The following is a 449,950-nucleotide window of genomic DNA, read 5'->3' on the forward strand; positions in this document are numbered from 1 at the left end:
GTCGATGCGGTGCAGCTGGAGCAGTTCGATCCGCTCGGTCCGCAGCCGCCGCAGGGCCTGCCGGACCTGGTCGCGCAGGATCTCCGGCCGTCCGTCGAGCCTCCAGTCGCCGCCGGGACCGGTGGGCGCGACACCGACCTTGGTGGTGATCAGCAGGCCTTCCGGGTAGGGGTGCAGGGCCTCGGCGAGGAGTTCCTCGTTGGCCCCGCCGCCGTACAGATGTGCCGTGTCGATCAGCGTGACGCCCAGCTCCACGGCCCGCCGGGCCACCGCCAGGGCGTTCTCGCGGTCGGGGCCGGGCCCGGTGGGCAGATGCATGGCCCCGAAACCGAGCCGCCGTACGTCCAGGTCCCCGCCGATGCGGAACGTCGATGCCATGAGCCGCCGTCTCCCCCTCTGCTCAAGCGGCCACGCTAACAGGGTGGTTGGCGCGGACACCGGCTGCTGCCACACCCGGTCCCGCCGCGGCTCCCGGCACGCTCGACGAGCCGTTGTCGGTGCCGGGCGCTACGCTGCGCGGAAGCTACCCTTTGCCCCCTTCTGGGAGGTTCTCATGGCCTCGCGTCTCAACCCGTACCTCAGCTTCAACGGCGAAGCCCGGCAGGCGATGGAGTTCTACAAGGAAGTCTTCGGCGGCACGCTCGACCTCAACAGCTACGGAGACTTCGGGCAGGCCGACGCCCCCGACGCCGACAAGATCATGCACGGCATGCTGGAGACGCCCAGCGGCTTCACCCTGATGGGCGCCGACAACCCGCCGGGCATGGAGTCCGAGCAGGGCGGCTCCTACTCCGTGAGCCTGAGCGGTGACGACGACGCCGAGCTGCGGGGCTACTGGGAGAAGCTGTCCGAGGGCGGCTCGGTGTCGGTGCCGCTGGAGAAGCAGATGTGGGGCGACGTGTTCGGCATGTGCACGGACCGCTTCGGCGTTCCCTGGATGGTCAACATCAGCGCACAGAGCTGAGCGGCCGAGCGGGAGCCGCCCGCCGGGGCACTCCGCCCGGGCCGGAGCGTCAGGAGCTCGTCAGGACCACGAGCTCCTGCGTGGCCCGGGTCATCGCCACGTAGTGGTCGACGGCGCCTTCGACACCGTCGGCCCCTTCGCCGAAGTTCTCCGGATCGACGAGCACGACCAGGTCGAACTCCAGCCCCTTCGACAGTTCCGGGGTGAGCGACCGGACGCGGGGCGAGGCCGGGCGGAACCCGCGATCGCCGATCACACAGGCGATCCCCTCGGAGTGCGCGGCCAGCCAGGTGTCCAGGACCGACGTCAGCTCCGCGGCGGACCCGTGGCGGACGGGGACGCCGCTGCCGCGGATGGACGTCGGCACGTTGGCGTCCGGCAGGGCGGCCCGGATGACCGGCTCGGCCTCCGCCATGATCTCGGCGGGCGTCCGGTAGTTGATGCTCAGGGCGGCCAGCTCGACCCGGTCCAGACCGATGCGCTCCAGCCGTTCCCGCCACGACTCCGTGAACCCGTGCCGGGCCTGGGCGCGGTCCCCGACGATGGTGAAGCTCCGGGACGGGCAGCGCGGCAGCAGCATCTGCCATTCCGCGTCGGTCAGTTCCTGCGCCTCGTCCACGACGATGTGCGCGAACGGCCCGGCGAGCCGGTCCGGGTCGGCGGTGGGCAGGGCGCTGTCGTCGACGAGGGAGTTGCGCATGTCCTGCCCGTGCAGCATGACCAGCACGCCTTCGCCGTCGTCGTAGGTGTGGGCCTCCAGCAGGTCGTCGATGACGTCGGCCATGCGGTCCTGCTGTGCGGCCACAGCGGCCTCCTGCCGGCGCCTGCGCCCTGAGGCCCCCGGGTCGCCGAGCCGCCGGCGTGCCGCGTCCAGCAGCGGCAGGTCGGAGACGGTCCAGGCCTGCGGCTCGGCGCGTTGCAGGGTGCGCACCTCGTCACGGTCGAGCCAGGGCGCGCACATCCGCAGATAGGCGGGCACGGACCAGAGGTCCCCGACGAGGTCGGCCGCCTCGAGCAGCGGCCAGGCGCGGTGGAAGACCGTGAGCAGCTCCCGGTCGCGCGCCAGCGCCTTGCGGAGCAGGTCCTCCGGGGCGTCGCCCTCGTGCTTGCCGACGCAGATCGTGAGGAGTTCCTCCCAGACCTGGTCGCGCGCCTCGTTGTGCGGAGTGCCGGGTTCCGCAGCCTGGAACGCCGTGGCCCAGTCGCGGGCGCCGAGGCGGATGTCGGACCAGTGGGTCGTGACCGTCATCGCCTCGGTGGGCGGTTCCTCGTAGAAGCGGACGGCCTTCTCGATGGCCCGCACCATGTCGGCGGTCGACTTCAGGCGGGCCACCTCGGGGTCGGTCTCGGCCTCGGCGGTGGCGCCCTCGTCGACGAGGTCGCGCAGGATGCAGGTCTGCACGCCTTCCTCCCCGAGGCTGGGCAGGACGTCGGAGACGTAGGACAGGTACGGCCGGTGGGGGCCGACGAAGAGCACGCCGCCCCGGCGGTGCTGCCCGAGGCGCGGGTCGGAGTGGAGGAGGTAGGCGGAGCGGTGCAGGGCGACGACGGTCTTGCCGGTGCCCGGGCCGCCGTCGACGACGAGGGCGCCGCGGGACCCGGCGCGGATGATGGCGTCCTGGTCGGCCTGGATGGTGCCGAGCACGTCCCGCATGCGGGGCGAGCGGTTGGTGCCGAGGCTCGCGATGAAGGCGGACTGGTCGTCGAGCGCGGCGTGCCCTTCGAAGCCGTCGGCGGTGAACACCTCGTCCCAGTAGTCGACGATCCGCCCGTCGGTCCAGCGGTACCTGCGCCTGCTCGCCAGGCCCATCGGGTCGGCGTGGGTGGCGCCGAAGAACGGCTCCGCGGCCGGGGACCGCCAGTCGACCAGCAGCCGGCGTCCCTCGCTGTCCGTGAGGCCGAGCCGCCCCACGTAGACGGGCCCGGAGCCGTCCGCGGCGACCATGCGCCCGAGGCACAGGTCCAGTCCGAAGCGGCGCAGGGCGCGCAGACGGGTGGTGAGGCGGTGGATCTCGGCGTCCCGGTCCATGGCCTGCCGGCCCTTGCCGCCGGGTGCCCTGCGCTCGGCGTCCAGACGGTCGGACAGTTCGGCGATCGACTGCTCCAGGCAGTCGGCGACGGCGGCGAAGTGCCGTTCGTCCCCGGCGATCGACGCGGGGGCGGCCTTGTGCGCGAGGCGGTCGGGAAGGTCGAACGCGCTCGTGGTCGCAGGGGTCACGTCATGCTCCCGTTTCCGCAGGTCATGGGCTTAGGCGGGACATTGTGCGGGAGCCGGGGGGCCTTGCCGCAAGGCCCCCCGTGGGCTATAACTTGAGACAGGCGAGGAGAACACTCCTTGCCTTTTCTGTTGCCCGCCCCTTGTTGCGGGCCTGCCGTTCGCGTGTGGCACGCTCGTCGTTCCGACAGTGTGGAGAGGCGGCGGCATGCGCATAGGACTGCTCGGCACCGGACCCTGGGCGCAGCTGGCCCACGCACCCGCGTTGAGCGGGCATGAGCAGTTGGACTTCGCGGGAGTGTGGGGGCGTCGCCCCGAGGCGGCCAAGGAGCTGGCGGAACGGCACGGCGTCCGCGCCTACGACGACGCCGACGAACTGTTCGCCGACGTGGACGCCGTCGCGGTGGCGCTGCCGCCCGAGGTACAGGCCTCACTCGCCGCCCGGGCGGCGCGGGCCGGGTGCCATCTGCTGCTCGACAAGCCGCTCGCGCCGACACCAGCGCAGGGGCGGGCCGTGGTCGAGGCCGCCGCGGAGGCCGGTGTCGCCTCGGTCGTGTTCTTCACGACCCGCTTCCAGCCCGAACCGGCGGCGTGGATCGCCCAACAGGCGGCGGCGCGGGGCTGGTTCACGGGGCGGGCCGAATGGCTCGGCGCGGTGTTCACCAGCGAGAGCCCCTTCGCGACGCCGTGGCGGCGGGAGAAGGGCGCCCTGTGGGACGTCGGCCCGCACGCCCTGTCCGTGCTGCTGCCGGTCCTCGGCGACGTCCGGCGGGTGACGGCGGCGGCGTACGGCCCCGGCGACACGGCGCATGTCGTCCTGGACCACACCGGTGGCGCGTCGAGCACCCTCACCCTGAGCCTGACGGCACCGCCGGCCGCGGCCGGTGCCGCCGTGGAACTGCGGGGAGAGGCCGGGGTCGCGACGCTGCCGGACAGCGCCGACGGGGCGGTGCCCGCGCTGAAGCGGGCGGCGGACGCGCTGCTCGCCGCCGCCCGCACCGGCCGCCCGCACGCCTGCGACGCGGCGTTCGGCCTGAGGGTGACGGAGATCCTCACGGCGGCTCAGGAACTGCTGAACGACTGAGCGCGCCGTGACGGCCCCGGCCTCCGGTATCCCGTTCGGCCGGGGCGAGTTCGCGGGCGTGCGCCCCGGTTCCTACACCGAGGGCGGGTCGAAGTTGAGCCGCTCCTTCACCACCGGGTAGCCGGCCTTGGCGAAGTTCGCCGCCATGGGAACGTTGCCCCGGTCCGTCGCCCCGGTGACGGCCTCCGCCCCCTGCTCGACGAGGAAGTGGGTGCACTCGGCCAGGAGGTCGTAGGCGTAGCCGTGTCCGCGGTGTTCCGGCACGACGCCGATGAAGCCGATGCAGGGGCCCGACGGGTTGTGGGCCGGGATGTGGACGCCGGCCAGGTCGCCCTGCGCCGTGTACGCGGTCTGCCACCACTCGCGCGGCGACGGGCACCAGTGGAAGAAGTCGAGTTCCTCCTGGGCCGCCTGGTCGGTTCCGCCCTGCTCGATGGCCTTGAGCGCGTGGGCGTCCAGGGTGACGGAGTGGATGCGGCGCAGCGCGTCGAAGAACACGGCGTCGTCCGGTTCGGCGCGGAACTTCAGGCGCCCGGGCCGCTCGGGCAGGCCGTGCCCGGGGGTCCACCGGTACAGGAAGCGTTCGACCAAGAGGTCGTAACCGGCCTTCCGGGCGGCCGTGAAGCAGGTTTCCGCGGCGCTGCGCAGGGCAGGGTCGTCGCGCCAGCCGGCGGGCAGGTTCAGCTCCAGTTCGACCTGCCAGGGGGCGGAACGCAGGAGCGCGGCGCCCGCCTCCTCCTCGCCGTCGGCCACGTCGAACCAGTTGACGTTGAGGGGTTCGGTGTCGTCGGGGCCGCCCCACCAGGCGCCGCGGGCGACGACACGGCCGTCGCGCAGGGCCACCCGCTTCCACTCGGGGCGGTGCCGGGTCGTGCGGTGGCCCTCACGGGCGCCCAGTGGGTCGGGCAGGGTGTCGAAGAGTCCGGCGTCGCTCGGGTCGAGCGCGCGGATGACCACATCGGTCATGGGATGTCCTCCGGGACGCATACTGCTCGGAGCGCTCCCGGTGGGTCAGTCGAGGCACGCCGGGACAACGGGGAGGGAGCGCGGGATCGGTGTGAACGGCACGGCTCTGCCCTCCTTCCGCTGGTCTCGGGGCGTGGCGCGCCACACGCTACGGGATCTCCCGACGGGCCGTCCATCGGTTTTCGGGCCCGGCTCCCACCTGGGCATCCGGCCGGCGCCGGATGCCCTTCCCGCCGTGTCCGGGGGCCCCGCTGGGGTGCGGGCCCGGCGTGCGGCGGGCGGTCGGCCGTTGCAGCGTGGTGGTGTGAGCAGTGTGCGCGGCCGGCCGGCACGCCGGGATCCGTACCGGCGGGGCTGGCTGCGCGGCGCACCGCCGCCCGTCTGGGCCCGGGTGCTGCCGTCGGCGCTGCTGGTGGGCGTCTGCCTGGCGGAGCTGGTCAGCCCGGAGCCGCTCGACATCGGCTTCCTGCTGGGCGCCATCCCGCCGCTGGCCGTGCTGGCACACGGACCGGTGGCGACCGCGGTGCTCGGCGCGCTGGTGGTGGTCGTGCTGACCGTGCCGGTGTTCAATCTCGACGACCCGGGCAGTACCGACCTGCTGACCGTGTGCTTCGTCTCGGTGCTGAGCGTGCTGCTGTCGTACGTCCGCTCCCGGCGGGACGCGCAGCTGGTCACCGAGCGGACCGTCGCCGAGGTCGCGCAGCGGGCCGTCGTACCGCTGCTGCCGGAGCGGGTCGGGCCGGTGCGGTGTGCGGGGCTGTACCGGGCCGCGCAGCGCGGGACGCTGGTCGGCGGCGACTTCTTCGACGTACGGGCGGGCCCCTACGGCGTACGGGCGGTGATGGGCGATGTGCAGGGGCACGGGCTGTCGGCCGTGGCCACGGTCGCGTCGCTGCTGGGGGCGTTCCGGGAGGCGGTGCTGGACCAGCCGGACCCGGAGGCGGTGGCGGCCCGGCTCGACCGGAGGCTGGCGGTGGACTCGGCGGACGACCCGCATGCCGAGCTGTTCGCGACGGCGGTGCTGCTCGACTTCTCCGCCGACGCCCGGGTCGTGCGGATCGTGGCGTGCGGGCAGGCCGGACCGCTGCTGCTGCGGGACGGGAAGGCCGTCGAGCTGGACGTCGAGCCGTGCACGCCGCTCGGTCTCGGCCTCGCCGGGGCCGCCCCGCCCCGGGCCGTCTCGGTGCCGCTGAGGGCGGGTGACCGGCTCTTCCTCGCCTCCGACGGGGTGACCGAGGCCAGGGACGCGGGCGGGGTCTTCTACCCGCTGGCCGAACGGCTGCCGGACCTCGCCGCCGAGGACCCGGTCGCACTGGCCGAACGGGTGTGGACCGACCTCGTCCGGCACTGCCCCGATGTGCAGGACGACGTCACGATGCTGGTGCTCGCGCCGCGTCCGCAGGAGGAGCCCTGACAACGGCGGCCGGCGGCGGCCCGCGAGGTGCGCGGGCCGCCGCCGGCGGGGTCGTGCGACCGGTACGTCAGTCCTTGATCGTGCACTCGTTGCCGAACGCCGGGTTGAGCAGCCCGATCACGTTGATCGAGTTGCCGCAGACATTGGCGTTGACCTCGACCGGGATCTGGACGACGTTGCCGGAGAGGAAGCCGGGGCTGTCGGTGGCGACACCGATGGTGCCGTCGTCCGCGCTCGCCGTACCGGCGAAGGCCAGCAGGGCGGCGCAGGCCAGACCCGCCGCGGCAGTCACACGTGTGCGCATGGGTAAAGCTCCTGTCAGTCGCAGGGACACGTGTCTCCACCGTCACCCGGAGTGAGCCGACGCGACATCGGTGAGCGTCCGAACGGGGTGCGCGCGGTCCGGCGGGCCCGCCGTCGCGCTCTCCGGATGCACGCCGCGCTCCCGCGGGGAATGGTGATAGCGGACCCGTTTTTCAGCACCGGGGCCGCACCAGCGATCCGGACCCTAGGAGCAGAGAACATGTCGACGTCAGAGCCCGCCGCATCCCGGCCGTCCGAGGACCGCGCCACCCCGGACCACCTGCTCCACACCCACACCGGCACCGACGTGTCGCCGGAGGACCTCGTCCTCGCCTCGGGCAAGGACCTCACCCCGCACAACCTCGAGTGGGCCAAGCGCAAGCTGGCGGCGGAGGGACCCACCGCCCTGGAGAAGCTGCTGCCCTAGCCGCCCCCCGGCACACGAAGGCCACCGGCCCGGCGCCGTCGCGTCCGGGTCCGGTGGCCTTCTGCGTGCGGCCTTCTGTGCGCGGTCTTCTGCGTGCGGCCTTCCGCGCGCGGCCTTCCGTGGGCGCGGCGGGCGGGTCACACCCCGGCGTCGTCCTCGGGCAGGTCCGTCTCGTCCTCCACCACGTGCACGGCGGCTTCCTCCGCACCCGCCGCTCCGCCGTCGATGCCGACGTCGGACGCGACGGACTCCTTCGTGGTGTCCGGGTGGGCGCCCTCGTCCGGGGCGACCAGGCGGCCGGCACGGGCGGTGCCCGCCTCGGGGTCCACCGGTTCGCCGTCGCTGTCCGGGGTGTCCCCCACGCCGTCCCCGGCCGGCTCCGCGGACACGTCGGGGACCTCCTGGGCCAGCCGTTCGTCGAGGGTCTCGCCCTCGTGCTGCTCCGCGGCGGTGGTGCCGCGCTTGGTGACGCCCAGGGGCTTCTCGGGCGGGGAGTAGCCCTCGTCGAGGGTGTCGTCGTACGTCCGCTCGTCGACGGCGTCCTGCAGGTCCAGCGGCGCGGCGTCCTCCTGCTCCTCGTTGGTCCCGGTGGGCTGGTACGCGTCGTCCGCCATCGGTTCGGGGCGCATCGGTTCCGTGCCCATCACTCCTGCCTCCCTGTCGCGCTGCGACGACTCGTTCGTCCGTGCTGTCCGTTCCGCGTTTCCCGTTACGCGGTCTCTAACCTCGGCGGATGATCCCCGGGCCGGGACGGCGCACCGAACGTCCCGCGGGCCGACGGGAGTCGAAACCCTGGGCGGGGCCGCACGTTACCCACCAGTCAATCTTGAAAGATCAATGAGCGGGACTATCATCACTCGCACACACGGTGTGACCGACTGCCGACGCGGCGGCAGCACGGTATCCACCACCCCGTTTTCATCGCTCCTGGGCCCGAGGCCACCCTTCTCCGTCCGGCGGCGAGTTCCACCCCCCACCCCCCAACGCTTCCGGGACGGCCTGCCCGCCTCCGGTCGTGCACAAGTGAAAGCGGCGCATCCATGAGCTACAGCAGGGGCAGAGGGCTGCAGGCCAATGTCCTCAGCACGTTCGACACCGTGGTGATGGCGGTCGCCGGCAGCGCACCGGCGTATTCGCTGGCCGCGACCACCGCCGTCCTCGTGGGCGCGGTGGGGCTGGCCAGTCCGGCCGCCCTGCTGTACTGCGCGATACCCATGCTGGGCATCGCCCTGGCGTTCAGCTACCTGGGCCGGATCGACGTCAACGCGGGCGCCAGCTACTCGTGGGTGGGGCGCACGCTCCACCCGTTCCTGGGCTTCATCAGCGGCTGGGCGCTGGTGATCTCGGCGACGATCTTCATGGTGGCCGGTTCGCTGCCCGCGGGGTCGATGACGCTCGCGCTCTTCGACGACGGCCTCGCGGACAACACCGCGCTGTCCACGGTGGTCGGCGCGGCCTGGTTCGTCATCATGCTGTGCGTGGTGCTGGGCGGCGCCCGGCTCACGGTGCGGGCGCAGCTGATCATGTCCGGCGTCGAGCTGGTCATCCTGGCGCTGTTCGCGGTGCTCGCCTTCTTCCACACGGACGACGCCCGCGCCTTCGACTGGTCCTGGCTCGGCTTCTCCCACTTCGACGGCATGGCCGGCTTCGCCTCGGGTGCGCTCATCGCCGCGTTCTACTACTGGGGCTGGGACGTCACCAGCAACCTCAGCGAGGAGACCCGCAACAGCCGCCGTACGACAGGACTCGCGGGGCTGATCGGCGTGGGCATCGTCTTCCTGCTGTTCGAGGTGTTCACCATCGCGGTGAACGTGATCCTGTCCTCGAAGCAGATCGAGGAGAACGACGCGAACGTGCTGGCGGTGCTCGGCGAGGAGGTCTGGCCCGGCTGGGGCGGCAAGCTGCTGATCGTGGCCGTGATGCTGTCCACCATCGCCACGCTGGAGACGACACTGATCCAGGTCACGCGCTCGCTGTTCGCGATGGGCCGGGACCGTACGATGCCGTCGGCGCTGGGCCGGGTGCACCGCCGGTGGAACACGCCCTGGGTGGCGATCGTCGTGGTCGGGTCGGTGGCGCTGGTGATGTTCATCGCCTCCAACGCCCTGGGCTCGGTGGGCGACATCCTCTCCGACGCCATCTCGGCGATCGGCCTGCAGATCGCGGTCTACTACGGTCTCGCGGGGCTCGCGGTGGTCGTCGCGTACCGGAAGATGCTGCTGAAGTCCCCGGCCCACTTCCTCTTCGGCGGCCTGTGGCCGCTGTGCGGCGCCCTGTTCATGTTCTGGGTGTTCGTGGAGTCGCTGGGCGAGCTGAGCAGCGCCGCGGTCACGATCGGCATCGGCGGGCTCGCGGTCGGGCTGATCCCGATGCTCTGGTACTGGCGGCAGGGCAGCGACTACTACCGGCCCGCGAAACTGGACGCCTCGCGCACGGTCGAGACGGACTACGTGCCCGGTGAACAGGACGGCCACGCGCGCGTCCACGAGGGTCTCTCCACCGACTTCTGAGGAGGACCCCGATGGCTCGAGGCAGTCTCCGACGTGGTTTCACCCCCGACTTCGACCCCGACTGCGGGGACACCGACCTCACCTCCGCCCGCCAGGACGTCGTGATCGGCCGCTGGCAGGGGCTGCGGGACCTGCTGGGCGCCACCGGCCGCGACTGGGCCGCCCGTGGGCACCGGATACGGCAGCTCGCGCAGGTGTGCGCGGGCAGTTCGACGGTGGAGTCCTGGCTCTCCGCGGACGCCCACAGCGCCGACGCGCTGGTGCTGCGGGCGGCGACGGAGACGGCCCGCACCTTCAACGTGGCCATCGCGGCGGGCCGGGGCGTGCCGATCGATCAGCACCGCGTGGACGCCGCGGTGCTGGCCTGCCTGACGGCGGCGGAAGCGTACCCGGAGGATCCGACGCCCTGGGTGTCGCTGATCTCGGTGGCGCGGCTGTACCCCTCGGGGGTCCGGCGGCAGGAACTGGGGCGCTGGTGGGACGAGTTGCACGGGCGCGACCGGTACAGCATCGAGGGGCACCTCCAGGTGCTGCACTACTACTCGGCGCGCTGGCACGGCACGCACGGCCTGATGTACGACTTCGCCCGGGACGCGGCGGGGGTGGCACCGCCCGGCTGTCCGCTGCCGGTGCTGGTCCAGTACGCCCGGGTCGAGGAGTACCGCTTCGCCCTGGACGCGGCTCAGGGCAGGCGCTCCGCCGTGGGCCTCTCGCAGCACTGGACCCACGACGGCGCCGTGCGCGACCTGCGGCGGACCTGGCAGCGCTGGGTCATGGGCCGGACGGAGACCTGGATCGCGCCCGCCGAGCTCCGCGACTTCAACTACCTGGCGCACGCGGCCTGCTGGGCGGGTGCCCGGGACATCGCGGGCATCCTGCTGGGCATGCTGGGGCCCCGCGCGACCCGCACGCCCTGGTCGTACACGGGCGACCCGGAGAAGCAGATCACCAAGTGGCGCAAGGAGCTGCGGCCGGGGACCTGAGCACCCGGCTGTAGTCTCCCCGCGGGGAGGGCGACATGGCTGATGACGACTGGTACGAGGACGGTGACGTGGTCCGTGAGGCCGCACGCGCGCGCCGGGCCGCCTGGGCCGGGATGTCCGTGGTGACGTGTCTGTTCGGTGCGGTCGTGCTCGTGGTGGCCGCCGTCGGCCTCGCGGTGATCCTCGCGCTCGCCTATGCCATGGCCGTCATGGACTGACGCCGCGCCCCGGCCCGGCCAGGTCCCCCGACCACTTCTCCGCGATGCGTCCGGCCCGCCACACGACCGTCGTCCGGGAGGCGGGGCCGGGTGCTGAGCAGCGCGCCGCGCTGCGTCAGGGGCCTGGCGCGACACGGACGTCCAGGTCCGAGATCCGGTGGACGGGCCAGGTGCGGGCATAGCGGGGCGGGGTGCCGCCGGCCGGTGCCAGGTGCGCGACCGGGAGGCGGTCCGCGGTGCGCAGCACGCCGGCCACGGTGATGTTCTCGTTGTTTCCGGACGTCGCCCCCGAGTTGCAGCCGGTGTAGTAACCGATCGGGATGGCCTCGTGGCCGGTGAGCAGGCAGGGCGGGCGGACGCCGAGCCGGTGCAGGGCGTCGGCGGTGCGGTCCCAGTCGCGGCGGCTCTCGGTGTTGCGCGTCACGGCGCCGTCCAGGACGGCGAGCTGCGCCGCGAGATGCCCGGCCAGGACGAGCGCGACCAGGGGGGCGGCCACCCGGCGCCATGATCCGCCCGGGCCCCTGACCAGGTGCCACAGGGCGTCGGCGACCGGGATCGCGAGCAGCGCGTAGGCCGGCTGGAGGAAGCGCGGGGCCGCGTAGCCGATCATGAAGAGGTACGGCAGCGCGGCCGTGGTGGCGCAGGCCAGCGGGACCAGGGTCCGTTCCAGACGGCGGGCCCGGGCCGCGACGACCAGCGCGAGGCCGGCCAGGACGGGCAGGGTGAACCACCAGAAGGTGACCAGCGGGGTGGGCATCGACCCGGTGCACGGCCGGCACAGGGCCCGTCCGCCCAGGCTGCGCAGCTGGTCGTCGACGGCGATCTGCCAGCCCAGTCCGCCCTGGATCCGGGAGGCCTCGGCCAGGCGCGCCCCCAGGCCGCCGTGGCTCAGGTACGCCTCGATCACCCAGGGCACGGCGCCCGCCGCGAGGCCCGCGGCGAGCCCGAGCAGGAGGCGCCAGTGGCGGCGCGCCAGGGCGAGGACGAGCAGCGGCACAGCCACGTAGACCGCGTCGGTGGGACGCATCCAGGCCATGAGCGCGCAGCCCGCCGCGAGGCCCCACAGAGCCCTTGAGGAGGAACGTTTCGCCCGGGTGCGCAGGAAGCAGCCGACGCTGATCAGGGCACCGATCGCGACCCAGTAGTTGGGCATGGCCTGCGGACCGTAGAAGAGGGTCACCCACAGGGAGGCGAAGAGGGCCCCGCCGGCCACCAGGACGCGGGTCGGGAACAGGCCGCGCCAGGAGCGCAGGGCCAGGTAGAGGGCGAGTCCGGACAGCAGCGCGAGGTAGACGCGCAGCAGGGGGACGGACGGCGACCAGGACGCGACGGGCGCGACCAGCAGCGAGACACCGCGGGAACGGGGGGCGCTGAAGAACGCCGCGGGGTGGTGCGAGGTGACCTGGCTGATGTAGACGATCTCGTCCCAGCCGAGGCCCAGGACGGGCCGGACCAGGGCGAGCTGCGCGATCGTGAAGACGGCGGCCAGGGCGGCGAGCGGGCGGTTGCCACGTGTCCACCGGGTGGTGCGCTGCCCGGCCGTCTGCACGCGTCTTCGCCGTCGTACCAGCATGGCGTTCGCGCCATCGGCCATGTTCCGCCCCTTACCCGTTGATCGAAAACACGATCAAGCTAACCCGCGGGGCGTGGGCGTGCAGGACGGAACTCGGCCAAGTGCCTGACCCGCACGTGGGTCAGCGGGCGCGAGGAGTGTGAGGCGCCCCGGCGTTCGCGCCCGCCCCGGGTGGCAGACTCTCTGTCTGTGCCGCTCACCTTCGACGACCTCGTCCACCGTGCCCGGGCGCTCCCCCGGGGCGGCGGGCGCGCGATCCTCGGCATCGCGGGCAGCCCCGGCGCGGGCAAGTCGACGCTCGCCGAGCACCTGGTACGGGAGTTGAACGGCACCGGCGCCCCCTGGGTGGCGCACGTCCCCATGGACGGCTTCCACCTCGCCGACGCCGAACTGGAGCGGCTCGGCCGCCGGGACCGCAAGGGCGCGCCCGACACGTTCGACGCGGCCGGGTACGCGGCCCTGCTACGGCGGCTGCGCGACGATCCCGGCGACGACATCGTGTACGCGCCCGGCTTCGAACGCGTCCTGGAGCAGCCGCTCGCGGGCGCGATCCCGGTGCTCCCGACGGCCCGTCTGGTCATCACCGAGGGCAACTACCTGCTCCTGACCACCGGCGCCTGGCCCCGCGTCCGCCCCCTCCTCGACGAGGTGTGGTTCTGCGAGGTGCCCGAAGCCGAGCGGGTCCGCCGCCTGGTCGCCCGCCACGAGCGGTTCGGCAAGACGCACGCGGAGGCGGTGGCCTGGGTGTCACGCTCGGACGAGCGCAACGCCGCACTGATCGCGACGACGCGGGAGCGTGCGGACCTGGTCGTACCGGAGCCGGCACTGCCCCGCGCGCGGGCGTGAACCCCCTCAGGCGTCCATGGCCGGCCGGCGGGCGCGGAGGCGGACGGTCAGTGTGTGCGGGCCGAGTCCACCGATGTAGACGCGGTTCCCGGTCGTCGCGTCCGTGCCGCCCACCACGCTGTAGTCCTGCCCCGGGTCGTACCGCAGCACGTCGCCCCGGTCCGGCCCGGCCGGCGGTTCGCCCGCTTCGATGTCTGTCTCGACCCGGATCTCGTCGTCACCGACCCGGTAGGTCATCGGCCCGGCCGTCAGGCACCAGCGCCCGTCACCGAGCGGGATGGCGCCCTGCGGCACGCCACCGGGCCGGAAGGTCAGTTCGAGGGCCCACGGCACCCGTGGTCCGCTGATGTCGATCCGCAGGTCGGCGCCGTCCTCCCTCAGGTCCACCTCGACGCGGGTCGTGTGGGAGACCTCGTCGCGAGGCCGGTCCGGGAAGGCCATCGCGGCCGAGAAGCGTCCCTCGTCCGCCATGCGGTAGGCGCCGTCCTCCCGGCGCCGCTCGGGCGGCATCGGCTGGTAGTAGGCGGCCGTGAGGGTCTCGGTGAGCCGGTACCGGTTGTCGGCGGGCTGTTCCACGTCGGCGGCGCGGAACGGGCCCAGGTCGAAGAATCCCCGGGAGAGGCGGACCGCGTCGAGGACCGCGGCGCCGGCGAACAGGCGCAGGAAGGTGGGGTTGCAGGCGAGGCCGGAGCGGATCCGCCGGTGCTCGGGCACGTCGGAGCCGCCGTACACCACCGTGTGCGCGCTGGCCGACGCGCGTGCGGCGAGGCGCGCCGTGGTGATGTACCGGTGACGCGGAAGCGGCTCCGCGGCAGGTTCCGGCAGGACGCGGCACAGGTCGGGGGTGAGCAGCGTCTCGGCGAGCAGGCCGGGGTCGTCGATGCCGCCGGAGGCCGCCAGCCGCGCCGCCCGGCTGAAGTCGCCCCGGCCGGTGCGGATCGCGAGCAGCCGGTAGTGCGGCAGGTAGGGCGCCAGGGGGAACGGGTGGTTCTGGTCCTGCCGTCGCGAGAGGACCGTCTCCACCGTGCCGTCCGGTCTGATGAGGTCCAGGGTGGTGGCGAGGTTGCGTTCGACGGCGTCCAGCAGGTCGGCCCGGTCGAGCACGTCGGCCAGCAGCAGCAGTGACGGGTTGGACACATGGGCCGCGTAGTTGGGGCTCCGTTCCGAGTACAGGCCCTCCGCGTCGATGTCGACGCCCTCGGAGAGCCACTCCCCGATGCGGTCGAGCAGCCGGTCGTCCGGGAACGACCGGTGCAGCCGGGCCAGGGCCGCGCACAGCTCCCAGCGGTGGTTCGGGGTGTGCACCCCACCGGTCAGAAGACTGCGGGAGGCGGCGCCGGCGATGTCGGCGAGCACGTTCGTGGCCTCGCGCAGTTCCGGCCCCGCACCGGCGGCGATGACGTGCGCGTCGCACACGTCGTTGACGGTGAAGGCGGAGTCCGGCGGTGACTGCACGTTGTCGCCGCCGGCGAACAGGCCGGTGGTGGTCTGCGCGGCCCGCAGGGCGCGGAGGTGGGTCATCGCGGCGGCGACGGCCTGCTTGCTGCCGTGCAGTGCCGATTCCGGGGACCGGTATGCCGCGACCAGGGTCTTCACCCTGCGTGCCAGAGCGCGGTGGGGCACACCGGTGGGTTCCTCGTCGGGGCCGGCCGCCAGCGGGGCGGCCGACCGGTCGGCGGCGCGGGCCGCCGCGCGGACGAACTCGTGGTCGAGCGGGGTGTGCACGGTCAGTCCTTCAGTCCGGCGTTGATGTCCGCGCCCATGACGTAGCGCTGGAAGACCAGGAAGACGGCGATCAGCGGGATCATGGAGATGACCGACGCGCCGAGCAGGACCGACCAGTTGATGTTCTGCGCGCCCACGATGCTCTGGATGCCGATCTGCACGGTGAACTTGTCGGGGTCGTTGAGCATCAGCAGCGGCCAGATGTAGTCGTTCCACCGCCACTGGAAGGACAGGATGGCGAGGGTCAGCATGATGGGCCGGGACAGCGGCACCATGATCCGCAGGAAGATCGACAGTTCACGGGCGCCGTCGATGCGTGCGGCTTCCACGAGTTCGTCGGGAACCGTCAGGAAGAACTGACGGAACATGAAGCATCCGGTCGCGGTGAGCACGGCCGGGAGGATGATGCCGGCGAACGAGTTGTAGAGGCCGAGGTCGCGGACGACCAGGAACTCCGGGGCCAGCATGACCTCGGACGGCAGCATCGTGGTGGCCAGGATGCAGACGAAGAAGACCTTGAGCCACTTGTTGTCGTACTTGGCCAGCGCGTAACCGGTGCAGCAGCTGACTCCCACCGTGAGGATCGTCGTGATCACGCACACGATGGCCGTGTTGATGAAGTACTGGGAGAAGTTGGCGCTGTCCCACGCCGCCTTGAATCCCGACAGGGTGGGGTCGTGCGGAACCAGCGTCAGCGGATAGGAGAACAGGTCACTGGCCGGCTTGAAGGAGCTGAGGACGAACCACAGCACCGGCAGCCCGTAGAGGCAGGCCAGGAGCCACAGCAGTGTCGTCGCGGACACCGCCTGCCGGAGCCCGCCGGTGGCTGCCCGACGGGGGCGCTTCCTGGAGACGGCCCGTCCGGAACCGGTGTCGACCGGGCGTGGCATGTCTGTGGTTGTCATCGGTTCTCCACCCGTCGGTTGACGATCAGCTGGATGATCGCGACGGCCATCAGGATGAGCATGAGCACGAACGACGCGGCGCTCGCGTAGCCGATCTGGCCCCGTTTGAAGCCGGTCTCGTAGATGTACTGGACGAGCAGGTTGTTGGACGTGCCGGGCCCGCCGTTGTTGAGGGCGACGAACACCGGGTACTCCTTCATCGCGTTGATCGTGTTGAGCAGGATGACGATGAACGAGGTGGGCGCGATGCTCGGCAGCGTGATGTGGAAGAACTGCCGCCAGGGGCCGGCGCCGTCGAGCGAGGCGGCCTCGTAGTACGACACCGGCACGTTCTTGATCGCGGCGATGAACAGCAGCATCGAGAAGCCCGTCCAGGCCCAGGACGCCGCCATGACCACCACCAGCAGCGACAGGTCCGCGTTCGACTGCCACGGAACGGCGCCGCCGCCGAGCTCGTGGATGAGGTAGTTGACCAGTCCGAAGTTCTCACCGAACAGCCAGCGCCACAGGACACCCACCACGATGGGCGACAGCAGCCACGGGATGAAGAAGATGACACGGGCGACCGAGGCGCCCTTGGCGTGCCTGCTCACCACCACGTTGGCGATGAGCAGCGAGAACACGAAGTTCAGCGGGACGAAGAGCACGGTGTACAGCAGCGTCCGGCTCAGCGCGTCGTAGAAGGTGGAGTCCCCGAACAGGTTCTGGTAGTTGTCCAGCCCGACGAACTGGAAGACCCCTACGCCCGTGTAGTTCGTGAAGGAGTAGACGAGCCCGATCACCGCCGGCCAGACGAAGAACAGCGCGAAGAGCACGACGTTGGCCGCGATGAGGACGAGCGGCGCAAGGGTGTACTTACTGCGTCTCCTGGGCGGGCTCACGGACACGTCCGAGGCGCGTTTGGTCATCTTCCTGACTCCGTGCTGGTGGAATGGGTTCCGGTGGGCTCAGGCCATGAGCCCGGCGTCATGTGAGGGCCGGGGCCCGGGCGGCGGTGTCTCGACCCGCCGCCCGCGCCCCCTGGCCTGCGCTCAGCCGCCGACCTGCTGGTTGTAGACGTCCACGATGTTCTGCAGGGCCTTGTCGGACGACTGCTGGCCGTTGATCGCCTTGCCGAGCTCCGTCTTGGTCGGGTCCTCGGGGAGGCTCTTGCCCTTCAGCACCCACTTCGTCTGCGCGCTGTTGAAGTAGCCGGAGATGGGGGCGTAGAGCGGGATCGACTCGTTGTACAGCTTGAACGCCGCCTGCGCCGCCTCGGACTTGAACGGGTACTTCGGGTTCAGACCGCTCTCGACCGGCAGGAAGCCGGACGTCTCGCACAGCACCTGGTAGTGGGCCGGCTCGTACAGCCAGCTGAGGAACTTCGTCGCGGCGTCGGCAGCGGCGGCGTTGTTGTTGAAGCCCACCGTCATGCCGCCGCTGTTGACGTCGCTGGCCTGCACCGGCTCGGCGGGGGTCGGGACGCTCGCCCACTCGAACTTCTTGATGCTCTCCGCGAAGGCGGGCACCTGCCACACGCCGGACCAGTAGGCGACCACGTCACCGCTCTGGAACATGGCCGACGGGTCGGCGCCGCTGGTCCACACCGACTTCGGCATGGTCTTGTCGTCGTTCCATCCGACGAAGGTCTTCACGGCCTTCTTGGTCGCCGCGTCGACCGAGAACGTGCCGGAGGAGTCCGCGTGGACGTACTTCCCGCCCTTCTCGTACACCATGGCGCGCAGCCGGGAGGGCGACTGGTCGAAGGTGAGGGAGTACTTGGCGCCGGTCTTCTCGCGGACCTTGTCCGCCGCCTTGATGAAGTCGGTCCAGGTCCAGGTCTTGTGGGGCGAGGCCGGGAAGGAGACGCCGGCCTTCTCGAACAGCGTCTTGTTGATGAACATGCCGGACGCGGTGACGTCCGAGGGGATGGACAGCACCTTCCCGGACGAGTCCTTGGCGACGAAGTTGGCGTTGATCTTGTTGCTCTTCTTGCCGGCGATGGAGCTGAGGTCGATCAGCTTGTTCGCCCAGATCGGGTCCAGCGCCGGCACGGCCGCTACGTCGGGCAGCGAGTTCGCCTGCGCGGCGTTGTGCAGCTTGGCCGGGTAGCCGTCGTAGGGGATGTTGACGAGCTTGACCTTGACGCCGGTCTCCTTCTCGTACTGCGCCACCATCTTCTTCCAGCCCGCGTCCTGCCCCGGGACCGTGGAGATCCAGAACGTCAGCGACTTGGCGTTCCCGCCTGCTTCGGACCCCGACCCGCAGGCGGAGAGCAGAAGGGCACCTGCCGTGGCCACGGCAGCGACGGGAACCGCGCGACGTATGCCGCCGCGGCCGAGACGGCGGGAGCGCCGCACACCCAGACTGGTCATCTTCAATCCCTTTTCGTCGTAGCGGAAGAAGCACGGCGCCAGCCGAGGCGGCACGGGTGCATGTGAAGGAGACTTCGCTTTCCGGGGGCACGGCCTCGCCCGGCCGCGTCGCCCTGACGGGTGGGGTCCCCGGCCATGACGGCCGTCGTCGCACAAGCACGCCCTCGTGCGGCTCCCGTACGTCGCGTACGGGCGGGAGGCTCACCCGGAGTCGGCGTCCCGGCCGACTCAGAAAGCGCTTGTCCGGACATTGGCAGACCGATGGCGCAGCCGTCAATGCTTCGCCCGCACAGCTCCGGTCACGGTTTGAATTCCGTGGGCGACCGCGAGCCTGCCGGCGCCGGCCACGGTGCCGGTGTCGCCCACCACGCTGCTGACCACCTCGGTCGGCCAGCTCAGCCGGGCCAGTTCGGCCCGCACCCCGGGCAGGAGCTGCGGGTCCGCGCCCGTGCCGCCGCCGAGGACGATCAGGCCGGGGTCCAGCACGGCCGCCACGGCGGCGGCGAGCCGGCCCACGTCGGCGGCGTGCGCGTCGATCACGGACCGCGCCGTGGCATGCCCCTGCCCCGCCAGGGCGAGGAGGCGCTCGGCGGTGCGCGGACGGGGCCCGTCGGCCTGCTGCCAGGCCTCGGCCGCCCGGCGCAGCAGCGTGCGCGATCCCATGCGCTGCTCCAGGCCCTCGTACTGCGGGGCGCGGCTGTCGTCCCAGGGGTAGGGCAGCCGGGCCACCTCACCGGCGGCGCCGTTCGCGCCGCGCAGCACCCGGCCGCCGATGACGACGGCGAGACCGATGCCGACGCCGACGCGCAGATAGCCGAAGGTGTCGCGGCCGACGGCGGCGCCTTCGTGCAGTTCGGCGAGCGCGGCGCAGTTGACGTTGTTCTCCAGGTGGACGGGCACGCCCTCGGGCAGCGCGACGGCCATCGCGTCGAAGACGGGGCCGGCCTTGGCGGTCGCCGGGCGTTCCCCCGCGCCTTCGCCGTCCCGGGTGGTGACATCGCCGACGGCGACCACGACGGCCCGCAGCGGGGCTCCGGCGGGCAGCCCGTCGAGGACCTCGCGGACGGTGCCGGCGGCCTCCGACCTGGAGCCGGTGGCCTCGGCGAGCAGCGTCCCGTCCAGCGCGCAACTGCGCACCCGCGTCCTGGCGGGGCCCAGGTCGACGGCGAGCACGGCGCCGGCGGCCGGGCCGAGCCGGTAGACGGCGGCGCTGCGGCCGGTGCCGCCGGAGGCCCGCCCCGAGTGGGCGGCGAGTTCCATGGCCTCCAGTTCGGCGACGGCGGTGGAGACGGTCGGCTTGGAAAGGCCCGCACCGGCCGCCAGCTGGGGACGGGTGGCCGTGCCCGCCCCGGCCAGTACGTCGAACACCACACGGGCACTCTCACTCAGGTGCATGGTCTCCCCAGGTCGTGCGGCGGCCGGGCAGGACGGCCGCGAGGGTCGCGCGGCATCGGGAATTCCGTGCCTCTTGACGCGCACCCTACTTCGTTAGTTAACTTCCTAACGAACTTCACGGTACTCGCCTGCCGTGGTCCGCAGAAGCCCGTCCCGGGGCTTCCCTACCTCTTCAACTGCCGTGGTGCGACGGGTGGTTCGCCTGCCGTCGCCGTGCCGCGCAACGACGAAAGAGGACCCGTGCAGGACTCCACGCCTTACGCGGTCGGTATCGACGTGGGCGGCACCAAGACGCACGTGCGCGCTGCCGCGGACGGCGCGGGCGTCGTCGATCATGTCCGCGGCAGTGCGGGCTGGCGCCCGCACGACGCCGGGGCCGCCGCCGACTGGCTGGCCGAGGTGATCGCCGTCGCCCTGCCCTCCTCTCCACGGCTGTCCGCTCTCGCCGTGGGCGGTCACGCCTGCGAGACGCCACGCCAGTGCGCGGGCATCCGCGCCGCCCTTCAGGAGCGGCTGGGGGTGCCCGCGCTCGTCGTGGGCGACGCCGAGCTGCTCGTTCCCGCCGCGGGGCTGGAGAAGGGCGTGGGTCTGGTCGCCGGTACCGGTTCGGTCGCGGTGGGGCGGTTGCCCGGCGGCGAGGCGGTCCAGGTAGGCGGCTGGGGCGCGGTGCTCGGCGACGAGGGCGGAGCGGCCGGTCTCGTCCGGGAGGCCGCGCGGGCCGTCTGGGCCGCGCACGACCGGGGCGAGGAGCCCGACGCGCTGGCGACCGGGCTGGTCGCCGCGTTCGGGGTGGCCGAGGTGCCCGCGCTCGGCGCCGCCCTGGAGGCCGCCACGGACGTCTCGGCGGAGTGGGGCCGCCACTCCCCCGCCGTGTTCGCCGCCGCCGAGGCCGGCTCACCGCTCGCCCGGGCCGTGATCGCCGAGGGCGGCCGGGCGCTCGCCGGGCTCGTCGTACGGCTGGCCGCGCGCGGGGTCCCGGTGGACGACGTGGTCGTGGCGGGCGGCACGGTGCTCGCCCAGAGCGCGCTGTACGAGGCGTTCACCGCCGCGCTCGCCGAGTCCCTGCCCGGGACCCGGACACAGCCGCTGCGGGTACCGCCCGTCGAGGGGGCGCTCGCCCTGGCCCGTTCGCTTCCGTGAGCCGGGCGGCCGCCGTTCACCCCGCGGACAGCGGCCGGGGGCCGACCCCTCTCCGAAGGGTCACAGCACGGCCGTAGATCTTCGCTCGTACGCGGCAGATGCCACAGAAGTCGCCAAGGGCACCCACGTCGCACAGCCCGCATCACCTTCCCGGCCACACGGCCGGCGCACCGTCGCGCAACGCCACGACACCTTCTTCGCAGAGCTCCAGAGAGGCGCACCCATGTCATCAGCCGGGCACCGCTCCCCCGCCACCGTCGACAGGCGGGGCTTCCTCACGACCTCCCTCGGTGCGTCGGCGGGCCTGCTCGCCGCACCGGCCTTCGCGTCCTGGCTCGGCGCCGCGGACGCCCGGGCCGCCACGGGCTTCGCCGCGTTCGTCGACGACTACAAGTCGAACGTCACCGCGAACCTCACCCCGGAGACCAACGCCGTCGTCCGGATCCTGGGCGGTATGGCGAAGGTGTGGAAGACCGGCGACGCCTGGAACACCGGCCTGGTCCTGGACCGCGAGGTACTGCGCGCCAACATGCGCTACTGCGCCCGCGTCACCCGGGCCCGCACCGAGGCGCAGGCGAAGGAGGCCTTCCTCTACGACCGCCGGCATCAGAGCTACGCCATGATCGCCGGCCTCGGTCCGCTCGGGGGCCTGTACAAGGCGGGCGCCAAGGCGGTCACCTCGATCACCACCGCCCCGGACGGCACACCTCCGGGGAAGATCAACGACACCCTGCCCGCCGACGCCCCGGCCGGATCCGCCCTCGGGGCGGGCTCGTACGACTCGGACCTCGGCCAGGTGGCGAGGCTGGTCGACACCGTGCGCGGGCCGTTCGCCTCGGGCAACCCGGGCAAGTTCGCCTTCCAGTACCCGCGCCCGTGGCGGATGAACGAGGACAGCGAGGTCGTCGACACCGGCACGAAGGACGCGCTCGGCTACCCGGTCTACGACTCGGACGTGGTCGTGGCCCCGCAGCTGCTGCGCCAGCGCTCCGAGAACGCGCAGGAGGACGGCGGCTTCCCCAGCGGCCACACCAACGCCTTCCACCTGGCCGGGCTGGCCTACGCGTACGCGGTGCCCGAACGGTTCCAGGAGCTGGTGACGCGGGCGTTCGAGCTCAGCCACAGCCGGATCATGTCGGGCATGCACTCCACCGTCGACGTCATCGGCGGCCGGATCATGGCCACCGCCCTGACGGCCGCGACGCTGGCCGACCCGGCGAACGCCGAACTCAAGGCGGCCGCCCGCGCCCAGGCCCTCGCCTACTTCACGCGGCGGACCGGCACGACGGCCGACACCCTCTACGCCTACGCCCACCCGGGCGCCGGGGACGCCTACGCCGACCGCGAGGCCAACTCCCGTGCGGTGACGCCCCGGTTGACGTACGTCCTGCCGCGCCGCGGCCGCAAGGACCCGCTGACCGTGCCGAAGGGCGCGGAGGTGCTGCTGGAGACACGGCTGCCGTATCTGAGCGCGGCCCAGCGTCGCGAGGTGCTGCGGACGACCGCGCTGCCGTCCGGGTACGTCCTGCTGGACGGCTTCGAGCAGTGGGGCCGGCTGAACCTGTTCGCCGCGGCGGACGGTTACGGGGCCTTCGACCGGGACGTCACCGTGACACTGGACGCGGCGGCCGGGGGCTTCCACGCGGCCGACAGCTGGCGCAACGCCATCGAGGGCGACGGCGGCCTGACCAAGCGCGGCTCGGGCACGCTCACCCTGACGGGCCACAACCGCTACCGCGGCGGGACCGTCCTGAAGTCCGGCACGCTGGTCGCCGCGTCGCCGAACGCCCTGGGCGAGGGCGACGTCCGGGTCACGGGCGGCACGCTCCGCGCGGCCGGGGTCCTGCGGGTGCGCGGCTCCTACGTCCAGGAGGGCGAGTCGACGCTGGAGCTGCCGCTGCGCAGGAATCACGGCCCGGCCCTCACGGTGGGCCGTCGGGCTCTGCTGGGCCGGGGCAGCGTGCTGTCGCTGCGGCTCGACGCCGAGCGGCCGCCGGTCGCGGGGACGACGGTTCCCGTCCTGGCCGCCGGGCAGCTGCGCGGCCGGTTCGACCGGGTCGAGCTGGACTCCGAGACGCTGCATGCCGTGCCCCTCCACACGGCTGACGGTCTGTCGGTGCGACTCGTGCGACGGTAGCGCTTTCCACGGCGGGGGCTGATGCACAGTGGGTCCATGAGGGACCTCTGGACGGCTCCCGCCGTTCCCCGGCCCGTGTCGCTCTCGCCCCCGGCACCGGCTGAACCCGCGCGGCGGCCGGGCAGTCGGTGGGCGGTGCGGCTCCTGGTGGCCGTCCTGCTCGCCCGGATGGCCTTCGCGATGGTCACGACCGCCGTGCAGCAGACCCCGACGATCGACGAACCGGTGTACGTGGGCGCGGCCGCGGAGTATCTGCTCGAGCACCGGCTGCGGCACAACCCCGAGCATCCGCCGCTGGGCAAGCTGGTCATCGGTGCCGGGGTCGCCCTAGCGGATCCGCACCTCGACCCGGCCTTCGCCGGGGACCAGGGGCAGTTGGGCCGGCATCTGCTGTACGAGTCGGGCAACGACCCCTGGCGGCTGATGCTGTGGGCACGCCTTCCGGTGATCGCGCTGACCCTGTCGTTCGGGCTGGTGGTGTTCGCCTTCGGCCGTGAACTGGCCGGGCCCGTCGCCGGATCGGCCGCGCTGGCGCTGTACTGCTTCTCCCCCGACGTCATCGCCCACGGCTCGCTGGCGACGCTCGATGTGCCGGCCGCCGGGTTCGTGCTGACCTCGGCATGGCTGGTGTGGCGGGCGCGCCGGAGGCCGCGGCTGTACGTGCCGCTCGCGGGGGTGGCACTCGGCGCCGCGTTGGCGACGAAGATGAGTACGTTGCCGGCGGTGCCGGTACTGATGGCACTAGCCGCGGTGTCGGTGTGGAAGGCCTCCGGAGGCAAGCGGTACCGGGCTGTGGCCGCGGCGGGAGGCGTTGCCCTGGTCGCGGTCGCCGTCGTGTGGGTCACGTATCTGACGGTCGATCCGCTGCTGCGCTGGACTCCGCAGCAGCACGTGCCCGTGGTGCACGGCCTGCGGGGGCAGCTGGTCCGGTTCCTGCCCTTCCCGGAGGCCTACCGGGACGGCATGCGCGTGCAGTTCGGGCTGGAGAACCGGCCCTGGCAGGGCTTTCTGTTCGGGCGGCTGTACGACGGATCGCTCTGGTACTACCTGCCGGCGGCGCTGCTGGTGAAGACCCCGTTGGGGATGCTCGCGCTGTGGGCCGCGGGCGCCGCGGCCGCCGTCGCGATCCCGCGCCTGCGGCCCGCCGCACCGTATGTGCTCGCCGCTCCGCTGGTGCTGCTGGTCGCCGCCATGCAGGGGTCGCGCGACTTCGGAACCCGGTACGCCGTCTTCCTGCCGCTGTTCCTCGCGGTCGCGGCGGGGTGCGTGCTCGTGGTGCGGCGGCGGTGGGTGTCCGTGGGGGTGGCCGTGCTGGTGGTCTTCGCCGCCGTCAGTTCGGCGCGGGCTCATCCCTACTATCTGCCCTACTCCAACGAGGCGTTCGGGGGTCCGGGCAGGACCCGGGAGTGGCTGCACGACTCCAACGTGGACTGGGGGCAGGACCTCGGGCGGCTCGCGGACCGGCTCCGCGACCGGTACCCGGGTGAGCGGGTGTGGCTCGTCTACAAGGGCAGTGGGGTGCCGTCGTACTACGGCATCGAGGCCTCGGATCCCCGACGCGTGCCCGTCCAGGCGGTGCGGGGGCTGCTGGTCGTGTCGGACTCGGCGGCGGCCAAGGCCTCGGGGCGGCTGGCCGAACTGATCGGCGACAGCCGCCCCGTCGATGACATCGGGCACTCGATCACGGTGTACCGCCGTTGAGCGCGGCGGTGCGCGGGTCAGTGCATCGCGTGGAAGAACCCGTCCGCGCTCACGTGCCGCATGACCCTGGAGGCCACCCGGTAGCGGCCGTTGGGCACGTCGGGGCACCGCGCCACGTGGACCGCCAGGGGGCCGGCGAACTCGTAACCGCGGCGTTCCGCGTGGCGGGACAGGCTGTCGGTGAGGGCCTGTCCCACGTCGGTGCCGGTGCGCGTCAGATGCTCGTGCACGTCATCGGGCAGTTCCACGTCGTAGGCGTTGGGGACCATGACGCGGCCCTCACGGCACACCACGGCGTTGTCGTCGCACTCGCGTTGCAGGGCGTCGAGGACCTCGACCGGTTCCTTGTCGCGCAGCCGCGCCCACAGCGCGCCCCACCGGTTCTCCAGGGTCTGTTCCAGCGCACTCAGCGCGCTCATGCCGTCTCTCCTGCCGGAAGCGTCGTCGGTTCGGTCGGGGGGTGCCGGGGGCTCTCTACCGGTCGTCGTAGTCGTCGGGGCGCACCTCGGCCTCCTCCAGGGCCTCGCGCATCGTGCGGCCGGTCCCACCCGGCGTCTGGGGGCGGTTCTCGTCCTGTTGCTCCAGCAGCTCGTCGGTGGTCTCCGTCTTGGGCCGGTTCTCCTCGGGGACGGTCATGACGGGGCTCCTCTCAAGGGTCGTGTGCGGCGGCGGGTTCCCGCCCGGCGTACGGGTATCCCCACGCGGGGCAGCTCATGCTGCCCGAAGAAGCCCTGGTCACTACGGTGCGTGAGCTATGTTGAACGTCCGTGGGAGACGAAGGAGGCGCACCGGTGCCATCGCCGCAGCAGGCACGCGCACAGGCATCCGCGATCACCTCGGGGAAGGCCGCGCCCGAAGCGGACGTCTCCCCGTCCGCCCAGCTCAGGGCGCTCTTCGACCGGCCGCGGCTGTCCCCGGGGCAGCGGCGCATCGCGCAGTACCTGATCGAGCACATCACCGAGGCGGCGTTCCTGTCGATCACGGATCTCGCGGACCGGGTCGGGGTGAGCCAGCCCTCGGTGACACGGTTCGCCTCGGCGGTCGGCTTCAGCGGCTACCCGGCGCTGCGGGAGAAGCTCCAGTCGATCGCGCTGGGCACCCTCGCCGTCGGCCCGGCCGAGGAGACGCACGGCAACGAACTGCAGGCGGCGGTCGACGCCGAGATCGAGAACCTGGAGAACCTGCGGCGGGACCTGGCCGACCCGGACGTGGTCATCGACGTCGGCCGCAAACTCTCCTCGTCCGCGCCGCTGACGGTCCTCGGGCTGCGCATCTCCGTCTCGCTCGCCGAGTACTTCGCCTACGCCGCTCGCCGGATCCATCCGGACGTACGGCTGGTGACCCGGGGCGGCAGCGTCGCGTACGACGCGCTGCTGCAGTCGCGTGAGGCGGGAGGTACGTGGGTGCTGGCGTTCTCCATGCCCCGGCACGCGCAGGAGACCCTGACGGCCGTGCGGGTCGCGCGGGGCGCCGGGCTCAAGGTCGCCCTGATCACCGACCTGGCGCTCGGGCCGCTCGCGGACGAGGCCGACGTCGTCTTCGCCCTCGGGACCGGCTCGCGCCTGGTCTTCGACTCCTACGCGGCCCCGGGCGTGATGTGCTCGGCGCTGCTGCAGGCCATGACGGACGCGGATCCGGAGCGGACGCAGGCGCGGCTGGAGGAGTACGAGCAGGTCGCCGACCAGCACCAGTTCTTCCTCAGGGACTGAGCGGCGGCAGGGGCTGAAAGGCTCGTCCGGACCGCGTGCGAGGGGGCCAGGACCACGTGGAGGGACCCCACGTGCAGAGCTCACAGGTGGACCCCGCATGCGCGGCTGACAGGTAGACCTCACATGGGGATCATCCGCAACAAAGCGCGCATGAATGTTTTCATGCTCCTTGCAAACCAGTTGGCATATACAAATACTGCTCACGGATCGCGACCCGGCCAGTTTCCGGATCCGTTCCGCACCCGTGGAGCCGGGTCCTACCCACTCCGGGTCCCGGGTGTTCGTGGCGGCCCCGGCCATCCCCTAGGCCGGGGCCGCCCCGACCCGTCGTCCACCCACGCGACGCCGCACACCCGGAAGCGATGATCATGCCCCTGACGACCACGCGCCTCAGCCCGGACTGGCCCTGCCAGGTCAAGACCCCCGGGAGCTACGACTGGGAACGCTCCGCGGCCAAGTGGCTGCGCGAGCTGGTGCCCACGCGCTACGCCGGATATCCCGTGTTCATCCGCCACCCCGTCCTGCTCGCCCGGCACGCCCAGATCCAGGTCCAGAACGAGATCCGGGTCGCCCGCACCGCCCTGCAGACCGCCCGCGCCGACCTGCCCGGATTCGGCCTGCACGAAGGGGTCATCGAGCACACGATCAAGCTGTACGCGGCCGAGGTCATGCAGCTCCAGCACATCGCCCGCAGCGTCCGGGCGGTCACCCAGGCCCTGGTCGAGGCGAACCGACAGCCTTGAGCCTGCGGGCATGACTCGCGCCGCGCGTGGCACACGTGGGGGAATGAGCACCACCGAAGGCCGGCGCGGCGAGCCCGTGACCACGGTTCTGACCTGGCAGGTGCGCCCCGGCCGCGAGGAACGGTTCGAGGAGTGGACGCGCGGCATCACCCGCTGCGCCCGGCAGTTCCCCGGCAACGAGGGCGTCTCCTGGCTTGCGCCGGAGGACGGCCACCGCTACCACGCGGTGCTGCGCTGGTCCGACCAGCACCGGCTCGCCGCCTGGCTGGAGTCGGAGGAGCGCGCGCACTGGCACCGGCGGATCGAGGACATCGCCACCGAGGTCAGCAGCGAACGCCAGTCGACGACCGGCATGGAGACCTGGTTCGATCTGCCCGGCACCACCGTGCGGGCCCCGCCCCGGTGGAAGATGGTCCTCACGACCTTCCTCGGCGCCTACCCCTGCACCCTGCTCATCCAGTGGCTGGTGACGCCCCACACCACCGGCTGGCCGCTGCCCCTGCGGGCCGCCGTCTTCCCGCTGATCCTGCTGCCGGTGCTGACGTATCTGCTGATGCCGCGGCTGAGCCGCCTGCTGCGGCTGTGGCTCTATCCACGCGGCGGCGGCTGAGCGGTTTCCCGTGAGCAGATGCGCCCCCTGGGACGCCTGGGGCGGGGGATCAGTCCGTGCGTACGAGGCGGTCTTCGAATCGGGCCGGGTGTGCAATGCTCAACGCGTGACGAGCGAGCCCGTGACGCCGGCGCAGCCCGGTGCCGCACCGGACCTGGTCGAACTGGCCAAGGTCGTCGCCCGGCAGCGCGCCGAGCTGGACCGGCTGCGCGACCAGGCGGCCACCTCGGCTGTCGTGGAACGGGCCAAGGGCGCGGTGATGGCGCTGAGCGGGTGTACCGCCGACGCGGCGGGCGAACGGCTGGTCCAGCAGGCCGAAGCCGCACGTCACACCCTGATCGAGGAGTGCTGGATCACCCTGGGCGGTCTCGCGCCCAAGCCGCCCGGCCCCGGCAGGGCGAGTGAGGTCCCCGGCGTCGACGCATCCGGCTCCGGGACAAGGGACCCGGCGCAGTCGGCCGCGCCGGACGACGTCACGGCCGCCCTGGCCCGCCTCGGTCAGGCCCTCGTCCGGGTGATGACCCCGCACGACCTCGCCCGGTGCCTGCTGGAGCATCTCGGCCCCGACATGTCGGCGGACGCGATCCTGATCTACGCCCGCAGGCCCGACGGCGGCCTCGAACTGACAGGGCACGCGGGCATCGACGACAAGCTGGCGGCCCAGTGGCGCCAGGTACCGCCGCTGAGCGGAATGGCGGCGCTGGACGCACTGCGGGCGGGCGAGCCGCGCTGGCTGGAGGACTTCGCCGCGGACGAGCGGCGGTACCTGCTGATCGGTGATCCGCCCGAGCGGTGGCTTTCGCGTGCCTGGCTGCCCGTCCTCACCGCGGGCCCGGCCGAGGTCTGCATCGGCGTGCTGCGCGGCCGCGCCGGGGTGTTCACCCCGCGCGACCGCGCCCACCTGCGGGGCGTCACCGGGCTGTGCGCCGGGCGGCTGCGCGCCTTCGACGCCCCGCCCGAGCGGGACGCCGACGCCACCACCGACGCGGTGCAGGCACTGTTCGAGGCACTGCCGGTCGCGGCGATGCTGCTCACGCCGCTGCGGGCCGCGGCGGGCGGGACGGAGGACTTCCGGGTGGAGGCGGCGACCGCTCAGGTGGGCGATCTGCTGGGCCGGACCGGTGAGGCACCGGCCGGGCGGCGGCTGCTGGAGCTGCGCCCGGCCCTGGCCGTCGAACCGCTGTGGCAGGGCTGTCTGCAGGCGCTGGCCACCGGCACGACGTACGAGGGTGAACCGTTCGCACACGAAGAGGTTGTGGCGGGCGTCGCCGAACTGTCCCTCTACACGGCACGGGTGGCGCCGCTGGGCGACGCCCTCGTCGTCTCGTGGATCCGGCACGGCTCCTCCGACAGGCAGGAGCAGCGGCTGGCGGACCTGCAGCGGCTGGGCAGTCTCGGCTGGGCGAACTGGAACCTGGCCACGCTGGAGGCCTCCTGGTCGACCCAGGTGTTCTCCCTGGTCGGCCGGGACCCGGCGCACGGCCCGGTGCGCCTGCCCGAGGTCCCGGAGCTCGCGCTCCCCGAGGACGCTCCCGCGCTGACCCGCGCCATCGGTGAACTCGTCCACGACGGGCGGCCGTTCGACGTGTCGTTCCGGATCCGGACGGGCGGCGGCATCCGGCATCTGCGGCTGGCGGCCGAGGCGGTGGCCGACCGGCACGGCACGCCCGTCGAGGTGCACGGCTTCGTGCAGGACATGACCGCCCGGCGGCGCGCGGAGCTGGCCCTGGTCGAGAGCGAGCGGGCGATCCTGACGCAGCACGACGTGCTCAAGGCCGAGCGGACCCTGGCCTCCCGGCTCCAGCACGCGCTGCTGCCCATGGCCAACCGGCCGGTGCACCTCGCGGGGCTGCGCGTCGAGGTCGCCTATCTGCCGGCCCAGTCGGGCGTGCACGTCGGCGGCGACTGGTTCAGTGCCATCGAACTCCCTGACGGGGAAGCGCTGCTGGTCGTCGGCGACGTCGCCGGGCACGGAGTCGACGCGGTGGCCACGATGGCCCAGCTCCGGTTCACCGCGAAGGGCATGGTGATCACGGGCTCGTCGCTGACCGGGGCGCTCGCCCGGCTGAACACGCTGCTGCTGCACTCACGCGACTCCCACGCGACCGCCACCATGGTGCTGGCCCGCTACGACCCCCGCCGCGGGCGCCTGGTCTGGGCCCAGGCGGGGCATCCCCCGCCGCTGCTGCTGCGCGGCGGCGAAGCACGGTACCTGACCCGCCCCGCAGGCATGCTGCTCGGGGCGTCCACCACGCCGGTCTACCAGGAGGGGGAGTGCCGTCTGGACCCGGGCGACCGGCTCATCCTGTACACCGACGGCCTGGTGGAGCACCCCCCGGACAGCATCGACCGGGGTCTGGAGCAGTTCGCCGAGGCGGTGGCGGCCCCGCACGGTGACGGGCCCGGGTCGCTGGGGCCGTTGCTCGCGCGGATGCTGCCCGACGTGCGGCGGGACGACGTGTGCGTGGTCGACGTCAGGGTTCCCGGGGTGCGGGACCGGTAAGGAGTGGCGGCTCACGAGTCACCGCGATGGCGCCAGTACCACCACAGGCCCACGAGCGAGGCCAGCAGGAACAGGGCGGGCAGCACCAGGCCGGGGATGCGGGAGCCGTTCATGGGCGTGGCCTTCGGTTCGTGGCGGTCCGGGCGTCTCGTGCGTCGCCCCCGGCCCAGCATGACGCCGATCGGCCCCGCCGTTCCCCTTCTTTCCGCAGCCCTTGCCCGGCGTTCGACAAGGAGAGCCGGACGTCAGTCGACCGGGTGACCCGGGTGGATGGTGACGGCTTCGGACAGGCGCAGCAGCGGCTCGCCGTGCGCCCCTTGCCCGCCCCACTCCACCGGGTCGAGGACGAAACCGATGTGGTCGCCGCCGCCCACGCGCGTCACGATCCGGCCGACGAACCAGGCCGGCACGTCCTCCAGGACGAGGGCCCCGCCGTACGCCTCCCGGGGCCGGATGTCCTGGAACTTGTCGGTCCGGTCGCCGGTCCGCCCGCCGAACAGCTCGGCGAGGGCGCGCTGTTCACGGCCGAGCAGGTGCACAGCGAGGACGTCCGCGTTCCGCGCCACCCGGAAGGTGTGGTTGAGCTCGGACAGCCACACCACGAACCGGACGGGCCGCAGCGAGCACTGCGAGGCGAACCCGACGAGACAGCCCGCCCGTTCACCGCCCGCGGCGGCCGTGACCACATACATCTCCGGGTTCAGCCGGTCGACGAACTCGTCCATGCCGGCCATGGTCACACATCAGCTCGCGCCGGCCGCCGTACGGGACTCCAGGGCGGCCCGGGTGTTGTTGCCGTAGACGCCGGTCTCGTCGCCGCGGATGCCGTACCAGAGCTGGAAGCGGGCGACCGCTGCCGTGAGGGTGGGGTCGTAGCTGCCGCTGGTGGAGCCGTCCCGGTAGACGTCCGGGATGTCCAGGAGACGTTGCTGGAGCTCGGTCACCTCGGGGCCGGTGGCCCCCTCGCGCAGCGTGCCGGCGCCGTCGGGGTCCACAGGTGCGGGGGCGGCGGGGGTGGGCGGGGTGGGTGTGGGGTCGGGGGTGGAGGGGGCGGCCCGGGGCGGGCGGGGCTGGGGCGCGGCACTGTCGTGCTTGTGCTCGCCGCGCAGCAGGAGCGCCCCGCCGAAGCCGATCACCGCGGCGGCGAGGACGGCCACCGCGACGGCGGCGCGGCGCAGCCCGGCCCCGGGGGGTACGGCGCGGGTGGGCCGACGGCTCTCGCGGGCGACGGGCGGGAGCTCCTGCGTCAGAGCCTCGGAGCCGGCCGGCGGCTCCGGCAGCTCGACGGACTCGTATCCCCCGGGGTCGGAGTCATGTCCGCCGGATTCACGGCCGGTCTCCTGCCTGCCGGGGTCGCGGCCGGTCTCCTGCTGGAACTCCCGCATCAGTTCCGCGAGCGCGTCGGTGCGGCGGGGCCGCAGGACGCGGATGGGTTCGAGGGCCGGGCCGTCGTGCGGCGGCCGGGGCTCGGACGGTGTCGACACGCTGCTCTCCTTCGTCCGGGCCCGGGGGCGCCCGGCCTTCGAGGATCGTCCTGCCGCTAGATACGCGCCCGGCGCGCCCGGGGTTCAGCGCCCGGTCGGCCGGGCGGGCAGAGCACTCAGTACCTCCTGACGAGTGCACTGAGTGCCACGAGTGATCCCGCGGGGTGCTACGTTCGCGCTCATGAGCTCCGAGAAAGCCGAGGCCGGCACCGGGAAACCACCCATCCGGGACGCCCTGGTGGCGGCGGCCTACGAGCTGTTCCCGGAGCGGGGGTACGAGCAGACCACCGTCGACGACATCGTGGCGCTCGCCGGTGTCGGGCGGCGCTCGTTCTTCCGCTACTTCCCCTCCAAGGAGGACGTGGTCTTCCCGGACCACGAGCGGTGCCTCGCCGACATGACGGCCTTCCTGGCGGACGGCTCCGACGACGACGAACCCGTGCGGCGGGTCTGCGACGCGGCCCGGCTCGTGCTGCGCATGTACGCCGAGAACCCGGCGTTCTCGGTGCAGCGCTACCGCCTCACCAAGCAGGTGCCGGGGCTGCGGGCCTATGAGCTGTCGGTGGTGTGGCGCTACGAGCGGGCCCTCGCCGAGTATCTGCGCCGGCGGTTCGCCGCCCGCCGGGACGGCACGCTGCAGGCCGACGTGATCGCGGCGGCGGTGGTCGCGGCGCACAACAACGCGCTGCGGTCCTGGCTGCGTTCGGACGGCCAGGGCGACGCGGGCGCGACGGTGGGCCACGCTCTGGACTACGTGCAGTCGGCGTTCGGCGGTGTGCCGCTGCCGCCCGCGGTGGAGCAGCCGGAGGACGTGGTGGTCGTCGTGTCGCGGCGCGGGGCACCGCTGTGGCGGGTCGTGCAGGAGATCGAGACGACGCTGGGGCGGGGCTGAGGGCTCCGCATATTGAGGGTACGGAGTGCCTTTACGAGTGGCACTGAGTGCCATACTCTGTGCTGCGTGCACGGTGGCACGGCGAACCGCGCACACGTGTGCGCGGGTGATCGCGTGCGCGGATTCCGGCCGAGTGCAGGGAGTTGACCAGCGTGTACCACTCAGGAAGCGTCACTCAGCAGGCCGCCGGCTCCGCGACGGGTCTGCTCGACCCGAGGGGCCAGAACTCGGAGGCCATCCTCTTCCAGCGCTGCACGTGGTGCGGCACCGCCATGTACCACCGGTTGCTGTGTCCGGTCTGCCGGGGCAGCGAGCTGCGCACGGAGCGCGCCGAGGGCACGGGCACGGTGCGCCACTCCACCGTCGTGCACCGCAACACCCCCGCGGCGCGCAACGTGTCGCAGATAGAGATGGCCGAGGGCTTCGTGGTGCGCGGCCGGGTGATGGGCCCGCCGATCGGCATCCACAGCGGGGACCGGGTACGGCTGTCCACGGCCAAGGACCCGGTACGGGGCGAGCCGGTCTTCCAGCTGCTGGACGAGCCGTACCGGGCCTGGAGCTGACGCACCCTCAGCCGGCGAGCAGCTCGTCGGTGCGCACGGGCCGTCCGATCTCGAAGCTCCGGTTCGCCGCCAGTCCGACCGCGAGGGCGAGCGCCCCGTCGCGTTCGGTGGCCGTGAAGCGGGTCGCGGCGCCGGTGTCCGCCGGGGCGGTGGGGCCGACGGGTCCGAAGAGCGCGTCGAGCATGCGCGGATCGCCGCCGCCGTGGGCCTCGCGGGCGACCGCGAGCGGCACCTCCACCGGGGGCCGCCACAGCGGGCGCAGGGTGAGACGGGCGCCGCCCGCGTGCTCGGCCGCAGTGTCGCCGTGCACCGCGCCCACCGACGAGGTGATCCGGCTCAGCGGCGGCTGCCAGCGGCTCTCCTCCACCTCCAGCTCCAGCCGGCCCGCGCTGCCGTTGAACATCACCCGGTAGCCCTCCCAGGGGGAGTAGGCGGTCAGGTGGTACGTCATCGTCGCGCCGCGCGCGTAGCGCACCAGGACGGACATGTCGTCCTCGATGGTGACCGGCCCGTCGAAGACATTGCGGTCGCGCAGGTAGCCGTCGTCGCGTTCGGCATCCAGGTAGAGGGCGCGCAGGGTGTCGTCGGCCGCGAGGTCCAGCGCGAAGGGGTCGTCGGCGGCCGGCTCGGCGCCGTGGGCGCGGTCGTAGTCCCGGCGCAGTCCGTGCCGCTCCCCCGCCTCCCGGCCGTAGAAGCCGAGCCGCCCGTAGCCGAAGGCCTCCCGGGGCTCGTCGGCGAGCCACCAGTTCACCAGGTCGAAGTGGTGCGAGGACTTGTGCACCATCAGGCCGCCGCTGTGCCGTTTCTCGCGGTGCCAGCGGCGGAAGTAGTCGGCGCCGTGCCGTACGTCGAGCAGCCACTCGAAGTGGACCGACAGCACCTCGCCGATCGCGCCGTCGGCGAGCAGGGCGCGGACCTTCTCGTGCACGGGGTTGAAGCGGTAGTTGAAGGCGACGGTCAGGGAGTTGCCGGTCGCGCGGACGGTGTCGAGGATGCGGGCGCAGCGCCCGGCGTCGACGGTCATCGGCTTCTCGGTGACGACCCGGCAGCCCGCCTTCAGCGCGGGGACGATGTAGCGGTCGTGCTCGGCGTCGACGGTGGTCACGACGACCAAGTCGATGCCCTCCTCGGCGAGCAGGTCGGTGAAGCGGTCGGGCCCCCAGGGCGCGGCGGCCGGTGCGCCGGCGTCGGCCAGCAGCCGGTTGTGGAAGGCCATCCGGGTCGGACTGGGGTCGCACAGCGCGGCCACGACATGACCGGGGCGTTCGGCGAGGCCGCGGGTGAACAGCTGGGCCCGGTGGCCGGTGCCGACGACGGCTGCGCGCAGGACGGGAGTTCGGCTCATGGCAGATGCCCTTTCCCGTGGCCGGGGTCCCCACTCCCCCACGACCGAAAGCGCTTGCCGGATCTCCCGCTCTCAGAGGGTGATGCGGATACCCACCGTGCCGTCCACGCCCCGGCGCAGCCGGCTGCCGAGCAGGGTCAGCCGGCCCGTCAGGCCGTACTTGCGGCCGATCAGCTGCCGGTAGCGGCCGGTGGTGGCCGCGTCGCAGATCTCCGCCGCCGCGGGCACCTGGTCGCCGGTGGGGTTGCCGCGCAGGTCGCAGGGTCCGACCAGCACGTCGGCGCGGTTGCGGATCCGCTTCACCTTCCAGGAGTCGGCGGCCGTCCACACGCCGAGCGCGTCCCCGTCGCGTACCACCCAGACCGGGGTGGCGACCGGCGTGCCGTTCTTGCGGTAGCTGGTGACCAGCAGGTATTTGCCCGCGCCGAGTTCGTCCAGCGTCCTGTCGTCCATGACGGGAAGTCTACGAGCGTGCCTCAGGGTTCAGCGCAGCGCCGCCGCCATTCTCCGTACGCCCTCCGTGAGCACCTCCCGCGAGGTTCCCAGGTTGAGGCGGACGTGGCCGGTTCCACCGGTGCCGAACGGCAGGCCGGAGCTGAGGGCGACCCGGCCGCGTTCCAGGAAGACCTCGGCCGGGTCGTCACCGAGACCGAGGGCACGGCAGTCGAGCCAGGCCAGGTAGGTGGCGTCGCCCGGGCGGTAGCGGATCGCGGGCAGGTGCTCGGCCAGCAGGTCCGCGAGCAGCCGCCGGTTGCCGTCGAGGCCGGTCAGGAGGGCGTCGAGCCAGGCGACGCCGTCGCGCAGGGCGGCGGTGTGGGCGATGACGGCGACATGGCTCGGGCCGTGCCCGACCTCCTCGGGCATCCGCTCCAGGTCGGCGGCGGCCTCGGGCCCTGCGACCGCGAGGGCGGCCTTGAGCCCGGGCAGGTTCCAGCCCTTCGAGGCCGACATCAGCGACAGGCCGCGCTCGGCACCCGGCACGCTCAGATACGGCACGAAACCGGCGTCGCCGAGCACCAGCGGGGCGTGGATCTCGTCGGCGACGACGCGCACGCCGTACCGGTCGGCGAGCCCGGCGACGGCGGACAGCTCCTCGGCGGTGTGCACGGTCCCGGTCGGGTTGTGGGGGCTGCACAAAAGGTGGGCGGCCCGCCGCCCGCCCGCCACGGCCTGCCGGAAGGTCTCCTCCAGTACGGCGAGGTCGAGGCGCCCGTCCGGCCCGAGCGGAGCCTCGGCGACCCGTCGGTCCATGTGCTCGAGGAACATGTAGAACGGCGGGTACACGGGCGGGTTCACGACCACCGTGTCGCCGGGGCCCGTGACCAGTTTGATCATCTCGACGACGCCCAGCATCACGTCGGGCACGATCGCGGTGCGCTCCACCGCGAGCCCGCTCCATCCCCACCGCTTCCCGGCGAAGGCGGCCAGGGCGTCCGCGTAGGCGGTGCCGGCCGGGTAGCCGGTGTCGCCGAGGTGGAGTGCGTCGGTGACGGCGTGCACGACGGAATCGGCGAGCGGCACATCCATCTCCGCCACCCACAGCGGCAGCACGTCCTGCGGGTAAGTGCGCCACTTCATGCTGGAGCGCTGCCGGAGCCGGTCGAGGGTGAGGGCTTGCAGGGGATTCGGTTCACCGGACGTCTCGTGCGGGATCCTGGTCATGGGCACACGATAGGGGGCTGTGCGGTGAGCGGGAATCTCGTGGACGGGGAGCGGGGCGGGGCGGCGGGCGCGTCCCTGGAGATCGCCTGCGACGAGTCGGGGTCGGACGGCGAGAACCTCACCGGCGGGAACACGGACGTGTTCGCGCACGCCGGGGTGTCGCTGTCCGAGGCGTCGGCCGCGGCGACGGTCCGGGAGATCCGGGACCGGATCCGGTCGCCCGCCGAGGAGTACAAGGCGAACCACCTGCTGCGGGAGAAGCACCGCGCGGTGCTGGAGTGGCTGCTGGCGCCGCGGGGGCCGATCCACGGGCGGGCCCGGGTGCACCTCATGGAGAAGCGGTTCTTCGTGGTGGACCGGACCCTCGCCCTGCTGCTGGACGACACGGCCGGGGCGGCCGTGCTGTTCCGCGCGGGGCGTGCGGCCTTCGGGGACGACGGCTGGCGGGCGTTCCTGGAGGCGGCCAACCAGCTGCTGCGGGTCCGCCACGACGGTGACCCGGTGGACGCCTTCTACGCCACGGTCGACGCCCTGCGCCGGACGCTCCCGCGGACGGACGCGGGCCAGATCCTGGAGCGGCTCGCCGGGACCCGGCCCCGCGCGGTGTCCTACCGGGACGGGTTCCTGGCCGGGCCACCGCTGATCCCGTTGCTCAACCCGCTGCTCCCGGCGATCGTGCGGACGGCGGCGCTCTGGAGCCGCGACGGGCGGCCGGTCCGCCTCGTGCACGACCGGCAGAACATGCTGACGCCGGACCGCATCGCCTGGATCGAGGGGACCGCCCGGCGGGCCGGGATCGGCCTGGTGGGGGTGCGGCTCGTCGTCGCGCGGGACGACGCGCGGGTTCAGGTGGCGGACTTCCTCGCCGGGATCGCCCGCAAGATCGCCTCCGACGAGCTGAACGGCCGCGGTGACCCGGCGCTCACCGCCCTGTTGCGGCCCTACGTCGATCCGGACTCGGTGTGGGGCGACGCGCGCAGCGGGGCCCTGCTCGCGGCCCCGGTCGCCGGCTGACGCCGAAGAGATCACCGGCACGCTGAACGCGGCACGGCCGGGCCCCGTATGCATGTAGGGCACTCAACTCAAGGAGCGCCCCGCGGTGTTCGCACCGTGATGTTCTGGTTCGGGAGCCATGCATGAGGCACGCACGACGACGGGTCGTCCGGCGAGTGACACGGCTGGCGGCCGTCGGCGGACTCCTCCTCGGAGGAGCGATGGTCACCAACGCCGTGGCGAGCGAGCCCCAGCCCCCGTCCATCGGCGTCCCGTTCACCGCGCCACCGGCGACCGGTGAGGGCTCCGACCTCGTGTCCCGGCTGGGCAACTCCCGCACCGCCGGCAGCTGGGTCGACAAGGCCGGGCGGCCCGTCGTCGCGGTCACCGACGACAAGGCGGCGGCCGAGGTGGAGCGGGCCGGCGCTCAGGCCAGGATGGTCGAGCACAGCATGAGCGACCTCAAGTCCGCGGCGGCGACGCTGCGTTCGGCACCCCGGGTCTCCGGAACCTCGTGGGCCATGGACTACAAGAGCAACCAGCTGGTGGTGCGGGGCGACAGCACCGTCTCCTCCTCCGACTGGTCCCGGATGACGAAGATGGCCGAGGGCATCGGATCGTTCGTGCGCATGGAGCGCTCCGAGGGCACGTTCACGACACGGATCAACGGCGCGCAGCCCATCCTGTCGACCGCCGGACGCTGTTCAGCGGGGTTCAACGTGACCGACGGCAAGAGCGACTTCATCCTCACGGCCGGGCACTGCGGGCCCGACGGTTCCGTCTGGTTCGCCGACGACCGTGGCCGGGAACAGGTCGGCACCTCGCTCAGGGGGAGCTTCCCCGGCGACGACTACTCCCTGGTGAAGTACGACGGCGGCCGGGCGGGCAAGGGCGCGGACGTCGTCGCGGTCGGGGACGACAAGGGCGTGCGGATCACGGGCGTCGCCGATGCGGAGGTCGGGCAGAAGATCTTCCGCAGTGGCAGCACCAGCGGGCTGCGCGAGGGGGAGGTGACCGCGCTCAACGCGACGGTCAACTACCCCGAGGGCACGGTCACCGGCCTCATCGAGACGAACGTGTGCGCCGAACCGGGCGACAGCGGAGGCCCGATGTTCGCCGACGGTGTCGCGCTCGGCGTGACGTCGGGGGGCAGCGGGGACTGCACGGCGGGCGGTACGACGTTCTTCCAGCCGGTGACGAAGGCGCTGACCGAGCTCGGGGTCAAGCTGATCGTGGCGAAGTCGTCCGGTGGCACGGGTGCCGCTCCCGCGCCGTCCGCGTCGCAGGGCGCGGCCTCGCCGGGTGCGTCGGCGCCGATCACGGGCACGGACGTGTCGACGCTGCTGAGCCGTCTCACCGACCCGCGCAACGTGGGCCCCGGCATGCTCGTGATCGGGGGCAGCCTCGTCGCGCTGGTGGCGACGCGGTGGATCCGCGCGGAGCAGGACCGCAAGGCGTACCGGCAGTACTACTCGGCCACTTGGGGATGATGCCGCCGCGTGGCCGGCCGACGCGTGGCGTGCCGGTCAGCCCAGCGTGAGGAGCACGGTCGCGATGCCCGCCGCCAGCAGCCCCACCACCTGACGGCGGCTGATCCGCTCGCGCAACAGGGCGAGGCCCAGCAGGACGAGGACCCCGCACAGCACGGGACAGCGCGACCCCGGTGACCGCGCTCACGGGCACGTGCCCTTGGACGAGGGTCCGATGCCTCGGCAACGAGGGCCCGAGCGTCGGTGGGCCGGGACGAAGGTCAGGCCGCGGGCGCCGACTGGGGGGCCGCGGTGGCCCACTCCAGGACGAGCCGCTGGTATACCTCACGCTGCTCGACGCTCAGTGTCCCGCCCGACCGGCGCCACAACGCGCGGATCTCCTCGTTGACCTCGTCAGCCGATCGCTCGGATGATGATTCAACAGTGGTGGACATGCTGTGAAGCATACGTCGCCACACGTGAAGGTGATGTGAGTAATGATGAACTAAACGGTCATTTCGGACAGTGTCACTGATCACGTCCATCTCCCGGTAAACGTGAGGCTGTTCACATCAGCCACCTGCGAGTACCTTTCGCCGCCCGCAAGTTCGCCGACGTTCACGCTTCGGCCGACCCCAGCACCAGCACCTTGATGGCCAACACGGCCGCGCCACGGGCCCAGTCGTGGAAGTCGGACACCTTCGTCTCCAGGGCGACCGGGGCGGCCAGCGGGTGCCGCAGATCACGCACCGTCTCCTCGACGGTCTTGCCGGCCACGTCCATCAGCCCCACCCCCTCCCCCGCGAGCAGGATCTTCTGCGGCATGACGAAGTTGGAGATCTGCGCGACGAGCGTCCCCAGGGCACGTGCCGCCTCGTCGACGACCCGGGCAGGCATCGGGTCCCCCGCGGCGGCCAGGGCCAGGATCTCCTCGTAGCCGCGGTCGATGCCGGTGGCGGCCCGGATCTGGTAGCGGATGCTGGGGATGGTCAGCAGCGAGACGGCGCTGCCGCGCCTGCCGTCCGGGGTGAGCGGCCCGTTGGAGTCGACGATCCAGTGCCTGCCGAATCCGCGGTCCTCCTCCGCGAAGGGCACCCGCTTGCCGCCCAGGACGAGCCCGTAGCCGATCCCGGCACCGATGGTGAGGACGACGAAGCGGTCCAGGCCCCGTCCGGCGCCGAACCACGTCTCGGCCTCCACCAGGGCGGCGACGTCGTTCTCGACGACGACCGGCAGCCCGGTGCGCTCCTCGACGAGGTCGGCCAGGGGGACGTCCCGCCACAGCAGGAAGGGGGACTCCCCGACCACGGCGCGGTCCTGGACGAAGCCGCCGACCCCGATGCCGATCCCGGCGAGGCGGGGGTGCCCCTTGGCGAGTTGGACCGTCATCTCGGCCAGCACGTCGGCGACTTCGGCCGGGTCGTGGGTGGTGAGCGGGCGGTCGTGGCGGGCGACGACATGGCTCCGCAGCGTGGTGACGACGCCGTAGACCGTGTCCTCGGTGATCTTGAAGCCGAGGAAGAAGCCCGAGTCGGCGACGACGTCCAGCGGCTGGGAGGGGCGGCCCTGGCGCGTCTGCGCGGGCGCTCCCGCCTCGGGCACCTCGACCAGCAGGCCCGACTCGATCAGGGGCTTGGTCAGCCGGGTGAGGCTGCCGGCCGACAGGCCCAGCCTGCGGGCGAGTTCGGTGCGCGACAGGGGGCCGTGGACGAGCACTTCGATCGCCACGGAGCGCTCGCCCGCGCTCAGCGGCAGCCAGCCGGCGGTGCCGTCGGTCATGACGGTCCGACTCCCCTCAGTCATTTCTTTCGCACTGAAACCAACATGACCACTCTAGGTCGATGAGGGTTCTTGGGAAAAGATGTTTGCACGCCTCTTGACGCAGTAATTGTTTCGCACCAAAAGTAAGTGCCGCCAGAGGACGAGCCGCCGCAGCGAGGGAGTCTCCCGATGACCATCGCCTCCAGCAGTCCTCCTTCACGTCTGCCCACGGGCGGCGCGGCGGAGGCCCGCAGCAGGACCTGGACGGAGCAGGGGGTGTCCGGCGAGGACCGGGGGGACGGCCGGCTGGCCTCGCTGTTCATCGGGCCGGCCCTGCTCGGTTTCCTGGTCTTCCTGCTCTGGCCGACGCTCCGGGGCATCTATCTGAGCTTCACCCGCTTCAACCTGCTGACGCCGGCGGAGTGGGTGGGCCTGGACAACTACGTCCGCATGGTCAACGACCCCATCTTCTGGGACTCCCTGTGGGTCACCGTCGAGTACGTCTTCATCAACATCGGCGTCCAGACGGTCGCCGCGCTCGCCACCGCCGTCCTGCTCCAGCGACTGACCCGGTCGGCGATGCTGCGCGGGATCGTGCTGACGCCGTATCTGATGTCGAACGTCGTCGCCGGTCTGGTCTGGCTGTGGATCCTCGACACCCAGCTCGGCATCGGCAACCAGATCATCAGCGGCCTCGGTGTGGACCGCATCCCGTTCCTCGCCGACGAGACCTGGGCGATCCCGACGATCGCGCTCATCAACGTGTGGCGGCACGTGGGGTACACCGCCCTGCTGCTGTTCGCCGGTCTGCAGGCCATCCCGAACGACATGTACGAGGCGGCCCGGGTGGACGGCGCGAGCGAGTGGCGGATGTTCTGGCGGATCACCATGCCGCTGCTGCGGCCGGTGCTCGCGGTCGTGCTGATCATGACGGTGATCGGGTCGTTCCAGGTCTTCGACACCGTCGCCGTGACCACCGCGGGCGGCCCGGCGAACGCGACCAACGTCCTGCAGTACTACATCTACGGCTCGGCGTTCGGCCGCTTCCAGTTCGGCTACGCCTCGGCCATGTCCGTCGCCCTGCTGGTCGTGCTGAGCGCGATCACCGTCCTGCAGTACCGGCTCACCCGGGCCGGCCGGACCGACCTCGGCTGAGAAGGGAGACACCGCCATGACCACCGTGACGACGACACCGCCGACGACCCTGCGGCCGGTCCGGCGCAGGTTCCCCTTCGGGCGGGCCGCCGCCTGGACCGTGATGGGACTGATCGTCCTCATCACCCTGCTGCCGTTCTACTGGATCCTGCGCACCGCGCTGTCCACCAACGCGGGTCTGAACGCCGACCCGGCCAACCCGCTGCCGGCCGGCCTGACGACCAGCGGCTTCGAACGCGCCCTCGGACTGCAGTCGGCCGAGGAGGCCGTCGCACAGGGCGGCGCGGGCGGCGGACTGGACTTCTGGCGCTACCTGCTCAATTCGGTGCTGGTCTCGACCCTGATCACCGGCTGTCAGATCTTCTTCAGCGCGATGGCCGCCTACGCCTTCTCGCGGCTGCGCTGGCGGGGCCGTGACAAGGTGTTCGGGCTGTTCCTGGCCGGGATGATGGTGCCGGCCATCTTCACCCTGCTGCCGAACTTCGTGCTGATCAAGCAACTGCACCTGATCGACACGCTTCTCGGCATCGCGCTGCCCACCATGTTCATGACGCCGTTCGCGGTGTTCTTCCTGCGGCAGTTCTTCATGAACATCCCCAAGGAGGTCGAGGAGGCCGCGCTGCTCGACGGCGCCGGGAAGGTCAAGATCTTCTTCCGGGTGGTGCTGCCGATGGCGTCCACGCCGATCATCACCCTCGGCGTGCTGACGTACATCACCTCCTGGAACGACTACTTCTGGCCGCTGATGGTCTCCTACAGCGACAGCTCACGCGTGCTGACCGTGGCGCTCGCGGTCTTCCGGGCGCAGACCCCGCAGACCGGCGTCGACTGGTCCGGGCTCATGGCCGCCACGCTGATCGCCGCGCTGCCGATGCTGGTGCTGTTCGCCTGCTTCGCCCGCCGCATCGTCAGCTCCATCGGCTTCACCGGGATCAAGTAAGGGGACTGTGATGCGAATTCGATTCCGTCCGCTCATCGCGGCGACCGGAGCGCTGGCGCTGTCCCTGGTCAGCGGGTGCGCGCAGTCGGGCGCCGCCGGTTCCTCCGCCCACACGGTCACGTACTGGCTGTGGGACGCCAACCAGCTGCCCGCCTACCAGGAGTGCGCGAAGGGGTTCGAGAAGGAGAACCCCGGGCTGAAGGTGAAGATCACGCAGTTGGGCTGGAGCGACTACTGGACCAAGCTCACCGCCGGGTTCATCGCGGGTACCGCGCCGGACGTCTTCACCGACCACATCCAGAACTTCGGCCAGTTCGCCGACCTGAAGGTCCTCGAACCGCTCGACGACCTCGGTATCGAGGACTCCGACTACCAGCCGGGCCTCGCCGCCAACTGGGTCGGCCAGGACGGCCACCGCTACGGCGCTCCGAAGGACTGGGACACCGTCGCGCTGTTCTACAACCAGAAGATGACCGAGGACGCCGGTCTCACCGCCGAGCAGCTGAACGACCTCTCCTGGAACCCGAAGGACGGCGGCACCTTCGAGAAGGCCATCGCCCGCCTCACCGTCGACAGGAGCGGCAAGCGGGGCGACGAGGCGGGCTTCGACAAGGACAACGTCAAGGTCTACGGGATGGCCACGGGCGGCGGCGGCTTCGGCGACGGCCAGACGCAGTGGAGCCCCTTCACCGGCTCGGCCGGGTGGAACTACCTGAACAAGCCGCGCTGGGGCACGAAGTACCAGTACGACAGCAAGACCTTCCAGTCGGTCGTCACGTGGTACTTCGGCCTGGCGAAGAAGGGCTACATGCCGCCCCTGTCGGACTACAACATCCAGTCCAACCAGCAGAACACCCAGATCGCGGCGGGCAGGGCGGCCACCGCGTTCGACGGGGCCTGGATGCTCTCCACCTACGCCGGCTTCAAGGGCAAGGACATCAGGACCGCCGTGACGCCGACCGGCCCGGCCGGCAAGCGCGCCACGATGATGAACGGCCTCGCCGACTCCATCACCAAGGCCTCCAAGAACAAGGCGGGCGCCCGCAAATGGGTCGCCTACCTGGCCTCGGACCGCTGCCAGAGCGTCGTCGGCAAGTCCGGGGTCGTCTTCCCCGCCACCCCGGCCGGGACGGCGGCGGCCGTCGCCGCGTACCGGAAGAAGGGCATCGACGTCTCGGCGTTCACCGAGCCCGTGGCCGACAAGAAGCGCTTCCGGACCTTCTCCTATCCGATCGCCAGCTACTCGGCGGACATGACGGCGCTGATGGCGCCCGCGATGGAGGACATCTACGGCAACGGCAAGCCCGTGAGCAGCCTCGACCAGACCAATGAACAGATCAACCTGATCCTCTCGCAGTGATCTCCCACCAGTGAAGGGCACGCCTCACATGACGTTCTCCATCGGCATCGTCGGCGCCGGACAGTTCTCGGGCCAGTTCGCCACCCTGTTCCAGGCCCACCCCGGCGTCGGCGACGTCCACGTCACCGACCTGCTGCCCGAGCGGGCCGCACAACTCGCCTCTTCCCAGGGGCTTGCGGGCACCTTCCCGTCCTACCAGGCCATGCTGGAGTCGGAGGACGTCGACGCCGTCGCGATCTTCACCCAGCGCTGGACGCACGGGCCGCTGGTGCTCCAGGGCCTGAACGCCGGCAAGCACGTGTACTCCGCCGTCCCCATGGCCATCAGCACGGAGGAGATCGCGGCGATCATCGACGCGGTCAAGGCCACCGGGCTGACCTACATGATGGGCGAGACCAGCGAGTACAACCCGGCCACGGTCCATGCCCGCAATCAGATCGCCGAGGGCGCCTTCGGTCGGCTCTTCTACGCCGAGGGCGACTACGTCCACGACATGGATCTGGGGTTCTACGAGGCCTACCAGTACAGCGGCGGCGAGAACTGGAAGGCGACCGCCAGCTATCCCCCGCTGCTGTACCCGACGCACGCGGTCGGCGGGGTGCTGGGTGCCTGGAAGACCCACGCGGTGAGCGTGTCGGCGATCGGTGTCGTGGACGACCGGGGCGACGGTGTCTTCGACAAGGACGTCAGCCAGTTCGGCAACGACGTCTCCAACGCCACCGCGCTGTTCGAGGTGGCGGGCGGCGGCTCGTTCCGTACGAACGAGTTCCGGCGGGTCGGCTACCCCTCGCACATACGGGAGTCGCGGTTCCGCTTCTTCGGCACCGAGGCGAGCATGGAGCAGCTCGCCACGGTCGCCCTCTGGCAGGACAAGAAGGGGGTGCGCGACATCAGCGAACTGCTGGAGCCCAAGCCCACCATGGCGCCCGACGACCCGTCACTCCAGCACATCGCGCCGGAACTGCGGGCCGCCTTCACCTCCGGGTCGGCGCCCGTGCACGACCGCGCACGGCTGCCGAGGGAGTTCGACCATCTCCACAACGGCCACGAGGGCAGCCACCACTTCCTGGTCGACGACTTCGTGACCGCCGTCAACGCCCGCACGCTGCCGTCGGTGAACGCGTGGGTGGCCGCCCGCTACACCCTGCCGGGCATCATCGCGCACGAGTCGGCGCGGCAGGGCGGGGTCAGGCTGGAGATCCCGGACTTCGGGGACGCGCCCCAGTAGGGGAGACCGCGGGACGCGAGCCGGGTGCCCGGTCAGGTGCCCGGCTTGCGGCCGTAGACGAAGACGTCGTCGCCCTTCTTCAGCAGCGACCAGTACTTCTTGGCGTCGGTCTTCGTCATGTTGGTGCAGCCGTGCGAGCCGGGCGGGTTCCACATGCTGACGCCGACCGAGTGAAAGGCCTGGCCGCCGTCGAAGAACTGCGCGTAGGGCATCGGCACGTCGTAGATGGACGACACGTGGTCGATGTTGCGCCAGTAGATCTTCTTCAGGCCGGTGCGGGTCTCGTACCCGTCGCGGCCGGTACGGACCGGGACGGGGCCGTAGACGAGCTTCTTGCCGTCCTGGATCCAGCTGAGCTGGAGCGTCAGGTTCACACAGGCGATGCGGCCCTTGTTCACCGGGCACTTGCCGTCCTTGTTGGGGGTCTTCCCGACGGCCTTCTGCTTCTGCATCAGGTCCATCACGCCCCAGGTGACGGAGCCGGCGTAGCCGATGTTCGGGGTGATGCCGTGCTTGGTCTGGAAGGCCTTGATGGCCTTGCAGTCGGCGGCGGACTGCTTGCCGTCGACCGGGCGGCCGAGGAACTTCTCCACCTTCTTCTGGTGCGGGCCGGCCTGCGTGGTGCAGCTCGCCGCCTGGGCCGGTGCGGCCCCGAGCGCGAGCGTGAGCGGTGCCACCAGACCGGTGATCCCCAGTGCGACGGCGCTCCGTCTGCGTACGTCCCCCATGGCTGGTCCTGCCCTTTCGCGAAAGCGGTTCGGTGATCTCTGCCAGCTAGACGGACGGAGACCGCTTCCGGTTGTGCGGCAGGCCGTGCTGGGACGGAACAGTGACATTCCTCATGGACCGCCCGAGGCCACGCGAAGGTAGTGGACAGGCGAAACCTATGCCGTAAGTTGCGTATATAGGTTTACAACGTAAGATTACAGACATGAGACAGCAGTTCATCCAGTTGCACGGAGCACGTGATGATCGAGACGCTCTCACCGACAGCATCGGATCGCCGTCCGCGGTGTGACGCGGCGGCCGTCTCGGCGCCCCAGTCGCCTCGGGTGATCGTGCTCGTGCCCGCCTACAGGGAGGTGGATTCGCTCCCCCACGTGCTGGAGGCCCTGCGGGGGCAGACCCGTCCCGCGGACCGGGTCGTCGTGACGCTCGATCCGCACCCGGACAGTGGTCGGACCGCGGAGCTGGAACGCCTCGCCCACACGGCCGGGGCCGAGGTCTGGCATTCGGTCGGCAACCGGCACAAGAAGGCCGGCAACCTGAACGGAGCGCTGGGCAGACTGCTGCCGGACGTCTCCGACCAGGACGCGATCCTCGTCCAGGACGCCGACACCTATCTGGATCCCCACTTCATCGAGGTGACCCTCAGGAAGATGGGCCAGGGGTACGGCGCCGTGGGCGGCAACTTCCGCGGTCGCTCCGGCGGCAAACTGTGCGGGGCGTTCCAGCGCAACGAATTCGCCCGGTACGCCCGGGACACGGCACGGAAAAGGGGCAAGGTGCTGTGCCTGACCGGCACCGCGTGCCTTTTCCGGGCCGGAGCCCTCAAAGAGGTCCTCCAGGCGCGGGCATCGGGGCGGCTTCCCGCGGCCGACGGCGTCTACGACACGAAGGCGCTGACCGAGGACAACGAACTCACGCTCGCCCTGAAGCATCTCGACCACCGCATCGTCGCCCCGACGCGGGCCACCATGACCACGGAGGTCATGGCGACCTGGCGGGCCCTGGCCAAGCAGCGGCTCCGCTGGAAGCGCGGCGCGCTGGAGAACCTGATTGACTACGGCCTCACCCGCTACACGACGGAAGGCTGGGCCCGCCAGCTCGTGGCCTTCCTTGGAGTCTCCGTGTCGACGGCCTACGTCGTGTCCGTCTTCTACTTCCTCGCCGTCGGTTCCGGGCTGCGGATCGCTCCGTTCTGGATCGCCTTCACGGCGTTCTACGCCATCGAGCGGGCGGTCACCGTGAAGTCGCGCGGCTGGCGTGTGTCGGTCGCCTCGATGCTGGTCCTGCCGGAGTGGTTCTACGACCTGTTCCTCCAGGGCGTCCACATCCGCGCGCTCGCGGACACGGCCCTGCGAAGGGACCGCACGTGGTGACACCCGAACGACTCACCCGAAGACACATACGACAGCTCACTCAAGGAAATTCGCGCGGAGAAGGGAAAGGATCATGGCGAACTATGTAGGTGCCGGCACCACGGCCGGTGGAACCACCGGGGCGGGGCTGCTGCCGGTCACCGGGGGCCCGGGGAGTGTCTGGTTCTGGATCGTCGTCTTCGTTCTGGTCTCGGCGGGCTGCGCCGCACTGCGGCTGATCCCGCGCAAGATCGAGGACGACGCCTGACAAGGTCGCCGAGGCGGGGCCACGGAGGTGGCCCCACCGCACCGCAGGAGGTCGGGAATGCGCAGGGTGATGATCCTTCTGGGCGTCGGCCTGATTCTCGCCGGCCTGACCTTGGGCGGCCTCAGAATCTTCCACGACCGGCAGGCGGACGACGCCTACGCGCAAACGCAGCAGTCGCTGCGCAAGGAGCTTCGGCAGTCGGCCGCACCACCGCAGAAGACTCGCCAGGAGAAGCCCGATCCGCGCCCCGGAGACGCCTTCGCCGTGCTGCGCGTTCCCCGGTTCGGCGGGGATTTCGCCCCGGTGATCGTCGAGGGCGTGTCGCAGGCGGCCCTCGCGAAGGGCCCCGGGCACTTCCCCGGGACGGCGCTGCCGGGCGAACCGGGCAACTTCGCGGTCGCGGGTCATCGCACGGGGTGGGGACAGCCCTTCAACAAGCTCCCGCAGCTGAAGAAGGGCGACACGATCGACATCGAGTGGAAGCGGACCACCTACACCTACCGGGTCACCCACAGCAAGGTCGTGGAGCCCTCCGACGTCGGTGTCCTCCTTCCCGTCCCCGGCCAGCCGGGGGCCCGGCCCGACAAGGCCCGGATCACCCTCATCACCTGCACGGACCGCGGCTGGGACGGCACGTACGTCCACCGGTTCGTCGTGTGGGGCGAACTCGACAGGCCATGACGGCCAGAGGCATCTCCGCGGAGGAGGCAGGTGATGGTGAACGGCGCGGGGCCGGGCGCCGACGAGGACGGACGCCACGGCAGGCTCAGCCGCGAGCGGGTCCTCGCCGCGGCTCTGGACCTGGTCGATCGCGAAGGCCTCGCGGCACTGACCATGCGCCGGCTGGGTGCCGAGCTCGGTGTGGAGGCCATGTCCCTCTACCGCTACGCACCGGGCAAAACCGCGCTGCTGGACGGCGTGGTGGAAGCCCTGTTCCTGCGGTTGGAGGAGCAGCTCGCGGCGGCACCCGCCCCGGAAGCGGCCGCCGCAAGCACCGAGTGGCGGGCCGAACTGCACCGCATCGCCCGGATCACCTACCAGGTCTGCCTCGACCACCCGGAGGGGGCACCGCTGATCTTCACCCGCTTCACCGAGGTACCGCTGGCGCGCAGGGCGCCGGCGGTCCTCAGGGATCATGAACGCGTACTCGGCGTCCTCTGGGACGCCGGTTTCGACGAGAGGCGTTCCGCTCCGGTGCTGCGCGCCTTCACCGCCTGGGTCCTCGGGTACGTGTCCGTGGAGCTGCGCGCCATGGTGGACAACCCCAGGGAGCCGGACCCCGCGTTCCGGCTCGGGCTGTACCGCATGCCGTCGGACGAACTCCCGCGGCTCCGTGCGACGGCCCCCGCCCTCGCCCGGCGGGGTGGGACGGAAGGGCTGGCGGCGGGGCTGGACGCGTTGCTGGACCGGTTCGTCGAGAGGGGGCTGTGAGGTCCCGCCGGCCCGTGCGTGTCACCGGTATCCGGTGACGTCCGCGGGCTTCCCCGCGTCCTGCACCTCCACGAGGTAGCGCCAGGCGTCCGGGCGGCTGCCGTCGACGTCGGTGAAGCCGTACACCTGGGCGAGGCCGCCGCTGGACAGCGACTGCCCGTTCCAGCGCGCCACGTCCGCGTCGGCGGCGAGTGCGGCCACGGCCCGGCCCACGTAGTGCGGGGTCTCCGAGATCGCGAAGTGGGGAACGCGCTCCAGGGCGTCGCGCCAGTTGTCCTCCCGTACCCCGAAGCCGTCCAGCATCAGCTCCGAGCGCAGCCAGCCGGGGGTGAGGGCGACGGCGGTGGCGCCGCGCGGGCCGAGTTCGTGGCCGAGGGCGAAGGCCATGCGCAGCACGGAGGCCTTGGCGAGGTCGTAGAAGAAGTTCACGCGGTAGTTCTCGGCGTTGTATTCGGCGGTGCCGTCGGTGACCTCGACGACCAGGCCGCCCGGGTTGCGCAGCAGCAGGGGCAGGGCGTGGTGGCTGGTGACGGCGTGTGTCTCGACGGCGAGCCTCAGCAGGCGCAGGCCGTTGTCGAGGTCGTGCTCCCAGAGGGTGGCGTCCCACTCGAAGAGCTTCTCGCCGCCCCAGATGTCGTTGACCAGGACGTCGAGCCGGCCCTGTTCGTCGGCGATCCGGTCCACGAGGGCCCGGACCTGCGCCGGGTCGAGATGGTCGGTGGGGACGGCGATGCCGTGGCCGCCGGCGGCGGTGACCAGGTCGGCGGTGTCCTCGATGGTCTCGGGCCGGTCGTACTCCGAGCGGCGGGCGCGAGTGCTGCGGCCGGTGACGTAGACGGTGGCGCCGGCCGCGCCGAGTTCCACGGCGATCCCCCGGCCCGCGCCCCGGGTCGCCCCGGCGACCAGTGCGACCTTGTCCTGCAACGGAGCTGACATGTCCGACCTCCCGTGACCGTGGCTGCGTGTCGTCTCCAGGGTCACGGGTAAGCCGGACATCTTCTGTCGCCTTTTACCGGCGACACGCGGTCAGTGGCCCCGGGTGATCCATTCCTGGAGGTGCGGGGCCTCGGCGCCGATGGTCGTGGAGTCGCCGTGGCCGGTGTGGACCGTAGTCTCGGGCGGCAGGGTCAGCAGCCGGTCGCGGATCGATTCGATGATCGTCGGGAAGTGCGAGAAGGACCGGCCGGTGGCGCCGGGGCCGCCCTGGAAGAGGGTGTCGCCGGTGAAGACGGTGCCCAGTCCCGGGTCGTAGAGGCAGACGGCACCAGGCGCGTGTCCCGGAGTGTGCAGGACCCTGAGGTCGGCGCCGCCGGCCTCGATGGTCTGGCCGTCGACCAGCCAGGCGTCCGGCTCGCGGTCCGGGTGGGTCTGCTTCCACAGCGGCAGGTCGTCGTGGTGCAGCCAGATGGTGGCGCCGGTGCGCTCGGCGAGGGCGGGGGCGGCGTCGATGTGATCGTTGTGGGCGTGCGTGCACACGATGGCGGTGAGCCGGCGGTCGCCGACGGCCTCGGCGATGGCGTCGGCGTCGTGGGCGGCGTCGATGACGATCGCCTCGTGGTCGTCACCGACGATCCACACGTTGTTGTCGACGTCCCAGGTGCCGCCGTCGAGGCTGAACTGCCCGGAGGTGACAAGGTGTTCGATGCGGGTCGTCATCACAGCACCACCACCGAGCGCAGCACGTCGCCGTGGTGCATCCGCTCGAACGCCTTCTCCACCTCGTCGAGCCCGATCGTCTCCGTGACGAACGCGCCGAGGTCCAGGCGCCCCTGCAGATGCAGGTCGATCAGCATGGGGAAGTCGCGGGAGGGCAGGCAGTCGCCGTACCAGCTGGACTTGAGGGATCCGCCGCGGCCGAAGACGTCGAGCAGCGGCAGTTCGAGCTTCATCTCGGGTGTGGGGACGCCGACGAGGACGACCGTGCCGGCGAGGTCGCGGGCGTAGAAGGCCTGCTTGTACGTCTCGGGGCGGCCGACGGCCTCGATGACGACGTCGGCGCCGAAGCCGCCGGTGAGTTCGCGGATCGCCTCTACGGGATCGTTCTCACGCGAGTTGACGGTGTGGGTGGCGCCCATGGAGCGGGCGGTCTCCAGCTTGCGGTCGTCGATGTCGACGGCGATGATCGTCGCCGCTCCGGCCAGCTGCGATCCGGCGATGGCCGCGTCGCCCACCCCGCCGCAGCCGATGACGGCGACCGAGTCGCCGAGGCCGACGTTCCCGGTGTTGATCGCGGCGCCGATGCCGGCCATCACACCGCAGCCCAGCAGCCCGGCCACCTCCGGGGCCACGCGCGGGTCGACCTTGGTGCACTGTCCGGCCGCGACCAGCGTCTTCTCCGCGAAGGCGCCGATACCCAGGGCCGGGGACAGCTCCTGGCCGGTCGAGGCGAGGGTCATCTTCTGCTGCGCGTTGTGGGTGTCGAAGCAGTACCAGGGCCGCCCGCGCCGACAGGCACGGCACTTCCCGCACACCGCACGCCAGTTGAGGATCACGAAGTCACCGGGCTCGACGTCGGTGACGCCCGGGCCGACCGCCTCGACCACGCCCGCCGCCTCGTGGCCGAGCAGGAACGGGAACTCGTCGTTGATGCCGCCCTGCTTGTAGTGCAGGTCGGTGTGGCACACCCCGCAGGCCTGCACCTGCACCACGGCCTCGCCCGGGCCGGGGTCGGGCACCACGACCGTCTCGATCCGCACCGGCTCGTCCTTGCCGGGGGCGATCACGCCGCGTACTTCCTGGGCCATGCTGCTGACTCCTTCGTCGGCCGGGGTCCGTTCCCTTCCGACCCTACGCGCCACTGATCGGTAAAGGGCGCGGATCGGCCGGCCTGTTCCGCTCGAAAAGGGCAGGCCTGGCGGGTCGGCGGCGACATAGCCTGAACGCTCCGCCGACGCCGAGGGAGCGCCGTGAGCATCGCAGAGACCGAGACCGCCGCACCCCCGTGGCGGCAGCTCCTCGGATACGTACGGCCGCACCGCTGGTCCCTGTTCGCCGGTGCGCTGCTCTCGCTGGTCACCGGGGCGACCGGGCTGCTGCTGCCGCTGGTGGCGCGGGGCCTGATCGACGACCTGTCGCACGACCGGGCCGTCACGGGCACGCTGCTGGCGATGTCGGCCCTGGTCGTGGCCAACGCGGCGGTGGGCGCGCTGGGTTCGTACGTGCTGACGCGGACCGCCGAGTCGGTGGTGCTCGGCGCGCGGCGTGCCCTGTCGTCGTATCTGCTGCGGCTGCGGATCACGGCCGTGGACCGCAGCGAACCCGGGGACCTGATGGCCCGCATCACCTCCGACACCACACTGCTGCGCGCGGTCACCACCGACTCGCTGGTGGGCCTCGGCACGGGCGGGCTGACGCTCGTCGCCACGGTGGTGATGATGGGCCTGGTGGACGCCGTGCTGCTGGGCGTCACCCTGGCCGTGATCCTGGGCGCGGGCGTGGTTCTCGGGCTGATCGTGCCGCGCATCAACCAGGCGAGCCGGCAGGCGCAGGACGCGGTCGGGGTCATGGGTGCCTCGCTGGAGCGGATCCTCGGCGCCCTGCGCACGGTGAAGGCGTCCGGCGCGGAGCACCGGGAGGAGCGGACGCTGCACGAGGCGGCGCAGGAGTCGTGGCGGCAGAGCGTGCGGGCCGCCAAGTGGTCGGCCGCCGCGGGCAATACGGCGGGGCTCGCCATGCAGATCGCCTTCATCACGGTGCTCGCCGTGGGCGGCGCTCGGGTCGCGACCGGCGCGGTGGACGTGGGCACACTGGTGGCGTTCCTGCTGTACGTCTTCTATCTGATGTCGCCGATACAGCAGGTCGTCGGCGCCGTCACCCAGTACCAGACGGGCGCCGCGGCCCTCACCCGCATCGAGGAGGCCCTGCGCCTGCCCGCCGAACCGGCCGCCGGGGCCGCCCCGCTGCCCTCCCCCGGCGCCGAGCCCGCCGCTCTGGCCTTCGACGACGTCCGCTTCCGCTACGCCGACGACCTGCCCCACGTTCACCACGGAGTGACCTTCACCGTGCCCGCGCGGGGCATGACGGCGTTCGTCGGCCCGTCCGGCGCCGGGAAGACGACGGTCTTCTCGCTGATCGAGCGGTTCTACGATCCCGAGTCCGGCGTGATCACGCTGGACGGGCGGGACCTGAACGACTGGGAGCTGCCCCGGCTGCGCGCCGCGATCGGCTATGTGGAGCAGGACGCGCCGGTCCTGTCGGGCTCCCTGCGGGACAACCTGCTGCTGGGCAATCCGGAGGCGGACGAGGACGCCCTCGCGCGGGTGCTCAAGACGACCCGGCTGGACGGTCTGGTCTCCCGGCTGCCCGGCGGCCTCGACACGCTCGTGGGGCACCGCGGCACCAAGCTGTCCGGCGGTGAGCGGCAGCGCGTCGCGATCGCCCGCGCGCTGCTGCGCCGCCCCCGGCTGCTGCTGCTCGACGAGGCGACCTCGCAGCTGGACGCGGTGAACGAGGCGGCGCTGCGCGACACCGTCGCGGACGTGGCCCGCACGGCCACGGTGCTCGTCGTGGCGCACCGGCTGTCGACGGTGACGATGGCCGACCGGATCGTGGTGATGGACGCGGGCCGGGTCAGGGCCGTCGGCACGCACCGTGAGCTCGTGACGGCCGATCCGCTCTACGCGGAGCTGGCGGCGACGCAGTTCCTGGCCACCGCGGACTGAAGTCCGCGTACGCGTGAGGGCCGCCCGGAACCGGGCGGCCCTCGGCGTGCGCCGCGGTCAGCGGATGTTCGGGACGAAGCCGAAGAGCGGGGAGACCAGACCGACGACCTGGTTCAGCTGGTCGAGGTCGTTGAGACGGTTGAGCCCGGCCAGCTGCGTGGAGGGCCGCGGGATCTCGTCCTTGTGCGCGGCGGGGATGTCGCTCACGGTCAGCGAGTCGAGGGCGGCCATCGGGCTGAGCGGGCTCTTCGCTTCCGCGTCGGCCGCGTTCGCCATCGGCGCGGCGAGGCCGGTGACCCCAGCGGCGAGACCAACGGCGGCGACGATACGTCGTGTTGAGATCATGCCTGGCGCAACGCGAACGGGTCCCCGGCGGACACGGGCGGGCGGTGCCGCTCACCCGTCAGGCCCAGTGTTCCGGTTGCGCTTGCCGAGCCCGCCCGGTGGGAGGACGCTCGACAGAGAGGCCTTTTTCGCGGCCCGCGTCCGCCGGGTCGCGGCCCTTCGAAGGAGGTCATCATGGGAACCGCGGCAGACACCGCCTTCGGCCGGGACACCCTGCGCCAAGGCGTGGAAGGGAATCCGGACATCCTGCTCTCCCTGTACGCCGACGATGCGGAGCTGCGCATCGTGGACCACACCACCCAGCCCAGCCACCCCAAGGTCCTGCACGGCCGGGACGAGATCGGCCGGATGCTGGAGGACGTCTACAGCCGCGACATGTCGCACACGCTGGAGCACTGCGTCATCCAGGGCGACGAGGCCGCCTACAGCGAGAGCTGCCAGTACGCGGACGGGGTGCGGGTGCTGTCCGAGTCCATGATCGGGCTGCGCGACGGCAAGATCGTCGAGCAGACCCTGGTCCAGGCCTGGGACGAGTAGCGGGAGCGTCATCGGGCTCCGTCCGGGTGGGGCCGGGCCGTGACCGGCGCTGAGGTGGAGCACCACCGGGGAGCGGCCCCGCGGAGGTTGATGCCGTGCGCCTGGGCCAAGCAGCACACCATCCGGCAGCCCGCGCTCGGGCCCGCACCCGGCGCCCTGCGCCCGCCGCCCGGCACCGCCCGCCCGCACCCGGCCCGCGCCCCCGCCCTCACCCCTCCCTCTTCCACCCCTGCGGCCACAAAATGCCCAGCAGCTGCTGGACCAGTTCGTCGACGACCTCGTCGAGGGTCGCGTCGACCCAGCCGGCGCTCCAGTCGTGCAGGAGGCCGTTGACGCTGCCGATGAAACCCGTCGCGGCGAGGCGGTAGTCGCGGGGTGCGGCCTCTCCGCGTGCGGCGGCCGCGTCGGCCTCGGCGCAGATGAGGTCGACCCAGCCGGCCCGGCGGGCGAGCCGCTGCTCCTCCAGGCGGGGGCTGACGCCGATGATCTCGACGAAGGTGATGCGGATGCGGCGCGGATCGGCGGCGACGTTCCCGGCGTAGGCACGGAAGATGGCGGTGGCGCGTTCGACGAGCGGCAGCTCCGCCGCGCCCGCGGCCGCCTCCAGGACCGCCGCCTCGGCCCAGCCGTTGACTTGGAGGTGCAGCGCGGCGAGCACGTCCTCGAGGGTGCGGAACTCCTCGTAGAACTGGCGCGTGGACAGCCCGGCCGTCTCGCTGAGGGCCGCGACCGTGGTGCCGCGGAAGCCGGGGGCGTCGCCGAACAGCTGGAGCGCGGCGTCGAGGAACCGCCGGCGCCGCTCGGCCTGCCGCTCCTGAGCGGTCTTGCCGCCGTAGCGGCCGGTCGGCGCTCTGAGTCTGCCCGGCACCGGCTCTCCCTTCGTCGTTCGAACACTGATTTTGTCGTGTACGCGGTCTTGTGGAGAAGGCCACCCCTTCCTTACTTTTCAGTAAGTTCACTCTGAAAGCACGTGTGTTCAGATTCCACGCGCCCAGCTTTGGCATGTCCCACTCACGACGCCCCGCTCCACGGCCGAGACCCCACAGCAGAGAGGGGAGCAGTCATGCCCGTCTTCCGACGCCGGCACCTGTGCTCCGTAGCCGCAGCCCTCGCCCTGACCGTCACCGCCCCCGCGACCGCCGCCACACACTCCACCGCGGCCTCCCCGGACTCCTCCGCCGCGCTGCGCGAGGTGCTGTTCGTGGGCAACAACTGGGACGGCACCGCCGACGTCATCCGGTCCTCCGGCGACTTCGCGAAGATAGGCCGCATCAACGTCATCCCTGACAAGGACGAGCGGATGGCGGCGATCAACGCCGACCCGATCAAGTGGATCTACTTCATGGCGATCCGCAACAGCGTCGGTGAGGGCCATGACCAGTTCGTCGACGACATGTACTCCACACCGGACGGGACCTCGGTGGTCGTCTCCCGGCCGAGCTTCGCCGACGTCGTCTCGATCGACCTCGCCTCCGGGCGGCTCAACTGGCGCTTCCCCGTGTCCGGTTACCGCTCCGACCACATGGCCGTCTCCCCCGACGGCAAGCGGGTCGCGGTGTCGGCGTCGACCTCCAACACCGTCCATGTGCTGGACATCGTCTCGGGCAAGGAGCTGGGCAGGTTCGGCACCGGCGACAAGCCGCACGAGAACATCTTCACCCAGGACGGCATGTACATCTACAACATGGCGATCGGCGACGTGAACACGCAGACCGACGCCCCGTGGCTGGACTGGACGAAGGGCGACCGGCGCATCACGGTCGTCGACGCCACGACGTACAAGCAGGTCAAGGTCATCGACATGCGTCCGCAGCTGGACGCGCTCGGCCTCAAGGACTACTCCGACGCCGTCCGCCCGGCCGTCTTCTCACCGGACGAGTCGAAGCTGTACTTCCAGGTCTCCTTCTTCAACGGCTTCTTCGAGTACGACATCGCCACCGAGAAGATCACCCGCACGAAGACCCTGCCGAAGAACCCGGCGACCAGTGACGACCGCACGACCTTCGTCAACGACTCGCGCCACCACGGCATCTCGATGAGCCCGGACGGCCGCAAGCTGTGCGTCGCGGGCACGATGGACGACTACGCCACCGTCGTCGACCGCGCCACCCTCCAGGAGGGCCCGCTCGTCACCGTCTCCAAGCCCTACTGGGCCACGGTCAGCGGTGACGGCACGTCCTGCGTGGTCTCCGAGAGCGGCACCGACCAGGTCACGGCCATCGACTTCGCCACCGGGAGGAAGATCGTCTCCGTGCCGGTCGGCGACCACCCGCAGCGCGTCCGGCTCGGCCATGTCGCGGCCGACTGGACGAACCCCTCCGCCAACTGACCTCCTTCGCCGCCCAAGCCGCCAGTTCGGAGCGGGCCGTGGCGCTGGGGTAGGGCGGTCCAGGAGCCGGGCGTCCTGGCGCAGTACGGGTGTGCCCGTGTCGGCGAGGCGTACGGCGGACAGGTCTTCGTCAACACCCCTGACTCTGGAGTACGTTGCCGCTCGCCCGGCCCGCACACCTCAGCCGCCCGCCCTTCGTGTCACGTTCAACAGGTACTCCTTCCTGTTCAGCGGGTTGTGGTCGGTGCGCGGGCGCTCGGGAACCGTGCCGTGGGTGACCGGCGCGTAGTGGGCGAAGGCGCTCTCCAGCTCGCCCTCGCCGCGGGTGAGTCCCGGCAGCCGTTGTTCCAGGGCGTGCACCCGGGCGGCCGGCACGGTGCCTTCGAGGACGCAGACGTCCTCCCGGTTCCGCGTCCGCTCGGGTACGGCCCCGAGCCCGGCGAGGACCGGCAGCAGGGCGCCGAGGGTGTCGGCGGGCGCCTCGACGCGGAAGTGGTGCATGGGCTCGTGGACCCGCGTCCCGGCCCGCCGCAGCGCCTCGATCAGCACCAGCGGGGTCACGCCGCGGAAGTCGGCCCCCGTGCTCGACATGCTCTTGTCGAAGCGCTGGTGGGCGTGGCTCTGCCGGGGCGAGTAGCCGCTGTGGGTCATGGTGACCACGCAGTCGGTGACCTGCCAGCCGTGCAGCCCCTGGTCGAGGGTCTCGCGCACGGTGTCCTCGACGGCCTTGAAGAAGGCGTAGGGCATCGACCCGAGCTCCACCTCCAGCCGGAATCCGACGCCCGAGCCCACCGGCGCAGGCTCGACGCGCAGCCCCACCGTCGCGAGGAACGGGTTCGGGTCCTTCTTGTCGAACTCCACGGCCTGCCCGGTGCCGACGGGCCGTTCGACGCAGAGCGGGGTCGTCTCGCGGAAGGTGACGTCGAGGCCGTACTCCTCGGCGAGGGTGGCCTGGATGACCTCCTTCTGCACCTCGCCGTAGAGCGAGACCGAGGTCTCCTGGCGTCGTTCGTCGCGGCGCAGGCCGATCAGCGGGTCCTGCTCGGAGAGTTGGGTGAGCGCGAGGTGCAGCGCTCCCCGGTTCACCCCCGGGCCGGGGACGACGACCGTCTCCAGGGTGGGCGGGGCGAAGACGTGCTCGTACGCCGTACGGGGTGCGCCGATCGCGTCGCCGATCCGGATGTCGCCGAGCCCGGTGAGCCGGGCGATCCGGCCGGCGGCGACGCAGTCCTCGCGGGTGTCCGTGCCATGGCCGAAGACGCTGATGCCGGTGATCCGGCCTTCGGCGCCGTCCGTGCCGAAGGGGACCCGGTCGCGGGTGCGCAGGGTTCCGGAGAACATCCGGGCGTAGGCGACCTTCTCCCCCGCCGGGCCCCGGTCGACCTTGAACACGGTGGCGGAGACCGGGCCGTCCGCGTCGCCGTCGGCGGTGGGAAGCAGGGTTCCGATGCCGGACAGGAGCTCCCGCACGCCGGCGCCCGTGGCGGCGGAGCCGAAGTACACCGGGTGGACGAGCGCCTCCCGGGTCTGCGTGACGAGGGAGCCGTGCAGCGACGCGTGCGTGACGGTGTTCTCGACGTACGCGGCCAGCAGGGCGTCGTCGTGCCCGGTCAGGACGTCGAGGGCGGCGGCCGGTCCGAGCCCTGGGGTGAAGCGGGCCGCGCGGGTGCCGAGGCCGGTGGCGGTCCCCATCGGCACGATCGCCGGGGTCAGCCGGGCCGAGATCTCCCGCAGCACCGCCTCGTGGCGCGCCCCGCTCCGGTCGATCTTGTTGACGAAGAGCAGGGTCGGGATGTGCAGCCGCCGCAGCGTCCGCATCAGCACCCGCGTCTGCGCCTGCACGCCTTCCACGGCGGAGATCACCAGGACGACGCCGTCCAGCACGCCGAGGACGCGCTCCACCTCGGCGATGAAGTCCGGGTGGCCGGGGGTGTCGATGAGGTTGACGGTCACGCCGTCGAGCGGGAACGAGACGACGGCGGACTTGATGGTGATGCCGCGCCGGCGCTCCAGGGCGAGGGTGTCGGTGCGGGTGTTCCCGTCGTCGACGCTGCCGATCTCGTCGATCACCCCGGCCGAATGGAGCAGCCGCTCGGTCAGGCTGGTCTTACCGGCGTCGACATGGGCGAGAATTCCCAGGTTGAGCATGTGCACGAAGCGTCATGTCCTTCAAAGAGAGGTCCTTTCCTGACTGGGGGGACATGCACGCACGGCGCATCTGACGCTCCTTCGGACTCGGTGACGACGCTGTCCTCAGCAGTGCAGCAGACCGGCACGGAGGGTCACAACGGAATTAACCGCCGCCGGGGTACCCGGCGGGGTGCGCGCAAGGAAGGGAGCGGCTGGTGCGTGACGTTCTCCCGGTGCTCGGCCGCTGGTACGCGGCCGGGGTGCCGTTCGGGCTCGCGACGGTCGTCCAGGTCAGCCGCAGCGCGCCGCGCGACCCGGGCGCGGCGATGGCGGTGGGCCCGGGCGAGGAGGTCGTGGGCAGTGTCTCCGGGGGCTGTGTCGAGGGTGCGGTGTTCGAACTGGCGCAGGAGGTCGCCGCGGGCGGCGAGGCAGTGCTGGAGACCTTCGGCTACAGCGACGAGGACGCCTTCGCGGTCGGCCTGACCTGCGGCGGCGAGATCACTCTGCTCGTGCGCGCGGTCACGCCCGAGCGGGACCCCGGCTTCGGCGCCGTCGCGGACTCGGTCGCGGCGGGCGAGCCGGTCACCGTGGCGACCGTGACCGACGGCCCGGCGCCGCGCGGGGCGGCCCTCGCCGTCTGGCCGGACCGGACCCTCGGCACGCTCGGCACGCTCGGCACGCTCGGCCTGGACGCGGCCGTGACCGCCGACGCCCGCGGCGAACTCGCCCTCGGCGCGACCGGCCTGCGGCACTACGGGCCCGAGGGGCAGCGCCGCGAGGACTCCGTGAGCGTGTTCCTGCAGTCCTTCGCTCCGCCGCCGCGGATGCTGGTCTTCGGCGCGATCGACTACGCCGCGGCCGTGGCCCGCATCGGGGACTTCCTCGGCTACCGGGTCACCGTCTGCGACGCCCGCCCCGTCTTCGCCACGCCCCGGCGCTTCCCGGAGGGCGTCGAGGTGGTCGCCGAGTGGCCGCACCGCTATCTGCGCGACACCGTCACCGACGAGCGCACGGTGATCTGCGTCCTCACCCACGACCCGAAGTTCGACGTGCCGCTGCTGACGGAGGCGCTGCGCCGCCCGGCCGCCTACATCGGGGCGATGGGCAGCCGCCGCACCCACGCCGACCGGGCGGAACGGCTGGCCGAGGCCGGACTCACGGAGCGCGAGCTGTCGCGGCTGCGCTCACCGGTCGGCCTCGACCTCGGGGCGCGTACGCCCGAGGAGGTGGCGGTGTCCGTCGCCGCCGAGATCGTGGCGCTGCGGTGGGGCGGCAGCGGCGCGCCGCTGACCGCGACGGAGGGGGCGGTGCACCCGTACCGGTCCTCCTGAACCCCCACCGCGCTTCTAGACTTCAGCACTTGACACTTGGCACGTCACCGAAGGGAATCCCATGATCTTCATCACCGCGAAGTTCCGCGTCCGCCCCGAGCACGCCGACCGCTGGCCCGAGATCGCCGCCGACTTCACCCGGGCGACCCGCGCCGAGCCCGGCTGCCTGTGGTTCGACTGGTCGCGCAGCGTGGACGAGCCGACGGAGTACGTCCTGGTCGAGGCCTTCCGCGACGACGAGGCCGGAGCCGCCCACGTACAGTCCGCTCACTTCAAGACCGCCCAGCAGACGCTGCCTCCGCATCTGGCCGAGACACCGCGCATCGTGAACGCGAACATCCCGCAGGACGACTGGTCACTCCTCGGGGAGATGGCGGTGCCGGGGCAGGAGTAGCGCGCCGCCCGGGTCCGGCCGGCCGCGCGGGCCGTGAGGCGTAGCGCTCCGGCTCTTGCCTCGGACGGCGGGCACCCGTACGCTCACGGCCGTACCGACTGGGCGGTATGTAGCCGAGGAGAGGCGCCGGAGATGAGCACGATCAACCGCCAGATACGCCTGGCCGCACGTCCCGTGGGAGAGCCGCGCCCCACCGACTGGGAGCACGTCGAGGAGCCTGCGGGGCAGCCGGGCGACGGGGAGTTCCTGGTGCAGGTGCTCTGTCTGTCGATCGACCCGGCGATGCGGGGCTGGATGAACGCGGGCAGGTCCTACATCCGCCCGGTGGAGATCGGCGAGGTGATGCGCGCCGGCGCGGTGGGCAGAGTGATCGCCTCCCGGCACTCCGGGTTCGCGGTCGGCGACCATGTGTCGGGCACGTTCGGCGTGCAGGAGTACTGCGTGTCGGACGGGCGCGGCGTGACCAAGGTCGACCCTGCGGCCGCTCCCCTGCCGACCTATCTCGGGACGCTCGGCATGTCGGGTCTGACGGCCTACTTCGGCCTGATCGAGGTCGGGCGTCCCGAACCGGGGCAGACCGTCGTGGTCTCCGGAGCGGCCGGGGCAGTCGGCAGCGTCGTCGGGCAGATCGCCAAGATCCTCGGATGCCGGGTCATCGGCATCGCCGGCGGCGAGGCCAAGTGCCGGACGGTGGTCGACGAGTTCGGGTTCGACGCCGCGATCGACTACCAGAGCGAGGACATCCGCAAGGCCCTGCGCGAGCACGCCCCCGACGGCGTCGACGTGTACTTCGACAACGTCGGCGGCGACGTGCTGGACGCCGTACTGCTGCGGCTGGCGCGCGGCGCCCGCGTCGTGGTCTGCGGCGCGATCTCCCAGTACAACAGCACCAAGCCGCAGGGCCCCGCCAACTACCTGTCGCTGCTGGTGAACCGCGCCTCCATGACGGGCATCGTGGTGTTCGACTGGGCCGACCGGTACGCGGAGGGCATCGCGCAGATGGCGACGTGGCGGGCGGAGGGCCGGCTGAAGTCCCTGGAGGACGTGGTGTCCGGCTCGGTCACGGAGTTCCCCGACACCCTGATGCGGCTGTTCCGTGGGGACAACCGCGGCAAGCTGGTGCTGAAGATCGCGGACTGACCGGGCCGAAGGGAGGAAGGGACAGGGAGGGAACGATCCGATGAAGGCACTGACCTACCACGGTCGTCACGACATCCGCTACGGGGACCTCCCCGACCCGGCCGTCACCAGCCCCGCCGGCGCGGTGGTGCGGGTGACCGCGGCCGGCATCTGCGGCAGCGACCTGCACATCTACGACGGCCACGGGTTCACCCCGGAACTGGGCTACACACCGGGACACGAATGCGTCGGCGTGGTCGTCGAAACCGGCGCCCAGGTCACCCGGTTCAAGCCCGGCGACCGGGTCCTGGTGCCCGCCTCGGTCGGCTGTGCGCAGTGCCGGCAGTGCGCGGCCGGGTTCACCGCCCGCTGCGAGCGCGCCACGTCGAGCACGGACCTCTGCTACGGAGTCAGCCCGAAGCTCCCGGGCAGCCAGGCCCAGGCCCTGGCGGTGCCCTGCGCCGACGTGAATCTGGTGCCCCTGCCCGAGGACATCTCCGACGAGGCCGCCGTCGTCCTGACGGACAACGCGCCCACCGCCTGGTACGGCTGCCGCCGTGCCCGTATCCAGCCCGGTGAGACCGTCCTGGTCATCGGCCTGGGCCCGGTCGGTCTCATGGCCGCTCAGTCCGCCTTCGCGATGGGCGCGGCCCGGGTGCTGGGCGTGGACCTGGTCGCGGAGCGCCGTGCCTTCGCCGCCGGTCTGGGCGTCGAGCCGGTCGAGGGGGACGACGTGCGGTCGGCCGTCCGGGAGATGACCTCCGGGCGCGGGCCGGACGCCGTGGTGGAGGCCGTGGGCTCCGACGCGACCATCGAACTCGCCGTCAAGGCCGTCCGGCAGGCCGGCCGCGTGAGCGTCATCGGAGTCAGCCAGAACAAGGCGTTCCCGTTCCACATGTACCTGGCGCAGATCAAGGAACTGGAGTTCGCCATCGGGCTGTGCTCGGTGCACTACGAACTCCCTCCCCTGATCGCCCTCACCCGTGCCGGACGGATCAAGCCCGAGGTCGTGGTCTCCCACCGCTTCGCCCTCTCCGACGGACCGGCGGCGTACGAACTGTTCGCGGGCCGCTCCGACGGCGTCCGCAAGATCATCCTCGACCCGACCGGCTGACCGTCCCCAGCAGTTCGCCCCGCCCGCACCGGGAACTGCCGCGCGCCGCCCCCCATGACCCCCGGGGGGCGGCGCGCGTTCGGGCCGCCCCGGAACACGTCGTGAACATCCAGCGGACATCGGCCACCACGGCCTCCACGCCCCGCTTCGGTCCGGCTCCCGACCCGTCGCCGCGGCATCCCCATTCGGCCATTTCCGGTTCGCCGGTGGACACGGTGCGCTCTGAATGGAACGCTCCCTCCAGACCGCGGACGGTACCCGGGAGGCGCGCCCCCGGACGCTCCGACGCCGTTCCCCGCACGAGCCGCGCATCGCTCACCAGCACGAAGTCCTCACAGAAGCCGAGTCCTGGTACGCCCGGATGCCTCGCCGAGAGGGGTTCCTCATGCAACGCACCACTGTCACAGCCGCCATCAGCGCCGTCCTCCTCGCCACCGCCGCGCTTCCCGTCGCCCGTGCCGCCGTTCCCGTGGATTCCGGTCCCGCGGAGTTCACCGTGGACACCATGTCCGACGCGGTCGACGCCGACGGGGCGGACGGCCGCTGCCTCACCGCCACGGGCCGTTGCAGCCTGCGTGCGGCGGTGATGGCCGCCAACGCCCGGCCGGGCAGCACGATCACGCTGCCTCCCGGCCACTACCGGCTGACGATCCCGCCGGACCCGCGGCTGATCAACGGCGACCACCCCGACCCCACTACGGGCGACCTGAACGTCGCCGCTCCCGTCACGATCAAGGGCGGCGGCGCGCGGACCACCGTCGTCGACGCCAACCGCCTGGACCGGGCCTTCCGGATGCAGGCGGACTCCCGGCTGTCCGATCTGACGATCACCGGAGGGGTGACCGCGCAGCGCGAACTGCCCATCACCGACACCGGTGGTGGCGCGATCGCCAACGGCCATCACATGACGCTGCGGCGGGTCGCCGTGACCGGGAACTCCGCCGGTTACGGCGGCGGCATCTTCAACGTCCCGGACTCCCACCTCGACCTGATCGACAGCACCGTCAGCGGGAACACCGCGGGAGAGGCCGGTGGCATCAGGTTCGACGCCACCGGCACCGTGACCAACTCGACGATCGCGGACAACCGGGTGACGAACCCCGGCGACCGGCCCGGCAGCCTCGCCGGATACGGCGGAGGCATCGACATCAGGGGCACCGGCCCCGTGGAGATCCTCAACTCGACCATCACCGGCAACCGTTCCAGCGACGGCGGAGGCGGGATCAACATCGCCCCGGCCTACCTCGACAGCCTGCACTCGCCGATCCCCGACATCATCGATCTCCCTCTCGGCCGCATGACGCTGCGCAACTCCGTCATCGCCGGCAACTCCGTCGACGGCGCGCCCGCAAACTGCAAGAAGGCCTTCGCCACCATCACCTCGCAGGGCCACAACCTCGACGGCGACGGCAGCTGCCGGCTGACCGGCGCAGGCGATCTGCCCAGCCGTACACCCCTGCTGGGACCGCTCGCGGACAACGGCGGTCCCACCGACACCGTCGCGCTGCTGCCGGGGAGCCCCGCCCGGGACGCGGCCGAGGGCTGCCCGGCCACCGACCAGCGCGGCGTCACGCGCCCCCAGGGCGCCGGCTGCGACATCGGCGCCTACGAGGCCGTGTCATGACGCCGCGCCACACCCCCTGACCGCTCCGTCGCCGGGGGCCTCCCGTACGGCAACGCCGTGGTGGGCGGCCAGCGCCAGCAAGGCCACGCGCAGCGGTTCGGTCTCCAGCGCGGCGTCCGGCTCGAACCAGCGGGCGACAGCGGTTCCGCTCGTCATCCTCAGTGTGAAGCGCGCCAGTTCGTCCGCCACCTCGGGGCGGTCACGCAGTGCGAAGACTGAGCTGACGGAGTCGCGGGCCCAGGCCACCAGTGCGTCGCGGTAGTGACGCACCTCGGCCACGGCCGCCGCGCTGGCGTCCTTCTGCACCATGCCCAGTCCCAACAGCAGCTTCACACCTCGCGGGTGGCATCGGAGCGCGCCCGCGAGCTCGGTGAGAAAGGTGTCCAGACGCTCCGCGACGTCGGCGCCCGGCACCTCGGCCGGGGGCAGCGCCGCCAGCAGCGCGGTCCTCGCCCGCTCCAGCACCGCGACGTAGATCCCGTCCTTGCTGCGGAAGTGCCAGTAGATCGAACTGACCGGCAGACCGCATGCGGTGGAGATCATCGAGATGGACGTGGCGGCGTAGCCATGGCGCGACATCAGCTCGCCGGCGGTGTCCAGTATCGCGTCGCGGGACCGCGCGCCACGGTCCAGGGCCGGTGCCTCCGTCATGGGGCCGACTCTAGAGGAAGGACTGCGGGCCGTCGCCCGTCGGACGGCGGCCCCAGGCCGGGATCACCGGGGAGGTGGCGAGGTCGAGGCCCCGGCGGCGATGTCGGCGAGACCCGCCTCGCGCAATGGGGCGATCCTGTCCCGCGCACGGTCAGCGGTTCAGCGCGGTGCGCGGGGCGGCAGCCGGTGCAGTTCCACGTCCGTGAGCCGGCCCCCGGCGACGGTGGCGGTCATGTACGTGCAGTGGGGCTGGCGGCGCCGGTCCGTCGGGGAGCCCGGGTTCAGCAGGCGCAGGCCGGTGGGGGCCGTGGTGTCCCAGGGGATGTGGCTGTGGCCGAAGACCAGGACGTCCAGCTCGGGGAACCGGGCGGCGCACCGCTGCTCCCGGCCCTGCTTGCCGCCCGTCTCGTGGACCACGCCGAACCGCACACCGCCCAGTTCCGCGTACGCCACCTCGGGCAGCCGGGCACGCAGCTCCGCCCCGTCGTTGTTCCCGTACACCCCGACGAGCCTGCGACTGCGGGCCTCCAGCAGATCGAGCGTGTCCACGTCGACCCAGTCCCCGGCGTGGAACACCACGTCGGCCGTCGGGAGTTCGGCGAGCAGAGGGGCGGGCAGTTCCCTGGCCCGCTTGGGCAGGTGGGTGTCGGACATCAGAAGCAGGCGCACATCCTCACCCTAGAGGGTGCCGTTCAATATCCACTTATGCGGATGAATCGACATCCAGGTTGAAGGGTCGGTGAAGACCCCTCCATCCTTCCTCCATGCCTCTCCTCTCCCCTGCCTTCGATGCGTCCGGCCTGCGCGACTACGCCCACGACTGGGCGGTGGTCGACGTGGAGACATCAGGGCTGGTCGCCCGCCGCGACCGGGTCCTGTCCCTGGCCGTGGTGATTCTGGGGCCGGACGGGGAGCAGACGGACGAGTTCTCGACCCTTCTGGACCCCGGCTGCGATCCCGGACCGGTGCATGTCCACGGACTGACGGCCGAGCGGCTGCGCGGCGCCCCGGTCTTCGACCAGGTCGCCCCGCGGATCGCGGCGATGCTGCGGGACCGGGTGCTCGTCGCGCACAACGCCCAGTTCGACTACGACTTCCTCGCCCACGAGTTCGCCCGCGCCGGCACCGCGCTTCCGGTGGCCCGTCGCCTGTGCACCCTCGCGCTGAACCGGCGGGTCGATCCGCCGACCGAGGATCTCAGGCTGGGCACGCTCGCCGCCCATTACGGCGTCCGCCAGGTCAGGGCACATGACGCCCTCGACGACACCCGGGTGCTGGCAGGCGTGCTGCGCGCCTCGCTGCGGGAGGCCGCGCGCCTCGAACTGCCGTTGCCGTTCGTGTCCTGTCCGCCTCGCCAGGACCCCCGGTTCGCACCCCGGACGCCCAAGACGCCGTGCGCCTACCGCAACCCGGGGCGGCCGGAACCGGGCGGGCCACTGGTGCAGGGCATGAAGGTGGCGATCACCGGCGAGACCCGGACGCCGCGCGCGGAGCTGGAGCGGCAGGCCGTCGAGGCCGGACTCAACGTCATTGGGTCCGTCAGCCGGCACACCAGCGCACTGGTCAGCAACGACACCTCGTCCGGCTCCGGCAAAGCGCGGCGCGCCCTGGCCGAGGGGGTGCCGGTGCTCGACGAGGCCACGTTCGTACGGCTGCTGGGGGACGTCCGGCCGGGGACACGGCACGAGCGGACGCCGAACGCGGAAACCCTGATCCCCTCACCCACGACGAGCCCTGCCACAGCCCTCGTCCCGCCGGTCCAGGAGCCCTCGGTCCCCACCCCGCCCCTCCCCGTCGGGGCGCCGTCGGCACCGTCCACGCCGCCGCGTACGACAGGCTCGGCCTCCCAGGACCGCCCCCTGTCCGGCCGACGCGTCCTGGCCCTCGGTGGCACGCACCCCGAGGCCGTCGCGGCCCGCGGCAGGATCGTCGAGCTCGGTGGGGCAGCGGCGATCAACCTCTCCGCGAGCGTCACCGACGTCGTGCTCCTGGAGGGCGGCGAGCGGGACCGCCGGATGAAGCGGATCACCGCCCTCGCGTTTCCCACACACGCGGCCACATGGCTCGACGCGCCGGTCATCACCCCGCTCCCCCGGCAGGGCGGCGGGCCGGCGGCACCCCTCGTCCTCCCGCGCGGCGGCGTCATCGACCTGCCGCAGCCGGGCTGCTCCTCCTCCGCGGTCCCCTGGACCGTCACCGCGGCCTGGGCGCAGCAGACGTCGTGCGAGATCGACGTGGTCGCTTTCGTCGTCGACGAGGACGAACAGGTCTGCTGCGACGAGGACTTCGTCTTCTACGGCGCGCCGGAGAATCCGGGCGGGACGGTGCGGCTGCACAGCGACGGGCCGACCGAGCAGACGATCGGCGTCGATCTCGCCGCCCTGCCGCCCTCGGCCCGCAAGGTCGTGGTCGCCGCCGCCATCGACGGCTCGCCCACCTTCGGCGACGTCGGCGCGATCCACATCAGCTCCGGACCGGGCCCCAGTGCCGCGCCCCTGGCCCAGGCCACGCTGGACGCCGCGACCACCGAGCGCACCCTGCTGCTCGCCGAGCTCTACCGCCGCGGCCCGCTGTGGCGCCTCCGTACCGTGGGGCAGGGCTACGACCAGGGGCTGGGCGCCCTCGCCCGGGGCTACGGAGTGGACGTCTCCGACTGAGCCACCTTGACCGCGAACAGACAGACACCGCAGCTCAGTTGCCCTGTCGGTGGAGATGATCACGGCGAGGTCTCGAAAGGTGGGGCGACCTCGCCGAGCGGGTTAGCATCGGGCAACACGCAGTACAACAGGACGTCTACGGCAAGCGACCCGAAGGGGCCCGGAAACCCGATGCCGGTCAAGGTCAGCGTCATCGTCCCCGTGTACAACCCGGGGATCTACATCGAGGACTGCATCTCCTCGCTGCAGCGGCAGTCGCTGCCTCCCGACGAGTTCGAGGTGATCTTCGTCGACGACGGCTCGACCGACGAGACCCCGGCCCGGCTCGACGCGCTCGCCGCCGAGGACCCCCGGATGAAGGTCATCCACCAGGAGAACTCCGGCTGGTCGGGCAAGCCCCGCAACGTCGGCATCGAGGCCTCCCGGGGCGAGTTCGTGATGTTCGTCGACAACGACGACTATCTGGGCGACGAGGCCCTGGAGCGGATGTACGACTACGGCACGGCCAACGGCGCCGACGTCGTCGTGGGCAAGATGGCCGGCAAGAACCGCGGGGTACCGGTGGAGCTGTTCCGCCGCAACCACCCGCGTGCCACCGTCGAGAACGCCCCGCTCATCGACAGCCTCACCCCGCACAAGATGGTCCGCCGGGCCTTCCTGGACCGCATCGGCCTGCGCTTTCCCGAGGGCAGACGGCGCCTGGAGGACCACGTCTTCATCGCGGAGGCGTATCTGCGCGCGGAGAACGTCTCCGTGCTCAGCGACTACGTCTGCTACTACCACATCCGGCGGGACGACGGCTCCAACGCCGGCTTCGAACGCTTCGACCCCGTCGGCTACTTCAAGAACCTGCGCGAGGCCCTCGACGTCGTCGAGCAGTACACGGAGCCAGGTCCGGTGCGGGACCGGCTGTTCCGGCGCTGGCTGCGCGTGGAGATGGTCGAGCGGCTGCGGGCCCGGCGCCTGCTGAACCTGCCGGACGACTACCGCCGCGAGCTGTTCGGGGAGATCCACGAGGTCGTCGTCGAGCGCTTCGGGCCCGGTGTCGCGGCCGGTCTGCAGCCGACGCAGCAGGTCATCGCCGCGCTGACGGCGGCCGACCGGTACGACGACGTGGTGGCCTTCGCGGAGTGGGAGGCGGGTGTCGCCCCCATGGCGGCCCCCGGGGACATCGAGTGGCGCGACGGTTCGCTCCGTATCGGCCTCACGGCCGAGTACCTGTCCGGCGGCGAGCCGATGCTGTTCCCCGCCGACGCCGAGGCCGCACCGCTGACCGATGTGCCGAAGGACGTGACCGAGGCGGTGCGCTGGGTGGCGTCGGAGACCGCCGCGCGGTTCGGGCAGGCCACGGCCGATCTGCTGCTGCGGGAGCGCACCAGCGCCGCCCAGTACTTCCAGCCGGTGGAGTTCACCCGCGAGGCCGTGCCGGTCGGGGACGGCGAGGAGGTCCGGCTGGTGCTGCGGGGGACGGCCACGGTCGACCCGGGTGTCCTGCCGCGTGACGGCGCCTGGGACGTACTCGTCCGGGTGAAGTCGGGCGGCTGGACCAAGGAGTGCAGGCTGGGCCCGGCGCCCCGGGAGGACCGGCCCACGCCCCTTGCGGGGGTCGTCGGCGACCGCCCGGTCCTGCCGTACTGGACCACACCGCACGGCAATCTCTCCCTGGAGCTCGGCGCGCGCGGCAAGCGGCTCGGGCTGGGCCGCGTGCAACCGGGGAACGTCACCGTCTCCGGCGACCGGTTCCGGGTGCTGCTCCCGGTGCACGTCCCGGTCGATTCACAGGTGCGGCTGAGGTTCGTCTCCTCCCGCCGGATCCTGGAGACGCCGGGCACGCTCTCCCCCGACGCCGACCGGCCGGGCGCGGTCCTGGAGGGGGTCCTGCCCGAGGATCTCTCGGACGACGTCTGGCGGGTGGCGGTGTGCCCGAACCCGGGCTCCGACCAGGCCCGCTTCGCCGGTCTGCCGTTCGCCCTGCGCGCCGGGGGCGGAAGCGTGCTGGTGACGCCGGCGCCGGGGCCCGGTGTCGCGCTGCGGCTGGCCCGGCGCGCCCGGCGGGTGCTCGGCACCGCGCGCCGGAAGGTCAATTCCCGTATCAGGAACGGAGGGCGGTGACGGCATGCGACCGCTGGGGATAGCGGGCTCCTGGGTACTGGAGCCCAAGGTCTTCCCGGACGACCGGGGCAGCTTCCACGAGTGGTACCGCGGTGCGGAGTTCCGCGAGGCGACGGGACACGACCTGTCCCTGGCCCAGGCCAACTGCTCGGTCTCGCGGCGGGGCGTGCTGCGGGGTGTGCACTTCGCCGACGTGCCGCCCGGCCAGGCCAAGTACGTCACATGCGTCCGCGGTGCCGTCCTGGACGTGGTGATCGACATCCGCGTCGGCTCCCCCACCTACGGGACGTGGGAAGCCGTACGGCTCGACGACGACACGCGGCACGCGGTGTTCCTCGCGGAGGGCCTCGGTCACGCCTTCATGGCCCTCACGGATGACGCGACGGTGGTCTACCTGTGCTCGGAGGGCTATGCCCCGGGCCGTGAACACGGCATCCACCCCCTGGACCCGGCCCTGGGCATCGAGTGGCCCGAGGGCATCACCCCGCTTCTGTCCCCCAAGGACGAGCAGGCCCCGACCCTGGCCGAGGCGGAACGCCAGGGACTCCTGCCCTCCTACGAGGCCTGTGCGGCGTACTACGAGAAGCTGCGGAGCGGGCAAGGGGCGTAGGCCCTCGGCACGGCCCCGGACACACGGCAGGCCCGGACGCGATCGGCGTCCGGGCCTGCGCTGCGTGAAGGCCGGAGTGGGCCTCGGCGCCGGCCGCCCCCGGGCGCTAGCCCGGCGCATTCGCCGGGCTAGCGGCTCACGCCGACCTGCTGCAGGGCCTTGCGCAGGGGCTCCCAGCCGATGGAGCGGGGCAGGCCGCGGTTGCGGGCCTGGGTGAGGGGGCGCCAGAAGCCCGCTTCCAGGAGCGCCTCGGGGCGGACCGCGCCAGCCCGCTCCAGGATCGCCTCGGGGACCTTCTGCGGGTCGGGGATCTTGTACTCGGCCATGATCTCGTCGTACTTGTCGTGCAGGACCCGGTTGTCCGGGTCGGCGCCGAAGACGACCAGCTGGCCGGTGGGGGCGGTGTCCACCTGCACCGTGACCAGGTCGGGGCGGTAGCGCGCCAGCACCTCGGTGATCTTGTAGACGTCACCGGTCCAGGCGTTGGTGTGCCGGTCCCGGGCCGCCTCGTCCACGCTGCGCGGCAGCATGTCGTCGAGGACGATGACACTGCCCCAGTCCGAGTACTTCTCGACGTTCATGAAGTCGCGCAGAGCGAACTCGAACAGGTGCATGCCGTCGATGAACGACAGGTCCAGCGTCGCCTTGCGCCAGTACCCGATCGGGCTGCGGCCACGGCGCAGGTTGCGCAGCGGGTGACGGCCGCCCTTGAGGTGCTGGAGGGGGTTGTCACGCGCGAAGAAGTCGTCGCTGGTGGCCTTCACCAGGTGGACGTCGCACCGCAGCTCCGAGACCACCTTGAAGGCGGGGTCGATCGCGATGCTGGGGACGCGGGACAGCGTCAGGCTGCGCCCGTCGTTGACGCCGATCTCCAGGTAGTTGCGATTGGCGCTGACCTTGTGCAGTTCCCGGAGGAACTCATGGCGTTTCACGAGGAAGACCTTCCTTGCGGATGCGGGGCAGTGCTTCGTGCAGGGCGGAGCGCCAGTCGCGCGGCAGCGGCAGGCCGATCTCCTGCCAACGGCGGTGCGCCAGGGCGCTGTACGCCGGGCGGGGCGCGGGCCGGGGGAAGGCCGCGCTGCTGGTGGGGCGCACCCGGTCCGGGTCGGCGCCGATGAGGGAGAACACCTCGCGTGCGAGGTCGCACCAGGTGGCCTCGCCGGAGTTGGTCGCGTGGAAGACGCCGTGCGCCTCGGGGCCGAGCCGGGGGCCGAGGTCGGCGATCCGCTCGGCGACGTCCGCGCTCCAGGTGGGCTGCCCGCGCTGGTCGTCGACGACGTCGAGGGTGTCCCGGCGGGCTTCCAGTCCGATCATGGTGCGGACGAAGCTGGAGCCGTGGACGCCGTAGAGCCACGCCGTGCGCAGCACCGCGCTCGCCCCGGGGAGTTCCTCCAGCACGGCCCGCTCCCCGGCCAGCTTGGTGCGGCCGTAGGCGGTGCGGGGGCCGGTCGGGTGGTCCTCCGGGTAGGGGGTGGTGCGGGCCTCGCCGGAGAAGACGTAGTCCGTGGAGACATGGATCAGGCGGGCGTCGTGCGCGGCGCAGGCCCGGGCCAGCAGGCGGGGGCCGTCGCCGTTGATCTCCAGGGCGCGGGCCTCGTCGGTCTCGGCGTCGTCGACGGCCGTGTAGGCGGCGCAGTTCACGACCACGTCGGGGCGGTGCTCCCGTACGGCGGAGTCGACGGCTGTGGGGCCGGTGATGTCCAGGGCCGCGCGGTCGAGGCCGACGGCGGTCTCACCGCGGCGCGTGAGTTCCTCGACGACGTCCCGGCCGAGCATCCCGCCCGCGCCGGTGATCAGCCACCTCATGCCCGCTCCTGGGCGACACGCTGCTTCAGGGGCTCCCACCAGGCCCGGTTGTCGCGGTACCAGGCGACGGTCTCGGCGAGGCCGGTGGTGAAGTCGTGGCGGGGGCGGTAGCCCAGTTCGTCGCGGGCCTTGGAGCAGTCGACGGAGTAGCGCAGGTCGTGGCCCTTGCGGTCCTCGACGTACTGCACCCGGTCCCAGTCCGCTCCGCAGGCCTCCAGGAGCAGGCCGGTGAGTTCCTTGTTGGTGAGCTCGGTGCCGCCGCCGATGTTGTAGACCTCGCCGGGCCGGCCCTTGGTGCGGGCGAGGTCGACGCCCTGGCAGTGGTCGTCGACGTGCAGCCAGTCGCGGATGTTGCGGCCCTCGCCGTACAGCGGCACCGTGTGGCCGTCGAGGAGGTTGGTGACGAACAGCGGGATGACCTTCTCGGGGAACTGGTGCGGGCCGTAGTTGTTGGAGCAGCGCGTGACGCGCACGTCCAGGCCGTGGGTGCGGTGATAGGCCAGCGCGAGCAGGTCGGAGGAGGCTTTGGAGGCCGAGTACGGCGAGTTCGGCTGGAGCGGGTGGTCCTCGGGCCACGAGCCGGTCTCGATGGAGCCGTAGACCTCGTCGGTGGAGACGTGCACGAACGGGCCCGTGCCGTGGCGCAGAGCGGCGTCCAGCAGGGTCTGGGTGCCGAGGACGTTGGTGCGGACGAAGTCGGCGGCGCCGCTGATCGAGCGGTCGACGTGGGACTCGGCGGCGAAGTGCACGACTTGGTCCGTGTCGGCCATCAGCTTGTCGACGAGTTCGGCGTCGCAGATGTCGCCCTGCACGAACTCCAGTCGCGGGTGGGTCAGTTCGAGGTTGTCCAGGGTGCCGGCGTAGGTGAGCTTGTCCAGCACGGTGATGCGCGGCGCGTCGGGCGCGTCCGAGGCGAGCAGGGCCCGGACGTAGCGGGAGCCAATGAACCCGGCGGCGCCGGTGACGAGGAGGTTCATGAAGTGATCTGCACCTTGCTGTGATCTCCGAGGACGAGACGGTGGGCGCTGGGGACGCTGGGGGCGGGGGTCACCTCCACGTGCCGGCCGATCAGGGAGGCCTCGATGCGGCCGACGCCCTGGATCGAGGAGTCCCGCAGCACGATGGAGAACTCCAGCTCGCTGTCGGTGATCCGGCAGTTCTCCGCGACGGAGGTGAAGGGGCCGACGTAGGAGTTGCGGACGACGGTGCCCGAGCCGATGACGACGGGTCCGACGACACGGGAGTTGACGATCCGCGCGCCCTCCTCCAGCACGACGCGCCCGATGGTCTCCGAGGCGTCGTCCACCTCGCCGTCGATGCGGCGCTCCATGGCTTCGAGGACCGTGCGGTTCACCTCGAGCATGTCGCCGACGTTGCCGGTGTCCTTCCAGTAGCCCTTGATGACCGTGGAGCGCACGTCGGCGCGGGTGTCGATCAGGTGCTGGATGGCGTGGGTGATCTCCAGTTCGCCACGCCAGGAGGGTTCGATGGCGCGGACCGCCTCGTGGATGAGGGGCGTGAACATGTAGACGCCGACCAGCGCGAGGTCGCTCTTGGGCTGGTCGGGCTTCTCCTCCAGGCCGATCACCTGGCCGGACGGGCCGAGTTCGGCGACACCGAAGGCGCGGGGGTCGGCCACGCGTGTGAGCAGGATCTGGGCGTCGGGCCGGTTGCCGCGGAACTCCTCGACGAGGCCGGTGATGCCGCCGACGATGAAGTTGTCGCCGAGGTACATCACGAAGTCGTCGTCACCGAGGTAGTCCCGGGCGATCAGCACCGCGTGGGCCAGCCCGAGGGGCCGCTCCTGGGGGATGTAGGTGACCTCGAGGCCGAACTTCGACCCGTCCCCGACCGCTTCCTCGATCTCCTCGGCGGTCTCCCCGACGATCATGCCGACATCGGTGATGCCGGCCTCGGCGATCGACTCCAACCCGTAGAAGAGCACGGCCTTGTTGGCCACGGGCACCAGTTGCTTGGCCGACGTGTGCGTGATCGGCCTCAGTCTTGTTCCTGCGCCGCCGGACAGCACGAGAGCCTTCATTCGGCTCACCTTAGTCGTGATCCGGCGGATGTGAACATCACTTCTTTTAGTTGTCGATGCGCGGAGTTACTCGGATCGACACCGCGCGGTCCACTGGTGGGATATCAGTCCTCACCCCGGACGATGTTCCACTCCGCCCCGGAGTGTCCCACTCCGGGCGTGGTCCGGTCCTCGACGGCGGGGAGGCAGGTGCGCAGCGCGGCCTTTCCGCGCAGACGGCGTGCCTTCGACCAGCCGGTCTCCTGCTGACGGACGACGGGCTTCTCACGGGTGTCCATGGACTCCACGACTCATCATCTTCCTTCTGCTTCCGCTGCCGTTCGGGTCCCCAGTGAAAAACCGAACAAACCCGGACCGAACCACCTGTGCCGAACTCCCTTGCTCCGGGCCGGGGGTTCAGTGGACCTGTGCGGAAGATGCGTCCGGAACGCGCCCGTCAGGCATTGGGGCGAGCGGCGCTGATGTCACCGAGCGCCGACTCCGGGTCACGCTCCATGGCCATGTCGCCCAGGGAGACGATGCCCACGGGGTGTCCGTGGTCGACGACCGGGATGCGGCGCACGGAGTGCTCCCGCATCAGCTCCACCGCCTGCGCCAGGTCCTCGTCGGGGCCGACGGTGACCGGTTCGTCGCTGCACGCGCCGGCGACGGTGATCCGCTCCGGGTCGCCGCCCCGGCTGACCGTCCGCACCACGATGTCACGGTCGGTGACCACCCCTCGCAGCCGTCCGCCGTCCGTCACCAGTACGGCTCCGAGGTCCTCGTCGCGCATGATGCGCGCGACCTCGGCGACGGAGGTCTGCGGTGCGACGGTGACCGGGTCGCCGGTCATGATGTCGCGGACATGCTGAGCCATGACGTTCCTCTTCCTTCGGCTCGTGGTGGTTTCTCGGTCCTGCGCCGCGGCGGGTACCCGGTCGGCCCGCAGCATCACCAGGTGCGGCCGGCCTCCAGCAGACGGTCGCGGACGAGGGTCACGTGCGGGTTGTCCGAGGTGCCCGGCCGCTGGACGAGGAAGCCGGTGTTGATGGGCGCGTCCTCGGGGGCGTCGAGGAGGACCAGGGCGCCGGACGCCAGTTCCCCCGCGCACAGGTAGCGCGGCAGCACGCTGTAGCCGGCACCGGCCCTGACCAGCGCGAGGACGGCCCTCAGGTCCGGCACCGAGACGGCGGCGCGGCAGTTCAGGCGCCGGCCGAAGACGTGCCGCCAGTAGCGGCGCACGATGGGCAGGTCCTCGGCGTAGGTGATCAGCGGGATGTCGTGCAGCGCCGCGGGTCCGTCGGCGGCCGGGCGCCGCGCCACGCGGTCGGCCCAGGCGGGGGCGGCGACCAGGACGAACTCCTCGTCGGTCAGCGGCACGGCGGACAGGGTGCGGCCACGGGGCCGGGTGGTGGCGATCACCAGGTCGTGGCGGCCTGCGCGCAGTTCGTCGAGCAGGGGCTCGGTCAGTCCCATGGTCACGCGCAGCCGTACGCCCTCGGTGACGAGCGGGGCGAGGGCGGGCAGGGCCCGGGTGGACAGCAGCTCGGCGGGTCCGGCCAGGTGGACCGGCTCGGCGCGTGACCGCTGACGGGGGCCGTGCCCCGCGGCCTCCGCGAGCGCGTCGAGGGGGGCCGCGACGCGGGCGGCGAGTTCCTCGGCCACGGCGGTCGGGGCGACGCCGCGCGGCAGCCGTTCGAACAGCTCCCGGCGGGTCTGCCGCTCCAAAGTGCGGATCTGCGTGGTGACGGTCGGCTGGGACAGTCCCAGCAGCTGCGCGGCCGCCGTGAAGGAGCCGGACCGGTAGACGGCCAGGAAGGTGCGCAGGAGGTTGAGGTCGTACTGCGCGGGCGTCCCGGTCGCGCCGAGGGGATCGATGGGCCTCACGGGTCCGACCCTACTGCGCTACGCCATTGGAATTCCTATGGCCGCCATTGGATCCGCCATTGGAAAACCGGCGGTCCGGGCGCCTACGGTCGTCATCGTCCGAGTCCTCGCCGCGCTCTCCCACCGCGGCCCGACCTCACGGAGATGCACCCCATGTCGAAGATCCTCTTCGTCGTCACCGGCGCCGACACCTGGACCCTGGCCGACGGCACCGCGCACCCCACCGGCTTCTGGGCTGAGGAGGCCGTCGCCCCGTACGAGGCGTTCCGGGCCGCCGGCCACGAGGTCGTCGTGGCCACACCCGGCGGTGTCGAGCCCACCGTCGACCGGGCCTCCCTCGCCGCCGAGGTGAACGGGGGCCAGGAGAACGCCGACCGGATCGCCAAGGCGCTGGAGTCCTTCACCGAGCTGCGCCGGCCCGTCCGTCTGGAGGACGTCCGGCTGGACGACTACGCGGCCGTCTTCTACCCCGGCGGCCACGGCCCGATGGAGGACCTCGCCGTGAACGCCGACTCCGGCCGGCTGCTCGCCCGGGCCCTGGAGTCGGGCAGGCCGCTCGGGGTCGTCTGCCACGGGCCTGCGGCGCTGCTGGCCGCGGTCGGGGCCGACGGCGCCAACGCCTTCGCCGGCTACGAGGTCGCGGCGTTCACCAACGCCGAGGAGGTCCAGGCCGGTCTCGCCGACCGCGCGAAGTGGCTGCTCCAGGACCGCCTCACCGAGGCCGGTGTGAGCGTGCGGGCCGGTGAGCCGTGGGCCCCGCACGTGGTCACCGACCGCAACCTGGTCACGGGCCAGAACCCCGCGTCGTCGGCCCCGCTGGCGGAGGAACTGCTGAAGCGGCTCGGCTGAGCCGGGGCACCGCCCGCCGGCCGGTCAGCGGCCCAGGATCATTTCCGCCCACACCTGCTTGCCGCCGCTGACCGGCAGGGTGCCCCAGGTCGCGGAGAGGGCCTCGACGAGGAGGATGCCCCGGCCTCCGGTGGCCTCCCAGCCGATGCTGGTCGGTCTGACCGGTGAGCGGGGTGAGGCGTCGGCGATGGCGATGCGCAGGCGGTTGTTGACGAGGGTGAGGTCCATCCGGACCTTGCCGTCGGTGTGGACCAGGGCGTTGGTGACGAGTTCGGAGACGACGAGGAGCGCGGCGTCGTAGTCCACCGTGACGCCCCAGGAGCGCAGGGTGCGCCGGGCGAAGCGACGGGCGTGCCCGACGGCCTGCGGCACCCGCCAGACCGTCCAGCTCTCCCTCAGCGGGCGCAGCGCCATGCCGTCGTAGCGCAGGAGGAGCAGGGCGACGTCGTCGCTGCGCCGGGCGTCGCCCAGGAGGGCGTCGGCGACCAGTCCCATGTCGGTGGGGGTGGCCTCGGCGAGCCGCTCTGCGAGGTGCTCCATGCCTTCGTCGATGTCGGAGTCGGGTGTCTCGACGAGCCCGTCCGTGGCCAGGGCGATGACGGTGCCGGGCGGGAGCCGCAGCGGGCTCATGGGGAAGTCGGCCCGGGCGACCACCCCGAGGGGCGGGCCGCCCTCCGCCTCCGCGATGTCGGTCGTGCCCTCCGGGTAGCGCAGCACCGGCGGCAGATGCCCGGCGCGCACACACCAGGCGGCGCCCTCCTCCAGGTCGACGTCGACGTAGCAGCAGGTGGCGAAGAGGTCGCTCTCCATGTCCATGAGGAGCCGGTTGGCGTGTGCGACCACGACGTCCGGCGGGTGCCCCTCGACGGCGTAGGCGCGCAGGGCGGTGCGCATCTGGCCCATGAGGGTGGCGGCGCCGGCGCTGTGGCCCTGGACGTCGCCGATGACGAGGGCGACGTGGTTGTCGGGCAGCGGGATGACGTCGTACCAGTCGCCGCCGAGTTCGAGCCCCGCCGTGCTGGGCAGGTAGCGGGCCACGGCCACCGCGCCGGGCAGCCGGGGCAGGCTGCGCGGCAGCAGCTGGCGCTGGAGCATGCCGACGAGTTCGTGCTCGGCGTCGAAGGCCCGGGCGCGCACCAGGGCCTGTCCGGCGAGGCCGGCGCAGGCCGTGAGCAGGGCGCGTTCGTCGGTGCCGAAGTCGTGCGGGGTGTCCCAGCCGATCAGACAGGCTCCGGCCATGCGGTTCCCGGCGGGCAGCGGCAGGACGGCGAGTCCGCCAGGGCCGACCTCGGCCAGCGCGCGTTCCAGGGGGCTGCCGGCGGGCCAGATCCGGGCCCGGCCCTCGCGCAGTGCGGCGGCGAGGGTGGGCATGGCGCGCACGGGTGCGTCGGGCCACTCGGTGCGCCATTCCGACCGCCACAGCTCGGGCCAGGCCTCGGGTTCGGGCGGGTCGAGGACGGTGACGACGAGGCGGTCGCTCTCCAGCTCGGCGAGGGCGATCCGGTCGGCCCGCAGCGGCCGGCGCAGCGCGGCGACCACGGCCCTTCCGACGTCGCGGACGGTGACGGCGGTGGCCAGTGCGGCGGCCAGGCGCTGGACGCGGGCGACATCGGTGACGTCGGAGCGCAGGGTGGAGACGTCGACGACCGTGCCCACGAGGCGGGCCGGGCGGCCCTCGCCGCCGGGCAGCAGGCGCCCGCGCAGCCGGAGCCACTTCGGCGGCCCGGTGGGCTGGAGCACCCGGAACTCCAGTTCCCGGTCGCCGATGGACATGTGGTCGGCCTCCACCACGGACATCAGCGACGGAAGATCCTCCGGGACGGTGAGACTGAGCAGCGTCTCGACGCGGCCGTCGAAGTCCCCGGGGTCCAGGCCGAACAGGTCCAGCAGGTCGTCTCCGACCCGGACGCGTCCGGTGTCCATGGCGAGGCTGAAGGCGCCCGGCGGCAGCTCACCGGCCTCGGCGGGCGCTGCCGGGGCGGTGAAGGCGACCGCGTCCGCGATGAGTTCCAGGCAGCGGAGGTCGTCGGCGCCGAACCCCCCGGGCCGTTCGGTCACGGCCAGCAGACAGCCGCCGTCGCCCTGGACGGGCAGGGCCGTCAGGGAGAAGTCCCCCGACGGTACGCGCCGAGCCTGGGCGTGCCCGGCGAGTTCGGCGGGGCCCAGTGACACCGGCTGCCCGCGGCGGTGGGCCTCGGCGGCCGGGGACCGTCCGGCGCGCGGGTAGCTGTCACGCAGCCCGTACAGCGTCCTCGGGACGCCGGCCGACTCGATGAGGCAGAGCAGCTCGCCGTCCTCGCCGGGCGCGTAGACGGCGGCGAGCGCCGCACCGGCGAACACGAGCGCCTGTTCGAGGACGCGGCGCAGCCGTTCGGGTGACTCGTGATCGACCGCGATCGCCTTGAGGGCACCTTCGGCACGCAGCGTTCGCGTTCCGCTCTCCTGGGCGCCCTGACTGACCACGTTGGCCATTACAGCGCTAATGAGACACCCGCGCAGCCCCTGTGGGCGTTCCGTGGACCAGCGAGGACGCGGGTGCTCGAAAGAACCCGGACATGTCTTGACGCATGCGTTCCGCACGATGTTCTCGTGACAGCCGTGACTGTCCGTGCCCGGCTGGTGGCTGGAAGGCTCGGTGCTCGTCAGGAGGGGGCGTATGGAGAAGCGGTACGAGGTGTACGCGCCGACCGACCGGCACTTCTGCGCCGGGCCACGCTTCGACTGCGGGGGCATGGGCCGGGACAGTCGGGGTACGCGGGCGCCCCCTCCGGGACCGGGGCACGTGTGACCGACGGTAACCAGATGCGTGGCGGAACCGCTCGTCGTGCGGGACCGGCCGTCACAGGGGAGATTTGTTCCTGGACCCGGGCGCTGGGCCGTGCGAGGAGGTGGTCGGCGTGTCCGACGGGCAGTCGTCCGCGCAGGCGCCGGCCGCCGCCAGAACACCGGTCGGCCGGCCTCTGCTCTCCTTGGCGCTGGCGTCGATGATGGACGAGGTGCACGCCCACTCCGGCGCGGTGTACCTGATGGCGCCGGACCAGCCGGTGCTGGAGATGGCCGTGATGGCCGGTCTGCCCCGGGCGTTCGCGGCGCCCTGGGAGCGGGTGGGCCTGAGCTCCCCGATCCCGGTCGCCGACGCGGCGCGCGAGCGGCGGCTGGTGTGGGTCGGCGGCGAGGAGGAGATGGCCCGCCGCTACCCGCGGATCGCCGTCGTGCTGCCCTACCCGTTCGCCCTGGCCGCGGTACCGGTCGCCACCGAGTCCACCGTGTACGGCGCGGTCTTCGTGACCTGGCCGGGCGCGCATCCGCCGGAGATGTCCGACCACGAGCGCGAGCATCTGACCGCGGCCTGCGGCCGCCTTGCGGTCCGGCTGGAGCGGGCCGTCGAGCACAGCATCCCGCCGCACCCCGAGACCGATCTGCTCGCCTCCCCCCTGGTGGGCGGGATGGCCGGCACGCTGGGGACGGTGGAGGCGGCCCGGATGGTGAGCCGGCTGCCGTACGGCCTTGTCTCCTTGGACCTGCACGGACGCGTCGGCTTCGTCAACGCGGCGGCCGGGGAGCTGCTGAACGTCCCCGTCAGCCGGCTGCTCGGCACCCAGCTGTGGGCGTCGGTGCCCTGGCTCAACGACCCGGTGTACGAGGACCGTTACCGGGCCGCGCTGCTGAGCCAGCACGTCACCTCGTTCGTGGCGCTGCGCCCGCCCGGCGAGTGGCTGTCGTTCCGGCTGTACCCGAGCACGACGGGCCTGAGCGTCCGCATCACCAGGTCCCGGGCCGTGTCCCGGATGAACCGCACCGCGCCGCCGCCCGACGGGACGCCGTCCCGGCTCGTCACCATCTCGCAGGTGCTGGACCTGGCCGGCGCGCTGACCGAGGCCGTGGGGGTGCAGGACGTGGTGCAGCTGGTCGCGGACGAGATCGCCCCGGCCGTGGGCAGCCAGGCCCTGGTCGTGCTGGGCTCGCGGGCGAACCGGCTGCGCGTGCTCGGACATCGCGGGTACCGGGACCCGCACCTGGTGGAGCGGTTCGACGGGATGCCCCTGACCGAGTCGACACCCGGCACCCAGGTGCTGCGCACCGGCGTGCCCGCGTTCTTCGAGTCGCAGGAGCAGCTGGAGCGGCTGTACCCGGCGCGGCTCGCGACCCCCGACGGATTCGCGGCCTGGGCCTACCTGCCGCTGATCGCCCAGGGCCGCCCGGTCGGCACCTGCGTGCTCTGCTACGCCGAGCCCCACCCCTTCCCGACGGAGGAGCGGGCGGTGATGACCAGCATGGCCGGGCTGATCGCCCAGGCGCTGGAACGGGCCCTGCTCTACGACGCCAAGTACCGGCTCGCGCACGGGCTCCAGGAGGCGCTGCTGCCGCACTCCCTGCCGTCCCTGCCCGGCATCGAGGCGGTCGGCCGCTATGTGCCGGCCACTCAGGGCATGGACATCGGCGGCGACTTCTACGACCTGGTCGGCGCCCAGGGAACCGCGGCGGCGGTCATCGGGGACGTCCAGGGCCACAACGTGACGGCGGCCGGGCTGATGGGGCAGGTCCGCACCGCGGTGCGCGCGTACACGACCGTGGGGCAGGCGCCCGAGGAGGTCATGCGCAGCACCAACCGGCTGCTGCTCGACCTGGGGGCCGATCTCTTCGCCAGCTGCCTGTACCTGCGGCTCGACCCGGAGCACGGACGGGCCGTGATGTCCCGGGCCGGGCACCCCCCGCCGCTGCTGAGACGGCCGGACGGCAAGGTGCGCGTCCTCGACCTCGCGGGCGGTCCGCTGCTGGGCATCGACGCCTCGGCGGTGTATCCGACGACGGAGGTCGCCCTGCCTCCCGGTTCGCTGCTCGTCCTCTACACCGACGGGCTGGTCGAATCGCCCGGCACGGACTTCGAGGAGGCACTCGCGGACCTGGGCCGGCGGCTGGCCGACGCCGGGGACCAGCCGCTGGACGAACTGGCCGACGGCCTCGTCCACCAGGAGCGGCACACGGACGGGGAGGAACGGCTCGACGACATCGCCCTGTTGCTGATCAGGGCCCTCGGGTAGCTCCCCCGGGCCCAGCGCCGCGGAAACGCCGGTGGCCGGCCCGGTCCCGCCAGGAAGGGGGCGGGACCGGGCCGGCGGCGTCGGACGGGCTGCCGACGGCTCATGGAGGGGTCAGCGGGACTCGGTCAGACCGGAGTTGTCCTCGACGCCCTGACCCGCGTCCTGACCGGCACCGGCACCGGCACCCGCTCCGTCGCCACCGGCCTGCTCACCGGCACCCGCACCGGCCTGATCACCGGCCCCGGCTTCCTGGCCGGCTCCGGCCTCGCCACCTGCTCCGGCCTCGCCACCGGCGCCCGCTTCCTCACCGGCACCGGCTCCGGCCTCGTCGCCCGCGCCGGCTTCCTCGCCCGCGCCGGCCTCGTCACCGGCACCGCCGCCCGCGGCACCGCCCGCGCCGAGGGTCGCGCCGACCGCCTCCAGAGCGGTCGTCACCGGCTGGAAGAACGTCTCGCCGCCGACCGTGCAGTCGCCGCTGCCGCCCGAGGTCAGGCCGATGGCGAGACCGTCCTGGGTGAACAGCGAGCCGCCGCTGTCGCCCGGTTCGGCGCAGACGTCGGTCTGGATGAGGCCGGTGACCGTGCCCTCCGGGTAGTTCACCGTGGCGTCGAGGCCGAGCACCTGGCCGTCGTTGAGCCCGGTGGTGCTGCCCATCCGGAAGACCTGCTGGCCGACGGTCGCCTCGGCGGCCTCGGTGATCGGGACGGTCTGATTGCCGGTGTTGACCTCGCTGGGCGCCTCGGTCGCCGGGTCGTCGTACTTCACGAGTGCGAAGTCGCCGTTGCCGGGGAAGGTCGACTGGTCGACCGTGGCGATCGGCTGGCCGCCCTGGCTGTCGGACCACTCGTTGCCGCCGAGGGTGCAGTGACCGGCGGTCAGGAAGGCCGGGGAGCCGTCGCCCGCGGTGACGTTGAAGCCGAGGGAGCAGCGCGAGCCGCCCGCGAAGATGGCGTCACCCCCGGAGACGAACGGCTTGAAGGTGCCGGAGGACTTCTTGATGGTGGCCATGTCGGAGCCGAGCTCCTGCACGGTGCTCTCCAGTCTGTCCCACTTGGCACCGGTCACGGTGCTGTCCGCGGTCACCAGGAGCTTGTTGGTGCGCGGGTCGATCGCCCACGAGGTGCCAGCGATCGTCGCCTCGGACTTCAGCGTCGACGCCCCGTCCTGAAGCTCCGACCAGCTGTTCTCCACCTCGCGGACCTTCGCGCCGGCCGCCTTCGCCTGCACGATCACGTTGTTGTTGTCGCCCGGTACGACGTTGACGACGAGCTGCTGGCTGTCGCCGTCGTAGTAGGAGCCGCCGAACGCGTCACCGAGGAGCCCGGAGAGCTGCGAGGCGAGATCCGAGGCGTCGCCCGCCTTCAGGGTCTTCGGCGCGGCCGCCGCGTCGTCGGACGATCCGTCCTGCGAGGCATTGGCGTTGGGGAGCAGGATCGCGGCCGCTCCGAGCGCCACCACGCTGCCCGCCGCTATCGCGGCCTTGCGCTTCGGAATTCGCTTGTGACTCAAACTTCTCTCCTCCTGGGGAACGGAGTAGGTGCCGCCGTCCGGCAGCTTCTGGGGGGGCGCCTGGATGGCTGTTGGTACGCACGGGCCGCACGGGGCGTTCAATTCCGTTTGCAAGTGATCCCTTCGCATCGCGGAATCAGCCAACTCCCGTCGCCCGCACGGCGACCGCACGGCCCGCGACCGCCCTGTTCACATGGGCCGCCCCGGCGGGCCCGACCCCGCCGGATCACCAAGAGCCGTGGCCGGATGACGGTGTTTCAGCGATGGGCGTCGCTCCGGCACGGCGGAACGGAACGCTCCGTATCCGGTCGGAAACGATCTGTTGCGATCACAGAGTCGAATCCCGGCTTCAGCGAATCTGCACAGCGACTGCTCAACCCGGTCACCGAAAGGAGGGTTATCCACAACCCGGTCGCGCCGGTCACGCCTTTGGGGCGGGAGTGCCGGATTCGCCGCCCCGCCGGGCAAGGGCCTGAATGCGCCGATGCCGTGCGGCATGTGAAGAACTCGCCGACAAGCGGTGCGCAGACCTGCACGGATCGGTGCCGCTGAGGCGCAAGTTCCCTGGTGAGGAGGGCGGTTGATTGGAAGTGCGGAACCACAGCGTGCTTTGATCCATCGCACCGCGGGGGCCGCTCAGGGCATTCGGAAACGCGTGCCCGGTGCTCGTGGTGGCGGCCGTCATCTGTCCCCAGAGGGGGCCGCTCCCCCCTTGTGAGATATCCATATGAAGGGAAGTTCCATCATGAACTCCACCCCCCAGGTTGAGACCGTCGAGATCGCCGACGCCGAGCTCGACGCCGTCTCCGGTGGCCTCGCCGTGAACGCCGTGAACACCGTCACCGACACGGTCGACAGCATCGCCCCGGTCTCCGGCCTGGTGAACACGGTCGTCGGCACCGTCGAGGGCGCCACCGGCCTGAACACGGCCCCGGTCACCAACCTGGTCGCCGGTCTCTGATCGAGCCCCTGTGCCGTTGAGTCCCGGAACCGCAGCCGGCGGTTCCGGGTTCTTCGGGTTCCGCATGCACCTCTTGCCCGGTCGCCGGCACCTTCGCCACGGCCGTGAGTACCTCTTCTACGGGTGAGGGAAGTTCCTTGCAGTTCCGCCAACAGGCCCTCGCCAAGCTCCAGTCGCCGGAGGAACTCGACCTCCCGGTGCGCTTCGCCCGCCCGCAGGGCTGGCTCGTGCTCTCGGTGACCGTGGTCGCGATGGCCGCCGCCTCGGTGTGGGCGGTGACCGGCTCGGTGACCTCCACCGTCAGCGCACCCGCCATCCTCACGCACGGGCAGGGCAGCTACCTCCTGCAGAGCCCCGTCGCGGGCCAGGTCACGGCAGTGCTGGCCAAGCAGGGCCAGCAGGTGCCCGCGGGCTCCCCCGTGCTCAAGGTCCGTACGGCCAAGGGCGACGCGGTCGTCCGCACGCTCGACGCGGGCCGCGTCTCCGCGCTCGCCGCGACCGTCGGGCAGATCATCCAGACCGGCGCGAACGTCGCCGCCGTCGAGAAGGTCGCCCGCACGAAGGACCCGCTCTACGCGACCGTGTACGTCCCCGCCGAGAACGCCGCCTCGATCCCCGACGACGCGGCCGTGGACCTGACCGTGCAGTCGGTGCCGACGCAGGAGTACGGCGTGCTGCGCGGCCATGTGAAGTCGGTGGACCGCTCGGCCCAGTCCCCGCAGCAGATCGCCGCGTTCCTCGGGGACAGCCAGCTGGGCGAGCAGTTCACGAAGAAGGGCAGGCCGGTTGCTGTGACGGTGCGGCTGGACAAGTCCTCCGCCACGAAGAGCGGCTACCGGTGGTCGTCCGCGGACGGGCCCCCGTTCAAGCTGACCTCCATGACCCTGGCCTCCGGCTCGATCCGGCTGGCCGACCAGCACCCCGTCGACTGGCTGCTGCCATGAGCGCGACCGCGCAGGAGCCCCGGAGCCGGCGCCGCGCCGCCCCGCCGAAGCGCAAGGTGCCCAAGGCCCGGGCCAAGACCGTCCGCACACCCACCGTGCTCCAGATGGAGGCCGTCGAGTGCGGCGCCGCCTCCCTGGCGATGGTGCTCGGCCACTACGGCAAGCACGTCCCGCTGGAGGAACTGCGCATCGCCTGCGGTGTCTCCCGGGACGGCTCGCGCGCCAGCAACCTCCTGAAGGCGGCCCGCTCCTACGGCCTGACGGCCAAGGGCATGCAGATGGACCTGGCCGCCCTCGCCGAGGTGAAGTCGCCGGCCATCCTGTTCTGGGAGTTCAACCACTACGTCGTCTACGACGGCATGGGCCGGCGCTTCGGCCGCCGCGGCGTCTACATCAACGACCCCGGCAAGGGCCGCCGGTTCGTCCCCATGGAGGACTTCGACGGCAGCTTCACCGGCGTCGTCCTGGTGATGGAACCCGGTGAGGACTTCGCCCGGGGCGGCCGCAAGCCCGGCGTCCTGGGCGCGATGCCCGCCCGGCTGCGCGGCACGGCGGGCACGATGCCCGCCGCCGTCCTGGCGAGTCTGCTGCTGGTGGCGGTCGGCGCCGCGGTGCCCGCGCTGAGCCGCACCTACATCGACGAGTTCCTGATCGGCAACCAGACCTCGCTGCTCGGCGTGCTGTTCACCTCGATGGCGGCGTGCGTGCTGCTCACCGTCGTCCTGACCTGGCTCCAGCAGGCCAATCTGCTGCGCGGCCGCATCATCTCCTCCACGCTCTCCAGCGCCCGCTTCCTGCGGCATCTGCTGCGGCTGCCGGTGACGTTCTTCTCCCAGCGCAGCCCGGCCGACCTGGTGCAGCGCCTGCAGTCCAACGACGCGGTGTCCGAGACCCTCTCCCGCGACCTCGCCGCGGCGGGCGTCGACGCGATCGTGGTCGTCCTGTACGCGGTGCTGCTCTACACCTACGACCCGCAGCTGACGTTCGTCGGTATCGGCGTGGCCCTGCTGAACGTCGTCGCCATGCGGGTCGTCGTCCGGCTGCGGGCCACGCGCACGGCGAAGCTGCGGGCGGACACGGCGCGGCTCACCAACACCGCCTACACCGGCCTCCAGCTCATCGAGACGATGAAGGCGACCGGCGGTGAGGACGGCTACTTCCGCAAGTGGGCCGGGCAGCACGCCACCACTCTGGAGGAGCAGCAGCGGCTCGGCGTGCCGAGTGCCTGGCTGGGGGTGGTCGCGCCGACGCTCGCCACCCTCAACAGCGCGCTGATCCTGTGGATCGGCGGCATGCGGGCGGTCGAGGGGCACATCTCCGTCGGTCTGCTGGTCGCCTTCCAGGCCCTGGTCACCCGGTTCACGGCCCCGCTGACCCGGCTGAACGGCGTCGCCGGCCGCATCCAGGACTTCGCGGCGGACGTGGCCCGGCTGAAGGACGTGGAGAACTTCAAGGCCGACCCGCTCTACGGCCGCCCCGGCTCCGGCGAGTCCACGCGCCGCCTCCAGGGCCATGTCGAGCTGGAGAACATCACGTTCGGCTACAGCCCGCTCGACAAGCCCCTGCTCACCGGCTTCGACCTGACGGTCGGTCCGGGGCAGCAGGTCGCGCTGGTGGGCGGCTCGGGCAGCGGCAAGTCGACGGTGTCCCGGATGATCTCCGGGCTGTACGCCCCGTGGGAGGGCGTGATCCGTATCGACGGACAGCGCATCGACGACATCCCGCGGGGGGCGCTGGCCGCTTCGGTCTCCTTCGTCGACCAGGACGTGTTCCTCTTCGAGGGGACGATCCGCGACAACGTGGCGCTGTGGGACCCGTCGATCCCCGACGAGGCGGTGGAGGACGCCCTGCGCGACGCGGCTCTGCTCGACGTGATCACGCGCCGCCCGGGCGGCATCCACAGCAGGGTCGAGCAGGACGGCCGCAACTTCTCCGGCGGGCAGCGCCAGCGCCTGGAGATCGCCCGGGCGCTGGTGCGCCGGCCGAGCATCCTGGTGCTCGACGAGGTGACGAGCGCGCTGGACGCGGAGACCGAGCAGATCGTGATGGACAACCTGCGCCGGCGCGGCTGCGCCTGCGTGGTGATCGCGCACCGGCTGAGCACGGTGCGCGACAGTGACGAGATCGTCGTCCTGCAGCACGGCACGATCGTGGAGCGCGGACGGCACGAGGACCTGGTGGCCCGCGGCGGCGCGTACGCGGCACTGGTCAGGGAGCGGTGAGATGACGGCCGTTCACGAAGGGCACGACGGCGACCTGGTGCTGGGCGCCTTCGGGCAGATGGGTTCGCGCATCGACTGCGCCGGGTTCAACCGCCTCGACCTCGAAGGCCCGCAGGTGCTGTGGCTGGTCGCCTCCGGCGCCGTGGATCTGTTCGCGGTCGACGCCGGGCAGCAGGGCCACTGGCACCATCTGGGCCGGCTGGAGGCGGGCTCGCTGGTGCTCGGCCCGGTGCCGGGCCCGCAGCACACTCTGGTGGCCCGGCCGCTGCGGGACTGCGTGGTGCACCGCATCGGCCTGCGCGAGCTGTACCAGCCGGCCAACACGGCGACCTGGTCGTACGACGAGTACGGCAACCCGCAGTACGTGCCGCCGACGACGAGTCCGCTGGAGTACGCGCTCGCCCTCGGGGTCGGCCGGAGTCTGTCGATCCTCTTCCAGGCGCCGATGGCCACCGAGCGGGCCGCCGCGCCCACCGACGACGACGTGTTCTGGATGCAGGTGCCGCCGGGCAGTGTGCAGTACGGCTCGCTGTACGGCGCGGAGGCCGCGGCCGACCTGCTGATGGACCCCGCGCTGTGGCAGTCCATGGTCGACCAGCAGTACCGGCTGCTGACCACGCTGGACCGCTGGATCGAGCAGCTGGAGCGCACCCACGAGACGCGCACCGCCGAGGGCATCAAGGCCGGGGAGGCGGTACGCGCCCAGGCCGACCGGACGCTGCTCGCCTCCATCGGCAAGCGCTCCTCGAAGAGCACGACCGCGGCCGACGCGGACGCCACGTACGCGGCCTGCAAGCTGGTCGGGCAGGCGGCCGGGATCCGGATCACCGAGCCGACCCAGAAGGGCACCGGCGGGGACCGTCTCGACCCGGTCGAGCAGGTCGCCCTGGCCTCCCGCGTCCGGACCCGGGCCGTACGGCTCGACGGCCGCTGGTGGCGGGACGACGTGGGGCCGCTGGTGGGTCAGCGGGCCCTGTCGGGTGCGCCGGTGGCGCTGCTGTGGCGGCGCGGCGGCTATGTGGCGGTGCATCCGTCGACCGGCCGGGAGACGCCGATCGAGAAGGCCAACGCCGAGGAGTTCGAGCCGCGCGCTGTGATGTTCTACCGCCCGCTGCCGGAGAAGCGGCTCAGTCCGCTGGGGCTGCTGCGGTTCTGTATGCAGGGCATGCGCGGCGACCTGACGGGGCTGCTGCTCAGCGGTCTGGTGACGGTCGCGATCGGCGCGCTCGTGCCGGTCGCGACGGGCAAGGTGCTCGGCGAGTTCGTGCCGAAGGCGCAGACGGGCCTGATCGTGCAGGTGTGTCTCGCGGTGATGCTGAGCAGCGTGGTGGCCGCGGCCTTCATGCTGTTGCAGAACCTGACGATCCTGCGGATCGAGGGCCGGATCGAGGCGACGCTCCAGCCGGCGGTGTGGGACCGGCTGCTGAGACTGCCGACGAAGTTCTTCACCGAGCGCTCCACGGGCGAACTGGCCAGCGCGGCCATGGGCATCAGCTCGATCCGCAGGCTGCTGGCGGGTGTCGGGCCGACGGTCGCCCAGTCGGTGACGATCGGCGCGATGAACCTGGGGCTGCTGTTCTGGTTCAGCGTGCCGATGGCGATGGCCGCGATCGGCATGCTCGTCGTCATCGCGGCGGTGTTCCTGGGGCTCGGGTTGTGGCAGGTGCGCTGGCAGCGGCGTCTGGTGGTGCTCTCCAACAAGCTGAACAACCAGGCGTTCCAGACGCTGCGGGGTCTGCCCAAGCTGCGGGTGGCCGCCGCCGAGAACTACGCGTACGCCGCGTGGGCGTCGGAGTTCGCGCGCAGCCGGGAGCTCCAGCAGAAGGTCGGCCGCATCAAGAACCTCACGACGGTGCTGGGCGCCGTGTACCTGCCGCTGTGCACCCTGCTGATGTTCATGCTGCTGGCGGGCCCGGCCCGGGGGTCGATGTCGGCGGCGGCGTTCCTCACGTTCAACACCTCGGTGACGATGGTGCTGACCTCCGTCACACAGCTGACGGGCTCGTTCGTCTCGGCGGTGGCCGCGCTGCCGCTGTTCGAGGAGATCAAGCCGGTGCTGGACGCGACGCCGGAGGTGCGCACCGCGAGCACCCGGCCGGGTCCGCTGACCGGCGCGATCGAGGCGCGGCGGGTGTCCTTCCGCTACTCGGACGACGGTCCGCTGGTCCTGGACGACGTGTCGTTCGAGGCGCGCCCGGGCGAGTTCGTCGCGGTCGTCGGCCCGAGCGGCTGCGGGAAGTCGACGCTGCTGCGGCTGCTGATCGGGTTCGACCGGCCGGTGTCGGGCAGCGTGCTCTACGACGGGCAGGACCTGGCGGCCCTGGACCAGTCGGCGGTGCGCCGCCAGTGCGGTGTGGTGCTCCAGCACGCGCAGCCGTTCACCGGTTCGATCCTGGACGTCATCTGCGGCACCGAGCCGTACACGCCGGAGGAGGCGATGGCGGCGGCCGAGATGGCCGGTCTCGCCGAGGACATCAAGCGGATGCCGATGGGGCTGCACACCATCGTCGCGGGCAGCGGAGCCGTCTCCGGCGGCCAGCGCCAGCGGCTGATGATCGCGCAGGCGCTGATCCGCCGGCCGCGCATCCTCTTCTTCGACGAGGCGACCAGCGCGCTCGACAACGAGACGCAGCGCACGGTCATCGAGAGCACCAAGGCCCTCAACGCCACCCGGATCGTCATCGCGCACCGGCTGTCGACCGTGCTGGACGCCGACCGGGTCGTGGTGATGGAGGAGGGCAAGGTCATCCAGCAGGGCCCGCCGGCGCAGTTGCTCGCCGACACGGGAGGCCGGCTGCACGAGCTGGTGCGGCGTCAGATGGCGTGAGCGGTCAGTCCACTCCGGGCACCGGCGCGCCGGAGGGCACTCCCGCCGCGACATAGGCGGCGTAGAGCTCCTTCCAGGGCGCGTCGGCCCCGGCGTGCGGTCCGGCGCTCTCCTCACCGCGCGCCCTGGCGTCCAGCGCGGCCAGGCACACCTCCCAGCCGGCGCCGTTGCGGGCGGCGCTGTCCTGGGCGTCGAGGACGTTGGTGAGCGTGAGGCGGGTGCTCTTCTCGCCGGTTTCCTCCAGGTCGAAGTGGAGTTCGTCCCCGCCCCACTCGAACGACAGGTGATGGGGCGGGTCGACGGCGAGGACCCGGCCGGTGGAGTCCTCCATGTGCGGATCACCGCTGAACCGGACGGTACCGCCGGGGCGCAGCTCGATCTCGGCGCGGGAGGGGAACCAGCGCTCCAGCTCGTCCGCGTCGGTCACGAACTGCCAGACGCGGTCCACGGGGTGGTCGTAGAGGCGGCTGAAGCGGACGGCGGGGCGGCCGTCGTCCAGGGTCAGATAGGTGCCGGTGAGGTCGGCGGTCATGTCGGATCAGTCCTTCGGTGCGGTGGTTCGGGGGCGTCCGGCGTCTCGTCGAGGCGGCGGCCCAGCGTGTCGAGGCTCTTGTTCCACAGCGCCCGGTAGGGGGCGAGCCAGGCGTCCAGGGCGGCGATCGGGGCGGGGTCGAGGGCGTAGACCCGGCGCTGCGCGTCCTGCCGGACCCGGACCAGTCCCGCCTCGCGCAGCACCTTGAGGTGCTTGGAGGTGCTCGGCTGACTCAGTCCGCACGCCTCGACGATCTCACCGACGGACCGGGGCCGCTCCAGGAGCAGCGCGACGATGGCCCGCCGGTGGGGGTCGGCGAGTGCGGTCCAGAGGGCGGCGTCGGACATGACTCCAATATGCCTCGGGCGTTATATGCGCGTCAAGGAATATGCGAGCCGGGGAGGGCAGCCGGCGAAAGCGTTGCCGTTTCGTTCGTGCCGGCCCTTCTCCCCTGCGGCACGCGCGTCCCCTGCGGGGTGGCGCGTCCTCGCCGGTCCGCGGCGTGCGATCTGTTGACCCGCCCGGTAAATGGGTACCCACCGCCCATGCGTATCAGCGTGGTGGACGTGGGATCGAACACGGTCAGGCTTGTGGTCGCGGACGCGGCGGACGGGGTGCCGCTGCCCGTGCACACCGCCAAGTGGCGACTCAGGCTGTCCGAGCAGATCAGACCGGGGGGACCCATCCCGGAGCAGGCCGTCGGGCAGCTCGTCGACGCGGTGACCGAGGCGAGCCGGACCGCCACCCGGTGGGGTGCCCCCGACCCGCCGGCGTTCGCGACCGCCGTGGTGCGCAACGCGCCGAACCGGCACGAGGTGCTGCGCACCGTCCGCGCCCGTACGGGCGTCGACCTGTGCACCCTGCCGGGCGAGGTCGAGGCCGAACTGACCTTCCTCGGGGCCCGGCGCTGGATGGGCTGGCGCTCGGGGCCGCTCGCCCTGCTCGACATCGGCGGCGGCACCCTCGAAGTCGCCTTCGGGCGCGGCCGGTTGCCCGACTTCGTGGCGTCGCTTCCGCTGGGGGCACGGCGGTTGACGCACGAGTTCTTCGAGGACGAGGACCCGCCGTCGCCGGAGCGGGTGCGGGCGCTGCGCCGCAAGGTCCGCCATCAGCTGCGGGACGTGGCGGCGCGGATCCGCTGGGAGGGCCCGCGCACCGCGGTCGCCACCTCCCGCACCTTCCAGCAGCTGGGTCGGCTCTGTGGCGCGGCACCCGGACGCCACGGCCCGTTCGTGGACCGGCAGCTGCACCGCTCCGAGCTGCAGGAGGCGATCACCCGGCTGGCCGCCCTGCCCGCCGCGGAACGCGCCCACCTGCCCGGTATCTCCGCCCCGCGCGCCGCACAGAGTCTGGCGGGAGCGGTGGTGGGGCACACCGCGCTGAAGCTGACCGGCATCAAGGCCGTCACGGTCTGCCCCTGGGCGATCCGGGAGGGCGTGCTGCTGCGCCACATCGAGGACGGGCCCTCCTGGTGGGCGGAAGTCGCCCGCCGCAGCGGGGAGGCCGCTGCCCCCGACCCGGTGCAGCTGCGGATCGCCGCCACCTCCGGCTGACCGCCGGGGCCCGGGACGGGCCGTACCGAAGACAGGAACAGCAGGAAGGAGACCTCCGTGTCCCAGCACCAGGATCACGGCCACGACCAGCACGGCGCGCCGCCCGAGACGGCGCTCGAGGAGGTGCTGCGCGAGGTCGAGGACGCCGAGAACCGCACCCGCGACTCCGCGGAGCAGCGAGGCCACCGGGGCGAGGCCGGGGAGGCCGTCAGCCCCAACCCGCGTGCGCAGGAGCACTCCGAGGGGGAGTGAGGAGGACGGGGCCGGGCTACTGGGACGGGGGCCCTGGCGATCGCGCCGCCGGGGCCCCCGCCACACCCGGAGGTCTCGGCCGCGAGCGCCTTCGTGACATGCGCGCGTACCCCCTGGGGCGCGTGTCACGCGAGGGGTGCCCGGTCACTGTGCGGGTACCCGGTACGCATGGAGCACCAAGGACCACGACTGCCGACCCCGCGCGGCCCGCTGAGCAGTGGCGTCGACGCGTATCTGCGGGGCGCGGGCCGCCTGCCCGGCCTCGAGGAGGCCGCCCGCGCCGAGGTGTACGGCGACGACCTCCAGCTCGCCCTGTACCTGTGCTACGAGCTGCACTACCGCGGCTTCGCGGAGGTCCCCGCCGAGCGTGAGTGGGATCCCGGCCTGCTGCGCGTCCGCGCGGCCATGGAGCAGCGCTTCCTGTCCGCGCTGCGCACCGACGCGCATGTCCACGCGAGCGTGGACGAGGCACTGGCCGGCTTGCTGGTCGAGCCCGTCGAGGGCACCGGCGTGAGCCACTTCCTGCGCGCCGAGGGCGAACTGTGGCAGGTGCGCGAGTACGCCGCCCAGCGCTCCCTGTACCACCTCAAGGAGGCGGATCCGCACGCCTGGGTGCTGCCGCGGCTGTGGGGCCGGGCGAAGGCGGGGATGGCCGCGGTGGAGTTCGACGAGTGGGGCGGCGGCCGGGCGGAGCGCGTGCACGCGGCCCTGTTCGCCGACCTGATGACGGATCTGGGCCTGGACACCGCGTACGGCCACTATCTCGACGTCGCGTCCGCCGAGGCCCTGGTCACCGTCAACATGATGTCCCTGTTCGGGCTGCACCGGGCCCTCAGGGGCGCCCTGGTCGGGCACTTCGCGGCGGTCGAGATCACCTCGTCGCCGGGGTCGCGGCGGCTCGCCGAGGCGATGCGCCGCACGGGCGCCGGGCCCGCGGCGGAGCACTTCTACGACGAGCACGTCGAGGCCGACGCGGTCCACGAACAGGTGGTCCGTCACGATGTCATCGGCGGGCTGCTGGAGCAGGAGCCGCGGCTGGCCGCGGACGTCGCCTTCGGCATCGACGCCACCGAGTTCGTGGAGGAGCGCTTCGGCGCCCGGCTGCTCACCGACTGGCGTGCGTCACGTTCGTCACTGCGTGCCCCGCTTGCCCGGGAAGCAGCTTATATCTCCTGATTTCGGGGGTACTCGACGTCCGTGATTGCACTGGTACCCCCGGGCGTGTACGCCCCGCAGGAGGACACCGAGCTGCTGGCCGGTGCCCTGTTCGACGAGCCCCTGCCGCCGGGCGCGGACGTCCTCGACGTGGGCACCGGCAGCGGCGCCCTGGCCCTGGAGGCCGCGCGCCGGGGCAGCCGCGTGACCGCCGTCGACGTGTCCCGGCGCGCCGTGTGGGCCGCGCGGCTGAACGCCCGGCTCGCCGGACTCCCGGTCCATATCCGGCACGGGAATCTTTTCGAGCCCGTACACGGGGAGACGTTCGATCTGATCCTGGCCAACCCGCCGTACGTGCCGGCGCCGGACGGTCATCGCAGGCCGCCGCGGGGCGCGGCGCGGGCCTGGGACGCGGGCGGCGACGGACGGATGGTCGTCGACCGCATCTGCCGGGAGGCGCCCGGTCTGCTGCGGCCGGGTGGGGTGCTGCTGCTCGTGCAGTCGGCGCTCAGCGGGCCGGACCTGACGATCGGGCGGTTGCGCGAGGCCGGCCTGAAGGCCGCGGTGACCCGTCGGCGCCGGATCGCGCTCGGGCCCGTGCTGCGCGGCCGGGAACGCTGGCTGCGGGAGCGGGGGCTGCTGCCCGCCGCCGACGACAAGGAAGAGCTGGTGGTCGTCCGTGCCGAACTCCCCGTCTGACCGTCCTGCCGCGCCGCGCCGCGTCACCGTCCAGCGCAAGGGCCCGCTGCTGATGGAGGGCCCTGTGGAGGTGGAGCTGGAGGACGGTTCGGTCGTCAGCTCCGACCGCTTCCGCGTCGCCCTGTGCACCTGCCGCCGCAGCCGCCGCTACCCGTGGTGCGACACGAGTCACCGCGACCGGGCGTGAGGCCCCGGGCACGGTAACGCCCAGAGGCCGGCGGGCGGCCCCACTCCGCCCGCCGGCCCCCTCGCACGAGATCGCGACTTCCGTGACAACGGCCCGGCTCCCCAGCCACGGCCCGCTGCGCTTCACGGATTCAGCACGATCCCGGTCTGTGGGTCCAGCCCTCTCAGAAGGAGAAGACTCCCGTTCCGTAGGCGTTCTTCATGCAGTCGTTGGAGAAAGTGCGCTCGTAGGAGACGCGCTTGCCCTGCCAGACGCCGTCCACGGTGACCACCACGGGGTCGTACTGCTTGGTGCACATCACGCCGTCCCTCGCGGCCAGGGCGTCGAAGTCCCCGCCGACGCCCCGCAGTTCCGCGCATGCCGAGCCGGCCGCCGGGTGCGTGCCGGCCGCCGTCGGGGCACAGGTCAGGGTGACCGCGCGTTCCGGAGTCGCTGCGATCGCGCTCTCGCCGTGGCCCACCGTGAGGACGAGGGCCGACGGGGCGTAGAGCGCGGTGGGGGCCTGACCCGGGGAGGCGAGCGCGGCCCCGGTGAGGGGTCCGCAGACGGCGGTGGCCGTCATGCCGAGGATCATGGCCCAGCGCGCGGTGTTCCGCATTGTGTGCATCCTTCCGCTTCGATTACGGGGTGTGCCGGTCCGTGCTCGGTCGGTGCCCGGAGCGGCGAGCGCGAGTCTGCCGAGTCCGCCGCGGAAACACACATCGACCCCACGGGTTTCAGTAACATTGCGTGTTGAATCAGTGGCGCGAAGTTACGGAATGCGCGCGGATGAAGCCCGTAACTGCGCGGTGTGCGGGGGCATGAAGCGGCCAGATGGCCGATTCCCGTGCGTTCGTTAATAGGCCTGAAACATTCCGATTCCGCTCTCGGCCGACTGCTTTGCGACCCCTTGTGTTCATGGACCGGCCGAGTAATCGTCATTACATGATTACGAATGAGCAGCGAGAGAAGCTCCGCGGCTGGTTCGCCGGTCGCCTGCCCGACGACCTCTTCGAGGAGCTGACCGAGATCACGGTCGATCGCGAGGAGATCACCGTCATCGGCCGCATTCCCGCACCCAGGCTGGCCGCGGACGCCCCGGCCACCGAACGGGAGGCGGCCCTGGAGAGCCGGGTGCAGGAATTCCGGGAGCGCACCCGCGAGGACCGCATGGCCGTGGCCCGGGAGGCCGAGCACCGGTTCGGCCGGAAGGTGTCCTGGGGCGTGGAGTGCGGCGGGCGGCGCACCCTCTTCACGCACGTGGCCGCGCCGGTCATGACGCGGCTGCGCCAGCCGGAGCGCCAGGTCCTCGACACCCTGATCGCCGGCGGCGTCGCGCGCAGCCGCAGCGACGCACTGGCCTGGTGCGTGCGCCTGGTCCAGCGTCATACCGACGACTGGCTCGCCGAGTTGCGCGAGTCACTGGAACACGTGCAGCGCGTCAGGGCCCAGGGCCCGGACTCCGAGCCGGACCCCGCACCGCCCGCGGACGACGAGCAGTGACCCGTTGCCGGACCCTCCGGCTACGGTGCCCACCGGGCACTGGCCGATGTTCTCGCAGCCGGGCGCACCGGCCCGTGTGCTGCGCGAGGCGGCGGTCCGCACCCTGATCCACCGGAGCGCATACCGCTCGGTATCGTCGCCCCCGGCACGGTCTCGACGAGGAGACGACGAGAGGCGGGGCGTACATGGGCAAGCACTGGGCGGACTTCCAGTACGAGATCTATCTGAACGGGATGACGGGTGCCGTTCCGCGGCTGCCCACCGATCTGACCCGGCTGGAGGAGCTCACCGAGCAGCGGCTGGGGCCCGGCCCCGTCGGGTATGTGGCGGGCAGCGCGGGGGACGGCAGTACGGCCCGCGCCAACCGGGCGGCCCTGGAGCGCCGCAGGATCGTGCCGCGCATGCTGCGCGACGTGCACGAGCGGGATCTGTCCGTCGAGGTCCTGGGCCGCGCCCTTCCGGCCCCCCTCGCGCTGGCCCCGGTCGGCGTGCTGTCGATCATGCACCCGGACGCCGAGTCCGCCGCGGCCCGGGCCGCGGCCGCACAGGGCGTTCCGTACATCCTGTCGTCGGCGTCCAGCACGCCCATGGAGCAGGTCGCCGAGGCGATGGGGGACGCCGAGCGCTGGTTCCAGCTGTACTGGCCGAAGGACCCGGAGGTGGCCCGCAGCTTCCTGAACCGGGCGAAGGCGGCCGGGTTCACCGCCCTGGTGGTCACCCTGGACACGCCGCTGCTGTCGTGGCGGCCGCGCGATCTCGACCAGGCCTACCTGCCGTTCCTGCACGGGGTCGGCACGGCCAACTACTTCTCGGACCCGGCGTTCCAGGCAGGCCTGGCCAAGCCGGTGCACGAGGATCCGAACGCGGCCGTGATGCACTTCGTGGGGATGTTCTCCGACCCGGCCAAGAGCTGGCCGGACCTGGCGTTCCTGCGGGAGAACTGGGACGGCCCGATCGTCCTCAAGGGCGTCCTGCACCCGGACGACGCGCGACTGGCCGCCGACGCCGGCATGGACGGCGTGGTCGTCTCCAACCACGGCGGCCGGCAGGTGGCCGGCTCCGTCGCGGCGGCCGACGCGCTGCCCCGCGTGGCACAGGCGGTGGGCGACCGGCTCACCGTCCTCTTCGACAGCGGCATCCGCACCGGCGACGACATCGTCAAGGCCCTCGCCCTCGGCGCCCGCGCGGTCCTCGTCGGCCGCCCGTATGTCTACGGCCTCGGCCTCGACGGGCAGTCCGGCGTCGAGCACGTCATCCGCTGCCTGCTCGCCGAACTCGACCTCACGCTCGCCCTGTCGGGGCACGCGACACCGAGCGCCGTCGGCCCGGCCGACCTCGTCGAGGACCCGGCCTGAGCGGGGGCTGCGCGGCTCGCCGGCCGCGCAGCCCCCGATCGGGCCCCGGTGCCCGGGGTCACGTGCCCGGGCCGCCGGCGGCCCCCACCTGGCGGGCCGCCGGGCCGTCCTGCTCCTCGATCGACAGGGAGCCCTCCGTCGTCGGCAGGGGCTCCGACTGCCAGCGCTGGTCCTCGGAGGAGCGGTCGCGGACCTTGACGACGATCTCGGCGTCCGGATCGTCGTCGGCCGGGGCGAGGGCGAGCCGCTCGTCCCAGCGGGGCAGCAACTCCCCCTGCACGGTCAGGTCGTAGCGCACGTCGTCGGCTCGCTCGGCATCCTCGTCGGCGCAGGTACCGAGGACGACGACACCGGCGTCCTTGTGGGAGTCCAGGCACAGCCCGGGATCGGCGACGCTGCGCAGGAGCCCGTCGTCCTCGTACGTCCACTGCTGGGTCCACACCGTCGAGCACGGGGCCAGCTTCGTGCCCGCGCCCTCCTTCGGCAGGTCTCGGATGTCGAGGCACAGATCGGCGCCGGTGTTGCGCAGCCGGGTCACGCCCTGGGACATGGGAAGCCCGGCGGTGCCGGGTGGTGTCACCGATGCGGTGCCCTTGCCGCCGGCGGCGCTGTCGGAGCCGGCCGGGTCGGCCTCGCCACCGTCGTAGGACGGCGCACCGATGATGAGCACCGTCGCCAGCACCCCGGCCGATACCGCGCCGACGCCCGAGAGCAGTGCCCGCGACGAGCGCATCGCCTCCGGCACCCGGGCCGGCACGGGGAGCCGGGACAGCAGCCCGTGCCGACCGCCGCCCCGCCGCCCGCCACCGCGCCGGCCCGCACGGGCACCCCGCGTGCCGTGCGACGCCCGCCCCGGGCGCGAGTCGAGGTAGCGGCGGGCGCCCCAGCCGAGCACCGCCTCGGCGATCAACGGCCCCAGCGGGCCCTCGAAATGGCTCAGTTGTTCCGCCGCGTTCCGGCAGTAGCGGCACTCGTCCAGATGCTGCTGGACGTCCGGCAGCAGTGCGCCGCCCCGGCGGATCGGGACGTCGAGGAGGCGGTTGTAGAACCGGCAGTCGTGGGTCGGCGCGAGTTCGCGATGGGCGCGTACGCAGCCTTCACGGAATGTGTCCCGCGCCTGTTCGAGGGCCGCCGACGCGATGTCGGTGTCCATGCCCAGCAGTCCGGCCGGAACGTCTAAAGGATCTGCCTCGACCTCGACATGCCACAGCAAACACCGCAAGGCCGCGGGAAGCGCCTGGAATGCCCGCTCCGCGAGCATGCGATTTTCGGGCGTCATCGACGTCGCGGCGCGCAGTCCGCGTCCTCCGGCCGGTTTCTGCAGCGCGGGCAGAACGGCCGATATTCGATCGTCGCCGGACCACTCGCGGATCGTGTCGCGCACCGTCACCAGAAGGGCCGGGCGCAGCGCGACGGCGGTCTCACCGAAGGCGAGGCGGTTGAGGGTCCGGTGGAAGGCGGTCCCGGTCACCATCGCGGCCACCTGCGCCGACGAGGCAAGGCAGATGACCGCGTAGTCGTACACCGACGGGTAGTGCCGCGCCATCAGCAGCGCGACGGAACGGGCGGCGACCTCGCCCTCCGGGCTGCCTCTCAGCGGGGCCGCGAGTGATTCATCGGATTCCCCGGGATCCCCGCCGGGCGGGGGATACGGGGGACGAGGGGGGTGGGGGGTGGGCACTGAGATGGTTCCTTCCCACGCGTGTGGCACACAGAAGTCCTGCCGCCGAAAAGGAGGCCCGGTTGGTGCGTACCTTTTTTGGCGGGGCGCGGGAGGTGCGAATTCACCGACGGCGAATCGGACGCGGTCCACAAATCACGTGCGACACCCGGCCATTCCCCCCGCACGCGCGTTTCACTCTTCCACAACCCCCACACGGCCAACAAGGCGCCCGGACGACATCCCCGCCATTGACAGAAAGTCAGAAACGGGGAACGGATATGCGCGGATCGCACCCGTTTTCGACATGTCCCTGCCCCCCGTGTGAATCGGGGGCCGGGTCCGGCCCCTCAGATCTGCCAGGAGCGCAACCGGTCCGCCGCGCCGTAGACGTCGGTGGTGCCGGACAGCAGGTCGCGGGCGAGATCGACGAGGGCGCCGTAGGGCGGGTCGATACCGACGCCGCTGACGAACATGTACGCCACGGCGGTCGCGCAGGCGAAGCGGGCGTTGGCCGAGGGCAGCGGCCGGAGCACGGTGATGGCGTGCAGCAGCGCGGCGGCCCGCCAGGCCGGGTCGGAGTTCACCCCGAGACGCGGCGGGTCGACGCGGTGCCGGGCGACGGCGGCGACCAGCGCGGAGAAGTCGTTGACGGTGGGCTGGTCCGGCAGGACCTCCTCATGGCGCTGAAGCAGCCAGGGCACGTCGATATGGATCACGGGTGCCATGGGTCAGGCGGCCCGCCCTTCGCCCTTGGCGGGCGGTTCGTCGTCGGGGAACGCGGCGGCGAACTCGTCGGCATGGGTGGCGAAGAACCGGCGGAAGGCCTCCGCGCCCTCCTGCAGGGCCCGGTGGCGGGCTATGTCGGCCGCGGCCGCCTCGCGCACGAGGGCCTTCATGGACGTACCGCGCTCCTTGGCGATCTGCCGCAGGTCCTCGAGTTCGCGGTCACTGAACTCCACGTTGAGAGCTGGCATGCCTTCACGGTACCGCTCGGGTACTGACCGGTAAATATCCCCAGGTCAGGCAGGACGCCCGATGGTACCGAGGGGAACTGGCGGCTGAGACGTGGGTCACATTGAGCCGTGAGGTGTCATGTCCCGGGGCCCTGTCCGGCTCACAGGGGTGAGCGCATTCACAGGAGGCCCACCCATGACCGAGATCTCCGCACCCGGCACCGACACCCCGCTCGACGCGGCGACCGGGGTGTTCGTCGACCATCGCGAGCTGCTGTTCGGCGTGGTCTACAACATGCTCGGCAGTGTCGCCGACACCGAGGACGTGCTGCAGGAGACCTGGCTGTCCTGGACGGCACGTGGCGGGGGCGACCCCCTGGCCGGCGTCGGCAATCCGCGCGCCTATCTCGTCCGGGTGGCGGTCAACCACGCGCTGCGCCGCCGCGCCGTGATCAGCCGGCGGCGGGAGACGTACGTCGGCCCGTGGCTGCCCGAGCCCCTGGTCGGCGAGGACACCGGGACCGCCGAGGACCCGGCCCTGCGTTCCGAGTCGGTGTCGCTGGCCCTGCTGGTGGTGCTGGAGTCGCTGACACCGCTGGAGCGGGCCGTGTTCGTGCTGGGTGAGGTGTTCGGCTACCCGCATGCCGAGATCGCGGAGATCATCGACCGCTCCCCCGCCGCCGTACGGCAGTTGGCGCACCGGGCCCGGGAGCACGTGCACGCGCGGCGGCCGCGGTACGAGGCACATCCGCGGGTACGGCGGGAGGCGACCGAGCGGTTCGTGCGGGCGGCGCGCGGCGGGGACATCGCCGAGCTGATGGAGGTGCTCGCACACCGGACGTCACGGCGTGGACGGACGCGGGCGGCAAGCGCCGGCGGGCGAGCCTGCGCCCGGTGCACGGCCGGGACAAGGTGACCCGTCTGCTCACCGCCGGGCGCGGCGGCCCCGACCACCCGGTCTGGCGCTACCGGCGTGTCAACGGCGACGACGCGGCGGTGCTGTTCGACGGCGACGCGCCGTTCGCCGTCCTGGTCCTGGACCTCACCCCGGAGGGCGACCGGGTGCGCGGCATCTACGTGGTGGCCAACCCGGACAAGCTCGCCCATCTGCCGGCGGCGGGCGACGCGTAGGGCCCCGGTCAGGAGTGACCGCGGCAGAACTCGCGGACGGTCCGGTTGAACGGCTCGGGTGCCTCGATGTTGCTGAGGTGCCCGATGCCGGGGAGCACGACCAGCGTGGCCTGCGGGATCGCGGCGAGGAACTGGTGCGCGACGGGCTCCACCGGTGAGCGGGCGTCGAGCTCGCCCCACAGCAGGAGCGTCGGTACGTCTATCTTCGGCAGCAGGTCCCGCAGGTCTGCCTCGACCATGACGGTGAGCTCGGTCCGCATGCTCTGGGCGCGGGTGTCGGCCGACATGACGGACAGCAGGCGGACGGCTTCGGCGGGGGGCCGCCCGGCGAACAGTCCCGGCATGGTCGGTGCGAACGTGTCGGCCGGGACGGCGAGCAGGCGCTCCGCCCCCTCGACCCGAGAGCGCACCTCCGCGGCGGGCAGCGAGCCCTTCCAGCCCGCGTAGGTGTCGACGAGGAGCAGGGTCCGCACGAGCTCGGCGTGGTGCCGGTAGAACTCCAGCACGACGGTGCCGCCCCAGGACGCGCCGAGGACATGGGCCGGTCCCAGATCCACGTCCTCGACGACGGCCGCCAGACAGCGGGCGTAGTCGGCGAGGGTGAAGCCGGGCGGTACGTCGGAGGAGCGGCCGGCACCCGGTTCGTCCCAGGCGACGACGGTGAACTCGTCGGCCAGATCCTCGGCCTGGGGGCGGAACAGCCGGGCGTCCGCCGTGGCGCCGTGGGCGAGCACGAGGGGCGGGCCCTGGCCCACCCGGTCGTACGCGACCTCGATGCCGTCGACCCGCACCGCTGGCATGTCACCAGGCTACGCGCGCGTGCCGGGGGCGTCCTGTCGGCGGACTCCCCCGGCACGCGGTCGCTGCCGCCCGGTCCCTACCCCTGGTCCGCCACGAAGGAGGCCATGCGGGTCAGGGCGGCGTTCCAGTTGATCGTGTGCTCGTTGGTCGACCAGGACTGGATGTCGTCGATGTAGCAGAACTGGCCGACGCAGCCCTGGAGTCTGCTCTGTGCGTAGGGGTCCTGGATGCTGGAGTTCGGTCCGCCCGCGAGGGTGCCCGGCGGCGGGCCCGGCAGCTCCGGGTCGAGCTGGCGGGCGTACCAGCGGCTGTGCTGGTTCTGCGCGCTGACCTCGCCGTAGCCGGTGACGTAGGAGATGTTCAGCGCGTTGCGGCCCAGGACGTAGTCCATGCTCTGCAGCGCGCCGTCCCGGTACTTGGCGGCGCCGGTGATGTCGTACGCGGTGGCGAGGACGACCGCGTTGTTGAGGACCTGGTGGCTGGAGCCCCAGTCGTAGGTGTTGCCGTCCGGTGCGTACGGCATGCCGTAGGGGTGGGCCTTCAGGGTGGCCAGGTAGCGGTCGGCGCCCTTGACCACGGACCGGCGGACCTTGTCCCGGCCGGGCAGTGCGTTCGGCACGGTGGCGAGGTCGAGCCGGCCGGCCGCGCCGGTGCGGGCCCAGTCGAAGCCGAGGGGCTTGAAGAGGTCGGCCGTGTGGACCGGGGACTTCAGGAGGTACTCCTCGAACCGCTTCTCCCCGGTGGAGAGGTACAGCTCGGCCGCCGCCCAGTAGAAGTCGTCGGTGACGTCGCTGTCGGGGTAGGCGCCGCCGCCGGTGCCGTCGCTCTCCGAGGCGAGTCGGCCGGGGTGGGCGAGCGCCGCCGACCAGGCCTTGCGGGCGGCGGCCAGCGCCTTGCCGGCGAACGTCCTGTCATGGAGCCGGTACAGGCGGGCGGCCTGTGCGGCCGTGGCGGCCAGGTTGAGGGTGGCGGCGGTGGAGGGCGGGTGCAGCTCGCGCTTCTGCGGGTCGTCACTGGGCAGCAGGGGCAGGCCGGTCCACTGCTCGTCGTGCATCTTGTGGTGGGCCATGCCCGCCAGCGGCTCGCCGTCGGGCACCTGCATCCTCAGCAGGAACTCCAGCTCCCAGCGGGCCTCGTCGAGGATGTCGGGCACCTTGTTGCCGCTCTCCGGGATGGCCAGCGTGCCGTCCCCGAGCTTGTCCGCCCGTCCGGTGCGGGCGGTGCGGGCGCGTTCGTAGGTGCTCAGCAGTTCCCAGGTGGAGATGCCGCCGTTGACGACGTACTTGCCGTGGTCACCGGCGTCGTACCAGCCGCCGCTGACGTCGAGGGTGTAGTCGCAGACGCCGGGCTGACAGGGCACGGCGGTGTCGCCCTGGTTGGGGGCCACGCCCATGTGACCGGCCGGGCGGCCGTAGCCGGGCCGCAGGTCGTCGCGGATCGCGAGGCCGCTGCGCTGGGTGTAGTAGTACTTCGCCGAGTCGAGCCGGAGCCGCTCGTAGGCGCTCGTGCCGATGCCGAAGGGCCGGCTGGTCTCGCCGTCGGCGACGAGCGTGAAGCCGGTGCCCTTGGTGCGGTGGGCGCCGAAGTCGATGGAGTGGACGTTCTGCCCGGAGGAGGCGTCGACCCCGCGCGGCAGGGTCGTGCCCCTGGCGACGACCGTTCCGCCGGAGTTCTTCAGCTGCCAGGGCAGCCCGGCCGTGGCGTCGGTGACGAGGGTGGCGTTCTTCGGGCCGGCCGGGAGATAGCCGACCTGGTTGACGCGCACGCGGGGGCCGGTGTCGGGCTCGTACGGGTCCGGTGCCACACCGCCGAGCAGGGAGACGTCGTCCATGCAGAAGCGCCAGGCGTCCGCGCTGCCGCCGAGCTGGAAGCCGACCTGGCCCTGTGCGGTGTCGACGGGCGAGGTGAAGGTGTACGAGTAGCGGTCGCCGGAGACGCTGAGCTGCGGTGTCACCTCGTGGTAGGTGTCGTAGGGCGACACCGACAGGCCCACGATCGCCCGCACCGCGTGCCCGGCGGGTGTCCCGGTCGCGCTGAACGAGAACCGGTACGACTCGCCCTTCACGAGGGTGATGTCGTTCTGCCCGACGGCGGCGTCCCAGCGGTCGGTGGTGCCGCCCGGGACGTCGGCGCAGAGCCGGCCGTCGGACAGGCCCGCGGTGACGTTGCCGGTCGTCCACCACGGGGCGGTGTCGGTGTCGAAGGTGCCGTTCCTGACCTGCTCGGCCTCGTCGGCCCCGGCCGGCGAGGACGGCAGCGCGGTGAGCGCGGTCGCCAGCAGGGCCGTCAGGGACAGCAGGGCGGTTCTGCGTCGTTTCACGTCTGGGCTCCTCCGGGAGGTGCGGGTTGGCGCTCGGCGTGGGAGCGCTCCCAGATGCGGACGCAGGCCATCGTTGTGCTGATGTGACGCCCCGTCAACGGTCCGGACGGGACTGGCTGTGCGCCGCCCGTCCGGACCTCGGCGCCGCGGACTCAGGCGGCCGGGGCGTCCAGCCTGCTGATGCGGATCGCTCCCCGCGGCTCGCCGGGGTGGCGGCTCGTCAGGGTGAGCCGGATCCGGGAGCCGCGGACGGCCTCGAAGGTGATCACGGTGGGGGCGTCGGAGGCGGTGGCCCAGCCGACCTCGGTGTTCCGGGTGTTCCGCCACGCGCGGCCGTCCCAGACCGCCACCTCGATCGCCGCGGGCAGGCTGTGCGTGGCGTCCACGGTGAAGGAGACGTCGACCCGGTCGTAGCCGCGGGCGCGTCCGTGGTCGACCGAGACCCAGTCCTCGGCCCGTGCCCCGTCGAAGGCCGGCAGCAGGGGCGTGGCCTGCTTGAGGAAGCCGTTGGACCAGCCGGTGGCCGGGTCGCCGTCGAGCATGGCGGCGGGCAGGGTGTCCGGACGGCCGGAGTAGCTCGCGTCCGCGCGCGGGTGGCCGAGGGGGGCCGGGTGCTCGGGCCCGAAGCTGGCTGGGGCCGTCGCGACCCGGTCCCCCGCGCGGGTGGCCCGCACGGTCGCCGTGCCCGCGCGCAGCCCCTCGGCCCGGGCGGTCACCTTCACCGCGCCCGCCCTCGTGCCGGACCGGACGATGGCGAGGGCCTTGCCGTGGAAGGCGGTCCGGGTGCTCGCCTGGTAGCGCTCGGCGCTCTCCTGCCGGCCGTTGTCGAGCCCCGCGAGGGAGCCGCCCGCCACCTCGAAGGACAGCAGGTGCTCCGCGTCGGGCACCACCACTCCACGCCGGTCGACGACCTCGGCGGTCACGAAGACCAGGGAGCGGCCGTCCGCGGCGAGGGCGGGGCGGTCCGCGGTCAGGCGTATCGCGTGCGGGGCTCCGGCGGTGCGCAGCACGTCGGTGGCGACCACCTTGCCGCCCCGCCGTGCGACGGCCTTCAGCTCTCCGGGTTCGAAGGGCACCTTCCAGGTCAGGTGGAGCTTGCCGGCGCTGCCGTTCGGGCTGGTGTAGCTGCCCGGGTAGGGGCCGTCGGTGAAGGTCTTGTCGTCGCCGGTCGCCTCCGTGGTCTCCAGGTAGCTGCGGCCGTCGGCGGTCTTCTTGGTGTCGAACCGCCGTACGCCCAGGGACGTGCCGTTGAGGTAGAGCTCGACGGTGTCGACGTTCGCGTACGCCCAGACCTCGACCGTGTCGCCCTTCTCGTGGTTCCAGGTCATCGGCAGCAGGTGGACCATCGGTTCGCTGGTCCACTGGCTCCGGAAGAGGTGGTACATGTCCTTCGGGAAGCCGGCCGTGTCGACCGCGCCGAAGAAGGACGCCTTGACCGGGAAGACGTCGTACGGGGTGGGTTCGCCGATGTAGTCGATGCCGGACCAGAGGAACTGCCCGGCGAACCACTTCCGGTCCCGGTCCTTCTTGTGGCCGTACTCGCCGCTCATGGTCCAGGAGGCGAGGTTGTTGTCGTAGGAGGAGGTCGCCCGTCTGCCCGGGGTGTGGTTCTCGCCGGTGTTGAGGTGCTCGGGCTCCTGGTAGGCGCCGCGGGTGGAGGTCTCCGAGGAGGACTCGGACTCGAAGAGGAACAGGTGCGGGTAGGCCGCGTGCAGCTGGTCGACCGACGTGGCGGTGTTGTAGTTGAGGCCGAGGCCGTCCAGCTTGGCCAGCATCAGGTCGGCGGCGGAGCCCTTGGCGGGCACTCGGCGGTACTTGTCGGAGCCGATGACCAGCGGGCGGGTGTCGTCGGCGGCCCTGATCGCCCCGATGATCCGGTCGGCCATGGCGAGGCCGGCGGTGGAGGTGGAGTCGGGGACCTCGTTGCCGATGGACCAGCTCAGCACGGCGGGCGAGTTGCGGGCCGCCAGCACCATCTCGGTGGCGTCCTTCTCACACCACTCGTCGAAGAAGCGGCTGTAGTCGTAGAGGTTCTTTCCGGTGCGCCAGCAGTCGAACGCCTCCACCAGCATGACGACACCGAGCTCCTCGCAGACCTGGATCACCTCGGGCGCGGGCGGGTTGTGGGAGGTGCGCAGGGCGTTGACGCCCATGGACCGCATGATCTCCAGCTGCCTGCGGACGGCGTCGATGCTGACGGCGGCGCCGAGTGCGCCCAGGTCGTGATGGAGGTCGACGCCCTTGATCTTGTGGTGGGTGCCGTTGAGGAAGAAGCCCTCGTCCGGGTCGAAGCGGAAGGTGCGGAAGCCGAAGACCGTGCGGTGGGTGTCGGTGGTCCGGCCGCCGACGCGCAGCTCGGTGTGCAGGGTGTAGCGGTGCGGTGTCTCGAAGTCCCACAACTCCGGGCGCGGGACGGTGAGTTCCTGGGTCTCGGTGTGCTCGCCGGTGACGGTCGCGGTGGAGGAGGTACGGGCGACGGTGCGGCCCCTGCGGTCGACGACCCGGGAGACGACCTCGACGTCCGCGCCCGCGCCGGAGGCGTTGACGACGGATGTGCCGACCCGTACGACCCCGCGTGCGGCGGAGATCTCGGGCGTGGTGACGCGGGTGCCCCAGCGGGCCACGTGCACCGGCTCGGTGATCACCAGGCGGGCCTCGCGGTAGATGCCGCTGCCCGAGTACCAGCGGCTGCTGGGGAGCCGGTTCCGGACCTCGACGGCGATCACGTTCTCGGTGGTCCCGTCGGTGTGCACCAGGTCGGTGAGGTCCAGGGCGAAGCCGGTGTAGCCGTAGGGGTGACGGCCGGCCTCCGTGCCGTTGCAGTGGACGGTGGAGTCCATGTAGACGCCGTCGAACTCCACCGAGACGCGCTTGCCCGCGAGGCTCGGCGGCAGGGTGAAGGCCAGGCGGTACCAGCCGAGGCCCCCGGGCAGGAAGCCGGTGCCGCTGGTGGTGCCGTGCTCGGTGGTGGGGGTCTGCTCGATGCTCCAGTCGTGCGGGACGGCGGTCTCGCGCCATCCGGAGTCGTCGTAGCCGGGAAGGTGGGCGTCGGCGTAGGCGCCGGTCGGGTCGGTGATGCCGCCCGGGTTCACCAGCGCGAAGCGCCAGCCGTCGCGCAGTGCGACGGTCCGGCGGCCGGACGCGCCGCGCGCCTGCTCGGTGGCCCACGCCTCCGGGGCGCCGAGCAGCGTCCCGGCCGCGGGTGCGGCGGCGGAGGCGAGCAGGACCGATCTGCGCGTGACCGACATGGAGACTCTCCCTCATCAGGGCTCAGAAATACTCAGAACTGATCGTGAACAAACAGATTCTGTCGACGTGTCACAGGCGGCCGTCAAGGGTGCGGAAGCGCCCTTCTCGCTCATGGACGGCTTCGGCCCCATTTGTGCCGTGACCGGGCGGGGAAGGCGGCAACCGGGGTTACCGGTCCACGCCGGGCGCCCACGGACTACGCTGGAACTCAACTGCCCTCCCTGTTCACTGTGAGTGTCCGTATGGAGTCGCGACGATGAGTCCGGACGAGGCGTTGGACGATGGCGTGGCCGCCCGTGCCGTCATCGCCGTCGACGGCACGCTCACCGAGTGGAGCGAGGGCGCCCGCCGTCTGCTGGGCCACACGGCCGCCGAGGTCGTGGGGCGCCCGGCCGCCGACCTGCTGGCCGACGGCGCGGAGCCGCCGGCCGTGCCGGACAACTCCCGCTGGAGCGGCACGGTCACCCTGCGCCACCGCGACGGCCACCCCGTCACCCTCTGGGTGCTGGCCCACCGCAGACCGCCGGACGCCTCGGAGGCGATCGACTGGCTGGCGGTGTCCCCGCCGGAGGCCGCCGACCAGGCGCTGGCGGACGACCCGCTGGTGCGCATGGCGCTGACGCAGTCGCCCTGCGCCACGATGATCTTCGACGAGCGGCTGCGGCTGCGTGGTGTCAACGAGGCCATGGCCGATCTGCTGGGACTGCCCGCCGGGCGGATGCTGGGCCTCAGGCCCACCGACGTCGGCAGCCGGCCGCCCAACGCCGAGCTCGAGCAGAATCTGCGCCGGGTGCTGAGCACCGGCCGGCGGCAGGACATGCAGACGTATATGAAGGCGACCGGTGAGGAACGGGCCGCGCACGCGTGGCTGGCCCGGATGGCGCCGCTCACCGACGGGGCGGGGCGGGTGCGGGGCGTGTGCGTGACCGCCCACGACTTCTCCGACCAGTACCGCGCGCGCGAGCGGTTGCAGCTGGTCAACGAGGCGAGCGTGCGCATCGGCACCACCCTCGACGTCACCCGTACCGCCCAGGAGCTGGCCGACGTGTGCGTCCCGGCGCTCGCCGACTTCGTCAGCGTCGACCTGCTCGACCCTCAGGAGCACGGCGGCGAATCCGCCGGACCGCCGATCCCGCCGCTGAGTCTGCGCCGGTCCGCCCACCAGTCGGTGAACAAGGGCAGCCCCGAAGCCGTCGCCAAGCCCGGGCAGGTGGACGTCTACCCGGAGAACTCCCCGCAGTCCGCCTCGCTGGTCGCGGGGCACACGGTCGTGGCCTCGGGCTCCTCCGGCGACCTCGAACGGTGGCTGGCCTGGGATCCGGTGCGCTCCCAGCGGGTCCAGGAGTACGGCATCCACTCGACGATGTCCGTTCCGCTCCAGGCCCGGGGCACGACCCTCGGAGTGGCGGTGTTCACCCGCTTCCGGCGTCCCGAGGCGTTCACCCCCGACGACGTTCTGCTGGCCGAGGAGGTCACGGCCCGGGCCGCCGTCTGCATCGACAACGCGCGCCGCTACTCCCGTGAGCGCGAGACGACCCTCACCCTGCAGCGCAGCCTGCTGCCCCGCACGCTGCCGCACACGGCGGCGGTCGAGGCGGCCTCCCGCTACCTGCCGGCCACCCGCTCCGGCGTCGGAGGCGACTGGTTCGACGTGATCCCGCTGTCGGGGATGCGGGTCGCCATGGTCGTCGGCGATGTCGTCGGCCACGGCATCCAGGCCTCGGCCACCATGGGCCGGCTGCGCACCGCCGTCCGCACCCTCGCCGACATCGACCTGGCCCCCGACGAACTGCTCACCCACCTCGACGACCTGGTCGTCCGGCTGTCCGAGGAGTCCGGCGGCGACGACGGCACCGGAGAAGTGGGCGCGACCTGTCTGTACGCCGTCTACGATCCGATCTCCCGGCGCTGCACCGTGGCCCGGGCCGGGCATCCACCGCCCGTGCTGGCGCCGCCGGACGGCCCGGCACAGCAGCTCGATCTGCCCTCGGGGCCGCCGCTGGGCGTCGGAGGGCTGCCGTTCGAGTCCACCGAGGTGGAGCTGCGGGAGGGCAGCGTCCTGGCGTTCCACACGGACGGGCTGCTGGCCAGCCGGGAGCGGGACGTCGACACGAGCGGCCGGATGCTGCGCGAGGCGCTGTCGGCGCCCTCCGACTCCCTGGAAGAGCTGTGCGACCGCGTGCTGCAGGCCCTGCTCCCGCCGGGCGGCTCCAGCGACGACGTGGCCCTGCTGCTGGCCCGCACCCGCGGCCTGCCGTCCACCCAGGTCGCCACCTGGGACATCCCCGCCGACCCGGCGCTGGTGGCGCCCATCCGCAAGCAGGTCGTCGAACAGCTCGAACGCTGGGGTCTGAGCGAGGTCACGTTCACCGCCGAGCTGGTCGTGAGCGAGCTGGTCACCAACGCCATCCGCTACGGCGCCCCGCCCATCCGGCTGCGGCTGATCCATGACGAGGCCACCCTGATCTGCGAGGTGTCCGACACCAACCACACCGCCCCGCACCTGCGCCGGGCCAAGACCTGGGACGAGGGGGGCCGCGGGCTGCTCCTGGTCGCCCAGCTCACCCAGCGCTGGGGCAGCAGACACACCAGCGAGGGCAAGACGATCTGGGCGGAGCTGGCCCTGCTCCCCGACGAGACCTGAGTCACCGCGGCATCGCCGCGGGCAAGCGGGGCCCTGGCCAGGACAGCAGGGCCGCGGAGAGTCTCTTACCGACGCCTGGTTTCATGGGCGGGCACCGCCAGACCGCGCCCCGAAGGACCCGCCCTGAACACCCCGCTCGCCGAAGTCCTGTCCGTGACGCTGCTGGCCGCCGTGCTCGTCTGGGCCGTCGCCCGCCCGAAGGGCCTGCCGGAAGCCGTGCTGGCGGTGCCCGCCGCCGGGGTCGCCGTCGCCCTCGGGATCATCTCCCCGGACCACGCCTGGGAGGAGATCCAGCGGCTGGGGCCCGTGGTCGGCTTCCTCGCGGCCGTGCTGGTGCTCGCCCACTTCTGCGACATCGAGGGGTTGTTCACCGCGTGCGGGGCGTGGATGGCCCGCTGGGCCGCGGGGCGCCCCACACGGCTGCTGACCGCGGTGTTCGCGCTGGCGTCCGTCATCACGGCCGTGCTCAGTCTGGACGCCACCGTCGTGCTGCTCACTCCGGTGGTGCTCGCCACCGCGACCCGCATGGGCGTAACCGCCCGGCCGCACCTGTACGCGTGCGCCCATCTGTCGAACACCGCCTCGCTGCTGCTGCCGGTCTCCAACCTGACGAATCTCCTGGCGTTCACGGCGAGCGGGCTGAGCTTCACCCGCTTCGCCGCGCTGATGGCGCTGCCGTGGCTGGTCGCGATCGCCGCCGAGTACCTGGTCTTCCGGCGGTTCTTCGACGACGAACTCGCAGCGCCCCTCCCCTCGCCCGAGGCCGAGCGGGCTCCAGAGCCGCTTCCGCTGTTCGCCCTCGTCACCGTCGGCTGCACGCTCGCGGGGTTCGTGGTGGCCTCCGCCGTGGGGATCGCGCCGGCGTGGGCGGCGCTGGCCGGTGCGCTGGTGCTGGCGGGGCGGGCGCTGGTGCGGCGGCGGGCCACCCCCCTGACGGTGGTGCGGTCCGCGGCTCCGGCCTTCCTGGCGTTCGTGCTCGCGCTCGGCGTGGTCGTGCGTGCGGTCGTCGACCACGGGCTCGCCGACGCGCTGCGGCGCGTGCTGCCCGACGGATCGGGCCTGCTGACGCTGCTGGGCGTGGCCGCGGTGGCCGCCGTCCTGGCCAACCTCATCAACAACCTGCCCGCGGTGCTGGTGCTGCTGCCCCTGACCGCCGGGGCCGGCCCCGGCGCCGTGCTGGCGGTGCTCCTCGGCGTGAACATCGGCCCCAACCTGACCTACGCCGGATCACTGGCGACCCTGCTGTGGCGGCGGATCGTGCAGCAGCACGGGAACCGGGTCGGGCTCGGTGAGTTCACCCGGCTCGGGCTGCTCGCCACACCGGCGGCGCTGGTGCCGGCCGTGGTGGCCCTGTGGCTGTCGCTGACCGTCGTAGGGGCCTGAGCGCACGCCCGGTCAGCGGCGGCCGCCGTAGCCATAGCCGTAGCCGGGGTAGCCGTAGCCGGGGTTGCCGTACTGACCGTCCGAGTCGCAGTAGTAGCCGTAGCGGTCGCAGGGCGAGTCGGTGGCGGCCGGGCCGCTCGGGGTCGGCTGCGGGGCCGGGGACGTCGCGGACGGCGTCGGGGTGGGCTCGGGCGTCTTCGACGGGGTGGGGGGCGGTGGGGGCGTGGGGCGCGGGGCGGGAACGGCGGCGTTCCAGTTGACGGCCTTCATCTTGAGGTCGGCCTTGGAGGTGTCGATCACCCAGCGCTGGACCTCGTCGTCCGTCCGGGCCTTGAGGACCAGGGCTCCCGAGCCGTCGGTCGCGGCCGGGGCGAGGGCCAGGTCCTGGTCCGAGCGGGGCACCAGGGTGCCCTGCAGGGTGAAGTCGTAGCGGATGTTCTTCGGGTCGGGCCGGGACGCGCCCGCGCAGGGGGCCAGCCGCACCGAGTATCCGAGCTGCGAGTCCAGGCACAGGTCGGGAGCGGCGCCGTTGCGCAGCAGCCCGTCGGTCTCGTACGTCCACTGCTGGGCGGCGTCGGCCGAGCAGGTCGTGAGCTCGGCCTCCCCGCCCGCCACGGCCTTCTCGCCGTCGATGCCCACGCACAGGTCCGAGGAGACGTTGTGCAGCCGGCCGCGCAGGGCGCCCTTCCGGGCGTCGCCCGCACCGGTCCAGGACGGGTCGCGGCTCGCCTCGCCCGCGTCTGTGTCGGGGGCCTCCCCGGTGGGCCGGTCGGCACCGGCCCGCGCGCCGTCGCCGGAGTTGACCGTGGACCACAGGACGAGCGGCAGGACGACCAGACCGCTGACGGTCAACACGCCCGCGGTGAGGTTGCGCCGCCGGGCGGTACGGCGGGCTGCCTTCTGGGCGGATCTTCGTGCGGCGGTCCGGGGGCCATCGGGGCGAGAGCCCCGGGGCGCGGGGGCGGGCGGCACGGTGACGTCCGCGCGGGCGGGAGTCCGCGCGGCTCCGGCGGCCCGGGCCACGCCCTCGGGCCTGGCTCCGGCGGCCGGGGTCACGCCCTCGGGCCTCGGAGGGGGCGGCGGCACCGCCGCCGGGCCGCCCGGAGCGGAGAACGACTCCCCGACCGCCCCGGCCAGGGCGACCGGGTCCGGGAAGACCTCACGCCCCTCGCCGGCCGGGCCGGGGTACGTCTCGCGGGGTGCACGCACGGGATCCCGGAAAGCCTCACCCGCCGACCCGGTGAACTGCGCACGAACCGGGCCCGGGAAGCCCTCGGGCGCCCCGCCGAGCGGGCCCGGGGAGGCCCCGTGCCCTTCGCCGGCCGGCCCGGTGAACGTCTCACGCGACGCACGAACCGGGCCTGGAATGTCCTCAGGCACCCCGCCCACCGGGCCCGGGGAGGCCCCGTGCCCTTCGCCGGCCGGCCCGGGGTACGTCTCCCCCGGGGCGCGAACCCGGTCCCGGAAAGCCTCACCCGCCTGCCCGGTGAACTCCTCGCGCGGTGCGCGAACAGGGCCCGGGAAGCCCTCAGGCACCCCGCCCACCGGGCCCGGGAAGGCCCCGTGCACCTCGCCGGTCGGCCCGGGGTACGTCTCCCCCGGGGCGCGAACCGGGTCCCGGAAAGCCTCACCCGCCTGCCCGGTGAACTCCTCGCGCGGTGCGCGAACAGGGCCCGGGAAGCCCTCAGGCACCCCGCCCATCGGGCCCGGGAAGGCCTCGCGCCCCTCGCCGGTCTGCCCGGGGTGGGTCTCGCGGGGTGTGCGCGCGGGGTCCTGGACCGCCTCACGCCGTTCCCGTGCCGGTCCGGGAGACGTCTCGCGCGGTGGGCGAACCGGCTCGGGAATGATCTCGTACGTCAGATCGACCGGGTCGGGAAAGACCTCGCGGGCCAGGGCGACCGGGTCCGGGAAGAGTTCACGCGCCGCACCGGCCGGCATCACGGCGGCGGCCGCACCGGCCGCCGGCCCGGGCCTCTCGGGCTTCCCCCCGTGCCGCCCACCCCCGGCGCTGTGACCCGCCTCGTGCGCCCGGCGCTGCGCGTAATCCCGTCCGCCCCAGCCCAGCACCGCCTCCGACAGGGCGACACCGAGGTCGTGATTGAACTGGTCGAGCTGGTCGGCGGAGGCGCTGCAGTGCCCGCAGCCCTCGATGTGCGCGCGTAGATCCGGGTCGATGCCGAGACCCCCGCGCCGGAATGTCACGTCGAGCAGGCGCAGATAGCGCCGGCACTCCTCGTCGGGGGCGAGTTCACGGTGCAGCTGGAGGGCCTCCTCGCGCAGCCGGTCCCGGGCCCGGCCCAGTTCGACACGCGCGCCCTCCTCGTCGAGGCCGAGCAACCCGGCCGGGGAGACGAGCGGTTCGGCCTCGACCTCGACGTGCCACAGCAGACAGCGCGCGGACTGGGGCAGCCGCTGGAAGGCCCCGGACAGCAGGCGCCGGCGCGGCGAGGGCAGCAGCCGGGAGGCGGGCCGGTCCCCGTCGCCGGTCCCGGCGAGCAGGTCCGGGTGGAGCGTGTCGCACCGGTGGTCGCCGGCCCACTCGGCCGCGATACGCCGCACGGTGAGGAGCAGGTGGGGCCGCCACGCGGAGGTCGGGCCGTTCTGCCGGAGCGTTTCGCCGAAGAGGCGGGTGAAAGCCGCGGTCGTGAGCATTCCCGCGGAGCCCGGGCCGTCGGTGCACAGCCGGGCGTAGGCGAAGGCCGCCTCCCAGTGCCGGTCCAGCAGTTCGCCGACGGGGTGAAGTGCGGGCGTCGCCCCGGTCCACTTCCTGAGCTCCGCGCTCAGTTGCTCGTCCGTCGCGCCGAACCTGCGGGCCGGGGCCGGGGAATTCGACGGGCCTGCGTCTTTCAAGGCTGCATTCCTCTCAAGGACATACGGAATAAAGTCCGTACCAAGGGGTATGCCGGCCCGGCGGCCTCGCGCATACGAAAGAACGGCGTGTTGTGGACACGCCGACAAGGCACACCTTTGCACAGCTCAGCGACAGGGAACAAGTGATCCGGCGGTTTCGCGCATTGCACCCTGGACCAGCGCCTTTTGACAAAATGTCAATCAGGGGAGCGAAAGGCATTTCCATGGCGTCCACACCTTTTTAGTCGGGCGCATTCGGCCCCCTCCGGCGCCGTCCCGGGAACCATGGACGCACCGCCCGAACAGCAGCTCACACCGTCGCCCCCGCTCTCCGCGCCGGCCATTTCCGCCCGGCCGCGCGACCAATGGCGCCGCTCAGCCGGACGGATCGCCGTGCGTCGTGCGGTACGCCCCGGGCGGCTCCCCGTAGCGCTCGCGAAAGGCGCGGTTGAAGTGGAACGGGCTGACGAAACCCGAGGCCGCGGCCACGCGCTCCACGGGCAGGTCGGTGTTCTCCAGCAGCCGTGCGGCATGGCGCAGCCGCGCCTCGCGCAGGGCGCGCATGGGCGAGCGGCCCAGCTGACGGCTGAACAGATGGGCGAAGCGCGACGGTGACAGGGCGACGCCCTCGGCGAGCGAGCGGACGGTGTGCGGGGCTCCCGGGTCGGCGTCGATCAGCTCCTGGGCACGGCGGATCCGTGCGTCGAGGCCGGGCCGGGGCGCCGTGGGCCGGGCGCCGGCGGTGGTGAGGAGGACGACCTCCTCCAGTGCGCACAGGGCCAGTTCGCGGGCCGCGCTGCCGTTCGCCACGGCGACCTGCGGGTTCGGTGGTGACGCGGCGGGCGGCGCCTCGGTGCCGGTCCAGCGGGCGTCGGCGTGCATCCGCCGGAATGCCGTCCCGACGCGGCCGCGCACCCCGGCCGGGGCCGAGGTGACCGCGTACATCCCGTCGCCGGTGAGATACGGTCGCAGCCACGTGGCCCAGGACGGACGGGCCTGGCAGTGCACCCACCAGAACTGCCAGTGCCGGGCGCCGGGCTCGACGGCGTAACGGTGCGGGACGCCGGGGGCGAGCACGACCAGGTCGCCCGCGCCGGCCGTGGTCCGCGCACCGCCCTGCCCCAGCCGGCCCCGGCCCGCGGTGGTCCAGGTGAAGAGCCAGCTCGCGGATCCCTGCGGCCGCTCGACGCCGTAGCCGGGCGGCTGGTCGAAGTGACCGAGCACCACCAGCCCGGGGGGCGGGGCGGGATCCCCGGCGTCCCCGCTGTCCGGGTGCGCAGCAGTGCCGGGCAATCCGTCAGCACGCACGGGCATCCTCCTCGGCGGTCGGGCGGCCTAGCGTTTCCCACCGAGGACACCTGACCGGGGAGTGCGTTCATGACAGTCACGGGCAATGGCGCCACCGGCGCTTCCATCCTGGACCCCGCCGGGCTCCGGCGGTACCGAGAGAGGTTCGAGGAGGACGGTTTCACGGTGGTGCGCGGGCTCTTCGGGTCCGACGAGATCGATCGGCTCTGCGGCGAGTTCACGGCGCTGCGGGAGGCCGGCCCGGTGCCCGGGCACTTCGAGCCGCGCGCCGAGGACGAGCCGGGCGCCGACCCGCTGCACGTCTGGCCGCGGGTGATGCACCCGCATGAGATCAGCGGCCTCGCGCGCGAGGTCCTGCTGGACGCCCGGCTGCGGACGGTGCTGGAGGCCCTCCTCGGAGAGGAGGTGCTGGCCGCTCAGAGCATGTTCTACTTCAAGCCTCCGGGGGCCCGGGGGCAGGCGCTGCACCAGGACAACTTCTATCTGCGGGTGGAGCCGGGCACGTGTGTGGCCGCGTGGGTGGCCTGCGACATGATCGACCGGGAGAACGGCGGGCTGGAGGTCGTGCCGGGCACGCATCGCATGGACGTGTTCTGCCCGGAACTGGCCGACTCGGACGTGTCCTTCGCCCGGGAGTACGTTCCGCCACCGCCGGGGCTGGCGCCGGTGCCGGTGGACATGACGCCGGGGGACGTCCTGTTCTTCAACGGGAGCCTGGTGCACGGCTCGCAGCCGAACCGGGCGGCCGAGCGGTTCCGGCGGTCGTTCATCGGGCACTACGTGGGGCGCTCGGCGGAGCGGATCGGGCGGTACTACCGGACACTGGCGATGAGCGGGGCGAGGGTGGAACTGGCGGAGAGCGAGGGGGCGGGCCCCTGCGGCACGGAGTTCGACCCGCAGGGCCCGCACTGAGCTCCGGGGACCTGATCAGTGCCCGGCGATGGGGTGGGGGCCGTACGGGCGCTGCAGTTCCTCCAGTTCCTTGTCGCTCAGCTCGATCTCCACGGCCGCCACCGCGTCCTCCAGATGCCCGGGCCTGGACGCGCCGACGATCGGGGCGGTCACCGTGGGCTGGTGGAGGAGCCAGGCGAGAGCGATCTGGGCGCGGGGGACGCCCCGCTCCCCGGCGATGCGGGTGACCGCCTCGACGATGGTCCGGTCGCCCTCCTGGTAGAGGGTGCCGCCGAAGGCGTCGGTGGCGCTGCGCTCGGTGGTGGTGTCCCAGTCCCGGGTGAGCCGGCCGCGGGCGAGCGGGCTCCAGGGCAGGACGCCCACGCCCTGGTCCGCGCACAGGGGCAGCATCTCGCGCTCCTCCTCGCGGTAGATCAGGTTGTAGTGGTTCTGCATGGAGACGAAGCGCGTCCAGCCGTTCAGCCGCGCCGTGTACTGCATCTTGGAGAACTGCCAGGCGTACATCGAACTCGCCCCGATGTAGCGGACCTTGCCCGCCTTGACGACGTCGTGCAGGGCCTCCATCGTCTCCTCCACCGGGGTGTGCGGGTCGAAACGGTGGATCTGGTAGAGGTCGACGTAGTCGGTGCCGAGGCGGGTGAGGCTCTGGTCGAGCTCGGTCATGATCGCCTTGCGGGACAGCCCGCCCCCGTTCGGTCCGGGGCGCATCCGGCCGTGCACCTTCGTGGCGAGGACGATCTCGTCACGGCGGGCGAAGTCGCGCAGGGCACGGCCGACGATCTCCTCGCTGGTGCCGTCGGAGTAGACGTTCGCCGTGTCGAAGAAGGTGATCCCCGCCTCGACCGCCTGCCGGATCAGCGGGCGCGAGGCCTCCTCGCCGAGGGTCCACTCGTGGGTGCCGCGGTCGGGCTGACCGTAGGTCATGCACCCCAGACAGATCCGCGACACGTCCAGGCCCGTCGAACCGAGCTTCACGTACTGCATCGATGCTGCTCCTGCCTTCGGAGGGTTTCCACGGGGAGCGTACGTGCTCGATCGCACTCGAAGGCGCGGCCACCGGGGGCTCCTGACGGTCCGTCACCGTCGCCGACAGCGTCCGGCCGTCAGCCGCTTCCGACCAGGTCCAGGCCCCGTTCCCACCCGAACTCCGGCCGGCCGCCGTCCTCTCCCGGCTCTCCCGTGTACGGCTCGCCGAACCGCACACCCATCCCCCGCAGCCGATCGACGCTGTCCCGGTAGGCGGGATGGGCGGCCAGTGCGTCGGCCACGCACGGCAGGACGGCGATCGGCACCCCGAGCCCCGCGACCTCGCACAGGGTGCCCAGGGCCAGGGTGTCGGCGATGCCGGCCGCCCACTTGTTGACGGTGTTGAACGTGGCGGGGGCGACGATCACGGCGTCCGGTGCCGGAAAGGGTCGCGGTTCACCGGGAGTGCGCCAGGCGGAGCGGATGGGGCGGCCCGTCTGTGCCTCAACGGCGGCGGTGTCGAAGAAGCCGTTCATGGCGACGGGGGTCGCGATGACGCCCACCTCCCAGTCCCGTTCCTGCGCGGCGGTGATCAGCTTGCTGACGTCGGCGGCGATGCCGGCGGCGCAGACGACGACGTAGAGGAAGGGCGTGCGGGCGGCCTGTTCGGTCATCCGGGAAACCCTAGCGATGATGCTCGCCTCACAGGTCATTCGTTCCCGTAGAAACCCACCCCTGTCCGCCGGCGTCAGGGGGGCGTCGCCAGGAGCGCCGAGCCCGCGGCCGAGGCACGTGAGGCGGCCCGGCGGCTCCTGGAGGCCGGGTGAGATCCGGGGTCAGCGGACCGTCTCGGACACGCTGATGGCGCTGACCGGGCAGGCGCGGGCCGCCTCCCGCAGCAGCGGGCTGCCGCTGTCCTCGGCGCCGGGCAGCAGGGTGCTGTAGCCGTCGTCGTCCTGGGTGAAGACGTCCGGGGCTGTCAGGGCGCACTGGCCCGCGCCGATGCAGACGTCCTGGTCGATGTCGATGTGCATGTGCATGTGCGGAAGCCTCTTACCAGGTCACGGGGAGCTCCAGCATCCCCTGGATGGTGTCGCCGGGCTTGAAGGGGATCTCCTCGGCCGGGGCCGCCAGGCGCAGGGTGGGCAGCCGCTCGAAGAGGCTGTGCAGGGCGATCTCCAGCTCGGCCCGGGCGAGGTTCTGGCCGAGGCACTGGTGGATGCCGAAGCCGAACGCGACGTGGTGCCGGGCCGGGCGGCTCCAGTCGAGCGTGTCCGGCTCGGGGTAGACCGTGTCGTCGCGGTTGATGACGGAGGTCGCGAAGACCACCCCCTCGCCCTCGCGGATCGTCGTCCCGGCCACCTCGATGTCCTCCACGGCGAGGCGCAGCATGCCGTCCGCGATCGACAGCATCCGCATCAGCTCCTCGACCGCGGCCGGCAGCAGCCCGGGGTCCGCGCGCAGCTCGGCGAGCCGCTCGGGATGCTGGAGCAGGGTGAAGGTGCCGAGCGAGATCATGTTGGCGGTCGTCTCGTGACCCGCGACCAGCAGGATGAGGGCCATGGCGATCAGGCCCTCCCGGTCGAGGTCGCCCTCGCGCAGCTGCCGGTGGACCAGGTCGTCCAGGAGGCCGGTGCCGGGGTGCTGCTGCTTGCGGTCGATCAGCTCGCCGAAGTACGTCTCCAGCCGGTCGCGGGCGTCGAGCACGTCGGCGGTCTCGGGGCCGCGCAGCAGCCGTCGCGACTGGGTCTCGAAGAAGTCGTGGTCGGAGTACGGGACGCCCAGCAGGGCGCAGATCACCATGGACGGCACGGGCAGCGCGAAGGCGCTCACCAGGTCGGCGACCGGGCCGGCGGCGATCATCGCGTCGAGCCGTTGGTCCACGATCTGCTGGATCCGCGGCCGGAGTTCGACGGCCCGCTTGAGGGTGAAGTCCCCGACGACCATCCGCCGCTGGGCGCGGTGCTCGGGGTCGTCGACGCCGAGCAGGGCCGTTCTGCGGTTGCGGATCCCGGCGAAGCGTTTGCTGGGGGCGGGGAAGCCTGGCCGGTCGCGGTTGGACGACAGGCGCGGGTCGGCCAGCAGCGCGCGGGCGGTGGCGTGCCCGCTGACGAGCCACGCCTCGCGTCCGTCGAAGAGGGTGATGCGGGTCAGGGGGCGTTCGGTGCGCAGCGCGTCGTAGGCGGCGGGCGGGTGGTAGGGGCAGGTCCGGCTCTGAGGGAAGGCGACGGGTGCGGTCGTGTCCGTCATGAAGACCTCGCAGACGAGTAGTACGTCGTACCGACCGTCATTAGATGCCCCAGGCACCTATGGGACGACGCGAAGTTCGGCCAGATCGCCGGCGCCGGCAACATGGCCGGGGAACGCCGCCTTCCCGTTCGAACTCCGGAGGCGGAGGGGCGCGTTGCGGGTTCGGCATGCCGGCCGGGGCGCGGGTGCGGCGACGCCCATTCGAAAACCGGTTGTCCGCACGGCCGGGCAGGCCTCAGGATCCGGCCATGCCTACGTTCACCGTTCTCCTGCCGTTGTCCGCCGCCGCTCGTGCCGCGGGCCGACAGCAGCAGTCCGGCCATCTGGGAGGGCCGACGCCGCCGCGCTCATGACGGCCGCGCTCGTCGCGGGGCTGCTCGCCGGGTACGGCATCGCCGTCCCCGTGGGCGCCGTCGGGACCTACCTCGTCTCCCTCACCGCCCGCACCACCCTGCGCACCGGTGTCTGCGCCGCGCTCGGCGTCGCCACCGCCGACGGGCTCTACGCCCTCGCGGCCACCCTCGGGGGCACCGCTCTGGCGTCGGCGCTGCGGCCGGTGCTCGGGCCACTGCGCTGGGTGTGCGTGCTGGTGCTGCTGGCCCTCGCGGTGCGGGGCGCCGTCACCGCGCTGCGCGAGTACCGCGGCCACCGGCTCGCGACCCGTACCGCCCCCGCTCCTCCGGGGCCCGCCCGGGCCTACCTGGGCCTGCTGGGCATCACCCTGCTGAACCCCACCACCGTCGTCTACTTCGCGGTCCTCGTCCTCGGCTCCCGGGCCACCGGCCCGGCCGGCCCGCTGGAGCAGGGCGTGTTCGTACTGGCCGCGTTCGCCGCCTCCGCGAGCTGGCAGGTGCTGCTGGCCGGGAGCGGCGCCCTGCTGGGCCGCGCGCTGACCGGCCACCGGGGGCGGCTGGCGACGGCTCTGGTCGCGAGCGGCGTGATGACGGCTCTGGCCGTGCGGATGGCGCTGGCGCCGGGGTGAGGGGCGTTTTACGGCCTGATCCCGCCCGGTACGGATGATTCCCGGGGGCACGGGTGTTGAAGACAGGCGGCGATGAGCCGCGGACGCGACGATGGGACGGATGCCATGCCTCTCGAAGGCGAGTACGAACCCAGCCCGACACAGTGGGTGCGCAAGCAGGTCGAACTGTACGAGAGCTCCGGCGGCACGGAGGGGACGACGCTCCAGGGCTCGAAGATGCCGGTCGTCGTCCTGACCTCACGCGGGGCGCGGAGCGGAAAGCTGCGCAAGACGCCGGTGATGCGGGTCGAGCACGAGGGGCGCTACGCCGCGGTGGCTTCCCTCGGTGGGTCGCCCAAGCATCCGGTCTGGTACTTCAACCTCCTGGCCGATCCGCACGTGGAGCTCCAGGACGGGCCGGTGAAGCAGGACATGACCGCCCGTGAGGTCGAGGGCGAGGAGAAGGCGGCCTGGTGGGAGCGGGCCGTCGCGGCCTACCCGGCGTACGCCGACTACCAGAAGAAGACGGACCGGGAGATTCCGGTGTTCGTCCTGGAGCCGGCCGAGGGCGGCTGAGTACGGGGCCGGCCGCCCGGTGCGGGCGGCCGGCGAAAAAATCTTGCTCCCCGGGGGTGTGAACCCCGTCCGAGGGGGCACGCGAGGTTCAGGCCCCGCCGCGTCCCCCCGTCGCGGCGGGGCTTTCCGCTGCCTCGCGGGCGGGCCGGTCCGTCACGTCGAGGAATACCTGGTCCGCCTCGGGGACCGTCCGCGCGATGGACCGCTTGATCCGGACGGCGACCTCCTCCACGCGCTCGCTGTCCAGACCGGGCACGAGGTCGACGCGGGCGGCCACGAGGGCCGTGTCCAGCCCGGTCTTCATCGTGAACAGCGCCTCGACACTGTCGATCTCCGGCTGGGCCCGCAGCAGCGACTCGATCCGCCCGCTCGTCTCCGGGTCGGCCGCCTCGCCGATCAGCTGGTCGCGGGCGTCACGGCCCAGCCGGAAGGCCACGTAGACCAGCAGCGCGCCGATGGCGAGCGAGGCGGACGCCTCCCACACCACCTGGCCGGTGATCATGTGCAGCGCCATGCCCACGATGGCGAGGGTGACGCCGAGCACCGCGGTGCCGTCCTCGGCAATGACCGTCCGCAGGGCCGGGTCGCGCATCCCGGCGCCGGTGCCGCCCTGCTTGCGCACCTGGTAGAGCGCCCGCAGCAGCGAACCGCCCTCCGCGAGGAGGGCGATCCCGAGGACGATCAGGCCCGCCACATAGCCGCCGAGTTCCTCCTCCGCACCGCTCGCCAGGGCTTCGAAGCCCTGGAAGAAGGAGAAACAGCCGCCCATCACGAAGATCCCGACGGCCGCGAGGAGCGACCAGAAAAACCGCTCCTTGCCGTACCCGAAGGGATGACGCCGGTCGGCGGGGCGGCGGCTGCGGCGCAGTGCCGCGAGCAGGAACACCTCGTTCAGGCTGTCGGCCACCGAGTGGGCCGCCTCGGAGAGCAGGGCGGGTGAGCCCGCCGCCAGGCCGCCGATGGCCTTGGCCACCGCGATCACCAGATTGGCCGCGAGCGCCACCAGCACGGTGACGCGTGTCCTGCGGTCACTTCCTTCATCAGTCACCCACGCCGATTGCCCCGGTCGGCGGTGCTCACACCGTGCCGTCGGCGGAAAACGGGGAACGCGTTCACCAGGGTCCACGTACGGCAAGGAGGTCACACCCATGAGCCGCGACGACGGCGACGACGGCAACACCGGCTACGGAAGGAGGACGTTCAAACGGTCCAAGGCGCATTTCGCGGACCGCATCACCGCGGACGGCCGGGACGGCTGGCCGGTCGAGGCCGGCCGCTACCGTCTGGTCGTCAGCCGGGCCTGCCCGTGGGCGAGCCGGTCGCTGGTCTCCCGGCGGCTGCTCGGCCTGGAGGACGCCCTGTCCCTGGCCGTCGCCGACCCGATCCAGGACGACCGCAGCTGGCGCTTCACGCTCGACGAGGACGGCCGCGACCCGGTCCTCGGCATCCGCTATCTCAGCGAGGCCTACGACCGGCGCGCGAGCGACTACCCCGGCGGGGTCAGTGTGCCGGCGATCGTGGACGTGCCCAGCGGCCGGCTGGTGACCAACGACTACCAGCAGCTCACCCTCGACCTCGCGACCGAGTGGACGGCCCTGCACCGGGACGGCGCGCCCGACCTGTACCCGGACAAGCTGCGCGACGAGATCGACGAGGTGATGGCGGACGTCTACGAGGACGTCAACAACGGCGTCTACAAGGCGGGTTTCGCCACCGGGCAGGAGGAGTACGAGGCGGCCTGCGCCGGGGTGTTCCGCCGGCTGGAACTGCTCGCGGACCGGCTGGAGCGGCAGCGGTACCTCGTCGGCGACACGATCACCGAGGCGGACATCCGGCTCTTCACCACCCTGGTGCGCTTCGACGCGGTCTACCACGCCCACTTCAAGTGCAACCGCTGGAAGCTGACGGAGAACGAGGTGCTGTGGGCGTACGTCCGCGACCTCTACCAGACGCCCGGGTTCGGCGACACCGTCGACTTCGACCACATCAAGCGCCACTACTACCAGGTGCACACGGGCATCAATCCGACCCGCATCGTGCCGCTCGGCCCGGACCTGTCCGGCTGGCTGACCCCGCACCACCGCGAGGAGCTGGGCGGGCGCCCGTTCGGTGACGGCACACCGCCCGGGCCGGTCCGCGCCGAGGAGCGGATCCCGGCGGCACACACCCCCTGACCCCTTCCCCCCTCAGCTACCAAGGAGTTCCCGTGGCAAAGAAGAAGAAGATGTCCCTCGCGTACCAGCCCCTCGGGTTCGTGCTCGGCTGGTCCGGCGGCTGGCTGGCCGGGCTCGCCTTCCGCAAGACGTGGATGGCGATCCGGCACGAGGAGGACGCGCCCGACGCGCTGGACAAGGACCGCGGCTGGGGCGAAGTGCTGCTCGCCGCGGCGATCCAGGGCGCCATCTTCGCGGTGGTGCGCAGCGCCGTGGACCGCGCGGGCGCCAAGGCGATCGAGCGTTCGACCGGAACCTGGCCGGTCGGTGAGAAGGGCGGCCGGGACTGACACCGGCGCGGCCCCGCCCGGCACCGGGCGGGGCCGCGCTGTGTGCTCGGCCGTTCTTCTGGATCGTCGTCGTGGGGGGCGCGAGTCGGGACGCGGGGCTGCCGGCACCCGGCGTACGCCGTGCTCAGCCCTGCTTGGGTGCCGTCGGGGTGGTGCGGCGCAAGGTGAAGGAGTGGCCTGCCGGGTCGGCGTAGCCGCGCTCCTCCAGGGGGCCCGAGGGTTCCCTGGCCTCCAGGGGACGGCCGCCGAGGCCGATGACCCGGCGTTCGACCGCGTCGAGGTCGTCGACCACGAACTCCAGGTGGGCCTGGAGGGAGTTCTCGGGGCGCGGCCAGCTGGGCGCGGTCGCGTTGACGTCCCGGCGCAGTGCGATCCGGAAGCCGTCGGCGCTCTTGATCTCCACCCGGTTGGCGGTGGCGTCCGACTCCTCCCCCTCCAGCAGTTCCTTGTAGAACGCGGCGAGCTTCTCGGGCTCGGCGCAGTCGAGCACGAGAACCCCCGTTTTCACCAGTGCCATGTCTCCTCCGCAGGATTCCGGTCGCGGGGCGGTCGTGCCCCGCGGACCCGTACCTTGCGGATATCCCGGAGCGGCGGATTCAGTCGGTCCTCAACCACCGTCCGTCGCACATGAGTTCACGCCCGTCGAGCTCGTCGGCCTCCCGCCAGGCCTGCACCCGCCGGGGCACGACACGGAAGTAGAGGTACGGCGTGGCGAGCCGGCGGGGGTCGAACCCGGTCTTGGCGGCGAAGAGTTCGGCGTCCTGCTCGGTCAGCTCACCGGGCTGGACCGTCTCGACGCTGCCCTCGACCAGGACGACGTCACGGGTCGGCCCGATGCCCACCCGGGCCCGGCCGGAGGCGGCCAGGTTCCGTCCGGTGGGGCTGGATGCGGGCGTGGCGAACAGCAGGTACGAGCCGTTCCAGAGGAAGGACAGCGGGACGAGGTACGGCGTCCCCGACGCGCCGTCGGCCGTGGCGACCCAGGCGTCCACGTCGTGTTCCAGACGGTGCAGGGTGTCCTTCTTGCGCTGCTCGGCGCTGCGTACGGGTGGGGACGTCATCGCGGTGGGCCTCCTGACGAGTCGTCGGACGGACTCGGACCAGTGTGGCGTCCCGGGGCTCCGGAGGCTCGTGGACAAGCCGTGCCCTGCGAGGGAGGACGGAGTATACGCAGCTCACGCGCTGTCCGCCGTAACCGAGATCACGGCCGTATCACCGAATGGCTTGTTCACGCCGTGGGCAGCCTCGTACCGCTTCTCGGTTCAACGTTCGTACCGCGAAGCCGAGTTCGAGTGTGCGGCCGGTCATGGCACCGTCCGCTCGCAGGGGCGGGGGCTCTGCGGTCCGTCTCCCGAAAGGAAGCACATGCCTCAGGACGTCCGGTTCGACCTGCCCTTCGACACCCCCGTCAGCGAGCATCTGGAGCTCGCCCGGGCGCGACATCTGCGCTGGGTGTGGGACATGCGGCTGGTCCGCAGCCGGGAGGGGTTCGAGGAGTACAAGTCCTGGGACCTGCCTCTGGCGGCCGCCCGCACCTATCCGCACGCGTCGGCGGACGACATGGTCGTCCTGATGAACTGGTTCTCGCTGGCCTTCCTCTTCGACGACCAGTTCGACGCCGGCCGCCCCGACCGCGCCGAGCGGATTGCCGAGGTCGCCCGGGAGCTGATCGTCACTCCCCTGCGCCCGGGCGGCAGCCCGCCCCGGGTGGTCTGCCCGATAACGCTCGCCTGGGCGGAGGTCTGGAACCATCTCTCGAGTGGCATGTCTCTGACATGGCAGACGCGCTTCGCCGCCTCCTGGGGGCGGTTCCTGGTCGCGCACTGCGAGGAGGTCGACCTGGCCGCACGGGGCCTGGAGGGCACGCTCGGACTCGACGAGTACAGGGTCTTCCGGCGCCGTACGGTCGGGATCCACCACAGCATCGACGCGGGTGAGCGCAGCCGCGGCTTCGAGGTGCCGCCTCAGGCGATGGCGCATCCGGTGATGGAGCGGATGCGTGATCTGGCCGCGGACACCATCGGGTTCATGAACGACATCCACTCCTTCGAGCGGGAGAAGCGCCGTGGCGACGGCCACAACCTCATCGCCGTGCTGCGCCGGGAGCGCGGCTGCTCGTGGCAGGAGGCCACCGACGAGGCGTACCGGATGACGATCGGCTGTCTCGACGAGTACCTCGGACTCCAGGAGCGCGTCCCCGGGATGTGCGACGAGCTCGGGCTCGGCGAGGCGGAGCGCGACCGGGTGCGGATGGGTGTGGAGGCCATCCAGCACTGGATCAACGGCAACTACGAGTGGGCGCTGACGACCGGGCGCTACGCGGCGGCGAAGGAGGGCGCGGTGGCCACCGCCGAACTGGCCGGACGCGGCTCGGTGGACGACCTGCTGACCGTGTGACACGACGATGCCCGGCCGGAGTGGTCCGGCCGGGCACCGCGCGGTGGTGTTACACGGCGAACTCGACCGGCAGGCTGTCCAGCCGCGACTCCCAGGTGGAGGCGGTCGAGGTGAGCTCGTCCGCTGACACGGCCAGCGTCAGGCCCGGCAGGCGGTGCAGCAGGACGTCGACGGCGATCTCGATGATGGACTGTCCGATGCCCTGCCCGGGGCACTCGTGCGGGCCCGAACTGAACGCCAGGTGGGCCTGGTTGCCCTGGACCGAGACACCCGTGTCCGGCCGGACGTCGGGGTCGGCGTTGCCCGCCGCGAGGCCCAGCACCAGCAGGTCGCCCTCCTGGATCTGGTGGCCGCCGAGTTCCAGGTCTCCGGCGGCGAAGCGGCCCGGCAGCACGGCGAGCGGCGGGCTGTTCCACATGACCTCCTCCACCACGGCGGAGATGTTCAGCTGGCCGCTGATCAGTCCGGTGAGCCGGGCGGAGTCCGTGAGGATCGACTGGAGCACCCGGGCCAGCAGATTGCTGGTCGTGGTGTGCGCGGCGATCAGCACCAGACGCAGATGGCTGAGCACCTCGTCCTCGTCGAGACCGGCCGCGTGCCCCAGCAGGGCGGTGGTGAAGTCGCCGCCGGGCTCGGCCCGCTTGCGCTCGGCCAGTTCGCCGAGGATCACCATGATGCGCTCGTTGTGCGCGAGCGCGTCCTCGCCGCCCTTGAGGACCTGGGCGCAGGACTCGACCAGGTCGCGGCCCTCCGCCTCCGCGAGCCCGAGGATGCGGGTGAGCACGAGCATCGGCAGGTACTCGGCGTAGTCCGCCACGAGGTCGGCGCGTCCGGTGTCGGCGAACGCGTCGATCTGCTTGTTCGCGAAGTGGGTCGCGTGGCGCCGGATACCGCGGGCCGCCGCCGCCTGGAGCCCGTCGGTGACGGCCGCACGCAGCCTGCGGTGCGGTTCGCCGTCCTGGGAGACGCAGTCCGGCCGCCAGCCGATCATCGGGATCAGCGGGGAGGTCTCGGCGACCCGCCCGTCGGCCCAGTCCCGCCAGATCCGCGCGTCCCGGCTGAACTGGCGGGGGTTGTCGAGCACCCGCCGGTTGTCCCGGTAGCCGAGGACCAGCCAGGCGGGCACGTCGCCCTCGAGGAGGACCGGCGCGACCGAGCCGTGCTCCTTGCGCAGCCGCTCGTAGATGCCCTCCGGGTCCGTCGCGGCGTCCGGGCCGTACAGCCGGGTCGGGTCGGCCCCGTGGTGGGCGACGGGGCAGCCCCGCATGGGCGGGAGGCCGGATTCGGTCGAGTCGTTCATCGGGGCTCCAGGGCCACGGCTGAGCGTTCCTTCAGATGATGGATCAGGGCGACGAGGACGTCCCGGCTGGAGGCCCGGTCGCGGGCGTCGAAGGTCACGACCGGGGTGTGCTCGGGGATGTCCAGGGCGTCCCGGATCTCCTCGGCCGGGTAGTTCCGGGAGTCGGGGAAGACGTTCAGCGCGACGACGAAGGGCACCTCCTGCCGCTCCATCTCCTCGATCGCCCGGAAACTGGACTCCAGGCGGCGGGTGTCCACCAGGACGATCGCGCCGAGCGCCCCCTTGAACAGCCCGTTCCACAGGAACCAGAACCGCTCCTGTCCGGGGGTGCCGAACAGGTACAGCACCAGGCTCTCGTTGATGCCGATCTTGCCGAAGTCCAGGCTGACGGTGGTCTGTGTCTTGTCGGCGACACCGATGAGATGGTCGACGTCGGCACTGGCCTGGGTGAGGGTCTCCTCGGTGGTGAGCGGCTTGATGTCGCTGACCGAGCGGACCATGGTGGTCTTCCCGGTGCCGAAGCCGCCGGCGATCATCACCTTCACCGAACGGGTGTCCCCGGCCGAGCCTCCGGGTTGGTCAAAGCCTTTCAAGTCCACTGAGTACCTCCTCAAGGAGCGCGAGGTCGGGCCCGCGACCGGCGTTGTGCGCCGGAATGGGGTTACGGGCTTCGACGCGACCTGCGTCCAGCAGGTCCGACAGCAGCACCGCCAGAATGTTGAAGGGGAGCCCGAGGTGAGCGCCGAGCTCGGCGACCGAGAGCGGGTCGCGGCAGCGACGGAGGATCTCCTCGTGCTCGTGCTGCATGCCCGTTAACGGGGCGGCGCGGGAGACGACGAGAGTCGCCACGTCGAGGCTCGACGCCGAACCGCCCGGTCCGCTGCGCCCGCCGGTGAGGACGTAGTAGCGCTCGAGACCGGACGGGTCCGACGGTCTGCGGGGAGCACTCATCCAGAGTGCTCCTCCAGGCGCGGAGTGGTGCCGAGGAGCTCACCCATCCTGCGGGCCAGGTCCCTCATCTGGTGGCCGAGCAGGCCCTGGTCGAGGCCTTCCCTGGCGAGGACGCCGAGGTATGTCTCCACACCCGCGCGCACGACGAAGAGGTGCCCGCCGTCCACCTCGATCATCGCGAGGCGCAGTTGCCCGGCGTACTTGGGGAACTGCTCGGCGACCGGCTGGGCCAGGGCCTGCAGGCCGGCCACCACGGCGGCGAAGCGGTCGACGTCGTCGGGGTCTTCGGCGCCGTAGGAGGTGATGGCCTTGCCGTCGCTGGAGGCCACGAGGGCGAAGCGGATCTCCTGGATGCTCTCGACGAGATCGCGGAGCGCCCAGCTCACATCTGTTCCAGGTTGCGTCATGGGACTAGTCGCTCTCTTCGGTGCGGTGCTCGGTGTACTCGCGGCCGGCGAGGGTGTCGCCTTCGCCGGCCGCCTCGGAGGCCTCCGCCGCGTCGCGCCCGGCGGTGGCGAAGGCGGCGAGCCCCGAGAAGGACGCGTCCGGCGGGACGGCGGCCACCGTGCTCCGGTCGGCCGGCCTGGGCGCCTCCGTCTCGTTCCGCTTGCTGCGGCGCCGGGGCAGTCCGCCGGGCGTGGTCTCCACGGTCTCGGGCTGTCCGGCCCGTGGTTCGGGTTCGGCGAGCGTCTCGCGGACCGGGGCGGGCGCGGCGGTGCGGGCCTCCGGGGCGGGGGCGGCCGGTACCGTCGCGGTCGTGGGCAGCGGGCTGAAGTACTTGTGCGGCACCACGACCACCACGGAGGTTCCGAGCCACGGTGAGTCCGCGAAGGTGACGCGGATGCCGTAGCGGCGGGCGAGTGCGCCGACGACGCGCAGGCCGATGTTGGCGTCCTCGGTGATGCCGCCGAGGCCCGCGCCGGGCGCGGTGCCCGCGAGGGCATGCTCGGCCTCGCGCTTCTTCTCCTCACTCAGGCCCTTGCCGGAGTCCTGGATCTCGATGCCGACGCCGTTGGGGACCTCCTTGCCGGAGATGAGCACCGGCTCGGTGGGTGGCGAGTAGCGGGCCGCGTTGTCCAGGAGGTGGGCGAGGACCAGCGTGAGGTGGTCGACGAGGCCGCCGTCGACGCCGAGTTCGGGCAGGTGGCGGACCTGGATCCGGTGGAAGTCCTTGATCCGGCCGATGCCGCCGCGCACCACGCTGAGCAGCCGCTGCGGTTCCTGCCACTGCCGACCGGGCCGGTCCGAGCCGCCGAGCACACCGATGCTCGCGGCCAGCGAGTCGGCGGGGCCGAGCTCCTGGTCGAGCTCCATCAGGCCCCGGGCGACGGCCGGCAGCCGGCCGTGCTCGCCCTGCATCTCGTGCAGCCGGCCCCGGAGCTTGCTGGTCAGGACGTGGATGCGGTTGCCGATGCTGATCACGGCCTGCTCGGCGGAGGTGGAGCGGTCGAACTCCGCCTCCAGACCGATCAAGGACGTGCGCAGCAGCTTGCGCAGTTCGGCCTGGAGTTCCGAGCTGACCTTGGCGCACTGGTTGACCGTGGGCAGCAGGTCGTCGATGGCGTCGCCGGAGCGCAACTTCTCCATCGCGTCGGGCAGTTGCTCGTCGGCGAGCCGGGCGACCGCGGCGAGCTGGTGGGAGAGCTGCTCCTGCCAGACCGCGGCCTGGTCGGCGAGCTGGGCCTCATACGAGGTGGCCTGCTCGGTCAGCCGCTCCTCATAGGCCCGGGACCGCTCGGCGAGCTGCGACTCGTACGTGGCGCTCTGGTCGGCCAGACGCCGCTCGTACGTCGCGTTCTGCTCGTTGAGCTGGGATTCCAGGCCGGCGCGATCGGCGGCGAACTTCCGTTCCATTCCCGCTACATGCTGCTGCCACTGCTGGTTGTGCTCGGCCTGCGTGGTGCGGAAGGAACCCTCCGCGCGGTGCAGTTGAGCCCTGGTGCGCAGCAGCAGGCGTACGCACACGGTGCCGGCAGCCGTCGCCGCGACGCCGGCGACGGCCACGGTTATTCGCTCCGAGCTCATGAACGTGGCGGCAACGGTCCCGCCTCCCAAGCCCAGCGGCATCAACCACCAGCTGTACCAGGCGACAGGGGCCCGCGCCGCCGGTGGCGGAGTGGCGAGTTCCATCTGCATCCTTCGAAGCAACACGAACGAACAGGGGGGGGTGTTGGACCGCACTCATGAGTACGCACCGCGAGTCGACTGGACGCGATCGCGTCAACTCGCAGCGCCGATCGGAACCTTATCGGGTTTGGACCCGAAAGGATCAATCGCGGCCACCTGCTGGACGTGAGGGTTCCGTCACGCTCCGAAAGAAGGCAACAGGTCGACAAATGACTTTGCCGTCACTGGAGTTGATCGCGTGTCAGGCGAAACGTCACCCCGCGCACCCTGCCGCGCGCCGAGGCCGCGGAGGTCAGCGGGCGGTCTGGAACGTGCGGCGGTAGGCCTGCGGGGAGACCCCGATCGCCGCGTTCAGGTGCTGGCGCAGGGACGCGCCGGTCGCGAAGCCGACCCGGCCGGCGATCTGGTCCACTGTCAGATCGCTGGACTCGAGCAGATGCCGGGCCCGGACCACGCGCTGCTGGATCAGCCAGCGGCCGGGGCTGAGGCCCACCTCGTCGTGGAAACGGCGGGCGAAGGTGCGCTGGCTCATCCGGGCATGGCCGGAGAGATCGGCGAGAGTGAGCGGTTCACCGAGGCGTTCCAGGGCCCAGGCGCGGGTGGCGGCGGTGCTGGCGGCGCCCTGCTCGGGGACGGGCTGCTCGATGTACTGGGCCTGGCCTCCGTCCCGGAAGGGCGGGACGACGCAGCGGCGGGCGACGCTGTTGGCCAGCCGGCTGCCGTGGTCCTTGCGGACGAGGTGCAGGCAGATGTCCACGCCGGAGGCGGCCCCGGCGGACGTGAGGAACGGGTGGTCGTCGACGAACAGCACGTCCGGGTCGAGGTCGACGCGCGGGAACATGCGCCGGAACCGGTCGGCGACCTGCCAGTGGGTGGTCGCCCGGCGCCCGTCGAGGAGGCCGGCGGCGGCGAGGACGAAGGCGCCGGTGCAGATCGAGACGATGCGGGTGCCGGGGCGGATGAGCGCGAGCGCGGCCAGAACGTCGTCGGACACCTCGTCGGCCAGGCGGGAGGGCGCCACGGGCGCGATCACCACCGTGCCTGCCGTGGCCAGGGCTTCGGGGCCGTGCTCCACGGTGACGCCGAAGTCCGCGTTGGTGCGCACCAGACGGCCGTCGACCGAGCAGGTGATGACCTCGTAGCGGCCGTCGGCCGCGCCGAGGATCCGGCTGGGGATGCCCAACTCGAAGGGGTAGACCCCGTCCAGGGCCAGGACCACCACTCGCTCACGTCGCATGGCACGATTCTATCGAAGGTTGGCAATCTTGCCATTGGCGGGGTGCGTGCGGACCGGCAGGCTGGTTGACCATGAGCACACAGAACACGATGCGAGCCATCAGCCAGGACGTCCTCGGCGGTCCCGAGGTGCTGAAGGAAGTGGAGATCGAGCGCCCGGTACCGAAGCCGAACGAGGTGCTGGTCCGGGTACGGGCCGCCGGCGTCAACCCGACCGACTGGAAGCACCGCGCGACCGGCGGGTTCCTGGGCGAGCCGCCCTTCGTCCTGGGCTGGGACGTCTCCGGGGTGGTGGAGGCGGTCGGCATCGGCGTCGTGGCTTTCGCGCCGGGGGACGAGGTCTTCGGCATGCTGCCCTACCCCTACGGGCACGGCTCGCACGCCGAGTACGTCATCGCCCCCGTGCGCGCCCTGACCCGGAAGCCGGCCGGGGTCGACCACACCCAGGCGGGGGCGCTGCCGCTGGTCTCGCTCACCGCCTGGCAGGCGCTGACCGAGCACGCGGACCTCCAGCCGGGTCAGCGGGTGCTGATCCACGCCGCGGCCGGCGGGGTGGGGCACGTGGCGGTGCAGATCGCCAAGGCGCGCGGCGCGTATGTGATCGGCACGGCGAGCGCGGGCAAGCACGAGTTCCTGCGCTCGATCGGCGTCGACGAGACGATCGACTACCGCGAGACGGACGTCACCGAGGCCGTGAAGGACGTCGACGTCGTGCTGGACACGATCGGCGGCGACAACGCCCTGCACTCACTGCGTGTGCTGCGCCCCGGCGGTGTCCTGGTGTCGATCCTCCCCGTCGGCTCGGACGACCTCTACGAGGAGGCCGATCGGCTCGGCGTGCGTGCCCTGCGGATGCTGGTGGACGCCGACCGCAGCGGCATGGAGGCGATCGCGGACCTGATCGAGACGGGCAGGCTGCGCGCCACGATCGCCGGCACCTTCCCCCTGGCCGAGGCGGCCGAGGCACACACCCTCGGCGACACGGGCCGCACGACGGGGAAGCTGGTGCTGGTGAACGACTGAGCCGGACCGCGGCGGGCGGTTTCAGAACGTCAGGACCGGCTTGATCGTCTTGCCGAGCGCATGTCCTGGACCGCGCGGTCGATGTCCTCGAAGGGATGGGTGCTGATCAGGCGGTGCAGGGGGAGGCGGCCGTCCTTCAGCAGGTGGACCAGGGCCGGGATCATGGTCCGGGTCTCGCTGTCGCCGAAGGTGAGGCCGACGATCCGCTTGCCGCCGAGGAGGCCGTTGACGTCCAGGGCGACCTCGGTGCCGAAGGGCGGTGCGCCGACGACGACCAGGGTGCCGCGGGCGGCGAGCGCGTCGACGCCCTGGCGCAGGACGCCGGCGTGGCCCGTGGTCGTCGTCCTGGGCGCGCCGCCGGTCTCGGGTTTCGTGCGCTCACACCTCGACGAGCTGGTCAGACCTTCCGGGATCACCGCGCTTCAGTACACGGCGCTGACCGTGCTGGAACGGCACGACGGGCTGTCCGCGGCCCAGCCGGCGCGCGACTCCTTCGTCACCGCCCAGTCGATCGCGGACCTGGTCCGCTCCCTGGAGGGCCGCGGACTCGTACGCCGCGAGCGCAACCCCCGCAGCCGCAGGGAGTTGCTGATCCTGCTCACCGACTCGAGCCGTGAGCTGCCGGCCCGGCACGCCGGGCCCGTCCGGGAGCTGGAGGAACGGATGGTGCGCGACCTCACCGCGCATCAGACCGCGCAGTTCCGCCAAGCGCTCACCAAGGCCTGGCACGCCCTGTCGTAACCCGGCCGGGACTCCGCGACGCGCCCCCGGAATCGCACCCGCGCACGCCCCGGCGTGAACCTCGGCCAACTCGGCCGGAATTCAAAGACATATGTCAATCGAACATGCTCAAATTCACTCGTTGGAGGGTAACTTGCAGAGCGGGGAACGGCGTTGAGGCCGTCACCCCTCCCCCACGCACGGAGCAGGCTGGAGGCGATCTCGTCGTGCGGCAGGAACCTGCACCGCTCACCCGGCATCTGCGCGTCCGCCAGGAACGGGGGCACACGGTGCTGGAGTTCCGCGGCGAGATCGACCTCGCCGCGGCCTCGGAGATCGCCCCGCACCTGGACCGGGAGACCGCCCGCCCCGCCGCCCGCATCGTGATCGACCTGAGCCGGATCGACTTCTTCGACTGCTCCGGCCTGCGGCTGCTGTACCGGGCCCGCAGCCGGGTGCTCGACCGGCGGGGCCAGATGCTGCTCGTCTGCGCCCACCCGCTGACGCTGCGCGTCCTGCGGATCACCGGCCTGTCCCGGCTGCTGCCTCCGCAGCCGACGCTGGACGCCGCCCTGGAGCAGCCCGAGGCGACGTCCCGGCCCTGACGGATGTGCGCCCCGCGTGCTTCCTCCCACGTCGTCCCGTCGTCAACTCGGCGGTCTGGCAGGGGGTGTGGCGGGCATCCGGACAGTAGGAAGGAGGGCCGTCGCATGACGACTCCCGTCAAGCGCCTCCCCAGGCGCATGCCCGGCTGGGCGAAGGTGGTGGCCGCACTCGTGCTGGTGCTGGTGGTGTTCTTCGCCGGGCTCCGGCTGAGCGTGCTCCCGGGCCTGAAGGACCTGTTCGGTACCGAGACGCACGACCGGTCCGGTCCCGCGCTGCTGAAGTCCGTCCAGGACATCAGCCGCTACGACGCCGCCTCCGGCAACTTCCAGGTCGTCGTGGACCTGGAGAAGGACGCCAAGCTCCTGCCCGACGCGATCCGCGGCACCCGCACCCTGTACGTCGGGGCCGGCACCGTCGACGCCTACGTCGACCTGGGCAAGGTCGGCGAGGACGACGTGAAGGTCAACGGCGACCGCACGTCCGCCACGCTCCGGCTGCCCCACGCCCAACTGGGCAAGCCCGCCCTCGACCCCGACCGCTCCTACGCGGTGTCCAAGCAGCGCGGTCTCCTCGACCGCCTCGGCGACCTCTTCTCGGACAACCCCAACGGTGAGCAGGCCGTGCAGAAGCTCGCGGTGCGGCACATCGGCGACGCGGCGAAGGAGAGCGAGCTGACCGCTCGGGCCGAGTCGAACACCACCGGCATGCTCGAAGGCCTGCTGCGCTCCCTGGGCTTCAAGGAGGTGCGTGTGTCGTACGGGAGCTGATCAGTTCCCGGGGACCCCGGGCAGGGCCAGTCCTTCCAGCAGCGAGGGGGTCACCAAGTACCGCCCCGGCCGCGGGACGCGGCCGCGCGCGGCGGCTCCCCGCCGGGAGTGCTCCCGCGGATCGGGGGCAAACCGAGGGGTGGGCACGGTCCCCGGCGACACCGCCGGGGACCGTGGCCGGGAATCACCCCCCACGGCATCGTCGGCCGGCCCGGGGGTAACCGCCCTGTCACGCAGGGACGTTGAAGACTGGAGGACTCCCCATGGCCAGTGCAGCCTCACGTACCCGGACCACCGGGTCCGGGAGCGAGCGACGCCCGCTCCCGTTGCCCGTCCGGCTGCTGGCGATGCTGTGCGCGTTCACGTTCATGGTGGCCTTCGCCGTGGTGCTGGCCCGGCTGACCCTGCAACCCTCGCCCGCCTCGGAGGCGCTGACCCACAGCAATCTCCAGCCGGGCAGCTCCCTCAAGGCCTACCTCGACCAGCCCGAACTGCGGGACGCCGTCAAGCAGATCGGCGGCAACATCCTGCTGGGCATTCCCTTCGGCGTCCTCGTGCCCGTGGTCGCCCCCCGCACCCGCGGCATCCTGCGCGTACTGCTGCTGACCGCCATCGTGATGCTCCTGGTGGAGTTCGCCCAGGGCGCCCTGGTCACCGGCCGCGCCTTCGACATCGACGACGTCATCCTCAACACGTCGGGCGCGCTCATCGGTTACCTGCTCCTCGGGCGCCGTCTCAGCAGGGCCGTGCACGCGCGCAAGCCGCGCCCGGGCCGGGCGGAGAAGAAGCCGTCGGCGGAGAAGAAGCCGTCAGCGGGCAAGGCCTAGGGCCCGGCGGGCCCTAGTGCACGGTCCAGGTGTACTTGTCACCGCCCACCCAGCGGATCACATCCGGGTCGTCCATGTCGTGCACGGGGATCCCGTACGCGGCCGCGGCCGCCAGCACGTCGGTGATGGACCGGGCCTCCCCGACCACCTGGCCGTCGATCTGCACGATCCGGAACGGCGGATTGCCCGGCTGCACCCCGAGCACCTGGATCCGCGGGTGGGATATGTACGGGCTCGCGCTTTCGGTCATGCATCGAGCGTAGAACGCAACCGGCGGCGGCGCGGGTCCAGGACACCCGCCGGGACCTCCGCCGCTCAGGGGCGGCGCCAGTCATCAGTGGTCAGATGGGAACCGGCCTGCGGGCCCATCCGGAGCATCCCGCCGTCGACGACCCAGGACGCACCGGTGACGTACGAGGCGTCCGGGCCGGCGAGGAAGGCGATGACGGCGGCGACCTCGCGGGCGTCGCCGGGCCGGCCGAGCGGGATGCCCGGGCGGCTCTCGGTGTGCGGGTCGGTGTCCTCCTGCCCGGTCATGGGCGTGGAGATCTCCCCCGGGGCGACGGCGTTGACGGTGATGCGGTGCTCGGCCAGTTCGAGCGCCATGACCTGGGTGAGCTGCCCGAGTCCGCCCTTGGCGGCGCAGTAGGGCGCGGCGCCCACCCGCGGCTCGTGCTCGTGGACGGACGTGACGTTGATGATCCGGCCGCCCTCGCCGTGCCCGATCATGCGCCGGGCCGCCTTCTGCCCGCACAGGAACGGCCCGACGAGATCGACGTCGAGGACCTCGCGCACGTCGGACAGTTCCAGGTCCAGGAAGGGCGTCATGGTGCCGGTCCCGGCGTTGTTGACCAGCACGTCGATGCGGCCGAGCCGTTCACACAGGTCGTCGACGGTGTCGGCGGCGTCGGGCAGCCGGGTGAGGTCCATCCGGGCGACCTCGGCCCGCTGTCCGTGCGAGCGCACTTCGCCGGCCGTCTCCTCCGCACCCTCGCGGTCGCTGTGATAGGTGATGCCGACGTCCATGCCCGCCTGCGCCAGGCGTACGGCGGTGGCGCGGCCGATGCCGGAGTCGGCGCCGGTGATCACGGCGACCTTGCTGGGTGACGCGCTGGGGGCGGACATGACGAGCCTCCTCGTCGACGGGGCCGGGACCAGGCATCGCAGTACCCGGGGGGATACCGGGCAAACCGCGTGCGCCCGTCGTGCGGCCCCCCGGGCGCTGGGGAACCCTTGAGGGGGAGGTGGCGATGGACCCCGTCGAAGCGCTGGACCGGATCGCCTTCCTGCTGGAGCGGTCCCTGGCACCGACCTACCGCGTACGCGCCTTCCGTACGGCGGCGCGCGTGCTGAGGGACCTGGGCGGCGACGAGGTGCGCCGGCGGGCCGCGGACGGGTCGCTGGAGAAGCTCAAGGGGGTCGGACCGAAGACGGCGCAGGTGGTGCGGGAGGCCCTGGCAGGCCAGGTGCCCGGCTATCTGTCGAAACTGGAGGGCGAGGCGCACGAGCAGCCGGCCGTACGGGGCGGGCAGAAGCTGCGGGCGCTGCTGCGCGGGGACTGCCATCTGCACTCCGACTGGTCGGACGGTGGCAGCCCGATCGAGGAGATGGGCCGGGCCGCCGCGGAGCTGGGCCACGAGTGGGCGGCGCTGACCGACCACTCGCCGCGGCTGACGGTGGCCCGCGGCCTGTCGCCCGAACGGCTGCGGGAGCAACTGGACGTGGTGGCCGAGCTGAACGGGACCTGGGCGCCGTTCCGGCTGCTGACCGGCATCGAGTGCGACATCCTCGAGGACGGCACCCTCGACCAGGAGCCGGAACTGCTGGACCGGCTCGACGTGGTGGTCGTGTCGGTGCACTCCAAGCTCCGCATGGACGCCCGGTCGATGACCCGGCGGATGGTGGCCGCCGTACGCGATCCGCACTCGGACGTGCTCGGGCACTGCACGGGGCGGCTGCTGACCGGGCGGGGGCGGCCGGAGTCGGAGTTCGACGCGGACGAGGTGTTCGCCGCCCTCGCCGAGACCGGCACCGCCCTGGAGATCAACAGCAGGCCCGAGCGGCTGGACCCGCCGCGGCGGCTGCTGCGCCGGGCCGTGGACGCGGGGGTGCTGTTCTCCGTCGACACCGACGCGCACGCGCCCGGGCAGCTGGACTGGCAGATCAACGGATGCGCGCGGGCCGAGGAGTGCGGGGTGCCGCCGGAGCGGGTGGTGACCACCTGGTCCCTCGACGAGCTCCTCGCCTGGACCCGTGAGCGGCGGGTGCCGTCCGGCGTGGCGGGCGGCTGACGTGGTACCCGCACCGCCGGAGAGGAAGGGACCGCACCTATGGTAAGCGAGGGACGGGCGGCCGTGTTCGACGTCGACGGCACGCTGGTCGACACCAACCATCTGCATGTCGTGGCCTGGTGGGAGGCCTTCCGGCAGGCGGGTCACGAGGTGCCGATGCACGCCATTCACCGGGCCGTGGGCCTGCCGTCGACCGACCTGGTCGCCCATCTGCTGGGCGAGGACCGGGACACCGGCCAGGACGCCGGCATCAGCGCCGGGCACCTGGCGCTGTACGGGCAGTACTTCGACCGGCTGCCCGCACTGCCGGGGGCCGGGGACCTGCTGCGGCGGCTGCACCGGGACGGCTGGACGGTGGTGCTGGCCACCTCGGCGAGCGGCGCGGAACTCCGTGCGCTGCGCCGCGCCATCGACGCGGACGAGGCCATCGCCGCCACGGCCAGCGCCGACGACGTCGCCGAGGGCAAGCCGTCCCCCGAGCCGGTCGAGCACGCCCTGGAGCTCGCCGGGGTCCCGGCGGAGCGGGCGGTGTTCGTCGGCGACACCGTGTGGGACATGCTCGCGGGCAGCAGGGCCGGGGTGCGCTGCCTGGGCGTCCTGTGCGGTGGCATTCCGCGCGCCGATCTGGAGGACTCCGGCGCGGACGCGGTCTACGCCGACCCCGCGGATCTGCTGTCCTCCCTCGGTGACGGCCCGCTGGCGTGAAACGACGTGAAACCCCCGGTCACGGGGATACCCGCAGCGCATGACGCGTGTGACGAGTGCCGTACAGCGGGCGGCGGGAGCCTTCCGCGGACGGAAGGACGACGAAAGGGACACCGGGGCCGCCTCGAACGGGCGGCCCCGAGGAGCACCGACGGCACAGGGGCGGATGCGCGACCTGGAACAGGGGGCGCGTCGCGTACGGCCGGTGGATGCCGTACGGCGCGACACACGGGGCGCCTGGAACGCCGTACGAGCGGCGTGGCGCGGGCCGGGCAGGGAGCGGGACCTGGTCGTCCAGTCGCTGAAAGCGGCCGGGGCGGCGGTGCTCGCCTGGCTGGTGGGCGGCGTCTGGATGGGCGATCCGCTGGCGCTGATGGCGCCCTGGGTGGCGCTGGTGCTGGTGCAGGCCACGGTCTTCAGTTCGCTCGTGCAGGGGGCGCGGCAGTTCGGGGCGATCTGCGTCGGCACGCTGGTGGCCTCGGGAGCACAGGCCATCACCGACGACACGACGGGCGCGCTCGCCCTGTCGATACCGGTGCTGATGCTGCTGGCGAACTGGCCCCGCTTCGGCGACCAGGGCATCTACGCGGCCACCACGGCCCTGTTCACCATCTCCTCGGGCATGGTCAGCCTGTCCGCCGTCGGGCACCGGGTGGGGCAGGCCGCGATCGGCGCGGTCATCGGCGTCGCCGTCAACGCGCTCGTGCTGCCGCCGATCCATCTGCGGGACGTGCGGGAGAACCTGGCGGCGCTCGCCCGGGAGGCCGGGGACGTGCTGCACACGGTCGCCGGCGATCTGCGCGAGGGCGAGTGGGACGCCCAGACCGCCGCCGGCTGGGTCGGCGCCTCGAACCGGCTGGACCACCGTCTGAAGGCGCTGCGTTCGGCGCGCCGGTGGAGCCAGGAGAGCCTGCGCCTGACCTACGCCCCGCTGCGCGCCCTGCACCGCGTGCCGCACGGGGGTGTCCTGCCGTCGGTGGACGAGGACGACCGGCTCAGCCGGGTGACCGGGCACGTCGCCACGCTGACCCGGGCCCTCGCGGTGTCCGTGGACGACAAGCGGACGCCCGCCCCGCCCGAGGGCCCGGCCCTGCGCTCGTACGCGCGTCTGCTGGAGCTGGTCGGGGACGCCCTGTTCGCGGAGGCCGACAGTCTGCTCGAGGGCGGTGTGACCGCCCGGCCTGACGAGGAGACCGAGAAGGCGATGCGGGAGCTGCACGAGGAGTTGCAGGACGGGCTGCGCCGGCACGCCGGGGAGGGGGCCGCCCACACCGCCGTCCTGGGCACGTTGGTCCTCCAGGCGGAGAACCTCTGGACCGAGGTCGTCCCCGGCGATCAGGAGCAGTGACGCAGCTCACCGAGCAGGTGGGCCGCGCGCGGAACACCCCAGTGTGGTTGCCCGTTGAACAAGGCGTGGGTCCGGACAGGACCCCCTGAGCCGCCCCGGCCGTGATTCCCCCGTCCGGCCGGGGCTTCCCTTTGCTCACGTGCAAGACGCGCCACCTGGGTACTCGGTCACCTCTCGCGGAACCACGCGGCCGAGAGGAGCGCAAGGTGAGCAGCGCAACGGGCATGAGAGTCGTCGTCACGGGCGCCACCGGAAACGTCGGCACGAGCGTGGTGCGCGCCTTGTCGGAGGACCCGGAGGTCGCCTCCGTGCTGGGCCTGGCCCGGCGGATCCCGGACTGGTCGCCCCCGAAGACGGACTGGGCCGCCGTCGACCTCGCCTCCGAGCGGTCCGATCTGGTGGAGCGGTTCGCGGGCGCCGACGCGGTGGTCCATCTGGCCTGGGCGTTCCAGCCGACGCACGACCCGGCCGCGACCTGGCGCACGAACGTCCTCGGCAGCATGCGCGTCCTCGAGGCGGTCGCCGCCGCGGATGTGCCGGCGCTGGTGCACGCCTCGTCGGTCGGCGCGTACTCCCCCGGTCCGAAGGACGAGGCCGTCGACGAGTCATGGCCGACGCACGGCTGGCCGGGTGCCGCGTACTGCCGGGAGAAGGCCTATCTGGAGCGTGCGCTGGACACGTTCGAGCGCGACCGGCCCGAGACGCGGGTGGTGCGGATGCGGCCCGCCTTCCTCTTCCGGCGGGAATCGGCGAGCGAGCAGCGCCGCATCTTCGGCGGCCGCTTCCTGCCCGGCCCGCTGGCCCGACCGGAGCTGCTGCCCTTCCTTCCCGACGTCCCGGGGCTGCGGGTGCAGGCCCTGCACACGGACGACGCGGCGAACGCGTACCGGCTGGCGCTGCTTTCCGGCGTGCGGGGCGCCTTCAACCTGGCGGCCGACCCGCCGGTCGACGCCCGGCTGCTGGGCGAGATGTTCGACGCGCGCCCGGTGCGGCTGCCCCGCACGGCGGTCCGGTCGGCGATCGCCGCGGCCTGGGGCCTGCATCTGCTGCCCGCCTCTCCGCACTTGTTCGACGCGGTGCTGCGGCTGCCGCTGATGGACTGCACGCGTGCGCGCACGGAACTCGGCTGGCAGCCCGAGCACACCGCCCCTGAGGTGCTGGAGGAGTTCCTGCTGGGCCTGAATGAGGGGGCGGGGGCGCGTACGGAGCCGATGCGGGGACGCAAGGTGGGCTGAGCGGGGCGCACTTCCGGCGGCCCGGGCGCACTCCCGGCGGCTCGGGCGCTCTCTCCAAGGCGGCCCGGGCATACCGCTCCCCGTGATCCGGACCTTCTCCCGGGCGGCCCGGGCGTGCCGCTCCGTGATCCGGACATGCCCGAGGGCCGCAGCCGACCCCCACAGCCGGCTGCGGCCCTCGGTGGGATGCCCTCCTCAGGCGGAGGGCTCGTCAGGCACCGGGTGCTCGGTCTGATCCGTTCCCGAGCGCGGTGCTCCTCGCCGGCCCGTCCCCGCTTCGTCCGTGTCGGGGACGTCGTCGGCGGGCTCGTCGGTCTCGTCGTCGTTCTGCCGCGTGTCGTTGCCGTCGGTGCCCGTGAAGCGCGGGGCGACCTCCCACGGGTCCTCGCCGTCGTCGGCCTGCTGGTCCGGCATGTCCCGCGGGATGGGCTCACCGTTCTCACCGGGTCCTTCGAGGCGGTGGTCGGTCACGGCGTGCTCCCTTCTGTGGTCCGGGCGTCACGCGAGTACCTCCGCGGTGATCGGCGAAACCTCAGCGCGGCGTCCGCTCCTGAAGTGCCGTGCGCCAGGCCGGGACCGGGTACTCCGGTGCCGGGTCGGGGCGCCGTCCGCCGCGGGCGAAGAAGTCGGCGAGCGGCAGGATCGCCGCGCCGATCGTCACCGCGTCGGGCCCGAGCCTGCCGAGGTCGACGGTCACCTTCCCGGCGGGGTGGCGCAGCGCGTACGACATGGCGTGGCGGCGTACGGCGGGCAGGAACCGCGAGCCGAGCGCCAGGCCCGCCCAGCCGCCGATGAGGATGCGCTCGGGCTGGAAGAGGTTGATCAGGTCGGACAGGCCCGCCCCGAGGTACTCGGCGGTCTCCTCCAGGACGGCCAGCGCGACGGGGTCGGCGGCGGCGCCCTCGGCGGGGTGGGCCGCGGCGAGCATCGTGGTGAGGGCGGTCTCCTCGTCGGTGCCGTCCGGGACGCGGCCGCCCTCCTCCCGCCAGCGGGCGAGCAGCGACTCGGCGCCCGCGTACGCCTCCAGACAGCCGAGCGCACCGCACCGGCAGCGGCGGCCCCGCACGCGCACGGTCAGATGCCCCCACTCGACGGCGCGGCCCTGGTCCACGTCGGGGGTGACGAGGCTGGCGCCGACGCCGGAGCCGAACAGCACCACGACGGCGTTGCGGGCGCCGCGTCCGGCACCGAACCACATCTCGGCCTGGCCCAGCGTCTTGGCGCCGTTGTCGATGAAGTACGGGACGGTGTCCGGCAGCGGGGAACCGGCGCGCAGCAGGGCCTCCAGCGGGACGGCGTCCCAGCCGATGGTCTGCCCGTGCACGAGTGCGCCGCGGTCCGCGGTGCGCTCGACGATGCCGGGGACACCGATGCCGACGCCGAGGAGCCGCTCGGGCGCGAGGCCGGCGGTGTCCAGGACTTCGGCGATGCCCTGGCGGATGTGGTCGACGATGGCCTCGACCTCGTACCGCTGCGGCGACAGCGGGCGCTCGACGCGGGCGAGTTCGGTGAGGGTGAGGTCGAAGAGCTCGACGCGGACCCGGGTCTCGCCGACGTCGACGCCGATCATGTGGCCGCTGCCGGGCGCGACCCGCAGCAGGGTGCGCGGGCGGCCGCCGTCGGAGTCGACGCTGCCGGCCTCCTCGACCAGCCCGTCGGCGACCAGGTCCGCGACGACGTTGCTGACGGAACCGGAGCTCAGGCCGGTGACCGGGCCGAGTTCGAAGCGGCTGAGCGGGCCGTCGAAGTAGAGCCTCTGCAGCACGGCCGTGCGGTTGGCCCGCCTGAGATCGCGTACCGTGCGCCCGTTCCGCGCCGCCATGTGACTCTCCTCGCATCCCCTGTCCGACCTGCAACATACCGTCGGGGCCGGGCCCGGCGCGACATTCTCCAACCCTTATTTCACGATGTGATCTAACAGCCGGGCCGACAGGGCGGGTGACGGAAATCCGCTGGCCCCTCGCGTCACTCGTGTCTAACCTGACCTGGCCCCCAGAACCTAGACCCCCTAGGTTTCGCGACGATCACTCTCAGGAGCCCCCGTGCAGCCGCTCACCGAGCAGGACATCCGCGCCTCTTTCATCAACTGCTCCAAGGGCGAGGCCAAGCGCCTGGCCGTGCCCCGGGACCTCGACGAGCGTCCCTGGGCCGATCTCGACTTCCTCGGGTGGCGTGATCCGGGAGCGCCCGACCGGAGCTATCTGGTCACCGGGCGGGCTGGGCGGCTGGTGGGCGTGTCGATGCGGTTCCAGGCCGCGCAGCGCGGGTTCCTGCAGCGCAGCATGTGTTCGCTGTGCCTGACGACGCACCCGCGGGGCGGGGTCGCGCTGATGACGGCACGGAAGGCGGGAGCGGCCGGACGCGAGGGCAACTCCGTCGGGGCGTACATGTGCACCGACCTCGCCTGCTCCCTGTACATCCGCGGGAAGAAGGCGCTCGAGGCCGGGTCCCGGTTCGAGGAGAGCCTCACCGTGGAGGAGCAGATCGAGCGGACCACGGGCCGTCTGGCCGCCTTCCTCGACAAGGTGTACGCCTGATCCCCTCGGTCGCCCGTGGTTTGCCCCGGCGCTAACGTCCTTCATGAGCGTCCTTCATGGATGTGTTCGACGGATGCGTTCGATGCGCCGGGAAGGGGAACAGCCCCAGGATGCGAGAGGTAAGTGAGTGGAGGGCGCCCGCCGAGCGGATCGTGAGGAAGCGTCGTGATCCCGTGGTCGTCCAGACGCTGCGGTCCGCGTTCGCCGCGACGATCGCCTACGTCATCGCGCTGCGCCTGAGCCCCGAGCCGGCCCCTCTCACCGCCCCCCTGACGGCGCTGCTGGTCGTCCAGGTGACCCTGTACGCCACGATCACCAACGGCTTCCGGCGGGTGAACGCCGTGGTGACCGGCGTCCTCGTCGCCATCGCGTTCAGCCTGCTGGTGGGCCTGACCTGGTGGAGCCTCGCCCTGCTCCTGCTGGCCTCGCTGGTGGTGGGTCGGCTGGTCCGGGTGGAGGAGTACGTCCCCGAGGTCGCGATCAGCGCGATGCTCGTCCTCGGCGTGACCAGCGTCGGGGAGTACGCGTGGGCGCGGGTGGTGGAGACGCTGATCGGCGCGGTCGTCGGGCTCGCCTGCAACCTGCTGCTGGCCCCGCCGGTATGGGTGGAGGAGGCGGGCGAGTCGATCGACGGCCTGGCACGCCGCCTGCGGCAGCTGATGCTGCGCATGGGCGAGGGGGCGGCCCGCGGCACACCCGTGGACCGCGCGGAGATGCAGCTGCACGAGGCGCGCCGGCTGGACCACGAGATCGTCGAGGTGGACGCGGCCCTGCGGCAGGCCGAGGACAGTCTGCGGCTCAACCCGCGCGTGCACGACAGCGTGCTGCACCGGGTCGTGATGCGCACCGGCCTGGACACGCTGGAGATCTGCACGGTCGTCCTGCGGGTACTCGCCCGCTCCCTCACCGACCTGGCGAAGGCGCGGGCACCCGAGCCGCTGTTCGAAGCCGAGACGGGCGCCGCCCTGGAACAGGTGCTGTCCGAGATCGCCGACGCCGTGGTGAGTTTCGCGGTGCTGGTCACCACCCACCTCAGCGCGAGCGCGGAGTCGGCGGAGGAGCGTCTCGCCACGGAACTGCGCACCGCTGCGGGCACCCGCGACAAGCTGGCCCTGCTGCTGCGCGAGGAAGCCGAGCGCAACCCCGATCACTGGCAGCTGCCGGGAGCCGTGGTGACGGAGGTCAACCGCATCCTCGACGAGCTCGACACCGAGCACCGCACCCGGCGCCTGTTCGAGGAGCTGGACCGCGTGTCGCGCGAGCAGCGCGCCCGGATGCCCCGTCTGACGCAGCTGCGGGAGCGGCTCGGCGTCACGGAAGAGCTGTGGCGGAACCGCGCGGGGTTCGAAGGGCGTTCTCGCTGAGGGGAACGCCGGCAGGGGGCCGGCACCCGGATGCGAGGAGCGGGCCGATGGCCGACACGACCGTGCGGATCGACGGGAACACACTGCGGCTGCCGGGCGGGGTCGCGGTGCGGTTCATCCGCACCCTGCGCCTGCCGGAGAGCGGCACCCATCCGCTGCCGCCCGGTCTCGGGGAGTTCCCGGTGCGACGGGTCGCGGACTACGCGGACAGGGTTCCCGAGGCGTGGCGGGCGCGCGGCGGTGTGATGCTGCCGGTGTATCTGCGCGAGGCGATGTGGCTGAGCTTCGCGGGCACCTCGGAGCCGGCCGCGCTCCAGGTCGGCGTCGGAAAGGTATGCGCGGTCTCGGGCCGGCCCTGGAGCGACCGCCCGGGCCGCGGCCCGCAGAACTATGTGGTGCTGCCCCGCCAGCCCTGGCTGGACGGCATCAACTCCGGCACGGGCACGGTCCGGCAGTTCGTGGCCGTGCCGCTCGGCCTGGGCGCCACCGTCGAGGGGCAGGTCACGGGCGAGGAGGTGTGGGGCGGCGTGCAGTTGCAGTCCTTCGCGCTGACCGACCGGGCACTGGCGCGGTGGCGTGAGGAGGAGCGGCGGCGGCAGGTGCCCCCGGCTCCCGCACCGCCGGGCGGCTACGGCGCCGCGACGCCGACCGCGTTCGGCGGCCCTGCCGCCGGTGGGTACGGTGCGCTCGCGCCCGGTGCCTACGGCGCCGCGATGCCGATGGCGGCCCCGCCGGCGCCGGGCGCCGTCCCGGCACCCCCCGCGACCGGTGCGGCCCCGCCGGCCCCCGGTGCCGCGCCCGCGGCACCGGCGAGCGCTCCGCGCGCGGCCGCCGCCATGGGTCTGGGCGTCGGCGGTTCCATGCGGCAGGAGGTCTACCAGGACGACCGGCCGCTCTCGGACTGGTCGCAGCGGCCGGCGGGCCGGGTCTTCGTGCATCTGGTGACGCCGCCGGAGTGGCGCCGCACCACCGGCGAGGCAGCGCCGCCGTCGCCGGTGGACCGGGCCGCGTACACGAGGGCGGGCCTGCCCTGGTTCGACTACTACGACGACGAGGCGCAGGACCTGGCCCCCACCGACACGCTCCAGTCCGTGAAGCCGGTCGGCGACTGGCTCGGCGACGACCACGAGCCCTGGCAGCCGCCCACGCCGGGCCAGACGCGGCAGCTGAAGGACGCCCCGGGCAAGCCGGTCGAGGACGGGGACTGGTGACCGGCCCGGGGCGGGTCCCGGCCGGACTGCCGGACCGCCGGGGCGGGTTGCTTCTCACGCAACGCCCCCGGCCGTGGTTGCACGCGGGGGCCGGGAAACGCCAGGGTGGCTGTCACGACGGGGACCGGTGACGACCTGAGGGGCGACATGGACAGTGGTGGCTGGAGCAGGCGCCGATTCGTCGGCGCACTGGCGGGCGGGACCGCCGCGGCGGCGCTGCCGTCCTGTGACAACGCGCCCGCGCCCGCGACGACTCCGGCCACCGCCCCGGAGCCCACAGCGTCGCGGGAGGCCCGCCGCCCCTCCGGGCCCCGCCCGCTCTACCTCGGCACGTACACGTCCGTCGAGGGCGGCGGCAAGGGCATCGGCCTGGCCACGTACGACGCGGCGACGGGCCGGATCACCGGCACCGGCACGATCCCCGGCGTCGGCGACCCTTCGTATCTCGCGATCCACCCGGACCGCGGCACGCTGTACGCGGTGGACGAGCGCGACGACGGCGCGGTGACCGCCGTCCGGCTGTCCGACCGGAAGGTGCTGGGCAGCCGGAGCACCGGCGGGGCGGCGCCCTGCCATCTGTCGGTGCATCCGGGCGGGCGCTGGCTGCTCAGCGCGAACTACGGCTCGGGCAGTGTGGCCGTGCATCCCATCGACGCCTCGGGCGCTCTCGGTGAGCGCACCGACCTCGTCCGGCACACCAGTCCGCCGCCCGGCCCCGGCCAGGAGGGCCCGCACGCCCACCAGTTCGTCACCAGCCCGGACGGGGGCCATGTCCTCGCCGTCGATCTGGGCACGGACACCGTCTACACCTATCGGCTGGACGAGAGGGCGGGCACGCTCACCGAGGTTTCGCAGGCGCACACCCGGCCGGGCGCCGGCCCGCGCCACCTCACGTTCCACCCGGACGGCCGGTACGCCTATCTCGCCAACGAGGCCGACAACACCGTCGCGGTCTGCTCGTACGACAAGGCCTCCGGCCGGGTGACCGTGGGCGAGGCGCAGTCCACGGGCACGGGTTCCGGCACGAACTACCCGGCGCAGATCCTGGTGACCGCCGACGGCCGCCACGCCTATCTCGCCAACCGCGGCCACAACAGCCTCACCCGCTATGCCGTCGAGGCGGACGGCGCCCGGCTCCGGCTGCTGGACACGGTGCCGGTGGGCGGCGACTTCCCCCGGCAGATCGCCTTCTCGCCGGAGGGCACGCTGCTCTTCGCGGCGAACCAGAAGTCCTCCACCGTCACCGTCTTCCACGTGGACGAGGCGAACGGCGCACTGCGGCGCGCTGGAGAATCGTTCCCCTCACCCGTCGCCGTCTGTGCGCTGCCGCTGTAGGGCCCGCGGGCACGACGCGGCCGTGGCCTGGCCGAGCAGGATGTGCATGCGCTCGGTGAGCTGCGCGACGTCGTCCGCGGGGGCGTGGAAGGCGAGGCGTACATCGCCGTGCGTGCGGGCGCGTTCGATGCGCAGCGTCAGTCCGTGCCGGTCGACGGCGAGCGGCTGGACGCGGACCGCGCCGTGCAGGCTGTCGGAGTCGACGAGCCGGGTGAGCCGTTCGACGGCGTCGGCGTGGCAGTCGGCGAGATGGGTGAGCAGCCGGGCCTCTGCCGTGGTGAGCGGGTCGGGCACGGCGGTGGCGAACTCGTCGAGGTCCACGACCACGGAGCCGGACGGCTGGCGCAGCACGACCCGCGTGGGCGTGAAGACGAGCCGCTCCCCCTGGACGGCGAACCAGCCCGCGAGCCACAGCCGCGAGCGGATCCGGCCCCGGACCGGGACGGGCGCGGCGTCGGCGAACTCCAGCACGGCGGACGGCTCGCCGCGGGGCGCGCAGATCGCGGCCGCGAGCAGGGCGCTGTCCTCCGGCACCTCCACGACCACCCGGCCGTCCTCGCCCACGGTGTGCGCGCCGACCAGCTCCTCCCGCGTGCCCTCCGCGGTCACGGAGCAGGACCACGCGGCGGCGAGCACCGACCGCGCCCGCTCCGCCGCGGCGGGAGCCGCCGTCCAGCTGTGGCTGTCGTCACCCATCCCAGACCTCCTTAGGTAAGCCTCACCTAACCTATCGAAGATCGGGGTGCACGCCAACCACGGCACATGCTCTTTTCAGACGTCTCAGGGTGTGAGAACGCCGAGCAGGGCGCGTGTACACAGCTCGCGCACCTGCTCCCTGCCCAACTCCGTGCCGCGCAGCCACTCCAGGCAGACGGCCGTGGTGAACGCCAGCCAGCCGCGCACGGCCAGCCGGACCTCCGGCCGCTCCTCGAAGTCGGGCCCGAATTCCGGGTCCGCGGCGAGCGCGGCGAGGATCTGCCGCTCCTGCGCGGCCAGCGCACGCTGGTAGACCCGCCGGACCGCCTGGTCCCCGGCCGCGTCGGCGCGGTGGAAGGCCCGGTAGCCGTGCGCGTGCGCCTGGACGTACTCCAGGAACGTCCCGAGACCGGCCGCGAGTTGTTCGCGGACCGGCACGCCGGGCACCGCCGCCGTCATGCGCAGCATGCGCTCGCTCTCACGCTCGACGACCGCCGCGAAGAAGTCCCGCTTGGTCGGGAAGTAGTGGTACAGCAGCCCGCGTGACACCCCGGCGATCTCGGCGACCTGCTCGATCCACACATCGTCGTAGGGGCTCTCCGAGAACAGCCGCGCCCCGACCGACAGAAGCTGCTCCCGGCGCTCCTCGGTGCTGAGCCGGCGACGCGTGCGCCCGCCCTGGTTCGCGGCCATGCCCGCACTTTACTTGACGTCGGTTCAACAACCGGATCAGACTGAACCGCGCTATTGAACCCACGTACAACACGTGCGAACCCGCCGCAGGACCAAGGGAGATCGCGTCATGACCCAGGCGCCGATACGGACCGGTGAGCCCAAGGGTTTCCGGAGTGCCGAGCTGGGCTGGCCGGAGCTGGACCGCATTCCGCATCCGCCGCGCCGGATCCCCCTGCTGGGTGACGTGGTGGGCGTGAACCGGAGCACTCCCCTTCAGGACTCCCTGCGCTACGCCCGCCGGCTGGGGCCGGTGTTCCGGCGGAAGGCGTTCGGCAAGGAGTTCGTGTTCGTGTGGGGCGCCCGGCACGCGGCCGACCTCGCGGACGAGTCGCGGTTCGCCAAGCACGTGGGGCTCGGCGTGGCCAATCTGCGGCCGGTCGCCGGGGACGGTCTGTTCACGGCGTACAACCACGAGCCGAACTGGCAGCTGGCCCACGAGGTGCTCGCGCCCGGGTTCAGCCGCGACGCCATGGCCGGCTACCACCCGATGATGCTGGACGTCGCCCGGCGGCTGACGGAGCACTGGGACACGGCGGCGGCGACCGGCCGGGCGGTGGACGTGCCCGGCGACATGACCAAGCTGACGCTGGAGACGATCGCGCGCACCGGCTTCGGGCACGACTTCGGGTCCTTCGAGCGCTCCCGGCCGCATCCCTTCGTGACGGCGATGGTGGGCACGCTGACCTACGCACAGCGGCTCAACACCGTGCCCTTCCCACTGGCTCCGCTGCTGCTGCGCAGCGCGACCCGCCGCAACGCGGCCGACATCGCCCACCTCAACGACACGGTCGACGAACTGGTCCGGGCCCGGCGCGCCACGGGTGGCGGCAACGGGGATCTGCTCGACCGCATGCTGGAGACCGCCCACCCCGAGACCGGGGAACGGCTGGCGCCGCAGAACGTCCGCCGTCAGGTGATCACCTTCCTCGTCGCCGGGCACGAGACCACCTCGGGCGCGCTCTCCTTCGCCCTGCACTACCTCTCCCGCCACCCCGAGATCGCCGCCCGCGCCCGCGCGGAGGTGGACCGGGTCTGGGGCGACACCGAGGAGCCCGCCTACGAGCAGGTGGCCCGGCTGCGCTACGTCCGCCGGGTGCTGGACGAGTCGCTGCGGCTGTGGCCGACCGCGCCCGCGTTCTCCCGGGAGGCCCGGGAGGACACGGTGCTGGCCGGGGAGCATCCGATGCGGCGCGGGGCCTGGGCGCTGGTGCTGACGCCGATGCTGCACCGGGACCCCGAGGTGTGGGGCGCGGACGCGGAGCGGTTCGACCCGGACCGCTTCGAGGCGCAGGCCGTGCGGTCGCGGCCCCCGCACACCTTCAAGCCGTTCGGGACGGGCGCGCGGGCGTGCATCGGCCGCCAGTTCGCGCTGCACGAGGCCACGCTGGTGCTCGGTCTACTGCTGCGGCGCTACGAGCTGCGGGCCGACCCGGCCTACCGACTGCGGGTGACGGAACGGCTGACGCTGATGCCGGAGGGCCTCAGGCTGCGGCCGGAGCGCCGCACGGCGGTGCCGGAGCCGGCCTCAGACCCGCGCTGTCCAGTGCCCGGGGCGGGTGACTGATCCGGGCAGCCGGGTCCCGGCACTCCCGCGGGCCGCGTTCAGCTGCGGCTGGGTGAGGAAGAACGCCCCGGTCAGGTCCGCGTCCGTGAGGTCGGCGTCGCGCAGGTCGGCACCGATCAGATCGGCGCCCCGCAGGTCCGCGCCGGTGAGGTCGGCGGCGATGAGGTAGGCGCCGCGGAGACTGGCACCGCGCAGGTCGGCGCCCTTGAGGCGGGCGCCCATGAGGTCCGCACCCCGGCGGTCCTTCCGGCGGCCCTTGGTGCCGGCCCGGGCCAGCTCGCTCGTCCTCAGCAGCAGGACGTTGACCTCCTGGCGGTGCGCCGCGACGTCAAGCCCGGCGAGCTCCTCGGGCGTTCCGGCGGTCAGCTCCTCGGTCTTCGCGCGGGCCTTGCGCAGCTCGGCGTGGACGGGACGGGCCGCGGGCAGGGCGAGCGCCTCGGTCAGGTACCACAGCAGCTCGTGCAGCTGCCGGACCACCGGGAACACCTCGAACATGCGGCGGGCCCGCTCCGGCGGCCCGGTCCGCCAGTCCTGCCCGCCGAAGGTGAGCTGCGAGACCTGCTGCCCGGCGCCGAAGCAGTCGTAGACCGTGCAGCCGGTGAATCCCTGCTGCCGGAGCCTGGCGTGGATGCCGCAGCGGTGGTCCTCGCGGAGGTTGCGGCAGGGCGTGCCGGCGGCCTTGTCGACCGCGAAGTCGGCCGAGGCGGCGAAGGGCAGGGCGACGCAGCACAGCCCGAAACACCGCTCGCAGTCGCCGCGCAGTTCCGCCCGCTCGGCCTGATGATCTCCCATGCCGTTCAGCATACGAAATGACAGGTCATCGGTCGGGTGCGGTCAGCCCGCGCCCCCGGGCGCCGCCAGCCGTTCCAGCCGCTCGGGGTCGGCCAGGATGTACAGGCCGGTGATGCAGCCGTCGGCGATCGTCACGCCCATGACCGACTGGATGCGGCCCTGCGACGTGTTGATCATTCCGACCGAGCCGTTGACCAGCACCAGCTGCGCGGACCGTGCGAACGGGGCGAACATGAGCGCCTGCTCCGCCACCGCCTTCGCGCCCCGGACCAGCTTGGAGGCGGCCGCTCCGCGTACCAGGGCGCCCGAGTCGGCCCGCAGCAGCACATCCGGGTGCAGGAGGGCCACCAGCGCCTCGAAGTCCCCCGCGCGCGAGGCGGCCAGGAAGGCGTCGAGCACCTGCTTCTGCAGGCCGAGGTCGGGCTCGTTCGACGGCGTCGCGCCGCGCACCCGGCGCCGCGCGCGGCTCGCCAGCTGCCGGGTCGCGGCGGCACTGCGCTCCACGATCGGCGCGATGTCGTCGAACGGCACGGCGAACATGTCGTGCAGCACGAACGTGAGCCGTTCGTCGGGCGCCAGGTTCTCCAGCACGACGAGCAGGGCCAGGCCCACGGAGTCGGCCTGGAGCACCTCCTCGGCCGGGTCGATGTGCGACAGGGGCCGGAGCACCGGGTCCGGGACGAAGGCCCCCACGGTCTCCTGAGTGTCGCCCATCGGCTCCTCGCGGCGGGCGGTGCGCGAGCGCAGCATGTCCAGGCAGACCCGGCCGGTCACTGTGGTCAGCCAGCCGCCGAGGTTCCGGATGTCGTCCGGGTCGGTGCGGCTGAGCCTGAGCCAGGCCTCCTGGATGGCGTCCTCCGCCTCGGAGAGCGATCCGAGCATGCGGTAGGCCACCGCTTTGAGGTGTCCGCGGTGCTCCTCGAACCGGCGGGCCAGTTCCTCGCTGCCTGTCATGGTCTCCCCCGTCGTCTGCCGGTCAACCGCTGATCATCTGCTGAACAGTTCGAACGCCACCGCCGGCCGGCCCCCGAACCGCTCCCCCGTCCTCTCGGCGTGCTGCGTCAGAAAACCGCGCACGTACGTCTCGGGGTCCTCGCTGGTCAACACCTCGATGTAGGTGCGGTGTTCCAGCAGGGAGCGCACCGCCCGCTCCAGGCCGGGCGTCGCGTCGACGGCGTGTGTGGGGGTGCTGGATCCCGCGACGGCGACCCAGCGCACGCCGTCCCAGGGGTCGAGGCCCTGCTCGACGAGCTCGGGGAAGATCCACCGGTTGCCGGCGTCGCCGGCCGCGTCGAGCGTGGCCCGGCCCACGGCCACGTGGTCCGGGGTGTTCCAGGCGACGCCGCCCCAGGTGTCGCGGTGGTTGAGCGTGATGACCAGCTCGGGCCGGTGCCGGCGGATGGCGGCGGCGATGTCGCGGCGCAGGGCGATGCCGTACTCGATGACCCCGTCCTGGTGGTCGAGGAACTCCACCTCCGACACGCCGACCACCGCCGCACTCGCCCGCTGCTCCCGCTCGCGCAGCGGCCCGCACCGCGCGGGCTCGAGGGTGTCGATGCCCGCCTCGCCCCGGGTCGCGAGCACATAGGCGACCTCGCGGCCCCCGTCGGTCCAGGCCGCGATCGCCGCCGAGCAGCCGTACTCGAGGTCGTCCGGGTGCGCCACGACCGCGAGGGCACGCCGCCAGTCATCGGGCATGGGCTGCAGCTGAGTGGTCGTCATGCCCGCAGACTAATCCGCGCCACCGACATCACCGGGCGTACGGCACGGCATCAGGCCTCGCCCCGTACGAGCGCCAGCAGCCGGTCGAGGACCCGGGGGCCGCCGGCGCGGATGCCGTCGTGCTCGAACTCGTCCGTGATCCAGGTGCGCAGGCCCTGGATCGTACGGGCGGTGCGCAGGGAGTGGGCCGTGTCGACGTACATGTCGTCGTGGTAGACGGCGGCCACCACCGGCACGGTGTTGGCGGCGAGCCGGGCGGGGTCGTACAGGGGCGTCCAGTCGGTGCGGGCGGCCAGCAGCCCGGCGGTCTCCCGCAGCGGGCGCAGCGCCGGGTCGCAGTCGAACATCCAGGGGTGAATCGATTCTCCTGTGAACAGCAGAGGCTCGTCGCCCGCGAGGGCCTTGGCGGCGTCGAACTGCGGGAACTCGGCGCGGACCCGCTCGGCGGACCAGGCCGTGGGCCGGGCGTCCTGGCCGTAGATCGACTCGTGGACCAGGGCGTACAGCGGGTGGCGGGCGTAGGAGAGCATGGCCTGCACCTGCTCCTGGAAGGCGTCGGAGAGTGTGGAGCCCTGCGGGGTGCGGACGAAGGCGTTCTCCAGGAGGTAGTGGAGCCGGTGGGTGCCGTCACCGGTGCCGAGGGCGATGCCGAGGGACTGGAAGGCCTCGACGGTGAGCCGGTAGCCGTTCGGCAGGACCACGTCCTGGTGCAGCAGGTGCTCGGCGATGTGGCGGGCGCGCTCGGCGTCCTGCGGATAGCGGGCGTAGTGGGCGGCGACCTTGCGTTCGATGCGGGGGAAGGCGGCCCGGTAGACGTCGTCGGCGTGGGCGTCCAGCGAAGGCAGGCCGCCGGTGATCACGGCCGTCGCCAGGCCCTCGGGGGCGAGGGACAGATAGCTGGTGACGCAGAAGCCGCCGAAGCTCTGGCCGAGGACGGTCCAGGGCTTGCCGCCGGTGAGCTCGGCGCGGATGGCCTCGCAGTCGCGGACGATCGCGTCGGCACGGAAGTGCGTGAGGTAGCCGGCCTGCTCGGCAGGGCCGCCGCGCAGCGGGAGCGTCTGGCGGTTGGCGGGAGTGCTGTGGCCGGTGCCGCGCTGGTCGAGCAGCAGGACGCGGTACTCCTTCAGGGCCCGGCCCAGCCAGCCCGGCCGGCCGACGGAGCGGTCCGCGCCGAAGCCGGGGCCGCCCTGGAGGTAGAGCAGCCATGGGAGATCCTGGTGCGCCTTGTCGCTCGCGACGACCTCGCGGGCGTACAGCTCGATCGTCTCGCCAGCGGGGCGGTCGTGGTCGAGGGGGACGGTGAAGCGGCGGTCGGTGAGGACGACTCCGGGCTGGCGGTAGCTGACGGTCAACAGGGCTCCCGGGACGGACGGATTTTCGGACCGCGTCCCAGTTCATCACAGCGATCGTTCGCGGGTGAGCCCTTCGATCATGAAATCTTGCTGAACGACCGTTCAGGCTCGTTCGGGCTCAGCGGGCGGACAGGCTGGAGCGGCGGACCACCAGCTCGGGCTGGAGGACGACCCTGCGGTGCTCGTGGGCGCGCGCCGCGCCCTCCTCCTCCGTCTCCTCCAGGAGCAGGTCGGCGGCCATGGCTCCCATGGTGACGGCGGGCTGCCGCACCGAGGTGAGCGGGACGGCCGCGGCGGCGGCGAACTCGATGTCGTCGTAGCCGACGATGGCGAGGTCGTCGGGGACGCCGACGCCGGCCGCGTACATGGCCTGCAGAACGCCGAGGGCGAGCAGGTCGTTGGCGCAGAACACGGCGGTGGGCCGGTCGGCCAGGCCCAGCAGCCGGGCCCCGGCGTCACGGCCGGCGGCGACGTCCAGCCGTTCGGTGGGCAGCTCGCGCAGCGCGTCGGGGCCGAGACCGGCCTCGGCGAGCGCCTCCAGGGCGCCCGTACGCCGGTCGCGGACCTGGTTGAGGCCGGGCGGGCCGCTGACGTACGCGAGGGAGCGGTGCCCGGCGTCGACGAGGTGGCGTACCGCGAGGGCGCCGCCGGCCACGTCGTCGACGGAGACCGAGCACTCGGTGGTGCCCTCGGCGACCCGGTCGACCAGGACGAACGGGATGTTGTGCCGGCGGAACGCCTCGATGTTGCGGCCGGTGGCGTCGGCCGGGGTGAGCAGCACGCCGCGCACCCGCTGCTCGGCGAAGAGCGACAGGTACTCGGCCTCCTCGCCCGGGTTCTGGTCGCTGTTGCAGACCATCACACCGAGTCCGGCCCGGCGGGCGGCCCGCTCGGCGCCGCGCGCCACGTCGACGAAGAAGGGGTTGCCCATGTCGAGGACGAGCAGCCCCATGATGCGGCTGCGGCCCGCGCGCAGCTGGCGGGCGGACTCGCTGCGGACGTAGCCGAGCCGGTCGATCGCGGACAGCACGCGGGCCCGGGTCTCGGTGGCGACCGTGTCCGGGCGGTTGATCACGTTGGAGACCGTGCCGACGGAGACTCCGGCGACGCGGGCGACGTCCTTGATACCCACCGACTGGGCCATCGGGCAGGGACCTCCAGAGGGGAGACGAGGGGGCGGCCGGGGCGGGCTCACGTTACCGGCAGGCCGCCCCGGGAACCGGATGCGGTCAGGCGGGCAGACGGAAGTCCGTCACGTGCAGCCCCGAGGGCGTCGTGCCGCTGGATTTCTCCTGGTACATGAACGACAGCACCCCGTCCTGCGCGACCCGCGTCTCGTCGATGACGACCTCGCCGAAGGCGTTGAGTCCGCTGCCGTCGAAGAGGATCCTCCAGTCCGTGTACCCCGAGGCGGCGGAGGCCGCGGCGATCCGGCCGAACGGGAAGACCGCGTACGCGTTGTCGTACCTGTCCAGGACCAGCTTGGTGCGCTGGCTGGAGTTCAGCGGGACCGGTATCTCGGTCTTCTGCCAGGTGCCGGCGGCGTTCTTGCGGACGTGGAAGGCGCGGCCGTTGGCGGTGCGGTCCGCGACGTAGTTCGTGGTGCACTGGCCGAACCGGCCGGGTACGTAGGAGATGATCGCGTGCGGCCGGCCCGCGGAGTCGGTGAACTGGCTCTCCTGGTTCATCAGGGAGTGGTCCGGGTCGAGCGGGTCGATCACCAGGCCGGCGTCGGTCACGGACACCTTGTCGGAGCCGCCCGTCACACCCACGACGGTCCCGGCGTCGTTGCGCCAGGTGCGGCCGCGGTCGTCGGAGTAGACGTAGCCGGTGTCGTGGTTGGTGATGCCGCCGCCGTCACACATCACGGCGCCGTTCTGCTCCCGCCAGGTGAAGAAGGAGTGCAGGCGCCCGTTCCGGTCGTAGTCGATGCCGTGCAGGTACATGTTGCGGGCCGTCGAGGAGCCGTGCTCGCTGGTGTACGTGCCGGTGGAGGCGGACCACTCGCCGAGGTCGGTCCACTTGGTGCCGTCGTACTCGGCGAGGGCGTTGCGGCCGTTGCCGGAGACGGCGGCGCGGTAGCTCAGCTGGAGCCTGCCGTCGGGCGTCGAGACGAACTGCGGATAGGTGAACTGCGAGGTGAGCGCCACCCCGTCCAGGGTCGCCCGGGGCGCCCCGAAGCGGCTCGCGGTCCAGCTCAGCCCCGCGGGGTCGTACATGAGTCCGGCGACGGACTTGACGTAGGTGAAGCCGTCGCTGTGGGAGTCCATGGTGAGGTGCAGCCGGCCGTCGACCTTGGAGACGCCCATGGAGATGACGTTGTGGGAGTCGTTCGCCTTGAGGGTGTGCCCGACCTTCACGGTGGACCAGGTGTTCCCGCCGAGGACCCTGCGGCCGACGACGGCGTTCCGGTCGGCGGTGTACCAGACGGCGTACTGGTAGCCCTTGTAGGTCAGCAGGCCGTTCTTCTGGAACGCGTTGTTGTTGACCAGACCGTCGTACGACACGAAGAAGATCGCCTGGCCGTCGAGCGTGGTGGTGCCGGTCCGGGTGACGGAGGGGCCGGGGTCGGCGGCCCGCGCGGTGCCGGAAGCGAGGGCGGGGGTCACCACCGCTCCCGCGAGGGCGGCGGCCAGCAGCGTACGTCTGTGCATTTCGTGGACTCCATGGTCATGCCAGGTGGAACACTTCGGTGAGCGGTTTCATGGCCGCGTCGGGCCGGGCGCCGTCCAGCGACTCGAAGAACGGCGCCATCTCCGCCTGCCAGCGGGAGTTGACGTCGGTGGCTGCCATGGCGGTCCGGGCGGCGGCGAAGTCCTCGGTCTCGAGGTAGCCGACGAGCAGTCCGTCCTCGCGCAGGAAGAGCGAGTAGTTGTGCCAGCCGGTCTCCGAGAGTGCGTTCAGCATCTCGGGCCAGACCGCGGCGTGCCGCTCGCGGTACTCGTCGAGGCGCTCCGCCCGGACCTTCAGCAGGAAGCACACGCGCTGCATCAACGACCTCCCGGGGTCTAGAAGTTGAACTGGTCGATGTTCTTCGCGTCGAACACGGTCGGCTTGCCGAGGCTGATCACGCCGTCCTTGCCGATGGTGTACTCGCCCATGGAGCCGGCCCTGAAGGTCTCGCCCTCCTTGCCGGTGATCTGCCCGGAGGACAGGGCGACGGCGGTACGGGCGGCCAGCTCTCCGAGCTTGGCCGGGTCCCACAGCTCGAACGCCTCGACGGTGCCGTTCTTGACGTACTTGCGCATGTCGTTCGGGGTGCCGAGGCCGGTCAGCTTGACCTTGCCCTTGTACTTGGAGCCCGACAGGTACTGGGCGGCGGCCTTGATGCCGACGGTGGTCGGGGAGATGATCCCCTTGAGGTTCGGGTACTCCTGGAGCAGGCCCTGGGTCTGCTGGAAGGACTGCTGGGCGTCGTCGTTGCCGTAGGCGGTCTTCACCAGCTTCATGTTCTTGTACTCGGGCTTCTTCAGCTCGTCCTTCATGAAGTCGATCCAGGTGTTCTGGTTCGTCGCGGTCTGCGCGGCGGACAGGATCGCGATCTCGCCCTTGTAGTCGATCTGCTCGGCGAGCAGCTGCACCTCGGTACGGCCCAGGTCCTCGGCGGAGGCCTGCGAGACGAAGGCGTTGCGGCAGTCGGCCGTGGTGTCGGAGTCGTAGGTGACGACCTTGATGCCGTTCTTCATGGCCTGCTTGAGCGCGGTGCACAGCGCCCCCGGGTCCTGCGCCGACACGGCCATCGCGTCGACCTGCTGCTGGGTGAGCGTGTTGACGTAGGAGACCTGCCCGGCGGTGTCGGTCGCGCTGGACGGCCCGACCTCCTTGTAGCTGGAGCCCAGCTCCTTCAGCGCCTTCTCGCCACCCTTGTCGGCGCTGGTGAAGTACGGGTTGTTGACCTGCTTGGGCAGGAACCCGACGGTGAGGCCCTTCTTGGTGGCCGCGTTCGGGTCGGCCTTGCCGGCGGTGGCGGCGCTGCCGCCCTCGTTCGCGACGTCCTTCTTGGTGGTGCCGCCGCAGGCGGTGAGGGCCAAGGCGAGGGAGGTGGCCGTGGCGAGGGCAGCACAACTGCGGCGGAGAGTCGACTTACGCATGACGGATTCCTTTTGAAAGAGGTTGGGGGGAAGCGCCGCTCAGGGGCGCGGGGAACTGCGCGACCAGCCACGGACAACGGGTCAGCCGGACGATTGAGCACGCCCTACGGCGATCTGCCGAGCCACCCGCGGCCCGAGCACGGAAAGCACAAGCAACACACCGGTCACGACGATCTGCGACTGCGCCGAGACGTCCTGGAGGCTCATCACGTTCTGCAACGCCCCCAGCAGGAACACCCCGGCGATCGCACCGCCCAGCGTTCCCTTGCCGCCGTCGAAGTCGATACCGCCGAGCAACACGGCGGCCACGACGGACAGTTCGAGGCCGGTGGCGTTGTCGTAGCGGGCGCTGGCGTAGTGCAGCGCCCAGAAGATCCCGGTCAGCGAGGCCATCAGCCCGGTCAGCGTGAACAGGAGCAGCTTCTGCCGCTTGACCCGGATCCCGGCGAAGCGGGCCGCCTCCTCGCTCGCGCCGATCGCGAACAGCGACCGCCCGAACGGCGTGGCGTGCAGTGCGACCACGGCGATGGCCAGCAGGACGAGGAACGGCAGGAACGCGTACGGAATGAATGTGTCGCCGATCCGCCCGGCCGCGAAGTCCAGGTACTGCGTGGGGAAGTCGGTCACCGCGTCCGACCCGAGCACGATCTGCGCGATGCCCCGGTAGGCGGCGAGCGTGCCGATCGTGACGGCGAGGGACGGCAGCCCGAGCCTGGTCACCAGCAGACCGTTGATCAGCCCGCACACCACACCCAGCAGCAGGCAGATCGGGATGATCGTCTCGATGGCCATGCCCTGGTTCCACAGGGCACCCATCACCGCACCGGACAGTCCGGCCGTGGAGGCGACCGACAGGTCGATCTCCCCGGACACCACCAGGAGGGTCATCGGCAGGGCGATCAGGGCGATCGGAAGCGTGTTGCCGATCAGGAACGACAGGTTGAGCGCGTTGCCGAAGCCGTCGACGAACCCGAAGGAGAGCAGCAGAACGACAAGGAGCAGGGCACCGACGGCGGAATCCCACCTTTTCAAGGCGGACCACCGGACCGCTCGGCTCAGGGAGATGTCAGCCATGGCGGGCGTTCCTCTTCTTCAGGGCGGAGGCCACGCGCAGCGCGACGACCCGGTCGACCGCGATGGCGAGGATGAGCAGGATGCCGTTGATGGCGAGCACCCAGACCGAGCTGACACCGAGGGCGGGCAGCACGCTGTTGACGGAGGTCAGCAGCAGGGCACCGAGGGCGGCGCCGTAGACGCTGCCCGAGCCGCCGGTGAAGACGACGCCGCCGACCACGACCGCGCTGACGACGGTCAGTTCGTAGCCGTTGCCGGTGCCGGAGTCGACGTTGCCGAAGCGGGCCAGATACATCGCGCCGGCGAGTCCGGCGAGCGCGCCACAGAAGGTGTACGCGGCGAGGATCCGCTTGCGGACGGGGATGCCGGCGAGCCGGGCGGCCTCCGGGTTGGAGCCGAGAGCGTACAACTCGCGTCCGCTGCCGTAGTGCTTGAGGTAGTACCCCGTCGCCACCAGCACCGCCAGGGCGATCAGCGCCAGGTACGGCACCGCCCAGATGCCGCCGGAGCCGAAGTCGACGAACCCGCCGGGCAGATCGGCCGCGGTGATCTGGCGGGAGCCGACCCAGATGGAGTCGATGCCGCGGATGATGTAGAGCGTGCCGAGGGTGACGACGAGCGCGGGCACCTGGCCGAGGCTGACGAGCAGTCCGTTGAGCAGTCCGAAGCCGACGCCGAGCAGCACCGCCAGCGCGATCGCCACGACCGGGTTGCCGCCGCCCTGGAGATACGTGCCGGCGGCGAACGCGCTGATGCCGAGGGTGGATCCGACGGACAGGTCGACATTCCTCGTGATGACCACCAGGGACTGGCCCGTGGCGACCAGGACCAGGATCGTCGCGTTCAGCAGCAGGTCCTTGATGCCCTGCTCGGACAGGAACTCGCTGTTGCCCGCCTGGGTGAGGCCGATCATCACCAGGAAGACGAGCAGGATGGCGAGTTCGCGCATCCTGAAGACGCGGTCGACCAGCCGGGTGCCGCTCGACTTGGGCACGTCGGCCACGGGGGCTTGTTGCGGGGTGACGACCGTCATGCGGCGGCCCTCCCGGTGGCTGCGGCCATCACGGTTTCCTCGGTGGCGTCGGAGCGCGGTATCTCGGCGGTGAGCCGGCCCTCGTGCATCACCAGCACGCGGTCGGCCATGCCGAGGATCTCGGGCAGGTCGGAGGAGATCATCAGGACGGCCACGCCGTCGGCGGCCAGTTGTGACAGCAGCCGGTGCACCTCGGCCTTGGTGCCGACGTCGATGCCGCGGGTCGGCTCGTCGACGATCAGCACCTTCGGGCCGGTGGCCAGCCACTTGGCGAGGACGACCTTCTGCTGGTTGCCGCCGGAGAGCGTGTTGACCGTGTCGGCGATCCGGGCGTACTTCACCTGGAGCTTGACGGCCCAGTCGAGGGAGCGGCTGCGCTCGGCGCCGCGGTCCATCAGCCCGGCCTTCACGGTCGTCCGCAGCCCGGTGAGCCCGATGTTCCGCTCGATGGACATGTCCATCACCAGGCCCTGGGCGCGCCGGTCCTCGGGGACCAGGGCGACTCCGGCGGCCATGGCCGCCGAGGGCGCGCCGTTGACCAGGGACGTGCCGTGGACGGAGACCTCGCCGGCGTCCCGGCGGTCGATGCCGAACACCGCCCGGGCGACCTCGGTGCGCCCGGCGCCGACGAGCCCGGCCAGGCCGACGATCTCGCCGTGCCGGACCTCGAAGGAGACGTCGGTGAAGACCCCCTCGCGGGTCAGCCGGCGCACGCTCAGGGCGACTTCGCCCGGCGTCACGTCCTGCTTGGGGTAGAGCTCGTCGAGGTCGCGGCCGACCATGCGGCGGACCAGGTCGTCCTCGGTCATGCCTTCCAGGGGCTCGCCGGCGATCCGGGCGCCGTCGCGCAGGGTGGTGACCCGGCGGCAGATCTCGAAGATCTCCTCCAGCCGGTGGGAGATGAACAGCACGGCGGCGCCCTGGTCGCGCAGGGTGCGGACGACGCCGAAGAGACGGGCGACCTCGCTGCCGGTGAGGGCGGCGGTCGGCTCGTCCATGATCAGGACGCGGGCGTCGAAGGAGAGGGCCTTGGCGATCTCGACGATCTGCTGGTCGGCGATGGACAGGCCCCGGGCGGGCCGGTCGGGGTCGAGTTCGACCCCGAGGCGCTTCATCAGGGCGGCGGTCGCGTTGTGGGTGGCCTTGTGGTCGATCCGGCCGAGGGAGCGGCGCGGCCGGCGGCCCATGTAGATGTTCTCGGCGATCGACAGGTCGGGGAAGAGCGTGGGCTCCTGGTAGATCACAGCGATGCCGGCGTCGCGGGCGTCCCCGGGTCCGTGGAAGGCGACGGGCGCACCGCCGAGCAGCACCTGGCCGGCGTCCGGGCGGTGCACTCCGGCGAGCGTCTTGATGAGGGTGGACTTGCCGGCACCGTTCTCGCCGGCGAGTGCGTGCACCTCCCCGGGGAACAACTCGAGGGAGACGTCCCGCAGTGCACGGACCGCGCCGAAGGACTTGGAGACGTCCTTCAGCGCGAGAACCGGGGCCGGACCCGTGGTGGACGGGTGGGTCATGAGGGCTCCTCGACGACGCCGGCGGGTCGGCCCTCCGGGCGTCGTGAAAGGTTTCAACTGGGTTGCCGGGACGTTAGGCGGGCCGCACATGTCACGTCAATGGGTTCCGGTCGAAAAAGTTTCGACTCCCGTTCGAGGACAGAACGTCACGCATGGGTCGCGGGAAACCGTCTCGGCCGGAGGGGTTGACACCCCTCCGGAAGGCCCATAACTTCGCCTCCTGAATCGTTTCATTCAGTGGTCGTCACGACCCATGTCACAGGAGCCTGACGTGACCGAGCTCGCCGCGGCGAAGGCCGCTCTCAAGACACAGGCCGTCGAGACGCCGTCGTGGGCCTATGGGAACTCGGGCACGCGCTTCAAGGTGTTCGCGCAGCAGGGTGTGCCGCGCACCCCGTTCGAGAAGCTGGACGACGCGGCGAAGGTTCACGAGTTCACCGGCGTCGCCCCGACCGTGGCCCTGCACATCCCGTGGGACGAGGTCGACGACTACGCGGCGCTGGCCAAGCACGCCGAGCAGCGGGGCGTGAAGCTCGGGGCGGTCAACTCCAACACCTTCCAGGACGACGACTACAAGCTCGGGAGCATCTGCCACCCGGAGGCTTCGGTGCGGCGGAAGGCCGTGGATCATCTGCTGGAGTGCGTCGACATCATGGACGCGACGGGCTCGGCGGACCTGAAGCTGTGGTTCGCCGACGGGACGAACTATCCCGGGCAGGACGACATCCGGGAGCGGCAGGACCGGCTGGCCGAGGGGCTCGCCGAGGTCTACGAGCGGCTCGGGGACGGGCAGCGGATGCTGCTGGAGTACAAGTTCTTCGAGCCGGCGTTCTACACGACGGATGTGCCGGACTGGGGTACGGCCTACGCCCACTGTCTGAAGCTCGGACCCAAGGCGCAGGTCGTCGTCGACACGGGACATCACGCGCCGGGGACGAACATCGAGTTCATCGTGGCGACGCTGCTGCGTGAGGGCAAGCTCGGCGGGTTCGACTTCAACTCGCGGTTCTACGCGGACGACGACCTGATGGTCGGAGCGGCCGATCCGTTCCAGCTGTTCCGGATCATGTACGAGGTGATCCGGGGCGGGGGGTTCACGCCCGACGTCGCCTTCATGCTCGACCAGTGTCACAACATCGAGGCGAAGATCCCGGCGATCATCCGGTCGGTGATGAACGTTCAGGAGGCCACGGCGAAGGCGCTGCTCGTCGACCGCGTCGCTTTGGCCGATGCACAGGCTGCCGGTGACGTGCTCGGGGCGAATGCCGTGATCATGGACGCGTACAACACGGATGTGCGGCCGCTGCTGGCCGAGGTGCGGGACGAGATGGGGTTGGACGCGAACCCGATCGCCGCGTACAAGGCGTCCGGGTGGGCCGAGAAGATCGTTGCTGAGCGGGTGGGAGGGGAGCAGGCGGGCTGGGGCGCGTAAGCGTCTGCCGGGTTCTGTCGTCTGCGGGGTGCGGGCCGCCTGTGGTTGGTCGCGCAGTTCCCCGCGCCCCTGAGTAAGCGCACTCACCGCTCCTCCAGAAGGAAGGAATGTTCATGTCCACCCATCCCGAAGCCACCGCTCTCCTTGCTCGTTCTCGCCGGCTCGGTGCCGATCCGCGGAACACCAACTACGCCGGTGGCAACGCGTCCGCCAAGGGGACGGACACCGATCCCGTCACCGGGGGCGATGTGGAGCTGATGTGGGTGAAGGGGTCCGGCGGCGACCTGGGCACCCTGACCGAGGCCGGGCTCGCCGTGCTGCGGCTGGACCGGATGCGGGCGCTCGTGGACGTGTACCCGGGGGTCGAGCGCGAGGACGAGATGGTCGCCGCGTTCGACTACTGCCTGCACGGGAAGGGCGGGGCCGCGCCGTCCATCGACACCGCCATGCACGGGCTGGTGGAGGCCGCGCACGTCGACCACCTGCACCCGGACTCGGGGATCGCGCTCGCCTGTGCCGCCGACGGGGAGAAGCTGACCGCCGAGTGCTTCGGGGACAGCGTGGTGTGGGTGCCGTGGCGACGGCCCGGTTTCCAGCTGGGGCTGGACATCGCCGCCGTGAAGCAGGCCAATCCGCAGGCCGTCGGGTGTGTGCTCGGCGGGCACGGGATCACCGCCTGGGGTGACACCTCCGAGGAGTGCGAGCGGAACTCGCTGCACATCATCCGGACCGCCGAGCGGTTCCTCGCCGAGCGGGGCAGGGCCGAGCCCTTCGGGCCGGTGATCGAGGGGTACGCCGCGCTGGGCGCCGGTGAGCGGCGGGAGCGGGCCGCCGCGCTCGCCCCGTACGTGCGGGCCGTCGCCTCGCAGGACCGGCCCCAGGTCGGGCACTTCGACGACTCCGAGGTCGTGCTCGGCTTCCTCGCGAGCGCGGAGCACCCGCGGCTCGCCGCCCTCGGAACGTCCTGCCCGGACCACTTCCTGCGGACCAAGGTCCGGCCGCTGGTGCTGGACCTGCCGCCGAGTGCCCCGCTCGACGAGGCGATCGCCCGGCTGAAGGAGCTGCACGCCGAGTACCGCGAGGAGTACGCCGCCTACTACGAGCGGCACGCCGAGCCCGGCTCCCCCGCCATGCGCGGCGCCGACCCGGCGATCGTGCTGGTGCCGGGCGTGGGCATGTTCTCCTTCGGCAAGGACAAGCAGACCGCCCGGGTCGCGGGCGAGTTCTACGTCAACGCCATCAACGTGATGCGCGGGGCCGAGGCCGTGTCCACGTACGCGCCGATCGAGGAGTCGGAGAAGTTCCGGATCGAGTACTGGGCGCTGGAGGAGGCCAAGCTCCGGCGGATGCCGAGGCCCAAGGCGCTGGCGACCCGGGTGGCGCTGGTGACGGGTGCCGGCAGCGGCATCGGCAAGGCCATCGCGCACCGGCTGGTGGCCGAGGGCGCGTGCGTGGTCGTCGCCGATCTGAACGCGGAGAACGCCGGGGCCGTCGCCGATGAGCTGGGCGGTCCCGACAAGGCCGTCGCCGTGGCGGTGGACGTCACCTCCGAAAAGCAGATCGCCGAGGCGTTCCGGGCGGCCGTGCTGGCCTTCGGCGGAGTCGACCTCGTCGTCAACAACGCGGGCATCTCGATCTCCAAGCCGCTGCTGGAGACCTCCGCGAAGGACTGGGACCTCCAGCACGACATCATGGCCCGCGGCTCCTTCCTCGTGTCGCGGGAAGCGGCCCGGGTGATGACCGCCCAGGAGCTGGGCGGCGACATCGTCTACATCGCTTCCAAGAACGCCGTGTTCGCAGGTCCCAACAACATCGCCTACTCCGCCACCAAGGCCGACCAGGCCCACCAGGTGCGGCTGCTCGCCGCCGAGCTGGGCGAGCACGGCATCCGGGTCAACGGGATCAACCCCGACGGTGTCGTGCGCGGCTCGGGCATCTTCGCCGGGGGGTGGGGCGCCGAGCGGGCCGCGGTGTACGGGGTGGAGGAGGAGAAGCTGGGCGAGTTCTACGCCCAGCGGACCATCCTCAAGCGCGAGGTGCTCCCGGAGCACGTCGCCAACGCCGTGTTCGCGCTGACCGGCGGGGACCTCACCCACACGACCGGTCTGCACATCCCGGTCGACGCCGGCGTCGCGGCCGCGTTCCTGCGATGAGCGCGGCTGTGAAGTACTGCGCCGCGGTCGACCTCGGCGCGTCCAGCGGGCGCGTCATGGTCGGCCGCGTCGGCCCGGACTCGCTGGAGCTCAGCGAGGCACACCGCTTCCCCAACCGGCCCGTCCGGGTGCCCGAGGGACTGCGGTGGGACGTGCTCGGGCTGTACGCCGGGGTGCTGGACGGCCTGAAGGCGGCCGGTGCCCACTGCGGTGGACGACTCGACTCCGTCGGCATCGACAGCTGGGCCGTGGACTACGGGCTGCTGGACTCCGACGGGGCGCTCCTCGGCAACCCCGTGCACTACCGCGACTCCCGGACGGAGGGTGTCGCGGAGAAGGTGTGGGCGACCGTGCCCGCGGCGGAGCTGTACGCCGCGACCGGGTTGCAGTACGCGCCCTTCAACACCCTCTACCAGCTGACCGCCGCGCGCTCCACGGCTCAACTGGCCCGGGCCCGGCGGCTGTTGCTGATGCCGGACCTGCTGACGTACTGGCTGACCGGCGAGCATGGCACCGAGCTGACCAACGCGTCCACGACCCAGCTGATCGATCCCCGCACGCGCGACTGGGCGTACGACCTCGCCTCCCGGCTCGGCATCGACCTGGACCTGTTCGCGCCGCTGCGGCGACCCGGCGATCCGGCCGGGGTGCTGCGCGGCGAGGTGCTGGAGGAGACCGGGCTCACCGGACCGGTGCCGGTGACGGCCGTGGGGTCCCATGACACCGCCTCGGCGGTCGCCGCCGTACCGGCGTCGGGCGAGCGGTTCGCCTACATCTGCACGGGCACCTGGTCGCTGGCCGGTCTGGAGCTGGACGCGCCGGTGCTGACCGAGGAGAGCCGGGCCGCCAACTTCACCAACGAACTGGGCCTGGACGGCACGGTCCGCTACCTGCGGAACATCATGGGACTGTGGCTGCTCCAGGAGTGCGTGCGGGCCTGGGGCGAGCCGGATCTGGGCGCGCTGCTGCTTGAGGCGTCCAGGGCTCCGGCGCTGCGGTCGGTCGTGGACGCGGGTGACGCGGCGTTCCTGGCGCCCGGGCGGATGCCGGAGCGCATCGCCGAGGCGTGCCGGGGCTCGGGGCAGCCGGTGCCCGAGTCGCCTGCCGAGGTGACGCGCTGCATCCTCGACTCGCTCGCCCTCGCGCACCGCAAGGCCGTCTCGGACGCCCAGCGGCTCGCGGGGCAGGAGGTCGACGTCGTGCATGTGGTCGGGGGCGGCACGCGCAACGCGCTGCTGTGCCAGCTGACCGCCGACGCGTGCGGGCTGCCGGTCGTGTCCGGGCCGGCCGAGGCCGCCGCGCTGGGCAACGTGCTCGTCCAGGCGCGGGCGCACGGTCTGGTCGGTGACCTGGCCGGAATGCGGCGGCTGCTCGTGAACACCCAGCCGCTCACGCGGTACGAGCCCCGGGGCGGGACCGAGCGGTGGCACGCCGCGCAGGCCCGCCTCGCCGGGGGGTGACGGGGTCTCCCCCCGGCCTCGTCCCCCTACTACGCTGCGCTCATCCGATGATCGACGACAAGGAGCCGCGATGCGTGTCGCCCTGTTCCTGACCTGCGTCAACGACACGCTGTATCCGGACACCGGGCGCGCCGTGGTGAAACTGCTGACCAGGCTTGGTGTCGACGTCGACTTCCCGAGCGGGCAGACCTGCTGCGGACAGGCGCACTACAACACCGGATACCGCCATGAGGCCGAGCCGCTCGCCCGGCACTTCTCCGATGTCTTCGGCGCATACGAGGCGATCGTGACGCCGTCCGGGTCCTGCGGGGCGATGGTGCGCGAGCTGTATCCGCGCATGGGCGAGCGGGCGCGTACCGAGGGGCGCGGGGACACCCTCGCGGCCACGCTGGCGCCGGTGGTGCCCAAGACGTACGAGCTGACCGAATTCCTGGTCGATGTGCTGGGTGTGACGGACGTGGGGGCGTACTACCCGCACAAGGTGACCTACCACCCGACCTGTCACGGGCTGCGCGGACTGGGGCTCGGTGAGCGGCCGCGGCGGCTGCTGCAAGCGGTGAAGGGGCTGGAGCTCGCCGAGCTGCCGGGGGCCGAGGAGTGCTGCGGGTTCGGCGGCACCTTCGCGCTGAAGAACTCCGACGTCTCGGCAGCGATGGGCGCGGACAAGGTGCGCAACGCCGAGTCGACGGGTGCCGAGGTGCTGTGCGCGGCCGACAACTCCTGTCTGATGCACCTCGGCGGGACAATGGCCCGGCTGCGCACCGCCATGCGGCCGGTGCACATCGCGGAGATCCTGGCGAGCACGGAGGAGGAACCGGCCGTATGAGCGGGACGTATCTCGGCATGCCGGCGTTTCCGGCGGCCGCGCGGGAGGCCGTGGGGAACGCGACCCTGCGCGGCAATCTGCGCCATGCCACGCACACCATCCGCGCCAAGCGGGCGAAGGCGGTGTCGGAGGTGTCCGACTGGGCCGAGCTGCGCGAGGCGGGCAGGCGCATCAAGGACCACACGCTGCGTCATCTCGACCGCTATCTCGTGCAGTTGGAGGAGTCGGTGACGGCGGCGGGCGGTGTCGTGCACTGGGCCGCCGACGCGGACGAGGCCAACGACATCGTCACGCAGCTCGTGAAGATGACCGGCGAGTCCGAGGTCGTCAAGGTCAAGTCGATGGCCACGCAGGAGATCGGGCTCAACGAGGCGCTGGAGGCCGAGGGCATCCGCGCCTACGAGACCGATCTCGCCGAGCTGATCGTGCAGTTGGGCAAGGACCGTCCCTCGCACATCCTCGTCCCGGCCATCCACCGCAACCGGGGTGAGATCCGGGACATCTTCGCCCGTGAGATGAGCGAGTGGGGCCGCCCCGCCCCCGAGGGCCTGACCGACACACCGGCCGAACTCGCCGAGGCCGCCCGCCTGCACCTGCGGGAGAAGTTCCTGCGGGCCAAGGTCGGCATCTCCGGCGCCAACTTCATGGTCGCCGAGACGGGCACGCTCGTGGTCGTCGAGTCCGAGGGCAACGGCCGGATGTGCCTGACCCTGCCCGAGACGCTGATCTCGGTGGTCGGCATCGAGAAGATCGTGCCGGCGTGGCAGGACCTGGAGGTGTTCCTGCAGACCCTCCCCCGCTCCTCCACGGCCGAGCGCATGAACCCCTACACCTCGACGTGGACCGGCACCACGGACGAGGACGGACCGCGGAACTTCCATCTGGTGCTGCTGGACAACGGCCGCACCGACACTCTCGCCGACGAGGTCGGCCGGCAGGCGCTGCGCTGCATCCGCTGCTCGGCGTGCCTCAACGTGTGCCCGGTCTACGAGCGGGCGGGCGGCCACGCCTACGGGTCGGTGTACCCGGGGCCGATCGGCGCGATCCTCAGTCCCCAGCTGCGGGGCACGGGCAGTGAGATCGACGCCTCGCTGCCGTACGCGTCGTCGCTGTGCGGGGCGTGTTACGAGGTCTGCCCGGTCGCCATCGACATCCCCGAGGTGCTGGTGCACCTGCGGGAGCGGGTCGTGCAGGGCGGCGAGGTCACGCGGGCCGGCAACAAGGTGGTGCTGCGGCCCGCGAAGGGGCATGCCGCCGAGCGGGCGGCGATGCGTGCGGCACGCTGGGCGTTCCTGCATCCGGGCGCGCTGCGCACGGGCCAGCGCGCCGCCTCCCGGACGCGTCGCTTCCATCCCCGGAGCCTGCCCGGCCCCGGCCGGGCCTGGAGCGGGACCCGGGAGCTGCCGCCGGTGCCCGCCGAGCCGTTCCGGGACTGGTGGCAGCGGACACGCGGCGGGAAGGACGGGGACAGGTGAACAGCAGGGAACGGATCCTGGGGCGGGTGCGGCGCGCGCTGGCGGACGCACCGGCCGAGGAGACCCCCCTCTCCCGGGACTACCTCCGGGAGCACGGGCAGCGGACCGCCGCGGAGACGGTGGATCTGCTCGCGGAGAACCTGGCGGACTACCGGGCGCTCGTGCACCGTTGCGGGGACCGGGAGTTGGCGGATCTGATCATGCGGCTGCTGGCCGAGCGAGGCTCGCGGACCGTGCTCGTCCCGCCCGGACTGCCGCCGTACTGGCTGACGGCGTCCGACGTGACGCAGGTGCACGACCGTGCCGCGAGTACCGCGCACGAGCTGGACCGGGTCGACAGTGTGGTCACCGGCTGCGCGGTCGCCATCGCCGAGACCGGCACCCTCGTGCTGGACGGCTCACCCGACCAGGGCCGCCGCCGGATCACGCTCGTCCCGGACCATCACATCTGTGTCGTACGCGTCCCGGGCCAGGTCGTGTCGTCCGTGCCGCAGGGGCTCGAACGGCTCGATCCGGCGCGCCCGTTGACATGGATCTCCGGGCCGTCGGCGACCAGTGACATCGAGCTGGACCGGGTCGAGGGGGTGCACGGTCCGCGCACCCTGGAGGTGATCCTGGTCGGCGAGAACTGATCCGGAGCTCAGGGCAGGATCGAGTCGACGTAGCCGCCGTCGACCCGCAGGGCGCCGCCCGTGGTGGCGGAGGCCTGGTCGGAGGCGAGGTAGACGACCATGTGGGCGATCTCCTGCGGCTCGATGAGCCGCTGGAGCAGCGACTGCGGCCGGTGCTGCCGCATGAAGACGCGCTGGGCCTCGTCCCAGGGCAGGTCGCGGTCGACGAGCTGGTAGACGAAGTCCTCTACGCCGCCCGTGTGCGTCGGCCCGGCGATGACGGAGTTCACCGTGACGCCGGTGCCGGCCGCCTGCTTGGCGAAGCCCCGGCTCACCGCGAGCAGGGCGGTCTTGGACATGCCGTAGTGGATCATCTCGGCGGGGATGACGACCGCCGAGTCGCTGGCGATGTACTGGACGCGCCCCCAGCCGCGCTCGGTCATGCCGGGCAGGACGAGCCGGGTGAGGCGCACGGCCGACAGGACGTTCACGTCGAAGTAGCGGCGCCACTCCTCGTCGCTGATCTCCAGGGGGTCGGCGGACTCGAAGATGCCGAGGTTGTTGACGAGGATGTCCACCTGGCCCAGTGCCTCCAGCGCCTTCCGTGCGCCCTCGTCGGTGGTGACGTCGGCGGCGACGGGCACCAGGTCGGCGCCGGGCGCCTCACCCCGCATCCGGTCCACGGCCTCCTGCACCCGACCGGCCGAGCGGCCGTTGACGCCCACCCGGGCGCCCGAGCCGGCCAGGCCCGCGGCGATCGCGGCGCCGATGCCCTGCGTGGAGCCGGTGACCAGAGCGGTGCGGCCCTTCAAGTCGATCTGCATGCCGGGTCAGTCCTTTCGGTACGGGAGTGATCGCGCACCCGGGGGCGGCCCCCGGGCACTCCCAGTCATAGCGAAGACGGCGCGCCGGGATGCCGATACGCGCCGGGAAAGCCGGGGGCGCGAACGATGGCACCGGGGCACGCAAAGGCGCACAGGATCTATTGGGAACTACTCAGGGTTACCGTCAAGTCTCTCCGGGTAGCGACGAGTTGACGCCGGGCCATCACCTCTCAGGAGGGCCGCAGGGATGACTGTGCAGGGTGGGGACCCCGCTTCGAGGCCCGCCCCTGTTCCCTGCGAAGCGCCGGAGATACGCGTCCGCTGACGCTCGCTGCTCCCGCATCGTTCACGCTCCCCCGCGCCCTGGCTCCTTCTCTCTCCTCCGACCTTGTGGAGATCCCTCATGCCGCAGGCAACCAGGCGGTTCGCGCCGCCCTTACGCCCGTCACGCCGTGTCCGGCTGACCGTCCCCCTCATCCTGGGCGCACTCCTCGTCACCGCATCGCTGTCCGGTGCCGCTCCCCCGGCGGAACGCGCCGAACGGCTCTGTCCCGAGGAGGGGCACTCCGCACCGGCCGACTGGGCGCTCACGTCCACCGACCCGGTCAACGACCACCACGCCTCCGTCGCAAACGGCTTCCTCGGGCAGAGCCTGCCGCCCGCCGGGACGGGCTACTCCGTGTCGGAGCGGGACACGGGCTGGCCTCTCAAGACGCCCCGCTACGACGGGGCGTATGTGGCGGGGCTCTACGCGCACAACGAGCGGACCGCCGGGAACCGTCACGTCATGGCGGCCCTCCCTGCCTGGTCGGGGCTCTCCGTCACCGTAGGGGACGAGACCTTCGGCCCCGCCACACCCGCCGACCGCATCTCCGGCTACCGGCAAACCCTCTTCCTGCGCTGCGGCCTGGTGCGCACGTCCCTGACGTGGACCACGGGCGAGGGCCGGGCCACCGACCTGGTCTACGACGTCGTCGCCGACCGGAAGTACCGTCATGTCGGTGCCGTGCGCCTGCGGGTGACCCCGCGTTGGTCCGGCACCGCGAGCGTCACCGACTTGCTCGACGGCCGGGGGGCGCGGCGGATCTCCGCGACGGCGGAAGAGCCCGGCGGATCGGTGGAGGACCGCATCGCCGTGGCGTTCCGCACCGACGGCACCGGTGTCGACGGAGCCGTCGTGTCGACGCTGCGCCCGGACGAAGGTGTGCCGGTACGCGGCCGGACCCGGGGCGGCGAGGGGCTGACCGCCCGTCAGTCGGTGTCGGTGCCGGTGCGGTCCGGGCGCTCGTTCGCGTTCACCAAGTTCGTCGGCGTCGACACCGGGCTGACCTCCCGTACGCCCGCGCGGAGTGCCGCCGAAGAGTCACTGCGGGCCGCGGACCGGGGCTGGGAGCGGCTGCTCGGTCGGCACGCGGCCGAGTGGGAGCAGCTGTGGAGCGGGGACATCGAGGTGAGCGGGCGGCCCGAGTTGCAGAGATGGCTGCGCTCCGCTCTGTACGGGCTGCTGGCCAGTACCCGGGCCGGTTCCCCGGACAGCATCGCGCCGGCCGGTCTGACCAGTGACGACTACGCGGGCCTGAAGTTCTGGGACGCGGAGATCTGGATGATGCCGGGCCTGCTGGCCTTCCGGCCAGAACTGGCCCGGCCGGTCCTGGAGTACCGCCACCGCACCATGCCGGCCGCCCGGCGCAACGCCGCCGCGCTCGGCCGCCGTGGGCTGTTCTTCCCCTGGACCAGCGCCGACCAGGGGGATCTCACCTCCGAGTGCCACAGCGTGGAGCCGGATCACTGCCGTACGCAGATCCATCTGCAGTCCGACATCGCCCTGGCGGCCTGGCAGTTCTACCAGCAGACCGGCGACAACGAGTGGCTGCGCGAGCGGGGCTGGCCGCTGCTCAGGGGGGTCGCGGAGTTCTGGGAGAGCCGCGTGACCCGTAACCGCGACGGCAGCTACTCGATCAAGAACGTGTCGGGGCCGGACGAGTACAGCAACTACAAGAACGACGCGGTCTTCACCAACGCCGGTGCCGCGACCTCGCTGCGGAACGCCACCAGGGCTGCCGGCGTACTCGGTGAGCGTGCCCCGGGTGTCTGGACGACCGTCGCCGACGGGCTGCGCATCCCGTATGACAAGGAGACCAAGACCTTCCGGCAGTACGACGGCTACGACGGGGCCCCCATCAAGCAGGCGGACGCCGTGCTGCTGATGTACCCGCTGGAGTGGCCGATGCCGGACGAGGCGGCGGCGAACACTCTGGCCTACTACGCGGCCCGCTCCGACCCGGACGGGCCGGCCATGACGGACTCGGTGCATGCGGTGGACGCGGCAGCCGTCGGCAAACCCGGCTGCGTGACGCACACCTATCTCATGCGGTCGATCCGGCCGTTCGTGCGGGGGCCGTTCGCGTTGTTCTCCGAGGCGCGCGGCGAGCGCGCGGCCGGGGCCGGGGACCCGCACGCGGGGTTCCCCGCGGAGGACTTCCTGACCGGGAAGGGCGGCTTCCTGCAAGTGTTCACGCACGGACTGACCGGGATGCGCACCCGCTCGGACAAGGTGCACCTGGACCCGATGCTGCCACCGCAGCTGTCGGAGGGCGTCACCCTCAAGGGCCTGCGCGCGCACGGCAGGACCTACGAGGTGGCCATCGGGGCCGAGGAGACGAAGGTCCGGCTGGTGCAGGGGGAGCCGTTCGAGCTGGAGACGCCGCAGGGCTCGCAGATCGTCAGCGCGGCGGCGCCGGCGGTCGTCAAGACCCGCCGCCCGGACCGGATGCCGACGGACAACGCCGCCCGCTGCCGGACGGCCGAGGCCACGTCGGAGCAGCCCGGCCTGTACGCGGGCGCCGCGGTGGACGGGGACGCCACGACGGCCTGGTCGCCTGCGGCGGCCGAGGCGCACCTCACCGTCGACCTCGGGCGCACGGTGCGGGTCGCGGGGGCCGAGGTGGAGTGGTCGGACGTCCGCCCGGGTTCGCACCGGCTGCTCGTCTCCGTCGACGGGGAGCGCTGGAGCGAGATGACGCCCGGGGTGGCCGCGCGCTTCGTGCGGGTGGAGGTCCGCGCGGCGGACCCGGGTGAAAAGGGCGCGCGGCCGGGGATCGAGGAATTGAAGATCACTCAACGCCGCCGATAAACCAGAGCACCATATGACTGTGAACCCCGGCTTCGAGTCGGGGTGCACAGTCATTCCCTTTTCCAGAATGCGCGCAATATCTGTCAGCTCATCACATGAATGACCCTTTCGAGGGAATGTGCCACCCCGCTATTTACGGAATTCCCGACCCGGCTCCTCAATAAAGGAAACCGTCCAGGAAAGCGAGGTAGCACCATGAGCAAGTACGACGTCGACGTTCTGATCGTCGGCAGTGGACCGGTCGGCGCCACATTCGCCCGGAAACTCGTGGAGGCGGGACACCACGTCCTGATGATCGACGCCGGCGCGCAACTCTCCGGGAATTACGGAGAGCACCTCAAGAACAGCTTTCTGTACCAGAAGAACGTGGATCTCTTCGCGTCGGTGATCCGGGGTCATCTGCATCCGATGTCCATCGCGTCGGACGATTCCCCAGTGGTCACTCTCGACCCGTCCTCTTTCTCGTACGACCCCGAGAAATGGCCGGGATTCGTCCTCAACAACCAGAACCCGGAGCAGAAGAAGCGCGACAATCTCGGCGCGTGCGCCTCCACGTACGCCGTCGGTGGCATGGCGACGCACTGGACCTGTGCCGTCCCGGAGTTCCACCCCACGCTGGAGCGCACCTACAACGGCGAGAGCTATCCCATCGAGGCGTCGGCGATGGACACGCTCTACAACGAGGCCGCCGCGCTCCTGCACAGGTCGGAGACAGTGTTCTCCTCCTCGGCGCGCCACCTCCTGGTCCGCGAGGTACTGCACCGGGCGCAGTTCACCAACGTCAAGGAGCTGCCCCTGGCGGTCCGCGAGCGGTCCGACCGGGCGAAGTCGGACGCCGTGCACTGGAGCGCCTCGGACACCGTGCTCGGCGAGCTCGCCAGCCCGCGTCACACACCGACCAAGGGCTCCTTCCGTCTCCTGGCCGAGCACCAGTGCACCCGGCTGGAGTTCTCCGAGGCCGGGGACGGCGACCAGCGGGTGACCGGAGTGAAGGTCCGCAACCTGCGCGACCTCGACGAGAAGGTCACGATCAACGCCGAGGCGTACGTCGTCGCCTGCAACCCGGTACTCACCCCGCAGCTGCTGTTCGCCTCGGGCCTGCAGTCCGAGTCGCTGGGCCGGTACATGACCGAGCAGCCGATGGCGTTCTGCCAGACGGTGCTCAAGCAGTCGCTCATCGACGGCGTCGTGGACCTCCTGGGCAAGTATCCGGACGCCCAGAAGCGGGTGAAGGAGTACATCGACAAGCAGAAGCAGAAGCAGGAGGAGAAGACGCCCGGCGCGGACCCGGTGCCCTTCCCGAAGGGCGAGCTGGAGCCGAACCTGTGGATCCCGGCGGTCCCCGGCCAACCCTGGCATTGCCAGATCCACCGGGACGCCTTCAGCTACGGCGAGGTGCCGCCCAACATCGACAGCCGGCTCATCGTGGACCTGCGCTGGTTCGGGATGTCCCGGCCGCGCCGCAGCAACCGCATCACCTTCAGCAACCACATCAAGGACACGTTCGGCCTGCCGCAGCCGACGTTCCACTTCGAGCTGAGCAAGGAGGAGCGGGCCGACTGCGGCCGGATGATGGACCACATGATGCGGGTCGCCGCGCAGCTCGGCGGCTTCATGCCGGGCTCCGAACCGCAGTTCCTCACCCCGGGCCTGCCGCTGCACATCGCGGGCACCACCCGCATGGGCAAGGACCGCAGGACCAGCGTCGTCGACCCCGACTCGCAGGTGTGGGGCGTCAAGAACCTCTTCCTCGGCGGCAACGGACTGCATCCCTTCGGAAACGCCGCCAACCCCACGCTGACCAGCTGTGCCATGGCACTGAGGGCCGTGGAGAAGATCAAGGGCATGCTTCCGAGCGCCTGACCGGGCAGGGAGAGACGACCATGACGCAGATCAGTCTGACCGACACACACATCGGCATCACACCGACCGGCTGGACCAACGACGACTTCCCGTTGCTGGGCGACGGCATCACCTTCGAACAGTGCGTCAGCGAGATCGCCCTGGCGGGTTTCGAAGGGTGCAGCATCGGCCACAAGTTCCCGACCGACGTGAACGCGCTGAACGAGGCCCTCGGCTTACGCGGGCTCAGTGTCACCGAGCCCTGGGTGAGCACGTTCTTCACCGTGCCGGGCATGCGCGGGCGGACCGTCGCCGCCTTCGAGGAGCGGATGGACTTCCTCGACGCGATCAAGGGGCCGGTGAGGACGAGGAGCATCGGGGTGGCCGAGTTCGGCAACTCCATCCACCTCATGCCCATCAGCCTCAGCGCCTCCAAGCCGGTGTTCACCGAGGACCACTGGAAGGCCTTGGCGGAAGGCCTCGAGGAGGTCGGCAAGCTGGCCCGTGAACGCGACTTCCAGCTGGTGTACCACCCGCACATGGGCACCGGCGTGCAGACGCAGGGCGAGGTGGACACGCTGATGCGGCGCACCGACCCGGAGTACGTCCATCTGCTGCTGGACACCGGGCACCTGTACTGGTCCGGGGGCGACCCGGTCGCGGTGATCGAGGCGCACGCCGAGCGCATCCGGCACGTCCATCTGAAGAACATCCGCAAGGCGGTGCGCGACCGGCCCGGGCTGGCCTCGGCCAGTTTCGAGGAGTTCGTCCGGGCCGGGATCTTCACCGTGCCCGGCGACCGGTCCGGCGGGGTGCCCTTCCCGGCCGTCCTCGCCGCCCTGGAGGCCAGGCAGTTCAAGGGCTGGCTGGTCGTCGAGGCGGAGCAGGACCCGCACGGGCCGCGCCCGCCCCTGTACTACGCCAAGCTGGCCCGCGAGTACCTGAGGGGGCTGGGGCTTTGAGCGCGTACGCCACACCGACGTTCACCGAGTCGGTCATCGACGCCGACCCCCGGGACGGGTACTTCCTGCAGGCCGTCGACATCGACGGCGACGGCCGACCGGACCTGGTCGCCTCGGGGCTCAGCCGAGGCCAGGTCGTCTGGTACCAGAACCCGTCCTGGACCAAGCGGACCATCGCCGACCTGGACGGGCGCAAGCCGGTCGCCCTGGACGCCGCCGACCTCACCGGCGACGGCCTGCCCGACCTGGTCCTCAGCCACGACTACGGCAACTGCATGTTCGACTGCGGCCCCCAGGACGGCAAGATCTCCTGGCTGCAGAACCCGGGCACGGCACAACCCGACGGGCCGTGGAAGCGCAGGCCCGTCGCGGACCTGGTCTCCGCCCACCGGGTACGGCTCGGCCACTTCACCACCGACCGGCGGCTGCAACTGGCCGCGTTCCCGGTGGTCGGGCCGCAGGGCGGCGAGACCGGCGTCAACTCCCCAGTGCACATCACGGTGTACGACCTGCCGGACGATCCGCTGAGCGCCGAGGCGTGGCCCGGCCGCGCGGTCGACTCCGCTCATTTCACCGTTGTGCACGGGGTGACGTCGGCGCGCTACCCGGGCACCCCGCACCCGGACCGGGAGTCGTTCCTGCTGGCCGGCGGGGAGGGTGTCAGCTGGCTGGGGCCCGGCCCCGGCCCGGCAAGCCCTTGGCGGCACTTCACGATCGGCACCGGTGTGCCGCCACGGCGGTCGCCGGAACTGGGCCGGTACTTCCGGGGCAGCGGGAACCTCGCGGTCGGGCGGATCGACGGCCGGTCCTGCGCGGTGATCGTCACCCTGGAGCCGTTCCACGGAGACACTGTCGCGGTCTACGTACGGCCCGACACGACGGCCGCGCCGTTCAGCACTCCGTGGCGGCGCAAGGTGCTGAAGGTGTTCGACCGCCCCGACCCGAGGTTCGACGCCGCCGGGCACCACGTCGTGGTCGCGGACTTCGACAACGACGGCGACGACGAGTTCCTGGTCGGCATGCGTGGTCCGGCCCCGGCACAGGGCGTCTGGTACTACAAGCTCGACGCCCAGGGGAACACGCTCCTGGAACAGCAGGTGAGCACGGAATCCACGGCCCGGATCGCCGTCGCGGACTTCAACGGCGACGGCAGGCTGGACTTCGCCGTCACCTCCTACGACACCGTCGGCTACTACCGGACGAAGGAGCCGAAGGTGCGCCTGTACACCAACACCTTCGCATGGCCCGCCCCGGTCACACCCCCGCTCGGCGGCGACGGCTGACGCCCCGCAAGCCAGGGTGAACCCGATCGCGGGGTGTCACTGAGTACACCCCGCGATACGGGCCCTGCGGCCGGCGTGGCCAGACCCGCTTCTCCGTAGCGTCGTCGGAGAGGCACAGGACGTGCCGGGCGAAGCGGGACGACGATGCTTCGCACCAGGACCCGACAGGACCCGGGCCAGGGGGCCCGCCGTCGAGGCGCTGCGGCTGGTGAAGGTCACCAAGACCTACGGCGGCGGCGACAGCGTGGTGACCGCCCTGAACGGGGTGACGCTCAGTCTCGAACGTGGCACGTTCACAGCGGTGATGGGGCCGTCCGGCTCCGGCACATCGACGTTGCTGAGCTGCGCGGCGGGGCTCGACCGGACGCGCTCTCCACGGCCGCGGGCGTGGTCGGCGGCTACGGCACCCTGCTGGTGTTCTTCGCGATCGCCTCGACCCTGACGGTGAACGTGCGTCAGCGGGCCGCCGGAATGGAGCTGTTGCGCTGCCCGGGGGGCGACTCCGGGGCAGATCAAGCGGATGGTCGTGGGCGAGGCGGTGGCCGTGGCGCTGGTGGGCGAGGCGCTGGGACCCGGCCCGGCGATGCTCGGCGGCAGGGCCCTGCTGGAGGTGTCCAGGTCGCACGGTCCGTCGAGTTCGAGTTCGTGCCGGTGGCCTTCCTGACCGGCTTCGACGTCACGCTGCTCGCCGCCGCGGGCGCCGCGTCCCTCGCCGTCCGGCGCGCGACGGGCCGACGGCGGCAGCGGGGCCGGGCGCGGACGGTCCTCGCCAACACCGCGCTGGTGGCCGGGGCCGCCGCGGCGACCTCGACGTTCGTGTTCTCGGCGAAGGACGCCGCGCTGATGGCGCCGCCGGCGTACGGGGCGATCCTGCTGTCCGTCGGGTGTGCCCTGAAGGCGCCGCGGCTGGGCGGTGGCCGCCGCTCTGTCACCGCGTGCCGGAAGCGTCCAGCAGTGCGGTCGCCGTCGCCGTGGTCAGGCCGTCCAGCGTCTCGATCCCGGCCCCGGCCCGGGCGCTGGCCCCGTCGAAGACCAGCATCAGCTGACGGGCGAGCAGCTCCGCGTCGCGCGCCCCGCCCTCCTCGGCCTGCGTGCGGAAGAAGCCCAGCAGCCACTCCTTCACCCCGCGCGCGACGACGCTCGCCGGGTGCGCGGGATCCTTCAGCTCGACCAGGGCGGCGAGATAGGGGCAGCCCTGGTAGGCGGGCTCGGCCGAGGCCTTCTCCAGCCGTTCGAAGACGTGCAGGATCCGTTCGCGGGGGCTGCCGGCGTCCTGCGGGCCGGGCGCGAGCCGTTCCTCGTACGCCGGGAGCCGCCGGGCCAGACTCGCCGCGAGGACCTCGTCCTTGCTCGCGAAGAGCTGGTACATGGACCGCTTCGAAACCCCGGCGCTCCGGCACAGCGTCTCGACACCGAGGGAGACGCCCTCGCGGTAGAACAGCTCGGCCGCCGCGTCCAGGAGACGGTCCCTGGTGGACGCCTTGTCGCTTGTGGCCATACGGGCGAGAGTACCTCGCCCCGGAGTCCTGGGAAACCGATCGGTTTGGCCTGCTGCCCGGACGAGAACCCCGTGACAGCGTGGGTGAACAAGCGCTTAGATAGTGCTCTGCCCGTCCGCCCGACGCCGCCGTCCTGGAGGCCCCGTTGTTCACATCCGTCGACGATGTCTCCGCACGCCTCGCCGAGACCGGCTACCTCGCCTCCCCCGCCGTCGCCACGACCGTCTTCCTCGCCGCCCGGCTCGGCAAGCCGCTCCTGGTGGAGGGCCCGGCCGGCGTCGGCAAGACGGAACTCGCCAAGGCCGTCGCCACGGTGGCCGGGGCGCGGCTCGTCCGCCTGCAGTGCTACGAGGGGGTCGACGAGTCCCGCGCCCTGTACGAGTGGAACCACGCCAAGCAGCTCCTGCGTATCAGCGCGGGCCGCGACGAGACGTGGGACGAGGCCCGTACGGACATCTTCAGCGAGGAGTTCCTGCTCACGCGGCCGCTGCTGACCGCGATCCGGGGCGACGACCCGAAGGTGCTGCTGATCGACGAGACCGACAAGGCGGACGTGGAGGTGGAGGGCCTGCTGCTGGAGGTGCTCAGCGACTTCCAGGTGACCGTCCCCGAGCTGGGCACGATCACGGCGACGCGGCGCCCCTTCGTCGTCCTGACGTCCAACGCGAGCCGGGAGCTGTCCGAGGCGCTGCGCCGGCGCTGCCTCTTCCTGCACATCGGATTCCCGGACGAGGAGCTGGAGCGCCGGATCGTCCGCCTGAAGGTGCCCGGCCTCGACGAGGCGCTGGCCCGCTCGGTCGTCCGGGTCGTGGGCGCGCTGCGGGCGATGGACCTGCGCAAGGTGCCGTCGGTCGCCGAGACCGTCGACTGGGCGCACACCCTGCTCGCCCTCGGCGCCGACTCCCTCGACGAGACGGTCGTGCGGGCTACGCTCGGGGTGCTGCTCAAGCACCAGGACGATGTCCTCAAGGCCTCGGCCAAGCTCGATCTGGACGCCCTGTGACGACGCCGGCAGGCGTCGCCGAGCGGCTGACGTCCCTGGTCGGGGCGCTCCGCGCGCACGGCATGCGGATCGGCACCGGCGAGACGGTCGACGCGGCACGGGCGGTCGGGGAACTCGGCCTCGCGGACCGGGAGCTGCTGCGCGAGGGTCTCGCGGCGACCCTGCTGCACGGGCAGGGACAACGCCAGGTGTTCGACCCCGTCTTCGACCTCTACTTCCCGCGCGGCGTCGGCGGCCCGGAGCAGCGGTCGGCCGGGCGGGAGGACCTGCGGGACCGGCTGGCCGACGCCCTGACCGCCGACGACCGGGCGACGCTGGGCCGGCTGGCGATCGAGGCGGTCGACGGTTTCGGCGGCTACGGTTCCTCGCCGGAGTCGGACGGCTGGTCGTCGTACCAGGCGCTCGAACGGCTGCGGCCGCAGACGCTGCTGGCCCGGGTGCGCGACACCATCCGGGGGCGGGGCGGCAGTCAGGGGTTCACGGACCGGCTGCTGGAGGACGAGGTCCGGCGGCGCATCGACGTCTTCCGCGCTCTGGTGGCGGCGGAGGCGCGGCGGCGGGTCGCCGAGCGGCGCGGCCGGGACGAGATCGCCCGGCGGGCGGTGGCCCCGACCGCCGACCGGGTCGACTTCCTGTTCGCCGGGCAGGACCGGCTGGCCGAGCTGCGCAGGACGGTCCAGCCGCTGGCGCGCAAGCTCGCGACCCGGCTCGCCGCCCGGCGCCGTCGCGCCTCGCGGGGCACGATCGACCTGCGGCGGACCCTGCGTGGTTCGCTGTCGACGGGCGGGGTGCCGATGAAGCCGGTGCTGCGCCGACGGCGGCCCGCCCGTCCCGAACTGGTGCTGCTGTGCGATGTGTCGGGGTCGGTCTCCGGCTTCTCCGACTTCACGATGCTGCTGGTGCAGGCGCTGCACGACCAGTTCAGCAAGGTGCGGGTGTTCGCCTTCGTCAACCGGATCGACGAGGTGACCGGGTTGCTGGAGCGCGGCCGGGCCGACCCGGAGGGGCTGAGCAGCCGTATCCAGGGGGAGGCGGCGGTGACGGGCTACCACGGCAGCAGTGACTACGGCATGGCGCTGGGCGAGTTCGCCGAGCGGTACGCGGACGCGGTCGGTTCGCGCACGACCGTCTTCGTGCTGGGTGACGCCCGCACCAACCGGAGCGACCCCAACCTGCCCGCCGTGCGGCAGATCGCCGAGCGCGCCCGCCGCGTCCACTGGCTGAACCCGGAGCAGCGCTCCCGCTGGGGCACGGGCGACTCCGTCGCGCCCGCCTACGCCGAGCTGGTCGCGATGCACGAGTGCCGCAACGCCCGGCAGTTGAGCGCGCTGGTGGCACGGCTGCTGCCGGTGTGATCAGGCGGCGGTGAGCTGGGGGCAGAGGGCGGCCGGGCCGGCCGCCGGTCCCGCCTTGACCCGCCGCGTGAGGTCGTCGGCCAGGACCTCGTGGGCGCCGGAGACGATGCCGTCGAGGGCCTGGGCCGCGACGGGTCCGGCCGTGGACTTGGGGGCGTCGACCCCGACGGCCATGTCCGGGTCCACGTAGCCGACATGGAAACCGATCGGTTTCATGCCGGGAAGGTAAACCGACCGGTTTCCGGGAGCGAGGGCAGGACCCGTCACTCCTGCTTCGCGTACTCCTGCTTCGCGTACTCCTTCGCCGTCTGACCCTCGAAGTCGTAGACCACGACCTGCTCGTCACCCACGACCCAGGCGTCGTGACCGGGCGAGACGACGAAGACGTCGCCCGGCCCGACCTCGGTCTCCCCGCCGTCGTCCATGAGGATGTGCAGGCGGCCCTGGACCATGCAGCAGTAGTGGTGCATCTGGCAGGTCGCGGTGCCGGCGATCGGGGCCACGGACTCCGTCCAGCGCCAGCCTGGCTCGAAGGTGGCCACGGCGAAGTCGAGCTCCGTCATGTGGACGGCTTCGAGGTGGCCCCGGGGGAAATCACGCCGTTCATCGGGCTTGTCGAGCGTCTTCACTTCCAGCATGACGCGCTCCCTTCAGGCCGCGACGCACCGCGGCCGGGGCCGGCCCGCGGCGGCCCTGGACACCGTCGTCGGCGGCCGGCCCGCTACCACTCAATCGTCCGCCCTGCCACCCGGGGCCGCCATTCGGGGAAGGCCCGTTCAGCCCTCGCTGCCGCACAGCTCGGCGAAGCGCCCGGCGTCGATGTTGCCGCCGGAGATGATCACGCCCACACGCTGCGGCAGGGGACCCGCCCGGCCGGTGAGCAGGGCGGCGAGCGGGGTGGCGCCGCTCGGCTCGACGACGATCTTCAGGCGTTCGAAGGCGAACCGCATCGCGTCCCGGATCTCGTCGTCGGTGACCAGGACGACGTCGTCGAGGAGCCGTTGGTTGACCGCGAAGGTCAGTGCTCCGGGTGTGTGCAGGGCCTGGCCGTCGGCGATGGTGCGCGGGACCGGGACGCTGACGCGCCGGCCGGCCTCCAGCGAGCGTTTCGTGTCGTCCCCGGCCTGCGGCTCGACGCCGATGGTGCGGATGCCGGGGTGCAGGCCCTTGGCCGCCGTGGCACTGCCGGCCATCAGCCCGCCGCCGCCGACCGGCGCCAGCAGCGCACCCAGCTCTCCCGCCTCTTCGAGGAGTTCGAGAGCGGCCGTGCCCTGCCCGGCCATCACGTGCGGGTGTTCGTACGGCGGGATGAGGGCGAGGCCGCGTTCATCGGCGAGGGCCTCGGCGAGGGCGACGCGGTCGCCGGTGTAGCGGTCGTAGGTGACGATCTCGGCGCCGTAGCCGGCGGTGGCCGCCCGCTTCGACGGCGGGGCGTCCTCCGGCATGACGATCACCGCGGTGGTGCCCAGCTCGCGGGCGGCCAGGGCGACGGCCTGGGCGTGGTTGCCGGAGGAGTAGGCGGCGATGCCCCGGGACAGCTGCTCGGGGGTGAGGCGGGAGGCGGCGTTGTAGGCGCCGCGGAACTTGAAGGCGCCCACGCGCTGGAAGTTCTCGCACTTGAGGTGGACTTCGGCGCCGGTGAGGGCGTCGAGGGTGCGGGAGCGCAGCACGGGCGTGCGGTGGGCGACGCCCTTGAGGCGGGCTGCGGCGTCGCGGACGTCGTCGAGGGTGACCGGTGGGGTGGTGGTCGTCACGCGGGTCCTCCGGTGGACGTGTCGTGGGCGGCCCGGGCCCGGGACAGGTAGTTGTAGGCGGAGGCGCGGGAGATGCCGAGCCGGGCGGCGACCTGCTCGACGGCGCCGCGCACGGCGAAGACACCGCGGGTGTCCAGCCCTCCGAACAGCTCCAGGCGCTCCGCGCGGTCGAGCTCCGCCCAGCTGCCCCGCTGCTTCGACTGGTGGACGTCGACGAGGGCGTCGACCACGGCGTCGATGTCGTTGCCGAAGGTGGTGGTCGGCAGCTCCGCCGGGGCGGCGCCGAACCCGGCGAGTGCGCCGAGCAGGTCGTGGACCTGGGTGACGGCACTGATGTCCACGTTGACGCAGAGGGCGCCGAACACGGCACCCGTGGAGTCCCGCAGCAGCATCGTGGAGGACTTCACCCGTGTCCCGTCGCGGGTGCGGGTGACGTAGTTCAGTTCGTCCTGCGCGTCGTCGCCGCGGGCGAGGACGCGCATGCCGATCTCGCTCATCGCGCCACCGACCACGCGCCCGGTCAGCGATCCGGCCACGGCGACCACCGACTCCTCGGGGATGCGGTAGTCGTGCAGCACGACGTCGCACACCGGCCCGAAGGTGGCCGCGATTCCGGCCACGACCGGCCTCAGCGCGGCGAGGACCGCGTCCCGCTCGGCATCCCGCTCACTGCTCATCCCCGTCCCCTCTCGACTCCACCACCTTAGACCACAAATCCAGAGTTTGGATAGACAGTCCAGGCAATTCCTCCGGCGGCGCACGCTGCGGACATGCGTCGCTGTGCGGTCGGCGGGAGGCTGGAGGGGTCAACACGGTCACGCGTTTCGAGGAGATCGTCATGGACACCGCCACCCTGGAAGACATGCGCGCCACGCTGCGGGGGCCGGTGATCGGCCCGCAGGACGCCGGCTACGACGAGGCGCGCAAGATCTACAACGCGATGATCGACAAAAGGCCTGCCGCCCTCGTGCTCTGCGCGGACGCCGCCGACGTGATGGCGGCGGTCGGCTACGTCCGCGAGCACGGCCTGGAACTCGCCGTGCGGGGCGGCGGGCACAGCGGCCCCGGCCTGTGCCTGGTGGACGACGGCGTGACCCTCGACCTCTCGCCGATGCGCTGGGTGCGGGTCGACCCGAAGGCGCGGACTGCGGAGGTCGGCGGCGGCAGCCACCTCGGCGACCTCGACCACGCCACCCAGGCCTTCGGCCTCGCCACCCCCACCGGCATCATCTCCATGACGGGCGTCGGGGGCCTCACCCTCGGCGGCGGCCACGGCTACCTCACCCGCAAGTACGGGCTGACCGCGGACAACCTGATCGCCGCGGACGTGGTGCTGGCCGACAGCAGCTTCGTCACCGCGAGCGAGACCGAGCACCCGGACCTGTTCTGGGCCCTGCGGGGCGGCGGCGGCAACTTCGGCGTCGTGACCGCCCTCACCTACCGGCTGCACCCGGTGGGCACGGTCGGGGCCGGGGTGACGGTCTGGCCGGTCGACGCCACCCGTGAAGTGCTGGCCTGGTACCGCGAGTTCCTCCCGAAGGCACCCGAGGACGTCTACGGCTTCTTCGCCGTCCTCGTCGTCCCGCCCGCCCCGCCCTTCCCCGAGGAACTGCACGGCAAGAAGGTGTGCGGCGTCGTGTGGTGCTTCACGGGTGACCTGGACGCGCTCGACGACACCCTCTCGGTGGTGAACGACGCGGGCCGGCCGGCCTTCCACTTCGCGACGCCGATGCCGTACGACGCGCTGCAGAGCATGTTCGACGACCTGATCCCGGCCGGCTACCAGTGGTACTGGCGGGGCGACTTCTTCGACAGCATCCCCGACCCGGCTCTGGACGTGCACCTCGAGTACGGCCGGAGCATCCCGACACCGCTGTCGCTGATGCACCTCTACCCGATCGACGGAGCCGTCCACCGGGTCGGCCCCGACGACACCGCGTGGAGCTACCGGGACGCGCTCTGGTCCGGCGTCTTCGCCGGCGTCGATCCCGACCCGGCCAACGCTGAGAAGATCAGGCAGTGGTGCGTGGGCTACCAGGAGGCACTGCACCCGTACTCCATGGGCGGCTCGTACGTGAACTTCATGGGCGCGGGCGAGGGCCGGGAACGGGTCCGGGCGACGTACCGCGACCACTACGACCGGCTCGCCAAGATCAAGCGGACCTACGACCCGGACAACCTCTTCCACGCCAACCAGAACATCGAACCGGCGCCCGAGTGACGGCCAGGTGGTGCTGAGTACCGGTTGGTGAACCCCGCACGGACATCACCGCGCAGGAGCTCAATCGACTCTCCGCTGCACGCCCTGCCCTGAGGCGGCGGCGCAGTCCGCTCCGTCGCACGGGAACTGACAGCGCGTCAGTGGTGGGCGTGGACCACGGCGTGGCCCTTGCCCCGGCCGATCATCCACTTGTTGACCGGGGTCGTGATCAGGAAGGCCACCGCGAAACCACCCAGGAGCGCGTACCAGAAGAGACCTTCCGACAGTTCCGCGTCCATCGCGCCCGGGGTGAGCGCGATGATGAGGTTGTCGACGAGTTCCATCACCGCGATCGAGACCGTGTCCGCGGCGAGGGCGACCCGGATCGCGGCCTTGAGGTCGAGTCCGGCGCGCAGGACCGCGAACAGGGTGAACGAGTAGCCGAAGAGGAACGCGAGCCCGATCGCCACCACCATGGTGGGCACGTTGCCCCATCCCGCCGCCGTGCCGATCACCATGCCGAGGATCTCGCCGATCGCGCACCCGGTCAGACAGTGCAGTGTCGCCTTCACGGCGGTCCCCCAGGACGCGGCCCGGTGATGCTTCTCAGGTTCATGAGCGGTGTGGTCCATGAGACCGACTCTATACCCCCTAGGGGTATAGTACGAGAGGACGGGCAGGGCGCGCCGGACGATTCCGCGGAGCGACCGGCACCACTCGCCGGCCGGCCGGATGACCGACCTAGAGTGGGCTGCCATGACGACCCACCCGACGCCATCGCCCGAGCCGACCCGGCCACCCCGGCAGAACGGGGCGACTTCGCCGTCCCGTGCGCCGCGGGACTACCTCTCCGAGCTGTTCTCCTTGGAGGGCAGGGTCGCGGTGGTCACCGGTGGCAGTTCGGGTATCGGCCGCGCCATCGCCGGCGCCCTCGCGCGGGCCGGAGCGGGCGTGGTGGTCGTGGCCCGCGGCGAGGCCGGGCTGGTCGCGACGGCCGAGGAGCTCACGGCCCAGGGCTGCCGCGCCGCGTGGGTCAGCGCGGATCTGAGCACCCGCGAGGGGGTGCGGACGGCCGCCGAGCGGGCGGCCGGGGTGTTCGGGGAGCCCGACATCCTCGTCAACAGCGCCGGGATCAACCTGCGTCCGCCGATGGACGAGCTCGGCGAGGACGTCTGGGACGCCACGATGGCGGTCAACCTGGAGGCGCCGTTCCTGCTGGGTCAGCGCTTCGGCCCCGGGATGGCGGAGCGCGGGTACGGGCGGATCATCCACATCAGCTCGCAGCAGGCGCATCGCGCGTTCGTCCAGAGCGGTGCCTACGGCGCCTCCAAGGGCGGATTGGAGGCGCTCGCCCGCTCCCAGGCCGAGGCGTGGTCGCCGCGCGGCGTCACCTGCAACCTCCTCGTGCCGGGCTTCGTGATGACAGCGCTCAACGCGCGGCTGTCCTCGGACCCGGAGAAGGTGGCCGCCCTCGCCGCCCGCACGATGATCGGGCGCAACGGCCTCGCCGAGGACTTCGCGGGAGCGGCGGTCTTCCTGGCGAGCGCTGCGTCCGCCTACGTGACCGGGCAGTCGGTCTTCGTCGACGGCGGGCTGTCCGTCCACTGACGCCGCCCCCGGCACCCCCGGGGTCCCCCGAACGGCCAGCGGCCGACGGGCGACGGGCGACGCTCGGTGTCACGCTGGGCACACAGGCCCCGCGGAAGGGAAAGCATCGCCATGATCACGACGGACTTCGTCCCCGGTTCCCCCTGCTGGCTCGACCTGGGCGCTCCGGACGTCCGGGCCGCAGCCTCGTTCTACGGCGCCGTCCTCGGCTGGGACTTCGAGTCCATCGGCGAGAGCGAGGACTTCGAGGGCGGGATGTTCAGGAAGGACGGCAAGATCGTCGCCGGGCTCGGCAAGCTCACCGAGGAGGGCGCCCGCTCGGCCTGGATGATCTACTACAGCGTCACCGACGCGGACGCCGCGACGCAGACCGTGCAGCAGACCGGCGGCACCGTGCGGGTCGCGCCGATGAGCCTCGACGACTGGGGCCGGATGGCGCAGTACAGCGACCCGCAGGGCGCCCAGTTCGCGGTCTGGGAGCCGGGCACGAACAAGGGCGTGGAGCTGGTGGACCAGCCGGGCTCGCTGTCGTGGACCGAGCTGTACACGACGGATGCCGCGAGCGCTCGGAACTTCTACGGCACCCTCTTCGGCTGGCAGTTCAGCGACATGCCGCTACCGGGCGGCGCGGGCACGTACACCCTGATCACCCCGGCGGGGCTCCCCGAGGACCGGATGCAGGGCGGGCTCATGCAGCTCGGCAAGGAGGACCTGGCGTTGACGGGCGGGCGGCCGTACTGGCACCCGGTCTTCGCCGTGGAGGACTGCGACGCCGCGGTGGCCCAGGTCACCGGGAACGGCGGCAGCGTGCAGATGGGACCGGTGGACATGGAGGGCGTCGGCCGGCTCGCCGTCTGCCTCGACCCGGCGAACGCGGACTTCGTGGTGCTCGCCCCGTCCGAGAGCTGAGCGGCCACCGACTGATGCTTGCACCCTCTTGCGTATGATGTGCAAGTGCGCGAGTACAGCATCAGGGAAGCCGCCCTGGCCGACATGGACGGGGCCCGGGCGGTGATGCTCGACGCCGTGTACCGCGACTTCGGCACGGGGTACGTACCGCGGTGGCACGCCGACATCATCGATCCGGTGCCGTTCTACGTCATGCCGCCCCGGCACACCCTCCTGGTGGCCGTGGACGAGCGGGACGGGGCGGTGGCGGCCACGGCGGCTCTGGACGCGCGCGGCCCGGAGCACCCGCCGAACCCGCACTGGCTGGCCGAGCGGTTCCCCTCGGGCGAGACGGCCCAGCTCCGGCGGGTGTACGTGCGCCCCGAGCACCGGCGGCGCGGCCTGGCCCGGCAACTGGTGGACGGATTGCTGGAGTTCGCCCGGGCGGACGGCGGCTACCGGTCCGCGTACCTGCACACCTACCCGCACTCCCCCGGCGCGATGGGCCTGTGGCGGGCACTGGGCAAGGTGGTCTGCGACGAGCGGGAGGAGGTGCCCGGCGGGGGCAGCGGCGTCGTGCACTTCGAGATACCGCTCGCTTAACGAAAATGGTATTCATATACACTATGAGAACCCCCCGCCGGCTCATAGCCGGGTTGTTCGTGCTGCCCTTGCTCTCCGGTTGCTTCGCGTCGTCCGGCGACGACGCGAAGGCCTCCTCCGGCTCCGGCGACGGCGCCCGGCTGCGTGTCGCCCTGCCCTTCGCCCCGACCGAGAACTACTCGCCGTACGGCCAGGACGCGATGCTCCTGTCCCGGCTCGGCGTCACCGAGGGGCTGACCAAGCTGGACGCGAACGGCACGGCGGTCCCCGCGCTGGCCGAGTCGTGGAGCAGTGAGAACGGCGGCAGGAGCTGGCTGTTCACCCTTCGGGACGCGAGGTTCCAGGACGGCGAAACCGTCACCGCCGAGGCCGTCGCCGCCGCCCTCACGGCCGCCGGGAAGGCCGACCCGGCGCCGTCCGCGCTCTCCGGCGTGAAGCTGACCGCCGCGGCCGAGGACGACAGACGCGTCCGGGTCAGCACCGCCGAGGCCGACCCCGTCCTGCCGTTGCGGCTGTCGAACCCCTCCCTCGCGGTGTTCGCACCGAAGGCGTACGCCAAGAAGGGCACGGTGAACGTCGTCGGCACCGCCACCGGCCCCTTCGCGCTCGCCAAGGCCGACGGTGACACCGCGGCCACGCTGAACCGTTTCGACGACTACTGGGGCGGCCGGGCCCAGGCGTCCGGCGTCACCGCCCGGTTCGTCTCCGACGGCACCGCCCGCGCCAACGCCCTGCGCACCGGCGACGTCGACATCGCCGAGTCCCTGCCCGTCGCCCAGGTCGCCGCCCTGGACCAGGACGACGTCCACGAGGTCGACACCGCCCGCAACACCAGCCTGTACCTCAACACCAAGTCCGGTGCCTTCACCGACGCGGGGCTGCGGGCGGCCGCACGCGAAGCGATCGACACCTCAGTCATCGCCAAGGGCGCCTACGAGGGGTACGCCGTGCCCGCCCAGGGCCTGTTCGGCCCGGCCCTGACCTGGGCCGCAGCCAAGCGCGTCGAACCGACCGGGCGGGCGCGGGCGCTCCGCCCCGACGGCGAGCGCATCACCCTCGCCGCCTACAGTGACCGGCCCGAGCTGCCGGAGACCGCCCAGGTGCTCCAACAGCAGCTGCGGAAGGCCGGGTTCGAGGTGAAGCTGGAGGTGCGCACGTACGCGCGCCTCGAAGGCGACCTGCTGGGCGGCAGGTTCGACGCGGCGGTCTTCTCCCGCAACATGATGCTGGACACCGGCGACCCCGTCACCGTCCTCGCGAGCGACTACACCTGCGACGGCTCCAACAACCTGTCGTTCCTGTGCGACAGGAACGTGGACAGGCTCGTCGCCGCCGCCCAGGCCGAGTCCGACACCACCCAGCGGCAGGACGCCGCCATGAAGGCGGAGGCGGCCGTCCTCGGCACCGACGCGGTGATCCCGCTGGTGCACCAGAAGCTCGTCGCGGGCATCGCGACGTCCGTCCGCGGCGCGCTGCCCGATCCGTACGAGCGCACCCTCATAGGGACGGGGACCAGGCGCTGAACAGCTCGAACACACCCTGGACGAAGGGTGCCGCCTCCCGGGTGGTGCGCGCAGTCGCGGGCGGTGGCGTCCCGGCGCTGCTGTGGCGGACCGTGCTCGTGGCCGCCCTGGTGTGCGGTATCGGCCTGCTGCCGTGGCTGTCGCGCACCGACCCCGCGCTGACCGTACTCAGGGCGCGGTCGGCGGACCGCGACCCCGACCCCGAGACCCTGCGCGCCATCCGTGACCAACTCGGCCTGGACGACGGCCCCTTGATGCTGCTCGGTCGCTGGCTGGGCGGGCTGCTGCACGGCGACGCGGGCACGTCCTGGGTGTCCGGCGGCCAGGTGCTGCCCGGCGTCGTACCGGCGCTCGGCGCGTCGCTGCTGCTGATGGCCGGGGCCCTGGTGGTCGCCGCGGGTACGGCGGCCGCCGTCTGCGCCCGGACGCTCCGGCTGGGCGCTCGGGGCCGGCTCGGGGCGCGCCGCCCCGGCGGGACGGCGACGGCGGTGCTGGCCGCGCTGCCCGAGTTCCTCGTCGCCGCGGTGCTGGCCTCGGTGATCGGGGTGCGGCTGGGCTGGCTGCCCGCCCTGGGCTGGTACGGGCCGCAGTGGATGGTGCTGCCCTCGCTCGCCGTCGGCCTGCCCGCCGGGGCGGTCCTGGGGCGGATGCTCGACGACCTGCTGCCCGGCGCGTTCGGAGAACCGTGGGCGACGGCGGCCGCGGCGCGCGGGGTTCCGTCGAGGTCCGTGGCGCGGCAGGCGGTGCGCCGCTGTGTGCCCGGGCTGCTGCCGAACCTGGCGCTGTTCGTGGTCGGCCTGACCGGCGGATCGGTCGCCGTCGAGCAGATCTTCGACATCCCGGGCCTGGGCAGGCTCACCCTCCAGGCCGCACTCGCCCAGGATTTGCCCGTCCTGCAGACCGGCACGCTCGCCCTCGTCCTGCTCGCGGCCGCCGCGGGACTCCTCGCCCGGCTCGCCGCCCGCCTGCTGATCGGCCCGGCGCTGCGCGACGGCGCCCTGCAGTCCCCGCACCGGCCCCGGCCGCCCGCGCCCCGCACGCTCCCCCTGCTCTACGGAGGGCTGCTGGCCGCCGTCATCGGCTTCGGGCTGCCCCGCGACCCGCTCGCCCTGGACCCCCTCGCCCGGCTGCACGCCCCTTCCGCCGAGCACCCCTTCGGCACGGACGCGCTCGGCAGGGACTTGCTCGCCCGCGTCTCCCACGGCGCGCTGACCACCCTCGGCACCGCCCTCGCGGTGAGTGCCGCCGCCCTCGCCGCCGGGCTGCTGCTGGGACTGCTGCCGAGGCTGTCCGGGCCCCTGGTCGACATGCTCAGCGCCGTACCGCCCGTACTGGCCGGGCTCCTCGTCACCGGCGTCATGGGCAGCGGGCCGTGGACGCCCGCGTTCGCCGTGGCCGTCGTGGCCTGGTGCCCGCTGGCCGCGCACACCTCCTCCCTGCTGCGGCAGGAGCGCGCGACCACGCATCTGACGGCCACCCGGGCGCTGGGTGCCGGCCGCTGGTACCTCCTCCGGCACGAACTGCTGCCCGCCGCCCTGCCCCCGGTCGCCCGGCACGCCCTGCTCCGGCTGCCGGGCATCGCGCTCGGCCTCGCGGCGCTGGGCTTCCTCGGGCTGGGCGCCCAGCCGCCGTCCCCCGACTGGGGCCTGCTGCTGGCCGAGAACCAGCCGTACGCCGAACGCGCCCCGTGGGCCGTGCTCTTCCCCGCCGCCGTACTCGCCCTGCTCGGGGCGCTCGCGGTGACGGCCGCGGGCGGCGTACGGCTGCCCCGGCGGCGTACCCGGCCCGCCGGCCCGGCCGGATTGTTGCCCGCGGACCGGGTCGTGCCGGCCCCGCTCCGGCAACCGGACCACCCCGAGGCCCTCCTGACGCCCGTGTCCGCCTCACCGGCGGAAGACCGATGACCGACCCCGCCCCCCTCGCGCCGGACCGCGAGGCCGCCCGCCGGTCCGGCGCCGGGACCCGCGACAGCGCCTGGCGGCTGTGCAGGGAACTGTCGCCGCTGCTGCGGCTGCTGATCCTCACCCAGCTCGCCTTCAACCTCGGCTTCTACGCCGTCCTGCCGTTCCTCGCCGGGCATCTCGGCGGCGCGATCGGCATGGCGGGCTGGCTGGTCGGGTTCGTGCTCGGGCTGCGCACCTTCAGCCAGCAGGGGCTGTTCGTGGTCGGCGGGTGGCTCGTCGACCGGTTCGGGGTGCGGCCGGTCGTGCTGGCGGGGTGCGTGCTGCGGATCGCCGGGTTCGTGTGGCTCGGGTACGCGCGTGCGCCGGGGGCCGTGATCGGGGCGGTGCTCGTGATCGGGTTCGCCGCCGCGCTGTTCTCCCCTGCCGTGGAGTCCGAGGTGGCGCGCCAGGCGGTGGCCCGAGAGGAGAGCGGACGCGGGCCGCGCACCCGGGTCCTCGCCCTGTTCAGCGTGGCGGGCCAGGCCGGGGCGTTCGCCGGGCCGCTGCTCGGCGCGCTGCTGCTCGCCGTGGACTTCCGCACCGCGTGCCTCGCGGGTGCCGCGGTCTTTGTCCTGGTCCTCGCCGGGCACCTGTGGCTGATGCCGCAGCACATCCCCGGCCGGGTCCGCGTCCGCGAGCGCGGTGGGGCCCGGGCTCTGCTGCGCAACCGGCGCTTCCTCGCCCTGTGCTGTGCCTACGGCTCCTATCTGCTCGCCTACAACCAGCTGTATCTGGCCCTGCCGGAGGAGGTGCAGCGCGCGGCGGGCTCCCAGGCGCCGCTGTCCTGGCTCTTCGCCCTGTCCTCGGTGCTGGTGGTGTCCACCCAGCTGCCGGTGACCCGCTGGGCGGGCGACCGGCTCGATCCGCGCCGCTCGATGACCGCGGGACTGCTGCTGATCGCGTCCGGTTTCGCGGTGGTGGCCGCGGCCCGCCCGGCCGGCTGGACCGGCGCCGCCGGGCTGCTGCCGGCCACGGGCTTCGTGATCTTGCTCACCGTGGGGCAGATGCTGGTGGTGCCCGCCGCCCGCGCCTGGGTGCCCGACCTCGCCGAGGAAGGACGGCTCGGGCTCTACACGGGCGCGCTGTCGTCCGTCTCCGGCCTGATCGTCCTGGCCGGCAGCGCGGCCACCGGCTCGCTGCTCGACCTGGGGCTGCCGGCGGCCGTGCCGTGGCTGGTCCTCGCGGCCGTACCGGCCCTGGCGGTGGGCCTGTTGCCGCGCCATGCGAAGGAGGCGGGCGCGGCGGTCTGAGACGGCACCGGCGCCCCGGGACGCCCGGCGCGCCGGAGCGTCAACCCGGCGGGTGACCTCTTCGCGCGGGATGTGCGAGACAGCGCCCGGTGAGGACACTGCCGCGGCGATCGGTGGTCACGCCGCGCCAGTATCCTGGGTCGGCTGCGGCACCCCCCACCAATCCCCGTGCACAAGCGGGGAGTTCGGCCTGCGGCGACGACCTACCCACACGCATGAGACGAGGACGAGTGCTGCTAGCGGGCCGCTACCGGCTGGATGTTGAGATCGGGCGCGGTGGAATGGGAGAGGTCTGGCGCGCGTACGACGAGACGCTCGCCAGAGCGGTGGCCCTCAAGCTGCTGCTCCCCCAGGACACCGATGCCACGGCGACCTCCCGGTTCCGTCTGGAGGCTCAGACCGCCGGGCGTCTCAACCACCCCAACGTGGTCGGCGTCCTGGACTTCGGCGAGTACGACAACCGGCTGTACCTGGTGATGGAGCTGGTCGAGGGCGACAGCCTCGCCGGGGTGCTGACGGGCTCGGGCGCGCTCCCCGCCGAGCAGGTGGCCGATCTGGCCGCACAGGCGTCCGCCGGGCTGGCCGCCGCGCACGGGCAGGGCATCGTGCACCGGGACGTCAAACCCGCCAACCTGCTGCTGGACGCCAACGGCACCCTGAAGATCGGCGACTTCGGCATCGCGCGGTTCCTCGACGACCCGGGCGCCGCTCTCACGGCCACCGGCCAGATCGTCGGCACCGGCCTGTACCTCGCGCCCGAGCGTGCCCTGGGCAAGCAGGCGGGGCCCGCCTCCGACATGTACTCCCTGGGCTGTGTGCTCTATCAGCTCCTCAGCGGGCGCCCGCCGTTCGAGGCCGACACCGCCGTAGCCCTTCTCCACCAGCACCTCGACGCCGCCCCCGTGCCACCCCGCGAGCTGGGTGTCGCCGGGCTGCCGCCCGCGTTCGAGAACTACCTCCTCGGACTGCTCGCCAAGCAGCCCGAGGACCGGCCCACCGCCCAGCAGGCCGCCGAGTGGTTCGCCGGCGGCGCCTGGCGGGGCCTGCCCGAGCCGCTGCCGGAAGCCTCGCCGCCACTGCGGCCCAGGACCACGTCCGCGGCGATGCCCGCCGGGCCGGGCCCGTACGCCACGGCCGGGACCGGCAACCCGACCACGTACGCGCTGCCCGCGACTGCCGGGCACCGCAGCGCGGCCCGGGCGGCCCAGGCGGGACGTTCGGGACGCTCCCGCGGGCGCGGCGGCCCGGGCAACCGGTCGCGACTGGCCGCGACGGCCGCAGCCGCGGCGCTCTTCCTCGCCGCGATGCTCATCGGCATGCGCTGGTTCTCGCCCGACACGACCGCGGAAAGCACGGAACCCGACGCGTCCCCGACCGCGAGCAGCCCCGCCGCCACGCCGTCCACCGACTCCGCGTCGTCTTCCTCGTCCGATTCCGAGGCCGGTCCCGGGGCCGCTCCGGCGGCCGGGCCGGGGGTGGCCGACGCGCCGGCCGCCGGCACCGTGTCCGATGTCACTCCGTCCGCGCCGGCCGCTTCTCCGACGCCCGTGGCGCCGGAGCCCGGCGCCGCGACTCCGACGCAGGACGCGGGCCCCGGCGGGCCGGAGCAGCCGCAGCCGGAGAACCCGGGCCAGGCCGGGAATGACAGGGAAGGCGGCGACGGCGAGGACGACGGGGACGACGACTGACGCGGCCCGGGCAGCGCACGGAGGACCCCTGGCCGGTGCGCGTGGATCAGCCGGGGGATGCGCCGGTGTGCGAGCGGGCGCCCCCTCGCGCGCCCCTTGGGTGGCTTGTCATCGCCCTTACCCCGGCCTTATTGTCACCAGGCCTTGGTGAACGGGAAATCCGGTGTGATGCCGGTGCGGCCCTCGCCACTGTGAATCGGGAAGTCCGGCTCCGGCCCTCACGGGCAGCCACTGGGTCCTTGCGACCCGGGAAGGCGGAGTCCGGGCGGTGGTACCCGTCAGCCAGGAGACCGGCCAAGGCGCGTCAACCATCCACGAGGTGCTGGAGAGGGTCTGCTGAGCCATGCACATTGCCGAGGGTTTCCTTCCTCCGGCGCACGCGGTCGCCTGGGGCGTCGCGTCGGCGCCGTTCGTCGTCCACGGGGTCCGGTCACTCACCCGTGAAGTCCGCGAGCACCCCGAGAGCACCCTGCTCCTCGGTGCGTCCGGCGCCTTCACCTTCGTCCTGTCCGCCCTGAAACTGCCGTCCGTCACCGGCAGTTGCTCACACCCCACCGGCACGGGCCTCGGAGCCATCCTGTTCCGGCCGCCCATCATGGCGGTGCTGGGCACCATCACCCTGCTGTTCCAGGCGCTGTTGCTCGCGCACGGCGGCCTGACCACGCTCGGCGCCAACGTCTTCTCCATGGCGATCGTCGGCCCCTGGGCCGGATACGCCGTCTACAAGCTGCTGCGGCGCTCCAACGCGCCGCTGATGGTGGCGGTGTTCTCCGGCGCGTTCGTCGCCGACCTGTCCACCTACTGCGTCACCAGCGTGCAGCTGGCGCTCGCGTTCCCCGACCCGGGCAGCGGATTCCTGGGCGCGCTCGGCAAGTTCGGTTCCATCTTCGCCGTCACCCAGGTCCCGCTCGCGGTGAGCGAGGGTCTGCTGACCGTGCTCGTGATGCGGCTGCTCGTGCAGTCCAGCAAGGGCGAACTGACCCGGCTGGGTGTGCTCCTCGCCAAGAAGCAGACCCGCACCGAGACCGAGGCGGTGGCCCGATGAGCAGGAACACGAAGATCAACCTGGTCCTGCTGTTCGTCGTCGCGGCGCTCGCGGTGCTGCCCTTGGCGCTGGGTCTCGGCGACCACAAGAAGGAGCCGTTCGCGGGTGCCGACGGCGAGGCCGAGACGGCGATCACCGAGCTGAAGCCGGACTACGAGCCGTGGTTCTCGCCGCTGTACGAACCGCCGTCCGGTGAGATCGAGTCGGCGCTGTTCTCCTTCCAGGCGGCTCTCGGCGCCGGTGTCCTCGCCTACTACTTCGGCCTGCGCCGGGGCCGCAGGCAGGGCGAGCAGCGGGCGCTGGAGCGGGAGGCCGACAGCGCGCTCGCCGGGGCCACCGGGAAGTCCACCGCGGAACAGGACTGAGCCCGGGTGCTGCCGATCGACGCGGCGGCGCACAGCAGTCGCTGGCGCCGCCGCCATCCCGTGGACAAGGCCGTGCTCGGGCTCGGCCTCACCGTGCTCGCGATCTCGCTGCCGCCCTGGCCGGGCGCCGCCCTGGTCCTCCTGACCGCCCTGGTGGTGCTGCTGGGGCCGGCCGGGGTGCCCGGGCGGCGGCTGTGGCGGGCCTACCGGGTGCCGCTGGGCTTCTGCGTGACCGGCGCGGTCACGCTGCTCGTCCAGGTGGGCGGGCCGGGTGGTGTCGTCTCGCTCGCGCACGACGGGCCGCTGCGGGCCGGGGAGTTGCTGCTGCGCACCTCGGCGGCCTCCCTGGGCGTGCTGCTGTTCGCCTTCACCACGCCCATGTCCGACCTGCTGCCCCGGCTGGTCCGGGCCGGGGTTCCCGCGCCGGTCGTCGACGTCGCGCTCGTGACGTACCGGATGAGCTTCCTGCTGCTGGACTCCGTGCGGCGCATCCGGGAGGCCCAGGCGGCCCGGCTCGGGCACACCGGCCGGGCCGCGCAGTGGCGTTCCCTGGCCGGGCTCGGCGCCACCGCGTTCGTCCGCGCCTTCGACCGGGCGACCCGGCTCCAGGCCGGACTCGCCGGGCGCGGCTACGACGGCACCCTGCGCGTCCTGGTGCCCGAGGCCCGGGTCTCCGCCCGCTTCACGGCGGCCAGTTGCGCGCTCCTCGCCGCCCTGGCCGTCCTCACCCTCGTCCTGGAAAGGCCGCTGACATGAGCGAGCCCGCCCTCGTCGCCCTGCGGGGCGCGTCCTTCGCCTACGAGGACGGCCCGGCCGTGCTCAGCGGCCTCGACTTCGACATCCGCGAGGGACGCGCGCTCGCGCTGCTCGGCCGCAACGGCAGCGGCAAGACCACGCTGATGCGGCTGCTCTCCGGCGGGCTGAAGCCGCACGAGGGGCGGCTGACGGTCCAGGGGCAGCCGGTGTCGTACGACCGCAAGGGGCTGACCCGGCTGCGGACCACCGTGCAGCTGGTCGTGCAGGACCCGGACGACCAGCTGTTCGCGGCGTCCGTCGAGCAGGACGTGTCGTTCGGGCCGCTGAACCTCGGCCTCGACGACACGCAGGTGCGGGCGCGGGTGGCGGAGGCGCTCGCTGCCCTGGACATCACGGCCCTGGCCGACCGGCCCACCCATCTGCTCTCCTACGGGCAGCGCAAACGCACCTCCATCGCGGGTGCGGTGGCCATGCGGCCGCGGGTCCTCATCCTCGACGAGCCGACGGCCGGGCTCGACCCCGACGGGCAGGAACGGCTCCTCACCACCCTCGACGGGCTCCGTGCCGCCGGTACCACGGTGGTGATGGCCACCCACGACGTCGACCTCGCCCTGCGCTGGGCCGACGACGCGGCGCTGCTCACCCCGTCCGGTGTGCGCACCGGGCCCGCGGCCACGGCACTGGCCCGCCCGGACCTCCTGCGGGAGGCGGGCCTGCGCCTGCCTTGGGGCGCGGCGACGGCGGAACTCCTGCGCGCGCAGGGGCTGTTGGCCGACGCGGAGCCGGGTCCGCGGACGCCGGACGAACTCGCCGCCCTGGTGGGCGGAGGCCTGGGAGCGCCCGGAGGGTGAAGGGCGCCGGCGTGCACGAGGGGTTGGGGCCGCCTCGTGCGCACGTCGCGTGCGGGACGCCGGCGCGCACGTCGCGTGCGGGACACCGGCCCGCACGTCGCGTGCGGGACGCCGGCCCGCACGTCGCGTGCGGGACGCCGGCGCGCAGGACGCGTTCGTGACTCCGGCAGTCGCCGGAAAGCTGCTTGTCCGGCGTCGCGGCGCGACACTACGGTGCCGAGGTGGATCTCTTCTCACGCACCTGGACGGCGTTGCGCGCGGCCGTGGCGGATCTCTCCGACGAGGACTTCGGGCGGCCCTCCGGCTGCACGGGCTGGCTGGTACGGGATCTGGTGTGCCATCTGATCGTCGACGCCCAGGACGTCCTGATCACCCTGGCCACCCCGTCCGACCGGGAACCGACCCGTGACGCGCTGACGTACTGGGACGTCTCCGACACCCCGCCGACCGGTGACGACCCGCTCGACGCGCTGACCGTCCGGCTGGCCGCCGCCTACGAGGATCCGCACCTGCTGAAGTTCCATCTGGACGACGTCGGCTCGGCCGCCGGCCGCGCGGCCCTGCTCGCCGACCCGGCCGGCCGGGTCGGCACCCGGGACGAGATCCTCACCGTGGACGACTTCCTCTCCACCTACGTCATGGAGTGGACGCTGCACCACCTCGACCTGATCGCCTACCTCCCGGACGCCGAGCAGCCGCCCGCGGAGGGCCTCGTACGGTCGCGGGAGATGCTGGAGCAGATCGCGGGGAGCCCGTTCCCGCCTGCCTTCCACGACGTGGACGCCCTGCTGATCGGCACCGGACGGCGGACACCGACCGAGCGGGAGCAGGCCGGACTCGGCGAGCTGGCCTCGAAGGTGCCGCTCTACCTGGGCTGACCCGGATCCGGCCTCGGCGCCGACCGCGCTGAACGCCGTCCTGCAGGGTGACGCCGGTGAAGTACAGGCCGAGCGTCCCACCCCTAATCCGCCCGCCGCGCCTCAGGGCGCTCCCCGCACACCACCCCCCGGCCGGAAAACGCTTGGACGCCGCGGCCGGTATCGCGGGAGAATTCCGGACTCGACCCGAAACCTCACACATCCGTTGCGGCGATGGCCCCTGCCCGCACGCGCGGCGTGGCGGGCGGCCACAGGACGACACAGGGGTGGGATGGAAACGCCGGAAACACACAGGGCATTACCGGGCAGGCGCTCGGTACTTCTCGCACTTCGCTACTACGGACGGGAGTTGGCCCGGCTGCGCCGGTGGACGGCTCCCGCGATGCTGCTCTCCGCTCTGGGAAACATCGGAATCAACTACGTCGCGCCGCTGATCGTCGCCAAGCTGGTCGGCGGCATCGCGGGGAACAAGGACGTCACGGTCGGCGCGATGCTGCCGTACGTGCTCGCCTTCACCGGCGTCCTGCTGGCCGCGGAGGCGCTGTGGCGCGTCGCCCTGCACTGCCTCAACCGGCTCGACGCCCTGGGCATCGAGCACCTGTACGTGATCGGCATGGACGAACTGTTCGCCAAGGACGCCGCGTTCTTCCATGACAACTTCGCCGGTTCGCTGACCAAGCGGGTCCTCAGCTTCGCCTCGCGTTTCGAGCAGTTCGTCGACACGCTGACGTTCCAGATCGTGGGGAGCTTCGTGCCGGTCACGTTCGGCGCGGTGGTGCTGTGGCGCTACGAACCGCTGCTCGTCGTCGGCCTCCTGGTGATGATCGGGCTGACCGCGGTGCTGGTCGTGCCGCTCATCCGGCGGCGCCAGGCGCTCGTCGACCAGCGTGAGGAGGCGATCGCCCGGGTGTCGGGCCATGTCGCCGACAGCCTGATGAACATGGACACGGTGCGGGCGTTCGCCGCGGAGGGGCGCGAGGCCGCCGAACACCGGTCCCGGGTGGCGACGTCGCGCCGGCTCACCCTGCGGTCGTGGGACTACGGCAATCTGCGCATCGACACGCTGGTCGCGCCGATGTCCGTCCTCACCAGCGCGATGGGTCTGCTGCTCGCGGTGACGCTGGGCGGCGGAGCGCACGGTGTGGAGGCGGTCGTGGTCGCCTTCGCCTACTACAACAACGCCACCCGGATCATGTTCGAGTTCAACCAGATATACCGCCGGCTGGAGAGCTCGATGACGGAGGCCGCGCAGTTCACCGAACTGCTCCTGGTGCCGCCGACCGTGCTCGACCCGCCGGCCCCGGAACCGCTGCGGTCCCGGGCCGCCGACGTCCGCTTCGAGAAGGTGACCTTCGCCCACCGGGGCGGCCGCCCGCTCTTCGAGGGACTGGACCTGGCCGTGCCGAGCGGGGCGAAGATCGGTCTCGTGGGCCGGTCCGGCGGCGGCAAGACCTCCCTCACCCGGCTGCTGCTGCGGATGACCGACATCGACGGCGGCCGCATCCTGGTCGGCGGCCAGGACATCAGCCGGGTGCGCCAGGCGGACCTGCGCGAGCGGATCGCGTACGTGCCGCAGGACCCGGCGATGTTCCACCGCACCCTGCGGGACAACATCGCCTTCGCCCGGCCGGACGCCACCGACGCCGAGATCCACCGGGCGGCCGAGGCGGCCCATGTCACCGAGTTCGCCGCGGCGTTGCCGGACGGCTTCGACACCATGGTCGGCGAGCGCGGCGTCAAGCTGTCGGGCGGTCAGCGCCAGCGGGTCGCCCTCGCCCGGGCGATCCTGCGGGACGCGCCGATCCTGCTGCTCGACGAGGCCACCAGCGCCCTGGACTCCGAGAGCGAACTGCTGGTCCAGGAGGCGTTGTGGCGGCTCATGGACGGACGGACCGCACTGGTGGTGGCACACCGGCTGAGCACGGTCGCCGGCATGGACCAGCTCGTCGTCCTCGACCGCGGCCGGATCATCGAGCAGGGCACCCACCAGGAACTGCTCGCGGCCGAGGGGGCGTACGCGAAGCTGTGGCAGCACCAGTCGGGCGGCTTCCTGGACGACACCCCGGGGCGGGCCGAGGTGCTCTAGCGCGGGCTCGTCACGTCCGTGCGCGGGCCGGTGCGCGGGCCGCCAGGGCCTCCAGCAGGAGGTCCACGGCCGGTTCGAAGGAGCTGTCCGCCATCGCGGGCAGCTCCCGCCGCACCGCCGTCAGGGACGGGTACGTCGCCGGATCGAGGTCCTGGTAGACATCCCGCCACGACCGGCGGTCGGCCTCGCGCCGCTGCGGGGGGAGCGCGTGGAACGCCGCCTCCGTGGCGGCGTGGCTGAGCACGGTGTCGATGAAGGCCAGGTAGAGCCGTGCGGCGTCGGCCGGCGGAAAGCCGGCGGTGAGCAGCAGGCCGATCCCCGTCTCGACGGCACGGATCTCGTTGCGCCGCCGGGTCACCCGGTGGGCGGCCATGGCGGCCGCCCGCGGATGGGCGAGGTATCCCGCCCGGACCCTCAGGGCCATCTCGCGCAGCGAGGCCACCCAGTCGTCCCCCGGGGTGAAGCCGGCCATGGCGTCGCCGATGATCCGGTCGGCAATGGCGAGCACCAGGTCGTCGGTGCCGTGGAAGTAGCGGTACAGCGCCGTCGGGTCGCAGCCCAGGGCCGCGCCGATCCGGCGCACGCTCAGCGCCTCGGGCCCGTGTTCGCCGATGAGCCGCAACGCGGTCTGGACGATCAGGTCCTCCGACAGCAGGACGCCCGAACGGGTCGGTCGCCGACGCCGGCGTTCCTGCGGGACACGGGTGGTCATGACCGGGACTCCTCTCCTCGCGCGCCGAGTCTTCTCGCGCACCGAGTCTCCTCGCGCACCGAGTCTTCTCGCGCGCCGACGACCTCCGGCCGACCGGAGCCTTCTCGCGTAACGCAGTGAACGGCGCTCGCCGCCTTACGTCAACAGGGTTGACCCAATGTGGCCACCGGCTGTTCCATCACAGTCCCGCGCGGCTCTTCCCACCCCGTCCCCCGAGGAGCCAGTCATGTCGTCCGCACCGCCCCCGCCCCGCCCCGCTCTGCGCCGTTCCCTCGGCGTCGTCGACGGCGTCGCCATCGCCGCGTCCAGCACCGCGGCCACCACCAGCATCGCCATCGGCATGGGCACGATCGCCACCGTCGTCGGCCTCCAGGCCCCGGCGCTGTTGCTGCTGGCGTTCCTGCCGGTGCTGGGCATCGCCCTCGCCTACGCCCGGCTCAACCGCTCCGAACCCAACTGCGGCAACGGTTACACCTGGGTCGGCAGATCCCTCGGCCCCTGGCCCGGCTTCCTCACCGGCTGGGTGACGCTGGTCGGCTCGGTCATCTTCTGCGCCTACACCAGCGCGATCATGGGCTCGGTCGTGCTGGCCTTCGCCAACAAGGCCGGCCTGCACAGCCTCGCGGGCGTCGCCCTCGATCCGACGTCCACCGGCGTGTGCACGGCGGTCGGGCTGGTGATCCTGCTGGCCCTCACCGTCCTGGCCGTCACCGGTGTCCGCGGCGCGACCCGGTTCCAGTTCGCCCTGCTGGTCTTCGAGTACGCGGTGCTGCTCGGCTTCTGCGGCTGGGCCCTGCTCACCGGCGACCACGCGGTGTCGCTGTCCTGGTTCAACCCGTTCGAGATCTCCAGCGGCACCCACTTCGCCCAGGGCATGGTCCTGGCGGTGTTCTTCTTCTGGGGCTGGGACGCGGCGTTCAGCGTCAACGAGGAGACGAAGGACCCGGGCGACTCGGCCCGCGGCGGACTCATCGCCCTGTTCGCGATGCTCGGCCTGTTCCTCTTCGCGTCGGTCGCCTTCCAGCGGGAGATGAGCCTGGCCGAACTCGTCCGCAACGGCCCGCAGGCGCTGCCCTACCTCGGGGAGAAGCTGGCCGCCGAACCCTGGGCCACCCTGCCCCTGATCGCCCTGATGTTCTCCGCCGTCGCCTCCGTGCAGGCCACCCTGATCCCCACGGCACGCGGACTGCTCGCCATGGGCCGCGACCGCACCATGGGACCACTGTGGACCCGGGTCCACCCGCGCTGGGGCACGCCCGCCGCGGGAACGGCCGTCGTGATGTCCGTCGCCGCCGTGATCGCCGTGCTCGCCTTTGCGATCCCCAAGCTGAGCGACATGCTGCTGGCCGCCGTCAACGCCATCGGCCTGATCGTGGCCCTCTACTACGGCCTCACCGCGCTCGCCTGCGCCGTGCGGTTCCGCGCCGCCTGGCAGGAGGGGGCGCGCGAGGCGCTGCCGGCCGTCGTCGTGCCGGCCGTGTCCGGGCTGGTGCTGCTGGGCCTCGGCGGCTACCTCGGTTACTCGTACCTCACCATGAGCGACCACTTCGAACTGAGCCCGGACAACGGCTGGTTCATGTTCTCGCTGCCCGCCGTGATCGTGCTCGCCGGCCTCGGGATGGCCGCCGTGGCCAAGTACGTCCGGCGCTCGCCCTACTTCACCACCGGGCGCGGCACCGACGCCGAAGCCCTGACCCTGCCGATGGACCGCACGGCGGTCTGACCCTCATGGAGTTCACCCCCATGTCACACGCCCCTGCCCCGGGACCCGCCGACCTCGTCCTGACCGGCGGCCCCGTGCACACCGTCGACCCGGCCCGCAGCCGCGCCACCTCGGTGGCCGTGCGCGGCGGGCGGATCGCCGCCGTCGGGCACGACGAGGTGCGCGAGCTGATCGGGCCGCGCACCGAGGTCGTCGACCTCGCCGGGAAGCTGCTGCTGCCGGGCTTCCAGGACGCCCACGTCCACCCGATGGGCGCCGGCCTCGAACTCGGCCTGTGCCACCTGGGCGACACCACCGACGCAGGCGAGTACCTGCGCAGGATCGCGGCGTACGCCGAGGAGCACCCGGACGTCGAGTGGATCACCGGGGGCGGCTGGTCCCTGGAGGCCTTCCCCGGCGGCTCCCCCACGGCCGCCGCCCTGGACGCGGTCGTCCCGGACCGCCCGGTCTTCCTGCCCAACCGCGACCACCACGGCGCCTGGGTCAACAGCCGGGCGCTGGAGCGTGCGGGCATCGACGCCCGGACCCCGGACCCCGCCGACGGCCGGATCGAGCGCGACGCCGAGGGCAGTCCCACCGGGATGCTCCAGGAGGGCGCGGTCCACCTGGTGGGCCGGCTGGTGCCCGATCCCACGCCGGAGGAGCAGCTCGCCGGTCTGCTGCGCGCCCAGGCCGTGCTGCACGCGCACGGCGTCACCGCCTGGCAGGACGCCATCGTCGGCACGTACGCCAACCTGACCGATCCGGCTCCGGCGTATCTGACGGCGCTGGACCGGGGTCTGCTCACCGCGCGGGTCGTCGGCGCCCTGTGGTGGGACCGCGAGCGCGGCGCCGAGCAGATCGGCGAACTCCTCGCCAGGAGGGAGGAGTTGAGCCGGGACCGGTTCCGCGCCGGGACCGTGAAGATCATGCAGGACGGGATCGCCGAGAACCACACCGCCGCCATGCTGTCCCCCTATCTGACCGGCTGCGGCTGCACCTCGGACAACAGCGGCATCAGCTTCGTCGAGCCGGGCGAACTGCGGAAGTACGTCACCGAACTGGACGCCCACGGCTTCCAGGTGCACTTCCACGCGCTCGGCGACCGGGCGGTGCGTGAGGCGCTCGACGCGGTGGAGGCCGCCCGGACCGCCAACGGCGACAGCGACACGCGGCACCATCTGGCGCACCTCCAGGTCGTCCACCCCGGCGACCTGCCGCGCTTCCGGGCACTGGGTGCGAGCGCCAACCTGCAGATGCTGTGGGCCGCGCACGAACCGCAGATGGACGAACTGACCCTGCCCTTCCTGGGCGCGGAACGGGGCTCCTGGCAGTACCCCTTCGGCGATCTGCTGCGCGCCGGGGCGACCCTCGCGGCCGGCAGCGACTGGCCCGTCAGCAGCCCCGACCCGCTCCAGGCCATCCATGTCGCCGTCAACCGCGTCTCCCCCGAGGCCCCGGACGGCACGCCGGCCTTCTTCCCGGAGCAGCGCCTCGACCTGGGTACCGCCATCGCCGCCTACACGGCGGGCAGTGCCCATGTGAACCACCTCGACGGCATCACCGGCAGCATCACCGTCGGCAAGGCGGCCGACCTGGTCGTCCTCGACCGCGACCCGTTCCGGGGTCCGCCCGGGGAGATCGCCGCGACCCGGGTCCTGGAGACCTTCGTCGAGGGGCGGCGGGTCCACACCGGCACCTGAGGCGTGTTCCAATGCTCCGGGGTACGTCGGTACGTCGGCACGGAAGGGGATGAGGCGCGGTGGGGTCGTCGGGGGACGGGGTCATGCGGTCCGTGGTGTGGATACTGCTCGCCGTCGTGACGCTCGGAGTCGGAGTGGCGTCGGCCCGCGAGGTCGGCGGGGCGCTGGAACGGGAGAGGGAGTACCGCGGCGCGCCGGCCTGCGCCGCGGTTCCCGTCAAGGCGTCGGGGTGCGTGTGGGAGCAGGAGTTCACCGTACGGAGCGCCGCCATGAACCACGGGAAGCGGGGCGAGTCCCCGGAGGCGGAGCTGGTGCTGCCGTCGGGCAAGCCGTGGGAGGTGACGTTCCTGCGTACCGAGCCGGTGATGTCCGAGATGGCGCCGGACGAGAAGGTCGTCGGGGTGATCTGGCACGGGCGGGTCGTCGAGGTGCGGGATGCCGAGGGCCGGCGGCAGCAGACGTCCGACGGGCCGGTGGGATGGCCCGCGGACCGTCTGGGCGGTGCGCTGGCCTGCCTCTCGTTCGGGCTGGCGGCCCTCGTCGGCGGGGTGTGGCCGCTCTTCGCGCGGGGCCACGAGCGCCGGGTGACAGCGGCGAAGATGGTGCGGTGGCACGGCGTCGGCCTGGGCGCGACGGCGATCCTGACGCTCTGGGCGCAGGCGGCCAACGACTGGCCGCTCTGGGCCGTTCCGGCGATCTGGGGACCGCTCGCGCTGCTGATCCTGGCGTCCATGACGGCTTTCGCCCTCGGCGCGCTGCGCGGCGAGCTGGATGACGACGCACCCGCCGGGCAACAGCCGGAGCCCCTGGCCTCGTGACCGCGTGACCGCTTACGTCTGCCGGGTGTGCACGGGACTGTGGGCGACATCGTCCGGGCACGCTGTGCGGTCACGCGTCTCGTATCGCGCCGCCGCATGCGTGCCGTGGAGGCCGAGGAGCCCCCGAGGAGCCTCTGGTCGCGTTGCGGCTCAGGTCTGCCGGGCGTGCACGGGGCTGTGGGCGACGTCGTCCGGGCAGGGGCCGTGCGGCTCCCGTGTGCGACGGTCGCGTCGCCAGTCGTATGCCGCGAGGGCCAGGGACGCGGCCATGCCGAGGATTCCAGCGGCCATCGCGAGGAAGAGCGCGCCGCGGTGGTCGTCGCTCCGGCTGCCGAGCACCAGGTAGTAGAGGCCGGGCAGGGCGGCGGTGCCCACGGCGGCGCCGAGCCGCTGTCCGGTCTGCAGGGCGCCGCCCGCCGCTCCCGCCATGTGCACGGGCACGTCACGCAGCGTCATGGTGATGTTGGGAGAGATCACGCACCCTCCGCCGACGCCGCCGAGGAACAGGACCGGGGCGGCGATCCAGGGCGCGATGTCCAGAGGCGCGAAGCGCAGCAGCAGCGCGGTGCCGCCCAGTCCGAGGATGACGCCGATGAGCCCACCCACGGTGAGCAGGCGGCCGAGCCGGTCCACGAGCCGCCCGGACACGGCGGCCGCGACGGCCGAGCCGAGGGCGAAGGGGGTCACGGCGAGGCCCGACTCCAGCGGGGAGAAGCCCAGGCCGTGCTGGTAGAAGAGGGCGAAGACCAGCCAGACACCGCTGAAGCCGATGAAGTAGAGCGTGCCGACGCCGGCGCCGACGGCGTAGCCGCGCACGGTGGTGAACAGGCGCGGATCGAGCAGCGGCTGGGTACCGCGCTCCAGCAGCCGGCGCTGCCGGCGGACGAAGAGGAAGAGCAGCGCGGCACCGGCGAGGAACATCCACCACAGCCGGGTGAGGCCGCCGGCCTCCGCCTGGACCAGTGGGTACATGAGCGCGAGGACGCCCAGGCCGAGGAGCAGGACTCCGGGCAGGTCCACGTGCTCCCGCCCGGAGCGCCGGGTACGGGGCAGCAGCCGGCGGCCGAGCAGGACGGCGAGGATACCGATGGGGACGTTGACGTAGAAGATCCAGCGCCAGCCCTGGGCGCCGTCGGCCAGGGCGAGGATCAGGCCGCCGGCGAGAGGGCCCACCGCGGAGGAGATGCCTACGGTGGCGCCGAAGAACCCGAAGGCCCGGCCGCGTTCGCCGCCGCGGAACATCTGCTGGATGAGCGCCGAGTTCTGCGGGGCCATGAAACCGGCCGCCAGGCCCTGGGCGAGCCGGGCCACCACCAGCAGGGTGATGTTCGGGGCAGCTCCGCAGGCCGCGCTGAAGAGCACGAAACCACTGAGGGCGATCAGGAAGATGCGCCGCCGGTCCAGGGCATCGCCGAGGCGGCCGGCGGTGACGAGGGCGAGAGCGAAGGAGAGGGCGTAGCCGGACACGACCCACTGCACCTCGGCCGCCGAGGCGTGCAGCTGCCGCTGGATCGTGGGCAGGGCGACGGCCACGATCGACACGTCCAGCAGGCTCATGAAGCCGGCGACCAGGGTGACCCACAGGGCCCGCCACCGGTTCGGGTCCGGTTCGTAGCCGTCGGGCTGCCCGCCCTGGTTCCGGCCGCCCGCCGCCGACGCTGTCACTTGGGCTCCTCTCACGGGGCACGCGCCCGGCGGAACAGGTTCCCCCGCCGGACCGGGGGCACACACCCGCCCCGGAGATCCTCCCGGACGGCGCCGTGACCCGCGACCCGGCCTGAACACCCCCTCATCACGCTCCGTGATCAACCGGACGCCGCGCGAAGGGGGTCGTTTGAGCGCGCGAGATTGGTGCAGGCGTTGTGCTTGGAAGGACGACCGGCGAAAGGAACCACGTGATGGCGGCGCCCGACAACGACGAGTCGGTGGATCCCGCGGCTGTGAGACGACACCGCGCGCTGTTCCGGGCGATCGAGAAACGGCGTCACCCGAAGCTGCGACGCAGCGACATCACGGTGACCGACGAAGCGGCGGTCAAGCGCGCCACCAAGGCCGCCGCCCTCGGCAACGCGATGGAGTGGTACGACTTCGGCATCTACAGCTATCTGGCGGCGACGATCGGGAAGGTCTTCTTCCCCTCGGGCAGCGACACCGCCCAGTTGCTCGGCTCCTTCGCGACGTTCGCGGTGGCCTTCCTGGTGCGTCCGCTCGGCGGCATGGTCTTCGGGCCGCTCGGGGACAAGGTCGGCCGCAAGCGCATCCTCTCCTTCACCATGATCATGATGGCGGTGGGGACCTTCGCCATCGGTCTGATCCCCTCGCACGCCGTGATCGGCCTGTGGGCCCCGGCCCTGCTGATCTTCTTCCGGCTGGTGCAGGGCTTCTCGACGGGCGGGGAGTACGGGGGCGCCTCGACGTTCATCGCGGAGTACGCGCCCGACAAGCGGCGTGGCTTCTTCGGCAGCTTCCTGGAGCTCGGCACGCTCGCCGGCTACGTCGGCGCCTCCGGCCTCGTCGTCGTCCTGCAGACCCTTCTCAGCGACGACCAGATGCTGTCGTGGGGCTGGCGCGTGCCGTTCCTGCTCGCGGCCCCGCTCGGCCTCATCGGGCTCTACCTGCGGCTCAAGCTGGACGAGACGCCCGCCTTCCAGAAGCTGGAGGGCGGCCAGGTGAGGGCGAGCGAGGCCGCCGACGCCGTGGAGACCTCGGCCGCCGCCGACCTCGGCAAGATCTTCACCCAGTACTGGCGGCCGCTGCTGCTGTGCCTCGCACTGGTCGCGGCGTACAACATCACCGACTACATGCTGCTGTCGTACATGCCGACCTACCTGTCCGACGAGCTGGGCTACGGCACCAACCACGGCCTGCTGATCCTGGTCGTGGTGATGGTGCTGCAGATGTGCCTCATCAACCAGGTCGGGCGGCTCTCGGACCGCTTCGGGCGCAAGCCGCTGCTCATGGCGGGGATGCTCGGCTTCCTGGTCCTCTCCCTGCCGTCGTTCCTGCTCATCCGGCAGGGCAACGTCGTCCTCATCGCCCTGGGCCTGCTGCTGATGGGGCTCTCCCTGCTGCCGATGCTCGGCACGATGTCGGCGGCGCTCCCGGCGATCTTCCCCACCCATGTGCGCTACGGGTCGCTCTCGGTGGCCTACAACATCGCCACCTCGGTCTTCGGCGGCACGACACCTCTGGTGATCACCGCTCTGATCAGCGCCTTCGACTCGACCCTCATGCCGGCCTACTACGCCACGGGCGCCGCGGTCATCGGTGTCGTCGCAGTGCTCTGCATGCCGGAGACCGCCAACAAGCCGCTGGCCGGCTCCCCGCCGTCCGTGGAGACGAAGGCGGAGGCGGAGGAACTCGTCCAGGCGCAGTCCCCCCAGCCCAGGTTCTGAGCTCCCTGGAATGCCCCGTCCGCGATCGCCGGCGGGGCATCCGAGGGTTGGGTCCGGTCAGGCCGGGAACGCGGGTGCGGGCCACGAACTCCCGAAGCAAGGCCGGTAAGGCGATGACCGAGTACGAACGTTCCCGCACGATGCCCGCGCAGCCCGAGCACGTCTTCGACCAGGCCGCGATAGTCGGACAGCTGGACAGCTGGCTGCCGGAGGCCCTGCACGTGGAGCCGGAGGAGCTGCCCGCCGTCACCGTGCACGAGGACCGCACCGACGAGGACACCCCCGCCGTGCTGAGCGCCCGGCGGGAGCAGATGCGGCTCGAGTGGGGCACCCGTGACCACGGCGGCTACGCGGGCTGGCTCCAGGTCGCCGGTCTCGACGGCGGCGCCAGCGAGGTGACCGTGCACCTGTCGTTCTTCGACGCCGGCCACGACCCGGGCGAGCGCGCGGTCGCCGATGCCCTGGACTCCAGCCTGCGGCGGCTGGAGGAACAGGTGCGGCTGCGCGTCGAGCACCCGGCCGGCTGACCCGCCGTGGCACGCGCGAAGCGGTACGCCGTCGCCGCGTCCGGGCAGTGGACCGACGAGGAGGAGGGCCGGCGCCGGCTGCCCTCCGGTGAGGTGCACGCCTGGGAGCCGGGCCGCAACGAGACGGTCTGCGGCCTGTCCCTCAGCCGCTCCCGGCTGGTCCGCTTCCCGCACGTCGGCTGGCCGGACACCTTCCCGGAGTCCGGCGGCGCCGCGGACCGGGTACGGCGCGTGTGCCCGCGCTGCGCCTCGGTGGCGGGACGCCGCGGGCCGGACGCCCGCCCGCGGTGGCAGCGCACCAATCCGAGGCCGTGAAGGCGCCGGGGAAGGAGAGCGGGAAAGCCGTCGCTGGGCCGTGGCCCCGCGGCGCCCTGGGGGGGGCCGGATCACGCGGGTGCGCCGTCCCGACTCTGGTGCTCCCGGCCCTGGTGGCCCCGGTCCTGGTCGTCCCGGCCCTGGTGGCCCCGGTCCTGGTCGTCCCGGCCCTGGTGGCCCCGGTCCTGGTCGTCCGGGCCGACCGCAGCAGGGCGGTTCCCGTCCTGAACCGACCGGTCCGGGCCCGCGGCCTAGGGCGCGGAGCCACCGGCGCCCGTCGCGGACGACGGCCCGCGGTCCTGCCCGTTGCACACCGAGGCGGCGCCGCACGCGGCCCGGGGGCGGATGGGGACGCCGTTGGTCCGCAGGACCTCGCGGACGTCCAGGATCAGGGAGAACACCTCGCGGTTGCGGTCCTCCCCCTGCTCGTCCCAGGCCCGCTGCTCGGCCTCGACGGCCATCCGGTCCTCGGCGAACACCCGCTCGGTGAAGCGCCTGATGAGCGGCCAGGCCAGGTGCAGGGCGCCGGGAACCCGGGGCTTCTCGATCATGAGCAGGCCGAAGGTGTGGCATCGGCGCTGTTCGGCGTCCTCCGGCACATAGGCGACCCAGAGGCGGAAGGCCGGCCGCTCGGCGTTCTCCGGGACCAGGTCGAGGGTCTGGTACGGGTACGTGGTGCGGATCGTCATGACGTCCCGGGAGTCGTTGCCGCCGATGCCCTCGGCGGCCAGCAGACTGGCACCGCGGTTGCGTTTGCCCCCGGCGTGACTGAACAGGTACCTGGCCTCCACCGACCGCTCGTCGGTCCGGAAGTCGAGCAGTTCGGGGTGGAGTCTGCCGACCACGCCCCGGTGGAGGAACTGGTGGTTCATGTCGAGCAGGTTCTCGTGCATGAACGAGTAGTGGCAGTGCACGGTCCGGGAGTACGTCATCGTCCTGTACCGCGGCGAGCCGAACGCCGGCAGGTCGGGCAGCGGGACGGTCGCCGCCTTGTCCGGGTCGCCCGGGAACACGAACACCAGGCCGTACGCCTCGCGGACGGGGTAGCCGCGCACGCCGCGCGGCGGCCGGCCGTCGCCCTTGGAGAGGTACGGGATCTGCGAGATCCGGCCGTCGCCCCGGTAGGCCCAGGCGTGGTAGCAGCAGCGCAGGGCCTCGCCCTCCACGACGCCCATGCTCAGCGGCACCTGACGGTGGGCGCACCGGTCCTCCAGCGCGTACACCGTGCCGCTCTCCCCGCGGTAGAGGGCGATGCGCTCACCGGCGAAGGCCGTCGCGAACGCCCGCTTGGTGCGCACGTTCTTCGACCGGGCGACCGGGTACCAGAAGTCCGGGTTCGCCCCCACGCGCCGGAGGTCGACCATGCCGGTACTCGGGTCACGGTGCTCCGCGGGCCATGCGGCCCCGGCAGAGAAGGTCCCGGCCTCGTCGGTCTCGGTCATGCTTCTCCCTCACGCGTACGGGCAGCGACAGCCGCGCGTCGCGTCGGGCAGCACCGGGCTGCCGATGCGGGCGCCCCGGCACCGTCCATGCTGACCGCGACGCACCGCTCACGCCCTGCCCGGCAGGTACGAACGGGTGACCAGAGGTCGAGCGCGGGGAGACCGGCCAGGCCGGTCTCGCGCATGCGGTCCACGGTCTCGCCCAGGGTGCTGCCGGCGCCGATGACGGTCCCGGCGCCCCCGGGCAGCAGGTCCGGTTCGCCGTGCGCGAGCACCGCGACAACGCCGGCGGCGCACGGCAGGGTGCCCGCACCGGATGAGGGCCGGGTCGGGGCCCTCCGGGTAAGCCCTCGGAGTTCGGTGCGGGTCAGCTCCCGGGGACGCGCAGGGCCAGGACGGCGACGTCGTCGTCGTTGCCGGCGGGGCGGACCCGGCGCAGGAGCTGGTCGGTGAACGAGGCCAGGGGCCGGTGGGCGAGGGCGGCGGCGTGCTGGCGCAGTTGGTTCAGTCCCTCGTCGAGGGAGCGGCGGGGCGCTTCGATGAGGCCGTCGGTGTACAGCACCAGGGTGGAGCCGGGCGGGAGCAGCGCGGTGGCATCCGGACGCCGGGCGCGGGTCTGGGTGCCCAGGAGGAGACCGTGGCCCTCGGTGAGGTACTCGGCCAGACCGTCCCGGCTGATCAGCAGCGGCGGGGGGTGGCCGGCGTTGGTCCAGGAGAGCTGCCAGTGGCCGTCGTCGGCCGGTTCGATCCGGGCGAAGATCGTCGTGGCCATGGTGACGTCGGTGATGTGCTGGATCGCCTCGTCGAGCCGTTCGACGATCCGGCTGGGCGGTTCGTGCTGGGACCAGGCGTAGGCGCGGAGCATGTTGCGGACCTGCGCCATGCCGGCCGCCGCCTCCAGGTCGTGGCCGACGACGTCTCCGATGGCCAGGGCGGTGGACTCGTCGGACAGGGGGAAGGCGTCGTACCAGTCGCCGCCGACCTGTGAGGCGTCCGGTGCGGGCAGGTAGCGGACGGTCATCTGCAGGCCCGAGACACCCGGCATCTGGGGCAGCAGATGGTTCTGCATGGTCTCGGCGACCTTGCGTTGGCGCTGGTAGAGGCGGGCGTTGTCGAGGGCGAGACCGGCCCGGCGTGCGATGTCCTCGATCAGGGGGAGATCCGCGGGTGTGAAGGGCGCCAGGTTCTCGTCGCGGCCCAGGGTCAGCGCGCCCAGGACCGCGCGGGTGCTGCGGATGGGCGCGATGGCCGCGGAGTGCATGCCCGTGGCCTCGAAGAGGCGGCGCTGCTCGACCGCGATGCCGGAGTCCGGTGGCCCCTGGTAGGTCTGCGGTCCGGCCAGGTTGGCGGCGACACCGCGCAGGGCCCTGGAGAGCGGCATCGGGGATTCCTCGGGGATCGGCGGCATCGGCCCCTGCAGATCCTCGCGGTGCGTGATCGTGCCGCCGTCGGCGTGGACCACGACCGTCCGCCATACCTCGTCGCGCTCGGTGATCAGGTCGACGACCGCCCAGTCCGCGAGGCGGGGCAGGACCAGCGAGACCAGCCTGCGCAGCGCCTCGTCGACGTCGAGCGTGGAGGTCAGCTGCGCGGTGGTCTCGGCGAGCAGGGCCAGCCGGTGCAGCTCCGAGAGCGGCTGGCTCGACGGCTCCGGCAGCGGTTCGGGACTCTGCTCGTGATCGGGGGTGTGGAAGACGACGAGCGTGCCGCCGTGCCGGCCACCGACGTCGTACGGCGTGATCAGCCAGGAGATGCGCAGGAGGGTGCCGTCGGCGCAGGCGAAATAGTCCTCGTCGGCCTGGGCGGTGCGCCCGGCGTGGAAGGCGTGCCGCATGGCGCACTGGGTCCGCGGCAGCGGCTGCCCCTGCGGGCCGCGGTGCAGCAGGTCGTGCGCGTCATGGCCCATCAGCTCGTCGACGGACCGGCCGAGGAGCTGCTCGGCGCGGGTGTTCGCGGCGATGATGCAGCCCTGTTCGTCCACGACGTAGGCCCCGGCGCCGATGGCCTCCAGGGTCCCGGCCAGTACGACGGACGCTGTCGGCACGGACGGCCCTTGAACGGTATCCGTGTGCTCCGGCCCCGTCATCGCGGCCTCCCTGCTGATCGGGCCGACGTCCCTGCCGTCGGCATGCCCTGTTCGCCTGCTCCCCGTATGCCCAAACGACAGTAAATTGCACGTCGCCCGACCGCGCGCGTCCTCCCGGCGGTCCGTGCGGGCCGCCGGCCTGCGGTGCCGGGGACCGGACGGGGCGGAGCGGTCGGCGACGCGGCGGTCGCTCCGCCCGCGCGTTCGTCGCGATCATTCCGGCTCAGGTCGGGTCGACGTCGGTGTGCAGCGGGTGGTGGTCCGAGGACGGCGTCGGATGCACGCGGTGCCGGAGGGGGACGAAGCCGCGCAGGAACACGTAGTCGAACTTGAGCTGCCAGTCGGTCGTCGGCTGACAGGTGCCGGTGGGCGACGGGAGGCACTGCGGGTCCGCGTCCGTGGCCAGGGCCCAGATCCGGGTCAGTTCGGGAGAGTCCGGCACGGCGTTGAAGTCGCCGAGGAGGATCGCGCGGTCGTGCCGGGCGACCTCCGCGGCGAGCACGCGCGTCTGCTCCGCCCGGACCTCCTCCTGACGCCGTTGGGCGAGATGCGTGTTGAAGACCCGGACGGACCGGTCACCCACGGTGGTGGTGACGGCCATGTACCCGCGGTCCTCGGAGCCGCCGTCGGGATACTCCACGCTGACGGGGTCCGTCATCGGCGCCGCGGAGAGGATCGCCTGGCCGAAGGCGCCCGGACTCCACGGAGTCCCCCCGCAGCGGCCCCATTTCCGCAGAACGGACCCGTACTCGACGTGGTAGACCAGCCCGTGGAGGTTCTCCAGGTACTCCCGGATCCTCTCGACGTCACGCACGCACGCTTCCTGCAGCCCGATGACCTGGGGCGCGGCCGCCGCGATCTCCGCGGCCCGGTCGACGTCGCTCACCTCGCAGGGGTTGCAGATGTTCCAGGTCATGACCCGGTTCGGCACGACGTCCCTGACGGCTTCCGCCGGCTGGGCCCCGCCGAAGAGGGCACCGGTCGGTGCACTGGGGCCGACCAGCGCCATGAAGACCGCCAGCATGGCGCCCGCGAACAACCGCACCCCCGTGCTCCTGCCGAGCACCCTCGCCTCCTCACGGTGGACCCACGTGGCTCCTGGGGCCTCCATGAACGAGATTATGGGACGGGGCCGTCGGCGACACACACCCGGTGCGATCCCCGTCGAGGCCCGCGCCACGCTCCCCGGTCCTGGCGCCTTCGACAGGGAGGGACCAGGCTGTGCGTAGGGTGGTCGGACTGGTGATCGACGCGGGTGGTGTGGCATGGACTGGCAGAAGTTCGCCGAAGATATGGCCCTGCTCGCGCGGAGGCTGCTGAAGCAGGACTCGGTGCAGCAGACGCTGGACGAGATCGCGGCGTCGGCCGTGCAACTGGTGGACGGCTGTGACGCCGCCGGGATCCTCGCGGTGCGCAAGGGCCGCGCCGTCACCCTGGCCTCGTACGGCGACATGGTCGAGGAGTCCGACCGCCGGCAGGGCGAGCTGGGCGAGGGGCCCTGCTTCGACCTCGCCCGTCGCGCCGCCGACGACGACCGGCTGTTCCGGATCGTGGACATGACCCAGCCCCAGCCGGACTGGCCCCGCTACGCCGAGGCCGCGCGCGAACTGGGCATCGGCAGCATGACCGGAGTCCTGCTCTACACCCACGACGAGGACTTCGGCGCGCTCAACCTGTACTCCCGCCGCCCGGGCACCTTCACCGAGGACATCGCGACCGCCGGCTGGCTGCTCGCCTCGCACGCCGCGGTCGCCCTCGCCGACGCCCGCACCATCGACCAGCTCGAACACGCCCTGGAGACCCGGCACGCCATCGGCGAGGCCATGGGCATCCTCATGGAACGCCACGGGATGAGCGACGAGGAGGCCTTCAGCGTGCTCCGGAAGATCTCCCAGCATCACAACATCAAGCTGCGCGACGTCGCCGAGCGGGTCAGGGACAAGCGCGGCGATCCGGCGTAGCGGCTCTGACCATCCCCGGCGCCGACGGCGTCGCACACCCACGTTCCTCCCGCCACGGCTCGCGGTAAGCCGGACTGCTCAGGCCAGGCCGAACCGCTCGGCGTGTACCTGCTGGCGCGGGACCTTCAGGCCGCGCAGCGCGCTGAGCACGGCCGAGGTCATCGCGGGCGGGCCGCAGACGTACACGTCGCGCTCGGCTATGTCGGGAACCAGGGCACGGAGACCGTCCGGCTCGAACGGCGGGCTCCCCTCCCCCGTGCGACCGGTCAGCAGGTGCAGCTCGCCACCGCGGTCGGCGACCAGGGCCCGTACCTCGTCGACGAGCACGGCGTCGCGCTCGCTGCGCACCCGGTAGAGCACGACGACGTCGCCGGACGGCTCCTCCTCCAGCAAGGCCCGCACGGGCGTGATCCCCACGCCTCCGGCGATCAGGAGTGCGCCGGGCCGCGTCCGATGCAACGAGGTGAACGCGCCGTACGGCCCCTCGACGAACGCGCGGCTCCCGACCGGGATGTGCCGCAGGCCGGCGCTGGCGCTGCCGACCGCCTTGGCGGTGAGGCGCAAGGTGCGTCCGTCGGGTGCCGCCGACAGCGAGAACGGATTCGCCGGCCACCAGTGGTGGTGTCCGGGGAACCGCCAGATGCAGAACTGGCCGGCCCGGGCCGGCAGCCGGTCGAGGTGGCGGCCGGTGACGTATACCGAAACCACCTGGTCGGACTCCGGTACCACCGCGGTGACGTGGAACCGGTGGTAGGCGTTGCGCCACAGAGGCATGACGATCCGCCCCGTGACCAGGGCACCGAACGCGAACAGCCACAGGGCCCACCAGTAGATCGTCGCGAACGCGGACGACGTGAAGGTCGTGGTCTCCTGCAACTGGTGGACGAACGCCAGCCCCAGCGCCACGTACAGCAGGAGATGCACACCGTGCCAGGTCTCGTACCGCAGCCGCCGCCTCACCTTCCGGACGGAGACCGAGGCGACCACGACGACGAGCGCCGCCGCCAGCATCCCGAGCAGCGAGGCCGGCACTCCGGCCAGTGCGAGGAACGTCTTCGGCATCGACGCGCCGTCGAGCCTCGCGTAGCCCAGCACCACCAGCACGGCGTGGGTGAGGAGGGTCCACAACAGGGTGAAGCCGACCCACCGGTGCCACACCGTCAGCCGGTCCATGCCGATACGGCGGTCGAGCCACGGCAGCCGGGCCACCAGCAGCAGTTGGAACAGCATCAGCACGGCGGCGTGCAGACCGAAGAACTTGGCGACCGTGAGCACGTCGTTCTTACCGGTCCCGGCGTCGAGGAACAACACCTCGACGATCGCCAAGTTGGCGACGACGAAAGTCCACAGCGCCCATCGCGCCGCAACGACCGGAGGGACGGTGCGCCGGCGCACCGGCACCTGTGAACTCGTCGCTTCCACTGCTTCCCCCTCATGTCCGACCTGACGGCCCGGGCCCGGCGGCCGTCGACCAGTACGTTGGGTGATTAAGGCGTTGAGCACAAGCCGGTTGCCGAAAGTGTCGAGGGGCGTCCTCGACCTTCTCGAAGAAGAACCCGTGTTTGAGGCTCCTGCAGTCCTCCACCCTCTCCATGCCGGAACGGCGACGGCCGGTCGCGGTCATGGTGGCAAGGGGATGACCGCCCGGGCTCTTCGGGGGCGCCTTGGAGCCCGGGGCGGTCAGTGCATGGATGTGGCTCAGATCCGGTCGAGGACCTTCTCGAACTTCTCGACCTCGGCGGACTGGGTCTTCACGACGTCGGCTGCGAGCGCCTTGGCCGTGGCGTTGCGGCCGTTCTTCTGCTCGTCCTCCGCCATGGTGATCGCGCCCTTGTGGTGCTCGATCATCATCTCCGCGAACATCCGGTCGAACGCGGTGCCCTTGGCGGCCTGGAGCTTGTTCATGTCCGCTTCGGACATCATCCCGGACATGCCGGAGCCGTGGTCCATGTCACCGGACCCGTGGTGCATGCCCGGCATGCTTCCCTCGGCGGACTCCGGCTTGCCCCAGGCCTTCAGCCAGGACTTCATGGTCCGGATCTCGGGGTCCTGGGCCTTCTCGATGTCCGCGACCAGGGCCTTGACCTCCGTGTCGGAAGCCCGGCCGTCCGCGAGCTGGGACATCTCCAGGGCCTGCTCGTGGTGAGGGATCATCATCTGCGCGAACATGACGTCCGCGTCGTTGAACGCGCCGGGCGCCGGGTTCTCACCGGCCGCGGGGGTGGAGGAGGCGGAGGCGGAGCTGCCGCTCCCGTGGTCCATGCCCCCCATGTCGTCCCCGCCGCATGCGACGAGCAGCAGCCCGCCCGCGGCGACGGTGCTCACGACCGCCAAACGGCGACGCAGGCGACGATTCAGGGCAGGGGTGTGTGCGGTCATGTGTGTCGGACCTCGCTTGATCGGTTCTGCGGTGAAGGTGGCGGTACACGCGGTGTGCGCGGGCATGCGAAGCCCGCGCTGCGGGTCCGGCCTATATCCGCAGAACTGACAGCTGAGCGAGGAGAGGTCTGGGTGGTGGCGGGCGGGGGCGCAGCACGGCCATCGCTCGGGCGAGCAGGGCCGTCAGCCGCTCCTTGCGGCGAGCCGCCGCGCCCAGGAACGGCCACAGCAGCCAGCCGGTGAGCACCGCCACGCATACGGACAGCACGTCCATGCCCGCCAAGGGCCCGTCCGCGGTCGGTTCGGTCGGTGCGACCGCGCCGTGCTCCGCCATCGCAACGGGCTCTGTGGAGGTCCCGGTCTCGGCAGCCCCTCGGCCCATGGCGTCCTGGTGCGTGGCGGCGACCGTATGGGATGCGCCGCCCGCGCCTGAGCCGGACGAGTGCTCGGGATGGCCCATCGTGTGCATGGCGAACACGCCGAAGGTGAGCGCGGCAACCAGCAGGAGGTACCCGAAGGCCCCTCCCACACGCAGCCGACTGCTCACACGCAACATGCCGGACATGCTACTGAGTCGATCCCGGAACGGCTCCCCGACCCGATCACGCCCCGCCGCCACACCGGCCCTGGCAGGCAGGGGGGCTTCGGGTTCGGGAGCGCGTAGTGCCGCTCCGCTGACCTGATCGGCTGCAGCGTCATGGGGTTTCTCGTTGCTCCGCTGCGCGGCCGATGAGTTTGTGGCTCCGGGCCGGTCCAAGCTCGTGACACCTAGGAAAGGACACCGTCATGTCGGAGCTTCTCGTCGACTTCATCACCTCCCTCGACGGCTACGCGTCGGGAGAGGGATGGCCCGGGTTCTGGGGCCTTGAGGGCCCGGAGTACCTCGCATGGCTCGGCGAGCAGCCCGAGGCCACCTACCTGATGGGAGCGAACACCTACCGCCTGATGTCGGGCTTCGCCGCGGGCCAGGTCCCGAGTGGGCAGGACGAGTTCAGGCCCGAGGAAGAGGCGTCCGTCGACGAGCTCACGCAAGCGTCCAAGGTGGTGTTCTCCTCTTCACTCGAGGACCCATTGACGTGGGCCAACTCCACGCTCGTCCGCGACGACGCAGTCGAGGCGGTCCGCGCCATGAAGACGAACGGCTCGGGGCTCCTCAGTACGATCGGCAGCCTCAGCCTGTGCCGGTCCCTCCTGCGAGCCGGACTCGTCGACCGCTTCCGGGTCGTGATGTTCCCGGTGATCACCGGGGCTACGGGCGAGGAACGCATCTACGACGGCTATCCGGACGTCGCCCTCGAGATGATCGAGCACCGCACCTTCGACGGCCGCACCCAGCTGGTCGAGTACAAGCCCAGCGTGCTCGAGCACCCGCCGCTCGGCGCCCCTGCGTGACGTCGCCCCGCCCACCGGCCCCGGACGGCCGCCAACACCGAGGACCGTCCTGGGCCAACCCCATCGAGGCTTCGGGCCGCTGCGGCAGTTCATCCTGGCCGACTCCAACCATCCGAACCACGCCGTCCAGACCCGGGCCCCGCACGCCTATCTGCGCCGGCGGAACAACAACGCCCGCCACCCCGACGTCCTGGACCCCCAACGACGCGAACGCGCACGTATCCGCAGCGAACGAGCTCTCCGTTGGGGCGGCAGGCCGCTGCCGGCTGCGGCCTGACCTCGCCCAGCCCGGGGAAGGTCTCGCCACTAATCGTCGAACTCGAAGCCCGAAGCTTCGGCCTCCAGCGCCGCGGCCGGCATCCTCCTTGCGCCCTCGCGGACGATCTTGTCGATCAGGGAGGATCCGTTGGCGGCGCTGCCGTCGTCGTTCACTACGCTGAGCACGGACGTGCCTTCCCGGCCGGGGCTGCGAACACCGGTCTTGCTCGGTGACCTATCGATCAATCTCCCGGAAGGTACGTCCCTCCCGAGCTGCTCCACAGGTCCTGAGCATTGCTCACATTGCTTGCATCTGGGCGTGACCGGTATGGCCACCGCAGTTCGCGCCAGTGAGTAACCGAGCGGGACCGAGCGCCAGTGCCGACCACGGCGCTTCATCTGGACGCTCACTACCTCTCCAGCGGTGCTGCAATCCTCTGTTCGCATCATGGAAAGCCGCAATCCACCTTCTGAACAGCTGAAAGCTGGGACACCCGACGTCAGCGCGCACCGTCAACACCGCCCCGTTCCGGATGAGTTGAACTTCTGTCCCGTCCGACGCCCTGCTGCGCTCAGGGCACACCCGGGGTACGGTTCCTCCGCTCCACTCCGAGGTCGACGAACCCGCGAGGAGGACCATGCGTACCCGTTCGCGTTTCCGGATGTCCGCGTCCCGCCCCTGGACGCTGCCCGCCCTGGTCGCGGCGGCGGTGGCCACAGCCCTGCTGACCACCGTGCCGCACGGCGGGCCCGACCGGACCGGCCGGGCGGGACCGGCCGGGGATGTCGCGGCCGCCGCCGAACCACAGGGCAAGGCCCGGCCCGACGCACACGACGTCGTGCTCGCCGTGCACGGTGGCGCGGGCAGCGCGCTGCACCGCGACCGCACCACGCCCGAACAGGAGAAGGCCTACCGGGACGGGCTGGCGGACGCGGTGCGGGCCGGGCAGAAGGTGCTCGATCGCGGCGGGGACAGCGTCTCGGCGGTGGAGGCCGCGGTGCGTTCGCTGGAGGACAACCCGTTGTTCAACGCCGGCAAGGGCGCCGTGTTCACCGAGGACGCCGGACACGAACTGGACGCGTCGATCATGCGCGGGTCCGACCTGAAGGCCGGGGCCGTGGCCGGGGTGCGCAGCGTGCGCAATCCGATCTCGGCTGCGCGGCTGGTCATGGAGAAGTCCCGGCACGTGATGCTGGCCGGCGAGGGCGCGGACGACTTCGCCGCCCGCAACGGCCTGCCCACGGTGACGCAGGACTACTACTGGACGCAGCGCCGCTGGGACTCCCTGATGGACGCCAAGCGCGCGGCGGCCGGAAGCGCTTCCCGGTCGGACAACGGTTCCGGTCCGGCCAAAGCCTCACTCGCCGACGAACAGGCGAAAGGCACCGTCGGCGCGGTCGCCCGCGACCAGAAGCGGAACCTGGCCGCCGCCACCTCCACCGGCGGCATGACCAACAAGATGTCCGGACGGATCGGCGACTCTCCGATCATCGGAGCCGGTACGTACGCCAAGAACGGCACCGTCGCGGCAAGCGCCACCGGCGACGGGGAGATCTTCATCCGTGGCGCCGCGACTGCGACCATCTCCAACCTGATGGAATTCGGCGGCAAGGACGTGGCCACCGCGGCGTACGAGGTGCTGATCGAGCGGCTGCCGAAGCTGGGCGGCTCGGGCGGGGTTATCGCGCTGGACGGGAAGGGCACGTTCGACGCCCCGCACAGCAGCGAGGGCCTGCTGCACGCGTACCTGACCAAGGACGGGAAGATCGTCACCAAGATCTTCGCGGACGAGACCCCGCCGAACTCCTGACGGCAGCGTGCCCCGCTCCGGCCTCCGGCGGCGGGGCACCGCACGCCCGGAGGCCGGCTGGGTACAGTCGCCCCCCATGCCCGCACCACCCGCCGTCGGCGTCGAGCAGCGCCCCGAGCAGCAAGTCTCGGCGATGCCGGAGGTCAGTTGCGGTCGGCGGCCCGGGAGCCCTGCTCACGGCCCCGGCCTGACCCCGACACCCGGCCGACCGCCCCCTCCCCCCGGGGCGCGCACCCGGCCCGCGGCCGGTCCGTCCTCAGGCCCGTCACCGCCGGATCCAGGCCCGCCGAGCTCACCCGAGACCAGCGCGCCCGGCTCGTCGAGCCGGGGCTGAGGTGCGTAGCGGCCCGGCGCAGGGGGCAGGCAGTCAGCCGGTCACGAGATCTCGCAGATGAGGTCCCCCTCTTCGAGGGTGCTTCCCTCGGTGACGCTCAGCGCGGACACCGTGCCGGAGGCTTCGGCATGCACGGGAATCTCCATCTTCATCGACTCGAGGATCACCAGAGTGTCGCCCTCGCTGACGGTGTCGCCGTCGGCGACGAGCACCTTCCACACGTTGGCGACCAGTTCGGCGACGATCTTCTCGGCCATGTCGGCTTCTCCTTCTCAGCGGGTGGCGGGGCGGCGCATCCTGGCGATGAGCCCGGTGTCGTACGTGCCGGAGGTGAACTCCGCGTCGTCGAGCAACTCGGTGAAGAACTCGAGGTTGCTCTTGGGGCCTTGGATGGCGAAGTCGCGCACGGCTTCCCGCGCCCGTGCGAGCGCCTCCTCCCGGCTGGGGGCGTGGACGATGAGCTTGGCCATGAGCGAGTCGTAGAACGGCGTGACCTTGTTGTCCTGCGTGTAGCCGGCGTCCACCCGGATGCCGTCGCCGACCGGTTCCCGCCACTGCGCGATGGTGCCCGGTCCGGGCAGGAACCTCTTGGAGTCCTCGGCGTTGATACGCAGTTCGAGGGCGTGTCCTTGGGGCGTCAGGGTCTCCGGGTCGAAGGTCACCGGTTCCCCGGCGGCGATCCTGAACTGTTCTTCGACGAGGTCGATGCCGAACACTGCTTCGGTGACCGGGTGCTCGACCTGGAGGCGGGTGTTCATCTCCAGGAAGACGAAGTCGCCACCGCTGACGAGGCATTCGACGGTGCCGGCGCCCCGGTAGCCGACGGCCTCCCCGGCCCGGACCGCGGCGTCGAGCATGCGCCGGCGCAGCGCCTCGTCGACACCCGGGGACGGTGACTCCTCGGCGACCTTCTGGTTGCGGCGCTGTACGGAGCAGTCACGCTCGCCGAGTGCGACGACCCTGCCGTCGGCCAGACCGAGGATCTGCACCTCGACGTGGCGGGCGTTGGAGAAGAAGCGCTCCAGCAGGATCGAGGGGTCACCGAAGGTGCGCTCGGCGAATCCACGGATCGCTTCGAACTGCTTGCGCAGCTCTCCCTCGTCCCGTGCGACCGCCATGCCCATGCCGCCACCGCCGGCCGCGGCCTTGATCATGACGGGGTAGCCGATGTGCGCCACGGCGTCGACCGCGGCGGTCACCTCGTGGACGGGATCGGGGGTGCCCGCGCCGACGGGCACTCCCGCCTGCGCCATACGGTTACGGGCGTTGATCTTGTCGCCCATGAGATCGATGACCTCGGGGTCCGGGCCGATCCAGATCAGACCGGCGTCCTGGACGGCGCGGGCGAACTCGGCGTTCTCGGAGAGGAATCCGTATCCCGGGTGCACCGCCTGCGCGCCGGTGTCCTTGGCGGCGGCGAGGATGCGGTCGATGTTGCGGTACGACTCGGCGGGAGACGCCCCGCCGAGGAGCACGGCGGTGTCGGCCTCCGTCACGAAGGGCAGCGTGGCGTCGGCGTCGGAGTGGACGGCAACGCCCCGGATGCCCAGGCTCCGGGCCGTGCGCAGGATTCTGCGGGCGATCTCGCCGCGGTTGGCGACGAGGACGGTCTCGAACAACGGTGTGTCCTTTGTGCTGAGGGGAATCAGGCGGCGAGCAGGGTGCGCAGCGGCACGATGTCCACACCGGCGCCGGTGAGGGCCTCGTGGACGGCGCGGGCGACGGCGACGCCGTTGGGGGCGTCACCGTGGATGCACAGCGACGCCGCGTCCACGGCGATGTCGGTTCCCTCGGCCGTGGTGACCCGGCCTTCGGTGGCCATCCGTACGGCACGGCCGGCCACGGTCTGCGGGTCCCAGGCGACCTTCGACTTCTCGATCACGAGCTTGCCGTCGCGGTCGTAGTGCAGGTCGGGGAACGCCTCCGCAACCAGCCGCACGCCCGTCGGGGCGACCGCGTCGGCGCAGCCGCGGTGCAGCAGCATCAGCGGCAGGCTGGGGTCGACGGCGGCGGTCGCGGCGGCGACGGCATGTGCCATCTCGGGATCCTCGGACGCCATCACATACAGCGCACCGTGCGGCTTGACGTGGGCGAGCCGTCCCCCTGCGGCCGTGACGAACGCTTGGAGCGCTCCGATCTGGTAGAGGCAGTAGTCCTGGAGCTCGCGCGGGGGGATGACCATGCGCCGCCGGCCGAAGCCCATCAGGTCGGGGAAGGCGACGTGCGCGCCGATGCCGAGCCCGTGCTCGACGGCGGCCTCCACGGTCTGCCGGATCGTGGGCGGATCGCCCGCGTGGTAGCCGGTGGCGATGTTGACCGACGACAGGTACGGCATCATCCCCCGGTCGTCGCCCAGGGTCCAGCGGCCGTAGCTTTCGCCCATGTCGCAGTTGACGTCGATGCGTGACGTTTTGCTCACAGCTCCTCCAGGTGAGTGGGGTCCAGGAGGTAGTGGATGTGCTTGCTCAGCGCCGTGGCCTCGTCGAAGTCCACCTCGCGGAAGCGGATGGTGTCGCGGCCCGGCCGCAGCTGGCCGACCTTCCACAGGGCGGCGTGCACGACGGTCGCGATGGTGGTGAAGCCGCCGGAGGTCGGGCCGTCCGGCCCGAGGATGACCGGGACGTCGCCGTTGGTGTTGATGCCGCCGAGCGGGTAACTGCCGTCCAGCTGGTTGGAGGGGTGGCCGCCGCCCGCCCCGCCGTTCTTGCGCGCCCAGGTGAAGCGGTGGGAGTTGAGCCGGGTGCCGACGCGGTTGGAGTTGAGGTCGACCTTCCAGGACAGCGAGCAGAAGTCGCGCCAGTCGTCGGGGGTGAGGAAGTCGGGATCGGCGTGCGGCCCGCGCATGACCTCGATCTCCCAGTCGTTGACGTACCCGGGGCGCAGCGACTGCGGCAGCCGCAGCCGTCGGGTGCGGCCGACGCCTTCGGGGGCGAGGTGCAGGCGGTCGCCGCGGGCGAGCGCCCGGCCGTCGAGCCCGCCGAGGCCGCCCATGGTGTACGTCGCCCGGGAACCGAGCACCTCGGGTACGTCGATCCCGCCGGACACCGCCAGGTAGAGCCGGAAGCCGGGGCCCTTCGCGATGCCGCAGGCGAGGACGTCACCGGGGGCGACCCGGACCGCCTCCCACAGCGGCAGCGGTTCGCCGTTGAGGGTGGGCTTCGCGCCATCGGCGCCGGTCAGGGCGATCACCCCGGCGAAGCCCAGGCGGGCCTTGAACCGGCCCATGGGGATCTCCAGGCCTGCGGCGCCCGGCGCGTTGCCGACCAGCAGGTTCGCCACGCGGAACGCGAGGTGGTCCACCGGCCCGGCAGGGAAGAATCCCTTCGCCTGCAGACCGCGCCGGCCGGGGTAGTCCTGCACGGTGGTCTGCACACCGGGCTCGATGACGGTGAGCGCCTCGGGCCGTTCGGTGCCGTCCGGCTCGTCGCCCGTGGGCAGGTCCGGGAGTGCTGATGTCGTCGCCATTACGGCACCTCCACGTTCTTGGCGGCCTCGTCGCGCCGGGCTCGCAGCGCCGCCGCCTCCGCGGCGTTCTTCTCGGTTTCGGCCAGGTGGTCGGCGACGACGAACGGCGCGTCCTCGACCTGGTACTCGTAGCGGTCCTCGAAGACCTGGCGGCGGAACTCCAGCAGTTCGTCCTCGCTGACGCGGACGAACTGCACACGGTCGCCGGGCCGGATGAGCAGCGGGTCGTCGGCGAAGATCCGGTGCCGGTCGAGGATGTCGAAGATGGGCACCGTCCGGCCGAACATCTGGTAGCCGCCGGGTGATTCCACCGGGTAGATGGCCACGCAGGAGCCGCCGATGCCCACGGCACCCTCGGCGGTCCAGGTCCGCGTCGGGTTGTACTTCGGTACGGTGATCTCGCGTCGTGTGTCCAGCGGGAACATGAACGGCAGGCCGGGGAAGAAGCCGGTGAACGCGTTCCACCACTCGGTTGCGAGCACGGTCTCGTACAGCGCCTCGCGGTCGGCCAGACCGTTGTACTCCACGACGTAGTCGATGTTGTTGCCGCCGGCGGTGTTCGGCGCGTCCTTGCGGATGGTGGTGGTGTAGCGCTTGACGGCCTCGGTCGAGGAGGAGTCGTCGAAGGCGATCGGGAGGGTGATCCGGCGGCTGGGGATCACCAGTGACGAGATCTCCCCCTGCTGCTCGTGCACTGCGGTCAGCGCGTCGAGCAGGTGTGCGCGGGTGGTCTGGTCGGGGTCGAAGGCGACGAGGATCGACCGCAGACCGGGGGCCGCTTCGACGAGCCCGGCAGGCGGATCCTGCCGCAGGCGGTCGAGTACCGCGATGACGAAGAAGTTCAGGCGCAGGTCCAGTTCGGCTTCGCCGTACTCGATCAGGATGTGGCGGTCTCCCGCCGGGCGGTAGGTGACCGGCGGTCGGTCGGCCTCCGCGGGAGTGGCCGCGATGATGGCTGGCGCTGTCATTGGCGTCTCCTGGCTGTCGTGCTCATACGGTCAAGCCCTCGCGCGCCGGGCTGCGCGGAGTGTGCTGCACGCCGGCCCCGGCAGGCGGCACGGTGGCGGCGCGAGCGCCGTGCGTCGTGCCGCCCGCCCGCCGGCAAGGGCGGCGCCGCAACCGGTGGCATGAGGGGACGAACAGACGCACGCCGTCGACCCTCTACGAGCGAGTCCTGCGGTCCCGGCCCGTCCAAGCGTTTCGCACGCTTCTCGGTACATGTACGCAACCTTCCCGACACCCGCCGGCCTCTCTGGCGGGATGGGGCACCAGCGTCGGCCGGATCACACTCCCGAACCATGCGCGGTTGGTACAGCTCCCCGGACGCGATTGGCCGAGTCGGTGTTTGCCCAGGTCAGGAGTGCTCGCGCAGGAGCAACGCGATCCACAGCTCGGCTCGTACGGTGGGGTTGTCCAGGTCGCACCCGAGCAGCTCGGCGATCTTGTTCAGCCGGTAGCGGAGGGTGTGCCGGTGAATGCCCAGTGCGGAGGCCGACGCGTCGACCAGCCCGTTGTGCGAGAGGAACACCCGTAGCGTCGCCACCAGGTCGAGTTTGGAGCGGCCGGCATGCCGGACCAGAGGCTCCAGGAGCGAGGCACCCCAGCCGTGCGCGTCCGGTGTGCCCAGGTGCCGCAGCAGCCCGGCCGTCACCAGATCCTGGGCGATCACCAGCCGGCCCGAGGCCGGCGAGGCGTGGAAGACGGCCTGGGCCCGCCGCAACGCCTCAGGAAGCTCGCTCATCGGGGTGGCGTCGCTGACCGCGCCCCGCGACTGCGGCACCCGCATCAGCACCTCCTCAAGGCTCCGGGTCTCCCCCACGGCCGCGGACAGCAGCACCAACACCCGATCCGACTCGTGCCGGGCGGCCAACGCGCACACCATGCGCAGAGCCTGATGGTCTTCGGCGGCCTGCAGCAGCGCGGGGAGCCGTTCCTGCGGCGCACCCAGCACAGCGACGCGGACCGGCGGCTCGGGAAAGGGCACTGCGAGCGTGTCCGCGAGGCGTACGGCGAGATCGGCCTCACCGCTCACGGCGAGGTGGACGAGTGCGGCCCGGGCGCGCCGTTCCCCCTCCCGCAAGTCCCACTGACTGTGCAGGTCCAGCGACAACAGGCCTACCGCGGTGGTGAGCACGGAACGCTCCGCTGGAGTGAGCGCCGTCGGCCGCCCCACGACCACATAGCCGCCGACCCGCCCCTGCACGCCCAACGGCAACACCGCCACGGTGTCCTCGCCTATGGTCAGTGCCGCGCTGCGCTGCAGGTCCACGAGGCCGAGCTGCTCGATGTCCATGCTCACCCGGGCCACATGCTTGCGGGCAGCGTCCGGCGCAGCGCTGCGCAGGACGCAGGAATGATCCAGCACCAGTGCCCAGCAGTCGAGCACACGCGCCAGCCGCGCGGTGATCTCTCTCGCGCACCCGCGCCCAGGGCAGCCCTGATCAGATTGCGCTGCGCCTCCAGGGCCGTGGTCAGCGCCTGGTGCTCATCCCGTGCCACCGCGGTGGCAACAGCTTTGCTTATCGCGATGAACGGCGTCCTCGCCGGGACTTCGAGCAGGGGCAGATCGTGACGTCGGGCCGCGGCGACGAGTCCTTGCGGGATCTCGTCGTGGTGCAGTCCGATGCCGAAGCCCAGCCCGGCCACATTGCTGCCGGTCAGCCGGGCGACGTAGTCGTCCCACCCCGCATCCACCGCGCGGCGCTGCAGCCCGGTCGTCAGCAGCAGTTCGCCGCCTTCCAGGTACGGTGTCGGGTCCTCCAGCTCGCTGACGTGCACCCAGCGCACCAGTCGGTCCGGCCGGGCAGGCACAACCGGCCGCAGTGCCAGATCGGGGCGCGAGAGCAGTGTGCCCAACGTTGCCGGCATTGGTCCTCCTGTGCCGCGACGGCGCAGGCGTACCTCGCCTGCAACCGCCACAAATGATCAGTCCCTCAGTGTCGCCGGGGATGGTCCTGACGTCCGTGACGACAAGACCATCCCGCGAAGGACCCGTCTGCAGCCGGAGCACACGGCCCTGCCGGAAGACGGGCTGCGATACGACGGGTTCCGCAGGCGACATGATCTCGCGAACCAGGCGGCCGAGCCCCGCCTTCTCACTCTGCGAGAAGGCGGCCCCACCCGCCCGTGCGGGACGCGGCTCCACGTCGGGCCTGCGGTTCACACCCCTCGGTACACGAGAGCCCGCCGAACCTGACATGGGCAACACGCGGACCGATCGCGGCCACGCCGTCCGCCGTGGCCCGGCGGACGGCACAGCTCCTTCCCCGACCGGCCCGGCCCAACGGAGCAGGAAGGAGGGGTTGCCTTCCGATCCGGTTCGTCGTAAAGGGCCACATCCGTACAGGACGGGTATCTCGCCGTGCGCGAGACGCACAACTCGCTCCCGGACGTTTGTCCCGGGTGTCGTATAGCTGGCAGCGTGATCGGCCGATCAGCATCAGCGTCATGGATCTGCTGAACACTCTGGTGGAGAAGGGTCTGCGACGTGAGTCGCCGACCCGCGAAGAGGCGCTCGCTGTACTGGCGACATCCGATGACGAACTGCTCGATGTCGTGGCGGCGGCGGGGAAGGTCCGCCGCCAGTGGTTCGGGCGCCGGGTGAAGCTCAACTATCTGGTCAACCTGAAGTCGGGCCTGTGCCCGGAGGACTGTTCATACTGCTCGCAGCGGCTGGGCTCCACGGCCGAGATCCTGAAGTACACCTGGCTGAAGCCGGAGGACGCCGCCAAGGTGGCGGCCGCCGGAGTCGCCGGCGGCGCCAAGCGGGTGTGCCTGGTGGCCAGCGGCCGCGGACCGACCGACCGCGATGTGGAGCGGGTGTCGGGGACCATCGCGGCCATCAAGGAGCAGAACGAGGGCGTCGAGGTGTGCGCCTGCCTGGGGCTGCTCAGCGACGGCCAGGCGGCCCGGCTGAAGGACGCGGGCGCGGACGCCTACAACCACAACCTGAACACGTCCGAGGCGACGTACGGCGAAATCACCACCACCCACACCTACGCAGACCGCGTCTCCACGGTGCAGCAGGCCCAGGCGGCCGGCATGTCGGCGTGCTCCGGTCTGATCGCGGGCATGGGTGAGAGCGACGAGGACCTGGTGGACGTGGTCCTCTCGCTGCGCGAGCTGGACGCGGACTCCGTGCCGGTCAACTTCCTGATCCCCTTCGAGGGCACGCCGCTGGCCAAGGAGTGGAACCTCACCCCGCAGCGGGCGCTGCGCATCCTGGCGATGGTCCGTTTCGTCTGCCCGGACGTGGAGGTGCGGCTGGCCGGCGGGCGCGAGGTGCACCTGCGCACCCTGCAGCCCCTCGCCCTGCACCTGGCCAACTCCATCTTCCTGGGCGACTACCTCACCAGCGAGGGCCAGGCCGGCAAGGACGACCTGGCGATGATCTCCGACGCCGGTTTCGAAGTGGAGGCCACCGGCACCACCACGTTGCCCGCACACCGTGCGGACGCTCTCGCGGGCGCTTGCCGCAGCCAGGCCGCAGAGGCGGCCGGCGACTGCGGCGGGCACGGCGACCGCGGCTGCGCACCGTGCGGCCAGGCCGCTCCCGAACCGGTCACCACCAGAGCGGTGCCCGAAGCGCGGGACGCGGAGCCGAGCCGTACGGACCTGGTCGCGGTGCGGCGCCGCGGTGCGGGCACCGACCTGCCGCCCAACGCCTGACCCGGGGCGCGACCACTGGGCTCACGGCGGCCCGAAGCCTCTTGGAGCCAGGTCGGCTCCTGTGTCCCCGCCTGTGCGAGGACCACGACTGCATCAGGCACGACTGCTTCAGGGACGAGCGGCGCCACCGTGACGGACCACTCCCGCGCCTGCGGCGGTGGCCCGCCCCGTCATGCGGGCTTCCGGCTGGTCCCGCGCGTGGGCTGGTCGAGCCGTGCGTGAACAGTTGTCAATATCCAGAATCCTGTTTACTGTCTGCTCCGTGAACGGAACCGACGAACGGTTTCTGACCCGCAACGGACTGGCTGCCCGGCAGCTCGCGGTTCTGCTGCTGGGCCAGAAGGAAGACACCCGCTTGCCCCGGGTGCGCGACCTTGCGCAACGGCTCGGCGTGGGCAACGGCACCGTGCAGGCCGCCCTCCAACTGCTGGAGGAGTCCGGGGCGATCGAAACGGTCGCCCGCGGCCATCTCGGCACCTTCCTGGTCCGCTCCGACCGGGCCGTCCTGTGGCGGCTGTCCGGGCTGGGCACCCTGCTCGCCTCGATGCCGCTGCCGTATTCCCGCCGTTACGAAGGCCTGGCCACCGGCTTGCGCGCCGCTTTCGAGGAGGCCGGCGCACCCTTCGCGATCACCTTCATGCGCGGAGCCGGCACCCGCGCCGCGGCGCTGATCGAGGGCAAGGCCGACCTGGTGGTGCTCTCCCGGTTCGCCGCCGACCGGCTGGTCGAGCAGCATCCGGTGGAACTCGTCGCCGACCTCGGCCCGGCCACCTATGTGGGCGCGCACGGCCTGCTGCTGCGGCACGGTGCCGATCCGGACGCCGCCGGGCTGCGGGTCGCCGTCGACTCGGCCTCCGAGGACCAGCGGATGCTCACCGAGCGGGCCTTCGCCGGGCGCGAGGTGACCTGGGTGGAGGCGTCGTACATGCAGTTGCCCGACCTGTTCGCCCGAGGCGACGTGGACGCCACGGTCTGGAACCTCGACGAGGTCCACGCGGGCCTGGGCCCCGGTGTCGATGCGCTGCCGCTCGGCGACGAGATCACCCGCGACCTGAGCCTGCGCAACTCCAGCGCCGCGATCATCGGGCGGACCCGGGAAGCGCAGGCGCTCACGGTCGTGCGAGAACTCCTCGACCTGTCGGTGGTCACCGCCGTTCAGAGCGAGGTACTGGGCGGCAAGCGTCTGCCCTCCTACTGACAGGCGCCTGCCCTCCTGCTGAACGGGGCCGCCGGCGATCCGGCCGCCGGCCCATGGCGCCGGCGTCCGAAGTTCTGATCTCTCTTGTCTCGAGGCATTGTCCCGAGGCACGCGTTGAGGAAAGGGAACACGATGGACCAGAGGCTGGCCCAGCGGCTACAGCTCTTCCGGGACAGTGACCACGTCCGACCGCAGGCCGTCGCGTTTGTCACCGACGAGTTGGCAGCCCTGACGGCCGTCGGCTACACCGTCACCGAGGACACCGCCGGCATGCTGACCAGCCATCTGGTCAACGCGCTCACCCGGCTCCTGGACGGCGAGCCGATCGAGCAGTTCCTCACCGATGAGCAGGTGGCCGCCGAACTCGCCGAGCGGCCCGAGGCGGTGGAGCGGGCCCGGGCCACCGCCGCCCGGGCCGAGCGGGAACTGGGCGCCCGGCTCCCCGAGTCCGAGGTCAACTTCCTGGCGATGCACCTCGCCGTCCTCGCCCAGCGCTCGTCCCCGTCCACCCCGTCCGCGTCCTGAACAAAGCCCGAGCACCCCTCTTCTCCCCCTCGTCTCCCCCCGGAACCGTCCAGTACCGGCCACCTTGTGCAGCCCCTTTCGAAAGGCCCCACCATGGCGAAGATCCTCACCGGCGGCGTCGGCAAGTCCGAGGTCGCGCAGACCATCGGCGAACTCGCCCTCGACGGCCTCGAAGTCACCGTCTCCAACGACATGGACGCGGCCATGAAGCTGCGCGCCCGGCAGGCCGACTACTTCCTCGGCACCTGTCACACCGGCGCCGGCGCGTCGCTCGGTGTCCTGGTCGGCCTGATGGGCCGGGACGCCTGCCACACCTTCGGCCGCTCCGTCCCCACCGAGGAAACCGTCACTGCACTGCTCCAGGAGGGCAAGAGGGTCTTCGGCTTCGCCACCGACCAGATCGACGTCGTCGCCCCGCTCATGGCCCGGGCCATAGCGAACCGCACCGCCTGAGCGGCCGGGCGACGAAGGAGTCCCCGTGTCTACCACCCTGGCCGCCGCGAGCGCCGGCCTTGACTTCACCACGGCGCAGAAGCTGCTCGTCATCGCCTTGTGCGCGCTGACCGCCTACATATCGCACATGGCCCTGGCCGTCTTCAACGACGGCGCCCGCCCGTTCATGCTCGACTTCATCCACGGACGGACGACCCGCAACGCCATGACCGCGGTGGCCTTCGGGCTGTCGGCCGGGTTCATCTTCGGACTTGGCGCGCCGATGGCCCTGTCCTCGGGGGTGCTCAACCCCTGGCTGGTCTTCCTGCCGACCGACATCCTCGGCATCCTGTCGCCCAAGAAGTGGCTTGCCCCGATCCTCGGCGCCGCCTGGGGCGCGGTGGTGGTCTTCGGGCTGAGCGGCGCGAACCGCGTCGCGCACGAGCTGCCGGTCGACTTCCTGACGGCCATGCAGCAGATGTCCACACCGATCCTGTTCCTCTTCACGCTGTTCCCCGTGCTGGCCATCACCAAGCAGTTCGGCCGGCTGCGCGGCGGCATCGCGGGTGTGGTCGAACTGGCCATGGTGCTGCTGACCATGAAGCTCTGGCCGGACCTGTTCGCCGGCGCGCTGGCCATGGCCGCCGGTGTGCTGATGCTCATCGGCTTCGCCGTCGTCCGCGACCTCAAGCAGCGCCGGGCCGACCGCCAGGCGGGCGTCGCCGAGCCGGTGCCGGACGCGGACGACCCGATGGCCTCGCTGTTCAGCGCCAGCGCGGCGCGGCTGCGCAAGCACCTGCCCGTCTTCATGGTGCTGGGCGCGGGACTGGCAGTCCTCGGCCAGATGCACATCTTCGGCGGCGGCGAGGCCACCAGCTTCCTGATCGCCAAGGGCCAGTACGCCGAAGCCGCGCAGGTCGACCTCTACCGCGTCTTCGGCTTCATCCCGCTGATCGCCACCACCGCACTGGCCTCCGGCGCCTACGGCATCGCCGGCTTCACCCTGGTCGCTCCGCTCGGCTACCTGATGCCGAACCCCTGGGTCGCGGCGGTCGTCGGCGCCCTGGTCTTCGCCGGCGAGGTGCTGGCCCTGTCGTACATCGGCAAGTGGCTCGGCAAGCTGCCCTCCGTCCGCGACTCCTCCGAGCACCTGCGCAACGCGATCAGCAACACCCTGGATCTGGCGATCCTCTTCGGTTCGCTGATGGCGGCCAACGCCATGGGCGGCGGGCTCGGCATCCTCATCGTCGGCGGCCTCTTCCTGCTGAACGAGGCGATGGGCCGGGTGGTGGTCCGGATGGCGGCGGCACCCGCGGCGGTCCTGGTCGGCGGCATCCTGCTCAACGTCCTGTACTGGCTGGACCTCTTCACCCCGGTCAAGGTGGCCTGACGATGAGCGTGATCCGTACGGTCACCGGGCCGTTGGCCGCCGCCTTCGTCACCGGCCCGGTGCTCGCCCATGAGCACCTCGTCGCCGACCTGCGCCGGGACACCGACGGCGAGGCCGCGCTGCTGCCCGGCGCGCACGCGGCCCCGGTCACCGCCGAACTGGCCGCGCTGCGCGAGGAGTTCGGCCTCGCCCTGGTCGTCGAACTGACCTGCCGCGGCATGGGCCGGGACGTCGCCACGCTGACCCGGATCTCGCGGGAGTCCGATGTCGCCGTCGTCGCGGCGACCGGCTGGTACTACGAGGCGTTCCACCCCGCCGAGGTCACGGCCGCCCGGGACGCCGACGAGCTGGCCGCCGTTCTGGTCCGCGAGATCGAGAACGGCATCGACGGCACCGGGGTGTCGCCGGGTGTCCTGGGCGAGGTCGGGACGCATGGCGACGTGATCGGCGCGGCCGAGGAGAAGACGCTGCGGGCCTCGGCCCGCGCCGCCGTCCGCACCGGCCTGTCCCTGGCCACCCACTGCCACCTCGGCCACGGCGGCCTGGCCCAGCTCGCCGTGCTGGCCGAGGAGGGCCTGCCCGCACACCGGGTCAGCCTCGGCCACCAGGACCTGCTGGACGACCCCGGAGTACACCGGCGGCTGGCACAGGCGGGGGCGTACATCGCGTTCGACACCGTAGGCAAGGAGAACTACCAGAGCGACGCCACCCGGCTGCGGTTGCTGCTGTCACTGCTGGAGGCCGGGCACGCCGACCGCGTCCTGCTCTCCTGCGACATCTCCCGACACGGCTATCTGACGGCCGAGGGCGGACAGGGGTACGGCCATCTGTTCCGCTCGTTCCTGCCACAGCTGCGGGCCGCCGGGGCGGACGACGACCTGATCGACCTGATGACACGGCGCAACCCGGTGCGCTTCCTGACCGGTACCCGTACAGAGGAGACACGATGAACGCCGCACCCGACCCCGCAGCCGCCGCCTGCGCCGCGCAGCCGGCCCTCCCGCAGACCTTCCCCCTGTCCTACGTCGAGGTGGAGGACGCCGCGGCGCAGCAGTTCCGGCTGCTGGAGTGCACCGCACGGCACTTCGAGGGGCAGGAGCTGTTCACCGCCGACGCGGGTGTGGTGCCCGGCCTCGGCCGTCCGGCCACCACCGCCAAGGTCGAGGCCGTGCTCGCGGACTACTTCGGCGCGCCCGCCGCGGCGTTCGTCCAGGGTGCCGGCACCGGAGCCATCCGGGCCGCGCTGACCGCCGCGGTCGGCTCCGGCGAACCGCTGCTCATCCACGACGCGCCGGTCTACCGCACCACGGAGGTCACCCTGCGCGGCCTCGGCGCCGCCACCGAGCAGGCCGACTTCAACGATCCGGCGGCTCTGCGGAGCGCGCTCGACTCGGGTCGCTTCCGCTGGCTGTACGTGCAGCACTCCCGGCAGCGGCTCACCGACTCCTACGACCTCGCCGAGGTCCTCGCCGCCTGCCGCGCCGCCGGGGTACGGACCGTCGTGGACGACAACTACGCCGCGTTCCGGGTGCCCCGCAACGGCACCCAGCTCGGCGCGGACGCCTCGTGCTTCTCGCTGTTCAAGCTGCACGGCCCGGAGGGTGTCGGCATCGTCGTCGGCGCCGAGGACCTCATCGACCGGGTGCGCGCGGACAACTACTCGGGCGGCGGCCAGGTCCAGGGCCACCAGGCACTGGACGCACTGCGCGCGCTGACCCACGTGCCGGTGATGTGGGCGGTGCAGTCCAGGGTGACCGGCGAGATCGCCGAACGGCTGGCGGCCGGCGAGGTGCCTGGGGTCGCCGAGGTGCGGATCGCCAGCTCGCAGGACCGCAGCCTGATGGTGCGGCTGACCCGTCCGGTGGCAAAGGAGCTGCCCGCGGTCGCCGCCCGGCACGGCGCCGCACCGTATCCGGTGGGCGCCAACTCCCGCTACGAGATCGCCCCGATGTTCTACAGAATGTCCAGCTCCTCCCTCGACGACGCCCCCGAACTCGCCGACTGGACCGTCCGCGTCAACCCAATGCGGGCCGGCGCCGACCTGGTCCTGGAGATTCTCCGGCGCTCGCTGCACGACCTCAAGGACTGAACGTGTTCCTCGACACCGTCCTGACCCGCAACCCGGACCTGGTGAACGCTGCCAGCCGGCTCCACCAGGAAGGAGAGATCCCGCCCGACACCTATGTGATGGACCTGGATGCGATCGGGTCCAACGCCGCTCTGCTGGCCGCCGAGGCCGAACGGCTCGGCCTGACCCTCTGGTTCGTGGTCAAGCAGGTCGGCCGCAACCCCGAGCTGATCGAGGCCGTCGCCCGGCACATCCCGAAGTTCGCCGCCATCGACCCGCCCGAGGCCCGCCTGCTGCACGCCTCCGGCGCCCGGGCCGGCAACCTCGGCCACCTGGTGCAGATTCCCGGCCGCGCGCTGGAGGAGATGCTCGCCTGGCGGCCCGAGGCCGTCACCGTCTTCGACCTGGCCAATGCGCGCGCCGTCTCGGCGGCCGCCCAGCGGCTCGGCATGGTGCAGGGCATCCTGATCCGTCTCGAAGGCGCCGAGGGCTCGGTCTATCCCGGCCAGGAAGGTGGCGTCCCGCTCACCGGCCTCGACGCCTTCGCCGCGGAGGCCGAACGGCTCCCCGGCGTGCGCATCGCCGGCGTCACCGCCTTCCCCTGCGTGCTGTGCGACCCGGTCACCGGACAGCCACGGCCGACCGCCAACCTCGAACTCGCACATGCCGCCCTGGACACCCTGCGGGCGCGCGGCCACCACGCTCTGAAGCTGAGCGCGCCCAGCGCCACCTCGATGGCGACGCTGCCGCTGCTGGCCGAACACGGGGCCACCCATGGCGAGCCCGGCCACGCCCTGACCGGAACCACCCCGCTGCACGCCGTCGATCCACACCAGCCCGAGCGTCCCGCCTACGTCTATGTCTCCGAGGTCGCGCACACCCTCGCCGACGGCCGCCCGGCGGTCTACGGGGGCGGCTTCTACGCCCGGGCCGCGGTCAAGGACGCGCTGCTGCCCCGTACCGGCCTGCGGCTGCCCGTCCAGGACGCCCCCGCGGCGAACATCGACTACTACCGGCTGCTCGGCGCACCCGCCGGGGGCCAGGACGTACGCACCGGTGACACCGCACTCTTCGCCTTCCGCACCCAGGTCTTCGTCACCCGCAGCAACGTCGCCGTCGTCGCCGGCCTCTCCTCCGGCCGGCCGCGCCTGACCGGCCTGTACGACCCGCTGGGCCGTCGGTACTGAAAGGCACCCCCATGAGCACCACCGTCATCGTCGTCGTCGACGGCCTCGGCATCGGCGCGATGCCCGACGCGGGCCGGTTGCGCCCCGGCGACCGGCAGGCCGACACCCTCGGCCACATCCTGGACCACTGCCCCGGACTGCGGCTGCCGGCGTTCACCGCGCTCGGCCTCGGCCTCGTCCACCCCCACCCCCGGCTGGCGGACGACGCCCCGCTGCCGGTCGCGGCCGGCCGGGCGGCACTCGGCTACCCGGGCGCCGACACCTTCGCCGGCCACCAGACCATGATGGGCGCCGACTTCAGCCGGGTCACCGTGGCCCGGCTCGGGGAACACCTCGACGAGGTCACCGCCGTTCTGCGCGCCGCCGGACACACCGTCGAGCCCCTGGGCGGCGGGCCGCTGCTGGTGGACGGCGTCGCCCTGGTGCACGACAACCTGGAGGCCGACCCCGGCATCAACTGGAATGTCTCGGCGCGCCTGGACGATCTGCCGTTCGAGGACATCACCGCCATCGCCCGCACCGTCCGCACGCCGGCCCCGGTCGCCCGCGTCATCGCCGTCGGCGGCCACGCCGACGGCCCGCTGCCCGGCTTCGTACGTCCCGGCGACGGCGGCACCGTGGGCCTGGACACCCCCGCGTGCGGCTTCTACCGCAACGGCGGCCTGGAGGTGGTGCACCTGGGCGCGCCGCTCGACCACACCCGGCAGCTGCCCCAACTCGCCGCGCGCGCCGGCCTCCCGGTCACCCTGGTCGGCAAGGCCGCCGACATCCTGCGGTGCGAGACGGCGGTACGCCGCCCCGCCGTGCCCACCGCCGACGTCCTGCGGCACACCCTCCGGGCGGCCACCGGCGACGGGCTGGTGGTGGCCAATGTGCAGGAGAGCGACCTGGCCGGGCACCAGCAGGAGACCGACCGCTACGGCGACGTCCTGCGCCAGGTCGACGAAGGGCTGGCGGAGCTGATCGCGCTGCTCGACTCGCCCGGCGACCGGCTCATCCTCACCGCCGACCACGGCAACGACCCGACCATCGGGCACGCCTACCACACACGCGAGTACGTGCCGGTGCTCATCCATCGCCCCGAATTCCGCGTCCCACAACTCCTGCCGGACGCGGACAGCCTGGCCGACGTCGGCGCCACCGCCGCCCTCGCGCTGGACCTCGACCCGTCCCGGCTGGGCAACGGCACCGCCCTGTACCCGGCTCCCGGCACCACCCAGGAGTCGACCGCGCGCTGAGCGTGCCCCCGTTGCCTTCATCGTGCTCCCCGGGCTCGGAGCTCCCGGCCTACTGGCCCGGCATGGCTTTGCCCCTGTCGACCATGACCCGGGGCCCGCCGTCCCAGCCACACGGAACTCGCCGTAACGGCGCTGCTCGCTCTCCCCCTGGACGAGGCGTTCGTCAAGATACGCACCGGAGCACCGGACGACGGCGCTGGCGTGGACGCTCGACTCGGCCTGGGGACAGGCGTTCTGCCGCTGCGCGTCACGTGGGACGACCTGGAGCCAGACCACTGCTGCCCGCAGGCGTCGAGGCCCCCACCCTTCTGGCGGAGCGGGTCGGTACCCCGGCCAACTGATACTCCACGCCGACCCGGCGCGACTGGCACACACGCTCTATGACGGAACGGGACGAAGCACCTCGTCCAAATCGAGAAGGGACATGCCCGGCAAGCGGGCCCTCGAGCTGTGCGAGCACACGACACGGACTCCATCGAAGCCTCGCCGACCCTCGTCCGGGCCATCGCCGGGGTCGTCCGACGACGCGGTCCACCGCCGGCACCCTGTCGACCAGGGGCAGCTCGTTGCTGCATTTGTTTCGACCCTTGCTCATCTCGCGATCGATGTGCGATCTTATTCTCATTCCGTTCATGGAAACGTTTCCGTAAGGAGGTGGGTGGATGGCCACGATCAAGGATGTCGCGGCACGAGCCGGCGTCGCGCTGGGTACCGCATCCCGTGTGCTCAGCGGCAGCAGTCAGACTTCGGCCGACTCTCGTGCCCGTGTGCTCGCGGCCGCCGCCGAGTTGGGATACATCGCCAACGGCCCCGCCCGTTCGCTGCGGCGTGCCCGTACGGACGTACTGGGGTTGCTCGTCTCGGACATCCGTAACCCGTTCTTCTCCGAACTGGCTCACGCCGCAGAGCAGGAGGCGCGCCGCCACGGATACACCGTGCTGCTGGCCAACGCGAACGAGGACGCCGAGCAGGCCGACGCATACCTTCGGACCTTCGCTGCTCAGCGCATCGACGGCCTGCTGTTCTCACCGCAGAGCACCGTCTCGCCGCAAGTCACCGCCACGCTCGCGTCCGGACTGCCGGTTGTGTTCCTCAACCGCACGATCGAGGGCGTCGACGCCCCGCTGTACGGCACGGACAACGCTCAGGGCGTGCAGCAGGTGCTTGCCTGGCTGCAGCGCCGCGGCCACCGCGACGTCGCCTTCATCGGAGGCCCGGACTCGATCTCCACCGGCGCCGAGCGCCGCGCCGCCTACCTCGCCGGGCGCCAGGCACACGGCATCAGCACCGACGACAGGCTGCTCGACGCCGGTGACTTCCTGGCTGGCGGAGCGGCCGAGGCCATGTCCCGCATCCTCGACCGTGGCGTCACGTTCACGGCCGTGTTCGGTGCGAACGGTCTGACCACCCTGGGAGCCGTGCGCGCCCTGCGTGAGCGGCTCGGCGCAGAGCAGGCCGCCCGCATCGAAGTCGTCTCCTTCGACGACCTCGACTGGTTCGAGTTCGCCTCTCCGCCCATCAGCGCGGTCCGCAACGACGCTTCGTCGATCGGCCGGCTCGGTGTACGCGGGCTCGTCGACCTCATCGCCGGCGGCGCCGCACTCGGACAGCGTGTCCCCACCACCTTCGCCGACCGGTCCGCGCAGGACATCCGATGAGCATGCGGATCGCCCTCGGCGCCGCCCCCACCGAGGACGCCGGCTCCCTCAGCCATCCGCGTCGTCACGGCGTTACTGTGCAGTCCACCTCGAGGCCGACGCCGTCGACGGAGATGCCGCCCTGCACCCTTTCCTCGCCCGCGGTCCCGGCGTCTTCACAGGCACCGCCGCCCAGGTGCAGAGCACCCCTAGGGGCCCGGCGCCGAGCGTGCAATGCCCGGCAAGGCCGTCGGCTGCGCTTACGCGGTGGCGCAGCGTGCGACCAACACCCGCACCACGCACTCACCGTCGCTGTCACACCAGACCCAGCACCACAACCTCCTTCCCCAATCCGACGGCAGGCAGTGCGCCCGCCCTGAAAGGAACCACCGATGAAGGTCGCCCTCGGCGCGGACCACGCCGGATATCCGCTCAAAGACGCCGTCCGCCAGGCCATTGAGGCTCTCGGTCACGAGGTGATCGATTGCGGCACCCACAGTTGCGACCCTGTCGACTTCCCGGACATCACCCGCAGCACCTGCGAGGTGGTGCTCTCTGGCTCCGCCGATCGGGCGGTGCTCGTATGCGGCACCGGCCAGGGCGCCGTCATGGCCGCCAACAAACTGCCCGGCGTCCGTTGCGGCCTCGCCCACGAGCCCTACTCCGCGCACCAAGCAGTCGAGCACGACGACGCCAACGCCATCGCCATCGGGGCCTGGCTGGTCCCGCACGCACTCGTGCCCGACATCGTCCGTGAGTTCCTCGGTGCCGTCTTCGACGACGACGAGGAAACCCGCCGCCGGGTCGCCAAGCTCAACGCGCTCGACGCCCTGGCCCAGGCCAACTGACAAGCCGCCCGCACACCCCTTGAGCGGGTGAACTCTCTCTTCCGCTGACACCGAACTCCCCGCCCGCGAACGACTGCGCCGGGCGCCTGTTCGTCATGCCCAGAAGCACCCAGTCGAAGGATCCGGCCTCCCCTCGTGCGGCCCCATCCTCCTCACTGCGCAGACGCCGGCTTCTCTCCGGCGACCCACAAAGGAGATCCCCCATGTCCACCAGCGCCCCCGCCGGACGGCGAAGCGTGCTCGGCTCCAAGGACCGCGTCAAGACAGCAGTCGCCGCGGGCCTCGGCACCAGCGTCGAGAACTACGACTTCATCGCATACGGCACCGCCTCCGCGCTCTACTTCGGAGCGGTCTTCTTCCCCGAGAGCGACCGGTTCGTCGGCACCCTGCTCTCCTTCGCCACCCTCGCCGTCGGTTTCGTCATGCGACCGCTCGGAGGAGCCATCGGCGGCTACTTCGCCGACAAGGTCGGCCGCAAGCCCGTCCTCGTCACGGCGATGCTCGTCATGGGTGCCGCCACCTTCCTCATAGGCGCGCTGCCGACCTACGAACAGGTCGGCGTGCTCGCACCGATCCTGCTCGTGGCCCTCCGCATGCTTCAGGGCCTGGCATTCGGTGCCGAGTGGGGCGGTGCGATCACCATGGCCTACGAGCACGCGCCGTGGCACCGCCGCGGCATGTTCGCCGCGATCCCCCAGTCCGGCAATCCTCTGGGCATCGCTCTGGCCAGCGGCGTGTTCGCGTGGAGTGACACCCTCCACGGCAGCTGGCAGTGGCGGACACCCTTCCTGCTCAGCGCCGTCCTTGTGATCGTCGCGCTGATCGTACGTTCCCGTCTCACGGAATCCCCCGAGTTCCAGGAGGTCCAGGCAAGCGGCAAGACCGAGAAGAACCCGCTCCTCGCGACCCTGGCCGGCGATTGGCGCGGCATCCTGCGTGTCATCGCCTTGCGCGTCGTGGAATCCTTCGCCTACTACTCCACCGCGACCTACCTGCTCAACTACATCACCGAACGCCACCCCGACCTCAGGCCCGTGGCCCTCGGTGCGATCACCGCCGCCAGCGTCCTCGCCATAGCAGTCACCTTCCTCGCCGGCGCACTCACCGACCGCATCGGACGCCGCCCCATCTACATAACGGCCTGTACGGCGGCGATCCTCTTCGCCTTCCCGATGTATCTGCTCGCCAACTCCGCCCAGCCCGCCCTGGTGGTGACGGTGTTCATCATCGGCATCGGCCTCATCCACGCATCGCTCACAGGAACCCAGGGCTCTCTGCTCACCGAGCAGTTCCGCACCGCCACTCGTACCTCGGGCGCCTCGCTCGGCTACCAAGTCGCCGCGGCCATCGGCGGCTTCGCACCCCTGCTCGCCGCCGCCCTGGTCGGCGCCTTCGGGTGGCCGGGCGCGGCGGTGCTCTACCTCGGCGCGGCCTTGATCGGTCTCGTCGGCATCCTCGTGACCAAGGAGACCTGGGGCCGCCAGGAACGGGAGCGCGTGCTCCGCCTCGTTGCGGAAGAAGGCCATGCTCAGACCGCGGCCGGCACTCCGGTGAATGCCGTCCTGCCGCCCTCGCCTGGCTCTCGGTAAACCCGCTTCCCCTCGAAAGCCTGCGGCACAGGGCACGGTGGCCTCTGCGACAGGCCGGGCGGCATCAGTGGCGCTGATGTCAGACGGGTCTGACACGCTGCTCGCATGACTGACGATCTGATCGGCACACAGACACCGATGCACCGCATCACAGAGCCGGAAGAGGCGATCGCGGCACTGGAACGTGCTGTGCCTGGACTGGCCGAGTACCGCCGATCAGAGCCCGCTGTCCTCAACTGGGCCGTGCTCGAAGACGGCCTGGGCACCGCGCTACCTGCCGACTACAAGCGCCTCGCCGAGTGGTACCCCACCTTCGCCCTCGGAGACTTTCTCCTCGTCGGCCTACCTGAACTGGGCGAAGAGCACCACCGGCTCCGCGGTATCCGCTCCGACCTTGAAGGGGTCATCCACGCGTGGTGGCAGGCCGATATGTCCATCGGCCTGCGCCCGCATCCCGCAAAGGGCGGCCTACTGCCATGGGCAGAGTCCAACGAGGGCGACAAATTCCTATGGAGCACAACTGGGGACAACCCACAGCAGTGGCTCGTCACCATCGCCTCGCGCAACGGCGGCTGGTGGCACTACGAGGGTGGCGCCGTCCAGTTCCTCGCAGAACTCTGCGATGGCACGTTGGAACCCTGGGCGCTGCCCCCAGTCGACCCTGAAGTCACCCCCTGCTAAGCGATTTGCAGGCCGTCATCAGCCATAAGAAACGACGTCTGAGAGGTCGCTTTCATCTCGTATACGCCGTTACCTCCTTGTTTGCGTGATGCAGGGCTGCGGGGCTGATGTGACGGCTGGTCCGGTCAATTCTCGATGGCCGGATGGGGTGACGGCTGGGGTGCATGGAGGCTTGCGTCTGTCTCGTTCCAGGACGCACCGTTTCGTCCTTTATGGCGTGGTCGGCCGTTGAGCTGGTATGACGGTTTTCGTTGAGCGGCTGGCACGCGACGACCTTCCGCCCGGCCGCCACCAAAGCTGACACGTTTCCGCAGGTCAGCGCACTCTCCCTCGCGGTTTCAACGGCACCGGCGGCAGCTCCGGAGCAGCTAGCGGATCGCCCTCGTATCCCTTCACCTCACCGAACCGCGTCCCTTCCATCCAGTCCTGCCGCGCCTGCTCGATCTCTTCCTGCGTCCGTCCGATCCAGTTCCAGAACATGATCAGCTCCTCCTCGAACGGTTCGCCGCCCAGGAGCATCAGGCCCGCGTCCGATTCCGCCCGCAGGGGCAGTTCGGTGCGGCCGCAGCCGAGGTAGAGCATGGAGCCGGGGAGGACGGGGACGCCGTCGACGTGGGCCTCGCCGGACATGGACAGCACGGCGTACTCGAAGTCCGGTTCCAGGGGGAGGCGTACGTCCGCGCCCCGGGTCAGGGCGAGGTCGGCACCGACGATCGGGGTGTAGGCCGTGCCGGGTGACGTCGCGCCGTCGAGGTCTCCGAGGATCAGTGTCGCCTTGACGCCGGGCGCGGTGACGACCGGCAGGTCGGCGTGGTGTTCGAAGCGCGGGTCGGTGTGGCGGTGGCCGTCGGGGAGCGCGACCCACAGCTGCGCGCCGTGCAGGAAGCGGGCGTGCGAGCGCGGGCTCTCCTCCGAGTGGCTGATGGCCCGGCCGGAGGTCATCAGACCGAGTTCGCGCGGGCGGATCGTCTGGAGGCTGCCGGTGGAGTCGCGGTGCAGTACCTCCCCCTCGTGCAGCCAGCTCACGGTCTGCAGACCCATGTGGGGGTGCGGCGGCACCTGCATGCCGGGCTCGTCGGCGATGTCGTCGGGGCCGTAGTGGTCGACGAAGCACCAGGCTCCGACCATGCGGCGGCCGAGATTGGGCAGGAGCCGGCGGACCTCGCTTGACTCGCCCAGCTTCACCCGGCGAGGGCTGAGGAGTTCACGCACCGGCTCCGCCACCACGAAGCCGCGGCCACCGCACAGGGAGGGGGCCGCCTCGCGCTCAAGATTGCTCATGGCCACAACCTAGTCCGGGGCGGGGGCCTGCGTCAGCGTCCGCTTCGGGCCGCGCCGCAAAATAGTAGCCATGTACATAGTAGCTATGTAGTGTATCCGTTATGAGCAACGGTTCCGAGGGTGCGACGCCCGGCTTCCTGGTGTGGCGGCTGTCGATGAAGTGGCGGGTCGCGGTCGACCGTGCGGTGGCGCCGCTAGGGCTCACCCACGCTCAGTACTCGCTGGTCGCGTCGCTGTACGGCATGCAGGGCTCCGGCGAACGACCCAGCCAGCGCCGCCTCGCCGACCACACCGGCCTCGAGCCGCTCTACGTGTCGAAACTGGCCCGCGCACTGGAGACCGCCGGTCTCCTGGAGCGCACCAGGGACCCCCGCGACCCGCGCGCGGTGCAGCTCGCCCTGACCGAGCAGGGCCGCGAGGTCACCCGGCGGGCGATCGAGGTCGTCCACGGGCTCCTCCAGCAGCTCCTCGACCCGCTCGGCGGTCTCGACAGCGCGCGCACCCGGAGGTTCACGCGCGAACTGACGGCCCTGCTCGACGCACCTCTTGATCCCTTCAGCGAGCACGAGACGGAGCAGTCATGACCACCACACCCCTCGTCGACCCCCGTGTCATCGCCCTGGCCCACTACGCCGGCCGCGCCCTCCTCGAAACCGTGCTGGCCCGGCACGGCATCACCTTCCAGCAGTCCGTCACCCTCCGGCTCGCCGCCGTCGCCGACGGGCCGGTCGGCCGTGAGCAGCTCGTCGACGGTGTCACCGACGCCCTGAAGATCGACGCGGCCGAGGTGCACGGCGTCGTGGACGAGCTGATCGCCGCACAGCTACTGACCCCGGACGGGGCGTACGACGTGCGGATCACGGACGCCGGGCGCGAGCTGTACGCCACCACCTCGGGCGAGACTGCGCCCATCACCGCCCGGATCTACGACGGCATACCGGCCGAGGACCTGGCCGTGACGGGCCGGGTGCTGCGTCTGATCACCGAGCGGGCCGGTACCGAGCTGACGGCGCTGCGCGGGTGAGTCCGGCGAGTCCGGTGAGTCCGACGGCTTACTGGAATATTGAACCAACGGGTTCAGTTGTCGGCCTCGAAGGAGGCCATACGTGAACACCACCCAGGACACGACGTACTACGCCCAGGGAACTCCGGCCGAGCGCTGGGAGCGCGCGCAGCTGTTCTTCGAGGCCAAGGACTACGCCGCCGCCGCGCGCGTCCTGGTCGGGCTGGTCGAGGAGGTCCCCGAGCAGACCGGGCCCCGGCTGCTCCTGGCGCGCTCCTACTACCACTCGGCCCAACTGCGTCGCGCCGAGGCCGAGTTGCGCACGATCGTCGAGCGGGACCCCGTGGAGCACTACGCGCGGCTGATGCTCGGCCGCACCCTCCAGCGGCAGAGCCGGCACGAGGAGGCGGAGTCGCATCTGCGGATCGCCTCGGCGCTGGCGGGTGACTTCGCGCAGGTCTGACCCGCGCCGTACATGAGGATGCCCGGCTCCGTCGGAGCCGGGCATCCGTGCGCCGGAGGGTCCGCCACCCGGCCGGTGTCTGCCACCCCGGCCGGTGTTGCGACCGCGGCCGGTGTTGCGACCGCGGCCGGTGTCGCTACCCCGCCGGTGTGCCGTACGACCGCCGCCCGCGCCGGTAGGCGATCTCCCCCAGCAGGATGTCGACGGCGAGGAAGGCCGCCAGCGGGATGCCGAACAGGGGCAGGAAGTACCCGAGTACGGCGATACCCGCCAGCAGGGGCACGAGGATCTGCGGCGGGACCTGCTGCCAGGCGCCGCGCGGGATCGGACGGCCGAAGGCGGTGCCGCGGCCGCGCTGCCACCACATGCGGTAGCCCCAGACGATCAGCAGGATCAGGGCGAGCGCCAGCAGCATCAGGGCGATCTGGTTGGCGAGGCCGAACAGGACGCCGGTGTGCAGGTCGATGCCCCACCGGGTGAGCTTCGCGAGGACCGGGTGGTCCTCGAACCGCAGCACATCGGTGACCTCGCCACTGGCCGGGTCGATCGCGACGGCGTCCTGCTTGGTGGGCCAGCTGCGCTGCACCTGCTTCACGACGTACGCCGAGGTGGCGTCGGCGGGGGGCACGATCTCCACCGCGTCGTCGAGCCCCTCGGCCCGCGCCGCGGCCAGGACCTTGTCCAGGCCCACCCCGTGTGCGGCGTCGCCCGCCTGCCCGGCGGCGGAGCCGTGGCCGGAGTGCTCACCGCCCGCGGCGGCCGACACCGACGGGGTGGCCTGGCCCAGCGACGTCCGCAACTCGTCGATACTGGCCCCGGCGTAGGCCGACCAGGTCAGACCGGTCGCCGAGAGGAAGAAGAACCCGGCCGCCGCCCATACGCCGACCGTGCCGTGCAGCCCGAGGGTGCGGCGCCGTCCCTTCGCGCCCCGCACCTTGCGCAGGGCGCGGCGGCGCGAGAACCACAGCACCAGACCGCCCGCCGAGATGACCCACAGCCAGCTGGCCGCCAGCTCGCTGTACAGCCGCCCCGTCTCCCCCAGGTGCAGATCCCGGTGGAACTCGTCGATCCAGGTGCGCAGCGGCAGCGCGCCGGTGGAGCCGTACTGTTCGAGCGAACCGCGCACCTTCGCGGTGTACGGGTCGACGAACACGGCGAGTGTGTGGCCCTCCCCGACCCCCGGGACGCCGGACAGCATCACCCTGGTCGTCGCGTCGGCCTCCGGTGAGGGGCGTACGGCCGAGACGGTGCCCTCGGGGTGTGCCGTGCGGGCGGCGGTCACCTGCTCGCCGATCGGCAGCTTCCGCTCGCCCACGGGAACGGTCATTTCGTGGTCGTAGACGAGCTTCTCGGCCTGGAAGGAGCCGGCGTACAGCAGGCCGGTGACGGCGGCGACGAGGAGGAACGGCGCCACCAGGACGCCGGCGTAGAAGTGCAGGCGGAGGATCAGCGGGCGCAGCGGGGCCCAGCTGCTCCCCGACGGTTCCGGGGCGGCTGGTTGCGGGGCCTCGTCCGTGGTGGTCGAGGGAGCGGTGGTCATCGGCGGGCTTCTCCGGGGACGTCGTCAGGGCCGGTGCGGTGTGGGCGGTGGCCGTTGCGGTGCAGTAGTCGGGGCGGGGCGGGGTTCGGTTCCCGGAGAACATGTGTGACGTGCGTCACTCAGGAGTGGGGGGTGCCGTGTCATCCTGACGCGATGGGAACCCCGAACGATCACGCGCCCCTGGCCGAGCGGGTCGAGCAACTCCTCGACGGAGGCCTGCCGTTGACCATCGTCGCGGCCGGCGACCCGGTGCTGCGGCGGGGCACCGAACCGTACGACGGCCAGTTGGGGCCCGCGCTGCTGGCCCGGTTCGTCGAGGCCCTGCGGGTGACCATGCGCGCGGCGCCCGGGGTCGGGCTGGCGGCGCCGCAGGTCGGTGTGGAACTCAGGATCGCGGTGATCGAGGACCCGGCGCCGGTGCCGGAGGAGGTGCGGCTCACGCGCGGGCGGGTGCCGCAGCCGTTCCGGGTGCTGGTCAATCCCGCCTACGAGCCCGTCGGCGAGGCGCGGGCCGCGTTCTTCGAGGGCTGCCTCAGCGTGCCGGGCTGGCAGGCGGTGGTGGCGCGGCCCGCAGCGGTGCGGCTGACCGGGCAGGACGAACACGGACAGCCCTTGGACGAGGTGTTCGAGGGCTGGCCGGCCCGGATCGTGCAGCACGAGACGGACCATCTCGACGGCGTCCTGTACCTGGACCGCGCCGAGCCGCGTTCGCTGTCGTCCAATCTGGCGATGGCGGAGCGCTGGACCCAGCCGACGCCGGAGGAGGCGGCGCGGGCGCTCGGCTTCGAGCTGCCGTAGCGCGCGGAGCCGCCCCGACGAGGGTGCCGTCGACGCGCTGCGGCCGGACCGGGTGTTGCTGCCGGAGGCGGAGGAGGACCTGTGGGACGACGACCACCGGGAGCTGGTGGTGCCCGCGCACCCGTGACCCCGGCCGGGGCCGTCCGGGGTCACGGGTGCGCGGGGCGCCGGACGGCCGAGGGTCAGGCGTCGCGGTACGCCTCCAGCAGCCGCAGCCACACCTCGCTGATCGTGGGGTACGACGGGACGGCGTGCCACAGACGACTGACCGGGACCTGACCGGCGACCGCGATGGTCGCGGAGTGGATGAGTTCGCCGACGCCGGGGCCGACGAGGGTGACGCCGCGCAGGGTCTCGGCCTCGAGGTCGACGACCATGCGGGCGCGGCCCTGGTAGCCGTCGGCGTACAGGCCGGCCCCGGCGACGGTGGACAGGTCCACGTCGACGGCCTTCACCCGGTGCCCCGCCTGTTCCGCCTCGGCCAGGGACAGGCCCACGGCCGCGGCTTCCGGGTCGGTGAAGACGACCTGCGGGACGGCTCCGTGGTCGGCGGTCGCGGCGTGGGTGCCCCAGGGCTCGGCCACGAGGGTCTCCCCGGTGGCGCGGGCGGCGATGGCGGCGCCCGCGATGCGGGCCTGGTACTTGCCCTGGTGGGTGAGGAGGGCGCGGTGGTTGACGTCGCCGACCGCGTACAGCCAGTCATGGCCGTCCACCCGGAGGCTGTCGTCGACCGACAGCCAGGAACCGGGGTCGAGGCCGATGGTCTCCAGACCGATGTCGTCGGTGCGCGGGGCGCGGCCGGTGGCGAAGAGGATCTCGTCGGCCTCGATGCGGTCGCCCGTGTCGGTGACCGCCACGACCGTCCCGTTCTCGCGGGTCACCGACTCCACCGAGGTGCCCGTGCGGATGTCCGCGCCGGCCTCCGTGAGCGTCTCGGCGATCAGTTCCCCGGCGAACGGCTCCATGCGGGGCAGCAGGCCCTTGCCGCGGACCAGCAGCGTGACCTGCGAGCCGAGGGCCTGCCAGGCCGTGGCCATCTCGGTGGCGACCACGCCGCCGCCGATCACGATCAGCCGGCCGGGCACGGTCTTGGAGCTGGTGGCCTCCCGGCTGGTCCACGGCTTGACGGCGTCGAGCCCGGGCAGGGCGGGCAGGGCGGCTCGGCTGCCGGTGCAGACGGCGACGGCCTGCCGGGCGGTCAGGACGGTCTCTCCGCCGCCGGGGCCGGTGACCGTCACGGTGCGGGGGCCGGCGAGGCGACCGTGGCCGCGGTACAGGGCGGCGCCGATGGAGTCGAGCCAGCGGACCTGACCGTCGTCCTTCCAGTTCGAGGTGTAGTGGTCGCGGTGGGCGAGGACCGCGGAGGCGTCGAGGGGGCCCTGGACCGACTGGCTCAGGCCCGGGACGCGGCGGGCGTCCGCGCGGGCGATGGCCGGCCTCAGCAGGGCCTTGCTGGGCATGCACGCCCAGTAGGAGCACTCGCCGCCGACCAGTTCGCTCTCCACGACCGCGGTGGTCAGTCCGGCGGCGCGGGTGCGGTCGGCGACGTTCTCCCCCACGGGCCCGGCACCGAGCACTACGACGTCGTACGTGTGGGTTTCCGATTCCGTCATGGGGTCAGTCTGGTGGGTGGTGTGCGCCCTGGCCACGTGGGTAGGGGCGCGGAATACGTGTCCGGTCGGCCGTGTTGTGCCGACGGCTTGACCCCACACCAGGAAGAGGGATGTACGCCATGAGCAGCACCGTGGAGCTCACCAAGGAGAACTTCGACCAGATGGTCACGGACAACGAGTTCGTCCTGATCGACTTCTGGGCCGACTGGTGCGGGCCGTGCAAGCAGTTCGCCCCGGTGTACGAGAAGGCGGCCGGGGAGAACCCGGACCTGGTGTTCGGCAAGGTGGACACCGAGGCGCAGCCCGAGCTGGCCGCGGCCTTCGGTATCCAGTCCATTCCCACGCTGATGATCGTCCGTGACCAGGTCGCGGTCTTCGCCCAGCCCGGCGCCCTGCCCGAGGCCGCCCTGACGGACGTCATCGGGCAGGCCCGCAACCTCGACATGGACGAGGTGCGCAAGTCGATCGCCGAGCAGCAGGCCCAGCAGACGGAGCAGGCGCAGCAGGCGCAGCAGACGCAGCAGCCGACCGAGTGAGGAGTCCCGGATCCGGAGCCCGTCGGGCCGGGTCCTCAGAAGGGGTACGGAGCGACGTCTCCGTCCTAGAAGGGGTACGGAGCGACGTCTCCGCGTACCGTCGTCCAGCGCAGCTCGGTGAAGGCCTCCAGATTGGCCTCACCGCCGAAGCGGGCGCCGGTGCCGGAGGCGGCGACTCCGCCGAAGGGCGCCACGGCCTCGTCGTTCACCGTCTGGTCGTTGATGTGGACGATGCCGGTCGGGATGCGGTCGGCGAGGTCCAGGCCGCGGGCCGCGTCCCTGGTGACGATGCCCAGGGAGAGGCCGTACGGGCTCTGCGCGGCCAGCGCCGCCGCCTCGTCGGTGGTGGTGAAGGAGCGGACGGGCGCCACCGGGCCGAAGACCTCCTCCGTGTACGCGGGGGTGCGGTCGTCCACGTGCGCGAGGACCGTCGGCCGGTAGAAGAGCCTGTCGTGGGTGCCGCCGGCGGCGAGCTTGGCACCCGCGGCCGTGCTGGCGTCCACTAGACCGCTGATCTTGCCGAGCTGGCCCGAGTCGATGATGGGACCCAGGTGGACCTGGTCCCGGTGCGGGTCGCCGACGGCGAGTGAGTCCGCCTTGGCGGCCAGCCGCTCGACGTACTCGTCGTAAAGGGACGCGTGCACGAGGTGGCGTCCGGTGGTCATGCAGATCTGGCCCTGGTGGAAGAACGAGCCCCAGGCGGCCGTGGAGATGACCGCGTCAAGGTCGGCGTCCTCGAGCACGATCATGGCCGAGTTGCCGCCGAGCTCCAGGTGGGCGCGCTTGAGGTGACGGCCCGCGGCCTCGCCCACGGCCCGTCCGGCGGCGGTGGAGCCCGTGAAGGAGAGGACCGGCACGCGCGGGTCGGCGACCAGGGCCTGTCCGGCGTCCGGGCCGCCGGGGAGCACGTGCAGCAGGTCCTCCGGCAGGCCCGCGGCGGCGAAGACCGCGGCGAGGGACAGCCCTCCGCAGACGGCCGTGCGCGGATCCGGCTTGAGCAGGACCGCGTTGCCCAGCGCCAGGGCCGGGGCGACGGAGCGGATCGACAGGATCAGCGGGGCGTTGAACGGCGAGATCACGCCGACCACACCGGCCGGGACGCGGCGCGTGTACGACAGGCGCGGCGCCTCGCTGGGCAGGACCTGGCCGGCCGGGCGGGAGGCGAGGGCCGCGGCCTCGTAGCACTCCTGGGCGGCGACGTGCAGTTCGAAGTCGGCCTTGCCGGGGACGGAGCCCGATTCACGGACGAGCCACTCGCGCAGTTCGGCGGCGTGCTCGGTGAACAGGTCGCCGGCCTTGCGGAGTACGGCTGCGCGGGCGAAATGCGGGGTGCGTGCCCAGGCGTGCTGGGCGGTGGCGGCCCGCTCCGAGGCGGCTCCGACGTCCTCGGGGGTGGCGAGGGCGAGGGTACCGAGGGCTTGGCCGGTGGCGGGCTCGGTGACGGTGTACCCGGCCCCCGCGAGGCGGCGGGGCTGCCAGGTGCTGATGTCGAGCAACGGCATGACTCTCTCCGATCGATCGGTCACCGGCTGCGGGGTGGGCACAACTCCCGCACTTGCGCGCCGGGTCGGCGGTCACGTGGCGGGACGCGCCGAGCGGGCGCGGCAATGTGCCGTGGCCCGCACCGAACGCGTCCCCGTTTTGTTGAGCATGCAACATCCTAGCCGTGCCACGCCTCGAAAGCCGGGCGCCGGGCGGCCTGTTGGCCTGGCCATGCCGGCCGGTCGTGCGCGAAGGATCGTGTGCGGACGGACGTGCGTAGCCGGCCGAGCCGACCGATATGCGCGGCCGGCGCGCGCAGCCGGCCCAGCCGCCACGGACCATGCGCGGCCGACCGCGCGCACCCCAGTCGCGCCGACCGACCATGCGAGGCGTCCCGCGCGCAGCCAGTCATGCCGCCACCGACCATGCGCAACCGGTCCCGCGCAGCCAGCCGAGCCGCCACGGACCATGCACGGCGGACCGCGCGCAGCCAGCCGAGCCGCCACCGACGATGCGAGGCCGGACGTGCGCAACTGGTCATGCCGCCACCCATCGTGCGCGGCCGACCGCTCGCGACCAGTCATGCGGCCACGGACTATGCGCAGCCGGTCGCGCACAGCCGGCCGAGCCGCCACGGACCATGCGCGACCGACCGCGCGCAGCCAGTCGAGCGGCCACCGACCATCGACCATGCGAGGCCGGACGTGCGCAACTGGTCATGCCGCCACCCGTCGTGTGCGGTCGACCGCTCGCAGCCGGTCATGCCGTCACCGACCAGGCGCAGCCGCTCGTGCCGTGTCGGGTCAGCTCGATTCGCGGTGCAGCACCGTCGCCCCGAGCACCTTGTGTGTCTCGGGCTCGGTGGTGGGCTTGCGGACCGCGCGGTCGACCAGTTCGGCGAGTTCACGGCCGCAGGGCAGCTTCAGGTGGACCGTGCTCAGCCGGGGTCGCAGCAGCCGCCCGAGCATCAGGTCGTCGGCGCCGATCACGGCGGTCTCCTCGGGGATGCGGATCCCCTCGTCCAGCAGGGCCCGCATCAACAGCATCGCGTACTCGTCGTTGTAGGTGAACACGGCGTCCAGGCCGAGGGTGCGCCAGCGGGCGGCCAGGCGCGCCGCGGCCTGCTCGTCGTAGGCGAGGGGCAGTTCGGTCACCGTGGCGTCCGTGCCGCGCAGCGACTGGCGCACGCCGTCGAGGCGGGGTGCGGAGAACGCCTCGAGGCCGGGTTCCTGCGGGACGACAACGCCGATCCGGCGCCGGCCGCGGTCGTAGAGGTGGGCGCCCGCACTGTGGCCGACGACGTCGTGGTCCATGAGCAGCGCGTGCGCGCCCTCGATGGTCTCGGGGCCGAGGGTGACCACGGCCCGGGCTCCCGAGCGCTTGAGCACCGCCACTCCGCGCGGGCCGAGACCGGAGCCGGGCACGAGCACGGCCACGGGCCTCAACTCGGCCCAGGCGCGGGCCGCTTCGTCGCCGTGCGGGCCGCCGGTGCCGTACTGCACGACCGTGTAGTCCAGGCTGCCGAGCGATCCCTGGAGGTCGGTGAGGAAGCGGTTGTAGAGCGGGCCGACGGGGAAGGTCGGCGCGGGGATGAGGACCATCCGGCTGTGCCCGGCGCGCAGACTGCGGGCCGCGGCGTGCGGTACGTATCCGAGTTCCCTCGCGGCCTCGTGCACACGGCGGCGGGTGGGTTCGCTGATGCGTACGGCGCTGGTGTTGTTGAGGACGTAGGAGACGGTCGCGCGCGAGACGCCGGCCAGGCGGGCCACATCGGCGCTCGTGGGCACGGAGCGCGACGGTGCGGGGGACGGGGGCGCGGGCGTTTTCGGTATCTGCACCATGACGTACGGCATCTTGGCAGAAGCCCCAATGCGCCCTTCCGGCGGGGGAGTTGTGACGAACCCGTGAGCGCTCACGGGGTGCGGCGCAGGACTCTCAGCGGTCGGCGCCCGCGCCCGTCACCCGGTCGACCAGGTCGGTCCACGCGGCCTCGAGGCGGGACAGCGGCACTCCGCACTGCCTGGTCAGGTGGTGCACGAGGGCGGGGTCGAGCTGGCCCATCAGGGCGTGGGAGAGGAGCTCGCAGTCCGCTTCGGGGACCGCCTGGCGCAGCAGCATCTCGATGTGGTGCCGCAGCACACGGCGGGCGGGGACGACGTAGCGGCGGCTCGCGCCGGGCTCGGCGGCCAGCTGCAGTTCGAGCTCGTCGGCCGAGCGGCGCAGCATCGCGCAGCCGAACGCCCGCAGCCGCTCCACGGGCGGCGCTCCGGGCCCGAGCGGCGGCGGGCCGCCGAGGAACGCGGCCTGGAACTTCTTCTCGGAGTGGTCGAGCAGCGCCGTCAGCAGGCCGGTGCGGTCGCCGAATCTGCGGAAGACCGTGCCCTTGCCGACACAGGCCTCGGCGGCCACCGCCTCCATCGTGACGGCCTCCGCGCCGCGCTCCGCCACCAGCCGCCCGGCGGCCTCCAGCAGCCGGGCGCGGTTGCGCGCGGCGTCGGCCCGCAGGCACGGCTCGTCCGCCTCCAGGGCGGCGCCGAGCTGGAGCAGCTCGGGGTGGTCGACGGGCTCCTGGGGCGTCGGTACGGGGGGCGGGGCGGCGGACATGAAGCCAGCGTAAAGCATCGGGAACAAAACTGGACCGCGGTCCGGTTAGGATGCTAGAAACCTTAAGCGGACCCCGGTCCGGATCGCCAGCAGTGATATCCAGAGCAGTGCCTCAGATGTGGGAGTCAGCATGTCCGTTCGTATCCTCGCCCTCGTCGGCAGCCTTCGCGCCGGTTCGCACAACCGCCAGCTCGCCGAGGCGGCCGTCAAGCTCGCTCCCGAAGGGGCCGAGGTGAACCTCTTCGAGGGGCTGGCCGAGATTCCCTTCTACAACGAGGACATCGACGTCGAGGGCAGCCTCCCGGCCGCCGCAGCCCGGCTGCGCGAGGCCGCGAACGCCGCCGACGGCCTGATCCTCTTCACCCCCGAGTACAACGGCACCATCCCCGCCGTCCTGAAGAACGCCATCGACTGGCTGTCCCGCCCGTACGGCGCCGGTGCCCTCAGCGGCAAGCCGGTCGCCGTGGTCGGCACCGCGTTCGGCCAGTACGGCGGTGTCTGGGCGCACGACGAGACCCGCAAGTCCGTGGGCGTGGCCGGCGGCAAGGTCCTGGAGGACGTCAAGCTGTCCATTCCCGGCTCGATGACCCGCTTCGCCGAGACGCACCCGGCCGACGACGCCGAGGTCGCCGGGCAGCTGACCGAGGTCATCGCCCGCCTGCACGGCCACGTGTCCGAGCCCGCCGCGGCCTGACCGCGACATTTCGCACCCGCGAAGGGGCCGGGGCCGGCGAACGGCCCCGGCCCCTTCGGCGTGTCCCGGCGGGTTTCCGCGCGGAACAGGTCAGACCGGCTGTGGCTCGCGCTCGGGCCGGTGGATCGGCCGGCCCGAACCGGTGAGCGGCGCCCCCGTGCCGCCGTGCCGGGCGGCGATGATCTCCGCCGCGATGGACACGGCGGTCTCCTCGGGCGTACGGGCTCCCAGGTCGAGGCCGATCGGTGACCTCAGCCTGGCCAGGTCGCGCTCGCTCACGCCCGCTTCCCGCAGCCGCCGGTTGCGGTCCTCGTGGGTGCGGCGGGAGCCCATCGCGCCGATGTAGGCGACGGGCAGCCGCAGCGCCTCCGTCAGCAGGGGGATGTCGAACTTCGCGTCGTGGGTGAGCACGCACAGCACCGTGCGGCCGTCGGTCTCGGTACGCCGGAGGTAGCGGTCGGGCCAGTCGACGACGATCTCGTCGGCCTGCGGGAAGCGGGCCCGGGTCGCGAAGACGGGGCGCGCGTCGCACACGGTGACGTGGTAGCCGAGGAATGCGCCCGCACGCACCAGGGCCGCCGCGAAGTCGATCGCGCCGAAGACGATCATGCGGGGCGGCGGAACGGCCGACTCGACGAGCAGGGTGAGCCCGCCCGGGCAGTGCGACCCGTCCTCCGAGAGCTCCACCGTGCCGGTACGGCCGGTGTCCAGCAGGGCCCTGGCCCGGTCGAGCGCCGCGCGGTCCAGTGCCGGGCCGCCGCCGAGACCGCCCTCGGACGAGCCGTCGGGGCGGACCAGCAGGGCCTGGCCCGGGAGGCCGGACGGCCCCCGCACCACCCGGGCCAGGGCCACCGGCTCGGCCCGGGCGGCAGCCGCCAGCGCCGCCCTCTCGGCCGGGCGCCCGCCCGGGCACGGGGCGATCATGACGTCGATCGTCCCGCCGCAGGTCAGCCCCACCGCGAAGGCGTCCTCGTCGCTGTAGCCGAACCGCTCGACGCGCGTCTCGCCGTCCCGGAGGGCCTGGAGGCAGAGTTCGTACACCGCTCCTTCCACGCAGCCCCCGGAGACCGAGCCGACGGCCGTGCCGTCCGCGGCCACGGCGAGCGCGGCGCCGGGCGGGCGCGGGGCGCTGCCGCCCACGGCGACGACCGTGGCGACGGCGAAGTCCCGGCCCTCCTCGATCCAGTCGTGCAGGGGTCCGGCGAGATCAAGCATCGCCGCCCGCCAGCAGCACGCGGTCGGGTCGGATCGGCAGGTCCCGGTGGCGGACGCCGGTCGCGTGCCACACCGCGTTGGCGACCGCCGCGGCCGCGCCCACGATGCCGACCTCACCGATGCCCTTGATGCCGACCGGGTCGTCCGGATCGGGGTCGTCGACCCAGTCGGCCTCGATGTGCGGGATGTCGGCGTGCGCGGCGACGTGGTAGCCGGCGAGGTCGGCGCCGTAGAGGCCGCCGGTCGCCCTGTCCCGGACGGCTTCCTCGTGCAGGGCCATGGAGATACCCCAGATCATGCCGCCCAGGAACTGGTTGCGGGCGGTGAGCGGGTTCACGATCCGGCCGGCGGCGAAGATGCCCAGCATGCGGCGCACCCGGACCTCTCCGGTGCCCGGGTCGACGGCGACCTCGGCGAACTGCGCACCGAAAGCGTGCCGCTCCTTCTGGGCGAGGGCGCCGAGGGCTTCGGCCGTGTTCGACCGTGCGGTGATGCCCTCCGGCGGGATGTCCGCGCCCGGCGCGAGGCTGCGGCGCAGCTCCTGGGCGGCGGCCGTGACGGCCCAGCCCCAGGAGCGGGTGCCGGCCGAACCTCCGGCGATCGACGCGGCGCCGAGATCGCTGTCCCCGATCTCCACCCGGACGCGGTCCGCGGGCACCTCCAGAACGTCGGCGGCGACCAGGGTGAGCGCCGTGCGGGCGCCGGTGCCGATGTCCGCGGCGTTGATCCGCACCGTGAAGGTGCCGTCCGCCTCAGCGGTCAGAGCCGCCGTGGACGGCATGGCCAGGGTGGGGAAGGAGGCGGCGGCGGTGCCCGTGCCGAGCAGCCAGCGGCCCTCCCGGCGCACCCCGGGCCGCGGATCCCGCTCGTCCCAGCCGAACCTGCGGGCGCCTTCGCGGAAGCAGGGAATCAGGTTGCGGCTGCCGAAGGGCAGGCCGGACACCGGGCCCACCTCGGGCTCGTTGCGGACCCGCAGTTCGATGGGGTCGATGCCGCACCGCTCGGCGAGTTCGTCGAGCGCCGACTCCAGCGCGAACGAGCCCGACGCCTCGCCCGGGGCGCGCATCCAGGTCGGGGTGGGGACGTCGAGTCTCACGAGCCGGCTGGCCGTGTGGTGGGCGTCGGCCGCGTACATCGACCGGCTCGACGCCGCGCTGGGCTCGACGAAGTCGTAGAAGGCCGAGGTCCGGCTCAGCGACCGGTGCTCCAGCGCGTGCAGTCGTCCGTCCGTGTCGGCGCCGAGCCTGACCCGCTGGGCGGTGGGGCTGCGGTGGCCGGCGAGGGAGAACATCTGCCGGCGGGTCATGACGACCCGGACCGGGCGCTGCAGCACGGTCGCGGCCATCACCGCGGCCACCTGGTGCACACGAACACCCTTGCTGCCGAAGCCGCCGCCCACGTGCTCGGAGCGGACCCGCACGGAAGCCGGGTCGAGCGAGAACAGGGCCGCGAGCTCGCCGGCGACCCAGCCGGTGCCCTGGTTGGAGTCGACGACCTCCAGCCTGCCGCCCTCCCACCGGGCCGCCGCCGCGTGCGGCTCCATCGGGTTGTGGTGCTCCTCCGGGGTGGTGTACTCGGCGTCCACCACCACGGCGGACGCGGCGAGTCCGGCCTCCAGGTCGCCCTTCTCCACCACGGCCGGCAGGTGCCCGTCGAGCGCGTGTGCCTCAGCCTCGCGCCCGGCGGAGAACGCGACGTCGTGCGGCTCCTGGTCGTAGTGCACCACGAGGGCCTCGGCGGCCTCCCTGGCCTGCTCGGAGGTCTCGGCGACCACCAGGGCCACCGGCCAGCCCAGGTGGGGCACGCGGTCGTGCTGGAAGAGGCCGACGGTGGGGTCCGGCGGGGTGCCCATCATGCCGGTGTAACCGGTGTCGACCGGCGGGGCATTGTGGTGGTGGAGCACCGTGAGGACCCCGGGCATGGCGAGTACGGGCTCGGTGTCCAGGGCGCGGATGCGGCCGCGGGCGACGGTGGACAGCACCAGCCAGCCGTGGGCGAGCTCGGCGAAGGGGATCTCGCCGGCGTAGCGGGCCGCTCCGGTGACCTTGTCGCGGCCCTCCACGCGCGGGTGCGCGGTGCCGACGGCTCCCGTGGTGGCGGTGGTCATCGGGCGGCCTCCTCGGCGAGTTCGCTGAGCACGGCCACGACGAGGTTGCGCATCAGGGTCACCTTGTATCCGTTGTGGGGCAGGGGCCTGGCGGGGGCCAGTTCGGCGTCCGCCGCGGCCGCGAAGTGCTCGGCGTCGGCCGGGCCGCCGGTCAGGGCGCGTTCGGCCGCACGGGCGCGCCATGGGCGGGAGGCGACCGCGCCGAAGGCCAGACGCACGTCGTGGACGAGGCCGTCCCGCACGTCGAGCGCGGCGGCTACGGAGCCGATGGCGAAGGCGTACGAGGCCCGCTCGCGCACCTTGCGGTAGCGGGAGTTGGCCGCTGTGGGGGTGGGCGGCAGGGTGACACCGGTGATGAGCGCGCCCGGTGGCAGGGCCGTCTCCAGATGCGGGGTCTCCCCCACCGGCAGGTAGAAGTCGGCGAGCGGCAACTCCCCGGCCCCATCGGCCGTTTCGTACGCCACGCTCGCGTCGAAGGCGGCCAGTGCCACGCCCATGTCGGAGGGGTGGGTGGCCACGCAGTGGTCGGAGGCGCCCAGGACGGCGTGGTTGTGGTGCTCTCCGGTGAGGGCGGGGCACCCGCTGCCGGGATCGCGCTTGTTGCAGGGGGAGCTGACGTCGGCGAAGTAGCCGCAGCGGGTGCGCTGGAGGAGGTTGCCGCCGACGGTGGCCATGTTGCGCAGCTGGCCGGAGGCTCCGGCCAGCACGGCCTGTGCAAGTGCCGGGTAGCGGCGCCGGACCTCGGGGTGGGCGGCCAGGTCGCTGTTGGTGACGGTGGCGCCGATGCGCAGCCCGCCGTCCTCGGCCGGCTCGACGCGGTTCAGGGGCAGTTCACGCACGTCGACGAGCCGGGCGGGCCGTTCGACGCCGCTCTTCATCAGATCGACGAGGTTCGTGCCGCCTCCCAGGAAGCGGGCTTCCCGGTCGCCGTCGAGCAGTGCGACGGCGCCGGAGACGTCGTACGCCCGCTGGTAGTCGAACTCCCTCATGCCGCAGCTCCCTTGGTCTCCTCGGCGGCCCTGGCCACGGCCTGGACGATCGACACGTATGCGCCGCAGCGGCACAGGTTGCCGCTCATGCGCTCGCGGATCTCCTCCGGGGTCAGCGGCGGTGGTCCCGCCTCGGGCCGGACGTCGCCGGTGGCCGCGCTCGGCCAGCCGGCCGCGTGCTCCTCGATCACGGCGATGGCCGAACAGATCTGGCCCGGCGTGCAGTAGCCGCACTGGAAGCCGTCCAGGTCCAGGAACGCCTGCTGCACGGGGTGCAGTCGCTCGCCGTCGGCCACTCCTTCGATGGTGGTGATCTCGCGCCCTTCCGCGGCCACGGCGAGCTGGAGGCAGGCCACGCTCCGGCGGCCGTCGAGCAGGACCGTGCAGGCACCGCACTGGCCCTGGTCGCAGCCCTTCTTGGTACCGGTCATGTCGAGTCGCTCACGCAGGGCGTCGAGCAGGGTGGTGCGGTGGTCGACGGTCAGCGTGAACTTCTCGCCGTTGACGGACAGGGTGAGGTCGCTGGACGTCGATGCTGGCATGGAAGCCTTCTCTCTCACATCGCGAAGTCGGGGTGGGCAGGGTCGCTGCGGGTGGCGATGCCGGTTCACGACCGGGCAGGATGCGGGGCGGGCGAGCTCGGGGCAGGGCAGCCGCGGGCTGTCCGCACATGCGGCACGCCGATACGATGAGGCAAGCGGACAGTTGTCCGTTACCGGAAAACTTAACGGACAACTGTCCGCTTAACAAGGGACTGGTTTCGGCCATGGCCCGAAAGGAGGGCGGGTGCGGAAGAAGGACGCTCCCCTGCGCTCGGACGCGCAGCGCAACCGCGAGCGCATCCTGGAGGTCGCGCTGGAGGAACTGACGCACTCGGCGGGCGTCCCGCTGAGCGCGATCGCCAAGAAGGCGGGCGTCGGGCAGGGCACCTTCTACCGCCACTTCCCCACCCGTGAGGCGCTCGTCCTGGAGATCTACCGGCACGAGATGCAGCAGGTCGCCGACACCGCCCCGGCGTTGCTGGAGAGCCGGGAGCCCGACCGGGCGCTGCGCGAGTGGATGGACCGGCTGGCACGGTTCGCCATGACCAAGGCGGGACTGGCCGACGCCATCCGCCAGGCCACCAGCGCACCCGGTCAGCCGGAGAAGCCGGGCCACACCCCGGTGACCGAGGCGGCCGACCTCCTGCTCCGGGCCGCCGAGGAGGCCGGCACCATCCGCCCGGGGGTCACCGCGAGCGACCTCTTCCTCGTCATCGGCGGACTCTGGACGATGGACCCCCACACCGACTGGCAGCCGCGCGCCACTCGCCTGCTGGATTTCGTGATGGACGGGCTGCGGGTGGGGGCGGCTGGGGGGTGACGCGGGAGGCGCGGGGGCGGCAGGGCTCGGGGGACGGGCCGCGTCTCGGAGCCGGGGCGGGGCCGGTCGGGGCGGGGCGGGGGCACCGAGGGCGCCGTTCTGGGAGCCGGCTTCGGGCTCCACGCTCGCGTGCTGTTGTGCCACCCCGCCTTAGTCAGACCGTCGGGTGGCCGGGTAGCCGGGCTGTCGGGTGGCCGGACGGACAGGCGGACAGGCGGACAGGAACTCGTACGCCGGACGGGCCGACGGACGGACGGGCGGCCGGACTGTCGGTCATACGGCCGGACGGCAGATCGGACCGTCGGGCGGTCGGATGGCCAGCCGTCCGGACGGCGGGACGGGCCGGGACGGCGGGAGGGCCGGGACCTACCCACCGCCCAGTTCCTCAAGCGACAGCCGTGCGGGCCAGGGCCCGTAGTTGCTCCAGGGCCGCCGCCACCGCCGGGCGGGCGTGGCCGCCGGTCCGGGTGCAGGTCAGGAGCTTGCGGTGGGGATCGCCGGTGCAGCGGACCCGGGTGATCGGCAGGTGCGGGGTCAGATGGGCCAGGCGCGGGATGAGGGCGACGCCGAGCCGGTGGGCCACGAGGTGGGCGCAGACGTTCCAGTCGAGGGCGTGATGGACGATCTCGGGGGTGAACCCGGCCGCGCCGCAGGCGGAGAGCACGTGCGGCCGGCAGGGACTGTCCTCCACCGGCGCGATCCACGCCTCCCGCGCCGCCTCGGCGAGATCGACCCGGCTCCGGCCCGCCAGCCGGTGCCCCTCGGGCACGACCAGGTCGAACGGGTCGTCAAGTAGCGGCTGCTGGTCGAACCGCGTATCACTCATCGGCGGGTTGCGCGGGGTCGCCTCGACGATCGCCAGGTCGGTCCCGCCCTCGAAGAGCAGGTCGAAACTCTCCGGGACACCCGCCTCGGTGATCCGGACGGACAGCCGCGGGTGCCGCTCCCCCAGCCGGGCCGCCATCGGCGCGAGCAGGACAGAGACGGCGACGGGGAATCCGGTGACCCGCAGCACCCCGGCGGGCGCCCCGTGGTCGGCCCGTAGGTCCAGTTCGGCCTGGTCCCAGCGGGCCTGGATGGCGTCGGCGTGCGCCAGCAGGCTCTCGGCGGCCGGGGTGAGACGCACACCGCGCCCCTGTGGCTCCAGCAGGTCGACGCCCAGGTCGCGGGCGAGCTGCCGTACCTGCTGGGAGGCGGCGGACGGCGTGAAGTGCAGGGCTCGGGCGGCCGCGGTGACCGTGCCGTAGTGGGCGACCGCCCTCAGGACGTGCAGCCGGCGCAGGTCAATCATGAAGGTCAGGCTTCATAGTGACGTTCACAAAGTCAACCTGGACGTGTACGGATCTCCGGACGCACCCTGGCTGTGTCGCGACGGTCAACCACCACGACGTACAAGGAGTCGGACATGACCAGCACCGAGGCCACCGCCGCCTGCCCGTACTGCGGCTGGCCGGACGGAGGCGAGCCGTTCCGGGTGTTGTCCCGGCACGCCACCGCGACGGGCCACACGGAGTGGACACGGTGCGGATGCGGCTCGTTGCAGGTCCGGGTCGCCGACGGCGGCGGAACGCGCGTCGTCTCGCGCAGCGGGCCGGCACCCCGCGGCCCCCGCCCGGCGGCCGGACGCGGCGAGCCGCTGCCGCGGCTGACCGCCCGCGCCCCGGCGTCCGCCGACACGACGCGGAGGCCGGGATGCGCGCCGGCTGGGGCGACCGTGAACGCCGTACGCCGTACGCCGAACCTAACGCCGTACCCCGATCATGACCCGCGCCGCGTCGGCGAATACCCCCCTCACCAGCGCCGCCGCCGGCGAAACCACCCTCCGGCGTGATCCGGATCGCGTCGGTGGCCTCCCCCTGTGCCCCTCCTCCTGCGGCAGACTGTCCCAGCGCCCCCCGTACACGATTCAGGAGCGTGAGGCATGAGCCTGCAGCGGTATCCCCTGGCCGGGGTCACGGTGGTCAGTCTGGAGCAGGCCGTGGCCGCGCCCTACGCCACGCGGCAGCTCGCCGACCTCGGTGCTCGGGTGATCAAGGTGGAGCGGCCGGACGGCGGCGACTTCGCCCGCCGGTACGACACGACCGTGCACAGCCACTCCAGCTATTTCGTGTGGCTCAACCGCTCCAAGGAGTCCCTCACGCTCGACCTGAAGGACCCCCGCGGCCACGAGATCCTGCACGACCTCCTCGACGGCGCCGACGTGTTCGTGCAGAACCTCGCCCCGGGCGCCGCCGCCCGGCTCGGGCTGGACGCCGCCACCGTCACCGGCCGCCGCCCGAACCTGATCCCGTGCACGATCTCCGGCTACGGCACGACCGGCCCCTGGTCCGACCGCAAGGCCTACGACCTGCTCGTGCAGTGCCAGACCGGGCTGGTGTCGCTGACCGGGACACCCGAAGGGACCGCCCGGACCGGGATCTCCGTCGCGGACATCGCCGCCGGGATGTACGCCTACAGCGGCGTCCTCACCGCCCTGTACACCCGTGCCACCACCGGCGAGGCCCATCCCGTGGAGGTGTCCCTGTTCGAGGCGCTCGCGGAGTGGATGGGCCAGCCCGCCTACTACACCCGGTACGGCGGTGCCCAGCCCCCGCGTCTGGGCACCCAGCACGCCACCATCGCGCCGTACGGCACGTACACCGCCGCCGACGGCAAGGAGGTGCTGTTCTCCATCCAGAACGAGCGGGAGTGGGTGGCTCTGTGCGCCGAGTTCCTCGGCCGTCCGGAGCTGGTCGACGATCCGCGGTTCGCCACCGGCTCCGACCGCGTCACCCACCGCGAGGAGCTCAACGCCGTAGTCGCCGAGCGATTCGCCCGCTCCGGCTCCGACGAGATCCTCAAGGACCTGGAGCGCATCGGCATCGCCTGCGCCGGGGTGAACGACGTCGCCGCGTTCCTGGACCACCCCGTGCTGGCCGCTCGTGGCCGCTGGAGCGAGGTCCAAGTGCCGGGCGCCACCGTGGAGGCGCTGCTCCCGCCCGCCGACCTCGCGGGTCTGCCCGCGCGCATGGACCCCGTGCCGGCCGTGGGCGAGCACACCGAGGCCATCCTCAGCGAACTGGGCCGCACCGCCGAGGAGGTGGCGGCCCTGCGCGCGGACGGCGTCGTCTGACCTGCCGGCGAGGGGCCGCCCGACGGGCTAGCCGGCCTCCCCGGCCCGCTCGGCCTCCGCCTCGGCCTCCTGCCGTTTCGACGCGCGCAGGCTCGTGACCGTCGTGACCGCCAGGACCAGCACGATGAAGCCCAGCGAGAACGGGATGCCGATCTCGGGGACGTGGACGCCCGACTCGTGCAGCGCGTGCAGTATCAGCTTCACGCCGATGAAGCCCAGGATGATCGACAGGCCGTAGGAGAGGTGGACCAGCTTCTTCAGCAGGCCGCCGATGAGGAAGTACAGCTGGCGCAGGCCCATCAGGGCGAAGGCGTTCGCGGCGAAGACGATGTACGGGTCCTGCGTCAGACCGTAGATGGCCGGGATGGAGTCGAGGGCGAACAGCACATCGGTGGAGCCGATCGCGAGCATCACGACCAGCATCGGGGTCATGACCCGCTTGCCGTTCTCGGTGATGAACAGCTTCGTGCCGTGATAGCGGTCGGCCACGCCGAAGCGCTGTTCCGCCATCTTCAGCAGCTTGTTCTCCTGGTACTCCTCGTCGTGGTCCTGCGTACGGGCGTCCTGGACCAGCTTCCAGGCGGTCCAGATCAGGAACGCCCCGAAGAGGTAGAACACCCAGAAGAAGGCGGAGATGATCGCCGCCCCGGCCGCGATGAACACGCCCCGCAGCACCAGGGCCATCAGGACGCCGATCATCAGCACCCGCTGCTGGTACTGCGACGGCACCGCGAACTTGCCCATGATCAGGACGAAGACGAAGAGGTTGTCGACGCTGAGCGACTTCTCGGTGAGGTACCCGGCGAAGAACTCGCCCGCGGGCCCGCTGCCACCGAAGTACCAGAGCCCCGCCCCGAACAGGGCCGCCAGGACGACCCACACCACGGTCCACGTCCCTGCTTCTTTGAGGGACACCTCGTGCGGCTTGCGGCCGACGAAGAAGTCGACGGCGACCAGCAGGCACAGGGCGGCCAGGGTCAGCAGCCATACGGACAGCGACACGTTCACTTGCTACTCCTGATGCGGGTGTGGGAAGGGACATGCTTCTCCGCGATGGCCGGACTTCGCCGCTCAGGTCGGGTGAACACCGGGTCAAAGCTGCACATGCAGCGCCTCCAGGACGTCCTGGTCCGTCAGTTGGTCGAAGTTCTCGTACCAGAGACCCACCGCCATGAACGCGGCCGGCCGGTGCAGGCAGACGACCTCGTCGGCCTCGCCGCGCATCAGCTCGGCGCCCTCACGGGAGCACACGGGCGCGGCCAGCAGCACCTTCCCGGGCCCCTGACGGCGTACGAAGCGCAGCGCGGCGCGGGCCGTGGAACCGGTCGCCAGGCCGTCGTCGACGACGATCACGGTCCGTCCGCGCAGGTCAGGGGCGGGCCGTCCCTGCCGGTACAGCCGCTCACGGCGCCGCAGTTCGGCGCGCTCCCGCTCGATGACGGAAGCGAGCGCGGCCTTGCCGATACCGAGGTGGCGCACGGCGTCCTCGTCCAGGAGCGGCACCTCGTCCCCGGCCATCGCGCCGACGCCGAGCTCCTCCTGGTGGGGCGCCCCGATCTTCCGTACGACGAGCACGTCGAGCGGGGCGTCCAGGACGGCGGCGACCTCGCGGGCCACGGCGACTCCACCGCGCGGCAGGGCGAGGACGAGGGGGTCGGGCAGGTGCCCCTCGCGCTGCCGGGTGCGCAGTGTTTCGGCCAGCTCCTCACCGGCCTGCCGGCGATCACGGAACCGCATGACGGTCACCTCCGCTTCCCGCACGAAAGAGGGCCCCGGGCGGTCCGCTCCCGCGTACCCCGGGGCCCGCCGGACGAAGCGCGCCGACCGCTCACCGGCCCGTGGCGGCCCGTATCCGCTCGTCGCACCACTGCCGGGCCGCCTCGGTGACCTGGCCGAGCGCGCCCGGTTCCTCGAAGAGATGGGTGGCGCCCGGCACCACGTGGAGGGTGTGCGGGCCGGGCAGCCGCCGGGCCGCGGTCTCGTTGAGCCCCAGCACGTGCGTGTCCCGGCCGCCCACGATCAGCAGCACCGGGGCGCGTACGGCGTCCAGGGCGTCGCCCGCCAGGTCGGGCCGCCCACCGCGCGAGACGACCGCCCGTACCCGCTCGGGGCGTTGCGCGGCGGCGACCAGGGCGGCGCCCGCGCCGGTGCTGGCGCCGAACAGGACGACGGGCAGGTCCGAGGTGCCGGGCTCCCGAGCCAGCCAGTCGAGGGCGGCGACGAGGCGGCGGCCCAGCAGGGGGATGTCGAAGCGGAGCTCGGCGGTGACGGCGTCGCGGCGTTCCTCCTCCTCGGTGAGCAGGTCGATCAGCAGGGTGCCGAGCCCCGCGGTGCGCAGGCCTGCCGCGACCTCGCGGTTGCGGGGGCTGTGCCGGGAGCTGCCGCTGCCGTGCGCGAACAGCACGACCGCGCGGGCGTCCGGGGGCACGGCCAGGTCGCCGGTGAGGTCCGCGCCGCCGGCGGGCAGGGTGACCGTCCGGGAGTCCATCGTCAGCCTCCTCTCCCCCGGTTCCCGTGGTACCCACGCCGCGACGGACGTCCCATGGCGCGATCCGTGGGGTGCCTGTCGTTGACGCCGTACCGCGCGCCGATGGAGCGTGAGGGGCGTGACCGATCGCCGTATCGTCTTCGTCGTCTTCGACGGCTTCCAGCCGCTCGACCTCACCGGACCGCACGAGGTGTTCCACAGCGCCGGCGAGTACGCCTGCGAGGTGGTGGCGACCCGGGCGGGGCCGGTGCGGTCGGCGAGCGGGCTGGTCGTGCACGCCGCCCACGGCGTGACGGACCTCGACCCGGCCGGGACGGACACCCTCGTGGTGGTCGGCGGCCGGGGCGTCGACCGGGCCCGGGAGGACGAGGCGCTCGTCGCCTGGGTTGTCGCGGCCGCGGCAGGTGCCCGGCGGGTGGCCTCGGTGTGCAGCGGGGTGTTCCTGCTGGCGGCGGCCGGTCTGCTGGAGGGGCGGCGGGTCACCACGCACTGGGCGCGCGGGGAGCAGCTCGCCCGGGAGCATCCCGGGGTGCGCGTGGACTGCGACCCGGTCTTCGTCCGGGACGGGCGGGTGTGGACGTCGGCCGGGGTGAGCGCCGGGATGGATCTGGCGCTCGCCCTGGTGGAGGACGACCTCGGCCGGGGCGTCGCGCACGAGGTGGCCCGCCGGCTGGTGCTGTTCCTGCGCCGGCCGGGCGGGCAGTCGCAGTTCAGCGTGGCGCTGTGGTCGCGGCAGCCGGCGACGGACCCGGTGCGGGCCGCCGTCGGCGCGATCCACGCCGATCCCGGTGCCCGGCACGACATCGCGGGTCTCGCCGCGCACGCCGGGCTGAGCCCGCGTCATCTTCAGCGCCGCTTCACCGCCGAACTCGGCGTGCCGCCCGCGGCGTACGTCGAGCGGGTGCGCGTCGAGGCGGCCCAGCGGGCGCTGACGGACGGGGACGAACCGGTGGAGGCCATCGCCCGGCGCTGCGGCTTCGCCACCGCCGAGACCCTGCGCCGCACGTTCCACCGCCGGCTCGGTGTCGCGCCGTCGGACTACCGCGCCAGGTTCCGCTCCACGACCGGAGCCCCGGCAGATCTCTCACAGGAAGGAACAAGCGCATGACGACCTACGGACTGCTGGTCTTCGAGGACGCCGAGGAGCTGGACTTCGTGGGGCCCTGGGAGGTCTTCACCGTCTCAGCGCGGCTGCGGGACAGCGGCGACACGGCCGTGCTGGTCTCGGAGCACCCCGGACCCGTGCGCTGCAACAAGGGCCTGCGCGTGCTGCCCGACCACACCTTCGACGACCATCCGCCGCTGGACGTGCTGCATGTGCCGGGCGGGCTGGGCGCGCGTGAGACCCAGTTGCACAACCCGGTGGTCACCGGCTGGATCGCCAAGACGGCGGAGCAGGCGACCTGGGTGCACGGCGCGTGCACCGGCACGTTCCTGCTGCATGCCGCCGGACCCGCCCGGGGGCGCCGGGTTGCCACGCACTGGAGCCAGGAGGACGCCCTGGAGGCGCGCGGGGACGTGACGGTGGTCCGGGACGCCCGCTATGTGGTCGACGGCGGCCTGGTCACCAGCCAGGGCGTCTCGGCCGGGATCGACAGCGCGTTGTGGCTGGTCGGGCGGCTGCACGGCCGGGATCACGCGCGGGCCGTACGGCGCTACATCCAGTACGACCCGGCGCCGCCGTACCTCGCGGACGAGCCCGTCTGATTCACCCGTCCGGCGCCGGGACCGCATGGGTGGGCGAGCCTCGGGCAGGCGATGTTCATGGGCGGTGACACGAGCGACGGCGGGCAAGGGCGGCAGCCGGGCGAGAGCGGGCACCGGGCGGTGCCGCATCCGGGCGACATCCGGATCGAGGCGTGGGCGGCATGCAGAGAGCACTGCGTGGCGGAGGCCGCCCTGGCGATGGTCGAGAGTTTCGCGGACGTGTCCCGGGTGCGGCCCACCGCCGTGGACCGGGTGCGGCTGCCCGAGGCGAGCAGCGACGACCTGCTCGCCGCGCTGCTGGACGAAATCATCTTCCGCCTTGAGGCGTACGGGCAGGTGCCCGTGGACGTGGAGGCGGACGAGGCCGACGGCGGCCTGGACGTACGGCTGGCCGTCACCGGCATCACCGACGTGGAGATCACCGGGGCGGTGCCGACGGCGGTGGCGTGGGAGGAGCTGCGGATCGGGCCGGATCCGTACGGCTGGTCGTGTGCGGTGACGGTCGACGCCTGACCCCGTGGCCTGGGTGCGCCTTTCCCTGACGGTCGACGCCAGACCCTGGCGGACAGGGTGTCGCGCCACCTGGGTCGTCTCCACCGACGGTGATCGCCGCCCGCCTGCCACTGACGGTGGACGCCTGACCCCGTGGCCTTGCTGCGCCCGCCCCTGACTCGACGCCAGTCCCGGCGGACAGGGTGCGCCTGCCCCCGACCGTCGACGCCTGACCCCGGCGGCCCGGGTGCGCCTACCGTTGAGGGGTGGGCGGCGGCGTCGTGACGCTGTTCCTGTGCGGTGACGTGATGCTCGGGCGCGGCGTCGACCAGATCCTCGCGCACCCCGGTGACCCGGCGCTGCGGGAGGCGTACGTCCGCGACGCCCGGTCCTACGTCCGGCTGGCGGAGTCGGCGCACGGGCCGGTGCCCGTGCCCGTGGACCCGTCGTGGCCGTGGGGTGCGGCGCTGCGGGTGCTGGACGAGGCGGCCCCGGACGCCCGGATCCTGAATCTGGAGACGTCCGTGACGGGCGGCGGCACGTTCGCGCCGGACAAGGAGATCCACTACCGGATGCACCCCGCGAACCTGCCCGCGCTGGCCGTGGCCCGGCCCGACGTGACCGTCCTCGCCAACAACCACGTCCTGGACTTCGGCAGCCCGGGCCTGCTGGACACCCTGGACGCACTGGCCCGGGCGGGACTGCGGACGGCGGGCGCGGGGCGCGACGCCGACGAGGCGTACGCGCCCGCGGCGGTCCCGCTCCCCGGTGGCCGTCTGCTGCGGGTGTCCGCCCTCGGGGCGCGCTCCAGCGGCATCCCGTCCGGCTGGGCGGCCACGGCGGACCAGCCGGGTGTGGCCTGTCTGCCCCACCTGTCGTCCGGCGCGGCCGCCACCGTGGTGCGGCGGCTGGGGCAGGCCGGTGGTGACCTCAGCGTGGTGTCGGTGCACTGGGGCTCGAACTGGGGGTATCGCGTCCCCCGGGAGCAGGTCCGCTTCGCGCACGCGCTGATCGACGGCGGTGTCGACGTCGTCCACGGGCACTCCTCGCACCATCCCCGCCCGCTGGAGGTGTACCGGGACCGGCTGATCCTCTACGGCTGTGGCGACTTCGTGGACGACTACGAGGGCATCTCCGGGTACGAGGAGTACCGCGACGACCTGCGGCTCGCGTTCCTCGTGTCGGTCGAGGCGGGCACCGGACGGCTGGCCGGGCTGCGCATGGTGCCGTTCCGGGTGCGGCGGATGCGTCTCGAGCCCGCGTCCCGGGAGGACGGTGCCTGGCTGCGTGCCGCGCTGGACCGGATCAGCGGTGGGGTGGGGGTGCGGCAGGAGTCCGACGGGTCGCTGGTCGTTCCCGCGCCGGCCGCGTGACGGGGGCCGTCCGGGTGGGGGGCGCCCTTCCGGGCTGGTCCGGGACTTCAGCCCGCGGGTCGGCCCGGCCGGCCGGGACTTCAGCCCGCCCAGGCCATGAGCCGGTCGCGGTTCTCCGGCTCCCGCAGCCGGGTCAGCGACTCCTTCTCGAGCTGGCGTACCCGTTCCGGGGTCAGTCCGACGCGGCGCGCGACCTCCTTGAGGGTGCGGGTGTGACCGTCGTGCAGCCCGTAGCGCAGGCTGAGGATCATGGCCTCGCGGGGCGCGAGCGTGCCGACGGCCTCGCGGAGTTCCTCGGCGAGTGCCTGGAACTCGGCCACCTCCGGGGCCTGGAGCACCTCGGTGTCGGCGATGAGGTCGCCGACGACGGTCTCGCCCTTGTCGTCCACCGGCGTGTCCAGGCTGACGGCGTCCCGTCCGACATGGCGCAGCCAGCCGATCCTGTCCTCGGTCAGGCCGCTCTCCCGGGCCACCTCCTCGACGCTCGGCTCACGCTCCAGGTCGAGCCGCAGCCGCCGCTCGACCTTGGCGATCTTCTGCAGCTGCTCCACGACGTGCATCGGCAGCCGGACGGAGCGCGCGTGCGCGGCCAGGCCCCGTTCGATCGCCTGGCGGATCCACCAGGTCGCGTACGTGGAGAACTTGAAGCCCTTGGTGTGGTCGAACTTCTCCACGGCCCGGATCAGCCCCAGGTTGCCCTCCTGGATGACGTCCAGCATGGGCAGGCCGCGGTGGGCGTGCCGTTTGGCCATCGACACCACGAGCCGGAGGTTGGCCCGGACCATGTGGTCCTTGGCCCGCTGCCCGTCGCGGACGGCCTCCTCCAGGTCTCGTCGCCGCTCGGCCGTCAGGTCGTGCTCGCCGGCGTCGGCCAGATCCAGTTCCTCCAGGGCGCGCACGCCGGTCTCCATCCGCCGGGCCAGCCGCACCTCGTCCTCGGCGGTGAGCAGCGGGGTCGCGGAGATCTGCGCGAGGTACTGGCCGAGGAGGTCCGGTTCCTCGTCCGGCTCGGGGATGCGGCGGCGCAGCCGGGCGGTGCGGGCGGGGGCCCGCCGGTCCTCCCGGACATCCGCCGCGGGGTCTTCTGCCAGGGGAGACATGGTCGGGTTCCTCCCTCTCCCGCCTCGTTCCGGCTCACCCCGGCGGGTACCCGGGGGATCGGTCCCGAACCGTGTGCCCCGGCGCCCTCGGGGGTACCCCGGGCCACATGACCGGCATCGAACTCAGCAGCAACGCGTTCAACGACCACTCGTTCATCGCGCGCCGGTACGCGTACGAGGGACCGAACATCTCCCCGCCGCTGGCCTGGAGCGGTGTACCGGACGACGCGGCCGAACTGGTCCTGCTGTGCGAGGATCCCGACGCCCCGTCGGGCACGTTCACGCACTGGGTCGTGGTCGGCATCGACCCGCACAGCGACGGTGTGGAGGCCGGGCAGAGCCCACCGGGCGGCACGGAGCTCGTCAACGGCTACGGGCAGCGCGGCTGGGGCGGCCCCCATCCCCCGCCGGGTGACGACGCCCACCACTACTTCTTCCGGCTCTACGCCCTGTCCGAACCGTGTGTCCTGCCCGACGCGCCGCGTGCGGACCAGGTGCACGCCGAGGTCGACAAGCGCCTCCTCGCGGACGGGACGCTGGTGGGGCTGTACCAGCGCTGACCCTCCCGGCTGTTTGCCGGGCCGGGCCGCTGCTCGCTTGGATGTCTCCCGGACAACGCGGGGTTGTCCGGGAGAGCGGGGAGTGCGCCGGATATGGCGGGCAGGCGGTCGCTGGGGCGGCGGTTCGGGTGGCTGTGGGGCGCGTACGCGGTCAGCACGGCCGGCACATGGCTGGCGTTCGACGCGTTCGCCCTGATCGCGGTCCTGGCGCTGGACGCCGGGCCGGCGCAGGTGTCGCTGCTCGCGGCGGTGGGACCGGCGGTCGGCGCGGCGGTGTCGGTACCCCTCGGACCGTGGGTGGAGATCCGCCGCAAGCGGCCGGTGATGATGACGGCGGACCTGGTGCGCTGTGTGCTGCTGCTGAGCATCCCCGTGGCGTTCGCGTTCGGCCGGCTGGGCTTCGGTCAGTTGCTGCTGGTGTCGGTGGCCGTGGCGGCGGCCGACATCACCTTCAACGCGGCGGCCGGGGCGTTCCTGAAGGACCTGCTGCCGCGGCAGGACCTGCTCGTGGCCAACGGCCGGTTCGAGGCGACGACCTGGACCGCCAGCATGGTCGGCCCGCCGCTGGGCGGGGCCGCGATCGGTCTGTTCGGTCCGGTGACGACGGTGGTGGCCGACGCGGTGAGCTACCTGGTCTCGGCGTTCGGCATCCGGGCGATCGGGGACGCCGAGAAGCGCGCTCCGCGGCCGGGCCGCGCGGTGCCCCGGGCCGGCGACCTGCTGGAGGGCTGGCGCCACATCCTGGCCGACCCGGTCCTGCGCCCGCTCTTCTTCAACTCGCTCCTGGTGAACTCCCTGATCATGGCGGCCTCTCCCCCGCTTCTGATCCTGTTGGTGGACGATCTGCACTTCGCGCCCTGGCAGTACGCCCTCGCGTTCGCGGTGCCCTGCACCGGCGGTCTGCTCGGCTCCCGGCTGGCCCCTCGCCTCGTCGCGCGCCACGGCCGGCACCGGGTCCTGCTCACCACGGGGGCGCTGCGGGCCTGCTGGCCGGTCGGGCTGGCCTTCACCGGCGCCGGGGCGCCCGGCCTGGCCTGGGTCATGGTGGTCGAGTTCGGCCTGATCACCTGCTGCGGCGTGTTCAACCCGGTCCTCGCCACGCACCGTCTCGACCGCACCCCCACGAGCCGGGTCACCCGCACCCTGTCCGCCTGGTCGGCCACCGGCAAGGCCACCACCGCGGCGGTCACGGCCCTGTGGGGCGTGCTGGCCGCCTGGACGGGCCCGCGCACGGCGATCGCGGTGGCCGGCGCCCTGCTCCTGGTCACGCCGTTGCTGCTGCCCCGGCGGGACGACGCCACGGGGGCCGGAGCCGAACCGGCCCCCGTGGCAGCCGAATCGGACGGCGGCTGACCTGCCCGCGGCGGCTCAGACCGCCCCGGGCACATCCTCCGTCACACCGTTCAACTCGGAGGCCGGGTCCGCTCCGTACGGGCGGGTGAGGATCTCCAGGCCGTGGCCGGCCGGGTCGAGGAAGTAGACGCCCCGGCCGCCGTCGTTGCGGTTGATGCGGCGGGGGTGGTTGCCGTGCGGGTCGGCCTGGATGGGGATGCGGGCCGCGACGAGACGGGTCAGGGCCTCGTCGAACTCTTCCTCCGAGACGAGGAACGCGTAGTGCTGCATGGGGATGTCGGCGTCGATGGTGAGGAAGTCCAGCGTGACGCCGTTGGCGGTGGTCACGGGCAGGAACACCCCGGTCGGTGCGCCGACCTCCAGTCCCAGGATGTGCGCGAGGAAATGAGCGGACTTCTGCCTGTCCCTGGACAGGACGATGGTGTGGTTGAACTCGACTGACACGGTTGAATGCCTCCACGGGCATCTCGGCGGCGCCTCCATGCCTCACCCGGCCGGTGACCGGCACGCGATGCCGCGCGGTGGATCGTAGACAGCGGGCGAGGAGGTCGTCGAGCGGTTTTCGGCCGTGTTCGGGGCCGCGGGACGGGGCGGGCCCGTCCCGGCTGTCCCGGCCTGATCCTGACAATTGTCAGGACCGTGTGGTTCCGGGTCTCCCTACAGTTCTGAACGTCGGCAAGCAGCCCGTCCCGGGGCGCTGCGGACCCGGAACAGGACCTCTTCCGGCCACACGATCCTCATCTTCGTCCTTCGGGGGACACACATGAAGCGACTGATCAGCCGTACCGCCATGGGCCTCGCGGCGACCGCTCTCGCCGTCGGCGGCCTCGCCACCACGGCCCAGGCGGCCCCGGCCGCCGCGGCCAACGGTGGCGACCCGACCCTGACCGACGTCTACATCTGGGCCACCGACGTCAACCTGCGCCAGCAGCCGACCACCGACTCCCCCCGGCTCGCGGTCCGTTCGCAGTGGTGGGGCGACGCGCTGTGCCAGACGCAGGGCCAGACCGTGCACGACCCGGCCGTCGGCACCAACAACTGGTGGACCGCCGTCATGGAGTTCTCGGGCAGTGACATCGCCTGGGTGAACAACCTGTACATCCGGGGCGGCGAGAAGATCGCCGGCGTTCCGGACTGCTGACGCCCGGCACCCTCCACATGCCTGTGGCGGGCCACCGGGAGACCGGTGGCCCGCCACAGGCGTGTGCGCGCCGAGCGGGCGGCCGGAGCACCGGCCGCCCCTGTACGGCGAGTTGAGCGGCTCAGTACCAGCCGGTGTTCAGCAGGTCGTGGCCGTCGCACGAGAGCAGGGCGCGCGAGACGCGGCCGTTGAGGTTGTTGCCCATCTGCGTGTAGGCGTAGGTGATGCCGGAGTCGACGGTCTCGGAGACCCAGCCGTCGTTGCGGCCCGCGCCGCTGTCGGAGCGCTGCAGCACGGCCTCGCAGCCGGGCCGGGAGTTCTCGATCCGGGCGAACGAGCCGCACTTGTCGGAGTAGAAGTACTTCAGGGCCATGCCCTCGAAGTACTTGGTGGCTCCGATCTGCCGGAACGTACCCGAGCAGAACGAGGTGGTGGGGTACTGACCCTCCTGCCCGTAGATCCCGTAGTTGCCGCCCGAGAACGGCTGGGCCTGGGCGGTGGCCGGAAGGAGCGCCATCACCGCGGCGGCGCCCCCCGCGGCCAGCAGTGTCGTGAGTGATCGGCGGCTCATGAGCCCTCTTTCGTGTGTCGGCGGGTGATGCGGCCTGGCGCGGCGACCGGCCCCCGGCCGGCCGTCGCGCGCTGGTCGTGACCGTACGGGGCGTCACCGCCCCGCCGACACCTGACACTTATCAGGGTCCAAGCCGCAGGTGGCCCCGCTCGGGCAGGGTCCTGACATACGTCAGGACCGCCCGTCGCGCCCGGGCTCCTATCGTGGCGCCGCGGGCCGAGGACCCGTGGGACCACCCGGGCGATCCAGGAAGGGCAACCATGCGCATGCTCCTGCGCGGCGCGGCCGCGCTCGCGGCCGTCGTCACGGTCGCGCCACTCACGAGCGGTGCGGCGGCACACCCCTGGACGGGCAGGGCCGCCGAGGCCACCGGGACCGTCCAGGCCTCCGCTGCCGCCCAGATCCCGCCCGGTGTCACCGCCGGCGTGGCCGTCTACGACCGTGAGGCCGGCACGTTCACCGAACAGGTCGACGTCAGTGCGCAGTTCCGGTCCGCCTCGGTCGTCAAGCTCCTGCTGGCCCTGGACTTCCTGTGGGACCGCGGGCCCGACTACACCATCCCCCCGGCCGACCGTGCCCGGCTGGAGCCGATGCTGCGCGGCAGCGACGACGACGCCGCCGACTACTACTGGTCGACGTACGGCGGCTCGGCGATCATCAAGCGGATGACCGACCGGACCGTGCTCGGTCTGCGCGACACGGCGCCACCGCCCGCCGGCTACCCGGGCTTCTGGGGCTACACCGCCCTCTCCGCGCGGGACACGGTGGCCATCTACCGGTACATCCTGGAGAAGGCGCCCGCGCCCGTGCGTGACTTCATCATGGACAACCTGCGCCGCTCCACCCGCTGTTCCGCCACCGACCACTTCGACCAGCACTTCGGCATCGCCGGGGCGTTCGACAAGCCCTGGGCGGTGAAGCAGGGCTGGTCCGGGAAGTACGCGAAGGGCACGTGCGGCTCTCAGCCCGCGTCCTCGGGAGCACAGGCGGGCGCACCGACGGAGTCGGCCGCCCCGGCTCCCCGGGCCGCCGCGGCCGTGGACCTGACCCGCCCCGCGCTGCACACCACCGGCACGGTGGGCCCGGACGACCGCTCGATCGTGGCCGTGCTGACGCTGCACCCGGTCGGCACGTCGTACGGCAAGGCGTACACCGACATCGGCCGGCTGACCCGCTCGCTGACCGTGCCGGGGGCGAAGCGGCCCGCCGGGACCTGGTTCGGCACCTGGGGCGAGTTCGTGAACGTCCGCAGGGGGCCGGGCACGGGCGGTGACCGGATGACGCAACTGCCCGCCGGGGTCGAGGTGCTGGTGGGCTGCCAGGTGCGGGGCGAGGTGGTGAATGTGCCGCCCTACACCAACGAGTGGTGGGCCTATCTGCCCCAGTACGGCGGCTACATCTCCAACATCTACATCAGTTCGCCGGACAACCGGCTGCCGAACGTCCCGGAGTGTGCCGCGTAGCGGCCGTGCCGGGAACGGGGGACGAGGGGTGGGCAGGGCCGCGGCCCTGCCCACCGTTCGCCGTCGCAGGGGTCAGCGCTGGTACTCGGCGAGGTAGCGCATCACCTGGTCGACGTGCGGTTTCACCCGCTCCGGCACGCCGCGCTCCTCGATGACCGTACGGTCGCTGGTGCGGTAGCCGGCCGCCACGAGCGCGGGCAGGTCCTTCTTCGGCAGTCCGGCCTGCTTGAAGCGCTGGTCGAGCCAGCACACGTACAGGCTCATGGTGGAGATCGCGTCCGGCGGGGACATGTGGTCCTTGTCGCCGTCACCGTCCCCGTCCACCGCCCAGGCCCGGAACACCGACGGTGTCCACATGGCGATGCCGTACTCCTCGCTCTGCGGCCGGGAGGCTTTGGGGGCGAAGTTGCTCTCCGCCTTGATCATCGCGGCGAGCAGGGCGGGCGTGATCTCCTCGTCGGTGCAGCGGTGGGCCGCGCGGGCGATGACGGGGCGCAGCGCCTCGGGTACGTCGGAGTCCTCGGGGATCTCACCGGCCGGCGGGTTGGGCGTGCCGGTGACGGTGGGGGTGGTGCCGTCGCGTTCGTCGTCCTGGGTGCCGCCGCCTCCCCCGAGGAGGGCCGCCCCGGCGACGGCGCCGGCGGTCAGGACGACGATCCCGGCGGCGACGGCGGGCACCAGACGTCTTCGGCGGCGGTGCGGGCCGGCGGTGACGGCGTCGACCCGGGCGGCGACGCCGTCGGCGGTGTGCGGGAGCCGGGCGGCGTGGTCCGGGGCCAGGCAGTCGGCGATCAGCCGCCGCATGTCCTCGTCGAGGCCGGCGTCGAGCCGGAGCGGTGCGGTGCCGCGGGCGTAGGTCTGGGCGGCGAGCGAGCGGGCCCGGGCCGTCGCGCCCGGGAAGGGGTGGAGTCCGCCGGTGAGGACCTGGTGGGCGAGGACGCCGAAGGCCCAGATGTCGGCGGTGGGCCGGACGACGGCGCCCTGGGTGCCGGTGCGCTGGGACCACCACTCGGGCGGCAGGTGGTCGAGGGTGCCGAGCGGCGGCAAGTGGGCGTGGGTGCCGTCGAGTTCGGTGGCCAGGCCGAAGTCCGCCAGCCATACCTGGCCGCCCGGGCCCAGCAGGACGTTGGCGGGTTTGAGGTCGCCGTGCACCCACCCGGCGTCGTGCATGTGGGCGAGTCCGGCGGCGACCCCGCGCAGGACGCGGCCGGCGTCGGCGATCGGCCCGCCCGTGCCGGCGGCGTCCAGTACGTCCTTCAGGCTGGCCTCGGCCCGGTCCATGACCAGTGCGATCGCGCCGTCGAGGGCGGGCAGTTCCGGTGCCTCGACCGTGCACACGGCGTGGGTGCGGACGAGGTGGGGGTGGTCGGCCTCCGCGCTGAACCGGACTTCGCGCGCCACGAGTTCACCGAGCGCGGCGCGCTGGCCGGGCCCGAGGGAGCCGGTCGGGAGCACCTTCACCGCGGCAGGCGTGCCGTCGGTGACCGCGCGCGCTTCGTAGACGGTTCCCCAGCCGCCGGAGCCGATGACCGTGCCGATCTCCCAGCCCTCGATGCGGAAGCCCTCCGGGAGGCCGGGCGGGCGGGGCGCCTCCAGCTCGACGTCCCGCTCGTCGTCCCGCTCCCCGGACGTCGTCATGCGCCGGCCTCCTGCGGGTCGGTGAGGCGCGCGGAGCCGCGCGGCGGCAGCAGGCCGAGGTGTTCCTCGCGGACCAGACCGAAGCGCAGGGCGACGGACGCGAGCCGGGTGCGCTTGGCGCCGGTGCGGCCGCCGTCGCCCGCGCTCGTGGCCTCCTCGCCGAGGTCGAGGCGCAGTTTGGCGAACGCGAGGTAGTCGATGTGGTAGTTGACCGCGGAGCGCGTCAGGTCCCGGCAGGACTCCAGCGGCCGCAGCCGCTCCACGATCTGCCCGACACCGGGCAGCGCCGAGTCGGAGGGGTCACGCAGCCGGGATTCGCACAGGGCCACCAGGACGAGGAAGTACTTCGACGTCGGGTCCAACGCGAAGGGGTGCACGGTCTGTTCGCCGCCGCCCGGCGCGGACTGCTCGCCCAGATAGGCGTGTTGGGGTGCGAACACCTTGAACGTGGCGGTGCCGGACAGGGCGGGCAGCACCACGCGGGAGAACTCGAAGGGCACGGGCGCCCCGAGCCGCCCGGGCGCGACGGTGAGGTACTCGCCGGCCCCCTCCAGGTTCTCCACCACGTACGACACGCTGCGGCTGAAGTTGGACAGCCGCCAGTAGTCCCCCGCGGCTTCCAGTTGCCCGGCCCGCCGGGAGATCCCGGGGTCGGTCAGGACGATGCGGACGCCCGCCCCGCCGCGTCCGAAGTCGGCGATGTCCCCCGGCCCCAGGTGGATCAGCTCGGGACTGCCCGTCTCGTCCACGCCCCACTGGGCGGTACCGGGCAACTGCACGATGATCGTTTCCACGCGGACTCCCCCGCTGATGTCGCCCCCGATTTGGTCGCGAGGATTGTACGGTCGGCTCCCGTGTGCCGCGTCGTCGGCGGGGCCGCCTCAGCGTGCGGTGTGCACCCTCTGTCACGCCGTACGTGGCCTCGCGGTTCCCCTCCGGACCGGTGATCTCCTGGTCGGCGTCGCCCGTCATCGTCGCGAGGTCGGCGATGAGGGTCGGCAGCAACGCGAACACCCTTGTGCCGTAGCCGATGTCGAGGACGTGCCGCACCTCGGTCCGCTGCCCTGTGCGCAAGTACGGGTCGGGATCGAGTCGTCGCACACCGGGGCGGCGTGGATGCCGGAAGCACTCGTCAGCCATGGGCCGACGGTGCGAAGGACGACGGCGCGCGGCCACCGGTCTCCGGTGGCCGCGCCGTGTCGTGGGAGGTGTGCCCGTCAGCCGAGGCAGATGACCAGCAGGCAGAGTTCCTTCGGCTTCGAGTCGGCGGGGGACGTCTCGGGCGGGGTGGTCGCCGCGGGCGGGGGTGTCGAGGGGGTGTCCGGCTGCTGTGCGTCGGATCCGGACCCGGCGGCCGGCGGTGTCGTCGGCTCGGTGACCTTCGACCCGGACGAACCGGCGGTGCCGGTGGCCGTGTCGACGGTGTCGGTGACGGTGGTGCGCCGGGGCGCGGTCGTGAGCGGCAGTTCGCGGGGCGCGGCGGCCGCGTCCGTGTGGGTGTCCGTCGGCGTGGTGCGGGGGTCGGCGGCCCGGGAGCGCTCGTGGCGCGAGGCGCGGTCGGCGTGCGACGGAGTCGTGGGGGTGCCCGCGGAGCGCGGGGTGTCGTCTTGCCTCGACGTCGGTTCGGCGTACGCCGGCGCCTCCCCCGCGGCACCGCCCATGGTGGTGTCCTCCGGCGTCGCGGCCGCCTGCACGCCGGGCTTCGCGTTGCCGTTCATCGCGGCGACGGTCAGGCCGCCTCCCACGAGCGCGACCGCCGTCGCGACCACGGCTCTGCGCTGGTTCTTCTTCCAGCGGGCCATCTGGCGGCGCCGGGCTGCCCGGCCCTGCGGCCGGGCCTCGTACGCCTCGGCCGTGTCGGTGTCCGGGGCGTCGTACGCGTCGGACGGGCCGGAGCCGGGACGCACCGCCATGCGCGCCGGGGTCTCGTCCCACACGGTCCCGTCGTGCCAGGTGCCCGTGGGGGCCGTGGCCGGGACCTCCCAGGCCGCCGGGCCGCCGGGGGCCATGGCGGGCGCGGGGGCCGGGCCGCGACGAGGGGCGATGGCGGAGGGGTCGATGTCCGGGGCGTAGGCGCCGCACCCCGGGCAGACCAAGGCGCCGTTGAGGTGCCGACGGCACGAGGAGCAGTAGTCCATGTGTGGTTTTCCCGATCTGGCTGTTCCGGCGGCTCGCCGGCCGCGCCTGGTCACGTTCGCACGTGGGATCGAGCCGTAACGCTAACGAGGCTTTGAAAGGACGGTGTGCAGCCTGTGTGACACCCCTGCACAGATCCTCTGGATCTCGCGTGTGCCTTGAGTGACCCATGAGTAAAAGATCCGGAGCCTGGGAACGCTCGGGCCTCCGCGCCCACCGCACCGGGATCCGGGCGCCCACTCACCCTCAACTCCCCCGATTTTCCTGGGAACTGACGCACAACCCTTTGGATGCCCCGAGGGTCACACCATGCAGGAGCAACCACCTCGAAGAGTTGCAAGGGGGAAATATGCGATTCACGCGTTCCGTCCTGGCCGCATCCGCCGTGGCGGCACTGTCCGTGGGGACCATGACCGCCCTGGCGTCGCCCGCGTCGGCCGCGCCCAACACCACTCCGCAGAAGGTCTGCGGCAGTGGCTACAAGACGGTCAACTCGGCGAAGGTCGGCTCGCTGGGGACCGTCTACCTGACCTACAACGCCTCCAACGGCGAGAACTGCGTCACGACCATCCGCAGCAACCCGGGCAAGGCCGTGAACATGTCCGCCTGGATCTCCGTCCCGGACACCGGGGAGAGCCACTACGACGAGGGCCTGTTCACGTCGTACGCCGGACCGACGTACGTCTACGGCAAGGGCCACTGTGTGGACTGGGGCGGCAGCATCGCCAACACGTACGTGCAGGTGTACGGCTCCAACTGCGGCTCCCTGAAGGAGCACCGGGTCACGTTCACCCGCTGACCCCCCTCCGGCCGGGCCCCACGGGCGACCGTGAGGCCCGGCCTCTTCCGTGCCGAAGGAGTAGCCGCGCCCAGTCACCCGTCCGGCGGACCGTGCAGGGGCCGGTGAAGTTCACGGGAACGTTCAGCTGACACGGCCGGAGCTGCGGGGCGACTCTCCCTGGGAGACGGTATTCGATATGCCGAACAAGGTTCGGCTTCTCGATCGGAGGCATGGGGCTCGAAAGGTAGGGGCTGGGCAGAGGTGCGTCAATGGTGTGAGCAGATGCCACATGTGCCCGGTGAGGAGGATGCGGCCGATGGTGAACTTCCACTCCCGTCGATGCCATTCCGCCACCGGCCACCGGACGTTACCGTTCGGTAGAGAAGCCGCTTCCGGAGGTGTCCGTATGACGTCCGACCGCTGCGAAGGCCTGGCGGAGACCGCCCGTGCGCTGGCCGCGGGGGAGGTGACGTCGCGGGCGCTGGTGGAGCGGACGCTGGCACGGATCGAGACGACGCAGGGCAGCCTCAACGCCTTCCGGATCGTCCGGGCCGAGGCCGCGCTCGCCGAGGCCGACGCCGCGGACCGGGAGCTGGCGGCGGGCTCCGGGCGGGACCCGGCCTCCGAGCGCGTGCACCGGCCGCTGCTCGGCGTCCCCGTCGCGGTGAAGGACGACATGGACGTCGCCGGCGAACCGACCGCGTTCGGCTGCTGTGGGGAGTTCCCGCCCGTCGCCGAGGACGGCGAGGCGGTGCGGCGGCTGCGCGCGGCCGGGGCCGTGATCGTCGGCAAGACCAACACCTGCGAGTTCGGGCAGTGGCCCTTCACCGAGGGCCCCGCCTTCGGCGCCACCCGCAACCCGTGGAGCACCGAGCACACGCCCGGCGGTTCCTCGGGAGGGTCGGCCGCCGCGGTCGCCGCCGGTCTGGTGCCCGCCGCGCTCGGCTCGGACGGTGCCGGTTCCGTGCGGATCCCGGCCGCCTGGACGCATCTGGTCGGCATCAAGCCGCAGCGCGGCCGTGTGTCGACCTGGCCGCGCGGCGAGTCCTTCCAGGGCATCACGGTCAACGGCACCCTGGCCCGCACGGTCGCCGACGCCGCCCTGCTGCTGGACGCGGCGAGCGGCAACCACGCACAGGACCCGCACCAGCCCCCGCGCCTCGACGTGTCCGGGGCCGTCGGCCGCGATCCGGGCCGGCTGCGCATCGCGCTCTCCCTCAAGCCGCCGTTCACGGCGGTGCCCGCCCGGCTCCTGCCCGAGGTGCGGACCCGGGTCACCGAACTGGCCGAGCGGCTCGCCGCGTTGGGTCACTGCGTGGAGGAGGCGGACCCGCCGTACGGGCAGATCGGACTGACCTTCGTGCCCCGCGCCACGGCCGGGATCGCCGAGCGCGTCGACGAGGCGCCCTTCCCGGCGCTGCTGGACCGGCGCACCCGGGACGCAGCCCGGCTGGGCCGGCTGCTCGGCGGTGCCCCGCTGCGGGCCGCACGTCGCGCGGAAGCCGTGCTGCACCGGCGTATCGGCGGGTTCTTCACGTCGTACGACGTCGTCCTCGCGCCCACGACCGCCGCTCCCCCGCCGCGCATCGGCGCCCTGCTCGAACTCAGCGGGTTCGCCACCGACCGGGCGATGATCGCGGCCTGCCCGTACGCCTGGCCGTGGAACGTGCTGGGCTGGCCGGGCGTCAACGTGCCCGCCGGATTCACGCCGGACGGACTGCCGGTGGGCGCGCAGCTGCTGGGCCCGGCGAACAGCGAGCCGCTTCTCGTGCAGGTGGCCGCGCAGTTGGAGGCGGAGCTGCGCTGGGCCGACAGATGGCCGACTCCGGTCACGGCACGTTCCGCCGCCGCCTGAGCGACCATAGGCCCTCCTCATGGCGGACGCGCCGGTGCCCGGGCTCATGGGGCGGGTGTCCGGAACGACCGGGCCCGGGCTGGTCGGCGAGGTGATCGTCCGGGTGCGCGGCGGTGCCGAGCACTTCCTCGCCCGCCCGTTGCTCGCGTCGACGGACCACGGCGGGCAGGCACCGCGGGGCGGCGCGTTGCTCGACGGGCAGCCCCGGAAGGTGCCGGTGGACGACAGGTGACCCGGGCGGCGTGCTCATGGGCGCAGCCTCTAAGGTGCCCCCGTGAGCACGTTTGCCGACGAGAACGTCCCCGGCCGTCACGGCCCCTGCGCCACCGTCCAGGCCGACCCGCGCGAGGTGGGCCGGGTGCGGACGGAGTACTCCCCCGCGCACGACGGCGACCCGGACCCCGGGGAGATCGTCTGGACGTGGGTGCCCTTCGAGGAGAACGACGGCCGCGGCAAGGACCGCCCGGTGCTGGTGGTCGCGCGTGAGACGGGCGGGACGTTCCTGGCGGTGCAGTTGTCCAGCAAGCGGCACGACGGCGACCGGGAGTGGGTGCCGATCGGCAGCGGGCCCTGGGACCGGACGGGGCGGGACTCGTGGGTCGACGTGGACCGGGTGCTGCGCCTGCACGAGGACGGTATGCGCCGGGAGGCCTGCGCCCTGGACCGCATGCGCTTCAACCTGGTCAGGCGCCGCCTGCAGGAGCGCTACGGCTGGAGCTGAACGTCTGCTCGAAGGCGCCCAGCACCGCACGGTCCCGCGTCCGGTCCAGGACGCCGAAGACCACGTGCTCGAAGGCCTGCGCGAACCGGCCGCCGGGCTCCAGCAACGCCCGGAACGCCTCCGCCACCCGCGCGGGGTCGTTGCGGAACACCCCGCAGCCCCAGGCCCCGAGGACGAGCCGGCGGTAGCCGTGGGCCGCGGCGGTCTCCAGGACGCGCTCGGCCCGGGCCGCGAGGACCCGCGGCAGTTCGGCGGCCCGTTCGGGCACCGTGCGGTGCACCACGCCCGCGTTGGGCGCGGCAGAGGTCAGGAAGCCTGCGGTGTACGGCTCGGCCAGCAGGCCGCCCCGGTCGTCGCGGAAGACGGGCACGGCCGGTGAGTGGATGACACGGTCCGTGTAGAACGGGTCGCGGTGGGCCCGGTGGTGGTCGTAGAAGGCGCGGGCCTCGAGGAGGCAGGTGTACAGCGCGGAGGCCCGGCACAGGGCCTCCTCCTGGGCCTGGGCGCCGTTGAGATAGCCGCCGCCGGGATTGCGGGCCGAGGCGAAGTTCAGCACGGCCACGTGCCCGCCGAGCCGGCGGGCGGCCTCCAGGCTGCTCTCGCCCGTGACCTCGATCTGCGTCCTGCGGGCCCCCGTCACCCGATCGGCGGGTACCGGCACCGGTTCCGGCCCGTGCAGGAGCGTGCCCTCGCGCGCCGCCCGCAGCCCGGCCGCGATCGAGACCTCGCGTCCGTCCGGAGCGCGGTAGGCGCCCGCCGCGACGATCTGCTCGGTCTGCTGGGCGATTCCGCGCAGGCGCGCGCTCACGGCGCCACCCCCGTGCGCGCCGTGACCGCGTGCCGCGCGGCCGTTCTTGTCGTGCTCACGCAAGCATCGTGAGTGATGCCGGATCTCCGGTGCAACAGAGTTTTTTCACCGTGGGAGACCCCCGGGAAAGTGCCTGGAAACACCGGGGCAGGCCGGATGACCGCCCGGGAACGCCCCGCTTCGCCCCCTTGTGCCGAGCGGCCCGAGCGTCTTGGGTGGGACAGATGATCCCGGCCCGGGCAGCCGAAGAGCCCGGACCGGTGGCATGGTGGAATCTCAGGAGGATCCCGACATGTCCGATTCGGTAAGTGGCTGTACCCGGCCACGCGCCTCACTGTCCGAAGCCGAGGTCGAAGCCCTCGTCCGCGGCATCTGTTTCAAGACCGGCCCGCCCCGGCGCCTCGGTGTCGAGCTGGAATGGCTCGTCCACGAGCTGCGCGCACCGCAGCTCCCCGTCACACCCGAACGACTCGAAGCGGCCTACGCCGCTGTACGGACCGTGCCCCTGAGGTCGGCGCTCACCGTGGAACCCGGCGGCCAGCTGGAGCTGAGCTCGCCCCCCGCCGCCTCCCTGACGGAAGTCATCTCCACCGTCTCCGCCGACCTCGACGCCGTCCGCGCGGTTCTGCGCGAAGGCGGCCTCGCCCTCGTCGGCCTCGGCCACGACCCCTGGCACGAACCCCGCCGCTTCCTGCGTCAACCGCGCTACGACGCCATGGAGGCGTGCCTGGACCGCACGGGCCCCGCCGGCCGCGCCATGATGTGCACCTCCGCCTCCGTGCAGGTGTGCCTGGACGCCGGCCACGAGGAGCCCGGGCCGCTCGGCCTGGTACGGCGCTGGTGGCTGGCCCACCATCTGGGCGCGGTCCTGGTGGCCGTGTTCGCCAACTCCCCGCTCGCCGAGCACCGGCCGACCGGCTGGCTGTCCACCCGGCAGCTGATGTGGACCCGGATCGGCGCCGGCCGGGCGGGCGGACCGCGGCTGGACGCCGACCCGCGCGGCGCCTGGGCCCGGCACGTGCTGGACTCCCCCGTGATGTGCGTACGGCGGGACGACGCCCCCTGGGACGTCCCCGAGGGCCTCACGTTCCGGGACTGGATCCGTACGGGCACGCCCCGGCCGCCCACCCGGGAGGATCTCGACTACCACGTCACGACGCTGTTCCCGCCGGTCAGGCCGCGCGGCCATCTCGAACTGCGCATGATCGACGCGCAGCCCGGCGACGACGGCTGGATCGTGCCGCTCGCCGTGACGGCGGCGCTGTTCGACGACCCGGAGGCCGCCGAGACCGCCTACCGGGCCGTGAAGCCACTGGCCGAGCGGACGCTGGGGCTGCCCGCGCCGCACAACCCGCTGTGGCTCGACGCGGCCCGCGGCGGCCTGGCCGACGCGGAACTGCGCGAGGTGGCCGTCACGTGCTTCACGACCGCGCTGGACGCCCTGCCCCGGCTCGGCGCCGCCCCCGAGGTCATCGAGGCCGTCACGGCCTATCTGGACCGCTACGTCGTCCTGGGCCGCTGCCCCGCCGACGACCTGCTCGACCGACAGCGCGGCACGGACGGCCGCGCCCACGGGAAGGACTTCCGCCCATGACCGACACCGATCCCGCCGTCGACGCCCGGGCCGTCGACCCCGAGGTCCTCCGTGAGCGGGCGGTCGCCTCACTCGTCGTGGCCCGCGACCGCACCACCCTGCTGACGAGCTGCGTGGAGGAACCCGACCTGACCGCGCAGCACTCGCCGCTGATGTCGCCGCTGGTATGGGACCTGGCGCACATCGGCAACCAGGAGGAGCAATGGCTGCTGCGGGCCGTCGCCGGGCACGAGGCGATACGGCCCGAGATAGACGGCCTCTACGACGCCTTCGAGCACCCGCGTGCCGAGCGGCCGAAGCTGCCCCTGCTGTCGCCCGCCGCGGCCCGCACGTACGCGGCCGACGTACGCGGCAGGGCGCTGGACGTGCTGGAGCGGCACGCGTTCCACGGGACGCGGCTGACGGAGGCCGGCTTCGCCTTCGGGATGATCGCGCAGCACGAACAGCAGCACGACGAGACGATGCTGATCACGCATCAGCTGCGCACGGGCCCCCCGGCGCTGACGGCGCCCGACCCGGAGCCGGCGCCCCTGTCCACGGGCCCGTCCGAAGTCCTCGTCCCGGGTGGCCCGTTCACGATGGGTACCTCCGGCGAGCCCTGGGCCCTGGACAACGAACGCCCCGCGCACCGGCGCGAGGTGGCGCCCTTCCACATCGACACCACCCCGGTGACCAACGGCGCCTACCGGGCGTTCATCGAGGACGGCGGCTACGAGGATCCGCGGTGGTGGACGACCGACGGCTGGGCGCACATCCGCAAGCACGGCATCGACGCCCCGCTGTTCTGGCGGCGCGACGGAAAGCAGTTCCTCAGGCGGCGCTTCGGCGTCACCGAGGTCGTCCCGCCGGACGAGCCCGTGCTGCACGTGAGCTGGTACGAGGCCGACGCCTATGCCCGCTGGGCGGGACGCCGGCTGCCCACGGAGGCCGAGTGGGAGAAGGCCGCCCGGCACGACCCGGCCGGCGACCGCTCGATGCGCTACCCGTGGGGCGACACCGACCCGGGGCCCGAGCACGCCAACCTCGGCCAGCGGCACCTGCGCCCGGCACCCGCCGGGAGCTACCCGGCCGGTGAGTCGCCGCTCGGCGTACGGCAGTTGATCGGCGACGTGTGGGAGTGGACGGCGAGCGACTTCCTGCCGTACCCGGGCTTCAGGGCGTTCCCGTACAAGGAGTACTCGGAGGTCTTCTTCGGGCCCGAGTACAAGGTGCTGCGCGGCGGTTCGTTCGCGGTGGACGCGGTGGCCTGCCGGGGCACCTTCCGCAACTGGGACTACCCGATCCGGCGGCAGATCTTCTCCGGGTTCCGCACGGCCCGGTCGGAGGAGGTCTGATGTGCCGGCATGTGGCCTACGTGGGCCCGGAGGAGCCTTTGGGCCGGCTCCTCGTGGAGCCGCCGCACGCGCTGTACCGGCAGTCCTGGGCGCCCCGGCACCAGCGGTACGGGACGGTCAACGCCGACGGTTTCGGGGTGGGCTGGTACGCCGAGGGCGATCCGGTGCCGGCCCGCTACCGGCGGGCCGGGCCGATCTGGGCGGACCTGTCGTTCGCCGATCTGGCCCGGGTCGTCCGCTCCCCCGCGCTGCTCGCGGCGGTGCGGGACGCGACCCTGTCGGGCGCCGACGCGGAGGCCGCCGCGGCGCCGTTCGCCGCGGGAACCTGGCTGTTCAGCCACAACGGGGCGGTCAAGGGCTGGCCCGGTTCGCTGGCCCCGCTGTCCCGGACGCTGCCGCACGAGGACCTGCTGTCGCTGGAGGCCCGCAACGACTCGGCGCTCGTGTGGGCGCTGGTGCTGGCGCGGCTGCGGAGCGGCGACGAGGAGGGCCGGGCGATGGCCGACACCGTCCTGGAGGTCGCCGCGGCGGCCCCCGGTTCCCGGCTGAACCTCCTGCTCACCGACGGCGACACCATCACCGCGACCGCCTGGGGCGACGCCCTGTGGTACCTCACCCGGCCCGGCGGCGGCACCGTCGTGGCCTCCGAGCCCTACGACGACGATCCGCACTGGCAGGAGGTTCCCGACCGGACCCTGCTCGCGGCGAGCCGCACCGACGTGCTGCTGACGCCGCTGAAGGAGCCGACCGACGCCACCGTGCCCGCACCCTTCAAGGAGCCCCGTACGTGAGCCCGTTCCACCTCACCCGCACCCTGCCCGAGGACACCACGGGGGCCGCGCTGCGCGCCGACGTCCACCGGGGCCTGACCGGCCGTCCCAAGACCCTGCCGCCGAAGTGGTTCTACGACGCGCACGGCAGCGACCTGTTCGAGAAGATCACGGAACTCCCCGAGTACTACCCCACGCGCGCGGAGCGGGAGATCCTCCTGGCGCGCTCCGGCGACATCGCCGCGGCCACCCGGGCGCGCACCCTGGTCGAGCTCGGCTCCGGATCCTCGGAGAAGACCCGGCATCTGCTCGACGCCCTCACCGGCCTGCACACCTACGTCCCGGTCGACGTCAGCGGCAGCGCCCTCACCCAGGCCGGGCAGGCGCTCGCCGCCGAACGGCCGGGACTGGACGTGCACGCGCTGATCGCCGACTTCACGGCGGAACTGACCCTGCCGGACACACCGGGGCCACGGCTGGTGGCGTTCCTGGGCGGCACGATCGGCAATCTGCTGCCCGCCGAACGCGCCGCGTTCCTCACCTCGGTACGGGCCCTGCTCACCCCGGGCGACGCCCTGCTGCTGGGCACGGACCTGGTCAAGGACGAGGAGGTGCTGGTCCGGGCGTACGACGACGCGGCCGGAGTGACGGCCGCGTTCAACAAGAACGTCCTGACCGTGATCAACCGCGAGCTGGGCGCCGACTTCGAGCCTGACGCGTTCGGCCATGTGGCGCTGTGGAACGCGGAGCGGGAATGGATCGAGATGCGGCTGCGCTCCCGTACGGCCCAGACGGTGAAGGTGCCGGCGCTCGATCTGGCCGTCGACTTCGCGGCGGGTGAGGAGATACGGACCGAGGTGTCGGCGAAGTTCCGGCAGGAGGGCGTGCGCGCCGAACTGTCCGCGGCGGGGCTGGACCTGGCCCACTGGTGGACGGACGGGCCGGGCCGGTTCGCCCTGTCGCTGAGCGTGGCGCGCTGACGTCGGGGAACCCGGGGGCGGCGGCGACGGCGGGAGGCGACATCTCGCGCTTCGCCGCCGCTTGGGGCACGGTGGAATGACGCGTGACACTCCCGTCACAGGAACGTCATGGGAAGAGGAGCAGCGGCATGTCGAACCACATCTACCGGGTCACGGAGATCGTCGGCACCTCGACGGACGGCGTCGACCAGGCCATCCGCAACGGCATCGGCCGGGCCTCGCAGACGCTGCACAACCTGGACTGGTTCGAGGTGACGCAGGTGCGCGGCCAGCTCGAGAACGGGCAGATCGCCCACTGGCAGGTGGGGCTCAAGGTGGGCTTCCGTCTCGACGAGACGGAGTAGTGCTCAGGTCCGCCCCTCGCGCTCCTGCGCCGCCTTCATCTCGGCGGACCGGGTCACCCAGTCGGCCCGTACGACGGTGAAGCCCGCACGCCGGGCGTCCGCGCAGACCAGTTCGTCGTCGTCCACCAGGACGCGGACCTCGCGGGTGCGGGCGAGCCGCCGCAGGATCTCCAGCTTGGTGAACCGGGCGGGCCGCCGGTCGGCGTCCCGCCGCATGTACACGCGCCCCTCGGGCAGCCCTTGGGCGGCGAGCCACTCCAGCGTGTCGCGCCGGCAGCGCTCGGGCCGCCCGGTGAGGTAGACGATCTCGCACTCCCGCGCACGCTCCCGGACCAGCGCGATGCCCTCCGGGACGGGCGGGTCCTGCGGCGCCGCCGAGAAGAATCCGTTCCAGTCCTTCGGTGCGCGCTGGAGGAACCCCTGCCGGTGCGTGGTGTCGGCGAGGGTGTTGTCCAGGTCGAACACGGCCAAGGGGGCCTTGCTTCGGTCGTCACTCACGCCGCCCACCCTAAGCGCAATGGAGACAGCGCGCGTGAACAAGCCATGTACACGGGTCAATTCACCTTCACAGTTGATGGCTCAAGCACAGCACTGACATACTCCGCTCTCAGCCTCGCCACCACCGTGGCCGGGGCTCGTCGGGGATCCCCACAAAGAACCCCGAGGCCGTCCGCGTGAATCCGGGCCGATGGTTATCCGGATTCGCGAACCCCCCACAGAGCCCGCACCCCCACCGTGCGTCCGGCACCCCTTCCCCCTGCCCGAAAACCGGACGCGTCCACTGACTCGACGGGGTCGAGTGCGGGGCACGATGCAGCGAAGAAGGTGCGCCTGTGCCCGAATTCTCACCGCGGCGGGAAGACCCTCCCCCATTCCCGCTGCCGCACATCGAACAAACTCCGCCGTCCCGTATATCCGACCATCCCGAATTTCACTCTCTGCGTCGCGCGCAGCGCCGGTTCGGTATCCGGGCGACCATCCTGTCCGTCGGTGGATTCCTGCTGTATGTACTGGTGTCGAGTTTTGTGCCCGTGGTGATGAACCAGCCGCTGTTCGGCCGCCTCACGCTCGGACTGACCCTCGGTCTGGGGCAGTTCGCCGTCATGGGCGTGACCGCGTGGTGCTACGTCCGGCACATGCGCACCCGGGTCGATCCGCTCGCCCGCGGCCTGAGATCCCGGCTGTACGAGACCGGGACCCGGCGCGGCCGTTCGGCGGCGCATGCGCAGGGTGCCGGGCAGCGGCTCCAGCACGGGACGAGGGGGTTCCGCACGTGGTGAGCGCCGCCGCCATCGACGACAGCAGCCTGCGGCTGACGTTCGTCCTGTTCCTGACCGTGGTCGTGATCACCCTGTTCATCGCACTGCTGACAGCTCCTCAGCGTGACGAGATCAGCGAGTTCTACCTCGGCAACCGCGCCATGTCGCCGCTGCGCAACGGCCTCGCCATGTGCGGTGACTACCTGTCGGCCGCCACGCTGCTGGGCAGCACCGGGCTGGTCGCGCTGACCGGCTACGACGGGCTGATGTACCTCGGCGGCACCACGGTCGCCTGGATGATGGTGCTGCTGCTGATCGCCGAACCCCTGCACCGCACGGGCAAGTTCACGCTGGGCGACACGGTGGCGCTGCGCCTGCCCCGGCAGCAGCGGCCGGTACGGGTGGCGCTGGCGGTCTGCATCCTGGCCATCGCCACGCTGTACCTGGTGGCCCAACTCGTGGGCAGCGTCGCGCTGCTGACGCAGTTCACCGGTGTGCCGAGCGGCCCCACCCGCACCCTGTGCGTGGTCGTGATCGGCGTCTTCGTGATCCTGTACGCCTCCCTCGGCGGCATGCCCGGCGCGACGGTCATCCAGATCATCAAGGCCGTGATGCTGGTGGTGGGCGTGCTGTTCACCGCGGGCTGGGTGCTGCACCACTTCGACTGGAACCCCGACCTGCTGCTGCAGAGGGCGTCCGAACGCAGCGGTTCCGGCCTGAGCTTCCTCCAGCCCGGGCTGCGCTACGGCGGCACCGTCAGCAACAAGCTGGACTTCCTCAGCCTCGAACTGGCCATCGTCCTCGGCCTCGCCGCCCTCCCGCACGTGCTGATGCGGCTGCTCACCCCGCGCAACAGCGGCGTCCTGCGCTCCTCGGTGGTGTGGGCCGTCGGCCTGGTCGGCGCGGCGTGTTTCGGGGCCGGCATCATGGGGCTCGGTGCCACCGCGCTGCTCGGCCGGAACACCATCGAGGGCACCGACCGCACCGGCAACGCCTCCGTGCTGCTGCTCGCCCACGAACTGGGCGGCAGCGTCCTCACCGCGCTGCTGACCTGCCTGGCGTATCTGACGCTGCTGGCCGTGGCGGTCGGTCTCACCCTGGCCGCGGCCTCCTCCCTCGCGCACGACCTGTACAGCGAGGTGATCCGCAAGGGCCGGGCGAGCGAGACGGAGGAGCTGACCGTCGCCCGGCTGTCCGGGGCCGTCATCGGGGTCCTCGGCATCCTGCTGGCCCTGGTCGCCTGGGGCGCGAACACCGCGACGCTCGCCTTCCTGGCCTTCGCCATCGCGGCGTCCGCGATCCTGCCGACGATCATCTACACCCTGTTCTGGCGGCGCTTCAGCGCCAAGGGCGCCCTGCTCAGCCTCTACGGCGGGCTGCTCTGCTCCGTCCTGCTGACCGTCTTCTCCCCCGTCGTCTCCTCGGCCCCGGGCTCCTTCTACCCCGGGGCCGACTTCGCCTGGTTCCCGCTCCAGAACCCCGGCATCGTCTCGATCCCCGTGGGCTTCCTGCTGGGCTGGCTCGGCACGGTGCTGGACTGGGGCCCGGCCGAAGAACCGGCCGCCCACGAGGAGTTCGAGCTGCGGATGCTACTGGGCGCCGACGACTGAGACGCCTTCGAGGAACCACGGCGGCCGGGCGCCGGGACACCCATTGTTAATGGGATCCATTTTCATGTAGCGTCCTCGGTGCCCGACCACCGAGGAGGAACCCATGGCTGTCCCGAAGCGGAAGATGTCCCGCAGCAACACCCGTCACCGCCGCGCCCAGTGGAAGGCGGTCACCCCGGCACTGGTGCCCGTCACCGTCGACGGCGTCCGTCACCTCGTCCCGCAGAACCTGGTCAGGGCCTACGAGCGGGGCCTGCTACGTCCCGACGGCTGAGTGCCCCGCCCCGTTGAGGAAGTGCGCGCGGACCCGGCGCAGCCAGGCCTCGACCGGCGCCTCGTCGGGTTCGTCCGGCAGCACCGTGGGACCTTCGTCGAAGGCGGCCTCGTAGTACCTGAGCAGGGGCAGGGCGACCGACGGATCGGCGGCGACGCGCTCGCCGAAGGCGTGGTACTCGTCCGGGTTCTCGACGCGGATCGTCAACCGCCCGGTGGTGTACAGCTCCAGGCCCTGCGCGCACAGCCGTTTGAGATGCCGGGCGTGCTTCGCGGTGCGGTTGCGGGTGTCGGCGGAGAACGAACCGTCGCCGCGCGCCTCCAGTCGCCGGAACTGCTGGGTGGCGTACCCGAGGTAGGCGTCCCTGACCCGCTTGGCGCACAGGAACGCCGTGCGGATGCCGATGAGTTCGTCGCCGAGCGGGGTGCGCACCTCGTACAGGTCGTCCGGGAGCCACACCAGCTCCATCGCGGTCGGGTTGCCGCCCAGGGCCAGCCGGCACCACTTGGCGGCCTCGTGCAGCGTGCGGTCCGGCGCCGTGGTGACGTGGGACTCCTTCGGCCGGCGCAGACCGTGCAGCTCCTCGGTGGGCGCGGCGAACATGCCGAGACGGTCGACGTCCGAACCCGGGCGGGCGAGACCGTAGGCGGTCGATCCGACGATGCCGGAGAGCAGGATTGTGGGGACGGTCACGGCCCGGCCGCCTTTCACTTCTGGGTACCGGACCATTGTCCTGACGTGCGCGGACGCGGTCACCCGGTTTTTCCGGCGGCGGTCCCGCCGCGCCCGCGCCGGAATACCGGCGGCCCCGTCCGGCGTAGAAACACGTATGGATCCCGTGCGCCTGTCCGTCCTCGACCGCTCCCGCACCCGCGAGGGGCACACCCACCCCGAGGCGCTGCGCGACACCGTGCGGCTGGCGCGGGAGCTGGAGCTGCTCGGCTACCACCGGGTCTGGGTCTCCGAACACCACGGCGTGCCTGGCGTCGCCGGTTCCGCGCCGACCGTGCTGGCCGCCGCCGTCGCGGGCGCGACCCGGACGATCCGGGTCGGCACCGGCGGGGTGATGCTGCCCAACCACCGGCCGCTGGTCGTGGCGGAGCAGTTCGGGGTGCTGGAGTCGCTGTTCCCCGGGCGGATCGACATGGGTCTGGGCCGGTCCGTCGGCTTCACGGACGGGGTGCGCCGGGCCCTGGGCCGCGACAAGGGCGACGCCGAGGACTTCGAAGGCCAGCTCGCGGAGCTGCTCGGCTGGTTCCGCGGCACCTCACCCACCGGGGTGCACGCCCGCCCCGCCGAGGGCCTGACCGTGCCGCCGTTCGTCCTGGCCATGGGTGAGGGGGCCGGCATCGCCGCCCGCGCGGGCCTGCCCATGGTGATCGGCGACCTGAGGAACCGCGAGAAGATGCGGCGCGGCATCGACCACTACCGCGACCGGTTCCGCCCCTCGGCCTGGGCCCCCGAGCCCTACGTCGTCATCTCGGGCACCATCGCCGTGGCCGCCACCCCCGAGGAGGCCCGGCGGCTCCAGCGCGCTCTGGCTCAGGTGGACCCGTTCGGAGATCTCCTGGACGCGGTAGGACGGCGTGCCCTTCGGTGTCCGGCACCCGGCGAGGACGTCGAGCACCTCGAAGTCGCTGGCGCACAGCCCGTGGCCGTGCAGCGCACGATCGAGCTCGCACTGGGTCCGCGCGTGCAGCGCCAGAATGTCCCGCCACTGTTCCACGAGCGCCTGCTCGGCCTGCTGAGCCATGCGCCGCACCGTAACAGAGAACCGAGATTGTTGCACCTGAATTAAATGCGTTTGCATCTCATGCACACGCATGTAGTGTCCGGGGTATGACCTCTCCGCTCATCTGCCCCGCCTCCGAAGGGCGTTGGACGCCACGGCTCTGGGGCACCCTGCTCGTGCTCTGCGCCGCGATGTTCCTGGACGCCCTGGACGTGTCCATGGTCGGCGTCGCCCTGCCGTCCATCGGCGCCGACCTCGGCCTGTCGACCTCGGCGCTGCAATGGATCGTCAGCGGCTACATCCTGGGCTACGGCGGTCTGCTGCTGCTCGGCGGACGCGCCGCCGACCTGCTGGGCCGGCGTCAGGTCTTCCTGGTGGCCCTGGGCGTCTTCGCGCTCGCCTCGCTGCTCGGCGGACTCGTCGACTCGGGGCCGCTGCTCATCGCCAGTCGCTTCATCAAGGGCCTGAGCGCGGCCTTCACGGCCCCCGCCGGCCTGTCGATCATCACCACGACGTTTCCCGAGGGCCCGCTGCGCAACCGGGCGCTCTCCATCTACACCACCTGCGCGGCCACCGGCTTCTCCATGGGCCTGGTGCTCTCGGGCCTGCTCACCGAAGCCAGTTGGCGCCTGACCATGCTGCTGCCCGCACCCATCGCCCTGATCGCGCTCGTCGCCGGTCTGAAGCTGCTGCCGCGCAGCGAACGGGAGAAGGACCACAACGGCTACGACGTCCCCGGCGCCGTCCTCGGCACGGCCTCGATGCTGCTGCTGGTCTTCACTGTGGTCCAGGCACCGGAGGCCGGTTGGGCGTCGGCCCGCACCCTGCTGTCCTTCCTCGCGGTGGCCGCGCTGCTGACGGTGTTCGTCCTGGTGGAGCGGCGCTCGGCGGGACCGTTGATCCGGCTCGGCGTGCTGCGCTCCGGCAGCCAGATCCGCGCCCAGCTCGGCGCCATGGCGTTCTTCGGCTCGTATGTCGGCTTCCAGTTCCTGGCGACGCTCTATATGCAGTCGCTGCTGGGCTGGTCGGCGCTGCACACGGCGCTCGCCTTCCTGCCCGCGGGCGCGCTCGTGGCGGTGTCGTCGACGATGGTGGGCACGATCGTCGACCGGTTCGGCACCCAGCGGCTGATCGCGGGGGGCTTCGCGCTCATGGTTCTCGGATACGCGCTGTTCCTGCGCGTCGACCTGGACCCGGTGTACGCCGCGGTGATCCTGCCGAGCATGCTGCTGATCGGCGCCGCCTGCGCCCTGGTCTTCCCGTCTCTCAACATCCAGGCCACCAACGGCGTCGACGACCACGAGCAGGGCATGGTCTCGGGCCTGCTCAACACCTCCGTCCAGGTCGGCGGAGCGATCTTCCTGGCCGTCGTCACGGCCGTGGTGACCGCCGGCGCCCCCGCGGACCCCACTCCGCAGGCCGTCCTGGACAGCTACCGGCCCGGGTTCATGGTCGCCACGGGCATCGCCGTCGCCGGCCTGCTGATCACCCTCACCGGCCTGCGGCCCAGCCGGGGGAGGAAGTCCGCGGGCCCGTCCGTCGTGGTCGCCAAGTCCACTCCCAAGGAGGCGGAGCGCGTCGCCGTGCGCGACTAGTGCTTCGGGGGACGCCTCCGGCCGTGCGCCCGGCGGGCTGCCTCGCCCGCCGGGCGCACCCCTGTTCGACTCGCCGTATGACCGGTCACGGGGGACGGCGCAGTCAGGCGGAACGCGACGCGATCACCGTCGAGACCGGGTACGCGCTGTGCAGTGCTGCCTTCGCCGCGGCGGTGGTGTTCGGGGCCGTGGCCGGGCCCGCGCTGCTCTTCGACCTGCCGGGCACGGCCGAGCGCCTGCTGCTGCGCGCCGGCACGGTGCTCGCGCCGGTCCTCTTCGTCGCGCGGGCCGTCAGTGTCCTGCTCCGGTTCCGGACGGCGGATCAGCCCAGCCAGCCCGGCCGCACCAGCCCCGACTCGTAGGCGAGGACGACCAGTTGGGCGCGATCGCGGGCGCCGAGCTTCACCATCGTGCGACTGACGTGGGTCTTCGCGGTGAGCGGGCTGACGACCAGGCGGCGGGCGATCTCCTCGTTGGACAGGCCGATCCCGACCAGCGCCATCACCTCACGTTCCCGCTCGGTGAGCCGGGCCAGGGCGCCGGCCGCCGCCGGTTCCTTGGAGCGGGACGCGAACTCGGAGATCAGCCGCCGGGTCACGCCCGGGGACAGCAGGGCGTCGCCCGCGACCACCGCCCGGACGGCGCGCAGGAGTTCCTCCGGCTCGGTGTCCTTGACCAGGAAGCCGGAGGCGCCGGAGCGGATCGCCTCGAAGACGTACTCGTCGAGCTCGAAGGTGGTGAGCATCACGACCCTGACGTCCTCCAGGCCGGGGTCGCCGGTGACCTGCCGGGTCGCGGCGAGGCCGTCGAGGGCGGGCATGCGGATGTCCATCAAGGCGACATCCGGGCGCAGTTCGCGGATGCGGCGCACGGCCTCCTCGCCGTCGGCGGCCTCCCCGGCCACCTCGATGTCGGGCTGCGCGTCGAGCAGCGCCCGGAACCCCGCCCTCACCAGGGACTGGTCGTCGGCCAGCAGTACGCGGATCAACGGTCCTCCTGTGCCGGTCCGGGGGACGTGCCGGCGGTTGCCGTCAGCGGCAGCACGGCGAGCACCCGGAACCCTCCGTCCGGGCGGGGGCCCGCCTCGATGGTGCCACCCAGGGCCGCGGCCCGTTCCCGCATCCCGATGAGCCCGTTGCCGCTGCCGCCCGCGCGGTCCCCGGTCGCGGGCCCGTCGTCGTCCACGCACAGCCGCAGCACACCGGCCTCGGACGCGAGGTGCACGCGCGCGTGCCGCGACCCCGAGTGCCGGACGACGTTGGTCAGGGCCTCCTGGACGATCCGGAAGGCGGCGAGGTCGCTGCCGGGAGCGAGGCGCGGCGGCTCCCCCTCGACGTCCACCGTGAGACCCGCGCTCGCGGCCTGCTCCACCAGTTCGGGCAGCCGGTCGAGCCCGGGCGCGGGGGCGCGCGGCGCGTCCCCCGGGGCGCGCAGGGTGTCGAGCACCTGGCGCACCTCGCCGAGCGCCTCCTTGCTCTGGTCCTTGATCGTGGTGAGGGCCGTGCGGGCCTGCTCGGGGTCGGTGTCGAGGAGCATGAGGCCGACCCCGGCCTGGACGTTGATGACGGAGATGCTGTGGGCGAGGACGTCGTGCAGCTCCCGGGCGATCCGCAGCCGCTCCTCGTCGGCCCGCCGCCGCGCGGCCTCGGCCCGTTCGGCCCGCTCCCGGACCCACTGTTCGCGCCGGACACGGAACAGCTCCGACACCGCCGCGATCGCCACCACCCAGGTGGCGACCACGATCTCCTCGCCCCAGGAGGCGGCGGAGTCGCCGGACGGCGGCAGCCACCGGAAGAGCCAGTGCGCCACCAGGACGTGTCCGGCCCAGAGCATGCCCATCGCGGCCCACGCCGCCCGGCGGTGCCCGGCGACGATCGCGCTGAAGCAGGCGAGGGCGACGGTGAAGAGCACCGGCCCGTAGGGATACCCGGCTCCGAGATAGACCGTGACGGCGGCCGCCGTGCCGAACAGCACGGCCACCGGATACCGCTTCCGCCACAGCAGCAGCCCGCCGGCCACGAGCAGCAGCGCCCGCGCGAAGAGATCCAGCTCCGCCCGCTCGCCCTGCTGCCCGTGGGCGGCGAAGTTCGACCCGGCCAGGACGAACGCGGTCACCAGGACCGTGGACCGCCAGGGCCATCGCGGCTCGCGCCCCTCCCACCGGTCCCACCACGCGGGCCCGGTCCGCCACCACCGCGGCGGACCGCCCCGCGCACGCTGCTCGTCCATACCGGCCACGCTAGACGCCACGCTCACGCGGCCGCGTCACCCCGGCGTGGTGATCACGCGTACTCCATGGGAAGTACGCCCGTTCACCGGGCCGGCGGTCTACGGGGACGGGGGAACCAGCCCGACCCCCCGGGCGAGCTGCCCCGCCGCGTTCCGGAAGAACGTCTCCCGGTCCTCCACCACCCGGTTGAACTGGCCGAACAGCTCGAATCCGACCAGCCCGTACAGCTGGGCCCAGGCCGCGACGAGCGCGGTCACGACCTCCGGGGGGAGGTCCGGGGCGAGGTCGGCGGCCATGCGCTCGGCCTCCGGGCGGAGGTCGTCCGCCAGCGGGGGCCGGGCGAGCCCGGCGTTCCGGTGGGCGTCGCGGGCGATGCCGATGAGCAGGAGCCCGACACGGGCGGCGGCCGGGACGGTGGTGTCGGGGGCCGTGTAGCCGGGGACGGGTGAGCCGTAGATCAGCGCGTACTCGTGCGGATGGTCCAGTGCCCAGCCGCGCACCGCCTCGCAGACCGCGATCCAGCGCTCGAAGGGCCCGGCCGCCGGTTCGTGCGCCGCCTCGGCGCTCTCGCCGAGGGAGTCGTAGGCGTCGATGATGAGGGCGGTCAGCAGGTCGTCACGGCTGGGAAAGTAGCGGTACAGCGCCGAGGAGACCATGCCGAGCTCACGGGCCACGGCCCGCAGCGAGAGCCGGGCGGCACCCTCCGCCGCGAGCTGTCTGCGGGCCTCGTCCTTAATGGCCGCGGTGACTTCGATCCTGGCCCGGGCACGGGCGCCGTGTGCGGTGCTCATGCCGAGCAGTCTCCCATGAAAGAAGAGCAGTGCACACAAAAGAGAGCGGTGAACAAATTCGAGAGCGGTGCTCTTGCTTCGGTGTACGGCCTCGTGCAGACTGACACCAGAAGGAGCGAGAGCAGTGCTCACGGAAGAGAGCACCGCTTCGCCATCACCCGAGGGGACCCCCATGTCCACGCACGTCCAGAAGCCCGGCTGGTTCACCGTCAACGTCCTCAACCGCTGCGTGGCCTGGCTGACCCGACGCGGCGTCAGCGTCTGGGGCTCCCGCGTCCTCGCCGTCCGCGGCCGCAAGAGCGGCCAGTGGCGCACCACCCCGGTCAATCTGCTGACCCTGGACGGCAAGCAGTACCTGGTCGCACCCCGCGGCCATGTGCAGTGGACGCACAACATGCGCGCCGCGGGCGGCGGCGAACTGCACCTCGGCAAGCACGTGGACACCTTCACCGCGACCGAGGTCGCCGACGACGACAAGACCCCGATCCTGCGCGCCTACCTCAAGCGCTGGAAGGCGGAGGTCGGGGTCTTCTTCAACGGAGTCGGCCCCGACTCCCCGGACGGCGAGCTGCGCCGCATCGCCCCGGACCACCCCGTCTTCGAGATCACTCGGACGAGCTGACCTCCGCGCCCGCGGCGGGACGGCGGTCCAGCGCGGCCAGGACACGCTGGGCGATCGGATACGTGCGGACGATCTCGCCCAGCGACGTCGAGCCCTGCGTGATCTCCTTGAACGCCCGCCACGCGGGGCGCAGACCCGTCAACGCCGCGTGAAACAGCCCCGGACGGCGCTCGAACGCCGTGAGCAGCCGCTTGCCGACGCTCATCTCCACCCCGAGCCCGGCCTTGACCGCGAACGCGTAGTTGAGGGCCTGCCGGCGTGTGTCCACGGCGTCGTGCGCCTCCGCGATCCGCACCGCCCACTCCCCCGCCAGCCGGCCGGACCGCAGCGCGAAGGAGATGCCCTCGCGCGTCCATGGCTCCAGGAGCCCGGCAGCGTCCCCGCACACCAGCACCCGTCCGCGGGAGAGCGGCGAGTCGTCGGCACGGCAGCGGGTCAAGTGCCCCGAGGAGATGCTCGGTTCGAATCCGGCGAGGCCGAGCCGGCCGATGAACTCCTCCAAGTACCGCTTGGTGGCGGCGCCTTCACCGCGGGCCGAGATCACCCCGACGGTCAGCGTGTCGCCCTTGGGGAAGACCCAGCCGTAACTGCCCGGAATGGGGCCCCAGTCGATGAGCACCCGGCCCTTCCAGTCCTCGGCGACGGTCTCCGGCACCGGGATCTCCGCCTCCAGGCCGAGATCCACCTGGGCGAGCTTGACGCCGACATGCGCCCCTATGCGGCTGGCGCTGCCGTCCGCCCCGACGACGGCCCGGGCGAGCACGACCTCGCCGCCTTGCAGGACCACGGCGACCGTGCGCCGGTCCGGCACCGTCGAGCCGTGCTGCTCGACCCGCTGGACCGTGACACCCGTACGCAGCTCGGCGCCCGCCTTCTGCGCGTGCTCGACGAGTTGCTGGTCGAACTCGGGGCGGTTGATCAGCCCGAAGAGCATCTGCCGGGAGCGGCGCGTGCGCGTGAAGCGGCCGTTGTTCGAGAAGGTCACCGCGTGCACCCGGTCCCTGAACGGCAGCTCGAAGCCGGGCGGCAGGGCGTCGCGCGAGGGGCCGATGATGCCGCCGCCGCACGTCTTGTACCGCGGCAGTTCGGCCTTCTCCAGCAACAGCACGCGTCTGCCGGCCACTGCCGCCGCGTACGCGGCCGAAGCGCCCGCGGGTCCCGCGCCCACCACGACGACGTCCCACACCTGCCGCACGTCGTCCGCCGAAGAGTTCTCGCTGCTCACGATGGTCTACTGCTCCCGATCAAGCCGCCTGCCGCTGTCTCCCGCATCCTACGGCGGCGGTCACCGCAGGCCGCTGTGGGAGGATCGGCAGCGTGAGTGGCCCTTACACGGGGACGCGTCCACACCACACGATCACCGCGTACCGACAGAGGTACGCATCCGTACAACGTCGCACCCACGAGGAGCGTGCCCATGTCGTCGAATCCGGTCGCCGAGACCGTCGCCTCACTGATGCCCAGGGCGAAGGAGGAGCTCACCGAACTGGTGGCCTTCCAGTCGGTGGCGGACTTCGACCAGTTCCCCCGGAGTGAGAGCGAGGGCGCCGCCCGCTGGGTCGCGGACGCGCTCGCCGCCGAGGGTTTCCAGGACGTGGCCCTGCTCGACACCCCCGACGGCACACAGTCGGTCTACGGCTTCCTGCCCGGCCCGCAGGGCGCGAAGACCGTCCTGCTCTACGCCCACTACGACGTGCAGCCGCCGCTGGACGAGGCCGCCTGGACGACCCCGCCGTTCGAGCTGACCGAGCGCGACGGCCGCTGGTACGGGCGCGGGGCCGCCGACTGCAAGGGCGGCCTCATCATGCATCTGCTGGCGCTGCGCGCGCTCAAGGCGAACGGCGGCGTGCCCGTCCATGTGAAGGTGATCGCCGAGGGCTCCGAGGAGATGGGCACGGGCGGTCTGGAGCGGTACGCCGAGGAGCACCCCGAACTGCTGGCGGCCGACACGATCGTGATCGGCGACGCGGGCAACTTCCGGGTGGGTCTGCCGACCGTCACCTCCACCCTGCGCGGCATGACCCTGCTGCGGGTCCAGGTCGACACGCTCGCGGGCAACCTCCACTCGGGCCAGTTCGGCGGTGCCGCTCCCGACGCGCTCGCCGCGCTGATCCGCATGCTGGACTCGCTGCGTGCCGAGGACGGCTCGACGACCGTCGAGGGGCTCTCCGGTGAGGCGGGCTGGGAAGGGCTCCAGTACGAGGAGGAGCAGTTCCGCCGGGACGCCAAGGTGCTGGACGGCGTCGAGCTGATCGGCTCCGGGACGGTCGCCGACCGTATCTGGGCGCGGCCGGCCGTCACGGTCATCGGCATCGACTGCCCGCCGGTGGTCGGGGCCACCCCGTCCGTGCAGGCGAGCGCCCGTGCGCTGATCAGCCTGCGGGTGCCGCCGGGGGTGGACGCGGGCGCGGCGACCAAGCTGCTCCAGGCGCACCTGGAGGCGCACACGCCGTGGGGTGCCCGGGTGAGCATGGAGCAGATAGGCCAGGGCCAGCCGTTCCGCGCCGACACCACCAGCCCGGCCTACCAGGCCATGGCGGCCGCGATGGCGGTCGCCTACCCGGGGCAGGAGATGCAGTACGCGGGGCAGGGCGGCTCGATCCCGCTGTGCAACACGCTGGCCGCGCTCTATCCGCGTGCGGAGATCCTGCTCATCGGGCTGAGTGAGCCGGAGGCCCAGATCCACGCGGTGAACGAGAGCGTGTCGCCCGAGGAGCTGGAGCGGCTGTCGGTGGCGGAGGCGCTGTTCCTGCGCACCTACGCGGCGAGCTGACCGCGCTGCCCGCGGCAGAAGGCCCTCGTCCCCGGACGGGGGCCTTCCCTACGGCCGTCCCATGGACGCCCCCCCGCCTGCACCTGCTGCGCTTCCCGGCCGGCCAGGCCCACCTGTGGCGCGACGGCGGCGAACTGCCCCTGGCCGCTGCCGGAGACGAGGCGCGGCTCGGGCCGCTCCGCCGCGCAACGGCCCTGCGGCACCCAGCCCTTTTTGCTCTGGCCTCGGAATCCCCGTGCCGGGTAAAGGGCGCGCGCGGCGGGCCCGTTGTCAGCCGACCGGCACCCCGGCCTCCAGATAGAGCGCCGCTCCGCGCTCGCGTGCCCGCAGGGCCCAGCGCAGCCGCTGGTAGCGCACCGGGGGCAGCAGGCCGGCTGCCTCCTCCTCGGTGACGAACCGCCAGGCGCGCAGCTCCGGGCCGGGCAGCAGCACCTTGCCCGCCTCGGCGGAGTGCAGCAGTCCGCCGTCGAAGAGGAGCCGTAGGCCGCCGAATCCGGGGGGTGCGGGGCGCTCCCAGTCGACGACGAGCAGGCTCGGCACCTCGTCGAGGCTGATGCCGGTCTCCTCGGCGACCTCGCGGATACCGGCGCGGGCGGGCGCCTCACCGGGTTCGACGACTCCGCCGGGGAACTCCCAGCCGGCCTTGTACGTGGGGTCGACGAGCAGCACCCGGTCCTGCTCGTCGAAGAGGAGCACTCCGGCGGCGACGGTCTCGGCGGTGGGTTCGGGCGTCTGCACGATGTCGCAGACGGGCACGGCACCGCCGGTGACGGCCTCGGCGATCCTGACGGCCGTCTCGTACGGCGTGAGGTCGCTGGTGTCGACGGGATGGGCGTCGGCGGTGAGCCAGGAGGCGAGCGCGGCCCGGTAGGGCTCGATGTGGTCGAAGGACCACTGGCGTATTCGCATGTCGCCGTCGGGAAGGTCGCGCGGGACCTCACGGCCGGCTATGCGCTCCCGCAGTATCGTTTCGGCCGGTGCGAGCAGGATGTGGTTGACCGGGATCCTGCGCGCGGCCAGGCCGCCGAAGATCTCGTCGCGGTACTCCTGGCGCAGCAGGGTCATGGGGACGACGAGGGTCCCGCCGAGCTCGGCGAGCATCGCGGCCGCCGTGTCGATCACGAGCCGTCGCCAGATCGGCAGGTCCTGGAAGTCGCCGACCTCGGCGAGGCGTTTCGGTGGCAGCAGGTGGGCGAGCGTGCCGCCGATGACCTCCGGGTCGAAGAGCGTGCTGTTGGGGATCAGTTCGATCAGTTCCCGTGCGGTGGTGGTCTTCCCCGCACCGAACGCGCCGTTGATCCAGACGACGGTCACAGGTCCCCCTCTTCTGTTGGCCCCCTGAGGCTTGCCCGCTCCACCCTGCCACGGAAACCAGCCGCAGTTGAGGGCGCATGACGACGGCGCCGGCGCCCCCCTCACGCGGGAGCGCCGGCGCCGTGGCCGCGGGGCCGTGCGGCTCCTCAGCCCTTCTTCTTCGCCTGGGCGCCGTCCTCCCGGTCCAGGGACAGGCTGTCCTTGGCGACGGTGTCGTCGATGGACTTGAGGGTCTCGTCGACACTCAGGGTGCCGAGGCCGTCCCCGAGGGCGTGGGACGGGGTGACCGCCGCGACGACGAAGCCGGTGGCGAGGGAGGCGATGGCGAGCATGCTGCGCTTCTTCATGCCCGACTCAACTGCCGGACCCGCCCCGGGGTCACGCGGCCGCGTACGACCGGGGGAAACCGGCGCTACGCGGAGTCGCCGTCCGGGTCGGCCGTCCACGCCCCGGGGCCACCGCCGCGCCACTCGATCAGCCCCGTGGCCGCCACATACGCCTCGTCCGCGTCCTCGATCCCGGCGCGCCGCAGGAACTCGGCGATGTCGAGGGGCCCGTAGGCGATACCGAGGAACTGGTCGTCCACACGGACCCGCCGTCCGCCGTCCGCGGAGGGCGGGTAGACCACGACGGGTTTCACGGACGCCATGGCACCAGGGTGCGCGGCGACGGCGCCGGCCGCGCGCCGGGATGGGCCGTTCAGCCCGTCTTCCGTCGGCCGGAACTCCTGGAGCCCCTCCAGACGGCGACGCCGAGGCCGTGAGGCCGGTCCCGGAGCGCGCCGGGCGCTGTCCCGGAGCACGCCGGGCCGCTCGCCTCACGGCCGTATGGGCCTCCCTCAGGCGCCCACGTAGGCCGCCAGGTGCTCGCCGGTCAGGGTGGAGCGGGCCTCGACGAGATCGGCCGGGGTGCCCTCGAAGACGATACGGCCGCCGTCGTGACCCGCGCCGGGGCCGAGGTCGATGATCCAGTCGGCGTGGGCCATGACCGCCTGGTGGTGCTCGATCACGATGACGGACTTGCCGGAGTCGACGAGCCGGTCGAGCAGGCCGAGCAGCTGTTCCACGTCCGCCAGGTGCAGTCCGGTGGTCGGCTCGTCGAGGACGTAGACGCCGCCCTTGTCGCCCATGTGCGTGGCCAGTTTGAGGCGCTGCCTCTCGCCGCCGGACAGCGTGGTGAGCGGCTGTCCGAGGGTGAGGTAGCCGAGTCCGACGTCCGCGAGCCGCGAGAGGATCTTGTGCGCCGCCGGGGTGCGGGCCTCGCCGCTGCCGAAGAACTCCTCGGCCTCGGCCACCGGCATCGCCAGCACCTCGCTGATGTCGCGGCCGCCGAGGCGGTACTCCAGCACCGACGCCTCGAACCGCCTGCCCTCGCACTCCTCGCAGGGGGTGGCCACGCTCTGCATGATCGCCAGATCGGTGTAGATGACTCCGGCGCCGTTGCACGTGGGGCAGGCGCCCTCGGAGTTGGCGCTGAACAGTGCCGGCTTGACCCCGTTGGCCTTGGCGAAGGCCTTGCGGATCGGGTCGGCCAGACCGGTGTAGGTCGCCGGGTTGCTGCGCCGGGAGCCGCGGATCGGGGTCTGGTCGATCGCGACCACGCCCTCCTCGGCGGGGATCGAGCCGTGCACCAGCGAGCTCTTGCCGGAACCCGCGACGCCGGTGATGACGGTGAGAACGCCGAGCGGGATGTCGACGTCGACGCCCTGGAGGTTGTTCGCCGAGGCGCCCCGGATCTCCAGCGCACCGGTGGGCTCGCGGACCGTCGCCTTGATCTTGGCGCGGTCGTCGAGGTGCCGGCCGGTGACGGTGCCGCTGCCCCGCAGCCCCTCCAGGGTGCCCTCGAAGCAGACGGTGCCGCCCGCCGTGCCTGCGCCGGGGCCGAGGTCCACGACGTGGTCCGCGATGGCGATCGTCTCGGGCTTGTGTTCCACGACCAGCACGGTGTTGCCCTTGTCGCGCAGGCGCAGCAGCAGGTTGTTCATCCGCTGGATGTCATGGGGGTGGAGGCCGATGGACGGCTCGTCGAAGACGTAGGTGACGTCCGTGAGCGAGGAGCCGAGGTGGCGGATCATCTTGGTGCGCTGGGCCTCGCCGCCGGAGAGCGTGCCCGACGCCCGGTCGAGGGAGAGGTAGCCGAGGCCGATCTCCACGAACGAGTCGAGGGTGTGCCGGAGCTTGGTGAGCAGCGGCGCCACCGACGGCTCGTCGAGTCCCCGGACCCACTCCGCCAGGTCCCGGATCTCCATCGCGCAGGCGTCGGCGATGTTCATCTCGCCGATCTTCGAGGAGCGGGCGAGCTCGCTGAGCCGGGTGCCGTCGCAGTCGGGGCACCGGGTGAAGGTGACCGCCCGGTCCACGAAGGCCCGGATGTGCGGCTGCATCGACTCGCGGTCCTTGGAGAGGAAGCTCTTCTGGAGCTTCGGGATCAGCCCCTCGTAGGTGAGGTTGACCCCGTTGATCTTCACCTTGACCGGCTCGCGGTACAGGAAGTCGTGCCGCTCCTTCTTGGTGTACTCCCGGATCGGCTTCTCCTTGTCGAAGAAGCCCGACTCGGCGATGACCCGCACCACCCAGCCGTCCCCGGTGTAGGTGGGGATGGTGAACGGGTCCTCGGACAGCGACTTGGAGTCGTCGTAGAGCTGGGTGAGGTCGATGTCGGAGACCGTGCCCCGGCCCTCGCAGTGCGTGCACATGCCGCCGGTGCGGCTGAAGGACACCTTCTCGGTCCTGGTCTTGTCGGCACCGCGGTCCACGGTGAACCCGCCGCTCGCCGAGACCGAGGCCGTGTTGAAGGAGAAGGCGCCGGGCGGGCCGATGTGGGGCGTGCCGAGCCGGCTGAAGAGGATCCGCAGCATCGCGTTGGCGTCGGTCGCGGTGCCGACGGTGGAGCGGGGGTCGGATCCCATGCGCTGCTGGTCGACGGCGATCGCGGTGGTCAGCCCGTCCAGCACGTCGACCTCGGGCCGGGCCAGGTTCGGCATGAACCCTTGCAGGAAGGCGCTGTAGGTCTCGTTGATCAGCCGCTGCGACTCGGCCGCGATCGTGTCGAACACCAGCGAGCTCTTGCCCGAGCCGGAGACGCCGGTGAACACCGTGAGCCGGCGCTTGGGGATCTCGATGCTGACGTCCCTGAGGTTGTTCTCGCGCGCGCCGTGCACGCGGATCACGTCATGGCTGTCGGCGACGTGCGGCCCGGGCGACTGGCTGTCCGTCGTCGTGGCCTTGCTCATGATGTCTCCATCTGTCGGGCGGGGCTGCCGCGCTCGGACGATCTCGTTCCCCCGCGCCGCTCCCGGGGGACGGCGCGGGGGAAGGTGCGGTGCGAAGGCTGTTACGACGCCTTGAGCTGCTGGATGCGGACCATGTTGCCCGCGGGGTCGCGGAAGGCGCAGTCGCGGACGCCGTAGGGCTGGTCCACCGGCTCCTGGACCACCTCGGCGTCGCCCGCCTGCACCCGCTCGAAGGTACCGTCGACGTCGCTCGTCGCCAGGACGATGCTGGCGTAGGTGCCCTTGGCCATCATCTCGGCGATGGTGCGGCGCTCGTCCTCGGTGATGCCGGGGTCGGCGGCCGGCGGGTGCAGCACGATGTTCGTGCCGGGCTGGCCGACGGGGCCGACGGTGATCCAGCGCATGCCCTCGTATCCGACGTCGTTTCTGACTTCGAAGCCGAGGGTGTCGCGGTAGAACGCCAGGGCGGCGTCCGGGTCGTCGTGCGGGAGGAAGCTGGCGTGAATCGAGAGGTCCATGGCCCTCACGCTAGTTTCGGCTCGCGGCGGGCGCTTCTCGATTCCTGACCGGTCTGGTGACCTGCTTCGACACGCACGACGGAATGCCGGCCGTCGCGCGCGCCGCCTCCCGCCGGTAGGCGCTCGGCGGCATGCCCACCAGCTCGGTGAAGCGGGTGCTGAAGGTGCCTAGCGACGCGCAGCCGACCTCGAAGCACACCTCGGTGACACTGAGGTCGCCCCGGCGCAGCAGCGCCATCGCGCGCTCGATGCGCCGCGTCATGAGGTAGCTGTACGGAGACTCGCCGTACGCCTGCCGGAACGCGCGGCTGAGGTGCCCGGCCGACATGTGCACGCCCCGGGCGAGCGCCTCGACGTCCAGAGGCTTCGCGTACTCCCGGTCGATCCGGTCCTTGACGCGGCGCAGCCGGGCGAGGTCACGCAGGTGCTGTGCCGAGGCGGGTCTGCTGCTCACAAGCGCGATCGTGCCACACCGCACGCACATGCGGTCGATTTCCGGCGATACGGACCGGACCAGTCCGTATCGCTCGGGGGCCACCGCCACGTCGGTCCCGGCACCGGCCCGCGTCACGCCGCCGGCTGAACGTTCCTGCCGGATCGGCCGGGCCCCGGCTCACACCCCGGCCGCCGCCGCGTCCGTCCGGTTCGCCAGCGCTGCCGCCGCCGCGCCCACCAGCCCGGCGTCGGTGCCCATCTGGGCCGGCGCCACGGTCAGGTGCCGGACGAAGGACAGCGTCGCGTAGGTGCTCAGGGCCTTGCGCAGGGGGGCGAACAGCACGTCGCCCGCCTTGCCCACTCCCCCGCCGACCACCGCGACGTCGATCTCCACGAGGGTCGCGGTGGCGGCGATCCCGGCGGCCAGGGCCTGGGCGGCCCGCTCGAAGGAGGCGACGGCCACCGGGTCGCCGGACCGGGCGGCGGCGGCCACCGCGGCGGCGGAGGTGTCGCCGTCGGGGCCGGGCAGCCAGCCGTTCTCCAGCGCGCGCCGGGCGATGTTGGGGCCGCTCGCGATGCGCTCCACGCAGCCGTGCGAACCGCACGGGCACAGATCGCCGTCGAGGTCCACGCTGATGTGACCGATGTGGCCCGCGTTGCCGGTGGGCCCGGGGTGCAGGCGGCCGCCGAGCACCAGACCGCCGCCGACGCCGGTCGAGACGACCATGCACAGCGCGTTGTCATGGCCGCGGGCGGCGCCCTGCCAGTGCTCGGCCGCCGTGATCGCCACGCCGTCCCCGATCAGCTCGACGGGCAGGTTCCCGGCGGCGGCCCGGACCCGGGCGACCAGCGGGTAGTCGCGCCAGCCGGGCACGTTGACCGGGCTCACCGTGCCCGCCGAGGCGTCCACGGGCCCGGCACTGCCGATCCCCACGGCCGCGGCACGACCCCACAGCGGCGACGCGGTGAGCTCGCCGAGCACCTCCTCCACGGCCCGCATCACGGTGTCGCCGTCCTCCCGGGCGGGCGTCGGCCGCTGGGCGCGGACGAGGATCCGGCCGTGGCCGTCCACCAGGGCGCCGGCGATCTTGGTGCCGCCGATGTCGAGCGCGGCCACGAGGTCGGTGTGCATCAGAGTCGGATCTCCCCGTCGGGCATGCATGAGAAAAACGCCGAGAAAGCCATCAAGCAGGGCAAGCAGCGCACCGGTCCCGTGGCGATGCGCGGGTCCGGAGATTGCGGTGGACAGTCTCCCCCGAGCCTGACAACGTTGTCCAGGCTCTATGCTCGACGCCACATCCTCATACAAACCCAGGATCGACGCACCCCGTGGACGACAGGACAGGACACCGCACCGTGCCCCAGAGCCCCCTCCGATCGGCAGCGCGCTACGGCACCCGGCCGACCATGAAGGACGTAGCGGCACGCGCCGGAGTCGGCCTCAAGACGGTCTCCCGTGTCGTGAACGGGGAGCCGGGGGTCACCCCGGAGACGGAGCGGCGGGTCCAGGAGGCGATCGACGCCCTCGGCTTCCGCCGCAACGACAGCGCGCGGGTGCTGCGCAAGGGCCGCACGGCGAGCATCGGCCTGGTCCTGGAGGACCTCGCCGACCCGTTCTACGGCCCCCTGAGCCGGTCGGTCGAGGAGGTGGCCCGCGCACACGGCGCCCTGCTGATCAACGGCTCCAGCGCGGAGGACCCCGAGCGCGAGCAGGAACTGGTGCTGGCCCTGTGCGCGCGGCGGGTGGACGGGCTGGTGGTGATCCCGGCCGGGGACGACCACCGGTACCTGGAGCCCGAGCTCAAGGCGGGTGTCGCCACGGTGTTCGTGGACCGGCCGGCCGGGCACATCGACGCCGACGTGGTCCTGTCGGACAACTTCGGCGGCGCCCGCGACGGCGTCGCCCACCTCATCGCCCACGGGCACCGCCGGATCGGCTTCATCGGCGACATGCCCCGCATCCACACCGCCGCCGAGCGGCTGCGCGGTTACCGGGCGGCGATGGAGGACGCGGGCATACCGGTGGCGGGCTCCTGGATGTCTCTCGGCGTCACCGGCCCCGAGCGGGTGCGCAGGGCCGCCGAGGAGATGCTGGCCGGCCCGGACCCGGTCACGGCGATCTTCGCGGGCAACAACCGCGTGACGGTCACCGTGATCCGGGTGCTCGCCGAGCAGGCCCGCCGTGTCGCCCTGGTCGGCTTCGACGACATCGAGCTCGCCGATCTGCTCCAGCCGGGCGTCACGGTCGTCGCCCAGGACGCCTCGGACATCGGCCGCACCGCGGCGGAACGTCTCTTCCGGCAGCTGGACGGCACCCTGGTCACCCCCGAGCGCATCGAGCTGCCGACCCGCCTGATCACCCGCGGCTCGGGCGAGATCCCGCCGGCGGACTGAGCGGCCCATGGACGACGGCACCGATCTCACGCTGGAGGCACTCGGCCTGGCCGAGGCGCCGCGTGAGCACCCCCTGCTGTATCCGGGCGCCTGGCCCGCGGATTCGGGGCTTCTCGACGGGGACCGCTTCCTGCCGCCGGAGCGGCTGGTGTACGAGGACCGCACGCCGGTCATCGCCATCGGGTCCAACGGCTGCCCGGGGCAGTTGCGGCACAAGATGACGGAGTGCGGGATCAGGTCACCGTTGCCGATGGTGAAGGCACGGGTGACGGGCATCGACGCGGGTGTCTCCGCGCACGTGAGCCGCATGGGATACGTGTCGGCGTCGCCGGTCGGCGCCCCGGGGACCGTGCGGGAGTTGTTCGTCCTGTGGCTCGACGCCGGGCAGCTCGCGGTGATCGACGCGAGCGAGGGCGTGCCGCTGCCGGGCGGCAACTTCGACCGGGCGTGGCTGCCGTCGCCCGACGTCCGGATCGACCTCGCGGACGGCAGCCGCCTGCCCGGGGCGTACGCCTACGTCAACCGGCACGGCGTCCTCCACGACGGCAGCGGCACTCCGCGCACGCACCCGGGTGAGCGGGAGCTGCTGACCGAGCTCCTCGTCGGATTGCCGCGCCTGCGGGAGCTGTTCGGTGTCGTGCCCGAGGAGTTCTGCGCACGGGCGCGCGGAGACCGGCGGCTGTGCGAGCGGGGCACCCGGCTGTTCATCGAGGAGAAGCTGGTGACGGCCTCCGGTCTGGAGCGGTACGTGGCCGCCTCGGCGCGGGCTCAGCAGAGCGGGAGCCCGGGGACCGGCGCGTCGTTGTCGCCGCCCTTGATGTAGACGTCGTTGACCCAGACGTCCGTGTTGCCGCTGTCGTCGTCGGTCTTCGCCCACCAGATGTTGGTCCACTGGCCGGAGGTCTCGCGGCGGCCCAGGTTCCGCTGGCAGTAGAAGTAGTTGGTGCCCGCGTTGAGGATGCCGGTCTTGGTTCCGGAGGCGGTGTAGGAGTCTGCGGTCTTCCAGACCTGGCAGTTGTACTTGCCGCCGCCGATGGGGTGGCAGACCGGGGCCGGGGTGGTCGAGCCGCCGCCGGAGGTGCCGCCGTCCGACGTGCCTGCACCGGCGCCGCCGGTCGACTTCCCGGGGGCCGGGGTGGTCGCCCGGCCGGTGGGCTCGGGGTCCTTCTTGTCGGCCGGCTTCTCGGTGGGAGCTGAGCCCTTGCCGTCGCCCTGTCGCGTGCCCCTCGGGGCGTCGGAGCCGTCGTCCTGACCACCGGGCTCGGAGGACCCGGCCTCCGGGCGGGCCGCGTCGGTCCGCGCGCCGGTCTCCTTGCCTCCGGAGTCGCCGAGCAGGGCGACCGTGGTCCCGGCGGCGAGGACGACGGCGACGGCCGCGGCGGCCAGCAGGACGCGCGCCTTGCGGCGGGAGGCGGTGCGGTCGGGGTTCATCGCAGTGGTCGGTGCGGAGGCGACGGGGGTGGTGCTGCCGGGGCCGACCGGGCCTGAGCCCTGAGGGCCGGTGCCCGGGCTCTGCTCGCCGGGGCCCGTGCCCTGCGGCCCGGCCGTGCCCTGCTGCGGAGGCCCGAAGCCCGGCGGTACCGACGGGAGGCTGCGTTCCGTCTCCGCGCGCGAGGGCGTCGACGCCGGGCCCCGCAGGGTGGATGTCGGCGTGTCGGTGCCGCCCGTGTCCGCGACCGCCTGGAGCAGTGCGCGGGCCTGGTCGGCCTCCGGGCGGGACTCGGGGCGCTTGTCCATCAGCCGCTGGAGGACGGGCCCGAGGGGGCCTGCGCGGCGGGGCTCAGGCAGCGGCTCGGAGACGATCGCGGTGAGCGTGGAGAACGTGGACGTGCGGCGGAAGGGCGAGGAGCCCTCGACGGCCGCGTACAGCGTGGCGCCCAGGGCCCAGATGTCGGAGGCGGGGCCCGGGTCGGCGCCCTGGGCGCGCTCGGGGGCCAGGTAGTCGAGCGAGCCGACGAGTTCGCCGCTGCGCGTGAGGTGCGTGGCCGAGCCGTCCCCCGGATCGTCCATCGTGGCGATGCCGAAGTCGGTGAGGACGACCCGGCCCGACCGGTCGAGCAGGATGTTGCCGGGCTTGACGTCCCGGTGCAGGACGCCCGCGCGGTGGGCGGCCGCCAGCGCGTCCATGACCTTGGCGCCGATCCCGGCCGCCTCACCGGGGTCCAGCGTGCCGCGCTCGCGCAGGACGTCGTCCAGGGACGGCCCGTCGACCAGTTCCATGACGATGAGCGGGCGGCCGTCGACCTGGGCGATGTCGTGGACGGCGATCACACCGGGGTGGCGTACGCGGGCCGCGGCGCGGGCCTCGCGCTGCATCCGCAGTTGCAGAGCGGCCAGTTCGGGACCGGCCGCGTCGGTGTAGGTGCGCAGTTCCTTGACGGCGACCTCACGGCCGAGGACTTCGTCCATGGCCTTCCAGACGATGCCCATGCCACCGCGCCCCAGTGCGGCCGTGACGCGGTAGCGGCCCGCCAGCAGCCGTCCGGCCCCGTCCGTGTGCCCGTACTCCCCCGTCGACACCGCTGCCCCGTTCCTGTGACCCCACCGGATGCACCGGCGGACGGATCCGTCGGTGCGTGGCGTACAGACTAAGGGTGCTGAGGTGACGGCGGCAGCCGCCGCAAACGGCTGTGACAGGGCCGGTACGTGCCGGCGCGTCCGGCGTGCGGAGGCCGTCAGGCGGAGGCCGTGAGGTCCCCGCGCCGGGGCGCCGCGAAGCTCTCCAGGTCCGCCCGGGTCAGGCCGGCCAGGCGGGCGACCTCCCCGCTGTCCAGGGCGCCGCAGTCCAGGCCGCGCAGCAGGTAGCCGCTGAGGGCCTTGGCGGTGGCGGGTTCGTCCATCACGTCGCCGGCGGTGCGGTTGGCGTAGCGGGACAGGCGGGCGGCGGCCTGCTCGAAGCCCTCGCGGTAGAAGGCGAAGACGGCCGCGTAGCGGGTGGGGATGTGGCCGGGGTGCATGTCCCAGCCCTGGTAGTAGGCGCGGGCCAGGGCGCGTCGGGTGAGGCCGTAGTGCAGACGCCAGGCGTCGTGGACCTTCGCGGTCGGGCCGACCGGGAGGACGTTGGTCGAGCCGTCCGAGACGCGGACGCCCGTCCCGGCCGCCGCCACCTGCATGACGGCCTTGGCGTGGTCGGCCGCGGGGTGGTCGCTTGCCTGGTGCGCGGCGGAGACGCCGAGGCAGGCGCTGTAGTCGAAGGTGCCGTAGTGCAGTCCGGTCGCGCGGCCGTCGGCGGCCTGGATCATGCGGGCGACGGTGGCGGTGCCGTCGGCGGCGAGGATGGACTGGCTGGTCTCGATCTGGATCTCGAAGCCGATCCGGCCGGGCTCGAGTCCGTGCGCCTTCTCGAAGGCGTCCAGGAGCCGTGCCATGGCGGTGACCTGCTCGGCGTAGGTCACCTTCGGCAGGGTGAGAACCAGTCCGCCCGGCAGGCCGCCGGCCTCCATCAGGCCGGTGAGGAAGATATCGAGGGTGCGGATGCCCCGGGCGCGTACGGGCGCTTCCATGCACTTCATGCGGATGCCCATGTAGGGGGCGGCGGTGCCGTCCTCATAGGCCTCGGCGATGATGCGGGCGGCGCGGGCGGCGGCCTCGTCCTCCTCGGCGTCGGGGCGGTTGCCGTAGCCGTCCTCGAAGTCGACGCGCAGGTCCTCGATCGGCTCGCGCTCCAGCTTGGCGCGCACGCGCGCGTGGACGGGGTCGGCGAGTTCCTCGGAGAGGCCGAGGACGGCGGCGAAGGCCGCGGCGTCCGGGGCGTGCTCGTCGAGGGCCGCGAGGGCCTGGTCGCCCCAGGAGCGGACGGTGTCGGCGGCGAAGACGTCGCCGGGCACGTAGACGGTGTGGACGGGCTGGCGGGTGCCGGGGTCCCCGGGGTAGCGGCGCTCCAGCTCCGCGTCGACCGGCGCGAGGGAGGCGCTGATCTCCTCGCTGACCGCGCCCGCGAGGCTCGTCGCCACCTTCTCCTGCTGGCCCTGACCCATTCCTACACCCTCCCATTTTCCGCTGTACGGAATCAACAATCCGTAGAGCGAAGTTATCGGCCGACCTTCGGCCTGGTCAACACTGTCGTGCGGTGGGGTTCCCCATCCTTCACCCCCGGTCACCGACGACCCGCCCTCATCTTCCGTATTCAGAAGGCAAGCTTCATCCTGACGTGCAAGGGGAGGGAGATCACGTGCCGAACGAGGTCGGAGTGACGCGTCGCCACGGGCTCAAGGCGGCGGCCGCCGCCGCCATCGCGGGACCGCTGCTCACCACGGCGGGCCCCACACAGCCCGCTTCCGCCGGCGAGCACCCGGGCGCCCTGGACGTCATGACGTTCAACGTCCGCTTCGGAACCGTCGTCGACAGCACACCGCGCTGGGAGGTACGCCGACCGGTGATGCGAGAACTGCTGCGCCGCGAGCGACCGCACGTCATCGGCACCCAGGAAGGGCTCTACCGGCAAGTGCGCGCGATCGAGAAGGATCTCGGCGAGCACTACGACTGGATCGGCACGGGACGCGGGGGCGGCAGCAAGGACGAGTTCATGGCGGTCTTCTACGACACGCGCAGACTCGAGCCGATCGAGTTCGATCACTTCTGGCTGTCCGACACCCCGTACACGATCGCCTCGAACACCTGGGGCGCGGACTGGCTGCGCATGGTGACGTGGGTCCGTTTCCTCGATCTGGCCGATGGCGGACGGGAGTTCTACGTCCTCAACACCCACCTGGACAGCGTCAGCCAGTACGCCCGGGAACGCTCGGCGGGGCTCATCGGCGAGACGATCGCCGGGTGGGACCGGTCGTCACCGGTCATCGTCACCGGCGACTTCAACGCGGCCGCCCACGACAACCGGGTGTACGACCTCATGCTGGACATCGGGCTGGTGGACGCCTGGGACGCGGCGGCCTCGCGGGGTCCGGCGTACGGGACGCACCACGGCTACCGGGCGCCCAGGCCCGGCGGGCGGCGCATCGACTGGATCCTCACCACCCCCGGGGTCACCACGCACCGGGCCGGGATGAACACCTTCAGCAGGGGCGGGACGTTTCCGAGCGACCATCTGCCGGTACAGGCCTCGATGACCCTGGGATGAGAAGAGCCCCCGCGACCGTTCGCACGATCACGGGGGCCTTCCACAGCCTTCGGGGCGATCAGCCCTTGCGGGTCTTGATCTCCTCGGTGAGGGCCGGGACGACGTCGAAGAGGTCGCCGACGACGCCGTAGTCGACGAGGTCGAAGATCGGGGCCTCGGCGTCCTTGTTGACCGCCACGATCGTCTTCGAGGTCTGCATGCCCGCGCGGTGCTGGATCGCGCCGGAGATGCCGTTGGCGATGTACAGCTGCGGCGAGACCGACTTGCCGGTCTGGCCGACCTGGTTGGTGTGCGGGTACCAGCCGGCGTCCACCGCGGCACGCGAGGCACCGACGGCCGCGCCGAGCGAGTCGGCGAGCGCCTCGATGATCGCGAAGTTCTCCGCGCCGTTGACGCCACGGCCACCGGAGACCACGATCGCGGCCTCGGTCAGCTCCGGACGGCCCGTCGACTCACGCGGCGTACGGCCGGTGACCTTGGTGCCGGTGGCCTGCGCGGAGAAGGACACGTCCAGGGCCTCGACGCTGCCGGCGGCCGGGGCGGCCTCCACGGCGGCGCTGTTGGGCTTGACCGTGATGACCGGGGTGCCCTTGGAGACACGGGACTTGGTGGTGAAGGACGCGGCGAACACCGACTGGGTGGCCACCGGGCCCTCGTCGCCGGCCTCGAGGTCGACGGCGTCGGTGATGATGCCGGAGCCCAGACGCAGCGCCAGACGGGCGGCGATCTCCTTGCCCTCGGCGGAGGACGGAACCAGCACCGCGGCCGGGGAAACGGCCTCGACGGCGGCCTGGAGGGCGTCGACCTTCGGCACGACCAGGTAGTCGGCGTACTCGGCGGCCTCGTGGGTGAGGACCTTGACCGCGCCGTGCTCGGCGAGGGCGGCGGCGGTGTCACCGGCGCCGTTGCCCAGCGCGACGGCGACCGGCTCGCCGATACGGCGGGCGAGCGTCAGCAGCTCCAGGGTGGGCTTGCGGACGGCGCCGTCCACGTGGTCGACGTAGACGAGAACTTCAGCCATGGGACTTCTTCTCTCCTGCTTGCGAAAGATGAGGGACGGATCTCGGCTGCGGGGCTCAGATGAACTTCTGGCCCGCGAGGAACTCAGCGAGCTGCTTGCCGCCCTCGCCCTCGTCCTTGACGATCGTGCCCGCGGTGCGGGCCGGGCGCTCGGCCGCGCCGTCGACCGTGGTCCAGGCGCCCTCCAGGCCGACCTCCTCGGCGTCGATGTCGAGGTCGGACAGGTCCCAGGACTCCACCGGCTTCTTCTTGGCCGCCATGATGCCCTTGAAGGACGGGTAACGGGCCTCGCCCGACTGGTCGGTCACCGACACGACCGCCGGGAGGGAGGCCTCCAGGTTCTCGGAGGCGGCGTCGCCGTCACGACGGCCCTTGACCGTGCCGTCCTCGACGGAGACCTCGGAGAGCAGGGTGACCTGCGGGACGCCCAGGCGCTCGGCGAGCAGGGCCGGGACGACGCCCATGGTGCCGTCGGTGGAGGCCATGCCGGAGATGACCAGGTCGTAGCCGGCCTTCTCGATCGCCTTGGCCAGGACCAGGGAGGTGCCGATGGCGTCGGTGCCGTGGATGTCGTCGTCCTCGACGTGGATCGCCTTGTCCGCGCCCATGGACAGCGCCTTGCGCAGCGCGTCCTTCGCGTCCTCGGGACCCACCGTCAGGACGGTGATCTCCACGTCGTCGCCGGAGTTCTCGGAGATCTGCAGCGCCTGCTCGACCGCGTACTCGTCCAGCTCGGAGAGCAGACCGTCCACGTCGTCCCGGTCGACGGTCAGGTCATCGGCGAAGTGCCGGTCGCCAGTGGCGTCGGGCACGTACTTCACAGTGACAACGATCCTCAAGCTCACGCCGGCTCTCCTACTGCATCGTCATTTCCATGCTGCCTACTTGCAGGCAGCATAGGCGCCTCTAGCGTCCGATCCCGGTCGGGGCGAACCCACCGCCCCGAGCGAAATATTACTCGTCAGTACACCCAGTTCGTTCCCGCTAAGCAAGCGCTTTGAACTGTGACCTTCGCAACGCAGCGTAACCGGAACTCGACGGTCACGCAGCCCGGGGGACGCCCGGGTCAGTCGCGCAGACGCTGGAATCGTCCCTGGTGGTAGAGGAGGGGACGGCCGGTGCCCGAGGGGTCGCCGTGCACCACCTCGGCGAGCACGATCCGGTGGTCCCCGGCGGGCACGCGCGCCACGACCCGGCCCACCAGCCAGGCCACCACGCCGTCGAGGACCGGGACGCCCTCGGGCCCCTCCCGCCATGCGGTGGGCGGGCCGAAGCGGTCGGCGCCGCTGCGGGCGAAGGTGGCGGCGAGCTCCTGCTGGTGCTCGCCCAGGATGTGGACGCCCACGTGGTCAGCCGTCGCGATCGCGGGCCAGCTGGAGCCGCCGGTGCCGACGCCGAAGGAGAGCAGCGGCGGCTCGGCGGAGACGGATGTCACGGAGGTGGCGGTGAAGCCCACGGGTCCGGCCTCGCCACGAGCGGTGATGACGGCGACTCCCGCCGCGTGCCGCCGGAAGACCGAGCGCAGGAGGTCGGGCGTGGCGAGAAGGTCCGCAGGCATGGGGTCAGGCTGACGATAAATGGTACGCGCAGTCAAGTTCGTTCCGTGATGTGGGAGATGGCTCACCGGCGGCGTCACACCCGTCACACCGCCTCCCCCAACGCGGCGATCACGTCCGCCTTGCGCGGCTGCCCCGTGGCCCGCCGCACCACGCGGCCGTCGGCGTCGAGGACCAGCACGGTCGGCGTCTTGAGGATGTCCAGCCGCCGCACGAGGTCCAGATGGGCCTCGGCGTCGATCTCGATGTGGCTCACGCCGGGCACGACCGCGGCGACCTCGCCGAGGACCCGCCGGGTCGCCCGGCAGGGCGCGCAGAACGCGCTGGAGAACTGCACGAGCGTGGCCCGCTCGCCGAGCTCCGCACCCAGTTCCGCCGCATCGAGCCGCTTGCCGTCGTCCCGCCCGCGCACCCGCACTCTCCCGCTCCGCCGCCGTTGCAGCACTCCGTAGGCGCTCGCCGCCGCGAGCACCACCACGCACACCACCAGTCCGGTCATCACCTGCTGCAAGCGTTCACGAGACCGCAAAGATTCCCGCCCCCTCCGCACGGCCGGGCTACGGAATGCTTGGCTCCATGGACATCGATGTGAGGGGGCCGCGCTTCGGCGCCGCCGTCACGGCCGCCGTCCTCGCGGTCGTTCTGGTCACCGGGAGCGCCTGGCTGCTGGCCTGGCAGACGCTGGCGTTCCTGCTCGGCGCGGCGGGCGGGGTCCGGCGCTCCCCCTACGGCCTGCTGTTCGCCAGGGCCGTACGGCCGCGGCTCGGGCCGCCGACGGAGTTCGAGGCGCCCGAACCGCCGCGTTTCGCCCAGGCGGTGGGGCTGCTCTTCGCCGGGCTCGGGCTCGTCGGCTACACGCTGGGACCCGGCTGGCTGGGTCTCGCGGCGACCGGCGCCGCGCTCCCCGCCGCCTTCCTCAATGCTGCGTTCGGGTACTGCCTGGGCTGCGAGTTGTACCTGCTCGTGCGGCGGGTGACGGTGCGTGCGGGGTAATGGGGACGCAAAAGCACGAGGTGGGAACCTGCGGGCGACGTGACGAGAATCTCGCCGCCGACGGGCACGAGGACTGGCTACCCGGCCGTTCTTCGGGCACGATCTGCGACAAGCCGTAAACCTACGGCTGCGTAACTTTCCTCTGGGAATCCCTTCCCAGGCAGAGCAGGAAGGGTCCGGCCCGCCCATGGCAGAGCTCGTCTACCGTCCCGTCGTCGGTTTCGCCCGCACGCTGTTCAAGGTGTGGGACCTCAAGATCGACCTCCAGGGTTCGGAGAACATCCCGCGCTCGGGCGGCGCCGTGCTGGTGAGCAATCACATCAGCTACCTGGACTTCGTCTTCGACGGCCTGGCGGCGCTGCCGCAGAAACGTCTCGTGCGTTTCATGGCGAAGGAGTCCGTCTTCCGGCACCGGATCTCCGGCCCGCTGATGCGCGGCATGAAGCACATTCCCGTGGACCGCAAGCAGGGCGAGGCGGCCTACGCGCACGCCCTGGACTCGCTGCGGTCGGGCGAGGTCGTCGGGGTCTTCCCGGAGGCGACGATCTCGCAGTCGTTCACGCTGAAGAGCTTCAAGTCGGGCGCGGCGCGCCTGGCCCAGGAGGCCGGCGTCCCGCTGATCCCGATGGCGGTGTGGGGCACGCAGCGACTGTGGACCAAGGGCCACCCGCGCAACTTCAAGCGCAGCCACATCCCCATCACGATCCGGGTCGGCGAGGCGATCGAGGCCTCCCGCGACAAGTACGCGGGGGCCATCACGCGCCAGCTGCGGGAGCGCGTCCAGGAGCTCCTCGAGGCCGCTCAGCGCGCCTACCCCGTCCGCCCCAAGGGTCCGGACGACACCTGGTGGATGCCCGCCCACCTCGGCGGCACGGCCCCGACACCGGAGCAGGTGCGGGCGACCGAGGCACACTGACGCCCGTGCGGCCGTAGTCCGGGCCGGGGCGCACTGACGCCGAGCGGCCGGGGTTCAGGCCAGGCGCACGGATGCCCGAGCGCCGCAGCTCAGGCCGAGGCACACGGGCGCCCCTCCGGCCAAGGTCAGGCCGAGGGCTCCGGAGTGCGGACGGCGATGTCCGCTCCCGGGCTGAACTCCGCCAGTAGTGCGGCGAGTTCCTCCGCGGCCGCCGTCACCTCGGCGACCGGCATCGGTGCCAGGCTCTCCAGCAGGAAGACGCCCGACGTCGTCTCCTCGGTGAGCCGGGTGCGCGGACCCTGGCGCCAGTTCCAGCGGCGGCAGGTCACGCCCGCGTCGTCGCACCACACCACTTCGCCCGCGTCGGGGTGCTCGACGGTCTCCTCGCCGCCGGCGACGGTCACGAAGTCCTCCCGCCCCGTGGCGCGGATCAGGCGCATGCCGCCCTCGATGCGGTCGATGTCCTCGCCGCCGACGGGGATCAGATGGGCGACGGAGACGGCGTTGTAGAGGTCGACGAGCAGGTTGATGCGGGGCAGCCCGGCGTCCGAGAGGGCCCGTTTGGCCAGTGCCTCCGCCGAGTTGCGGGTCCGGGACGGCTTCGAGCCGAACGCCGTGTAGACCTGGCGCCAGGCGGCCATGTGCGGGTCCTCGTGCGGGGCGCGGCCGTCCAGTCGCGCGGCGAGCCGGCGCGCCGCGTCGTCCAGCAGGGCCGAACCGGCCTCGCTGCTCGGCCCGTTGACCAGGCCGTGCGCCTCGATCGCGACGTGGGTGAAGCCGGGCGCGAGGGCGCGTACGTCGTCGGACACGATCAGCGTGAGCGTCATGGTCGTTGCCTCAGAGTGGGGTAGGGAGCGTCTGCCGCAGGTGCGGCCGGTCGCGAGCCGCCGTGAGGGCGTCCAGTACGACCGGATGTGGTGCCGCATACAGTACCGGGTAGTCCAGTTCATTGGACGTCGGGTCGGGCGTGAAGGCCAGCCGCCGTCATCTGCCACGCCGGAGAAGAACGGCTGAACACCGCCGCAACCAGCCGCGCCGTCACAACCCTTGCGCCGGCCCTCGGGTCTCGGATCCGCGGACCAGTGACGAGGAGAAGACATGAGACATCTACACCGCCTGCTCGGAGCGGCGATCACCTGTGGCGCGCTGACGGTGACCGGCGCCGGGACCGGGCCCGCCCACGCCCTGGACGACGAGTTGTGGATCAACGCGCCGTACGAGACGGTGCTGCCCGGTGCGGACGCGGACGGGAGCGCGCGAGAACGCAGTCTGGACGTGTCGGTCAGCCGCGATGTCGCCGACGGCCGCGTGCCCGCCGGGCAGCTGACCGTCGACGTGAGCGAGATCGCCGGCTTCGCGCGGGTGTCGTGGCCCGCGAACTGCGAGCCCGCCTCGGAGACCCGGGCAGTCTGCGCCTTCCCGGAGATGCCGGCCGGGACGGACAGCGTGCGGGCGGCCACGTTCGGGCTGCGCGCGCTGCCGGGGGCGGACGTCGGCTCCTCGGGCCAGGTGCGGTATTCGGCCACGGCGGGCGACCTGACGTCCCACGCCGGTGAGACCCGGGTCGGCGTGGCCAACGGGCCGGACCTCGGGCTCAGCGAGGCACCTCACCAGCGGGACCTCAGGCCGGGCACCGTGACGAGCGTACGGGCGACTGTGTCGAACTCCGGAAACCGCACCGCGGAGCGCACCCTGCTGTGGATCAACGCCTCCTACGGGCTGCGCTTCACGCAACGGCACGCGAACTGCGAGTACCGGGAGCACGAGACCGGCACCGGGGCCCTGTGCGTGCTGGACGAGGCGGTGGCACCGGGACAGCGGTTCGCGCTGGCCACCGAACTCGGCGTCGGGCGCAAGGCGTTGTACGAGCGGTTCGACCACTCCGTGCAGCCCTACTCGGACGAGGCCCTGGCCGAGGCCCGCGGCGAGTGGACATGGACCCGGGGCACGGGCACCGAACTGGACCTGCGCCCCGCGACCGGCGCCAGGGCCGCGGCGGCGGAGCCCGACATCGACCCGCAGGACAACTACGGGACCGTCATCCTCGACGCCCGCAACACCGCCGACCTCAAGCTCACCGGCAGCAGGGTGCGCGGGGCCGCCGGCGACACGGTGACCGCGAAGATCACCGTGCACAACCGCGGCCCGGCCTGGGTGGCGTCGCTCGGCGCGGGCGCCGCCGTGGCCACGGTGCGGTTCCAGGCCCCGCAGGGCACGACCGTCGGCACCCTGCCGGAGGACAGGTGCTGGACGGCGGAGGACGGCGCCTCCCCGGCCACCCATTACTGCCGGACGCCGATCTACCTGCACGACAAGGCGTCGTACACGTTCGAGATCCCGCTGCGGATCGACCGTGTGGTGCGCGGGGCGCACAGCACCGTCGCCACCCTCGACGACGACCCCGAGCTGAGTATCAGGAAGTTCGACCCGAACCTGCGCAACAACAGGACGGAGATCGTCGTCAACGGGTGAGCCCGCGGGTCAGCGGGCCATCTCCTCCTTCAGCGCCGCCACGAACGTGTCCACGTCCTCCTCGGTCGTGTCGAAGGCGCACATCCAGCGGACGTCGCCCGCGGCCTCGTCCCAGAAGTAGAAGCGGAACCGCTTCTGGAGGCGCTCGCTCACGTCGTGGGGCAGCCGGGCGAAGACCGCGTTGGCCTGCACGGGGTAGAGGATCTCCACCCCGTGCACGGCCCGCACGCCCTCGGCGAGGCGCTGGGCCATCTCGTTGGCGTGACCGGCGTTGCGCAGCCACAGGTCCCGGGCGAGCAGGGCCTCCAGCTGCACCGACACGAAGCGCATCTTGGAGGCGAGCTGCATGGACAGCTTGCGCAGGTGCTTCATGTGGCTGACGGCGTCCTGGTTGAGAACCACGACGGCCTCACCGAACAGAGCGCCGTTCTTCGTGCCGCCCAGGGAGAGGATGTCGACGCCGGCCGCGTTGGTGAGCGTCCGCATCGGGACGTTCAGGGTGGCGGCGGCGTTGGCCAGCCGCGAGCCGTCCAGGTGCACCTTCATACCGTGCGCGTGGGCGTGCTCGCAGATGGCGCGTATCTCCTCCGGCGTGTAGACCGTGCCCAGTTCGGTGGCCTGGGCGATGGAGACGACCTGCGGCATGGCGCGGTGCTCGTCGTCCCAGCCGTAGGCCTGCCGGTCGATCAGCTCGGGCGTGAGCTTGCCGTCAGGCGCCGGAACGGTGAGCAGCTTCAGGCCGCCGACCCGCTCCGGGGCGCCGCACTCGTCGACGTTGATGTGCGCGCTCTCCGCGCAGATCACCGCACCCCAGCGGTCGGTGACCGCCTGGAGCGCGACGACGTTCGCGCCGGTGCCGTTGAAGACCGGGAACGCCTCGGCCGTGGGCCCGAAGTGGCTGCGGATCACCTGCTGGAGGTTGTCGGTGTAGGCGTCCTCGCCGTAGGCGACCTGGTGCCCGCCGTTGGCCAGGGCCAGGGCGGCGAGGACCTCCGGGTGGGCCCCGGCGTAGTTGTCGCTGGCGAAACCGCGGACCGCGGGGTCGTGATGGCGACGGGCGTCGGTCTTCGGCGGGTTCACGGCTTCTCGGTGAGCCACAGACGGTTTCCGTTCACTTCGGCGGCGGGCTTGTCCCAGACCCCGGTGATGGCCTCGGCCAGGTCCTTGACGTCGGTGAAGCCCGCGAACTTCGCGTTGGGCCGGTCGGCGCGCATCGCGTCGTGGACCAGCGCCTTCACCACCAGGATCGCAGCAGCCGACGTCGGCCCCCCGGCGCCCCCGGCCTTGCGGAAGTAGTCGGCCATCGCCAGCGTCCAGGCCTCGGCCGCAGCCTTGCCGGCCGCGTAGGCGGCGTTGCCCGCGGTGGGCTTGCTGGCGCCGGCGGCGCTGATCAGCACGTACCGGCCGCGGTCGCTGCGCTGCAGCCCCTCGTGAAAGGCGAGGGACGTGTGCTGCACCGTGCGGACCAGGAGCATCTCCAGGAAGTCCCAGTCGTCGAGGCTGGTCCGCGTGAAAGTCTCGCTGCCGCGCCAGCCACCGACGAGGTGGACCAGGCCGTCGACGCGGCCGAAGTCCTTCTCGATGCGGGTGGCCCAGTCGCGGGTGGCCCCCAGGTCCAGCAGATCGACCGTGTCACCGGTGACGGTGGCGCCGCCGGTCGCGTAGCTCGCCGCGTCCACCGCCTCCGCCAGCCGCTCCGGATCGTTGTCCGACCCGATGACGGTCGCTCCCGCCTCGGCCAGCCTGAGCAGCGCGGCCCGCCCGGCGGGCCCGCCCGCTCCGGCCACCGCGATCACCGCACCGCTGAGCGCCCCGTTCCCCATGTTCCTCGCCTCCTGAGCAGTGTTCCCGGTACGCCGATCGCTCACGCGGCGATCCGCTCGGCGCTGTCCGCCGTGATGCCCTTGGTGGAGGCAATCACGTTCTTCAGTTTCTTGGACAGTGCCTCATAGAACATGCTCAGCGGAAACTCGTCCGGAAGCACGTCATCGACGAGTTTGCGCGGCGGCTGCGTCGTGTCCAGGGCGTCGGGGCCCTTGGCCCACTTGGAGCCCGGGTGCGGGGAGAGGTAGCTGGAGACCAACTCGTACCCGGCGAACCAGTGGACGAGCTTCGGACGGTCGATGCCGTCGCGGTACAGGTCCTCGATCTCGGCGCACAGCTGGTTGGTGACCTGCGGGGCGCGCTCCCAGTCGATGGTGAGCCTGTTGTCGGTCCAGCGGACGACGTCGTGCTTGTGCAGGTAGGCGAAGAGGAGCTGGCCGCCGAGGCCGTCGTAGTTGCGCACGCGCTCGCCGGTGACCGGGAAGCGGAACATGCGGTCGAAGAGGACCGCGACCTGCACGTCACGCGCCTGCGGAACGCCGTCCGCCTCCAGCTTCACGGCCTCCTTGAAGGCGGTGAGGTCGCAGCGCAGCTCCTCCAGGCCGTACATCCAGAACGGCTGGCGCTGCTTGATCATGAACGGGTCGAAGGGCAGGTCGCCGTGGCTGTGGGTGCGGTCGTGGACCATGTCCCACAGGACGAACGCCTCCTCGCAGCGCTTCTGGTCGTGGACCATCGCGGCGACGTCCTCGGGCAGTTCCAGGCTCAGGATGTCGACGGCGGCGTCGGTCACCCGGCGGAAGCGGGCGGCCTCGCGGTCACAGAAGATGCCGCCCCAGGTGAACCGCTCCGGCGCCTCGCGCACGGCGATGGTCTCGGGGAACAGGACGGCCGAGTTGGTGTCGTAGCCGGAGGTGAAGTCCTCGAACTTGATGCCGCAGAACAGCGGGTTGTCGTAGCGGGTGCGCTCCAGCTCGGCCAGCCAGTCCGGCCAGACCATGCGCAGCACGACCGCCTCGAGGTTGCGGTCCGGGTTGCCGTTCTGCGTGTACATGGGGAAGACGACGAGGTGCTGGAGGCCGTCCGCACGGTTCGCGGCGGGCTGGAAGGCCAGCAGCGAGTCGAGGAAGTCGGGCACCAGGAAGCCGCTGTCGGCCCACCGGGACAGGTCCTTGACCAGGGCCTGGTGATAGGCGCCGTCGTGCGGGAGCAGCGGGGAGAGCTCCAGGACCGCGTCGGTGACCTGCCGGACCGCGAGCTCGGCGTCGGCCGGGCCGGGCGCGCCCTCGGCGTCGAAGTCGATCGACCCGTCCTTGGACTGCCATGGCCGGATCCGCTCCACGGCATCCTTGAGCACGGGCCAAGCCGGGTGGTCCACCACCCTGGCCACGGGAGGAAGACCTTCCTCCGAACCCACCTGCACAAGAATTTCCGTCATGTCCCACCTTCCACGGGAGAATCTCACGTATGCAGACGGTATACACACGAGGTTCCTTCCAGCAAGGGTGAACCCGGGAAATTATCCTGCCCGACCGTCTCCTTCACCGCACTTTTTCCTGTCGGGCCTGCTTCTGCCCGGATGCACGGCGACCATGCCCTCACTCTCTGCACAGGGCGGGTCCAGGCGATACGGTCAGGGGGGCCCTCAGGCCCCCCAGCGCCGCCTGTCGACGGAAGAGAGTCGCGTCTTGAACTTCCTCACCATCGGTCACCGCGGAATCATGGGTGTGGAACCCGAGAACACCCTCCGGTCCTTCGTCGCCGCCCAGGAGGCGGGGCTCGACGCCATCGAACTCGATCTGCACCTGAGCAAGGACGGCGCCCTCGTCGTCATGCACGACGCGGATGTGGACCGCACGACCGACGGCAGCGGCCCGATCGCCGAGAAGACCCTCGCCGAACTGCGGGCCCTGGACGCGGGCCGGGGCGAGCGGGTCCCGGTGTTCGAGGAGGTCCTGGAGGCCGTGCGGTCGCCGCTCCAGGCGGAGATCAAGGACAAGCAGGCGGCGCGGGCCCTGGCCGAGGTCATGAACGAGCGCGGACTGGCCGGCCGGGTGGAGGTGTCCTCGTTCCACGACGAGGCGATCGCCGAGATCAAGCCACTGGTGCCGGGGGTGCGCACGGCGCTGATCGCCAGCCGCTACGGCACGGACATCGTGGACCGCGCCGTCCAGGCCGGCGCCGAGACCGTCTGCCTGAACATCCGCCGGCTCACCCTGGAGATCGTGGAGCGGGCCCGCAAGGCCGATCTGAGGATCATCGGCTGGGTGGTGAACACGCAGGACCAGCTGCGGCTCGTCCGGGCGTTCGGCCTGGACGGCGCGACCACCGACCACCCGGACATCAAGCGCACGGGCCGTTTCACGGCGTAGCCGACTGGCCGAGCTCCTTGACCAGCAGCTCGAACTGCAGGTCGTCGCGCTGCGGGACGCCGAAGCGCTCGTCGCCGTACGGGAACGGGGTCATCCGGCCCGTACGGCGGTAGCCGCGCCGCTCGTACCAGGCGATGAGGTCGTCGCGCACGGAGATCACGGTCATCTGCATCTCCGTGACGCCCCACGTCGCGCGGGCCTGCCGCTCCGCCTCCGCGATGATCACCTTGCCGAGGCCCGCGCCCTGGAGCAGGGGGCTGACGGCGAACATCCCGAAGTAGGCGTGGGCGCCCTGGTGCTCCAGCTGGCAGCAGGCGACGATCCTGCCGTCCCGCTCCACGGTGAGGAGCCGGCTGTCGGGCGACTTGATGACCTCCTGCACACCCTCCGGGTCGGTCCGCTGCCCTTCGAGGATGTCCGCCTCGGTGGTCCACCCGGCCCGGCTGTCGTCGCCCCGGTACGCCGACTCGATCAGCGCGACCAGCTCGTCGACGTCGGCGTCGGTGGCATCGCGGAAGGTCAGTGCGGTGGCGGCGGTCTCCATGGGCGTACGTCTCCGTTGTTCCAGGCGCGGCTCGGGCAGGGATGAGCGTAACGCCGCCACTAAGCTCCGCCGCATGGTGCATGTACTCAGCGGCCGGATCCTGCTCCGTCCCACCGACCCCGAGCGCTCCCGGGCCTTCTACGGGGAGCAGCTGGGCCTCGCCGTCTACCGCGAGTTCGGAACGGGGCCGGAGCGCGGCACGGTCTTCTTCATGGGTGGCGGCTTCCTGGAGGTCTCGGGCCGCTCCGGGACACCCCCGGCGCCCGCGGTCCGGCTGTGGCTGCAGGTGGACGACGTGGCCGCGGCGCAGGAGGAACTGCGGGCGAAGGGCGTGGACATCGTGCGGCCGCCGGTCAAGGAGCCCTGGGGGCTGGTCGAGATGTGGATCGCGGATCCGGACGGGACGCCGATCGTGCTGGTGGAGGTACCGGCGGATCACCCGATGCGCTACCGGCCGGGGATCTGAGCCCGGTCCGGGCGGTGTTCCCAGCCCCGGTCGGTGCGGGTGAGTTCGTGAAATCCCACCCCGGTCAGGACGGCCAGCGGGGCACGGTCGGCGGCCGATTCGTAGGCGGCGAGCCGGTCGACGCCGCACAGCCGCAGCCAGTCGGCGGCCCGGCCCAGCAACCAGTGCTCCAGGCCGGTGCCCCGCTGCGCGGGGTCGATGTGCAGGTTGCCGATGTCGGCGAGACCGGCCGCGCGGGCATGGCGTTCCGGGCGGGCCAGGGCCGTGTCGATCTCGATATGGCCCAGGATCCTGCCCTCCGCCCGGGCCGTGAAGCGGGTCCCGCACTCCCCCAGCGTGCGCTCGGCCGTGACACCCGGCCGGTGCTCGGCGGCCGGCAGGTCGGCCACCCGGGCGAGCAGGATGACCTCGGTGTCCCCGGTGTGCCGGAACCCCGCGCGTTCGTAGAGGGCCCGGATGTGCGGCCAGTTGCGGGGCAGGCCGTAGACGAGCGGGGCGGGCAGGGATCCGTCGGCGTACCGGACGCGGGCGTTCCAGCGGGCGAACCGCGCGAGGCACGCCCGCATCAGCAGATCCGCGGCGAGGTCGGCGTCCGGCCAGAGGGACGCCGCCGGGCGGTGGACGAACCAGTTGATCTCGGCGGCATCCCGAAAGTCCGCGCCGACCTCGGCATCCGCCCGGTAGCGCAGCAGGTGGGCCGCGGCGACGATGTGTCCGCGCTGCTCGGCGACGAACGTCGTCCGCTCGGCCACCCACGGGTCCGTGACGAACTCGCCGGGCCGGCGCTCCAGGTCGCCCAGGACGGTGTTCACGGAGACGGAGACGCCGGGGACGACGGCCGCCACGTGCAGATTGACCAGGCCGGTCAGCTGGTCGCGGTCGGACCGGCGGAAGGGACGCACCTCAGGCGCGGGCATGGGTACCTCCGGGCAGGGTGTAGAGAGCTGGAGGCCGCCACGCAGTGCGGTACGGGGCGAGGGTACGCCGGGGCCACGGCGGCACACCAGGGGGTTTCCCCGGATGGCAGTGAGGCCGGGGGGCGCCCACGTACGCCACGCGCCCCGGCCGGGGACCGGTTCACGTCCGCAGCGCGCCGAGCCGTCCTTCGAGCTGGCTGAGCAACTCCCCGAGCAGTGCGGCGAGTTCGCCCTGTTCGGGGCCGTCCATGCCGGACAGTACGGCGGTCTCGTAGGCGAGCTGGACGGGCAGGATGCCGTCCACGAGGTCGCGTCCGGTGTCGGTGAGGCGGAGGTGGACGACCCGGCGGTCACGGGTGTCCCCGCGCCGCTCGACCAGACCGCGCTCGGTCAGCTGCTTGAGGCGTTTGGTGACGGCGGCCCCCGAGGAGAAGGTCTCCCGGGCCAGGTCGCCGGGCGTCAGCTCGTGCCCGGTGCGACGCAGCGCACCCAGCAGATCGAACTCGGGCCGGCTGAGCCCCGCCCGGCGCAACGGTGCGTCCTCGGCCTGCTGCAGCAGCGCGGCACAGCGGTTGATCCGCCCGATGATCTCCATCGGCCCGGTGTCGAGCCCGGGCCGCACGGCCTGCCACTGCCGGACGACGGCGGCCACGGTGTCGCCCCTGCGGCCGCCGCCGGGACCGGCTTCGCCGTGGAGCGCGCTGTCCTGGTCGGCTTCGCCGGCCACGTCGCGAGCCGGGTGCCCGGGGGCGGCCCGCCCCTCGGCCGGACGCCCGTCGGGAACATCGCCGCCGGCCGCCCGAGCGCCATCGCCGGGCTCCCCTCCGGCCGCCCGTCCTTCCGCCACCGGTTCCGCCTCGTCCCCCGGCTGCTGCGGGGCCCGTCCCCCGGCATTCCCCGTGGGCGATGGTCCTTCGGTCGGCGTCATGGCCGTGCGTCCTCCGTTTCGCTGGCCGGGTCCCGGTCCGGGAGCAGGCCCTGGCGTCGGGCCGTCGCGGCGAGCGTACGGTGTCCGGACTGTTCGGCGAGCACGACCCGCTCCTGGGGCAGGGCCCGCTGCCACCATTCACCGGCGGCGGCGTCGGCCGTGGCGCGCAGGTCGGACAGGGCGATCGCCAGGCCGCGGCGGGCGGATTCCAGGGCCGCGGGGCCGGGCTCCGGATCGGCCAGGAGACGGGCGGCGTGCTCGCGGGCCCGGTCGGCGGTGGTCAGCGCGCGTTCGACGCGGTCGCCCGCGCGCCGGTTGGTGACCGCGACGGCGGCGACGAACCCGACCAGCGCACCGACGACGGTGTCCACGACCCGCTCCGCCATCAGCGTCTTGGCTTCCTGGTATCCGGCGAACTCCGTGATGAGCAGGGCCATGGGCGTCACGCAGACGCTGCCGAGCCAGTAGTTCCGGCTGATCAGCACTTCCGCACCGAAGCTGAACGTCAGGCAGCACAGCACGAGCGCGACCGGGCCCAGATGGGCGAGCGGCACGACGGCCAGGAAGACGAGCACCCCGACGACGTTGCCCACGACCCGCTGGACGGCCCGGCTCCAGGTCAGCGCGATGTTCGCCTGGTACAGCGAGGCGGCGGTGACCAGTGCCCAGTAGGGGCGGCCGATCCCGAGGGCGAGGGAGGCGTAGCCGGCGAGCGCGCAGCCGAGCGCGGTACGTGCCGCGAGCGGGGTCAGCGGGCCCAGCCGCGCCCACAGGGGGCGGGCCGCGGCCACGCCGAGCAGTTCGTCGGCGGCGGGGTGCGGAAGTCCGGTTCGGGGGATCGGACCGGTGCCGCGGAGCGAGCCCGCCCAGATGCGCAGCCGGCCCGCGTCCGCGTCCGTCGGCGCCGCGAGGGCGACCTCGGCGCGGACGACGAGCCGTTCGAGGGCCCGCCGGGTCCGCGAGGGGGCGCCGGTGGACAGCAGTGACTGCCAGGCGGCCTGCACGGCGGCGTAGCCCGCGGCGCGGGCCCGGGCATGGCCCTCCGCGGTGCCGCCGGTGTCGGCGTACGCGGCGGCGGCCTTGAGGGCCGCGGCGGTTGCGCGGCGCTCCGGGCCGTGCGGCCGGACGAGCGCGGGCGCCATGCAGACCAGCCAGGCCCACACGCCCGTCGTGGCGGCCAGGGCCAGGTGGCCGGGCACCTGGGCGAGGGTCTGCGGTGCGAACAGGGAGGCGGAGCTGACGAAAGTGAGGACGATGTTGCCCGGCGGCCCGACCCGGGTGGCCTCGCACAGCACCTTCTGTGCGGCGGCCAGCAGGGCGCCGACAGTGACTAGGACGACGGCGCTGCCGGTGAGCGAGGCCGAGACCAGTGCCACGGCGACCCCGCCGAGCATGCCCAGCACCACCCACATCAGCACCCGGGCCCGGGCGGCGTAGGGCCGGTTGTGGGCGTACAGCGCGCACAGGGACCCGGCCATCGCATACATCACGAGGTCGAGCCGGCTGAGCGCCAGGAGGATGAAGGCGGGCGGGGCGATCGCCGCGACCACGCTCAGCGCGGGCTTGAACCAGATCTCCGAAGGCCTGCCGGGGCGCAGCACACCCGCCAGGGGGAGACGCCGGGCGGGCGGGGTGGAGGAAATGGGGGGCGTGGCACTGCTCATCCTGCAAGATTAACAGGTATTTTACCCGTAAAGCACCTTCCCTCACCTGGCGTGCTCCGTCGAATGCTCCCCGTGTACACCTCTGCGCTCGCGTGCGCGCCGCACGGCCCGGGCATCGAATGACCGACCGTCGAACGGGGAGGTACGCGTGCACGGACCGGCTTCGTCCGGCTGGCTGCTGGTGGCGCTCTGCGCGGTGACCGGCACCTACTGCCTAGCGCGGATGCGCAGCGGCGCCGAGGAGCAGCGCGGCGCCGCGGGCGGCGAGGCGCTGATGGGATTCGGGATGGCCGCGATGGCCGTACCCGCGGCGGTGTTCACTCCGCCCGGGTGGGCCTGGCCCGTCTACGCGGCGGTGTTCGGGGCGGCGGGGGTCCACGCGCTGTGGGCGTCCCGGACGGGCACGCACCACCTCCACCACCTGGTGGGGGCCGCGGCGATGGTCTACATGTCCCTGGTGATGGCCGGCTCCCCCGGACACGCACACGGCCGGGGCGGATCGGGCTTCCCGCTCCTGACCGGGGCGCTGCTGCTCTACTTCGCCGCCTACGTGCTGCGGGCCGGCGTCCGTCTGGTGCCGGTCGCCGCCGTGGCCGGGGGCGGTGTGCGAACCGGATGGGGAGACCGGCCGGAACTGGCGCGGGCCTGCCGTCTGTCCATGGGAATCGCAATGGTGGCGATGCTGCTCACGCTGTGACCGGGACCGGCCCGCCGCCCCCAACGGGTCCGTTGCCTGCGTCACTTTGACGCCGCAAGGCGTACCCCTGGGCGGGGCCGCGCTCATAGGCTGCCCTCATGATGCTCACCGCCGCGCTGCTGCTGCTCGGCGCCGTGACCGCCGTGGTCGCCCCCCGGCTGCTCGCCCGGGCGGACTGGCCGGACCGTGAGCCGGTGGTGGCGCTGTGGGTGTGGCAGTGCGTGGTGGCGGCCGTCCTGGTGTGCTGCGTGCTGTCCATGACGCTCAGTGCGGCGGCGGCCTGGCACGCGGTCGGCGGGCACGTCTTCGCGACGGCCCCGCGCGCGGTCGTGGAGGCCTACGCCCTCGGTACGGCGGGCCCGTGGGCGGCGACCACGGCGGTCGCGCTGGCCGGCGGGGGGCTGTGGAGCGCCGCGATGCTGCTCCGCGAGATCGGCCGGGCCCGTGCCCGGCGCCGCCGACGACGTGCCGATCTGCTGGTCCGGGCGCCGCTGCTGCCGGGCGAGGTGGCCGTCTCCGGCCGGCTCGTCGTCCTGGAGAGCGAGCGGCCCGACGCCTGGTGGCAGCCCGGCACTCCCCCGCAACTGGTCGTCACCACGGCTGCGTTGCTCCGGCTGAAGGGCCGGCAGCTGGACGCGGTGCTCGCCCACGAGCAGGGCCATGCCCGGGCCCGGCACGACTGGCTGCTGAACTGCTCCTCGGCTCTCGCCGGCGGATTTCCGCAGGTACCGGTGTTCGCCGCGTTCCGCGACGAGATGCACCGCCTGGTCGAACTCGCCGCCGACGACACGGCATCGCGCCGCTTCGGCCGCCTCACGACGGCCCTGGCGCTGGTCGAACTGAACGAGCACCGCGGCGTGTTCGGGCCCTGCCCCACTCCGCAGGCCCATGTCCCCGCCCGGGTGCACCGGTTGCTCACTCCCCCGGACCGCCTGACCGCGGCCCGGCGGCTGCGGCTGACGGCGGCGGCCGCGCTGGTGCCTGTGGTGCCGGTGCTGGTGGCGTTCGTGCCGGGGCTACGGGCGCTGGGGTAGCCGGGAGACCACAGCGCCCCGACTGCCCCTGCGGCGGGCGTCCGGGGCGCCCTCGGTGGATGAGGGATGGCCGAAGCGTGCCGCCCCGGTGACGGAAGATCTTCCCCTTACTGGATCCGGACCCCCCGGTTCGGCGAGGATCGCTGTATGCACACCACGTCCGTCGACTCCCCGCCCCGTCCGGAACACCGCGCCACCGCCGGTCTCGCCGGTGTCCTGGCCCTGTGCTCGGCGCTGCTGCTCACCCTCGTCGCGGCGAGATGGAGCCCGTTGATCAGCGCGGACGGGGAGATCGCTGACACCACCCACCGCTGGGCGGTCGACGAACCGGCTCTCACCCAGACGTGCCGCATCCTCACGGACTGGGTGTGGGACCCCTGGACCATGCGCCTGCTGTGCGCGGCCGTCGTCGTGTGGCTGGTGGTGCGGTGGGCGGCGCGCTGGACGGCGGTGTGGCTGGCGCTGGCCGTCGCGCTGGGCACGCTGCTGCAACAGGGCATCAAGGCGGCGGTGGCCCGCCCCCGTCCGGTCTGGCCCGATCCCGTCGACTCGGCCCACTACTCGGCGTTCCCGTCGGGCCACGCCATGACCGCCACGGTGGTGTGCGGCCTGCTGCTGTGGCTCCTGCACCGGCACGGCGTCGGCCGGGCCGTGTGGCGTACGGCCGTGGCCCTGGCCGTCGTCTCCGTGGTCGGGGTCGGGCTGACCCGGATCTGGCTCGGTGTCCACTGGCCGTCGGACGTGGTGGGCGGCTGGCTGCTGGGCACGATGGTGGTGGCCCTGGCGGTGTGGGTACACCGGCACCGGCAGCCCTGAACCCCCACGACGCGCTGCACGACAGCCACACGACCCCGGCGGCCCGGCCGCTTCGGAAAGTAGCCCAAGGACACCACCGGGGCCGAGCGCTCGCCCGCCTCGGACGATCCCCCGCGTCGCCCGAGGCAGACGGCACCACCGGCCCAGACCTGACAGGTCCTGGCCGGACCCTCTGAGTATAGTTGGCTGGCAGCCAGTCAACACAGGAGTTTCAGCATGTCTCCGCGTAGCGCCTCGGTGAACGAAGAGTTGCGGCGGCGTTCCCGGGAGCGGCTCCTGCAGGCGGCGGTCGAGCTGGTGAGCGAACGCGGTTTCGACGCGACCACGCTCGGAGACATCGCGGACCGGGCGGGATCGGCCCGGGGCCTGGTGTCGTACTACTTCCCCGGCAAGCGCCAGCTGGTGCAGTCCGCCGTGCACCGGCTGATGCACCGCACGCTGGAGGAGGCGCTGGAGCGCGAGCCGCGCACCGAGGACGGCCGGGAGCGGATGGCCCGGGCCATCGACGCGATCCTGGGCCTTGCCCGGGACCGGCCCGTGCTGATGCGCCAGCACATGGCGGGGATCCTGGAGGCCGAGGGCTTCATGCAGTGCCCGGAGCAGCGGCGGCTGGCCGAGCTGCTGCGGGACACCATGGCCCGGCACGGGTCGCCGGACGTCGACAGCGACTACCCGATGATGCGCGCCCTGCTGATGGGTTCGGTGTACGCCGCCGTGGTGCCGGGGGCGCCGATGCCGCTGCCGGTGCTGCGGGCCGAGTTGTTCAAGCGCTACCGGCTCGGCTGGGAGCTGGGCCTCCCGCCGGAGACCGGAGCCTCCGGCGGGAGGGGCGACAAGGATCTGTCGCGGTTCTTCGCGACCGGGGCCGCACCGGAGTGCGACCCGCGGGGTCAGTCGAAGTAGTCCGGCTGGGTCTGGACGTTGAGCTCACGCTGGTGGACCCAGCGGGCCGGGTCCGTGCGCCGGTCGTCGATCTTGAGGACGTCGAAGCCCCGGGCGTACTCGTTCGAGTAGATGTAGCCGTTGTAGTAGTACGCGGACCACGAGCCGCCCGACTTGATGGTGTCGGTGGTCAGCGGGCCGCGGTCGAAGTAGGCGATCTCCTTCGGCTTGGCCGAGTCGGTGAAGTCCCAGACGGAGACGCCGCCCTGGTACCAGGCCTGGACCATGATGTCCTTGCCCTTGACCGGGATCAGCGAGCCGTTGTGGGCGACGCAGTTCTCGGTGTCCGCCTGGTGGCGGGGGATCTTGAAGTAGCTGCGGAAGACGAGCTTGCGCTTGTCCCCCTTGCCGACCACGTCGTAGATGCCGTCGGCACCGCGGTCCGGGCCGATCTCCGCGTTGCAGGTGGCCGCGCCGCCACCGCCCAGCTCGTCGGTGAACACGACCTTGTCGGCCTTCTGGTTGAAGGTCGCCGAGTGCCAGAACGCGAAGTTCACGTTGTCCTGGACGCGGTCGATGACCTTCGGGCGTTCCGGGTCCTCGATGGAGAACAGGATCCCGTCGCCCATGCAGGCGCCCGCGGCCAGGTCCTTCGACGGCAGCACGGTGATGTCGTGGCAGCCGGTGGTCTTGGACACGCCCGGGTTGGTGGGCCCGCCCGGGTTGCCGCCGCCGTCCGGCCCCTCACCGGGGAACAGCACGGGGAAGCCGACGACCTTCGCCTTCTCGGGGGCGTTGCGCGGCACCTTGATGACGGAGATGCCGTCGTGCGGCGGCTGGCAGTCGGGGTACGTGGCGCTCGGCGAGTACGAGGAGACGTACACGTAGACGTTGCGGCGCTCGGGCACGAGCGTGTGGGTGTGCGAGCCGCAGGCGGTCTCGACGGCGGCGACGTACCTCGGGTTGCGCTTGTCGCTGATGTCGAAGACCTTCATGCCCTCCCACGAGGACTTCTCGGTCGCCGGCTGGGTGGTGCTGGAGCAACTGCTGTCGCTGCGCGAGGAGTCCGTGGACAGGAACAGCAGGTCACCGGAGACGGAGATGTCGTTCTGCGAGCCCGGGCACAGCACCTGGGCGACGGTCTTCGGCGCCCTGGGGTTGCTGATGTCGAAGATGCGGAAGCCGTCGTAGTTGCCCGCGAACGCGTACCTGCCCTGGAAGGCGAGGTCCGAGTTCGTGCCCTGGAGCACGTCCTTGGGGACATGGGCGAGGTGCTGGATGTTGTCGGAGTGGACGATCTCGTCCTGGCCGGGTATGTCGCCGCTCTCGATGGCCTCCCGGACCTCTGCCTGGTCGCTCTTGGAGACCTTCTTCGGCGCGGGCGGCGCATCCCCCGGGTCGGGGGTGGCCCCTGCGGGTGCCGCGGTCAGGAGCGCGGCCAGCAGCCCGGCGGCGGCAGCGGCAACTCCCAAGCGTCTGCGGCGTGTTCGGCGGTCGTTCAACAGGATCACTGTTTTCCTCCCTGGTTCCGTTCACTGCGGAACGGTTCACGCACCACGCAGTATCGTCTTCGCCATGCACATACCAATAGAGGGCAACAGAATCGCAATGAAGTTTTCCGATCAATGACCCGCGGAAACGTGGGTGTACGTCGTCCACAACCCGAGGTGCGTCCCAACCCGCTTGCCACAGGAGGTCGTTGTGCTCTTCCGCCGTGCGTCCCGGGCGTCCGCCGTCACGACGGGGCTGGTCGCCCTGGCCGTGCTCGCGGCCGGGGGCTGTGACTCCGGTCCGGACCGGGGGCCGGCCGCCGCGGACGGGCCCGCCGTGATCGCGCCGGGCGAGCCCGGTGAGCCGAACCGCACCCTGTCCGCGCAGGAGGCCGCCGACCAGAACCCGGAGAACGACTCCCCCAACTCGGCGGACGTCTCCTATGCCCGCATGATGATCGAGCACCACTCCCAGGCCCTGGTGATGACCGAACTCGCCCCGGAGCGCGCCGGGTCGAAGGACGTGAAGCGGATCGCCGAGCGCATCGCGGCCGGCCAGAAGCCCGAGATCGAGGCCATGAAGGGCTGGCTGAAGTCGTACGGCAAGCCGCTCAAGGCCGGGCGGCACGAGCACGCCACCATGCCCGGCATGGCGACTGAGGCCCAGCTGAAGAAGCTCCGCGCGGCGGACGGAAAGGCCTTCGACCACCTCTTCCTGACCCTGATGACGACCCATCACCAGGGTGCGATCACCATGGCCACGGACGTGAAGGGGCAGGGCAACAACATCCGGGTCGAGGAGATGGCCGACGAGGTGATCGCGCAGCAGACGAGCGAGATCACACGGATGCGGAACATGCTCTGAGCTCGACGTTCAACCTCGCTGCTGTTGCAGGCGGAGATGGTCGGTGCGGGTTTCGACTCGTTTCGCGGTCTTCCCGGGCTCGTGTCGTGGTGCCGGCCGGCCCGCAGTGACGCTGGGGACCGGTGTGGTGCGGCCCGTGGCGGTGGCCCGGGCGGCGGCTGCCGGGTCCTCGGGGTGTCCTTGAGGACGTAGCCGGTGGCGCCGCCCGGCGTCCGGCCTGGCCCGGCACGCACATCCGCGCTGACCACAGCGCCCCCCAGGCATGCTCCGCCATTGCCTGAACCGTCTCGGCCACCCGCGGAGCCGGACACGGCGTCGAGTGGCTTCTCGCGATCCCGGGACACACTGGTCTCGCCCAGGCCGCCACACGTCTCGGCGGCAGAAGGACCTTCCTCGCGGGCCACAGCCGGCCTCTGGATCGCGTGCAGGCAGTGGCTGTCGGCCTTGTGCCCTTCGTGGCCGGCCACCTGCCGGGCGAAGCGGCCGGCAGGTGGCCCGCCGGGGACTGCCCGGGTGTCAGGACTCGCTGGGGCCGTCGGGCAGCATGCGTTGCAGACCGGTCGCGACAACTGACGCGACATCAAGGTCCGGATCGAGGGCCGCGTTGATGATGACGCCGTCGATCAGCGTCATCGCGAGCACGCCGAGCGCTGTAGGGTCCGCCGTCGCGGGCCCGCAGAAGCGAAGGAGCACGCAGCCGAGTTCGCGATGGGTATGGCGCAGGGCGGCGAGTCGCCGCGCGGCCAGTTCCGGGTCTCGTGCTGCGACGATGGAGAACTCGGCGTTCGCGAGGAACCAGCCGCGGCGCTTGCGCATGACGTCGGCGAGCCACGAGCCGATGGCCCGGCCCACCTTGTCCTGCCCTACGGTCTCCGGCTCGATGTGCCGCCACTCGTCGGGCAGGGACTCGGCCCGCTCCTCGGCCAGCACGAGGAACAGCTCCTCCTTGCTGCTGAAGTTGCCGTACACGGCGCCTTTGGTGAATCCCGCGTCCGCGGCGATGGCCTCCAGGGACGCGGCGCCGTAGCCCACGTCGCAGAACTTCTCGTACGCCGACTGCAGCAGCGCGGTCCGCGTCTCGCGGCGCCTCCGTTCCCGGCTCGATTCAGGGGCTTGACGACTCGGCGCATTCATATACTGTTCGTACCACACATACGGTCCGTATTTGAAATACGAGTCGTACATGAGCGGTCGCGGCTGCCCGCCTTCCCCTCAGTCGCGGCTGCCCGCCTTCCCCTCAATCGGAGGCTTCCGATGACAACCACCTCTTCCCCCGGCCGTAGAGCCATCGCGGCGACGCTCGGCGTCGTCACCGCGGCGTTGTTCGCCTACTCGACGCTGGAGACGATGCTGTCGCCGGCCCTGCCCGCGATCCAGAAAGCGGTGGGCGCCTCGACGTCGGCGATCGCCTGGGTCTTCACCGGGTTGCTGCTGGCCGGGGCGGTCTCGACCCCGCTGGTGGGGCGCCTGGCCGACATCCGCGACAAGCGGACCGTCCTGCTGTGCGTGCTGGCGGTCGTCGCCCTCGGCACCCTGCTCGCCGCCCTCGCCACGAACGTCGCCCTGCTGACCGCCGGGCAGGTCCTGCAGGGCGTGGGGCTGAGTCTGGTCCCCCTCTCGGTGGGCATCATCCGCGATACCCAGCCAGCCCGGCGCATCGCTGCGGGCAACGGCCTGATCGTGGGGACGGCGGCGTCGAGCACCGCGGTCGGGCTCGTGATCGCGGGTCCGATCCTCGATGTCCTGCCCTACACCTGGCTGTACTGGATCCCCTTCGCCGTGATCGTCGCGGCGTTCGTGGTGGCGTGGGTCGTCGTCCCGTCCTGCCCGCCGACCCGGCGTGGCCGGATCGACTCGGCCGGAGCCGTCCTGCTCGCCTCGGGACTCGCGATGCTGCTGATCGGGATCTCGCGCTCGTCCAAGGTGGGCTGGGGATCGCCGCTGGTGCTGAGCCTGGTGGTGGCGGGTGTGGCGGTCCTGGGCGTGTTCGCCGTGGTGGAGCTGCGCACCAGCGAGCCCCTGGTGGACCTGCGCCTGCTGGGCACGCGTGCGGTGCTGCTGACCTGCGCCGTGGCGTTCGTGGTCGGTTTCGGCACCTTCGCTGTCTTCGTCCTGGTGCCGATGCTGGTGGAGCTGCCGACGACGACCGGCTACGGACTCGGCGGCTCGGCCCTGTCGACCGGGCTCTACCTCGTGCCGCTGGGCATCGTCGGTACGGCCGTCGCCCCGCTCACCGGTCGGTTCGAGCGGGCGGTCGGCACCCGGGGCGTGATGCTCACCGGCACCGCGGCGATGGTCGCCGCCGCGCTGGTGCTCCTCGCGGCTCCCGGCCGTCCGTGGCTGATCCTCCTTTCCACGGCGCTGGCGGGCCTGACCGTCGGCTTCGGGCTGACGGGCGCGATGAACATCGTGGTCGCGACTGTGCCCGAAGAACGGACGGCGAGCGTCAGCGGACTGGCGTTCGTGGTCAAGAGTGTCGGCGGAGCTCTCGGTGCCCAGCTGGGCGCTGTCCTGCTGGCGCAGTCCACCGCTCCCGGCGCGGAGTTGCCCGCCTGGTCCGGATTCCGGTCGGCCTTCCTGCTCGCCGCCGCGGTGAGTATGGCTGCGGTGCTGCTCAGCATCGCGCTGCCCTCCCGGCTGCCCCGCGTCACACCCTCCGCCGTCACCGCGGTCGGAGAGCCGGTATGAGGACACGCCCCCACCTCACGGCCCTCGACACCGTCCTCGAACGAGCCGCCCTGGGCCACGCCGTGGCCGGAGCGTCGGTGTGCCTGATCGACAGCACGACGAACTGCGCGTCGATCGGCGTGGAACGGGTGGGCACGCAGGCTCCGGTCGGCCCGCACACACTGTTCCCGCTCGGATCGGTGACCAAGATCGTCGTGGCGACCGTGGTCTGCCGACTGGTGGCGGAGGGCAGACTCGCCCTCGACGCTCCCGTGGCCGCTCTCGTACCGGAGCTGCACACGCTCGGCGCCCGCGGTGCCGCGATCACGACGCGCATGCTGCTGTCCCATACCTCGGGGCTGGCCGACGCCTGGGACGCCTCCGCCTCGCTGACCGAGCTGCTGGGTACCTCCCGCGGGACTGCCGCCGCGGCCGCGCCCGGCGAGGGCTTCTCCTACAGCAACACCGGGTACGTGGTCCTGGGCCGGCTCGTCGAGAAGCTCACCGGCCTCAGCTGGGTGGAGGCCGTGCAGCGGGCGGTCCTGCGTCCGGCCGGGATCTCCTCCGCCGTCTTCACCGCACCGGCCGACGCGGCCGCCGGGCATGTCCTGGGCGATGACGGCACGCTCGTGGCCGGGGACCTCTGGCCTTCGGTCAGCCCGCTGTTCGGGCCGGCAGGCGCCACCCTGCACGCGACCGCCGCGGACACGGCACGACTCGTTCTCGCCTGCGCGACCGGACGCACCCAGGACGGACGCGAACTGCTGCCCCGGTGGATGGTCGACGAGATGCTCCGCCTGCACGCCCCGATACCCGGCACACCGCTGCATTTCCGGGGCTGGGGACTGGGCTGGGCCCTTCCCGTCGCGGGGCCCTCCCGGTCCGTCCAGCACATCGGTGGGACCAGCGCGTTCGTCCACGTCGAGGCCGACCGAGGAATCGCGCTGGCCGTGCTGACCAACTTCCCGGAGGGCTGGGCCTTCGGGGTGGACGTCCTGTGCGAGGCCCTGGGGTATGACCGGCCCGCGCTCCCATCCGGTCCGGGCCCCGGTGACACGGACCGGTACGTCGGGGAGTACGCCTCACCCGCATTCGGCGTCACGGTGCGCGCCGCCCGGGACGGCCGGCTGCTGATCACCAGCCCCCTCACCGGCCGGGAAACCGACCTGCACCACCAACAAGGCGACTGCTTCCGGGCCGATTTCGGCGCCCTGGAAACCGAGGTGAACTTCATGGACTTCGACCACGGCCGGGCCGGCCGTCTGCACACCGCGCTCCGGATGCTGCGCCGTGTCAGCTGAGCACCCCGGCACCGACGTCGTCGTGATCGGTGCGGGCATCGTCGGCGCGCTCATCGGCCGGGAGCTCGCCGGGCGGGGGCTGGGGGTCGCGCTCCTGGACCCCCAGCCCGGTCGCGGTGCCTCGATCGGCAACGCCGGCCTGCTCGTTCCCAGCTTCACCAGGCCGATGGCCGATCCCGCAACCTTGTGGGAGGGCTTGCGCGCCATGACCGGCTCGGACCCTCTGATGTCGATCGGCTCCCTGTCTCCGGCAGTCCTGACGTGGCTGGCCCGATTCGCGGCCGCGGCCCGCCCGGGCCGGGCAGGCCGCATCGCCGCGAGGCTGACCGGCCCGGCACGCACCGCCGCGGACGCATACGCGAACCTCGCCGCGGAGACCGGCATCGACCTCGGCGTGACCGGCAGCGGCTGGCTCCAGGTGGCCCGCAGCCCGGCCGTTCTGCGACGCAAGCTGGCCCTGGCCCGCGAGCTGACGAAGAACGGCATCGACCACGAGGTCCTCACCCAGGCCGAACTGCGGGTACGGGCCCCGGAACTCGATCCGGGCCTGGCCGGTGCGGTGTTCTTTCCCGGTGACTCCTCGCTGGATCCGGCCGCGGCGACACGCGCGGCGCTGGTCGCCGCCGAGATGCGCGGCGTCGTCGTCCACCGCGCACGCGTCACCGGCCTGGTCCGCCGGATCGGCGAGGTCACCGCTGTGAGGACCGACCTCGGCGAGTTCACAGCCACCACCTACATCCTGGCCACCGGTGCCGGACGGCCAGGAGGACGAGGCATTCAGCCGGGCTGGGGTTGGAGCATCGACGTGCCCGCCGAGCATCCGCTGATCAGCTCGCCGCTGATCGGGCTCGACGACCACGTCGTGTTCAACCCCCTTGCCGGCCGCATCCGGATCACCGGCGGCATGCGGATCGGCGGCACCCCGCAAGACCGCCACGACCACGCCGCCGCCACCGCGATCCGGCAGGCCGCCGAACGGCTCGTGCCCGCGCTGCACGACCTGCCCCAGGGAACCCTCACCCGCGCGGCCCGGCCCATGACTCCCGACGGCCTGCCGCAGGCGGCCAGGACCGGCCGCAACCTCGTCACGGCCACCGGGCACGGCACCCTCGGAATGACCCTCGCCCCAGCGACCGCGGCCGCGGTCGCCCAGCTGCTCGGGCACGATGGCCGCCATCCGGAGGTCTTGCGATGACATCGCCGACCGCAGCAGGCCATCGGCTCCACACGGAGGCGCTGGTCGCCGATGCCCACAACGATCTGCTCATGCTCGTCGTCCGCCGGTCACCGCAGCTGTGGGCCACCTACTTCCGCGACGTCTGGTATCCGCAACTGCGCGCGGGCGGGGTGGATCTGCAGGTCCTGCCGGTCTTCATCGACCACGAGTTCACACCTGAAGGCGCGCTGCGCGAAACCCTCCGGATGGTCGAAGCCGCACACCGCATCGCCGAAGGCAACCCGGACCTGGTCGCGCTGTGCCGCACGGGCGCCGAGATCGACACGGCCATCAGCTCCGGCCGCATCGCGCTGGTCCTGGCGCTGGAGGGATGCCCGCAGATCGACACCGACATCGAGCTCCTGCAGACCTTCGCCCGCCTCGGCATCCGGATCGTGTCCTTCACCCATTTCGGCCGGAGCGCGCTGGCCGACGGATCCGGTGAAGACCGCACCGGCAGCCGCCTGACCCGCGCCGGCGTCGAAGCACTCGCCCTGCTGGAATCCCTCGGGGTGACGATTGACGTCTCCCACCTATCAGCCACCGGAGTCGATCACGTGCTCGAACTGGCGACCCGGCCTGTCATCGCGACCCACTCCTGTGCCCGCAGCCTCCACGACCACCACCGCAACCTCTCCGACGACCACATACGCGGCATCGCCGCCACGGGCGGACTCATCTGCGCGAACCTGTACGCCGGGTACCTCACCACCGAAACCCCCACGCTCGACCACGTCGTCGCACACATCGAACGCCTCACCGAACTCGCCGGCCCCACCAAGGTGGGAATCGGTGCCGACTTCGTTGCCGACCTGTTCGCGGAGAAGATCCCGGCCTGCGACCGACCACTGATCATCGAGGGCACCAACGCCGAAATCCTCGTCCCCGGCCTCGAAGGGCCCTCGGGGCTTCCACTCGTCAGCCACGCGCTGCTCACTGCCGGACACCACGAGAACGAGGTCCGAGGAATCGCCGGCGCCAACCTGGCCCGGTTCCTCGGTGCCACGCACCACGGAACGGACAACCATGCTGCCCTACCTCGACGCTGACCTTCTGGACAGGCTGCTGCCGTTCCCGCAAGCGATCAGCGCGCTGCACAGCACCCTCCAGGACGGGCCGCCCACCGTCACCGCACCACCCCGGACCACCGCCGAAGCCCCCGGCGGACATGTCCTCATCATGCCCGCAGCGGACCGAGACCTGTTCGGCATCAAGATCGCCGGGGTCGCGCCGGACAACCCGGCGAAAGGTCTGCCCCGGATCACCGGCACCTACCTGCTCTACGACGCTGACACCCTGCGGCCCATCCTCGCGATCGACGGCCCCGCCCTCACACTGCGACGCACGGCCGCCCTGTCCGCACTCGCGGTCGACCTCCTCGCCCCTCGCGACATCTCCCGGTTGCTGATCTACGGCACCGGACCACAAGCAGCAGCACACCTCCAAGCCCTCCGCGCTGTCCGGCACTTGCCGTCCATCGCCGTCAGCGGCCGGACCCCCCGGCGGACCCGCGCGTTCGCCGACGCCCACGGGATCGACGTCGCCGGACCGGACGACCTCCCCCAAGCCGACGTCGTCGCCTGCTGCACCAGCTCCACCACGCCGTTGTTCGACGGCCGGCACCTTTCGCAGCACGCGACCGTCATCGCGATGGGTTCACACACACCCGACGCCCGCGAACTCGACAGCCACACCCTCCGCGGCGCACAGGTCATCGTCGAAGACGTCCCCACCGCCACCCGCGAAGCCGCCGACATCGCCGAGGCACTCACCTCCGGCGACATCACCAACCCCCTGCCCCTCCACGAGGTCGTCACCGGACAAACCCCGGCACAAACCGACCGACGACGCGTCTTCAGATCCGTGGGCATGGCCTGGGAAGACCTGAGCACCGCCAAAGCAGCACTCACACAATGGAGGACCATGCCGGCGTGCACCTGAGCGTTCCCACCCGTGCCCGAATGAACGCGGCCAGTTCCTGACGGCATTGAGGAGAGCCGGTTGCGGGGCGGACCTCGTCCCGGTTCAGCGCCGGGCGCGGCGCGGGGACAGCAGGCCCGCGTCCCGGGCCTGGCCGATCAGCCTGAGCGAGGTACGACGGCTGTGCCCGGTCGCGCCCATCACGGCGAGGACCGGGTCGGCGCCGTCCCGCTGAGCCGCGCGGTACTCCCGCGCCACCAGCAGTTTCCCCTCCGCCCCGCGCGGCCGGGCGGGGCGGGCCCGGCGCCCCTCGCTCCCGCGGCCGTCGGACCCGGGCCCGCCGCCGCACGCCTCGGCGACCGACTCCTCGATCCACTCGGCGAGCACCGCCAGGTCGTCGAGGGACAGCGCGGGCTGAGCGCGCACCTCTTCGAGGCAGACGCATCCGCCGCCCACGACGGCCAGCGCGTCGACCCGGGCGCCGTCCGCGAAAGCCAGCCGGAACTCGAACCAGCGCGTGGCGCCCTCGTTCTCCCGCACTTCCCAGGCGGGGCGCACGGCCACCGCACCGTCCGCCGGAGAGCGATCAGAAAGATTCAGAAAGGATGCTTCCAGCATACGCTGAACGTAACCGCATGATCACATTCCCTACAGATCGGACACGCGCCGCGGGCGGAGCACTGCACCCTGTCAGCGGAGCCCGGCCGGTGCGATGCTGGAGGCGTCAGCGCTCTCCCGAGATCCGCCGGATCCCCCGGGTAAGGAGTTCCCCCGTGCTGCGAGTCGCCGTCGTAGGCTCCGGGCCGAGCGGGTGCTACACCGCCCAGAGCCTCGTCCGGATGGACTCCGGGGTGCACGTCGACGTCCTGGACCGGCTGCCCTGCCCCTACGGCCTCGTCCGTTACGGTGTGGCACCCGACCACGAGAAGATCAAGTCACTGCAGAACAACCTGCGCGCGGTTCTGGAGCACGAGCGGGTCCGGTTCCTCGGCGGTGTGCAGATCGGCCCCGGCGGCGTGACCACCGGCCGCCTGCGGGAGCTGTACCACGCGGTGGTGTACTGCGTGGGCGCCGCCACCGACCGGCGTCTGGGCATTCCCGGGGAGGATCTGCCGGGGAGCTGGTCGGCGACGCAGTTCGTGTCCTGGTACAGCGCCCATCCGGACGCCGTGGACGCCGGCTTCCTGCGGGACGCCCGGTCGGCCGTGGTCATCGGGGTGGGGAACGTCGCGGTGGACGTCACGCGGATGCTGGCCCGGGGCCTGGCCGAGCTCACCCCGACCGATATGCCGCAGGCGGCCCTGACCACCCTCGCGGACAGCCGGGTGTCCGAGATCCACATGGTGGGCCGGCGCGGCCCGTCCCGGGCCCGGTTCACCACCAAGGAGCTGCGCGAGCTGGGCACCCTGCCGGAGACGGACGTCGTCGTCGACCCGGCGGAGCTGGCCCTGGATCCGGGATACACGGACCCGTCCGCGCTGCCCACCCCGCAGCGCCGCAACGTCGAGGTCCTGCGGGGCTGGGCCTCGACGCCCCCGAAAGGCGCTCCGCGCCGCATCCACCTCCGGTTCTTCCTCCGCCCGGCCGAACTGCTCGCCGAGGGGGGCCATGTCGGCGCGGTGCGGCTGGAGCGGACGGCCCCGGACGGCCGGGGCGGCGTGACGGGCACGGGCCGCCACGAGGTCATCGCGGGACAGCTGGTCCTGCGCTCGGTGGGCTACCGCGGAGTCCCTCTGGAGGGCCTCCCCTTCGACCCGGTCACCGGCACCGTCCCGAACCTGTCCGGGCGGGTCCTGCGCGGGGGCGCCGTCGCCCCGGGCGAGTATGTGGCGGGCTGGATCAAGCGCGGCCCCACGGGCGTCATCGGCACGAACCGCCCCTGCGCGAAGGAGACGGCGACCTCGCTCCTGGAGGACGCGCCGGTGCTCACTCTGCGGGCCGTGCCCGACGACCCGCTCCCGGCGCTGCGCGCGGCGGGGACCGACCCGGTGCAATGGCCTGGCTGGCAGTCGATCGAGCGGGCGGAGGCGGAACTGGGAGCGTCGCTGGGTCGCGGTGTGGTGAAACTCCCGGACTGGCCTTCCCTGTTGAAGGCGGCGGCGGGCAAGGCCCCCTGAGGGCGCTCAGCCGCCGAGCCGGGCGGCCTGCCGGGCGGCGCCGTCGAGCAGCGCGGCCAGCAACCCCGGGAACAGGTCGTCCAGGTCGTCTCGCCGCAAGCCGTTCATCTTGGCCGTCCCCCGGTACACCTGCCGGATCACCCCGCTCTCCCGCAGCACCCGGAAGTGGTGCGTGGTGGTCGACTTGGTGACGGGCAGATCGAAGTGCGAGCAGGACAACTCGCCCGGCGCGGCGGCGAGTTCTCGCACGATCCGCATCCGCATCGGATCCGAGAGCGCGTGCAGCACGTCCTCCAGCCGGATCTCGCCGGACGCGGGATGTGGCAGGTCACGACTGCTGACGGCGGGGGACGACACGGCGGGCTCCACTTCCTCGGGGACTCCATAGTACGAGAACCTTCGTAGTTTGACATCCACCGTACTACGATGCCTATCGTACGAGTCGACATCGGCCCCGTGACGAAATGGAGTCCGCCGTGAGCGCGCTCTTCGAGCCCTACACCCTGCGCGAGCTGACGATCCCGAACCGCGTGTGGATGCCCCCGATGTGCCAGTACTCGGCGGCGCCCGAGGGCCCGGAGTCCGGGGCCCCCACCGACTGGCACTTCGCCCACTACGCCGCCCGCGCCACCGGCGGGACGGGCCTGATCATCGTCGAGGCGACCGCGATCTCGGCGCAGGGCCGCATCTCCCCCTACGACCTGGGCATCTGGAACGACACACAGGTCGAGGCGTTCCGCCGGATCACCCGCTTCCTCGCCGCGCAGGGCACGGTGCCGGCGATCCAGCTGGCCCACGCCGGACGCAAGGCGTCGACGGAACGCCCCTGGAAGGGCGGTGCCCCGGTCGGCCCGGACGCCCACGGATGGGACTCGGTCGCCCCGAGCCCGCTCGCGTTCGACGACAGTCACCCGGCCCCGGCCGAGCTGACCGTCGACCAGATCCAGGACGTGGTCCGGCAGTTCGCGGCCGCGGCGCGCCGCGCCCTGGCCGCCGGCTTCGAGGTCGCCGAGATCCACGGTGCCCACGGTTACCTGATCAACGAGTTCCTCTCCCCGCACTCCAACCACCGCACCGACGCCTACGGCGGCTCGTACGAGAACCGCATCCGTTTCGCCCTCGAGGTCGTCGACGCCGTACGGGAGGTGTGGCCGGACGACAAGCCGCTGTTCTTCCGCGTCTCGGCGACCGATTGGCTCGAGGACGGCGGCTGGACCGCGGACGACACGGTCCGCTTCGCCGCCGACCTGCGGGCCCACGGCATCGACCTGCTGGACGTCTCCACCGGCGGCAACGCCTCCGGCGTCCGCATCCCCACCGGCCCCGGCTACCAGGTGCCCTTCGCGGCCCGGGTGAAGAACGAGACGGGCCTGCCGGTCGCCGCGGTCGGGCTCATCACCGACGTCGAGCAGGCCGAGAAGATCCTGGCCAACGGCGAGGCGGACGCGGTTCTGCTGGGCCGCGAGCTGCTGCGCAACCCCTCGTGGGCGCGGCACGCGGCGCGGGAACTCGGCGGCGAGGTACGGGTGCCGGACCAGTACCACCGATCGGTCTGAACCGACCGTCCGCCCCAAGGAAGCATCCGTTTGGCGTGGTGGCATGGACATGTTCTCCATCGAGGGCATGTCCATGCCCGCATCGTCCTGAGCTGGAGCGGCCGAACGTGTTCTTCGCGGAGCGTTGACCAGAAAGCGCTTGCCCTCTACGTTCCGTTCAGCAGTGTGACCCGTCGGCGCGAGCAGAACCCTGACGGGGGCCCGCGTCGAACGACCTGCTGAACGACGTTCACTGACATGACCCACAGCTCGATGAAGGCACGCCCCCGACGGGACGTGTGGGCTCCAGAGGAGTTCCGCGCGCACCCACCCCCACGACAGAAGGAATCGGGACATGACTTCTGCGACACGCCCGCGCGCCGGCAGGCGCGCACTGACCGGCGCACTGGCCACTCTCGGCCTGTCGGTTGGCATGCTCATGACCACTCATGCGCCCACCGCGAGCGCGGCGACCTGGCCGGCCCCCAACGGCAGCCAGGGCACCTCCTCCACCATCTCCGTGTCCGGCACCAAGGACTACGGGATGAAGCGGTACTACGGCACCGGGGACCTGGCCGGTGACGGCCAGGAGGAGGGCCAGGACCCGATCTTCAAGCTCGCGGACGGCGCGGTGCTGAAGAACGTCATCCTGGGCGCCCCCGCCGCCGACGGCATCCACTGCGAGGGCAGCTGCACGCTGCAGAACGTCTGGTGGGAGGACGTCGGCGAGGACGCCGCGACCTTCCGCGGCGGCAACGGCGCGACCTACCAGGTGATCGGCGGCGGCGCGAAGAAGGCCGCGGACAAGGTCTTCCAGCACAACGGCGGCGGCACGCTGACCATCTCCGATTTCGCGGTGCAGGAGTTCAAGACGCTGTACCGCTCGTGCGGCGACTGCTCCACGCAGTACACGCGCAAGGTCAACCTCAACACCGTCGACGTGACCGGCACCGGCTCCACCGCGCGGCTCGTCGGCATCAACGTCAACCGCAACGACGTCGCGACGCTGCGGAACATCACGATCCGCAACGACTCCGGCCGCAAGGTCGTGCCCTGCCAGAAGTACAACAACAACACCGCTGTCGGCTCCGGACCCGACAGCAAGAACTGCCTGTACTCCGCCTCGGACATCACCTACGGATAGTCCCCGGCAGGTCGGCTTCCCCCCACGGTGACGGCGGCCGTGCGGAGCGTCCCGGCGGCGCTGCGCACGGCCGTTCGCGTCAGGTGCCGCGCCCCCGCGCACGCACCTCCCCGACCAGCTCCCGCTGGTAGTCGGTGTAGGCGGCGCGCAGTCCGGTGCCGGGCCAGTCGGCCGGCAGGAGCTCCGGCGGCAGGACGGGGTCGGCGAGCAGGTGCCGTACGACGGCGGCGAAGGCCGTCAGACGGTCGGCCGGGCGGGGTGCGCCGGCGATGTGGTCGAGCAGGGACCGGGCCGTGGCGGACCAGACATCCAGCGGCCACAGCGTCTCGGCCAATTCGCCCGAGGGCCGGTCGGGGCGGGCCGTGTAGCGCTGCACCACCTGGTCAAGGTCGTCCGGCAGGGCGCGGGGCAGGTTGGCGGGGCGGAGCCAGACGCCCTCGCGGAGTTCGGCGAGCCGGAGGGCGCCCAGCCGGGTGCGCAGCTCGGCCCGTTCGGCCGGGCCGCGTCCGGTCGCCGTGACCACGACCATCTCCCAGTCGCCGTCCCACGCGCGCGTGCGCGGGTGCACGGCGTCGTCCTGGCGGCGCTGGCGCTCCAGCAGCCGGTCACTGAGGCGGTAGCCGCCCTCCGTGCGCCGCAGGTCCCCTGCGGCCACCATCCGGCTGAGCGCGGCCCGCAGGGTCGATCCGCCGACGTCGAAGCCCTCCACGAGCCGCACCAGTTCCCTGACCGGCAGCTCGGGAGGATGCGCCCCGAGGAGCAGGCTCAGCACGACCGACCGCGCGGACAGCGGACGCAGGTCGAGCGCGCCGGATCGCGCCGGGACGTTCATCGGCATGGTCACGTACTGTACGCGGCACCATGGCGTGTTGCAGGATTGCTGCGACCGCAGCCAGAGTGCAACACTCACGGCATGGTCTCGACACTGGACGAACAGCGGGCCCACGGCGGTCCCGGCACGCACGACGTCACCAACCAGGCCCCGCCCCTCACCCCCTACGACGCCTCCGACGACACGGCCCTGCTGGAGGGGCTGCGGCGGGAGGGCGCCGGGTGGGCCGAGGAGGACCTGCGGCGGCTCGGCCGGCAGGCCGGCAGCGCCCGGGTGCAGGAGTGGGCCGACCTGGCCAACCGGCACGAGCCGGAGCTGCGGACGCACGACCGGTACGGCAACCGCGTCGACGAGGTCGAGTTCCACCCCAGTTGGCACCACCTGATGCGCACGGCGATCGGAGAGGGCCTGGCCGCCTCGCCCTGGGCGGACGAGCGGCCCGGCGCCCATGTCGTGCGGAGCGCGGGCGGACTGGTGTGGGGGCACACCGAGGCCGGGCACGGCTGCCCGACGTCGATGACGTACGCGGCCGTTCCGGCGCTGCGCAGGCAGCCGGAGCTGGCGAAGCTCTACGAGCCGCTGCTGACGAGCCGGGAGTACGACCCCGTCCTGCGGGAGCCCACGGAGAAGCGCGGGCTGCTGGCGGGCATGGGGATGACCGAGAAGCAGGGCGGTTCCGACGTCCGCACCAACACCACGGCGGCCACGCCCACGGCCGAGCCCGGGGTGTACACCCTGCGCGGGCACAAGTGGTTCACCTCGGCGCCGATGTGCGACGTGTTCCTGGTGCTGGCGCAGGCCCCGGGCGGGCTGTCGTGCTTCCTGGTGCCGCGCGTGCTGCCCGACGGGACCCGCAACACCTTCCGCATCCAGCGGCTGAAGGACAAGCTGGGCAACCGGTCCAACGCCTCCTCCGAGCCCGAGTTCGACGGGACGGTGGCCTGGCTGGTCGGCCCCGAGGGCCAGGGCGTGAAGACCATCATCGAGATGGTCAACTGCACGCGGCTGGACTGCGTGATGATGTCGGCCGCGCTGATGCGCAAGTCCCTCGTCGAGGCGGGGCACCATGCGCGCCACCGGAGCGCGTTCGGCGCCCGGCTCGTGGACCAGCCGCTGATGCGCAACGTTCTCGGCGATCTGGCGCTGGAGTCGGAGGCCGCCACGACGCTCACCCTGCGGCTGGCGGGGGCGGCCGACCGGGCGATCCGCGGGGACGAGGCCGAGGCGGCGTTCCGCCGGATCGCCACCGCCGTCGGCAAGTACTGGGTGACCAAGCGGGGCCCGGCCTTCACCGCGGAGGCCCTGGAGTGCCTCGGCGGCAACGGCTACGTCGAGGACTCCGGGATGCCCCGGCACTACCGGGAGGCGCCCCTGCTGTCGATCTGGGAGGGCTCGGGGAACGTCAACGCCCTCGACGTGCTGCGCGCGTTGAGCCGTGAACCGGGTACCGCAGAGGCCCTGTTCGGGGAGCTCGCCCTCGCCCGGGGCGCCGACGCCCGGCTGGACGCGGCCGTGACACGGCTCAAGACGGGGTTGTCCGAGGCGTCCGCGACGACGGCACGGCGTCTCGTGGAGCAGATGGCGCTGACCCTCCAGGCCTCCCTCCTCGTGCGGCACGCCCCGCCGGCGGTCGCCGACGCGTTCTGCGCGACGCGGCTCGGGGGCGACTGGGGGCACGCGTTCGGGACGCTGCCGGAGTCGGCGGGCCTGGCCGCGATCGTGGAGCGGGCGCTGCCGGGCGCCGCGGGCTGAGACGCCCCGGCGGGCTGTCGCCCGGCGGCTTCGCGGGGCTCGGGTGGTCCGGGCGGCGGGGGCCGAGTGCGCGGGTGGGCCGGCGTGCCCGGGGAGGCCGGCGTGCCCGGGAAGGACGGCGTACCCGGGGAGGCCGGCATGCCCGGGCGGGCCGGCATGCTCCGGAAGGACGGCGTGCGCGGGCGGGACTACGTACCCGGGCGGGGCGGGCTCCCGGGCGGGGCCGACTCGAACTCAAGCCATCGTGCGCACGGTTCGCGGACAGTCATCGCCCGATTCCGCTTCGTTGTCGGTGCCGTGGTGCAGACTCCCCGTCAGTTGGCAGTTCGCCTGGGGAGGACACCGTGTTCAGGGGGATCGACGAGGTCGACTGGGCCTCGCTGCGCCATGCCTACGGCAGCGCGGAGGACGTGCCCGGACTGTTGCGGGGGCTGGCCTCCGCCGACCCGGCCGAGCGACAGACCGCGCTCGACGGGCTGTACGGCACGGTGCACCACGAGGGCGGGGTCTACGACTCGACCCTCGCCTGTGTTCCGTTTCTCCTCGCGCTCGCCGTGCGCGAGGAGGTGCGGGACCGGGCGGAGGTGGTGGAGCTCCTCGTCAGCATCGGTGACGTCGAGGGTGCCCCCGATGGTCCCGCGGCAAGCGCCCGGGATGCCCTGCGCGCGCGTGCCGACGTCTTCGAACGGCTCGTCGGGGACGCGGACCCCGGGGTGCGCCGGGCAGCCGCCGGGGCGCTGGTGCGGTTCCCCGGCCGGCCGGCCCGCGTGCTCGCCCTGTTGCGGGACCGGATCACCGTGGAGCGGGACGACCGGGTCCTGCTCGCCCTGGCGGAGAGCCTCGGCCTGTTCGCACGGCGGTACCGCCCCACCGATGCCGCCCCCACCGCCGGGGCGGTGCGCCTGCTGACCGAGCTGAGCGGGCCCCCGCACGGCCCCGGCCTCCGGCTCGCCGCGCTCGGGCAACTCGCGGGGTGCGCCCCGGACATGCTCCCCGCCGATCTCGTACCGACCGTCGTCCGTCTGCTCAGGGAGAGATCCGGGCAGCGGGCCCCGGCGGGGCACCCGTACGACGATCCCGGCCCGGACACGCTCGCCGGCCGGCTGCGGCGGCTGCGCCCCTCGGACGAGGAGGGGTCGCGGCTGCTGCGGACCCTGCACTCGGCGCTCGGCAGCCGGGTGCCCGACCGGGTCGCCCTGCTGTGCGGACAGCTGACCAGCCCGGATCCCCTCGACCGGTGCAACGGCGTGTGGATGTCGGCCGGGCTGATCCGTGAGTGGCGTACCGGCCACGCGGAGCCGGTCACCCTGATCGGCAACCAACTGGGCGCGCAGGAGGCCCGGTTGCACGATGCGGCGGTCGCCGTCCTGGTGGAGCTCCTCGCGCTGGCCGCGCCCGCCGCGGACCCTCTGTACGCGCTGGTGACGTACCGTCCCGAGCTTCGGATACGGCACGGGGAGCGGGGTGGGCCGGCCCTCGGCGGTCCGCTCAGGGCACTGGCCGGGGCCGGGGACGCGCGGGCCGTGCCGGTGCTGGCGGAGGTGCTGGCGGGCCCGGTCGTCCCGAACGATCTGGGGCTGGTGATCCCCCACTTGGGCGGCGCGGCCGTTCCGCTCGCCCCGGCGCTGCGGCGACGGCTCGCCCGCGTGCCGCTCGACGCGTCCGATGTGTGCGAACGGGCCGTTCCCCTGCTGTCGGCCCTCGCTGCACTGGGCGACGTCGAGTCCACCCCGGCGGTCGTGCGTCTGCTGCGGGGCATGCCGGGCGGCGTGCCGCAGCGCGACGCCGTCACCACTGCCGCGGTCCGTTCCCTCGGCGCGTTCGGCGGTGCGGCGCGCGAGGCGATACCGGATCTGCGCGGGCTGCTGGGCACCGACAGCGCGGTGGCGGCGGCCGACGCGCTGTGGTCGGTCACGGGCGACGCCGACGCCGTGCTGCCCGTCCTGCTGCGGGAGTTGTCGGACACCGGGAGCGGTCACCGGCGCCATGCCGCCGCCGTACTGGGGCGGTTGGGCCCGGCGGCGCGTCCGGCCCTGCCCGGGCTGCGCGAGATGGCCGCCTCCGGCGACGCCTGGACGCGGGCCACGGCCGCGTGCGCGGTGTGGCGCACGGCCGGGGAGCCGGAGCAGTTCCTCCCTGCCCTGCGTTCGGCATGGTGGGAACACCCGCGCACGCGCACGACGATCGCGGAGTGCGTCGCGGCACTGGGACCGGCGGGAGCACCCCTGCACGACATGCTCCGGGCGGAGCTCGCCGCCCCCCGGCGGCATCGCGGCGACTCCGAAGGCCACCGCATACGCGAGGACCTGGCGTTGCTACGGACGTGCCGGGAGGCACTGGCCGGGCAGGGGCGCCCATAGGCCACTCGCGGGCCACCCGACGCCGTCAGCCCGCCGTACGCCCCCACATCGGGCCGAAGCGCGACCACTCCGCGTCCCACTGGTCGATGCGGCGGCGCTCCAGGCGGCTGCGGAGGCCTCGGCCGGCGCCCAGGGGGACGACCGCGGCGCACAGGCCCGCCACAGCGCCGATCAGAGAGGCCCGTACGCGGGCCTGGGGCTCGGTGACGGGCCGGGTGACCTGGCGGCCCTCGGGGTCGGTCCACACGGTGACCGGGGCGCCGGCGGCGCTGCCCGCCGGGACCCGCAGCTGACCGGAGTGCTCGGAGCCGTCCGCGGCGGTCCACCGCACCGTGGCCCACACCTGCTCGGCCCGGGACACCTGGGCGTTCTCGGCGGCCGTCCCGGGAGCGCGCTCGGCGAGCCGTCCCACGAGCGGGCGCCACTCGACCCGTTCCCGGGCCAGCCCGTCCTCCACGGAGCGGCTCACCGCCGTCCCGGCCAGCACCCCCACGAAGACGGTGAGCAGCCAGACGCCCAGGACGACCCACGCCTCCACCCTGTCGGCGCGGCGCCTGAGCGGGTTGCGCCGCCAGCGCCACAGCCACACCTTCGGACCACGTAACGCCATCGAAGGCCTCCTCCTCACGCGCCCACGACCATCCCGCCGCTCTCCCCGTACGGACGGCGGCGCCTGGATGCTCAGGGCACCTACCCGACGTGACGGTCCCCAGGGGCCGGAGCCGGGCGGGAGCTGTCTGCGGACGGCTGCGTCCACGGCGTGGAGACGCCCGCTGACCTGCGTCGGAGCCCATTCCGGAGGTGACTGTCAGTGGTCGGGTGCAGACTGGCCGGTGTTCGGGACGAAGGCGTCAAGGACGACGCCGCGGAGGTGATCGGCATGACCGAGGTTCTGCTCGCCGTGGGCACGCGCAAAGGCCTGTTCATCGGGCGCCGGCGAGGTGGTGCCGCCTGGGAGTTCGACGAGAGGCCCTACTTCAACGCGCAGGCCGTGTACTCGGTCGCCATCGACACCCGCACCGGCACCCCGCGGCTGCTGGTGGGCGGCGACAGTGCGCACTGGGGCCCCTCGGTGTTCCACTCCGACGATCTCGGCCGGACCTGGACCGAACCGGCCCGCCCGGCGGTCAAGTTCCCCAAGGACACCGGGGCATCCCTGGAGCGGGTGTGGCAGCTGCACCCGGCCGCCGCCGAACCGGACGTGGTGTACGCGGGCACCGAACCGGCCGCGCTGTACCGCTCGGAGGACCGCGGGGAGACCTTCGAGCTGGTCCGGCCGCTGTGGGAACACCCCACGCGGTCGAAGTGGATGCCGGGCGGTGGCGGTGAGGGCCTGCACACCGTGCTCACCGACGCGCGCGACCCGAAGGCGGTGACGGTCGCCGTCTCGACCGCCGGCGTGTTCCGCACCCTGGACGGCGGCGCGAGCTGGGCGCCTTCCAACTCGGGTGTCTCCGCGGTGTTCCTGCCCGACCCGAACCCGGAGTTCGGCCAGTGCGTGCACAAGGTCACGCGCGACGGCGCCACCCCGGACCGGCTGTATCTCCAGAACCACTGGGGGGTGTACCGCAGCGACGACGCGGGCGCGCACTGGACGGACATCGGCGAGGGCCTGCCGTCCACGTTCGGCTTCGCGGCGGCGGCGCATCCGCACAGAGGCGACACGGCGTACGTGTTCCCGATCAACGCCGACGCCGACCGGGTCCCGGCCGACCATCGGTGCCGCGTGTACCGGACGGCGGACGCCGGCAAGAGCTGGGAGCCGCTCTCCGCCGGGCTGCCCCAGGAGGACCACTACGGCACGGTGCTGCGCGACGCGATGTGCACGGACGACGCCGACCCGGCGGGCGTCTACTTCGGCAACCGCAACGGCGAGGTCTTCGCGTCGGCGGACGACGGCGACAGCTGGCAGCAGCTCGCCTCGCATCTGCCGGACGTGCTGTGCGTGCGTGCCGCGCTCGTCGGCTGAGGCACGGACGGGACGGGGGGCGAGGGTGCGCACAGGCGTTGGCCACCGGTTGATCGCCGGTGCCCGTACGGCAGTAGGGTGACGCCCGTGGCACCACGACCCTTGCATGAGATCGTCGAAGCGGGCTGGGCGAAGGCCCTGGAACCGGTGGCCGAACGCGTCGCCGCGATGGGGGACTTCCTCCGCGCGGAGATCGCCGCCGGGCGCACCTACCTCCCGGCCGGGGCAAACGTCCTGCGGGCCTTCCAGCAGCCCTTCGACGACGTACGCGTCCTGATCGTCGGTCAGGACCCGTACCCGACCCCGGGGCACGCGGTGGGGCTGTCCTTCTCGGTCGCGCCCGAGGTGCGGCCGCTGCCCGGCAGCCTCATCAACATCTACCGCGAGCTGAACGCCGACCTGGGGCTCCCCCAGCCGTCCAACGGCGATCTGACGCCGTGGACACAGCAGGGCGTACTGCTGCTCAACAGGGCCCTGACCACCACCCCGCGCAAGCCCGCCGCCCACCGCGGCAAGGGCTGGGAGGAGGTCACAGAGCAGGCGATCCGGGCCCTGGCGGGGCGCGGAAAGCCGCTGGTGTCCATCCTGTGGGGCCGTGACGCCCGCAATCTGCGCCCGCTCCTCGGCGACCTGCCCGCCGTCGAATCCGCCCATCCCTCCCCCATGTCGGCCGACCGGGGCTTCTTCGGCTCCCGGCCGTTCAGCCGGGCCAACGACCTGCTGATCCGCCAGGGCGGCCAACCGGTGGACTGGCGCCTGCCGTGACCGGCGCGGCGGAAGGTTCCGGGTTCCTCGCCGTGGACTCCGGCGGCTCCGGGCTCCGGGCCGTGGTGGGGACCGCCGAGCGCGGACCGCTGGCCCGGCGGGAAGCCGGTGAGCCGGTCCGCACCGGCGAGCGGGGCATCGACCCCGAAGACTTCATGGCGCGACTCGTGCCGTTGGTGCGCGCGTTGACCGCCGAGGCGGGGGCGGTGCCGCTGGGCACCGTCGTCGTCGGCGCGGCCGGTCTGGCCTCTCTGGGGGACGGGCTGCGTGCCGAACTGCCGGGTGCCCTGGCCCGGGAGTGGGGCGTGCGCAGAGTCGCGCTGGCCGCCGATGCCGTGACCGCGTACGCCGGCGCGCTCGGGCCACGCCCCGGTGCCGTGATCGCGGCCGGGACCGGACTGATCGCGATCGGCACCGACCTCGCCGGCTGGCGGCGGGCGGACGGCTGGGGGCATCTGCTCGGCGACTGCGGGGGCGGTGCCTGGATCGGGCGGGCCGGTCTCGAGGCCGCCCTGCGCGCCCACGACGGGCGTGAGGGTGGCTCCGCCCGGCTGCTGGCCTGCGCCGAGGAGGTGTTCGGGACCGTGGCGGGGCTGCCCGGCGCGCTGTATCCCCGGCCCGACCGGCCGGCCGTGCTCGCCTCCTTCGCTCCCCGCGTGGCCGCCTGCGCGGACGAGGACCCCGTCGCGGCCGGCATCCTGCGCGCGGCCGCCCGGCACATGGCCGACTCCGCGGCGGCCGTGTGTCCCTCCGGCGGCGAGCCGTGCATCGCCGTCACCGGTGGCCTGTTCAAGCTGGGCGACCCGCTGCTCGGCCCGCTGGACAAGGAACTGGAGCGGCGGCTTCCGCAGGTGCGGCGGGTGCCGGCCGAAGGTGATCCGCTGCACGGCTCGGTGCGCATCGCGACCGAACTGAGCATCGGTTCGCTCACGCTGCCGAGTGACGGGACGATGCTGTCCGTGACCACCCGCCCGGGTGATTGATCCGATCACGTCCCACCCGTACGTAACTCATCAGACAAAACAGGACGGATACCGCTCACCTGCACCCTCCCCGAACAGGGGAACCCCAGAAGCCAGTAACATGCGGCGCCATGAGTTCCCCCACTGGGCCCGCGGATGGCCTGCCTGTACGAATGCCGCGCCCCCGCCAGCCCGGACGGCACCGCCGTCCCGAGCCGCTGGTTGCTCCCGAGGGCGCGCCCGCGCTCGTCCTCGCCGTGCCGGGGACGCCCAGTAGCGCCACGCGCAGCCTCGCCGAGGAGGTCGTGAGCATCGCCCGCTCCGAGCTGCCCGGCCTCGACGCCCGCATCGGCTACCTCGATGGGGACAACGCGGAGTTCCCCTCGCTGCAGGCCGTGCTGGTGCACACCGCCGAGGAGCGCACGGCCCGTTTCGAGCAGGCCCGCGCCGCCGGCATGGACGTCAAGACGCCCGACGGCCCGGTCGCCGTCGTTGTGCCGCTGCTCGCGGGCCCGGACAGCGCGCTGCTGCGCCAGGTCCGCCAGGCCCTCATGGAGAGCCGTGTCGCCGCCGAGCTGACCGATGTCCTCGGTCCGCACCCGCTGCTCGCCGAGGCGCTGCACGTGCGGCTGTCCGAGGCCGGTCTGGCCCGTGCCGACCGTGCGCGGCTGTTCACCGTGGCGACCGCCGCGGACGGCATCGTCCTGGCGTCGGTGGGCGGTGACGAGGCCGTGCAGGCCGCTGGGATCACCGGCATGCTGCTCGCCGCGCGCCTCGCCGTGCCGGTGATGGCCGCGGCGCTGGACCAGGAGGGCTCCATCGCCTCCGTCGCCGAGCAGCTGCGCTCCTCGGGTTCGCAGCAGCTGGCGCTCGCGCCGTATCTGATCGGTCCGGAGATCGATCAGGGTCTGATCGAGGAGGCCGCGAAGGAGGCGGGCTGCTCCGCTGCCGAGTCGCTCGGCCCCTACCCGGCGATCGGCAAGCTCGCCCTGGCCAAGTACACGACGGCGCTGGGCATCGCGCCGCAGCAGGCGCAGAGCACGCCGGTTCGCTGACGCGAGGCGCCGCGCCCGACGCCGAGAAGGCCCGCTCCGGTTCGGAGCGGGCCTTCTCGGCGTCGGGGGGTGGGGCTCCCGGTTTCCGGGCCGGATGCGGGCGCGTTCGGTCCCGTGGCCCGGGCGCTCAGCGGAGGTGGGTCCTCAGCCGGAGGCATCCCTCAGCGGAGGCGGGCCCTCAGTCGAGGTGGGTCCTCAGTCGAGGTGGGTCCTCAGCGGAGATGGGCCCTCAGCCGAGGGCCACGCAGGAGGCCGCCGGCACCCGGATCGAGCCGGCTCGTCGCGGGACGCCCGTGAGCGGGTCGACCGCGAACCACGTCACGTCACCGGAGCGCTCGTTGGCGACGTACAAGAAGCCGCCGGAGGCGGTGAGGGCGCGCGGCCAGTGGCCGCCGCAGGGCACCGTGGTGACGAGCCGCAGCTCCTCGCCCTCCACGCCCTCGACGGCGAGGACGGACAGGACGTCCTCGCCGCGGGTGGCGGTCCAGACGAAGCGGCCGTCGGGAGAGGTGACGATGCCCGAGGGGTAGGCGTCGCGTACCGGTGCGCCCGGCAGCACCGGGATCTCGGACAGCGCTGTCAGGACGCCCGCCGCCGGGTCCCAGCGGCAGACGGTGACGGACGGGCTCAGCTCGTTGACGACGTACGCCCGCGAGCCGTCCGGATGGAAGGCGAGGTGGCGCGGGCCCGAGCCGGGGCGCAGAGCGGTCTCCCGGTGCAGGGCCAGGGCGCCGTCCGTCAGGGTGCACACCCGCACCGAGTCCGTGCCGAGATCGACGCTGACGGCCCAGCGGCCGCTCGGGTCGGGCTGCACGTGGTGGGCGTGCGGCCCCTGCTGGCGGGGGGTGTGCGGACCCGCGCCGCTGTGCGGGAGCACGCTGGACGCGGAACGCGCGAGGGTGCCGTCGGGGCGGACCGGGACCGCCGTGACGCTGCCGGAGCCGTAGTTGGCGGTCAGGACGTGGTCGGCGAACAGGCCGAGGTGGGTCGGGCCGCTGCCGCCGACCGGCACGGGCCGCCCGGCCGGGACGGGTTTGTCCCCGTCGACCCGGTACGCGGCCACCGCGCCGTCGGCCGTCTCGCTGACCGCGTAGAGCGTCTTTCCGTCGGGCGCGAGGGTCAGCCAGGAGGGGTCCTGGACGGCGCCGACGCTGCTCAGCACGGTCAGGGCACCGCTGGCGGGGTCGACCTCCGCGGTCACGATCCCGGGGCCGCCGGCCGCCGTGAACGACCCGATGTACGCCCGCCGCCCACCGTCCGCCACCGCTGTCCCCTCTCGCCCGCACCGCCCGGAATGACCGCGCAGCCGATCATGCAAGGTCTAGACCAACCGGTCAAGAGCACTGCGCCCACCCGGGTCCATGCCGAAGGCGGGAGGTGCGGCAAGAGGGGCAGGGCAGCGGGCCGTGGGAGTCGTCGTCGTACCGCTCAGCGCCGACCCGGGCCGGCTGGCCCGGCTGCGCGAGCGGGGCATCCCGCTCGTCCTGGCCGACCGCGCCATGCCCGGCCGGGCCGGGCCCGCCGCAGCAGAATCGGGCCAGGCGGGGAGCGGCCCCCGCACACCCACCAGCCGCCGCCCTGCACCACCGGCCCGGCCGAAGCCCGTCGCGAGGCGCGCCGGGACACCCCGGTACCGAGGGCTGACGTCATGCGCCCACCAGGAGCGAGCCCTACGCGGCACGCCCGGGGCCCGCCAGACACCGCGGGGATGCACCGGCCCGGCCGAAGTCCGCCGCAAGGTGCGCCGGGGCCGGGCCGGGCCGGCAGCGAGGGGTTGTGTCAGGTGCCCACCAGCGGCGAGCCCGACGGTGTGCGCAGGGGGCGGGCCAGCTCGGACAGGGCTCGTTCCAGGCCGTGCAGGTGGGCCAGGGCCGGTTCGGCGTGGGGTGGGCCGTCCGCGTGGACCGCGATGTCCCTGCCCTCCGTGAGGGCCTCGACCGCGGCCTCCACCCGTCCGCAGGCCACGGCCAGACGGGCGTCGTGGGAGGCCTCCGGGTCGGCGGCCACCGCCACCAGGCCGCGGACCTCCCGGGCGCAGTCGTCCAGGAGGGCGAGCACGTGCCGGGCCCGCCGCTTGCGGCCGAGCATCGGGTTCAGCGGGTGCACGAGCGGGGCGACCGACAGCCGCACCCGGGCGAGAAGCTGCTCCAGCTCCGCCACCCGCGGGGCCGGGTCGGCGTCCGCCGCACCCGCCAGGCGCCGGGCGGTCTCGACGGCGCAGGCGTGCACGCAGCCCAGCGCCCGCCGGATCCAGGCGTCCGTGATGCTGTGGGTGGTGACGGGCAGGACGAGGATCACGGCCAGGGCGGCCCCGAGTGCCCCGACGCCGGTCTCGGCGAGCCGCAGCGCGAGCAGCCCGGGGCCGAGCACGCCGAGGAGGCCGTAGAGCAGGCCGGCGAGGAGGGTGACCCAGAGCATCATCCAGGTGTAGGACACGGCGGCCGAGTAGAAGATGCCGAAGACGCAGACGGCGGCGAGGGCCGCCGTGACGGCCGGGTCGCCGTGCACGGGCACCGCCACGAGCAGGCCGAGGGCGATGCCGATGACGGTGCCGAGCAGCCGCCGGAAGCCACGGACCAGGGTCTCGCCGCGCGAGGTGGTGTTGACGAAGATCCACCAGGTGGCGCCGACGGCCCAGTACCAGCGCTGCCCGGACACCAGCTGGCCCACGATCAGGGCGAAGCCGGCCCCGGCGGTGGCCTGGATCGCCTGGCGGGTGGTCACCCGGGCCAGACCGGTGCCGCCCGGCGGTGCGGGCACGGCGGGCGGCGGCAGGCGGCGCTCGTAGCACCACAGGCCGAAGCGCACCGCGGCGGCGGCGAGGACGGACAGCAGGACCGCGACGTACAGCTGGGGCAGCTGGTCGGTGGTGGCGTGCAGGAACTGCGCCCCGAAGAAGGTCATGAACGCGAACACCCCGAGGCTGTGCCCGCGCGGTCCCCAGCGGCGCGCGTACACCCCCGCGCCCACCACAGCGAGGAAGGTGAGGTCGCGGGCCACCGGGTGGTCGTGCAGTTCGGCCGCGGCGGTGAGCACGGGCAGGCCGACGGCGGGCAGCAGCGCGGTCGTGACCGCCTGGCCGCGGACCGTGGCGTCGGTGACGGTGAACAGGGCGAGCAGGGCGGCGAGACCCCCGGTGATGGCCGCTGCGAGGGAGTGCCCGGCGAGGCCGCACAGGGCGACGGCGAGCGCGATGCCGAGCACGGCCCGCGCGCCGAAGCGCAGCCTCGTCCGCCCCGGATCCGGAGCCATGAACACCCTCTTCAGCACCGCTTACCGCCCCTCCCGCAACACCGGCCATGAGTGCGCATGAAAAGGGCGCCGCGGGGTCCGCAGCGCCATCGACGCATCCATATCAGCATCCCGGGGTCCACTGGCTCAACCGGCTCCTTCTAGACTGTGCCATTGGTGCAGCCACAGCGGCCGGGGGACGGCCGCGGCAGAGCCAACGGACGAGGAGGACGCGTCATGCCCGTGGACGAGCTCGACACCCGCATCCTGCGATTGCTGCTGGAGCAGCCGCGCACGAGCGTGCGCGAGTACGCCCGGATCCTCGGCGTCGCCCGGGGCACACTCCAGGCCCGGCTCGACCGGCTGGAGCGCGACGGCGTGATCACTGGCACGGCCCCGGCCCTCTCCCCCGCCGCGCTCGGACACCCGGTGCTGGCGTTCGTGCACATCGAGGTCACCCAGGGGCATCTGGACGAGGTGGGTGACGCGCTGGCGGCGGTGCCGGAGATCGTGGAGGCGTTCTCGATCACCGGTGGCGGGGATCTGCTGGCCCGGGTGGTGGCACGGGACAACGGACATCTGGAGGACGTCGTCCAGAAGCTGATCAGCATGCCCGGGGTGGTGCGCACCCGTACCGAGGTCGCATTGCGCGAGCGCGTCCCCCACCGGCTGCTGCCGCTGGTGGAGTCGATCGGGCGGTCGGCCCGCGGATGATCTTTGAGAGCATGGCCCCATGAGCGCGCTCCAGGGAATATCGGTCATCTTCGATCTCGACGGAACACTCGTGGACAGCGAGCCGAACTACTACGAGGCCGGCCGGCAGACGCTGGCCGACCACGGCGTCCTGGACTTCACCTGGGCGGACCACGAGCGGTACGTCGGCATCAGCACCCAGGAGACGGTCGCGGACTGGAAGGACCGCTACCGCCTGCCCGCCTCCGTGGACGAACTGGTCGCCGCCAAGAACCGCCGCTACCTGGAGCTGGCCCGCGGCGCCACGCGCGCCTACCCGGAGATGCGCTCGTTCGTCGAACTGCTGGCGGCCGAGGGCGTGCCCATGGCCGTGGCCTCGGGCTCCTCCCCGAAGGCCATCGCCGCGGTGCTGACCGGGACCGGACTGGACGCGCATCTGCACACCGTGGTCTCCGCCGACGAGGTCGCACACGGCAAGCCGGCTCCGGACGTCTTCCTGGAGGCGGCCCGCAGGCTCGGCGCGGCGCCGTCCGACTGCGTCGTACTGGAGGACGCCGCCCCGGGCGCCGCCGCCGCGCACGCGGCCGGCATGCGCTGCATCGCGATCCCGTACGTCCCGGCACAGGCGGACGCCCCGGAGTTCGCCACGGCGGGGCTGCTCCTGCCGGGCGGCCAGCGGGAGTTCACGGCGCGGTCCGCCTACGACTGGCTGGTGAAGTCGGCCGGCCTGTCCTGAACTCGCCGCTCCCGACCCGTTGACGCTCCTCCGTCCCCTCCCTAGGGTCTGGTCGATCATCCGCACAGCGTTCGAGATATCGACCACTCGATGCCCCGTGAGCACCGTGGACCCGTGGAGGAGCACACATGGCACGGCCCCTCTCCAGACGATCCCTTCTTCAGGCCGCGACCGCCGTCGCAGCCGTACCCGCGCTGTCGCAGGCGGCGACGGGGCGGGCCACGGCGGCTCCGGCCGCTGCCGCCGGCATCCCGTCCGCCTGGACCGTCCGGCCCTTGGGCTGGAGGACGTGAGCCTCGGGCCGGGCGTCTTCGCCGACAAGCGGAAGCTGATGCTGGATCACGCCCGCGGCTACGACGTGCACCGGCTGCTCCAGGTGTTCAGCGCCAACGCGGGCCTCGCGGCCGGGACTCGGGCGTCGCCAACCCCGCGAAGTCCGGTGGTGCCACGCTGCTGGACGAGATCTGGGCCGGGGCGCCGTTCCGGAACAAAGGGGCGCTGGTGGCGCGGGTGCGGTCCACGGTGAACGCGTGGGTGCGCGCGGGGCTGCTGAGCAGGGCGGACGGGGACAACGTGGTGGCGACGGCGGGAGCGGCTTCGTACCAGCCCTGAGCGCCCGCCCGACCCACCGGGTGTGTGCGGCGTCCGCGGCGGGCGTCGCACACGCCCGAACTTTTTTGCGGCGGGAGTGATTGTTTCGCCCCTGGCGTCCGTACCTCTTGGTGTTGGGCCGGTTGACATCCCAGGAGGCACGATGCGCATCTCGCGCAGCACGGCAGGAACCGCGTTCGTGGGCGGTGCGTTGATCCTTACGCTCACCGCGCTCGCCTACCCGAGCATGCTGGGCGTGCAGAACACGGCTTCCGGCCAGGACCGCATCATCGCCAACACCCAGTGGGGTCCGCTGACCGAGGCGGACCGCGACTTCGTGGTGCGGGTACGTGCGGCCGGACTGTGGGAGTACCCGCTGGGTCTGCTGATCAAGGAGCGCAGCACGTCGCCGGAGATGAAGGAAGTCTCCAAGCATCTGCTCGTGGGTCACGGCCGGCTCGACGCGGGCTGCCGCAAGATCTCGACGGACCTGGGCATCACGCTGCCGAACGAGCCGTCTCCGCAGCAGCAGCAGTTCGTGGCGACGGCCGAGGGCAGCACCGGCAGGGAGTTCGAGTCGACGGCCGTCACCATCATGCGCGTCGCGCACGGGGGCATCTTCCCGACGATCGCCAAGATCCGGGCGACCACCCGGAACAGCCTCGTGCGGGAGCTGGCCGACACGACCAACGACACCGTTCTCGACCACATCACGGTCCTGGAGAAGACCGGCCTCATCAACCAGGAGCAGGTCAGCTTCCAGATCACCGCCCCGCCCAAGCTGCCCCAGGAGCAGACGACACCGCCGCCGCCGCAGCAGGGCGCGCCGGTTCGCGTGCTGCCGATCCCGGAAGAGCTGAAGGACTTCCAGACGGTCGCCCCCAATCCGTCCTACGGGGCACCGGCACCGTCTCCGTCGGCGGGCTGAGCCGGGTACGACGTTCCCGGGGGTCGCGGTCCGGTCGCGGCCCCCGGTCCTACGAACGGCGGCGGGGCTTGCCGCGGCGGTCGTTCTTGGGTGCGCCGCGCCCGCTCTTCCCGGTGCGCTTCGCCCCGGCGGACTTCCCCGCCGCGGACTTTCCGGGCGCGGGCTTGCGTCGGGCGCCGGCCCGGTCCGCGTTCGCGGACTCGCCCCGCGCCGGGGGCTGCTGACGGCCCCGGGTGCTGTTGACCGTGCGGCCGCGGACGATGCCGATGAAGTCCTCGATCTGGTCCGTCTTCGCGTCCGTGGGCCAGGCCAGGGCCACGCTCGACTCGGGGGCGTCCTCGAGGGGCCGGTGGGTGAGGTCCTTGCGGTGGTGGAGACGGGCGAGCGACAGCGGGACGACGAGGACGCCGATGCCCGCCGCGACCAGTTCGACGGCGTCGGCGGTGGTGGCCGGCCGTTCGAGCGCGGGCCGCCCGGGGAGGCTCTGCCAGTCGAGGACGTCGTCGAGGGGGTGCAGCACGATGTCGTCGGCCAGGTCTTCCGGAGCGACCTCGTCCACGGCGGTGACCAGGTGGTCCTTGGGCACGACGACGACCGTCTGCTCGGTGTAGAGGGGGATCGCGCTGAAGACCTCGCGGTCCACGGGCGTGCGGACGAGGCCCGCGTCGGCGTCCCCGCCGAGCAGTCGCTCGGCCGCCTCTCCGGCGGGCACCTGCGTGAGGGTCAGCGGGACGTCGGGCTGCCGCTCGTTCCAGATGCGCACCCATTTGTCGGGCATCACCCCGGGGACGTAGGCGAGCCGGAACGAGGGGGTTGCATCCGAGCCTGTCACCTGGCCAGGTTACCGGCCGTGGTCGGAGGCCGTGCACACGCTCGATACGCTGGAGGGCATGACGTCGCACCAGAGCACCCAGACGATGAAGCCCGCGACCGCGGCGAAGAAGCTGGGTGTGTACCTCGAGGCCACACCCGCCGAGTTCCAGGAGGGTGTCGTCACGCGCGCCGAGCTGAACGAGCTCCAGGCGAACCCGCCGCAGTGGCTGCGGGCCCTGCGGCTCAACGGCCCGCACCCCCGGCCCGTGGTCGCCGCGAAGCTCGGCGTCTCCATCGCGGGCCTCGCCCGCGCGGGTGTCACCGAGCCCCTCACCACCGAGCAGATCGAGGCGCTGAAGCAGGAGGGCCCCGAGTGGCTGGTGCGGGAGCGCGCCACCCAGGCGGAGGTCCGCAAGGAGTCGGCCCGGATCAAGAAGAAGAACGCCGAGCGTCAGGCCTGACCCGAGCACCCTCACTTCGTACGGCTCCCACCGGATGATCCGGTGGGAGCCGTTGCTTGTTTCCCGGGTTCCTCTGGGCTCCGTGTGGCCCCTGGTGGGCGGGGCGCACGCGCTCACTCGCTACGGCTTGGGCACCTTCAGCCGGTCCCAGGTGACCTTGCCGGGGATGCCGTCGGCGTCCTTGCCGGAGAAGCCCAGCTTCTGCTGCCACAGCGCGTAGGACCGCCGGTCGGCCTCGCTCCAGTCGGGGCTGGGCCCCTCCTCGTACCGGCTGCACCCCTCGGCGACCAGGCGGCGGCCCATCGCCGTGATGATCGGGGAGCGCTGCCCGGCGTGGAAGAACCCCGCGCCCGGGAACGGCTCGTACGACGGCTTGGGCGACGGCTTCGGATCGGGGGCCGGCTTGGTGCCGCCCCCGGTCCCCTTGAGCCGGTCGCGTATGCGCCCCCGCATCCCGTCCATGGTGAAGCCGCGCGGGTCGACCTTGCCCGGCTGCCACTCCTTGTGTCCGATGACGGAGCGCTCCGACCAGCCGTGATGGCGGCAGATCGCGGCGGACACCCGCTCGATGGCCTCCTTCTGCGCCTCGGGCCACGGATCCTTGCCGTTGCCGAGGTTGATGCACTCGAAGCCGTAGAAGTGCCGGTTGCCGTCGGTGTCGGCCTCGTTGTCGGCGGGCAGCTTCGACTCGTTGATCACCGCGCGCAGGACGTCGCTGTCGCCGAGACCGGCGTGGTTGGCCCGGCCGTTGCCGACCAGGTGGACATGGCCCTTCTTGTCGATGACGCCGTGGCACAGCGGGCCGGGGAGGTTGGCGTGGCCGTCGTAGCAGAGATCCACGGAGGAGGCCGTGCCGGAGGTGACGGTGTGGTGGATCATCACCCCGTTCACCGGGCCCCAGGGGCCCTTGCTGTTGCGGTTGTGGGTGCGCCAGCTGCGGACCTCGTGGACGGTCACCCCCTCGGCCCTCAGGATCTCCACCAGCTTGGACGCGCTCAGGGGCTTGGCCATCAGTTGTCTCCTTCCACGGCGGCTTCCGCCTCCGCTGTGGTCTGCGACCGCCCCTGGGACGGGCCGGCCTCGGCGGCCTCCTCCTCGCGGCGGGCCTGTTCCTCCGCAGCGAGGCTCGGCTCGTCGGCGGCCGGCATGCCGCTCGCCAGCGGTCCGAAGGCCAGGCGCAGATCGACCGCGCTGCCCTCGCCCTTGATCAGGGCCAGCGGGGCGAAGTGCCGGGCGATACCGGCGGGTTCCCGGAGCAGCGGACGGCGGGCCTGGTCGGTCGGCCATTCGACACTGCCGGTGGCCGTGCGGGCCGGCACGATCCAGTGGTCGCCGGTGCGGTAGGCGCCGCCCCGGGCGAAGTGGACCTCGACGCCGTCCTCCAGGGGCAGCCACTCCCCCTCGGTCACGGGAACGGCCCCGCCCTTCAGCGCGGTGCTGCGGCCCTTGCGCTTCGGGCCGCCCGTGTGGTCCCAGCGGCGCAGGCAGGGGTTCAGGTGCGCGAGCCGGCCGACGCCCGGGGCGGGTTCGGCGGACAGGCGGACCCGGCGGCCGGGCAGGTCGAGTTCCTCGACGCGCAGCAGCGGCAGGGGTTCCAGACGGGAGGCGTAGGCGGTGTCCACGAACTCCACGTGGTCGCCGACGTCCAGGTCCAGCTTGTCGTCGTGACCGAGGGACGCCAACTGCACCCAGGTGCCGTCGAGTTCGTCGACGGAGAAGACCACGGAGCCGTTCTCCCGGGACCACTTGAACGTGGCGTCCTTCGCCTCGCCCCCCTCGTGGACCTCCACGCGGTACAGCTGGTTCTCCGGGCCGCGGTAGCGGGCGTCCGGCCTGACCAGGCACGGGTCGTCGTCCGCGTGGTCGGGGCGCTCGCTGCGGGCTGCGAGCCGGGCCGAGGGGGCCGCCCGGCGCTGGGCCCAGCGGGTGAAGGCGGCCCGCACGGTCTCCTTGGACGGGTCGGTCTCCTCGATCTCCAGCGCGGTGAGGGACAGCGCCAGCACCTGCCAGACGACCTTCACCCGGGCGGCGGTGTCGGGCAGGGCCGCGCCCAGGGCGACCTCGCGCAGCGCCGGGTCCTCGGCGGCGCTCACCGAGCGCTCCCACACCTGGAGGTAGGCGACGAACGGCGTCTGGGCGGGCGACGGCAGCCGGTCGCCGGGCTTCTCCGGGTCGCGGAAGCCGTCGGGCTGGTCCCAGTAGGTCCAGTGCGCGGGCGGCTCCGGCGGGGACTCCTCGCTCTCCTCGTCGGTGACGGGCGCTTCGGCCGCCGGTCGGTCGGCGTCGCACAGGATGCCGTCGACGTAGTACCGGCCGCCGTGGATCAGGAGGGTGTCGATCTCGTGCTTGCCGCCCACGTACTCGATCCGGAAGCCGGCGGCGTCGCGCGGTCCGCCGTGCGGTCCGATCAGGTCGGCGGCGAGGGTGCGGGCCTGGTGGAGCTGGATCGCGGTCTGCTCGTTGAGGTCGGCGTCGAGCTGGACGCGGCCCTGCTGGGCGACGACCGCGGAGTAGTGCCGCTCCGGGCGGAAGGTGGAGCGGGAGAGGTCTGCGTGCATGAAGGGTGTCCCCCTGGTTCAGAAGTGCGGGTTCACGAGGTCGGTGGCGGGTGCGCGCCGTCGGCCGGTGCGTCGCTGCACGGCGTCGGCCGGTGCGCGCCTCACGTCACGAAGAAGATCCCGGCGTCGGTGCCGGCCGGCGTGTACTCGGCGAGCCGGGCCCGCAGGCCGTCCTCGCGCTGCGGCCGGTACAGGTCGTGGAAGGCGCCGGGTTCGGCTCCGTCGTCGGCGCCGCGCCGGATCTCCTCGGGGCAGCGGTCGGCGAGCAGCCCGTACCAGGGCGTGCCGTAGCGCTGGGAGGTGAACAGCGGCGCGGTGTCCGGGCAGCGGTGGCGGCGGGGGGTGCGCGAGCCGGCGGGGACGCGGGAGTACCGCAGGCAGCCGATGCCGCGCCGGGCCACGTGGAGCCGTCCTGTGAAGACGCTGTTCTCCGCGATCTCCACGGCGTGCGTGTGGATCTCGCCGATGACGGTGGTGCGGTGCAGGTGGAGCACGGCGTGGGCGTGGCGGCAGTCGGGTGCGGACAGGGCCTCGCGGTCGTCGGCGGTGGCGTCCAGGACGCTGTCGCGGATGTGGATGTGGAGGGGGTCCTCGCTCACCTCGTCGCCGATGACCTCGATGGTGCCGAGGATGCTGTGCTCGATCTGGAGGCACGCGGTGGTGCGGTCCAGGACGATGCTCGGTTCCTCGGGCGAGTGCGGTGCGCACTCGGGCTCCAGCGACCAGCCGGGTACGAGTGTGCTGTGCCGTACGACGACGGCGCCCATGGCGCCGGTGACGTTGATGCCGCGCCCGGCGACGAGCAGCCCGTCGAGCACGATCCGGGGCCGCTCGTGCGGGGCGCGGTCGTCGGACACCGCACGGATGTTGAGGGCGTCGGGGCGGTTGCTGTACCAGTCGAGCAGCCGGATGACCGGGCGGGTTCCCTCGGCCGCGCGCACCTCGAGGCGGTCGCCGGGGTCGAGGTCGAAGTCCAGCTGCTCCTGGTAGGCGCCGCTGTGGGTGATCTCGATGATGCCGGCGGGGCCGGTGCGGCCTGCCCGGCGGTCGTGCTGCCAGGCCCGGTAGGCGTCCATGATCTGCCGGTACGGCTGCCCCGGCCCGACCCGGTAGAACTCGGCGTCGGGACGCGGCTCGCGGTCGCGCTCGTACTCGCCGCCGCCGAGGTCGGCCGCGAACGCGTAGTGGTGGTCCACCCACACGCCCTGCCGGGGCGCGGACCGCGAGCCGAAGGCGATCCGGCCCAGCTCCGGGTCGACGGCCACCTGCCCGCGCCGGGGCCGGTAGCGCCAGTCGGACAGGTCGGCGACCACGATGTCCGAGGGCGGAACCGGGTTGTCCTCGCCGTCGCGCCGGATGACGAAGCTCTTGCCGGGGCCGTAGTAGTCGAGCAGCCGGTCGTGCAGGAGGCGGCGGGTGATGAACGCCGGGACGTTGTCGACGGTGGCGATGTGGGAAGGCGAGGGCTCCGGGAACGGCTTGGTGACCAGGGGGGTGTCGTTGCCGAGGATCGAGAAGGTGTACAGGTTGCGGGCCCGGTCGACGCAGTAGGCCGGGGTGCGGGTCAGGGCGTAGGCCTTCAGCCGCCACACGAACAGGGCGACACCGGCCGGGCTCCAGCCGCCCTGCCGGTGCCGGGAGTCGGCGCGGCGGATGTCGACCGTACGGGCCGTGTTCGCGAAGGGTCCGCCGCCGAGGGCGAGTTCGGCGCCGTCGCGCAGGTCGGTGAGGCGGCCGCGTTCGCCGCGATGGGTGCCGGTTCCGTAGAGCTTCACGGGCTGCGTGTGGGCGACCTGCCGGGACAGTTCGACGGCCCGGGCGGGCCAGGCCGCGACCTGCTCGGACAGTTCCTCCAGCAGGTGCAGGGTGCCCTTGCGGCGGCGGCTCGCGACCGTGGCGGCCACGTCCCGGCGCGGGGCGACGGCCTCGGCGAGGGCGGCCCGGCCGCCGTCGTGCAGGCCGGTGCTGAGGACACGTTCGTAGCCGGGCAGGGTGCGGTAGCCGACGAGGTCACCGAGGTACGGCAGCACCCAGGGCGCCGCCGTCTCCACGAACAGGTCCTCGTAGCCCTGCTGGACGCCGTCGCGGACGCGGTCGATCTGCTCGGCGATCACGGCGAGCAGCGCGCGCAGCGGCTCGCCCTCCTCGGCGTCGCGCAGCCGGTGCCGGCGGGGCAGCAGGTCGGCGAGCCCGTCCGGCTCCCGGGGCGCCGCGGCGGCCGGGGTCTCCAACCGGTGGTCCGGGGACATCACTTGACCTCCGTAAGGATCAGGGTGTCCGCGGCGCGGGGCGACAGCATCGCGAGCTGGGCCGGGCGGATGCCGCGGAAGACGAACACCGACCGGCCCTTGGGCAGGCGCCGGGTGTCGGTGATGCCGGGGTTGAGGCGCAGGAGTCCGGCGAGCGGGATCCCGTGCCGGGCGCAGATCTCCGACAGCGTCTCGCCGTCGTCGGCACGGACCGTGTGGATCTTCTCGTCGTACGCCGCCGGGTGCGCCGGGACGGACGCCCGGGGCGGGCCGGGCCGGGTGAGCAGCGCGGTGAGTTCCTCCGCGGTGGCGGAGGCGGGTACGCCGGTGAACACGTCTACGTCCAGGTAGTCGACGCCGGGCACGGTGTGGGCGGTGGCCAGGACCTCGGAGAGGCGGGCGGGGCGGCCCAGCTCCCGGCCCTCGAAGCCGAGCCGGTGCAGCAGGGCCTGCCGCAGCCGGGGTTCGACGTACTGCCAGGCGTGGTCGGGGGCGACCTTGACCTTCGCGGCGATCAGCAGCAGGACCAGTTCCCGCCCGTCCACACGGACCGGGAGGCCGGGGTCGCCGTACTCGGCGAGGGCGCCGCGCAGGGCGGTGAGGGTGTTCGAGTCGGGGGCGATCGGCACGTCGTCCGTGCCGGCGACCGTCACGTGCAGCACGCGCCGCCGTCCGTCGAAGAGTTCGCGTGCGGCGGCCCTGCCGATGCCGGCGCGGGAGCGGGCGAAGTCCTCGTAGTCGGACTCGGACACCAGCCGGTCCAGGGCCGAGACGGCCAGCGGGACCGTACGGCGGGTCAGGCCCGGGCCGTCGGCGTCGGCACCGCCGGTGACCGGGCGCGGGTTGGTGACCGCGGTGACGCCGAGCGGCCGGGTGAGGGGCTGTGTGATCCGGTCCGCCGGCATGTTGGCGGCCTTGCCGGTGCCGAAGCGGTAGCGGGCGCGGATGTTCTCGTGACCGGTGGGCAGCCAGGCGCCGTGGACTCCGTCGCCGAAGGTCACGGTCGTCCGGCCGTCGGCCGTGGAGCCGGTGATGAAGACCCGCTCGGCCGGGCCGCGTCCGGCGAGGCTGTCGACCTCGTGCCACAGCACCCCGTCCACCCGGATCTCCAGCACGGGCGTGGCACCGAGGGGGTTGTCGTCGGCCAGCCAGGTCAGCGGGGACTGCCAGAGCGCGAAGGTCTGGTTGACGCGGTCCGAGTCGCCGCTGCCGATGGCCTCCTCGCGGCTCTCGCCGTGGGTGGCCTCGACGACGTTGCCGAGGACGCGGACCGTCTCGCGGCGGTAGCGGTGGGCCAGGTCCCCGGTGAGCACGAGCCGGGTGTGGACGTGGTCGCCGGGCAGCAGGGGGTCGACGGCCGGGTCGGCGGAGGCGATGGTGACGATCTCCGTGGCCGTGAGGCCGGCGGCCCCCGGGATGTCGCTGCGCTCGCCCGACACCACGAGCGTACGGCCGGGCCGCAGGCCCTCGTACAGCTCGGCGAGTTCGATCTCGTTGCCGTGCACGTCCTCGCCGAGGGGTTCGTCCGCGAGGCGCAGGGGCTCTCCCGCGGCGTGCACGGTGGTGTCGCGGATGTGCGACAGCAGGACGTCGAACTCGTCCAGCCAGGGGTCGGCGAGGGTGAGTTCGGTGCCGCGGCCGGTGATGCCGTAGTCGGTGTACGCGGCCGTGCGGGCGGCCACCACCTTGGTGGTGACGAATGCCAGCTTCGGGTCGCCGGGGACGCCCTGGCCGGCGCCCTTGGCGGGCCGTCGCACGGCCACCCAGCTGCCGACGGTGATGCCCTCGTGCACGGTGTCCAGCTGGAGGGTGCGGCGGTTGACCGGCTCCGGCTTGCTGGCGATGACGACCTCGACGCCCGGCTCGGCGCTGCCCACCGTGTACGTGAGGCGGACCTCGTACTCGCCGTGGGTGAACTGCTCACTGGCCCCCGGCCGGAGGGCGAGCTGCTGGGAGGTGCCGTTGTGGACGCCGACGTGGACCAGGCCCTCGTCGTCGGGCCGTGACACGAACAGCGTGCGCTCGGGCAGGCCGGCGGAGAGCCGGGCGGTGACGCCGGGTTCCTGGGAGTCGGCGGGCCGCCGGTTGAGCCAGTTCAGGTCGCGGTCCTGGCCGGAGCGCACGGACAGCTCGATCCGGCCGGGTCCGAGCGCGAAGGTGACCGGCTGGATGACGGGCAGGTTTTCGGCGCGCTGGTCGGAGCTGCTGCCCTCGACGTACTGGAACTCGGCCCGGACCGGCGTCTTGCCCGCCGTGTCGTACACGACCCGCATGGTCGCCAGCACCGCGCCGGTCAGGGGCCAGTCGGCGGTGCGGATGACCCGGCCGCGATCGTCCTGGACCGGCTTGAGCGGCGCCGTGGCTCCGAAGGGGGCCGCGGTGACGCGCAGGGCGAGCAGCTCGCGCAGGAGCCGCGGGGCACCGGGTGCGGCGGCCGTGCGCCAGGCCGGGTAGAGACTGCCGAGGCCCGGGTCGAGGGCGGTGAGGAGGCGTGCGGTGTCGGTGCCGGGAAGCTGACGACCGGTGGGTCGCGCGGGGGCGGTCGTGGTACCGCGCAGGGCGGGAAGGACGACGCCCAGGGCTTCCAGAGCGGCGGCCCGCGGATCGCCCTTCAGGGGCGCGGGGAACTGCGCGAGAAGCCCCGACGGCGCAGCAGACGGCTGACCACCCGTGGTCATCCCCTCCTCATCCGTCCGCGCCGGCGCCAACTCCAGAGCCCTCTCGGCAACTTCGGCCAGCACCGCCTCCAACTGCCCGAACCACGCCGCCACACCCTCATACGGAGCAGCCAGCACCTGCGCCTCACCCAGACGCGCAAGAGGTTCAGCAAGACGGGCCGCGAGCCGCTCCGGCGTCCTGACGCCGTCCAGGTCGCCACGCAAGGGCTCCAGGACCTGGTCCTCGAAGTCCTCGATCAGCCGGCTGACCGGCCGCGGGTTGGGAACCTCCGGCGTGGGCGGCTCCTCCCCGGGCTCCCCCGGCTGAGCGGGCGCAGCCGTCCAGCGCCGTACCTCGTCGACGAGCTCCTTCAGGGCCGGCGGCGCCGACTTCGGCAGGGAGATCGCCGTGACGTCGTCGTCCCGGTCGACCCGCGCCCTCGCGACGGGCAGCAGCTTGCGCTCGCCCCCCGCCAGCTCCCCGAAGACGAAGAGCAACTGGTCACCGGTCCGCAGGGAGTTCGCCGTGCCCGCGACGAACAGTTCGGAGCGCCGGTCGAGGTCCTGCGGTGTGACGAGCGAGGGACGGCGGCGGCGGACCTTCAGCTCGTTGAAGTCCCAGCGTGCGGTCAGGTCCCGGGCGGTCTCGAACGTCAGCGACTGCTCGTCGGCGGAGGCGGGCACGCTGTGGCTGCGCGCACCGCGCGGGATCAGCACGTTCTGGGCCTCGGCGCGCGGATCGCGTTCGAGGGTGTACGCCAGGTGCGTGGCGGCGGCGACCCCGGGACGCGGGCGGTGTCCGACGAGCCGGCCGAGCAGCACCAGGGAGCGGTGTTCGTTCGCGGTGCGGATGTAGGCCTCGTCGGCGATCCGCTCGGAGTGGAAGGTGAGCAGGTCGCCGAGGACGGCCGTGGCGTCGAGCAGGCCGATCGCCGGATCGTCCGGGGTGCGGACGGTGAGGTCGTTCAGCGCCGGGTGGGCCGGCGAGGCGAGCCGGTCGAGCAGGGCGGCCCGGAAGGAGCCGTACGTGCCGACGCGGTAGTACAGCGCGGTGCGGCCGGGCGCGTTGTGCGGCGGGGCCGGAGCGAGGCGCTCGTCGTGGCCGCCGCGGCAGGCGCCGCCGCAGCCGCAGGCGCCGGTCGCGGTGACCGGGTGCGGGTACGTCATCGGGCACCTCCCAGGGATATCGCCAGCAGGCCGTTCTCCGGCCGGTCCGGGTCGTTGTCGCAGGTGGCGATCTCCAGCGGGCCGAGCCGCAGCACGCCGTCCTCCCTCTCTCCTCGGTCCTGTCCGGACAGCCGCCGCAGCCTGGTGACCTCGACGCTCTCCACTCCGGGCACGGCCGCGGCGGTGGCGACCAGCCGGCTGAGCCGGACCGGTCCGCCGAAGGTCAGCGCGTCGGGGTGGAAGAAGCCGAGCCGCCCGCCCGGCAGCCGTCCGCTGCCCAGTACGCGGTACAGCTCGGCGAGGATCTGCCCGTGCTGGTGGCCGGGTCGCGCGCACACGGTGAGCGCGATGTCCAGCGGCACCAGACGCGCGGGGCCCACGACGAGGTCATGGCCGATGCGCCGGTATACCTCCAGCGCCTGGGCGACCGAGTCGAGCAGTTCGCCCGACGGGGCGGCGGTGCCGTGGGCGTCGATGGCGACGTGTGCCTCCTGGGCACTGCCCGTCCAGCGGAGCTCGGCCGCCGCCCGCCGCACGCCCGGCAGGGCTCCCGCGAGGGCGGCGTAGTCCTCGGCGGTGACCGCGCGCAGCCGGGTGCGGCGCAGGTCGAGCGGGGCCAACTGGCGTACCTGCTCGACGGGTTCGGGCTGGGTGCCGCCGGTGGCGGGCAGCGGGTTGCGCACGACGGCGACCGGGGCCTCGCACGCGCCCCGCACGACGAGGTGGTTGATGGCTTCGGCGCCGACGTTGCCGGCCGTGCCGCCGCCGAGCCGGTGGCGCGGCTCCAGCCGGGCGCCGGGTGTGGGTCGCGCGCCGTGGCGGCCGTCGCCGAAGCGCAGGGCCAGACGGCCGTCGTCCTCGAGTTCGCCCACGAAGTGCCGGTCGCGGGGGCCGCTGTCGAGCAGATCGCGGCGCGGTACCCAGGTCTCGTCCGGGCCGTACAGGCGTACGGCGGGCAGGGCCCGGCGCGGGTCCTGGGCGAGGGCGGCGGTCGCGGGTCCGCGCAGTACCGGCTCCTCGGGGTGGAGTCCGGCCGCGTGGGCCGGGCCCCAGGCGTGGGCGATCTCCCAGGCGATGGGCCCGTCGAGCACGGTGCCCGCGCGGGCCCGGGCGGCGAGGACCTCCACGCGGCGCAGCTTGGTCTCGAGCAACTGGTCGCTGCGGTGGAGGAGTTCGCGCAGGGCGCGGACCGGATGGGTGCGCAGTTCGAGGCGTTCCAGCACGTCCAGCCCGTAGACGACGGCGAGTTCGGCGATCTCCGGTTCGCCGAGGCCGTCCCGGTCGCGGGCGCTGCGCCACAGCTCGACCAGCCGTTGCCGGACCCGGCCCGGGATGGCCGCGATGCGGGCCGCCTGCCCGGCGGCGACGGTGCCGGGGTCGGGGTAGGGCACCGCCTGGGTGACGGGTGCGCGGCCGAGGACCGGCCGGAAGCGGGGCGCGATGCCCGGGTAGGCCGACTGGGCGAGCAGGGTGCGCAGTGCGGCGGCCTGGGCGTACGCCGTGCCGGGCACGACCTGCTCGTGGCGCTGCCCGGCGCTCTCCAGGCGGAGACCGGCACGGTTTGTGGCGGCTTCGCCGACGACGTCGAAGAGCTCGCGGACGTCGTCCGGCACGAGGGCGCGGCCCGATCCGGTCTTGTCCGTGAGGGCGTTGATCAGCCGCGCGGGCGCGTTGCCCTCCTCGGTGTCGTGGCAGCCGAAGGCGGGCCGGTCGCACACGGCGGCGACGGCGGGCACGGGCGGCACGGTGACCGCCTCGGGGAGGCCGGTCAGGGTGCGTCCGTGGTCGACGAGGACGACGTTGCCGCGGGCGAGGGTGACGTCCTCCACGGGGAGGCAGTCGCGTCCGGCGCGGGTGGTGAGGCGGAGCGGGAAGCGCAGCGCGTCCTCGGCGTCCCAGGTGACCTCCAGGACCGGCTGGTCCTCGATCCGGTCGAGGCCGGGCGTGACGGAGGTGAGACGGACGGCCTGGCGGTGTGCGGGGTCGGCGTCGCCCGGGGTGCCGGTGCGCGGGCCCCTCACCTCCTCCAGGACGAGCACGTCGCCCGGCCGCAGGGCCAGCCGGCGTTCCCGGCACGTCTCGGGGTCCGCCCACGCGTCCCGCAGGGTGGCGGCGGTGGCGCCCCGGGGCAGGGTGCACACCTCGCCGCCCCAGGTCCACAGCCGGACGGCGTTGTGCGCGACCCTCAGCTCCAGCGGGTCGGTGGCGACGACGGGTTCGAAGACCTCCACCGAGCCGCGCTCGTCGAGGTCCCCGAGATCGGTCTCGTCGATCACGACGCCCGGCTCGGGGCGGTCGTGCGGGTCGAGGCTGCGCACGTCGACGGAGGCGAAGCGGAAGGTGCCGGGGGCGAGCACCTGGTCGTCCGCCGTCTGGACGGTGACGTACGCGCGGGCGTTGCATCCGTCGTGCATCGCGTAGTCGATGAGCCGCACATGGCGGCGTACGGAGACGCGGCGGCGGGCGGTGTCGAGGTAGGCCTCGGTGGCGACGGCGTCCTGCTGGTAGCTGATCTGGTCGCCGGTGTAGGCGAGCAGTTCGACGAGGGTCACGCCCAGGTCGGCGGGGTTGCGCTCGGCCCAGTCGGGGGTGGTGAGCGCGAGCCGGTCCAGGAGGAGCTTGCGGATGGTGTCGTAGTCGCGGGCCGTGTAGTCGATGACGGGTGCGGCCGGGAAGACCGGCTCCTCGTGCGGGGCGTCCGTGCAGTCGAAGGGGGTGGGGCAGTCGGGCCGGAAGGTGAACGTGGCGCTGTGGTAGCGCTGGTCGAAGCCGCGGTACGGCTCGGTGCCGGGCCGCCCGTACGGATCGCACTCGACGAGCGAGAGCCGGTAGCGGGAGGTGTCGCCGGCGCGGTCGAGCGTGACGTAGAGCCGGTCGTCCAGTTCCGGGTCCTCCTCGCGTTCGACGCTGACGTCGACGGCGGTGATGCCGGTGACGCTGCGGCCGCCGTCGATGCGGACGTTCTCGGGGCCGAGGCCGTGCGGGGCCTTGCCGAGGAAGGTGACGGTGAGCAGCAGCCCGCCGTCGTCGGCCTCGACGGTGTCGACGCCGTTCAGCCGGGCGGCCCTCACCTTGCCGCGGCGGGACGCGGTGGTGCCGGAGGTCATGCGGCGGCCCTCCCTTCGAAGACGTCGTCGCGCCGGGCGCCGGTGGCGCGGACGGCGTACGACAGATGGACGCGGACGCAGTGGTCCTCGCTGACGATGTCCAGCGCCGTCACCTCGATGAGGTCGCCGAGCCAGCGTTGCAGCGCGGCCTGCACGGACAGTTCGAGCGTGCTGATCAGCTCGGGGCTGCTGGGGGCGAACACCAGGTCCAGCAGCCCGCAGCCGAAGTCGGGGCGCATCACGCGCTCGCCGGGGCTGGTGAACAGCAGTTGCTCGACCAGGTCGTGGACGTGCTCCCCGTGGCGGGCGTGCGCCGTGCGTCCGCGACGGTCGGCGCGGAAGGGGAACGCGAGGTCGGAACGGGGCCTGGTGGCCCGGCTGCCGGGGCTCATCGGACGGTGACCTTTCGCTGCGCGGCCTGGACGACGGGCGGCCCCTGCGGGACGAGGGCCGCGCTGAAGCACTGGGCCGGCGAGGTGTCGAGCAGCACGGGAGCGCCGTCGGCGGTGATGCCGGTGCGGCCGGCGGTCCAGCGGACGGTGACGCACGGCGACGGCACCCGGTCGACGGTGTGCGGGCAGCCGGTCACCACGTAGCTGTGGGCCGCCGTGGCGACGGCGGCGCCCGCGACGCGCAGTCCCCCGGCGGGCGGTGTGGCGGCGGTGACGCGGCCGCCGTGCGGGCAGCCGATCACGGCGCCCGTGTCGAGCAGATTCCCGGACACGTTCTTCTCTCCCCGTCTATCGCTTCGAGAGCACGGTCAACTGGCCCTCGTTGATGGTCACTTCGCGTCCGCGCAGCACGATCTCGGCGCCCGCGCCGGTCGCGATGACCACGGCCTCCTTGGTGATGCGGATGGAGGCGCCGCCCTGGGCCTGGAGGAGGATCCCCTGTTCGGCGCCGGGCGTGTCGTTCATGACGAGTTTGTGCGCCCCCGGCGTCTGCACCACGACCGGCTTGCTGGGCGAGCCGGCCTGGAGTTCGCGGCGCGCGTCGGGCGGCAGCTCGTCGGCGGCCCCGTACCAGCAGCCCGTCCACACCGGGAAGCTGGGATCGCCCTGCTCGAACTCCACCCACACGCCCGCGCCGGGCGGCGGCACCGCGAACTGCCCCGACTGCGGCCCGGTGAACGGCAGGCAGGGCAGCGCCCAGGTGGACGGCTCGTCGCCGAGCACGTCCGGGACCTCGGCGGTGACGCGGCCGATGCGCAGGGGGTCGTCGTTGCTCACGACCCGGCCGCGGAACTTGCCGAGGTAACGATTGCTGGGTGCCGCCATGCTGAACTGCTCCTGGTCTGCGTTGGGCCGGCCGCTAGGGCCGGACGTGGTCGCTGCGGGCTTCGAGGCCCTCGCGGGAGAGGGTGAAGTTCTGCTGGAACGAGCCCGGCCGCAGGTTGTGCGTGACGGACTTGACGTAGTAGTCGCCGTCGTAGGCGCGTCCGGCGCCCCGTACGCCGACGAGCTGGCGCGGCTGGAGGATGTAGCCGTGCCGGTTGACGTCGAGGGAGCCGGAGCCGGAGACCACGTCGGCGGAGACGGCCGCGCGGGCGAGCAGCTCCGCCTCGGCCTGCTCGCGCTGCTGCTTGGCGGTGCCGGACAGCGTCCTGCGCCTCAGGGCCGGGGTGGGGCGGCGCCCCAGGGGCGGTCGCAGCGGGCTGATCGGCGGCTGGGGCAGCAGGGTGGACTGCCGGGTCCCCGGGTCCTGCCAGCGGGCCTGCGGTTCCTCCCGGGCGGTCCCGTCGTAGGCGAACGTCATCTGGTCGACGGTGGAGTGGGCGTCCAGGTTGACGCTGAGGGCGTGCTGGCGGATGCCGAGCCGGACCTCGGGGCCCCAGCGGGCCGCCGACTGCCCCGGGTTGGGGCCCGGCTCCAGGTAGAAGGTGTAGCCGTTGGCGCGGGCGAGCTCGGTGACGTACTGGAGGTCGGTGCCGGTCTGGTAGTGCACGCGCAGGTCCTGGTGCGGGGGCTGGGCGACCTTCTCGGTGTAGACGTCGGGCCGGATGCCGTAGTCGGAGTAGCGGCGCAGGATGGCGAGCACGCGCTCGGACGGCGGCAGGTTGGGGTAGCGGGCGGTGCGCTCCTCCAGGTCCATGAGGAGGGTGAGGTCCTCACCGGTGACGGTGAGGGTGGAGTGGCCGGGCCGGTTGCTGGCGCCGACCTCCTGCCGTACGACGAGCCCGTCGAAGAGGACGGCGGGCGTGCCCCGCACGGTGACGGTCACGATCAGCCGGGTCTTCGGGTCGAAGAACCCCTCGGGCAGCAGCCGGCGGCTGATGAGGCCGTTCTTGGTGAGGTCGAAGGCGAGCTGGAAGCCGCTGCGTTCGCCGGCGGTGGCGGTGATCTGGGCGGTGAGCAGGGCCTCGGTGACCTCGGCGGGCACGGGGCGGGCGAGCTTCGGCCCCATCAGGAGGGTGATGTGGACGGGGCCCTGCCCCACGGGGAGGTCAAACACGCCGGTCCCCCTGCGGGAAGCCGCCGGCGAGGGGGATGTCGATGACGCGCCCGGCCTCGTCGGTCAGCTCCCGCGGATCGAGTACGGGGTTGGCGTCGGCGATCTGCCACCACTGGCCCGGGTCGCCGAAGTACCGCTGGGCGAGCAGGTCGGGGCGCTCCCCGGCGCCGACGGCATGGGGTGCGGTGTCCTGCCCGGTGTCGTCGAGCGGGGGCAGCAACCGGCGCTTGGTGTAGCGCACTTCGGTGCCGTCGGGCTGCCGGTGCACCCCGATCTCGGCGTCGTGGTAGCGGCTGGTGCGCGGGTACGGGTGAGCGCCGGGTATGGCGTCCAGGGCGCTCTCGTACGGTTCGATGTCGGCCATGGTGTGGCTCAGCCCCTCCTGATCGATGCGCTCGCGTGCGCCGCCGCGCCGAGGCCGCCGCCGAGTCCGAGGGGGCCGAGGCCGCCGCCCCGGGCCGCGGCGGCCAGCCGCTCCTTCTGCGCGAGGTGCGCCATGTACAGATCGGCACCGCGGTGCCCGGCGGGCAGATCGCTGACGGTGAGGATCTTCATCCCGATGCTGAGCGAGGCGCGGATCGGGTTGAGGTTCACGTCGAACGCGGACTCGTTGACCGACAGCTCCGTCAGCCGTACGGGCATGACCCGCTTGCTGCCCCAGGTGAACAGCGTCAGCGGCATCTCGATCGGGCTGATCTCGATGGCGCCCTTCTGCGACAGCCTGCTCGCGGCGCGCAGTTGGGCGGTGGTGGGCTGCACGAGCATCTCCAGCGTGGCGAGCTGGGGATGGATCCCGTCGGGCGCGGCGATCTCGAACTGATCGGTCGCGTCGATCTCGGCGGTGAACTTCCAGGTCTCCTGCGCCGGGCCCTTGAGCCGCAGCGCCTCGTTCCGGTCCCCGCTCCCGGTCCCCCCGCCTCCGGCGTCACCGCTGTCACCGGCCGACTGGGGGCTGACACTGCGTTCGAGGGTGTCCGGGTTGAACTGGAGGACGATGATGCGCTGCGGGGTGCCGGTGTCGGGGTCGACGACGACGATGCCGGAGCGTATGGGTTTGGGGATGTCGGCGTAGCGGGTCACGTGCGCTCCCGGAGGCGGGCCTGCAGGTCCGTGTAGTCGTGGTCGGGGAAGAGGCGGGGGAAGACGTCGAGCATTTCTCCGAGCTCGTCCCCGAGGCCCAGGAAGTCGTCGTCCGCGAAGGAGACGTCGCAGAACAGGAACTGCCAGCCGAACGTGCCCTTGGTGAGCGTGAGGGCGTCGAGGTAGCGGCAGGGGTCGAGGGCCATCCGGAAGCCGCCCAGGTTGTAGTGGAAGTCGTGGTACCAGATCTCCGGGGTGGGGGTGTCCGGGGTCAGGCGCAGCGCCGCGAAGGCGCCCGTCCCGCTCACCGGGTGATCGTCCAGCACCCTGAACTCCGCGTACCGCCGCCGTTCGTCGTGGGTCATCAGCTCGGTCGCCGTGGGCGGCGCCTCGGTGGCGACCACGGCGGGCAGGTGCGCGACGCAGAACTCTCCGGAGAGGCCGTTCTCCGAATCCTCCAGGCTCCAACTGGCCGAGCACTGCTCGAAACGGACGAAGCAGTCCTTGAGCGCGCTGTCCAGGGAGACACCCGTGGACGCGGTGATGGCGGCGAATGCAGCGTCGATGTCCTCGCACGCGGGGTCGACGACACCGGGCAGGGCGTCGTACACCTCGAATGCGGACGCCTCTCGCAGTTCGCTCATCATCAGCCGCAGTCGTCGTTCGGCGGGGTTCAGGTCGGTCATGGGCTAGCTCCGTTCGTCGGGCGCGGGCGGCGCCGGGGTCAGTAGGAGATCAGTCCTTCGATGTGCCGTGCGCGGATCTCCGCCTTGACCGTGCTGAACTCGCCCTGCAACGGGCTGCTGGTCGCCTTCAGGTGTTTCTCGAGCCGCGTGGTGAGATCGCCGACGTTCCGGAACCGCCTCTGGCGGGCCAGCTTCCTGATCTCCGCGGCCATCCGGGTCGATGCCTTGAAGTACTTCGAGAACATGCGGTCCTCTTCGCTCTGCCGGTTCACCTCGATGAACTTCGGCAACGGAATGTCCTCGGTGAAGTGGTGCCTGGGCGCCATGGTCGGCGGCCTTTCCTTCCACGTGTTCCCGGACTTGTAGTGGTAGTTCCACCGGGTCATGACGTTCTCCGGGAAGAACTCGTGCGGATTGCCGCGGAACGTGACCCGGACCGTGTACCAGATCGCCTTGCCCGCCGCCGACCTCGCCGTGTTCGCCGCGTCCTCGACGCCGTAGTGGAATCGCGTGTTGATGTCGCCCGGCGCGGGTACGAGGTTCGATCCGGATGCCAGACCGCCCAGCTTGAAGGGCAGCAGGTGCATCTTGACGAAATGGTTCGGGGCCTGGGAAAGGGCTTGGCTCCACCCGAGGGGGTTGGGCGACTTCGTGTTGTGCAAGCCTGCCGGCTGCCCCTTCGGAATGCCCTGTTGCAGGTAATAAGCTTTGAAATTCCGTGCCCGCACGTTGTCCACGAACGGCGGGAACACCGCGGGCGGGATGCCGTTGTTGTTGCTGGTGTCGCGCTCTTCGAGGAGGCGGGCGAGTTTCACCATCGCCGCCTGGAGCCGCTTGTACTGCCAGGACCGGATGTTCGTGGGAATCGGACGGCTGCCGTAGTTCGCGGTCGTGTACCGGGGCGACATGGCGTTCTGCATGCCGTCGACGCTCTGAGCCAGTGCGTCCGCCTTGTTGAGGGCGGTCGTCTGGGCGTTCTTCTCAATACCGGCGGGCATCGTCGCGATGTCCGACTGCCAGTCGGCGAAGAACGCGCTCATCGCCTGCTGCACACTGCGCACCACGAGGTCGGCGCTCTGCGTACGGCCGTTGAACAGCAGGGTGTGCCGCTCGCCGTCGGCCGTGCGGAAACGCACCTGGGGCAGCGGCGGCGCCTGCCGCTGCCTGGTCTCCTCGCGCCGCCTGTCGTTGTCGCGGCGCCGCGTGCGGTCCCTGTCCCGTGTGCGGTCCCGATCGTGCCGGCGCCGCCATTGGTCCCGCAGCCGGCGCAGCCGGTCGTTCAGCCGGCTGCCGAGCCGGCGGCGGGCCTTCCCGTAGAGCGTGCGGGCCGCCCGGCGGGCGCGGTCGACGGCCGCCTTGACCGTCTGGCGGGCCCGCCGGAGCGGGCTGCGGCGAGGCCGGTCACCGGGCCGACGGTCGCGGTCCCGGTCCCGGTCCCGGTCCCGGTCCCGGTCCCGGTCCCGGTCGCGCGAACGTCGGTCGGGCGTGCTGCCCGTGTCCCGGCGGGGCTCGTCGGGGCGGCGACTGTCGTCGGTGCGGCGGTCGTCGAGGCGCGTGTCGCGGGCGTCGCGGTCACGGCCGTCCCTCCGGTCGGAGCCGGGGCGGCGCCGGTCGCGGAGCGTGTCCCGGGCCGGGCCGCGGCGCTCGTCCCTGTCGTCGTCGCGCAGCCTGCGCTCGGCGTCCCGTGCCCGGCGCCTGGCCACGTTCACCTCGCGGCCCTCCGCGCGGCGTTCGTCGTCGTCTCGGCGCTTCTTCGGGCGCGTGGCGTGCGAGGGGCGCGGCTTCTTGTCCGGGGAGGAACGCTTGCCGGGGCGGGGCTTGGGCGAGGGCCGGGAGGTCTTGTCGGGCGAGGGCCCCCGCGGGGCGGGGCGCTCGGCCCGCTGGTCCGGGCCGGTGTCGTCGTCCTTGGGCCTGTCGTGCCTCGGCTTGTCGTCGTCGGGCTTGCCCGGTGCCTCCGGGCGGTCAGGTCCGGGCTTGTCCTTCTTCGTGCGGAGCTTCTTCAGCATGTCGCCGAGCCGGTCGGCGACCTTGCCCATGAAGCGGCCCACTCCCTCGATCAGGAACGTGTAGACCAGCTCCAGCAGGGCGACGACACCGGCGGCGACCGCCTTCGCGAACGGCAGCGCGCCGTTGCCGCTCTTGACGGACTTGAGGAAGTCCATGAACAGGCCGAAGGCGGCGAGGATCTCGCTGAGGGCGCCCCACGCCGTCTGCAGGGCGTCGATGATCGCCATGACCCAGCCGGCGCCGGGGATGAGCTTGGCGACGACCTTCTCGACGACCATCACGCCGATGGTGACGGGGAGTTGGGGAAGGGCCTCGTCCCAGGCCATCTGCGCCATCTGCTCGACGGTGACGCCGCCGGAGATCAGCTCCTGGAAGTCCGCCATCGGGATGCCGATGATCTCCTGGACCTTCTGGTTGAACCAGGCCCGGACCGCGGTCTTGATCTCCTCGAAGAGGTGTTCCTTCGCGCCCGTCTCGGCGGCGGCACCGGCCTTTCCGATCCAGTCGCCCGGGTCGGAGACGATGTCGTTGAAGATGGCCGCCCACTCGCCGAGCGCGGCGACGGCTGCGGCGCCGAACTCCAGCGCGCCGACGGTGACGGTCTCGGCGATGTCGACCGCCGCCAGCAGGCCGCCCTCCAGGGCGTCGAGCCCGGCCAGCAGCGCACCGCACAGGCCGTCGAGGAGCTTGCCCGCGACCTCCTTCAGCGCGTCCGCCGCCTCGTTGACCTTCTGCACGGCCCAGTCGCGTGCGCCGTCGATGGTGGTGCGCCACTTGTCGCGCATCGCCGGGTAGTCGGCGAGGAGTTCGTCGCCGAGGGCGATCAGCGCGTCGGCGAAGGTGTTGATCTGGTCGATGACCCAGTTGCGGGCGTCATCGATGAGCTTGAAGACCTGCTGCTTGAACTTGTCGATGAGGTCGGTGACGACCTGGCGGGCCTTCTCGAAGACGCTCTTGATGGCGTTCTTGAGGTTCTCGAAGAACTCCTTCAGCTTCTCGATGGCCTCTTCGAGCCAGTTGTCGGCGTCGTCCTTGCCGTCCTCCTGCTTCTTCTCCGCCTCCTTCTCGGCGCCGGCCTGCTCGTCGTCGATCTTCTTGTTGTCGTCCTCGGTCCGCTTGTCGACGTCCTTGTCGGTGTCCTCCTCCTTCTGCTTGATGTCGTCGCGGACCTTGTCGTACTTCTTGCCCTTCTTGTCGTCGATCTCCGAGACCTTGTCGTCCTGCTCCTTGCGCCACCGGTCCCGGGAGTCGGCGATGTCGGAACGGCCCTTGGCGCGGGCGTCGGACTGCTTCCTGCCGCTGGCCGTGACCTCCTTCTGCAGGTCCTGGTCGTGCTGCTTGCGGTCGTCGGCCGCCTTCTTGTCCTTGGCCTGGCGCTCCTGGCCCATCTTCTGGCGGCCCTGCGAGAAGCCCGCCTGGATCTGCGGGCCCCGGTCGTGCTCGGCGACCGCGGAGGCCGATTCGATCGGCACCCCGCCGCCGGACACCGACCGCGTGCCGCCGCCCTTCGCGCCCTTCTTCCCGCCGGCCACCTTGCCGGTCAGGGTCTCCTTGGGCACGTCGGGGTAGATCTGGTCCTCGCCCATCGGGCGGGCCACGTCGTCACGTCCCGACCGGTGCAGTTCGTTCTTCCGCTCGTCGAGCTTCCTGCCCTGCTCGTCGGTGCGCTGCGGGTCCGAGTCGTTCTCCAGCGGAAGCCTCGGGGCGTCGCCCACCCGGGCGTTCGTCAGTCCCTCGTCCTTGGTCGGCAGGCCCAGGATGGAGTCGATCAGGTCGTCGAGCGGGAGGATCTCCTTCAGCAGCTTGCCGAACAGCTGGGCGCCGATGGTGACGGCGATGTCCCACCAGCTCGGCTCCGGCACGTTCGCGCCCGGGACCTCGCCCTGCGGCTTCTGCTCGCCCTTGATCTCGGGCGTCCTGCCCTGGGCCGCGTCCGTACGGGCGACCTTGGCGTTCGTGTACGTGCCCGGCGCCGCCGCCCGCGGGCCGCCGGGGACCGTGCGCGGGGAGCCGGAGGGCCGCTGCATCTTCGGCGGCGCCTTGCGCAGGGTGGTGCGCTCCTTGTCGACCGAGCGGCCGACCGCGCTGTCGACACCCTTGAGCGTCTCCAGGGCCTGGTGCGGCTTGAGCCCCGCGGCCGTCGACAGGCCGGACTCGGGGGTGGCGTTGGAGACGTCCGGGGGCGGGGTCTCCTTCCTGGTCCCGGCCTTGGCGCCGCCGGACGCGGCGGGGCGGCCTCCGCCACCGGCCCGGCCGCCGGAGCGGACCGCTGCGGGCGCCGGGGACGTGCGGCCACCGCCTCCACCTCCACCTCCGCCACCGCCACGGCGCGACGCGGTCTTCGCGGCCTTTCGTGCCGCCTGGCGCTTGCTGCCGGCCGGGCGGGAACGCGAGCCCGTGGCACCGCCGGAGCCCGGGGCCTCCGCACTCCCGGGGGTGTTGGTCTTCGCCTCCGGGCCCGCGGCCATGGGCGAAGGCCCGTTGCCCGGTGCCAGTTTCGGCGCGCTCGCGGGTCCCGGCGTGGAGACCTTGTCCGGGCCGCTCGCCGTCGCGGGAGTGGTCGCCGGGCCCTTGCCTTCGGTGGCCTCCTGGACGCCGGAGGTCGTGTCGGGTGCGGGAGACGTGGTCCCCTGGTCGCCGGCGGTGTCGCGTGGGCCGGTCGACGCGCCCTCGGGCTTGTCGGCCTGCTCGTCCTTGCCCTTGTCCTTGTCCGCTCCGGTGTCGGTCTCCTTGCCGCCACTGCGGTCGGGAGCTCCGGCTTCCGGTTTCCGGGCGGCGCTCGGGCCCTGGCTCGCGCTGTCCGTCCCTGCTCCGGTGCCCGCCGGTGAACTGGCGCCCTGCGTACGGGCGTCCTCGTTCGCCTTGGCCAGCCGGTCGGGTGCGGCCGCCTCACCGGACTGCGGCGCATCACCGGACTGCGGCGCCTCGCCCGACGTGGCGCCGTCGGCGGCCCGGGCCCCCTCGTCGCGCCGTCGGGCGTCGGCGTCCTGGGCGCGGTCCTCCGCCTGCTGCCGGTCCCGGTCACCACCGGCCGCGGCGACGGCACGGGCAGCGGCCGCAGTGTCCGTCCCCGCCGCCTCGGTGGCCCCGTCGGCGTCGGGCCGCTGCCCGGCGTCCGGTCCGAAGGTGACGGCGTCCGGGACGTCGTCACCCGCCGTCGTCTCCTCGGCGGACGACGCAGCTGCCTGATCCGTCCCGGGCCGTTCGTCCTGCCGCGCACCGTCCGTCACCGAGGCGACGTCCGTGGACGGAAGCGGGGGCCGGGGGGCCGTGCCCTTCTGCCGTTCCTCGACGAGGCTCGCGTTCCTGGCCGCGTCGGTGTGCCCGAGGAGGTCGGCTTCCGAGGGGGGTGCCTCCTCGGAAGCCGGCGCCTCGTCCGTCCGAGCGGGGTCATCGGCCTCGTCCTGCTCGGACTCCGGTTCGAGTCCCAACGGCTCGTCGTCGGCGTCCTGTTCGTTCTCCGGGTCGCCCACCGCACGCGCCGTTCCGGTGTCCCCGCCGGTCCGGGACCTCTCGCCGGGCTCGGCTCCGCTGCGGTCGACGGTGCCCGGGGCGGGGGCCCGGCGGCGGGTCGCCTCGGCCGGGGCCCCGTCCTCGTGCCGTTCCTGTTCGCCGGCCTGCTTCTCGGGCTCCTGGGCCGCCTCGTCCTCGGGACCGCCCCGGTCCTCCTCGGTGTCACGCTCGTCCTGCTTGTCCTGGTCCTGCTGGTCGCGTTCGGTGTCCGAGGCGTCCTTGCGTTCGTCGGCGGCGTCCTTCTCGGCGTCCCGGCCGGAGGCGTCCTTGTCGTCCTGCTGCTCCTGCGAGCGCTCCTGCTCGTGCTCGGAGCCCCTCTGCTGCCGTCCGGCCGCGCCGGCGCGGCCCTGGGCGTCCTCCCGGTCGGCCTCTCCTGAGGCGGACTCGCCGTCCTCCTCTTCCAGGTCGCCGCCGGGCGTGGTCCGGCCGTCCTGCGGTCTCCCGCCGGGCTTGCCCGGCTGGTTCGGCCGTACGTCCTGCCCGGGGGCGGGCTCGGTCCCGGAGTCCTCGCGAGCGCGCTCCTCCTCGATCTCCTCCACCGCGCCGGGTACGGGGAGGGGAGCCGCTGCTGCCTCCGTCGGCAGCGGGCCCGACCGCTCCGTCTCCGCCACCCCCTCCAGCAGCCGGTCGACGACCGGCGCGGGCAGCCGCAGTTCCAGCCGGTCGAAGACGCTGTCCTGCACCTCCGGCGCCATCCGGGCCAGTTGGATCCGGACGCGGCCCGACCGGTCCTCCGGGTCGCCGCGCAGCGAACGAAGAAGGCCGTTGGCCATGCGGTCGACGAGGGTCGCCGGGTCCAGCTGCTCCATGCGGCGGCGGTCGGCGTCGACGGTCGCGTAGCGGAGCCAGCCCGGGGTGGCCTGCCCCTCCTCGACGTCCGGAACCGCTTCGGCCGCGCCGGGACCCGTGTCGCCCACCAGGTCCTGCGCCGCCGTCTCCGCCTCCCGCTCGATGGCCTGCTGCGGCAGGCTCACCGCGCCCAGTTCCCGGCCCGCTCGCAACGCACCGAGGCCGTGCGGGTTCTGGACGGTGTGCAGGAGCTCGTGGGCGAGCAGCCGGCGGCCCTCGTCCGTGCCGGGCCGGTACGCCCCCTCGCGGAAGAGGATGTCCTGGCCGACCGCGACCGCGTCCGCCCCGAGCAGGTCCGCCAGCCGGCCGGCGTCCCGGCCGGTGTGCAGGCGTACGCGGCTCAGATCGTGCCCGAGACGCTCCTCCAGCTCCCGCCGTACGCCCGGGTCGAGCGGCTGGCCCGCGCCGCTGACGATGTCCCTGGGCTCGGGAGCACGGGACCTGGCCGCCCGCTCCTTGCGCTTGCGGCGGCGCTGCTCCGCGGACTGCTCCGCACGGCCGTCCTGGGTCCGGGAGTCGCTCACGAGGTCACCTCCCCGCGGCCGCTCAGTCCCTCGTGCACGGCACGCGCCAGTTCCTGGCCGAGCCGGCGCGCGGACAGCCCGGCGGGCAGCGGGGGCAGGCCGGACAGGACGTCGGCCGTCCACGGTCCGTCGGCGGGCACACCGCGCTCGCGGACCAGCCGGGTCAGCTCGTGTGTGAACGCGGCCGCCACCCGGTCGGGGTCGGCGCGGAAGCCGTCGAGGACCAGTTCGCCTATGTCCACGCGGATCTCGCGCGGAGCCGGGGCCGGTCCCCCGGCGCTCCCGCCGCTCTGTGTCACACCCATCCGCGGACCTCCGTCGGCGTCAGGGAGCGTTCCAGCTTGAGGTATTCGGTGCGGGCGGCGGCGAGCATGTGCCGCATCTGCAGCGCCTCGCCCTCCTCCGCGGCGAGGAACGCCCCGGACAGGGCGATGTTGCGGATCGAGCCGCCCGCCACCGTGAGCCGTGCGAGCAGCTCCGGGTCGATGTCCTTCACCGGGGCCTGCGGCGGCAGCACCCGGCGCCAGATCTCGGCGCGCTCGTACTCGGCCGGGAAGGGGAAGTCGATGACGAAGCGGATGCGCCGCAGGAAGGCGTTGTCCAGGGCCTTCTTCATGTTGGTGGTGAGGATGGCGAGGCCGCGGTAGGCCTCCATCCGCATGAGCAGGTAGCTGACCTCGAGGTTGGCGTACCGGTCGTGGCTGTCCTTGACCTCGCTGCGCTTGCCGAACAGCGCGTCGGCCTCGTCGAACAGCAGGAGGGCACCGCCGCGTTCGGCGGCGTCGAAGACCCGGCGGAGGTTCTTCTCGGTCTCGCCGATGTACTTGCTGACGACCTGGGAGAGGTCGACGACGAACAGGTCGAGGCCCAGCTCCTTCGCCATCACCTCGGCGGCCAGGGTCTTGCCGGTGCCGGAGCCGCCCGCGAAGAGCGCGGTGACGCCGAGGCCCCGGCGCAGGGTGGCACCGAAGCCCCACTCCTGGTGCACCACCGGCCTCTGCCGTACGTGGGCGACGATCTCGCGCAGCACGCCGGTCTGCCGCTCGTGCAGCACGAGGTCGCTCCAGCCGGCCTGCGGTTCGATGCGGCGGCCGAGTTCGTCCATGCCGATGCGGGCCTCGTCCATACCGGCCCGCCAGGCGAGACCCGCGGCGTCGAGCCGGTCCTCGTGGGGCAGTTCCCGCCGTACGGTCGCGGCGGCGGACCGTACGACGTGCGGCGGCAGCTGGAACTGGGCGGTCAGCGACCGCAGTTCGCCCTCGCCGAGGTCGGCGACGTCGCTGAACGCGTCGGCCCACAGGGCCAGTTGCTCCTCGTCGCCGAGGCTCGGCACGGTCACCCGGGTGCCGTGCGGGCGGTCCGTCCGGCGCGGGTCGTTGCTCGATACGACGACCGGTACGGCGGCCCCGGCCAGGAAGGCCTCAGTGGCCGACCGCTGCTCCCGGTCGGGTTCGCCGAACTCCACGAGCAGCGCGGCGGGCAGCAGGATCGCCTCGCGCTGCCACAGCCGGGCGAACCGGTCGCGCTCGGCGGGGTCGACGGGGATGTCCTCGGCGCTCACCGTGTACAGCCCGAGCCCGGCGCGGGCGGCAGCCGCGGCGGCGATGTCGGCGCGGCTGCGCGGATCGCCTCCGACGAGTTCGACGAGCAACGGCGCGTCGGGGCGGGCACCGTCCGTCCAGCCGCCCGCGACCCGGCTCGCGGCCAGGTCGTACGACGGCGGCAGCCGGTCCGGCACGGGGGTGCGGAGCGCCTGTCCGTGCAGTCTGGCGTCCAGGTAGGGCGAGCCGAGGAGGAAGTGCAGGATGCGTTCGTCGAGCCGCAGCCGGGTGGTCGTCAGCCGTGACACGTCGTCCGGTTCCAGGATCCGCCAGCGCCGCAGCGGCGACACGGGCGGCAGCGCGCTCCAGTGTGGCTCGTCCAGGGCGGCCAGGGCGAGGGAGAACGTCGGGTGGGCCCGCTCCGGGTCGCCGCTGGCGGCGGCGCAGCGCGCGGCGGTGGTGGGCTCCAGTTCCTGCGCGGCCGTGAGCAGGACGAGGTCCCGCTCGAACGCGGTGAGCCCGAAGCAGGTGACCAGGGCGTCGAGGGGTGCGGTACCGGGGCCGTCGGCGGGCCCGGGCACAGGGGTATGCGCCGGGCGCTCCTCATGGGCGGTGCCGGGGCCGTCGGCGGGCTCGGGCACAGGGGTGTGCGGCGGGTGCTCCTCATGGGCGGTGCCAGGGCCGTCGGCGGGCCCGGGCACAGGAGTGTGCGCCGGGCGCTCCTCATGGGCGGTGCCAGGGCCGTCGGCGGGCCCGGGCACAGGAGTGTGCGCCGGGCGCTCCTCATGGGCGGTGCCAGGGCCGTCGGCGGGCCCGGGCACAGGAGTGTGCGCCGGGCGCTCCTCATGGGCGGTGCCAGGGCCGTCGGCGGGCCCGGGCACAGGAGTGTGCGCCGGGCGCTCCTCATGGGCGGTGCCGGAGCCGACGGCGGGCCCGGGCACAGGGGTATGCGCCGGGCGCTCCTCATGGGCGGTGCCGGAGCCGTCGGCGGGCCCGGGCGCAGGGGTGTGCGGCGGGTGCTCTTCGCCCTTCGTGGCGCGCAGCGCGTGAGCGTCGACGCGGGCCAGGACACGCCGGATCTCCGCCGTGAGCGTGGTGCCGTCGCCCAGGGCGGCGGCAGCTCCGGTCTGTCCCGTGGCCGTCGCGTGCGTTGCCATGTCCTCACCTGCCCCCGTCGTTCCCATGTGCCTCAGTTCTCCGTGGACTCACTGCCGTCCGCGTGCGTGTCCCCGTCCTTGTTCGTGGACGCCGGTGGTGTCCGCGCGGACTTGGCGGGCTTGCCGGCCGTCCTCTTCGCGCTCCTGGCCGGCTGTGCCGCCTTGCGGCTGCGGCCCGTCTTCGCGGGCGCCTTCGCCTCGGTCCTGGCCACCGCCTTCATGGGTGGGGCGGAGGGCTCCGCGGCCTGAGGCGAGGGCGGCGGGGCCGGCTCTTCCGGCACCGGGCCGGGCGACGGCGCCCCCGGCGCCCCGAACGGCAGCACCCGCACCTCCGGCCGTTCCACCGGCCTCGCGGGCACCGGCGGCTCGCGCCCGTCGATGAGGACCAGCACGGCCTGGTAGACGACCGACAGCGCGTACGGCGTCTGGTGCAGCATCCCCCACAGCTTGGACGTCTCGTCGATGTCCATCGCCGCCGGAGTGAACCGCACCCGCTGCACCGCGTCGGCCAGGTCGCTGCCGTTCAAGTGGGGCCGCTGACCGGCGAGTTCGATGATGTCCCGGGGCAGCACGGGTATCTCGTGCAGGGTGCGCACCACCGCGCCGATCAGGCGCTGCCCGACCAGTTCGGCCTCCTCGCCGTACGCGCTGATCAGGTAGTGCAGGTCGAGCGCGGCGGCCGGACGGCGGACCAGGGTGCCGTCGGACGCCCGGGTCGGCAGGTCGTTGTTGCGCTGTGAGGTGTTGGGCGTGACCTGGTAGAGGAACACGGTGACGGTCGGTTCGAGCGGCGGGTCCACCGGCGGCCTGCGCGGCTCGACCTTGACCGCGATGTCGATGTCCGGCGGCAGGTTGGCCTCGATCAGCAGGGCGAGGGCCTGGGTGACGTGGGCGAGGGCAAGTGCGTTGCTCATGGCGTCAGTTCCTCGGTACCTCTCCTCGTCGTCCCGCTCCTCGAAGCCGACCCGCCACTTCTGGTCGTCCCGCTCCTCGAAGCCGACGCGCCGCTTCTGGTCGTCCGGCTCCTCGAAGCCGACCCGCCACTTCTGGTCGTCCCGCTTCTGGTCGTCCCGTTTCTCGTCGTACGTCCGCCTGCCGCTGCCCGCTCACTCGCGCCCCCTGGCCAGGTAGTCCGCCAGGCTGACGGTGGCTCCCGGCCGCTCCGCCCGCCGGGGCCGGGGCGTGCCGCCGCCCTGGGGGGCGCCGCCCGCGGTCACCTCCAGCCGTCCGATCTGGACCTGGACGACCCGCTCGGCCGGTCGCCCCGGGCGCCGGGACGCGACCTGCCGGACGGCGTCCCGGGCGGCCGCCGTGTCCGCCGCGCTGGGGAGCAGCGGGACGGACGCGGCGGGGGGAGCGGCGTCCGCACCAGGGGGGGTCGGTACGGACGCCGCGCTCGTGGGGACCGCCCCGTCCGCACGGCCCCGGCCGGCCGCGCGGCGCGCGGTGCCGGGGACCGGCCGAAGTGCGGGGCGGACCGGTGCGGCGGGACGCAGCAGCGGCTCCCCGGGCTCGTCCCTCCGGGCCGGACGAGTCGCGGGCTCGGCGGGCGCGGGGGCCTGCTCGGTCCGTACGACCGTCCGCTCCCGTTCCGTGCGGACGACCTCGCGGGCCGCCGGGCGGGCCGGGTCCGGCCGGGATGCCGGCACCGGGGCGGCGACGGGCCACAGCGGCTCGGCGTCGTCCGGGCCCGGTGGGGTGGCCCGGACCGCCTCGGCCCGTTCGAACGGCCCGGCCAGCCGCGGCCGTACCCGCACCACGCCGGGGCGCTGCGCGGCGGGCGTCGCGTGCCGGGCGAGCAGCCGGTCGAGGAAGTCGGGCTCCGGCCGCCCTCGCGAGATGGACTCAGACATCCGCACACAGCTCCAGGTAGTAGCGGCGCCGCAGCGGGCTGAGCGCCAGGATCTCCGGCTCGCTCCAGCCGTACGCGGTGGCGAGCAGATGGACGTCGAGCAGCAGGTCCCGGGCCCAGGCGTCCAGTTCGGTCCACAGGTAGGAGGCGATGTCCAGTTCGGCCCGGGTGCCCTCCCCGCATTCGGGGCAGGCGATGGTGAGCGCGACGTCGCCGCCCGGGTCGGCGGCCTGGGCCGCCTCGGCGATCCTCCGCTGTACGGCGACGGGCAGCTCGTCGGCGGACACGGAGCGCCCGTCGCGTACGGCGTCGGTCACGCACCGCGCCAGCAGGGCCCGGCGCGGGTCGGCAGCACCGGCCGCCGCCGTCAGGTCGGCGACGCCGGGCACCCGGAACCCGACCTCCCAGCCGTCCTCGGCGATCCGCACGAGCGGCTCGCCCCGGTCGGCCAGGGTCCGGGCGAACTCCCCGGCGTCCAGCTCGAACTCCATGTCCGCGCCGCACGCCCCGCACTCCAGGCGCACCTGCATCCGCTCGCCGAACAGGGCCCGGCGCAGGGCGAACAGATCCGCCTCGCGCTCCCCGACCGGAAGCGCCAGCAGCGCCTGCTGATCACCGCCCAGGTCCGGCCGGGCGGCGCGGTGCAGCAGCAGCGCGCGCCCGGCCGGAGCCTGACCGGTCCCGGACTCCCAGGTGGCCAGGGCATCGGCCGCTTGTGTGATGGCCATGCCTCCTCCAGTGCGGTTTGGCAGCGCCCCGAAGGGGCGCGGGGAACTGCGCGACCGGCCACGACACACCCGCACACGACGGACGGCCTTCTCGGCGCACCCAGCGGAGAGCGCTACGCCGGGTTCAGGAACGAGGGTTCCTCCGGCTCCGGCACTTCGTAGTCCCGCTCCCAGCCCTCGCACTCGAGCTTCAGGGACTGGATGGCCACCGCGTTGGCGTTGGCGTCCAGTTCGCCGAGGACCTGGTACTCGCTCGGCCAGGTCCGGTACAGCTTGTGGGAGACGGCGACCTGGCCGGCCTCGTTGTGGACCTGGATCACGATGTCCTTGCGGAAGTCCGCGAGGGACACCTCGGAGCCGAGGCCCGCGCCGACCTGCCAGACCTTGTTGGCCCAGCGGTCGAACTCGGGGTCGTGGGTGACGCCGCGTTCGAGGGTGATGCCCTCGAACTCGGAGCGGCCCGGCGACTTGCGCGGGGAGGACGGGTCGCCTCCGTGCCGGTGCTTGACGACCTCGGTGGTCCGCTTCAGCGGACTGATCTTGCTGATGCCGGCGACCGTCCGACCGTCCCACAGGACCAGGAACTTGAAGTTCTTGTACGGGTCGAAGCGATGGGCGTTGACCGTGAACTCTGCCATCGAAAATGTCCTCAGGGGTTCCTTGGAGCGGTTCCTTCGAGCGTTCCCTAGAGCGCGAACTGCCCGGACGTCTGCTGGATCTTGACGATCACGAACTCGGCCGGGCGGACCGGGGCGATGCCGACCAGGACGTTGACGACGCCGTTCTCGATGTCCTCGGTGGTCGTGGTGTCGCTGTCGCACTTGACGAAGTAGGCCTCGCGGGGCGTGCCGCCCTTGAAGGCGCCCTGGCGGAACAGGGTGTGCAGGTACGAGGAGGCGGCGAGCCTGATCTGCTGCCACAGGTTCTCGTCGTTGGGCTCGAACACCACCCATTGCAGACCCCGCTGGAGGCTCTCCTCGACGTGCAGCGCGAGCCGCCGGACGGGGACGTACTTCCACTCGCTGTCTAGGGCGTCCGAGCCCTCCAGCGTGCGGGCGCCCCAGACCACGGGGCCGGTCACCGGGAAGGTGCGCAGGCAGTTGACGCCCAGCGGGTTGAGCAGACCGGTCTCGCGGTCGGTCAGGTCGACCGCGAGCGAGTGCACGCCGGCGAGCCGGGCCTCGGTGCCGGCCGGGGCCTTCCACACACCGCGCTCGGAGTCCGTACGGGCGATGACGCCCGCGACGGCGCCGGACGGCGGGAAGGAGCGCAGCCGGCCCGTGAGCGGGTCGGTGAGCTGGAGGTGCGGGAAGTAGAGGCCGGCGTGGTTGCCGCGCACGGCGTCGAAGGCGGCGAGCCCGGCGCGGGCGGTGTCGACGCTGACCCAGGTGCCGGGCGCGTCGACGAGGAGGAAGATCCGCCGCTCCTGGCACAGGCGCTGGGCGGCGGAGACCACGGTGAGGGCGTCCTCGGTCTTCTCGTACGCCGCGAGTTCGGGCAGCGCGAGCAGATTGACGTCGGCGACGCCGCGCAGCGCCTGGATGCCGGACTTGTCGGCCTCGGAGCCGATGAGGTCCCGGGGCCCGGGCGCCGCTCCGTCCTCACCGCCCTCCAGCGGGAAGACGGGCGGGTTGACCGAGGCCTCCAGGCCCAGGTCGTTGGCGCACTGGCCGAGGAAGCGGACGATGTCGTCGGGGTCGGTGGAGCCCGCGACGACCTGGACGCGCCGGCCGAAGGCGGTGACCTCGGCGCCGGCGAAGGCGTGCTTGCCGGGCGCGTCGGGCAGGGCGCGCAGCTTGCGCTCCAGCAGCAGCGCCAGCTCGGCGACGGAGGACGGGGACTCGCCGTCGCAGTCGGGGTCGTAGAGGGTGAACTCCCGCTCGACGTCGCCGATCTTGACGGTGAGGTCGACGGCGAGGTCGGGCAGCTCGTGCCCGAACGGCTTGGAGACGGTGCCGGACGGGTCGGGCCGGCCCTCGCCGACGACCTCGACGCGGATCAGCCGGGAGCCGGCGTTGACGACGGTCTGGACGAACCGGCCGGCGGCCGGGTCGGTCGACAGGCCGGTGAAGCTCTCGCGGGCCTCGCCCCTGGCGTCGAAGACACGCAGGTTGAAGGTTTCGTCGGGGCAGGGAGTGTCGTGGTCGACGGCGACCCGCAGCCCGTTGCCCCACACGCCGGGTTCCTTGGCGTGCACCGCGAGGACGTCGCACTCGCTGTGGCCCTCGGTCGATTGCAGCGTGACGCAGGCGGCCCGGCCGCTGCCGGCCTTGGCGACCCGGACGATCACGGCGACGGTGCCGCCGTTGCCGAAGAACTGGTGAACGGCGTAGCCGACGGCGCTCTGCGCGCTCAGTCCCCCGAAGCGGCGCTCGAACTCGGTGAAGCTGGTGACGCGCACCGGCTCGTTCAGCGGACCGCGGCGGGTGTGGCCCACGAAGGCGGTCACCGAAGTGGTCAGGGTCGAGATGGTACGGGTGCTGCTGGGAAGCTCTTCGACGTAGACACCGGGGTACGTCGGCTTGGCGGCGCTCACTGCACTCATCGGCATTCCCCCTCCTAATCCCTGTCTCGGGCACCCGATGAAGGCACCAAGAGGCGGTGAGGGAGGGACGTGACAGCCGTGCGCGAGGACTCCGCGCGGACCCGTCGGCGGTGGGCACGCGCACCTCATCAGTTCCCCCGTCATACCCGTGCGGTTCGGTTCGCACGGGTCAAGCAGCGCGCTTGTGACTCCTGATGCTCAAGTGCTCAACCCACCTTCTTGTGCGCGGAGTTGGCCGAGCAAGACGGGTTCTGGCCAGCACGGAGGGAGGTTTCGTGAAGGCAAAGTTCCCGGATCCGCACATCGCGCCCGCGCGCCGCCGTGAAGCGGTCCACACCTCCCCCACGCCGAGGGGCCGGCGGCACGCATGGCTTGTCTGCGGGACCCGCATGTCGGGCGGCAGACTCCGGCGCTCCCCGACTTCTCCGCGACTCGCACACATCCTTCGGTGGCCGGTTTCCTCAGGGCGACATGGACGCGCACGAAGTTGATCGCGGCCTTACGGGTCGCGCCCTCGAGTGCCCCCTTTCGACCGGGACATGCCCGACCGAAACGCCAGACCGCGCCACCCCTTCCGACCCGTAGAAATATCTACGAGCATGACTACGGCCGGGCGGCACGCGGAACCCCGCGGGTCACCGGCCCGTGACCAGCGCGCGCCCGACCGCGGCGCCGTCGACTGTGCCTGGGGTGGCCATGCAGAGCGTCATGTGGAAGCAAGCCGTCGAGTGGCTCGCCGCGGCCGCCACGGACCCCAAGGAGTGCAAGCGGGAGTGGGACTACGGCGCGGGGACGGTGCTCGTGGAGTCCGGGCGCTACTGGGACGTGCTCAGCGTCCCCGACCGGCTCGGCCTGCTCGCGCTGGACCTCCTGTGGCGCGACCCGCTGAAGGTGCCCGGCCCCACCCTGGTGGACTGCGCGGCCCGCAGGGTGGGGTTCTTCCTGCCGCCCGACCCGGTCAGTGAGTGGATCGGCTTCGGGGTGCGGCACGTGGGCCGGGGCTCGTGGGTGGCCGTGCCGCCGCCGTACCGGCCCGCCGGCCGCCTGGAGTGGCTCGTCCCGCCGGACGGAACCGGCGCCCTGCACACCCCCGGCACGCTCGAGGCGGCCCTGCGTGAGGCCAGCGGAACCCTTGCAGTGCTGGCGCCGGTCAGCGCGGAGCCGGTGGCATCGGACGGCTGGTGAGCCGGGCACCGGACGCGGGCACCGCCGCCAGGGGGTGACGGCCGGGGGTGGGGTGGGTGCCGGCAGGGCAGGTGCCGTTGGCGGGGCCGACCTGGCCGGGGTGCCGGCTGGCGGCGAGGTGGGGAGCGGTGGCCGGGTCAGGGGCGGTGGCCGGGTCTGGGGCGGCGGGCCGGGTCAGGGGCGGCGGCCAGGTGAGAAGCCGTGGGCTGGTGTGCGGCGCCCGCCGGGCGAGAAGCGGCGGGCGCATGAGGACTTGAGGCCGGGCGGGCGCCGCCGGGGACGACCGGGCCCATGTGCCGGCCGGCCGCCCAGGAGGTGACGGCGCTCCAGGTCTCGCTCTCGGCCGGCGCGGCGAAGGAGACCCACTGGCCGTCCTGGTGCTCCGGGACCGTGTGGCCCCGCGCCTCCCACTCGGCGACCAGAGCCGCGTAGATCGGCGGATGTCCCGCGTACCCGCTGGTGAGTTCGGCGTACGAGCGGGGCGCGGCGTCGTTCCCCGGAAGGCGCCGGGCCGTCTCCGTGCTGTCCATGCCAGGGGAACGCGGCGCCGCACGCCGGTGGTACGCGGGCCGGGCCCCGTCCGTCGGGTCGAGTGAACCCGTCACCCGTACGGCGGCACACGGGCACCGGACAAACATCCAGTCAGGCGGTCGCCCGTTCAGGGCCGGGGCCGCTTCCCGGCCATACGGCGGTTCGGTTCCAGGCCAACCGGTCGCTTCCGGCGGCCCCATGCCGTCCTCACGTCGTCTGCCGGCCGCCTCATGCGGAACAGTTCTTCCGGGTCCGACGGAGTTCTCGACCGGGGCGGCCCCCTCCGGTCAGACTGACTCCCACGCCGAGAATCCGGTACGACGGCAGGGAGAGGCCATGTCACAGCGCCCTGACCTCCGGCAGCGCAGGGCCGTGCTGGAGCACGAGTGGTCCCGCTGGGTGCCGAGGCTGAGCATCCCGGGCGCGCGGCCGGGCGGCACCGCGACGCTGCGCCACGAGGTGACCGAGTCCTGGGCGCGCTCGCTGGGCAGCGTCGACCCGGGCCGGGACAGCGCCCCGGTCAGCGACGGCGGCCAGGTGCACCAGCGCTGGACGTCCTCCCCGCTGTACCGGCCGGTCTCCGCCCTCGAAGGGGAACTGCACAGCATCGCCGAGGACGCCGGGTTCGTCACGGCCGTCACCGACGAGTCCGGCACCATCCTGTGGACCTGCGGCGGTCCGACCATGCGCCGCCGGGCCGAGCGGGTCAACTTCGCTCCCGGCGGCCGCTGGGACGAGCAGGCCATGGGCACCAACGCGCTGTCCCTCGCCCTGCGCACCGGCCGCCCCAGCTCCGTCTTCTCGGCGGAGCATCTGGTGTCGGCCCTGCACGGCTGGGTCTGCTACTGCGCGCCGGTGCACGGCCGGGACGGACGCGTCCTCGGCGTACTGGACCTGTCCACGACCTGGGACCGCTCACACCCCCTGGCCATGTCGACCGTACGCACGCTGGTGTCCAGCATCGAGGCGCGGATCACCACGCAGGACCCCGGTACGGGACGCCTGCGGCTCACCTGCCTGGGCACCGAGCGGGCCGTTCGGGACGGACGGCAACTCCCCCTGCGGCCCCGGCAGCTGGAGATCCTCGTCCTTCTCTCCCTCGAACCCGGGGGCTTCTCCGCCGAACGACTGCGCGCGGCCCTGTACGGCGACCGCCCGGTCACGTCGTCGACCTTCAAGGCGGAGATCTCCCATCTGCGCCGCGCGCTGGGCGGAGCGATTTCCCCCCGCCACTACGCCCTCACCGATCCCGTGTCCTGCGACGCCGCCGACGTACTGCGCGCGCTGGAGCAGGGCGACACGGACACGGCGCTGCGCCGCTACGGCGGCCCGCTGCTCCCCCGCTCCGAGGCCCCCGGCATCGAGGAGTGGCGCACGCGCCTCGAAGTGGCGGTACGCGACGCCGTGCTGGCGAGCACCCGCCCGGAGCACGCCCTGCGCTACGGCGAACGGGCCCCGTACGACGCGGAGGTCCACGAGCACGCGCTGCGGCTGCTCGGCCCCGGCGACACCCGCCGGCCGATCGCGAGGGGCCGGCTCGCGACGGCCCTGCGCGGCTGAGGGCAGCTCTGCGCGGCTGAGGTCGGCCCTGCGCGGCTGGCGGACACCCGGTCCGTCACGGCGCCAACCTTGCGCCAACCTCGCGGGAGCACAGTGAGGGACGTCGCAACCCGCCCCGCACCGCACTTCACCGAGGAGAGCCGCCATGGTGTACGCGCAGCCAGGAACCGAAGGCAGCATCGTCACCTTCGCCCGCCGCTACGACAACTTCATCGACGGCGACTGGCAAGCGCCCGTCGAGGGCCGCTACTTCGAGAACCCGACGCCCGTGACCGGCAAGGCCTTCTGCGAGGTCGCCCGTTCCACGGCGGCCGACGTAGACCTCGCCCTGGACGCCGCGCACCGGGCGGCCGACCAGTGGGGCCGCACGTCCACCACGGAACGCGCGAACATCCTGAACAAGATCGCGGACCGCATCGAGCAGAACCTGGAGAAGATCGCGGTCGCCGAGACGTGGGAGAACGGCAAGCCGGTGCGCGAGACGCTGGCCGCCGACATCCCGCTGGCGATCGACCACTTCCGGTACTTCGCCGGCGTCGTCCGCGCCCAGGAGGGCAGCATCGCGGAGATCGACGCCGACACGGTCGCGTACCACTTCCACGAGCCGCTGGGCGTGGTCGGCCAGATCATCCCGTGGAACTTCCCCATCCTCATGGCCACGTGGAAGCTCGCCCCCGCGCTGGCAGCGGGCAACTGCGTCGTCATCAAGCCGGCCGAGCAGACCCCCGTCAGCCTGCTCTACGTCATCGACCTGATCGCCGACCTGCTCCCGCCGGGCGTGGTCAACGTCGTCAACGGCTTCGGCGTGGAGGCGGGCAAGCCGCTGGCGTCCAGCCCGCGTGTGGCGAAGGTGGCGTTCACGGGTGAGACGACCACCGGCCGCCTGATCATGCAGTACGCGAGCGAGAACATCATCCCCGTCACCCTGGAACTGGGTGGCAAGAGCCCGAACATCTTCCTGCCCGACGTCATGGCCGCCGACGACGACTTCCTGGACAAGGCAGTTGAGGGCTTCGTGATGTTCGCCCTCAACCAGGGCGAGGTCTGCACCTGCCCGTCCCGCGCCCTGATCCATTCCTCCATCTACGACGAGTTCATGGCCCGCTGCGTCGAACGCACCAAGGCCATCGTCAGCGGCGACCCGCTGGACCCGGCCACCATGATCGGCGCGCAGGCGAGCAACGACCAGTACGAGAAGATCCTTTCCTACCTCGACATCGGCAGGAAGGAGGGCGCCGAGGTCGTCACGGGCGGCAACCCCCGGGCGGTTTCGGGTCTGGAGGGCGGCTTCTACATCGAGCCGACCATCTTCCGCGGCACCAACGACATGCGGATCTTCCAGGAGGAGATCTTCGGCCCGGTCGTCTCGGTCACGACGTACGACTCGGTCGACGAGGCCCTGAAGATCGCCAACGACACCCTGTACGGCCTCGGAGCCGGCGTCTGGACCCGCGACGGCAACACGGCCTACCGCCTGGGCCGCGAGATCAAGGCGGGCCGCGTCTGGACCAACTGCTACCACGCCTACCCGGCCCACGCGGCGTTCGGCGGCTACAAGAAGTCGGGGATGGGACGCGAGAATCACAAGATGATGCTGGACCACTACCAGCAGACGAAGAACCTGCTGGTCTCCTACTCGGCGAAGAAGCTGGGCTTCTTCTAGAGGGCATGTGAAAGGGCGCCTGACCCGGTCTTTCACCGAGTCGGGCGCCTCGCGTGAGGACGCGTCACCTCCCGGCACCCCGGAAGCCGCGCTCAGCCGCCGCGGCGCACCCGGGCCGCCCTGCGGGCCTCGGCGAGCTTGCGGGCCTCGCTGCTCTTGCGGGACGACCTGCCGCCGGAGCCGTCCTTGGCGTCCTTGGTGCTGCCCAGGCCGCGGAACGGGGCGTTGTGGTTCTTGGGCCGGCTTGCGGCCGGGCCGCCGTCGAGCGGCTCTCCGGAGGGGGCCCTGGCGCCGGTGATCCGGCTGAGCTCCGCCTCCCCGGACCGCACCTTGGTGACCTTGGCGGTGACGTCGGCGTCCGCCATGACCTGGTTCGTCTCGCGGCGCTGTCCCGGCAGGACGAGTGTGACGACGGTGCCGGAACGGCCGGCCCGGGCCGTGCGGCCCGCGCGGTGCAGATAGTCCTTGGGATCGGTGGCCGGGTCGACGTTGACGACGAGGTCGAGGTCGTCCACGTGCAGGCCGCGTGCGGCGACGTTCGTCGCCACCAGCGAGGTGACCTGTCCGTTCTTGAACTGGGCCAGGGTTCTGGTGCGCTGCGGCTGGGACTTCCCGCTGTGCAGGGCGGCGGCGGCCACGCCGCTGGCCCGCAGGTGCCGCGTGAGCTGGTCGACGCCGTGCTTGGTGTCCAGGAACAGCAGGACGCTGCCGTCCCGGGCGGCGATCTCCGTGGTCACGGCGTACCGGTCGGGGCCGTGCACGACGAAGACGTGGTGCTCGATGGCCGGGACGGCACTGGACGAGGGGTCCACGGAGTGCACGACGGGGTCTCGGAGGTAGCTCCGCACCAGCTGGTCGACGTCACGGTCGAGGGTCGCCGAGAACAGCATCCGCTGGCCGTCGGGACGCACCTGGTCCAGGATTTCGGTGACCTGCGGCAAGAAGCCCAGGTCACACATCTGGTCGGCCTCGTCCAGGACCGCGATGCGCACACGTCCGAGCCGGCAGCCCTTGCGTTCGACGAGGTCGTACAGGCGGCCCGGCGTGGCGACGACGATCTCGGCGCCGTCCCGCAGCGCGGCGGCCTGCCGTCCGATGGAGACGCCGCCCACTACGGTCGCGAGCCGCAGCCGCAGGGCCTCGGCGTACGGGGTGAGCGCCTCACCGACCTGCTGCGCCAGCTCCCTGGTGGGCACGAGGACGAGCGCGAGCGGCTCCTTGGGCTGCGCGCGCCGCCCGGCCGTCCGGGCGAGCATCCCCAGGCCGAACGCGAGCGTCTTGCCCGATCCGGTGCGGCCCCGGCCCAGGACGTCGCGTCCCGCGAGCGCGTCCGGCAGCGTCGCCGCCTGGATGGGAAAGGGAACCGTCACACCCTGCTCGTCCAGCGTCCGCAGAATTCCGGCCGGCAGCCCCAGCTGCGCGAACGACGCCACCGGTTGCGGCGTCGAGTCCTGCGGCAGGGCGTCGTCACGTACTGATTCGCTCACTGAAGGCCTTCCTCCGAGGAAACCGAACCGAGGAAGGCGCGGCGGGGACGCGGTCACCGGCCGGGGGACGCGGAACAGGGCACCGGCGCGGTGAGCGGCAAACAGGCAACGGTAGCACGGGGCGCGGGACGGGAGAGGGCGGCGGCACCCGGTCGAGGACCTTGCCGAAACGCTCCACGTCGCCCTCGGACCAATGCCGGCACACCGACTGGTAGTTTCTACAGTGCTGTAGAAACCACCAACCGCTTATGGAGTTCACATGGCCCTGTGGGACCGTCTCAAGGAATCCGCCTCGACGATGCAGACCCAGCTGATCGCGAAGAAGAACGACCTGAAGAGCGGTGCCTTCCGCGACTCCAGTATGGCCATGTGCGCCCTGGTGGCGGCCGCCGACGGCACGGTCGACCCGGCCGAGCGGCAGCGGGTCGCCCAGCTCATCGCCACCAACGAGGTGCTGCAGAACTTCCCCGCCGACGATCTGCGCCGCCGCTTCGACGACAACCTCGACAAGCTCACCGCCGACTTCGACTTCGGCAAGGTGAGCGTCATGCAGGAGATCGCCAAGGCGAAGAAGAAGCCGGCCGAGGCGCGGGCCGTCGTCCAGATCGGCATCGTCATCGGCGGCGCCGACGGCGACTTCGACAAGGACGAGCAGGCGGTGGTCCGCGAGGCGTGCTACGCCCTCGACCTGCCGCCGCACGAGTTCGACCTCTGAGACCCGGCGCAGCCGGGGCCAACGTGGTGTTCCCCGGCTGTGTCGAGCAGCCGGGGCGCGGGGATTCGGCCATGCTGGGGCTGTTCGGCGCTGTTTGGCCCCCTCCCCACGACAAGGAGCCCCGCATGCCCACGGACCCGCTCGGACGATTCCTGGCCGCTCTGGACCCGGAGCACCGCGAGGCGGTCGGCACCAGGCCGCGCCAGGAGCAGGAGCGCCTCGCGGCGGCCTGGGAACGGGAACTGGAGGCGGACGAGGAGCTCGACACCCTCGACGAGCTGTCGCCGCCCGCGGCGGAGGCCGAGGCGGCCCGCCGCGTCCTGGAGCGCGAGACCGACTAGGGCGCACCCCCGGCCGTCACAGCGCGCCGAGTTGGAGGAGTTCGGGGCCCGGGTCGGCCTCGTCGCGTGCGGCGCCGCGGGCCGTGCCGCGCCGGCCGAGGTGATCGGGCGGCTGCCAGCAGCCACTGACGGGCGTGGTGCGCACCGCCACCGTCCTGGACGACGGCACAACCTGTCCGATACCGCCGCGCAGCAGGATTGTCCGTGATCCGTAACAGGCGGATCCGCCGGCCGCCTTCCGCCCTCTTGCCGTATGCACGGGCTCGACGGCGACGGCGAAGGAACTCAGGACATGGTGCGAAGTGGCGGGCGGGGTTGGTACGCCAAGGTGCTGGCGGCGGCGCTCGGGGTGACAGCGGTGGCCGGTCTGAGCTCGTTCTGGAACGCGCAGGTCGGCTCCGGCGCGGAGCGGCCCGCCCAGGGCGTCCCGGCGCCTCCCGCCCAGTCGCAGGGCCGGAAGGCGGCGCCCGTGGCGGCGGGCATCGCGCACGCCTCGGACGCGGGGGCCCGTGGCGTCAACATCACCATCGACGACGGACCGGACCCCGCCTGGACCCCCGAGGTGCTGCGGGTGCTGCGGGACAACGGTGTGAAGGCCACGTTCTGCATGGTGGGCACGCAGGCCCGCGCCCACCCGGACCTGGTCAAGGCGGTGGTGGCGGCCGGACACCGGCTCTGCGACCACACCGTCTCGCACGACGTCACCATGGACGGCAAGTCCAAAACCTACCAGTCACAGCAGATCCTGGACGCCGAACGCATGATCACCAAGGCGTCCGGGGGCGTCCGCCCGCTGTACTACCGGGCGCCCGGCGGAGCCTTCACCCCCTACAGCCGTCACCTCGCCGCGTCCCACGGGATGCGCCCGCTCGGCTGGAACATCGACTCCAAGGACTTCGAACGGCCCGGGACGGAGGCCATGGTGGCCACCGTCAAGAACGAGATCTCCAACGGTCCGACCCTGCTCTTCCACGACGCGGGCGGGGACCGCGCGCAGACCGTCGCCGCCCTGCGAGAGGTCCTGCCGTGGCTGAAGGAGCAGGGGTACTCCTTCGGCTTCCCCGTGCGCTAGCCGCGGCCCGCGGAACCGGAGCGGATGCCCGGGATGTCATTGAGCGTTCACCCGGCCGGTACCGGCCATCGGGGGAATTTCGGTCCGGGTCCGCTGTCCGGCGGCCGGTGGGTGGTACGGGCATGAGGTGTCGACGCCCCCCGATCCACCCGTCTCGGCGCTGCCGGACCTGAACGACGCCGAGTCGCGCGTGCCGGGCGTGCTACGGACCGCGGCCGCGTACGCGTGGCGGCTCATCGCGGTCGGCATCGTCGTCCGGGTCGCCTTCTCCCTGCTCGGGCAGTTCCACCGGGTCGCCGTGGCCGTCTTCCTCGGTCTGGTCATCACGGCGGTGCTGCGTCCCGCGGCCGGTCTGCTGGCGCGGTTCATGCCCCGGCCGCTCGCGGTCGCCACCGCCCTCATCGGCGGCATCGTCCTCGTCCTCGGGGCGCTGGCCCTGGTCGGTGAGACCGTGGCGGATCAACGGACCGGGCTGGAGAAGGAGTTCGTCGCGGGGATCGACCGGATCGAGCGCCGGCTGGAGGAACCGCCCTTCCGGCTGCCCGCGGACGCGTTCGACGATCTCCAGTCCCGGATCGGCAAGCTCCTGTCGGACCACCGCTCCACCCTCATCAGTACGGCGCTCAGCGGCGCGAGCAGGCTGGTCGAGGTGCTGACCGTGCTCGCGCTGGCCCTGTTCTGCGCGGTCTTCTTCACGCACTCCGGCGAGAAGCAGTGGCAGTGGCTGTGCGACCAGCTGCCCGAACGGGTCCGGCAGCGGTTCGCGGTCGGGGCGGGGGCGGCGTGGCGGACCTTCACCGGGTACACGCACGGCATCCTGCTGGTGGCGGCGACGAACGCGGTCCTCGTGGGCATCGCGCTGTTCGCCCTCGGGGTACCGCTCGCCGTGCCGTTGGCCCTGCTGGAGTTCATGGCCGCGTTCATCCCCCTGATCGGCTCGCCCATCGCCCTGGCGGTCGCGGCGGTCGTCGCCCTGGCGTCGAAGGGACCGCTCATCGCCCTGGTGGTCGTCGCCCTGATCGTGGTCATCGGCCAGATCGAGGGCCACCTCCTGCACCCCATCGTGATGAGCTGGGCCGTCCGTCTGCACCCGGTGGTGGTCGCCCTGGCGGTGGTCGGCGGAGCGGTCGCGGCGGGGGTGATCGGCGCGGTGGTGGCCGTACCGCTGGTGGCGGTGGTGTGGTCCGTGTACCAGGCACTGCGGGGCCCTGCGGGCGAACCGGCCGGAGTGGCTCCCCGGTGAGGGGCGGTAGGCCCCCCTCATGAGGGTGCGGCGCCGGGGCCCTGAGGCACCGGCCGCCAGACGTGTCATCGCGCGGTGGCGCCGGGGTACCGCGGGCCGGCCGGTGCCGCTCATCCGGTTCGTGCGGTGACGGGCGTCAGCCTCTGCGGCCCGTCGTGGAGGCGAAGCCCAGCCAGGTGTGCCGGTTGTTCCACCAGCACCAGCCGACCTTGGGGGCGTTACGGCGCTCGCGGCCGTCGCGGCCGGTGCCGTTGCTGATCCAGATGGCCGGGGTGCGGGCGTCCAGCGTGCCGTTGGGCTTGCGCAGCCGGGAGCCGATGGTCATGAAGCAGAGGTTGCGCTCCAGGGCCTCGGGTTGCTGGAGCACCCAGTGGATGCCCTCGGTGAGCACCAGCGGGGTGCGGTCCTCTTTGGTGAGGGCGGGCAGGGCCTCGTCCGGGGACCAGTTGGACATGTGGTCGCCGCGGTCGATGCCGGTGACCAGGTAGAGCGGGGCGCCGGGCAGTTCGACGGCACAGGGGGCGAACTCGTCGACGTCCGGCATGTCGACGACGACGAAGCCCGGCTTGCCGTCGCGGCGGAGCAGCGGTGCGAGGGCGGAGGCGGGGACCCGGTCCGGGTGCACGGCCAGCAGGGCACCGTCGCCGTCGGCACCGGCCTGTGCGGCGAACGCGCGGATCCCGTCGGCGGACAGCCCGGCGGTCTCGTGCACCCCCAGCTCGATCAGCCGCTCGGCCTGCGCGCTCAGGGCCGGCAGTGCGGGGAGGACGGTGGACGGGTCGGGCGTGGTGTCGGGCACGATGCTCCCTGGGTGGGCGACATGGGGCGGACTCGGACGGGGGTGGACGCGCGCGCGGGGCGGACTCGCCCGCCGCCCGATTCGGACCTGCGTGAACTCAAGGGCAACGAGCCGGTCCTCCGTGACGTTCCCGCTCTGCCAGGTCCGTTGCCGCCACGTGTGCCATGTCGCCCCTCCCTGCGCCGGACGGTCCGTCCGCTGCCGCGTCCGCCGCGCCCGCGATGCCACGCCAGGACGGGCGCGGAGCCGCCGATTGCCGTACAGGGCATGGGTAGTTGACCGGGCGTGCGCAGACGGGCCGTGATCGGCGATCCGGTGTGTCACCGCACCCAGCATGACACCATCGGGCCATGGAAGGGTTCTTGACGCCTGATCAGATGTCCGCCCGTACCTCCCGCGCCCTCACCGCCGCCGTCGCCGCCGGGCGGGATCTCGGGCTCGATGTGCGTGACGCGAGGGTCATCTACGACGTGTTCTCGGTCGTGGTGCACCTGGCTCCGTCACCCGTGGTGGTCAGGGTGCCGACCGTGCTGCCGTCGTACGCCGACGCCGCGTCCCAGGCCGCCCGGCAGCAGCGGGAGCTGGACGTGGTGGGGTGGCTCGCGGATCACGGGCATCCGGTGATCCCGCCCAGTCCGCTCGTGCCGCGGGAGCCCGTGACGCGGGACGGGTTCTCGATGACGTTCTGGCAGTTCGTCGACCTGGACCGGAGCGTCGAGCCCGACTATGCGCGCCACGCGGGCCTGGTCGCCGACCTGCACGCCGCGCTGCGCGCCTACCCCGGTGAGCTGCCGTTCCTGTCGGCGGCCGAACCGCGGTTCGTCACCGAGGGGCTCGCCGTACTGGAAGGGCGCCCCGATCTTCTGGGGCGGGCCGATCTGGACCGGGCGCGGCGCGAGTGGGAGGTGCTGGAGCCGGTCGTCGGCTCACGCGCGGGGTTCGAGGCCGTGTTCCCCGGCGTCGGATTCCAGCCGATCCACGGGGACGCCCCGGCGGCCAACATCGTCTCCGGACCGGACGGGGTGCTGTACTCCGACTTCGAACTGACCACGCTCGGGCCGGTGGAGTGGGATCTGGCGGCCCTCGGTCCCGAGTGCGAGGCCGCCTACGACGCCGCCGCGGGGCGTCTGGGGCTGCGCCGGCTGGACCAGGACGTGCTGCGGGTCGTCAACGCGGTGGGCATGTCCCGCGCGGTGGCCTGCCTCGCGCTCGCGCCGCAGCTACCCCTGCTGGTGGACGCGCTGAAGCCGGCCGTCGAGCAGTGGCGGACGACGCCGTTCGCCGGAGGGCTGGACGCCTGAGGCCTGCCGCACGCGCGCCGGCCGCTCACTCGGGCAGCGGGCGGTCGTCGACGATGTGCTTCATGACGAGGGTGGAGTTGAGGCGCTGGACGCCGGGGAGCCGGGCGAGCTGCTGGTCGTAGAGCTGCTGGAAGGCGGTCAGATCGGTGGCGGCGACGCGCAGCAGGTAGTCGGGATCGCCGAACAGCCGCTGGGCCTGGAGCACGTGCGGGACGGCGGCCACCGCCTCTTCGAACGCGGAGACCGTGTCGGCGTCTTCCAGGCGCATGGTGACGAAGACCAGGGCCTCGAAGTTCAGGCCCACGGCGGCCGGGTCCACCACCGCGCGGTAGCCGCGGATCGCGCCCTCGCGTTCGAGATCGCGCAGCCTGCGGTGGCAGGGCGAGACGCTCAGTTTCACGCGTGCGGCCAGCTCGGTGACCGTGAGACGGCCATCCAGCTGCAGCTCGGTGAGAATTTTCCGGTCCAGGGCATCCATGGAGAAGATTCTGCCCCAGATCCCGCGATCAAGGGGTAAAGAAGGAAACACCTTCGCGCTGATCGGGCCTAGCCTTCCTCTCGCACCACCGCACGTGAGAGGGAACGACCGATGGACACGACCACGCTGGCGGCCTTCCTGGCAGTGGATCTGCTGCTGATCTTCACGCCCGGTGCGGACTGGGCCTACGCGATCACGGCGGGCCTCAGGGACCGGTCGGTGGTGCCGGCGGTCGCCGGGCTGGTGGCCGGATACGCGGGGTACACGCTGCTCGCGGTGGCGGGACTGGTGGTGATCGTCGCGAGCTCCGGGACGCTGCTCACCGCGCTGACCGTGGCCGGGGCCGGCTACCTGGTGTGGCTGGGCTGGGGAGTGCTCCGGCAGCCGGCCACCCTGGCGGCCTCCGAGGCGGAGGTGGCCACCGAGGGCTCCTCCCGGCTGCGGGTCATGCTCAGGGGCGTCGGGATCAGCGGCCTGAATCCCAAGGCGCTGCTGCTGTACTTCTCCCTGTTCCCGCAGTTCATCGATCCCGCGGGGGCGTGGCCGGTCGCCGGCCAGACCGGCCTGCTCGGCTCGCTGCACATGACCGCCTGCGCCGTCGTCTACCTCACCGTCGGAGTACTCGCCCGCACGGTCCTGAGGACCAGGCCCTCCGCGGCCCGGGTGGTGACCCGGATCTCCGGTGCGATGATGATCGTCATCGGCGGATTCCTGCTCGCGGAACGCCTGGCCGGCTGACGGGCCCCGGGCATCCTCCCCCTGTCGAAGGAGCGTACGTGGACGAGCAGCCCCGTCAGGAAGGAGCGAGCCCCGGGACGCGGGCCCTCGTCCGGGACAGCTTCGCCCGCCGGGGCCTGGTGGTCCGAGCGTGCGCTCTGGTCACCGAGGCACTTCTCGGCAGACGAGCCCCAGCGGGCCGGTAGGGCGACAATCAGGTGCAGGAACTCGTGAGCAGGCAGGAGCGGCAGATCCGGAGGCACCGTGCAGGGACACGTACCGGAGGACTTGGCGTTCGTCGTCGACGCCGGTGGAGCGATCACGGTGTGGAGCGACGGGGCGCGCCGCCTGCTCGGCTACGAACCCGCCGAGCTCGTGGGCCGGCCCGTCGACGCCCTGCTCGCCGCCCCTCTCCCGGAGTCCACGCGGCGGGACGCGGCCGAGGGCCGGCAGTGGGCCGGTGAGCTGGAGCTGCGGCACCGCGACGGCAACCGGGTCGTGGTCCGGCTTCGGGGGACGCCACTGCTGGACGCCGAGGGCGGCCGGCTCTGGCTGGTGACCGGCGCCGTGCCGGTACACCCGGGCGCCTGGCACGAGCACGGGGCCCCGTCCCTGTGGGACCTCACCCTCGCCCGGCTCCCCGTACCGGTGGCGGTCTACGACCGGGACGCCCGGCTCGTGGGCGCCAACGAGACCATGACCGAGGTGATGGGCAAGTCCGAGGAGGAGATGAAGGGCCTGACCCTGTGGGAGATCGAGCCGAACCCTCCCTTCGACATCTACGACCGCCTCCAGCGGGAGGCCCTGCGCACCGGCGAGATGATCTTCCACGAGGAGCACAGCAAGGCCCCGGGCGAGATCCGGCCGCACGCCTGGTCCATGTTCATTTCACCGCTGAAGGACGAGGCCGGCGTGGTCCAGGGTTTGTCGGCGACCGTCTTCGACACGACCGAGCAGTACTGGGCCCGGCGCCGGCTGGCGGTGGTCAACGAGGCCAGTCTGCGCATCGGCAGCACCCTGGACGTCACCCGGACGGCCGAGGAGATGGCGGAAGTGGCCGTCGCCGGGGGATTCGCGGACTTCGTCACCGTGGATCTGCTGGAGTCCGTCGTCCGGGGCGACGAGCCGGGACCACTGCCGAAACGCACGCCGGCCACCGTGCGGCGCACCGCCCAGCGATCGGTGCTGGAGGGCTGCCCGGAGTCGGTCGTGGCGACGGGCGACACGATCGGCTACCCGGTGGGGACGTTGCCGGTGCGAGTCCTGGCCGCCGAGCGGGGCGCCCGGCACCGGCCGGGGGATCCCGAGCTGCTGGAGTGGCTCAGGGCCTCCCCCGCCCGCGCCCGGACCGTGACCAAGCACATGATCCACTCGGTGATGATGGTTCCGCTGCGCGCCCGCGGCGTGACCCTGGGCCTGGTGCACTTCATGCGCCACCGCACCCCGGACACGTTCAGCGAGGACGACCTGCTGCTCGCGGAGGACATCGTCGCCAGGGCCGCGGTCAGTGTGGACAACGCCCGCCGCTTCACCCGGGAACGCCGCACGGCCCTGGCGCTCCAGCGCAGCCTGCTGCCCGATCGGCTTCCGAAGCTGGCGGCGATGGACGTCGCCTACCGCTATCTGCCCACCGGAGCCGGTGCGGACATCGGCGGTGACTGGTTCGACGTCATCCCGCTGTCCGGCGCCCGCGTGGCCCTGGTCGTGGGGGACGTGGTGGGTCACGGCATCCAGGCGTCGGCCACGATGGGCCGGCTGCGGACCGCCGTGCGCACGCTCGCCGATGTGGACCTCGCCCCCGACGAGCTGCTCACCCAGTTGGACGACCTGGTCATCCGGCTCGACCGGGAGGAGGGCCCGGAGGTGCGCGGGGCGCAGGAGACGTCGGGGCAGGTCGGCGCCACCTGCCTGTACGCCGTGTACGACCCGGTGTCCCGCCGCTGCACCATGGCCCGCGCCGGGCATCCGCCGCCCGCCCTGGTCACGCCCGACGGCGGCGTCCGGTTCGTGGACCTGCCGGCCGGGCCGCCGCTGGGCCTGGGCGGCCTGCCGTTCGAGGCCGCCGAAGTGCAGCTGGAGGAGAACAGCCTGCTCGCCCTCTACACCGACGGTCTGATCGAGGCGCCCGGCCACGACGTCGAGATCGGGACCTCCCTGCTGCGCCAGGCACTGGGCGGCCCCGCGGTGGCACTCGAGGAGACCTGTGAGCAGGTGCTGCGCACCCTGCTGGCCGGCCGGCCCGCCGATGACGACGTCGTGCTGATGCTGGCGCGCACGGCCGTGCTCGACACCGGGAAGGTCCGCACCTGGCAGCTGCCCCCGGACCCCGCGGCGGTGGCCCGGGCCCGCAAGATGGCGGGCGAGCAACTGGCCGAATGGGGCCTGACGGAGGCGGAGTTCGCCACCGAACTCATCGTCAGCGAGCTCGTCACCAACGCACTGCGATACGGCGGCGCCCCCATCGAGCTCCGCCTGATCCGCGACTCGACGCTCATCTGCGAGGTGTCCGACGGCAGCAGCACCGCCCCGCACCTGCGCCGCGCCCGGGTCTTCGACGAGGGCGGCCGGGGACTGCTGCTCGTCGCCCAGCTCGCCGAACGCTGGGGCAGCCGCCAGACGGCGACGGGCAAAACCATCTGGGCGGAACAGGCCTTGCCGGCCGAGGTGTGAGCCGGGGCACACACGGGCCGGGCGTGTCCGGGTCACGGCGGGCATGTTCCCCGCCGTCCGGTACGGGCGCGGTGTCCGGAGCGGCATGCCGCCACAGACCAGGGGTACTCCGACGATCTTGCAAGCCGGCCTTCGGGCCGTAGTCGTCGGAAGGAGAGCCGTGTCTGACGAGACGGTGAAGAACGTTTTCGTGATCGGGCTCGACGAGGCCAATCTGCCCACGCTTCAGCAGGTCCCGGGAGCCGACCAGCTGCGTTTTCACCAGCTGCTGACGATCGAGGAGCTCCAGGTCGGCGAGGTGGACCTGCCCACGCTGCTCGACAAGGCCCAGGGCGTGCTCGACGCGTTCGACGGCGCTGTCGACGCGATCGTCGGCTACTGGGACTTCCCGGTCAGCACCCTCGTCCCGATACTGAGCGAACGCTACGGCACCCGCAGCACCAGCCTTGAGTCGGTCGTCAAGTGCGAGCACAAGTACTGGAGCAGGCTGGAGCAGCAGAAGGCCACCGACCGGCACCCGCCCTTCGGCCAGGTCGATCTGTCGGCCGAGCCTCCACGCCCGCCCGAGAACGTGAGCTACCCGATGTGGCTCAAGCCGGCCCTCTCGTACTCCTCCGAACTCGCCTTCGGGGTCGGTGACGAAGAGGAGTTCCGCACGGCGGTCGCCGAGATCCGCGACGGCATATCCCGCATCGGCCGCCCCTTCGAGCACATCCTCGAACGCATCGACCTGCCGCCCGAGATGAACGGCGTGGGCGGCCGGGTCTGTCTCGCGGAGGGGGCCATGTCCGGGGTCCAGGTGGCCGTCGAGGGCTATGTCCACCAGGGCGAGGTGACCGTCTACGGGGTCCTGGACTCCATCCAGTACCCGGACTCCTCCTGCTTCCTGAGGCACCAGTACCCCTCGATGCTGCCGCCCCCGGTCATCGCGCAGCTGCACGACGTCAGCGAGCGCGTGATGCGGCAGATCGGCATGGACTCGGCCACCTTCAGCATCGAGTTCTTCTACGACCCGCGGACCCAGGAGATCAGCCTGCTGGAGATCAACCCCCGGCACTCCCAGTCGCACGCGGAGCTGTTCCAGTACGTCGACGGCGTGCCCAACCACCACTGCATGGTCCGTCTCGCCCTGGGCGAGGACCCGCGCATGCCGCATCGCGAGGGCTCGTACGCGATGGCGGCGAAGTGGTACCACCGCTGGTTCACCGACGGTGTGGTGCGCCGGGTGCCGGGCCCCGAGGAGATCGCCCGCATCGAGCGGGAGACACCCGGGGTGCGCATCGAGGTGATCCCCCAGGAGGGCGACCGGCTCTCCGACCTCCCCGGACAGGACAGCTACAGCTACGAGCTGGCGCACATCTACACCGGCGGTGCCGACGAGGCGGAGCTGCGGGAGAAGTTCGACCACTGCGTGGCCGCCCTGGGCCTGGCCTTCGAGGACGCCCCGGCCGAGGCCGACGCCGCGCGAGAGTGAGGAGCACGTGGGTTCCATGCGTTACGTGACCAACCTGCCGTACGAGACGAAGGAGGAGGAGCACGTCACGATCCCGATGTCCGACGGGGTCCGGCTCTCCGCGCACATCTGGCGCCCCACCTCCTCCGACCAGGAGCCGGTGCCCGCGGTGCTGGAGTACATCCCGTACCGCAAGCGGGATCTGACGGCCGTTCGGGATTCGATCCATCACCCCTACCTCGCCGGGCACGGCTACGCCTGCGTCCGCGTCGACCTGCGCGGCACCGGTGACTCGGAGGGCGTGCTGCGCGACGAGTACCTGGAACGGGAGCAGGCGGACGCCGAGGAGGTCCTGGCCTGGCTGGCGGAGCAGCCCTGGTGCGACGGCGGCACGGGCATGATGGGCATCTCCTGGGGCGCGTTCGCCGCGCTCCAGGTCGCGGCCCGCCGTCCGCCGTCCCTGAAGGCCATCGCCATCGCCTCGTTCACCGACGACCGGCACGCCGACGACATGCACTACATGGGCGGCGCCCTGCTCTCGGACAACCTGGCCGAGGCGGGCACCATGTTCGCCTACGGCACCTGTCCGCCCGACCCGGCCGTGGTCGGCGAGCGCTGGCGCGAGATGTGGCACGAGCGGCTGGAGAACACCGAGCCCTGGGTGCTGGAGTGGCTGCGCCACCAGCGCCGCGACGACTACTGGCGGCACGCCTCGGTGTGCGAGGACTACTCGAGCGTCCAATGCCCGGTCCTGGCCTCCAGCGGCTGGGCGGACGGCTACTCCAACGCCGTGACCCGGCTGCTGGGGAATCTGGACGTGCCCCGCAAGGGCCTGATCGGGCCCTGGTCGCACAAGTTCCCCCACCTCGGGGAGCCCGGCCCCGCCATCGGCTACCTCCAGGAGCTCGTGCGGTGGTGGGACCACTGGCTCAAGGGCGTCGACAACGGCGTCATGGACGGGCCGATGCTCCGGGCGTGGATGCAGGACAGCGTGCCGCCCTCCACCTCCTACGAGGAGCGGCCGGGCCGCTGGGTCGGCGAGCCGCACTGGCCGTCCCCGCACATCCGGCCCGAGACGCACCCGCTCACCCGGCACACGATCGGGCCCGCCCAGGACACGACCGCGAAGGCCTCCGAGGGCGGCGCGGCGATGACCGTGCGCTCGCCGCTGTCCGTCGGCCAGTTCGCGGGCAAGTGGGCCTCCTACAACGCGCCGCCGGACCTGCCCTACGACCAGCGGGAGGAGGACGGCGGTTCGCTCGTCTTCGACAGCGAACCGCTGACCGAGCCGGTGGAGATCCTCGGCTCGCCGAGCGTGGAGCTCGATCTGTCGGTCAGCGAGCCGGTGGCCCTCGTGGCGGCACGGCTGTCCGACGTGAGTCCCGACGGCGCCGCGACGCGCGTCTCGTACGGCATCCTGAACCTGACGCGCCGTGACAGCACCGAGTCTCCCGAGCCGTTGGAGCCGGGCCGGCGCTACCGGGCCACCATTCCGCTCAACGGTGTGGCGCAGGCGTTCCCGCCGGGCCACCGCATCCGGCTGTCCCTGTCGACGTCCTACTGGCCGCTGGCCTGGCCGGCGCCGAAGCCCGCCCTGCTCAGCGTCCACGAGCACTCCAGCACGCTCACCCTGCCGGTGCGGCCGGTGGAGGAGCCGGACGAGGTGCCGTCGTCGCCCTTCGGTGAACCCGAGGGCACTCCCCCGCTCGCCATGACCCAGGTGACGCCCCCGGAGGAGCGCTGGGACGTCAAGCGGGATCTGATCGACTACCGCTCCGAGCTGGACATCGTCAAGGACCGGGGCACGGTCCGCTTCGAGGACATCGGCCTGGAGGCCGGCCGCCGCGCCCACGAGCGCTACACGGCGGTCGCCGACGACTTCACCTCGGTCGGCGGCGAGACCACCTGGACGATGCGGTTCCGGCGGGACGACTGGGATGTGCGGGTGGTCACCCACACCCGGCTCTCGTGCGACGAGACGGACTTCTTCGTCGACGCGACCCTCGACGCCTACGAGGCCGACCGGCGGGTCTTCTCCCGCACCTGGAACGAGCAGGTCCCCCGCGACCTGCTGTAGTGGGCCGTCACCGCAACTGGGCGGCGCACCAGCGGAAGTGCCCGTCCTGCGGGCCCATGCCGAAGAGGTCGTACGTGATGAGGGCGTAGGCCTTCCGGTAGAGCTCCAGGATCTCTTCGGCATGGCCCAGTGCGCGGGCGAACAGACGGGTCAGCTCGGCGGTGTGGTGGGCGGCGTCGGGTCCGTACATGTCCCAGACGGCGGCCGTGACGGCGGCCTCGAAGGCGGGGTCGCCGGCGGTGGTGCAGAAGCCGAAGTCGAGGACGGCGACCGGGTGTCCGGCCTCGTCCAGGTGGATGTTGGGCGGCACCAGGTCCCCGTGGACGACACTCTCGGGCCGGTCGGGCAGCGCCCGCAGCGAGGCGGCGGTACGGGACACGACGCCGGCCAGTCCCGGCACGTGCGCGGCGAGGGCGTCCCGGTTGCGGCCGACGGCCCGTTCCACGAGGGCGGCGAGCGCGTCGGAGAAGCGGGAGTGGCCCTGCCACAGCGGCCGGTCGTCCCCCTGGATCACCAGGCGCCGCATGACCTCGCTGCCCGGCACGGAGGCCAGTGCGCGCAGGACGGTGAGCAGGGCGTCGGTCTCCCGGCGGGGCAGGTCACGGGCGGGGCGCCTGCCGTCCCCGTCGGAGCGCAACGGGCTTCCGCCGAGCTCCCGTTCATAGCTGACGAGCACCCCGTCGTGCTCCTCGGCGTCGAGGATCCTCGGCGTGGCGAAGGGCAGGGGGTGCCGGGCGATGTCGGCGTAGAGCCGTCGGGTGAGGTCGAAGTCCTCGGGGGCCCGCCCGGCCCACACCTTGGCGACGGTCCCGTCCTGGAGCCGGTAGACGGCCCCTTCCATGCCGGAGGCGAGCGGCCGGGCGCGCGGGTATCCGCGCCGGGCGAAGTGCTGGACCCAGCGGTCGGCTCCCTGCGCGTCGGTCTCGGTCATGTCCGGCATTCAACCAGCACCCGTGATCCGCTTCCCACAAGGCAGGAGCGACCGGTGCACCGCTCCCGCCTTGTGGCCCTCCCCCCTGCCGCGGCGGATACTGGGGGACTCGCGATACGGACCGGTTCCCGACCCCACCGTCACCGCCAGGAGGAACTCATGACTGTGCGCACAGGACGTGTCGAACTGACCCCCGCCGCCGAGGAACTGCTGCGGCGGCTGACCGGGGCGCACGGGCCGGTGATGTTCCACCAGTCCGGCGGCTGCTGCGACGGCAGCGCCCCGATGTGCTATCCGCGCGGCGAGTTCCGGGTCGGGGCCTCGGACATCCTGCTGGGGCACGTGGCCGGGGACACCCCGTTCTGGATGAGCGCGGACCAGTTCACGTACTGGTCGCACACCCATCTCACCGTGGACGTGGTCCCCGGCCGGGGCAGCGGCTTCTCCCTGGAAGCCCCCGAGGGCGTCCGCTTCCTGCTCCGTTCCCGCCTCCTCACCGACGAGGAACTGCACCGCCTCGACTCGGAACCGCCGTTGCCGAACGGGGCGGACCACACCGCCTAGGGTGGCGCCATGTACACGTCCCGGATGTCCGGCCACGTCGACGCTCCCCATGCCGCCGTCTACCGGGCGCTGCTGGCCCGGCTCGTCGAGGCCGACGGCCCCTTCTGAACCGACGGCCCCTTCCGAGCGGCGGGGTTGCAGGGAACCGGCGCACACCGACGGCGCCCGCCCAGGTCCCTCCAGGTGCGGGGCGCCGAGCCGGCGGGTGTACGCGAACCAGCCGGATGCCACGGCCGTCCGCGGCCTGGGCCGCGGTACGGCGGCCGTCGAGGCCGCCCAGCCCTTCGCGACGGCATTCTTCTCGTGATTCGTGTACACGGAAATGACGTAAAGGCGCTTCGAGACGCTTAAGTGACGGAAGACGAGCACCTGTTCACATGACGTGCATCGAAAGTGATTCACCCAGCGCTTCCCCGTGCACCCGTGCGCCCCCTTGGAGAAAGGGTTCACCAAGTCGGCGGCCCGCTTGGACTGGGCAGGACATGGGGCAAGCACCGCGTCGGTGAAACATCACCGTTTTCCCAGGTCGACTGAAGCAGGTGGTATTCGATGAACGGCTGCGTCCCTGAATCGGAACAGGCGTGGACGGTTGGTACTGCTCCAGGCATATTCCCATCCGTCGGCCACGGTATCGCCTTGTTCCGCCGGCCGCTGAAGTTTCTGAATTCTCTTCCCGCACAGGGCGATCTGGTCGAGATACGCCTGGGCCCGCAGCGTGCGTGGATGGTGTGCCACCCGGAGCTGGTCCACCGAATGCTCCGCGACACCCGCACGTTCGACAAGGGCGGACCGCAGTACGAGAGGCTGCGGGCGCTGATGGGCGACGGCGTCGTCACCTGCCCGCATGCCGAACACCGGCGCCAGCGCCGGTTGCTGCAACCCACCTTCCGCCCCACCGCAGTCGCCGCGCAGACGGACGCGATGGCCGAGGAGGCCGCCGCGCTGTGCCGCGACTGGCGCACGGGGCAGGAGATCGATGTCAGCGCCGCCACGCTGGGCCTGACGACCCGGCTGATCAGCCGGCTCCTGCTCTCCGACTCGCTCGGCCCGGCCGCGGCCGACGAGGTGCGGCACTGCCTCGCCGCCATCGTGCGCGGCCTGTTCGCGCGCACGGTCGTGCCGGTCGACGCGCTGTTCCGTCTTCCCACGCCCGCGAACCGCCGCTACCGGCGCGCGGTGGAGCGGGTGCGCGAGCTCATCGACGAGGCCATCGCCGAACGCCGCCGGGGCACTCCCCGCGACGATCTGCTCGGCCTTCTGCTGATGGCCGCCGAGACCGGGGACGCCGGGGCTCCGGTCACCGACCGGGAGGTCCACGACCAGCTGGTGTCCCTCCTGCTCACCGGTTCCGAGAGCCCGTCGATGTGCCTGGCCTCCACCTTCAGCCTCCTCGCGCAACACCCGGAGGTGGAGCGGCGGTTGCACGCGGAGGTCGACACCGTCCTCGCCGGCCGGTTACCCGACGTCGACGATCTGCCGCGCCTGGTCTACACGAGGTCCGTCCTCACCGAAACGCTGCGCCACTCCCCGCCCGGCTGGCTCTTCACCCGGGTCACGACCCGGGAGGCGGAGCTGGCCGGACGCCGGCTGCCACGGGGGACCACGGTCCTGTACAGCCCGTATCTCCTGCATCACGACCCCGCCTCGTTCCCCGAGCCCGACCGGTTCCTGCCCGAGCGCTGGCTGGAGGGTGAAGCCGCCACCGGTCCGCACGGGGCGCTGATCCCGTTCGCCGCGGGCAACCGCAAGTGCATCGGCGACCTGTTCTCCATGGCCGAGATGACCGTGGCCCTGGCGACCGTCGCCGGCCGGTGGCGGCTACGGCATCCGGCCGGGCGCGTCGCACCACCGCGTCCCGGGGCGACGCTGGGACCGAGGTCCCTGACGATGATCTGCACATCACGGGCGGACGCACCGGGCGGCGCCGCGCCGCACGCCGCCGCCCTCGCACCCGGAGCCGCACCGGCGGCGTCCGGGGTGGAGCACACCCGGAGGGACGGTGACAACGGTGTCCACCACACATGAGGAGAGGGCGGCCGTCGCGCGGGACGTGATTCCCGCTGCCACCCTGGTCGAACTGATCGACGCCCACCTCTACATGCCCTTCCCGTTCCGGCGCAATCCTCAGGAGCCGGCCGCCGCGGCGGGGGTCGACGACTGGCTGCGCGTGACCGGGCTGAGCGACGAGCCCGGGGTCGCGGCCATGATCTCCCACACCCGCCCGGCCGAGCTGGCGTCCTACAACAGCCCTGACGCGGATCCCGGCATCCTGCAGCTCGTCGCTCACCAGATCGCCTACCAGTTCGTCTTCGACGACCGGGCCGAGGAGGTCGGCCGCCACCGGCCCGGCCACCTGCTGCCGATGCTGTGCGAGAGCATCGCGGTCCTGCGCGACGAGGCAGCGCCCAGCACCCCGCTGGGCGCGGCGTTGTCCGACCTCTACCGGCAGATCCGCGAGCGGTGCACACCGGCGCAGGCCGCGCGGTGGGCGTGGAAGAGCCGCGAGTACGTGCACGGACTGCTGTACGAGGCGGTGGCGCAGGTCCACCCCTCACCCCTGCGGTCCGGGCTGTGCACCTCGATACGGTCCCTCACCGCGGGCGTCGAACCCTTCTACCCGCTGTGCGAGGCCGCGCAGCCGTGCGAGCTGACCTCCGGGGAACTCCACCACCCGCTCATGCGGCGCCTGAGCCGGCTGTCGGCCGACGCGGCGGTGTGGATCCCCGACCTGTTCTCCTCGGTCAAGGAGCAGCGGTCCGGCGAAATGATCAACCTGGCCCTCGCCTACCAGCGGGCCCACCACTGCTCCCTGCCGGTGGCCGTCACCCTGGCCATCCAGCAGATCAACCGCACGATCCGCGAGTTCGAGAGGACTTACGCGGAGATCGAACCGGAGTTGAGCCCTTCGGGCGTCGGCTATGTGGAAGGCATGGCCGGCTGGATCCGCGGCTGCTACTACTGGTCGCGCACCGTGCCGCGCTACGCGGACGCGGCGGCCCTGGCGCTGCCGTGAGAAGACGCTTCGTCAGGTCGCGGAGCGGGTGCCCATTCGAGCCACGGTACCCGCGGAATCCGCACTTCACGCGGCTTTAGCAGGTCATTCACCCTTCTTTGTCGTGCTCGTCCCGGAATCCGGAACGAGGGCCATCGGGAGGCGTACGCTCTCGCTGCCTCCCGATGGCCGACGACAGGAAGCGGTAGCGCACATGGCGCATCAGCTGCGGCAACCCACGCCCGAGGACCGGCCGTTGCTCGAGCGCCGCAAGGAGCTCCAAGCGCTCGACTCGGCACTGACGGGCCTGCGGAACACCGTCGACGGCGTGCCCCAGGCGCCCCGGGGCGGGCTCCTCGCCTTCACCGCGCCCGGTGGCATGGGCAAGACGGCCCTGCTGCACCAGGCCCGGGCCCGCGCCCGGGCGCAGGGATTCACCGTGCTGTCGGGCAGGGCCGGTGAGAAGGAGCAGGAACTGGCTTTCCACCTGGTGCGCCAGGTCGTCCAGCCCGCGCTGGCGTCGATGGACGAGCAGGAGCTGCGCACCTTCCTGGGCGGCTGGTACGACATCGTCGCCGCCGCACTGGGCCTGGTCGCGACGCCGAGCGGCCATGTGCCGGACCCGACCGGGGTCCGCGACGGTCTCGACTGGGTGATGACGCGCCTCGCCGTGATGAAGGCGCCCGTCGTCCTGCTCCTGGACGACCTGCACTGGGCGGACGTGGAGTCGCTGAGCTGGCTCGCCTCGTTCGCGCCGAGGGCCGTGGACCTGTCGATGCTGATCGTCGTGGCCTTCCGGCCCGAACTGCCCCTCGAGGCCGCTGCCTTCAGCGCACCCTCCGCCGATCTGGGGAGCCGCCCCTTCACCCTGGCACCGCTCAGCGCCGCGGCCGTGGCCCGGATCATCCGGGACGAGGTCGGCGAGGAAGCCGAGGACGCGTTCTGCGAGGAGTGCTGGGAGGTCACCGGAGGAAGCCCGTTCGAGGCCGTGGAACTCTCCATCAGGCTCGGCGAGCGCAACCTCAGGGGCACCGGTGACGAGCTGCCCGCGATGCGCGACCTGGCGGCCGCGGTGAAGGGGCCCGGGCTGATCGAACGGCTCCAGGGCCTCGGCACCAGCACCGTCCGCTTCGCCTACGCGGCGGCCGTCCTCGGGCAGGCCATCTCACCCGAACTGGCCGCCCGGATCGCGGCGATCGGCAACACGGCGGCGGCCGAAGCCACGCAGAAGCTGCGCGCCGCCCGCATCCTGGCCGACGGCGAGGGGCCCGGCGGGAGTCTGGAGTTCGTCCACCCGCTGATCGCCACCACGATCTACCGGTCCATCCGAACGAGCCTGCGGGAAGGCATGCACAACTCGGCCGCCGAGGCCGTCAGGGCGGCCGGGCTCGGCCACGCCGCCGCGGCCCGGCACCTGCTGGAGGTGCCCTGCGAGGGCAGCTCCGAGGCGGTGGACTGTCTGCGCCGGGCCGCGCGTGAAGCCCTGCACTCGGGTGCCCCGGAGGCGGCCCGGCGGCTGCTGAACCGGGCGCTGCAGGAGCCGCCGCTGCCGGAGGAGCGCGCCGCGCTGCTGCACGAACTCGCCTGCGCGACCTTCCTCATCAACCCCACGGCCACCGTGGCACATCTGCGGGAGGCCCTCGCGGAACCGGACATCGACCCGGAGCTGCGCGCCTCGATGGTGTACCGGCTGACCCAGGCACTGGCCCACACCGACCGGATGGCGGAGGCCGCGACGGTGGCCGCCCAGGAGGCGCAGCGGGCCGCCGCCCATCCCCGGATCCGGCTGCGGATGCAGGGGGACCACTTCGTGTGGAGCGCGTTCCGCACCGACGAGGCGGACTCGGCGGGCCGTTCGCGGAAGCTGGCCCGGCTCGCCGACCGCCTGTCCGGTCGCGGCCTCGAGGAGCGCTACATCCTGGGGTCGCGCGCCTGGGACGCCATGATGTGCGGCGAGCCGCGGCAGAAGGCGCTCGCCTACGCCGAGGAGGCGCTGCGCGGCGGGCTGAGCTGGACGCATGAGAACCGGGGCTTCGAGGTACCCGTCTCGGTCGCGCTGGTGTTCATGTACTGCGACCAGCCGCGACGGGCCGAGGAACTGTTCGCCAAGGGCATGGCCGAGTGCGAGTCAAAGGGCTGGCGCGGCTCCCACCTGGCGCTGGGCCAGACGCTCTCCGGGTACATCCGGTACCGCCGCGGCTGCCTGGCCGAGGCCGAGAACCTGGTACGGGAGGGCCTGCGCATCGCCGACCGGGTGGAAGGCGGGGTACCCGCCCAGTGGTTCGCCATCGGCATCCTGATCCAGACCCTCCTGGCCCGTGGCCGCGTCATCGCGGCACGCCGGCTCGCCGACACCTACCACTACGGCGACAACGTCCCGAACGCCGTCATCTACCCCGATCCGCGCACCGTCTACGCCGAGCTGCTCCTGGCGGAGGGCCGGCCCGACGACGCCGCTCCCCTGCTGTCCCGCGTCGGCGCGTGGCTGGACGGCCGGGACTGGCGCAACCCCGCGTGGTGTCCCTGGCAGCTCGGACTGGCCTCGGCTCTGTCCCGCAGCGCGCCCGACCGGGCGGTGCGCCATGCGCGGGACGCCGTGAAGCGGGCCCGGGACTTCGGCGCGGCATCGGCGATCGGCCAGGCCATGCACGCCCAGGCGGAGGTGACGGGCGGTGAGGCGGGGCTCGATCTGCACGCGCAGGCCGTCGACCACCTCCAGCGGTCGCCCGCCGCGTACGAACTGGCCCGCGCCCTGGTGGGTCACGGCGCCGCGCTGGCCCGCGCGGGACGGCTGCACGACGCCGCCGACCGGCTCTACCAGGGCCTCGAAGGAGCCGTGCACTGCGGTGCCGAGGGCCTGGCCGCCCGGGCGCGGCGGGAGCTGTCCGCCGCCGGGCTGCGGCCGCTGCCCCTGCGCTACCCGCAGACGGACACGCTCACCGCGCAGGAGCGCACGGCCGCCGAGATGACGGCACGGGGCCAGGCCGCTGCGGTCGTTGCCAAGGCACTGCGCCTCACCGAGCAGGGTGTGCGGCAGCTGCTGTCGTCCGTGTACCGCAAGGTCGGCACGGATGCGGCGGGCCTGGCCGAGGCCCTGGAGACGTTCCCCCGGCCGCGGCCGTGACGGCGGGCTGCCACCGGCGGGCTGCCACGGGCAGGGCGCCTCTCACATCGGGCCGGGGCTCGCTCCTCCCTTGAGGCGTTCCAGGTCGGAGGGGCGGACCTGGATGACGACCAGGGCGATCAGCGCGGCGACCGCGGTGAAGATCGCCGCCATGATGAAGGCGGCCGACACTCCGGCGGTCAGGATCTCGTCGGACCAGGGCTTGGGCAGCTGCCCGGTGCGTTCGAACCGGATGCGTTCGGCCGGGGTCGCCTGCCGGAGGAAGTCCGGGACCTGCTTGGCCGCCTCGTTGGTGCTGGCCGTGCCGTACATCGTGACCAGGATGGACAGGCCCAGGGAGCCGCCGACCTGCTGGGTGGCGTTGAGGAGTCCCGAGGCCGCACCGGTCTCCGGCGTGGGCACGTCGGACAGCGCCATGAGGGTCAGCGACACGAACTCCATGCCCATGCCCAGGCTGAAGACGAGCATGGGGCCGAGGACGCTGCCCGCGTACGTGGAGTGAACGTCGGTCAGGGTCAGCCAGGCCAGGCCCGCCGCCGCCAGGATCGCGCCGACCACCATGAACGGCTTGGGTCCGTAGACGGGCAGGAACCGCGAGGCCAGTCCGGCGCCGATGGCGATGACCGCGCTGACCGGCAGGAACGCCAGTCCGGCCGCGAGCGGGCTGAACCCGAGCACGTTCTGCACGAAGAGCGTGAGGAAGAAGAACATGCCGAAGATGGCGGCGGCCAGGCACAGCATGATGCCGTAGGTGCCCGCGCGGTTGCGGTCGGCGAACATGTGCAGCGGCGTGATGGGCTGTTTCGAACGCCGCTCCACCAGGATGAAGGCCGCCAGGACGACGACCGCGCCGGCGAACGAGGCCAGGGTCAGGGGGTCACGCCAGCCGTCCTGCGCTGCTCTGATGAAGCCGTAGACGAGCAGCACCATGCCCGCGGTGGAGGTCAGTGCGCCGGTGATGTCGAAGCGCCCTGGGTGGCGTTCGGACTCCCTGATGAAGCGCGGTGTGGCGAGCACGATGAGCAGGCCGATGGGCACGTTGACGAACAGCACCCACCGCCAGTTCAGCCACTCCACCAGCATGCCGCCGGCGAGCAGGCCGATCGCGCCGCCGCCGGCCGAGACCGCGGCGAAGACGCCGAAGGCGCGGTTGCGTTCCGGTCCCTCGCGGAAGGTGGTGCTGATCAGGGCGAGGGAGGTCGGGGAGGCGATGGCGCCGCCGACGCCCTGCAAGGCGCGGGCGCCGAGGAGTTGGCCGGCATTCTGGGCGAATCCGCCGAGGAGCGAGGCGAACACGAAGAGCAGCACGCCGAAGACGAAGACGCGCCGCCGGCCCAGGATGTCTCCGGCCCGGCCGCCGAGCAGCAGCAGGCCGCCGAAGGTGAGGGTGTAGGCGTTCACCACCCAGGACAGGCTCGTGGTGGAGAACTCCAGGTCGCTCTGGATGTGCGGCAGCGCGATGTTCACGATGGTGATGTCGAGGACCACCATCAACTGGCAGGAGGCGATGACCAGCAGCGCCATCGCGTTTCCGCCACCACCGGATTCCCTGGTGGTGGTCGCCTGTGGTGAAGCCGGCTGCGGGCTGCTGCCTGCGGTGTCCACCGTTCGACGGTACGCCCGGCCCCCACACCCCACCACTCGGACTGAAATATGAGCAAAGTGGGGCGATAATCCGATCAAGGCGGCCCCAGCGGCCCGCGGACGGCGCAATGGGAGGGACAGTGATCCGTGTTCTTCTCGTCGAGCAGACCCGTCTCGTGCGGGGAGCCTTCGCCGCTCTGCTGTCGCGGGAGGACGACATCGAGGTCGTCGCCGAGGCCGACGGCGACGGCGACGTCCTCGCGCGTGCCCTGGTGTACCGGCCGGACGTGGCGGTGATCGGCGTGGACTCCAGGGAGGGCGAGGAGATCGCCGTCCGGGGCGAGCTGCGGGCGCGGCTGCCGGAGTGCCGGATGCTGCTGATGATGGCCTCGACGACACCCGAGCGGCTGCGCCGCATGCTCGATCTGCACGCCGCCGGTGTCATCAGCACCAACGCCCCGCCGGACCGGCTGGTCCACGGTGTCCGCAAGCTGGTGCGGGGGCAGCGATTCGTCGACCCCGAGTTCGCGCTGGCCGCGCTGGACGCGGGAGCGAACCCGCTGACCCCGCGCGAGGTGGAGGTGCTGCGGCTGACCGCCGACGGCACGCCCACCCGGGAGATCGCCGAGCGGCTGTGCCTGTCCACGGCCACGGTCCGCAACCATCTGTCCGCGATCACCCGCAAGACGGGCGGCCGCAACCGGATCGACGCGATCAGGATCGCCACGGAGTCGGGCTGGGTGTGAGCCCCACGCCCCCCGTTCCGCCCCCTGACACAAGAACGGCCGGGCAGGTCATCGAGGTGTACCTGCCCGGCCCCCGCGGGCCCTCGCGCCCTGTCCCGGGATCTGATACGAGCATCCCAGAGTGCGTGCGCCGCCCACCAGCACCGTTTGTCACGGGTCCGGCGTGAAGGCGTCATCCCGCAGCCGTGACGAACGCCGGTGCGGGATGGGCGTTCGGCTCGGTGCCCCAGGTCAGCGGCCGCCGCGGATGAGGCCCGTCAGATAGCGCCACAGCGAGGAGCGCTGCCGGGCGGAGGGGTCCGGCAGGATCTCCTCGGCCACCCCGGGCGCGGGGTCCTCCGCCCAGGGCCTCGGAGGCGGCGCGGAGGCCAGCTCGTAGTGCACGGGCAGGGAGCGCAGGCCCCGCATGAACGGTGAGGAGCGCCAGGGCAGTTGGTCGGCGGGCAGGGCCAGGTCGAGGTGGTGGAACCGCTCGAAGAGGCGCCCCACGCCGGCCGCCGCGACCGCCGAGGCGAGTTCCCGCGCCGGGCACTGGCGCGGTCCGGCTCCCCAGGACAGGTGGGCCCGGGTGCTGATGGCGGTGCCCGACGCGACGTGGTCGGCGAAGAGCGGGTCGGCGTGGGCGGCGCCCGGGGAGACCCACACCGGGTCGCCGGCCCGGATCGTGTAGGTGCCGAGCTGTGTGTCCCTCGCCGCGAAACGCGGGACGAAGTTGACCAGGGGCGGCTTGCGCATGACCACCCGGTTCATGGTCTCCCTGACCATCCCGGCGGACAGGCTGGCGCGCACGCCGCCCTCACCCGAGATGACCTCCACGACGGTGTTGGAGATGAGGATGCCGACGTGGTCGGAGGTCATGCCGAGCAGCATGAACAGCTCGCGGGCGAGGTGGTCGAGCGACAGGTCCGGGTGGGCGGCCAGCAGGTGGGAGGGGAAGTCGTCGCCCGGCTTCTCCAGTTTCAGCGCGGCCAGTTCGGCCAGCGTCGCCAGCAGGCGCTCCAGGGCCGCCTCGGCGTCCGGGCCCGCGTCGAGCACGCGCCACATGTCCATCAGCGCGTCGTCGCCCTGCGAGCCGGGGAAGCCCAGCAGATGGCTGGCCACCATCAGCGGCAGCGGCCGGGAGAACTGCGCGGACAGGTCGGCCACGCCGGTCCTGCCGCCCTGGCCGAGCAGGGTGATCAGTTCGTCGGCGTAGGCGGTGACGGCGGCCTTCAGGCGTTTGGCCTGGGGGTGGCGGGGGTCCTGGAAGGGCTTGAGGGCGACGTCCCAGGCGGTGCGCAGCGGCCGGTAGCCTGCGCCGCCCTGGATGAGGATGTGGTTGACCTCCAGGGACGGTCCGAGCGGCCAGTCGGCCGGCACCCTGCCCTCGGAGCGGGCCCGCCAGTTCTCCAGGCCCTTGGGCCAGCCGTCGTCGTCCTGGAGCACCTGGAGCGACTCGCGGTAGCCGAGGACCAGCCAGGCCGGCACCCCCAGCAGGTCGACGGGCGCGACCGGCCCGTGCTGCTGCCGCAACCGCTCGTACACGAGCGCGGGGCGCGTCTCGTAGTCCCTGGTCAGCAAGGGTTCGGGGGCGAGTTCTTCCAGACTCGTGTCGTCCAGGTCCACGGGTCCGCCGTCACCCCGCTGGGATTCCATCGTCTTGCCGCCCTCCGACACGCCCTGTACCGGCCCACCATCAGCCGGTAGCCGGACACGGTGGGGACCCTACCCCAGGCTGAACCCGCGGGTAGCGAGGGGGTGGGTGGTGGGTACGGCCAGGTCGCGAATCAGGCGGCGGTGTAGCCGAGTTGACGGCGCATGTAGGCGTCTTCAGGCTCTTCGCCTTGGCGATGGCGGTGGTGCGGCTGCCGAGGCCCGCGGTCTCGCCGCCCGCCGACGGTCAGCACGGTCAGACCGTCGGCGGGGCCGAACGGCACGATCAGCGGGGTGCGTTGAGCCGACCGGTACAAGCGTGGTCCCTGCGGAGGGCGGCGGGGGTGATCTTGAGTTCGCTGACGTGCCCGTCGCCCAGAAGGGCAGGTCGGCCTCGACGATCGTGCCGCGGGCGTCGCGGTAGGTGCCGGTGAAGCGGGCCGCCCTCACCGCAGGAGGGTCCGCGCTCACCCCAGGAGGGTCCGCGCTCACCCCAGGAAACTCAGGCGCACCTTCCGTTCCGGGTTGTCCCTGTTGGTGTCCACCAGGCACACCGACTGCCAGGTGCCGAGCTCCAGCCGGCCGGCCAGCACCGGCAGGGTCGCGTGGGGCGGGACGAGGGCGGGCAGGACGTGGTCGCGACCGTGACCGGGGCTGCCGTGCCGGTGCTGCCAACGGTCGTCGGCGGGCAGCAGGGTGTGCAGCGCGGCCAGGAGGTCGTCATCGCTGCCGGCACCGGTCTCCAGAACGGCGATGCCGGCCGTGGCGTGCGGGACGAAGACGTTGAGGAGGCCGTCGCGGCCGCCCGCCGCCTCGTGCAGGAACGACTCGCAGTCACCGGTGATGTCGAGGACCCTCTCGGCGGCACCGGTGCTGACGTCGATAACTCGGGTGGTGAAGACATCGGACATGCCCCCATCCTGACGCACACGCCGGGCTCCCCGGGCCGCGCCGGGCCGGGTGGCGATATGGAGAAGGCAAGGGGGCCTTCGCCGGGTTCGCCGCCACCCGGTTCGACGGTGACCTGCGCCCGCCCGGGGCCCCGCCCGTCAGGAGATGCGTCGGGAAGATCCGCGACCCCGTCCCAGTTAGTAGAAGTGTGAACAACACGAGTGAGGTCGAGGTGGTCGTCATAGGCGCCGGTCAGGCCGGTCTGGCAGGCGCCTATCACCTGCGGCGGTCCGGTTTCGAGCCGGACCGCGACTTCGTCGTGCTGGACCACTCCCCCGGCCCCGGGGGCGCCTGGCAGTTCCGCTGGCCCTCGCTGACGTACGGCAAGGTGCACGGAATGCACGCCCTGCCGGGCATGGAGCTCACGGACGCGGACCCGGAGCGGCCGTCCGCCGAGGTGATCCGCGCCTACTTCGACCGCTACGAGCGGACCTTCGACCTGCGGGTCAGGCGCCCGGTGCACGTACGGGCCGTACGTGAGGGCTCCGGCGGGCGACTGCTCGTGGAGACCTCGGACGGTGTGTGGTCGACCCGGGCTCTGATCAACGCGACCGGCACCTGGGACCGGCCGTTCTGGCCGCGCTACCCGGGCCAGGAGACCTTCCGGGGGCGGCAGTTGCACACCGCGCAGTACGCCGGGCCCGGGGAGTTCACCGGGCAGCGTGTCGTGGTCGTGGGCGGCGGCGCCTCGGGCACCCAGCATCTGCTGGAGATCGCCTCGTACGCGGCGTCCACCACCTGGGTCACGCGGCGCCCGCCGGTCTTCCGCGAGGGCCCCTTCGACGAGGACGCCGGCCGCGCGGCGGTGGCACTGGTCGAGGAACGGGTACGGCAGGGCCTGCCGCCCCGCAGCGTCGTCTCGGTCACCGGGCTGCCGCTCAACGACGCGATCCGGCAGGGCATCGAGGACGGGGTGCTCGACCGGCAGCCGATGTTCGACCGCGTCACGCCCACGGGGGTGGACTGGGAGGACGGCCGGCACATCGACGCCGACGTCATCCTCTGGGCCACCGGCTTCCGCGCCGCCATCGACCACCTCGCGCCGCTGCGGCTGCGCGCCCCGGGCGGCGGCATCCGCATGGAAGGCACGCACGCGGCCGCGGACCCCCGCATCCATCTGGTCGGCTACGGACCGTCGGCCAGCACCATCGGGGCCAACCGCGCGGGCCGCGCGGCCGTGCGGGACATCCGGCGGTTGCTGGAGCGGGAACCGGCTGCGGCGTGAAACGCGCGGGGGCGGGCGGCGCCCATCAGGGCCTCAGCCCGCCGCCTTCGCCCCGCTCTCCTTCTTCTTCGCCTGCGCGTTGAACTCCGCGACGTTGCGCTGGTGTTCCTGGTAGTCCGCGGTGAAACGGGTGTCGCCCGGGCGGACCGTGACGAAGTACAGCCAGTTGCCCGGGGTCGGGTTGATGGCCGCGTGCATCGCCTCCTCGCCGGGGTTGGCGATGGGCGTGGGCGGCAGGCCCATGCGCTGGTACGAGTTGTAGGGGCTCTCGATCCGGGTGTCGCTCTCCGTCGTACGCAGGGTGGAGCGGTTGAGCGCGTAGTTGATGGTGGAGTCCATCTGCAGCGGCATGCCGCGCTCGAGGCGGTTGAAGATCACCCGGGCCACCTTGCCCATGTCGGCCCTGGTGGCCGCCTCCGCCTGGACGATGCTGGCGATGGTGACGGCCTGGTACACGTTCATGGCGTTGCGCTGCGCCCCGGCGGCGATGGGCGCGCCGTTGAACTTGTCGTTCGCCGTGTCGACCATCAACGCGAGGAGCTTGTCCGGCGTGACCTTCTCCTGGAGCGGATAGGTGGCCGGGAAGAGGTAGCCCTCCGGATTGCCCTCGGCGTCGTTCGGCAGTTTCAGGGCGGCCTTGTCCAGGGACTTCTTCGTGCTGCCGGCGGGCAGGGCGAGGGCCTTGTCGACGGCCGTGTACACCTGGCTCGCGCGCCACCCCTCGGGGACCGCCAGGGTCGTGGGCCGGCTCTCTTCCTCGGTCCCCAGGGTCAGCAGCGGCACCGCCACGGCGGTACCGACCACGACGGCTCCGGTCGCGACGAGGACGATGCGGCCCCTGCGCGTCAGTCGAATCGTGCTCCGTGGCGGAGTGTTCTTCTGCATGCGGGCACGGTAACCCGCATATCGTCACAAACCCGGCATATTTTCAGCTTGTCGGTTCCAGTTGAGCGTCCCGGCGTACCAGCGCCGCGTACCGGCCCCCCTCCTCCAGGAGCTCCTCGTGCGTGCCGCGTTCGACCGCGCGGCCCGAGTCGAGGACCACGATCTGGTCGGCGCCGCGCACGGTGGACAGCCGGTGGGCGATGGTGAGGGTGGTGCGGTTGGCCGACAGGGCGTCGATGGCGTCCTGGACGGCGGCCTCGGTCCGGGTGTCCAGTGCGCTGGTGGCCTCGTCGAGGATGAGCACCGGCGGGTCGCGCAGGATGGTGCGGGCGATGGCCAGGCGCTGCTTCTCCCCGCCGGAGAAGCGGTGGCCGCGCTCGCCTACGACGGTGTCGTAACCGTCGGGCAGCGCCGCGATGTGGTCGTGGATCTGGGCGGCCTTCGCCGCCTGGTGCAGTTCCTCGTCGGTGGCGTCGGGCTTGGCGAAGCGCAGGTTCTCGGCGACCGAGGCGTGGAAGAGGTACGTCTCCTGTGAGACGACGCCGACCGCGCGCGCCAGGGTGTCGAAGTCGAGGTCGCGGACGTCGGTCCCGTCGAGGGTGACGCGGCCGCCGGTGACGTCGTAGAGACGGGGCACCAGATAGCCCAGCGTGGACTTGCCGGCGCCGGTGGAGCCGACGAGGGCGAGGCTGCTGCCCGCGGGGACGGTGAGGTCGATGCCGTCGAGGACCGGGCCGCCCTTGCCGTCGTAGCCGAAGGAGACGTTCTCGAAGCGGACCTCTCCCTTGATGCGGTCGAGTCGCACGGGGTCGGGACGCTCGGTGATGTCGATCGGCAGGTCGAGGTATTCGAAGATGCGCTGGAAGAGGGCGAGGGAGGTCTGGATCTGCACACCGGTCGACAGCAGGCTCACGGCCGGGCGGAACAGGCCCTGCTGGAGCGAGACGAAGGCGACGATCGTGCCGATGGAGACCTCCGGGCCGCCCAGTTGCAGGGCCATGCCGGCGGTCCAGTAGATGACGGCGGGCAGGGCGGCCATGACGATCGTGATGACGGCCATGCGCCACCGGCCCGCCATGTTCGACCGCACCTCCAGGTCGACGAGTTCCTCGGACTCGTCGGAGAAGGACTTCGTCAGCGAGTCGGAGCGGCCCATCGTGCGGCCCAGCAGGATGCCGCTGACGGAGAGCGACTCGGTGACGGTGGCGGCCATGGCGGCCATCTGCTTCTGGCGCTGAGTGGTGATCTTGCGTCGTTCGTTGCCGACGCGGCGGCTGATCCACACGAACACCGGCAGCAACAGCAGGGAGACGACCGTCAGGCGCCAGTCGAGGGCGATCATCGCGACGATGGTGGCGACCACGCTGGTGACGTTGGAGACCAGGGAGGTCGCGGTGGAGGTGACGGTGGCCTGCATGCCGCCGATGTCGTTGGCGATGCGGGACTGCACCTCGCCCGTGCGCGTGCGCGTGAAGAAGGCGAGGGACATGCGCTGGAGCCGGCCGTAGACGGCGGTGCGCAGGTCGTGCATGACACGCTGGCCGACCGTCGTGGAGATCAGGGTCTGGAGGACTCCGAAGACGCTGGTGAGGACGGCGCTGAGGATCATGCCCAGGGCGAGGAGGCTGAGCAGGCCCGTGCGCCCCTCGGGGATCGCGACGTCGAGGATCTCCTTCAGCAGGAAGGGCGTGGCGACGGAGACCAGTGACGCGGCGCCGACCAGCAGGCCGACGACCGCGAGGCGGCCCCGGTAGGGGCGGAAGAGGCCGAGGATGCGGCGGACCTGCCGGGGCTGCTCCTTGGAGTCGGCCGGCGGGATCCACGGGGCTTCACGGTCGGGATGCATGGGCTCCTACGAGGGATGCGGCGGATCGGATCACAGCTCATTGTTACCTATACTCACAATGAACTGCATCCTGATATTGTTCCCATATGACCACGCCCGACCCCGACGGCCTGCTCGCCGAGCAGTTGCTGCGGCTCACCCGCCGGGTGCACCGCATCCAGAAACGCCATCTGGAGCACCGTGACCTCGGCATCACCCCGGCCCAGTCCCGGCTGCTGCGCACGCTGGCGCACTGGGGATCGCCGCCGCGCATGGCCGACCTGGCCGAGCGGCTCGAAGTGGTACCGCGAGCCGTGACGACGCTGGTCGACGGTCTCGAGGCGAGCGGCAAGGTGCGGCGGGTCCCGGACCCGGCGAACCGGCGGGTCATCCGCATCGAGCTCACGGACGACGGCCGCGGTGCGCTGCGCGAGCTGCGGGCGGCGCGCAGATCGGCCGCGGAGGAGATCCTCGCGCCGCTGACGGGGGATCAGCGGGAGGCGCTCGGGGGGTTGCTCGACACCCTGATCGACGGAACGCCGGCGGGGCCCTGCTGACGGACGGAACACATCAGTGGGCCGCGGCCTCCGCTCGTCCTGTCGATGCGGAGACCGCGGCCCACTGGGTTCCGGTCAACCGGCCTCGGGAGCGGGCTCCTTCAGCTCCTTCGGCTGCTGGGACAAAATACCCGGCGCCAAGGCCTCGGCGCCGGGCTCGCCGTCGGGGCCCTTCCCGCGCGTTGAGGACGAACTCGGTCGTCGTGGGGAGGTGACCGCCGCCCGTCGTCTCCTCGACCGCTGCGGCGTCGAGCGAGGAGGGGTCGACGTTCATGCCCCTGCCCGGGCCGACGACGTTGGCGGTGACGAGACCGATGATCAGGGCGGCCGTCGAGGCGATCTCGTGAGCATCCCCTGCACGGAGTCGGCCACCCGCGCAATGAGCACTAGGCCGCCAGGTCCGCCCTGTCGCCCATCACCACCACGGGACGCTGTCGCGGGTCGAGTGTGCGCAGGAGGTACCTCATCGCCTGCTCGGGCACGCTGACACAGGCGGAGGTGCCGCTGCCGTGGTCCATGTGCAGCCAGATCCCGCCACCCTTCGTCTGACCCTCGGGGCGGTTCCGGTCGTTCGGCGGGGTGCCCTTGACGCGGTTGTAGTCGATGGCGATGACGTAGTCGAAGTCGTGCCAGTGCGACGGGGCCCACGAGCGCGGGGCGGCGAAGGCCGCGGAGCGGGTGTACGGCAGTCCGGAGCCCGGGTCCGGCAGTACACCGCCCGCGTCGCTGAGGGTGAACACGCCCACGGGGCTGCGGTCGTCGTCCTCGTGGTGGTCTGTGGTCCAGCCCTTCTTGCCGTTGTGCCCGGCCCAGCCGCGCTCCCGCTGCCAGGTCGAGCCGTGCTTCGTGTAGAGGACGACCGTGGAGTCGGCGGAGTCCTTCCCGTCGCCGTAGGCCGCGACGACCTGGCGGGAGCCGGACGGGATCCGCCGCTGGAGCCGGTCGCCGACGCCGGGGACGCGCGTCGGGTCGGCCGTGTCCGCGTGGGTGCCCGCCGCCCGGTCCGCGGCTTGTGTCCCGCCACTGCCGTCCGCGCCGCCGCAGGCAGACAGAGCCGTCAGGAACGAGACGAGGACCGCCGTCGCGGCCACGGCTCGTCGTACGCCACCACTGTGCATCGCTCCATGGTCGCACCGCGTTCCGGCGACGGCGGGCCGAGGCCTGGAGAGTCGGCGGCGCACGGCGGGCGGCCGGTTCCGTTCGGTCGGCGGAAAACCTGTTGCCCGCCACCACGCGGCAGGGCGAACCTGTCACGGTTTGCTGCCTTCGGCCGGACCACACCCCTGACACGAGCCACTGGGACGTCATGCAGATTCAAGACCTTCCGTACCCCGACCCGGGCGTGCCGGACGCGCGTTCGGGGCCCCGATTCCTGTGGTGGCTCTTCCGCAATCAGCTGGGCGGTCAGCTCAAGTCGCTGGCCTGGGGGCTGCTGCACTTCGCCTCCGTCGCCGCCCTGCCCTTCTGTGTCGGGGTCGCCGTGCAGGCCGTCGTCGACCGCTCCGGCACCGGACTCGCCCTGGCGGGGGGTCTGCTGGCGCTGGCCTGCGCCGGCAACGCGGTCGGCGACACCTTCCTGCACCGCACCGCGATCACCAACTGGATCACGGCAGCCGCCCGCGTCCAGCAACTGCTCGCCCGCAAGGCCGCCCATCTGGGCTCGGCGCTGACCCGGCGCGTCGCGGCCGGTGAGGTGGTGGCGGTGTCGACCGGTGACGTCGAGAAGATCGGCTGGTTCGTCGAGGCCCTGTCCCGCTTCACCGCGGCCCTGGTCACGATCGTGCTGGTCTGCGTGGGCCTGCTCGTCTACCAGCCGGCACTCGGCGTGGTCGTCGCCGTGGGGCTGCCCGCGCTGGCGCTCGCCGTGCTGCCGTTGCTGCCCCGCGCCACCCGCCGTGCCGACACCCAGCGCGAGAAGGCCGGGCGCGCCACCGAACTCGCCTCGGACACCGTCGCCGGCCTGCGTGTGCTGCGCGGCATCGGCGGCGAGGAGTTGTTCCTCGACCGCTACCGCAGCGTCTCCCAGGAGGTCCGCCACGCGGCCGTGCGCAGCGCCCGGATGTGGTCCCTGATCTCCGCCATCCAGGTCCTGCTGCCGGGACTGCTGCTCATCGCGGTCGTCTGGTACGGCGTCGGGCTGGCGCGCGAGGGCCGGATCACCGTCGGCGAACTGGTCACCGTCTACAGCTCGGTCATGGTCCTCACCTACCCGCTGCGGCACTTCGAGGAGATCGCCATGGCGTACTCCTTCTCCCGGCCCTCCGCCAAGCGGGCCGCGGGAGTGCTGTCGCTGCAACGGGCCACCGACACCGCCGGATCGCGCGCGGCCGACGTCCCCTCCGGCGACCTGTACGACCCGCAAACCGGGCTGCTCGCGCCCGCCGGACGGCTCACGGCGGTGGTGTGCGGTGACCCGGACGCGGCGGGCCTGCTGGCGGAACGGCTGGGCGGACACCCGTCCCAGGAGGGCACCTCGGTGCTGCTGGGCGGAGTGCCGCTCGACGAACTGCCGTTGAACAGCGCCCGTACGGCCGTCCTCGTCCAGGACAAGGACCCGGTGCTGTTGTCCGGCACGCTCCGCGACCTGCTCGACGTACCCGCGTCGGGCGTCGTCCGGCCGGAAGCGGCGCTGGCGGCCGCGCAGTGCGACGACGTGCTGGCGGCACTGGTGCAGGGCTCACTGGACGCCGGCGACCCCATGGACGCCCGGATCACCGAGCGCGGCCGGTCCCTGTCCGGCGGTCAGCGCCAGCGGCTCGCGCTCGCCCGCTCGCTGATCACCGACCCGGAGGCGCTCGTCCTGGACGAGCCGACCTCGGCCGTCGACTCGCACACCGAGGCACGGATCGCGCAGGGCGTGCGGGAGTTGCGCGCCGGGCGCACGACCGTGGTGTTCACCTCCTCACCGCTGCTGCTGGACCGCGCCGACCGGGTCGTGTTCCTGCACGACGGCGAGGCCGTGGCGGTCGGCGCCCACCGCGAACTGGTGCGGACCGAGCCCCGCTACCGGGCGGTGGTCACCCGCGAGACGGACGACGAGGCCGCGCTGAACGGTTCCGTCGCCCTGCACGACGTCCTGCAGGAACTGGAAGAGATCGAGGAGAAGGCATGATCGGCGTCGCGCCACCGGCCTACGACCCGGCGGCCCCGACGACGGCGAACACCCTGCCGATCGGGGCCCCCGAGACCGTCCGCGCCTACGTGGCCGAACTGCTGCGCCGGCACCGGCGGGCGTTCCTGCTGCTGGTCGCCGTCAACACGGCCGCCGTGATCGCCTCGATGGCCGGTCCCTGGCTGCTGGGCGGACTGGTGGAGCGGGTGTCCGACGGGGCGCGGGACCTGCGGCTGGAACTCACCGCCGGACTCTTCGTGGCCGCGCTGGCCGTCCAGGCCGTGTTCGTCCGTCAGGTACGGCTGCGCGGCGCGATACTGGGCGAGCGCATGCTGGCCGACCTGCGCGAGGACTTCCTCGTCCGGTCGGTCGGGCTGCCGCCCGGGGTGCTGGAGCGGGCCGGGACCGGCGACCTGCTGTCGCGCATCACCACGGACATCGACCGCCTCGGCAACGCCATGCGCGAGGCCGTGCCGCAGCTGTCGATCGGCGTGGTGTGGGTGTTCCTGCTGATGGGCGGGCTGGTGATCACGGCGCCGCCGCTGGCGCTCGCCGTGCTGCTCGCCCTGCCGCTGCTGATCGCCGGCTGCCGCTGGTACTTCCGGCGGGCGCCCTCGGCCTACCGTTCCGAGGCCGCCGGGTACGCCGCCGTGGCCGCCGCGCTCGCCGAGACGGTGGACGCCGGGCGCACCGTCGAGGCCCACCGCCTGGGCGAGCGCCGCGTCGCGCTGTCCGAGCGGCGGATCCGGGAGTGGACGGCCTGGGAGCGGTACACGCTCTGGCTGCGGTCGGTGCTCTTCCCGGTCATCAACATCACCCATGTGACCGTGCTCGCCTCGGTGCTGATCATCGGCGGTGTGTTCGCCCTGCACGGGTGGATCGACGTCGGTCAGCTGACGACCGGCGCGCTGATCGCCCAGATGCTGGTCGACCCGGTGGGCATGATCCTGCGCTGGTACGACGAGCTCCAGGTGGCGCAGGTGTCGCTGGCGCGGCTCGTCGGAGTCCGGGACATCGAGCCGGACGCCGGGGATCCGTCGGTGACCCCCGAAGGGCGCCATGTGCACGCCGACCGGGTGCACTTCGGCTACCTGGAGGGCGTGGACGTCCTGCGCAAGGTGTCGCTGGAGGTCTCCCCCGGCACCCGGCTGGCCCTGGTCGGCCCCTCGGGCGCGGGCAAGTCCACGCTGGGCCGGCTGCTCGCCGGGATCTACGCGCCCCGGGACGGCCGGATCACCCTGGGCAGCGCCGAGCTGTCCCGGATGCCCGCCGAACGCGTCCGCTCCCATGTGGCCCTGGTCAACCAGGAGCACCACGTCTTCGTGGGCTCCCTGCGCGACAACCTGCGGCTCGCGCGGACCGGTGCCGTCGACGCCGAGCTGTGGGCGGCGCTGGGCGCGGTCGACGCGGACGGCTGGGCCCGTGCGCTGGAGGAGGGCCTGGACACCGGGGTGGGCTCGGGCGGTCTGGCGCTCACCCCGGCCCAGGCCCAGCAGATCGCGCTGGCCCGCCTGGTGCTGGCCGACCCGCACACGCTGGTCCTGGACGAGGCGACGTCCCTGCTCGACCCGCGCGCCGCCCGCAACCTGGAACGCTCGCTGGCCCGGGTTCTGGACGGCCGCACGGTCGTCGCCATCGCCCACCGGCTGCACACGGCCCACGACGCGGACGTCATCGCCGTCGTCGAGAGCGGCCGCATCAGTGAGCTGGGCAGCCATGAGGAGCTGGTCGCGGCGGACGGGGCGTATGCGGCGCTGTGGAGGTCGTGGCACGGCTGAGCACCCCGTGGCGCGGGAGGGCGCTCACGCCAGGGGGCGGGCCGTGTCCTTGGCGTTGCGCGGTCCCGAGCCGGGGTGGAAGGCTGGAATCAGGCACCGGCTCGGGGAACGCCCGGGAAGCAGTGGCCCGGGCGGCGTCTGTGCTCCGTGCGGCGGCGGCCCGGAGCGGTCCCGTGGATACGGGCCCGTCCCCACCCCCTGGAGGTACCCGTGAACAGCTCCGACGGCTGGGGAGACGACGTCTACCAGCCGGACCAAGACGAGCAGAGGGAGGACACGGGCCTGCTCGACGCCGAGGACACCCTGGAGAACGACGGCGTCGACGATCCCCTGGACCGGGGCTGGTCCCCTCCCGAGCGGCCCTGGGCCGTCGAGCACACCGGCGTGACGGCGGCCGAGCGGCAGCGGGGCGAGACGCTGGACCAGCGGCTCTCCGAAGAGCTGCCGGACGCCGCCGTCCCGGACGGTGACGGTCTCGGGGACTCCGAGGGCACCGACGGGGAACTTCTGGACAACGAGGTCGGCGCCGCGCGCGCCGGCCGGCTCGTGGCACCCGACGAGGGCGCCCACGAGGACGAGGAGGAGGCGCTGGTCGCCATCGACGTGGGCATCGACGGCGACGCCGCGTCGGCCGAGGAGGCCGCCGTGCACGTCGTCGACGAGGACACCCTGTCCGGCTGATCACACAACCGGCCCGAGCCGTTCGAGGAGCCTTCATGCAGCAGGACAAGCACCCCGACTACCACCCCGTCGTCTTCCGCGACCGCGCCGCCGGGTACGCGTTCCTCACCCGGTCCACCGCGACCAGCGACCAGACCATCGAATGGGACGACGGCGAGACCTACCCGGTCGTGGACGTGGAGATCTCCTCCGAGAGCCACCCCTTCTACACGGGCAAGGCCCGCACGGTGGACTCCGAGGGCCGGGTCGCCGCGTTCGAGCGGCGCTACGGCGGCGGCTGAGACCCGTCCCCGGCCGCGCTCAGATGACGTTGAGCGCCGCCGCGCAGCCCACCCCGCCCAGCAGCATGAACACCGGCATCAGCACCTTCAGCTCGACCCAGCTGCCCGCCCGGAACCGCATGACCTTGGGCGGCCCGATCGGATACCAGCGCTTGCGCCCGACCGGGATGGGCCACAGGATCGGGCAGCCGGACACGGTCAGCGCGTCCCCGATGTCGTGCACGATCGCGCCCAGCACCACCGGCAGACCCAGCCACAGATACTCCTGCCCCGGCGCCGCGAACAGCCAGTCCGCGCCCTTGCCCGGCTTGTCCAGGACCCCCGCGAGGATCCACGCCGTGGTCGCGGCCAGCAGCCACACCAGGACATCGCTGCTGGAGCCGCGCGCCGCTCGCCACAGCAGGCCCTCGATGGCCAGGACCAGGTGGACGAAGAGGACCGCGAGCACGCCCCAGCGGTCACCGGTGATCGCCACGACCGAGGTGCCCGCACCGATCAGGACCGCCCACAGCCAGGTGTGCGTCAGCGTGCGGTGCCCGCCGGAGCGGCGCGGGTCGCCCTGCTTCTTGGTGGCCTTGTAGACGGCGTACGACAGCTTGTCGACGATCTCGCACAGCCAGCGCGACAGTGGTCCGAAGGACCGCGAGATGGTGGCTGCCTTGTGGTCGAGATCCGGGGCGAGCGCGGCTCCGGCGCAGATCAGGGCGCCGACGAGGAGGACCGGCCAGGGCATCGGGTGCCCGGCCGCCGCGGCGGCCGCGCCGACGCCCAGCCAGGCGGCGGCTCCCGACAGTGAGTGTGCTGGTCCCATCATGACGCTGCCCGCCCCGTTTCTCGTGTGCCGCTGTCCAGTTGACCGGGCGCGCTGACGTCCCGTCGGCGCCCCAGCGTAGCGTTCGTGATCTTCGGGCCCGCAGCCGATTCCCGCATCGGGCATGGGGCCAGGCAAGATGGGGGCGTGACCCTCATCGATCAGCTGCCGCGGACCCCCGACCCCGATGCCTTGTACGAAGCCTTCGAGTCGTGGGCCGGCGAGCGGGGTCTCACGCTCTACCCCCACCAGGAGGAGGCGCTGATCGAGGTGGTCTCCGGCGCGAACGTGATCGTGTCGACGCCCACCGGCTCGGGCAAGAGCATGATCGCGGCGGGTGCGCACTTCGCCGCGCTGGCCCGGGACGAGGTCACCTTCTACACCGCCCCGATCAAGGCGCTGGTGTCGGAGAAGTTCTTCGAGCTGTGCAAGATCTTCGGCACCGAGAACGTCGGCATGCTCACCGGCGACGCGTCCGTCAACGCCGATGCCCCCGTCATCTGCTGCACCGCCGAGGTGCTCGCGTCGATCGCGCTGCGCGACGGCAGGCACGCGGACGTCGGCCAGGTCGTGATGGACGAGTTCCACTTCTACGCCGAGGGCGACCGCGGCTGGGCCTGGCAGATCCCGATCCTGGAGCTGCCGCAGGCGCAGTTCGTGCTGATGTCGGCGACGCTCGGCGACGTCTCCTTCTTCGAGAAGGACCTCACCCGCCGCACGGGCCGCCCGACCGCGGTGGTCCGCTCGGCGACCCGTCCGGTGCCGCTGTCCTACGAGTACCGGTACACCCCGCTCACCGAGACGCTCACCGACCTGCTGGCGGCGCGCCAGGCGCCCGTCTACATCGTGCACTTCACACAGGCGCAGGCCGTGGAGCGGGCGCAGGCGCTGATGAGCATCAACATGTGCTCGAAGGAGGAGAAGGAGCAGATCGCCGATCTGATCGGCAACTTCCGCTTCACCACCAAGTTCGGCCGCAACCTCTCCCGTTACGTCCGGCACGGCATCGGCGTGCACCACGCCGGCATGCTGCCCAAGTACCGCCGCCTGGTGGAGAAGCTCGCGCAGGCCGGTCTGCTGAAGGTCATCTGCGGCACGGACACGCTCGGCGTCGGTGTCAACGTCCCCATCCGCACCGTGCTGTTCACGGCCCTCACCAAGTACGACGGCACGCGTGTCCGCACCCTGCGGGCCCGGGAGTTCCACCAGATCGCCGGCCGGGCCGGGCGGGCCGGCTACGACACGGAGGGCTTCGTCGTCGCGCAGGCGCCGGAGCACGTCGTCGAGAACGAGAAGGCCCTCGCCAAGGCCGGCGACGACCCGAAGAAGCGCCGCAAGGTCGTCCGCAAGAAGGCCCCGGAGGGCTTCGTCGCCTGGTCGGAGCAGACCTTCGAGAAGCTCATCGGCTCCGAGCCGGAGCCGCTGACGTCCCGGTTCCGGGTGACGCACACGATGCTGCTGTCGGTGATCGCCCGCCCCGGCAACGCCTTCGAGGCGATGCGCCGCATGCTGGAGGACAACCACGAGCCGCGCAAGCAGCAGTTGCGGCACATCCGCCGGGCCATCGCGATCTACCGTTCCCTGCTGGACGGCGGCATCGTCGAGAAGCTGGACCAGCCGGACGCCGAGGGGCGCACCGTCCGTCTCACGGTCGACCTCCAGCAGGACTTCGCCCTCAACCAGCCGCTGTCCACGTTCGCGCTCGCCGCGTTCGAACTGCTCGACCCCGAGTCGCCGTCGTACGCCCTCGACATGGTGTCCGTGGTGGAGTCGACGCTGGACGACCCGCGGCAGATCCTCGCCGCCCAGCAGAACAAGGCGCGCGGAGAGGCCGTGGCCCAGATGAAGGCGGACGGGGTCGAGTACGAGGAGCGCATGGAGCGCCTCCAGGACATCACGTACCCCAAGCCCCTGGAAGAGCTGCTCTTCCACGCGTACAACACGTACCGTAAGAGCCACCCCTGGGTCGGCGACCATCCGCTGTCCCCCAAGTCGGTCATCCGCGACATGTACGAACGGGCGCTGTCCTTCACCGAGTTGGTGTCCCACTACGAGCTGGCCCGCACCGAGGGCATCGTGCTGCGCTACCTCGCCAGCGCCTACAAGGCCCTCGACCACACCGTCCCCGACGACCTCAAGTCCGAGGACCTCCAGGACCTGATCGCCTGGCTGGGCGAGATGGTGCGCCAGGTCGACTCCAGCCTGCTGGACGAGTGGGAGCAGCTGGCCAACCCGGCGGAGATGACCGCCGAGGAGGCCCAGGAGAAGGCCGACGAGGTCAAACCGGTCACCGCCAACGCGCGCGCCTTCCGCGTCCTGGTCCGCAACGCCATGTTCCGCCGCGTGGAACTGGCCGCCCTCGACCAGGTCGGTGAGCTGGGCGAGATGGACGGGGAGTCCGGCTGGGACGCCGACGCGTGGGGCGAGGCGATGGACAAGTACTGGGACGAGTACGAGGATCTCGGCACCGGACCCGACGCCCGCGGCCCCAAGCTGCTGCTCATCGAGGAGGAGCCGGAGAACGCCCTGTGGCGGGTCCGGCAGATCTTCCACGACCCGAACGGTGACCACGACTGGGGCATCAGCGCGGAGGTCGACCTCACGGCCTCGGACGCGGAGGGCCGCGCGGTCGTCCGCGTGACCGACGTCGGCCAGCTGTGACGGGCCGGGCAGCAGCGAGCACAGGAGAATCCCACTCATGACGACGAACCCGGCCGAGAGGCTCGTCGATCTGCTCGACCTGGAGCAGATCGAGGTCAACATCTTCCGCGGCCGCAGCCCGCAGGAGTCCCTGCAGCGGGTCTTCGGCGGGCAGGTGGCGGGGCAGGCGCTGGTCGCCGCCGGCCGTACCACGGAGGGCGACCGCCCGGTGCACTCGCTGCACGCGTACTTCCTGCGCCCGGGCCGGCCGGGCGTGCCGATCGTCTACCAGGTCGAGCATGTGCGCGACGGGCGGTCGTTCACCACCCGCCGGGTGACGGCCGTGCAGCAGGGCCGCACGATCTTCAACCTCACCGCCTCCTTCCACAAGCCGGAGGAGGGCAGCTTCGAGCACCAGCTGCCGCCGGCCCGCAGGGTCCCGGACCCCGAGTCCCTGCCCACCGTCACGGACGAGATCCGGGAGCACCTGGGCGCGCTGCCCGAGCAGCTGGAGCGGATGGCCCGGCGCCAGCCCTTCGACATCCGCTACGTGGACCGGCTGCGCTGGACCGCCGAGGAGGTCGAGGGCGCCGAGCCGCGCAGCGCCGTGTGGATGCGCGCCGTCGGACCGCTCGGCGACGACCCGCTCGTGCACACCTGCGCCCTCACCTACGCCAGCGACATGACCCTCCTGGACGCCGTCCGCATCCCGGTCGAGCCGCTGTGGGGCCCGCGCGGCTTCGATCTGGCGTCGCTGGACCACGCGATGTGGTTCCACCGCCCCTTCCGCGCGGACGACTGGCTGCTCTACGACCAGGAGTCGCCGATCGCCGTCGGGGGCCGCGGTCTGGCCCGCGGCCGGATCTACGACCGTGAGGGCCGGCTGGTCGTGTCGGTGGTGCAGGAGGGGCTCTTCCGGAAGCTGGGCTGACCCGGCCCTTCGGCGATCGGCTCTCGCACGCCGGGGTTCCGATCGCGCCCCCGACCGGTTCCGGCGACCATGGCAGGAGCAGACACCGCCGACGTCACACGCCCGCCGATCCGGGAGGTGGCAACGCTGCACACCGTGCTCCCCGTCGTGTTCGCGATCTGCGCCGCCTTCAGCAACGCGGTCGCGACCGTGCTGCAACGCAAGGCGGCGCTCACCGTGCCCGCCTCCCAAGGGTTGCGGGCCGGGCTGATCGCCGATCTGCTGCGCCGGCCGGTGTGGCTGGCCGGGATCCTCGCGGTGATCGGCGCCGCCGTCTGCCAGGCGCTGGCGCTGGTCACCGGCCCGCTCACGATCGTGCAGCCGCTGTTCGTGCTGGAGCTGCCGCTCACCCTCATCGTCGCGTCGCTGCTGATGCACCGGCATCTGCCGGGCACCGGCTGGCTGGCGGTGACGGTGGTGGTGGCCGGTCTCGCGATCGCGCTCGCCGCCGCCTCCCCCGCCGGCAACCGCACCCATGTGGCGCTGGAGCGCTGGATTCCCGCGCTCGCCGTGTGCGCGGGGGCGGTCGTCGCCCTCGCCGTCGCGGCCCTCCGGCGCCCGCAGGGCCGGGCCCGGGCGGCCTGTCTGGGCGCCGCGACGGCCATCAGCTACGCGGTGACGGCCGCGCTGATGAAGGCCGCCACGCACATCCTCGACGAGCAGGGCCTCGTGGGCTTCCTCACCGCCTGGCAGACTTACGCCTTCGCCGCCACGGGGGTGTGCGCGCTGTTCCTGCTGGAGAACGCCATGCAGGCCGGTCCGCTGGTCGCCTCGCAGCCCGCCCTCACCCTGGGCGACGCCCTGGTGAGCCTGGCGCTGGGCATCACCCTGTACGAGGAGACCATCCGCTCCGGGTGGTGGCTGCTGCCCCAGCTGTTCGGCGTCGCGCTGATCGCCGCGGGGGTGTTCGCGCTGGCGCGAATTCCGTTCACGCAGTCGCTGGTGGCGCCCGACGAGGAGCGCGAGAGCGCGGCGGCACCCTGAGCGGGCGCCGGGGCACCTCCGGCCCACCACCACCGCGCCGGCCACTCGCGGCCGACCCGGCCGGCCGACCAGCCCTGCCGTGCCCTCCCCTTTGCTGCCCCGCCGTGCTTGCTCTGCCGTGTCCTGCTCTGCCGTGTCCTGCTGCGCCCAGGTCACCCGTCCGGCTGGCACGGCGGGGCACCACACCGTGCCCCGCCCGCCCATCCGCGAGATGCAGTGCCGCGGGGTCATCCGGCCGACCGCCGGCGCCTGCGGCGGAGTCGGCTCAGCAGGCCGTGGGTGGGGGTGGAGGCAGGCGCGGGGGCGGGGGCGGGGGCGGGGGCGGTTGATGGTGCGGGCCGCCGCTCCACCGCCGGAGCCGGGGGTGGTGCGAGCGGATCTGGTCCGGCCGGTGGCGCCGGAGGTGGTGCAAGCGGATCCGGTGGTGCCAGTGCTGTCGGAGCTGCCACTGCTGCGGTTACTGCCGGGGACGGCGTGTCCGCCGCGGGGTGGTGCCGGCGGGCCGTTTCCATCGTGTGTGCCAAGTCCGCGCGGAACCAGGCCACTTCGTCCGGCTCGCTCGCCGTCATCAGCGTCCCGGCCAGCTCGGCGGTGGGGGAACCGGGGGCGCCGTGGGCCGGGAGCCGGGGGTGGCAGCGGGCCAGGCGGGCGCGCTCGTGGGGATCTCGCACGACGTCCGCCACGTCGGCCGGGTCCAAGAGGCAGGCGACCGCCGCCGCTCGCGCCCAGGGGTCGTCTCCTGCCTGGCGTGTCAGAAATCCGACGTGCCGCCCCCGCCAGTTGCGGGGCCGCCGGTCCATCCCGGCCTTCAATCCCTCCCGGATCTCCGCGGGCGTGCGGCGGGCGGTCAGCAGCCGGGTGTGGCTTCCCTCGGCCGCGAACTGCCGTAGCTCCTCGGCCAGATACAACCAGACGACCGTCCGATAGCGGTTCAGGTAGAACCTGACCGGGATCAGCAGGCCGTAGCGCGCGAGGCTGGTGAACCTGGTGGGCGCCACGTCCATGAGCTCGGCGCCCGCTGTGGTGCCGACGGTCGCGACGCGTCCGCGCAGGGCGTCCGGGAAGCCGTCCCCGGAGCGCAGGCGGTCGATCTCGGCCAGGGCCACGCGCGGGCCCCCGCCTCCTTCGTCGGGCATGGCCCGGATGAGCCCCAGGTTCACCGCGAGATCGAACTCGCCGCGCTTGAGGCCCAGTTCGCGGGCGGCCCGGCTCGGGGCGCAGGTAAGGCGGTCGGACATCGTGCCGGTGCGTGACATGGTCGGTCTCCCCCGTGGAGTCGGCGGCTCACGCCGTGTGCGGTCGCCGTGCAAAAACCGTAGCCGCATCGGCGGATCTCGTGGCGAGCCTGTGGATAACTCCACGGAGGGTGACGAACGTGCAGGTCAGAGATCTGTGATCGGTTTTGGTTCGGGCTGGCGCGCATCCACGTCGAGGTGCTCCCCGACCCGGTTGACCAGCAGCGTCATCTCGTAGGCGATCTGGCCTATGTCCGCCTCCGCGCCGCTGAGGACGCACAGACAGCTGCCCGTTCCGGCCGCGGTGACGAAGAGCACCGCGTCGTCGAACTCGATCATCGTCTGGCGTACGCTGCCCGCGCCGAAATGCCGTCCGGAGCCCTTGGCCAGGCTGTGCAACCCGGATGACACGGCCGCGAGGTGCTCCGCGTCCTCGCGGCGCAGTCCCGTGCTCGCGCCGGTCACCAGGCCGTCGTTGGACAGGACCAGTGCGTGACGCACTTCGCGGACGCGCTCGGTCAGGTCGTCCAGCAGCCAGTCGAGTCCCTGGTTCTGCACCATCTTCCGTTCTCCCCGTGTTCTCCCCGTGCGATGACCCTCCTGGCCGGAGGATCTCCATCTCAGCCTTCCCCACGACCGGGGCAGGGGCAAGGAGGATGGGAGCCATGGCAGAGAAGATGACCGATGCGCAATGGCGGGAGTTCGTCTCCGACGGCACCCGCACCGCAAAGCTCTCCACCGTCCGGGCCGACGGCAGCCCGCACGTGGCTCCGATCTGGTTCCTGCTGGACGGGGACGAGGTGGTGTTCAACACCGGCAAGGAGACCGTGAAGGGGCGCAACATCGTCCGGGACGGCCGGGTCGCCCTGTGCGTGGACGACGACCGCCCGCCGTTCTCCTTCGTGGTGCTGCAGGGCCGCGCCCGTGTCTCGGAGGACCTGGACGAGGTACGGCACTGGGCCGGCCGGATCGCCGCCCGCTACATGGGCGAGGAGCGCGCCGAGGAGTTCGGCGCGCGCAACGGCGTCCCCGGCGAACTCCTCGTCCGTGTCACGCTCGACAGGGTGCTGGCGGAGCGCGGCATCGCGGGCTGACCGCGGGAAGGCCTTGTCGGACTCCGAAGAGGCCTACCTCCGGAGTCAGCCGACCGAGTCGAGCAGCCGGGCGGTGTGCATCCGCCCGGCGTACTCGACGAGCCGGATCAGCACCTCCTTTCCCGAGTCGCGGTCGCGCGCGTCGCACAGCACCACGGGCGTGCCCGTGTCGAGGTCGAGGGCGCGGGAGACGTCCGGGGCGCCGTGCCGCCGGGCGCCCGCGAAGCAGTTGACGGCCACGACGAAGGGGATCCGCCGGTGCTCGAAGTAGTCGACCGCGGGGAAGCAGTCCTCGAGGCGACGGGTGTCCGCGAGGACGACCGCGCCGAGTGCTCCCTGCGACAACTCGTCCCACAGGAACCAGAATCGGTCCTGGCCCGGCGTTCCGAACAGGTACAGGGAGAGGCCGGAGCGGATGGTGATGCGTCCGAAGTCCATGGCGACGGTCGTGGTGGTCTTGTGGTCCACGCCTTCGATGTCGTCCACCGACTGGCCCGCTTCACTGAGGAGTTCCTCGGTGCGCAGCGGCCGGATCTCGCTGACGGCGCCCACCAGCGTGGTCTTGCCCACGCCGAATCCGCCGGCGACCAGGATCTTCAGCGCCAGTGCGGCGGTGTCGCCGTCCGGGGCGTCGGAGTGCTCGGAGACCATTGATCACTTCTCTCGGGAGTGCCGGGTGTCGGGCAGGCGTGAGTGGTGGAGCGGGTGGTCTGGGGCTCGGCGCCGGCAGACGGGAGTACAGCCGGTGCGGTACGTGGCGGGCTACAGCGCTCTCAGCCCCTCGATCACCTCGCGCAGGATGCGTTCGTCGGGCAGTTGCGCCGGTGGTACGGGGCGGCTGACGGTGACGCAGCCGAGTTCCAGGAGGTCGCCGAGGAGGACCCTGACCACGCCTACGGGCAGGTCCGCACCGGCGGCGAGTTCGGCGACCGACTGGGTCTCCGGGCGGCACAGGTCGAGGAGGTTGCGGTGCTCCGGGCCGAGCGGGGCGTCGTCCACACCGGGTGCGCCCGGGTCCAGCGTGACCAGGGCGATCAGGTCGAACCGTACGCCGGTGGGGCCGGGGCGGGTGCGTCCGCCCGTCATGGCGTAGGGGCGGACGAGCGGGCCGGCCTCGTTGTCGTACCACTGGCTGCCCTGCTCGTGCTGGGTGTCCGTCATGTCCTCGGTCATCTGCGTGGACCGTTCTCCCGGTTCATCCGGCCGCGGGTGGCTGCGCGGCCACCCGGGGTGCCGTGCCGAGGTGCTCGCCGACGCGTTTGACCAGGCGGGCCATCTCGTAGGCCACGAGGCCGATGTCGGCGGTGACGGCGGTGAGGAGGGCGAGGCAGGAGCCGTCGCCCGCGGCGGCCACGAACAGGAAGGCCTCGTCCATCTCAACCATGGTCTGGCGGACTCCGCCTGCGCCGAAGTGCCGGCCCGCACCCTTGGCGAGGCTGTTGAAGCCCGAGGCGACCGCGGCGAGGTGCTCGGCGTCCTCACGGCGCAGTCCGGTCGACGCGCCCACGGCGAGGCCGTCGTTGGACAGCACCACGGCGTGCCGGATGTCGCTGACGCGGAGCACCAGATCGTCCAGCAGCCAGTCGAGTTCGCCGGAACGCCGGGCGGACTGGGTGCTCGGGTCCTGGATCATGCGGGGTCTCCTTCGCTGCTGTCGCTGCCGGTCGCGGGGCCGGGAGTGGTGCCGCGGCCGGGTCGCCTGCCGCCGCCCCGCGCCCAGCCGTCGCGATAGGCGGCCATGCGGTCCCGGACGAGTTCGGGGGTGCGCTCGTCGTCCCGGGGAGCGGGTGCCGACGGCTGCTCCTCGGGGCGCCTTTCGCGCAGTTGGGGAGCGAGGCTTGCCTGCCGCACGCGGCGCGGAAGGTCGTCGGAGTCTTCGGGCTGCTGCGGTGGGCGGTGCAGTCGCAAGGTGGCGACTCCTGAGGGTGGGGTCTGGCTCGGGGTCTCCAAGTGACGCGGACTGTCCACGTGGGGCGAGGTCTCCGCCTGACGCGCGGCCTCGGGCTCGGCGGCGGCCGGCACGGGCGCCACGAGGGCGCGCCGGTCGGCCTGGGCCGGGACGGCGTCCTGGAGGAAGGTGTCGTCGGGCACGCGCGCGTAGGCGCGTTCCTCCGGCTGCCGCGCGGGTTCCGCCGCCTCCGGGGACCGTTCGGCCGCCCCGGTGTGGAGCAGGGCGGTGGGAAGCAGGACGACCGCGGTGGTGCCGCCGTACGGGGATGTCCGCAGGTGGACCTTGACGTCGTGCCGGGCGGCGAGCCTGCTGACCACGAAGAGGCCGAGCCTGTCGCTGTCGAACAGGTCGAGTGCCTCGGACTGGGCGATGCGGCGGTTGGCCTCGGCGAGAGTCTCCTTGCCCATGCCGAGGCCGCGGTCCTCGACCTCGACGGCGTAGCCGTTGCCGACGGGTTCGCCGGTGACGCGCACGCGCGTGTGGGGCGGTGAGAACTGCGCGGCGTTCTCGATGATCTCGGCCAGCAGATGCGTGAGGTCGGCGACGGCCGCGCCGACGACGGCTGCCTCGGGGAGTTGCCGCACCTCCACGCGCGCGTAGTCCTCCACTTCGGAGACTGCCGCTCGGACCACGTTCGTCAGGGAGACCGGCATGCGCCAGGCACGGCCGGGGGCGGCCCCGGAGAGGATGATCAGGCTCTCGGCGTGGCGCCTCATGCGGGTGGTGAGGTGGTCGAGGCGGAAGAGGTCGCTCAGCTCGTTCGGGTCGTCGGAGCGGCGTTCCATGCTGTCGAGGAGGGCCAGCTGGCGGTGGACGAGGATCTGGCTGCGGCGGGCGAGGTTGACGAAGACGCCGGAGATGCCGCTGGCGAGTTCGGCGCGTTCCACGGCGGCCCGCAGCGCGGCGCGGTGCACGGTGGTGAGGGCCTCGGCGACCTGCCCGGTCTCGTCCTCGGCGGGCGCTCCCGGTGGGGCCTCGGCGCGGACGTCGATCTCTTCGCCCGCCCGTAGTTTCCGCATGGCGTCGGGGAGTT

General features: G+C 72.4%; 412 protein-coding genes, 10 pseudogenes and 2 riboswitches (2 of these 424 running past the window's edge). Of the genes and pseudogenes, 219 read left to right on the forward strand and 203 right to left on the reverse strand.

Features of this window, described 5'->3' with window-relative positions; translation table 11 throughout:
- Nucleotides 1-378: the beginning of an aldo/keto reductase gene (locus tag IGS69_RS01635; protein WP_190896216.1), read on the reverse strand. 483 nt of this gene lie to the left of the window's left edge; 378 of the gene's 861 nt are visible here — the first part of the coding sequence; its start codon is at nt 376-378; its stop codon lies off the left edge, out of view.
- A gap of 175 nt (nt 379-553) precedes the next feature.
- Here IGS69_RS01635 and IGS69_RS01640 point away from each other — a divergent pair, with 175 nt between their 5' ends.
- On the forward strand, nt 554-964 hold the full coding sequence (locus tag IGS69_RS01640; protein WP_190896218.1) for a VOC family protein: 411 nt from the start codon (nt 554-556) through the stop codon (nt 962-964).
- Nucleotides 965-1,013: 49 nt separating this feature from the next.
- Here IGS69_RS01640 and helR read toward each other — a convergent pair whose 3' ends face one another.
- Complete coding sequence (helR, locus tag IGS69_RS01645; RefSeq protein ID WP_190896220.1) at nt 1,014-3,182, reverse strand: RNA polymerase recycling motor ATPase HelR; 2,169 nt, start codon at nt 3,180-3,182, stop codon at nt 1,014-1,016.
- 205 nt (nt 3,183-3,387) lie between these two features.
- Between helR and IGS69_RS01650 the strand changes: the two genes are divergently transcribed.
- Nucleotides 3,388-4,263, forward strand: a complete 876-nt coding sequence (locus tag IGS69_RS01650; protein ID WP_190896223.1) for a Gfo/Idh/MocA family protein — start codon at nt 3,388-3,390, stop codon at nt 4,261-4,263.
- 72 nt (nt 4,264-4,335) lie between these two features.
- Here the strand turns inward: IGS69_RS01650 and IGS69_RS01655 are convergent, their stop codons facing one another.
- Complete coding sequence (locus IGS69_RS01655; RefSeq protein ID WP_190896225.1) at nt 4,336-5,229, reverse strand: GNAT family N-acetyltransferase; 894 nt, start codon at nt 5,227-5,229, stop codon at nt 4,336-4,338.
- Nucleotides 5,230-5,542: 313 nt separating this feature from the next.
- Here IGS69_RS01655 and IGS69_RS01660 point away from each other — a divergent pair, with 313 nt between their 5' ends.
- Nucleotides 5,543-6,643: a PP2C family protein-serine/threonine phosphatase gene (locus IGS69_RS01660; protein WP_385862560.1), complete on the forward strand. Its 1,101-nt coding sequence runs from the start codon at nt 5,543-5,545 to the stop codon at nt 6,641-6,643.
- A 67-nt stretch (nt 6,644-6,710) separates the two neighbouring features.
- Here the strand turns inward: IGS69_RS01660 and IGS69_RS01665 are convergent, their stop codons facing one another.
- Nucleotides 6,711-6,947: a chaplin gene (locus IGS69_RS01665; RefSeq protein WP_190896229.1), complete on the reverse strand. Its 237-nt coding sequence runs from the start codon at nt 6,945-6,947 to the stop codon at nt 6,711-6,713.
- A gap of 219 nt (nt 6,948-7,166) precedes the next feature.
- On the opposite strand from IGS69_RS01665, the gene IGS69_RS01670 reads away from it, so the two are divergent.
- Nucleotides 7,167-7,373, forward strand: a complete 207-nt coding sequence (locus IGS69_RS01670) for a hypothetical protein (protein WP_190896231.1) — start codon at nt 7,167-7,169, stop codon at nt 7,371-7,373.
- 137 nt (nt 7,374-7,510) lie between these two features.
- Here IGS69_RS01670 and IGS69_RS01675 read toward each other — a convergent pair whose 3' ends face one another.
- Nucleotides 7,511-8,002, reverse strand: a complete 492-nt coding sequence (locus tag IGS69_RS01675) for a DUF5709 domain-containing protein (RefSeq protein WP_190904344.1) — start codon at nt 8,000-8,002, stop codon at nt 7,511-7,513.
- 411 nt (nt 8,003-8,413) lie between these two features.
- On the opposite strand from IGS69_RS01675, the gene IGS69_RS01680 reads away from it, so the two are divergent.
- From IGS69_RS01680 to IGS69_RS01690, 3 genes are read left to right on the forward strand one after another with little or no spacing between them, the layout of a single operon-like run.
- Nucleotides 8,414-9,883 (forward strand): APC family permease, encoded by a 1,470-nt coding sequence (locus tag IGS69_RS01680; RefSeq protein WP_190896233.1) that lies wholly within the window; start codon nt 8,414-8,416, stop codon nt 9,881-9,883.
- An 11-nt stretch (nt 9,884-9,894) separates the two neighbouring features.
- Complete coding sequence (locus tag IGS69_RS01685) at nt 9,895-10,866, forward strand: hypothetical protein (protein WP_190896235.1); 972 nt, start codon at nt 9,895-9,897, stop codon at nt 10,864-10,866.
- Nucleotides 10,867-10,901: 35 nt separating this feature from the next.
- Nucleotides 10,902-11,084, forward strand: a complete 183-nt coding sequence (locus IGS69_RS01690) for a hypothetical protein (protein ID WP_190896237.1) — start codon at nt 10,902-10,904, stop codon at nt 11,082-11,084.
- A 115-nt stretch (nt 11,085-11,199) separates the two neighbouring features.
- Here IGS69_RS01690 and IGS69_RS01695 read toward each other — a convergent pair whose 3' ends face one another.
- Entirely contained in the window at nt 11,200-12,678 is a 1,479-nt protein-coding gene (locus IGS69_RS01695; protein WP_190896239.1) for a hypothetical protein, read from the reverse strand.
- 168 nt (nt 12,679-12,846) lie between these two features.
- Here IGS69_RS01695 and IGS69_RS01700 point away from each other — a divergent pair, with 168 nt between their 5' ends.
- Nucleotides 12,847-13,503 (forward strand): nucleoside/nucleotide kinase family protein, encoded by a 657-nt coding sequence (locus IGS69_RS01700; protein WP_190896241.1) that lies wholly within the window; start codon nt 12,847-12,849, stop codon nt 13,501-13,503.
- Between the two features lie 6 nt (nt 13,504-13,509).
- On the opposite strand, the gene IGS69_RS01705 is transcribed toward IGS69_RS01700, so the two are convergent.
- The 5 genes from IGS69_RS01705 to IGS69_RS01725 form a co-directional block, all read right to left on the reverse strand.
- Nucleotides 13,510-15,228, reverse strand: coding sequence for a hypothetical protein (locus tag IGS69_RS01705; protein ID WP_190896243.1), 1,719 nt, complete (start codon nt 15,226-15,228; stop codon nt 13,510-13,512).
- A 2-nt stretch (nt 15,229-15,230) separates the two neighbouring features.
- On the reverse strand, nt 15,231-16,133 hold the full coding sequence (locus IGS69_RS01710; RefSeq protein WP_190896245.1) for a carbohydrate ABC transporter permease: 903 nt from the start codon (nt 16,131-16,133) through the stop codon (nt 15,231-15,233).
- Nucleotides 16,130-17,041, reverse strand: coding sequence for a carbohydrate ABC transporter permease (locus IGS69_RS01715; protein WP_190896247.1), 912 nt, complete (start codon nt 17,039-17,041; stop codon nt 16,130-16,132). The genes IGS69_RS01710 and IGS69_RS01715 overlap by 4 nt, the downstream gene beginning before the upstream one ends.
- Nucleotides 17,042-17,164: 123 nt before the next feature.
- Nucleotides 17,165-18,487, reverse strand: coding sequence for an ABC transporter substrate-binding protein (locus tag IGS69_RS01720; protein WP_190896249.1), 1,323 nt, complete (start codon nt 18,485-18,487; stop codon nt 17,165-17,167).
- 273 nt (nt 18,488-18,760) lie between these two features.
- Nucleotides 18,761-19,882 (reverse strand): ROK family protein, encoded by a 1,122-nt coding sequence (locus tag IGS69_RS01725; protein WP_190896251.1) that lies wholly within the window; start codon nt 19,880-19,882, stop codon nt 18,761-18,763.
- A 240-nt stretch (nt 19,883-20,122) separates the two neighbouring features.
- On the opposite strand from IGS69_RS01725, the gene IGS69_RS01730 reads away from it, so the two are divergent.
- The 3 genes from IGS69_RS01730 to IGS69_RS01740 all read left to right on the forward strand — a co-directional run bounded on the left by IGS69_RS01730 (nt 20,123) and on the right by IGS69_RS01740 (nt 24,860).
- Nucleotides 20,123-21,022: an N-acetylglucosamine kinase gene (locus tag IGS69_RS01730; protein ID WP_190896253.1), complete on the forward strand. Its 900-nt coding sequence runs from the start codon at nt 20,123-20,125 to the stop codon at nt 21,020-21,022.
- Nucleotides 21,023-21,245: 223 nt separating this feature from the next.
- Nucleotides 21,246-23,159: a phosphatase PAP2 family protein gene (locus IGS69_RS01735; RefSeq protein ID WP_190896255.1), complete on the forward strand. Its 1,914-nt coding sequence runs from the start codon at nt 21,246-21,248 to the stop codon at nt 23,157-23,159.
- Between the two features lie 36 nt (nt 23,160-23,195).
- Nucleotides 23,196-24,860, forward strand: coding sequence for an ArnT family glycosyltransferase (locus tag IGS69_RS01740; protein WP_385862380.1), 1,665 nt, complete (start codon nt 23,196-23,198; stop codon nt 24,858-24,860).
- A 17-nt stretch (nt 24,861-24,877) separates the two neighbouring features.
- On the opposite strand, the gene IGS69_RS01745 is transcribed toward IGS69_RS01740, so the two are convergent.
- The gene (locus tag IGS69_RS01745; RefSeq protein ID WP_190896260.1) at nt 24,878-25,279 is read right to left on the reverse strand and encodes a DUF3662 domain-containing protein; all 402 of its coding nucleotides are present in this window, start codon (nt 25,277-25,279) and stop codon (nt 24,878-24,880) included.
- 55 nt (nt 25,280-25,334) lie between these two features.
- A complete protein-coding gene (locus IGS69_RS01750) occupies nt 25,335-25,496 on the reverse strand; it encodes a hypothetical protein (RefSeq protein ID WP_190896262.1) in 162 nt (53 codons plus the stop codon).
- Between the two features lie 155 nt (nt 25,497-25,651).
- Here IGS69_RS01750 and IGS69_RS01755 point away from each other — a divergent pair, with 155 nt between their 5' ends.
- From IGS69_RS01755 to IGS69_RS01770, 4 genes are all read left to right on the forward strand, one after another.
- Nucleotides 25,652-26,569: a MurR/RpiR family transcriptional regulator gene (locus IGS69_RS01755; RefSeq protein ID WP_190896264.1), complete on the forward strand. Its 918-nt coding sequence runs from the start codon at nt 25,652-25,654 to the stop codon at nt 26,567-26,569.
- Nucleotides 26,570-26,937: 368 nt separating this feature from the next.
- Complete coding sequence (locus IGS69_RS01760) at nt 26,938-27,312, forward strand: hypothetical protein (RefSeq protein ID WP_190896266.1); 375 nt, start codon at nt 26,938-26,940, stop codon at nt 27,310-27,312.
- A gap of 43 nt (nt 27,313-27,355) precedes the next feature.
- Nucleotides 27,356-27,922: an antibiotic biosynthesis monooxygenase gene (locus IGS69_RS01765; RefSeq protein WP_190896268.1), complete on the forward strand. Its 567-nt coding sequence runs from the start codon at nt 27,356-27,358 to the stop codon at nt 27,920-27,922.
- 106 nt (nt 27,923-28,028) lie between these two features.
- Nucleotides 28,029-30,425 carry a SpoIIE family protein phosphatase gene (locus IGS69_RS01770; RefSeq protein WP_190896270.1) on the forward strand — a complete coding sequence of 799 codons (2,397 nt, stop codon included), beginning with the start codon at nt 28,029-28,031 and terminating at the stop codon, nt 30,423-30,425.
- A 245-nt stretch (nt 30,426-30,670) separates the two neighbouring features.
- Here the strand turns inward: IGS69_RS01770 and IGS69_RS01775 are convergent, their stop codons facing one another.
- Together IGS69_RS01775 and IGS69_RS01780 are read right to left on the reverse strand one after the other, a co-directional pair.
- A complete protein-coding gene (locus IGS69_RS01775) occupies nt 30,671-31,159 on the reverse strand; it encodes a flavin reductase family protein (protein ID WP_190896272.1) in 489 nt (162 codons plus the stop codon).
- Nucleotides 31,160-31,168: 9 nt separating this feature from the next.
- Nucleotides 31,169-31,909 (reverse strand): peptidoglycan-binding domain-containing protein, encoded by a 741-nt coding sequence (locus tag IGS69_RS01780; protein ID WP_190896274.1) that lies wholly within the window; start codon nt 31,907-31,909, stop codon nt 31,169-31,171.
- Between the two features lie 181 nt (nt 31,910-32,090).
- On the opposite strand from IGS69_RS01780, the gene IGS69_RS01785 reads away from it, so the two are divergent.
- Entirely contained in the window at nt 32,091-32,801 is a 711-nt protein-coding gene (locus IGS69_RS01785) for a TetR family transcriptional regulator (RefSeq protein ID WP_190896276.1), read from the forward strand.
- Nucleotides 32,802-32,953: 152 nt separating this feature from the next.
- Entirely contained in the window at nt 32,954-33,364 is a 411-nt protein-coding gene (locus IGS69_RS01790; protein ID WP_190896278.1) for a Zn-ribbon domain-containing OB-fold protein, read from the forward strand.
- Between the two features lie 7 nt (nt 33,365-33,371).
- Here the strand turns inward: IGS69_RS01790 and IGS69_RS01795 are convergent, their stop codons facing one another.
- The 3 genes from IGS69_RS01795 to IGS69_RS01805 all read right to left on the reverse strand — a co-directional run bounded on the left by IGS69_RS01795 (nt 33,372) and on the right by IGS69_RS01805 (nt 36,371).
- Nucleotides 33,372-34,709, reverse strand: coding sequence for a Gfo/Idh/MocA family protein (locus IGS69_RS01795; RefSeq protein WP_190896280.1), 1,338 nt, complete (start codon nt 34,707-34,709; stop codon nt 33,372-33,374).
- 72 nt (nt 34,710-34,781) lie between these two features.
- Nucleotides 34,782-35,162, reverse strand: coding sequence for a PPOX class F420-dependent oxidoreductase (locus IGS69_RS01800; RefSeq protein WP_190896282.1), 381 nt, complete (start codon nt 35,160-35,162; stop codon nt 34,782-34,784).
- Nucleotides 35,163-35,192: 30 nt separating this feature from the next.
- Nucleotides 35,193-36,371, reverse strand: a complete 1,179-nt coding sequence (locus IGS69_RS01805; RefSeq protein WP_190896283.1) for a MalY/PatB family protein — start codon at nt 36,369-36,371, stop codon at nt 35,193-35,195.
- A 24-nt stretch (nt 36,372-36,395) separates the two neighbouring features.
- Here IGS69_RS01805 and IGS69_RS01810 point away from each other — a divergent pair, with 24 nt between their 5' ends.
- Both IGS69_RS01810 and IGS69_RS01815 read left to right on the forward strand, forming a co-directional pair.
- Nucleotides 36,396-37,385 (forward strand): hypothetical protein, encoded by a 990-nt coding sequence (locus IGS69_RS01810; RefSeq protein WP_190896285.1) that lies wholly within the window; start codon nt 36,396-36,398, stop codon nt 37,383-37,385.
- Between the two features lie 122 nt (nt 37,386-37,507).
- On the forward strand, nt 37,508-38,854 hold the full coding sequence (locus tag IGS69_RS01815; RefSeq protein ID WP_190896287.1) for a S1 family peptidase: 1,347 nt from the start codon (nt 37,508-37,510) through the stop codon (nt 38,852-38,854).
- Nucleotides 38,855-39,114: 260 nt separating this feature from the next.
- Here the strand turns inward: IGS69_RS01815 and IGS69_RS01825 are convergent, their stop codons facing one another.
- Complete coding sequence (locus IGS69_RS01825) at nt 39,115-39,300, reverse strand: hypothetical protein (RefSeq protein ID WP_190896289.1); 186 nt, start codon at nt 39,298-39,300, stop codon at nt 39,115-39,117.
- A 151-nt stretch (nt 39,301-39,451) separates the two neighbouring features.
- Nucleotides 39,452-40,612, reverse strand: coding sequence for an ROK family transcriptional regulator (locus tag IGS69_RS01830; protein WP_190896291.1), 1,161 nt, complete (start codon nt 40,610-40,612; stop codon nt 39,452-39,454).
- A 171-nt stretch (nt 40,613-40,783) separates the two neighbouring features.
- Between IGS69_RS01830 and IGS69_RS01835 the strand changes: the two genes are divergently transcribed.
- The 4 genes from IGS69_RS01835 to IGS69_RS01850 are packed head-to-tail and all read left to right on the forward strand — an operon-like array spanning nt 40,784 to nt 45,277.
- Nucleotides 40,784-41,749: a carbohydrate ABC transporter permease gene (locus IGS69_RS01835; RefSeq protein WP_190896293.1), complete on the forward strand. Its 966-nt coding sequence runs from the start codon at nt 40,784-40,786 to the stop codon at nt 41,747-41,749.
- Between the two features lie 16 nt (nt 41,750-41,765).
- Entirely contained in the window at nt 41,766-42,689 is a 924-nt protein-coding gene (locus IGS69_RS01840) for a carbohydrate ABC transporter permease (protein WP_190896295.1), read from the forward strand.
- Between the two features lie 10 nt (nt 42,690-42,699).
- A complete protein-coding gene (locus IGS69_RS01845) occupies nt 42,700-44,049 on the forward strand; it encodes an ABC transporter substrate-binding protein (RefSeq protein ID WP_190896297.1) in 1,350 nt (449 codons plus the stop codon).
- A 28-nt stretch (nt 44,050-44,077) separates the two neighbouring features.
- Nucleotides 44,078-45,277, forward strand: coding sequence for a Gfo/Idh/MocA family protein (locus IGS69_RS01850; RefSeq protein WP_190896298.1), 1,200 nt, complete (start codon nt 44,078-44,080; stop codon nt 45,275-45,277).
- Between the two features lie 32 nt (nt 45,278-45,309).
- On the opposite strand, the gene IGS69_RS01855 is transcribed toward IGS69_RS01850, so the two are convergent.
- Nucleotides 45,310-46,005, reverse strand: a complete 696-nt coding sequence (locus tag IGS69_RS01855) for a L,D-transpeptidase family protein (protein ID WP_190896300.1) — start codon at nt 46,003-46,005, stop codon at nt 45,310-45,312.
- Between the two features lie 240 nt (nt 46,006-46,245).
- On the opposite strand from IGS69_RS01855, the gene IGS69_RS01860 reads away from it, so the two are divergent.
- From IGS69_RS01860 to IGS69_RS01875, 4 genes are all read left to right on the forward strand, one after another.
- Complete coding sequence (locus tag IGS69_RS01860) at nt 46,246-47,379, forward strand: glycosyltransferase (RefSeq protein WP_190896302.1); 1,134 nt, start codon at nt 46,246-46,248, stop codon at nt 47,377-47,379.
- Nucleotides 47,380-47,452: 73 nt separating this feature from the next.
- Nucleotides 47,453-47,626, forward strand: a complete 174-nt coding sequence (locus IGS69_RS01865) for a hypothetical protein (RefSeq protein WP_190896304.1) — start codon at nt 47,453-47,455, stop codon at nt 47,624-47,626.
- Nucleotides 47,627-47,683: 57 nt separating this feature from the next.
- The gene (locus IGS69_RS01870) at nt 47,684-48,307 is read left to right on the forward strand and encodes a class E sortase (RefSeq protein ID WP_190896306.1); all 624 of its coding nucleotides are present in this window, start codon (nt 47,684-47,686) and stop codon (nt 48,305-48,307) included.
- Nucleotides 48,308-48,340: 33 nt separating this feature from the next.
- The gene (locus IGS69_RS01875; protein WP_190896308.1) at nt 48,341-49,057 is read left to right on the forward strand and encodes a TetR/AcrR family transcriptional regulator; all 717 of its coding nucleotides are present in this window, start codon (nt 48,341-48,343) and stop codon (nt 49,055-49,057) included.
- A 21-nt stretch (nt 49,058-49,078) separates the two neighbouring features.
- Here IGS69_RS01875 and IGS69_RS01880 read toward each other — a convergent pair whose 3' ends face one another.
- From IGS69_RS01880 to IGS69_RS01890, 3 genes are all read right to left on the reverse strand, one after another.
- A complete protein-coding gene (locus IGS69_RS01880; RefSeq protein ID WP_190896310.1) occupies nt 49,079-49,993 on the reverse strand; it encodes an SDR family oxidoreductase in 915 nt (304 codons plus the stop codon).
- A 90-nt stretch (nt 49,994-50,083) separates the two neighbouring features.
- On the reverse strand, nt 50,084-50,713 hold the full coding sequence (locus tag IGS69_RS01885) for an MBL fold metallo-hydrolase (protein ID WP_190896312.1): 630 nt from the start codon (nt 50,711-50,713) through the stop codon (nt 50,084-50,086).
- Nucleotides 50,713-51,801, reverse strand: a complete 1,089-nt coding sequence (locus tag IGS69_RS01890) for an S-(hydroxymethyl)mycothiol dehydrogenase (protein ID WP_190896314.1) — start codon at nt 51,799-51,801, stop codon at nt 50,713-50,715. Before IGS69_RS01890 ends, IGS69_RS01885 begins: the two co-directional genes overlap by 1 nt.
- A 162-nt stretch (nt 51,802-51,963) precedes the next feature.
- Here IGS69_RS01890 and IGS69_RS01895 point away from each other — a divergent pair, with 162 nt between their 5' ends.
- Nucleotides 51,964-53,718 (forward strand): ABC transporter ATP-binding protein, encoded by a 1,755-nt coding sequence (locus tag IGS69_RS01895; RefSeq protein ID WP_190896316.1) that lies wholly within the window; start codon nt 51,964-51,966, stop codon nt 53,716-53,718.
- A gap of 57 nt (nt 53,719-53,775) precedes the next feature.
- On the opposite strand, the gene IGS69_RS01900 is transcribed toward IGS69_RS01895, so the two are convergent.
- Entirely contained in the window at nt 53,776-54,063 is a 288-nt protein-coding gene (locus tag IGS69_RS01900) for a hypothetical protein (RefSeq protein ID WP_190896317.1), read from the reverse strand.
- Nucleotides 54,064-54,237: 174 nt separating this feature from the next.
- On the opposite strand from IGS69_RS01900, the gene IGS69_RS01905 reads away from it, so the two are divergent.
- On the forward strand, nt 54,238-54,600 hold the full coding sequence (locus IGS69_RS01905) for a nuclear transport factor 2 family protein (RefSeq protein WP_190896319.1): 363 nt from the start codon (nt 54,238-54,240) through the stop codon (nt 54,598-54,600).
- A gap of 29 nt (nt 54,601-54,629) precedes the next feature.
- A riboswitch (ZMP/ZTP riboswitch) is annotated at nt 54,630-54,714 on the forward strand.
- Nucleotides 54,715-54,808: 94 nt separating this feature from the next.
- Here the strand turns inward: IGS69_RS01905 and IGS69_RS01910 are convergent.
- A complete protein-coding gene (locus IGS69_RS01910) occupies nt 54,809-55,468 on the reverse strand; it encodes a TetR/AcrR family transcriptional regulator (RefSeq protein WP_190896321.1) in 660 nt (219 codons plus the stop codon).
- A gap of 195 nt (nt 55,469-55,663) precedes the next feature.
- Here IGS69_RS01910 and IGS69_RS01915 point away from each other — a divergent pair, with 195 nt between their 5' ends.
- The gene (locus IGS69_RS01915) at nt 55,664-56,929 is read left to right on the forward strand and encodes a YncE family protein (RefSeq protein WP_190896323.1); all 1,266 of its coding nucleotides are present in this window, start codon (nt 55,664-55,666) and stop codon (nt 56,927-56,929) included.
- A 180-nt stretch (nt 56,930-57,109) separates the two neighbouring features.
- On the opposite strand, the gene IGS69_RS01920 is transcribed toward IGS69_RS01915, so the two are convergent.
- Entirely contained in the window at nt 57,110-59,083 is a 1,974-nt protein-coding gene (locus tag IGS69_RS01920; protein ID WP_190896325.1) for an elongation factor G, read from the reverse strand.
- A 191-nt stretch (nt 59,084-59,274) separates the two neighbouring features.
- Here IGS69_RS01920 and IGS69_RS01925 point away from each other — a divergent pair, with 191 nt between their 5' ends.
- The 5 genes from IGS69_RS01925 (at nt 59,275) to IGS69_RS01945 (ending at nt 64,641) form a co-directional block, all read left to right on the forward strand.
- A complete protein-coding gene (locus IGS69_RS01925) occupies nt 59,275-60,390 on the forward strand; it encodes an XdhC family protein (RefSeq protein WP_190896327.1) in 1,116 nt (371 codons plus the stop codon).
- Between the two features lie 61 nt (nt 60,391-60,451).
- A complete protein-coding gene (locus IGS69_RS01930) occupies nt 60,452-60,784 on the forward strand; it encodes a putative quinol monooxygenase (RefSeq protein ID WP_190896329.1) in 333 nt (110 codons plus the stop codon).
- Nucleotides 60,785-60,916: 132 nt separating this feature from the next.
- The gene (locus tag IGS69_RS01935) at nt 60,917-61,924 is read left to right on the forward strand and encodes an NADP-dependent oxidoreductase (RefSeq protein ID WP_190896331.1); all 1,008 of its coding nucleotides are present in this window, start codon (nt 60,917-60,919) and stop codon (nt 61,922-61,924) included.
- 40 nt (nt 61,925-61,964) lie between these two features.
- Nucleotides 61,965-63,017 (forward strand): alcohol dehydrogenase catalytic domain-containing protein, encoded by a 1,053-nt coding sequence (locus tag IGS69_RS01940; RefSeq protein ID WP_190896333.1) that lies wholly within the window; start codon nt 61,965-61,967, stop codon nt 63,015-63,017.
- Between the two features lie 385 nt (nt 63,018-63,402).
- Entirely contained in the window at nt 63,403-64,641 is a 1,239-nt protein-coding gene (locus IGS69_RS01945) for a right-handed parallel beta-helix repeat-containing protein (protein ID WP_232543409.1), read from the forward strand.
- Here IGS69_RS01945 and IGS69_RS01950 read toward each other — a convergent pair.
- Both IGS69_RS01950 and IGS69_RS01955 read right to left on the reverse strand, forming a co-directional pair.
- Nucleotides 64,636-65,292: a TetR/AcrR family transcriptional regulator gene (locus IGS69_RS01950; RefSeq protein WP_190896337.1), complete on the reverse strand. Its 657-nt coding sequence runs from the start codon at nt 65,290-65,292 to the stop codon at nt 64,636-64,638. The two genes, IGS69_RS01945 and IGS69_RS01950, sit on opposite strands and share 6 nt — an antisense overlap.
- A gap of 159 nt (nt 65,293-65,451) precedes the next feature.
- Nucleotides 65,452-65,961, reverse strand: coding sequence for a metallophosphoesterase family protein (locus tag IGS69_RS01955; RefSeq protein ID WP_190896339.1), 510 nt, complete (start codon nt 65,959-65,961; stop codon nt 65,452-65,454).
- Nucleotides 65,962-66,056: 95 nt separating this feature from the next.
- Between IGS69_RS01955 and IGS69_RS01960 the strand changes: the two genes are divergently transcribed.
- The 3 genes from IGS69_RS01960 to rfbC all read left to right on the forward strand — a co-directional run bounded on the left by IGS69_RS01960 (nt 66,057) and on the right by rfbC (nt 70,671).
- A complete protein-coding gene (locus tag IGS69_RS01960) occupies nt 66,057-67,949 on the forward strand; it encodes a DEDDh family exonuclease (RefSeq protein ID WP_190896341.1) in 1,893 nt (630 codons plus the stop codon).
- A gap of 171 nt (nt 67,950-68,120) precedes the next feature.
- Complete coding sequence (locus IGS69_RS01965; RefSeq protein ID WP_190896343.1) at nt 68,121-70,061, forward strand: glycosyltransferase family 2 protein; 1,941 nt, start codon at nt 68,121-68,123, stop codon at nt 70,059-70,061.
- A gap of 4 nt (nt 70,062-70,065) precedes the next feature.
- Nucleotides 70,066-70,671 carry a dTDP-4-dehydrorhamnose 3,5-epimerase gene (gene rfbC, locus IGS69_RS01970; RefSeq protein ID WP_190896345.1) on the forward strand — a complete coding sequence of 202 codons (606 nt, stop codon included), beginning with the start codon at nt 70,066-70,068 and terminating at the stop codon, nt 70,669-70,671.
- 128 nt (nt 70,672-70,799) lie between these two features.
- Here rfbC and IGS69_RS01975 read toward each other — a convergent pair whose 3' ends face one another.
- From IGS69_RS01975 to IGS69_RS02005, 7 genes are all read right to left on the reverse strand, one after another.
- Entirely contained in the window at nt 70,800-71,603 is an 804-nt protein-coding gene (locus IGS69_RS01975) for a class I SAM-dependent methyltransferase (protein ID WP_190896348.1), read from the reverse strand.
- Complete coding sequence (gene rfbD, locus IGS69_RS01980) at nt 71,590-72,477, reverse strand: dTDP-4-dehydrorhamnose reductase (RefSeq protein ID WP_190896350.1); 888 nt, start codon at nt 72,475-72,477, stop codon at nt 71,590-71,592. Before rfbD ends, IGS69_RS01975 begins: the two co-directional genes overlap by 14 nt.
- Nucleotides 72,474-73,454 (reverse strand): dTDP-glucose 4,6-dehydratase, encoded by a 981-nt coding sequence (gene rfbB, locus IGS69_RS01985; protein WP_190896352.1) that lies wholly within the window; start codon nt 73,452-73,454, stop codon nt 72,474-72,476. The genes rfbD and rfbB overlap by 4 nt, the downstream gene beginning before the upstream one ends.
- Nucleotides 73,451-74,518: a glucose-1-phosphate thymidylyltransferase gene (locus IGS69_RS01990; RefSeq protein WP_190896354.1), complete on the reverse strand. Its 1,068-nt coding sequence runs from the start codon at nt 74,516-74,518 to the stop codon at nt 73,451-73,453. The genes rfbB and IGS69_RS01990 overlap by 4 nt, the downstream gene beginning before the upstream one ends.
- A 104-nt stretch (nt 74,519-74,622) precedes the next feature.
- A complete protein-coding gene (locus tag IGS69_RS01995; RefSeq protein ID WP_190904769.1) occupies nt 74,623-74,805 on the reverse strand; it encodes a hypothetical protein in 183 nt (60 codons plus the stop codon).
- A gap of 149 nt (nt 74,806-74,954) precedes the next feature.
- Nucleotides 74,955-75,374 carry a CBS domain-containing protein gene (locus tag IGS69_RS02000; protein ID WP_190896355.1) on the reverse strand — a complete coding sequence of 140 codons (420 nt, stop codon included), beginning with the start codon at nt 75,372-75,374 and terminating at the stop codon, nt 74,955-74,957.
- Between the two features lie 74 nt (nt 75,375-75,448).
- On the reverse strand, nt 75,449-76,384 hold the full coding sequence (locus tag IGS69_RS02005; protein WP_190896357.1) for a LysR family transcriptional regulator: 936 nt from the start codon (nt 76,382-76,384) through the stop codon (nt 75,449-75,451).
- A gap of 153 nt (nt 76,385-76,537) precedes the next feature.
- Between IGS69_RS02005 and IGS69_RS02010 the strand changes: the two genes are divergently transcribed.
- Nucleotides 76,538-77,233 (forward strand): type 1 glutamine amidotransferase domain-containing protein, encoded by a 696-nt coding sequence (locus IGS69_RS02010; RefSeq protein WP_190896359.1) that lies wholly within the window; start codon nt 76,538-76,540, stop codon nt 77,231-77,233.
- 24 nt (nt 77,234-77,257) lie between these two features.
- Here the strand turns inward: IGS69_RS02010 and IGS69_RS02015 are convergent, their stop codons facing one another.
- Nucleotides 77,258-79,705, reverse strand: a complete 2,448-nt coding sequence (locus IGS69_RS02015) for a SpoIIE family protein phosphatase (RefSeq protein ID WP_190896361.1) — start codon at nt 79,703-79,705, stop codon at nt 77,258-77,260.
- Between the two features lie 416 nt (nt 79,706-80,121).
- On the opposite strand from IGS69_RS02015, the gene IGS69_RS02020 reads away from it, so the two are divergent.
- Nucleotides 80,122-82,275, forward strand: coding sequence for a SpoIIE family protein phosphatase (locus IGS69_RS02020; RefSeq protein WP_190896363.1), 2,154 nt, complete (start codon nt 80,122-80,124; stop codon nt 82,273-82,275).
- 111 nt (nt 82,276-82,386) lie between these two features.
- Here IGS69_RS02020 and IGS69_RS02025 read toward each other — a convergent pair whose 3' ends face one another.
- The gene (locus IGS69_RS02025; protein ID WP_190896365.1) at nt 82,387-83,784 is read right to left on the reverse strand and encodes a S1 family peptidase; all 1,398 of its coding nucleotides are present in this window, start codon (nt 83,782-83,784) and stop codon (nt 82,387-82,389) included.
- 745 nt (nt 83,785-84,529) lie between these two features.
- On the opposite strand from IGS69_RS02025, the gene IGS69_RS02030 reads away from it, so the two are divergent.
- The 4 genes from IGS69_RS02030 (at nt 84,530) to IGS69_RS02045 (ending at nt 90,738) form a co-directional block, all read left to right on the forward strand.
- Nucleotides 84,530-84,745: a type A2 lantipeptide gene (locus IGS69_RS02030; RefSeq protein WP_097222463.1), complete on the forward strand. Its 216-nt coding sequence runs from the start codon at nt 84,530-84,532 to the stop codon at nt 84,743-84,745.
- 137 nt (nt 84,746-84,882) lie between these two features.
- A complete protein-coding gene (locus tag IGS69_RS02035; protein ID WP_190896367.1) occupies nt 84,883-85,689 on the forward strand; it encodes an HlyD family efflux transporter periplasmic adaptor subunit in 807 nt (268 codons plus the stop codon).
- Complete coding sequence (locus IGS69_RS02040) at nt 85,686-87,911, forward strand: NHLP family bacteriocin export ABC transporter peptidase/permease/ATPase subunit (protein ID WP_190896369.1); 2,226 nt, start codon at nt 85,686-85,688, stop codon at nt 87,909-87,911. Before IGS69_RS02035 ends, IGS69_RS02040 begins: the two co-directional genes overlap by 4 nt.
- Nucleotide 87,912: 1 nt before the next feature.
- On the forward strand, nt 87,913-90,738 hold the full coding sequence (locus IGS69_RS02045; protein ID WP_190896371.1) for an NHLP bacteriocin export ABC transporter permease/ATPase subunit: 2,826 nt from the start codon (nt 87,913-87,915) through the stop codon (nt 90,736-90,738).
- A gap of 4 nt (nt 90,739-90,742) precedes the next feature.
- On the opposite strand, the gene IGS69_RS02050 is transcribed toward IGS69_RS02045, so the two are convergent.
- Nucleotides 90,743-91,270, reverse strand: coding sequence for an SRPBCC family protein (locus IGS69_RS02050; protein WP_190896373.1), 528 nt, complete (start codon nt 91,268-91,270; stop codon nt 90,743-90,745).
- Entirely contained in the window at nt 91,267-91,617 is a 351-nt protein-coding gene (locus IGS69_RS02055) for an ArsR/SmtB family transcription factor (protein WP_190896375.1), read from the reverse strand. The genes IGS69_RS02050 and IGS69_RS02055 overlap by 4 nt, the downstream gene beginning before the upstream one ends.
- Before the next feature lie 198 nt (nt 91,618-91,815).
- Here IGS69_RS02055 and IGS69_RS02060 point away from each other — a divergent pair, with 198 nt between their 5' ends.
- The 5 genes from IGS69_RS02060 (at nt 91,816) to IGS69_RS02080 (ending at nt 95,116) form a co-directional block, all read left to right on the forward strand.
- Complete coding sequence (locus IGS69_RS02060) at nt 91,816-92,823, forward strand: Ppx/GppA phosphatase family protein (protein WP_190896377.1); 1,008 nt, start codon at nt 91,816-91,818, stop codon at nt 92,821-92,823.
- A gap of 57 nt (nt 92,824-92,880) precedes the next feature.
- Nucleotides 92,881-93,075, forward strand: coding sequence for a hypothetical protein (locus IGS69_RS02065; RefSeq protein ID WP_190896379.1), 195 nt, complete (start codon nt 92,881-92,883; stop codon nt 93,073-93,075).
- Between the two features lie 168 nt (nt 93,076-93,243).
- Nucleotides 93,244-94,251, forward strand: coding sequence for an iron-containing redox enzyme family protein (locus IGS69_RS02070; RefSeq protein ID WP_190896381.1), 1,008 nt, complete (start codon nt 93,244-93,246; stop codon nt 94,249-94,251).
- A 21-nt stretch (nt 94,252-94,272) separates the two neighbouring features.
- On the forward strand, nt 94,273-94,929 hold the full coding sequence (locus tag IGS69_RS02075; protein ID WP_232543410.1) for a HemK2/MTQ2 family protein methyltransferase: 657 nt from the start codon (nt 94,273-94,275) through the stop codon (nt 94,927-94,929).
- Nucleotides 94,910-95,116: a CDGSH iron-sulfur domain-containing protein gene (locus IGS69_RS02080; RefSeq protein WP_030845123.1), complete on the forward strand. Its 207-nt coding sequence runs from the start codon at nt 94,910-94,912 to the stop codon at nt 95,114-95,116. The genes IGS69_RS02075 and IGS69_RS02080 overlap by 20 nt, the downstream gene beginning before the upstream one ends.
- 163 nt (nt 95,117-95,279) lie before the next feature.
- On the opposite strand, the gene IGS69_RS02085 is transcribed toward IGS69_RS02080, so the two are convergent.
- A complete protein-coding gene (locus IGS69_RS02085; RefSeq protein ID WP_190896383.1) occupies nt 95,280-95,714 on the reverse strand; it encodes a protease inhibitor in 435 nt (144 codons plus the stop codon).
- Between the two features lie 326 nt (nt 95,715-96,040).
- On the opposite strand from IGS69_RS02085, the gene IGS69_RS02090 reads away from it, so the two are divergent.
- Both IGS69_RS02090 and IGS69_RS02095 read left to right on the forward strand, forming a co-directional pair.
- Entirely contained in the window at nt 96,041-96,598 is a 558-nt protein-coding gene (locus IGS69_RS02090) for a hypothetical protein (protein ID WP_190896385.1), read from the forward strand.
- A gap of 185 nt (nt 96,599-96,783) precedes the next feature.
- Nucleotides 96,784-97,953, forward strand: coding sequence for a lactate 2-monooxygenase (locus IGS69_RS02095; RefSeq protein WP_190896387.1), 1,170 nt, complete (start codon nt 96,784-96,786; stop codon nt 97,951-97,953).
- A gap of 58 nt (nt 97,954-98,011) precedes the next feature.
- Here the strand turns inward: IGS69_RS02095 and IGS69_RS02100 are convergent, their stop codons facing one another.
- From IGS69_RS02100 to IGS69_RS02110, 3 genes are all read right to left on the reverse strand, one after another.
- On the reverse strand, nt 98,012-99,634 hold the full coding sequence (locus IGS69_RS02100) for an RICIN domain-containing protein (protein WP_190896389.1): 1,623 nt from the start codon (nt 99,632-99,634) through the stop codon (nt 98,012-98,014).
- Nucleotides 99,635-99,963: 329 nt separating this feature from the next.
- The gene (locus IGS69_RS02105) at nt 99,964-100,341 is read right to left on the reverse strand and encodes a toxin Doc (protein WP_190896391.1); all 378 of its coding nucleotides are present in this window, start codon (nt 100,339-100,341) and stop codon (nt 99,964-99,966) included.
- Between the two features lie 3 nt (nt 100,342-100,344).
- Complete coding sequence (locus IGS69_RS02110) at nt 100,345-100,590, reverse strand: hypothetical protein (RefSeq protein WP_030845137.1); 246 nt, start codon at nt 100,588-100,590, stop codon at nt 100,345-100,347.
- Between the two features lie 175 nt (nt 100,591-100,765).
- Between IGS69_RS02110 and IGS69_RS02115 the strand changes: the two are divergent.
- Nucleotides 100,766-101,700, forward strand: a pseudogene (locus IGS69_RS02115) (sigma-70 family RNA polymerase sigma factor).
- Nucleotides 101,701-101,708: 8 nt separating this feature from the next.
- Here the strand turns inward: IGS69_RS02115 and IGS69_RS02120 are convergent.
- The 3 genes from IGS69_RS02120 to IGS69_RS02130 form a co-directional block, all read right to left on the reverse strand.
- Nucleotides 101,709-102,500, reverse strand: a complete 792-nt coding sequence (locus tag IGS69_RS02120) for an alpha/beta fold hydrolase (RefSeq protein WP_190896393.1) — start codon at nt 102,498-102,500, stop codon at nt 101,709-101,711.
- A gap of 77 nt (nt 102,501-102,577) precedes the next feature.
- A complete protein-coding gene (locus IGS69_RS02125; RefSeq protein WP_190896395.1) occupies nt 102,578-104,821 on the reverse strand; it encodes a glycoside hydrolase family 9 protein in 2,244 nt (747 codons plus the stop codon).
- Nucleotides 104,822-104,973: 152 nt separating this feature from the next.
- Nucleotides 104,974-108,069, reverse strand: a complete 3,096-nt coding sequence (locus tag IGS69_RS02130; protein ID WP_190896397.1) for a glycoside hydrolase family 2 TIM barrel-domain containing protein — start codon at nt 108,067-108,069, stop codon at nt 104,974-104,976.
- Between the two features lie 257 nt (nt 108,070-108,326).
- Between IGS69_RS02130 and IGS69_RS02135 the strand changes: the two genes are divergently transcribed.
- Together IGS69_RS02135 and IGS69_RS02140 are read left to right on the forward strand one after the other, a co-directional pair.
- Nucleotides 108,327-110,714 carry a SpoIIE family protein phosphatase gene (locus tag IGS69_RS02135; protein WP_190896399.1) on the forward strand — a complete coding sequence of 796 codons (2,388 nt, stop codon included), beginning with the start codon at nt 108,327-108,329 and terminating at the stop codon, nt 110,712-110,714.
- Nucleotides 110,715-110,837: 123 nt separating this feature from the next.
- Complete coding sequence (locus tag IGS69_RS02140; RefSeq protein WP_190904346.1) at nt 110,838-112,097, forward strand: SLC13 family permease; 1,260 nt, start codon at nt 110,838-110,840, stop codon at nt 112,095-112,097.
- A 12-nt stretch (nt 112,098-112,109) separates the two neighbouring features.
- Here IGS69_RS02140 and IGS69_RS02145 read toward each other — a convergent pair whose 3' ends face one another.
- The 3 genes and pseudogenes from IGS69_RS02145 to IGS69_RS02150 form a co-directional block, all read right to left on the reverse strand.
- Entirely contained in the window at nt 112,110-114,035 is a 1,926-nt protein-coding gene (locus IGS69_RS02145) for an RICIN domain-containing protein (protein WP_408647950.1), read from the reverse strand.
- A gap of 98 nt (nt 114,036-114,133) precedes the next feature.
- Nucleotides 114,134-114,947: pseudogene (locus IGS69_RS35150) on the reverse strand (RNA polymerase sigma factor); the annotation flags it as partial.
- Nucleotides 114,948-115,322: 375 nt separating this feature from the next.
- Complete coding sequence (locus tag IGS69_RS02150) at nt 115,323-116,261, reverse strand: helix-turn-helix domain-containing protein (protein ID WP_190896401.1); 939 nt, start codon at nt 116,259-116,261, stop codon at nt 115,323-115,325.
- Between the two features lie 63 nt (nt 116,262-116,324).
- Between IGS69_RS02150 and IGS69_RS02155 the strand changes: the two genes are divergently transcribed.
- On the forward strand, nt 116,325-117,167 hold the full coding sequence (locus tag IGS69_RS02155; RefSeq protein WP_190896403.1) for a phytanoyl-CoA dioxygenase family protein: 843 nt from the start codon (nt 116,325-116,327) through the stop codon (nt 117,165-117,167).
- A 15-nt stretch (nt 117,168-117,182) separates the two neighbouring features.
- Here IGS69_RS02155 and IGS69_RS02160 read toward each other — a convergent pair whose 3' ends face one another.
- From IGS69_RS02160 to IGS69_RS02175, 4 genes are all read right to left on the reverse strand, one after another.
- Entirely contained in the window at nt 117,183-118,151 is a 969-nt protein-coding gene (locus IGS69_RS02160; protein WP_190896405.1) for an aldo/keto reductase, read from the reverse strand.
- A 119-nt stretch (nt 118,152-118,270) separates the two neighbouring features.
- On the reverse strand, nt 118,271-118,807 hold the full coding sequence (locus IGS69_RS02165) for a flavoprotein (protein WP_190896407.1): 537 nt from the start codon (nt 118,805-118,807) through the stop codon (nt 118,271-118,273).
- A gap of 162 nt (nt 118,808-118,969) precedes the next feature.
- The gene (locus tag IGS69_RS02170; RefSeq protein ID WP_190904348.1) at nt 118,970-119,167 is read right to left on the reverse strand and encodes a ferredoxin; all 198 of its coding nucleotides are present in this window, start codon (nt 119,165-119,167) and stop codon (nt 118,970-118,972) included.
- 19 nt (nt 119,168-119,186) lie between these two features.
- Nucleotides 119,187-120,383: a cytochrome P450 gene (locus IGS69_RS02175; RefSeq protein ID WP_190896410.1), complete on the reverse strand. Its 1,197-nt coding sequence runs from the start codon at nt 120,381-120,383 to the stop codon at nt 119,187-119,189.
- 349 nt (nt 120,384-120,732) lie between these two features.
- On the opposite strand from IGS69_RS02175, the gene IGS69_RS02180 reads away from it, so the two are divergent.
- A complete protein-coding gene (locus IGS69_RS02180) occupies nt 120,733-121,365 on the forward strand; it encodes a LysE/ArgO family amino acid transporter (protein ID WP_190896412.1) in 633 nt (210 codons plus the stop codon).
- 105 nt (nt 121,366-121,470) lie between these two features.
- Nucleotides 121,471-121,920 (forward strand): nitroreductase family deazaflavin-dependent oxidoreductase, encoded by a 450-nt coding sequence (locus IGS69_RS02185; RefSeq protein ID WP_190896414.1) that lies wholly within the window; start codon nt 121,471-121,473, stop codon nt 121,918-121,920.
- An 88-nt stretch (nt 121,921-122,008) separates the two neighbouring features.
- On the opposite strand, the gene IGS69_RS02190 is transcribed toward IGS69_RS02185, so the two are convergent.
- The gene (locus tag IGS69_RS02190) at nt 122,009-122,929 is read right to left on the reverse strand and encodes a cation diffusion facilitator family transporter (protein WP_190904349.1); all 921 of its coding nucleotides are present in this window, start codon (nt 122,927-122,929) and stop codon (nt 122,009-122,011) included.
- 139 nt (nt 122,930-123,068) lie between these two features.
- On the opposite strand from IGS69_RS02190, the gene IGS69_RS02195 reads away from it, so the two are divergent.
- Both IGS69_RS02195 and IGS69_RS02200 read left to right on the forward strand, forming a co-directional pair.
- Complete coding sequence (locus tag IGS69_RS02195) at nt 123,069-124,094, forward strand: glutathione S-transferase family protein (protein WP_190896416.1); 1,026 nt, start codon at nt 123,069-123,071, stop codon at nt 124,092-124,094.
- A gap of 32 nt (nt 124,095-124,126) precedes the next feature.
- The gene (locus IGS69_RS02200) at nt 124,127-124,423 is read left to right on the forward strand and encodes a DUF4235 domain-containing protein (protein WP_031108703.1); all 297 of its coding nucleotides are present in this window, start codon (nt 124,127-124,129) and stop codon (nt 124,421-124,423) included.
- 124 nt (nt 124,424-124,547) lie between these two features.
- Here the strand turns inward: IGS69_RS02200 and IGS69_RS02205 are convergent, their stop codons facing one another.
- Both IGS69_RS02205 and IGS69_RS02210 read right to left on the reverse strand, forming a co-directional pair.
- Complete coding sequence (locus tag IGS69_RS02205) at nt 124,548-124,940, reverse strand: VOC family protein (RefSeq protein WP_190896418.1); 393 nt, start codon at nt 124,938-124,940, stop codon at nt 124,548-124,550.
- Nucleotides 124,941-125,019: 79 nt separating this feature from the next.
- Nucleotides 125,020-125,484 carry a pyridoxamine 5'-phosphate oxidase family protein gene (locus IGS69_RS02210; protein WP_190896420.1) on the reverse strand — a complete coding sequence of 155 codons (465 nt, stop codon included), beginning with the start codon at nt 125,482-125,484 and terminating at the stop codon, nt 125,020-125,022.
- Nucleotides 125,485-125,788: 304 nt separating this feature from the next.
- Here IGS69_RS02210 and IGS69_RS02215 point away from each other — a divergent pair, with 304 nt between their 5' ends.
- On the forward strand, nt 125,789-126,820 hold the full coding sequence (locus tag IGS69_RS02215) for a 7-epi-alpha-eudesmol synthase (protein ID WP_190896422.1): 1,032 nt from the start codon (nt 125,789-125,791) through the stop codon (nt 126,818-126,820).
- A gap of 49 nt (nt 126,821-126,869) precedes the next feature.
- Here the strand turns inward: IGS69_RS02215 and IGS69_RS02220 are convergent, their stop codons facing one another.
- The 6 genes from IGS69_RS02220 to IGS69_RS02245 form a co-directional block, all read right to left on the reverse strand.
- Nucleotides 126,870-128,120: a cytochrome P450 gene (locus IGS69_RS02220; protein WP_190896424.1), complete on the reverse strand. Its 1,251-nt coding sequence runs from the start codon at nt 128,118-128,120 to the stop codon at nt 126,870-126,872.
- The gene (locus IGS69_RS02225; RefSeq protein ID WP_190896427.1) at nt 128,117-128,719 is read right to left on the reverse strand and encodes a GTP-binding protein; all 603 of its coding nucleotides are present in this window, start codon (nt 128,717-128,719) and stop codon (nt 128,117-128,119) included. Before IGS69_RS02225 ends, IGS69_RS02220 begins: the two co-directional genes overlap by 4 nt.
- The gene (locus IGS69_RS02230; protein ID WP_190896429.1) at nt 128,700-129,071 is read right to left on the reverse strand and encodes a DUF742 domain-containing protein; all 372 of its coding nucleotides are present in this window, start codon (nt 129,069-129,071) and stop codon (nt 128,700-128,702) included. Before IGS69_RS02230 ends, IGS69_RS02225 begins: the two co-directional genes overlap by 20 nt.
- Nucleotides 129,068-129,478: a roadblock/LC7 domain-containing protein gene (locus tag IGS69_RS02235; RefSeq protein WP_190896431.1), complete on the reverse strand. Its 411-nt coding sequence runs from the start codon at nt 129,476-129,478 to the stop codon at nt 129,068-129,070. The genes IGS69_RS02230 and IGS69_RS02235 overlap by 4 nt, the downstream gene beginning before the upstream one ends.
- A gap of 4 nt (nt 129,479-129,482) precedes the next feature.
- Complete coding sequence (locus tag IGS69_RS02240) at nt 129,483-131,201, reverse strand: ATP-binding protein (protein ID WP_190896433.1); 1,719 nt, start codon at nt 131,199-131,201, stop codon at nt 129,483-129,485.
- 289 nt (nt 131,202-131,490) lie between these two features.
- Entirely contained in the window at nt 131,491-132,435 is a 945-nt protein-coding gene (locus tag IGS69_RS02245; protein WP_190896435.1) for a GlxA family transcriptional regulator, read from the reverse strand.
- A gap of 71 nt (nt 132,436-132,506) precedes the next feature.
- Here IGS69_RS02245 and IGS69_RS02250 point away from each other — a divergent pair, with 71 nt between their 5' ends.
- Entirely contained in the window at nt 132,507-133,457 is a 951-nt protein-coding gene (locus tag IGS69_RS02250; RefSeq protein WP_190896437.1) for an NADP-dependent oxidoreductase, read from the forward strand.
- Between the two features lie 21 nt (nt 133,458-133,478).
- Here IGS69_RS02250 and IGS69_RS02255 read toward each other — a convergent pair.
- Nucleotides 133,479-133,795: pseudogene (locus IGS69_RS02255) on the reverse strand (NAD(P)-dependent alcohol dehydrogenase); the annotation flags it as partial.
- On the opposite strand from IGS69_RS02255, the gene IGS69_RS02260 reads away from it, so the two are divergent.
- The 4 genes from IGS69_RS02260 (at nt 133,791) to IGS69_RS02275 (ending at nt 136,377) form a co-directional block, all read left to right on the forward strand.
- Nucleotides 133,791-134,198: a MarR family winged helix-turn-helix transcriptional regulator gene (locus tag IGS69_RS02260; protein ID WP_190896439.1), complete on the forward strand. Its 408-nt coding sequence runs from the start codon at nt 133,791-133,793 to the stop codon at nt 134,196-134,198. The pseudogene IGS69_RS02255 and the gene IGS69_RS02260 overlap by 5 nt on opposite strands.
- 206 nt (nt 134,199-134,404) lie before the next feature.
- Entirely contained in the window at nt 134,405-134,782 is a 378-nt protein-coding gene (locus IGS69_RS02265; protein ID WP_190896440.1) for an anti-sigma factor antagonist, read from the forward strand.
- A 105-nt stretch (nt 134,783-134,887) separates the two neighbouring features.
- Nucleotides 134,888-135,550, forward strand: a complete 663-nt coding sequence (locus IGS69_RS02270) for a DUF4230 domain-containing protein (RefSeq protein ID WP_190896442.1) — start codon at nt 134,888-134,890, stop codon at nt 135,548-135,550.
- Between the two features lie 263 nt (nt 135,551-135,813).
- Entirely contained in the window at nt 135,814-136,377 is a 564-nt protein-coding gene (locus tag IGS69_RS02275) for a VanZ family protein (protein ID WP_190896444.1), read from the forward strand.
- A gap of 13 nt (nt 136,378-136,390) precedes the next feature.
- Here IGS69_RS02275 and IGS69_RS02280 read toward each other — a convergent pair whose 3' ends face one another.
- Both IGS69_RS02280 and IGS69_RS02285 read right to left on the reverse strand, forming a co-directional pair.
- Nucleotides 136,391-136,627, reverse strand: a complete 237-nt coding sequence (locus IGS69_RS02280) for a hypothetical protein (protein ID WP_190896446.1) — start codon at nt 136,625-136,627, stop codon at nt 136,391-136,393.
- Between the two features lie 65 nt (nt 136,628-136,692).
- Nucleotides 136,693-137,502 (reverse strand): SDR family oxidoreductase, encoded by an 810-nt coding sequence (locus tag IGS69_RS02285; protein WP_190896449.1) that lies wholly within the window; start codon nt 137,500-137,502, stop codon nt 136,693-136,695.
- Nucleotides 137,503-137,627: 125 nt separating this feature from the next.
- On the opposite strand from IGS69_RS02285, the gene IGS69_RS02290 reads away from it, so the two are divergent.
- The 4 genes from IGS69_RS02290 to IGS69_RS02305 all read left to right on the forward strand — a co-directional run bounded on the left by IGS69_RS02290 (nt 137,628) and on the right by IGS69_RS02305 (nt 141,956).
- Nucleotides 137,628-138,668 (forward strand): PHP domain-containing protein, encoded by a 1,041-nt coding sequence (locus IGS69_RS02290; RefSeq protein WP_190896451.1) that lies wholly within the window; start codon nt 137,628-137,630, stop codon nt 138,666-138,668.
- 39 nt (nt 138,669-138,707) lie between these two features.
- Entirely contained in the window at nt 138,708-139,373 is a 666-nt protein-coding gene (locus IGS69_RS02295) for an HAD family hydrolase (protein WP_190896453.1), read from the forward strand.
- 166 nt (nt 139,374-139,539) lie between these two features.
- A complete protein-coding gene (locus IGS69_RS02300; protein ID WP_190904350.1) occupies nt 139,540-140,721 on the forward strand; it encodes an FUSC family protein in 1,182 nt (393 codons plus the stop codon).
- A 206-nt stretch (nt 140,722-140,927) separates the two neighbouring features.
- Nucleotides 140,928-141,956, forward strand: coding sequence for an SDR family oxidoreductase (locus tag IGS69_RS02305; RefSeq protein ID WP_190896455.1), 1,029 nt, complete (start codon nt 140,928-140,930; stop codon nt 141,954-141,956).
- A gap of 195 nt (nt 141,957-142,151) precedes the next feature.
- Here the strand turns inward: IGS69_RS02305 and IGS69_RS02310 are convergent, their stop codons facing one another.
- Nucleotides 142,152-142,427 (reverse strand): hypothetical protein, encoded by a 276-nt coding sequence (locus tag IGS69_RS02310; RefSeq protein ID WP_190896457.1) that lies wholly within the window; start codon nt 142,425-142,427, stop codon nt 142,152-142,154.
- A gap of 61 nt (nt 142,428-142,488) precedes the next feature.
- Nucleotides 142,489-143,778: an ROK family transcriptional regulator gene (locus IGS69_RS02315; RefSeq protein WP_190896459.1), complete on the reverse strand. Its 1,290-nt coding sequence runs from the start codon at nt 143,776-143,778 to the stop codon at nt 142,489-142,491.
- A gap of 220 nt (nt 143,779-143,998) precedes the next feature.
- Between IGS69_RS02315 and IGS69_RS02320 the strand changes: the two genes are divergently transcribed.
- The 4 genes from IGS69_RS02320 to IGS69_RS02335 all read left to right on the forward strand — a co-directional run bounded on the left by IGS69_RS02320 (nt 143,999) and on the right by IGS69_RS02335 (nt 148,403).
- Nucleotides 143,999-144,493, forward strand: coding sequence for an FBP domain-containing protein (locus IGS69_RS02320; RefSeq protein WP_190896461.1), 495 nt, complete (start codon nt 143,999-144,001; stop codon nt 144,491-144,493).
- A gap of 110 nt (nt 144,494-144,603) precedes the next feature.
- The gene (locus IGS69_RS02325; protein ID WP_190896463.1) at nt 144,604-145,857 is read left to right on the forward strand and encodes an FUSC family protein; all 1,254 of its coding nucleotides are present in this window, start codon (nt 144,604-144,606) and stop codon (nt 145,855-145,857) included.
- A 47-nt stretch (nt 145,858-145,904) separates the two neighbouring features.
- The gene (locus IGS69_RS02330) at nt 145,905-147,068 is read left to right on the forward strand and encodes a hypothetical protein (RefSeq protein ID WP_190896465.1); all 1,164 of its coding nucleotides are present in this window, start codon (nt 145,905-145,907) and stop codon (nt 147,066-147,068) included.
- Between the two features lie 147 nt (nt 147,069-147,215).
- Nucleotides 147,216-148,403: a lactonase family protein gene (locus tag IGS69_RS02335; protein WP_190904351.1), complete on the forward strand. Its 1,188-nt coding sequence runs from the start codon at nt 147,216-147,218 to the stop codon at nt 148,401-148,403.
- On the opposite strand, the gene IGS69_RS02340 is transcribed toward IGS69_RS02335, so the two are convergent.
- Together IGS69_RS02340 and IGS69_RS02345 are read right to left on the reverse strand one after the other, a co-directional pair.
- On the reverse strand, nt 148,371-149,099 hold the full coding sequence (locus tag IGS69_RS02340) for a DUF2470 domain-containing protein (protein WP_190896467.1): 729 nt from the start codon (nt 149,097-149,099) through the stop codon (nt 148,371-148,373). The two genes, IGS69_RS02335 and IGS69_RS02340, sit on opposite strands and share 33 nt — an antisense overlap.
- Before the next feature lie 84 nt (nt 149,100-149,183).
- On the reverse strand, nt 149,184-149,792 hold the full coding sequence (locus tag IGS69_RS02345; protein WP_190896469.1) for a TetR/AcrR family transcriptional regulator: 609 nt from the start codon (nt 149,790-149,792) through the stop codon (nt 149,184-149,186).
- A gap of 109 nt (nt 149,793-149,901) precedes the next feature.
- Between IGS69_RS02345 and IGS69_RS02350 the strand changes: the two genes are divergently transcribed.
- A complete protein-coding gene (locus IGS69_RS02350) occupies nt 149,902-151,398 on the forward strand; it encodes a cytochrome P450 (RefSeq protein WP_190896470.1) in 1,497 nt (498 codons plus the stop codon).
- Here IGS69_RS02350 and IGS69_RS02355 read toward each other — a convergent pair.
- The 11 genes from IGS69_RS02355 to IGS69_RS02405 form a co-directional block, all read right to left on the reverse strand.
- A complete protein-coding gene (locus IGS69_RS02355; protein ID WP_190896472.1) occupies nt 151,360-152,202 on the reverse strand; it encodes a pentapeptide repeat-containing protein in 843 nt (280 codons plus the stop codon). The genes IGS69_RS02350 and IGS69_RS02355 overlap by 39 nt on opposite strands.
- Nucleotides 152,203-152,232: 30 nt before the next feature.
- A complete protein-coding gene (gene sigJ / locus IGS69_RS02360) occupies nt 152,233-153,144 on the reverse strand; it encodes an RNA polymerase sigma factor SigJ (protein ID WP_190896474.1) in 912 nt (303 codons plus the stop codon).
- A 33-nt stretch (nt 153,145-153,177) separates the two neighbouring features.
- Entirely contained in the window at nt 153,178-153,912 is a 735-nt protein-coding gene (locus tag IGS69_RS02365) for a PIG-L deacetylase family protein (RefSeq protein ID WP_190896476.1), read from the reverse strand.
- 50 nt (nt 153,913-153,962) lie between these two features.
- A complete protein-coding gene (locus IGS69_RS02370; RefSeq protein WP_190896478.1) occupies nt 153,963-155,264 on the reverse strand; it encodes an alpha/beta fold hydrolase in 1,302 nt (433 codons plus the stop codon).
- A 118-nt stretch (nt 155,265-155,382) separates the two neighbouring features.
- On the reverse strand, nt 155,383-156,408 hold the full coding sequence (locus IGS69_RS02375; protein ID WP_190896480.1) for a LacI family DNA-binding transcriptional regulator: 1,026 nt from the start codon (nt 156,406-156,408) through the stop codon (nt 155,383-155,385).
- Nucleotides 156,409-156,493: 85 nt separating this feature from the next.
- On the reverse strand, nt 156,494-157,918 hold the full coding sequence (locus tag IGS69_RS02380; protein WP_190896482.1) for a BNR repeat-containing protein: 1,425 nt from the start codon (nt 157,916-157,918) through the stop codon (nt 156,494-156,496).
- Between the two features lie 16 nt (nt 157,919-157,934).
- Nucleotides 157,935-158,255 carry an L-rhamnose mutarotase gene (locus tag IGS69_RS02385; RefSeq protein WP_190896484.1) on the reverse strand — a complete coding sequence of 107 codons (321 nt, stop codon included), beginning with the start codon at nt 158,253-158,255 and terminating at the stop codon, nt 157,935-157,937.
- Between the two features lie 17 nt (nt 158,256-158,272).
- The gene (rhaS, locus tag IGS69_RS02390; protein WP_190896486.1) at nt 158,273-159,355 is read right to left on the reverse strand and encodes a rhamnose ABC transporter substrate-binding protein; all 1,083 of its coding nucleotides are present in this window, start codon (nt 159,353-159,355) and stop codon (nt 158,273-158,275) included.
- An 81-nt stretch (nt 159,356-159,436) separates the two neighbouring features.
- Nucleotides 159,437-160,429, reverse strand: a complete 993-nt coding sequence (locus IGS69_RS02395) for an ABC transporter permease (RefSeq protein ID WP_190896488.1) — start codon at nt 160,427-160,429, stop codon at nt 159,437-159,439.
- Nucleotides 160,422-161,462: an ABC transporter permease gene (locus tag IGS69_RS02400; RefSeq protein ID WP_190896490.1), complete on the reverse strand. Its 1,041-nt coding sequence runs from the start codon at nt 161,460-161,462 to the stop codon at nt 160,422-160,424. Before IGS69_RS02400 ends, IGS69_RS02395 begins: the two co-directional genes overlap by 8 nt.
- A complete protein-coding gene (locus tag IGS69_RS02405; protein WP_190896492.1) occupies nt 161,459-162,976 on the reverse strand; it encodes a sugar ABC transporter ATP-binding protein in 1,518 nt (505 codons plus the stop codon). The genes IGS69_RS02400 and IGS69_RS02405 overlap by 4 nt, the downstream gene beginning before the upstream one ends.
- A gap of 271 nt (nt 162,977-163,247) precedes the next feature.
- On the opposite strand from IGS69_RS02405, the gene rhaI reads away from it, so the two are divergent.
- The 6 genes from rhaI (at nt 163,248) to IGS69_RS02435 (ending at nt 170,954) form a co-directional block, all read left to right on the forward strand.
- Complete coding sequence (gene rhaI, locus IGS69_RS02410; RefSeq protein ID WP_190896494.1) at nt 163,248-164,408, forward strand: L-rhamnose isomerase; 1,161 nt, start codon at nt 163,248-163,250, stop codon at nt 164,406-164,408.
- Nucleotides 164,409-164,521: 113 nt separating this feature from the next.
- Nucleotides 164,522-166,561 carry a bifunctional aldolase/short-chain dehydrogenase gene (locus tag IGS69_RS02415; protein WP_190896496.1) on the forward strand — a complete coding sequence of 680 codons (2,040 nt, stop codon included), beginning with the start codon at nt 164,522-164,524 and terminating at the stop codon, nt 166,559-166,561.
- Nucleotides 166,558-168,021, forward strand: coding sequence for a rhamnulokinase (locus IGS69_RS02420; protein ID WP_190896498.1), 1,464 nt, complete (start codon nt 166,558-166,560; stop codon nt 168,019-168,021). The genes IGS69_RS02415 and IGS69_RS02420 overlap by 4 nt, the downstream gene beginning before the upstream one ends.
- Before the next feature lie 70 nt (nt 168,022-168,091).
- Complete coding sequence (locus tag IGS69_RS02425; RefSeq protein WP_190896500.1) at nt 168,092-168,847, forward strand: (Fe-S)-binding protein; 756 nt, start codon at nt 168,092-168,094, stop codon at nt 168,845-168,847.
- Nucleotides 168,844-170,322, forward strand: a complete 1,479-nt coding sequence (locus tag IGS69_RS02430; RefSeq protein WP_190896502.1) for a LutB/LldF family L-lactate oxidation iron-sulfur protein — start codon at nt 168,844-168,846, stop codon at nt 170,320-170,322. The genes IGS69_RS02425 and IGS69_RS02430 overlap by 4 nt, the downstream gene beginning before the upstream one ends.
- Nucleotides 170,319-170,954 (forward strand): LutC/YkgG family protein, encoded by a 636-nt coding sequence (locus IGS69_RS02435; protein WP_190896504.1) that lies wholly within the window; start codon nt 170,319-170,321, stop codon nt 170,952-170,954. Before IGS69_RS02430 ends, IGS69_RS02435 begins: the two co-directional genes overlap by 4 nt.
- Nucleotides 170,955-170,962: 8 nt before the next feature.
- Here the strand turns inward: IGS69_RS02435 and IGS69_RS02440 are convergent, their stop codons facing one another.
- Nucleotides 170,963-171,757, reverse strand: coding sequence for an SDR family NAD(P)-dependent oxidoreductase (locus IGS69_RS02440; protein WP_190896506.1), 795 nt, complete (start codon nt 171,755-171,757; stop codon nt 170,963-170,965).
- A gap of 403 nt (nt 171,758-172,160) precedes the next feature.
- Between IGS69_RS02440 and IGS69_RS02445 the strand changes: the two genes are divergently transcribed.
- The 6 genes and pseudogenes from IGS69_RS02445 to IGS69_RS34475 all read left to right on the forward strand — a co-directional run.
- A complete protein-coding gene (locus IGS69_RS02445; RefSeq protein ID WP_190896508.1) occupies nt 172,161-174,890 on the forward strand; it encodes a discoidin domain-containing protein in 2,730 nt (909 codons plus the stop codon).
- A 195-nt stretch (nt 174,891-175,085) separates the two neighbouring features.
- Nucleotides 175,086-176,753, forward strand: coding sequence for a GMC oxidoreductase (locus IGS69_RS02450; RefSeq protein WP_190896510.1), 1,668 nt, complete (start codon nt 175,086-175,088; stop codon nt 176,751-176,753).
- A gap of 20 nt (nt 176,754-176,773) precedes the next feature.
- On the forward strand, nt 176,774-177,694 hold the full coding sequence (iolE, locus tag IGS69_RS02455; RefSeq protein WP_190896512.1) for a myo-inosose-2 dehydratase: 921 nt from the start codon (nt 176,774-176,776) through the stop codon (nt 177,692-177,694).
- Nucleotides 177,691-178,977 carry an FG-GAP repeat domain-containing protein gene (locus IGS69_RS02460; protein ID WP_190896514.1) on the forward strand — a complete coding sequence of 429 codons (1,287 nt, stop codon included), beginning with the start codon at nt 177,691-177,693 and terminating at the stop codon, nt 178,975-178,977. Before iolE ends, IGS69_RS02460 begins: the two co-directional genes overlap by 4 nt.
- 121 nt (nt 178,978-179,098) lie before the next feature.
- Nucleotides 179,099-179,350, forward strand: a pseudogene (locus IGS69_RS02465) (ATP-binding cassette domain-containing protein); the annotation flags it as partial.
- A pseudogene (locus IGS69_RS34475) lies at nt 179,341-179,886 on the forward strand (FtsX-like permease family protein); the annotation flags it as partial. The pseudogenes IGS69_RS02465 and IGS69_RS34475, both read left to right, overlap by 10 nt.
- Before the next feature lie 19 nt (nt 179,887-179,905).
- On the opposite strand, the gene IGS69_RS02470 reads toward IGS69_RS34475, so the two are convergent.
- Entirely contained in the window at nt 179,906-180,475 is a 570-nt protein-coding gene (locus tag IGS69_RS02470; RefSeq protein WP_190896516.1) for a TetR/AcrR family transcriptional regulator, read from the reverse strand.
- Nucleotides 180,476-180,621: 146 nt separating this feature from the next.
- Here IGS69_RS02470 and IGS69_RS02475 point away from each other — a divergent pair, with 146 nt between their 5' ends.
- Together IGS69_RS02475 and IGS69_RS02480 are read left to right on the forward strand one after the other, a co-directional pair.
- A complete protein-coding gene (locus IGS69_RS02475; protein WP_189587575.1) occupies nt 180,622-181,479 on the forward strand; it encodes an AAA family ATPase in 858 nt (285 codons plus the stop codon).
- The gene (locus IGS69_RS02480; protein WP_190896518.1) at nt 181,476-182,834 is read left to right on the forward strand and encodes a vWA domain-containing protein; all 1,359 of its coding nucleotides are present in this window, start codon (nt 181,476-181,478) and stop codon (nt 182,832-182,834) included. The genes IGS69_RS02475 and IGS69_RS02480 overlap by 4 nt, the downstream gene beginning before the upstream one ends.
- On the opposite strand, the gene IGS69_RS02485 is transcribed toward IGS69_RS02480, so the two are convergent.
- The 4 genes from IGS69_RS02485 to IGS69_RS02500 all read right to left on the reverse strand — a co-directional run bounded on the left by IGS69_RS02485 (nt 182,835) and on the right by IGS69_RS02500 (nt 185,265).
- Nucleotides 182,835-183,050: a Rossmann-fold NAD(P)-binding domain-containing protein gene (locus IGS69_RS02485; RefSeq protein ID WP_385862301.1), complete on the reverse strand. Its 216-nt coding sequence runs from the start codon at nt 183,048-183,050 to the stop codon at nt 182,835-182,837. It lies immediately after the preceding gene.
- Nucleotides 183,051-183,097: 47 nt separating this feature from the next.
- A complete protein-coding gene (locus IGS69_RS02490; RefSeq protein WP_190896520.1) occupies nt 183,098-183,472 on the reverse strand; it encodes a cupin domain-containing protein in 375 nt (124 codons plus the stop codon).
- A 138-nt stretch (nt 183,473-183,610) separates the two neighbouring features.
- A complete protein-coding gene (locus IGS69_RS02495; protein WP_190896521.1) occupies nt 183,611-184,588 on the reverse strand; it encodes a pyridoxal-phosphate dependent enzyme in 978 nt (325 codons plus the stop codon).
- On the reverse strand, nt 184,585-185,265 hold the full coding sequence (locus IGS69_RS02500; RefSeq protein ID WP_190896524.1) for a helix-turn-helix transcriptional regulator: 681 nt from the start codon (nt 185,263-185,265) through the stop codon (nt 184,585-184,587). Before IGS69_RS02500 ends, IGS69_RS02495 begins: the two co-directional genes overlap by 4 nt.
- A gap of 161 nt (nt 185,266-185,426) precedes the next feature.
- Here IGS69_RS02500 and IGS69_RS02505 point away from each other — a divergent pair, with 161 nt between their 5' ends.
- Complete coding sequence (locus IGS69_RS02505; protein WP_190896526.1) at nt 185,427-186,809, forward strand: FAD-binding oxidoreductase; 1,383 nt, start codon at nt 185,427-185,429, stop codon at nt 186,807-186,809.
- A 137-nt stretch (nt 186,810-186,946) separates the two neighbouring features.
- Here the strand turns inward: IGS69_RS02505 and IGS69_RS02510 are convergent, their stop codons facing one another.
- Complete coding sequence (locus tag IGS69_RS02510; protein ID WP_190896528.1) at nt 186,947-187,420, reverse strand: DUF4396 domain-containing protein; 474 nt, start codon at nt 187,418-187,420, stop codon at nt 186,947-186,949.
- A gap of 124 nt (nt 187,421-187,544) precedes the next feature.
- Between IGS69_RS02510 and IGS69_RS02515 the strand changes: the two genes are divergently transcribed.
- From IGS69_RS02515 to IGS69_RS02580, 13 genes are all read left to right on the forward strand, one after another.
- Nucleotides 187,545-188,396, forward strand: a complete 852-nt coding sequence (locus IGS69_RS02515) for an SDR family NAD(P)-dependent oxidoreductase (RefSeq protein ID WP_232543412.1) — start codon at nt 187,545-187,547, stop codon at nt 188,394-188,396.
- A 111-nt stretch (nt 188,397-188,507) separates the two neighbouring features.
- Nucleotides 188,508-189,305: a VOC family protein gene (locus tag IGS69_RS02520; protein WP_190896530.1), complete on the forward strand. Its 798-nt coding sequence runs from the start codon at nt 188,508-188,510 to the stop codon at nt 189,303-189,305.
- A gap of 45 nt (nt 189,306-189,350) precedes the next feature.
- Entirely contained in the window at nt 189,351-189,887 is a 537-nt protein-coding gene (locus IGS69_RS02525; RefSeq protein ID WP_232543413.1) for a GNAT family N-acetyltransferase, read from the forward strand.
- 23 nt (nt 189,888-189,910) lie between these two features.
- A complete protein-coding gene (locus IGS69_RS02530; protein ID WP_190896532.1) occupies nt 189,911-191,410 on the forward strand; it encodes an ABC transporter substrate-binding protein in 1,500 nt (499 codons plus the stop codon).
- Between the two features lie 41 nt (nt 191,411-191,451).
- A complete protein-coding gene (locus tag IGS69_RS02535; protein WP_232543414.1) occupies nt 191,452-193,314 on the forward strand; it encodes an ABC transporter permease subunit in 1,863 nt (620 codons plus the stop codon).
- Entirely contained in the window at nt 193,311-194,603 is a 1,293-nt protein-coding gene (locus IGS69_RS02540) for an MDR family MFS transporter (protein WP_232543415.1), read from the forward strand. Before IGS69_RS02535 ends, IGS69_RS02540 begins: the two co-directional genes overlap by 4 nt.
- 215 nt (nt 194,604-194,818) lie before the next feature.
- Nucleotides 194,819-196,291, forward strand: a complete 1,473-nt coding sequence (locus IGS69_RS02550) for a serine/threonine-protein kinase (protein WP_332836546.1) — start codon at nt 194,819-194,821, stop codon at nt 196,289-196,291.
- Nucleotides 196,292-196,419: 128 nt separating this feature from the next.
- Nucleotides 196,420-196,604, forward strand: a riboswitch (cobalamin riboswitch).
- A gap of 30 nt (nt 196,605-196,634) precedes the next feature.
- A complete protein-coding gene (locus IGS69_RS02555) occupies nt 196,635-197,336 on the forward strand; it encodes an energy-coupling factor ABC transporter permease (protein ID WP_190896534.1) in 702 nt (233 codons plus the stop codon).
- The gene (locus tag IGS69_RS02560) at nt 197,333-197,701 is read left to right on the forward strand and encodes an energy-coupling factor ABC transporter substrate-binding protein (RefSeq protein ID WP_190896536.1); all 369 of its coding nucleotides are present in this window, start codon (nt 197,333-197,335) and stop codon (nt 197,699-197,701) included. Before IGS69_RS02555 ends, IGS69_RS02560 begins: the two co-directional genes overlap by 4 nt.
- Before the next feature lie 6 nt (nt 197,702-197,707).
- Nucleotides 197,708-198,457, forward strand: a complete 750-nt coding sequence (gene cbiQ, locus IGS69_RS02565) for a cobalt ECF transporter T component CbiQ (protein WP_190896538.1) — start codon at nt 197,708-197,710, stop codon at nt 198,455-198,457.
- The gene (locus IGS69_RS02570) at nt 198,454-199,308 is read left to right on the forward strand and encodes an energy-coupling factor ABC transporter ATP-binding protein (RefSeq protein ID WP_190896540.1); all 855 of its coding nucleotides are present in this window, start codon (nt 198,454-198,456) and stop codon (nt 199,306-199,308) included. The genes cbiQ and IGS69_RS02570 overlap by 4 nt, the downstream gene beginning before the upstream one ends.
- Before the next feature lie 221 nt (nt 199,309-199,529).
- Nucleotides 199,530-200,186 carry a maleylpyruvate isomerase N-terminal domain-containing protein gene (locus IGS69_RS02575; RefSeq protein ID WP_190896542.1) on the forward strand — a complete coding sequence of 219 codons (657 nt, stop codon included), beginning with the start codon at nt 199,530-199,532 and terminating at the stop codon, nt 200,184-200,186.
- Nucleotides 200,187-200,457: 271 nt separating this feature from the next.
- On the forward strand, nt 200,458-202,272 hold the full coding sequence (locus IGS69_RS02580) for an ABC transporter ATP-binding protein (protein WP_190896543.1): 1,815 nt from the start codon (nt 200,458-200,460) through the stop codon (nt 202,270-202,272).
- Nucleotides 202,273-202,282: 10 nt separating this feature from the next.
- On the opposite strand, the gene IGS69_RS02585 is transcribed toward IGS69_RS02580, so the two are convergent.
- Nucleotides 202,283-202,984: a TetR/AcrR family transcriptional regulator gene (locus tag IGS69_RS02585; protein ID WP_190896545.1), complete on the reverse strand. Its 702-nt coding sequence runs from the start codon at nt 202,982-202,984 to the stop codon at nt 202,283-202,285.
- Between the two features lie 226 nt (nt 202,985-203,210).
- Between IGS69_RS02585 and IGS69_RS02590 the strand changes: the two genes are divergently transcribed.
- The 3 genes from IGS69_RS02590 to IGS69_RS02600 all read left to right on the forward strand — a co-directional run bounded on the left by IGS69_RS02590 (nt 203,211) and on the right by IGS69_RS02600 (nt 207,207).
- Nucleotides 203,211-204,707: an APC family permease gene (locus IGS69_RS02590; protein ID WP_190896547.1), complete on the forward strand. Its 1,497-nt coding sequence runs from the start codon at nt 203,211-203,213 to the stop codon at nt 204,705-204,707.
- Between the two features lie 20 nt (nt 204,708-204,727).
- On the forward strand, nt 204,728-206,389 hold the full coding sequence (locus IGS69_RS02595; protein WP_232543416.1) for an amidohydrolase: 1,662 nt from the start codon (nt 204,728-204,730) through the stop codon (nt 206,387-206,389).
- An 83-nt stretch (nt 206,390-206,472) separates the two neighbouring features.
- On the forward strand, nt 206,473-207,207 hold the full coding sequence (locus tag IGS69_RS02600; protein ID WP_232543417.1) for a hypothetical protein: 735 nt from the start codon (nt 206,473-206,475) through the stop codon (nt 207,205-207,207).
- 150 nt (nt 207,208-207,357) lie between these two features.
- On the opposite strand, the gene IGS69_RS02605 is transcribed toward IGS69_RS02600, so the two are convergent.
- The gene (locus IGS69_RS02605; RefSeq protein WP_190896551.1) at nt 207,358-208,872 is read right to left on the reverse strand and encodes an MFS transporter; all 1,515 of its coding nucleotides are present in this window, start codon (nt 208,870-208,872) and stop codon (nt 207,358-207,360) included.
- A gap of 233 nt (nt 208,873-209,105) precedes the next feature.
- Here IGS69_RS02605 and proP point away from each other — a divergent pair, with 233 nt between their 5' ends.
- The 3 genes from proP to IGS69_RS02620 all read left to right on the forward strand — a co-directional run bounded on the left by proP (nt 209,106) and on the right by IGS69_RS02620 (nt 211,444).
- Nucleotides 209,106-210,602, forward strand: a complete 1,497-nt coding sequence (gene proP / locus IGS69_RS02610; protein ID WP_190896553.1) for a glycine betaine/L-proline transporter ProP — start codon at nt 209,106-209,108, stop codon at nt 210,600-210,602.
- Between the two features lie 113 nt (nt 210,603-210,715).
- Nucleotides 210,716-211,129, forward strand: a complete 414-nt coding sequence (locus tag IGS69_RS02615) for an SRPBCC family protein (protein WP_190896555.1) — start codon at nt 210,716-210,718, stop codon at nt 211,127-211,129.
- Nucleotides 211,130-211,135: 6 nt separating this feature from the next.
- Nucleotides 211,136-211,444, forward strand: coding sequence for a hypothetical protein (locus IGS69_RS02620; RefSeq protein WP_190896557.1), 309 nt, complete (start codon nt 211,136-211,138; stop codon nt 211,442-211,444).
- A gap of 251 nt (nt 211,445-211,695) precedes the next feature.
- On the opposite strand, the gene IGS69_RS02625 is transcribed toward IGS69_RS02620, so the two are convergent.
- From IGS69_RS02625 to IGS69_RS02635, 3 genes are all read right to left on the reverse strand, one after another.
- Nucleotides 211,696-212,886 carry an aromatic ring-hydroxylating oxygenase subunit alpha gene (locus IGS69_RS02625; RefSeq protein WP_190896559.1) on the reverse strand — a complete coding sequence of 397 codons (1,191 nt, stop codon included), beginning with the start codon at nt 212,884-212,886 and terminating at the stop codon, nt 211,696-211,698.
- A 367-nt stretch (nt 212,887-213,253) separates the two neighbouring features.
- Nucleotides 213,254-214,972: a SpoIIE family protein phosphatase gene (locus IGS69_RS02630; RefSeq protein WP_190896561.1), complete on the reverse strand. Its 1,719-nt coding sequence runs from the start codon at nt 214,970-214,972 to the stop codon at nt 213,254-213,256.
- 223 nt (nt 214,973-215,195) lie between these two features.
- The gene (locus IGS69_RS02635; RefSeq protein ID WP_190896563.1) at nt 215,196-216,083 is read right to left on the reverse strand and encodes an endonuclease/exonuclease/phosphatase family protein; all 888 of its coding nucleotides are present in this window, start codon (nt 216,081-216,083) and stop codon (nt 215,196-215,198) included.
- A gap of 154 nt (nt 216,084-216,237) precedes the next feature.
- On the opposite strand from IGS69_RS02635, the gene IGS69_RS02640 reads away from it, so the two are divergent.
- Nucleotides 216,238-216,933 (forward strand): GAF and ANTAR domain-containing protein, encoded by a 696-nt coding sequence (locus IGS69_RS02640; protein WP_190896565.1) that lies wholly within the window; start codon nt 216,238-216,240, stop codon nt 216,931-216,933.
- A 78-nt stretch (nt 216,934-217,011) separates the two neighbouring features.
- Here the strand turns inward: IGS69_RS02640 and IGS69_RS02645 are convergent, their stop codons facing one another.
- The 3 genes from IGS69_RS02645 to IGS69_RS02655 form a co-directional block, all read right to left on the reverse strand.
- Nucleotides 217,012-218,328, reverse strand: a complete 1,317-nt coding sequence (locus IGS69_RS02645; RefSeq protein WP_190904358.1) for a ferredoxin reductase family protein — start codon at nt 218,326-218,328, stop codon at nt 217,012-217,014.
- Nucleotides 218,329-218,631: 303 nt separating this feature from the next.
- Nucleotides 218,632-219,312, reverse strand: a complete 681-nt coding sequence (locus tag IGS69_RS02650) for a DUF305 domain-containing protein (RefSeq protein ID WP_190896567.1) — start codon at nt 219,310-219,312, stop codon at nt 218,632-218,634.
- Nucleotides 219,313-219,403: 91 nt separating this feature from the next.
- Nucleotides 219,404-219,868 carry a hypothetical protein gene (locus IGS69_RS02655; RefSeq protein ID WP_190896569.1) on the reverse strand — a complete coding sequence of 155 codons (465 nt, stop codon included), beginning with the start codon at nt 219,866-219,868 and terminating at the stop codon, nt 219,404-219,406.
- A gap of 230 nt (nt 219,869-220,098) precedes the next feature.
- Between IGS69_RS02655 and IGS69_RS02660 the strand changes: the two genes are divergently transcribed.
- A complete protein-coding gene (locus IGS69_RS02660; protein WP_190896571.1) occupies nt 220,099-220,704 on the forward strand; it encodes a dihydrofolate reductase family protein in 606 nt (201 codons plus the stop codon).
- A 47-nt stretch (nt 220,705-220,751) separates the two neighbouring features.
- Nucleotides 220,752-220,981: pseudogene (locus tag IGS69_RS34480) on the forward strand (IS630 family transposase); the annotation flags it as partial.
- Nucleotides 220,982-221,010: 29 nt separating this feature from the next.
- Here the strand turns inward: IGS69_RS34480 and IGS69_RS02665 are convergent.
- Nucleotides 221,011-221,148, reverse strand: a complete 138-nt coding sequence (locus tag IGS69_RS02665; protein WP_190904770.1) for a hypothetical protein — start codon at nt 221,146-221,148, stop codon at nt 221,011-221,013.
- 452 nt (nt 221,149-221,600) lie between these two features.
- Between IGS69_RS02665 and IGS69_RS02670 the strand changes: the two genes are divergently transcribed.
- Nucleotides 221,601-222,773: an isoaspartyl peptidase/L-asparaginase family protein gene (locus IGS69_RS02670; protein WP_198427716.1), complete on the forward strand. Its 1,173-nt coding sequence runs from the start codon at nt 221,601-221,603 to the stop codon at nt 222,771-222,773.
- Nucleotides 222,774-223,148: 375 nt separating this feature from the next.
- Here IGS69_RS02670 and IGS69_RS34485 read toward each other — a convergent pair whose 3' ends face one another.
- The 7 genes from IGS69_RS34485 to IGS69_RS02705 all read right to left on the reverse strand — a co-directional run bounded on the left by IGS69_RS34485 (nt 223,149) and on the right by IGS69_RS02705 (nt 229,440).
- Nucleotides 223,149-223,364: a biotin/lipoyl-binding carrier protein gene (locus IGS69_RS34485; RefSeq protein WP_190896573.1), complete on the reverse strand. Its 216-nt coding sequence runs from the start codon at nt 223,362-223,364 to the stop codon at nt 223,149-223,151.
- A 15-nt stretch (nt 223,365-223,379) separates the two neighbouring features.
- Entirely contained in the window at nt 223,380-224,726 is a 1,347-nt protein-coding gene (locus IGS69_RS02680) for an acetyl-CoA carboxylase biotin carboxylase subunit (protein ID WP_190896575.1), read from the reverse strand.
- A 26-nt stretch (nt 224,727-224,752) separates the two neighbouring features.
- Nucleotides 224,753-225,526 (reverse strand): LamB/YcsF family protein, encoded by a 774-nt coding sequence (locus IGS69_RS02685; RefSeq protein ID WP_190896577.1) that lies wholly within the window; start codon nt 225,524-225,526, stop codon nt 224,753-224,755.
- Nucleotides 225,523-226,572, reverse strand: a complete 1,050-nt coding sequence (locus IGS69_RS02690; RefSeq protein ID WP_190896579.1) for a 5-oxoprolinase/urea amidolyase family protein — start codon at nt 226,570-226,572, stop codon at nt 225,523-225,525. Before IGS69_RS02690 ends, IGS69_RS02685 begins: the two co-directional genes overlap by 4 nt.
- Nucleotides 226,572-227,540: a carboxyltransferase domain-containing protein gene (locus tag IGS69_RS02695; RefSeq protein ID WP_190896581.1), complete on the reverse strand. Its 969-nt coding sequence runs from the start codon at nt 227,538-227,540 to the stop codon at nt 226,572-226,574. The genes IGS69_RS02690 and IGS69_RS02695 overlap by 1 nt, the downstream gene beginning before the upstream one ends.
- A 386-nt stretch (nt 227,541-227,926) precedes the next feature.
- A complete protein-coding gene (locus tag IGS69_RS02700; RefSeq protein WP_232543740.1) occupies nt 227,927-228,865 on the reverse strand; it encodes a PucR family transcriptional regulator in 939 nt (312 codons plus the stop codon).
- A gap of 2 nt (nt 228,866-228,867) precedes the next feature.
- Nucleotides 228,868-229,440 (reverse strand): PucR family transcriptional regulator ligand-binding domain-containing protein, encoded by a 573-nt coding sequence (locus IGS69_RS02705; protein WP_190896585.1) that lies wholly within the window; start codon nt 229,438-229,440, stop codon nt 228,868-228,870.
- A gap of 579 nt (nt 229,441-230,019) precedes the next feature.
- Here IGS69_RS02705 and bioB point away from each other — a divergent pair.
- The 13 genes from bioB (at nt 230,020) to IGS69_RS02770 (ending at nt 244,033) form a co-directional block, all read left to right on the forward strand.
- Nucleotides 230,020-231,240, forward strand: coding sequence for a biotin synthase BioB (bioB, locus tag IGS69_RS02710; protein WP_190896587.1), 1,221 nt, complete (start codon nt 230,020-230,022; stop codon nt 231,238-231,240).
- A 262-nt stretch (nt 231,241-231,502) separates the two neighbouring features.
- Nucleotides 231,503-232,438 (forward strand): GntR family transcriptional regulator YhfZ, encoded by a 936-nt coding sequence (gene yhfZ, locus IGS69_RS02715; protein WP_190896589.1) that lies wholly within the window; start codon nt 231,503-231,505, stop codon nt 232,436-232,438.
- Between the two features lie 132 nt (nt 232,439-232,570).
- Nucleotides 232,571-232,963, forward strand: a complete 393-nt coding sequence (locus IGS69_RS02720; RefSeq protein WP_190896591.1) for a PRD domain-containing protein — start codon at nt 232,571-232,573, stop codon at nt 232,961-232,963.
- Nucleotides 232,964-233,056: 93 nt separating this feature from the next.
- Nucleotides 233,057-233,416 carry a DUF2620 domain-containing protein gene (locus IGS69_RS02725; protein ID WP_190896593.1) on the forward strand — a complete coding sequence of 120 codons (360 nt, stop codon included), beginning with the start codon at nt 233,057-233,059 and terminating at the stop codon, nt 233,414-233,416.
- Nucleotides 233,417-233,441: 25 nt separating this feature from the next.
- Nucleotides 233,442-234,785 carry a YhfT family protein gene (locus tag IGS69_RS02730; RefSeq protein WP_190896595.1) on the forward strand — a complete coding sequence of 448 codons (1,344 nt, stop codon included), beginning with the start codon at nt 233,442-233,444 and terminating at the stop codon, nt 234,783-234,785.
- 2 nt (nt 234,786-234,787) lie between these two features.
- Entirely contained in the window at nt 234,788-235,735 is a 948-nt protein-coding gene (locus IGS69_RS02735; protein ID WP_190896597.1) for a phosphotriesterase family protein, read from the forward strand.
- Nucleotides 235,732-236,874 carry an aminotransferase class V-fold PLP-dependent enzyme gene (locus IGS69_RS02740; RefSeq protein WP_190896599.1) on the forward strand — a complete coding sequence of 381 codons (1,143 nt, stop codon included), beginning with the start codon at nt 235,732-235,734 and terminating at the stop codon, nt 236,872-236,874. Before IGS69_RS02735 ends, IGS69_RS02740 begins: the two co-directional genes overlap by 4 nt.
- A 2-nt stretch (nt 236,875-236,876) precedes the next feature.
- A complete protein-coding gene (locus IGS69_RS02745; RefSeq protein WP_190896601.1) occupies nt 236,877-238,040 on the forward strand; it encodes an alanine racemase in 1,164 nt (387 codons plus the stop codon).
- Nucleotides 238,041-238,051: 11 nt separating this feature from the next.
- Nucleotides 238,052-239,278, forward strand: coding sequence for a phosphopentomutase (locus IGS69_RS02750; RefSeq protein ID WP_190896603.1), 1,227 nt, complete (start codon nt 238,052-238,054; stop codon nt 239,276-239,278).
- Nucleotides 239,279-239,940: 662 nt separating this feature from the next.
- The gene (locus IGS69_RS02755; protein ID WP_190896605.1) at nt 239,941-240,936 is read left to right on the forward strand and encodes a LacI family DNA-binding transcriptional regulator; all 996 of its coding nucleotides are present in this window, start codon (nt 239,941-239,943) and stop codon (nt 240,934-240,936) included.
- Between the two features lie 371 nt (nt 240,937-241,307).
- Entirely contained in the window at nt 241,308-241,763 is a 456-nt protein-coding gene (locus IGS69_RS02760; RefSeq protein ID WP_190896607.1) for an RpiB/LacA/LacB family sugar-phosphate isomerase, read from the forward strand.
- Between the two features lie 203 nt (nt 241,764-241,966).
- The gene (locus tag IGS69_RS02765; protein WP_190896609.1) at nt 241,967-243,352 is read left to right on the forward strand and encodes an MFS transporter; all 1,386 of its coding nucleotides are present in this window, start codon (nt 241,967-241,969) and stop codon (nt 243,350-243,352) included.
- 105 nt (nt 243,353-243,457) lie between these two features.
- Nucleotides 243,458-244,033 (forward strand): SMI1/KNR4 family protein, encoded by a 576-nt coding sequence (locus IGS69_RS02770; protein WP_190896611.1) that lies wholly within the window; start codon nt 243,458-243,460, stop codon nt 244,031-244,033.
- 315 nt (nt 244,034-244,348) lie between these two features.
- Here IGS69_RS02770 and IGS69_RS02775 read toward each other — a convergent pair whose 3' ends face one another.
- The gene (locus tag IGS69_RS02775) at nt 244,349-245,314 is read right to left on the reverse strand and encodes a pirin family protein (protein WP_190896613.1); all 966 of its coding nucleotides are present in this window, start codon (nt 245,312-245,314) and stop codon (nt 244,349-244,351) included.
- Between the two features lie 101 nt (nt 245,315-245,415).
- Here IGS69_RS02775 and IGS69_RS02780 point away from each other — a divergent pair, with 101 nt between their 5' ends.
- The 3 genes from IGS69_RS02780 to IGS69_RS02790 all read left to right on the forward strand — a co-directional run bounded on the left by IGS69_RS02780 (nt 245,416) and on the right by IGS69_RS02790 (nt 246,780).
- A complete protein-coding gene (locus tag IGS69_RS02780) occupies nt 245,416-245,898 on the forward strand; it encodes a MarR family winged helix-turn-helix transcriptional regulator (protein ID WP_190896615.1) in 483 nt (160 codons plus the stop codon).
- Nucleotides 245,895-246,338, forward strand: a complete 444-nt coding sequence (locus tag IGS69_RS02785; protein WP_190896617.1) for a MarR family winged helix-turn-helix transcriptional regulator — start codon at nt 245,895-245,897, stop codon at nt 246,336-246,338. Before IGS69_RS02780 ends, IGS69_RS02785 begins: the two co-directional genes overlap by 4 nt.
- Before the next feature lie 82 nt (nt 246,339-246,420).
- Nucleotides 246,421-246,780, forward strand: a complete 360-nt coding sequence (locus IGS69_RS02790; protein ID WP_190896619.1) for a tetratricopeptide repeat protein — start codon at nt 246,421-246,423, stop codon at nt 246,778-246,780.
- 136 nt (nt 246,781-246,916) lie between these two features.
- Here IGS69_RS02790 and IGS69_RS02795 read toward each other — a convergent pair whose 3' ends face one another.
- Nucleotides 246,917-248,320 carry a PepSY-associated TM helix domain-containing protein gene (locus IGS69_RS02795; protein WP_190896621.1) on the reverse strand — a complete coding sequence of 468 codons (1,404 nt, stop codon included), beginning with the start codon at nt 248,318-248,320 and terminating at the stop codon, nt 246,917-246,919.
- A 153-nt stretch (nt 248,321-248,473) separates the two neighbouring features.
- Here IGS69_RS02795 and IGS69_RS02800 point away from each other — a divergent pair, with 153 nt between their 5' ends.
- Nucleotides 248,474-249,118, forward strand: coding sequence for a peptide deformylase (locus IGS69_RS02800; protein ID WP_190896623.1), 645 nt, complete (start codon nt 248,474-248,476; stop codon nt 249,116-249,118).
- A 182-nt stretch (nt 249,119-249,300) separates the two neighbouring features.
- On the opposite strand, the gene IGS69_RS02805 is transcribed toward IGS69_RS02800, so the two are convergent.
- A complete protein-coding gene (locus IGS69_RS02805) occupies nt 249,301-250,731 on the reverse strand; it encodes a dihydrolipoyl dehydrogenase family protein (protein WP_190896624.1) in 1,431 nt (476 codons plus the stop codon).
- Nucleotides 250,732-250,850: 119 nt separating this feature from the next.
- Between IGS69_RS02805 and trxA the strand changes: the two genes are divergently transcribed.
- Nucleotides 250,851-251,267, forward strand: coding sequence for a thioredoxin (gene trxA / locus IGS69_RS02810; protein WP_190896626.1), 417 nt, complete (start codon nt 250,851-250,853; stop codon nt 251,265-251,267).
- A gap of 65 nt (nt 251,268-251,332) precedes the next feature.
- On the opposite strand, the gene IGS69_RS02815 is transcribed toward trxA, so the two are convergent.
- The 3 genes from IGS69_RS02815 to IGS69_RS02825 form a co-directional block, all read right to left on the reverse strand.
- The gene (locus IGS69_RS02815) at nt 251,333-252,769 is read right to left on the reverse strand and encodes a benzaldehyde dehydrogenase (RefSeq protein ID WP_190896628.1); all 1,437 of its coding nucleotides are present in this window, start codon (nt 252,767-252,769) and stop codon (nt 251,333-251,335) included.
- 783 nt (nt 252,770-253,552) lie between these two features.
- Nucleotides 253,553-254,602, reverse strand: a complete 1,050-nt coding sequence (locus IGS69_RS02820) for a LacI family DNA-binding transcriptional regulator (RefSeq protein ID WP_385862262.1) — start codon at nt 254,600-254,602, stop codon at nt 253,553-253,555.
- An 82-nt stretch (nt 254,603-254,684) separates the two neighbouring features.
- Nucleotides 254,685-255,353, reverse strand: a complete 669-nt coding sequence (locus IGS69_RS02825; RefSeq protein ID WP_190896632.1) for a TetR/AcrR family transcriptional regulator — start codon at nt 255,351-255,353, stop codon at nt 254,685-254,687.
- A gap of 130 nt (nt 255,354-255,483) precedes the next feature.
- Between IGS69_RS02825 and IGS69_RS02830 the strand changes: the two genes are divergently transcribed.
- Complete coding sequence (locus IGS69_RS02830; RefSeq protein ID WP_190896634.1) at nt 255,484-256,047, forward strand: NAD(P)H-dependent oxidoreductase; 564 nt, start codon at nt 255,484-255,486, stop codon at nt 256,045-256,047.
- A gap of 90 nt (nt 256,048-256,137) precedes the next feature.
- Here IGS69_RS02830 and IGS69_RS02835 read toward each other — a convergent pair whose 3' ends face one another.
- Genes IGS69_RS02835 through IGS69_RS02850 form a run of 4 tightly spaced genes read right to left on the reverse strand, consistent with a single transcriptional unit; the run spans nt 256,138 to nt 260,900 of the window.
- Nucleotides 256,138-257,262 (reverse strand): XdhC family protein, encoded by a 1,125-nt coding sequence (locus IGS69_RS02835; protein ID WP_190896637.1) that lies wholly within the window; start codon nt 257,260-257,262, stop codon nt 256,138-256,140.
- Nucleotides 257,255-259,369 (reverse strand): xanthine dehydrogenase family protein molybdopterin-binding subunit, encoded by a 2,115-nt coding sequence (locus IGS69_RS02840; RefSeq protein WP_190896638.1) that lies wholly within the window; start codon nt 259,367-259,369, stop codon nt 257,255-257,257. Before IGS69_RS02840 ends, IGS69_RS02835 begins: the two co-directional genes overlap by 8 nt.
- The gene (locus tag IGS69_RS02845) at nt 259,366-260,358 is read right to left on the reverse strand and encodes an FAD binding domain-containing protein (RefSeq protein ID WP_190896640.1); all 993 of its coding nucleotides are present in this window, start codon (nt 260,356-260,358) and stop codon (nt 259,366-259,368) included. The genes IGS69_RS02840 and IGS69_RS02845 overlap by 4 nt, the downstream gene beginning before the upstream one ends.
- On the reverse strand, nt 260,355-260,900 hold the full coding sequence (locus IGS69_RS02850; protein WP_190896642.1) for a (2Fe-2S)-binding protein: 546 nt from the start codon (nt 260,898-260,900) through the stop codon (nt 260,355-260,357). Before IGS69_RS02850 ends, IGS69_RS02845 begins: the two co-directional genes overlap by 4 nt.
- 244 nt (nt 260,901-261,144) lie before the next feature.
- On the opposite strand from IGS69_RS02850, the gene IGS69_RS02855 reads away from it, so the two are divergent.
- A complete protein-coding gene (locus IGS69_RS02855) occupies nt 261,145-261,720 on the forward strand; it encodes a TetR/AcrR family transcriptional regulator (protein WP_190896644.1) in 576 nt (191 codons plus the stop codon).
- A gap of 385 nt (nt 261,721-262,105) precedes the next feature.
- On the opposite strand, the gene IGS69_RS02860 is transcribed toward IGS69_RS02855, so the two are convergent.
- Nucleotides 262,106-263,011 carry a LysR family transcriptional regulator gene (locus tag IGS69_RS02860; protein WP_190896646.1) on the reverse strand — a complete coding sequence of 302 codons (906 nt, stop codon included), beginning with the start codon at nt 263,009-263,011 and terminating at the stop codon, nt 262,106-262,108.
- Between the two features lie 114 nt (nt 263,012-263,125).
- On the opposite strand from IGS69_RS02860, the gene IGS69_RS35155 reads away from it, so the two are divergent.
- Together IGS69_RS35155 and IGS69_RS02870 are read left to right on the forward strand one after the other, a co-directional pair.
- Entirely contained in the window at nt 263,126-263,551 is a 426-nt protein-coding gene (locus tag IGS69_RS35155) for a hypothetical protein (RefSeq protein ID WP_385862257.1), read from the forward strand.
- A 90-nt stretch (nt 263,552-263,641) separates the two neighbouring features.
- Complete coding sequence (locus IGS69_RS02870) at nt 263,642-264,832, forward strand: CaiB/BaiF CoA transferase family protein (protein WP_190896648.1); 1,191 nt, start codon at nt 263,642-263,644, stop codon at nt 264,830-264,832.
- Between the two features lie 27 nt (nt 264,833-264,859).
- Here the strand turns inward: IGS69_RS02870 and IGS69_RS02875 are convergent, their stop codons facing one another.
- From IGS69_RS02875 to IGS69_RS02885, 3 genes are all read right to left on the reverse strand, one after another.
- The gene (locus IGS69_RS02875) at nt 264,860-265,840 is read right to left on the reverse strand and encodes a TerC family protein (protein WP_190896649.1); all 981 of its coding nucleotides are present in this window, start codon (nt 265,838-265,840) and stop codon (nt 264,860-264,862) included.
- 84 nt (nt 265,841-265,924) lie between these two features.
- On the reverse strand, nt 265,925-266,569 hold the full coding sequence (locus tag IGS69_RS02880) for a phosphoribosyltransferase (protein WP_190896651.1): 645 nt from the start codon (nt 266,567-266,569) through the stop codon (nt 265,925-265,927).
- Nucleotides 266,570-266,660: 91 nt separating this feature from the next.
- Entirely contained in the window at nt 266,661-267,320 is a 660-nt protein-coding gene (locus IGS69_RS02885) for a dienelactone hydrolase family protein (protein WP_190896653.1), read from the reverse strand.
- A 118-nt stretch (nt 267,321-267,438) separates the two neighbouring features.
- Here IGS69_RS02885 and IGS69_RS02890 point away from each other — a divergent pair, with 118 nt between their 5' ends.
- From IGS69_RS02890 to IGS69_RS02905, 4 genes are all read left to right on the forward strand, one after another.
- On the forward strand, nt 267,439-268,428 hold the full coding sequence (locus IGS69_RS02890; protein ID WP_190896655.1) for a GlxA family transcriptional regulator: 990 nt from the start codon (nt 267,439-267,441) through the stop codon (nt 268,426-268,428).
- Entirely contained in the window at nt 268,425-269,027 is a 603-nt protein-coding gene (locus tag IGS69_RS02895) for a DJ-1/PfpI family protein (RefSeq protein WP_190896657.1), read from the forward strand. Before IGS69_RS02890 ends, IGS69_RS02895 begins: the two co-directional genes overlap by 4 nt.
- Nucleotides 269,028-269,084: 57 nt before the next feature.
- The gene (locus IGS69_RS02900; RefSeq protein ID WP_190896659.1) at nt 269,085-269,540 is read left to right on the forward strand and encodes an archease; all 456 of its coding nucleotides are present in this window, start codon (nt 269,085-269,087) and stop codon (nt 269,538-269,540) included.
- Between the two features lie 245 nt (nt 269,541-269,785).
- Nucleotides 269,786-270,892, forward strand: a complete 1,107-nt coding sequence (locus IGS69_RS02905; protein WP_190896661.1) for a CapA family protein — start codon at nt 269,786-269,788, stop codon at nt 270,890-270,892.
- 80 nt (nt 270,893-270,972) lie between these two features.
- Here the strand turns inward: IGS69_RS02905 and IGS69_RS02910 are convergent, their stop codons facing one another.
- The gene (locus tag IGS69_RS02910) at nt 270,973-271,992 is read right to left on the reverse strand and encodes a sigma-70 family RNA polymerase sigma factor (protein WP_190896663.1); all 1,020 of its coding nucleotides are present in this window, start codon (nt 271,990-271,992) and stop codon (nt 270,973-270,975) included.
- A 107-nt stretch (nt 271,993-272,099) separates the two neighbouring features.
- Between IGS69_RS02910 and IGS69_RS02915 the strand changes: the two genes are divergently transcribed.
- Both IGS69_RS02915 and IGS69_RS02920 read left to right on the forward strand, forming a co-directional pair.
- A complete protein-coding gene (locus IGS69_RS02915) occupies nt 272,100-272,552 on the forward strand; it encodes a YbhB/YbcL family Raf kinase inhibitor-like protein (RefSeq protein ID WP_190896665.1) in 453 nt (150 codons plus the stop codon).
- Nucleotides 272,553-272,645: 93 nt separating this feature from the next.
- Complete coding sequence (locus IGS69_RS02920) at nt 272,646-273,905, forward strand: MFS transporter (protein WP_190896667.1); 1,260 nt, start codon at nt 272,646-272,648, stop codon at nt 273,903-273,905.
- Between the two features lie 15 nt (nt 273,906-273,920).
- Here the strand turns inward: IGS69_RS02920 and IGS69_RS02925 are convergent, their stop codons facing one another.
- Nucleotides 273,921-274,349: a VOC family protein gene (locus IGS69_RS02925; protein WP_190896669.1), complete on the reverse strand. Its 429-nt coding sequence runs from the start codon at nt 274,347-274,349 to the stop codon at nt 273,921-273,923.
- 319 nt (nt 274,350-274,668) lie between these two features.
- Here IGS69_RS02925 and IGS69_RS02930 point away from each other — a divergent pair, with 319 nt between their 5' ends.
- On the forward strand, nt 274,669-275,046 hold the full coding sequence (locus IGS69_RS02930; protein ID WP_190896670.1) for a peptidase M23: 378 nt from the start codon (nt 274,669-274,671) through the stop codon (nt 275,044-275,046).
- A 121-nt stretch (nt 275,047-275,167) separates the two neighbouring features.
- Here the strand turns inward: IGS69_RS02930 and IGS69_RS02935 are convergent, their stop codons facing one another.
- Nucleotides 275,168-275,617, reverse strand: coding sequence for a hypothetical protein (locus tag IGS69_RS02935; protein ID WP_190896672.1), 450 nt, complete (start codon nt 275,615-275,617; stop codon nt 275,168-275,170).
- 260 nt (nt 275,618-275,877) lie between these two features.
- Between IGS69_RS02935 and IGS69_RS02940 the strand changes: the two genes are divergently transcribed.
- Complete coding sequence (locus IGS69_RS02940) at nt 275,878-277,080, forward strand: SH3 domain-containing protein (protein WP_190896674.1); 1,203 nt, start codon at nt 275,878-275,880, stop codon at nt 277,078-277,080.
- Nucleotides 277,081-277,152: 72 nt separating this feature from the next.
- Here the strand turns inward: IGS69_RS02940 and IGS69_RS02945 are convergent, their stop codons facing one another.
- From IGS69_RS02945 to IGS69_RS02955, 3 genes are all read right to left on the reverse strand, one after another.
- Complete coding sequence (locus IGS69_RS02945) at nt 277,153-278,718, reverse strand: serine/threonine-protein kinase (RefSeq protein ID WP_190896676.1); 1,566 nt, start codon at nt 278,716-278,718, stop codon at nt 277,153-277,155.
- The gene (locus IGS69_RS02950; RefSeq protein ID WP_190896678.1) at nt 278,715-279,512 is read right to left on the reverse strand and encodes a serine/threonine protein kinase; all 798 of its coding nucleotides are present in this window, start codon (nt 279,510-279,512) and stop codon (nt 278,715-278,717) included. Before IGS69_RS02950 ends, IGS69_RS02945 begins: the two co-directional genes overlap by 4 nt.
- 423 nt (nt 279,513-279,935) lie before the next feature.
- Nucleotides 279,936-280,856: an SCO2400 family protein gene (locus tag IGS69_RS02955; protein ID WP_190896679.1), complete on the reverse strand. Its 921-nt coding sequence runs from the start codon at nt 280,854-280,856 to the stop codon at nt 279,936-279,938.
- 347 nt (nt 280,857-281,203) lie between these two features.
- Between IGS69_RS02955 and IGS69_RS02960 the strand changes: the two genes are divergently transcribed.
- The 4 genes from IGS69_RS02960 to IGS69_RS02975 all read left to right on the forward strand — a co-directional run bounded on the left by IGS69_RS02960 (nt 281,204) and on the right by IGS69_RS02975 (nt 284,211).
- Entirely contained in the window at nt 281,204-281,653 is a 450-nt protein-coding gene (locus IGS69_RS02960) for a spore-associated protein (RefSeq protein ID WP_190896681.1), read from the forward strand.
- A 388-nt stretch (nt 281,654-282,041) separates the two neighbouring features.
- Entirely contained in the window at nt 282,042-283,490 is a 1,449-nt protein-coding gene (locus IGS69_RS02965) for an amidase (RefSeq protein ID WP_190896683.1), read from the forward strand.
- Between the two features lie 19 nt (nt 283,491-283,509).
- A complete protein-coding gene (locus tag IGS69_RS02970; protein ID WP_190904771.1) occupies nt 283,510-283,722 on the forward strand; it encodes a hypothetical protein in 213 nt (70 codons plus the stop codon).
- A 42-nt stretch (nt 283,723-283,764) separates the two neighbouring features.
- A complete protein-coding gene (locus tag IGS69_RS02975) occupies nt 283,765-284,211 on the forward strand; it encodes a type II toxin-antitoxin system PemK/MazF family toxin (protein ID WP_190896685.1) in 447 nt (148 codons plus the stop codon).
- On the opposite strand, the gene IGS69_RS02980 is transcribed toward IGS69_RS02975, so the two are convergent.
- A complete protein-coding gene (locus IGS69_RS02980) occupies nt 284,174-285,019 on the reverse strand; it encodes a TIGR02452 family protein (protein WP_190896687.1) in 846 nt (281 codons plus the stop codon). The two genes, IGS69_RS02975 and IGS69_RS02980, sit on opposite strands and share 38 nt — an antisense overlap.
- 292 nt (nt 285,020-285,311) lie before the next feature.
- Here IGS69_RS02980 and egtA point away from each other — a divergent pair, with 292 nt between their 5' ends.
- The 5 genes from egtA to IGS69_RS03005 all read left to right on the forward strand — a co-directional run bounded on the left by egtA (nt 285,312) and on the right by IGS69_RS03005 (nt 290,041).
- Nucleotides 285,312-286,613 carry an ergothioneine biosynthesis glutamate--cysteine ligase EgtA gene (egtA, locus tag IGS69_RS02985; RefSeq protein ID WP_190896689.1) on the forward strand — a complete coding sequence of 434 codons (1,302 nt, stop codon included), beginning with the start codon at nt 285,312-285,314 and terminating at the stop codon, nt 286,611-286,613.
- On the forward strand, nt 286,610-287,947 hold the full coding sequence (gene egtB / locus IGS69_RS02990; RefSeq protein ID WP_190896690.1) for an ergothioneine biosynthesis protein EgtB: 1,338 nt from the start codon (nt 286,610-286,612) through the stop codon (nt 287,945-287,947). Before egtA ends, egtB begins: the two co-directional genes overlap by 4 nt.
- Nucleotides 287,947-288,738: an ergothioneine biosynthesis protein EgtC gene (egtC, locus tag IGS69_RS02995; RefSeq protein ID WP_190896692.1), complete on the forward strand. Its 792-nt coding sequence runs from the start codon at nt 287,947-287,949 to the stop codon at nt 288,736-288,738. The genes egtB and egtC overlap by 1 nt, the downstream gene beginning before the upstream one ends.
- On the forward strand, nt 288,735-289,697 hold the full coding sequence (egtD, locus tag IGS69_RS03000) for an L-histidine N(alpha)-methyltransferase (RefSeq protein ID WP_190896694.1): 963 nt from the start codon (nt 288,735-288,737) through the stop codon (nt 289,695-289,697). Before egtC ends, egtD begins: the two co-directional genes overlap by 4 nt.
- 128 nt (nt 289,698-289,825) lie before the next feature.
- A complete protein-coding gene (locus IGS69_RS03005) occupies nt 289,826-290,041 on the forward strand; it encodes a dodecin (RefSeq protein ID WP_190896697.1) in 216 nt (71 codons plus the stop codon).
- A gap of 3 nt (nt 290,042-290,044) precedes the next feature.
- Here the strand turns inward: IGS69_RS03005 and IGS69_RS03010 are convergent, their stop codons facing one another.
- The gene (locus IGS69_RS03010; protein WP_232543418.1) at nt 290,045-290,539 is read right to left on the reverse strand and encodes a phosphatase domain-containing protein; all 495 of its coding nucleotides are present in this window, start codon (nt 290,537-290,539) and stop codon (nt 290,045-290,047) included.
- A gap of 335 nt (nt 290,540-290,874) precedes the next feature.
- Here IGS69_RS03010 and IGS69_RS03015 point away from each other — a divergent pair, with 335 nt between their 5' ends.
- The 3 genes from IGS69_RS03015 to rpmF all read left to right on the forward strand — a co-directional run bounded on the left by IGS69_RS03015 (nt 290,875) and on the right by rpmF (nt 293,184).
- On the forward strand, nt 290,875-291,321 hold the full coding sequence (locus tag IGS69_RS03015) for a DUF485 domain-containing protein (protein ID WP_190896701.1): 447 nt from the start codon (nt 290,875-290,877) through the stop codon (nt 291,319-291,321).
- Nucleotides 291,315-292,910, forward strand: coding sequence for a solute symporter family protein (locus IGS69_RS03020; protein ID WP_190896703.1), 1,596 nt, complete (start codon nt 291,315-291,317; stop codon nt 292,908-292,910). Before IGS69_RS03015 ends, IGS69_RS03020 begins: the two co-directional genes overlap by 7 nt.
- A 103-nt stretch (nt 292,911-293,013) precedes the next feature.
- Nucleotides 293,014-293,184, forward strand: coding sequence for a 50S ribosomal protein L32 (gene rpmF, locus IGS69_RS03025; RefSeq protein ID WP_190896705.1), 171 nt, complete (start codon nt 293,014-293,016; stop codon nt 293,182-293,184).
- On the opposite strand, the gene IGS69_RS03030 is transcribed toward rpmF, so the two are convergent.
- The gene (locus IGS69_RS03030) at nt 293,167-293,913 is read right to left on the reverse strand and encodes a nucleotidyltransferase domain-containing protein (RefSeq protein WP_190896707.1); all 747 of its coding nucleotides are present in this window, start codon (nt 293,911-293,913) and stop codon (nt 293,167-293,169) included. The genes rpmF and IGS69_RS03030 overlap by 18 nt on opposite strands.
- Nucleotides 293,914-294,013: 100 nt before the next feature.
- Between IGS69_RS03030 and IGS69_RS03035 the strand changes: the two genes are divergently transcribed.
- From IGS69_RS03035 to IGS69_RS03045, 3 genes are all read left to right on the forward strand, one after another.
- A complete protein-coding gene (locus IGS69_RS03035) occupies nt 294,014-294,982 on the forward strand; it encodes an MsnO8 family LLM class oxidoreductase (RefSeq protein WP_232543420.1) in 969 nt (322 codons plus the stop codon).
- Nucleotides 294,983-295,023: 41 nt separating this feature from the next.
- A complete protein-coding gene (locus IGS69_RS03040) occupies nt 295,024-296,511 on the forward strand; it encodes an MFS transporter (RefSeq protein WP_190896709.1) in 1,488 nt (495 codons plus the stop codon).
- Nucleotides 296,512-296,588: 77 nt separating this feature from the next.
- Nucleotides 296,589-296,873: a DUF6332 family protein gene (locus IGS69_RS03045; protein WP_190896711.1), complete on the forward strand. Its 285-nt coding sequence runs from the start codon at nt 296,589-296,591 to the stop codon at nt 296,871-296,873.
- Here IGS69_RS03045 and IGS69_RS03050 read toward each other — a convergent pair.
- The 3 genes from IGS69_RS03050 to IGS69_RS03060 all read right to left on the reverse strand — a co-directional run bounded on the left by IGS69_RS03050 (nt 296,834) and on the right by IGS69_RS03060 (nt 299,532).
- Entirely contained in the window at nt 296,834-297,499 is a 666-nt protein-coding gene (locus IGS69_RS03050; protein ID WP_190896713.1) for a response regulator, read from the reverse strand. The genes IGS69_RS03045 and IGS69_RS03050 overlap by 40 nt on opposite strands.
- Entirely contained in the window at nt 297,496-298,740 is a 1,245-nt protein-coding gene (locus tag IGS69_RS03055) for a sensor histidine kinase (protein WP_190896715.1), read from the reverse strand. Before IGS69_RS03055 ends, IGS69_RS03050 begins: the two co-directional genes overlap by 4 nt.
- Before the next feature lie 99 nt (nt 298,741-298,839).
- On the reverse strand, nt 298,840-299,532 hold the full coding sequence (locus tag IGS69_RS03060) for a TetR/AcrR family transcriptional regulator (RefSeq protein ID WP_190896717.1): 693 nt from the start codon (nt 299,530-299,532) through the stop codon (nt 298,840-298,842).
- Nucleotides 299,533-299,704: 172 nt separating this feature from the next.
- Here IGS69_RS03060 and IGS69_RS03065 point away from each other — a divergent pair, with 172 nt between their 5' ends.
- A complete protein-coding gene (locus IGS69_RS03065; RefSeq protein ID WP_190896719.1) occupies nt 299,705-300,154 on the forward strand; it encodes a nitroreductase family deazaflavin-dependent oxidoreductase in 450 nt (149 codons plus the stop codon).
- Here IGS69_RS03065 and IGS69_RS03070 read toward each other — a convergent pair.
- The gene (locus IGS69_RS03070; protein ID WP_190896721.1) at nt 300,138-301,379 is read right to left on the reverse strand and encodes a geranylgeranyl reductase family protein; all 1,242 of its coding nucleotides are present in this window, start codon (nt 301,377-301,379) and stop codon (nt 300,138-300,140) included. The genes IGS69_RS03065 and IGS69_RS03070 overlap by 17 nt on opposite strands.
- A 192-nt stretch (nt 301,380-301,571) precedes the next feature.
- On the opposite strand from IGS69_RS03070, the gene IGS69_RS03075 reads away from it, so the two are divergent.
- Nucleotides 301,572-302,927: a dipeptidase gene (locus IGS69_RS03075; RefSeq protein ID WP_190896723.1), complete on the forward strand. Its 1,356-nt coding sequence runs from the start codon at nt 301,572-301,574 to the stop codon at nt 302,925-302,927.
- A gap of 270 nt (nt 302,928-303,197) precedes the next feature.
- Here IGS69_RS03075 and IGS69_RS03080 read toward each other — a convergent pair whose 3' ends face one another.
- From IGS69_RS03080 to IGS69_RS03110, 7 genes are all read right to left on the reverse strand, one after another.
- Nucleotides 303,198-304,241 (reverse strand): NUDIX hydrolase, encoded by a 1,044-nt coding sequence (locus IGS69_RS03080; protein ID WP_190896725.1) that lies wholly within the window; start codon nt 304,239-304,241, stop codon nt 303,198-303,200.
- A gap of 146 nt (nt 304,242-304,387) precedes the next feature.
- Entirely contained in the window at nt 304,388-304,588 is a 201-nt protein-coding gene (locus IGS69_RS03085; RefSeq protein ID WP_031106779.1) for a hypothetical protein, read from the reverse strand.
- 65 nt (nt 304,589-304,653) lie between these two features.
- A complete protein-coding gene (locus IGS69_RS03090; protein ID WP_190896726.1) occupies nt 304,654-304,890 on the reverse strand; it encodes a hypothetical protein in 237 nt (78 codons plus the stop codon).
- A gap of 189 nt (nt 304,891-305,079) precedes the next feature.
- A complete protein-coding gene (locus IGS69_RS03095) occupies nt 305,080-307,473 on the reverse strand; it encodes an ATP-binding cassette domain-containing protein (RefSeq protein ID WP_190896728.1) in 2,394 nt (797 codons plus the stop codon).
- Between the two features lie 101 nt (nt 307,474-307,574).
- Nucleotides 307,575-307,991, reverse strand: a complete 417-nt coding sequence (locus tag IGS69_RS03100) for a VOC family protein (protein WP_190896730.1) — start codon at nt 307,989-307,991, stop codon at nt 307,575-307,577.
- A gap of 10 nt (nt 307,992-308,001) precedes the next feature.
- Entirely contained in the window at nt 308,002-308,475 is a 474-nt protein-coding gene (locus IGS69_RS03105) for a helix-turn-helix transcriptional regulator (protein ID WP_190904360.1), read from the reverse strand.
- A 129-nt stretch (nt 308,476-308,604) separates the two neighbouring features.
- Entirely contained in the window at nt 308,605-309,558 is a 954-nt protein-coding gene (locus tag IGS69_RS03110) for an ROK family protein (RefSeq protein ID WP_190896732.1), read from the reverse strand.
- Nucleotides 309,559-309,755: 197 nt separating this feature from the next.
- Here IGS69_RS03110 and IGS69_RS03115 point away from each other — a divergent pair, with 197 nt between their 5' ends.
- A complete protein-coding gene (locus tag IGS69_RS03115; protein WP_190896734.1) occupies nt 309,756-310,820 on the forward strand; it encodes a LacI family DNA-binding transcriptional regulator in 1,065 nt (354 codons plus the stop codon).
- Nucleotides 310,821-310,827: 7 nt separating this feature from the next.
- Nucleotides 310,828-311,643: a hypothetical protein gene (locus IGS69_RS03120; protein WP_190896736.1), complete on the forward strand. Its 816-nt coding sequence runs from the start codon at nt 310,828-310,830 to the stop codon at nt 311,641-311,643.
- Here IGS69_RS03120 and IGS69_RS03125 read toward each other — a convergent pair.
- The gene (locus IGS69_RS03125) at nt 311,589-313,340 is read right to left on the reverse strand and encodes a serine/threonine-protein kinase (protein WP_190896738.1); all 1,752 of its coding nucleotides are present in this window, start codon (nt 313,338-313,340) and stop codon (nt 311,589-311,591) included. The genes IGS69_RS03120 and IGS69_RS03125 overlap by 55 nt on opposite strands.
- 155 nt (nt 313,341-313,495) lie before the next feature.
- Entirely contained in the window at nt 313,496-314,797 is a 1,302-nt protein-coding gene (locus IGS69_RS03130; RefSeq protein WP_190896739.1) for a DUF6986 family protein, read from the reverse strand.
- Nucleotides 314,798-314,991: 194 nt separating this feature from the next.
- On the opposite strand from IGS69_RS03130, the gene IGS69_RS03135 reads away from it, so the two are divergent.
- The gene (locus IGS69_RS03135; protein WP_190896741.1) at nt 314,992-315,897 is read left to right on the forward strand and encodes an endonuclease/exonuclease/phosphatase family protein; all 906 of its coding nucleotides are present in this window, start codon (nt 314,992-314,994) and stop codon (nt 315,895-315,897) included.
- Nucleotides 315,898-315,955: 58 nt separating this feature from the next.
- Here IGS69_RS03135 and IGS69_RS03140 read toward each other — a convergent pair whose 3' ends face one another.
- The 4 genes from IGS69_RS03140 to IGS69_RS03155 form a co-directional block, all read right to left on the reverse strand.
- A complete protein-coding gene (locus IGS69_RS03140; RefSeq protein WP_190896743.1) occupies nt 315,956-316,918 on the reverse strand; it encodes an electron transfer flavoprotein subunit alpha/FixB family protein in 963 nt (320 codons plus the stop codon).
- 55 nt (nt 316,919-316,973) lie between these two features.
- A complete protein-coding gene (locus IGS69_RS03145) occupies nt 316,974-317,762 on the reverse strand; it encodes an electron transfer flavoprotein subunit beta/FixA family protein (RefSeq protein ID WP_190896745.1) in 789 nt (262 codons plus the stop codon).
- A gap of 221 nt (nt 317,763-317,983) precedes the next feature.
- Nucleotides 317,984-318,475 carry a flavin reductase family protein gene (locus IGS69_RS03150; protein WP_190896747.1) on the reverse strand — a complete coding sequence of 164 codons (492 nt, stop codon included), beginning with the start codon at nt 318,473-318,475 and terminating at the stop codon, nt 317,984-317,986.
- 83 nt (nt 318,476-318,558) lie between these two features.
- A complete protein-coding gene (locus IGS69_RS03155; RefSeq protein WP_190904361.1) occupies nt 318,559-318,972 on the reverse strand; it encodes a TlpA family protein disulfide reductase in 414 nt (137 codons plus the stop codon).
- A gap of 77 nt (nt 318,973-319,049) precedes the next feature.
- Between IGS69_RS03155 and IGS69_RS03160 the strand changes: the two genes are divergently transcribed.
- Together IGS69_RS03160 and IGS69_RS03165 are read left to right on the forward strand one after the other, a co-directional pair.
- The gene (locus tag IGS69_RS03160) at nt 319,050-319,466 is read left to right on the forward strand and encodes a DUF4395 domain-containing protein (protein WP_190896749.1); all 417 of its coding nucleotides are present in this window, start codon (nt 319,050-319,052) and stop codon (nt 319,464-319,466) included.
- Nucleotides 319,467-319,653: 187 nt separating this feature from the next.
- Nucleotides 319,654-320,382: a lysophospholipid acyltransferase family protein gene (locus IGS69_RS03165; protein WP_190896751.1), complete on the forward strand. Its 729-nt coding sequence runs from the start codon at nt 319,654-319,656 to the stop codon at nt 320,380-320,382.
- Nucleotides 320,383-320,507: 125 nt separating this feature from the next.
- On the opposite strand, the gene IGS69_RS03170 is transcribed toward IGS69_RS03165, so the two are convergent.
- Nucleotides 320,508-321,209 (reverse strand): B3/B4 domain-containing protein, encoded by a 702-nt coding sequence (locus IGS69_RS03170; protein ID WP_190896753.1) that lies wholly within the window; start codon nt 321,207-321,209, stop codon nt 320,508-320,510.
- A gap of 10 nt (nt 321,210-321,219) precedes the next feature.
- Nucleotides 321,220-321,363, reverse strand: a pseudogene (locus tag IGS69_RS34495) (transglutaminase); the annotation flags it as partial.
- Nucleotides 321,364-321,480: 117 nt separating this feature from the next.
- On the opposite strand from IGS69_RS34495, the gene IGS69_RS03175 reads away from it, so the two are divergent.
- Nucleotides 321,481-322,854, forward strand: a complete 1,374-nt coding sequence (locus IGS69_RS03175; RefSeq protein WP_190896754.1) for a hypothetical protein — start codon at nt 321,481-321,483, stop codon at nt 322,852-322,854.
- A 9-nt stretch (nt 322,855-322,863) separates the two neighbouring features.
- On the opposite strand, the gene IGS69_RS03180 is transcribed toward IGS69_RS03175, so the two are convergent.
- Genes IGS69_RS03180 through IGS69_RS03190 form a run of 3 tightly spaced genes read right to left on the reverse strand, consistent with a single transcriptional unit; the run spans nt 322,864 to nt 326,116 of the window.
- Nucleotides 322,864-323,934 carry a threonine aldolase family protein gene (locus IGS69_RS03180; RefSeq protein WP_190904362.1) on the reverse strand — a complete coding sequence of 357 codons (1,071 nt, stop codon included), beginning with the start codon at nt 323,932-323,934 and terminating at the stop codon, nt 322,864-322,866.
- The gene (locus tag IGS69_RS03185; RefSeq protein ID WP_190896756.1) at nt 323,931-324,677 is read right to left on the reverse strand and encodes an SDR family oxidoreductase; all 747 of its coding nucleotides are present in this window, start codon (nt 324,675-324,677) and stop codon (nt 323,931-323,933) included. The genes IGS69_RS03180 and IGS69_RS03185 overlap by 4 nt, the downstream gene beginning before the upstream one ends.
- Before the next feature lie 41 nt (nt 324,678-324,718).
- Nucleotides 324,719-326,116, reverse strand: coding sequence for a DUF6421 family protein (locus tag IGS69_RS03190; protein ID WP_190896758.1), 1,398 nt, complete (start codon nt 326,114-326,116; stop codon nt 324,719-324,721).
- Nucleotides 326,117-326,366: 250 nt separating this feature from the next.
- Between IGS69_RS03190 and IGS69_RS03195 the strand changes: the two genes are divergently transcribed.
- Entirely contained in the window at nt 326,367-327,050 is a 684-nt protein-coding gene (locus IGS69_RS03195; RefSeq protein ID WP_190896760.1) for a glycerophosphodiester phosphodiesterase, read from the forward strand.
- Here IGS69_RS03195 and IGS69_RS03200 read toward each other — a convergent pair.
- A complete protein-coding gene (locus IGS69_RS03200) occupies nt 327,040-327,594 on the reverse strand; it encodes a GNAT family N-acetyltransferase (RefSeq protein ID WP_190896762.1) in 555 nt (184 codons plus the stop codon). The genes IGS69_RS03195 and IGS69_RS03200 overlap by 11 nt on opposite strands.
- Nucleotides 327,595-327,667: 73 nt before the next feature.
- On the opposite strand from IGS69_RS03200, the gene IGS69_RS03205 reads away from it, so the two are divergent.
- Nucleotides 327,668-328,060: a VOC family protein gene (locus IGS69_RS03205; protein WP_190896764.1), complete on the forward strand. Its 393-nt coding sequence runs from the start codon at nt 327,668-327,670 to the stop codon at nt 328,058-328,060.
- Here the strand turns inward: IGS69_RS03205 and IGS69_RS03210 are convergent.
- The 3 genes from IGS69_RS03210 to IGS69_RS03220 form a co-directional block, all read right to left on the reverse strand.
- The gene (locus tag IGS69_RS03210; RefSeq protein WP_190896765.1) at nt 328,042-328,977 is read right to left on the reverse strand and encodes a GNAT family N-acetyltransferase; all 936 of its coding nucleotides are present in this window, start codon (nt 328,975-328,977) and stop codon (nt 328,042-328,044) included. The two genes, IGS69_RS03205 and IGS69_RS03210, sit on opposite strands and share 19 nt — an antisense overlap.
- A gap of 160 nt (nt 328,978-329,137) precedes the next feature.
- On the reverse strand, nt 329,138-329,704 hold the full coding sequence (locus IGS69_RS03215; protein ID WP_190896767.1) for a MarR family winged helix-turn-helix transcriptional regulator: 567 nt from the start codon (nt 329,702-329,704) through the stop codon (nt 329,138-329,140).
- A 197-nt stretch (nt 329,705-329,901) separates the two neighbouring features.
- Nucleotides 329,902-331,569: an FUSC family protein gene (locus tag IGS69_RS03220; protein WP_190896769.1), complete on the reverse strand. Its 1,668-nt coding sequence runs from the start codon at nt 331,567-331,569 to the stop codon at nt 329,902-329,904.
- Between the two features lie 148 nt (nt 331,570-331,717).
- On the opposite strand from IGS69_RS03220, the gene IGS69_RS03225 reads away from it, so the two are divergent.
- The 4 genes from IGS69_RS03225 (at nt 331,718) to IGS69_RS03240 (ending at nt 335,019) form a co-directional block, all read left to right on the forward strand.
- The gene (locus IGS69_RS03225) at nt 331,718-332,266 is read left to right on the forward strand and encodes a DUF5134 domain-containing protein (protein ID WP_190896771.1); all 549 of its coding nucleotides are present in this window, start codon (nt 331,718-331,720) and stop codon (nt 332,264-332,266) included.
- Between the two features lie 98 nt (nt 332,267-332,364).
- On the forward strand, nt 332,365-333,300 hold the full coding sequence (locus IGS69_RS03230; protein ID WP_190896772.1) for a M56 family metallopeptidase: 936 nt from the start codon (nt 332,365-332,367) through the stop codon (nt 333,298-333,300).
- Nucleotides 333,301-333,447: 147 nt separating this feature from the next.
- Nucleotides 333,448-334,116 carry a phosphatase PAP2 family protein gene (locus tag IGS69_RS03235; protein ID WP_190896774.1) on the forward strand — a complete coding sequence of 223 codons (669 nt, stop codon included), beginning with the start codon at nt 333,448-333,450 and terminating at the stop codon, nt 334,114-334,116.
- A 216-nt stretch (nt 334,117-334,332) separates the two neighbouring features.
- Nucleotides 334,333-335,019, forward strand: coding sequence for a TetR/AcrR family transcriptional regulator (locus IGS69_RS03240; RefSeq protein ID WP_190896776.1), 687 nt, complete (start codon nt 334,333-334,335; stop codon nt 335,017-335,019).
- Here IGS69_RS03240 and IGS69_RS03245 read toward each other — a convergent pair.
- Complete coding sequence (locus IGS69_RS03245; protein WP_190896778.1) at nt 335,007-336,509, reverse strand: LVIVD repeat-containing protein; 1,503 nt, start codon at nt 336,507-336,509, stop codon at nt 335,007-335,009. The two genes, IGS69_RS03240 and IGS69_RS03245, sit on opposite strands and share 13 nt — an antisense overlap.
- A gap of 190 nt (nt 336,510-336,699) precedes the next feature.
- On the opposite strand from IGS69_RS03245, the gene IGS69_RS03250 reads away from it, so the two are divergent.
- Nucleotides 336,700-337,353: a DUF305 domain-containing protein gene (locus IGS69_RS03250; RefSeq protein ID WP_190896780.1), complete on the forward strand. Its 654-nt coding sequence runs from the start codon at nt 336,700-336,702 to the stop codon at nt 337,351-337,353.
- Nucleotides 337,354-337,869: 516 nt separating this feature from the next.
- On the opposite strand, the gene IGS69_RS03255 is transcribed toward IGS69_RS03250, so the two are convergent.
- Nucleotides 337,870-338,487 (reverse strand): TetR/AcrR family transcriptional regulator, encoded by a 618-nt coding sequence (locus IGS69_RS03255; RefSeq protein ID WP_190896782.1) that lies wholly within the window; start codon nt 338,485-338,487, stop codon nt 337,870-337,872.
- Nucleotides 338,488-338,607: 120 nt separating this feature from the next.
- Between IGS69_RS03255 and IGS69_RS03260 the strand changes: the two genes are divergently transcribed.
- The 5 genes from IGS69_RS03260 to IGS69_RS03280 are packed head-to-tail and all read left to right on the forward strand — an operon-like array spanning nt 338,608 to nt 344,478.
- The gene (locus IGS69_RS03260) at nt 338,608-340,041 is read left to right on the forward strand and encodes an MFS transporter (protein WP_190896784.1); all 1,434 of its coding nucleotides are present in this window, start codon (nt 338,608-338,610) and stop codon (nt 340,039-340,041) included.
- The gene (locus IGS69_RS03265; RefSeq protein WP_190896786.1) at nt 340,038-341,321 is read left to right on the forward strand and encodes a serine hydrolase; all 1,284 of its coding nucleotides are present in this window, start codon (nt 340,038-340,040) and stop codon (nt 341,319-341,321) included. The genes IGS69_RS03260 and IGS69_RS03265 overlap by 4 nt, the downstream gene beginning before the upstream one ends.
- A complete protein-coding gene (locus IGS69_RS03270; RefSeq protein WP_190896788.1) occupies nt 341,311-342,516 on the forward strand; it encodes an NAD(P)/FAD-dependent oxidoreductase in 1,206 nt (401 codons plus the stop codon). Before IGS69_RS03265 ends, IGS69_RS03270 begins: the two co-directional genes overlap by 11 nt.
- Nucleotides 342,513-343,586 (forward strand): dipeptidase, encoded by a 1,074-nt coding sequence (locus IGS69_RS03275; RefSeq protein WP_190896790.1) that lies wholly within the window; start codon nt 342,513-342,515, stop codon nt 343,584-343,586. The genes IGS69_RS03270 and IGS69_RS03275 overlap by 4 nt, the downstream gene beginning before the upstream one ends.
- Nucleotides 343,564-344,478 (forward strand): ornithine cyclodeaminase family protein, encoded by a 915-nt coding sequence (locus tag IGS69_RS03280; RefSeq protein WP_190896792.1) that lies wholly within the window; start codon nt 343,564-343,566, stop codon nt 344,476-344,478. The genes IGS69_RS03275 and IGS69_RS03280 overlap by 23 nt, the downstream gene beginning before the upstream one ends.
- Nucleotides 344,479-344,562: 84 nt before the next feature.
- On the opposite strand, the gene IGS69_RS03285 is transcribed toward IGS69_RS03280, so the two are convergent.
- Nucleotides 344,563-345,021: a DUF6214 family protein gene (locus IGS69_RS03285; RefSeq protein WP_190896794.1), complete on the reverse strand. Its 459-nt coding sequence runs from the start codon at nt 345,019-345,021 to the stop codon at nt 344,563-344,565.
- A gap of 209 nt (nt 345,022-345,230) precedes the next feature.
- Between IGS69_RS03285 and IGS69_RS03290 the strand changes: the two genes are divergently transcribed.
- Nucleotides 345,231-346,574: an FAD-dependent oxidoreductase gene (locus tag IGS69_RS03290; RefSeq protein WP_190896796.1), complete on the forward strand. Its 1,344-nt coding sequence runs from the start codon at nt 345,231-345,233 to the stop codon at nt 346,572-346,574.
- A 6-nt stretch (nt 346,575-346,580) separates the two neighbouring features.
- Here the strand turns inward: IGS69_RS03290 and IGS69_RS03295 are convergent, their stop codons facing one another.
- Nucleotides 346,581-346,931 carry an ArsR/SmtB family transcription factor gene (locus IGS69_RS03295; RefSeq protein ID WP_190896797.1) on the reverse strand — a complete coding sequence of 117 codons (351 nt, stop codon included), beginning with the start codon at nt 346,929-346,931 and terminating at the stop codon, nt 346,581-346,583.
- A 119-nt stretch (nt 346,932-347,050) separates the two neighbouring features.
- Between IGS69_RS03295 and IGS69_RS03300 the strand changes: the two genes are divergently transcribed.
- A complete protein-coding gene (locus IGS69_RS03300; protein ID WP_190896799.1) occupies nt 347,051-348,130 on the forward strand; it encodes an NADH:flavin oxidoreductase/NADH oxidase in 1,080 nt (359 codons plus the stop codon).
- A gap of 334 nt (nt 348,131-348,464) precedes the next feature.
- Nucleotides 348,465-349,253: a pectate lyase gene (locus tag IGS69_RS03305; RefSeq protein ID WP_190896801.1), complete on the forward strand. Its 789-nt coding sequence runs from the start codon at nt 348,465-348,467 to the stop codon at nt 349,251-349,253.
- Between the two features lie 79 nt (nt 349,254-349,332).
- Here the strand turns inward: IGS69_RS03305 and IGS69_RS03310 are convergent, their stop codons facing one another.
- Complete coding sequence (locus IGS69_RS03310; protein ID WP_190896803.1) at nt 349,333-350,091, reverse strand: PaaX family transcriptional regulator C-terminal domain-containing protein; 759 nt, start codon at nt 350,089-350,091, stop codon at nt 349,333-349,335.
- Between the two features lie 75 nt (nt 350,092-350,166).
- Here IGS69_RS03310 and IGS69_RS03315 point away from each other — a divergent pair, with 75 nt between their 5' ends.
- Nucleotides 350,167-351,837 carry an acyl-CoA dehydrogenase family protein gene (locus tag IGS69_RS03315; protein WP_190896805.1) on the forward strand — a complete coding sequence of 557 codons (1,671 nt, stop codon included), beginning with the start codon at nt 350,167-350,169 and terminating at the stop codon, nt 351,835-351,837.
- A gap of 344 nt (nt 351,838-352,181) precedes the next feature.
- A complete protein-coding gene (locus IGS69_RS03320) occupies nt 352,182-354,197 on the forward strand; it encodes a HEAT repeat domain-containing protein (RefSeq protein WP_190896807.1) in 2,016 nt (671 codons plus the stop codon).
- Between the two features lie 25 nt (nt 354,198-354,222).
- Here the strand turns inward: IGS69_RS03320 and IGS69_RS03325 are convergent, their stop codons facing one another.
- Nucleotides 354,223-354,807 (reverse strand): Rv1733c family protein, encoded by a 585-nt coding sequence (locus tag IGS69_RS03325; RefSeq protein WP_190896809.1) that lies wholly within the window; start codon nt 354,805-354,807, stop codon nt 354,223-354,225.
- Between the two features lie 201 nt (nt 354,808-355,008).
- On the opposite strand from IGS69_RS03325, the gene IGS69_RS03330 reads away from it, so the two are divergent.
- The 4 genes from IGS69_RS03330 to IGS69_RS03345 all read left to right on the forward strand — a co-directional run bounded on the left by IGS69_RS03330 (nt 355,009) and on the right by IGS69_RS03345 (nt 358,948).
- On the forward strand, nt 355,009-356,166 hold the full coding sequence (locus IGS69_RS03330; protein WP_190896811.1) for a WD40/YVTN/BNR-like repeat-containing protein: 1,158 nt from the start codon (nt 355,009-355,011) through the stop codon (nt 356,164-356,166).
- Between the two features lie 87 nt (nt 356,167-356,253).
- A complete protein-coding gene (locus tag IGS69_RS03335; RefSeq protein ID WP_190896813.1) occupies nt 356,254-356,931 on the forward strand; it encodes a uracil-DNA glycosylase in 678 nt (225 codons plus the stop codon).
- Nucleotides 356,928-357,914, forward strand: coding sequence for an N-acetylglucosamine kinase (locus IGS69_RS03340; protein ID WP_190896814.1), 987 nt, complete (start codon nt 356,928-356,930; stop codon nt 357,912-357,914). Before IGS69_RS03335 ends, IGS69_RS03340 begins: the two co-directional genes overlap by 4 nt.
- 110 nt (nt 357,915-358,024) lie before the next feature.
- Nucleotides 358,025-358,948, forward strand: a complete 924-nt coding sequence (locus tag IGS69_RS03345) for a sirohydrochlorin chelatase (RefSeq protein ID WP_190896816.1) — start codon at nt 358,025-358,027, stop codon at nt 358,946-358,948.
- A gap of 229 nt (nt 358,949-359,177) precedes the next feature.
- Here IGS69_RS03345 and IGS69_RS03350 read toward each other — a convergent pair whose 3' ends face one another.
- Together IGS69_RS03350 and IGS69_RS03355 are read right to left on the reverse strand one after the other, a co-directional pair.
- Nucleotides 359,178-360,212 (reverse strand): lactonase family protein, encoded by a 1,035-nt coding sequence (locus IGS69_RS03350; RefSeq protein WP_190896818.1) that lies wholly within the window; start codon nt 360,210-360,212, stop codon nt 359,178-359,180.
- Between the two features lie 515 nt (nt 360,213-360,727).
- Nucleotides 360,728-362,218 carry an FUSC family protein gene (locus IGS69_RS03355; protein WP_190896820.1) on the reverse strand — a complete coding sequence of 497 codons (1,491 nt, stop codon included), beginning with the start codon at nt 362,216-362,218 and terminating at the stop codon, nt 360,728-360,730.
- Between the two features lie 198 nt (nt 362,219-362,416).
- Here IGS69_RS03355 and IGS69_RS03360 point away from each other — a divergent pair, with 198 nt between their 5' ends.
- The 4 genes and pseudogenes from IGS69_RS03360 to IGS69_RS03375 all read left to right on the forward strand — a co-directional run bounded on the left by IGS69_RS03360 (nt 362,417) and on the right by IGS69_RS03375 (nt 365,127).
- Nucleotides 362,417-362,893: an Lrp/AsnC family transcriptional regulator gene (locus tag IGS69_RS03360; RefSeq protein WP_190896822.1), complete on the forward strand. Its 477-nt coding sequence runs from the start codon at nt 362,417-362,419 to the stop codon at nt 362,891-362,893.
- Nucleotides 362,894-362,912: 19 nt separating this feature from the next.
- Nucleotides 362,913-363,608: an HAD family hydrolase gene (locus IGS69_RS03365; RefSeq protein WP_190896824.1), complete on the forward strand. Its 696-nt coding sequence runs from the start codon at nt 362,913-362,915 to the stop codon at nt 363,606-363,608.
- A 128-nt stretch (nt 363,609-363,736) separates the two neighbouring features.
- A pseudogene (locus tag IGS69_RS34505) lies at nt 363,737-364,032 on the forward strand (beta-L-arabinofuranosidase domain-containing protein); the annotation flags it as partial.
- Between the two features lie 330 nt (nt 364,033-364,362).
- Nucleotides 364,363-365,127 carry a DUF4142 domain-containing protein gene (locus tag IGS69_RS03375; protein WP_190896828.1) on the forward strand — a complete coding sequence of 255 codons (765 nt, stop codon included), beginning with the start codon at nt 364,363-364,365 and terminating at the stop codon, nt 365,125-365,127.
- Between the two features lie 49 nt (nt 365,128-365,176).
- Here the strand turns inward: IGS69_RS03375 and IGS69_RS03380 are convergent, their stop codons facing one another.
- The gene (locus IGS69_RS03380) at nt 365,177-365,959 is read right to left on the reverse strand and encodes a LysR family transcriptional regulator substrate-binding protein (protein ID WP_190896830.1); all 783 of its coding nucleotides are present in this window, start codon (nt 365,957-365,959) and stop codon (nt 365,177-365,179) included.
- Nucleotides 365,960-366,017: 58 nt separating this feature from the next.
- Between IGS69_RS03380 and IGS69_RS03385 the strand changes: the two genes are divergently transcribed.
- Nucleotides 366,018-366,401: a DUF5997 family protein gene (locus tag IGS69_RS03385; RefSeq protein WP_190896832.1), complete on the forward strand. Its 384-nt coding sequence runs from the start codon at nt 366,018-366,020 to the stop codon at nt 366,399-366,401.
- Nucleotides 366,402-366,521: 120 nt separating this feature from the next.
- On the opposite strand, the gene IGS69_RS03390 is transcribed toward IGS69_RS03385, so the two are convergent.
- The 16 genes from IGS69_RS03390 to IGS69_RS03465 form a co-directional block, all read right to left on the reverse strand.
- Nucleotides 366,522-367,412: a peptidoglycan-binding protein gene (locus tag IGS69_RS03390; protein ID WP_190896834.1), complete on the reverse strand. Its 891-nt coding sequence runs from the start codon at nt 367,410-367,412 to the stop codon at nt 366,522-366,524.
- Nucleotides 367,412-368,959 (reverse strand): DUF6519 domain-containing protein, encoded by a 1,548-nt coding sequence (locus IGS69_RS03395; protein ID WP_190896835.1) that lies wholly within the window; start codon nt 368,957-368,959, stop codon nt 367,412-367,414. Before IGS69_RS03395 ends, IGS69_RS03390 begins: the two co-directional genes overlap by 1 nt.
- A gap of 101 nt (nt 368,960-369,060) precedes the next feature.
- Complete coding sequence (locus tag IGS69_RS03400) at nt 369,061-371,208, reverse strand: hypothetical protein (RefSeq protein ID WP_190896837.1); 2,148 nt, start codon at nt 371,206-371,208, stop codon at nt 369,061-369,063.
- A complete protein-coding gene (locus IGS69_RS03405) occupies nt 371,208-375,032 on the reverse strand; it encodes a putative baseplate assembly protein (protein WP_190896839.1) in 3,825 nt (1,274 codons plus the stop codon). The genes IGS69_RS03400 and IGS69_RS03405 overlap by 1 nt, the downstream gene beginning before the upstream one ends.
- Complete coding sequence (locus IGS69_RS03410; RefSeq protein WP_190896841.1) at nt 375,029-378,139, reverse strand: putative baseplate assembly protein; 3,111 nt, start codon at nt 378,137-378,139, stop codon at nt 375,029-375,031. The genes IGS69_RS03405 and IGS69_RS03410 overlap by 4 nt, the downstream gene beginning before the upstream one ends.
- Nucleotides 378,136-378,531, reverse strand: a complete 396-nt coding sequence (locus tag IGS69_RS03415) for a GPW/gp25 family protein (RefSeq protein ID WP_190896843.1) — start codon at nt 378,529-378,531, stop codon at nt 378,136-378,138. The genes IGS69_RS03410 and IGS69_RS03415 overlap by 4 nt, the downstream gene beginning before the upstream one ends.
- Complete coding sequence (locus tag IGS69_RS03420) at nt 378,528-378,863, reverse strand: hypothetical protein (protein ID WP_190896846.1); 336 nt, start codon at nt 378,861-378,863, stop codon at nt 378,528-378,530. Before IGS69_RS03420 ends, IGS69_RS03415 begins: the two co-directional genes overlap by 4 nt.
- A gap of 16 nt (nt 378,864-378,879) precedes the next feature.
- Nucleotides 378,880-379,416, reverse strand: a complete 537-nt coding sequence (locus tag IGS69_RS03425) for a phage baseplate assembly protein V (protein WP_190896847.1) — start codon at nt 379,414-379,416, stop codon at nt 378,880-378,882.
- A 34-nt stretch (nt 379,417-379,450) separates the two neighbouring features.
- Nucleotides 379,451-380,590 (reverse strand): hypothetical protein, encoded by a 1,140-nt coding sequence (locus tag IGS69_RS03430; protein WP_190896849.1) that lies wholly within the window; start codon nt 380,588-380,590, stop codon nt 379,451-379,453.
- Nucleotides 380,583-380,954: a hypothetical protein gene (locus tag IGS69_RS03435; RefSeq protein WP_190896851.1), complete on the reverse strand. Its 372-nt coding sequence runs from the start codon at nt 380,952-380,954 to the stop codon at nt 380,583-380,585. The genes IGS69_RS03430 and IGS69_RS03435 overlap by 8 nt, the downstream gene beginning before the upstream one ends.
- Nucleotides 380,955-380,962: 8 nt before the next feature.
- Nucleotides 380,963-381,670, reverse strand: coding sequence for a hypothetical protein (locus tag IGS69_RS03440; RefSeq protein WP_190896853.1), 708 nt, complete (start codon nt 381,668-381,670; stop codon nt 380,963-380,965).
- Nucleotides 381,667-382,356, reverse strand: a complete 690-nt coding sequence (locus IGS69_RS03445) for a hypothetical protein (RefSeq protein ID WP_190896855.1) — start codon at nt 382,354-382,356, stop codon at nt 381,667-381,669. Before IGS69_RS03445 ends, IGS69_RS03440 begins: the two co-directional genes overlap by 4 nt.
- A gap of 38 nt (nt 382,357-382,394) precedes the next feature.
- On the reverse strand, nt 382,395-389,249 hold the full coding sequence (locus IGS69_RS03450) for an eCIS core domain-containing protein (protein WP_190896856.1): 6,855 nt from the start codon (nt 389,247-389,249) through the stop codon (nt 382,395-382,397).
- On the reverse strand, nt 389,246-389,554 hold the full coding sequence (locus IGS69_RS03455; protein WP_190896858.1) for a hypothetical protein: 309 nt from the start codon (nt 389,552-389,554) through the stop codon (nt 389,246-389,248). The genes IGS69_RS03450 and IGS69_RS03455 overlap by 4 nt, the downstream gene beginning before the upstream one ends.
- Nucleotides 389,545-391,947 carry an ATP-binding protein gene (locus tag IGS69_RS03460; RefSeq protein ID WP_232543421.1) on the reverse strand — a complete coding sequence of 801 codons (2,403 nt, stop codon included), beginning with the start codon at nt 391,945-391,947 and terminating at the stop codon, nt 389,545-389,547. The genes IGS69_RS03455 and IGS69_RS03460 overlap by 10 nt, the downstream gene beginning before the upstream one ends.
- Before the next feature lie 32 nt (nt 391,948-391,979).
- A complete protein-coding gene (locus IGS69_RS03465; protein WP_190896860.1) occupies nt 391,980-392,861 on the reverse strand; it encodes a DUF4255 domain-containing protein in 882 nt (293 codons plus the stop codon).
- Here IGS69_RS03465 and IGS69_RS03470 point away from each other — a divergent pair.
- Nucleotides 392,860-393,078 carry a hypothetical protein gene (locus IGS69_RS03470; RefSeq protein ID WP_190896862.1) on the forward strand — a complete coding sequence of 73 codons (219 nt, stop codon included), beginning with the start codon at nt 392,860-392,862 and terminating at the stop codon, nt 393,076-393,078. The two genes, IGS69_RS03465 and IGS69_RS03470, sit on opposite strands and share 2 nt — an antisense overlap.
- On the opposite strand, the gene IGS69_RS03475 is transcribed toward IGS69_RS03470, so the two are convergent.
- The 4 genes from IGS69_RS03475 to IGS69_RS03490 all read right to left on the reverse strand — a co-directional run bounded on the left by IGS69_RS03475 (nt 393,054) and on the right by IGS69_RS03490 (nt 397,078).
- Nucleotides 393,054-393,800 carry a hypothetical protein gene (locus IGS69_RS03475; protein WP_190896864.1) on the reverse strand — a complete coding sequence of 249 codons (747 nt, stop codon included), beginning with the start codon at nt 393,798-393,800 and terminating at the stop codon, nt 393,054-393,056. The two genes, IGS69_RS03470 and IGS69_RS03475, sit on opposite strands and share 25 nt — an antisense overlap.
- Nucleotides 393,793-394,527, reverse strand: a complete 735-nt coding sequence (locus IGS69_RS03480) for a T4 family baseplate hub assembly chaperone (RefSeq protein ID WP_190896866.1) — start codon at nt 394,525-394,527, stop codon at nt 393,793-393,795. The genes IGS69_RS03475 and IGS69_RS03480 overlap by 8 nt, the downstream gene beginning before the upstream one ends.
- Nucleotides 394,528-394,640: 113 nt before the next feature.
- On the reverse strand, nt 394,641-395,165 hold the full coding sequence (locus IGS69_RS03485) for a phage tail protein (RefSeq protein ID WP_190896868.1): 525 nt from the start codon (nt 395,163-395,165) through the stop codon (nt 394,641-394,643).
- 47 nt (nt 395,166-395,212) lie between these two features.
- Nucleotides 395,213-397,078 (reverse strand): phage tail sheath subtilisin-like domain-containing protein, encoded by a 1,866-nt coding sequence (locus IGS69_RS03490; protein ID WP_190896870.1) that lies wholly within the window; start codon nt 397,076-397,078, stop codon nt 395,213-395,215.
- Nucleotides 397,079-397,768: 690 nt separating this feature from the next.
- Here IGS69_RS03490 and IGS69_RS03495 point away from each other — a divergent pair.
- Nucleotides 397,769-398,257: a hypothetical protein gene (locus IGS69_RS03495; protein WP_190904363.1), complete on the forward strand. Its 489-nt coding sequence runs from the start codon at nt 397,769-397,771 to the stop codon at nt 398,255-398,257.
- Nucleotides 398,258-398,394: 137 nt separating this feature from the next.
- Here the strand turns inward: IGS69_RS03495 and IGS69_RS03500 are convergent, their stop codons facing one another.
- Nucleotides 398,395-398,787, reverse strand: coding sequence for a hypothetical protein (locus tag IGS69_RS03500; RefSeq protein WP_232543422.1), 393 nt, complete (start codon nt 398,785-398,787; stop codon nt 398,395-398,397).
- Between the two features lie 337 nt (nt 398,788-399,124).
- Between IGS69_RS03500 and IGS69_RS03505 the strand changes: the two genes are divergently transcribed.
- A complete protein-coding gene (locus IGS69_RS03505; protein ID WP_190896872.1) occupies nt 399,125-400,348 on the forward strand; it encodes a GAF domain-containing protein in 1,224 nt (407 codons plus the stop codon).
- Between the two features lie 145 nt (nt 400,349-400,493).
- Complete coding sequence (gene adh, locus IGS69_RS03510) at nt 400,494-402,011, forward strand: aldehyde dehydrogenase (protein WP_190896874.1); 1,518 nt, start codon at nt 400,494-400,496, stop codon at nt 402,009-402,011.
- Nucleotides 402,012-402,103: 92 nt separating this feature from the next.
- Here adh and IGS69_RS03515 read toward each other — a convergent pair whose 3' ends face one another.
- Nucleotides 402,104-403,498, reverse strand: a complete 1,395-nt coding sequence (locus tag IGS69_RS03515; RefSeq protein WP_190896876.1) for a DEAD/DEAH box helicase — start codon at nt 403,496-403,498, stop codon at nt 402,104-402,106.
- Between the two features lie 259 nt (nt 403,499-403,757).
- Between IGS69_RS03515 and IGS69_RS03520 the strand changes: the two genes are divergently transcribed.
- On the forward strand, nt 403,758-404,213 hold the full coding sequence (locus IGS69_RS03520) for a tellurite resistance TerB family protein (RefSeq protein WP_190896878.1): 456 nt from the start codon (nt 403,758-403,760) through the stop codon (nt 404,211-404,213).
- 125 nt (nt 404,214-404,338) lie between these two features.
- Nucleotides 404,339-404,554: a hypothetical protein gene (locus IGS69_RS03525; RefSeq protein WP_190896880.1), complete on the forward strand. Its 216-nt coding sequence runs from the start codon at nt 404,339-404,341 to the stop codon at nt 404,552-404,554.
- Nucleotides 404,555-404,570: 16 nt separating this feature from the next.
- Here IGS69_RS03525 and IGS69_RS34940 read toward each other — a convergent pair whose 3' ends face one another.
- Entirely contained in the window at nt 404,571-404,699 is a 129-nt protein-coding gene (locus IGS69_RS34940; protein WP_269783140.1) for a hypothetical protein, read from the reverse strand.
- A gap of 147 nt (nt 404,700-404,846) precedes the next feature.
- On the opposite strand from IGS69_RS34940, the gene IGS69_RS03530 reads away from it, so the two are divergent.
- Both IGS69_RS03530 and IGS69_RS03535 read left to right on the forward strand, forming a co-directional pair.
- A complete protein-coding gene (locus IGS69_RS03530; RefSeq protein WP_190896882.1) occupies nt 404,847-405,626 on the forward strand; it encodes a polysaccharide deacetylase family protein in 780 nt (259 codons plus the stop codon).
- Between the two features lie 127 nt (nt 405,627-405,753).
- Nucleotides 405,754-406,869, forward strand: a complete 1,116-nt coding sequence (locus IGS69_RS03535; protein WP_385864354.1) for an AI-2E family transporter — start codon at nt 405,754-405,756, stop codon at nt 406,867-406,869.
- 136 nt (nt 406,870-407,005) lie between these two features.
- Here the strand turns inward: IGS69_RS03535 and IGS69_RS03540 are convergent, their stop codons facing one another.
- Complete coding sequence (locus IGS69_RS03540) at nt 407,006-407,668, reverse strand: DUF5701 family protein (protein ID WP_190896884.1); 663 nt, start codon at nt 407,666-407,668, stop codon at nt 407,006-407,008.
- Nucleotides 407,669-408,045: 377 nt separating this feature from the next.
- Here IGS69_RS03540 and IGS69_RS03545 point away from each other — a divergent pair, with 377 nt between their 5' ends.
- On the forward strand, nt 408,046-408,969 hold the full coding sequence (locus tag IGS69_RS03545; RefSeq protein WP_232543423.1) for an aminoglycoside phosphotransferase family protein: 924 nt from the start codon (nt 408,046-408,048) through the stop codon (nt 408,967-408,969).
- Nucleotides 408,970-408,994: 25 nt separating this feature from the next.
- Here the strand turns inward: IGS69_RS03545 and IGS69_RS03550 are convergent, their stop codons facing one another.
- Nucleotides 408,995-409,447, reverse strand: coding sequence for an Lrp/AsnC family transcriptional regulator (locus IGS69_RS03550; protein WP_190896888.1), 453 nt, complete (start codon nt 409,445-409,447; stop codon nt 408,995-408,997).
- Between the two features lie 111 nt (nt 409,448-409,558).
- Between IGS69_RS03550 and IGS69_RS03555 the strand changes: the two genes are divergently transcribed.
- The 4 genes from IGS69_RS03555 to IGS69_RS03570 all read left to right on the forward strand — a co-directional run bounded on the left by IGS69_RS03555 (nt 409,559) and on the right by IGS69_RS03570 (nt 416,364).
- Nucleotides 409,559-410,185: a LysE family translocator gene (locus tag IGS69_RS03555; protein ID WP_190896890.1), complete on the forward strand. Its 627-nt coding sequence runs from the start codon at nt 409,559-409,561 to the stop codon at nt 410,183-410,185.
- Nucleotides 410,186-410,428: 243 nt separating this feature from the next.
- The gene (locus IGS69_RS03560; RefSeq protein WP_190896892.1) at nt 410,429-412,834 is read left to right on the forward strand and encodes a SpoIIE family protein phosphatase; all 2,406 of its coding nucleotides are present in this window, start codon (nt 410,429-410,431) and stop codon (nt 412,832-412,834) included.
- A gap of 160 nt (nt 412,835-412,994) precedes the next feature.
- On the forward strand, nt 412,995-414,308 hold the full coding sequence (locus tag IGS69_RS03565; protein ID WP_190896894.1) for an ATP-grasp domain-containing protein: 1,314 nt from the start codon (nt 412,995-412,997) through the stop codon (nt 414,306-414,308).
- Between the two features lie 16 nt (nt 414,309-414,324).
- Nucleotides 414,325-416,364, forward strand: coding sequence for a CocE/NonD family hydrolase (locus IGS69_RS03570; RefSeq protein ID WP_190896896.1), 2,040 nt, complete (start codon nt 414,325-414,327; stop codon nt 416,362-416,364).
- 7 nt (nt 416,365-416,371) lie between these two features.
- Here IGS69_RS03570 and IGS69_RS03575 read toward each other — a convergent pair whose 3' ends face one another.
- Complete coding sequence (locus IGS69_RS03575) at nt 416,372-417,295, reverse strand: phosphotransferase family protein (protein ID WP_232543424.1); 924 nt, start codon at nt 417,293-417,295, stop codon at nt 416,372-416,374.
- Between the two features lie 159 nt (nt 417,296-417,454).
- On the opposite strand from IGS69_RS03575, the gene IGS69_RS03580 reads away from it, so the two are divergent.
- From IGS69_RS03580 to IGS69_RS03595, 4 genes are all read left to right on the forward strand, one after another.
- Nucleotides 417,455-417,859 (forward strand): DUF779 domain-containing protein, encoded by a 405-nt coding sequence (locus IGS69_RS03580; RefSeq protein WP_190896900.1) that lies wholly within the window; start codon nt 417,455-417,457, stop codon nt 417,857-417,859.
- Nucleotides 417,860-418,408: 549 nt separating this feature from the next.
- Complete coding sequence (locus tag IGS69_RS03585; RefSeq protein WP_190896902.1) at nt 418,409-419,884, forward strand: cytochrome P450; 1,476 nt, start codon at nt 418,409-418,411, stop codon at nt 419,882-419,884.
- Nucleotides 419,868-420,872, forward strand: coding sequence for a (-)-alpha-amorphene synthase (locus tag IGS69_RS03590; RefSeq protein WP_232543425.1), 1,005 nt, complete (start codon nt 419,868-419,870; stop codon nt 420,870-420,872). Before IGS69_RS03585 ends, IGS69_RS03590 begins: the two co-directional genes overlap by 17 nt.
- Before the next feature lie 193 nt (nt 420,873-421,065).
- Nucleotides 421,066-423,975: an ATP-binding protein gene (locus IGS69_RS03595; protein ID WP_190896907.1), complete on the forward strand. Its 2,910-nt coding sequence runs from the start codon at nt 421,066-421,068 to the stop codon at nt 423,973-423,975.
- 42 nt (nt 423,976-424,017) lie between these two features.
- On the opposite strand, the gene IGS69_RS03600 is transcribed toward IGS69_RS03595, so the two are convergent.
- Nucleotides 424,018-425,499, reverse strand: coding sequence for an MFS transporter (locus tag IGS69_RS03600; protein ID WP_190904365.1), 1,482 nt, complete (start codon nt 425,497-425,499; stop codon nt 424,018-424,020).
- A gap of 200 nt (nt 425,500-425,699) precedes the next feature.
- Between IGS69_RS03600 and IGS69_RS03605 the strand changes: the two genes are divergently transcribed.
- A complete protein-coding gene (locus IGS69_RS03605; protein ID WP_232543426.1) occupies nt 425,700-426,305 on the forward strand; it encodes a response regulator transcription factor in 606 nt (201 codons plus the stop codon).
- Between the two features lie 231 nt (nt 426,306-426,536).
- On the opposite strand, the gene IGS69_RS03610 is transcribed toward IGS69_RS03605, so the two are convergent.
- The 3 genes and pseudogenes from IGS69_RS03610 to IGS69_RS03615 all read right to left on the reverse strand — a co-directional run bounded on the left by IGS69_RS03610 (nt 426,537) and on the right by IGS69_RS03615 (nt 428,848).
- Entirely contained in the window at nt 426,537-427,940 is a 1,404-nt protein-coding gene (locus IGS69_RS03610) for a cytochrome P450 (RefSeq protein ID WP_190896909.1), read from the reverse strand.
- Between the two features lie 131 nt (nt 427,941-428,071).
- A pseudogene (locus IGS69_RS34510) lies at nt 428,072-428,366 on the reverse strand (oxidoreductase); the annotation flags it as partial.
- Between the two features lie 59 nt (nt 428,367-428,425).
- Complete coding sequence (locus IGS69_RS03615) at nt 428,426-428,848, reverse strand: secondary thiamine-phosphate synthase enzyme YjbQ (RefSeq protein ID WP_190896911.1); 423 nt, start codon at nt 428,846-428,848, stop codon at nt 428,426-428,428.
- A 188-nt stretch (nt 428,849-429,036) separates the two neighbouring features.
- On the opposite strand from IGS69_RS03615, the gene IGS69_RS03620 reads away from it, so the two are divergent.
- Entirely contained in the window at nt 429,037-430,113 is a 1,077-nt protein-coding gene (locus IGS69_RS03620; RefSeq protein ID WP_190896913.1) for an NAD(P)-binding domain-containing protein, read from the forward strand.
- A gap of 33 nt (nt 430,114-430,146) precedes the next feature.
- Here the strand turns inward: IGS69_RS03620 and mltG are convergent, their stop codons facing one another.
- Complete coding sequence (gene mltG / locus IGS69_RS03625; RefSeq protein WP_190896915.1) at nt 430,147-430,998, reverse strand: endolytic transglycosylase MltG; 852 nt, start codon at nt 430,996-430,998, stop codon at nt 430,147-430,149.
- 43 nt (nt 430,999-431,041) lie between these two features.
- Entirely contained in the window at nt 431,042-432,844 is a 1,803-nt protein-coding gene (locus tag IGS69_RS03630; protein WP_190896917.1) for an ABC transporter ATP-binding protein, read from the reverse strand.
- An 86-nt stretch (nt 432,845-432,930) separates the two neighbouring features.
- Between IGS69_RS03630 and IGS69_RS03635 the strand changes: the two genes are divergently transcribed.
- A complete protein-coding gene (locus tag IGS69_RS03635; protein WP_190896919.1) occupies nt 432,931-433,380 on the forward strand; it encodes a MarR family winged helix-turn-helix transcriptional regulator in 450 nt (149 codons plus the stop codon).
- Between the two features lie 178 nt (nt 433,381-433,558).
- Here IGS69_RS03635 and IGS69_RS34945 read toward each other — a convergent pair.
- Both IGS69_RS34945 and IGS69_RS03640 read right to left on the reverse strand, forming a co-directional pair.
- Nucleotides 433,559-433,723: pseudogene (locus IGS69_RS34945) on the reverse strand (C4-dicarboxylate transporter DctA); the annotation flags it as partial.
- 43 nt (nt 433,724-433,766) lie between these two features.
- Nucleotides 433,767-434,498, reverse strand: coding sequence for a L,D-transpeptidase family protein (locus IGS69_RS03640; RefSeq protein WP_190896921.1), 732 nt, complete (start codon nt 434,496-434,498; stop codon nt 433,767-433,769).
- A gap of 188 nt (nt 434,499-434,686) precedes the next feature.
- Between IGS69_RS03640 and IGS69_RS03645 the strand changes: the two genes are divergently transcribed.
- From IGS69_RS03645 to IGS69_RS03660, 4 genes are all read left to right on the forward strand, one after another.
- A complete protein-coding gene (locus tag IGS69_RS03645; protein WP_190896923.1) occupies nt 434,687-436,492 on the forward strand; it encodes an ABC transporter ATP-binding protein in 1,806 nt (601 codons plus the stop codon).
- Nucleotides 436,489-438,270: an ABC transporter ATP-binding protein gene (locus IGS69_RS03650; protein WP_190896925.1), complete on the forward strand. Its 1,782-nt coding sequence runs from the start codon at nt 436,489-436,491 to the stop codon at nt 438,268-438,270. The genes IGS69_RS03645 and IGS69_RS03650 overlap by 4 nt, the downstream gene beginning before the upstream one ends.
- A gap of 210 nt (nt 438,271-438,480) precedes the next feature.
- Nucleotides 438,481-438,951: a DUF5709 domain-containing protein gene (locus tag IGS69_RS03655; RefSeq protein ID WP_190896927.1), complete on the forward strand. Its 471-nt coding sequence runs from the start codon at nt 438,481-438,483 to the stop codon at nt 438,949-438,951.
- Nucleotides 438,952-438,986: 35 nt separating this feature from the next.
- On the forward strand, nt 438,987-439,232 hold the full coding sequence (locus tag IGS69_RS03660) for a type B 50S ribosomal protein L31 (protein WP_010040933.1): 246 nt from the start codon (nt 438,987-438,989) through the stop codon (nt 439,230-439,232).
- Between the two features lie 19 nt (nt 439,233-439,251).
- Here the strand turns inward: IGS69_RS03660 and IGS69_RS03665 are convergent, their stop codons facing one another.
- A complete protein-coding gene (locus tag IGS69_RS03665) occupies nt 439,252-440,046 on the reverse strand; it encodes a metal-dependent hydrolase (protein WP_190896929.1) in 795 nt (264 codons plus the stop codon).
- 144 nt (nt 440,047-440,190) lie between these two features.
- On the opposite strand from IGS69_RS03665, the gene IGS69_RS03670 reads away from it, so the two are divergent.
- The 3 genes from IGS69_RS03670 to IGS69_RS03680 all read left to right on the forward strand — a co-directional run bounded on the left by IGS69_RS03670 (nt 440,191) and on the right by IGS69_RS03680 (nt 444,637).
- Nucleotides 440,191-442,704, forward strand: a complete 2,514-nt coding sequence (locus tag IGS69_RS03670; protein ID WP_190896931.1) for a DEAD/DEAH box helicase — start codon at nt 440,191-440,193, stop codon at nt 442,702-442,704.
- A gap of 37 nt (nt 442,705-442,741) precedes the next feature.
- Nucleotides 442,742-443,614: an acyl-CoA thioesterase gene (locus IGS69_RS03675; RefSeq protein ID WP_190896933.1), complete on the forward strand. Its 873-nt coding sequence runs from the start codon at nt 442,742-442,744 to the stop codon at nt 443,612-443,614.
- A 69-nt stretch (nt 443,615-443,683) separates the two neighbouring features.
- Nucleotides 443,684-444,637, forward strand: coding sequence for a DMT family transporter (locus tag IGS69_RS03680; RefSeq protein ID WP_232543427.1), 954 nt, complete (start codon nt 443,684-443,686; stop codon nt 444,635-444,637).
- Between the two features lie 227 nt (nt 444,638-444,864).
- Here the strand turns inward: IGS69_RS03680 and IGS69_RS03685 are convergent, their stop codons facing one another.
- Both IGS69_RS03685 and IGS69_RS03690 read right to left on the reverse strand, forming a co-directional pair.
- Nucleotides 444,865-445,875, reverse strand: coding sequence for a DUF6397 family protein (locus IGS69_RS03685; RefSeq protein WP_232543428.1), 1,011 nt, complete (start codon nt 445,873-445,875; stop codon nt 444,865-444,867).
- A 144-nt stretch (nt 445,876-446,019) separates the two neighbouring features.
- Nucleotides 446,020-446,433, reverse strand: a complete 414-nt coding sequence (locus IGS69_RS03690; protein WP_190896935.1) for a roadblock/LC7 domain-containing protein — start codon at nt 446,431-446,433, stop codon at nt 446,020-446,022.
- A 104-nt stretch (nt 446,434-446,537) separates the two neighbouring features.
- Here IGS69_RS03690 and IGS69_RS03695 point away from each other — a divergent pair, with 104 nt between their 5' ends.
- Nucleotides 446,538-446,966, forward strand: coding sequence for a PPOX class F420-dependent oxidoreductase (locus tag IGS69_RS03695; RefSeq protein WP_190896937.1), 429 nt, complete (start codon nt 446,538-446,540; stop codon nt 446,964-446,966).
- A gap of 45 nt (nt 446,967-447,011) precedes the next feature.
- Here the strand turns inward: IGS69_RS03695 and IGS69_RS03700 are convergent, their stop codons facing one another.
- The 4 genes from IGS69_RS03700 to IGS69_RS03715 form a co-directional block, all read right to left on the reverse strand.
- Nucleotides 447,012-447,617 carry a GTP-binding protein gene (locus IGS69_RS03700; RefSeq protein WP_190896939.1) on the reverse strand — a complete coding sequence of 202 codons (606 nt, stop codon included), beginning with the start codon at nt 447,615-447,617 and terminating at the stop codon, nt 447,012-447,014.
- A 111-nt stretch (nt 447,618-447,728) separates the two neighbouring features.
- Nucleotides 447,729-448,139, reverse strand: coding sequence for a DUF742 domain-containing protein (locus IGS69_RS03705; protein WP_190896941.1), 411 nt, complete (start codon nt 448,137-448,139; stop codon nt 447,729-447,731).
- Nucleotides 448,140-448,161: 22 nt separating this feature from the next.
- Nucleotides 448,162-448,599 carry a roadblock/LC7 domain-containing protein gene (locus tag IGS69_RS03710; protein ID WP_031107026.1) on the reverse strand — a complete coding sequence of 146 codons (438 nt, stop codon included), beginning with the start codon at nt 448,597-448,599 and terminating at the stop codon, nt 448,162-448,164.
- Nucleotides 448,596-449,950: the 3' portion of a sensor histidine kinase gene (locus IGS69_RS03715; RefSeq protein ID WP_190896943.1), read on the reverse strand. It continues 1,222 nt past the right edge of the window; the window shows 1,355 of its 2,577 coding nt (coding positions 1,223-2,577); its start codon lies beyond the right edge, outside the window; the stop codon is at nt 448,596-448,598. Before IGS69_RS03715 ends, IGS69_RS03710 begins: the two co-directional genes overlap by 4 nt.

It is taken from the genome of Streptomyces tuirus, assembly GCF_014701095.1.
GTDB classification, from domain to species: Bacteria; Actinomycetota; Actinomycetes; order Streptomycetales; family Streptomycetaceae; genus Streptomyces; species Streptomyces tuirus.

Coding starts and splice junctions, on each gene's coding strand:
- IGS69_RS02285 (WP_190896449.1), bottom strand. CDS start 137,502: ATGTCCGCCCCCAGCGCGTCACCCAGCAAGGTCGCCGTGATCACCGGC.
- IGS69_RS02705 (WP_190896585.1), bottom strand. CDS start 229,440: ATGCCGGCAACGTTGGGCACACTGCTCTCGCGCCCCGATCTGGCACTG.
- IGS69_RS03615 (WP_190896911.1), bottom strand. CDS start 428,848: ATGTCCGATGTCTTCACCACCCGAGTTATCGACGTCAGCACCGGTGCC.
- IGS69_RS03630 (WP_190896917.1), bottom strand. CDS start 432,844: ATGCATCCCGACCGTGAAGCCCCGTGGATCCCGCCGGCCGACTCCAAG.
- IGS69_RS01940 (WP_190896333.1), top strand. CDS start 61,965: ATGAAGGCACTGACCTACCACGGTCGTCACGACATCCGCTACGGGGAC.
- IGS69_RS03205 (WP_190896764.1), top strand. CDS start 327,668: ATGGTGCATGTACTCAGCGGCCGGATCCTGCTCCGTCCCACCGACCCC.
- IGS69_RS02385 (WP_190896484.1), bottom strand. CDS start 158,255: ATGCAGCGCGTGTGCTTCCTGCTGAAGGTCCGGGCGGAGCGCCTCGAC.
- IGS69_RS02870 (WP_190896648.1), top strand. CDS start 263,642: ATGAGCCTGCAGCGGTATCCCCTGGCCGGGGTCACGGTGGTCAGTCTG.
- IGS69_RS02270 (WP_190896442.1), top strand. CDS start 134,888: ATGACGACTCCCGTCAAGCGCCTCCCCAGGCGCATGCCCGGCTGGGCG.
- IGS69_RS02440 (WP_190896506.1), bottom strand. CDS start 171,757: ATGCAGATCGACTTGAAGGGCCGCACCGCTCTGGTCACCGGCTCCACG.
- IGS69_RS02210 (WP_190896420.1), bottom strand. CDS start 125,484: ATGACGTCCCCACCCGTACGCAGCGCCGAGCAGCGCAAGAAGGACACC.
- adh (WP_190896874.1), top strand. CDS start 400,494: ATGGTGTACGCGCAGCCAGGAACCGAAGGCAGCATCGTCACCTTCGCC.
- IGS69_RS03190 (WP_190896758.1), bottom strand. CDS start 326,116: ATGACGGAAATTCTTGTGCAGGTGGGTTCGGAGGAAGGTCTTCCTCCC.
- IGS69_RS03280 (WP_190896792.1), top strand. CDS start 343,564: ATGCTGCCCTACCTCGACGCTGACCTTCTGGACAGGCTGCTGCCGTTC.
- IGS69_RS01760 (WP_190896266.1), top strand. CDS start 26,938: ATGCCCCTGACGACCACGCGCCTCAGCCCGGACTGGCCCTGCCAGGTC.
- IGS69_RS03200 (WP_190896762.1), bottom strand. CDS start 327,594: ATGGAGACCGCCGCCACCGCACTGACCTTCCGCGATGCCACCGACGCC.
- IGS69_RS03055 (WP_190896715.1), bottom strand. CDS start 298,740: ATGGACGAGCAGCGTGCGCGGGGCGGTCCGCCGCGGTGGTGGCGGACC.
- IGS69_RS02090 (WP_190896385.1), top strand. CDS start 96,041: ATGATTACGAATGAGCAGCGAGAGAAGCTCCGCGGCTGGTTCGCCGGT.
- IGS69_RS02555 (WP_190896534.1), top strand. CDS start 196,635: ATGCACATTGCCGAGGGTTTCCTTCCTCCGGCGCACGCGGTCGCCTGG.
- IGS69_RS02695 (WP_190896581.1), bottom strand. CDS start 227,540: ATGACAGCGCCAGCCATCATCGCGGCCACTCCCGCGGAGGCCGACCGA.
- IGS69_RS02165 (WP_190896407.1), bottom strand. CDS start 118,807: ATGACCGAACAGGCCGCCCGCACGCCCTTCCTCTACGTCGTCGTCTGC.
- IGS69_RS01715 (WP_190896247.1), bottom strand. CDS start 17,041: ATGACCAAACGCGCCTCGGACGTGTCCGTGAGCCCGCCCAGGAGACGC.
- IGS69_RS02750 (WP_190896603.1), top strand. CDS start 238,052: ATGAGCACCACCGTCATCGTCGTCGTCGACGGCCTCGGCATCGGCGCG.
- IGS69_RS01990 (WP_190896354.1), bottom strand. CDS start 74,518: ATGAAGGCTCTCGTGCTGTCCGGCGGCGCAGGAACAAGACTGAGGCCG.
- IGS69_RS02780 (WP_190896615.1), top strand. CDS start 245,416: ATGAGCAACGGTTCCGAGGGTGCGACGCCCGGCTTCCTGGTGTGGCGG.
- IGS69_RS02915 (WP_190896665.1), top strand. CDS start 272,100: ATGACCGGCATCGAACTCAGCAGCAACGCGTTCAACGACCACTCGTTC.
- IGS69_RS03185 (WP_190896756.1), bottom strand. CDS start 324,677: ATGGGGAACGGGGCGCTCAGCGGTGCGGTGATCGCGGTGGCCGGAGCG.
- IGS69_RS03150 (WP_190896747.1), bottom strand. CDS start 318,475: ATGCCTGCGGACCTTCTCGCCACGCCCGACCTCCTGCGCTCGGTCTTC.
- IGS69_RS02970 (WP_190904771.1), top strand. CDS start 283,510: ATGGCGGACGCGCCGGTGCCCGGGCTCATGGGGCGGGTGTCCGGAACG.
- egtB (WP_190896690.1), top strand. CDS start 286,610: ATGACCGACACCGATCCCGCCGTCGACGCCCGGGCCGTCGACCCCGAG.
- IGS69_RS02860 (WP_190896646.1), bottom strand. CDS start 263,011: ATGATTGACCTGCGCCGGCTGCACGTCCTGAGGGCGGTCGCCCACTAC.
- IGS69_RS03160 (WP_190896749.1), top strand. CDS start 319,050: ATGGACATCGATGTGAGGGGGCCGCGCTTCGGCGCCGCCGTCACGGCC.
- IGS69_RS02340 (WP_190896467.1), bottom strand. CDS start 149,099: ATGGGTGACGACAGCCACAGCTGGACGGCGGCTCCCGCCGCGGCGGAG.
- IGS69_RS03395 (WP_190896835.1), bottom strand. CDS start 368,959: ATGCACGCAGACCTCTCCCGCTCCACCTTCCGCCCGGAGCGGCACTAC.
- IGS69_RS02815 (WP_190896628.1), bottom strand. CDS start 252,769: ATGCCGTTGCTCGACATCAGCACCTGGCAGCCCCGCCGCCTCGCGGGG.
- IGS69_RS02640 (WP_190896565.1), top strand. CDS start 216,238: ATGGACTGGCAGAAGTTCGCCGAAGATATGGCCCTGCTCGCGCGGAGG.
- IGS69_RS03090 (WP_190896726.1), bottom strand. CDS start 304,890: ATGGCGTCCGTGAAACCCGTCGTGGTCTACCCGCCCTCCGCGGACGGC.
- IGS69_RS03585 (WP_190896902.1), top strand. CDS start 418,409: ATGAACGGCTGCGTCCCTGAATCGGAACAGGCGTGGACGGTTGGTACT.
- IGS69_RS03315 (WP_190896805.1), top strand. CDS start 350,167: ATGGTCTCGACACTGGACGAACAGCGGGCCCACGGCGGTCCCGGCACG.
- IGS69_RS01650 (WP_190896223.1), top strand. CDS start 3,388: ATGCGCATAGGACTGCTCGGCACCGGACCCTGGGCGCAGCTGGCCCAC.
- IGS69_RS02450 (WP_190896510.1), top strand. CDS start 175,086: ATGAGCAAGTACGACGTCGACGTTCTGATCGTCGGCAGTGGACCGGTC.
- IGS69_RS02050 (WP_190896373.1), bottom strand. CDS start 91,270: ATGACCGCCGACCTCACCGGCACCTATCTGACCCTGGACGACGGCCGC.
- IGS69_RS02030 (WP_097222463.1), top strand. CDS start 84,530: ATGAACTCCACCCCCCAGGTTGAGACCGTCGAGATCGCCGACGCCGAG.
- trxA (WP_190896626.1), top strand. CDS start 250,851: ATGAGCAGCACCGTGGAGCTCACCAAGGAGAACTTCGACCAGATGGTC.
- IGS69_RS02770 (WP_190896611.1), top strand. CDS start 243,458: ATGACTGACGATCTGATCGGCACACAGACACCGATGCACCGCATCACA.
- IGS69_RS03700 (WP_190896939.1), bottom strand. CDS start 447,617: ATGGTCTCCGAGCACTCCGACGCCCCGGACGGCGACACCGCCGCACTG.
- IGS69_RS02690 (WP_190896579.1), bottom strand. CDS start 226,572: ATGGCGACGACATCAGCACTCCCGGACCTGCCCACGGGCGACGAGCCG.
- IGS69_RS03040 (WP_190896709.1), top strand. CDS start 295,024: ATGACCTCTCCGCTCATCTGCCCCGCCTCCGAAGGGCGTTGGACGCCA.
- IGS69_RS02585 (WP_190896545.1), bottom strand. CDS start 202,984: ATGACCACCCGTGTCCCGCAGGAACGCCGGCGTCGGCGACCGACCCGT.
- IGS69_RS02650 (WP_190896567.1), bottom strand. CDS start 219,312: ATGACCGCACACACCCCTGCCCTGAATCGTCGCCTGCGTCGCCGTTTG.
- IGS69_RS03705 (WP_190896941.1), bottom strand. CDS start 448,139: ATGACCGAGGACATGACGGACACCCAGCACGAGCAGGGCAGCCAGTGG.
- IGS69_RS03650 (WP_190896925.1), top strand. CDS start 436,489: ATGATCGGCGTCGCGCCACCGGCCTACGACCCGGCGGCCCCGACGACG.
- IGS69_RS01655 (WP_190896225.1), bottom strand. CDS start 5,229: ATGACCGATGTGGTCATCCGCGCGCTCGACCCGAGCGACGCCGGACTC.
- IGS69_RS02405 (WP_190896492.1), bottom strand. CDS start 162,976: ATGACCCACCCGTCCACCACGGGTCCGGCCCCGGTTCTCGCGCTGAAG.
- IGS69_RS03095 (WP_190896728.1), bottom strand. CDS start 307,473: ATGAGCAAGGCCACGACGACGGACAGCCAGTCGCCCGGGCCGCACGTC.
- IGS69_RS03100 (WP_190896730.1), bottom strand. CDS start 307,991: ATGGACCTCTCGATTCACGCCAGCTTCCTCCCGCACGACGACCCGGAC.
- IGS69_RS02570 (WP_190896540.1), top strand. CDS start 198,454: ATGAGCGAGCCCGCCCTCGTCGCCCTGCGGGGCGCGTCCTTCGCCTAC.
- IGS69_RS02785 (WP_190896617.1), top strand. CDS start 245,895: ATGACCACCACACCCCTCGTCGACCCCCGTGTCATCGCCCTGGCCCAC.
- IGS69_RS01835 (WP_190896293.1), top strand. CDS start 40,784: ATGACCATCGCCTCCAGCAGTCCTCCTTCACGTCTGCCCACGGGCGGC.
- IGS69_RS03575 (WP_232543424.1), bottom strand. CDS start 417,295: ATGACCGAGACCGACGCGCAGGGAGCCGACCGCTGGGTCCAGCACTTC.
- IGS69_RS02600 (WP_232543417.1), top strand. CDS start 206,473: ATGCGGTCCGTGGTGTGGATACTGCTCGCCGTCGTGACGCTCGGAGTC.
- IGS69_RS03260 (WP_190896784.1), top strand. CDS start 338,608: ATGACAACCACCTCTTCCCCCGGCCGTAGAGCCATCGCGGCGACGCTC.
- IGS69_RS02160 (WP_190896405.1), bottom strand. CDS start 118,151: ATGCAGTACGTGAAGCTCGGTTCGACGGGCCTGGACGTGTCGCGGATC.
- IGS69_RS03240 (WP_190896776.1), top strand. CDS start 334,333: ATGTCTCCGCGTAGCGCCTCGGTGAACGAAGAGTTGCGGCGGCGTTCC.
- IGS69_RS02660 (WP_190896571.1), top strand. CDS start 220,099: ATGTCGGAGCTTCTCGTCGACTTCATCACCTCCCTCGACGGCTACGCG.
- IGS69_RS03060 (WP_190896717.1), bottom strand. CDS start 299,532: ATGAGCACCGCACACGGCGCCCGTGCCCGGGCCAGGATCGAAGTCACC.
- IGS69_RS01825 (WP_190896289.1), bottom strand. CDS start 39,300: ATGCTTCACAGCATGTCCACCACTGTTGAATCATCATCCGAGCGATCG.
- IGS69_RS02805 (WP_190896624.1), bottom strand. CDS start 250,731: ATGACGGAATCGGAAACCCACACGTACGACGTCGTAGTGCTCGGTGCC.
- IGS69_RS02670 (WP_198427716.1), top strand. CDS start 221,601: ATGCGTACCCGTTCGCGTTTCCGGATGTCCGCGTCCCGCCCCTGGACG.
- IGS69_RS03155 (WP_190904361.1), bottom strand. CDS start 318,972: ATGACCGGACTGGTGGTGTGCGTGGTGGTGCTCGCGGCGGCGAGCGCC.
- IGS69_RS02615 (WP_190896555.1), top strand. CDS start 210,716: ATGACCGAGTACGAACGTTCCCGCACGATGCCCGCGCAGCCCGAGCAC.
- IGS69_RS02055 (WP_190896375.1), bottom strand. CDS start 91,617: ATGTCCGACGCCGCCCTCTGGACCGCACTCGCCGACCCCCACCGGCGG.
- IGS69_RS03140 (WP_190896743.1), bottom strand. CDS start 316,918: ATGGCTGAAGTTCTCGTCTACGTCGACCACGTGGACGGCGCCGTCCGC.
- IGS69_RS01855 (WP_190896300.1), bottom strand. CDS start 46,005: ATGGGGGACGTACGCAGACGGAGCGCCGTCGCACTGGGGATCACCGGT.
- bioB (WP_190896587.1), top strand. CDS start 230,020: ATGGATCTGCTGAACACTCTGGTGGAGAAGGGTCTGCGACGTGAGTCG.
- IGS69_RS03580 (WP_190896900.1), top strand. CDS start 417,455: ATGACTGTGCGCACAGGACGTGTCGAACTGACCCCCGCCGCCGAGGAA.
- IGS69_RS02335 (WP_190904351.1), top strand. CDS start 147,216: ATGGACAGTGGTGGCTGGAGCAGGCGCCGATTCGTCGGCGCACTGGCG.
- IGS69_RS03505 (WP_190896872.1), top strand. CDS start 399,125: ATGTCACAGCGCCCTGACCTCCGGCAGCGCAGGGCCGTGCTGGAGCAC.
- IGS69_RS03485 (WP_190896868.1), bottom strand. CDS start 395,165: ATGGCAGAGTTCACGGTCAACGCCCATCGCTTCGACCCGTACAAGAAC.
- IGS69_RS02935 (WP_190896672.1), bottom strand. CDS start 275,617: ATGAGCCGCCGATCACTCACGACACTGCTGGCCGCGGGGGGCGCCGCC.
- IGS69_RS01865 (WP_190896304.1), top strand. CDS start 47,453: ATGGCGAACTATGTAGGTGCCGGCACCACGGCCGGTGGAACCACCGGG.
- IGS69_RS02315 (WP_190896459.1), bottom strand. CDS start 143,778: ATGGCGGCGCGGAACGGGCGCACGGTACGCGATCTCAGGCGGGCCAAC.
- IGS69_RS02295 (WP_190896453.1), top strand. CDS start 138,708: ATGGTAAGCGAGGGACGGGCGGCCGTGTTCGACGTCGACGGCACGCTG.
- IGS69_RS02830 (WP_190896634.1), top strand. CDS start 255,484: ATGTCCGTTCGTATCCTCGCCCTCGTCGGCAGCCTTCGCGCCGGTTCG.
- IGS69_RS03105 (WP_190904360.1), bottom strand. CDS start 308,475: ATGTGCGTGCGGTGTGGCACGATCGCGCTTGTGAGCAGCAGACCCGCC.
- IGS69_RS02010 (WP_190896359.1), top strand. CDS start 76,538: ATGTCGAAGATCCTCTTCGTCGTCACCGGCGCCGACACCTGGACCCTG.
- IGS69_RS03410 (WP_190896841.1), bottom strand. CDS start 378,139: ATGACCTCCGGCACCACCGCGTCCCGCCGCGGCAAGGTGAGGGCCGCC.
- IGS69_RS03465 (WP_190896860.1), bottom strand. CDS start 392,861: ATGAGCAACGCACTTGCCCTCGCCCACGTCACCCAGGCCCTCGCCCTG.
- IGS69_RS02420 (WP_190896498.1), top strand. CDS start 166,558: ATGAGCGCGGCTGTGAAGTACTGCGCCGCGGTCGACCTCGGCGCGTCC.
- IGS69_RS02235 (WP_190896431.1), bottom strand. CDS start 129,478: ATGACGCAACCTGGAACAGATGTGAGCTGGGCGCTCCGCGATCTCGTC.
- IGS69_RS01775 (WP_190896272.1), bottom strand. CDS start 31,159: ATGGCCGGCATGGACGAGTTCGTCGACCGGCTGAACCCGGAGATGTAT.
- IGS69_RS02215 (WP_190896422.1), top strand. CDS start 125,789: ATGCCTCAGGACGTCCGGTTCGACCTGCCCTTCGACACCCCCGTCAGC.
- IGS69_RS01845 (WP_190896297.1), top strand. CDS start 42,700: ATGCGAATTCGATTCCGTCCGCTCATCGCGGCGACCGGAGCGCTGGCG.
- IGS69_RS03305 (WP_190896801.1), top strand. CDS start 348,465: ATGACTTCTGCGACACGCCCGCGCGCCGGCAGGCGCGCACTGACCGGC.
- IGS69_RS02795 (WP_190896621.1), bottom strand. CDS start 248,320: ATGACCACCGCTCCCTCGACCACCACGGACGAGGCCCCGCAACCAGCC.
- IGS69_RS02835 (WP_190896637.1), bottom strand. CDS start 257,262: ATGCTTGATCTCGCCGGACCCCTGCACGACTGGATCGAGGAGGGCCGG.
- IGS69_RS03325 (WP_190896809.1), bottom strand. CDS start 354,807: ATGGCGTTACGTGGTCCGAAGGTGTGGCTGTGGCGCTGGCGGCGCAAC.
- IGS69_RS01785 (WP_190896276.1), top strand. CDS start 32,091: ATGAGCTCCGAGAAAGCCGAGGCCGGCACCGGGAAACCACCCATCCGG.
- IGS69_RS02820 (WP_385862262.1), bottom strand. CDS start 254,602: ATGCCGTACGTCATGGTGCAGATACCGAAAACGCCCGCGCCCCCGTCC.
- IGS69_RS03680 (WP_232543427.1), top strand. CDS start 443,684: ATGGCAGGAGCAGACACCGCCGACGTCACACGCCCGCCGATCCGGGAG.
- IGS69_RS34485 (WP_190896573.1), bottom strand. CDS start 223,364: ATGGCCGAGAAGATCGTCGCCGAACTGGTCGCCAACGTGTGGAAGGTG.
- IGS69_RS02250 (WP_190896437.1), top strand. CDS start 132,507: ATGAGCACACAGAACACGATGCGAGCCATCAGCCAGGACGTCCTCGGC.
- IGS69_RS02015 (WP_190896361.1), bottom strand. CDS start 79,705: ATGGCCAACGTGGTCAGTCAGGGCGCCCAGGAGAGCGGAACGCGAACG.
- IGS69_RS02060 (WP_190896377.1), top strand. CDS start 91,816: ATGCGTATCAGCGTGGTGGACGTGGGATCGAACACGGTCAGGCTTGTG.
- IGS69_RS03345 (WP_190896816.1), top strand. CDS start 358,025: ATGAGTTCCCCCACTGGGCCCGCGGATGGCCTGCCTGTACGAATGCCG.
- IGS69_RS02700 (WP_232543740.1), bottom strand. CDS start 228,865: ATGGACATCGAGCAGCTCGGCCTCGTGGACCTGCAGCGCAGCGCGGCA.
- IGS69_RS02885 (WP_190896653.1), bottom strand. CDS start 267,320: ATGGACTCCCGGACGGTCACCCTGCCCGCCGGCGGCGCGGACCTCACC.
- IGS69_RS01680 (WP_190896233.1), top strand. CDS start 8,414: ATGAGCTACAGCAGGGGCAGAGGGCTGCAGGCCAATGTCCTCAGCACG.
- IGS69_RS02430 (WP_190896502.1), top strand. CDS start 168,844: ATGAGCGGGACGTATCTCGGCATGCCGGCGTTTCCGGCGGCCGCGCGG.
- IGS69_RS02380 (WP_190896482.1), bottom strand. CDS start 157,918: ATGCACAGACGTACGCTGCTGGCCGCCGCCCTCGCGGGAGCGGTGGTG.
- IGS69_RS02330 (WP_190896465.1), top strand. CDS start 145,905: ATGGCCGACACGACCGTGCGGATCGACGGGAACACACTGCGGCTGCCG.
- IGS69_RS02150 (WP_190896401.1), bottom strand. CDS start 116,261: ATGCCCGTGCGTGCTGACGGATTGCCCGGCACTGCTGCGCACCCGGAC.
- IGS69_RS01720 (WP_190896249.1), bottom strand. CDS start 18,487: ATGACCAGTCTGGGTGTGCGGCGCTCCCGCCGTCTCGGCCGCGGCGGC.
- IGS69_RS35155 (WP_385862257.1), top strand. CDS start 263,126: ATGACCAGCACCGAGGCCACCGCCGCCTGCCCGTACTGCGGCTGGCCG.
- IGS69_RS01880 (WP_190896310.1), bottom strand. CDS start 49,993: ATGTCAGCTCCGTTGCAGGACAAGGTCGCACTGGTCGCCGGGGCGACC.
- IGS69_RS02425 (WP_190896500.1), top strand. CDS start 168,092: ATGCGTGTCGCCCTGTTCCTGACCTGCGTCAACGACACGCTGTATCCG.
- IGS69_RS02895 (WP_190896657.1), top strand. CDS start 268,425: ATGACGACCTACGGACTGCTGGTCTTCGAGGACGCCGAGGAGCTGGAC.
- IGS69_RS03375 (WP_190896828.1), top strand. CDS start 364,363: ATGCGCATCTCGCGCAGCACGGCAGGAACCGCGTTCGTGGGCGGTGCG.
- IGS69_RS03610 (WP_190896909.1), bottom strand. CDS start 427,940: ATGGAATCCCAGCGGGGTGACGGCGGACCCGTGGACCTGGACGACACG.
- IGS69_RS02120 (WP_190896393.1), bottom strand. CDS start 102,500: ATGCCAGCGGTGCGGGTCGACGGCATCGAGGTCGCGTACGACCGGGTG.
- rfbD (WP_190896350.1), bottom strand. CDS start 72,477: ATGAGGTGGCTGATCACCGGCGCGGGCGGGATGCTCGGCCGGGACGTC.
- IGS69_RS03045 (WP_190896711.1), top strand. CDS start 296,589: ATGACCGGTCACGGGGGACGGCGCAGTCAGGCGGAACGCGACGCGATC.
- IGS69_RS03385 (WP_190896832.1), top strand. CDS start 366,018: ATGACGTCGCACCAGAGCACCCAGACGATGAAGCCCGCGACCGCGGCG.
- IGS69_RS03475 (WP_190896864.1), bottom strand. CDS start 393,800: ATGTCTGAGTCCATCTCGCGAGGGCGGCCGGAGCCCGACTTCCTCGAC.
- IGS69_RS02205 (WP_190896418.1), bottom strand. CDS start 124,940: ATGGCACTGGTGAAAACGGGGGTTCTCGTGCTCGACTGCGCCGAGCCC.
- IGS69_RS03550 (WP_190896888.1), bottom strand. CDS start 409,447: ATGGATGCCCTGGACCGGAAAATTCTCACCGAGCTGCAGCTGGATGGC.
- IGS69_RS02325 (WP_190896463.1), top strand. CDS start 144,604: ATGCGAGAGGTAAGTGAGTGGAGGGCGCCCGCCGAGCGGATCGTGAGG.
- IGS69_RS01695 (WP_190896239.1), bottom strand. CDS start 12,678: ATGGCCGATGGCGCGAACGCCATGCTGGTACGACGGCGAAGACGCGTG.
- IGS69_RS03310 (WP_190896803.1), bottom strand. CDS start 350,091: ATGCCGATGAACGTCCCGGCGCGATCCGGCGCGCTCGACCTGCGTCCG.
- IGS69_RS02505 (WP_190896526.1), top strand. CDS start 185,427: ATGGACACCGCCACCCTGGAAGACATGCGCGCCACGCTGCGGGGGCCG.
- IGS69_RS02910 (WP_190896663.1), bottom strand. CDS start 271,992: ATGTCTCCCCTGGCAGAAGACCCCGCGGCGGATGTCCGGGAGGACCGG.
- IGS69_RS02845 (WP_190896640.1), bottom strand. CDS start 260,358: ATGAGGGAGTTCGACTACCAGCGGGCGTACGACGTCTCCGGCGCCGTC.
- IGS69_RS01815 (WP_190896287.1), top strand. CDS start 37,508: ATGAGGCACGCACGACGACGGGTCGTCCGGCGAGTGACACGGCTGGCG.
- IGS69_RS01740 (WP_385862380.1), top strand. CDS start 23,196: ATGAGGGACCTCTGGACGGCTCCCGCCGTTCCCCGGCCCGTGTCGCTC.
- IGS69_RS02110 (WP_030845137.1), bottom strand. CDS start 100,590: ATGCCAGCTCTCAACGTGGAGTTCAGTGACCGCGAACTCGAGGACCTG.
- IGS69_RS03120 (WP_190896736.1), top strand. CDS start 310,828: ATGGACGACGGCACCGATCTCACGCTGGAGGCACTCGGCCTGGCCGAG.
- IGS69_RS03445 (WP_190896855.1), bottom strand. CDS start 382,356: ATGACCGACCTGAACCCCGCCGAACGACGACTGCGGCTGATGATGAGC.
- IGS69_RS02740 (WP_190896599.1), top strand. CDS start 235,732: ATGAACGCCGCACCCGACCCCGCAGCCGCCGCCTGCGCCGCGCAGCCG.
- IGS69_RS02220 (WP_190896424.1), bottom strand. CDS start 128,120: ATGAACGACTCGACCGAATCCGGCCTCCCGCCCATGCGGGGCTGCCCC.
- IGS69_RS02355 (WP_190896472.1), bottom strand. CDS start 152,202: ATGCTGAACGGCATGGGAGATCATCAGGCCGAGCGGGCGGAACTGCGC.
- IGS69_RS02725 (WP_190896593.1), top strand. CDS start 233,057: ATGGCGAAGATCCTCACCGGCGGCGTCGGCAAGTCCGAGGTCGCGCAG.
- IGS69_RS01840 (WP_190896295.1), top strand. CDS start 41,766: ATGACCACCGTGACGACGACACCGCCGACGACCCTGCGGCCGGTCCGG.
- IGS69_RS02040 (WP_190896369.1), top strand. CDS start 85,686: ATGAGCGCGACCGCGCAGGAGCCCCGGAGCCGGCGCCGCGCCGCCCCG.
- IGS69_RS02510 (WP_190896528.1), bottom strand. CDS start 187,420: ATGGACCACACCGCTCATGAACCTGAGAAGCATCACCGGGCCGCGTCC.
- IGS69_RS02350 (WP_190896470.1), top strand. CDS start 149,902: ATGACCCAGGCGCCGATACGGACCGGTGAGCCCAAGGGTTTCCGGAGT.
- IGS69_RS03685 (WP_232543428.1), bottom strand. CDS start 445,875: ATGTCCGACCGCCTTACCTGCGCCCCGAGCCGGGCCGCCCGCGAACTG.
- rpmF (WP_190896705.1), top strand. CDS start 293,014: ATGGCTGTCCCGAAGCGGAAGATGTCCCGCAGCAACACCCGTCACCGC.
- rfbB (WP_190896352.1), bottom strand. CDS start 73,454: ATGAACCTCCTCGTCACCGGCGCCGCCGGGTTCATTGGCTCCCGCTAC.
- IGS69_RS01850 (WP_190896298.1), top strand. CDS start 44,078: ATGACGTTCTCCATCGGCATCGTCGGCGCCGGACAGTTCTCGGGCCAG.
- IGS69_RS03275 (WP_190896790.1), top strand. CDS start 342,513: ATGACATCGCCGACCGCAGCAGGCCATCGGCTCCACACGGAGGCGCTG.
- IGS69_RS03220 (WP_190896769.1), bottom strand. CDS start 331,569: ATGAGCAGTGCCACGCCCCCCATTTCCTCCACCCCGCCCGCCCGGCGT.
- IGS69_RS03595 (WP_190896907.1), top strand. CDS start 421,066: ATGGCGCATCAGCTGCGGCAACCCACGCCCGAGGACCGGCCGTTGCTC.
- IGS69_RS01915 (WP_190896323.1), top strand. CDS start 55,664: ATGCCCGTCTTCCGACGCCGGCACCTGTGCTCCGTAGCCGCAGCCCTC.
- IGS69_RS02230 (WP_190896429.1), bottom strand. CDS start 129,071: ATGAGTGCTCCCCGCAGACCGTCGGACCCGTCCGGTCTCGAGCGCTAC.
- IGS69_RS01640 (WP_190896218.1), top strand. CDS start 554: ATGGCCTCGCGTCTCAACCCGTACCTCAGCTTCAACGGCGAAGCCCGG.
- IGS69_RS03470 (WP_190896862.1), top strand. CDS start 392,860: ATGGCGTCAGTTCCTCGGTACCTCTCCTCGTCGTCCCGCTCCTCGAAG.
- IGS69_RS02155 (WP_190896403.1), top strand. CDS start 116,325: ATGACAGTCACGGGCAATGGCGCCACCGGCGCTTCCATCCTGGACCCC.
- IGS69_RS03645 (WP_190896923.1), top strand. CDS start 434,687: ATGCAGATTCAAGACCTTCCGTACCCCGACCCGGGCGTGCCGGACGCG.
- IGS69_RS02560 (WP_190896536.1), top strand. CDS start 197,333: ATGAGCAGGAACACGAAGATCAACCTGGTCCTGCTGTTCGTCGTCGCG.
- IGS69_RS01830 (WP_190896291.1), bottom strand. CDS start 40,612: ATGACCGACGGCACCGCCGGCTGGCTGCCGCTGAGCGCGGGCGAGCGC.
- IGS69_RS02965 (WP_190896683.1), top strand. CDS start 282,042: ATGACGTCCGACCGCTGCGAAGGCCTGGCGGAGACCGCCCGTGCGCTG.
- IGS69_RS02760 (WP_190896607.1), top strand. CDS start 241,308: ATGAAGGTCGCCCTCGGCGCGGACCACGCCGGATATCCGCTCAAAGAC.
- IGS69_RS02880 (WP_190896651.1), bottom strand. CDS start 266,569: ATGCGGTTCCGTGATCGCCGGCAGGCCGGTGAGGAGCTGGCCGAAACA.
- IGS69_RS02130 (WP_190896397.1), bottom strand. CDS start 108,069: ATGTCGGTCACGCGCAGATCGGTCCTGCTCGCCTCCGCCGCCGCACCC.
- IGS69_RS03065 (WP_190896719.1), top strand. CDS start 299,705: ATGTCCACGCACGTCCAGAAGCCCGGCTGGTTCACCGTCAACGTCCTC.
- IGS69_RS02105 (WP_190896391.1), bottom strand. CDS start 100,341: ATGGCACCCGTGATCCATATCGACGTGCCCTGGCTGCTTCAGCGCCAT.
- IGS69_RS02170 (WP_190904348.1), bottom strand. CDS start 119,167: ATGCACATCGACATCGACCAGGACGTCTGCATCGGCGCGGGCCAGTGC.
- IGS69_RS02245 (WP_190896435.1), bottom strand. CDS start 132,435: ATGCGACGTGAGCGAGTGGTGGTCCTGGCCCTGGACGGGGTCTACCCC.
- IGS69_RS02945 (WP_190896676.1), bottom strand. CDS start 278,718: ATGACGACGTCCGGGGAGCGGGACGACGAGCGGGACGTCGAGCTGGAG.
- IGS69_RS03075 (WP_190896723.1), top strand. CDS start 301,572: ATGTCGTCGAATCCGGTCGCCGAGACCGTCGCCTCACTGATGCCCAGG.
- IGS69_RS02625 (WP_190896559.1), bottom strand. CDS start 212,886: ATGACCGAGACCGACGAGGCCGGGACCTTCTCTGCCGGGGCCGCATGG.
- IGS69_RS03170 (WP_190896753.1), bottom strand. CDS start 321,209: ATGACGCTCACGCTGATCGTGTCCGACGACGTACGCGCCCTCGCGCCC.
- IGS69_RS02280 (WP_190896446.1), bottom strand. CDS start 136,627: ATGACCGAAAGCGCGAGCCCGTACATATCCCACCCGCGGATCCAGGTG.
- IGS69_RS02240 (WP_190896433.1), bottom strand. CDS start 131,201: ATGGAACTCGCCACTCCGCCACCGGCGGCGCGGGCCCCTGTCGCCTGG.
- IGS69_RS03690 (WP_190896935.1), bottom strand. CDS start 446,433: ATGGTGCAGAACCAGGGACTCGACTGGCTGCTGGACGACCTGACCGAG.
- IGS69_RS02445 (WP_190896508.1), top strand. CDS start 172,161: ATGCCGCAGGCAACCAGGCGGTTCGCGCCGCCCTTACGCCCGTCACGC.
- IGS69_RS03525 (WP_190896880.1), top strand. CDS start 404,339: ATGCCCACGGACCCGCTCGGACGATTCCTGGCCGCTCTGGACCCGGAG.
- IGS69_RS03530 (WP_190896882.1), top strand. CDS start 404,847: ATGGTGCGAAGTGGCGGGCGGGGTTGGTACGCCAAGGTGCTGGCGGCG.
- IGS69_RS02960 (WP_190896681.1), top strand. CDS start 281,204: ATGCGATTCACGCGTTCCGTCCTGGCCGCATCCGCCGTGGCGGCACTG.
- IGS69_RS03415 (WP_190896843.1), bottom strand. CDS start 378,531: ATGAGCCCCGGCAGCCGGGCCACCAGGCCCCGTTCCGACCTCGCGTTC.
- IGS69_RS03545 (WP_232543423.1), top strand. CDS start 408,046: ATGTCCGCCCGTACCTCCCGCGCCCTCACCGCCGCCGTCGCCGCCGGG.
- IGS69_RS02630 (WP_190896561.1), bottom strand. CDS start 214,972: ATGACGGGGCCGGAGCACACGGATACCGTTCAAGGGCCGTCCGTGCCG.
- IGS69_RS01690 (WP_190896237.1), top strand. CDS start 10,902: ATGGCTGATGACGACTGGTACGAGGACGGTGACGTGGTCCGTGAGGCC.
- IGS69_RS02900 (WP_190896659.1), top strand. CDS start 269,085: ATGGGCGGTGACACGAGCGACGGCGGGCAAGGGCGGCAGCCGGGCGAG.
- IGS69_RS01675 (WP_190904344.1), bottom strand. CDS start 8,002: ATGCGCCCCGAACCGATGGCGGACGACGCGTACCAGCCCACCGGGACC.
- IGS69_RS03210 (WP_190896765.1), bottom strand. CDS start 328,977: ATGCCCGCGCCTGAGGTGCGTCCCTTCCGCCGGTCCGACCGCGACCAG.
- IGS69_RS03085 (WP_031106779.1), bottom strand. CDS start 304,588: ATGAAGAAGCGCAGCATGCTCGCCATCGCCTCCCTCGCCACCGGCTTC.
- IGS69_RS03390 (WP_190896834.1), bottom strand. CDS start 367,412: ATGGCCAAGCCCCTGAGCGCGTCCAAGCTGGTGGAGATCCTGAGGGCC.
- IGS69_RS03030 (WP_190896707.1), bottom strand. CDS start 293,913: ATGGTCCGGTACCCAGAAGTGAAAGGCGGCCGGGCCGTGACCGTCCCC.
- sigJ (WP_190896474.1), bottom strand. CDS start 153,144: ATGACAGGCAGCGAGGAACTGGCCCGCCGGTTCGAGGAGCACCGCGGA.
- IGS69_RS01935 (WP_190896331.1), top strand. CDS start 60,917: ATGAGCACGATCAACCGCCAGATACGCCTGGCCGCACGTCCCGTGGGA.
- IGS69_RS03660 (WP_010040933.1), top strand. CDS start 438,987: ATGCAGCAGGACAAGCACCCCGACTACCACCCCGTCGTCTTCCGCGAC.
- IGS69_RS03400 (WP_190896837.1), bottom strand. CDS start 371,208: ATGTCCCCGGACCACCGGTTGGAGACCCCGGCCGCCGCGGCGCCCCGG.
- IGS69_RS03500 (WP_232543422.1), bottom strand. CDS start 398,787: ATGGACAGCACGGAGACGGCCCGGCGCCTTCCGGGGAACGACGCCGCG.
- IGS69_RS02070 (WP_190896381.1), top strand. CDS start 93,244: ATGGAGCACCAAGGACCACGACTGCCGACCCCGCGCGGCCCGCTGAGC.
- mltG (WP_190896915.1), bottom strand. CDS start 430,998: ATGCAGAAGAACACTCCGCCACGGAGCACGATTCGACTGACGCGCAGG.
- iolE (WP_190896512.1), top strand. CDS start 176,774: ATGACGCAGATCAGTCTGACCGACACACACATCGGCATCACACCGACC.
- IGS69_RS02180 (WP_190896412.1), top strand. CDS start 120,733: ATGACGGCCGCGCTCGTCGCGGGGCTGCTCGCCGGGTACGGCATCGCC.
- IGS69_RS02400 (WP_190896490.1), bottom strand. CDS start 161,462: ATGACGGTCGTCACCCCGCAACAAGCCCCCGTGGCCGACGTGCCCAAG.
- IGS69_RS02375 (WP_190896480.1), bottom strand. CDS start 156,408: ATGGCCCAGTCGGTGGGTATCAAGGACGTCGCCCGCGTCGCCGGAGTC.
- IGS69_RS02940 (WP_190896674.1), top strand. CDS start 275,878: ATGCGCATGCTCCTGCGCGGCGCGGCCGCGCTCGCGGCCGTCGTCACG.
- IGS69_RS01930 (WP_190896329.1), top strand. CDS start 60,452: ATGATCTTCATCACCGCGAAGTTCCGCGTCCGCCCCGAGCACGCCGAC.
- IGS69_RS01710 (WP_190896245.1), bottom strand. CDS start 16,133: ATGACAACCACAGACATGCCACGCCCGGTCGACACCGGTTCCGGACGG.
- IGS69_RS01665 (WP_190896229.1), bottom strand. CDS start 6,947: ATGCGCACACGTGTGACTGCCGCGGCGGGTCTGGCCTGCGCCGCCCTG.
- IGS69_RS03635 (WP_190896919.1), top strand. CDS start 432,931: ATGACCACGCCCGACCCCGACGGCCTGCTCGCCGAGCAGTTGCTGCGG.
- IGS69_RS01890 (WP_190896314.1), bottom strand. CDS start 51,801: ATGGCCCAGGAAGTACGCGGCGTGATCGCCCCCGGCAAGGACGAGCCG.
- IGS69_RS03555 (WP_190896890.1), top strand. CDS start 409,559: ATGGACACGACCACGCTGGCGGCCTTCCTGGCAGTGGATCTGCTGCTG.
- IGS69_RS01875 (WP_190896308.1), top strand. CDS start 48,341: ATGGTGAACGGCGCGGGGCCGGGCGCCGACGAGGACGGACGCCACGGC.
- IGS69_RS02755 (WP_190896605.1), top strand. CDS start 239,941: ATGGCCACGATCAAGGATGTCGCGGCACGAGCCGGCGTCGCGCTGGGT.
- IGS69_RS03175 (WP_190896754.1), top strand. CDS start 321,481: ATGAGACATCTACACCGCCTGCTCGGAGCGGCGATCACCTGTGGCGCG.
- IGS69_RS03405 (WP_190896839.1), bottom strand. CDS start 375,032: ATGACGTACCCGCACCCGGTCACCGCGACCGGCGCCTGCGGCTGCGGC.
- IGS69_RS02365 (WP_190896476.1), bottom strand. CDS start 153,912: ATGACGACCACTCAGCTGCAGCCCATGCCCGATGACTGGCGGCGTGCC.
- IGS69_RS02920 (WP_190896667.1), top strand. CDS start 272,646: ATGGCGGGCAGGCGGTCGCTGGGGCGGCGGTTCGGGTGGCTGTGGGGC.
- IGS69_RS01735 (WP_190896255.1), top strand. CDS start 21,246: ATGTCATCAGCCGGGCACCGCTCCCCCGCCACCGTCGACAGGCGGGGC.
- IGS69_RS01900 (WP_190896317.1), bottom strand. CDS start 54,063: ATGATCTCAACACGACGTATCGTCGCCGCCGTTGGTCTCGCCGCTGGG.
- IGS69_RS03570 (WP_190896896.1), top strand. CDS start 414,325: ATGCGTTACGTGACCAACCTGCCGTACGAGACGAAGGAGGAGGAGCAC.
- IGS69_RS02655 (WP_190896569.1), bottom strand. CDS start 219,868: ATGTTGCGTGTGAGCAGTCGGCTGCGTGTGGGAGGGGCCTTCGGGTAC.
- IGS69_RS02175 (WP_190896410.1), bottom strand. CDS start 120,383: ATGACGGACACGACCGCACCCGTCGCCTTCCCTCAGAGCCGGACCTGC.
- IGS69_RS02765 (WP_190896609.1), top strand. CDS start 241,967: ATGTCCACCAGCGCCCCCGCCGGACGGCGAAGCGTGCTCGGCTCCAAG.
- egtC (WP_190896692.1), top strand. CDS start 287,947: ATGTGCCGGCATGTGGCCTACGTGGGCCCGGAGGAGCCTTTGGGCCGG.
- IGS69_RS01725 (WP_190896251.1), bottom strand. CDS start 19,882: ATGCACCTGAGTGAGAGTGCCCGTGTGGTGTTCGACGTACTGGCCGGG.
- IGS69_RS01960 (WP_190896341.1), top strand. CDS start 66,057: ATGCCTCTCCTCTCCCCTGCCTTCGATGCGTCCGGCCTGCGCGACTAC.
- IGS69_RS03600 (WP_190904365.1), bottom strand. CDS start 425,499: ATGGCGCTGCTGGTCATCGCCTCCTGCCAGTTGATGGTGGTCCTCGAC.
- IGS69_RS02930 (WP_190896670.1), top strand. CDS start 274,669: ATGAAGCGACTGATCAGCCGTACCGCCATGGGCCTCGCGGCGACCGCT.
- IGS69_RS03035 (WP_232543420.1), top strand. CDS start 294,014: ATGGATCCCGTGCGCCTGTCCGTCCTCGACCGCTCCCGCACCCGCGAG.
- IGS69_RS02590 (WP_190896547.1), top strand. CDS start 203,211: ATGTCGTCCGCACCGCCCCCGCCCCGCCCCGCTCTGCGCCGTTCCCTC.
- IGS69_RS02470 (WP_190896516.1), bottom strand. CDS start 180,475: ATGGCCACAAGCGACAAGGCGTCCACCAGGGACCGTCTCCTGGACGCG.
- IGS69_RS03480 (WP_190896866.1), bottom strand. CDS start 394,527: ATGGCCATCACACAAGCGGCCGATGCCCTGGCCACCTGGGAGTCCGGG.
- IGS69_RS02515 (WP_232543412.1), top strand. CDS start 187,545: ATGACGACCCACCCGACGCCATCGCCCGAGCCGACCCGGCCACCCCGG.
- IGS69_RS03360 (WP_190896822.1), top strand. CDS start 362,417: ATGCCCGTGGACGAGCTCGACACCCGCATCCTGCGATTGCTGCTGGAG.
- IGS69_RS03495 (WP_190904363.1), top strand. CDS start 397,769: ATGCAGAGCGTCATGTGGAAGCAAGCCGTCGAGTGGCTCGCCGCGGCC.
- IGS69_RS02290 (WP_190896451.1), top strand. CDS start 137,628: ATGGACCCCGTCGAAGCGCTGGACCGGATCGCCTTCCTGCTGGAGCGG.
- IGS69_RS03365 (WP_190896824.1), top strand. CDS start 362,913: ATGAGCGCGCTCCAGGGAATATCGGTCATCTTCGATCTCGACGGAACA.
- egtA (WP_190896689.1), top strand. CDS start 285,312: ATGTCCGATTCGGTAAGTGGCTGTACCCGGCCACGCGCCTCACTGTCC.
- IGS69_RS02345 (WP_190896469.1), bottom strand. CDS start 149,792: ATGGCCGCGAACCAGGGCGGGCGCACGCGTCGCCGGCTCAGCACCGAG.
- IGS69_RS02135 (WP_190896399.1), top strand. CDS start 108,327: ATGAGTCCGGACGAGGCGTTGGACGATGGCGTGGCCGCCCGTGCCGTC.
- IGS69_RS02500 (WP_190896524.1), bottom strand. CDS start 185,265: ATGAGCAGTGAGCGGGATGCCGAGCGGGACGCGGTCCTCGCCGCGCTG.
- IGS69_RS01750 (WP_190896262.1), bottom strand. CDS start 25,496: ATGACCGTCCCCGAGGAGAACCGGCCCAAGACGGAGACCACCGACGAG.
- proP (WP_190896553.1), top strand. CDS start 209,106: ATGGCGGCGCCCGACAACGACGAGTCGGTGGATCCCGCGGCTGTGAGA.
- IGS69_RS03130 (WP_190896739.1), bottom strand. CDS start 314,797: ATGGGTCAGGGCCAGCAGGAGAAGGTGGCGACGAGCCTCGCGGGCGCG.
- IGS69_RS02095 (WP_190896387.1), top strand. CDS start 96,784: ATGGGCAAGCACTGGGCGGACTTCCAGTACGAGATCTATCTGAACGGG.
- IGS69_RS01965 (WP_190896343.1), top strand. CDS start 68,121: ATGCCGGTCAAGGTCAGCGTCATCGTCCCCGTGTACAACCCGGGGATC.
- IGS69_RS02490 (WP_190896520.1), bottom strand. CDS start 183,472: ATGCTGGAAGTGAAGACGCTCGACAAGCCCGATGAACGGCGTGATTTC.
- IGS69_RS02085 (WP_190896383.1), bottom strand. CDS start 95,714: ATGCGGAACACCGCGCGCTGGGCCATGATCCTCGGCATGACGGCCACC.
- IGS69_RS01805 (WP_190896283.1), bottom strand. CDS start 36,371: ATGACCAGGATCCCGCACGAGACGTCCGGTGAACCGAATCCCCTGCAA.
- IGS69_RS02300 (WP_190904350.1), top strand. CDS start 139,540: ATGCGCGACCTGGAACAGGGGGCGCGTCGCGTACGGCCGGTGGATGCC.
- IGS69_RS02840 (WP_190896638.1), bottom strand. CDS start 259,369: ATGACCACCGCCACCACGGGAGCCGTCGGCACCGCGCACCCGCGCGTG.
- IGS69_RS01950 (WP_190896337.1), bottom strand. CDS start 65,292: ATGACGGAGGCACCGGCCCTGGACCGTGGCGCGCGGTCCCGCGACGCG.
- IGS69_RS03640 (WP_190896921.1), bottom strand. CDS start 434,498: ATGCACAGTGGTGGCGTACGACGAGCCGTGGCCGCGACGGCGGTCCTC.
- IGS69_RS03675 (WP_190896933.1), top strand. CDS start 442,742: ATGACGACGAACCCGGCCGAGAGGCTCGTCGATCTGCTCGACCTGGAG.
- IGS69_RS01670 (WP_190896231.1), top strand. CDS start 7,167: ATGTCGACGTCAGAGCCCGCCGCATCCCGGCCGTCCGAGGACCGCGCC.
- IGS69_RS03435 (WP_190896851.1), bottom strand. CDS start 380,954: ATGGCCGACATCGAACCGTACGAGAGCGCCCTGGACGCCATACCCGGC.
- IGS69_RS02735 (WP_190896597.1), top strand. CDS start 234,788: ATGAGCGTGATCCGTACGGTCACCGGGCCGTTGGCCGCCGCCTTCGTC.
- rfbC (WP_190896345.1), top strand. CDS start 70,066: ATGCGACCGCTGGGGATAGCGGGCTCCTGGGTACTGGAGCCCAAGGTC.
- IGS69_RS03110 (WP_190896732.1), bottom strand. CDS start 309,558: ATGCACACCGACCTCGTGGCCGCGCTCGACATCGGCGGCACCAAGATC.
- IGS69_RS01745 (WP_190896260.1), bottom strand. CDS start 25,279: ATGAGCGCGCTGAGTGCGCTGGAACAGACCCTGGAGAACCGGTGGGGC.
- IGS69_RS03710 (WP_031107026.1), bottom strand. CDS start 448,599: ATGATCCAGGACCCGAGCACCCAGTCCGCCCGGCGTTCCGGCGAACTC.
- IGS69_RS02000 (WP_190896355.1), bottom strand. CDS start 75,374: ATGGCTCAGCATGTCCGCGACATCATGACCGGCGACCCGGTCACCGTC.
- IGS69_RS03005 (WP_190896697.1), top strand. CDS start 289,826: ATGTCGAACCACATCTACCGGGTCACGGAGATCGTCGGCACCTCGACG.
- IGS69_RS01860 (WP_190896302.1), top strand. CDS start 46,246: ATGATCGAGACGCTCTCACCGACAGCATCGGATCGCCGTCCGCGGTGT.
- IGS69_RS01945 (WP_232543409.1), top strand. CDS start 63,403: ATGCAACGCACCACTGTCACAGCCGCCATCAGCGCCGTCCTCCTCGCC.
- IGS69_RS02045 (WP_190896371.1), top strand. CDS start 87,913: ATGACGGCCGTTCACGAAGGGCACGACGGCGACCTGGTGCTGGGCGCC.
- IGS69_RS03665 (WP_190896929.1), bottom strand. CDS start 440,046: ATGATGGGACCAGCACACTCACTGTCGGGAGCCGCCGCCTGGCTGGGC.
- IGS69_RS03520 (WP_190896878.1), top strand. CDS start 403,758: ATGGCCCTGTGGGACCGTCTCAAGGAATCCGCCTCGACGATGCAGACC.
- IGS69_RS02635 (WP_190896563.1), bottom strand. CDS start 216,083: ATGGAGGCCCCAGGAGCCACGTGGGTCCACCGTGAGGAGGCGAGGGTG.
- IGS69_RS02185 (WP_190896414.1), top strand. CDS start 121,471: ATGCCTCTCGAAGGCGAGTACGAACCCAGCCCGACACAGTGGGTGCGC.
- IGS69_RS01685 (WP_190896235.1), top strand. CDS start 9,895: ATGGCTCGAGGCAGTCTCCGACGTGGTTTCACCCCCGACTTCGACCCC.
- IGS69_RS03490 (WP_190896870.1), bottom strand. CDS start 397,078: ATGCCGATGAGTGCAGTGAGCGCCGCCAAGCCGACGTACCCCGGTGTC.
- IGS69_RS03265 (WP_190896786.1), top strand. CDS start 340,038: ATGAGGACACGCCCCCACCTCACGGCCCTCGACACCGTCCTCGAACGA.
- IGS69_RS02775 (WP_190896613.1), bottom strand. CDS start 245,314: ATGAGCAATCTTGAGCGCGAGGCGGCCCCCTCCCTGTGCGGTGGCCGC.
- IGS69_RS03425 (WP_190896847.1), bottom strand. CDS start 379,416: ATGGCGGCACCCAGCAATCGTTACCTCGGCAAGTTCCGCGGCCGGGTC.
- IGS69_RS03230 (WP_190896772.1), top strand. CDS start 332,365: ATGATGCTCACCGCCGCGCTGCTGCTGCTCGGCGCCGTGACCGCCGTG.
- IGS69_RS01905 (WP_190896319.1), top strand. CDS start 54,238: ATGGGAACCGCGGCAGACACCGCCTTCGGCCGGGACACCCTGCGCCAA.
- IGS69_RS02520 (WP_190896530.1), top strand. CDS start 188,508: ATGATCACGACGGACTTCGTCCCCGGTTCCCCCTGCTGGCTCGACCTG.
- IGS69_RS02720 (WP_190896591.1), top strand. CDS start 232,571: ATGGACCAGAGGCTGGCCCAGCGGCTACAGCTCTTCCGGGACAGTGAC.
- IGS69_RS02550 (WP_332836546.1), top strand. CDS start 194,819: ATGAGACGAGGACGAGTGCTGCTAGCGGGCCGCTACCGGCTGGATGTT.
- IGS69_RS02415 (WP_190896496.1), top strand. CDS start 164,522: ATGTCCACCCATCCCGAAGCCACCGCTCTCCTTGCTCGTTCTCGCCGG.
- rhaS (WP_190896486.1), bottom strand. CDS start 159,355: ATGCGTAAGTCGACTCTCCGCCGCAGTTGTGCTGCCCTCGCCACGGCC.
- IGS69_RS02800 (WP_190896623.1), top strand. CDS start 248,474: ATGGGAACCCCGAACGATCACGCGCCCCTGGCCGAGCGGGTCGAGCAA.
- IGS69_RS02540 (WP_232543415.1), top strand. CDS start 193,311: ATGACCGACCCCGCCCCCCTCGCGCCGGACCGCGAGGCCGCCCGCCGG.
- IGS69_RS01795 (WP_190896280.1), bottom strand. CDS start 34,709: ATGAGCCGAACTCCCGTCCTGCGCGCAGCCGTCGTCGGCACCGGCCAC.
- IGS69_RS03165 (WP_190896751.1), top strand. CDS start 319,654: ATGGCAGAGCTCGTCTACCGTCCCGTCGTCGGTTTCGCCCGCACGCTG.
- IGS69_RS02145 (WP_408647950.1), bottom strand. CDS start 114,035: ATGCCGGCCGGTGCGGCGCGTGAACTCTTCCCGGACCCGGTCGCCCTG.
- IGS69_RS01800 (WP_190896282.1), bottom strand. CDS start 35,162: ATGGACGACAGGACGCTGGACGAACTCGGCGCGGGCAAATACCTGCTG.
- IGS69_RS03460 (WP_232543421.1), bottom strand. CDS start 391,947: ATGGCAACGCACGCGACGGCCACGGGACAGACCGGAGCTGCCGCCGCC.
- IGS69_RS03255 (WP_190896782.1), bottom strand. CDS start 338,487: ATGAATGCGCCGAGTCGTCAAGCCCCTGAATCGAGCCGGGAACGGAGG.
- IGS69_RS02195 (WP_190896416.1), top strand. CDS start 123,069: ATGAGCCGCGACGACGGCGACGACGGCAACACCGGCTACGGAAGGAGG.
- IGS69_RS01870 (WP_190896306.1), top strand. CDS start 47,684: ATGCGCAGGGTGATGATCCTTCTGGGCGTCGGCCTGATTCTCGCCGGC.
- IGS69_RS03695 (WP_190896937.1), top strand. CDS start 446,538: ATGGCAGAGAAGATGACCGATGCGCAATGGCGGGAGTTCGTCTCCGAC.
- IGS69_RS03235 (WP_190896774.1), top strand. CDS start 333,448: ATGCACACCACGTCCGTCGACTCCCCGCCCCGTCCGGAACACCGCGCC.
- IGS69_RS02485 (WP_385862301.1), bottom strand. CDS start 183,050: ATGAAACCGATCGGTTTCCATGTCGGCTACGTGGACCCGGACATGGCC.
- IGS69_RS02595 (WP_232543416.1), top strand. CDS start 204,728: ATGTCACACGCCCCTGCCCCGGGACCCGCCGACCTCGTCCTGACCGGC.
- IGS69_RS01885 (WP_190896312.1), bottom strand. CDS start 50,713: ATGACGACCCGCATCGAACACCTTGTCACCTCCGGGCAGTTCAGCCTC.
- IGS69_RS03455 (WP_190896858.1), bottom strand. CDS start 389,554: ATGGGTGTGACACAGAGCGGCGGGAGCGCCGGGGGACCGGCCCCGGCT.
- IGS69_RS01765 (WP_190896268.1), top strand. CDS start 27,356: ATGAGCACCACCGAAGGCCGGCGCGGCGAGCCCGTGACCACGGTTCTG.
- IGS69_RS02530 (WP_190896532.1), top strand. CDS start 189,911: ATGAGAACCCCCCGCCGGCTCATAGCCGGGTTGTTCGTGCTGCCCTTG.
- IGS69_RS02955 (WP_190896679.1), bottom strand. CDS start 280,856: ATGGACTACTGCTCCTCGTGCCGTCGGCACCTCAACGGCGCCTTGGTC.
- IGS69_RS02825 (WP_190896632.1), bottom strand. CDS start 255,353: ATGTCCGCCGCCCCGCCCCCCGTACCGACGCCCCAGGAGCCCGTCGAC.
- IGS69_RS02395 (WP_190896488.1), bottom strand. CDS start 160,429: ATGGCTGACATCTCCCTGAGCCGAGCGGTCCGGTGGTCCGCCTTGAAA.
- IGS69_RS02275 (WP_190896444.1), top strand. CDS start 135,814: ATGGCCAGTGCAGCCTCACGTACCCGGACCACCGGGTCCGGGAGCGAG.
- IGS69_RS02850 (WP_190896642.1), bottom strand. CDS start 260,900: ATGCCAGCATCGACGTCCAGCGACCTCACCCTGTCCGTCAACGGCGAG.
- IGS69_RS02580 (WP_190896543.1), top strand. CDS start 200,458: ATGGAAACGCCGGAAACACACAGGGCATTACCGGGCAGGCGCTCGGTA.